We start from the raw sequence: 456,337 nt of genomic DNA, 5'->3' as shown, positions 1-456,337 counted from the left end.
TCGATGCGGCCCGGATAGCGTTTATCCCAGTCACGCAGCATGTCGCCAATGACCTGACGTTGCAGGTTCGGCTGTGAGCCGCACAGATTGCACGGAATGATAGGGAAGGCTTTGGCCTGGGAGAAACGCTCAATGTCTTTCTCGCGGCAGTAGGCGAGTGGGCGGATCACGATGTGTTTGCCGTCGTCGCTCATCAGCTTCGGTGGCATTCCCTTCATTTTGCCGCCATAGAACATATTCAGAAACAGCGTTTGCAGAATGTCGTCCCGGTGATGACCAAGCGCAATCTTGGTGGCGCCCAGTTCGGTTGCGGTGCGGTACAGAATGCCGCGACGCAAACGTGAGCAGAGCGAGCAGGTCGTTTTGCCCTCTGGGATCTTCTCTTTAACAATGCCGTAGGTATTCTCTTCTACGATTTTGTACTCAACGCCCAGGTTCTCAAGGTACTCCGGCAGGATATGCTCCGGGAAGCCCGGCTGTTTCTGATCGAGGTTAACCGCGACCAGGGAAAAGTTCACCGGTGCGCTTTGCTGTAGATTGCGCAGGATCTCCAGCATGGTGTAGCTGTCTTTACCGCCCGACAGGCAGACCATGATGCGATCGCCTTCTTCAATCATGTTGAAGTCTGCAATGGCTTCGCCCACGTTACGGCGCAGTCGCTTTTGCAGTTTATTCAGGTTGTACTGTTCTTTCTTGTTAATTTCTTGATTTTGTTGCATCTATTCGTTACTCAGATCTCAAATGGGGCACAGGGTGAGGAAAACGATTTCAAAGCGTCAGCTTCGTGTTCATCTCTTCTATCCATGTAGCATAGATTTCATACACCATCTGCGCATGTACGTGCCCCATCTGGTTAGCGATAAAAGACGGGTTTGCGGCTACCGGTAAAAACCAGCATGCGAAAGTGTGTCGTGTATGGTACGGATTGCAGCGCCGAATGCCAGCACGATTTACAAATGAGCTCCACAGGAGAAGTTTGGTTAAGACTGAAGGGTTGTCTACACTTACAGCTTACGCAGTAAAAACGGAGGTGAAAATGACTGACCGTCCCGTTAATGGTGACCATCCTGATTATAATCCCAGCCCGGATAACCCGGACAAGGATGGAAAAAAACCGAAAGATGATCCTGGCTCAGCGCCTGAATCAGGCGATAAAGATCCAGAGTAATGACCTGCCGCCTTTTCGAAGGCGGTTTTAACACCCATTCGGCCTCTCTACGCGCACCGCTATTCATGTTGTCCTCATCAACGTTGTCTGATAACCGCTCAGAACCCCTCCTGTTTTGCCTGGCGAACAGCTGAGATAAAGCACGGATCTCATTCCTGCGTACCAGCGCGTTTTACATTTCTCCTGCTACGCTTTTGAGGGGGACAAGGGAGCGCTTCTATGAAAAATAAAGACGAGCAGACAGGATTAGTTGGGCTGGCGATTGGTGCCGCCGTTATCGGGCTGGTTTCATCCCAGAAGATCATCAACCGTGAAAGTATTGTCGCTGAGCTGGTAAGGCTCGGCAGGCAGAAGGGGGATGGTGTCGAAGATGAGGTCTTTTTAAAAGCGGCTGAGTTAGTGAGAAAAGGAGTATAACAATGGCTGATATTCGTCATGCACAGTGTCATTGTGGGGCGGTGAAATTTACGGTTGAGCTGACGGACGGCCTGAATACCGCACGTCGATGTAGCTGCTCGTTTTGCAGGATGCGTGGGGCGGTAGTGGTTTCAGCGCCTTTGACGGGCATTAAGGTGACGCAGGGCGCGGACACGCTCACAGAGTACCGTTTCAACACCGGCACGGCGCGCCATTTCTTCTGTTCGATTTGCGGTATTTACACGTTCCATCAACGACGTTCCAATCCCAATGAATATGGTGTGAATGTCGCCTGTCTGGAAAATGTCACGCCATTCGACTTCCCGGAAGTGGCGGTAATGGATGGAGTAAATCACCCTATGGATGGCGACAGCGGGGTAATTGGTTATCTCTCTTTTCGCAAAGAACAGGCGAAACAGCGATAAAATTAGCCCGCAGATCGCTGCGGGCTAACGGGATTAGAACTGGTAAACCAGACCTAACGCTACAATGTCATCCGTACCGATGCCATTGTTTTTGTAGAACGAATCATCTTCATCCAGCAGGTTGATTTTATAATCAACATAGGTGGACATGTTTTTGTTGAAATAATAGGTAGCACCGACGTCAGCGTATTTCACCAGATCTTTATCGTCCTGGCCATTGCCCAGGTCTTTACCTTTGGACTGTAAATAGGAAATAGCCGGACGCAGACCGAAATCGAACTGATATTGTGCGGTGACTTCGAAGTTCTGAGTTTTGTTTGCCACGGTGTTTTCGTCATGAGCATCACCGTATGGCGTCATATTACGTGTTTCGGAATACATCGCCGCCAGATAGATGTTGTTTGCATCGTATTTCAGACCAGCAGTCCATGCATCAGCTTTATCACCACCCGCAGTGGTATGCATTTCCTGATCGTTGGTACGGTCAGATGACGCATATGCCGCGCCCGCGCTGAAGCCCATGCCAAAATCATAAGTCGCGGAGAGACCATAACCGTCGCCATTCTCATGACGTACATCGCGGCCGTTGTTAGTGCCTTCCTGATTGTTGCTGGCATCTTCATTATTACCCTGATACTGCACCGCGAAGTTCAGACCCTGCACCAGACCAAAGAAGTCGGTGTTACGGTAGGTAGCCACGCCGTTTGCACGACCGGTCATAAAGTTATCGGCATAAGTATAAGAGTCGCCACCAAATTCTGGCAGCATATCGGTCCAGCCTTCAACGTCGTACAGGACGCCATAGTTACGGCCGTAATCGAAGGAGCCGTAATCGCCCACCTTCACACCCGCGAAGGCCAGACGCGTCCAGGACTGATTGTCAGAACCTTCGGTGTTGTTTGCCTGAATGTTGTATTCCCATTGTGCGAAGCCGGTCATCATGTCGTTGATTTGGGTTTCACCTTTGAAGCCCAGTCGCATATAGGTTTGATCGCCATCTTTAGACGCGTCGTCAGAGAAATAATGCAGACCATCTACTTTGCCATACAGATCCAGTTTATTGCCGTCTTTATTATAAATTTCAGCTGCGTGAGCGGCGCCAGCCATTAACAAAGCGGGGATCATCAGTGCCAGTACTTTTCTTTGCATTTTGATTATTCCTTTGCAGTTATTTTTTTATTACTTCGTAAACTTTCCGGGCTGGAAAGCTGTCCCATGCTAAATCACTCTGACGGCGGATGAATAAAATATAATTGTTACGGGTTAAGTAAAATCTAAACTAAATGATGCGGTAGAAATAACGATTGATGCCATGAATGAATTATTATAATCAATACAAAATAAAAATTATTAATTACGTGGAAAACAAGGTAACCTCCACGCCGTTATATGCCTTTAAGATTTTTTCATCCATAATTCACGTGAATATTGTTCAGAACATTGAGGCAATTTTCACCGATCTTCTGGATTCGCCCGGTGCACGTGCATCGGGCTTTTTTTGGCAAAAAAATGCCCGGACAAGCCGGGCATACGGGTTATTCACTGGTCGATTTTTCGGCTTTCCCTGCCAGTTGCGCCAGAAAGTCATAACGCTTCTGAAGATCTGCTGCCGCATCCTTCCATAGCTGCTCTGCCACTTCTGGCTGTTGGGCGTTCAGCCTGCGGAAACGCTGCTCCTGAAGTAGAGTTTCGGCAAGGGCGTCTGACGGCGGACGCGAATCCAGCGCCAGCGGCAATTTCCCTTCATCGGCACGGCGCGGGTCAAAGCGGTACAGTGGCCAGAAGCCGGTTGCGGTGAGCTGACGCATCTGGTCGTGGCTGAGCGCCAGATCGTAGCCATGCTCCTCACACGGACTGTAGGCGATAATCAGCGACGGCCCTGGATACGCTTCCGCTTCCTGAATGGCTTTCACCGTCTGGTTGAGCTGCGCCCCCAGCGAAATCTGCGCGACGTAGACGTGTCCATACATCATCATGCTGACGCCCAAATCTTTACGCGCCTTGCGCTTGCCGTGCTCCCCAAATTTCGTGACCGCCCCCAATGGCGTTGCTTTCGAGGCCTGTCCGCCGGTGTTGGAATAGCACTGAGTATCAAGTACCAAAATATTGACGTTTTCGGTCAGGCTCAGGACATGATCAAGACCGCCGAAGCCAATATCGTAGGCCCACCCGTCGCCACCGATCAGCCAGATAGATTTTTCAACCAGCGCGTCAGCATCGGTCAGGAGTTGTTCAGCCCCTTCAACACCCTGAAGCGCGTTGCGCAGTTCAGCAACCTGCGCGCGACGAACGTCAGGTGTGGCCTCCGCATGCAGGGCATCATTCAGTTCTGCCGGGATCTTATCGGCAAACTGTGCCAGCAGACGCATTACGCGGGCGCGGTGCTGATCGACCGTCAGACGGAATCCCAGACCAAATTCTGCGTTGTCTTCGAACAGGGAGTTTGCCCACGCCGGGCCGCGACCGTTCGCGTCGGTGGTGTATGGCGTAGACGGCAGGTTACCCCCATAGATTGACGAGCAGCCCGTCGCGTTGGCAATCAGCATTCGGTCACCGTAAAGCTGAGTGAGCAGTTTGATATACGGTGTTTCGCCGCAGCCGGAGCACGCCCCGGAGTACTCGAAGAGCGGGGTGATGAGCTGCGAGGTACGAATGTCAATGCGTTCCAGCTTGTTGCGATCGATTTCGGGCAGGTCGAGGAAGAAATCATAATTCACTTTCTCTTCTTCAACATGTTCAAGACGCGACATCATATTGATGGCTTTGATTGACGGGTCCTGACGATCTTTCGCCGGGCACACCTCGACGCACAGGTTACAGCCGGTACAGTCTTCCGGCGCCACCTGTAGGACATATTTCTGACCACGCATATCGCGGGATTTTACATCCAGCGCGTGCAGACTTTCCGGCGCGCCATCTAACGCTTCTGGCGACACCACTTTGGCGCGAATGGCCGAGTGCGGGCAGGCCGCCACGCAGTGGTTGCACTGGGTGCACAGCTCTTCTTTCCAGATAGGGATCGCTTCGGCAATGTTGCGTTTTTCCCAGCGGGTCGTGCCCATCGGCCAGGTGCCGTCAGGCGGAAGCGCAGAGACGGGAAGGGTGTCGCCCAGTCCGGCAAGCATCGCCGCCGTGACGGTTTTGACGAAATCCGGGGCGGCGTCAGACACCACTGGCGGCCGGTTCGGACTGCTGGCATTGACCGGCTGCAACGGCACCTCGAAAAGCGATTCGCGGGCCAGCGCCAGCGCCTGCCAGTTGCGCTCAACCAGTTCCTGACCCTTGCTGCTGTAGCTTTTGGCGATTGCACCCTGAAGCTCCATCAGCGCGCTGTCGCCCGGCAGAATATTGGTCAGGTGGAAGAACGCCATCTGCATAACCGTATTGATGCGCGCCGCCAGGCCGCATTCGCGGGCGATCTTCGCGGCGTTAATGACATACAGGCGCGCCTGTTTCTGGTTAAGCACCGCCTGCACTTCCTGGGGCAGGCGTGCCCAGACCTCGTCGGCGCTGTAAGGGGTGTTGATCAGGAAAATACCGCCGGGCTTCAGGCGCTCGGCCATCTGATATTTATCAATGAACTGGAGCTGGTGACAGCCAACAAAATCCGCCTGAGAAATCAGGTATGCCGAGCGGATCGGGTGTTCGCTGACGCGCAGGTGGGAGACGGTCAGTCCGCCCGCTTTTTTGGAGTCATAGACGAAATACCCTTGCGCATACCACGGCGTAGAGTTGCCGATAATTTTGATGTTGTTCTTGGTTGCCGAGACGCTGCCGTCGCTACCCAGACCGTAGAACAGCGCTTCCAGTTTCGCAGTCGAGGGCAGGGTGTTTTCCGGCAAGGGGAGAGAAAGGTTAGTCACGTCATCATAAATGCCGACCGTAAAGCGCGGCTTCGGTTTTGCCTCGCGGAGTTCAGCAAATACCGCCAGGACGCACTCCGGTCCGAACTCTTTGGAAGACAATCCATAACGCCCGCCAATGACGCGTGGCAGCGTTTCGCGCTCACCGCGGTTAAACGCCTCAGCCAGAGCGGTCATCACATCCAGATAAAGTGGCTCAGCCTGTGCGCCAGGCTCTTTGGTGCGGTCCAGTACCGCCACTGCACGCGCGCTATCCGGCAGGGCTGCGAGCAGGTGTTTCGCTGAGAAGGGACGGTAGAGGCGAACTTTGAGCACGCCAACTTTTTCACCACGCGTCAATAGCTCATCAACCACCTCTTCACAGGTGCCAATGGCGGAGCCCATCAGGACGATCACGCGCTCGGCCTGCGGATGACCGTAATATTCAAACGGCTTATATTTGCGGCCCGTCGCAGCGGCAAAATCGTCCATCGCCTGTTTAACGTGCTCATAGACCGCGTTGTACCACGGGTTCGTCGCCTCGCGGGACTGGAAATAGGTATCCGGGTTCGCAGAGGTACCCCGGATCACCGGATGTTCCGGATTGAGGGCGCGAGCGCGATGCGCATCGATGTCAGCCTGCGGCAGCAGATTAAGAATAGTGTCGTCCGGTAGCGGAACGATTTTATTGATCTCGTGGGACGTACGGAAACCATCGAAGAAATGAATAAATGGCACTCGGCTTTTCAGCGTGGCGATATGCGAAATCAGCGCGAAGTCCTGCGCTTCCTGCACGCTGCTGGCGCAGAGCATAGCGCAGCCGGTCTGACGCACGGCCATCACATCTGAGTGGTCGCCAAAAATAGAGAGAGCGTGAGTGGCTACGGTGCGTGCGGCGACGTGCAACACGAATGGCGTTAATTGCCCTGCCAGCTTGTAAAGCGTGGGGATCATCAACAGCAGCCCCTGAGACGACGTAAACGAGGTCGACAGGGCACCGGTCTGCAACGCACCATGCACGGTGGCAATGGCACCGGCTTCGGACTGCATCTCTACAACCCGCGGGACATCGCCCCAGACGTTTTTTATCCCATTACCAGCCCAGGCGTCAGCCTGTTCAGCCATCGTGGAGCTGGGAGTGATGGGGTAGATAGCGATCACTTCGCTGGTACGAAACGCAACAGACGCGACTGCACCATTGCCGTCAATAGTTTGCATAGGACAACACCCTTACATTGCGCAAAAAGAGGGGCCTGTAAAACGACGACAGACCCTGAATATTATCTGTGTATTTTAGCAAAGCTCAGGTTTTACGATTTTCGCTTTTGTGTCCTTGGTATGCGCTGTATCAATGACTCGTAGGCTATTCGTGTTAAAAAATTGCGAGAAATTGTTACCAGGGCGCATAAATACGCACATCCGCTCTCGACGATGCGGCGCGTGATGCCTATTATGCATAGGTTTCGCTTTAATTATGGGGAGGAAGGTATGCGTTCAGCATTTTGGGTCGGATGTGCCGCGTTACTGTTGTCGGCATGCAGCAATGAACCTGTACAGCAGGCGACAGCGGCACACGTTACGCCAGGTATGCGGGCGGCGATGTCCAGTTCAGGTCAGGCCAACTGCGCAATGATCGGCGGTTCACTCTCCGTTGCCCGTCAGCTCGATGGCTCCGCCATCGGCATGTGCGCATTGCCAAATGGCAAACGCTGTAGTGAGCAGTCGCTTGCCGTAGGTTCGTGCGGAAGCTACTGAGTTATTCAACTCGCTTAAACATCAATGTTTTATTGGCTGTCGCCAGGGTTAACTGGTCTTCGGTCAGGTCTACCTGTGCGCCTGTGCGTAGCATATCGGCGATGGTCTGATCCAGTTCATTTAGCTGCGGCTCGGTGCAGAGTTTCCGCGTCATTGCCAGCGTTTTGACCGTCAACTCTCCTTCGGACAGTTTCCCCTGGCCGTTGAAGCCGTTGCACATTGTGCCGGAGACGACAATGTTGTTAATCAGGCTGATATTGGATTGCGCACTGAAGCGAATTTCAGGCTGGGTTTTCCCGCCTTTAACCGCTTTGCCATCCACATTTTCCAGAACGAAACGATGATTCTCTAGCTGTTCGGTCTGAACGGAGGCTTTACCAGGATTAACGCATCCAGCCAGTGCGAGGCTGATTAAACTTACTGCCGCGAGCTTTTTCATTTTTTTCTCAAACTATCAATACCGTAAATATTTTTTCAGTGTAACCATACCCTCCTGGGTGTTAATGGGGTTTATCTGAAAGTGCGGGAAGGGACCGGGCGGCGGCGCACCCGGTCAGTGAGTTAGTGCGATTTAAATCCGGCTGCGGCCATCAGCATTTTAAAGAGCATACTTACGCAGGCCAGCGCCAGAACGCTGCCGCCCCAGATGATGGCAAGCCACATCAAACGTTTCCATACAGGTTGTTGCATCAGTGATAACCCTCCGCATGCTGTACTTTTCCGCGAAAAACGTAATAACTCCAGAAGGTGTAGACCAGAATCACGGGAATGATCAACAGTGCACCCACTAACATAAAGCCCTGGCTTTGGACTGGCGCAGCGGCCTGCCACAGGGTAATGTCCGGCGGGATAATATGCGGCCAGATGCTGATCCCAAGCCCGCTAAAGCCAAGAAAAACCAGCCCTAATGTCATAATAAACGGCAGAGTATGGCTCGCAGGATCGTTCAGGCAGCGCCACTGGCACAGACTCAGGATCGCAACCAGCGCAGGAACGGGCAGCAGATAAAACAGATTCGGCAGCGTAAACCAGCGCGCAGCAATAGCTGGTTGGGCGAGAGGGGTCCAGATACTGATTACTGCAATGAATACCAGAAGCAGGAGCAGAAGCACTTTCGATACCTGACGCATCCGCTGTTGCAGGGCATTTTCGCTTTTCATTACCAGCCACGTTGAACCTAGCAGCGCGTAAGCCACTACAAGACCCGCACCGCAGAAAAAATTGAACGCGGTAAACCAGTCAAACGGACCACCGCTGTAAGCGCGACCAGTGATGCTGAACCCATGGATGACCGCGCCGACGGTGATGACCTGGCTGAAGGTCGCCACAATTGATCCGCCAATAAAGGCCTTATCCCAGAACGGGCGGTGCGCCGGAGTGGCCTTGAAGCGAAATTCGAAGGCGACGCCACGAAATATAAGCCCGATCAGCATTATTGTCAGTGGAATGGTTAGCGCGTCGATGATAACCGCATAGGCGAGAGGAAAGGCGCCAAACAGGGCCGCACCGCCAAGCACCAGCCAGGTTTCGTTGCCATCCCAGACGGGAGCCACGCTATTGACCATCACGTCTCGGTCGTCCGCATTCGGCGTTGCCGGAAACAGGATGCCTATCCCCAGATCAAAACCGTCCATCACGATATACATCAACGTGGCGAAAACGATAATCACGAACCAGATAATGGAAAGATCGATACCCATTACGGTTACTCCTTAAATTCAGTGGTGACGGCAGAAAGCGGACGAGCAGGGCGGCCATCGGATTCAGTCGCGAAGGATTCATGGGGCTGCGGCCCTTTTTTAATCAGACGCACCATATAGCTGTAACCCACGCCGAATACCGCGGTATAAACCACGAAGAAGGCCAGCAAACTGACGCTCATGTGCAGATCGCCATGCGCGGAAACCGCATCCTTTGTACGCTGTAGACCATAGACGACCCAGGGCTGGCGGCCGACCTCCGTTGTTACCCATCCGGCGAGGATCGCGATCAGCCCGGACGGCCCCATCAGCAGGGCAAACCACAGGAAGGAACGTGAGGTATAAAGGCGCTGTTTATAACGCAGCCAGATTGCCGTCACGCCCAGGAGCAGTATCAACATTCCCAGGCCGGCCATGATGCGGAAAGACCAGAAGACAATGGTGGCGTTCGGGCGATCTTCTTTTGGGAACTCCTTTAATGCCGGAACCTGTTTATCGAGACTGTGGGTCAGGATCAGGCTGCCGAGAGCGGGAATTTCCAGGCCAAAACGGGTCCGTTCCTGCTCCATATCCGGCCAGCCAAATAGCAGCAGTGGGGTAGGCTCACCCGGCGGATTCTCCCAGTGGCCTTCTATGGCGGCTATTTTCGCTGGCTGGTGTTTTAAGGTGTTAAGCCCGTGCATATCCCCCACCAGCGCCTGGACTGGGGCCACGATCAACGTCATCCACAACGCCATGGAAAACATGGTGCGAATAGCGGGCGTATTGTTTCCGCGCAGCAAATGCCAGGCCGCGGAAGCACCGACAAACAGCGCGCTGCTGAGAAATGCCGCTATCGACATGTGCAGCAGGCGGTAAGGGAAGGAGGGGTTAAACACCACGGCAAACCAGTCCACCGGAACGACCTGACCGTTGATGATTTCATACCCTTGCGGTGTCTGCATCCAGCTGTTTGACGAGAGGATCCAGAACGTGGACATGAGGGTCCCCAGTGCGACCATGCAGGTCGAAAAGAAGTGCAGCCCTGGCCCGACCTTATTCCAGCCAAACAACATTACCCCGAGGAACCCCGCCTCAAGGAAGAACGCGGTAAGCACTTCATAGGTCAGCAGGGGGCCGGTAATACTGCCCGCGAACTGGGAAAACCCACTCCAGTTAGTGCCAAACTGATAAGCCATCACCAGGCCGGAGACCACGCCCATCCCAAAGTTGACGGCGAAGATCTTCGACCAGAAATGGTACAGCGAGCGCCAGACGGGATTTTTTGTTTTCAACCACAGCCCTTCCAGCACGGCGAGATAGCTCGCCAGGCCAATGGTTATCGCCGGAAAAATAATATGAAAGGATACGGTAAAGGCGAACTGTATTCGCGCAAGATGAAACGCATCTAAACCAAACATGCACTGCCTCAATGTTAAACGGTGTACTGTTATGATAGAGAGGCGGCAAATGAGATATCAGAAGCAGAAATCGATAATTTATCTATAACAGTTGTGGGAAAAGCTGAACTTTATCTGGCTGATATAGGTAACAAGGAAGAATAAAAAATTTCTTTTTATGATTTTTACGCATTAAACAGCTTGCTTTGTCGCCAGCAACATGCGTTAATGGATTTCTGGTTTTGAATCCAAATAAATATCTGACGTAGTTTTATAAAGCAGTTCTCATCACGTTGTGCCTCTCCGCAGCCTCTCTTGGGTCTTTATCTACATTCCGATTAGTTTTGTATCGAACCATTTATTGCCTGATCGGCTCATGAGTAATTTACGTTTTTACGTTTACAGGAGAATCCTATGACTTCTTATATCCATTTCCGCTGCCCATGCTGTCATGGCTCGCAGTACCGCACCTCAGCTTTTGATGTGTCTGACAAAAATCCGTTCGGCGCGAAATGCATTTTCTGCAAATCGTCGATGATCACGCTCGACCACCTGGCCGCAGCGCGTTCTGCTCAGAATCACATTACAGAGTACCGCAAGTAATCTGCCGCGTTTCCTATAACAGTTAGCAAAATCTTCTCTTTTTCTCCTGCTGATATACACTGTCAGCAATAAGGAGAATCTGATGAAAAAATACCAGCGTCTGGCGCAACAAATTATCTCGCAGATTGAGCTTGGCGTATGGTTGCCGGGCGATAAGCTGCCTTCTCTGCGAGAGCAGGTGGCAAGCAGCGGCATGAGTTTTATGACCGTGGGCCACGCGTATCAGATGCTGGAAAGTCAGGGGCGCATTGTTGCCAGACCGCAGTCAGGCTATTACGTTGCCGCCCGCCCGACCACACACCAGCCTGCACCGCCCGCGCAGGTGATGCGCGATGAAGTGGTCGACATCAACACCTATATTTTCGACGTGCTACAGGCCAGCCGCGACCCCTCCGTTGTCCCTTTTGCCTCGGCATTTCCCGATCCGCGCCTTTTCCCGCTTCAGCAACTCAACCGATCGCTGGCTAACGTCAGCAAAACGGCTACCGCCATGAGCGTGATCGAAAACCTGCCGCCGGGTAACGTCGACTTACGTCATGCCATTGCCCGTCGCTACGCTCAGCAGGGAATGAATATCTCCCCGGATGAAATTGTGATCACCGCGGGCGCGCTTGAGGCGCTTAACCTCAGTTTGCAGGCTGTGACTGAACCAGGGGACTGGGTTATCGTTGAAAACCCCTGTTTTTATGGTGCACTCCAGGCGCTTGAACGTCTGAAACTGAAAGCGCTGTCGGTTGCCACTGATGTACGTGAGGGCATCGATCTCAGTGCCCTTGAGCAGGCGTTAAATGATTATCCGGTGAAAGCCTGCTGGCTGATGACCAACAGTCAGAACCCGCTCGGCTTCACGCTGAGTGCAGAGAAGAAAGCTCAGCTGGTGGCCTTACTCACCCGGCATAACGTCACGCTGATTGAAGACGATGTTTACAGCGAACTCTACTTTGGCCGTGAAAAGCCGCTTCCGGCAAAGGCCTGGGATAAGCAGGATATGACGTTGCACTGCTCCTCATTCTCCAAGTGTCTGGTGGCCGGTTTCCGTATTGGCTGGGTGGCGGCGGGAAAACATGCGCGCCGTATTCAGCAGTTGCAGCTGATGAGTACGTTGTCCACCAGCTCTCCCATGCAGCTGGCGCTGGTGGATTACCTGGCGACCAAACGTTACGACGCCCACCTTCGCCGTCTGCGACGCACGCTTGCTGAACGCAAACAGCAGGCCTGGCAATCGCTTTTGCGTCATATGCCTGCCGGCGTCAAAATCCATCATAACGACAGCGGCTACTTTTTATGGCTTGAACTGCCTGAACAGCTGGATGCGGGGCGGTTGAGTGAGAAGGCGTTAACCCATCAAATCAGCATTGCGCCCGGCAAGATGTTTTCCACCTCCAATATCTGGACACCGTTTTTCCGTTTCAATACCTCATGGGGCTGGGGCGAGCGGGAGGAGCAGGCGGTCGTCCAGCTGGCGGGGTTAATCCGCGAAATGATGCTGCACCCAGTCACACCTTGATGAAAATTTCTGAAGCGACATGACGCGCGGTCTACCTTTAGTAAGGGAGCGCGGATTGGTAACGTGACGTTGTCACGTTTCTGCCCGCCAGAACGTGTGCTGACAGCGAAAACAATGTCGATTTCAACAGGACGATGCTATGCAAAATCAATTGCTGATTAATGGTGAACTGGTGACCGGCGAAGGTGAGAAGCAGGCGGTTTATAATCCTGCCACGGGTGAAGTGCTGCTGGAGATTGCTGAAGCGTCGGCAGCACAGGTGGACGCTGCCGTCCAGGCTGCCGATCGCGCGTTCACAGAGTGGGGACAAACGACGCCGAAAACGCGCGCCGAATGTCTGTTGAAACTGGCTGATGTGATAGAAGCCAACGCTGACGCGTTCGCAAAAGTGGAGTCCCTTAACTGCGGGAAACCGCTGCACTGTGTTCAGGGAGATGAGATCCCGGCCGTGGTCGATGTGTTTCGCTTCTTTGCCGGGGCCGCCCGCTGCCTGAACGGGCTGGCTGCCGGAGAATACCTCGAAGGACATACCTCAATGATCCGCCGCGACCCGGTTGGCGTTGTCGCCTCTATTGCGCCCTGGAACTACCCTCTGATGATGGCGGCGTGGAAGCTGGCGCCCGCGCTGGCGGCGGGAAACTGTGTCGTCATCAAGCCGTCTGAAATTACCCCGTTGACGGCGCTGAAGCTGGCGGAACTGGCGAAAGATATCTTCCCGCCAGGTGTGCTGAACGTGCTGTTTGGTCGCGGAAAAACCGTAGGAGATCCGCTGACCGGCCACGAAAAAGTCCGTATGGTTTCTCTCACCGGCTCTATTGCTACCGGAGAACATATTATCGGGCATACCGCATCTTCAGTTAAACGTACCCATATGGAATTGGGCGGAAAAGCCCCGGTCATTGTCTTTGACGATGCAGATTTGGATGCCGTGGTTGAAGGCGTGCGTACGTTTGGTTTCTACAATGCTGGTCAGGATTGTACCGCAGCCTGTCGTATCTATGCCCAGAAGGGGATTTACCCCGCGCTGGTCGAAAAGCTGGGCGCAGCCGTTGCCAGCCTGAAAATGGGCGCGCCGGACGATGCGTCAACCGAGCTGGGACCGCTCAGCTCCGCAGCGCATCTTTCCCGCGTTTGTGCTGCCGTGGACGAAGCCAAAGCCCTTGGACATATCCGCGTCGTCACCGGTGGCAGTAAAAGTGAGGGGGCAGGATATTACTTTCAGCCAACGCTGCTGGCCGGGGCGAAGCAGGAAGATGCGATCGTCCAGCGAGAAGTGTTTGGCCCGGTGGTCAGCGTGACAGAATTTGAGGATGAAGCGCAGGTGCTGAACTGGGCCAACGATTCGCAATACGGCCTGGCCTCGTCCGTCTGGACAAAAGACGTCGGACGCGCCCATCGCCTCAGCGCACGGTTGCAGTATGGCTGCACCTGGGTCAATACCCATTTTATGCTGGTGAGCGAAATGCCGCACGGCGGGATGAAGTTATCCGGTTATGGCAAAGATATGTCGGTCTACGGACTTGAGGATTACACGGTAGTCCGGCATGTAATGATCAAACACTAAACCTTTATGCCCGGCGCAGTGCCGGGCGATTCAGCTTACCAGCCACAGACCTCGTGTTCATTTTCCGTATCGTAGGCGCGAACGGTGTTCACCAGATCCTTCACGACATCTGCCGCGACGTCCGGGATCAACAGCTCCATTGGCGCTTGTGTTTCATAATCCACCGACACGCCGTTGCTGTTGTTGGTGACGGTCACGGTATAGGTAGCCTTACCCATTATTTACTCCTTATGCGTGTTGACCACTTTACCGATGCCCGCACCGCTGAGCGTGACGGCAGGATCCGCGAAAAAGTCGATATTAAAATAGGTGTCGTCGGTCAGTAGCTCAATGCGGTGCCATTTTTGGGGTGGGGAGATGCCAAAAGAACCGGCCTCAATGACCACTTCCAGATCGGGTTCGGTGGCGTCGCCATCGGCAAAGCCAAAGTAACGCACTGCACCCTGCATGACGGATAACCGACCGTACACGCCGGCTTTGGTGTTGTGATGGGTAAAAAGCGCTTTTGGGGCGGTCTCTTTATTCCAGAACGGCGTCGAGCGGGTATGAACAAAGTTTTCAGGAATACGTAACATCATAGTTTCCTTCATGTTGGCGGGCGCTTAAAGGGACTTAAGCACCTCAGGTTCAACAAAGAATTCAATATTGAACAGGGTGTCGTCGGTCATCACCTCAATGTGGTGCCATCTCTCTGGCGGGAAAACGCCGAAACGACCCGCTTCAATGACGAGCTCGCTGTCAGGCTCAGAGGTAAATTCATCAGCATAGCCCAGATAACGCACTGCGCCACGCATCACCGACAGGCGAGGGTAAACGCCCGGACGCGTGCCCGTATCAAGGTGACGTTTAAAAATGCCGGCGGGGGCCGTTTCTTTGTTCCAGAAAGGCGTGGAACGGGTGTGAATGCAACTCTGCGGAATGCGTAGCATGTTTCCTCCCTTAAAAGCCTGCTGGTATTAAACTGCTTTCTGAGAGGATGGATTTATCAAAAAGTGCATTTAATTTGCATCTTATCAATAATAACCGTTTTGCTTTACCCGGCGTTGTTACACAAGGTACTCAGTTGTTATTATCCTTAGTATTAAGTGGTTATGATGTAACGAAAAAACTTGATCTGTGTCAACATATGACGCATATTGCGTGCGGTTATTTTTCGGCTCAGGTAAACAGAATGACGTTGTATCAAAAGATGTTGGTGTTCTACGCAATCATGGCCTCCATCTGCGCATTAATCACCTGGTTCCTGTCTAAAGATCGTAAACGTATTCGCCTGTTGAGCGCATTCCTGGTGGGTTCCACCTGGCCGATGAGCTTTCCTGTTGCCCTGTTGATCTCTCTTTTCTGAAGCACGCTTCCAGAATCGGCATCCAGACATAGCATTCCATACATTGAGGCTGTATAAATATACAGTCCGTCATACATGGAGTGCTTATGAACAGTTTCTATTCGCAGCAAGCAGGCTGCACTGTGCGCTGGCAGGATCTTCCCGGTTTCGGTGACCCAGTTGTGTTTATCCACGGGTTGGGCTGTGCATCGTCGTATGAATATCCTCGTATTGTCTGTGATACCCGTTTCGGGGGGCGCAGAGCCATTCTGATCGATCTTCCCGGTAGCGGTTACAGTGACAAACCTGACAACTACCGTTATCGCACGAGCGAACAGGCGCAGGTGGTGGTTGAACTGTTAAACCATCTCGGCCTGGATAGTCTATGGCTGTATGGTCATAGCATGGGCGGGAGTATCGCGATCGAAACGGCAGCACTGTTAACGTCGCGCGTTAAGGGCCTGATAGTATCTGAACCCAATTTTCATGCGGGTGGCGGGATGTTCAGCCGAGCAATTGCGGCCCAAACGGAACAACATTTTCTGGCTCAGGGCTATGATGACATGCTGCGGGCGGAAACGTCGCCGTGGGCTGGAAGCCTTCAAAGCAATGCTCCCTGGGCCGTCTGGCGCGGCGCAACAAGCCTGGTCGAGGGCGTTAAACCTGACTGGGAACACCTGTTCTTGTCATTGAGCTGCCCGGTAATGTTAGTTTTTGGTGAGCGATCCCTGCCTGATGACGATTTTAATCGCCTGCAACAAGACGGCGTTGCTGTAAAAATTATCTCTGATGCGGGCCATTCAATGTCCTGGGAAAACCCGTCAGCGTTGGCTCAGGCTTTGTCTGGCTTCATAAACGGCTCATGAAGGGGTAGCCCGCATTGCTGCGGGCTGCAATGATTAAGACAGCAGGGCAGACAAGGCTTTCCGCGCAGCAGGCTGAACGTCATACGGGCACTGATAATCCACGTTTTCAATCGCGCGGGTGTAGAGCGCAACCAGCCAGTCATAAACATAGGCTGTCGCCGCATGGACAGGCTGCTCGCCAAGTCGGGTAAGACGGGGTGAAGCGCTGCTCACAACTGGCGTCACAAAAATTGGCTGACCTTTGCGGATCCGGCTTGCAGGCCGTTCAGAAACGGGCGTCATTTCATAGCCAAGCCAGCTAATGAAATTGCCTGTCGCGGCATGCAGCTGCGCGGCACTGCTTTTATCTTTTTCTGCAATGCGTTGCAGTTGCAGCGGCAGATCCAGCCGGTAGCTGGTAACGATCAGCACATCCGCAATCTGCTGTAATACCTCTGCGTCCAGGCCCAGACGGGCAGCCGCCGCGTCGTTGCGACTCCACTGACGAAGATGGTTAACCCACACGTTATGGGCCAGCCGCGCCTTGTCTTTGGTCTGCAACGCGCCTGGATTTTCCTGCGTCTCTTCCGCAAACAGATCGATAACATCGTTAAACAGGCCGTTGACCTGTTCCTCACGAGGCTGGTGAACGGTCAGCAGCGTCTCAAACGCGTTTAACGGCGGCAGAAGTCCCTCAAGCAGTTCACCATGACGAGCGGCACTGCCTTGCAGCGTTCGGACCATTTTTTCGGCCTGTGCCCGCCCTGCGCCTGGCTCCTGAGTGAGAGGCGCGACATATGGGCGAATCAGCGTCGACAGCGACTCTTGTAACAGCCTGTTCAGCGCGCGGAGACGCTTCTGGCGCTTTGCCGGCAGGGTAGCCTGCGACAGCCACTCAATCACCCGCTGCATGCTGTGGGTATCGAGCGCCTGGAGCGTGCCCCAGCGCAGACCCGGCTGGCCCAGCAATTGCTGCACCGCTTCGTCCAGATTCTGCTTTGTGGTAAACCGCGCATCATGAGGGGTAATGGCCCAGACCAGCCCCGGCAATGCGGATTCTTCAACCGGCTGCGTCTCTTTGACCCAGTTTTGCAGGAGCCTTGCCGTTTTCGCGGTCTGCTGGTGGTGCGCCGTCGCATTGCAGATAACCAGGACATCCGGCTGAATGTGCTGACGATAATGCTCCAGCAACCACAGGCATTTTGCCTGCATCATCAGCGGCGTGTTTTCCTCAGAAATGGCAGGGATATCAATGATGTCAACATTATCCAGCACGCAGTTCTCAACGGGCAGCACCACTTCGCGGGTCAGAGATGCCAGTACATCGACGGGCAGGCTAATGGCGTTAAGCAGCTCGCCGTTTTTTACCGGATGAAGCAGTGTTTCCTGTGCTTCCGGCACGGTAAACGCCCCGTGCGTAAGGAAGCCTTCGCAGGGCAGACCAAAGCTGTCCACCAGCAGACTTAACGGCGCCGCAAGCGCGCTGGCATGGCTGGTTTGATGCAGCACCTGAGCGAATTTAAGCCACTGCTGGGTTAACTCCTGCTGCTCACCCCACAGCAGAGACCAGACGCTGGCGCGGGTGCTGAGATCAAGCGACGGAACCAGCAGGGCAAACTGGTGCCACAGGGCATCATCAATATGCTGCTTAGCGCCGGGTACTACGCTTTGCCAGAACCGGGCAATGGTCGCGACTTCCCGCGCCGTCATTCCCGGCACGCTCTGCGGTTGACGCAGTGCCCGCCACTTCTCAAGCCGGGCTTCAATCACCAATTTATCCACCGCGCGGATCTGCGGATCCAGCGTGGTGCGCGCGATAAACAGCTGCACCAGCTCGGCCTCCGTTACCAGGCGCAGGCGTAAGGGAAACGCGTCGTCCGCGACCTCGCGGGACGCTCTGCTGAAACGCACGGCCATGTTGGTCGGTGCATGCCCGGGGTTAATATGCGAGAAGTAATCAAACGTGCGTTGACCCGGCGTAACGTTCAGCCGTTCGTCCCCGCTGCCGCAAAGAGCAGCCAGCAGGTGCGCTTTTGCGGCCTGCGAGTGGCCGTATAAGCCGATGCTGCCCTGGCTGACAAGGGCAGCATCGAGCGCCTCTTCACGCGCGCTTACTGCGTTAAGGCGGGCAAGCAGGGCGTCGGCTTCGTTATCCAGCATCGGGGCGTGCTGTCGCGTCTCGTTGATCCACCCGATTAAGGCCTGAGTGGTGGCAGTCGTCGCAGTCATTTGAGGTATACGCTCCCGCTGTCGATCCAGTAGTGGCTGCCGCTGTGTCGGCGATCGGCCAGAGTATTCAGTTTAAAGGTCAGGGCATCCGGCGGCACTGGCGTGCCGTCCTGTAGCCAGGCATCACTCAGCTCGAAAGATTCCGGGCCTTCCTGCTTAGTGCCGCCACGCAGCTTCAGGCGCACGTTCAGTACGCCGTCGCCCGCAATGGCTTTCGCCAGCTCGGCTGAGTTGATGCTCAGGGTATAGAGCGGCGTCGCGGGCCAGCGGGCATTGGCCAACTGCCGGAAGCCGAGCGTAACGTTGCCGCGCAGCGGGAAGTGCAGACGGGCGTCCAGTTTCGCGCCGGGTTTATCGAGGTCGATATCGTGATACCAGACGTTCTCGTCCCGCAGGGTATTGATCGTGTTATCCAGCGCGCCCAGATAGCGCACCGTAGAGTACGCGCCGATATCCGCTGCTTTAAAGTTAAAGCGCGGCAGACGAAGATCCAGCGCCAGGCTACAAAGCATCGCTCCCACCGCAGCGGTGGATTTCGGGTTGCCGATCCGTCCCTGCTGGCTGAACGGATACCATTCATGAACCTGGTATTTATCCAGCCAGACGATGCGGTTGACGGGCACCGGTTGCAGGTGGCGAATCAAGGCCTGAACGCCCGGCAGACAGCCCGGCCGTCCCGTGATCAGCAGGATATCGCAGCTGTAATGAGAGATCGCCTCACATACCGCATGAAGCGGGGCGGCAAGCGTGAACTGACCCGCCAGCATGGCGTCCCGCATCTCCCGGAAGCTGACGTGCAGCGGTACGCTGAACAGATCAAAGTGTTCTGAGCCGGCAGGCAACGCATGGTCGATCGCCTGCTGGAGATAATTCATCACGTTGCGCGTCGGTTTTTGCGCAAGCAGATCGCCAAAGGTGGCATGCAACCCGGCCAGCGGATCGTCAACATCGCTCGATTCCCACGCCGCCAGGATCGCGTGACCGATCGGCATAAAGAGCTGAAGCGCCGTCTGCTGGCGCAGGACCGCCTGGGTATCGATCCGCCCGGAGTCACCGAACAGGGATGCCATCAGCTGGGAGGCATCGGCTATGCCGGATTTCTGAAGCTGGGTTTGCAGGGCGGGCAGAACGTAGCGCTGGATCACGTCCAGCAGCGTGTCGTCGCCAGCGACCTTGAACCCTTCGCGGAACAGCAGCTGCGGGGTGATTTTGACGTTATTCCCGGAACCATCATCTAACTGATAGTGCGTGATGGCCATATCCGTCGTGCCGCCGCCGATATCAATCGAGGCCACGCGCAGCGCACGCCCCGGCTGGACGCCAGGCTCAGGCGCGCGATCCGGACGGGCGAGGGAGGCGAAAAAGGCCTCGGTCTGTCCACCAAAATGGGAAATGGCTTCGTTATACAGCCACACCAGCTGGCCGCAGCTGGCCTCGTCCCACTCCATCTGGATCTCAGGGACCGGCACCACGCTTTTTTCCTGCTGCTTGCGGCTGGCAAAATCTTCATCCTGCGGGTGCCAGCCCATCGCCTTCCAGACGATGGCGATGGCTTCGAACATGCGGCGACGGAAAATCTCGCGCTCCTGTTTCGGCATTGCCGACGGCAGGGTGAGGATCAGCGTCCGCAGCTGGCGGGGAGAGGCCGGGAAGCCGAGCCGCAGGCGGGTGGCCACGCTGTTAATCTGGCCAAGCGCCTGAGCCAGCAGCTCGCAGAGCATGTGCGTCATCAGGGTGCTGCGGCTGTACTGCGGAGAGAACACCGGCAGGCGCTCATCCTGCGGCAGCGTAAAGAGCGGTTCCCCGTCGTCGTTCATCAGGTTCATCAGCGGAAACGCAGTTGCCAGCGGTTCGCGCTGGGTTTTGCTGTTCATCTGGCTAAAGCGCCAGTCCTGCACCACCGGCGTCTCGTCCCACAGATAGCGACGCGGGCTGGAGATGCCGCTGTTGCCTTCCGTGCCCAGACGCTGCATCGCCAGCTTACGCGCTTCATCACCCACGCGGACAATCGACGGCCAGACGAACGCATCCTCCCGGCCGCTTTCCACGGAGAAGTGCTGTTTGCCAAAACGCGCTTCAGAAAACTCAAGTCGGCTGGTAAACAGCGGCTCATTCAGGAACTGCGGCTCACTCAGAGATCGTACCTGAAGTTCAGCCGTCTGGCGCAGGCCGTCGTTGGCATCACCATGATCTTCAATAATCACGCCGCAGGTATGGGTGTTGCCTACGTCAAGGATCAAATCGACAGGAATAGCAGGGGTGCTCAGGGTGTGGGTGACAAACTTCACTTCCGGCACGGTGAGTTGTTCACCGAGCATGGAGAGCAGGTTGAGCCAGTGCGCCTGATATTCAAAGCTGCGCATGGCCTGATGCAGCTCGCGCTCGGAGCGTTTTTCAACCCCGTCGGCAAACTGCGTGAAGGCTTCGCGCAGCCAGCCGTCAATCCAGGTCTGGTCGAGGAAACTCTCAACCTCACTGTCGCGCCAGGCGAGCGCGAAACGCGTGCCGTTCAGGATATCGTTTTCAACCGGCGACAGGGCAGACGTCGCATGCTCTGCAATCTGGCTGTCGAGCGCGACGGTGACCCGATGCGTATTGCCAGCTGCGTCGGGCGTGGAAAGCTTTCGTACCTGGACGCGCGCCCAGTTATCCGGGCCTTCAACAAACGTCCGCGGCGGGTTAAAGCGCAGGAAAGGGATCGGCAGCCAGACGCCGTCCAGCACGGTCAGGGAGTCATGCAGTGGAATGGTGCTTTCAGGCTTGACCACTTCCGGCTGCCCGCCATCGGTGGCAGGGAGCGTGTACCGGCCGTTAACCAGGTCAAAATCCAGACGCAGCAGCGGGCCATTTGCCGTTTTACGCACAAAACGCCCGTTGCTGGCGGTGTCCTGCGGAGTCAGGCCAAAATCGAGAAACTGCACGCCGCTGTTAGCAATCAGCGTCACGCTCTGTTTATAGTCGCAAAGATTAACCAGCATAGGATCAAACACCTGCTTTCTTGAACGTCAAAGGAACGACGGTGTTGGCATCGTAACGTGCGGTGCATTCCGCCACATCGCTGGCACCTGCCTTACAGGTCACTTCCGGCATCGGATAGCGTGAACCGTCGGTGCAACGCGCGTTTCCGCGCGTTTTGATCAACAGCTCGCCGTTGCTGTGTAATCCGGAAAAGACGTCTACCCGGCAGACAATGTTGTCGCCATGCACGACCCGGGCGAAACCTTTATTGTTCTGGATCTGGTAGCGCAGCGACGGCGGTTTGCCGGTGAGCGGATCCTGCACATCGAGAAACGCGCGCCAGGTGCCGTTCAGGAAGCGCGTTAACCCCGCTTTGACCTGGTTTGCCTCCATCACCATCGCATCTTTCGGTATCGCGGTAATGACCACCGGTTCGGCTGCCGGGGCAGGCGTTTTCACCTTCGGCTCTACCACTTCGGCCTGGTGCAGCGGGAGTTTCAGTTCAAGCGGCTCAACCGTCTTTATGGGGGCCGGAGCAATGGCGACGGGTACTGGCGCTGGTGTGGCAACAGGCGCTGCGATCGGGGCCTGTTTTGGCCAGAGCAGCGGGGTGGCGATGGCTGCAATAATGACGGCGGCAACCGGCAGCAACCACAGGGGGGAGCGACGTTTTTTCTGTATGGCCGCCGGTGCGGGCTCTGGCGGCGCGGCGTTCATGCGCACCGGCTCTGGCGTATACAGTTCATCGTCGGTGATACGGACTGTAGTCACAGGCGTGATAAGCGGCGCGTCGGCCTGCTCAAAGGTCACCACCGGGGCCGGTTCTGGCTCCGGTTCAGGTTCAGGCTCGTTAATCACCACTGGCTCAGGTTCAGTGACCAACGATTCGCGCAGGCAGTCCAGCACGTCATCGCGCGCGTTTTCGTTAAGGTTGACGAAACCCCAGAAGCAGATCACCGGTTTGCCATCCACCAGGAAAACAAAGTTTTCACCGGGAAACTGAAAGGCTTTTGAGAGCAGAGAGCCAAACAGTTGCTGCGCCGTTTTCGGTGACTGAAGGCATTTTTTACTCAGCGACTCCACGCTGGTGAGCGTGTTTTCCAGATAGCGCAGGGCGCGATAACGATCATCTTCATCCGCTGCCTTCCAGCTGGAGACGGTTCCCTCAACCGGGGAGTACCAGTCAACGCGATCGCCGCCGTCGTTGACCTGGGGGATGGCCAGGCAATCAACGATAGCCTGTTGTTTGCGCAACCGAAGCGCTTCGCGGATTTGCAGCGCTGATTCAAAAACGGCCTGTCCGCCGCCGCCAACGGCCTGAAAATCATCCAGATTACCGCTGCGTAAAAGTGTTTTTGCCACGATTTGGTCCTGTAGACTTTTTCACGCCATTACTTTAGCGAATCAGGTAAGCAAGCAAACGGCTGAGGAGACGGCAAAAGGGACGATTTCTTGCGGCATTGATCGTGACGGTTGTGCTTGACGAATAATGGACCTTAAGGCAAATCGGTTTTTGCGGGCTGATGCTAAAACCAGCGAAATGTACAGCTTTAGAATAACCTGATAGTGATTCGTTATTTGTCAGGCCAAAACGTCTGTGCTGTTATTACTGTTCACTATAATAAAACCGAAAGGGTAATAACCATGTCTACAGGGAAAACCGTGCTGGCCCTCGCGCTGAGCGCGCTGCTACCGGCAAGCGCCGCATGGGCGGAAAACAAAGACACCATTATCTACTGCTCCGAGGCGTCGCCGGAGTCGTTTAACCCGCAGATCGCCAGCTCTGGGCCCTCGTTTGTCGCCAGCTCGCAAACGCTGTATAACCGTCTGATTAACTTCGACCCGGTAAAAAACACGCCGGTGCCTTCTCTGGCCGAGTCGTGGACCATTTCGCCAGACGGCAAAACATACACGTTTACCCTGCGTAAAGGGGTAAAGTTCAACAGCAATAAATACTTCAAACCGACCCGTGATTTTAACGCTGATGACGTTATTTTCTCCGTTATGCGTCAGAAAGACCCTAAGCATCCCTATCACAATGTTTCCCAGGGTAATTACGAATACTTTAATGACGTGGGCCTCGACAAGCTCATTCAGGATGTGAAAAAGATCGACGATTATCACGTTCAGTTCACGCTGAGTGAACCCAACGCGGCGTTCCTGGCCGACTGGGGAATGGACTTCGCCTCGATCCTCTCTGCCGAGTACGCGGACGCGATGCTGAAAAAGGGTACGCCTGAAAATGTGGATACCTGGCCAATCGGCACCGGCCCGTATGTGCTTCAGCAGTACAAGGTGGATTCGCTGATCCGCTACGTCGCCAATCCGAACTACTGGGAGGGAGAGGTGCCGACCAAACACCTGATCTTCTCCATCACGCCAAACGTTGAGACGCGTCTGGCTAAGCTGCATACGAACGAGTGTCAGATCATTCCTGCGCCGTCGCCGGTGCAGTTTGAAGCGATCAAGAAAAACAAAGACCTGACCCTGCACTCGGTGGATGCGCTGAACGTGGGGTACCTGGCGTTCAACACGGAGAAAAAACCGTTTGATAACGTGCTGGTGCGCCAGGCTCTGAATTACGCAACGGACAAAAAGGCCATTGTTAACGCGGTCTTTATGGGGTCTGGTACGGTCGCTAAATCGCCGATCCCGCCGAACATGCTCGGCTTTAACAAAGACCTGAAGGATTACGGCTACGATCCGGAAAAAGCGAAAGCGCTGCTGAAGCAGGCGGGTCTGGATAAGGGCGCGGAAGTGACCCTCTGGTCCATGCCGGTTCAGCGTCCGTACAACCCGAACTCGCGACGCATTGCGGAGATGATCCAGGCTGACTGGGCGAAAGTGGGCGTGAAGGCGAAAATCGTCTCATACGAGTGGGGGGAATATCTCTCCGGCATGCGTAAAGGCGAGCATGATTCCGCGCTGTTCGGCTGGATGTCTGATAACGGCGATCCGGACAACTTCGCCGATGTGCTGCTGGGTTGTAACAGCATCAAAACCGGATCTAACGCCGCGCGCTGGTGTGATAAGGGGTATGATGAGCTGGTGCAAAAGGCCAAACTGACCAGCAACCCGGACGAACGTGCGAAGCTGTATGGCCAGGCACAGGAGATTTTCTACCAGCAGGCACCGTGGATTGCGTTAGCTAACGGCAAAACGTTCTACGCGACCCGCAGCAACGTGACCGGGTACAGCGTGAGTCTGATGGGCAGTGACTTCTCGAAAGCGAAGCTGAACTGATCGTATTCTTGCCGGGTGGCGGCTATGCCTTACCCGGCCTACAGTTACCACCCGTAGGCCCGGTAAGCGTAGCGCCACCGGGCATTTGGAAAGGAGTGACAATGCCACATTTAAACGATGTTATCGCCCGCGTCGATGCCGCCATCGAAGAGAGCATAATTACCCACATGAACGAACTGCTGATCGAATTAAGCGACGATGCAGAGCTCAGCCGTGAAGATCGCTATACCCAGCAGCAGCGCCTGCGTACCGCGATTGCGCATCATGGTAAGCAGCATAAAGAAGAGGCGGAGGCGCGCCATGCCCACCTCACGCAGGGTGGGACTATCCTGTAAGGGTTAAAACTGGCGCCGTGCCACCAGCCAGGCGCCGACCACCAGCATCACTGCGCCGCAGACCGGGCCTACCAGCGCCCGCAGGGGGACACCGTTGCTCTTGAGGATGTCCATCACCAGGCCGCCAATCAGCTGGCTTGCCACCAGCACGGCAATGGTCGTTGCCGCGCCCACATTCTGATACCCGCTAATACTGGCAAAGACAAAAAATGACCCCAGCAGGCCGGGTACTAACGTCCACCAGCGCACCGTTGACGCCAGTTCGCTAAACCCCGCCAGGCCATTTTTCATAAGCAAAATGCTGACAAACAGCACAATCCCCACCAGCGAGTTCAGCAGCATGGCGATAAGAATAGTGGAAGAGGATTGCGTAATGCGCACCATCAGGGTGTTTTGTACCACCAGCCCAATCCCGGCGGCCACCAGAAACGCTAACGTCAACGATTGATTCATGGCAGAGCATCCGGATCGCTGCGCTCATCGAGCTGGAGTTGCATAAAGGTTAAATCCAGCCAGCGACCGAATTTGGTTCCCACCTGCGGCATATTACCGGTGGTAACAAAGCCCAGGGTTTCGTGCAGATGAATCGACGCATGGTTCTGCGCCTCGATACCGGCAACCATCACATGTTTACCAATCTGGCGGGCTTCCTTGATTAATTCCGTCATCAGCAGCCGACCGATGCCTTTGCCCTGATGATCGGGATGAACGTAAACCGAGTGCTCCACCGTATGGCGAAAACCGTCGAACGCTCGCCAGTCGCCAAATGAGGCGTATCCCGTCACAACACCTTCTTCTTCACTGACCAGCACCGGATAACCCAACAGCGTGCGCGCCTCAAACCATGCAATACGGTTATCGGTGTCGACAGTTGTATCGTTCCAGATGGCGGCGGTGTGCAGCACCGCATGGTTATAAATTTCACCGATAGCGGCACAATCTTCTTTGCAGGCATGACGAACGATCATGGTAAACCTCTGGCTGTGTTGTTTACTATAGTAGTACGATTCACTCACAATATTACACAGTTCTTGTGTTGCATCGCTACGACAAAATCCCTATTTTTTTGTCACCAAACTGCCCCGAAAAACCATCCGTACACTATAGTATGACGTCATGAACACAATGACAGACAATATGAATCAACGCATTAGCGCCCGCATACGCCTTGAACGCGAGTCGCGGGGCTGGTCATTAAGCGAACTGGCCGAACGGGCAGGTATTTCACGCGCCATGATCCATAAGATTGAACGGGGGGACAGTAGCCCAACGGCGACGCTGCTTGCCCGGTTATCCGGTGCCTTCGGTATTAGCATGTCTACGCTCATTGCGCGCGCGGAAATGCAGGAGGGCAAACTGTTACGTCTGGCGAACCAGCCCGTCTGGCGCGATCCGCAAACCCACTATTTACGTCGTCATGTGTCGCCGCGCAGCGATATGCCTATTGACCTCGTCCAGGTGGAACTGCCCGCGGGCAGCGATGTGCCGATGCCCGCCTCCTCTTATGCGCTGGCGCGACAGCTGATTTGGTTGCAGGCAGGTGAACTGGTCTTTCTGGAGGGGGACACCCGCCATGAAATGAAGGCCGGAGATTGTCTGGAACTCGGGCCGCCGAACGACTGCCGGTTTATTAACGAAACGGATGAATCGTGCCTTTATCTGGTCGTGCGGCTTAATCAGTCCGGCTCATAATGCAAAGGCGATCCGCTGGATAACGTGCCAGACTTGAATGACATTTTCAGCTGTAAGGAGCGATGAATGAGTCAATCAACTACGCAAAACCGACGCTGGGTACTGGCTTCCCGTCCACACGGCGCACCGGTTGCCGAAAATTTCCGCCTGGAAGAGCAGCCGATCCCCACGCCCGCAGAGGGGCAGGTGTTATTACGCACCGTATGGCTCTCGCTTGATCCGTACATGCGGGGCCGTATGAGCGATGCCCCATCCTATTCACCTCCTGTCGAGATTGGCGCGGTGATGGTGGGCGGCACGGTAAGCCGCGTCGAGACCTCCCGCCATCCGGATTATAAAGAGGGCGAGTGGGTTCTGGGCTACAGCGGCTGGCAGGAGTATGAACTTTCCGACGGGAAAGGACTGGTCAGGCTGGGCGAAAACCCGTCGCACCCTTCATGGGCACTCGGCGTGCTGGGAATGCCGGGCTTCACCGCGTATATGGGGCTGCTTGATATCGGCCAGCCTCAGGCGGGGGAAACGCTTGTCGTGGCGGCAGCCACGGGGCCGGTCGGCGCAACGGTGGGGCAGATCGGTAAAATCAAGGGGTGCCGGGTTATCGGCGTGGCCGGCGGGGAGGAGAAATGCCGCCATGCGGTCGACGTGCTCGGTTTCGACGCCTGTCTGGATCACCATGCGGATGATTTTTCCGAACAGCTGGCGAAAGCCTGCCCGCAGGGCATTGACGTGTATTATGAAAACGTCGGCGGTAAAGTCTTTGACGCCGTACTGCCGCTCCTGAATACCTCCGCGCGCGTACCTGTTTGCGGACTGGTCAGCGGCTACAACGCGACCAACCTGCCGGATGGTCCGGATCGCTTGCCGCTGCTGATGGGGACCATCCTCAAAAAACGCATCCGCATGCAGGGCTTTATCATCGCTCAGGACTATGGTCATCGTATCGACGAGTTCCAGCAGGAAATGGGACGTTGGGTGAAGGAAGGCAAAATTCACTATCGCGAGCAGGTCACCGAAGGGCTGGACGCGGCGCCGGAGGCGCTGATTGGGCTGCTGGAAGGGAAAAACTTCGGCAAGGTCGTGATCCGCGTGGCGGCGGACTAAACAGAGCATCGGTTATGGCGGGCAAAGTCCGCCATAATTATTTGTGAAGATACGATATATTGTCTTTAATTAATCCATAAGCATTGCGCGCCATCGGCCCAGCTGAGCCAGAAGTGGTAAACGTAATATTAATTGAACAATTTTTATTTTAACGCGCGCCCTTCATACCAGGCATGACGATACAGGATATATCAAACCGGCGATGTTTTTTTAAACAGTCGCTGAAAATGGCATTTTGTTTTGGCTACGGGAATTAAACATGCTTGATTTGGAAAACCTGGAAAAAGCACAAAGAATCAGTCTGACGATGCAAGTTGAGAACAGTTTAAAGGGAGCGTTAATTACGGGCTCATTAAAACCTGGGGCTCGACTCATCACGAAAGAGATTGCGGATAAATTAGGCACCAGCATCACACCGGTGCGCGAAGCCCTGCTGCGCCTGGTGTCGGCAGGCGCATTACAGGCCACGCCTGCTCAGGCGTTTTTGGTGCCAGAGGTTACGCTGGAGCGTTATAACGAAATTAACGCCATTCGAAAACAGCTTGAGCCGATGGCCGTTGCGGCGGCGTGTCAGAATATGACCGAGACCAAACTGGATGCATTACGCGCGCTGTCAGATAACTTCAGCACCGCCATGCATCAGGGCGACGTGCAGAAGGCGATCCATGCCAACCGCGTGTTCCGGTTTACGCTTTATCAGTATGCCGAAATGCCGACCCTGAACTCGCTGATTGAGCAGCTCTGGGTACGGATTGGTCCGTGTATCAACTACCTGCACGAAGAGATGAAAGATATCCCTGCAACGACTTACCATTATGCCGATCTGCTTTCTGCGCTTGAGCAAAGGGACGTGACGGCCAGTCGGGAAGCGATCGACCGAGCCATTGATGAAGCTAATATCCTCCTGCAACGGCAATACTACAGTTAAGGATCGCACTGGCGCACTTATTTTTTTATTCGTTTTAAACTTCCCTGAGTATATTCCCGGCGCTTAAGGCTACCGGGAATGATGTTATTTTTTACCGGCAACGTGCGCTGCCGGAAAATGTTTTACTCAAAGCGATAAGAGACCGACAGGCCCACGCCATAGTTACGGCCAGGGGCGGGTTCGTAATAGCGATTGTAGCCGGCGTTTACAATCTCTGAACCGACGTACTCTTTATCAAACAGGTTATCGACGCGACCAAAGATGTCCATTCCCCATTTGCCGTAATTGAGTTTATACCCGGTATTCAGACCGACCACGGTATAAGAGGGCGCTTTGGCGGTATTGGTGTCGTTTGCCATCACGTCGCTCATGTAGCGGGCATCTGCCCCCGCGTACCAGCCTTCCTCAGGCTCCCAGCCAAACGACGCATACCCCATGTTACGGGCAATCCCCGGCATCCGGTTGCCGCTACAGTCTGCATTGCTACAGACGTTGGTACGGTAGGTCGCATCGAGATAGGTCCACGCCATTTTCAGCTTCCAGTTTTCGGCAAACTGCTGGTCGAGCGCAATTTCCACACCCTGACGGCGCGTTTTCCCCGCATTTTTGTAGGTAGTGCGACCATCTTTGTTTTCGTCCACCACGATCTCGTTGTCGGTATCCGTGCGGAACAGCGCCGCCGTCAGGATGCCATTGCCGATGCGGGTTTTGCTGCCAATCTCATAGGTGTTGTTGGTTGACGGTTGCAGATTAATATTGAGGCCGCCTTTGCCATCAGAACGGTAGGAGAGTTCGTTGATGGTCGGGGTCTCAAATCCACGTCCCGCCGCGGCATAAAGGTTCCAGGCGTCGGTCACGGCGTATTTCACCGCACCAGCCGGGAGCCATTTATGGTAGCTGGCGTCACCGCTGTCATCGCCGTTTTGCGGGGTAATGTAATGATCGTTGGAGTCAAACCAGACGGAGCTGTAACGCACGCCCGCCTCAACGGACAGCTTTTGCGTGAGCTGCCACTGGGTTTGCAGGTAGGGATCAAGGTTCCACATCAGGTTACGTTCGTCACGGCGTTTGTTACCCTTCACGCCAAAATCCGGCACGCCGTTGTTCATCACGAAGTTTTCATAACCGCGGCGATTTTCACTCATATTTTCGTAGTTAAGGCCGGTGGTAAACGTTACCGGCACCAGCAGCTCGCCGCGGTGGGTCCAGCGGGTATCAATACCCTGATAGTGGCGCTGCATATCAATTACGCCGCCCGAATGCGCTGGATTTTCAGTCTGCGTGGTATCCGGAATGGACTGGTACTGGGTCATTTCACGCTCACCGGCGTACATCATCACGCTGAGGTCGTCCTGTTCGCTCAGCTGACGGTCGTAGCGGATCCCAGCCTGGGTCTGCTTAATGGTTTTACGCGTATTGTACTGATCGCCACGGGGTGACTGGCGCGGGTTGTTCTGCCACTCCTGATAACTCAGTCCGCCCGGATCGTTGGCTTTCATGTCCACGCTGTTAAAAATCAGCGTTAGCTTGCTGACATCATCAATGCGCACGCCCAGTTTCGCGTTGGCGAGGTTTTTCCGTGCGCCGCTGTGGTCACGATAGCCATGTGTGGTGAAACGGGTGGTGGATACCGCATAGTCCACATCCCCCGCCTGAGTCCCGTCGCCCACCGCACCGGTGGCCTTCATGCCGTAACGCCAGGTGCCGTAGCTGCCGTAATAGCTGCTGGCTTCAATTGTGGCTGGCTGTTGTCCGGTCTGGGTGTTGATGTTGATCACGCCGCCGGAGGCATTGCCGTACAGGGCAGAGAAGGGGCCGCGCAGCACGTCGACGCTCTCAATGCTGTTGAGGTCAATGTTTGACGTCTGCCCCTGGCCGTCGGGCATGGTTGCCGGAATGCCGTCCACGTACATGCGGATCCCGCGTACGCCGAAGGTCGAACGCGCGCCGAATCCGCGAACGGAAAGTTGCAGATCCTGAGCATAGTTCTGGCGGTTCTGGATTTGCAGGCCTGGTACGCTCCCAAGGGATTCAGAAAGGTTGATGCGCGGTGTGGCATGTCGCATATCCTCGCCGCTCACCACGCTGACTGCGGCCGGGGTGTCCAGTTCGGAGACGGTTTGCGGCGTGGCGCTGACGATCAGGGTCTGTTCATCCGCGGCCATCGCACTCAGCGGGCCAAAAATGACGGGAACGAAGAGCAGTGGTAGTGATGCCTTACGGGCAGTAATAATTTTCATGGAGTAAACCGGTTAAGAAAAATTCGAACCAAATCAACTGGAACCTGTGTATATATGTTAAATCCTTTGTAAATGTTATGAAAACTATAACCGCACATTTCGTGAATGTAAGGTTTTGAAGGAAAGAAATACTCCACATTCAACTCATTAATGATTACTATTCTCATTAAAATAACGGCAAAGCGATGACTTTGCCCACCGGAAGTGATGTCAGCGGTAAATCTCCTCATTTAAAAAGGAATTGTTATGTCTTTACGTCATCTGTGCTCGCCGCGCCTGCGTGGGTCTCTGCTGTTGGGCTCTTTACTGTTTGCCGGTACGTTCCAGGTTCATGCCGCTGAAGAGATGCTGCGCAAAGCGGTCGGCAAGGGCGCGTATGAAATGGCCGTCAGCCAGCAGGAAAACGCGCTGTGGGTTGCGACGTCACAAAGCCGCAAAACCGATAAGGGCGGCGTGGTCTATCGTCTGGATCCGGTCACGCTGGAAGTGACGCAGGCGATTCATAACGATCTCAAGCCGTTTGGCGCCACGATCGATAACGCCACCCAGACGCTGTGGTTCGGTAACACCGTCAACAGCACCGTGACGGCGATTGACGCCAAAACGAGCGAGGTGAAAGGGCGCCTGGTGCTGGACGATCGCAAGCGTAGCGACACGGTGAAGCCGCTTCAGCCGCGCCAGCTGGTGGCCGATGACACGACCAATACGGTGTACATTACCGGTATCGGCAAGGAGAGCGTGATCTGGGTTGTTGATGGCGCAACGCTGAAGCTGAAGGACACCATCACCAACACCGGCACGTTCAGCACCGGTCTGGCCCTGGATGCGAAGGCAAAACGCCTGTATACCACCAATGCGGACGGCGAGCTGGTGACCATTGATACGGCAACCAACAAAATCCTCAGTCGTAAAAAAGTGCAGGATGACGGAAAAGAGCACTTCTACCTGAACCTGAGCCTGGACACTGCCGGCCAGCGTGCGTTTGTGACGGATTCAAAACAGCCAGAAGTGCTGGTGGTGAATCTGAAAGATGGCAGCGTGATGCAGAAAATCGCCGCGCCAGCATCGCTGGCCGTACTGTTTAACCCGGCGCGTAACGAAGCCTATGTGACGCACCGCGAGGCGGGCAAGGTGAGCGTGATTGACGCCAAAACCTACAAAGTGACCAGGACCTACGATACCCCGGTTTACCCGAACAGCCTGGCGCTGTCTGCGGACGGTAAAACGCTGTACGTAACGGTGAAACAGAAATCAACCCGTCAGCAGGAAGCGACCCAGCCTGACGATGTGATTCGTATCGCGCTGTGATGGTGGAATTGCCCGGTGGCGCTGCGCTTACCGGGCCTACAAAACCATGAGATGTAGGCCGGGTAAGGCGAAGCCGCCACCCGGCTTTTTTATTAACGCGAGGTTTCTTCTACCAGCGGTGCGTCGTGCTTTTCATCGTCGTGATGAAGCGGCGCGGTGCTGTGGATCTCGTGAACGCGCTTACGCACGCCGAACCAACCAGCAATCAGCAGAACCGCCAGCAGTGGGATCGTCGCGATGGTGTAAGTACCGTTCGGGTAGTCAAACGCCATCAGTACCAGCACGCTGAACAGGAACAGCAGGGTGAGCCAGGAGGTCACCGGTGCGCCCGGCATCTTGAAGCACACATCAGCCGCTTTGCCTTCTTTGATCGCTTTGCGCAGACGCATCTGGCAGACCACAATAAAGGCCCAGGAGGCGATAATCCCCAGTGCAGCCACGTTCAGAACGATCTCAAATACGCGGGACGGCACCAGATAGTTCAGGAACACGCCAAAGACGTAAACCACCAGCGTGGCCAGAATCCCCGCATAAGGAACCTGCTGCCTGCTCATCTTCGACATAAACTTCGGCGCAGAGCCTCCCATCGACATGGAGCGCAGGATACGGCCCGTCGAATAGAGCCCGGAGTTCAGGCTGGAGAGCGCGGCGGTCAGTACCACGATGTTCATGATGCTGCCCACGTACGGCACGCCCAGCTTAGAGAAGAAGGTTACAAACGGGCTTTGCCCCGCCTGGTATGCATTCCACGGCAGCAGCAGCACCAGCAGCACCACGGAACCCACATAGAACAGACCGATACGCCAGATCACGCTGTTGATGGCTTTTGGCACCATCGTCTGCGGATCTTTACATTCGCCTGCCGCCGTACCGACCAGTTCGATGGAAGCAAAGGCGAACACCACCCCCTGCACCAGAACCAGCGCTGGCAGCAGGCCGTGCGGGAAGAAACCACCGTTATCGGTAATCAGGTGGAAGCCGGTTGCGTTACCGTCCAGTGGTTTACCGGTACCGAGGAATACGGTTCCGACCACCAGGAAGATCACAATGGCCAGCACCTTCACCAGTGCGAACCAGAACTCCATCTCGGCGAACCATTTCACGCCGATCATGTTCATGGTCCCGACAATTGCCAGCGCCCCAAGGGCGAACACCCACTGCGGCACATCGCCAAACGCGCCCCAGTAGTGCATGTACAGCGCAACGGCGGTGATATCGACGATACCGGTCATCGCCCAGTTAACGAAGTACATCCAGCCCGCGACATACGCGGCTTTTTCACCAAGAAACTCGCGGGCGTAAGAGACAAAGCTGCCGCTGGAAGGGCGGTGGAGTACCAGTTCGCCGAGGGCGCGAAGGATGAAGAAAGAGAAGATCCCGCACACCAGATAGACCAGGGCGAGAGCGGGGCCAGCCATTTGCAGACGTGCGCCTGCACCTAAAAACAGACCTGTACCGATAGCGCCGCCGATGGCGATCATCTGCACCTGACGGTTGCCCATCGCCTTGTGATAGCCCTCTTCATGAGAGTTCAACCAGCGACGTTTCGCAGCATGATGATCGGCTGCGCTTTTATTGCTTGTTTTCATTGAGTTACCTGTTTGCCTGTCTGAACCATTAACGTGATAGTCCTGCCTGGCAGAAGCCGAAACAAACGATTGCTTCTGCGCAGACACATGCCGCCTTTCCAGTCATTCTGTGTATGGATAAGGCAAAACATGGCGAGGCATCCTACCCGCAATTGTTAAGTGACGCAAAATATAACCGTGTCGAAAGTGATGCTCGTCGAAGGAAATCGTGTGGTCAGAGCAGACGGCGATCACAACGCGCTGAATCGTGACGTTTTTTTAGGCAAAAAGGTCTGCGAATGCTGATTTAATCATCAGGTTTACTTAATAGTTACTTATAGGTAGAGCTTATAAATGCCGCAGGGCTGCAATAAGTAATGCAAACGCGGTAGTGTGCTGGCGGCGGCTCGGATAGTACAGATGGTATCCCGTAAAAGCCGGGCACCAGGCTTCAAGCACACGCACTAACCGGCTCTCAGCAAGGGCGTCCTGAACCGCATCTTCCGGGACGTACGCCAGCCCCAGACCGTTTTCGGCGGCATCGATGCGTTGCGGCAGGCTGTTGAGGATCAGCTGGCCGTCAACCCGCACGCGCAGCTCACGTCCGTCCCGTTCAAATTCCCAGGCATATAATCCGCCGCGTGTGGGCAGGCGCATATTAATGCAGCGGTGCTGATCAAGCTGCTCCGGCGTTTCCGGTACGCCGAAACGTTGCAAATACTCTGCCGACCCGACGACCGCCATGCGCATGTCCGGCGCAATACGAACGGCAATCATATCTTTCGCCACCTGCTCACCCAGACGCACCCCCGCGTCAAAGCGGCCATCGACAATATCAGTCAGCCCATTGTCCACCGTGACTTCAACGTTGATGTCAGGATACTGCGCCATAAAGGGTTTAAGCACAGGCCACAGCACCGCAGACATGGCGTGCTCCCCGGCGGTAAGGCGAATATTCCCGGCAGGTCTGTCGCGGGTATCACGCAGCGCGGTGAGTTCCTGCTCGATCTCCAGCAGATGGGGGCTTAAGCGCATAAAGAGTTGCTCGCCGGCCTCGGTAGGAGCCACGCTACGGGTGGTGCGGGTTAACAGACGGACTTCCAGCCTCGCTTCCAGATTGCGCATTGCGTGGCTGAGCGCCGACTGAGATACCCCAAGCTGCGCCGCGGCGCGGGTAAAGCTGCGCTCCCGGGCGACGACCATAAAGGAAAGCAGATCGTTGAAGTTGTCTTTTAACATGGCGGTTTACTCGATTTATGAATTGAATTCATGGTTCCTTTCTGATTATGCACTCTAATGCTCCCCATGGCTTTACGCTACTGTTAACGCAACAGCAAACGAGGAGTTAATCATGAAAATTATCCGTAGCGGTTCGTTACCTTCCGTTCAGGGGCCAGAGGCCTGGTTTACCGGCTGCGTGCGCATTGACGCGCCTTTCCAGGCGACTGAACCGGCAAAAGTCGGCGGCGCGACCGTCACCTTTGAACCCGGCGCACGTACCGCCTGGCATACGCATCCTCTTGGACAAACGCTGATCGTGACGCAGGGGCGCGGCTGGTTACAGGAGTGGGGGAAAGAGGCTGAACCCCTGAATCAGGGTGATATCGCCTGGATCCCACCCGGCGTGAAGCACTGGCACGGCGCAAGCGCGCAGACGGCCATGACCCATATCGCCATCGCAGAAGCTGTCGACGGGAGCCCGGTGGCATGGCTGGAGAAGGTCACCGACGAGCAGTATCCAAACGAGTAGTCTGGCGTTTCGTAAACAAATTATTAACGTTATGATTCGATCCGTTTTCTTCAGCATGTGCAGGCGGAACGGTGAAAATCAATATCATAGGCACCAGCGGAAGTGGGAAAAGCACGTTTGGCAGGCGAATCGCGGAGGCGCTGGCTATCCCTTACATTGAGATGGACAGGCTTTACTGGCGAGCGAACTGGCAGGGAACACCGGATGATGAGTTTCTTGCAACCCTGGAAAAAGCGCTCGCCGCCTCGCCTGACTGGGTCCTGGACGGGAATTACAACCGCACACGCGACGTTAAGTGGCGCGACGTCGATCTGGTGGTGTGGATAGATCGTGGGTTTATCCGCACGCTCTGGCAGGCGGTGACGCGGGCCTCCAGACGCGCCTGGCACAAACAGGAACTCTGGCCCGGCACGGGGAACCGCGAAAGCTTTCGTCGGTCGTTCCTTAGCAAGGACTCTATTATCATCTGGACGATCAAAACCTGGCGCAGCAACCGCAAACGATATGAGGCGGATATACAAAACCCGCAGTACGCACACATTCGCTTTCTCCGCATTACCCGACGGCAGGATGCGGAAAGACTCATTACATCGCTCAAATCACGCCGATGACAGACTCTCTATTGCCGTTTTCCGGCAATCCAAATGTAAATTAATTGTTTCTCAGAGGTGAAATCCACCTTTAATAATGACGACATGTTAAGTCAAACGAGAACGCAACATGTCATGGCGAATCAGCATTCTGGATAAAAGCCCCGTCGCAGAACACGAAACAGCCGCCGATGCGCTGGCGCGAACCTTAGCACTGGCGCAACAGGCAGAAACGCTGGGTTATCACCGCTTCTGGATTGCCGAACACCACAATACCCCGCAGCTTGCCAGCCCCTCGCCGGAGCTGCTGATTGCCTGGATCCTCGGGCAAACAAAACGTATTCGCGTGGGCTCAGGCGGCGTCATGCTGCAACATTACAGCCCCTATAAAGTCGCCGAAAATTTTAACGTACTGGCCGCCATTGCGCCGGGCCGGGTTGATCTGGGCGTTGGCAAAGCGCCCGGCGGTCTGCCGCTCTCTACCCGCGCCTTGCAGCACGGCCTTAATCCGCAGGAAAAAGGCAGCTTTGCTGAACAACTGACGCAGCTCGATCGCTGGATCCGCCCTGAAAATCAGTCGGCGGAGGAGGACGTTCGCGCCACGCCGCTGCCGCCGGTGCCTGCCCGGGGGTTTCTGCTGGGCGCCAGCACAGAAAGCGCGCTGCTGGCGGCCTCCCTCGACTGGCATTTTGTCTTTGCCGCCCATCTGAACGGTGATCCTGAGCTGCTGCGCGAGGTCGTCACAGCCTGGCGTCAACACAGCGTCCGGGAGGTGATTGTGGCCGTGCAGGCCATTGTTGCCCCAACCCAGGCTGAGGCCGATGCGCTGGCGCAGAAGGTTGAAGTGTGGGGCGTGGAGCTGGCAAACGGACAGCGCGTCACCGTCGCCAGCGAAGAACAGGCCTACGCCTTCGCGCGGCAGGCGGGGAGTGAACCGGTGCGCATCGCGCGTCGGGCGCAGTCTCTGCTGGCCGGAACGGCGGCGTCGGTGCTTGAACAGCTCAACGCGTTGCATCAGCAGTGGGGGATTGACGAATTTATCATCGACACGCCGGTCGCTGATGGCGCAACGCGCGTACAGTCCCTGCGACTGCTGGCCGAGGCGCGTCTTAACAGGGAGGTTACCGTATGAGCTTTAGCGAACAACTGATTGCCTGGCGCCGTGAGCTGCACCAGAACCCTGAACTCTCTGGTCAGGAGGTCGAAACAACGGCGCGCCTGCGCGAGTGGCTGACGGCAGCCGGGATTGCCCCGCTGCCTTACGATCTCCAGACCGGGCTGGTTGCGGAGATCGGCACGGGCAACGCACTGGTTGCGCTGCGCGCCGATATCGACGCGTTACCCATCGACGAGCGCAGCGGGGTGCCGTTTAGCTCCCGGCGCGCCGGGGTGATGCATGCCTGCGGACACGACATTCACACCAGCGTGATCCTCGGCGCCGCGCTAAAGCTGAAAGAGCGGGAAGCCTCGCTCAACGGTCGCGTGCGGATCCTGTTCCAGCCAGCGGAAGAGAATTTCGGCGGAGCGAAAAGCATGGTGCGGGCCGGGGCGTTACGCGACGTACGCGCGATTTTTGGGATGCATAACGAGCCGTCACTGCCGGTCGGCGAGTTTGCCACGCGCGGCGGCCCGTTCTATGCCAACGTTGATCGCTTCGTTATTCACGTGACCGGCAAAGGCGCGCATGCCGCACGTCCCCATGAAGGCAACGACGCCATCGTGCTGGCAAGCCAGCTGGTAACCGCGCTGCAAAGCGTAGCCAGCCGTAACGTCAATACGCTGGATTCGGTTGTTCTGAGCGTGACGCGCATCGCCGGGGGGAATACCTGGAACGTGCTGCCGGAAAGCGTTGAGCTGGAGGGCACGCTGCGCACGCACCGCACGGAAGTGCAGCAGAACGTGAAAGCGCGCGTCGGTGAAATCGCCGCCGGATTTGCCAGCGCCTTTAGCGCGCAAATCAACATCACCTGGTACGCCGGGCCCACCGCGCTGGTGAACGATGAGCACTGGGCCGGGTTTGCCACCTCGATCGCGCGCGAAGCGGGATATGAAACCCGGCATGCGGAACTGCACATGGGCGGGGAGGATTTCGCGGTCTATCTGCAAAAAATACCCGGCGCGTTTGTCAGCATTGGCAGCAACAGTCCGTTTGGGTTACATCACCCGGCATTTAACCCGGACGAAGCATTAATCGAACCCGCTGCCCGCTATTTTGCTCAGCTCGCGGAAAAAGCCCTGCAACACGTTTAATTAATTTGAGGTGAATATGTTTGCACATCGTCAATTGCGGCTGGGGACCATTTTGCATGGTGCATCCGGAAATATGTCTGCCTGGCGCCACCCGGCGGCGGTCGCGGATGCCAGCATTAATTTTGATTTCGTTAAAGAAACGGCTTTAAAAGCAGAAGAGGGCAAGCTCGACTTTATATTTGTGGCCGACGGCCTTTATATTAACGAGAAATCCATTCCGCATTTTTTAAACCGCTTTGAGCCGCTGACGGTGTTGTCCGCGCTGGCGAGTATCACCTCGCGCCTGGGGCTGGTCGGCACGTTATCCACCTCCTACAGCGAGCCTTTCACCGTTGCACGCCAGTTCGCCAGCCTCGATCACCTGAGCAACGGACGCGCGGGCTGGAACGTGGTGACGTCACCGCTGGAAGGGTCAGCCAGGAACTTCTCCCGCGAAAAACACCCGGAGCATGCGCTGCGCTACCGCATTGCCGATGAGTATCTCGACGTGGTGAAGGGGCTGTGGGATTCCTGGGAAGGGGATGCCTTTATCCGCAATAAAGAGAGCGGACAGTTCTTTGATGCGTCGAAACTGCATACTCTTGATCACCACGGTGATTTCTTCCAGGTTTCCGGCCCGCTGAATATTGGCCGCACGCCGCAGGGACGTCCGATTGTCTTTCAGGCTGGCGCGTCCGACGACGGTAAAAAGCTGGCGGCAAAACACGCTGACGCCATCTTTACCCACCATGACACGCGGGAAGAAGCCCAGGCTTTTTACCGCGATGTTAAACAGCAGCTGGAAAGTCACGGCCGCCGCGCAGAGGATTTACATATATTCCAGGGCGTCAGCGTGATTGTTGGAAACGACGCCGATGACGTAGAAAACCAGTATCAAACTACGGCGGCACTGGTCTCCATTAATGATGCGCTGAATTACCTCGGACGTTATTTCGAGCATCACGACTTCAGCCAGTATCCCCTCGACGCGCCGTTCCCGGATATTGGCGATTTGGGCAAAAACAGCTTCCGCAGCACCACCGATGAAATCAAGCGTAACGCCCGTGAGCGCAACTTAACTCTGCGTCAGGTCGCGCTGGAAGCCGCATCGCCGCGCCCGCGTTTTTCCGGCACACCGGAGCAGGTGGCCGATGGTTTACAGGCCTGGTTCGAAGAGAAGGCGGCGGATGGCTTCATCATTCAGGGCGGCACGCCGGACACCTTCCCGCGCTTTGTCGACCAGGTGGTGCCCGTTTTACAGGCGCGCGGCCTGTTCCGCACCGACTATCCCGGCACCACGCTGCGCGAAAGTCTGGGCTTAGACGAGCCCAAAAATCAGTTCACACAACAATAAAAGAGAAAAATGCTATGCAGAAATCATCGCTTATTCTGGCGCTTGCGCTGGCCTTTACCCCTGCCGTCTGGGCAGAGAACGTCAATATTAACGGCACCGGCGTGAGCATTGAGGCCAATAAAACGCCGATCAATACCGCCAAAAACAGCGATGCGATCGCGCAACTGCCGAAAGACTATCGTTTTGCCGTGCCGGGGAAATTTACCGTGGCGGTGGCGGGACTGAATCAACCGCCACTGACGGTCTTTTCCGACGACAACAAAACTCTGCTGGGAAGTGAGGTCGACATCGCGCGTCTGGTAGCGGACAGCCTCGGACTGGAGCTGAACGTGGTGCCCACCTCCTGGGAGGATTGGCCGCTGGGGGTTGCCTCCGGGAAATACGACGCGGCTATCAGCAACATCACCGTCACTAAAGCGCGCAAAGAGAAGTTCGACTTCGCCACCTACCGCAAGGATTCACTTGGCTTCTACGTGAAATCCACCAGTCCGATCAACTCGCTTGTGAAGGCAGAGGATATCGCCGGGCTGCGCATCATCGTGGGTTCCGGCACCAACCAGGAGGCCATCCTTCTGGCATGGAACGAAGAGAACCTCAAAAAAGGGCTTAAACCCTTTACGCCGATCTACACCAAAGACGACGCGGCCCAAACGCTGGCGCTTCAGTCCGGACGCGCGGACGCCTACTTTGGCCCGAACGTGATCGGTGCCTGGAAAGCGGCGCTTAACGGTAAAACCAAACTGGTCGGCAGCGTCGACGGCGGCTGGCCGAAGGCGGCGCATATCGCGGTGACGCTGAAAAAAGGCAGCGGCCTGGTCGAGCCGGTTCAAACCGCGCTGAACGGCGCGATCAAGAACGGAGATTACGACAAAGTGCTGAACCGCTGGGGGGAAGGCGTGGAGCGTATCCCCAGTTCCGAAGTTAACCCGGCGGGTCTGGGCGATTAAGGAGGCGCTATGCGCGAACAATTTCGTGACGTTTCGCCGGAAGATGCCGATCTTCAGCCCATTATCGAGGGGCTTTTCGGTGAGTACGCCGCTCGTTACGGCGACTACTTTTCAAAGGATGCGGAAGTCGAGCTGACAGAGTGGTACCTGGCGCCGCAGGGGCTGTTTATCGTCCTGGAGCGCGATGGCGAGATCATCGCCACCGGTGCGTACAAGCCCTTCGACGAACATACCGCAGAGATCAAACGCATCTGGACGAATAAAACGCTGCGCCAGCAGGGACTGGCCGCGCGCGTGGTACAGGAGCTGGAGCGCCGGGCGGTGCTGGCGGGCTACAGCCGCATCTACCTGACCACGGGGTTTCGCCAGCCGGAGGCGGTGCGGCTCTATCTCAGCCAGGGGTACCAGCCGCAGTTCGATCTTAACCGTGATCCGGAAGAGTATAGCCAGCCGCCATTCGACGGTCGGCTGCGTTTCACCAAGACGCTGATCCGCGAAGCGCTCAGCAAAACCGCATAAGGAGCGACGATGAGCAACGTTGAAACCATAAAAGTGGTCCCGGCACGTTATCCGCTGCGCGCTGCTGGCGCCGTGGTGGCGCTGTTTGTGCTGGCGGTCGTGATCCAGTCCGTGGCCTTTAATCCGCGCTGGGAATGGGCGGTATTTGCCCGCTGGTTCTTCGACCCGGTGATCCTCGAAGGCGTCGGCCAGACGCTGCTGCTGACGTTGATAAGCACCGTACTGAGCGTGGTGATTGGCGGCATACTGGCGCTGGCGCGGCTCTCGTCATCATGGCTGTTGAGCAGCCTGGCGTGGGGTTACATCTGGCTGTTCCGATCGCTGCCGCTGATCGTGGTGCTGATTATCCTCTATAACTTCTCCTATCTCTACGACACGCTCTCTCTCGGCGTGCCTTTTACCGGCATTACCTGGGGCAGCTTTGAAACCATCAATGTTCTCGGGCAGTTTTCTACCGCCATCGTGGGGCTGACGCTGGTGCAGAGCGCCTATACTGCGGAGATCATTCGCGGGGGGTTCCTTGGGGTCGACCACGGTCAGTATGAGGCGGCCGCTGCGCTAGGTCTGCCGGCATGGCGTCGCACGGTGCGCATAATTCTCCCGCAGGCGCTGCGCACCATCCTGCCGTCCGGGTTTAACGAAATTATCAGCCTCGCCAAAGGGACGGCGATGGTTTACGTGCTGGCGATGCCGGAACTGTTCTACACGATCCAGATGATCTACAACCGCACCCAGGAGGTGATCCCGCTGTTGATGGTGGGGGCCGTCTGGTATCTGGTGATCACCACCGTACTGTCTGCCATCCAGCATGTTATTGAGCGTGGACTCGCCCGCAGCGAGCGCCGCTCCGCCGTTAACCAGAACCGGGCGGCCAGTCGCGCGCGCTCCGTCACCACTTCGCCAGCACAGGAGCCTGTTCATGCAAGCCTCTCCTGAAGGACACATTTCCATTACCGGCGTCAGTAAGTTTTTTGGCCGACATAAAGCGCTCGATAACGTCACGCTTGAGATCCCGCCGGGCTCCGTGACGGTGATCCTCGGCCCCTCTGGATCGGGAAAATCGACGCTGCTGCGCACAATTAACCATCTTGAGCGCGTAGACGAAGGCTTTATTCAGATTGACGGGGATTACATCGGCTATCGCCGTCAGGGTGACAAACTCTACGAGCTCAAAGAGAAAGAGATCCTTAAACAGCGCGTCAACGTTGGGTACGTGTTTCAGAACTTCAATCTTTTTCCGCATCTCACGGTGCTGGAAAACCTGATTGAAGCACCCATCGCGCATAAAAAGTTCAGTAAAAAAGAGGCTGTTGAAAACGCCTACAGCCTTCTGGATGTGGTAGGTCTGCGCGATAAAGCCGATGCCTGGTCGCGTCACCTCTCCGGCGGCCAACAGCAGCGTATCGCCATTGCCCGCGCGCTGGCGCTGCGCCCGCGCGTGATGCTGTTTGATGAACCCACCTCGGCGCTGGATCCGGAACTGGTTGGCGAAGTGCTGGACGTGATTAAAAAGCTCGCCCGTTCCGGCACTACGCTGGTGGTGGTCACCCATGAGATCGGCTTTGCCCGGGAAGTGGCGGACCAGGTGGTATTTATGGTCGACGGTAAAATTGTGGAGCAGGGCAGCAGCGACGACGTGTTAAACCGACCGTCGCATCCGCGAACGCGCCAGTTCCTCTCAAAAGTGCTGTAAGGAGCGCAGATGAAATATGGACTCCTGGCGGGGCTGGTCTTCACGACGGCGAGCTACGCCAGCATTGATTTAAAGGCCAACGAACAGCCGCTGCCGTTGACGGTTGATCAACAGGCAGTGGCGAAAATCCCGGCGAACTATAAATTTGTTGAGCCGGGTACCCTCACGGTGGCGATTTCAGCCCTGAATTCTCCGCCGCTGGCGCTGCTGGCCAGTGATAACCGCACCCGTATTGGCAGCGACCCGGATATCGCCCGGTTGCTGGCGGGCAGTCTGGGGCTGAAGCTGAAGCTGGTGCCAACGGCGTGGGAAGACTGGCCGCTGGGGATCACTTCCGGGCGTTATGACGTGGCGTTGGTGAATATCGCCGTCACCGAGCAACGTAAGGCGAAGTTCGATTTTGCGACCTATCGCGTCGATTCCCTCGCCTTCTCGGTGAAATCCACCAGCAACGTACAGTCGATCACCCGTGCGAAAGATCTGGCCGGTAAAAAGGTGATTGTCGGGTCAGGCACCAATCAGGAACGTATTCTGCTGGGCTGGAACGAAGAGAATAAAAAGGCCGGGCGCGAGCCTGCGTTGCCGGTTTATCTGACCGACGACGCCTCAGGCAATCTTTATATTCAGTCCGGCAGGGCGGATGTTTTCTTTGGACCGCAGTCCGTTTCGGCCTACAAAGCCGCGTTAACCGGCAAAACCCGCGTCGTGGGATTAGGGCCGAAGAAAGCCTATGTCGCCACCACAACCAAAAAAGGTAATGGGCTGGTGTATGCGTTGCAGGCTGCGCTGGACGGTGCGATTAAGCGCGGGGAGTATCAAAAGGTGCTGGCGCGCTGGGGGGAGGCGGGCGAAGCGGTGACGTCTTCTGACGTTAACCCGCCCGGGATAACCTACTAATGGTGCTCTACACTTAGGGTTTTCATCCCTGAGGGGGCAACATGATCAAACTCTATGGCGTACCCGGCTGGGGATCGGCAATCAGTGAAGTGATGCTGACTCTGGCAGACATCCCGTATCAGTTCGTCAACGTGGACGGGTTTGACCAGCCCGGCCCGCAGCGCGAATTGCTGTTGAAACTGAACCCGCTGTGCCAGGTGCCGACGCTGGAGCTGGAAAATGGGGCGATCGTGACGGAAACCGCAGCGATCGCCCTGATGGTGCTCGACAGACGTCCCGACCTCGCGCCGCCCGTAGGGCAGGCCGAGCGCCAGCAGTTTCAGCGCCTGCTCATCTGGTTTGTGGCGAACGTCTATCCCACCTTTACGTATGCAGATTACCCGGAACGCTGGGTGCCTGATGCCCCGGAACAGCTGAAGAAAAATTGCATTGAGTACCGAAAATCGCTCTATCTGTGGTTCGACAGCCAGCTCAGCGCCTCGCCGTTTGCGTTTGGCAAACAGCTGACGCTGCTTGACGTCTATATTGCCGTTGCGCGTACCTGGGGGCCACGTCATGAGTGGTTTGCCACTAACACGCCTAATATTACCGCCGTCGCGGATGCCGTCTGCGCGCTGCCGGAACTGCACAAGGTGCTAAAAGCTAACGATATAATCTGATAACGTGGAACGCTCACCTATAAAAGGAGCCCTGCCCATGCCACACGTTGATATCAAATGTTTTCCACGCGATCTGACTGACGAACAAAAAACGGCCCTGGCGGCGGATATCGCCGAAGCGATCGCCCGTCATCTGAACAGCAAAGATCGCTCAATCTCCGTGGCGCTTCAGGAGGTTCAGGAAGCTGACTGGAAGGCGCAGGTCTGGGATACCGAGATCGGCCCGAAACTGGATGAACTGATTAAGAAGCCCGGTTATTCGATGTAACTTGCCTGCCGGGTGGTGCAATATCACCCGGCGCTCCTCGCTTTTATTCCATTTCGCAAAAATCGATAATAAAAACCATAACGATTCCGCTACAATTCATCCTTCCGAACAATATTCGTTAAATCAGCAGGTAAGCACTGCAACTGCACCAGATTAAGTACAAATTAGTAAAAGGATAATTTTTCCATGACAAAATTACCTCAGTTTTCACTCGCCTTTATTCATCCTCGTTACTGGCTCAGCTGGGCAGGCATTGCCGCGCTCTGGTGCACGGTTCAGCTTCCGTACCCGCTGCTGTTGAAAACAGGTCACGGGCTTGGGCGTCTGGCTATGCGCCTGCTTCCACGTCGCGTGGAGATCGCCAGACGAAATCTTGAGCTTTGCTTCCCTGATATGAAAGAGGACGAGCGCGAGCGTTTACTTGAGCGTAATTTTGAATCGGTTGGAATGGGCGTCATCGAAACGGGGATAGCGTGGTTCTGGCCAGACTGGCGCGTACGGAAACACTTCAGCGTAACCGGCTATGAACATATGGAACAGGCGCGGGCGCAAGGAAGGGGCGTGGTGCTCATTGGCATGCATTTTCTCACGCTGGAATTAGGCGCACGCATCTTTGGCATGCTTAACGCGGGTATTGGTGTGTATCGTCCCAACAATAATGCGTTGCTCGACTGGCTGCAAACGCGCGGTCGTCTGCGTTCCAATAAAACCATGCTTGACCGCTATGACCTGAAGGGCATGATCCGCGCGCTGAAGCAAAACGAGATCCTGTGGTATGCCCCGGACCACGATTATGGCAAAACGAATAGCGTGTTTGTGCCGTTTTTTGCCGTCCCGGACGCCGCGACAACTGCCGGGAGCTACATGCTGGTGAAAAGTGCCAGACCGGCCGTGATCCCGTTTGTACCGCGCAGAAAAGCAGACGGCACAGGGTATGAGCTGATTATTCTGGAAGATATTAGCGATACCTTGCAGGGAGGCGACAAAGCGTCGGTGGCCACGCAAATGAACAGAGCGATTGAGCGCGCCGTGATGATGGCGCCTGAGCAATATATGTGGCTGCATCGCCGGTTCAAAACCCGCCCTGAAGGCCAGCCGGACCGGTATAAACGCAAAAAACAGGTCGCGTCTACTGCAAGAACCTTTTCTGCCAGCGATATTTCGGACCGGTCGAGTATCCAGCAGTAGCCCGGCAGGGCGGATGCCGGTGCGCTCCGCCCTTTATAAATCCTGCCGCGCTGGATAGAATTACCGCATCCATATTGACGGGATGCCCCACATGACCGGAAGAGTCGATTATCATCTAGAAAAATACGTCCTCACCGAAGCCGGCGAGCCGGAACGTCTGACGCGCCAGTGGGCCGAGGTGATGCGCGAATGTCATGACCAGAAATCCGGGGCAGAAGAGCGGCTGCGTCTCGCGCTGCTGAATGTGGATTATGTGACCAGCTTTGAGCTTCCCTTCCGGTTACTTCTTACCCGTGCACCGCAGCTGATTGATAGCATCAGAAATGAGTTTCAGCTCAGTCAAAAAAATGTCCTGTTCAACGGGAAGCGGTTTGGCTGCGTCTACAGCCTTAAACGGGATTTGAACGGCATTCCCGATGAATTTACCTACCACCTGAAGACCCGTATTCAGCGGATCGATGCGTCCGGCGGTTCGGAAGTGCCTTACCGGCAAATCGCTCAGCAGGTGAAAGCCCCCCGCGAGCGCCTCCAGCTGGCGCTGGAACAGGGGCTTGCGGTCACCGCGCTTGACGGGCTTTTCTGGTTTGGCCTCCAGCGCATAGCCGCCGAGGTGCAGCGGTTAAGGAAGACCGGGATGAGAATAGTCACGTCCGATACGGAGGTGTTCGACACCCTTACCGGAACAACACGGCGGATTCCGGTTTATCGTCTTGAGGACGCTGCCGCTACTTAGCCTGGAGCAGGATCGCCAGCAGCCCAGGAAAACGGGCGTCCAGATCTTCTCTTCTCAGTGAGATCATATTCTCGCGCCCCTGCGGGCGCTGCCAGATCACACCGCTGTCGCGCAGCACGCGCCAGTGGTGAGTCATAGTGGATTTCACCACCTCTTCCGGGCGCAGTGCGTTACAGCTCAGTTCGCTGCCGTCGGCCAGCCTGCGGATAATCGCTAATCGCAGCGGATTGCCGAGGGCGAACAGCACATTTTCCAACACTATTTGTTCAGGTTCCGGGTGGTTTGGGATCATCGTTTTCCTGCGTCTCGCGTGAGATTGAGCTATATCAACAATAGGTCAACCGTTAAAAAATAGTTCGATAATACTCGTACAATGGGACTATTATAACAAACGAACGAACACGCGACCATCCCGGTCGTCACAAACCAGTCATGAAGACTTAAGGAAATAACATGCCCCGACCCATTCCACTCGAACGTTATCGCAACATCGGTATCTCCGCGCATATCGATGCGGGCAAAACAACCACCACTGAGCGCATCCTGTTTTACACCGGGATGAGCCACAAGCTGGGTGAAGTACACGATGGCGCGGCAACCACCGACTGGATGGCGCAGGAGCAGGAGCGCGGGATCACCATTACGTCGGCGGCGGTGAGCTGTTTCTGGCCCGGTATGGACAGAGGCTTTGAACCGCACCGCATCAATATTATCGACACCCCCGGGCACGTGGATTTCACCATTGAGGTGGAACGTTCCATGCGTGTGCTCGACGGCGCGGTAATGGTCTATGACTCCGTCGGTGGTGTGCAGCCGCAGTCGGAGACCGTCTGGCGTCAGGCGAATAAATATCATGTTCCGCGTCTGGCGTTCGTCAATAAAATGGACCGCCCGGGCGCAGATTTCTTCCGCGTGGTGCGGATGATGCAGGAGCGGCTGAAAGCCAATCCGGTCCCGATTGTGATCCCCGTGGGGGCAGAAGAACACTTCACCGGCGTGGTGGATCTCATCAAGATGCGCACCATTCTGTGGGACGATGCGACGCAGGGCATGGCGTTCAGCTATGCGCCAGTCCCTGACGATCTGCTGAGTACCGCCCAAGCGTGGCGAGAAAAAATGGTTTCGGCTGCGGCAGAAGCCAGCGATGAGCTTATGGATAAGTACCTTGAGACGGGCGAACTGGATGAAGCAGAAATCATCCAGGGGCTGCGCGTCCGGACCATCTCCGGTGAAATACAGCCCATGCTGTGCGGCAGCGCTTTCAAGAACAAGGGTGTGCAGCGCATGCTCGACGCGGTGATTGAATTGATGCCGTCTCCACTGGACGTGCCCGCTATTGATGGGGTAGACGAAGACGGACAGCACGCCGAGCGCCACCCAAGCGATGATGAACCGTTCTCGGCGCTGGCCTTCAAGCTGATGAGCGATCCGTACGTCGGCCAGCTGACCTTTATCCGCGTCTATTCTGGCATACTGCGCAAAGGCGACGCGGTGTACAACCCGGTGAAGGGCAAGAAAGAGCGTATCGGGCGCATCGTGCTGATGCATGCCAACGATCGCCATGAGGTGGACGAGCTGCGTGCAGGGGATATCGCAGCCTGTGTCGGGCTGAAAGACGTTACCACCGGTGACACGCTGACCGACCCGAATGCGGTGATCACCCTTGAACGGATGGAGTTCCCGGACCCGGTTATTTCGCTGGCGATTGAGCCGAAAACCAAGGCCGATCAGGAGAAAATGGGGATTGCCCTACAGCGCCTGGCTGCGGAAGATCCGTCGTTCCGCCTGCACACGGACGAAGAGTCCGGACAGACCATTATCTCCGGGATGGGCGAGCTGCATCTGGAGATCATCGTCGACCGCATGAAGCGCGAGTTTGGCGTTGAGGCGAACATTGGTCGTCCGCAGGTCACCTACCGTGAAACCCTGCGTAAAGCGGTGAAGGATATTGAAGGGAAATTTGTCCGACAGTCCGGCGGGAAAGGGCAGTACGGTCATGTGGTCCTGAGCCTTGAGCCGTTAGCCGCCGGGAGTGGTTTTGTGTTTGAAGATGCCACCAAAGGCGGGGTGGTGCCGCGGGAGTACATCCCGTCGGTGGAAAAAGGCTTGCGAGAAGCCATGAATACGGGAGTGCTGGCGGGCTATCCGGTGGTGGATGTGAAAGCGACCCTGACGTTTGGTTCCTACCATGACGTTGACTCCTCGGAGATGGCCTTCCGCATGGCGGCGATCCTCGGCTTCAAAGAGGGCGCTAGGCGGGCGGATCCGGTTATTCTTGAGCCGGTGATGCACGTTGAGGTGGAAACGCCGGAAGAGTACGCCGGGAACATTATGGGCGATCTCTCCTCCCGTCGCGGCCTGGTGCAGGGGATGGCAGAGCAGTACGGCAGCCAGATTATTCGCGCTGACGTCCCGCTGGCTGAGATGTTTGGCTACGCCACCACGCTGCGCTCGATGTCCCAGGGGCGCGCGACGTATACGATGGAATTCCATCATTTTGCGGAAGCTCCGCGGAATGTGGCGGATGAGATTATTGCGAAGCGTGTGAAGTAATAAAAAGCCCTCTTCCTCAGGAAGAGGGCTTTTCTTTTTTGAGGTGCGTTAATCCAGCGCCTTCACCATTTTCCCGCTCGCGACGAACGTACCCGCACCCAGATGATGCAGCGTATTCAGCTTATCCCCGTCAAACTGCCAGCGTCCGGCGACAAATGCGCGTTCATCCGCCGCGGCGGAAACCACTTCGCCAAACAGAGTGTCATATTTCTCGGCCGCAGAGGTTACAGGTAATAACCGGCACTCCATCCACGCCAGACATTTCTCTTCTATAACCGGCAGGCCAAGCTCAGGGCCATAAATAACCGGGATCCCGTAGCAGTTAAATTTATCCTCGTCGCGCCCGCTGACGCTGCCGACCGCCCAGGTCCAGTTGGCTGCCGCCACGCCGGGGATCACAATGCCGAATTTCCCGCTGCGTTCGATCAACTCCCGTGACCACGCGCTTTTGTCTACCACAATCGCGATACGCGGGGGCTCAAATTCCACCGGCATAGACCATGCGGCGGCCATGACGTTGCGACGATCGATGGTCTCATCCCGGCTGGTGATGAGCACGGTTGGACCGTGATTCAGAAGACGGCTGGCATGGCGTAATTCAACAGGGCGAAAGTGGTTCATAGGATCTCCTCATGTACACGATGAGTATGACGAAAAAGCACTTTTGCGCATATGCATAAGGGAAAATAGTTTATAAACAGGGGATATCACATCCTGGAGCAAATCATGTCCCCATTTCTGAGTGCTTATTTCGCCCGCACGGGCTGGCAGCAGCCCGTACAGGTTGATATCGATACCCTGCGGGGGCTGCATTTACACCATAACTGTGCAATCCCTTTCGAAAATATTGACGTCGTTTTGCCGCGGGAAATCCATCTGGACGACGGGTGTCTGGTGGATAAACTGGTCACCGCACGTCGGGGGGGGTATTGCTTCGAGCAAAACGGCCTGTTTGAGCGGGTGTTGCGCGAAGTCGGGTTTACGGTGCGCAGCGTGCTGGGGCGGGTTGTGCTGGCCAATCCGTCGCAGATGCCGCCACGCACGCACCGGTTGCTGCTGGTTGAGCTGAACGGCGAGCGCTGGATCGCCGATGTGGGATTTGGCGGACAAACGCTGACGGCGCCGATTCGTTTGATCGCCAACGAGGAACAGGAAACCCCACACGGGCGTTATCGTTTGCTGAGCGAGGGTAACGACTGGGTACTGCAATTCCGCCATCACGAGCACTGGCAGTCGATGTACCACTTCGACCTGGCGACCCAATACTTCAACGATTACGTGATGGGAAACTTCTGGTCGGCGCACTGGCCGCAGTCCCATTTCCGTCATCACCTGCTGATGTGTCGCCACCTGCCGGACGGGGGCAAGCTGACGCTGACCAACTTTAATTTTACCCACTGGCAGAACGGGCATGTGGAGGAGCAGATCCATTTGCCGGATGCGGAGGCGCTGTATAAGCTGATGCAGGCGCGGTTTGGCCTGGGCGTTGATGACCCGAAGCACGGCTTTACCCTGGCAGAGATGACGGCCGTGATGGCGGGGTTTGATACGCATCCACAGGCAGGTAAATAGCCCGGTGGCGGCTACGCCTTACCGGGCCTACAGCGGCTTGAAACGTAGGTCGGGTAAGGCGAAGCCGCCACCCGACAAATCAACGGCGCGATCTCACTACCTGATAGCGACGGGTGAAGTACTCAAACGGCGCGCTCCACACGTGCACCAGACGGGTGAACGGGAAGATAAGGAAGATCGTCATCCCCAGCACCAGATGCACGCGGAAGATCGGCGCGACGCCGCTCAGCATTTCTGACGAGCCTCCCTTAAACGTCACGATCCCCTGCGCCCAGCCGACCAGCTTCATCATCTCGCTTCCGTCAGGATACTGGGCGGAGAAAGGAATGGTCGACAGCCCAAGGATGCACTGAAGCAGCAGGATACTCATGATGATAATATCCGGCGTGGTGGACGTGGCACGCACCCGCTGGTTGAACAAGCGGCGGTAAAGCAGCATCGACCCGCCAACCAGCGTCAATACGCCGCACACACCACCCGCCATCATCGCCAGCTGCTGCTTAACCGCGACGGGTAAAAACCAGGCGTACATCCAGTGCGGAGTTAACATGCCGAACAAATGCCCGAAGAAGATCCCCAAAATCCCGATATGAAACAGGTTAGAGCCCCAGTTCATACCGCGCTTGCTGAGCATCTGGCTCGACGAGGCGCGCCAGGTGTACTGCCCGTAGTCGTAGCGCAACCAGCTGCCAAGGAAAAACACGGTGGCGCAGATGTACGGATAAATGTCATAGAAAAACACGTTCAGGTAATGTGTCATTTTGGGCCTCCGGCGCTGACGTCCACGTACTGCGGCGCGACGTCCTGGCTAAAGCGTCGTTGATATTGCTGCATCGGCGAGCTGTCGCACGATGTGGCGTTGTCTTCGATAAACTTCACCTGTTCCTCTTCCCACACGGCGTCCAGCGCCTGACGGGTATCATCCCGTTTTTCACCAGACACCTGCTTCGCCACGCTGTCGCTGGACAGCCGTGTACCGGCCATCGTCAGCAGGGCGTCAAACAGCTGGTAATGCGCCACCTCGCGCTGTTTCAGCCGGCCGCCAATCAGCGCCAGGATCGGCGCGACGTTTTGCAGCCCTTCACGCGCCTCGTCATCGCTGACGATACTGAGATATTCCAGATAGAGCGGCATATAGTCCGGCAGCTCGCGGCAGTCAAGCTGAAGGCCGGCTTTCTCATACTGGCTCATCAGGTCGACCATCGCCTGACCGCGATCGCGGGACTCGGCGTGAACGTGTTCGAACAGCAGTAGCGAGGTTGCGCGCCCCCGTTCAAACACTTCGCACCATTCGGCCTGCTTATCCAGCAGCGGGGCGCTCAGGTGCTGCTGCGCAAACGGCAGCAGCATGGGCGCGTCCTGTTCCACCAGGGAAAGCGCTTCGTCACGGTTTTCCCACAGCAGCTCATCGGGATACTCAATGAGTAGCGCAATGATTTTGAGGATTTGCATTATTCTCCCTCCCCGTGTTCACGCACCTCGGTGATGTTGATCGCGTCAATGCGGCTGCTGTTGAAGAGGTTGAATTTGGTGTCGGAACCGTGGCAGCCGTCGCCAAAGGTGAAGCCACAGCCGTTTTTCTCCGGGAAGGCGTCGCGCGCCATTTCGCGGTGGCTGGTCGGGATCACGAAGCGGTCTTCGTAGTTGGCAATCGCCAGGTAGCGATACATCTCTTCTACCTGTTCTTCCGTCAGGCCGACCTCTTCGATGGCGCGGGTGTCGGTAACGCCTTCCACTGTCTGGGAACGCTTGTAGTGGCGCATCGCCATCATGCGCTTCAGGGCGCGCAGCACCGGACCGGTATCGCCCGCGCTGAGCATGTTTGCCAGGTACTGCACCGGAATGCGCAGGCTTTCGACAGCAGGCAGCACGCCGTCGCTCTGCGGCAAACCACCCGCGTCCGCGTAGGACTGAATCGGTGACAGCGGCGGCACATACCAGACCATCGGCAGGGTGCGGTATTCCGGATGCAGCGGCAGGGCAAGCTTCCAGTCCATCGCCATTTTGTAAACCGGGGAACGCTGTGCCGCGTCGATGACGTTCTGCGGAATACCCTGTTTTAGCGCTTCCTCAATCACCGCCGGATCGTTCGGGTTAAGGAACACGTCGCACTGGCGCTCGTACAGATCGGTTTCATGCTGGGTGCTCGCTGCCTCCTCGATACGGTCCGCGTCATACAGCAGCACGCCAAGGTAGCGGATGCGCCCGACGCAGGTTTCCGAACAGACGGTCGGCTGACCGGACTCAATGCGCGGGTAGCAGAAGATGCACTTCTCTGACTTGCCGCTCTTCCAGTTGAAGTAGATTTTCTTGTACGGGCAGCCGCTGATGCACAGACGCCAGCCGCGGCATTTGTCCTGGTCAATCAGCACAATGCCGTCCTCTTCGCGCTTGTAAATCGCACCGCTCGGGCAGGTGGCAACGCAACTGGGGTTCAGACAGTGCTCGCACAGGCGCGGCAGGTACATCATGAAGGTGTTTTCAAACTGGCCGTACATCTCCTTCTGGATCTTCTGGAAATTGCGGTCGCGGGCGCGTTTTTCGAACTCGCCGCCCAGCAGCTCTTCCCAGTTGGGCCCCCATTCGATTTTATCCATTCGCTTGCCGTCAATCAGCGAGCGCGGGCGGGCGGTAGGGAGGTGATCGCCCTCTGGCGCGCGGTGCAGATCCTGGTAATCGAAGGTGAAGGGTTCATAGTAATCGTCAATCTGCGGCAGGACGGGGTTAGCGAAAATCTTCGACAGCACGCCCATTTTGCCGCCGAGGCGCGGGGTCAGCTTGCCGTGAATACCGCGGATCCAGCCGCCTTGCCACTCATCCTGATCTTCCCAGTTTTTCGGATAGCCGATACCCGGTTTGGTTTCGACGTTATTAAACCACGCGTACTCCATCCCTTCGCGCCCGGTCCAGACGTTCTTACAGGTGACCGAGCAGGTGTGGCAGCCAATGCATTTATCGAGATTCAGAACCATGCCAACCTGTGAGCGTATTTTCATTTTTTCGCCTCCTGTACCTGATCCCGACCTTCGCCGTCCAGCCAGTTAATGTTTTTCATTTTACGGATCATGATGAACTCGTCGCGGTTCGAGCCGACGGTGCCGTAATAGTTGAAGCTGTACGCCAGCTGCGCGTAGCCACCGATCATGTGGGTCGGTTTCGGGCAGACGCGGGTGACCGAGTTGTGGATCCCGCCGCGCCGTCCGGTTACTTCTGACCCCGGAATGTTGAGGATGCGCTCCTGAGCGTGGTACATCATGGTCATGCCCGGCGGCACGCGCTGGCTGACCACCGCGCGGGCGGTGAGGGCGCCGTTGGCGTTAAAGGCTTCGATCCAGTCGTTGTCCTCAATGCCCAGCTCGCGCGCGTCGGTTTCGCTGATCCAGACGATTGGCCCCCCGCGCGACAGGGTTTGCATCAGCAGGTTTTCGCTGTAGGTGGAGTGAATGCCCCATTTCTGGTGCGGCGTCAGGAAGTTAAGCGCTTTTTCCGGGAATCCGTTCGGCGGGATTTCGCGCATATGGGTAACGCTGCGGGTGTCAATCGGTGGACGATAGGCCACCAGACTCTCCCCGAAGGCGCGCATCCAGGCATGATCCTGATACAGCTGCTGGCGGCCCGAAATCGTGCGCCACGGGATCAGCTCGTGAACGTTGGTATAGCCTGCGTTATAGGAGACGTGCTCGCTCTCAAGGCCGGACCACGTCGGGCTGGAGATGATTTTGCGCGGCTGCGCCTGAATATCGCGGAAGCGGATTTTCTCATCTTCTTTGTTCAGCGCCAGATGAGTGTGATCGCGTCCGGTCAGTTCGCCGAGGGCTTCCCAGGCTTTGACCGCGACCTGACCGTTAGTTTCCGGCGCAAGGGCGAGGATCACCTCTGAAGCGTCAATGGCGGTCTCGATGCGCGGACGACCTTTCGCCGGGCCGTCAGGCTTGACGTAGTTGAGCTTGCCGAGGAAATCGACCTCATTCTGGGTGTTCCACGATATGCCTTTTCCGCCGTTGCCGAGCTTGTCCAGCAGCGGCCCAAGGGCCGTAAAGCGCTCGTAGGTTTCCGGGTAGTTACGCTCGACCACGGCGATGTTCGGTGCCGTTTTGCCGGGGATCAGATCGCACTCGCCTTTGCGCCAGTCCAGAATATCAAAAGGCTGCGACAGCTCCCCCGGGGAGTCATGCTGAAGCGGCTGTAGCACCAGGTCAGTTTCGGTGCCGAGATGTCCGACGCACACTTCAGAGAAGACTTTGGCGATGCCCTTGTAAATCTCCCAGTCGCTGCGGGACTCCCACGCCGGGTCAACGGCTGCGGAGAGCGGGTGAATAAACGGATGCATGTCCGAGGTATTCATATCGTCCTTTTCATACCAGGTGGCGGTGGGCAGGACGATATCCGAGAACAGGCAGGTGCTGGACATACGGAAATCGAGCGTCACCAGCAGATCCAGCTTGCCCTCAATGGCGGCGGTTTGCCATTCCACCTCTTCAGGTTTCACGTCGTCCGTTGAGCCTAAATCCTCACCCTGAATACCGCTTTCGGTGCCAAGCAGGTATTTCAGCATGTACTCATGGCCTTTCCCGGACGAGCCGAGCAGGTTCGAGCGCCAGACGAACAGATTGCGCGGGTGGTTCTTGCCGTTGTCGGGCTGTTCACAGGCGAAGCGGATATCGCCCGATTTTAACGCCTGCACGGTATAGTCCTGCGGCGACATCCCGGCGGCGTCCGCCCGGGCCTTAACGTGCAGCGGGTTGAGGTTGAGCTGCGGCGCGGAAGGGAGCCAGCCCATGCGCTCGGCGCGGACATTGAAATCAATCAGGTGACCGGTAAACTTCGATGCGTCTGCAAGGGGAGAAAGCAGTTCCTGTGCGGTGAGCTTCTCATAGCGCCACTGGCTGGCGTGGTTGTAGAAGTACGATGTGCTGTTCATCTGGCGCGGCGGACGGTTCCAGTCCAGCGCGAAGGCCAGCGGCAGCCAGCCGGTTTGCGGGCGCAGCTTTTCCTGGCCGACATAGTGCGACCAGCCGCCGCCGCTCTGCCCGACGCAGCCGCAGAAGACCAGCATGTTGATCATCCCGCGGTAGTTCATGTCCATGTGGTACCAGTGGTTCACACCGGCCCCGAGAATGATCATCGAACGACCGTGAGTTTTGTGCGCCGTGTCGGCAAATTCACGGGCGATTTTTTCTATCAGATAAGCGGGGACGCCGGTAATTTGTTCGCCCCAGGCCGGGGTGTAGGCTTTTATCTCGGCGTAGTTTGTCGCCGCGTTACTGTCTTCCAGACCGCGATCGAGGCCGTAGTTTGCGAGCACCAGATCGTACACGCTAACCACGCGTCTCTGGCTGCCGTCGGCCAGCGTCAGGGTTTTACTCGGTACTCGGCGCGTCAGCACCGGCTCCTGCTTCACGCTGCGGAAATGCGGATTCTCGTTGCCCCCGAAGTAAGGGAAGGCCACGTCTGCCACGCTGTCGTGGGTGATGAGCAGGGAAAGCGTCAGCTCGGTTTCCTGTCCCGCGGCCAGCGACTCCAGGTTCCATTTGCCTTTTTCACCCCAGCGGAAGCCGATGGAACCATTCGGCGCCACCAGATTTCCGGCCACGTCAAAGGCGATGGTTTTCCACTCCGGATTATTGGTTTCACCCAGCCCGTCGGCCAGATCCGACGCGCGCAGCATGCGGCCCGGCACCACGCGACCGTCAGCCTGTTCATCCAGCAGGACCAGCATCGGCATGTCGGTGTAGCGGCGGCAATAGTTGAGGAAGTACTCGCTCGGGTTATCGAGGTGGAACTCTTTAAGGATCACATGGCCCATCGCCATGGCAAGGGCGCTGTCGGTACCCTGTTTGGGGGCCAGCCACTGGTCGCTGAGCTTCGCCACCTCCGAGAAGTCCGGCGTAATGGCGACGGTCTTGGTGCCCTTATAACGCACTTCGGTAAAGAAGTGGGCGTCCGGGGTGCGCGTCTGCGGCACGTTCGAGCCCCAGGCAATGATATAGCTGGAGTTGTACCAGTCCGCCGATTCCGGCACGTCGGTCTGTTCGCCCCAGGTCATCGGCGACGCCGGAGGCAGATCGCAGTACCAGTCATAGAAGCTCAGGCAGGTGCCGCCGAGCAGGGAGAGATAGCGCGTACCGGCGGCATAAGAGACCATCGACATGGCCGGGATGGGGGAAAAACCGGCTACCCGATCCGGGCCGTAGTTTTTGATGGTCCAGACGTTGGCGGCAGCAATCAGCTGGTTAAGCTCTTTCCAGTTTGAGCGGATAAAACCGCCTTTTCCGCGCGCTTTTCTGTAGCTCTGCGCTTTCTGCGGATCGTTTTGAATGGCATCCCAGGCCAGCACCGGATCGGTATGCTGCGCCAGCGCCTCTCGCCAGAGTTCGATCAGCCTGCGGCGTACCAGCGGGTACTTGAGACGGTTGGCGCTGTAGAGATACCAGGAGTAGCTTGCGCCACGCGGGCAGCCGCGCGGTTCGTGGTTAGGCAGGTCAGGGCGGGTGCGCGGGTAGTCGGTCTGCTGGGTTTCCCAGGTCACCAGGCCATTTTTGACATAAATCTTCCAGCTACAGGAGCCGGTGCAGTTAACGCCGTGGGTGGATCGCACAATTTTATCGAACTGCCAGCGCTGACGGTAGCTGTCCTCCCAGTCGCGGTTGGTGTGGTACACCTGCCCGTGCCCATCGGCGAAACTGTCGCCTTTTGTTTTGAAGTAACGGAAGCGGTCCAACAGTTTGCTCATGACATTTCTCCTGCTTCGATAGCATGGCCGGAGGGTGAGACATCACGCTCCGGCGAAGAGGTAGTTATTATTTTTGTGAGGATTTGCGGCCGTACACCAGCCAGGTGACGAGCACGCAGACGATGTAAAACACGAGGAAGACTTTCATGGCGCCCACCGGGGAACCGGTCATCGCCAGGGATGTGCCAAAGGCTTTGGGAATAAAGAACCCGCCTACCGCACCGATGGCAGAGATAAAGCCCAGCGCGGCAGCCGTTTCGGTCACCGCTTCATGCTGTGCCTGTTCGTCGCTCCCGCCCTGTTTTTTCACGCGGTCGAGGGTGATTTGGCGAAAGATAATCGCGATCATCTGGAAGGTCGAGCCGCTGCCCAGGCCTGCGGTGAGGAACAGGCCCATAAAGACCAGATAGAAGGCGATAAAACTGCCTGAACCAGACCCGGGGAGCGTCAGGAAAATCAGGGCGCTAAAGATGGCCATAAAGACGAAGTTGATCAGCGTCACCCGTACGCCGCCCAGCCTGTCTGAAATCATTCCGCCAGCCGAACGCGCCAGAGCGCCGATCAGCGGGCCAAAGAAGGCGAGGTGGAGGATATTTACGTCCGGAAACTGGGTTTTCGACAGCATAGCAAAGCCTGCCGAGAAACCGATAAACGAGCCGAAGGTTGCCAGATAAAGCAGGCTCAGCAGCCAGAGGTGAAAGCGCTTAAGCACCGGAAGCTGGCTGGCAATGGACGCTTTCGAGCTGGCGATGTCGTTCATGCCAAAAAACGCCGCAAGGGTAGCAAGAATCAGCAGCGGGGCCCAGATCCACGCCGCGTTCGCCAGCCACATCGTCGAGCCATCCTCCTGGGGGACGCCGTGAACGCCGAGAAAGGTAAACATCGGCAGGAAAATCACCAGCGGCGCAACCAGCTGCATCACGCTCACGCCCAGGTTACCCAGCCCGCCGTTAATGCCCAGCGCGCTGCCCTGTCTGGCTTTCGGGAAGAAGAAACTGATGTTTCCCATGCTGGAAGCGAAGTTGGCCCCGGCAAAACCGCACAGCAGTGCGATGATGATAAAGACCCAGTAAGGCGTAGCGGTATTCTGGATGGCGATCCCAAGCCAGACACAGGGTACGACCAGGATAATGGTACTTAACACGGTCCAGTAACGTCCGCCAAATATCGGCACCATAAAAGAGTAGGGGACACGCAATATCGCGCCGGAAAGAGAAGGTAATGCCGTTAGCATTAAAAGCTGATCGGTGCTGAAATTAAATCCGACCTTATTAAGATTTACCGCAATAGCGCTAAACAACATCCATACACAAAACGCGAGAAGCAAACACGCCACGGAAATCCACAGGTTTCTACGTGCGATATGTTTCCCTTTATTCTCCCAAAATTGCGCGTTTTCCGGTTTCCAGTTACTCAACAGATGCTGATTACTCTTCTCGCTTTGATGTGACATATCACCCTCTTGCTTACCCAAATGGAGAGAAAAAAGAAGTGAAAACAGAAAGATACCTTTCGGCAGTTTGTAGAAATTTTTGGATGTTATGGGATACATCTGAAAGGATAGATAAAAAAGCGAATCCCTGAGTTTGGAATGGGAATCAGGGTTCGCTTTATGTGTTACTAATTGTAACTATTTGCGGAAATTAATACCCCGATGGGAGTATTAAAACAATTCGAGGGAAATAAGCTTATCCAGATGCTTATTAAATGCCGCGTCGTCCATTTCAGGCATATTTAATACGTATATGCCATCCAGGCCACATACCAGACCAATTAAACGCCAGGCGATATTTTCCGGCTGGTCAGCAAGCGTAAAGGCGTTGGCCTCCGCCCCGGCGCGGATAATCGCGACCGTTTCCTGGTGCCACATCTCCATGGTCAAAACGTAGGCGCCTTTGATATCGCTATCCCGGCTGGCGAGAATTTGCGCCTCCCGCCACAGTCGAATGTAGGGCTCAAACCCGCCGTCATCGCTGCCGAGCATGGCATGCAGGCGCTCACGCCAGCCGGCGTTTTCGCCAACGATTTCAGCATCCAGCAAATCGCGGATCAGCCGGACAAACGCCAGCGACTTAAGCTCGCCCGCCGACGCAAAGTGATGATGCACCTGCCCGGTGGCGACGCCCGCTTCGGTGGCGATGCGGCGCACGGTCATCGCAGCGAATCCTTCGGTTAGCGCCACGTGCATCGCGGCCTGGAGGATCTCTTCCCGCCGCTCGTCCTTGCTCAGATAACGCATAATTTCTCACTCTCAATGGCAACGAAACGAGTGTAACAAAGAGCTGGACAAGTGTTCAACTTTACGTAGGATCGCATTCTGGACATGTGTCCAGTTTTTAACTGAAAAGGAAATTTATGTTTCGTCAGTGGTTAGCGTTAGTGATTATCGTGCTGGTGTATATCCCGGTGGCGATTGACGCGACGGTGCTGCACGTGGCGGCGCCAACATTGAGCATGACGCTGGGTGCCAGCGGCAACGAATTGCTGTGGATTATTGATATTTACTCGCTGGTGATGGCGGGAATGGTGCTGCCGATGGGCGCGCTGGGCGATCGCATAGGTTTTAAGCGCCTGCTGATGATCGGCAGCGTGCTGTTTGGCCTGTCATCGTTAGCGGCGGCTTTTGCGCCGTCCGCGGGCTGGCTGATTGCCGCCCGCGCGTCGCTGGCGATTGGCGCGGCGATGATCATTCCGGCTACGCTTGCAGGGATCCGCACCCTGTTTATTGACGTGCGGCACCGTAATATCGCACTCGGCGTCTGGGCTGCCGTTGGGTCGGGCGGCGCGGCGTTTGGCCCGCTGATTGGCGGCATGCTGCTGGAGCACTTTTACTGGGGGTCGGTGTTCCTGATTAACGTGCCGATCGTGCTGATCGTGGTTTCGCTTGCTGCGCGCCTGGTGCCTGCTCAGCAGGGGCGGCCCGAGCAGCCGCTCAATATCAGCCATGCCATTATGCTGATTGTGGCGATTTTACTGCTGGTCTATAGTGCCAAAACCGCCCTGAAAGGGGTGCTGTCGCCGTGGATGGTGGCCTGTACGCTGCTTACCGGAGCGGTAATGCTGTTTATCTTCGTCCGTATCCAGCTACGCGCGCGCGTGCCGATGATCGACATGCGCCTGTTTTGCCATCGCATTATTTTAAGCGGCGTGGTCATGGCGATGACCGCCATGATTGCGCTGGTGGGCTTTGAACTGCTGATGGCGCAGGAGTTGCAGTTCGTGCATGGTTTTACGCCGTTTGAAGCAGGGATATTTATGCTGCCGGTGATGGTGGCGAGCGGATTTAGCGGGCCGATCGCGGGTGTGCTGGTCGGGCGTCTGGGGCTGCGCATTGTCGCGGCCGGAGGCATGGGGCTTAGCGCGGTCAGTTTTATCGGCCTGTCGACGCTCGATTTCAGCACCCAACAGTGGCAGGCGTGGAGCCTGATGGTGCTGCTGGGCTTCAGTGCCGCCAGCGCACTGCTGGCATCGACGTCAGCGATCATGGCTGCCGCGCCGAAAGAGAAAGCGGCCGCCGCAGGCGCGATCGAAACCATGTCCTACGAGCTGGGTGCTGGTCTGGGGATCGCCATTTTCGGTCTGCTGTTAACCCGCAGCTTTTCGGCGTCTATTGTACTGCCGCAAGGGCTGAGCGCGTCGCTGACCGATAAAGCCTCGTCGTCCATCGGTGAAGCGATGAAGGTGGCGCAGGAGCTGACGCCGTCGCTGGCCGAGCCGGTGATGACGGCGGCAAAAACCGCGTTCATCACCTCGCACAGCGTGGCCCTGGGCAGTGCGGGAGGCATGCTGCTGATTCTGGCGGTCGGGATCTGGTTTAGTCTGGCGAAGGTCGGAGGGCAGCAGTAATAAAAAAGGCCAGCCGCGAGGGCTGGCCTTTTGAACTAACAGATCTTAGAACTGGTAGGTCAGACCTACAGCTACGATGTTGTCGGTAGCCACTTTGGCATCTTTGGTGAACTGGCTGTCATCCACGAGGTTGATTTTGTAATCAACATAGGTGGACATGTTTTTGTTGAAGTAGTAGCTCGCGCCAACGTCAACGTATTCAACCAGGTCCTGGTCGCCATAAGAACCGATGTCTTTACCTTTGGATTTCAGGTAAGCGATGGACGGACGCAGACCGAAGTCGAACTGGTACTGAGCCACAACTTCGAAGTTCTGCGCTTTGTTGGCAACGTGACCGTTACCGAACGCCGTCATGTTGCGGGTTTCAGAGTAGGTGGTTGCCAGGTAGATGTTGTTCGCATCGTACTTCAGGCCAGCAGCCCAGACTTCTGCGTTTTCGCCACCGGCGTTCAGGTTGCTTGCAGCACGAACCTGACGGTCGGTACGGTCAGATTTCGCGTAGGTCGCACCCACACCGAAGCCGTCGAATTCATAGGTAGAAGACAGACCCCAGCCGTCACCGTTGGATTCGGTGATATCGTCACGGTCGTTTTTACCCTGGTACTGAGCAGCCACGTTCAGGCCGTCAACCAGACCAAAGAAGTCGGTGTTACGATAGGTTGCAACGCCAGTGGTACGGCCGGTCATGAAGCCGTCAGTCTGCGTCCAGGTATCGCCACCGAACTCTGGCAGAACGTCAGTCCATGCGCCGATGTCATAAGCCACACCGTAGTTACGACCGTAGTCGAAGGAACCGAATTCATCGAATTTCAGACCAGCGTACGCCAGACGGGTTTTGTTGCCGTCGGAACCTTGAGCTTCAGAGCGATTGCCCTTGAACTCATATTCCCACTGACCGTATCCGGTCAGCTGATCGTTGATCTGAGTTTCACCTTTGAAGCCCAGACGAACATACGTTTTGTCGCCGTCGCTACCAGCATCATCAGAAAAATAGTGCAGACCAGTAACTTTGCCGTACAGATCCAGTTTGTTACCGTCTTTGTTAAAAACTTCAGCCGCGTTAACAACGCCAGCTGCCAACATGGAAGTCACTGCCACTGCAACTAATTTAAGTTTCATCTTAAATAATCCTTATAATTTTATTTAGGTATTTCCTAAGCCACCTGAGCGATTTTTAAACGAGGCTTATCGTCAATGGCAGACTATTTTTAAAATTCCGTAGACTGCTTTCAATAATAAGTTTCAAAATATTAAATATAATTTCAATTAGTGTGATCCTGATCGGATAAATTGCCCTTAAATCGGCCAATCAGGTTAATATATAGACATAAAGTGATTATTAACTAATCAAGATCATATGGCTGTGAATAGTTGTCGGACGTTTTAGTTTTTTGGTGGGATTAAAAGGGTTTGGCAGGGAATGTCAAAGCATGTGGCAGGATAAACTTTTTTAAAACAGTTGATTATAGATTTCTCGGGAAACCAGAACCTGTTTTTTAAGAGAAATATTCAGAAATAAACTATTGCACTTTGTGCTATATAGCGCGGGAATATTGGCGCTGAATTAATTACCTGCGTTGTCAGTTTATGTCAATTTCCACAACAACTCTGGCTTTCTGACAGCACTCTATACAGAAATTTAATTACTCTCTAATGTTACGAATTATATTCGAGGGTGTGATCACATATTAAAATATTGTTAATATTTTGCCGGGCATATTCGTTACCCGGCAAAAATAAAAATGCTATTTGCGGGTGGCATACCAGCACAGTAACGATCCGGCGCACACCATCAATGCCCCTTGCCAGAATGAGAGTGAAAGCGGAGAACTCAACAGAATAGCCGCCAGTGCGGCGGAAAGAACTGGCGTGAAATAAGAGACAGCCGCAAGCACCGTGACGTTACCGTGAAGAATACCGATATTCCAGGCGGCGTAGCCAAAGCCAAGCGCAACCCCACACATCAATAGCTTCACCACAACCGGGACGCTGAACACCATTTCGGGCTGATCGCTGACGGCATATTTGACCCACAGGCTCAGGGCGGTCAGCAGGACGAAAAGGGTAATGCCATTTTGCCCTTTGGCATACTTGCTGGTGACGGTGCAGTAGGCGGCCCAGATAAAAGCGCCAGCAAACGCCAGCCCATAACTTAGCGGACTGGAAACGACGTTCTGCATGATGTCATTCAGTTGCAGACCGTTTTCGCCACCTAAAACCCAGCACACACCCAACAGCGAGATGAGAAGCCCAGGGATCACCCACAGGGTGGTTTTTTGCCCGTTGAACAAAATCGCGAACGCAATCGTCAGGCTTGGCCACAGATAATTGACCATACCGACTTCAATCGCCTGTGAGCGCGTCGCGGCATACCCCAGCGACAGGGCCAGGCACATCTCATAGCTGACAAACAGGATGCTGCCCGCAATGAGATAGCGCGTGGAAAAACGCCGAAGATCGGGAAAACCCACCGTCACCAGACACAACAGCCCGCTGACGGTGTAAATCATCGCCGCGCCGCCCACCGGACCCAGTCCTTCACTGACGCTGCGGATGAGACCCACCATGGTGCTCCACAGCAATATGGCCGCCAGGCCTGTCAGCGTTGCTCTTTTTCTGTCCATTACCCTGCCAGTCTTCTAAAAATCAAAGGGAAAACTTATAGCATCTATTTGCTACACCTGGCGAATTTTCAAAGAGCCTGTTAACCCGAAAGGATTAGCAAATCGTACCGGCAGTGACTATTAAGGGGGCGAAGTCTGGCGACCTTGATTTGACGCAAAAAAAACAGGGGCTTTGCTGTTAGTTTGCGGCGCGAAGTCTTATCAGATAACGAGGACAGCAATGGACGTCAGCCGCAGACAATTTTTTAAAATCTGCGCGGGCGGTATGGCCGGAACAACAGCCGCAATGCTGGGATTCGCTCCCAAAATGGCGCTGGCTCAGGCACGCAACTATAAACTGCTGCGCGCGAAAGAGATCCGTAACACCTGCACATACTGCTCCGTGGGTTGTGGGCTATTAATGTATAGCCTGGGTGATGGCGCAAAGAACGCCAAAGAAGCGATTTATCATATTGAAGGGGACCCGGACCATCCGGTGAGCCGCGGGGCGCTTTGCCCGAAAGGGGCGGGGCTGCTGGACTACGTCCACAGTGAAAACCGTCTGCGCTACCCGGAATATCGTGCGCCGGGCTCTGACAATTGGCAGCGTATCTCCTGGGACGAAGCCTTCTCCCGAATTGCAAAACTGATGAAAGCGGATCGCGACGCCAACTTTATTGAGAAGAACGAGCAGGGCATCACGGTAAACCGCTGGACCTCCACCGGGATGCTGTGTGCCTCTGCGGCAAGTAATGAGACCGGCATGCTGACGCAAAAATTTGTGCGCTCCCTCGGCATGCTGGCGGTTGATAACCAGGCGCGCGTCTGACACGGACCAACGGTAGCAAGTCTTGCTCCAACATTTGGTCGCGGTGCGATGACCAACCACTGGGTTGATATCAAAAACGCTAACGTCGTGGTGGTAATGGGCGGTAACGCCGCTGAAGCCCATCCGGTGGGATTCCGCTGGGCGATGGAAGCAAAAAACAACAACGATGCGACGCTGATCGTCGTCGATCCGCGCTTTACGCGTACGGCATCGGTGGCTGATATCTATGCGCCGATCCGCTCCGGTACGGATATTACGTTCCTTTCCGGCGTGCTGTTGTACCTGATCGAAAATAACAAAATTAACGTGGAATACGTTAAGCATTACACCAATGCCGGCCTGCTGGTACGGGAAGATTTCGCCTTCGAAGATGGCCTCTTCAGCGGCTATGACGCCGGGAAACGTCAGTACGATAAATCGTCCTGGAACTATCAGTTCGACGAAAACGGCTACGCGAAACGCGATGAGACCCTGAGCGATCCGCGCTGCGTGTGGAACTTGCTGAAACAGCACGTTTCCCGCTATACGCCGGACGTGGTGGAAAACATCTGCGGTACGCCGAAAGCGGACTTCCTGAAAGTATGTGAAGTGCTGGCTTCCACCAGTGCCGCCGACAGAACCACTACATTCCTGTACGCGCTGGGCTGGACGCAGCATACCGTGGGCGCGCAGAACATCCGTACCATGGCGATGATCCAGCTGCTGCTCGGCAACATGGGGATGGCCGGTGGCGGCGTGAACGCCCTGCGCGGGCACTCTAACATTCAGGGCTTAACCGACCTCGGCCTGCTGTCGACCAGCCTGCCGGGTTACCTGACCCTGCCGTCCGAGAAGCAGACCGACTGGCAAAGCTGGCTTGACGCCAACACGCCAAAAGCGACGCGTCCGGACCAGGTGAACTACTGGAGTAACTATCCGAAGTTTGCCGTCAGTCTGATGAAATCGTTCTACGGCGACGCGGCGCAGAAAGAGAATGACTGGGGCTTTGAGTGGTTGCCGAAATGGGACCAGGCTTACGATGTCATCAAGTATTTCAACATGATGGATAAGGGCGACGTCACGGGTTACATCTGCCAGGGCTTTAACCCGGTAGCGTCATTCCCGGATAAAAACAAAGTCGTTCGCAGCCTGAGCAAGCTGAAGTACATGGTGGTTATCGATCCGCTGGTCACCGAAACGTCTACGTTCTGGCAGAACCACGGTGAATCAAACGATGTCGATCCGGCAGCGATTCAGACCGAGGTGTTCCGCCTGCCGTCGACCTGCTTTGCGGAAGAGGACGGTTCAATTGCCAACTCTGGCCGCTGGCTACAGTGGCACTGGAAAGGTCAGGATGCGCCCGGCGAAGCGCGTAATGACGGCGAAATTCTGGCCGGGATTTACCATCGTCTGCGCGAGATGTACCGCGCCGAAGGCGGCAAAGGCGCTGAGCCGCTGCTGAAGATGAGCTGGAACTACAAGCAGCCGGATCATCCTGAGTCCGAAGAGGTGGCAAAAGAGAACAACGGCGTGGCGCTGGCCGACCTGTACGATACCAACGGCAATCTGGTGGCGAAGAAAGGACAGCTGCTCAATAGCTTCGCGCTGTTGCGTGACGACGGTACCACGGCCTCTTCCTGCTGGATCTACACCGGCAGCTGGACGGAGCAGGGTAACCAGATGGCCAATCGCGATAACGCCGATCCGTCAGGCTTGGGCAATACCCTGGGCTGGGCATGGGCGTGGCCGTTGAACCGCCGCGTACTGTACAACCGTGCCTCCGCAGACGTGAACGGTAAGCCGTGGGATCCGAAACGCATGCTGATCGAGTGGAACGGCACGAAGTGGACGGGGAACGATATCCCGGACTTCAACACCGCCGCGCCGGGCAGCAACACCGGGCCGTTTATCATGCAGCCGGAAGGGCTGGGACGTCTGTTTGCTATCGACAAACTGGCGGAAGGGCCGTTCCCGGAACACTACGAGCCGATGGAAACGCCGCTCGGCACTAACCCGCTGCACCCGAATGTGGTCTCCAGTCCGGTGGTACGCATCTATGAAGACGACGTGCTGCGTTTAGGTAAAAAGGACAAGTTCCCGTATGTCGGCACCACCTACCGCCTGACCGAGCATTTCCATACCTGGACCAAGCACGCGCGGCTTAACGCCATCGCGCAGCCGGAACAGTTTGTGGAGATAAGCGAAACCCTGGCGAAGGCGAAAGGCATTGCCAACGGCGATCGCGTGAAGGTCAGCAGCAAGCGCGGCTTTATTCGCGCGGTGGCGGTGGTCACCCGTCGTCTGCAAACGCTGAACGTGCATGGCCAGCAGGTGGAAACCGTCGGTATACCGCTACACTGGGGCTTTGAAGGGGTAGCGCAGAAAGGCTACATCGCCAATACCCTGACGCCAAACGTCGGCGATTCCAACTCGCAAACGCCGGAGTATAAAGCGTTTCTGGTCAACATCGAGAAAGCGTAAGGAGCGATTAAATGGCGATGGAAACACAAGACATTATTAAACGCTCCGCGACCAACCCGATAACGCCCGCGCCTCGTGCGCGGGATTACAAGGCAGAAGTCGCCAAGCTGATCGATGTCTCCTCCTGCGTGGGCTGTAAGGCCTGCCAGGTGGCCTGCTCGGAGTGGAACGATATTCGCGACGAGGTGGGGCACTGCGTTGGGGTCTATGACAATCCTGCTGATCTGAGCGCCAAGTCCTGGACGGTGATGCGCTTTAGCGAAACCGACCAGAATGGCAAGCTGGAGTGGCTGATCCGTAAAGACGGCTGTATGCACTGTGAAGATCCGGGCTGCCTGAAGGCATGCCCGTCTGCCGGGGCAATCATTCAGTACGCCAACGGGATCGTCGACTTCCAGCAGGATAACTGCATCGGCTGCGGTTACTGTATTGCAGGTTGTCCGTTTAATATCCCGCGCCTCAATAAAGAGGATAACCGGGTCTATAAATGCACGCTGTGCGTCGATCGCGTCAGCGTCGGCCAGGAGCCTGCCTGCGTGAAGACCTGTCCTACCGGGGCGATCCACTTCGGCACCAAAAAAGAGATGCTGGAAGTGGCGCAGCAGCGGGTGGATAAGCTCAAAGCGCGCGGCTATGACAAGGCCGGGATTTATAACCCGCAGGGTGTCGGTGGTACGCACGTCATGTATGTTCTGCACCACAATGACCAGCCGGAGCTGTATCACAATCTGCCGAAAGATCCGGCGATCGATACCTCGATCAACCTCTGGAAAGGGGCGCTTAAGCCGCTCTCAGCGGCGGGCTTTATCGCCACCTTTGCCGGGCTGATTTATCACTACATCGGTATCGGACCGAATAAAGAGGTGGATGACGACGAGGAGGAGCATCATGAGTAAGTCGAAAATGATAGTGCGCACAAAATTTGTCGATCGCGCCTGTCACTGGACGGTGGTCATCTGCTTCTTCCTGGTGGCGGTATCCGGCATTTCGTTCTTTTTCCCGACGCTACAGTGGCTCACGGAAACCTTCGGGACACCGCAGATGGGGCGCATTCTGCATCCGTTCTTCGGCGTGCTGATTTTCGTGGTGCTGATGTTTATGTTCGTGCGTTTCGTTCATCACAACATCCCTGACAAGCAGGATATTCCCTGGATTAAAGGGATTGTTGAGGTTCTGAAAGGCAACGAGCATAAAGTCGCGAAGGTGGGCAAATACAACGCCGGGCAGAAGATGATGTTCTGGACCATCATGAGCATGATTTTCGTGCTGCTGGTGACCGGAGTGATTATCTGGCGTCCGTATTTTGCCCAATATTTCACGATCCAGGTGGTGCGCTACGCACTGCTGATCCACGCGACCTCGGCCATTATTCTGATCCACGCCATCCTGATCCATATGTATATGGCCTTCTGGGTGAAAGGATCGATTAAAGGCATGATTGAAGGGAAGGTGAGCCGCCGCTGGGCGCAAAAACACCATCCGCGCTGGTATCGGGACGTTGAGCGACTTGAAGCGCAAAAAGAGAGTTCGGAAGGGTTGAAGTAAACCTTGCGCCGTCGGCATTGTCCGGCGGCGCTGCACTTGCGCGGCTCTGAGCTACGTATTGGTAATTAACGCATCAATTCCTGCAAGAACACTACTTCTTGCACTGCGCAGATTACATACATAATTCTTATTATTAAGTTTCTTTGTCTCCACGTGTGTGATGTTGGCTGTATTAAGAAAATATGTCTGGAATTCAATGTTCACCAGTGGCGTTGCAGCGTTTGAATGTCCTCTTAAATGATTGTGATAGCTTAACGGTACAATAAGTCTCGTTGATAAGTCGTCATAAAAATCGTGCTGAATAATCATAAAATAGGGCTGGTATTCACGCGTTCTGTCTGATGGGTTGCGATAAACGTCAAACTGAAAACACATCAAAGCCCTCCAAAATAAGGGTCATCCGATAATAGCCCTGCTTTGGCCGTTAATTCATTCATCGCTTTAATAAATCCCTGATCCTGTTGATGCTGTCGCTTGTGCTCTGCTGTTGTAGAGAGTGGGCGAGGCTTTTTCCCCGTAAAAGGCTTTGTTGTAACACATCTTTCTGTGCGGTTCGGTTTCATGTTTTCTCCTTTGTTGGTGCGGTCATTATCAACCGCAGCCAACAAAAAACAATACTGTTTCCCCTGGTAATCTACATTATGCGAGCCGTCTTCCAGTAATATCAAAATTGCTCTGCAATATACCGGAAGGGATATTTTGTAGGCTTCACTTTGCCGATCTTGCGTTTCGGTAAATCCACCTTGTCTACGTGAATTTCTTCATAGGGGATCTGGGAAAGCAGATGCGAAATAATATTCAGCCGCACCCTTTTTTTATCTTCTGAGCGCGCCACAAACCACGGCGCCCAGGCGGTGTCGGTCGCTTTAAACATCGCGTCGCGGGCGAGGGTATATTCATCCCACAGATTGAAAGATTTAATGTCCATTGGAGACAGCTTCCAGATCTTGCGACCATCATTAATGCGATCGCGCAGGCGGCGCTCCTGCTCTTTTGGCGTTACTTCAAGCCAGTATTTCAACAATATGATCCCGGCATCGACCATCGCTTTTTCCATTACCGGCGTTCCATCAAGAAATTTTTCGGCCTGCTCTTCGGTACAGAAACCCATGACTCTTTCCACGCCCGCACGGTTGTACCAGCTGCGGTCAAAAATAACGATTTCCCCGGCAGAGGGCAGATGGGGAACGTAACGCTGAAAATAGAGCTGACTTTTCTCTTTATCGGTGGGAGCCGGTAACGCAACAACGCGAAACACCCGGGGACTGACGCGTTCGGTGATGGCTTTGATGACGCCGCCTTTACCGGCGCCGTCTCGCCCTTCAAAAACAATACAGACCTTTAACCCTTTGGCGACTACCCATTGCTGGAGCTTAACCAGTTCAACATGGAGGCGGCGAAGCTCTTGCTCGTACGCTTTAGTTTTGAGCGGCGCGTTTTTAACGACATCATCAACAACATGGGTTTTCTTCTTACTGACCATGGTGGGTCTCCCTTTGTATCCGGTCGCGGGATCGAGGCCGTACTAAGAGTGTAATCGGCCTGAATGAATGGATTAATGTGTCAGAAATCTGATTTGAACTGGTTCACCATACAAGTTTAATCAATAATGCACGCTGCATATTTTTTAACAGTGGTCGCGGTATGAAAAAGACAATTTTTTCGTTAGCACTGGGTACCTTTGGCCTGGGGATGGCTGAGTTTGGCATTATGGGCGTGCTGACCGAGCTGGCTCATGATACGGGCATTTCGATTCCCTCCGCCGGAAATATGATTTCGTTTTACGCTTTTGGCGTGGTGATCGGCGCGCCGATTGTGGCGCTGTTCTCCAGCAAATTTTCGCTGAAAACAACGCTGCTGTTTCTGGTGGCGATGTGCGTCGTCGGTAACGCGCTCTTTACCTTCTCTGACTCCTACGTGGGGCTGGCGGCGGGGCGCTTAATCTCTGGTTTCCCGCATGGCGCGATTTTCGGAGTGGGGGCGATAATCCTGTCAAAAATCGCGCCGCCGGGTAAAGTGACGGTCGCTGTGGCCGGGATGATTGCCGGGATGACCGTTGCCAACCTGCTTGGCGTGCCGCTCGGGACGTGGCTGGGACATGAATTTAACTGGCGTTACACCTTCTTTTTGATTGCGGTCTTTGACGCGCTGGTGATCCTGTCTGTTCTGCTGTGGGTGCCTGATATTCACGACACGACAACCACCCGGCTGGCAGAACAATTCCACTTCCTGAAGAAACCGGAACCGTGGCTGATTTTTGCCGCTACGATGTTTGGCAATGCCGGGGTGTTTGCCTGGTTTAGCTTCGTGAAGCCGTTTATGGTCAACGTGTCAGGCTTTTCTGAGGGCGTCATGACCGCGATCATGATGCTGATGGGGCTGGGCATGGTGCTGGGAAATGTCTTCAGCGGCAAGCTGTCGTCACGCTTTAGCCCGCTGCGCATTGCTGCCACCACCGACCTGGTGATTGTGGCTTCGCTGCTGGCGTTGTTTGCCTTTGGCGAGCTTAAAACAGCTTCACTGGTAATGGGATTTGTCTGCTGCGCCGGGCTGTTTGCGCTCTCTGCGCCGCTGCAAATTCTGCTGCTGCAAAATGCGAAAGGCGGCGAGATGCTGGGGGCCGCAGGCGGGCAAATGGCGTTTAACCTCGGCAGCGCAATTGGCGCGTATTTCGGTGGATTGATGATTACGCTCGGCTTTAGCTGGAGCTATGTCACGCTGCCGGCCGCGATTTTATCCTTCTCTGCGATGACCTCTCTGCTGATGTATGGTTATTTATGTGCCAAAAAGCGTCAGGCCAACGCAGGTGCGCTGGCCTGATTGCACACTTTGCCCGCTGGTCGCGGGCGCAGAAGGGGACTAAACGAATTTCGCCAGCGGGTCAGCGGCGGCAAAAGCGACCGCTTTGTCTGCTGCTGGCGGGTAAATCAGTTCGTTGGTGATGGCGACTTTGATCTTTTTGCCTTCCTCGCGCACGGATTTAACGCGCTGTTCCCAGCCCTCGGTGTATACCGCGCCCCAGCCACCCAAATCCAGACAGGTGACGTAGTTCACCTGACGGTAAGGATACGGCTCCAGATTTAACAGGCTGGCCGCCGCGTTGTGTCCGGCGAATTTCCCAAGCTGGATCGCGTGCTGGCAGGTCATCAGCGCCGTGTTGCCCGCATCGTCCGTTTTGGCGTGCGCCATATCACCCGTCGCGTAAACCTCAGGATGCGCAGGAACCTGCAACGTGTCGTTGACGATCAGCCGTCCCTGAGTATCGCGTTCCCCGTCAATTTGCAGGCTGAGGGGGTTAGCTTCTACCCCTGCCGTCCACACTACAGTGGCGCTGGCAATGCGCTCTCCGTTTTTCAGCGTTACGCCGCTGGCATCGATGGCTTCAATTTCACTGTTTAAACGCCATTCAACGCCCAGCGCGTTGGTTGCTTCTTCAATTGTGTTACGCAGCGCCTCGCTATAACGCCCGCCGATGGTTGCACCTCTTTCAACTACGATTACTTTAGTCTTTGTATCAGCGCCGAAGCGAGTACGGAGTCGGGCAGGAAGTTCCGTTGCCAGTTCGATGCCGGTAAAGCCGCCGCCACACACGACCACGGTATTACGCTCCGGGGTGGAGGGGCGCGAAACCAGCGAATCAAGATGCTGCTCGAATAATCTGGCGGAGTCGAGTTGGTCGATATCAAAGGCGTATTCAGCCAGACCGGCAACAGGAGGACGTTTAGTCTGGCTACCGGTTGCGAGGATCAGACGTTCCCAGGCGACTTCAGCAATCGCGCCGTTTGAATCGCGATACAAAACGGTTTTAGACAAGGTATCAATACGTTGTGCTTCGCCCGCAATAAAAGCGATGCCCAGCTCAGCAAACAGTTCGGTCAGCGGCGCGACCATCGCCGACACGTTCTCTTCATAAAAGCGTGGGCGAACGCGCAACTCCGGAACAGGGGCCAGCACGGCAATGCTGAGGCTATTGTTACCCTCCAGAGCAGAAAGGCGCGCGGCGCTGACCGCAGCCCACATACCGGAAAACCCACTACCCACAATTAAAATCTGCTTTTTCATACTCGATCCTTTAGTGCGTCAGGCTGTATGTCTGACATAACTGCCACTATACTTGTCGGAGTTAACTGCGACAACTTCTTTCTGAGTTAAAAATCGTTATAATGCAGCGAACAATGACCCGGAGTGAGCCATGGCGTTTTACAGTTCTGGTGTGGAATATGGCATTCATAGCCTGATGTGTATGGTGGATGCAAAAGGCAATGAACGTGAGATGAGCGTCCGGGAGATGGCCGCCTTGCAGGGCGTGCCGTACGACTATCTTGGAAAGATCTTCACCCGTTTATCACGGGCGGGGCTGGTCATCAGCACCGAAGGCAAAGGGGGAGGATTCCGGCTGGCGCGTCCGGCGGAGCTGATCAGCGTGCTGGACGTGGCGTACGCCATCGACGGCGAGAAGAATATGTTTGAGTGTCGGGAAGTGCGTCAGCGCCTGGCGGTGTTTGATGAAACGCCACCTGCCTGGGTCTGTGACGGCCCGTGTGGGGTGCGCTCGGTCATGGACAGCGCGCAGCAGCGGATGGAAGAGGAGTTAGGGCGCCATACCATCCTGGATCTGGCGCGGAAGATGTATCGAAAAGCGCCGGACACGTTCCAGATCGAGGTTCAGGAATGGATTTCCGATCGCCGTTCGTCCACGTGAAAAGCCGGGCAGGGCAGAGCCGCTACCCGGCCACCGCGGTTAAGAACGTAAATCAATCACCATACGGCCACGGATCTGGCCCTGTTCCATCTCTTTGAAGATGGCGTTGATATCTTCCAGTGGGCGCATTGTAACTTTCGGTTTCACCTTACCTTCAGCCGCAAACTGGAAGGCTTCGAGCAGATCCTGACGGGTACCCACCAGGGAACCCACTACCTGAATCCTATCCAGGACCAGACGTGGAATATCCAGGCTCATCGCTTCCGGCGGCAGGCCAACAGCCACCACGCGGCCACCGGCGCGAACTGCGTCAACGGCAGAGTTGAAGGCCGCTTTCGCTACCGCCGTCACCACCGCCGCATGTGCACCGCCGGTTTTCTCCTGAATCACTTTTGCCGCATCTTCACTGCGGGAGTTCACGGTTAAGTCTGCGCCCATGCTGGCAGCGAGCTTCAGCTGCTCGTCATTCACGTCAATGGCGATAACTTTCGCATTGAAGACATTTTTGGTGTATTGCAGCGCGAGGTTGCCCAGACCGCCCAGGCCATAGATCGCAATCCACTGGCCGGGTTTGATGTCAGAGACTTTTACCGCTTTGTAGGTGGTGACCCCGGCGCAGGTGATGCTGCTGGCCGCCGCAGAGTCCAGTCCGTCCGGAACTTTAACCGCGTAATCCGCGGTTACGATGCACTCTTCCGCCATGCCGCCGTCAACGGAGTAACCCGCGTTTTTCACGTCACGGCACAGCGTTTCGTTGCCGGTATTACAATATTCACAGTGGCCACAGCCTTCGAAGAACCACGCCACGCTTGCACGATCGCCTACTTTTAGCGACGTGACGCCAGGACCAATCTCTTTGACGATACCAATCCCTTCGTGGCCGAGGATCACCCCGGTTTTGTCGCCAAAATCGCCATTCTTAACATGGAGATCGGTATGGCAAACGCCACAGCACTCCATCTCCAGCAGCGCTTCACCATGTTTGAGCGCGCGTAAGGTTTTTTCTGTGACATTAACCTGATGATCCTGAGTGACAACAGCAGCCTTCATGTGTTTCTCCTTTCATGATGAGTATCTGCATAGCAGGTCTGATTACCCATTAAGGATTAATACTTTGGCGCTGTAATGCAAGGTAACCGCAACATAATGTCATTATTTGATGCATTTTCGGATTAAGAAAAGGCTGTACCCCTCATAAATTGGGGTGAAAAACACTGGCCCGGCGACGCCACCGCCGGGCTCAGATTTACAGTTGCGCTTCTATTACCTCAATCTCTTTTCGCCATTGCGCCTGTAACTGCGGTTTTTGATGTTTTGGCTTGCGCGCCAAATCTTCTTCCAGCAGCGTTTCCAGGGCAACCAGGCGTTCGAGCAGATCGTCAGACGCTGAAGAGGGTGCCTTCAATGCGTTATTCGATGCCTCAGGTACAACCAGAGCGGTGTCCTCACGCAGGCGCTCAAACACCGCCTCCGCATCGTGCCATTCGCTCAGCCTGCCGTCCTCAATCAGCCAGAAGCGGTTACAGCTCTGGCTAATTAACTGACGATCGTGGCTCACCAGCAGCACTCCGCCTTCAAACTGTTGCAGCGTTTCCGCCAGCGCCTCTTTGCCTTCCATGTCCAGGTGGTTGGTCGGTTCATCCAGCATCAGCAGGCTATAACGGGCAAGCGTCAGGCCGATGAACAGCAGGCGCGAACGTTCCCCGCCGCTCAGCGTACTGACTTTTTGCCCGTGACGCGCCCACGGGAACCCGGCACTGATGAGCGCCATTTTACGGGTCTGCGGATCTGGCGCGAAAGGCTCCAGCGCATCAAGCAGCGCCGCATCATCTGGCAACTGGTGCAGCGTCTGGTCGTAGTAGCCGGGTGAGACGCGCGGATGACGCTTAAGCCGCTCGTCCGCGATCTCGTCGCGAAAATGTCGCCAGATAAGCTTCAGCAGCGACGATTTTCCGCAGCCGTTACGACCCACAATCGCCACGCGATCGCCGCTCTTTAGCCGCGCGCTGTTGAGAGTAAACAGGTCTGGCAGACCCGGCGCCGGGGGGACGCCGAGGTGAGTCATTTCCAGCAGGCGGTCGGCGCGAAGCGCGTCCCCGCGCAGGGTTAAGGTCCACGGGCTTCCCGCCGTCAGTTCCGTCTGGGTCTCTTTCAGGCGTTCGACCTGTTTTTCCATCTGCTTAGCCTTACGGGAGAGATCTTCGTTGTCATAGACCTTGCCCCAGGTCGCGAGACGCCGTGCGCTGGCCGTGACGCGGTCGATCTCTTTTTGCTCTGCCTTATGGCGCAACGCATCGCTTTCGTCTTTTGCGTCGAGCGCCAGACGGGCGGCAGTGCAGGGAAGGGCAAAGGCGTGCAGCGTTTTATCGCGCAGGATCCAGCTGCCGTTGGTTACCGCGTCCAGCAGCTGCCTGTCGTGTGAGACCAGCACAAAGCTGCCGGACCAGTTTTGTAGAAACTGCTCCAGCCACAGCAGGGTTGGCAGGTCGAGGTGGTTGCTCGGTTCGTCCAGAAGCAGCAGATCCGGATCGCTTATCAACGCTCGTGCCAGCAGCAACCGCGTATGCTGGCCGCCGCTCAGCGTGGCGGAGGTTAACGCCGTTTCCTGCGTCGTGAAGCCCATTCCGGCCAGCAGCGTCTCGGCTTTCCAGCGCAAACTGTCGCGCTCACCGATCGGCAGCTGCGCCAGCACCGCATCCAGCATGGTCAGGGGATAAAGGGCCTCCGGCAGATGTTGTTCCACGCGCGCCAGCAGGCAATGCCCCGCCAGTGAAACGGTTCCGGCAGCAGGGGACTGCGTCCCGTCGAGAATTTTCAGCAGCGTACTTTTTCCGCAGCCGTTATCACCCAGCAGGCCGATGCGATCGCCTTTTTTCAACGTAAAGGAGAGAGAGTCGAAGAGCGTGCCGAACGCTGTATCAACGCGTAAAGAATGTGCAGTGAGTAAAGTGCTCATTGTTGCTTACCCAGGAGTTACAGGCATGTTTATGCCTCGTCAAACATCGCTGACGATAACTCAGTAAGCCCGAGAGAAGGGATTTCAGGGGTTGGTGTCTTCGCTCAAGCGGAAGTTATCGCAGCACGATACCGATAACGCTTGAGCTGGTGCGATCACCAAATGTATGTGAAACATTGAAAATTTCACAGTACAGCATAATTGGCCTCCTTATATATTCAGTAGGTTAATGGATGAAGGGAGTGTAGCGGGGGAAAATGGGTTTGGCTAGTGGGAGGTGCCGTATATTCCCCTCACCCTAACCCTCCTCCCCTTTGGGGAGAGGGCTGGGTGAGGGGCAATGCTTAAATAGAAGTACGACGATAGCTACGGTATTCCGGCATCCAGAAGTTATCGTCAATCGCCTGCTGCAACGCATCGGCAGAGGTTTTCACCGCGACGCCTTGCTGCTGCGCCATTTTGCCTACCGCGAAGGCAATTGCGCGGGACACTTTATGAATGTCTTTCAGCTCAGGCAGTACCAGGCCTTCACCGTTATTCACCAGCGGTGAGTGACCTGCCAGCGTTTCGCTCGCGGACATCAGCATTTCGTCGGTGATGCGTGACGCGCCGGAGGCGATAACCCCCAGACCAATACCCGGGAAGATATAGGAGTTATTGCACTGTGCGATGGGATAGAGTTTGTCCTTCCACAGCACCGGATCAAACGGGCTGCCGGTCGCGACCAGTGCCTTACCTTCTGTCCAGGCGATAATATCCTGCGGCGTTGCCTCCACGCGTGAAGTCGGGTTAGACAGCGGCATCACGATAGGGCGTTCGCAGTGCTTGTGCATCTCGCGAATAATCTCTTCCGTGAAGAGGCCGGTCTGCCCGGATACGCCGATCAGAATGTCCGGCTTCACGTTGCGCACCACGTCAAGAAGCGAGAGCACTTCGTTATCCGTATCCCAGTTTTTCAGGTTTTCACGCTTCTGCACCAGTTTGGTCTGGAACGGGAGCAGGTTTGGCATACCGTCGGTCAGCAGGCCAAAACGGTCCACCATAAAGACGCGGGAGCGAGCCAGCTCTTCGCTTAAGCCTTCGCGCTGGGTCTGGGCAATAATTTGCTCGGCGATGCCGCAGCCCGCGGAGCCTGCACCCAGGAAGACAATTTTCTGATAGCTGAGCTGGCTGCCTGCCGCACGGCTCGCGGCAATCAGCGTCCCCACGGTCACTGCCGCAGTGCCCTGAATGTCATCGTTGAACGAGCAGATCTCATCGCGGTAGCGGTTCAGCAGCGGCATGGCGTTTTTCTGTGCGAAGTCTTCGAACTGCAACAGCACGTCCGGCCAGCGGTGCTTCACGGCCTGGATGAAATCATCAACAAACTGATAGTACTCGTCGTCGGTAATGCGCGGGTGACGCCAGCCCATGTACAGCGGATCGTTCAGCAGTTGCTGGTTGTTGGTCCCCACGTCCAGCACAACCGGCAGGGTGTAGGCCGGGCTGATCCCGCCGCAGGCGGTATACAGCGAGAGCTTACCGATGGGGATCCCCATCCCACCAATGCCCTGGTCGCCAAGGCCCAGAATACGTTCGCCATCGGTTACCACGATCACCTTGATGTTGTGATTAGGCACGTTTTGCAGAATGTCGTCCATGTTGTGACGGTTCTGATAGGAGATGAACACGCCGCGGGAACGACGGTAGATCTCTGAGAAGCGTTCACACGCCGCGCCGACGGTTGGGGTGTAAATGACGGGCATCATCTCTTCGAGATGGTTCTGCACCAGGCGGTAGAAGAGGGTTTCGTTGGTGTCCTGGATATTACGCAGGTAGATGTGCTTATCGATTTCGGTTTTAAAGCCCTGATACTGGATCCAGGCGCGTTCCGCCTGTTCTTCAATGGTTTCAACCACTTCAGGCAGAAGACCTAGCAGGTTAAAGCTGCTGCGCTCTTCCATGCTAAAGGCGCTGCCTTTGTTCAGAAGGGGAAACTCCAGTAAAACCGGACCGGCGTAAGGAATATAAAGGGAACGATGTTTTTTCAGTTTGTTGTCCATGTCACTCACTCTTTTTAAGAAGATCCGTCCCTGACACTGCTGTTTGTCATCTTTCTGGCCTGTGCTACGGGGTGCGGTCGGGCGGTATTATAAAGGAGCTAAATATTAATTACCGCAACACATAAACAAAAACACCACCGGGGTAACCGATGGTGTTGTGGATTTCGTACTGGAACTTACTTGCCTGCCTGACGTTTCCTGCCGGTGGCGTGGGTCACTTGCGTTTCGCTCCCCTCTTCAATAACCACTTTGCGCTGGTTTGAGAGCTTGTAGTTCAGTCCCAGAATGTGGCGTGCCTGACGGTTCGATTTCATATTAACTCCTCAATCCCGTTGATAGTTTTAAGGACAAGTTTGCTCACGCAAACGAAATGTAACCCCTTAGGTTGCAGATCCAGCTTAGCAGGTTTTTACAAAGGTGCATTTTGCCCGCTGACCACATAGTTGATGGTTTGCTGGTAGATGTCACTGAGGATGTCATTGTCTGTGGCTTCCACCCACCTGGTCAGTTCCATCAAAATGTCATCTTCGGTAACAACACCGTGCTCCGCCTGAAGACCCTGCGCAATCGCGTTAACGAGTTCGGGTTGTGCTGCTGTGGTATGTGCCGGGTAATAAGTAAACATGCTGCCTCCGTGTCGTTGTCTGTTTAATGTTACGGCGTGCAAAATCGTAATTCGCATTCAGATTGGCAAATATTTTCGCCGTTGTGGTTCAGATTCGTCCTGGAAATAAAAATATCATCTCCCGTAGCACAGAAATAAAATTCAGGGTTTCCAGCGGCGTAAATTTGTCGTTTTTTCATAAGGCATGGGCGTTGGCCAGGAAATCTATTCTACAATGCTGCCCCAGGGGGTTTGCCCATAGCAGAAAGCATTACCTTCACCTTGCTCATCCGGAAACGTGAGCGGCTTTGGCGCGGTAAACATCTCCCCGCCAGCAGCGGTGAAAGCGGCTATCGCCTTATCAAAATCATCAACATAAACAGCAAAATGCTGGAGGCCAAAGTCGCTGGCGCGGGCGGGCATTCCCTGTTCAGGGCCATGCATTTCGAAAAGTTCTATGCCGGGTCCGTGGGGCATGACGAGCATGCGAATGGCGTGAATTTTTGTGCCGGGAAATAATTTTAAGGTGTGCTGCTGGGCGGGCTGATCAATATTATCGGTTTGCGCATCGACAGAATGATATAAAACCTGGGCGTCGAAAGCGCGTTCAAAAAATAGGGTGGCTTTTTCAATGTCGGGCACCGTAATACCGATATGGTCGATGCCCCTTACTGAAGATGGCATAGTTAACTCCTGCTATAAAAAATTTAAATATAGCAGGAGATAATCAGGCTATTACCACTTCATTTCGCCGGTATTCACTTTGGCACTCAGTTCCAGCGAACTGGCTTCCGCCAGATTCGGCCACTGTTTTTTCATTGTGTTGATGACGCCGGTTGACGCTTTATCTGCCGTGAGGGCCTGTTCAAACAGCTGTAGATAGCGACGGGTAAAGTCGATAGCGCCGGTACCTGCTGGCGGTGTCCCCAGGTAGTGGCCCGGAATAACGTGTTCGGGCTTAAGGGCTGCCATGCTATCCAGCGTCTGCTGCCACTGTTTGCGGCTTTCCGGCGTTTGGGTATCTGCCGTCCAGACGTGAATGCCCCATGAGACGCCCGTGCCGCCGAGGATGGTTTTTGCGGATGGGATCCAGACATACGCCGCATAGCTCTCAGGCTCTTCAATATTCACTCTCTCACCGTCAATCATAAAGGTGGTTGAGGCAAGCACTTGCGGCACGTAGAGCTGCGTCGGCGCGCCGTCTTTCATCTGTGGCCCCCAGAAGGCGAGCTTCGCGTCTTTTGTGGCCTTGATATGGTCCACCACCTGTTGCGTGGCGACAACTTTGGCATTAGGGAAGGCTTTCACCAGCGGTTGCAGGCCGAAATAGAAATCCGGATCGCCGGAAGTGATCACGATTTTGTTCAGCGTTTTACCGCTGTGGCGAATTTTTTCTACCAGCGCTTCGCCATCTTTCACGCTGAACTGGGCGTCAAACAGTACCGCCTCTTTCGGGCCAGACACCAGGGTGGAAGAAACGGCAAAAATGCCTTTTTCCTGCGGGTTGTACGTATCAACGGTCAACGGCGCGGCAAAGACGGCCGGAGTGAAAAGGGTTGTCAGCAAAGCAAGGCGGGCGATGGTCATGGTCATCTCTCTGTTCTTCAGGAAAGTCTCTATTGTACGGATCTCTTCATTTGCCAGAATTCCTGAAACAGGAGATGCTTAGTTTCATAAATCGAGCAAATGGAGGTCAAAATGGATCGCGTTATTGCCGCCCAGGTGTACAACCGCATCTGTGAGCTGGGGAGTTTAAGTGCGGCGGCGCGGGCGCTGGGGATCTCCCGTCCGATGGTGAGCCGTTATCTGGAGCAGATGGAGAAGTGGGCCGGGGCGCGGCTGGTGAACCGCTCCACCCGCAAGCTGACGCTGACGGCGGCGGGAGAGAAGGTCCTGCAAAAGACGCGTACGCTCTCGCAAATTTCTCAGGAAATTGAAGATCAGTCAGTGAAGGATTTACCCTCAGGTACGCTTCGCGTCGCCTGCGCGCATTTCACCGCGATGCAGATTATCGCTCCGGTGCTGCCCGATCTGTTGCAGCGTTACCCTCAGCTGCGCATTGAGCTGGATGTTAACAACCATCCGGTAAGCCTGGTGGGCGAGCGAATTGACGTGGCGATCCGCATCACCGATAACCCCGAACCGGGCATGATCGCCCGCCGACTGGGAGAGTGTCGGTCCGTACTTTGCGCTTCGCCGCACTACCTTGCCAGCCGGGGCGTTCCAGAGCAGCTGGAGGACTTAGCCCGGCACAACTGCCTGCATTACAGCTTTTTTGCCGGTCAGTCGTGGCGTTTTTTGACGCCCGAAGGGGAGCCGATCACGACGGCGGTCAGCGGCAATCTCAGCGCCAGCATCTCGTCACTGCTGATGGAGGCGGCGATAAACCACTGTGGTATTGCCATGCTGCCCGAGCGCGAGGCCGACGCGGCGCTAAGGCAGGGCAGCCTGGTGCCGGTGCTCAGCGCCTTTACGCCAAAACCGATCGGTATTTTTGGTATTTATCAGTCGCGAGACTATCAGCCTGCGGCGCAGCGTGTGTTCCTCGACGCGCTGGCAAACCACCTTGCCACGCGCTCGGACTAATCTGTCTTCCCTGCAAAATGGATTATGCGTCCTATACTTATCCCTTTGTAAGCCAAAAGGAGAGCAAGAATGACGATTCATAAGCACGGTTCAGCACACTGGTCTGGCGACATCAAACGCGGCAAAGGGACGGTCTCAACAGAAAGTGGCGTCCTAAACCAGCAACCTTACGGCTTTAACACCCGCTTCGAGGGCGAAAAAGGGACCAACCCGGAAGAGCTGATTGGCGCAGCGCACGCGGCCTGTTTCTCTATGGCCCTGTCGCTAATGTTGGGCGAAGCGGGTTATACCGCCGACTCCATCGATACCACGGCGGATGTCTCGCTGGATAAAACCGACAGTGGTTTTGCCATCAGCAAAGTGGCGCTGCAAAGCAAGGTGACGGTACCGGGTATCGATCCTCAGCAGTTCGACGGCATTATTCAGAAAGCGAAGGCGGGTTGTCCGGTGTCGCAGCTGTTGAAAGCCGAAATCACGCTGGATTACAAACTGAACTGATATCAGGCCGGGCAAATGCCCGGCTTATTTTTTAACGGTTACGCCAGCAGCGTACGCTTCGGTCTCCGGCTGCGGGCTGAAGCGGCTGCGGCCGTTCGCATCCTTCAGCTGCCAGCGGGCAGCGGTCGCGGAAGTAGCAGCCATCGGGCAGGCGGCGATTACCGGGGAGATCGGTTTTGCGTAATGCCAGATCTTCGTCCAGCGGTTCTCCGGTACGGGGAACGGAGTCAAGCAGCAGCTGCGTATACGGATGCCGTGGCTTGCCCAGCACCTGGTCCGCCGGACCCAGCTCCACGATCTGCCCCAGATACATTACCGCCACCCGGTCGCTCATGTGACGAACCACCGACACGTTGTGCGAGATCAGCACGTAGGTCAGATTTCGCTGCTGTTGCAGGGCAACCAGCAAATTGAGGATCTGCGCCTGGACGGAAATATCCAGCGCGCTGGTGGGTTCATCCAGCACGATGATGTCCGGATCCGAAGAGAGCGCCCGGGCAATAGCGATGCGCTGGCGCTGTCCACCCGAAAACGCATGCGGCAGGCGGTCAAGATATTCCGCCCGAATGCCCACCTGCTGCGCCAGCGTCTCAGCCAGCTGACGACGCTCCCGTTCGCTGCGGCGTTGCTGTATCCACACCGGCTCGGTAATGATGCGCCAGACGGGTAAACGCGGGTCGAGGGACGAGAGCGGGTCCTGAAATACCATCTGCATACCGCCTGCCGCATTCGCGCGCTGACAGGCACCGGTACTCGGTTTGAGCATGCCCATCAGCAGCTGCGCCAGCGTGCTCTTTCCACAGCCGGATTCCCCCACAACGCCCAGCGTTTCGCCGCGATGGATCCGGAGATCCATGCCGTTGAGGGCGTGTACCTGCTCCGTCACGCGCCCCAGCCAGTTTTTGCGCGCAGGAAAATTCACATGCACGCTATCCAGTTCCAGCAGTACCTCAGACATGGCGTCTCTCCTGTTGTGGGTACCAGCAGGCAGCCTGCTGGCCTTCTGCGCCCGTGGAAATTAAGCGCGGCGTTTCGCTGCATTTCGCCCCGGCAGCAAAACAGCGTTCGCGAAAGGCACATCCGCGCGGGAGGTGGCTGAGGTTAGGCACCGTGCCGGGAATGGCCGGGAGGATCTCGCGCGGTTCACCATTTTCCGGGGCACACCGCAGCAGGCCAATCGAATAGGGATGCACAGGATGGTGGATCAAGGTCTGCGTGCTGCCGCTTTCGATCACGCTGCCCGCGTACATAACGTACATCCGGTCACAAAGCTGCGACACCACCGCCATATCGTGACTGATAAACAGCACCGACGTCCCGCTGGCGCGCGCTTTGTGTTTCAGCAGACGCAGCACCTGACGCTGAACGGTCACGTCCAGCGCGGTGGTCGGCTCATCGGCAATGATCAGCTCCGGCTCGCAGGAGAAGGCAAGGGCGATCATCACCCGCTGGCGCATACCGCCGGAAAGCTCAAACGGATAGCGATCCATCACCTGTGCCGCATCCGGGATTTGCATCTCGCCCAGCAGGGCGATCGCCTTCTGCTGCGCGTCGCGGCGGGAAAGCGACTGATGCTGGCGGATCACCTCCACCATTTGCCTGCCAATCCGGCGCGTGGGGTTGAGCGCCGTCATCGGCTCCTGAAAAATCATCGCCACCCTGGCGCCGCGCCACTGACGAAGCTGTTTTTCCGACGCGTTCAGGACATCTTCCCCGAGGAGCGTGACCCGTCCATGGTGAATATGGTAACTGCCTTCCGGCAGCAGGCGCATCGCCAGCATCGCGGTGACCGATTTTCCCGAGCCGGATTCGCCCACCACGCCGACAATTTCACCCCGGCCAATCTCCAGCGAAACGTGGTTGAGCGCGTGGACGTCACCGCGAAAAATGGGGAAGCTCAGGTGCAAATCTTCAATTGATAATACGGAATCACTCATGACTGCTTCCCTCCTGATTTGGGATCCAGCAGGTCGCGAAGACCATCGCCAAACAGATTAAACCCAACTGCCGTGATCAGAATTGCCGCCCCCGGAAACGCGCAGTACCACCACTGGTCAAGCACGTAGTTACGCCCCACGGCCACCATCGCGCCCCATTCGGCGGTGGGTTGCTGCGCGCCTAATCCAATAAAGCCCAGCGTGGCGGCCATCAGAATGGCGCTGCCGATATCCAGCGACGCCTGTACGATCAGCGGCGGCAGGGCGTTACGCAGGATATGCCAGCTGATCAGGTGCCAGCGCGATGCGCCAAAGGTGCGGGCGGCCTGCACGTAGGTGAACTGGCGCACCACCAGCGTTTGCCCGCGTGCCAGCCGCACGTAAAACGGAATGCGTACAATCGCAATCGCCAGCATCGCGTTAAACAGGCTTGGGCCGAGCGCGGCGGCCAGCGCCATCGTCAGCACCAGCGAGGGGATGGAGAGCATAATGTCCATGATACGCATAATGATGGCGTCGCCGCGTCCGCCGAGTACGCCGGACAAACAGCCGAGCAGAGAACCGATGCCGCCCGCAATCACCACCACCGCCAGCCCCGCCGTGATGGACTGCTGGCTGCCCACCAGCACGCGGCTGAACAGATCCCGGCCCACCTCATCGGTGCCAAACCAGTGCTGGGCTGAAGGCGCCTGCAATCGCGCGGTCAGATCCAGCGCGTTCGGATCGTGCGGGACTATCCACGGCGAGACCACCATCATCAGTAGCATCACGATCATAATCACCCCACCGATCAGCGTGAGCGGGCTTTTGCGTAACATCCAGAACAGCTTTGCCCAGTTGATGCGCTGTTTGGCGGTGCTGACGGGGACGGGCGTTTCCTGAGTTAACATCATTCGGCACCTCCGCGCCCGATTCGCGGGTCGATCCACAGATACAGCAGATCCACCACCAGATTGACGAAGACATAGGCCAGCGATACCACGACCGCGAAGCCCATGACGGCAGGGAAGTCCAGCGCCTGAATGGAGGTCACCACCCAGGCTCCCATTCCCGGCCAGGCAAACACGGTTTCGGTAAGGACTGCCCCATACAGCAGATCGCCCAGCGCCAGCCCGAGCACGGTAATGGAGGGGATCATGGCGTTGGGTAAGGCGTAGCGCAGCACGATGTACCAGCCCGGCAACCCGCTCGCGCGGGCGGTACGAATATAATCCTCGCTCAGCTGCTCCAGCATCGCGGAACGCACCTGACGCGCCACAATACCCAGATGCACAAAGGCCAGGGTCAGGGAGGGTAGAATCAGGTGCTGTAGGGCGTTGAAAAACACCTCGCCGTTGCCTTCCAGCAGGGCGTCCAGCAGATAAAAGCCGGTAACGTGGGCAGGCGGATCGAGCCAGTCGTCCAGCCTGCCGCCGCCGGGCAGAATTTGCAGTTGCCCGTAGAACAGAACGATTACCCCCAGTCCCAGCCAGAAGGCAGGCGTCGAGATGCCCGTCATCGCCATCAGTCGCACCAGGTGATCCAGCCAGCGGTTACGGTACACCGCCGATAAAATGCCCAGCGGCACGCCAATCACCAGCGCCAGCAGCAAAGAGCAGAAGGCCAGCTCCAGCGTGGCGGGGAAAAAGGCTTTCAAATCTTCCGCAACGGGGCGACCGGTACGAATGGAGGTGCCCAGATCGCCGTGCGCCAGCGCCTCTACATAGCGGCCAAACTGAATATAGAGCGGTTGATCCAGCCCCAGCTGCTGGCGGATGCCCTGCACGATTTCATCGCTGGCGCGGTCACCGGCCAGCAGGCGGGCCGGACCGCCGGGGATCAGGTGTGAAATAATAAAAGTAATAATACAGACACCGGCCACCACCAGGATTAACCCCCAGCAGCGCTGGCGCACGATGCTCCAGAACGTCATACACTTCCCCCCGGCGTGGGCCGTTACTTACTCATGGTGGCGATGTTAAAGACCTGCTCAAGCATCGGATTAAAGGTGAAGCCTTTGACCTCTTTGTTCATCGCCAGCTGGTAGTTCTTCTGGAACAGATAAACGTAAGCCGCCTCGTCAATCACCACTTTCTGCGCCTGCTGGTAATCTTTGGTGCGTTCCGCCTGATCGGTGGTTTTCAGTGCCGCCTGCAACAATGCATCGACCTCTTTGTTCTCATAGAATGAGCGGTTACCCGGCAGCCCTTTTTTGTCCGATTCGAACCAGTAGTTCATGAACATGTACGGGTCAGCGAAGTCCGGGCTCCAGTTACCAATCGCAATGTCATAATCACCTTTGCCGACGCGGTCGCGCATGGTGGCGTTCGCCAGTTTCTCGAGCTTGACGTTAATCCCCAGCTTGCCCAGGCTCGCCTGCGTGGAGAGGGCGATAGGCTCCCAGTTCGGGTCGTTATCGGAGTAGAGGAACGTCAGGCTGGCCGGTTTATCGTTGACTTTCTCCAGCGCCGCTTTGGCCTTAGCCTCGTCAAAGCTGTACTGCATGGCGTTCGCATCGAAGCCCCACATGCCCTCCGGGATCGGGCCGCGCATCTGCTTGCCGTTCCCGCTGAGAATGCCTTTCACCATCCCCTGATAATCGGTGGCCCAGGAGACCGCGCGGCGCAAATCCACCTGATTCATCGGAGGCTTACTGTTGTTCAGATAGAGGTAGGTCACCCGCAGGGACGGGTATTCCGCCACGGCCACTTTGCCTTCCTGCTTCAGAGCGGCAAGCTGATCCACCGGCAGGGCGTCGGCGATATCCAGATCGCCACGGGAAAGTTGCAGGCGACGCGAGGCGCTTTCACCGATAATCTTCACCGAGACGCGCTTGAAGTGCGGCTTTTCACCCGGCCAGTGTGGGTTGGGCACCATCACCAGCTGCTGACCTTTCCGCCAGCTTTTCAGCATAAACGGTCCGGAACCCGCGGTGTTTTGCGCCAGGAAACCGCGCGCGTCGTCGGCGGCATTCGCTTTCAGCACCGCCGGGTTGACGATCGACGCGCCGTCATTGGCCAGCGTGTAGAGGAACGGGGCGAACGGCTGGCTGAGGGTGAATTTCACCGTATGCTCATCCACCGCGTCCACTTTCAAATCTTTCGGGAACGCTTCGGAAGGTCCCTGATTAATTTTCAGCAGACGTTCAAACGACAGCTTGACCGCTTCGGCGGTCACCGGCGTGCCGTCAGAGAATTTTGCATTATCTGCCAGGGTGAACGTCCACTCTTTCTGGTCGTCAGACGCCTTCCAGCCCGTCGACAGATCGCCTTCCACCTCCGTGGTGCCAGGCTTGTATTTCACCAGACGCTGGTACGAGGGGTAGGTCACCGTCCAGTCGTTGTTATCGATAGTGACCGCCGGATCCAGCGTTTGCGGATCGGCAGCTTTCCCAATCACCAGCATATCTTTTGGCACCGCCGCCAGCGCGAGAGGGGCGCTCAGGGCGAGCGTAGCGGCAATCAGGGTTGTAAGCAGCGTAGTTTTCATGGCCGGGCTCCAGAATTAGAGTGAGTGTGTGGTCGGATAACAGGCGAACTGGTCATCTAACAGCGGGTAGCTGGCGGCGTTCGGCAGTTCGAAATGCCACCACTCGCTGCTGATGCCCACAAAACCGCCGCCGTACATCACGGCGTTCAGGAGCAGACGATTTCGCTGCGCCTCGGGCGGAACGGAAGGGTGCCAGGCATGAGAACGGTCGTGCATTTCGTCAAACCCGGCGCCCATATCCAGCACGTTGTCGTGTTCATCCATCAGCGTGACGTCAATGGCGGTGCCCCGGCTGTGGTTAGAGCCAATTGCGACATCCACCACGTATTCCGGATTGGGGCAGGCATCCCAGAGTTGCGACTGCGCCTGCTGGGGGCGGTAGGCGTCGTAAACCACCAGCTTCAGACCGGCCAGCGCGGCGATGCTGATCGCTTTCGCCAGCGCGGTGGCGGCATCCGTATGCAACAGGCACGCGGCGTGCTGGTAGATCGGGCGGCCAGTGATGTTATCGGCGGTCGCGTATTTCAGATCGATATGCAGCGTGGGAAAGGTTTTCGCCACATCAATCAGTTGACTCTCTTCAGGCATAGCTCCGCTCCTTTAGCGTTCAAATTGACCAAACTCTTGTTGTAGTTGTCGGTTGATTGCCAGACGTTCCGGCAGCGCATCGCCCAGCGCCTCCACAACGCCCGACAGCAGCAGGTTGAAGAGACAGCTCACCGGCGCCAGCGAATCCCAGAAATGGCCGGTATCGGTCTTCACCTGGAGTAAATCAATCGGATAATCCCGCGCCCACGGGCACCAGATATCGGTGATCAGCGCCATCGCCAGGCCTTTTTCGCTCGCCACGCGGCAGTACTGGCGGGCAATGGCGGAGTAGGCGCGGGTATCCGTCAGCACGATATACGGGTTCGCAAAGCCGGAGTTAAGCGACTCCACCCAGCTACCGGAGAGTCCTTCGGAATAGCTCACCCGCGGGCGCAGATACTCCAGATGGCTGAAGAACGCATTGGCGATCCCGCGCGTGGACTGGATCCCCAGCACGAAGACGGCGTCGGCATGGGTAAGTTGCTGGACCACCTGCCTGAACGTTTCGCTTTGCGCCAGCTGGTAAACATGGGCAATGGCGTCCACCTCCAGCGACAGGGAGTGCTGAAAGCGATCCGACAGCGGCTGTTGCTGCTTCCAGGAGTCGAGACGCTCGTTAATGCCCCAGGGCTGGTGGGGATCGCGCAGGCTTTTTTTGGCGTCGTCCAGGTTGCGATAACCCAGCTTGCGCAGAAAGCGTCCGACGGTGATCCCGCTGGTGGCCGTGGCCAGCGCCACGCTCTCTGCCGTTTCAAAGGGGATCTGCCCGACGTGCGCCAGCATCCAGCTTGCCACCCGCTTTTCGCTCGGGGTGAGCTGGCTAAAGGTCGCTTCGATACGGCTCAACACCTCAGGTTTGGTCGTCATACCGCCTCGCTGTTAACTGGCTGTCAAAGGCCGGGATTCTGTTACCGGATTAACAATGCAGGACGCGTGCCATGTTCACATTGCGACGAAAACGCGCTGTGCAGCAAAGTTAATGCAATATTTGTTTAACAGGTGCTCAACATTTGTGCAGCGTAGTTCACTTTTGGTGCAGTGTCCGGCCTGAGCGGTATCTATTTGGTGAATACGTCAGCCTCTTCACATTTTTTGGTAAGATAAACGCTCTGTGGATAAGGGAGGGAGCCTCACATGGCGAATTTGCCCTGGCGGGTCAGCGTGCGCCTGATGGCTCTCGCAAAAAAAATAGCGATGGTCATCGGGATCATTGTGCTCGTGCTGCTGGCGGTGCGGGTTTATCTTTCGCAGCAGGGGCCGGCCCTGCATCACTGGCACACCTGGCGGGCTGACGAAATGTCCGTGCAGGAGATGGATAACGCGACCTTCGCAGCGTATGTCGCGCGGGAAAACGCCATCTTCACCGCTCTCGATGCTGAGGTGACGGCGAAAGTCACCCCCGCAGAGCGCACGCCGCTGAACCGTTATTACCGCCAGAGCCTGGTGTGGCCAGGACACTTTTCCCCGGATGCAAACCGGTCATTCGTGCTGATGCCTGCCGGAAAGCCGCGCGGGGCGGTGGTATTGCTGCACGGTCTGACGGACTCGCCCTACAGCGTCAGGCATCTGGCAGAGAATTATCAACAGCACGGCTTTGTGGCCGTAGTGCCTCGTTTGCCCGGACACGGCACGGCGCCGGGTGCCCTGACAGACGTTGACTGGGAGGCGTGGCTGGCCGCATCGCGCCTTGCGGTTCGTGAAGCGACACGCCTGACGGGGAACGATCTTCCCCTGCATCTGGTGGGCTACTCCAACGGCGGGGCGCTGGCGATGAAATACGCCCTCGACGCTCTTGATGCGCCTGAACTGCGTAAACCTCAGCAGATCGTTTTGCTCTCACCGATGATTGGCGTCACGGCGTTTGCGCGCTTTGCCGGATTCGCCGGGCTACCGGCCATGTTACCGGCGTTTGCCAAAGCCGCGTGGCTCAACATTTCGCCGGAATATAATCCTTATAAATATAATTCGTTCCCGGTGAATGCAGCACGTCAGTCCTGGCTGCTTACCCAGGCGCTGCATGAGCAGATAAACCGCGATGTTCATGATCACAAACTGGCGCAGCTTCCGCCGGTACTGGCGTTTCAGTCGGTCATGGATTCAACGGTCAGTACCCGCGCCGTGGTTAGCGGGCTGTTTGACCAGCTTCCGGCAAACGGCAGCGAACTGGTAGTTTTTGATATCAACCAGGCCGGGAGTTTTCGTCCACTGTTCAGGCCATCATCCTGGACGGCGGTGGCTGACCTGCTGCCCGGGTCAAAAAGGCGTTACAGTGTCACAATTGTGACCAATGCCAGCCCCGACAGGTTTGATATGGTGGCAAAGACGACGCCAGCGGGTAGCACCCGGGAAACGGTGATGCCGCTGTCGGTCGCGTATCCGCAGGAGGTTTATTCCCTGTCGCATGTTGCTATTCCGTTCCCGCCTGATGACGATCTGTATGGCCGCCATCCTGAGGTGAAAAACCACTACGGTATCAGCCTGGGGACGATAGCCCTGTGGGGAGAAACATCGGTTCTGAGCGTCGGCAAAGATGCGCTGATGCGGGTGACGTCGAATCCGTTCTACGATTATATGCAGACGCGGATCGATAGCCGTATCGGGGAGAATTAAGCCCGACGTGGAATAGATTAGGTCACACCGGGGAACTGTGTTAAACAGTACCGTTCAGGCATATACCCCATACCGGACCCCGTTTCTGTGCTGACAACTCTTATTTATCGAAGCCAGCTGAGCTTAACCTGCACCTCCGCAGCGTTAAGCGCGCTGGTTGAACAGGCCAGGATCCGTAATACGGAGCAGGGCATCTCAGGCATTCTTCTCTCCCGTGGACGTGACGTTCTACAAATTCTCGAAGGCACGGAACAGCGCGTCGTCGCGCTTTTTAACACCATCCGTGCGGATGACCGGCATACCGGCGTGGTGGAGCTGATGCGCGATTACGGCCCGCGCAGACGTTTCGAAGACGTGGGAATGCTGCTGTTTGACCTGGACGTTCAGACCCCGAAAGCGGTTCTGGCGTCGGTTCTGCATTACAGCAAGCTGGAAAGCTATCTGACTTCTGAGGATCGGGTCTTCAAATTTATTCAGACCTTTATCACCGGCAAAACCGCTATCCCACCCGCTTCGGACTATGAGCCTGATAAATGGACGCTTTCGCGAGAGCGCGCGCCGTTTGGTAAAGGGTTAGGTCTGCTGGCGGGACAGCCCTGCCAGTTTGCGCTGCAACCCATTGTCGAGCCGTCCGAAGGCAAAATCAGTTCTCTCGAAGCGCTTATACGCGGAAACGACGGCGGCAGCCCGGAGCATTTCTTCCGTAGTCTCGATCGTGAACAGATTTACGAAGTCGACCTGCAAACCAAAGCCTGGACCTTTGCGCTGGCGCAAAAGCTCGGCATCGGCAGCCACAAACTGGCGGTGAACCTGCTGCCAATGTCGCTGGTTAACGTGCCGGGCGCGGTAGAGTTCCTGGTAACGCAGATCAAAAAGTACAATCTACAGCCTGAGCAGGTGGTCATTGAAGTCACTGAGAGCGAGATGATTTCCGGCTTTAACCAGTTTAACAGCGCCATTAAACAGCTGCGCGCGGAAGGGGTTGGGCTGGCGATAGATGATTTTGGTTCCGGCTATGCTGGTCTTTCACTGCTCACCCGGTTTCAGCCGGATAAGCTCAAAATCGACAGAGAGATCGTCAGCGATATCCACCTGAGCGGGCCCAAGCAGGCGATTGTGAAGTCGATAATCAGCTGCTGCACCGATCTGGAGATTACGCTGGTCGCAGAAGGCATTGAGAAGATAGAAGAGTGGTGCTGGCTTGAATCCGCCGGTATTCGCCGCTTCCAGGGCTTTTTGTTCGCCCGCCCGCAGCTCAATGGCGTGGGTGATATTCACTGGCCCCATCGGGTGGGTTAAGCAAATTTTCCCTCGCCATATTTCCCCGACACCCTGCCTGTGTTTAAATAGCTAAACCGGTTTAACATGATTTAGCTAAGAAGGTGATATGGAGACGATCTGGGTACTTGGCGATGCAGTGGTGGATCTGTTGCCCGACGGAGAGGGCAAACTGCTGCAATGTCCTGGCGGCGCACCGGCCAATGTCGCGGTAGGGGTAGCGCGTCTGGGCGGCAGAAGCGCCTTTATAGGCCGGGTGGGCGACGACCCCTTCGGGCGTTTTATGCAAAAAACGCTTGCGGATGAGCAGGTTAATACAGAATGGCTGCGCCTGGACCCGCAGCATCGCACCTCCACGGTGGTGGTGGATCTCGATAACGACGGTGAACGTTCCTTTACCTTTATGGTTCGCCCGAGCGCTGATTTATTCCTCGACTCTGCCGATCTCCCGCCATTCCGCGCCGGGGAGTGGCTGCACGTCTGCTCTATCGCGCTCAGCGCCGAACCCAGCCGTTCCGCGACGTTTCAGGCGATGTCCGCTATCAGACTGGCGGGGGGATTTGTCAGCTTTGACCCCAATATCCGCGCCGATCTCTGGCATGATGAAGTCGAGCTGCGTCAGTGTCTTGAGCGGGCATTAGCCTGTGCAGATGTGGTGAAAATTTCGGTGGAAGAGCTGGCGTTCTTAACCGGAAATGCGCAGGTCCATGAGGGGCTGGCGGCGCTGATGCGCACCTGTCCGGCCAGGCTGGTGCTGGTGACGCAGGGAAAAGAGGGCGTAACCGCCTGGCAGAAAGGCGCGTTGACGCACTATCCTGCATCACCCGTGGAATGCATTGATACCACCGGCGCGGGGGATGCTTTCGTCGCCGGGCTGCTGTTCGGTCTGGCTCGTGATGGCCAGGCCCGTCTTTCAGAGGTCATCACGCTGGCGCAGCGCTGTGGGGCGCTGGCGACAACCGCAAAAGGGGCAATGACCGCGCTGCCTTATCATCACGAACTGTAATTCACCTCTCCAGGCCTCCGGTCGGCGGCCTGAATTGTCGCCTCGATCACACTTACTAAAACGGTTTAGCAAAAAACGTTGCCGATCCAAAATTCAACGGTTTAGTATCATCAGCCTAAACCGGTTTAGCAATTTAGCACTTTCACCGATAGTTATTAGGGATGCGACAAAATGTATAAAAAACGCAGACTTGCCGTGATGATAGGCATGCTGGCCGGGAGTACCTCTGTTTTTGCCCAGACGGATATGACACGTATCGAAGCGCGCCTGGCAGCGCTGGAGCAGCGTTTGCAGGAGGCGGAAACCCGCGCGCAGGTTGCTGAAAAGCGCGCCACGGCAGCGGAACAGAAAACACAGCAGCTGGTGGCTGCGCAGCAGGAAGCGCAAACCTCCACACAGGCGGTGGCGCAACGTACCACGGTGCTGGAAGAAAAAGCCGACCGGACAGGCGGTTTTGAATTTCACGGTTACGCCCGTTCCGGCCTGCTGATGAACGACGCGGCCTCCAGCAGCAAAAGCGGCCCTTATCTGACGCCCGCCGGGGAAACGGGCGGGGCCATCGGGCGTCTGGGGAACGAAGCGGATACCTACGTTGAGCTGAATGTTGAGCACAAACAGACGCTGGAGAATGGTGCGACGACGCGCTTTAAGGCGATGCTGGCCGACGGCCAGAAAACCTATAACGACTGGTCGGCAGACAGCAGCGACCTGAACATTCGTCAGGCCTTTGCCGAGCTGGGCAATTTGCCTGACTTTACCGGTGCGCTGAAGGGCAGTACCTTCTGGGCGGGTAAGCGTTTTGATCGCGACAACTTCGACATTCACTGGCTGGATTCCGACGTGGTGTTTCTCGCCGGGACCGGCGGCGGCGTCTACGACGTGAAGTGGAACGATACGCTGCGCAGTAACTTCTCCCTTTATGGCCGTAACTTCGGCAGCGAAGAGGAGATCGACAACAACGTTCAGAACTACATCCTCAGCATGAATCACTTCGCCGGGCCGGTGCAGATGATGGTCAGCGGCTTACGGGCAAAAGATAATGACGACCGTAAGGACAGCAACGGCGATCCGATTAAAACCGACGCGGCCAATAACGGGGTACATGCGCTGGTTGGTCTGCATAACGAGAGCTTCTACGGCCTGCGGGAAGGTTCCGCCAAAACGGCGCTGCTTTACGGCCACGGTCTGGGCGCCGAGGTGAAAAGCATTGGTTCAGACGGCGCGCTGCTGTCAGAAGCCGATACCTGGCGTTTTGCAAGTTACGGTGTCACGCCGCTGGGCGGTGGCTGGCACATTGCGCCCGCCGTGCTGGCGCAAAGCAGTAAGGACCGCTACGTGAAGGGCGACAGCTATGAGTGGGTCACGCTCAATACGCGTCTGATCAAAGAGGTGACCCAGAATTTCGCCCTCGCGTTCGAAGGCAGCTATCAGTACATGGATTTAAGCCCGGAAGGCTACAAGGATCGCAATGCGGTTAACGGTAGCTTCTACAAGCTGACCTTCGCCCCGACGTTAAAGGCGGGCAAAATTGGCGATTTCTTCAGCCGTCCGGAGCTGCGCCTGTTCGCCACCTGGATGGACTGGAGCAGCAAGCTGGATAACTACGCCAGCGATGACGCCTTTGGCAGCAGCGGCTTCAACGCGGGCGGGGAATGGAACTTTGGGGTGCAGATGGAAACCTGGTTTTAACCCTTCACGCTCCCGCATCGCGGGGGCGTTTCGAACACCATAAAAAGAGGTCAGGAAGAGGTATCTATGGATTTTAATCATATTGCGCGCGAGCTTATTCCGCTGCTCGGTGGCAAAGAGAACATTGCCAGCGCGGCACATTGCGCCACGCGCCTTCGTCTGGTGCTGGTCGATGATGCGCTTGCCGACCAGCAGGCTATCGGCAAGGTTGAAGGCGTGAAAGGCTGTTTTCGAAACGCCGGGCAGATGCAGGTGATCTTCGGCACCGGGGTGGTGAATAAGGTTTACGCCGCGTTTATTCAGGCGGCAGAGATTAGCGAGTCCAGTAAATCGGAAGCGGCGGATATTGCGGCCCGCAAGCTGAACCCGTTCCAGCGTATCGCGCGTCTGCTCTCCAACATCTTCGTGCCGATTATCCCGGCGATCGTGGCCTCGGGTCTGCTGATGGGCCTGCTGGGGATGGTTAAAACCTACGGCTGGGTTAATCCGGATAACGCGCTCTATATCATGCTGGATATGTGCAGCTCGGCGGCGTTTATTATTCTGCCGATCCTGATTGGCTTCACCGCCGCGCGGGAGTTTGGCGGCAACCCGTATCTGGGGGCAACGCTCGGCGGCATCCTGACTCATCCGGCGCTGACCAACGCCTGGGGCGTAGCGTCCGGCTTCCACACCATGAACTTCTTCGGTCTTGAAATCGCCATGATTGGCTATCAGGGAACCGTCTTCCCGGTGCTGCTGGCGGTGTGGTTTATGAGCATTGTGGAAAAACAGCTGCGCCGGGCGATCCCGGATGCGTTAGATCTGATCCTGACGCCGTTCCTGACCGTCATTATCTCCGGCTTCATTGCGCTGTTGATTATTGGCCCGGCGGGACGCGCGCTGGGCGACGGAATCTCCTTCATTCTTAGCACTCTGATTGCCCACGCGGGCTGGCTGGCCGGGCTGCTGTTTGGTGGGCTCTATTCGGTGATTGTCATTACCGGCATTCACCACAGCTTCCACGCCATTGAGGCCGGGCTGCTGGGTAATCCGTCGATTGGCGTTAACTTCCTGCTGCCGATCTGGGCGATGGCGAACGTGGCGCAGGGCGGGGCGTGTCTGGCGGTGTGGTTCAAAACCCGCGATGCCAAAATCAAAGCCATTACCTTACCGTCGGCGTTTTCCGCGATGCTGGGCATCACCGAAGCGGCAATTTTTGGCATCAACCTGCGTTTTGTGAAGCCGTTTATCGCGGCGCTGATCGGTGGTGCGGCGGGCGGTGCCTGGGTGGTGTCGGTGCATGTCTACATGACCGCCGTTGGCCTGACGGCACTTCCCGGCATGGCGATTGTCCAGGCCAGCTCGCTGCTCAACTATATAATCGGCATGGTGATTGCCTTTGGCGTGGCGTTCACCGTCTCTCTGCTGCTGAAATATAAAACGGACTCTGAATAATGACCTTATCTTCCCGCTGGCCTGCCGTGTTGCAGGCCGTTATGCAAGGCCAGCCGCGTGCGCTGGCGGACAGCCACTATCCGCAGTGGCATCCCGCACCGGTGACAGGGCTGATGAACGATCCGAACGGGTTTATCTGGTTTGCCGGGCGCTACCATCTGTTTTATCAGTGGAACCCGCTGGGCTGCGATCATCGCTACAAGTGTTGGGGGCACTGGAGCTCAGCAGATCTGGTGCACTGGCAGCACGAGCCAATGGCGCTGATGCCTGACGAAGAGTATGACCGCAATGGCTGTTACTCCGGCAGCGCCGTGGATAACAACGGCGTGCTGACCCTGTGCTATACCGGCAACGTTAAGTTTGACGATGGCGGCCGCACCGCCTGGCAGTGTCTGGCGGTGCAAAATGACGATGGCACGTTTGCCAAACTGGGACCGGTGTTGCCCCTGCCGGACGGGTACACCGGGCACGTCCGCGATCCGAAAGTATGGTGGCATGACGGGCTGTGGTACATGGTGCTCGGCGCGCAGGATCGACAGCAGCGCGGCAAGGTGCTGCTGTTTACGTCAGCCGATTTACACACCTGGGCGTCCTGCGGCGAAATCGCCGGTCACGGCGTCAACGGACTCACGGACGCGGGCTATATGTGGGAGTGCCCGGATCTGTTTGAGCTTGATGGCACACACGTCTTGATCTGCTGCCCGCAGGGGCTGGCGCGCGAACCGCATCGCTATCTCAACACCTATCCGGCCGTCTGGATGCGTGGGGTATTTGATTATCAAACGCCTGCATTTGCGCACGGCGAGCTGCATGAGCTTGACGCCGGTTTCGAATTTTACGCGCCGCAAACCACGGTGGCAGAAGATGGCCGCCGCATCCTCATCGGCTGGATGGGCGTGCCGGACGGCGAAGAGATGCTCCAGCCTACGCGGGCGCACGGCTGGATCCACCAGATGACCTGTCCTCGCGAGCTGCGCTACCGCGACGGTAAGCTCTGGCAAACCCCGGTTCGTGAGCTGGAAACGCTGCGCGAGGATGAACATCACTGGCAGGGACGCGCCAGCGATGCCCCGGTGCTGGCGGGAGCGCGTCTTGAGTTCGAACTGAGCGCATCGAGCGTGAACGTGGATTTTGCCGGCGCGTTGCGGCTGATTGTGGATGATGAGGGGATCCGCCTGGAACGCGCCAGTCTGAAAACCACAGACACGCTGACCCGCTACTGGCAGGGCAATGTTCATCATTTACGCGTGCTGTGCGACTGTTCCAGCGTCGAAATTTTCATCAATCACGGTGAAGGCGTCATGAGCAGCCGCTATTTTCCTGACCATCCGGCCCAGGTACGCTTCGAAGGTGCGTCCGATATCACATTACGCTACTGGTCGCTGCGCAGCTGCATGATAGAATAGAGGTTTTGGCAGCCGGATCTAAGTCGTTGTGAGAAAAACAAAACGCGTCACCATTAAAGATATCGCGGAGCTCGCGGGGGTATCAAAAGCCACCGCCAGCCTGGTTCTGAACGGCCGCAGCAAAGAGCTTCGGGTGGCGGAGGAGACACGCGAGCGTGTGCTGGCGATTGCCAAAGAACATCATTATCAGCCCAGCATTCACGCCCGTTCGCTGCGGGACAACCGCAGCCACACCATTGGTCTGGTGGTGCCGGAAATCACCAACTACGGGTTTGCCGTTTTTTCTCATGAGCTGGAGACCCTCTGCCGCGAGGCGGGTGTTCAGCTGCTGATCTCCTGTAGCGATGAAAATCCCGGCCAGGAGACGGTGGTGGTCAATAACATGGTGGCCCGCCAGGTGGACGGGCTGATTGTCGCCTCCAGCATGCTCAACGACGCGGACTATCAAAAGCTGAGCGAACAGTTGCCCGTTGTACTCTTTGACCGTCATATGAACGACAGTTCTCTGCCGCTGGTTCTCACCGATTCAATTACCCCAACCGCCACACTGGTGGCCGACATTGCGCGCCAGCATCCGGATGAGTTCTACTTCCTCGGCGGTCAGCCGCGGCTTTCCCCGACGCGTGACCGTCTTGAAGGGTTTAAGCAGGGGCTGCGTGACGCTGGCGTCGAGTTACGTCCGGAGTGGATCATTCATGGTAATTACCATCCGAGCTCCGGCTACGAAATGTTTGCCGAGCTTTGCGCACGCCTGGGCCGCCCGCCAAAAGCCCTTTTTACCGCCGCCTGCGGTCTGCTGGAAGGGGTGTTGCGCTATATGGGGCAACATAATCTGCTGCAAAGCGATATGCGTCTGGCCAGCTTTGACGATCACTATCTCTATGATTCTCTGACCATTCCTGTCGATACCGTTCGTCAGGATAACCGCCAGCTCGCCTGGCACTGCTTTGATCTGATTGGCAAACTGATTGAAGGGGAAACGCCGGAGCCGATCCAGCGTAAGCTGGATGCCACCCTGCAACGGCGATACAAGGCCGTAGAGTGACAGGGTAACGTCTGAGGGTGACATCAATAACTTTAATTAATTAAAGATTGGATTCAGCCGATAACCAAAGGGAAATTATATCCCTGAGGTGTGTTATGTCGTTGAAAAAATCATCCCTGATTATCCTGTTTTCCCTGCTTTTCTTCTTTGTGGCCAGCACTATCACCAGCGTTGGGCTCATCATTAAAAGTAATACTTCGCTGGATAATGTGAACAAAGAAATTCAGGTGGTTCTGTCCATTATTGATCCCATTAACCACAGCCGAACCCTGCGGGTCAGGGTTATGGAGTATGTGAAAATGGTGGAAGCGGGGGACGCTACCGATCTGTCTGCGAAACTGGCCTCGGTTAAAGAGGCGCTGACCAAAGCCGATAGTGCATTTTCGGCGTTTATGGCCTCGCCGCGTTTGCCGGACGAAGCCCCGCTGGTCACTGCCTACCAGGAGGCGTGGCAAAACTACCGTAACCAGGGACTGGCGCCTCTCATCGCCGCTGCCGCTGCTCACGATGTGTCGCGGTTCAACGCTCTTATTCCCGTGGTGTCTCAACTCGATCGCCAATATGAAATTGTGCTCGATCAGGTTCTCACCGTTCACCAGAAGTACGCCAAAACGCTGAACGAGGATGCGAGCCATAATTTCGTGTCGGGTCTGGTTATTATCGCCTGCATTGCGGTGCTGTTCGTGGTGGTGATCTTCGCCGTCAGCCTGCTGATGAAACGCGTGGTCTTTGCGCCGGTGAACCTGGCGCGCGAGCACTGTCGCCAGATTGCGGCCGGGAAGCTGGACGTACCGGTACCGATCAAGCGTGATTCCGGGAATGAAATCGATCACCTGATGTCCTCGATGGAGCAGATGCGCCAGGCGCTGCTCTCCACCATTTCTCAGGTGCGCGATGCCAGCCACACTGTGACGCATGCGGCGCAGGAAATTGCCTCCGGCAATATCGACCTGGCCTCCCGTACCGAGCAACAGGCTTCGGCCCTGACCCAGACGGCCGCCAGCATGGAAGAGCTGAGCGCAACGGTGGCGAATAACACCGACAACGTTTTCCAGGCCGGTAAGCTGGTGCAGGATGCCGTGAAAAATGCCCATACCGGTGAAGCGGTAACCCGTGAAGTCATCGAAACGATGAATACTATCGCGTCCAATTCGAAGCGTATTGAGGACATCACCAGCGTCATCAACAGCATTGCTTTCCAGACTAATATTCTGGCGCTAAACGCGGCCGTTGAAGCGGCGCGTGCTGGCGCGCAGGGGCGAGGATTTGCCGTGGTAGCAAGTGAAGTGCGCACCCTGGCACAAAAAAGCGCGGTGGCGGCGAAAGATATCGAAAGCCTTATCGCCCAGTCTGTTTCCAGCGTGAAAAACGGTGCACAACTGGTGAATCGTTCGGGAGAGGTGATTGATTCTATTATCAGCTCTGTGAATAAAGTGCATACGCTGATGGAACAGATTTCGGTTGCCTCAGAAGAGCAGAGCCGCGGGATTGGTCAGGTTGGGCAGGCCGTAACGGAGATGGACGGTGTGACCCAGCAGAACGCGGCGCTGGTGCAGCAATCCGCCGCCGCCGCCGCCTCGCTGGAGGAGCAGGCGCAGCAGCTGTCCCAGAGTATCTCGAGCTTTAGTTTGCCTGCTACGGCGTGATGTTCAGAGAGGCTCCTGAGGGAGCCTTTTTAATGTCTGCATGTAGCCGCTGCACAATCTCCTTCAGCCATTACTGTTATCCGTACAAAGCCGCTATGACATAAATTTTATCTTTCCCCGGCAATATTTCTGTTCCTCATCCGTCTACCTCCTCAGAGACCATAATCATTCAACATAAACGAGGTACACATGAGAAATTTTGATATGCACGGAAAAGGTCACGGGCGTGGTTTGGGCCGCCATCGTATGGGTAAGGGCATCGTGATTGGCGCAGTCCTGTTCGTGGTGCTTGGCCTGCTGGTCATGTCCCTGTGGAACGCGTTGCTCCCGGCCATCCTGGGGGTTAAAGCCATTGGCTTCTGGCAGGCGCTGGGGATCCTGCTGCTGAGCCGCATTCTTTTCGGTGGGCTGGGTTTCCGTCCGGGCATGTTCGGTGCGCACCGCCGTATGCACGAACAATGGATGAATATGAGCCCCGAACAACGTGAGGCCTTCATTCAGCAGCGTCGGGCGGGATTTGGGCGCCACGGTCATTGCCGGTGGCACGATGGCCGGGATGAAAAGCGAGATGATAACGGTGCGAAAGCGCCGGAAGCCGAGTGAGCGATATGAAAGCCGGTGAGGCGGGGGAATCATTACTGATCTCGGCACTCAATGCCTGCCGCGCGCGGCTAAAAGCCTTCATTCGCGGACGGACTGCGGTTCGTGATGATGTCGATGATATTCTTCAGGAAGTGACCTGGCAGTTGATGAAAGTGGAACAACCTGTCGAGAACGTCGCCGCCTGGCTGTTTCGCGCCGCACGAAATGAGATGATCGACCGGGCGCGAAAAAAGCACGAGGTTTCACTGCCGGGGTACCTGACAGCAGATGACGAGGACTTTCCGGAGCAGGAGATTGCAGAAACGTTATTCGGCGTACCGCAAACGCCGGAGGAAGAGTATCTCAACATGCTGCTATGGGAAGAGTTGGGGCAAGCCCTGTCGGAACTGCCGCCACCTCAGCGCGAGGTGTTTGAAAAAACGGAATTTGAGGGCTACAGCATGAAGATGCTGGCAGAGGAAACAGGCGACAGTGTGCAGGCGTTATTATCCCGCAAACACAAAGCCGTGCGATTTTTGCGTAGTCGCCTCAAGGATATTTATGAAGCGTTGACAGGACAATAAACTTCGACCACTCTGAAAAACAATATTTTAAAGGGGTCGTTATGCTTCAACGGTTAGCAAAGAAAAAGGTGCTGTTACTCTCTGCTCTGATGGTTTCAGGGCTGGTCAGGGCAGAGGAGTCGCTTCCGGATGTGGTGAAGCACTTCAGTGAACAGCAGGACATCAAAATCATCAAGAAAATTGACGCCCCCGGCGGCGCGCCAGCGTGGCTGGGGAAATATCAGGACATGGGCGTGACGCTCTTTCTGACCCCTGACGGAAAGCACGTCGTGTCTGGTTATCTTTATGATGAGAAGGGAACCAACCTCAGCGAGGCCTTTTTCCAGAAAGAGATCTACGCCCCGATGGGCCGCGAGATGTGGAAAAAGCTCAATGCGGCGCATCCCCTGAAAGAGGGCGCGGAGAGTGCCCCGCGCAAAGTCTTCGTCTTTGCCGACCCGTTCTGCCCGTACTGCAAGCAGTTCTGGGCTGAAGCGCAGCCGTGGGTGAAGGCTGGCAAGGTTCAGCTCAATACGCTGCTGGTTGCTTTTCTTAACCCAAACAGCGGGCGTAACGCCTCCGCGATCCTGAATGCGAAAGATCCGGTGTCGGCCTGGAAAACGTACGAGCTGTCCGGCGGGAAAAAGCTGCCGAAACCTGTAGCTGCGGCTTCCCGGGAAACCGTTGAGATCCTGCAAAATCACCAGACGCTAATGGACAGTCTTGGCGCGAATGCCACACCGGCTATTTATTACCTGAATGAGCAAAACGAACTGCAACAGGTCGTGGGTATGCCAGACGCAAAACAGCTTGAGGCGATGTTCGGGCCGAAGCCGTAAAAGAAAGGCAGAAACAGGACGTTTCTGCCTTTTTTCAGTCAACTACCCCAGCGTCCCCGGAGGTAATTTACTGCCTCCTGCGTCTGCGGCTGGTTAAGATAGTCTTCACGGAACAGGATGGTGCCCTTAACGTCTGGCAGTGAATCGTTGAGGTCGAGCTGTTTTTTCAGCTCCGGTACGCCGCCGTTCACCGTCCAGTCCGGTTCGTTTCTGGAAGGCGCGCCCACTTTGTAGAACGCGATCCCGATATACAGGCGGGTATGGGTCGGTTTCACCACGTCAGCCCACCATTTTGTCAGCACATCGTAACGTGCCGCGTCGCGGGCGAAGGGCCAGTAGATCTGCGGCGCAATGTAATCCAGTAAACCCTGCTGTACCCATTTGCGCGTGTCAGCGTAGGATTCATCATAGGCTGCGGCACCGCGCGTGTCCGAGCCTGCCGGGTCGAAGGAGCGATTGCGCCAGACCCCCGCCGGGCTAACGCCAAATTCGACCTCAGGTTTAGCCTGCTTGATCGCCCTTGAAACCTGCACAATCAACTGCTGCGTATTGTGTCGACGCCAGTCCGCTTTTGACGCAAAACCTTCGCCATAGCGCCTGAAGGTCCAGGCATCATTCAGGGTGGACCCCGGCGTCTCGGTGTAAAAATAGTCATCGAACTGAACGCCGTCGACAGGGTAGTGATTTACCACTTCCATCACCACCTGGGTTATCCAGTCCCGCACGTCGGGAATGCCCGGGTCGAGAACAAAACGATCCCCCGAGGTGCGGATCCACTCCGGATGCTGGACGTACACGCTGGAAGGATGAAGCGACGAGGTGCGGTTAAGCGCCGCGATGGTCGACGGCTTCGTGTTGGTGGAAACGCGGTACGGGTTAAACCAGGCATGAACCTTCATCCCGCGCTTGTGCGCTTCATCCAGCATAAACTGAAGCGGATCGTAACCGGGATCTTCCCCGATAGTCCCCGTCAGGGTATCTGACCAGGGCAGTATTTTAGAGGCCCACAGCGCCGTACTGTCCGGTTTTACCTGAAAGAAGACGGTGTTGATCCCAAGTTTTTTCAGCTTATCGAGCTTGTCCGTCAGCGCCCGCTGTTGCTGGGCGATACGCTGGTCCGCGCTATGGCCATTCACCGATGACACGGGAGGCCAGTCGAGACGGGAGACGGTCGCCAGCCAGATCCCGCGCATGGGTTCGTTAGTCTGCTGTAGAGGTTTCGCCTGCGGCAGCGGGGTAACGAGTGATTTGGGTGGTTTGGAAGTGCAACTTACCAGTAAAAGCGCGCAGCCAAGCAGCGCGCCAGTCCGTTTTACGTGTCGCATCATTTGCGTGTTAGCTCCTGGGTGTCCGGCTATCCGTCCAGGGATTAAACGCCGGTTCGTCCTGTTCCCCGTTACCGTCATCGTGAAGAGAGTCGAGGTAGAGGGCTTCAACTTCCGCCCGCGCCCATGGGGTGCGGCGCAGGAACTTCAGACTCGATTTAACACTCGGGTCCTTGCGAAAACAGTTGATTTTGATTCGGTTGCCCAGTTCATTCCAGCCATATCGCGCAACCAGCGCGTTAACCTGCATTTCGAGGGTTACGCCATGCAAAGGATCGTTGGAAATATGTGCTGTCATAGGCGTCCGGTAGTCTCATTTTTTATGGGGATGTGATAAACGCTCAAAGGTTACAAGAAAGCAGGGGACGCGGCAATTTCAGCGTGAGGTTCTTCACCCGTGAAGGGTGAAGAAGATTTTCCGGTTAACGCTATTTTTTAAACAGTTCAGGCGCCCATGGCGTCGGGTCTACCTCCATAAAGGGCGCACGCTCAAAGCGGGACTTAAGCGCCCAGGGCACCGTACAGTCGAAAATCGTTTTGCAGGTGATCCCGTTGCCACGAATGGAGGGGCTGTAGTCCGGGGCCTGAGACGGATCGAGCTGGTGTCCGCGGATCCCCGGCAGATGGGTGATGCTGACATCGCCCTGCATACGGGTGGTCATCGCCCACAGGATGTCGTCGCTGTCGAAAATATCCACATCTTCGTCGACGAGAATAATGTTTTTAAGCTCGGAATAGGTGGCTAACGCGATGAGTGCCGCCTGACCCTGACGCCCTTCGTCAGAGGGCTGGCGTTTTTTCACCTGCAATACGCCAAGAAACTTGCCGCCGCCAGCGGTATGCGCATAGACGTTTTGCAGAAAACCGGGGATGGCTTCTTCCACCGCATTACGGATGCTGGCCTCCGTTGGCAAACCGGCCAGCGTGGTGTGCTCCTCGCCCGGTCCTACCAGGGTTTGCAGGATCGCCTGATGACGCATCGTGACGGCCTTCACTTTGATTACCGGTAAGGAGGGGTTAGCCTCCCCGCAGTAGCCGGGAAATTCCGGCATCGCGTGCCCGGTGTGGGTATGCTGATCTTCTTCTACACGCACGCCCGGCAGCAGTTCGCCTTCGATGATAATTTCCGCACGCGCTATCGCTTTTTCATTTACGGCCACACCCTGCACCAGCTCGACGGGGGTCTGACGTAACGCGCCGGCGACACCCAGCTCGTTGTAGCCGAAGGGCGTGGTAGGGGCTTCGAAACAGGCGCCAATATAGATAGCGGGATCGAGACCCATATTGATCGTGACCGGCAACGGTTTGCCCGCCTCCTCGGCTTTCTTACGGAACACTTCAATATGGCGGCCCGCGGCAAGAAACATGGAGAGCTCATCGCGCTCCTGCACGCAGAGACGGTGAATAGTGACATCGGTCAGTGAGGCATCTTCCGGATCGCTTGCCAGCACCAGCCCCAGACAGAAGAACGGACCGGCATCTATCGGCGTGTTGGTCGGTGCCGGAAGCAATTTACGCAGATCGAAGTCCGGATCGTCGGCATAAAACACCTGTTCCTGACACGGCGCCTGTGCCGCCGGAACCACAACGGGAGCAATCGGGTTTTTCACGGCCTGGCCGACATGTTTTGCCAGTTCAGAGGGCTCGCAGCCCAACAGGAGCGCCGCCCGCTCGCGGCTGGCGTGCATTCCGACCAGAATACGCGAGTCGGGATATCCCTTAATAGCGTTAAACATCATCGCCGGGCCAATGCGCGTCGGACGTTTTACCGTGCCGCCAGCACCAATATGCCGGTACACACCCGCCAGCTCCGCGTCAGGATCGACCGGATGGCTGGTTTCAAGGTATTGACCTTCATGGCGTTTGAGCAGTTCGATAGCACTTCTGAGATCGTTGATGTGTTTTTTCATATTTCCCTCCTCGGATGAAGGCTTCCATTCTTAACCGGAAGAAGAGGGCTATCAATTGCATCATTTATGCTATTTTAATATGAATTTTATTATCAATAATAAAGGCATGGTATGCAGTTTCGACTGATGCGCAATTTTATCGTGGTGGCGGAAGAGCTTCACATGCATCGGGCGGCGGAGCGCCTTAACATGGCGCAGCCAGCTCTGAGCCAGCAGATAAAAACGCTTGAAGATCGTCTCGGGGTCTTGCTCTTTAGCCGGGCGAATCGTCGCCTGACGCTGACGCCAGCCGGTGAGGCATTTCTCAGTAAAGCCAGAGTCGCGATTTTAATGACCGATCAGGCGATTCTGGATGCCAGACAGACGGCCAGAGGGGAACAGGGCGTGCTGAATCTCGGATGTGTTTCAAGTGCGATATTCGACAGTAAGCTACCCGCCGCGCTGCGGCTTTTACATGAGAAATGGCCCGCCATCAGCCTTTCCATGATGACGGGTAACGTGCAAACCCTTTATACCGGCGTGCAAAGCAACCAGCTGGATGTGGCCATTATTCGTGCCCCGTTACCGCTATTGCCTGACGATCTGCAAAGCCGTCCATTTACAACGGAAAAGGCCGTGCTGGCCTTACCTCGTCAACATAGCCTGGCGGGCTCCGCCGCGCTGACGCTTGCGTCGGTGAAAGAGGAGAAGTGGATCGCCCTGCGCGACCCGGAGGGGATGGGGCTGGAGCAATATTTCTATGATGCCTGCCACAGCGCGGGCATACAGCCTGATGTTGTGCAAAATGCCACCGATGTCCCCACGGTGATAAGTCTTGTCTCGGCAGGGTTTGGCATCGCCATGCTGCCGGCTTCAGCGAAGGCGATATGCGTACAAAACGTCGTCTTTGTGGATATTCTTGGCCGACTCCGGGAGAGCGAGCTGACGCTGGTTTGCCACCGGATTATTCGCTCTGAGGTCCTGAAAAAATTGATGAGCATCCTCGATCATACCTGACGTCCGGCGGCCTGAAGAAGCTGTTCTCGCAGCCAGCTGTTAGCCGGATCCTGGCTGTTTTTCGGGTGCCAGTACATACCGATGACGATCGGAGGGAGATCCAGCGGCGGCGGAAAAATATCAAGCGTTTGCGTGAACCGTAGCAACATGCGTCTGGGTAGGGTGCAGAGCAAATCGGTACCGGCAACAATCGCAGGCGCCATCGCATAGCTTTGCGTCGACATCACCACGTTACGCTGGTGGCCAAGCCCCGCCAGATGCTGATCGACAAAGCCCGCGAACGGGTCGCCCTCGGATGAAACCACCAGGTGGGAAAGGCTACAATAGCTTTCCAGATCCATCGGCCCCGTACCGCGCGGATGGCCTTTACGCTGGGCGGTGGCATATTCATCGTCAAACAGCTTGCGTCTGACCCATGCATCGTGCGCCCCCGCGTTAACGCCGACATAAATATCCACATCGCCATTTTCCATCTGTGCTGGCAGCAGCGGGGTTTCCGGGAGCGCAAAACGCAGACGGATGCCTGGTGCCGCATTGCTAATCTGATTCTGCAACTCTGCCCCCAGCATCAGCGCCGGGTTCTCGTGCAGGGCAATCACAAAGGTGCGGTTGCTGTTCTGCGCGTTGAACGTGGTGGGTTCAAGCATCGCCGATATCCCCTGCAAAACCGTCGCGACCTGCGGTCTTAACGCCTCGGCGCGCGGCGTAGGTAACACCCCACGTCCGTGTGGGGAAGGGACAAACAGCGGCTCACCGAACAACACGCGCAGGCGCGCAAGGCGGGCAGACATCGCCGGCTGGCTGATGCCCAGCCGCGCGGCCGCATGGGTGATATTCTGATCCCTGAGTAACGCATCCAGCGTCAGGATCAGGTCCATATCCATATCGGAGGAGGGCATCTTATTGTGCGTCATAGCTTGCTGCCGTTGTTCAACAGGGAAGGTTAGCCATTGCCAGAAAAGCAGTCACTGCATTACCTGGCTCCTGCATGCGGCTGATCATGACCAGATTTGCGGTCAACGCCTGAGCATTCAGGTTGCGGTAAATCAGTCCGGGTATTTGCACCTGTTGCAGGGGGGCGGGAACCAGCGCCAGACCGAGCCCGGCTGCGGCAAATGCCAGAACGCTTAGCGTACTGTTTGAACGATGTGCCACGCAAAAACCATCCCCGAGCTGCTGCGCCAGCAGCACAGTCAGATTTTCATTGGCGTCATGCGCGTCGTACAGGACCAGGGGATGACCGGCGAGCATCTCAACGGAGAGGTGCGGATGGATGGCTAAGGGATGATCGTCACACATTGCGATTATCATCTCCCAGTTTCCGGTTTTCTGCACCCTGATCTGCGGATCGGCTGTCGTACTGTTATCCGGTGTATAACCGACATCAATATGCCCTGCGAGGATCGCAGCTACCTGTTTCTGGGGAGCGATTTCCTGAATGGTGACTTCTGCATCCGGATGGGTTTTACGGAAGCGACGTACATCGGTAATCATTTTGCCACTAAAAATGGCGTTCCCGGCAAAACCGACCCGTACACGCCCTGTCTCTCCCCGTATCGCACGCTGGACTGCCAGACGCGTGTGTTCCATCTGTTCCAGCATCAGTCTGGCTTCGCTGAGAAGAAGCGATCCGGCCTCAGTAAGTTCCACACGACGGCTGGTGCGGATAAACAGCGGACCGCCTAACTCGGTTTCAAGGGCTTTAATCTGCATGCTAAGCGCAGGCTGAACAATATGGAGTCGCTCAGCCGCGCGTCCAAAATGCTCTTCTTCTGCAACAGCCAAAAAATAGCGTAAGTGCCGGAGTTCCATTACCACCCTGACTCATCATTAAAAATGATTGTTTAGTAAAATATATATATTTGAGTATAAACCGCTTCACGGCCAAACTGAACGCATCAACTCAAACAGGAATCAAACAATGCAAACTCACCAACTGCAAGACCGTCAGGATCTTAACGACCTCATGAATGGCTGGATGCACCGCGACCTGGGCGAATGGGAGCAGCTGCGTAATCTTTTTCATCCGGACGGCACTATCGAAATTACGTGGTTCGAAGGGCTCGCGAGCGATTTTGTCGAGGGTTCCATGCGTATGGGCGCTTCAGATTTGCGCACAAAACATATGATTGGCTCGCCCGTCGTCACTTTTAACGACCGCGGCGACAAAGCGATTCTTGAAACCAATGCGATGATCATCGCTGAAAATATAAAACTTAATATTGGATGCGAATGCCACAATCGTTTCTACGATCTGGCAGAAAAGAGAGAGGGCGTATGGAAGCTGTTCCATCGTCAGAGCATCTACGACATGGGTATTTTCACCTTTCCGCTGGGCCCGGTTGAGATTGATTCAAAAATTGCTGCCAACTATCCGCGGGAATATGCCGCGCTAGCTTATCTGCTGGAACAAAGCGGTTTTCCCCTCGGCCGCGTATTTGCCACGCGTGACAGTGAACTAGAAGCGAATATGAAAGCGAACGCAAAAAAATGGCTGGCTGTCTGACAGGTTGAGCGCAGGGCCGAACAGATTTCGCCGGCTGGTTAATACCCGGCCGCGGGGCCCTGGGCGTGAGATAGCGGTCCCAGGCTGAAATATTTAGCCTGAGACGCAGAGACTCTCTTATGGGGCGTCCCGGTTGGTATAGGTCACCGGAACCCACGCGTAGCCTTCCCGCTCACCTTTCTTCACATACCCGATCCCGGGGTAAGGCAGATGTGGCGCCGCAATCAGATCTTTGTTTTTCACAAACTCAGCGAACGCTGCGTTGCGTACCCGGGCGGCTCCGTCCTGATCCTCATCGTAAGCAATCGTCACGTTGGGCTGTGGGAACTGAACCGCGGCAACGTGAATGATGTCGCCGACAAAGGTAATTTTTTCACCTTTGCTCTCCAGCGTGTAGAACGCGGACCCTGGGGTGTGGCCTGGGTGAACCGTACCGCTGATGCCCGGCAGAAGCTGTTCCGTCCCGGAGAAAGTCTTCACTTTCCCGGCATCCAGATAGGGCTTTAAGGTCTTGTGCGCGACGTCGAAGTAGTTCTGGTCATAGCCAGATTTTTTCTGGTTCTCGTCGTTAAAGAAGAAATCGATATCCGGTTTGCCGACATACACCTGTGCGCGGGTAAATACGCGCTGACCGTCTTTGACCAGGCCGCCTGCATGATCGGAGTGCGCGTGGGTGATCAGGATATCGGTGATGTCCTGCGGCCTGATGCCCTGCGTCGCCAGGCTTTCAATCAGCCGCCCGCCTTTGCCAGGGCCAAAGAGCTGACCGGAACCGGTATCCACCAGAATTTTGTGGCCGGGCATAGCGATATAGAACGCGTTAATCGATGCTTCCACCGGATTGGCCTGGAAGTTTTTGGCCAGTAACGCATCGGTATTTTCCGCCGTCGTCCGGCGCAGTAAGGCGTGCAGGTCCTGCGGCACGCTGCCGTCCGTAAAGGCGGTGACAATCGTATCGCCAACCTGAACGCTGTAGCCGCCGGCCTGCTGTTTCACCACATGCTGCGGAACGCTGGCCACCGCGTGGATCGCGGGAAAGAATAAAACCGAACCGGTCAACAGGGTTGATAACGCAAGTTTTTTCACAGTAAACATGATGGGCTCCTCAATAGTAAGTTCATCATAGTTCAACTGAGATTTTTGAGAACAGCAGGGAAGTGAATGTGACCTATCCATGAAATGGATAGGTCTGAGAGGATGCTTTACAGCACGCCGGTACCGCCGTCAGAGCACCATACTTGTCCGGAGGCGTATGAGCAGGTATCTGAGGCAAAAAGCACATACAGCGGTGCGATTTCAACCGGCTGGCCCGGTCGGCCCAGGGGCGTATCTTCCCCGAATTTCTGAACTTTGGACTGCGGCTGACCGCCACTGGACTGAAGAGGCGTCCAGTATGGACCTGGCGCGACGGCATTCACCCGAATGCCACGCGGCCCCAGCTGCTGAGCCAGAGACTTGGTAAAGGCCACGTTACAGGCTTTGGTCTGCGCATAGTCCACCAGGATCGCGCTCGGTTTAAACGCCTGAACGGAAGTGGTGTTGATGATCACGGCGCCTTCCTGCAAATGGCGCAGCGCAGCTTTAGTGATCCAGAAGGGGGCATAGACGTTGGTTTTAAACGTCGCGTCGAAATCTGCCGTGGTGAGATCGTCGATCGATTCGCAGTACTGCTGGCGTCCGGCGTTGTTCACCAGGATATCCAGGCCACCCAGTTCTGCGACGGCTTTTTCTACCAGCGTATCGCAGAACGACTCCACGCGAATGTCGCCGGGAATGGCGACCGCTTTACGGCCTTCGGCCCGAATCAGCGCAATGACCGATGCCGCATCGGACTCCTCTTCCGGGAGATAGCCAATAGCCACATCAGCACCTTCACGGGCATAGGCGATCGCTACCGCGCGACCAATTCCGGAATCACCGCCGGTAATCAGCGCTTTTTTTCCTGCCAGTTTGCCTGATCCGATATAACTTGTTTCACCGTGATCCGGTATTGGCTTCATTTCCGATGCCAGCCCGGGGGCCCTTTGCGGTTGTTCAGCAAACGGTGGACGAGGGTAATGCAGCGTGTGATTATTTCCTGTAGACATACCGGCCTCCTTAATAGTGAATTCCAAGATTAGTCGTTAATTAAACGTAAGCGGGCAAAATTGACAAATTCAGACAAATCTATCTTCTGGTAGCGGATATAAAATATTTTCTCAAGCCAGCATGTAATACCAGAAAAGGGCGACCTCATCTTTTTCCGGCAGGGCGTTGTAAAGGTAGCGATCGTAACCGCCGAGAATAAACCCATAGTGACGATAGAACTGACAGGCAGAAACATTAACGTTCTGCGTCTCCAGCCGTAACCCGGGCGCGTTGAGGCTTCGCGCCCAGACGTGGGTGGCGGACATCAGCTTGTGCGCCGCGCCCGTACGGCGTTTTGAACGCTCCACGGCAATGTAATCCACCGAAATAAATTTATTCCAGTTGCAGGACGCGGTAATAAAACCGGCGATTTCACCGTCATCCGTTTCGGCGATAAGAAATATTGAATCCGGATTAACGCAATGATTTTCCAGCGTCTGGAGATCAAGTTCATAGGTTTTAAGATAAGGTTCGGTCAGCGCCTCGATATGCAAATCACCATTGAGAAATGGCTCTCTTGCAATCTCATCAACCTTGAAAGAAAAATCACAACATTCAAGGCGGGCGAGGTCAGTACTTAATCCTTTTCGAATATGCATAGTATTCCTTAAGTGGGAGTTATAAATAGATAATAGACGAAGCGGCATCCCCTGCTGGCATAACACTCTGTAGATCCTGGTCTAAGCTTGTATTTCGTTCCGCGTAAAAGGTGGTCATTCGAGGACAATGAATGGAATTCAGAACATGTCGCAGGCACTGGGGTGCTGAGTTTATTTCCGATGACGTTGTACGTTTTCGCGTCTGGGCAGAAGGGCAGAAAGATCTCACATTACGTTTAACCGATACCGACATTCCCATGGCGGCGGTGGGCGACGGTTGGTTTCAGATTGACGTGCCCGGCGTCAGGCACGGTACGACCTATCAGTTTGTTTTACAGGATGGAATGGCGGTGCCGGATCCGGCCTCACGCGCGCAGCAGGCCGACGTCAACGGCCCGTCGGTGGTGATCGACCCGCGTCGCAGCCTGCCCACTCAGCGGGAATGGCAAGGACGACCGTGGGAAGAGACGGTGATCTACGAGCTGCATATCGGCACCTTCACCGGGGAAGGAACCTTCAGGGCGGCCATCGACAAACTGCCTTATCTGGCCGGGCTGGGTATTACGCAACTGGAAGTGATGCCCGTGTCCCACTTCGGGGGCGTGCGCGGATGGGGGTATGACGGCGTACTGCTGTATGCCCCGCACTCAGCTTATGGCACACCGGATGATTTTCATGCCTTCATTGATGCCGCCCACGCGCTCGGGCTTTCCGTGGTGCTGGATATCGTACTCAACCACTTTGGCCCGGAAGGTAATTACCTGCCGTTGCTCTCGCCAGCGTTTTTCCATCGGGATCGTATGACCCCGTGGGGCAACGGTATTGCCTATGAGGTTGAGGCCGTCCGGCAATACATCGCCGAGGCGCCGTTATTCTGGCTCTCGGAGTATCATCTTGACGGTCTGCGCTTCGACGCCATCGACCAGATCCATGACGACGCTGAGACCCATATTCTTCCCGAGATAGCGCAACGGATCCGCGACGCATTTCCGGATCGGCATATCCATCTGACCACCGAAGACAGTCGCAACGTGATTTTCCTGCATCCGCGCGATGAGCATGGTCAGACGCCGCTTTTCACCGCCGAATGGAATGATGATTTTCACAACGCCGCGCATGTCTTCGCGACCGGGGAATCACACGCCTATTATCAGGATTTTTCCTTTGAGCCGGAGAAAAAACTGGCGCGGGCGCTGGCAGAGGGCTTTGTCTACCAGGGGGAAATCTCGCTTCAGACCGGAAAATCGCGCGGGGTAGAGTGTCGCGAGCAACCTCCGCAGTTTTTTGTCGATTTTATTCAGAATCACGACCAGGTCGGCAACCGTGCCCAGGGGGAGAGGCTTATCTCTCTGGCAGGCGCGGATAAAACGCGTGTGCTGTTTGCGGCGCTGCTTATGTCGCCTCATATTCCGCTGCTGTTTATGGGCGAGGAGTATGGCGAAACGCATCCGTTCCTCTTTTTCACCGACTTCCACGGCGACCTGGCGAAAGCCGTGCGGGAAGGGCGCGCGAAAGAGTTTACCGGCCATGCCGGGCACGATGAAACCGTACCGGACCCCAATGACGTAAATACCTTTATGCGGTCGAAGCTTGACTGGAACAAGGCAGACACGGAGGAAGGCAGGGCGTGGCTGCACGCTACGCGCGAACTGATTGCGCTGCGTCAGCGCTTTATCGTCCCGCTACTGAAACAGCGGGGCGCCGTGGAGGGTCACGTCCTGCAAACGGCGCTCGGCATGGTTGCCGTGAGCTGGCGTTTCCCGTCCGGTACGCTGTCGCTGGCGCTGAATATCGGCAAAAAGCCGCTCGCCTTACCGAACCTGCCTGGAAAAACGATCTTTAGCTGGCCGGAGGCAGTCGATAACCTGCCGCCAAACAGCATTGTTGTTCGCTTAGCTGATGGAGAAGCAGCGCTATGATCCCTTCCTCTACTTACCGAATTCAGTTTCGCAACGGCATGACCTTCGATCGCGTGGTGGACCTGATTCCGTATATGAAAGACCTTGGAATTAGCCATCTTTACGCGTCGCCTGTTTTCACCGCAACCACGGATTCCACCCACGGCTATGACGTGACCGACCCCAACGAAATCGACCCGGCGATTGGCGGGCGGGAAGGGTTTGACCGCATGGCGGCAGCGCTGAAGCAGGCGGGGATGGGGCTGATTCTGGATATCGTTCCTAACCATATGTCGACCTCGCTGGAAAACCGCTGGTGGCGCGATGTTATAGAACAAGGCAGGCAGAGCCGCTATGCGGCATATTTTGATATCGACTGGTCCCGACCGCTGACGTTGCCGTTTCTTGGCGACACCTTTGAAGCCGAGCTGGAGCGGGGGGCTATCACCTTAAAACGTGACAGTGTCACCAACAGCGCAGCGCTGGTTTACTATGATACCGCCTATCCGCTTAATCCCGGCACGTATGCCGAAGGCAAGAGCATCGCTGAGATCCACGAGGCGCAAAGCTGGCGGCTGATGTCCTGGCGGGAAGCGCCGAAACAGCTTTCATGGCGGCGCTTTTTTGAAATCACCGGGCTGGTCGGCGTGCGGGTAGAGGATGAGGCGGTCTTCGCAGACACGCACCGCCTGATCCTTGAGCTTGTTCACGCCGGGGTTGTCGACGGCCTGCGCATTGACCATGTGGACGGGCTTGCCGATCCGCTGGGCTATTTGCAGCGCCTGCGTGCGGCGACCGGACCGGATTGCTACATCACGGTAGAGAAGATCCTCGCCAAAGGGGAACAGCTTCCTCAGGAGTGGCCGGTCTCGGGTACTACGGGCTATGAGTTTATTGCCTCGCTGGCGGAAGTGCTGGTGGATGATACCAACCTCTCGCGACTGGAGACGCTCTACGACGAGACGCTGGGTACGACCGTGGACAGGCAGGCGGAACTTCGCAAAGCCAAAGGGCTGATGACCGATCGTAATTTTGAAGGTGAATTTACCACGCTGCTCAAAATCGCCAGCGAGCTGGCCGGGCATAACGGCGCCGAAGTGGAGCATGAGGATATCCGCCATGCCCTGCGCGAGCTGCTTATCGCATTTCCGGTGTATCGCACCTACGGCACCGGAGAGGGGCTGACGCCACCGGATGTGGCGCTGCTCAGTCGCGTGGTCGCCAGCGTCGACACCTCTGAACCCGCGCTCAGCCTGATCGTGCGTATTCTTACCGGCGATCTGCCGGAGCATGACCACGCGCTGGCCTCGCTTTTCCGCACCCGTTTTCAGCAACTGACCGGGCCGCTGATGGCGAAATCGGTAGAGGATACGCTGTTCTTCCGCCATAACCTGGAGCTGGCCCTGAACGAAGTCGGCGCCGACCCGACGCCGCGCGCATTTTCACTTTCCCGTTTTCACCAGGAGATGCGCATTCGTCTTACCCGCCAGCCCGATGCGCTGCTGGGAACCTCCACCCACGACACCAAACGCGGCGAGGATGCGCGAGCGCGACTATACACGCTGACGGAAGCGCCAGATCTGTGGGGGGAAAACCTGGCGCGCTGGCGGCAGATGAACCAGACGCAGGTCCGATTCCTCAACGACGGCACCGCGCCGAACGCCGCCGACACCTGGATGATCTTCCAGGCGCTGGCGGGCGTCTGGCCAGCCACGCTGTCGCCAGACGATCGTGATGGTCTTAAGTCACTGGAAGAGCGTTTCCTCGGCTTTATTGAGAAAGCCCTGCGCGAGGCCAAGCAGCGTACCGACTGGATCGACAGCAACGAAGGGTACGAGAGCGTGGTGCTGGACTACGTGCGCCATCTGCTCTCCCCGGATAACACCCTGTTCCTGCGTGATTTCAGTGCCGCACTCCAGCCGTTTATTCGGGCTGGGTTAATGAACAGCCTGAGCCAGACGGTGATCAAGCTGACTGCGCCCGGCGTACCGGACATCTACCAGGGCAGCGAAGGGCTTAACTTCAGCCTGGTCGACCCGGATAACCGCCGCGAACCGGATTTCACCGCGCTGGCGGAAAACCTCAGCGTAGCGGATGGAACCATTTTTAACGATGCGCAACGCTGGCGAGACGGCAGCGTGAAGCAGTACGTCACCGCCACGCTGTTACGGCTGCGGCCGCATTACCCCGCGCTTTTCCGCTACGGCGACTGGCTGCCGCTGAAGGTGACTGGCGAGCGGGAAGAGAATCTGATCGTTTATGCCCGCATAAAAGATGACGAGGCGCTGATCGTCGCCGTGCCGCGTCTGGTGTTTGACGTCACCGACAATGCGATGCTGTGGGCCAATACTATGGTGGCCATACCCCAGGAGCTGGCCGGGAAGCACTACCGGGATCTGTTTACCGGTGAGCGTCGCCTTCTGCCAGAGACGCTGGATTTAACGTCTGAAAAGGGATGTTTGTTGGTTCTGCTTACCTGCGAATAATCGAGGAGAACAAAAATGCCAAAGGATACAACGTTTGAAATTCGGGCCGGTCATGGCCAACAGTTGGGCGCAAATTATGACGGGAAAGGAGTGAATTTCGCCCTGTTTTCCGCCCATGCGGAGCGGGTGGAGCTGTGTTTGTTTGACCCATCGGGAAAAACAGAAATCACCCGCCTGGAACTGCCGGAATATACCCATGAGGTCTGGCACGGCTATGTGCCGGATCTGAAACCGGGGGCGCTGTATGGCTACCGTGTATATGGCCCTTACGATCCGGAGAACGGTCACCGCTTCAACCCCAATAAGCTGCTTATTGACCCCTATGCCCGTGAACTGGTGGGTGACATTGAGTGGAACGATGCCCACTTCGGCTATGAGCTGGGACACGATGAGCTGGATCTCAGCTTTGATACGCGAGACAGCGCGCCGTTTACGCCCAAATGTAAGGTCATCGACCCCAATTCCGTCGACTGGCAAGACTCCCGCCGACCCGATATCCCGTGGCCGCATACCGTGGTTTATGAGAGCCACGTAAAAGGCTTTACCCAGCTTAACCCGGCTATTCCGCCTGAACTGCGCGGTACGTTTGAGGGGATGGGGCATAAAGCGTCGGTGGAGTACATCAAAAGCCTCGGGATTACCTCGGTCGAGCTGCTGCCGGTTCACTGGTTCCCTGACGATCAGCACCTGCTCGATCGCGGTCTGAAAAACTTCTGGGGCTATAACTCGCTCGGTTTCTTTGCGCCAGCGTCACGCTATTACGGCCCGGCGGGGATCCAGGGTTTCCGCGACATGGTGCGTGCCTATCATGACGCGGGCATCGAGGTGATCCTCGACGTGGTCTATAACCACACGGCGGAGGGCAACGAGCTGGGGCCAACCCTGTCGTTTAAGGGAATTGATAACTTCTGTTATTACCGCACCATGCCGGATCAGCACCGGTATTACATCAACGACACCGGCACCGGGAACACCGTTAATACTTCCCACCCGCGCGTATTGCAGATGGTCATGGACTCCCTGCGTTACTGGGCAGAATCGATGCAGATTGACGGTTTCCGCTTTGACCTCGGGACCATTCTCGGACGTGAGCCGGAGGGGTTCGATCCGCGCGGCGGCTTCTTCGATGCCGTGACCCAGGATCCGGTGCTGTCGAAGCTGAAGCTCATCGGTGAGCCGTGGGATATCGGCCCCGGCGGGTATCAGGTGGGAGGCTTCCCGCCTGGCTGGGGTGAGTGGAACGACAAATACCGCGATACGGTACGTGAATACTGGAAGGGGGATAACGTCTCTAACGATTTTGCCGCCCGTCTGTTAGGGTCCGGTGATTTGTACGATCTGCGCGGGCGTCGTCCGTGGGCCAGCGTCAATTTTATTACCGCGCATGACGGCTTCACGCTGAACGACCTGGTGTCGTACAACGAGAAACATAACGCCGATAACGGGGAAGATAATAACGACGGACATAATGATAACCGGTCGTATAACTACGGCGAAGAAGGGCCGACGGAGAACCCGGATATCATCGCCACCCGCGAGCGGCAAAAGCGCAACTTCCTCACCACGCTCTTCTTCTCGCACGGTACGCCGATGCTGCTGGCAGGGGATGAGTTTGGCCGGACGCAAAAGGGCAATAATAACGGCTATTGTCAGGACAGCGAGATCTCCTGGGTAAACTGGGAAGGACTCACTGAGAACGACGAGAAGCTGCGCGACTTTACCCGTCGGTTGATTGCCCTGCGCGCGACGCAGCCGCTGCTGCGACGTGAGAACTGGCGCGACGGGCTGGAGATCCGCTGGTTTAACGCCGGCGGCGGACCGCAGCAGTCGGAACAATGGGACGAGGGCTCCACCCTTGGTCTTGCCATCAGCCGCCCGGATCTTAAGCAGGAAGAGGGCGTCTGGCACGACGTGCTGATGCTGTTTAACCCGTTTGAAGGCACGGTGCCATTCCAGATCCCGCAGTTTGGCGAAGGGGGTTGGGTGCTGGAGCTTTCGACGGCGGATGAGGCCCCCACAGGGGAAATCATCACGGAATCCGTCGATTATGAACTGGCCGGGCGGAGTATGACGCTTTTCCGCCGTCCTTAAAGCGAGGCCGCCGCGCGTGCGGCGGTATCATACAGGGAGGAGATCGCGCGGAGTAACTGCGCGGTCTCGCCAATTGATGCACCCGGAATGCCGCTTTCCGCATGAATGTTGATCAGGCAGGCCTCCCGCACCTCCCGGTACTTCATGCACAGCGCTTTTCCCTCCTCCGTGGTGGAGAAAAAAAGCTCTTTTCCGGCTTTCTCGCTGGTGACATATCCCGCCTTGACCAGCTTTTTCAGCGCATACGTCACCACGTGGGTATCTTCCACGTTCAGCACAAAGCAGATGTCGGCCAGCTTTTTCTTGCGGTTGCGGTGATTCACGTGGTGCAGAAGCGAAACGTCAAAGGCCCCCATATCCGGTTCACCCGCAGCGGTCATGCAGCGCACCATCCATTTGTTAAACGCATTGCTGGTCATGATCAGCGCATATTCCAGCTCTGATAATTCAGCACACCGCTCTGAGACGAGATGACGGGAGGAGACGATTCGCCCGTCCGCAATATCGTCGTGGTTTAACGCTGTCGTCTTTTTCTCTATCGTCATAACGATCCTTCTCCCGAAATGTAAACCCGTCGATAAAATAAGAACATTTTATTGATAAATTGTTTACATGTTTTTGACGTTCAGATATAGCTTTTTAGTGCAGGTTCTGTGGAGCCTGACGCAAAACACAACATCGCGCGCCGTAATGCACCGGCTTCGCTCTGCTGCGAAGTATAAAAAATAGCCGTCGGCGCGCAACGCTCACTTTGGATAGGGTAACGTTTATGGACAGTTCTACACTGTTGCCACTTATCGGGATTCCGGTGGTGGTTATTGGTTTTGCACTGCGTTTCAACCCGCTGCTGGTTGTCGTGGTGGCGGGGCTGGCGACGGGCCTGCTGGTTGGCATGGATTTCGGTATGCTGCTGGAAACCTTTGGCGAAAAGTTCGTGAATAGCCGATCGCTTGCCACCTTCATTCTGATCCTGCCTGTGATTGGCCTGCTGGAGTATTACGGGCTGAAAGAGCGCGCCCAGGCCTGGGTCGCGAAGATCGCCAGCGCCACCTCGGCGCGTATCCTGATGCTCTACTTTGTCGCCCGCGAAGGGACGGCTGCGCTGGGCCTGATGTCCCTTGGCGGCCACGCGCAAACGGTGCGTCCGCTGCTGGCGCCGATGGCGGAAGGGGCGGCCCTGAATGAATACGGCGAACTGCCGCAGACTATCCGCGACAAAATCAAAGCCCATGCCGCCGCGTGTGACAATATCGCGGTTTTCTTTGGGGAAGATATCTTTATCGCCTTTGGCGCGGTACTGCTGATTGATGCGTTCCTGAAAGAGAACGGGATCGAGGGGATCGAACCGCTGCATATCGGCCTGTGGGCCATTCCGACCGCTATTGCGGCACTGATCATCCATATGACGCGTCTGCTGCGCCTCGACGCCAGCATTCGTCGCGACGTGATGGCCTGGAAAGCAGAGCAGGGTACGCAGGAGATCGCACCATGATGACCCTCATCACCATTAACCGCGTGTATTACCTGATCGGCTTCGTCGTGATGCTGCTGGTTGTGATGACCCTTCGCGACCGCGCTAACCCGAAACGCTATACCACGGCGCTGTTCTGGTTTCTGTTCGGCGGGATCTTCCTGTTTGGCGATCTGATGGTGCAGGAGCTGGGTAAGTCGCTGGCGTATCGCATTATTGGCGGCGCCGTTATCGTGATTGCGCTGCTGGCCGGTTTCGGGCTGGTCGGGAAGGGGCACTATAAAATGTCCACCGAGGAGGAGCGTGTTGCCTCGTCGAACCGGCTGAAAAACTGGCTGTTTTTACCGGCACTGATGATCCCCGTGGTAACGGTCATCGGGACGCTGTTTCTGAAAGGCGTGTCGATTGGCGGCGTTTATCTGCTCGACCAGAAACAGCTTACGCTGGCGGCGCTGTGCGTGGCCTGCGTGGCGGCTATCCTTACCGGCTGGTGGCTGACAAAAGGTACGCCGCTGCATGCGGTGCGTCAGTCGCGTCGGCTGGTCGATACCATTGGCTGGGCGGTGATCCTGCCGCAGATGCTCGCCATGCTCGGCGGGGTGTTTGTGGTGGCGAATACCGGCGAATCGGTACAAAAGGTGGTCAGCCTGTTTGTGAACCCGGACAGCCGCTTCATGCTGGTGGTGATTTACTGCGTGGGGATGGCGCTGTTTACCATGATCATGGGTAATGCCTTCGCAGCCTTCCCAGTGTTAAGCGCCGGTATCGCTCTGCCATTCCTGATTAACGTCCATCACGGTAACCCGGCGCCGCTGCTGGCTATCGGTATGTACGCAGGCTATTGCGGCACGCTGATGACGCCGATGGCCGCCAACTTCAACATTGTGCCCGCCGCGCTGCTGGAGCTAAAAGACAAATATCAGGTTATCAAGATCCAGATCCCGACCGCGTTAACCCTGCTGGTGGTGAACGTGTTCTTAATGTATTTCCTCGTGTTTCGCTAAGGAGCTGCAATGGAATTAACGCAACATCAGGCTGACGCCTTCGCCAGAATGCCGTTGACCTATTTACGTCAGGAATACCCGAACCACATTATGCATCTGCTCAACGATGACGGCGACGTTCTGCCGCCCCGCGAGCTGCACCCGATCTTTTACGGCTGTTTTGACTGGCATTCTGCGGTGCACGGCTACTGGCTGCTGCTGCGCTGCCTGCGTCTCTGGCCCGAACTGCCGTGCCGGGAAGAGATCATCACTCTGTTCGAAGAACACCTGATCGACGAGAAGGTGGCGAAGGAGCTGGCCTATTTTACCGCGCCGTTCCGCGCGTCGTTTGAGCGGCCTTATGGCTACGGCTGGCTGCTGGCGCTGGCGCAGGAGCTGAAACAGTCGTCACTGCCACAGGCGGAGCGCTGGTACCAGACGCTGCAACCGTTAACGCGGGATATTCGCCAGCGGCTGGTGGATTACCTCAGCAAGCTCACCTATCCCATCCGCGTCGGAACACATTACAACACGGCGTTTGCGCTCGCGCTGGGGCTGGATTATGCCCGAGCGGTGACGGATGACGGGCTTGAACAGGCGATCCTGGACGCGGCGACGCGCTTTTATCATACGGACACGCAATATCCGGCGCATTATGAGCCGGGCGGCGACGAGTATATCTCCGGGGCGCTGACCGAGGCGTTACTGATGAGTAAGGTGGTAGAGAATTTCCCGGCCTGGTTCGATGCGTTTCTGCCTGAAGTGGGTGCCGTTTCAGCGCTGATGAACCCGGCTGAGGTAAGCGACCGCACCGACCCGAAAATCGCACATCTGGACGGGCTTAACCTCAGCCGCGCGTGGTGTATGAAGCACATTGCCCGCGCTTTGCCGGAAAACCACCCGGCGCAACAGGCGTTACAGGATGCCGTTGCGCGCCATCTCTCGGCAAGCGTGGAGCATGTTGTCGGCAGTCACTACAGCGGCGGCCACTGGCTGGCGAGTTTTGCGCTGCTGGCACTGGAGTAGCGCTTAGTTATATTTTCGTGCTCATCCTGTTTCCGCAGGATGAGTGATTTTACGCAACCGGCTCGCGCTGACGACGACCGCTACCGCAGAAGCTGCGGCGGCGACCCACAGCGCAACATGAATTGACCTTTCATCTGCGGCCAGCAGAACGGCCACGGCGGCGGCGCCAAGACACTGCCCGAACGTGCGCATAATGGATAAAACACCGGATGCATAGCTCGCATGCTCACGAATAACGTTGGAGAGCATTTCTCGGTTATTGGGACTCTGAAAGCAGCCAAACCCCACTCCGCACACCAGACTCCGCAGGCAGATATCCCACACTGAAGGGCGGTCGGGTAATGTTGCCAGCAGGATCAAACCGACGACAAAAATCATCAGCCCCAGGGTGGATATCGCCGGGGCTGAAATCGTGTCTGCCCACCGGCCTGCATGCGGCGCAATCAGTACGATCCCTAGCGGCCACGGCGTAAACAGCAGGGCAGACAACACCGGGCTGTAGCCGTATTCGCTCTGAAACAGGAAGGGTAGCGCAATAAAGGTGATCCCCTGGCTGACAAAAGCAATCATCGACGTGAAGGCCGCGAGGGTAAAACGTTCATTTTTAAACATCATCGGCGGCAGTAAGGGGTTATCCGCGCGGCGGATCTGCCAGATAAACGCCATGCCGCTCAGCGCAGCGAGCATTGTCCAGCAAAGGCTACCGGGATGATAGTCCTGGAGGCTGTTCGCCGCCATGATCGTCGACCCCAACAGCAGCGCCGACAATATCGCGCCCGGGGTGTCGAAAGGCGCTTGCTTTCGAACCGCATCCCGCGGCAGCGCTTTGACCGCCAGCTGTAAGGCGAGGGTGCCGGGAACAACGTTTATCGCAAACAGCCATTGCCAGCTCAGGGTGTGAAGGATCGTCCCGCCCAATACCGGGCCGATAGCGGAGCTGGAGGCGATGAGCAGGGCGTGTAACCCCAGAATGCGGCCAAGCAATCGCCCGGGAAATACGGACCGCAGGATTGCGGGGGCAATACTCAGCGTCGCCGCGCCGCCGATCCCCTGAAGCACGCGCATACCGATAAGCACTTCGGGTGTATTCGCCAGCGCGCAACCCAGTGATGTCAGGGTAAAGGTCGTCAGACCTGCCAGAAATACGGGGCGATAACCCAGGCGGGCCGCAAGCGCCGCGAATATCGCCAGCGTCATCGCAGCCGCCAGCAGATACCCGTTGGCGAACCAGACGGCAATACTGGCAGGTACCTGCATCTCCTGAGCCATGGAAGGCAGGGCAATGTTGATCATGGTGCCATCAAACACGCCCATTAAGGTGGTGGTCATAATTGCGGCCATCACCCGCGCGCGCGCCGGGCCGGGAAGTCCTTCGTCGCCGGGTTGACTGGAAAAGAGCGTCATTATGTTGTCCTCTGAGAAGAGTGTATGGATGACAAAACTATAAAGATGGCTTTTACAGGGCGGAAGGCGCACCATTTGCACTTTATCGTTGCACGAAACGCCTTATCTGAATGAACAGGAATGAGCGCTATGACCGATCCTGATTTTAATTTACTGATTGCACTAGACATATTGCTGAGCGAAGCGAGTGTCGCAGGTGCCGCCCGTCGGCTGAATCTCAGCACCTCGGCCATGAGCCGGACATTAAGCAGATTACGCGACGTTACAGACGACCCGATCCTGGTGCGCGCCGGGCGTAGCATGGTACTGACCCCGTGGGCCGAAGCGACCCGGGATCGCGCCAGGCGTGCAGTGCACGAGGCGAGGGCGGTATTGCAGCCCTCAACTGAAACGTTCAGTGCGCAAAGTCTGGCGCGTCTTTTTACCATCAGGGCAAACGATGGTTTTGTGGTGGCGTTTGGGCCTGCGCTTATAGCGGCTGTGGCCGATGCCGCGCCGGACGTCTGTATACGCTTCGCGCCTAAGCCGGAAAAAACGTCGCGCTATCTTCGGGAAGGGCTGGTTGATCTGGAGATTGGCGTCCAGAGCAATATGGGGCCTGAAATACGGCTGCAACGGTTGTTTGAGGATCGGTTTGTGGGCGTCGTGCGTAAGGGACACCCGCTGGCTAAGCAGGCAGAAATAGGCGTGAAGGATTATGTCGCCTGGGGCCATGTGGTTGCGTCACCCGAGGGCGCGTTGCATGGATCCGTTGACGATGCGCTGGCCGAACTGGGGACAAAACGTAAAATCGCCAGCGTCGTACCGGGATTTCCGACGGCGCTCTCCGTGGCGCTGGAATCGGATCTTATCGCCATGATACCCGCGCTCTATTTACTCAATCAGCAGGTAACGGACCAGGTACATCTGTTCGAGCTGCCGTTCAAAGGCCGTCGTATTACGGTATCGCAGATGTGGCACCCAAGAATGGAACGCGACCCTGGTCACCGCTGGCTGAGAGAGCAAATTCTTGCGATATGCGGTGTGGAGAGGTCAGACATGATTAAGGGTTCTGTATAGCGATTGCTATACACAGCGCTTATGCTATGCTTGTAAAGCAATTGCTATACAAGAGGTATACCTATGAAATCAGATGTTCAACTCAATCTCAGAGCCAAAGAATCCCAGCGGGCGCTTATCGATGCCGCCGCAGAGATCCTCCATAAATCACGTACAGACTTCATTCTGGAGATGGCCTGTCAGGCAGCCGAGAATGTGATCCTCGATCGACGTGTATTCAATTTTAACGATGAACAGTATGCAGAGTTCATTGACATGCTCGATGCCCCGGTCGCGGACGATCCTGCCATAGAAAAACTGCTGGCAAGGAAACCTCAGTGGGACGTGTAACAGCACCAGAGCCCTTATCCAGCGTCCATCAACTGGCGGAGTTCGTCAGTGGAGAGGCCGTGCTTGACGAATGGCTAAAACAAAGAGGTCTGAAAAACCAGGCGCTCGGCGCAGCCCGAACGTTTGTCGTTTGTAAAACGGGCACGAAGCAGGTCGCGGGATTTTACTCTCTGGCTACCGGCAGCGTTAACCATACGCAAGCGACAGGTAATCTGCGGCGTAACATGCCGGATCCCATTCCCGTGATTATACTTGCCCGTCTGGCTGTGGATGTCTCGTTACGCGGAAACGGGTTGGGAGCCGATTTACTCCACGATGCGGTTTTACGCTGTTATCGGGTAGCTGAGAATATCGGGGTGCGGGCGATTATGGTTCATGCACTCACTGAGGAAGCCAAAGCGTTTTATATCCACCATGGTTTTAAAGCTTCGCAGACTCAGGAACGGACACTGTTTCTCCGGCTTCCCCAGTAGAGGCAAAGGGAGGGGGGTAGGATGCGATGGGCTTATCTGACGAGGGATAGTCTTCATAATATTTAATTTAACATAATATACATTATGCGTACTAAGGTTGTAACAGCAAAATTGTAATGTCCGTTCTGGGATAAGGATAAGTTAAGTGTACATCACATAGATTCACCATCGAGGGATTCTGATGACGGCACACGCAGCGGAGTTTTTCACTATGGACAAAGTTAACCGACTCAAAATCATTCAGGACGTTGTCGTCCAGCCTCTGACCACACTGATGGCCGCGCAGCGCCTTGATATTTCAGAACGCCTTCTGTTGCGTTACAATGAATCTGGCCCACTGGGTATGGCTGGCCGTCGTCGCGGGAAACCCGGCAATAATCAACTACCGGATGGTCTTGCCCGGTACGCATTCAATATTATCCGCGAACGCTATACTGACTTTGGGCCTACGCTGCCAGCGAGGAACACAAAGAACTGCACGATGTTCACCTGTCAAAATATTGGGAAGTACATTGAGGTCTGGCATTACCCGGATGGCCGGAAAGAACTCAGGCTAAACGGAGTCATCCTTCCCTACTCCACTTATAATCGTATTCAGGAAATTGATTAGGCTGCTATCGTGGACAACAAGCGCCTCGGGCAGATTCCTTAGTTTATTAAGCTGGTTCAGGACAAACGTTAGAAGATTATTTATACTCTGAATTCTTTTTCCGGTAGTGAGTGACCTGTATGGAAGAATGATAAATGCCCGACATGAGCGAAGAACGGAAGTTCTGAATGCTACTAACATTGAGATGCCTTGAGTCATAACAAGCAAGTCAACATAGTTGGCTTAAGGATAATGATCAATTTCAGCTGATAACTAATAAATGGAAATGTTTTACTATAATAAAATGTGGTTTTGAGGGGTTAGGGATTGAACTTATATGAAATTTTATAGCATAGATTATCTACAAATGCAGTCTAATATCAATGACTATTTAAAATACATAGTTATATTTAGTACTTTATTTATCTTGATCGTTGTTTTTAGCCTGTATATGCGTCATCGCCTGCAAACCAAATATCGTGACTTAACAATCATAGTTTTCTTGTTTTTGCTCTTCATTTCTGGTGTTCAGTATGCTGATTATACTGATAGTCAAAATATACATTCTCAATCCTCGCAAATGGTTAATTTTGTTAGGCTCCTATCACAAAAAAAAGATGTGAATGTAAATGCTATATTTTCCAGTTCCGTACAACTCTCTGATGGCATTATCGTTAAAATTAGTGATGTTTTTTATCGCGTCAATTTGAGCCCAGATCAAAAAACATACAATTTAGTAGAGGTTTCGTTAGTAAACCCAGAAATAGAAATCATAACAAACTGAGGTGTGGAAATGATAATTTATTTACCTATCATAATAAAGTTGGGCCTGGGGATACTGTGTTTAATTGTTCAAATAAATCTTATGGGAAAAGGAAATCTGGCCCCCTCATCTGCAATGGACCAGGTTCAAAACTATGTGCTGGGGGGAATTATAGGGGGCGTAATTTACAACGAATCTATATCGGTTCTTCAATTTATTCTGGTACTAATCATATGGACTCTTTTGGTCTTCGCTCTTAAATTCCTGAAGGAAAACAATCGATTAATTAAAAGGATAATTGATGGGAAACCGATTACCTTAGTACACAATGGCAGTGTTAATGTTAAGGAGTGTTTACGGAATGGTGTTTCTGCAAATGATCTAATGTTCAAATTAAGAGCAAATGGAATTTATGAGATAGAACAACTAAAACGCGTCGTTCTCGAACAAAATGGGCAATTAACCATCATACAAAGTGGCGATGAAAATATACGCTATCCAATTATAGTGGACGGTTTGGCCAACCATGACCTGCTAGAAATCCTTAATAAAGACAGTGAATGGTTAGAAACTGAAGTTACAAAGAAAGGCTTCAGTAAAATCAGTGAAGTATATTTAGGTGAGTACTTGTCAGGTAGGATTAATTTATACGGATATGAAAAATAACCTCCAAGCAATAACACCATTTTATCAGGATGCAGCCATTTCTGGTGTGCCTCCGCCTGAGAGCATTGACATTAACGTCCGCTCCTGGCACAGAGCAAATATTTGAGCTTTTCGCTGCCCCGGGCATCTGAACTTGGCTTTGACAATGATGTGGAGACTCAATATTAATCTAAAACGTTATGATTAAGAGAACATATTTTTTGTTCTCGCCAGCAGGAATGCCGTAACTGAGGTGGCGTCAGTGATTTTGCCGTCACGTATTAATTGAGCAAAGGCACTAATTTTAATTTTTTTCACCGTCAGGCCGTATTCTTCCTCCTCCAGTTGCTGGCCGGTAAATGTCAGCTCCGTGGCAAGGTAAATATGATAACCCTGGGCTGAATAACCCTGTGCGAGCTTTTGATAACCGACGTACTCCATTTTCCCGGCGCTTAACCCGGTTTCTTCTTTAAGCTCGCCTCTGGCAACGTCTTCAGGTGCAGCGTCGCGAGAACATTCCCAACTTCCCTGAGGGAGTTCTGTGGTTCTCTGGCCCAGAGGGTATCGGTATTGTTCAACCAGATAGATTTCATCATTCTCAACCGGAATGATGACCACGAAATCATCTTTTTCAATGACGGAATAAAGCCCCTCGCTCCCATCGGCTCTCAGAATCCGGTCTTCCTTTAGCGACATCCAGCGGTTACGATAAATCTGTCTCGATTCCAGTGTTTTCATCTCTTTCTTCACGGTAAGCCCCTGATTTCTTTACTTGTAGCTCTCTAACAGTAACGTTAACGCCTTCACCGTGCAATACATCAACGCTCATAACTGTCGTTACGGTCTTGCGTGTTCTCTACGGCAGTCACCTGCACATCCTTAAAGCGCAACCCATCCACACCGGAAATTTTCCCGAACTCTGACGCGTCAATCAAAATTCCGTCCAGCGTTAACCCGGTCACAGGACGCTCCGGATACCCCTCAATGAAAAATGCACGCGAGAAATATTTGTTGTCTGAGCGATGCGCCGACATATTTTTAATCGTCAGTCCGCTGACCGCAGTAAGACCGGCTTCGCCCTCAACACCTTCAGCCAGCTTGCGCCAGTGTTCTGGTTTATCAGATAAATTTCCCCGGTCGCCATAGCTGTACTGCGGAAACCAGTTCAGCTGGATCAGCACCGGGAAACGTACGTCCGTAAGATGTAAATTTTGGACGGTGATATCACGGATAAATCCGCCCCGGTTGCGGGCCGACTTAATGCGAAACCCGACGCCCGTACCGTTAAACGCGTTATCTTCTATCAGGACGCGTTCAATGCCGCCTGAGGTTTCGCTCCCCAGCGTGATCCCGGACCCCTTATTCAGCGTACAACCGCGAATCACTATATCCCGTGCTGTACGTGCTTTTTGCGCCGCTTCGCGTCCTCGTCCTGATTTTATGCAGATATTGTCGTCATTACAGGAAACAATGCAGCGTTCAACCCGCACCTGTTCACAGGAATCGATATCAATCCCGTCGGTGCTCGGCCCCGCAGAATTGCTGATTTTCACGCCCTCAACCGTGATATGGCGCGAATAACAAAGGTGCACGTTCCAGAATCCGGACTCCCGACTGGTAAAATCACGCAGCAGAATGCTCTGGCTTTCAAAGACCAGAATATTGCGCGGGCGCTGACAGTCGTAATCAACCACCCAGCGCAATCCTCTGGCGCTGTAATCGCCGACCATGCCGCTGCGCTCGTCATCGCCCCAGAAGCGTCGCCACCAGATAACACCCTGCCCGTCTATCGTACCTGTACCGGTAATACTGACGTTTTCACAATCGATGATATTAATAATGCCTGCCGGCCAGCGCATATCAATGCCGGCCACCCGGGTGTTTATCAATGGATAATCAGCCAGATCCTGGCTTCCAACGAGCTGTGCGCCAGCGTCCAGGCAAAGCGAAACACCGCTTTTCAGAAACAGTGCTCCGGTCAGAAAACGGCCTTGCGGAATAACAATGACATCGTTCTGTTGAGCGCTATTTATGGCCAGCTGAATGGCAGACGTTGACAGGCGTTGCGCGGTTGGGTCCGCGCCGCACGTCAGAATGGAGACCGCTTTCATGGCTTGTCCTTAAACAGATGAAAGCCTTAGTCTAGAAATCCGCGTGAAGGATAACCTTTGTCTGTTTGACAGCCACGCGGTCAGGCTGGCAAAAAAGCAGATATTTACTGGCTTGCGATCACCGCAACGCCCTTTTCTTTCAGAGCGCTCACCCAGCGTTCATCCGTTGTGTTTTCAACAACCAGCGTATTCACCAGCGACAGGTCGCCAATCACAAACGCCGAGGCCGTGTTGATCTTTTCCGGTGAGGCCAATACCACCGTTTCCGCCGCTCTGCCGGAAAATGCACGTTTGATGCACGCTTCTTCATAATCTCCGGTGGTCAGCCCGGCCTCAGGATGGACGCCAGTGACCCCCATGAAGAACAGATCCGCATGAATATTATTGATGCCTTCAATAGCGGCCGCGCCGACCGTGACGATGGAGTGTTTATACAAACGACCACCAATCAGGATCACCTCTATGCATGGATGGTCGACCAGCCCCAAAGCGATACCCGGGCTGTGCGTCACCACGGTTATCCGTAAATCGGGTGGTAAGAACGTAATAAGTTCGGAGGTGGTCGTCCCGCCATCAATGATCACCACCTGCCCCGGTAAAATGAGCTGCGCGCCTCGCCGTGCCACGCGTTTTTTTGCATCCATTTTAACGGACTGACGCTCGGCAAAAGGCGCAATCGCTGACGATGCTGGCAGTGCACCGCCGTGAACACGCTGCAAACGCCCTTCTGCCGCCAGTTCACGTAAATCCCGGCGGATAGTGTCCTCAGACACCGAGAAAAAGAGGCTGAGCGCAGTAGACTGGACCTGACCTTCCGCCTCCAGTTTTTCCAGAATCAACTGTTTACGCTGGCTTGTGAGCATGAATTATTCCTGTTGCTGCACGATATGCCTTGTATTTGCACGATAGTGCTGTTTATGATGCTTACTCTACGAGAGGAGAGCCAAACGTGCAATCAAAACGTGCAGATATACGCATTATCAACAGCGAAACGTTGTCCGACAACTGGTATAACCTGAAAAAATACACTTTTGACCTCCAGCGCAGCGATGGCGACTGGCAGCGACAAGAGCGTGAAGTGTATGACCGGGGGAATGGCGCGACGATCCTGCTCTATAATCGCGACAGCAAAACCGTCATTCTGACGCGTCAGTTCCGTTTCCCGGTGTTTATAAATGGTCACGAAGAGGATCTCATTGAGGCGGCCGCCGGGTTGCTCGATAACCTTGACCCGGAAAGCCGGATTAAGGCCGAAGCGGAAGAAGAAACCGGGTATAAGGTGACGCGCGTAGAGAAAATTTTTGAGGCCTATATGAGCCCGGGCTCGGTTACCGAGAAACTCTACTTCTATCTGGCGGAATATCATCCGCAGGATCGGACCAGCGCGGGCGGCGGCGTTAAAGCAGAGGGAGAAGATATCGACGTACTGGAAATGACGCTGGACGACGCGCTTCGGGGCATTGAAAATGGGCAGATTGTCGACGGAAAAACCATCATGCTGCTCTATCACCTGGCCCTCAAAGGCATTTTATAATCTCACCATTAGCCAGATACCTGCCCCGGCGCAGGTATTTGCCTGTGCTATTCTTGCTGAACACCTCAACATGGAGATGCGAAAATGGCCGACTGGGATCCCTCTCTTTATCTACAGTACAGCGCAGAACGAACACGTCCCGCCGCTGAGTTACTCGCCCGGGTGCCGCTTGCTGACATAACCTCTGGCGTGGATTTGGGCTGCGGGCCAGGCAACAGCACCGCGCTGCTGAAACAGCGCTGGCCTTCTGCGCAGATCGCCGGCGTGGATAACTCTCCGGCCATGCTGGAGGAAGCCCGACAGGCCCTGCCAGACTGCCACTTTGTTGAGGCGGATATCCGGCACTACAAACCTGACCAGCCGCTCAGCCTGATCTACGCCAACGCCTCACTGCAATGGATCCCGGACCATTACCACCTTCTGCCACACCTGGTTTCACTGCTCCAGTTAAACGGCGTGCTGGCGGTGCAAATGCCTGACAACTGGCTTGAGCCGACGCACGCCCTGATGCGTGAAGTTGCCTGGGAACAGGGCTACCCCGATCGTGGCCGCGAGCCATTGCCGGGTATCCATGCCTACTACGATATTCTGACGGAAGCGGGATGCGACGTGGATATCTGGCGCACCACTTACTTCCATCAGATGAGCTCTCATCAGGCGATTATTGACTGGGTCAGCGCTACAGGGTTACGCCCGTGGTTACAGGAACTCAACGAAAGCGAGCAGAAAAACTATCTGAAACGCTACCTTGAGCTGCTGGAAGAGCAGTATCCGCTCCAGGAGAACGGGCAGATACTGCTGGCTTTTCCGCGCCTGTTTTTGGTGGCTCAGCGGGTTCCGTAAGCCGGATCAGGAACGCGCTTCCTTGAGCAACTGCTGAATCACGGCCTCCTGCTTGTCATAGCTCCCCTCGCCAAACGCGGTGTAACGCAGTTGCCCTTTCGCATCGAAATAGTAATGTGCGGGCCAGTACTGATTTCCGAACGCGCTCCAGATTTTGTAGTTATTATCCGTCACTACGCGGTACGGCAACTGCCATTTGTTGACCGCGTTTTTCACCGATGATAACGGCTTTTCCCAGGGGTATTCCGGGGTGTGGACGCCAATCACCACCAGACCTTCAGACTGATATTTCTTCGCCCAGTCACGCACATGCGGAAGGGTATGCTGGCAGTTGATACAGTCCCAGGTCCAGAAATCGATAAGCACAACTTTCCCACGCAAGGCCTCAGACGTGACAGGGTCACCGTTAACCCAACCCGTACCGCCGCTTAATGACGGTAGCTGGCTGCCCGGCGTCGCGTCAGCGACCGGTTGCAGTTTCACCTGCGTGGAGGTTGGTTGCGCAAGGCTCAACAGGGCGTTTTCCAGCTGGTCGGCAACACCGTTGGCGCCTTTCAGGGCTGAGGTCATTCCGCTGGCGTTGAACGCAACGGCGGCTAACATCATCACTCCCGCTCCCTGACGCAAACGTGCCATCAATGCGGATTTGGCTCTCAGAGGGGTTATCAGCTTACGGCCCCCCGCGACAAGCAGCCCCAGCATCAACGCGCACCCGCTGCCGTAAGCGGCTAACAGCGCTCCGGTTGCGATGGCCGAGTGGCCCGCAATATTAATGCTGAAGATCGCCCCGAGAATCGGTCCGGCACAGGGGGACCACAGCAGCCCAACGGCCAGCCCTGCCAGAAAAGCCGAAACCAGACCGCGTCGCTGCATGCTGTGGGTATTGAGAACGTTTCCCGCGCTGACCGCCGGGCGGGCAATGCGCTGAGCGAACTGCGGGAAGATCAGGGCCAGGGCGGCAATGCTCAGTACCAGCAGCGCAATCCAGCGACCGATAACGGTGGCGTCAGCGATCCACTCGCTGGCAACCGTTACTACCATCGCCACCAACATGAACATCACAATCATTCCCGCCAGAAGCGCCAGAATGTGTTTGCGCTGCCCCTGAAAGCCGGCGAACAGCAGAGGAATGACGGGAAGCGTGCACGGACTGAGCAGACTAATCATGCCGCCTAAAAAAGCGATTATCATAAACATAACGACCTCACGATACGGTTGCTGCGAAGATGCAGTGAGGTCATTTCATCGTACGAATGTGTTCAGGCCGTGTTTGAAAAGCTGGATTTTGTCTGCCTGCGTATCGGCGCGGGGTGCAGATACACAGGCGTACAATTAACCGCGCGGAAGGATCACGCTTACGGCCAGCCCTCCCTCTGCCCGGTTTGCAAGATGCAATTTCCCGTCAAGCTGGGCGGTGAGCTGCGCGGCAATGGCGAGGCCTAACCCGGTGCCGCCCGTTTCCCGGTTGCGCGACGTTTCAACCCGGTAGAACGGCTGTAACACCGCCTCCAGTTCTGCCTCCGGGATGCCAGGGCCGTTATCCATAATGCGGATCGCTACCTGCCTTTCATTTTCATCAATCTCTATTACCGCGCTATCGCCAAACTTCAGCGCATTATCGAGCAGATTGGTCATTACCCTGCGCAATGCCTGGGGACGAGTGACGATCGGCAGACGCGCATTGCGTGCATGAAACTGCACGTTTTTACCAATGTCCTGATAATCACTGGCGATGCTGTTAACCCACGCATTCAGCTCCAGCTTCAGCGTGGTCTCTTCCAGAGATTCTGATGACCGGGCATAGGCAATCCCCTCCCTTACCAGGCGCGACATATTATCCAGGTCGCTCAGCAGCTTATCGCGGAGTTCGGGCTGATCCGCCATTTCGATCCGCAGCTTCATGCGCGTGATGGGCGTCTGGAGATCGTGAGAAATGGACGCCAGAATCTGCGCGCGTTCACGCAGATAGGTCTGTATCCGCGACTGCATCTCATTAAAAGCGTGCGCTGCCTGGCGCACCTCAACCGGACCTTTTTCAGTCATCGGAGAATGGGCCGCAGGATCGAGGGAATCAACCGCGCGCGTGAATTGCAGGAAGGGCCGGACAACCTGGCGCACGGCAACCCAGGAGCAGAGCGCGACAAGTAACAGCTGAAGAACCAGCACCACGGGCAACCAGCTGGCGACAGGCGGCATGCGCGGGATCAGATCGATGGTGAGCGGTGCGCCGTCGCGGAGCGTCAGATGGGCCTGAATATGGGAAATCGGCCCCGGAACGGCCGTAAAACGCAGCGGATACTGGGAAGAAAGCGTCTCTTTCAGGGTTCGGACCGCATCGCGCGAGCGTTTATCCGTTGGTGCTGCGCCTGGCTCGCCCGGACCAAGAATATAACGATAATTACCGCGACTGAGGCGTTCCAGCCACTCTGGCCGCTCTTTGGCCGGAAGCCGGTCGAGAATGGCCACGCTGGTCGCGACGTCGTTCTCCAGATTGCCCAGCATAACCGTGCGCGCACTGCGCATTCGCTCAACCATGACCAGCGTCAGGCTGAGCGCGTTAGCCAGCAACAGCCCGAGCAGCACAATGATCAGCAGCCGGGCCAGTAACGTGCGGGGCCACAGCGTCATTCATTGGCCTCGACGATGGTCACCGGCATGGTAAAAACGTAGCCCTCGCTGCGTACGGTTTTAATGTAGGCTGGCGTGCGGGCATCTTCATTCAGGCGCTGTCGCACGCGGCTCACCAGGAGATCAATCGAACGTTCAAACAGCTCGGCGTCACGTCCCTGCGTCAGGTTCAGCAACTGGTCGCGGGTCAGCACCCGTTGAGGATGGTCGAGGAATACGCGCAGAAGACGGTATTCCGCCCCGCTGAGCGCCACAATCAGTCCCTCGTTATCAATCAGATGACGCGCCACGGTATCCAGCTGCCAGTCACCGAACACCACCAGACGCCCTGCCTCGGTGACCTGAAGATTAGGCGGCATAGTGCGAAAACGACGCAGGATGGCTTTAATACGTGCCAGCAGCTCGCGGGCCACAAACGGTTTCACCACGTAATCGTCCGCGCCCATCTCCAGCCCCAGGATCCGGTCCGTGTCTTCATTGCGCGCGGTAAGCATCAGGATCGGCAGATCCTTATGCCTGCTGCTGCGCAGCTGTCGACACAGCGTCAGGCCATCATCGCCGGGCATCATCACGTCCAGCACCACCAGGTCGATATGCTGTTTGTCGAGCACCATGCGCATCTCTTTTCCGTTCGCCGCACCAGAGGCGTGATAGCCGGATTTCACGAGGTAATCGACAATCAGTTCACGAATATCCCTGTCGTCATCGACGACAAGGATGTGATCAATATGCTCCACCGCAGGCTCCTGATTAAGAGGTAACGGATTGAAAATAGCACATATCAGAGCTTATCCGCGTCGACAACTGCTTTAACAAAGTCCTGCGGATCTTCCTGCGGCGGGTTGTGGCCCACCGTTGCGCCGAAAGTACGGTGCTCATATTTTCCGGTGAATTTCCCCGCATAGGCTGCGGGTGCAGGATGTGGTGCCCCGTTGTTACCGCCCTCGATGGTGATGGTCGGCACCGTAATGTTCGGCAGCTTAGCCAGCTTTTGTTCGTAGGTGTCATATTTCTGCTCCCCCTTCTCCAGCCCCAGACGCCAGCGGTAATTACTGAGCGTGACGGCAACGTGGTCCGGGTTATCGAGGGATTTGGCGCTCGCATTGAAGGTGGCATCGCTGAATTTCCAGTCAGGCGAAGCCTGGGACCAGATCAGCCGGGCAAAATCGTGCGTATTTTTAGCATAGCCTTCCGCACCGCGCGGCGTGGCGAAATAGAACTGATACCACCACTGAACCTCTGCCTTCGGCGGTAAAGGCTGTTTGCCAATCGCCTGGCTGCTGATCAAGTAGCCACTCACCGAGACCAGCGATTTCACGCGTTCCGGCCAGAGCGCCGCAACGATATCCGCCGTACGCGCCCCCCAGTCATAACCGGCAAACACCGCCTGTCTGATATTCAGGGCGTCCATTAGGTTAACGATGTCTTTTGCCATTGCCGAAGGCTGGCCGTTTCGCGGCGTTTTATCAGAAATAAAGCGCGTGGTGCCGTACCCGCGCAGGGACGGCACAATGACACGATACCCTTTCGCGGCCAGCGCGGGGGCCACTTCAGCGTAGCTGTGAATGTCGTACGGCCAGCCATGCAGCAGGATCACCGGTTGCCCCTCTTTTGGCCCGATATCGACGTAACCGACGTTCAAATCGCCAGCGTTAATCTGTTTAACCTGGTTAAAAGCCGACGCGTAATCCTTACCCGTCGCTTCTGCCTGACAGGACATCACGGTGCCAAGTGAAACGGTCAGGGCGACGGCTGAGTATGCGAGTTTATTAAACATGATGTTATCTCCGGGTGAGTTCAGTTGACGGAGATATATCACCATGCGTTTGTATAGGAGATGTGTGCGGATGCGGCTTTATTGCATACCTGTGTATGTATCACAGACGCAGATACAGTGTGATACAAACCCGGTTAAGGGGTGATTCGGTACCGGACGTAATCGTCGGCTTCACCATAGTGGTCATACAGCTTACGCGCCGGATTGTGCAGGCGGGTTACCCAGTAGAGTTTTGACCACCCTTCCCGCTTACCCTCATCGATCAGGGCGTCGATAAGCGCTTTACCCGCCCCTGCGCCACGTTCGGCAGCGTCAACAAATAGATCTTCCAGATAGGGGTAAGTTTGGATATCGAAAATTATGTACGTTAAGGTTAATTTTTTGCCATCACGTCATTAGTATATTCACAAACAGACTCGCCATTATTGACTGTATGCTGGAGATTCAGCTCCGTTAAGTAGCCGTCTGCCAGATACAAAACCCGGTCTGCAGAGGCTATGGTTTCCGGGCGATGGGCTATCAGCAGAACAGGAAGCCCCAGTTGACGTAAGGTCTGGCTTATCCGGATTTCACTCTCAACATCAAGGTGGCTGGTCGCTTCATCCAGTAACAGGAATCCCGGTTTCTTGTACAACGCCCTTGCCAGCAGAATGCGTTGTTTTTGTCCTCCGGAAAGCCCTCCGCCGGTTTCACCAATCAGCGTCTGATACCCCATCGGCATTGCCATAACATCGCTGTCGATAAGTGCCAGTCTTGCGCACTGGATCATTCGTTCATAATTTCGGTCATCACTGAAAAAAATAATGTTATCTGCTACAGAACCTTTGAAAAGATGGTCATCCTGCAGTACGGTACCGATACGCTGACGAACCTGAAAATAATCCGGATGCGTATGCAATATGCCAAATGCCCTGATCCTGCCCTCATCAGGGATGTGGATCCCAAGGATAAGCTTCACCAGTGTCGTTTTCCCGCATCCGGATTTACCTGTAATGGCAACGACTTCTCCGGGATTGAGTGTCAGCGACACCCCGCCGATTATCGGATTTTCCCCTCCCTTGTGGCTGAAGATGATGTGCTCAAGTACTAGAGGAGCATGAGCATATTCATCCATCTCCCTGCGGGATACAGAAGGAATGTGCGAAGCGTTGTTATGCTCACGAAAAGGCTGTTGCTGAAGGCCTTCTGTCGGGGTCAGTACAATATCAGCCAGTCGTTCGTTGTAAACATCGAGCATACGCCAGGAAAAAAACTTATCAGTCAGGCTACTGATACTGGAAGAAAAACGCGTCTGATAGGATAAATAAGCAACCAGCATGCCGACGGTGAAGGTTCCATTCAATACCTCCCCGGCGCCTTTCCACAAAATGATTGCTGATACCACGCTGCCGGTAAGAGTGTGAGCAATGTCATAGCACATCAGCAGACGGCTCTGACGCAACTGCGTATTTCTGCGGGCAACGTTGAGATTCAGCCAGGCGGCCTCACGATGTGCCGTCACACCGTTAATTCTCAGGCTGAGGATCCCGTTGAGTGTTTCAAGAAAATGCCCGGACTCCTTGGCACCTGCATCCCAGGCATCTTCTGCCGACTGTCGAAGGGACGGATACCACAGTGCCCTCAACACACCATAGAAAATGGCTGCAAGTACGGCGATCAATGTCATTTCAGGACTGTACAGCAGCATCATGCAAAGCGCAGTCACCACGAGCAACACATCCAGAATACCTTCCAGCACTTGCGTAGTCAGCGCCTGCTGGATGGTATCTACCGCCTCAAAACGAGCATTAATACTCCCCTTACTGCGTGCATCAAACCAGGCCAGAGGAAGATGGACCAGATGATGGAAAACCCGTGCTGTCCACTGCATGTTAAAATTGACGGACAGTGTAATACTCGCCCACTGGCGGGCCAGTGACAGCAGCATCTGGGTCAGTGACATCAGCAGAAGCGCAATAATAATGACGGTCAACAAACTCTGGTCGGCAGCCACCAGGACTTCATCAATCACCAGCTGGTTGAGAAGCGGGCTTCCCAGTGTCAGGATTTCGAGTGCCACGGCAAAAACGATAATTCGCGACATTGCCGACAACAGACCCGGTGTTTTACCTGTCAGTTGGCGCAGATGGATTTTTTTCCTTTCATCCCGAGCGGTAAAATCACTGGCTGGCATCAGCTCCAGCGCGACGCCGGTGAAATGTTTTCCAGCATCCTGTAGGGAGAGCGTTACTTTTCCCTTTTCCGGATCATGAATAACCAGCCTGCTTCCGCGAACTTTATGTAGCACAACAAAATGATTCATGTTCCAGTGGAGAATACACGGGAGAGAAAGGGATCTTAGGTCCTCAAGCTCCAGCCGAACTGCCCGGCTGGATAATCCGATACCGGCCGCACATTCAGTCAGTCTCTGCAGGGTCATCCCTTGTGAGCTGATACTGAAACGTTCGCGCAGTGTGGGTAAGTCTGTTTGCAGACCATGCCAGCAGGCCATCATGACCAGGCATGCCAAACCACATTCCGCTGACTCTGTCTGTCGGGTGAGAGGAAGCTGTTTTCTCCCGGTCCATTTGAGTGTATCCATCACAGCTTTCCTTTCAGGCTCCAGAGCGGCTCAGTCAGCCACTCCCACAAATTGCGGGTATCCAGGCTGACATCCCCCTCAAGAACCATGCCGGGGCGCAGGGCTTCCTGTTTCCCATAAGCCAGAATAAAAGTATTTTCAGGTTCAACGATGACGCGGTAATGACCTTCATTCTCCTTCCAGGTCACAGGAGATACGGAGAGTAAATCAGAAGATGTCAGCGTTGTATGGCTTATTTCACGGATAGTCCCGTACTGCACACCAAACTTCTGATAGGGGAAGGCAGAGAACCGCAGGGCAACACGCTGCCCCGCCTGAATAAAGCCAGCATTCTGACTGGTAGCATAGAGTTCTATCTGCAAACGGGCATTGTCGGGAATGAGGGTCATGACAGGTTCAGATGCCCTGACAGACTGTCCCTGTCTGACCAGCACAGCAGCAACGGTTCCGGATACCGGTGAAGTCAGCGTGAAATTTTCCTTACCTGCCAGTTCGTCCTGCTGTTGCCTGATCACCTGCAACTGCCTGTCCATTTCAGCCTTCCGGCTTTCACCCTGAACGATGAGATGGTCAAGGTCGTCTTTAGCAGCCTCCATCGCGGTGTGCAGTTGCAGAAGCCCCTGACGCTGATCCTCAACGTTTTGCTGTGACGTTGAAACGTCAATCTGCTTCTGCTGGTATTCGATATCTGATACGTAATGCGTATCAGCAAGTTTCTTATAGCGCTCCATAACAGACACGGCCAGCGCAGCCTGATGCACGGCAAGTGACAGACGCTTTTCTGCACTTTTAACCTGAGGTTTCAGGGAAACTATTCGCTGTTGTATGGCATGCTGCTGCTGACTGTTGTCACGCAATTCCAGGGTCTGTTGAGAAGTCAGCATTGTAAACTGAGTTTGTAGGGAAAGTCTTATAGCAGCGAGTGTACCTGCCCCCTGTTCGTTGAAATGTTCACCGCTGATATGATAAAGAGTCTCACCGGCAATAATGTGTTGACCTTCTGAGGCGGTCAATTTGGTTACGTAGCCAGCATATTGAGGAGTGATTTTTACCAGCCCGGATGAGGGCATAACGATTCCGGAAAGGTGAGCCTTACGTGTATAGCTACCATAAAGAATAAAGAGTATCAGGCACAGAAATATGAATAACGTTGTGAGTGCGCTTACTGATAAACCGAATGACGCAGGTAAGACAATCTCACCATAATCAGAATCTGTTTGATGATTTAAAGCCTCTTCCCTGAAGATATTCATATCCCAAATACCCTTCAAAAATTTAACGACAAAACAAAAGCATTCATGCACGAATGAATTATAATAGGATAAAAAAGCCCTCTGCTTCTTATTCTAACTATTAATAGCAATATTGACACCAAAAAAAGAATGGATTGATCTAAAATGTTATAATACTGTCCATGCATCAGACAAAAAGACAATGAAGTCAATATACATGGGATAATATACTTTTTATTAAAAATTGAGTGGAAAACACCGAAGATACAGCCCCTGTATATAATCTCCTCATAATATGGGACTACGAAGGTGGCTATTATAAATGCTATAAAACTAATATGGGAAGGTCCATAATGATATAAATTATCCCTGTAAAGATAAACATTATACTGAACCAGCAAAATGACAAACAACACAACAATAGAAAATTTTATTGAAGTTAAATCTCTACTTGGGCGTAATTTAAAACCATCCAACTTCCTTAAGTAAAAAATATACAAGAAAAATGCAATTGAAAATTCCGCAATAAACAATAAGAAAAATGACACATCGAGAGTAAGATAGCGGAGGGTTATGGATGGCGATAACGTAATTATTATTGAGATAACAGACGCAATAAAAAGAACAATTACGTTTTTCTTACTATAAATGAATGGATAGACATGCCTAAAGATTATCATGTTCAACCTATTATTAATTCATATTTTATATAAGAATCAACAAATATGGCTATGATATCGTAATCATTTTTTGATATCATGCACTTTAACTTCAGTGAACATTTGTAATGATTCCATTCTGCAACACAACAATTTTTATCGGAGTGTACTTTATTTACTTTTAAACCTATTCATCAAGTTAACGCCCCATCGAGTTACTGCTATTAATACAATCAACGCAATAATAAACCTTGATATAATCCCTGGCCGTGATACTTCGTCAAACTCAAGAACTTCAGCGTATTTCAAAAGGGTAAATGCGATAATGAAAAAAAATAAGTAAATTAGGAAATTTAAAAATTGTTTCATGCTTAACCCGATACTTGTGATTACATTAACTTTATCAAAAACAATAGCTCATCATGACTACTTCGAATAATCATTAAATATCGAAACACCTAGAATAACATTCAGTTATAATGAGCTTTTAAATTATTATCACACACAACTCAAATTACTTACCAACGGCATTGTCCGGGGCCGTTGTAATTATTACTTTTATCTTTACTACCACGATCTGAAAAACTTTCTTTTGTGCACTGGCCAGCTATAGCTCCACCAATTACCCCAGCGGTCATACCCACTGGCCCCCCAGGAGAGCCGGCGATTAGACCACCGATGATTCCTGCGCCGCATGAGTCAACGCCCTTGTAAATAGAGCCATTGTTTCCTTTTGAATTACCAGGTTTAGAGCTGGTGTTACGACTACCGACACCTTCATAATTACCGCTTCCATTGCCGCCACTTACTAATGCTATCTCATTAAGGCTTAATGCTCTTATATTCGACATAAATCATCTCCATTTAATTTAGTTTTGCATTTTGTGCTAAAAAAATATCTTATATTACTTAATGTAAAGAAAGTGTATTTATGTAAGCAAATGTAAATAAGCTATTGAACTTCGTAAACCGTAGCTCCATTTGGGAGCAGTTCAGCTCCTGCATGGGCAGGCCTATAACACGAAATCGACCTGGAGGTACGGTAATGTTCAGGCATCTTTTCTGACGTCCAGCGCGCAATCACTTCTGCGTCGTAACAGATTTTACAGCCATGGCGCATCGCTTCGTTACGGACGTGCCAGAGTGTTTCGGCTTCTTCGGGCCTGGCTTTTCTTGGCATTACATACTCCTTTATGGATAAATCTGAATAACAAAAGCACGACCAACTGGAATGTGATATTGATGAAATATCAGAACCCAAACAAATGATAACGCTCAAATATGGAGATCACCGGATGACGATACCCACGCTTACGACAGAACGCTTATTACTTAAACCCCTTGTTGCCGCCGATGCCGTCCAGATCCAGCAACGCTATCCCCGCTGGGAGATTGTCCGCTATATGGTGGCTTCAGTCCCCTGGCCCTACCCGGAAAACGGTGCAGAAAATTATGTTAATAACGTTGCACTACCCGATATGGCCAAAGGGATTGCGTGGTTCTGGACGATTCGCCGTCGCGAAGCGCCTGACGAACTGATGGGGTTGATTTGCCTGTATGACGTGGAGGACAACAACCGGGGCTTCTGGCTCGCACCGGAATTTCAGGGCCAGGGATATATGCGCGAGGCGAGTATTGCAGCCACGGACTACTGGTTCAATACGCTCAATAAACCGGTGTTACGCGCGCCGAAAGCGGCGGCCAACAGCCGCTCCCGACGAATTTCAGACAGCAGCGGCATGCGGCTCATCAGGACGGAGAAGAAAGCCTATGTCAGCGGCCTGCTGGATTCGGAGCTGTGGGAAATCACCCGCGATGAGTGGAATGCCCGTCAGGTCAGCTGATAATGCTTATCCGGCATCAGTCTTTCAGGGATGTTCTCTTCATCGTTCATCTGCAACAGATCGCGCTCCATCATGTTGCAGATGGCGTCCAGCGGCAGATCGTTATCTTCCGTCCCAAACGGATCTTCCAGCTCTTCCGCCAGCGTATCCAGCGAGATAAAAGTGTAGGAAATCAGCGCAGAGACAAAGGGCGTCATGTAATGCAGATCAACTACCAGCGCAAACGGCAGCATGATGCAGAACAGATACACCGTCCGGTGCAGGATCAGCGTATAGGCAAACGGGACTGGCGTATTGGCGATACGCTCACAGCCAGCCAGCACGATGGACATATCATTCAGGCGGTTGTTGAGGCTGTGAAACAGGATGTCTGAAAGGTGCCCGCTACGCCGCCGTACGGCCAGCCACTCCCCCATGATCAGCAGGATACGGTTCGCTGGCGAGTTGGCGTCCATCACTTTGCGTAAATCGTCTGGAGCCAGATAGCGGGACAGCTGATCGGCATTGGTTTCTCTGCGCAGGGTCATACGCAGACAGTTAGCAAACGCGATTTGCAGGCGGACAAACTCTCCAAGATGTTTATCATCCGGCAACGTGTTTTTTACCTCGCGAAACAGCGAGCGCGCCGCTATCATCAACTGCCCCCAAAGCAGACGTGCCTCAACGTAGCGGGAATAACAGGCGTTATTACGGAATCCCAGGAAGATGGCAATAGCCACACCCAGAATGCTGAACGGCGCGACGGTAAACCGAATGCCCAGCGAGGTGTACCACGGCAGCATGACAATCACGGCGATGGAAAGCAGGAAGTTAAGCAGCAGTCGGGTATAAATTTTGGGGAGTACCGAACCATGCCAGACAAAAATCAGTTGCAGCCAGTGCTGTTGAGGTCGAACAATCATAATCAGCTTCAGATAAGTAAAGAGCGCGGCTATTAAACGTGATCCCCCTCACGGTTGCAAGCTTGTTACTAATTCATTGCATTTTCTGACCTGCAAAGCTTTACGCGCACGGTGCTGCATGTGCTTTTTAAAAAAAGAGCACATAGTATGTTGTAACTAAATAGGGTCTGTAAAAAACCCGGCAAACGCCGGGCATCATGATTAGCAGAGCGGTTTCACCGCATCGCGCATGCCTTTGCTTAAAATCGCATCCAGATCCTGCGCAACCTGTTCTACCAGTCCGTTCACCTGAGTCAGATCCTGTTCCCAGTGCTCGCTCACGCTTAACACTGACGATACCAGTTCACGGGTAGTGACCTGTTTGTCGTGATGTTGCGTCCACAACTGCTGGTAACGTTCAAGCCAGTGCGCATCGTCCTGCACCGGATAGCGCTCACCGTTGCGCTCGGCACGGTAAAATGCAATCAGCGCCGCCAGAGCAAAGGTCAGACGTGCTGGCAGTTTGCCGGTCGCCTTCTGCCCTGCCAGCAGTTGCGGCAGAATACGGGTACGGTACTTGGTCATCCCGTTCAGTGCAATCGACAGCAGCTGATGCTTAATGTACGGATTACGGAAACGTCCCGTTACGGCACTGGCGAAGGAGTGCAGCTCGTCGCGCGGCAGATCCAGGACCGGAATAATCTCCTCATAAATAGCCTTCTCTACGAACGCGCAAATTTCCGCGTCGTTCATGGCTTCCCCTACCGTATCCAGGCCGGCCTGAAAAGCGACCGGAACCAGCGCCGTGTGCGCGCCGTTGAGGATCGCCACCTTACGCTCTTTATACGGTTTGATATCGTCAACAATCAGGACATTGAGCGGGTATTTATCCAGGCGCAGTTCCGCTGCAAGTGATTTCGGCCCCTGAATAACAAACAGATAGAAGTGTTCCGCCGTGTCGAGGAAGCTGTCGTGATAGCCCAGACCGGCTTCCAGCTCTGCCACCTCATCACGCGGATAGCCGGTAACAATGCGGTCAACCAGCGTCGAACAGAAAGTGTTAGCATCATTCAGCCACGCAATGAATGCCGCCGGCAGCGCCCACTCCTGTGCATAGCGCAGCACCAGTTCACGCAGGGCATCGCCGTTGTAGTCGATGAGTTCGCAAGGAATGATAATCCAGCCTTTATCCGCTGCCCCGTTAAAGTGGGTAAAGCGCTCGAACAGCAGACGCGTCAGTTTGGCCGGATAGCTGACAGCTGGCGCATCGTCAAACTTATCCCCCGCGTGATAGCTGATCCCCGCCTCCGTGGTATTGGAGAAGACAAACCGCATGTCCGGGTTATGGGCGAGCTTCAGAAATTCATCGTACTGGCTGTAGACGCTGATTTCACGATTCACGGAACGAATAAGACGCGCATCGCTTACCGCTTCCCCCTGCTCATTCAGACCGCGAATAATCGTTGTATACAGACCATCCTGGGTGCTCAGGGACGGCGGAAAATCGCTCTGGATCGGCCGCACAATCACCACACCGGCATTGAGATTGGTATGCTCGTTTAAGAGGTCGATTTGCCAGTCAACGAACGCGCGCAGGAAGTTACCTTCGCCAAACTGGATGATACGTTCAGGATAGCGCGCACCGGGGAAATCACGACGGTTGAGTGTGTTCACAATGGAGGTCCTTTATGATTAGTCATACAGCCTGATAAGATTGGTGTGATAACTTATCAAAACTTCAGGACCATAACCCCTGTCTGGATCAACTCAGGATGCGATGGTGAAAAATAATCACAGAAATTTATAGAACACCGAGGTCGCCGTCATGTCCCCGTTCGGCATCAGGGCGTAGCGTGGGATCTCCCCCGCCTTTTGCCAGCCTGCTCTCTGGTAAAACGTCTCCGCGCCGCTGCCGGTTGAGGTATCAAGCACCAGTACCGTAAGCGCTTTTTCACGTGCAACCGCCTCCAGGGCTTCCATCAGCGCCATTGCCGCCCCTTTACGGCGCGCTTTCTCATGAACCAGCAATTTCGCAACATCTGCACGGTGCGGCTGGTTTTCAGGCTGATCGGTGATCAGCTGGACCGTGCCAACCAGCCCCTGCTCCGCATCAAAACAGCCCAGGACGGTACGCTCGTCGCGCCCGACGCTGTCTGCGACGCCGACCCAGAAGGTTTGGGCTTTCCCGGCAGAAAAAGGCAGCATAAAGCTGACGGAGGCGCCGCCGTTGACACAGTTGATGAGAATATCGTTCAGGGCATCGATGTGGGTGAGGATGTCCTGCCGGGAGAGAGGTTTAATCAGCATGGGAGAGTTCATTGTGCGTCCTTAGGTTGAATCTCTCCACTTTGCTATTAACATTTTTGTAACGCAATAAGTGATGACATAGGATTTCGTTATGTCATTTCTCGCCGTGGTGTTGCCGCTTCATGGCGTACATTTGCGCATCCGCGTGTTTTAGCCATGCCTGCATATCGTTGCGGTGATGATCGAACTCGCTCAGCCCCCAGGAAAACTGTAACGACCAGGGATGCAGCTGACGCGCGTTATACTTTTCCGTTTGTTCAACGAGATACTGCATGGCGATCCAGGCGCCAGGCTCATCGGTATCCGCAAACAGCACCGCGAACTCATCTCCCCCGAAACGTACCAGCAGATCGGCCTCGCGGAACGAGGAACGCATCAGGGCGGCCATCGCTTTCAGAGCTTTGTCCCCCTCCTGATGTCCGAAGCGATCGTTAATGGTTTTGAAATGGTCCAGATCCAGCCAGCCAAGGGTTAAGGGTTCTGCCCGACGCTGCGAAACCGACAGTGCAAACTGCGCAAACTGGTTAAACCCGCGACGGTTAAAAAGCCCCGTAAGTTCATCGGTTGTGGCCGCGCTAACGGCCGCAAATTCATCCTCTGCCAGCGCGCTGAGATCGGCCAGTACGGCGGCATCCGCCGCGGTAAACTCACGAGGCGCGTAATCAATGAGACACAACGATCCCACGCACGCCCCGTCACGTAAACGCAGCGGGAAACCGGCGTAAAAGCGCACGCCCGGATCTCCCACCACCTGCGGATTATCCGCAAAGCGTTCGTCCAGCAGCGTGTCACTCACCACCAGCGGCGCGTCACCCAGGATCGTATGACCACAAAACGAGAGATCGCGAGGCTGGGTGGCAGGTACCTGGCCGTCGGCAGACTTCACGATCGCGGCGTGGTCATCCACCAGCGTAATCATCGCCAGCGGCACCCTGAAAAAGCGTGTTGCCAGCCGCGTAAGACGATCAAACGCGGGGTAATTGTCGATCTCAAGCAGACCGGACTCGCGCAGAGCATTCATACGCTCCGCTTCATTCACGGGAATTTGAGGTGCCTTCATAACGTCTCCTGACGCTGAGCATTAGTAAAAGCGTAGCTTAAACAGAGACATTGTCAGTTCAGGAGGCACGATTTACCTCTATGACCAGCCAATGATGGATTACGTTGACGATATACTGTTGTTGCTGCGCACTCAGCGGCACGCCATGCGGGATAGCGTGCCACTTAGCCAGACAGCCCCGACAGCAGGTTGCCGTGGCATGCTGGGCGATAAAAACCGGATGGCCGCGCATTGGCGTCTGCTTACCGTCATTCACCGGGTGTGCAGGCGCCAGCCGCGCGGCGACAAAATCAGCAGCATGCTTATCGATAGTCTCCGCGCCCTTATCCCAGCAGTATTGCCGCTCTTTCGTCCCTAAATGAAATCGTGAACGGAACGTGGAGCGAGCCAGGCGCGCGAACAGAGGATCTAACGTGGACATCAGTATACGGACCGTCCAAGGCGTTTGGTCAGCTGTTCCAGCGCCGCCACGCCCGCCAGTGAATTTCCGGTCTCGTCCAGTTCCGGGCTCCAGACGGCAATCGCCATCTCGTGAGGGACAATCGCCACGACCCCACCGCCAACGCCGGATTTAGCCGGCAGCCCCACGCGCCAGGCAAACTCCCCGGCATTCTGATACATCCCGCTGGTTGCCATTAAGGCGTTGATCTGCCGGGCCTGCATCGGGGAGACAACGTCCTCGCCCAGATGCGGGGCATGGCCCTGATGCGCCAGAAACAGAAAAGTCTGCGCCAGTTCGACGCAGTTCATCTTCAGCGCGCAGTAATGAAAATAGTTTTGCAGCACCGTGGCGACGTCATTATGAAAGTTGCCGAAGGACTTCATCAGCCAGGCGATGGCGGCGTTACGTGCAGAGTGTTCAAACTCAGAGCGCGCTACCACCGGATCGTAGGCGATGTCCTGCACGCCGGAAAGCTGCCGCACAATCTGGAGCATCCGCTGGCGCGGCGCGCTCAGCCGGCTTTGCAGCATATCGCACACCACCAGCGCCCCGGCGTTAATAAACGGGTTACGCGGCTTACCCTGTTCGATTTCCAGCTGGAGAAGGGAGTTGAACGGCTGACCGGACGGATCTTTGCCTACCCGCTGCCAGATCTCCTGCTCGTCATACTGGCGCATGGCGGCAACGAGGCTAAGCACTTTTGAGATCGACTGAATCGAAAAGCGCTCAAGCGCGTCTCCCGCCTGAAAACGCTGACCGTCGACAGTACAAATGGCGATACCGAGCTTATTACCGCTGATCGAAGCCAGCGCGGGAATGTAATCGGCAACCTTACCCTGCCCCAGTAACGGACGAACCTGCGCCAGAATCTCGTCCAGCATCTCATTATGGATGACCGCAGCCACACTTTGCTCCTTGCCCTCAGGCTAAAACGGGCTGCGAGTATAACAGAGGCTGATACGTCACGTCAGGCAGGGAGACGAAAACGCGAGACGGCCTGCAACAAAAGATCGGACTGCTGATGCAGGCGCTCAGAGGCATTTGACGCTTCGCTAACCAGCACATCTGTCCGACGCGATACCTGATTCAGCGCCTGAAGCTGACGGGTCATCTGATGAATGCTGTCCCCCTGATTCAGGGTGGCCAGCGAAATATCATTCAGCAGGCTGCTCAGATTCGCCACCAGCCCGGTGACCTGTTGCAAATTCTCTTCCAGACGGTTTACCACCTGAGAACCTTCTTCAATGCCCTGTAGCGAGTGGTTAATTAGCGCCTGGATGGTTTGCGTAGAGTGACTGCTTTTTCTGGCCAGCAGCCCCACTTCCCGGGCAACCACCGCAAATCCGCGCCCCTGCTCTCCTGCATGGGCGGCTTCAATGGCAGCATTGAGGGCGAGAATGTTGGTCTGAAACGCCACGCTGTCGATCATCGCGACGATCCCGCGCATCTCCGAGGATCGGTCGACGATCGTCTGCATCGAGCCATTCACCGCTGACATCATTTGCTCCCCACCAGCGGCAGCCTGTCGGGCTTCATCCGCGCGCGAGCGGGCGAGTTTAGCATAACCCGTGTTCCCCTCAACGTGGGTTTCGAGATCGGCGATGTGGGCGGTCACCTCCTCCAGCTCTTTGGCCTGTCGCGTAGACTGCTGATAAAGCTTCTGATTCCCCTGCGCAAGCGATCCGATATTTTCAACCATGGAGGTAGTGGCCTCGCTGACCTGGGTCACCAGTTGCTGGAGCCCGCGCTGCATGGCGGTAATACTGCCGCTGAGCTGGCTGATTTCACGGTTAAAGCGCACAACGTCAGGCGGCGTGCCTGACAAATCCCCTGCCGCAAGCTGGTTAATCTGGATAATCAGACGGCGTAGCGGGGATATCACCCACTTCGCCATTCCGAACCAGACGGCTATGGCAATGGCCAGTAGCACCAGCGGCGCAAACAGGAACAGACGTTGCAGACCTGAGAGTTGTTCCATGAGCGACTGACGCCCCTGTATCGTCTGCTTCTCACTCCGTTGCTGATAGCGTGCGAAATTGTCATTAAAATCGGTCTGAAACGCCTGGGCGGGTACGGCGAAAAAGAGGTCGATGCTGTTGGTTTTCACCAGCCCCTCCGCCTGCTCCCGGATGGCGTCGAAAAACAGCTGATAGCTGTTAACCAACCCCTTGTCTTTCGGCGGATTAAGCGCGAGCCAGGCCTGCCATGCCTGCTGTGACGCCGCCAGGGATTTTTGCGCCTCGTCCATCAGGCTATGCCAGCTCCCTTCCGAGCCGGTCTCCTTGTCCTGCATAAAGTACACGCCGGAGCGGTTGAGCAGATCGCTGGCCGCCAGCAGAGAAATACGGGCCTGATCCAGCCTGCTCTGCTGCTGCCAGGCCAGCTGATTGCGCTGTTCGTTACGCTGGGCTTCATTCAGGGAGGCGGTCAGCAGGAAAGAGGAAGAGAGTTGCAGGGCGGAGAAAAGGCCAATAATACAAAAGATGCCGGTCAGCATGCCAAACTGACGAGGGATAAAGCGCGGCGCAAGACGACTAAAAATTTGCGTTAGGTTCATAATTTTCTTCTGTAACAATACGTTAGACGCGAGCGAGTCTACGAAACGAAAATGACAGAACCATTACGCAAAAATGACAGGAAACGTGAATTGCCGGGTAGCGGCCTGGCCTTACCCGGCAACAAGACTAGACGCGATCCTTCCACACCGTCTGCACATTACAGAACTCATGCAGGCCGAAATGAGAAAGCTCTCGCCCGAAGCCGCTCTTCTTCACCCCGCCAAACGCGACGCGCGCATCGCTGGCGCTGTAGCCGTTGATAAAGATCCCGCCGCACTCCAGCTCGCGCGCAAAGGTTTCAGCCAGCGCATCGTTCTCGGTAAAGACCGTCGCCGATAAGCCAAAATCGCTGTCGTTAGCCAGCTGCAATGCGTGCGCCGCATCGTTCGCGATGGTAATTGCCGCCACCGGACCAAACAGCTCCTGACGAAAGGCCGTCATCTGTGGGGTGACGCCGCCGAGTACGGTTGGGGCATAATAGTTACCGGTCCCGGACATCTTCTCTCCGCCCAGCAGCAGGGTCGCCCCTTCCGCCAGCGTAGCCTGCACCTGCTGATGCAGTTCATCACGAAGATCAAATCGCGCCATCGGGCCAATATAGTTATCTTCCTCATCCGGTGCGCCCATCTTCAGCGCCTTGACCGCGTCAACAAAGCGTTGGGTAAAGGCGTCCGCCACGCCCGCTTCCACAATAAAGCGTTTTGCCGCCGCACAAACCTGCCCGGTATTCTGATAACGTCCGGCCACCGCCGCGTTGACGGCCAGATCCAGATCGGCATCGTTCAGAACGATAAACGGATCGGAGCCGCCCAGCTCCAGCACACATTTCTTCAACGCCGCGCCCGCCTGCGCGCCAATTGCCGCACCAGCCCGAACGCTGCCGGTTACGGTCACCGCAGCGATACGACGATCGTTAATCGCCTGGCTGACGCCGTCATTCGTCGCGTTCACCCAGCCAAAGACCCCCTCCGGGAAACCGGCATCCGCGAATACCTTCCCGATCAGCTCCGCCGAGCCGAGCACATTAGGCGCATGTTTAAGCAGATAGCTGTTCCCTGCCAGCAGGATCGGCACCGCACCGCGCAGCACCTGCCAGAGCGGGAAGTTCCACGGCATCACCGCCAGAACGGGCCCAAGCGGACGGTACTCAATCACCGCATTTTCGACCTGGGTAGATTCCGGGTGCAGCATCGCCGGGCCGTGTTCAGCGTACCAGTCGCAAAGGCTGGCAGACTTAGCCACCTCCGCACGCGCCTGCATAATGGGCTTGCCCATCTCCCGGGAGATAGTCTGCGCCATCTCTTCCGCACGACTACGCAGCGCCGCACCCAGATCGCGAAGTTTTTGCGCCCGGTGCGCCACGCTTTCGCGTCGCCACTGACGAAAACCGGTATCCGCCTGCGCAATGGCACGCTCAACGTCATGGGACGTTGCCCACGGGTAAGCAGCCAGCGTTTCGCCGGTAGCCGGGTTGACAGAGTGGGCATGGGTAGCAGATGAATAGGTCATGATGTTCTCCACATAATAACAGTTGATTGATTGTGGCCTACTCTGCTATTTCTTAAAAATGAATAATACTCACCACCTTATTCACAATACGAGAACGGTATGGACTTAACTCAGCTTGAGATGTTTAACGCCGTCGCACTGACCGGCAGCATTACCCAGGCGGCGCAGAAGGTACACCGGGTGCCGTCAAACCTCACCACCCGCATCCGACAGTTAGAAGCGGATCTCGGCGTGGAACTGTTTATTCGCGAGAATCAGCGCCTGCGGCTTTCCCCCGCCGGGCACAATTTTTTGCGCTACAGCAAGCAGATCCTGGCGCTGGTTGACGAAGCGCGAATGGTCGTCGCCGGGGATGAACCGCAGGGATTATTCTCGCTCGGCGCGCTGGAAAGTACCGCCGCCGTGCGCATTCCGGAAAGTCTGGCGCGGTTTAACCAGCGCTATCCGCGCATTCAGTTTGCGTTGTCCACCGGACCTTCCGGTACGATGATTGACGGCGTGCTTGAGGGGACGCTCAGCGCCGCCTTTGTCGACGGGCCGCTCTCGCACCCGGAACTGGAAGGGATGCCGGTTTACCGGGAAGAGATGATGCTGGTCACCCCTGCGGGTCACGCAGAAGTATCAAAAGCCACGCAGGTGAGCGGCAGCGACGTGTATGCCTTTCGCGCCAACTGTTCTTACCGGCGTCATCTGGAGAGCTGGTTCCATGCCGACCGCGTCACGCCGGGAAGGATCCATGAGATGGAGTCCTATCACGGGATGCTCGCCTGCGTGATTGCCGGGGCAGGCATTGCGCTGATGCCCCGCTCCATGCTGGAGAGCATGCCGGGCCATCATCAGGTGGCGGCGTGGCCGCTGGCGGAAAACTGGCGCTGGCTCACCACCTGGCTGGTGTGGCGACGCGGGGCGATGACCCGCCAGCTTGAGGCGTTTATCGCGCTGCTGAACGAGCGTCAGCCACCAGCGCCCAGTTGTTAATGTTGAACGTAGTCCTGGAGTCGAAGGAAAATTTTTCCCTTCATATACAGCGTGGCCTGCCCGCCAATCAGCACGCGGTCGCCTTTCAGCTCGCAGCGCAGATCCCCGCCGCGCAAGGAGACCTGGCGGGCCGACATCTGCGTTTTACCAAGCTTTTCGCTCCAGTACGGGATCAGCATGCTGTGAGCTGATCCCGTCACCGGATCTTCCGGCACCCCTTCCCCCGGGCAGAAGAAGCGGCTGACGAAATCATACTCATCCCCCGGCGCCGTAACGCAGACCATTTTCCCCAGCGGGAGCATGGCCGCAATATCCGGCGTCAGCGCTTCCACCTGCCGCTGGCTGTCGAGCACCACCATGTAGTCACGCCCCACACGCACCTCGTCTGCTGCGTTAATGCCCAGCGCGCTGAACAGCACTGCGGGTGGAGTATCGACAACCTCGGTTGACCACGCCGGGAAATTAAGCGTCAGCCAGTCGCCGCTGCGTTGTACCGTCAGATCGCCGACAAAGCGCGTGGTGAAGGTGATTTCCGTATGCGGATAATCCAGGTATTCGAAAATAACGTGAGAAGCCGCGAGGGTTGCGTGGCCGCAGAGGTTAATTTCATCCTGCGTGGTAAACCAGCGCAGTTCAAACCCGTTATCCGTTCGGACAAAGAACGCCGTCTCTGACTGATTATGCTGCTTCGCCATCTTCAGCAGCGTCTCATCCGGCAGCCACGCTTCCAGCGGACACACCGCCGCCGCATTGCCGCCGAACGCCCTGTCGCTGAAGGCATCTACCAGATAAAAATCAATTTCCTGCATCGTGGTTCCTCTTAGATTTGTTCAGCGCAGAAATACTGTGCCCTTCAGATACAGTGCCGCCTGCCCGCCCATCCGCACGCGGTCGCCCTTGAGTTCGCAGCGTACGTCGCCACCACGGGCAGAAACCTGGCGGGCAAACATCTGTGTTTTGCCAAGCCGTTCACTCCAGTACGGGATCAGCATGGTGTGCGCGGAGCCGGTGACAGGATCTTCCGGCACGGCCACGCCTGGCGAGAAGAAACGGCTGACAAAGTCGTATTCCCCCTCGTCCCGGGCAGTGACGGCTACTTTATGCTCGCCCGGCGTCATGGCGGAGAAATCCGGATTAAGGGCTTCAACCTGCTCGCGGCTTTCCAGTACCAGCACCCAGGCGCGGCCTTTTCGCGCCTCGACGTAGTGGCTGATACCGAGTGCGGTGAGCATCTCCGGTGGCGGCGTCTGTGCCTGCGTCGGGCAGGCCGGGAAGTCCAGCGTCATCCAGTCACCTTCACGACTGACGGTCAGGCGACCAGAGGCGGTGTCAAAATGAAGGCGTGAGTCCGGATAATCCAGTTCGTGAAAAAGTACATACGCCGCGGCAAGCGTCGCGTGACCACAGAGATTAACCTCGGTGAGCGTGGTGAACCAGCGCAACTCGATCCCCCCTTTGGTACACACAAAAAACGCGGTTTCTGACTGGTTATGCTGTTGTGCCATTCGCAGTAACGTCTCATCCGGCAGCCATGCGTCGAGCGGGCACACCACCGCCGGGTTGCCGCCAAAGGAGGACGCGCTGAACGCATCTACCAGATAAAAATCAATCTCCTGCATCGTGTTACCGCCTGTTTTTGTTGTGTTGTTCTTTATCTTCGATGAAAACAACCCCGTTCGCTACCGCTGCATGAAGGTATATTTTGTGATTCACATCACATAACGGTTGAGTTTTCACCGTTTAAGGCTTTAAGATCGTCTCCTCATCTTTCAGGCAACGAATCCCAGATATCCCTATGACAACACACACGGTTTCCCGCAGAGTCGCGTGGCTACGCGTGGTCACGCTCGCCATCGCCGCGTTTATTTTCAACACCACGGAATTTGTTCCGGTTGGGCTGTTGTCCGACATCGCCGCCAGCTTCCATATGGAAACGGCACAGGTTGGCATTATGCTGACCATCTATGCATGGGTGGTGGCGCTGATGTCGCTGCCGTTTATGCTGCTGACCAGCCAGATGGAACGTCGTAAGCTGCTGATTGGGCTGTTTGTGGTGTTCATTGCCAGCCATGTGCTGTCATTTATGGCATGGAACTTTACCGTGCTGGTCATCAGCCGCGTCGGCATCGCGTTTGCCCATGCCGTTTTCTGGTCGATCACCGCGTCCCTCGCCATTCGTCTGGCTCCGGCGGGAAAACGCGCCCAGGCGCTGAGCCTGATTGCCACCGGAACGGCGCTGGCGATGGTGTTAGGCCTGCCGATCGGGCGCATTGTGGGACAATACTTCGGCTGGCGCACCACCTTCTTTGCCATCGGCATGGGGGCGCTGATCACCCTGGTGTGTCTGATCAAACTGCTGCCAAAACTGCCCAGCGAACACTCCGGCTCGCTGAAAAGTCTGCCGCTGCTGATGCGTCGACCGGCGCTGATGAGCATCTATCTGCTGACCGTGATTGTGGTGACCGCCCATTACACGGCCTACAGCTATATTGAGCCGTTTGTTCAGGTTGTGGCGGGCTTTAGCGCTAACTTTGCCACCGTTCTGCTGCTGATCCTGGGCGGCGCGGGGATTATCGGCAGCATCCTGTTCGGGAAGCTGGGCAATAAGCACGCGTCTGCGCTGGTAAGCAGTGCGATTGGTCTGCTGCTGGCATGCCTGCTGTTACTGATGCCTGCGGCAGGCAGCGAGAGTCATCTGGCGATCCTCAGTCTGTTCTGGGGCGTGGCAATCATGATTATTGGTCTGGGAATGCAGGTCAAAGTGCTGGCCCTGGCCCCGGACGCCACGGACGTAGCGATGTCGCTCTTCTCCGGGATTTTTAATCTGGGGATTGGAGCCGGTGCGCTGGTGGGAAATCAGATCAGCCTGCATGTATCGATGTCGGCCATTGGTTATCTCGGGGCGATTCCGGCGCTGATCGCGCTGATCTGGTCGGTGCTTATCTTCCGTAAATGGCCGGTCGCGATGGAAGAACAGTCCAGCCACGGTTGACTGCCGGGTGGCGGCTTCGCCTTACCCGGCCTACGAAGCATTAATATCCGTGTTCTTCATCACCGCCAAGATAACGGAATCTTTCATCTGTCATTTTGGTCTGACAATCATAGATACCGATTCTCGTTGCCAGAGGAGTGGTTGCAGAAGACGCATCGCTTATTTTGCCGCATTTTTTAGCGAGTAGGCCGGGTAAGGCGAAGCCGCCACCCGGCAACGTTCTCAATGATACGTCTTAACAATCTCCAGCACGCCGTTAATAATAAACTGCACGCCCATACAGACCAGCAGAAAACCCATCAGTCGGGAGATAGCTTCAATCCCCCCCTTGCCCACCCAGCGCATAATCGCCCCGGAGCTGCGCAATGATCCCCAGACGATAATGGCGATAAGCGCAAAAATGATCGGCGGCGCAACGGTGATAACCCAGTGCGGGAATGTCGTCCCATCACGCACCGTTGAGGCGGAACTGATGATCATCGCAATCGTCCCCGGCCCCGCCGTGCTCGGCATGGCTAACGGCACAAACGCGATGTTGGCGCTCGGTTCGCTTTCAAGCTCCTCCGATTTGCTTTTGGCTTCCGGGGATTCGTGCGCTTTGTGCGCCGGGAACAGCATCCGGAAACCAATAAAGGCCACAATGAGCCCGCCAGCAATACGCAGACCGGGAATCGAAATACCAAAGGTATTCATCACCAGTTGCCCGGCGTAATAAGCCACCATCATTATGGCAAAGACATAGACAGAGGCCATCATCGACTGCTGATTGCGCTCTGCGCTGTTCATGTTCCCCGCCAGCCCCAGAAAAAGCGCCACCGTCGTTAACGGGTTCGCCAGCGGCAGCAACACCACCAGTCCAAGCCCCACTGCTTTAATCAAATCCAACATAATGCACCGCAGTCCTTATCCTTATTCAACATCGCAATTATAGGGGCAAATCCTCGTCCGGAGCCATCCGACAGCGTAACCATAATTGTCTCGCGTAATTCATAACCCCAGATAATCTGTATGATTTAAAAGCGTACAGAATAAGTTCCTGAAGCGTTTTAGCATTTCGTGGCATCGGCCGATTCATTCAGTTGACTTATACTTGCCTGAGCAATAATATCTGCCGTGACTAAACTACTTGCCAGGGCAACCATTGTGAAAAGCACCAGTGACCTCTTTAACGACATAATCCCACTGGGTCGTCTTATTCATATGGTTAACCAGAAAAAAGATCGCCTGCTCAATGACTATCTGTCACCGCTGGATATCACCGCAACACAGTTCAAAGTGCTGTGTTCCATTCGCTGCGAAGTGTGTATCACGCCGGTTGAGCTGAAAAAGGTGCTCTCTGTCGATCTGGGTGCGTTAACCCGCATGCTGGATCGTCTCGTCTGTAAAGGATGGATAGAACGAAGCCCTAACCCGAATGACAAACGTGGCGTACTGGTGAAACTGACCAGCGATGGCGCGGCCATGTGTGAGCAATGTCATCAATTAGTAGGACAAACACTGCACCAGGAACTGACAAAAAACTTATCGGCAGATGAAGTGGCAACGCTTGAGCTCTTACTCAAGAAAATCCTGCCGTAAACAGAAAAAGAGGTATGACGATGTCCAGACGCAATACTGACGCTATCACCATTCATAGCATTTTGGACTGGATCGAAGATAACCTGGAATCTCCACTCTCTCTTGAGAAAGTGTCTGAGCGTTCAGGTTACTCAAAATGGCACCTGCAACGGATGTTTAAAAAAGAGACCGGCCATTCATTAGGACAATATATTCGCAGCCGCAAGCTGACGGAGATTGCCCAAAAACTGAAAGAAAGCAATGAGCCGATCCTCTATCTGGCGGAACGCTACGGATTTGAATCGCAACAGACCCTGACGCGTACGTTCAAGAACTACTTTGACGTGCCGCCTCATAAGTACCGTATTACCAGTATGCCGGGTGAATCCCGTTATCTGTATCCGCTAAAACATTGCAGTTAATCATCGCCTGTTAAGACGTAACCGAGGAAATCATGAAATTTATCGCCTCCGCCGCCCTCACCTTGCTGGTGCTGGTTTCCGGCCAGAGCTTCGCGGAGCAAACCCCCAATGCGGGGCAGCAAAATAATCGTGACACCATGATTATGCCGTCCACGCAAAACCAGTCGCCCTGGGACTTCAATCACATGGGCGCTGGCAGCGACAAATCCGACGAATTAGGCGTGCCGTATTACAACCACGACCTGTAATTCGTTTTTGCCCCGCTAATGCGGGGCTTTTTTCTGCCTTAACCCCGCACCCGCGTTGCCCGACTCACCCGCAAGCCAAAGACGTTGATATACAGCCCGGCCATAATCAGCCCTGCGCCACACAGTTGCAGCGCGCTGAGCGTTTCATCCAGCAACAGTGCGGCGCTGGCAAGCCCGACCACCGGTACCAGCAGCGATAACGGCGCCACACGCCAGGTTTCATAGCGTCCGAGCAGCGATCCCCAGATACCATAGCCAATGATTGAGGCGACTAACGCCAGGTAGATCAGCGACAAAATGGTCGTCAGGTCGATCTCCACCAGGCTTTTCAACATCGCCTGCGGACCATCCAGAATAAACGACGCGGCCATAAACGGCACGATTGGGATCAATGCGCTCCAGACCACCAGCGATAAGACCGGCGGACGCGTCTCGTGCTGCATTATCAGTTTGTTAAAGATATTGCCGCACGCCCAGCTCAGCCCCGCCGCCAGGGTGAGCATAAAGCCTAGCAGCGCGACATGCTGACCGTTGAGGCTGCCTTCAATCAGCACCAGCACGCCAAAGACCGCAAGGCTAATGCCCGCCAGCTGCTTGCCCTGCAAGCGTTCGCCGAAGACAAACGCGCCGAGAATGATGGTAAAGAACGCCTGCACCTGAAGCACCAGCGAAGCCAGGCCCGCAGGCATACCGAATTTGATGGCGCAAAAAAGAAACGCAAACTGACCAAAGCTGATAGTAAGGCCGTAGCCCAGCAGCAGCTTAAGGGGAATTTTCGGGCGGGCAACGAACAGCAGCGCCGGGAAGGCCACCAGCAGGAAGCGCAGCCCCGCCAGCATCAGTGGAGGCATGTTGTGCAACCCCATTTTGATGACCACAAAATTGAGTCCCCACACCACGACAACCAGCAACGCTAACAGCCCGTCTTTCCGCGTCATTTTCCGCCCCTGAATTATTAAAATTTTGTAAACACTTCAAGGTAACAGAAAAAATAGCCCCGCGAGAAGATCATTAATTCTGGTACTGGAGAGAAGCACCTGCGGATAAATTGGGTGCTATACAAGCTGCCGATCCCATGATAATCCTGTAATAACACAACAAAAAAAGCATAAGCATTTGTCGGGCAGGAAAATGAAACCATCAATCAGGCGCTCAACCGCAGCGCTGCTGGCATCGTCATTGTTATTAACAATTGGCCGCGGGGCAACGCTGCCCTTTATGACCATATATCTCACACGCGTGTACGATATGAGCGTGGAGAATATTGGCTATGCCCTTACCGTGGCGTTGACCATCGGCGTGGTGTTTAGCCTGGGGTTTGGCATCCTGGCGGATAAGTTCGACAAAAAACGCTATATGCTGATCGCCATCGTGGCCTTTATCGCCGGGTTTGTGGCGATTCCGCTGGTGAATAACGTGACGCTGGTGGTGCTGTTCTTTGCCCTGATTAACTGCGCCTATTCCGTCTTCTCAACGGTGCTGAAAGCATGGTTTGCCGACGTGCTGACCTCCAGCGAAAAGGCGCGCGTTTTCTCGCTCAACTACAGTTTCCTGAACATTGGCTGGACGATCGGGCCGCCGATCGGCACCCTGCTGGTGATGTACAGCCTGCAACTGCCGTTCTGGCTGGCCGCCTTCTGCGCCGCACTGCCGCTCGGGTTTATCCATTTCTTTGTGCAGAAAAGCATAGCCTCAGACAGCCCTGAGGAGAAAATGCCGTGGCAGCCCTCGGTGCTGCTGAAAGACCGGGCGCTGTTCTGGTACACGCTCTCCGGCCTGCTGGCGTCGTATGTGGGTGGATCGTTCGCCACCTGCATTTCCCAGTATGTCCTCGCCGCACATGCGGACAGTGATTTCGCAGAAAAGGTGGTGGCCGTTGTGCTGCCCGTCAACGCGGCGGTGGTCGTCACCCTGCAATACGCGCTTGGACGTAAGATCACCGCCAGCAATATTCGTCCGTTAATGACCGCCGCGACGCTTTTTTTCATCCTCGGGCTGGGCGGGTTTATGCTTTCCGGCGAGAACCTGATTTACTGGGGGATCGCGGCGGCGATTTTCACCCTGGGTGAAATTATTTATGCACCGGGTGAATACATGCTGATCGACAATATCGCCCCGCCGGGCATGAAGGCGAGCTATTTCTCCGCCCAGGCGCTGGGCTGGCTCGGCGCGGCGGCGAACCCGATGATCACCGGGCTCATCCTGACCCATCTACCGCACTGGTCATTATTTATCATTATGATGGCCGCCATCATTGCGGCCTGGCTGATGATATTGCGCGGGATGCGCGTGAAAAGTGAAGATAGCGTGTCGGGTGGCGCTGCGCTTACCCGACCAACAAAACCCTAATCGTAAGCCGGGTAAGGCGAAGCCGTCACCCGGCAAAACCAACACCCTAGTGGTGCAACATCTCCTCCACCACCTGCTCTTTGTACATCTCATTCGGGTAGTAGGTCGGCCAGTTATCCATCTCTTTCAGCAGCGCCTCGTGGGAGGTGTTGCCCATAAAGATATGGAAGTGTGAAGAGGCTTTCGGCCCGATGATATGGTCGCTGAACTGCACAAACTTAGGCGCCTGGCTCGCGTTATCCTTGCATTCAAACAGGTAGCGCACGCCTTTTTTCCCCGACGCATAGGTCAGAATTTTGTAGCCGCTGTAGTCGTAGCGGCAGCTGCTCACCGTTTTGCCTCGGTGGAATTCCATCACGTTGTTTTCAATGCCGATGGCGTCCACGTCCGTCGCGTACCCCTTACGGTAGTAGGCCTTCACCTCGGCAGCGGATTTTTCTCCCTTCTGCGCTTTCTTTTCGAAAACCGGATCCAGCGAACCATCAAGCAGGAACGGATAAACGGACTGCCAGGTCCCGTCCCAGTCAGACAGCTTCCTGTCCCTGACGTCTTTATCCTCAAAGACGCCGTTTGCCGCCTTCTGTTCCGCCTCTGTCATCTGATGACCGTGCGAATGGGCAAAAAGCGAGCCGCTTACCAGCAGCGTTCCCAGAGTCAGCGCAATTTTTGCAAGTTGTGCAGCCACAGCAAAATCCTCATTCCGTTTTATAAGAATGAGGATGTTATATTATAACATTTCAGATCGCAACCAGCCCGCGAACGCCCTCCTGCTCCATGTTCTCCCCGCGCCCCTGCTGGACGATGCTGCCGCGCGACATCACCAGATAGCTGTCGGCCAGCTCTGCCGCAAAATCATAAAACTGCTCCACCAGCAGGATGGCCATATCCCCCCGGTTCGCCAGGCTGCGGATCACCTGCCCAATCTCTTTAATCACCGACGGCTGAATACCTTCCGTGGGTTCATCCAGAATCAGTAACCGTGGACGGCTCGCCAGCGCGCGACCTATCGCCAGCTGCTGCTGCTGACCACCGGAAAGATCGCCTCCGCGTCGGTGCTTCATCTCCTTCAGCACCGGGAAAAGCTGCCAAATCTCCTCCGGTACGCTCCTTGCGTTTCCCGCGGAGAAGCGTGACAGCCCCATCAGCAGGTTTTCTTCTACGGTCAGACGCGGAAAAATCTCCCGCCCCTGCGGAACATAGGCCACGCCGGACTGCACCCGCTGGTGCGGTTTACTGTGAGTGATGCTCTTTCCCTGCCAGACCACCTCCCCGCCTTTCACCGGGATCAGCCCCATCAGGCACCTCAGCAGCGTGGTTTTGCCCACCCCGTTGCGCCCCAGCAGGCAGGTAACTTCCCCGACGACCGCCTCAAAGCTCACCCCGCGCAGAATATGACTTCCGCCGTAGTACTGATTCAGTTCGCTAACCTGTAACATCACCTCTCCTTAACGTCCCAGATAGACGTCAATTACCTGTTCATTGGCCTGTACCTCGCGAAGCGAACCTTCCGCCAGTACCCGCCCCTGATGCAGCACCGTGACGTGGTCGGCGATGGTCTCGACGAAGCCCATATCGTGCTCAACCACCATCAGCGAATGCTTGCCTGCCAGGGTGCGGAACAGCTCGGCAGTGTATTCCGTCTCTGCGTCGGTCATACCGGCGGCGGGTTCGTCCAGCAGTAACAGGTGCGGGTCCTGCACCAGCAGCATGCCGATCTCCAGAAACTGCTTCTGTCCGTGGGAAAGCAGCCCGGCACGGCGATCGCGCTCGCTGCCAAGCCGCAGCAAAACCAGCATCTCATCAATGCGGTCGCGCTGCTCGCCGCTGAGCGTGGCCCGCAGGCTCGCCCAGACGGACCTGTCGGCTTTCATGGCGATTTCGAGGTTTTCCCCTACGGTCAGCGCTTCAAACACGGTCGGCTTCTGGAACTTACGGCCAATGCCCTGACGGGCGATGGCCGCCGGTTCCAGGGCAGTCAGATCGATGGACTGATCGTAAATAGCTTTCCCGCTTTTTGGCCGGGTTTTGCCGGTAATCACGTCCATCAGCGTGGTTTTACCGGCGCCATTAGGGCCAATGATGCAGCGCAATTCTCCGACGCCGATGTTCAGCGAGAGATCGGTCAACGCCTGAAAACCGTCGAAACTGACGTTAATGGCCTCGAGCTGCAACACCGGATCGGTCTGCTCGCGGTAACGGTCGCCCGGTAGCTGGCGGGTAAAGAGTCCTTCAGAGGGCTGCATTAATTCTCTCCCTTACGAAACAGACCGAACACGCCGCGCGGTAAAAACAGCGTCACGGCGATGAAAATCAGCCCCAGAAACAGCTGCCAGTACTCCGGCATCGCCACGGTGAAAAAGCTCTTCGCACCGTTGACCAGCGCCGCGCCAATCACCGGGCCCACCAGAGTGCCGCGTCCACCCAGCGCTACCCAGATGGCCGCTTCAATCGAGTTGGTCGGCGACATTTCACCCGGGTTGATAATGCCCACCTGCGGAACGTACAGCGCTCCCGCCAGGCCACACAGCACGGCGGAAAGAGTCCAGACCAGCAGCTTGAAACCGCGCGGATCGTAGCCGCAGAACGTGAGACGGTTTTCCGCATCGCGCACCGCCGTTAAAATGCGGCCAAATTTACTCTTCGCCAGCGCGTAGCCTGTGCCCAGGGCCAGAAGCAGCAGCACGACCGTTGCGAGAAACAGCGCGATCCGCGTGGTGGTCGCCGTGACGGAAAACCCGAGCAGCGTGGTAAAACCGGTAAAGCCGTTATTGCCGCCAAAGCCGGTTTCGTTGCGAAAGAACAGCAGCATGCCCGCGTAGGTCAGCGCCTGGGTCATGATGGAGAAATAGACCCCTTTGATCTTCGAGCGAAAAGCAAACCAGCCGAAGACCAGCGCCAGCAGGCCGGGGATCGTCACAATTAACACCAGAGCCCATGCAAAATGCTGCGTTCCCCACCAGAACCAGGGCAGCTCGCTCCACGAGAGAAACGACATAAACGCGGGCAGCCCGTCCCCGGCCGCCTGGCGCATCAGGTACATGCCCATCGCATAGCCGCCCAGGGCGAAGAATATGCCGTGCCCCAGTGAGAGCATACCGGCATAGCCCCAGACCAGATCGAGGGCCACGGCGACAACTGCGTAGCAGAGGATCTTGCCGATGAGCGTCAACATCCACGTAGAAACGGCCAGCGGATGCGTTGCGGGCAACAGCGCGAGAAAAGGCAGCACCAGCAGCGCCGCAACCAGCAGACTGCCGAAGATTTGCGTGGAGCGCGGTGCCCTGCGCGCCAGTGTTAAGGCCAATGGCTGGCTCATCAGTCTGTCACCCTCCCTTTAAGTGCGAATAACCCCTGCGGACGTTTCTGAATAAACAGAATGATCGCCACCAGAATCAGGATTTTGCCCAGCACGGCACCCATCTGCGGTTCAAGAATTTTATTGAAGATCCCCAGACCAAAGGCCGCCGCGACGCTACCGGCCAGCTGGCCGACGCCGCCGAGCACCACCACCAGGAACGAATCAATGATGTATCCCTGGCCCAGCTCCGGTCCCACGTTCCCCAGTTGGGACAATGCCACGCCGCCCAGCCCGGCAATGCCGGACCCGAGGCCAAACGCCAGCATATCTACCCGTCCGGTGGGGACGCCGCAGCAGGCCGCCATGCTGCGGTTTTGCGTCACCGCCCGCACGTTCAGCCCCAGACGCGTTTTATTCAGAATGAGCCAGGTGAAGAACAGCACCATCAGCACAAACCCGAGCACCACAATGCGGTTCCACGGTAGCGTCAGGTTGGCGAAAACCTGCACCCCGCCGGACAGCCAGGCCGGGTTTGCGACCTCAAGGTTCTGGGCGCCAAAGGTCATGCGCACCAGCTGGATAAGCATCAGGCTGATCCCCCAGGTGGCGAGCAGGGTTTCCAGCGGGCGGCCATACAGATGGCGGATCACCGTGCGCTCCAGCACCATCCCGATACCTGCCGTCAGGCAAAACGCCACCGGCAACGCCACCACCGGATAAAGCGCCAGCCACTGAGGCATCCACTGCGCCATAACCTGCTGCACCATCCAGGTGGCATACGCCCCGAGCATCAGCATTTCGCCGTGGGCCATGTTAATCACCCCCAGCAGACCATAGGTGATAGCCAGCCCGAGCGCGGCCAGCAAGAGTACCGACCCCAACGACAGGCCCATGAAGGCCTGCCCCAGCAGTTCGCCCCACATCAGCCGGTGCTGAATACGGTCCAGGCTCTCAGCGGCGGCGGCACGTACCCGTGCGTCCGGCTCGGTTTGCGCCCGGGTGAACGGCGTCAGCGTGGCCTGAACATCCGGATCGTCAGACTGTCCCAACAGTTCAACCGCGTTGAGGCGCGTTTCCGCCTGCGGACTCGCCAGCTGAAGATTTGCCAGCGCCAGCCTCAGCGACTGTCGGGTGACGTCATCCGTTTCGCGGTTAGCCCGCTGTTGCAGAAACCCGAGCATATCCGGCTGGGCGTCACGCTGAAGTTGCCGCGCGGCATGACGCCTTTCGGTGACACTGTCACTGACAAGCTGATGCGTCGCCAGCGCCGTGACGGTTAACACGCGCAGCCGGTTGGTCAGCCGCACGGCTTTGGTCGTTCCTTCGGCGCTCTTTGCCGCGCCCAGGGCAACCATTTCGCCGTCGATGCGGGTAAAAGCCTTCTTCTGGCTGTCGGTGTAGAGGTTCTCCTGTTGCAGCGCTTTAAGCAGCGGCAAACGTGCAGGTTCCGGCGTGGCTGCCCAGCGGGTCAGCATAGCGGTCTGCTGGCTGCGGCTAGCGGCAACGAAATCATCGGCATCCGATGCCTGCACCATCCCTGGCAGCAGTCCGGTAAGCCACACAATCGCAATAATTATGCGCATGGCGTTCATGACGTCTCTCCCTGGTGGTGGCTTAGTTGCTGGCGGTTTTCATCGGCTGGTCAGGTTTTTTGTCATTCCCGGCGATAAACGGGCTCCACGGCTGAGCGCGTACCGGCTGTTCGGTTTGCCAGACGACATTGAACTGGCCGTTGCCTTCGATTTCACCAATCATGACGGGCTTATGCAGGTGGTGGTTGGTGGCATCCATGGTCAGCGTAAAGCCGGACGGCGCGTTGAACGACTGGCCCGCCATTGCCGCGCGCACTTTGTCCACGTCGGTTGTCCCCGCTTTTTCAACCGCCTGCGCCCACATATGCAGGCCGACATAGGTCGCTTCCATCGGATCGTTGGTGACGACGGTATCGGCATTCGGCAGCTTATGGGCTTTCGCGTAGGCTTTGTAGGCCGCGACAAAGGTCTGGTTGGTCGGGTTATCGACGGATTCAAAGTAGTTCCACGCCGCCAGGTTACCCACCAGCGGTTTGGTATCAATGCCGCGCAGTTCTTCCTCGCCCACCGAGAACGCCACCACCGGCACGTCCGTGGCTTTCAGCCCCTGGTTCGCCAGCTCTTTATAGAAAGGCACGTTGGAATCACCGTTGATGGTGGAGACCACTGCCGTTTTACCACCCGCGGAGAATTTCTTGATACTGGCGACGATGGTCTGGTAATCGCTATGACCAAACGGGGTGTAGACCTCTTCAATATCTTTATCTTCCACGCCTTTCGAGTGCAGGAAGGCGCGCAGGATCTTGTTCGTGGTGCGCGGGTAAACGTAGTCCGTTCCCAGCAGGAAGAAGCGTTTCGCGCTGCCGCCGTCCTCGCTCATCAGGTACTCCACCGCCGGGATCGCCTGCTGGTTTGGCGCCGCGCCGGTATAGAAGACGTTAGGTGACATCTCTTCACCTTCATACTGCACCGGATAGAACAGCAAACCGTTCAGCTCATCAAAAACCGGCAGAACTGATTTACGCGATACGGAGGTCCAGCAGCCAAACACCACGGCGACCTTATCCTGGCTCAGAAGCTGGCGGGCCTTTTCTGCAAACAGCGGCCAGTTGGATGCCGGGTCAACCACCACCGGCTCCAGCTTTTTCCCGAGCACGCCGCCTTTGGCGTTGATTTCGTCGATGGTCATCAGGGCGACATCTTTCAGGGGCGTTTCTGAAATGGCCATCGTGCCGGAGAGTGAGTGCATGATCCCGACTTTAATGGTCTCTGCGGCCTGGACGCCAAAACTGACCCCCATGGCGACCACGGAGGCGGACAAGGCGAACGCTTTTATAAAGGTACGACGGTGCATATTTTCACTCCTGAAAAAGAAAGCTGTGCGAAGACGTCCGTTACCGCCCGGACGCAGAAAAAGTAACGTCAGTTTCAGGAGAGCAAAAAGGGTGCCAGGTTGCAGAGGCAGGATTTAAACGGGTTCGAAGAGAGGATCTACGGGAAACGACTCAGAATGGTACAGCGCTGCACTGTAATAATGCAGCGCTGTGAACGATGTTACCAGACGTCGCTGGCGATTTGCGTCACCAGGCGAACTTTATCCCACTGCTGGGCTTCGCTCAGGCTGTTACCCTCTTCCGTGGAGGCAAATCCGCACTGTGGGCTGAGGCAAATCTGCTCTTTCGCCACGTAGCGCGCGGCCTCTTCCAGACGCGCTTTCACCCCTTCCGGGTTCTCCAGTTCACCGTGCTTGGTGGTGATTAGCCCCAGAACCACCTGCTGTTTACCCGGGCGCACAAAACGCAGTGGCGCAAAGTCGCCGCTACGGTCGTTGTCGTACTCCAGGAAGAACGCGTCGACGTTCACCGTACCGAACAGCACCTCCGCCACCGGCTCATAGCCGCCTTCGGAAATCCAGGTTGAGCGGAAGTTGCCGCGGCAGACGTGTAGCCCGATGGTCAGATCGTCCGGTTTGCCCTCCAGCGCCTTATTCAGCACCCGGGCATAGGTTCGGGCAAGTTCGTCTGCATCATCACCGCGCTCGCGGATCTGCCGGCGCTGGTCTTCTGAACAAAGGTAGGCCCAGACGGTGTCATCCAGTTGCAGATAGCGGCAGCCTGCATCGTAAAAGGCCCGAATGGCATCGCGCCAGGTGGTCGCCAGATCGTCAAAGTAATCTTTCAGATCCGGGTATACCGTGGCATCAATATCCTTGCGGCCACCGCGGAAGTGCAGCACGCTCGGGCTCGGAATGGTCATCTTCGGCTGTGCGTTACCGCTGATGCTTTTGAGGTAGCGGAAATCTTCCAGCATAGGATGATCGCCGAAGCCCAGTTTGCCCGTAACGCGCACGCCATGGGCTTTGGTCTGCACCCCGTTGAACTGAATGCCCTGCTGCGAATCATAACGCTCTACGCCCTGTAGCCCGTCAAAGAAGTCAAAGTGCCACCAGGCGCGGCGGAATTCACCGTCCGTTACCACATGCAGACCGCAGGCGCACTGCTGCTCGACAACATGGCGAATGGCCTCGTCCTCAACCGCGCGAAGCTGACCGGCATCGATCTCACCGCTGGCAAATTGCAGACGGGCCTGTTTAACAGAATCCGGGCGTAAAAAACTGCCGACTACATCGGCGCGGTACGGGGCGTGGTGTCGCTGCATGGAAATCTCCTCTGTCTGTCGGCGTTAATTGCCCACAGTGATAATTCATCTCTTGAATCTTTAGACTTCTGGATGTCTAAACGTCCTGAAAAGATGTCATACCGGCTCGCCGCCGACAAACGAGAAAATTTCATCTGTGTTGAAATAAATTCATGTTCACAGGGCGGGTGATGAAGATCCTGCAAACGCGAACCGCTCATCTTCCCAGCCGGTGATGCCCCCGAGCATAATCTTGACCGGCAGACCCAGACGCGCCAGCTTCAGCGCCGCCCTGTCCGCCCCGTTGCAGTGCGGGCCTGCACAATAGACGACAAACAGCGTGCCCTCTGGCCACGCTTTCATCCGCTCGGCGGTGATCTGGCTCCAGGGTAAATGCAGCGCGCCGGGCAGATGCCGCCGGGCAAAATGTTCAGGTTTTCCGACAACGTGCAGCAGAACAAAGTCCTGGTCACCGCTGGATACCGCGTGATGGACATCGGCGCAGTCCGTCTCGACGCTCAGACGACGCAGGAAATGCCCCACGGCTTCCTGCGGCTCAGCAGCCGGAAATTCAGTAACATAGCTCATGAATCTTCCTCATTTGTGGTGTTTGTGTTAACACTACTTTATCCCTTAATTCAGCCCATGAATGCGTCCGCCTATGCCAGAAAACAGCAAAAAGATGACAAATTTAAGACATCCCTCGCCGCGCGCGGTCGTGCTGGCATATGACGGTTTATGTACCTTTGAGTTTGGCGTGGCGGTAGAGATCTTTGGCTTGCCGCGCCCGGAGATGGGTGAGGACTGGTATCAGTTCGCCGTGGCGAGCGTGGATGAAGGTGAGCTCCGGGCAACGGGCGGGATCCGTATTCTGGCCGATGGCGATCTGCGTCTGCTGGAGACGGCGGATCTGGTTGTCGTACCCGGCTGGCGAGGGCTGGACGAACCCGTACCCGACGCGCTCTGCCAGGCGCTCCGTGCGGCGCATGCCCGCGGCTGCCAGCTACTCTCAATCTGTTCTGGCGTTTTCGTTCTGGCAGCCTCAGGCCTGCTTGACGGGCGGAAGGCAACCACCCACTGGCGCTACACGCAAGCTCTGAAAGCAGGCTATCCCGCTATCACCGTGGTTGAGGATGTGCTGTACCAGGACGAAGGCGATATTCTCACTTCCGCAGGCAGCGCCGCGGGGATTGATCTGTGCCTGCACGTGGTGCGCCGGAATTACGGTATTGAAGCGGCAAACCGCGTAGCGCGTCGGCTGGTGATCCCGCCCCATCGGGACGGCTCGCAAACCCAGCAGCTTAGCCGACCGGTGGCTCAGTTGCGGGAGAGCCAGCGCCTGGGCCAGCTGTTTGATTATCTTCACCAGCATCTGGCCGTTTCCCATACCGTCGAATCGCTGGCCCTGCGGGTGGGTATGAGTCAGCGCACCTTTCTGCGCCGTTTCCAGGACGCGACCGGAACAACGCCCGCGCGCTGGTTATTAACTGCACGATTGCAGCGGGCAAAAGATTACCTCGAAAACAGTCGGCTCAGCATCGACAATATTGCGGAACAAACCGGTTTTGGACAAAGCGGCACGCTGCGCCACCATTTCCGGCAGCAATTTGCGCTTTCGCCCGCGCAATATCGCAAACAATTTTCACAGCCGGTACGATAAACGGGCAAAAAAAAACCGCCATAATCTGGCGGTAAATGCTTGCATGGATAGATTTGTATTTTGGTATCTACGCTCCGGTATTCCATACCGGGATGTGGATCATCTGCAATCTACCACTGTGAGCCTCAACGAAGCATAAACGAATCGATTAACCCGCTTTGGTATTAATTTGCAGATAACGCATCAGCCCCTGCTCTGCACTCTGGCGGGCATCATCATTAATCGCTTCGAGATAAAACGCACGAGAGACCCCATACGGCGCCTGCTCGGATGGGTAAACGGCGAACTGGAAGGTTTTGCCCCTCGCCTTATTGGTACAGCCCAGCTCCCAGCGATCTTCACTTACCTGGATGCTATTACATTCGACACGGCCGTAATCGCTGGTTAAATACGATCCGACACGGCTTTTTGCTGACTGAATATATTCTGGTTCTTCATTTGAATAGATGCTGGCCGCAGCACCCACCGCAACCACTACGCCCAGAAGTGATAGCACGATTATTTTTTTCATTTATTCGATCCAATCCTTAGCCAGAAAAATCTTATTGTAAATGATTTCCCAATAAATCTAGCTTCTCTTTGCATACCAGAAATGGGAGTTTACAACGGCGATATTGCTTTTAAGAATAGTCTTAAGTGAGTTTTATTGCGACCACAATTTTTGACAGTCTATTTTCTCAAATTTAAACAGTCGAATAATTACTCTATGAAATTATCCCTACGATGACCGTAGCGTATTTTCAGGGGATAAAGGATGTTCAGAAAAGAATTTTCGCTACTGCTGGTGATTAGCGCCCTGTTCTCAGGGCAGATTATGGCGGAGCACAAAGGGCATGAATTTGTGTATGTGAAAAACGCCGACCATCAGCTTCGTCATGAAGCTGACAGCGACGAGTTACGCAGCGCGGCTGAGGAGTCTGCGGAGGGGTTGCGCGAGCACCATGCCTGGCAGAAATCGCGCAAACCGGATACCCACTCTGCGGGTTAGCTGCCTTTACGCTTCGGCAGGGTCTTCATCAAATCGTCAGGGCTGACGGAGGCCACAATGCTTCCCGGCGGCGGCATTTTGAAGATGTGATTCTTCATCTTGCCGATAACGTGCATTTCACACGGACGGCAGTCAAACTTCAGCGTCAGCACTTCATCGCCATTCACCAGCTGCATCGGCGTCGCTTTCCAGCTTTTAATATTGCCTTTCGCCTGTTTCGGACAAAGGTTAAAGGCAAACCGCAGGCAGTGTTTGGTGATCATCACCGGCACATCGCCCTTCTCTTCATGCGCTTCATACGCGGCGTCAATCAGCTGCACGCCGTGACGATGGTAAAACGCACGCGCTTTGTGGTTGTAAACGTTCGCGAGGAACGAGAGATGCGTGTCCGGGTAGACCGGCGCAGGCACCGCTTCGGCCTTACGGCTGCCGCGCGGATAGTTTGCCAGACGTGCTTCATCCAGCATCTCTGCCGTTTCACGGCGGAACTGGTTCAGCAGGCTGTTCGGCACGAACAGCGCGTCCGGCAGATTCACCTCAATATTGCGCGCGTAATAAATGGTCTGCCCCAGCTTCGCCACGCCATCCTTGAGGTTGCTAAGCGCTTTCTCCGCATTGTTCGCCACCTCGAACAGGCCGTCGAGCGTATGCGTCACGCTGATACCGTCTTCGCAGGTCATGGTCAGGATCAGCTGCTCTTCCCAGCCCCCCAGCGCGATATCCACCGCAATGCGGCGCTCGCTGGAGGTCTTGAGCAAGGCCTGCTGCCAGTTGTGATCCAGGTTACGGTTAAGCGCCGCATTAGGACGGGCTTTGTAGAGATCGGCAGGCATTTCGTTCGGCCAGACGCGATAGCGATTTTCGCCGGTTTTCTCCACCGTATTGGCGCGGAAACCCACTACTTCACGTTTGATCATCACGTTGAGACCATCGCCGTTCGCCAGCGGCTCTGTAACCTGAACGTCAAGATGATCTTTCGCCACTTTCAGCACTTCACCCACCGGTAAACCGATAAACTTCGGTGAATCGAACGCGCCAATATCCCCTTTACGCGCATTCACGAAATAGTCCGTGCTGCCGCGGTGGAAGGTCTTGTCCGTCGACGGAATAAAGAAATGCTCTGTACGACCGGCGGACGCGCGCGCCAGGTCACCGCGATCGTCGATGATGGCATCCAGCATCTGACGATAATGGGCGGTGATATTTTTCACGTAGCTCATGTCCTTGTAGCGCCCTTCAATTTTGAAGGAGCGTACACCGGCATCGATCAGCGCGCCGAGGTTGGCCGTTTGATCGTTATCTTTCATCGACAGCAGGTGTTTTTCGAATGCCACCACGCGGCCCTGATCGTCTTTCAGGGTATACGGCAGACGGCAGGCCTGAGAGCAGTCGCCCCGGTTCGCGCTGCGCCCCGTCTGGGCGTGAGAGATATTACACTGCCCGGAATACGCCACACACAGCGCACCGTGGATAAAGAATTCAATGGTCGCGTCGGTCGCCTGGTGGATATCGCGGATCTGGTTCAGGTTCAGCTCGCGCGCCAGAACAATTTGCGTAAACCCGACGTCCGAAAGAAACTTCGCCTTCTCAACGGTGCGGATATCGCACTGGGTGCTGGCATGCAGCTCAATCGGCGGGATATCCAGTTCCAGAACGCCCATATCCTGAACGATCAGGGCGTCAACGCCGGTCTGGTAGAGATCGGTAATAAGACGCTGCGCGGGCTCAAGCTCATCATCATGAAGAATGGTGTTCAGGGTCACGAACACCTTCGCCCCGAAACGGTGGGCGAACGGGACCAGCTCGGCAATGTCGCGCAGGCTGTTGCTGGCGTTATGACGGGCACCGAAGCCAGGGCCGCCAATGTAGACGGCATCTGCTCCGTGAAGAATTGCTTCACGGGCAATGGCGGCGTCGCGGGCCGGGCTTAGCAGTTCAAGATGATGGGAGTGCAGGCGCATACTTCGTCGTTATCCGTTATGGTCAAAATGGCGGCTATTGTAGTCAGAAGTCTGTGCCAGTGAAACCGTTTTGCGACGCTTTAGCGGGGATAATGGATCAGAGAGTGAAAATGCACCGTCCGGGCGCTGCTGTTACGGTACGCGTGCGGTTTATCGCCGGCAAAACGCACGCCGGAATCAGCGTATAGCGTGCGCCAGACACCGTCAATCTGCATGTCCAGCTCACCGCTTATCACTACCACGTGCTCGATCACCCCGGCTTCGTGCGGCGTGGACTCACTCAGCGCGCCGGGCGACAGGGTGATGGAGAAATGGTCGAACTTAAGCTGTTCATCCCAGGGGAAAAGCGGTTTCACCACCATCGCCTGCTGCTGCGGATCGAACACCGCCTGCGGTTCGCTTTCTGGAGTGATAAACGCCGAAAAAGGTACGTTCAGCCCGGTGGCGATTTTCCACAAAGTAGAGACCGTCGGGCTGGACTCATTGCGTTCGATTTGCCCAAGCATCGCTTTCGACACGCCCGTCTCTTCCGCCAGTTTCGACAGGCTCCAGCCCCGCGCCTGACGCAGCGCTTTCAGTGTGGTTGCCAGGTGTTGAGTGATATCCATAGTTCCTCCCGTTGCGGCAAAGCATACCACTTGTACGCTATAGCGCACAGTGATACCTTATCCCGGACGTTATAACGCACAACGGAGTATCCATGCGATCGACTGCCTCTCTCTTTCCTGCCGTGCTGGCCGGTTTTGTTGCCGTTCTGGTGGGCTATGCCAGCTCTGCCGCCATTATCTGGCAGGCGGCTGCGGCGGCTGGCGCCAGTACACAGCAAATTGCCGGATGGATGACCGCGCTAGGGCTCGGGATGGGGATCAGCACGCTGGCATTGTCGTGGTGGTATAAAGCCCCCGTGCTGACCGCCTGGTCGACTCCCGGCGCGGCGCTGCTCGCCACCAGCCTGCAAGGCGTGACGCTGGCGGAAACCATCGGGGTATTTATATTCGCGAATGCGCTGATTCTGCTGTGCGGCGTCACCGGCCTGTTTGCCCGGTTGATGAAACTAATCCCGCACTCGCTTGCCGCCGCTATGCTGGCGGGCGTGCTGTTACAGTTTGGCCTGAAGGCATTCAGCAATCTTGAGGGACACATTTTTCTTTGCGGCAGTATGCTGGCCGCCTGGCTGGTGACCAAAGCCGTAGCGCCCCGGTACGCCATTGTCGCCACGCTGCTGGTGGGCGTGTTCGTGGCATGGGCCGGAGGTGACGTTGTCACGAACAGGATGACGTTATCGGTCATCATGCCGGAATTCATTGCCCCTGCGTTCACCTTTACCAGCCTGCTCAGCATCGGCTTACCCTTCTTCCTGGTGACTATGGCGTCGCAGAATGCGCCCGGCTTCGCCACCATGCAGGCATCGGGCTATCCGCTGGCGGTCTCACCGCTGATCGTTGCCACCGGCGGGCTGGCACTGCTGTTGTCCCCCTTCGGCGTTTATTCTATATGCATCGCCGCCATCACTGCCGCCATCTGCCAGAGCCCGGACGCCCATCCGGATGCCAGTAAACGCTGGCTGGCCGCGGCGGCGGCAGGCGGGTTTTATCTGCTGGCGGGGGTGTTCGGCGGGTCGATTTCCGGGCTGATGGCCGCCCTGCCGCTGAGCGGCATCCAGACGCTGGCCGGGCTGGCCCTGCTCGGCACTATCAGCGGGAGTTTGTATCAGGCACTGAACCATGGAGCAGAACGCGACGCGGCGATCGTTACCTTCCTGATGACCGCCAGCGGCGTCACGCTCCTGGGAATTGGCTCCGCCTTCTGGGGGCTGGTGCTGGGAGGGATCTGTTACGCCGTCTTCTCACGCCTTCGCCGCGCGTAGCTGTGACGGCGTAATGCCGGTCATGCTGCGAAAACGGTTACTGAAATGGCTGGCGGAGTTAAATCCGCAGGCCAGCGCGATGTCGGTGAGCGGCGTGGTCGTGTGCTGCACCAGCGCTTTGGCCTTCTCCATGCGGCGCTGCATGACATACTGATGCGGCGCCAGCCCCATCGACTGGCGGAACATCCGCGCAAAGTGATACTCACTGAGTGCGGCCTGGCCCGCCAGTTCCGCCAGGGTTAAGGGTTGTGCAAGGTTTTCCTCGATAAAGGCCAGCACGTTGCGCAGTACAAACGGTGATAACCCGCCGGTCACTACCGGCAGCTTCCACTGTACGCTGGAATAGTGCTGGACCAAATGCGTCAGCAATAAGGTCGACGCGGTGCTCAGGGTGAGCTGATTGGCGTTTTGCTGCCAGTCGCAGCCGAGCAAAAACTGGCGATAAAGGGCGGTGATTTTCGGATCGCTGCCGAAGATTTTTTCCTCCAGCGTCAGCGATAGCGGTCGTTTATCCCAGATTTTCTCCCCCACGTCCCGCAGGTGTTCATCGGTGCAGTAGAGGTGCACAAACGACAGGTCGTCACGAATATCCCACGTGGATTCGCTCTCTTCCGGCATCAGACAAAAACGGTCCGGCCCGCCACCATTTTTCCAGCCACCCGGCGTTTTTTGATAGCTTTCATAGCCATCCGCCACGTACAGGCTAAGGGTGTGATGGTTGCTTTTCACCGTGATCGTGTCGTGCTTGTTGTACCACGCCGCCAGTTGAATGCCAGTATTGAGCGCGACGGTTTCCCGCAGCACTGCATTTTGTTGGCGTAACGTTTCAAAGGTGTCGTAAACGAGAGACATGGCCGTAAACAGGTGATTAATCAGACTGTCAGTCTAAGAAGTGTTGCAGCCTGTTACCAGCCATTGTGCGAGAAAAAAGCGCAAGAATTTGCAAGTCCGGCGCAAGACGATGAAAGCCGGCCCCCCCTTCTTTCGCCACACTGTCGTTTTTCGCGGTATGAGAAGAGAGACACCATGAACGCATTACTCTATGGGCTGGTCGTTGTGATCTGGGGCACGACCTGGATCGCCATTTTTTTGCAACAGGGGCCGGTTGCAGCGCCGGTCTCCATTTTCTGGCGCTTCGCCGTGGCCAGCGCCACGATGATGATCGTCCTGGTCGCCCTTCGCCGCCTGCGCAGGCTGGCGCTGCGGGATCATCTCTACTGCATGCTTCAGGGCTGCTGCGTTTTCTGTTTCAACTTCTGGTGCTTTTACACCGCCGCCGCCCATATCAATACCGGCCTTGAGTCGGTGATTTTCTCGATGGCCGTGCTGTATAACGCCATCAACAGCTTTATCTTCTTCGGCCAGCGCCCACCCGCACGCTTCTGGACGGCGGCAGCGCTAGGGCTTATCGGGATCATTACCCTTTTCTGGAACGATCTGCTCGCCAGCGGCTGGAGCGCGTCGTTGCTTACGGGCATCGGGCTTTCCGCCCTCGGCACCTACGGCTTCTCGCTGGGGAATATGATCAGCATGCGTCATCAACGAAACGGGCTGGAAACCATGACCACCAACGCCTGGGCGATGCTGTATGGCACCGTCGTGATGGGCCTTATCGCGCTCTTCAGGGGCGATAGCTTTATGCCGGAATGGACGGTGAGCTATATGGGGGCGCTGCTCTATCTTGCGCTGTTTGGCTCGGTGATTGCCTTCGGCGCCTACTTTACGCTGGTAGGCCGCATTGGTCCCGGTAAAGCCGCGTACAGCACCCTGCTGTTCCCGCTGGTGGCGCTGTCGATTTCAACGGTGTACGAGGGTTACGTGTGGCATCTCAATGGGATCGTCGGCCTGCTGTTGATACTGGGCGGGAATATGGTGATGTTTACGAAGCCAGAAACCTGGTTCCGCCGCCTGCGGACGGCATAAAAAAACGGCCTGCGAAAATGCAGGCCATTTTTTATTAATTTGCTGTCTGATGAACATCAAACATGGTGGCATCCGTCGCCATGTCATCCACAACCTGCTTCAGGGTGCCGAAGCCCATTGGCGTATTCTCGTTCGCCAGCCCTTTCCCTTCACCCTTACGAACAACCTTAATCACTGGTTTGTTCGTGGCCGCATCGATTAACTCACCTTCGAAGAACAGATGCGTATCCATGGTACGATGGCCCGTTGCCATCTGCGTACCCGCAACCAGCAGCGCCACAGGCACCACTTCATAGAACTGCAAACCTTCTTTGTCTGAGCTCACACCCGTGATGGCGCCGCGGAAGATCAGGCTATGTTTGCCCGGCGTCGTCACAATCGGCTTACGCTGGCCAATCGCGGTTTTCAGTTTGGTATTGGTATAATTCAACAGCTCATCAAGCGTTTTTTGCCCAAGCTGAGTGGTCGGTTTTGGCGTCGGATAATAGGTTATCGGCGTCCAGATAATGCTGTCGTAATTCGCCTCATTATAGGACGGGTCAACCCAACGCAGGGTTGGCTTCCCGGTTGCAGATTTCATCTCCTGCAAGCCGGAGTAATCTTTTAAAAAGCCTGAATATTGATCGGGGGCTGCGACTTTTGACGCACAGCCGGAAAGGGCCAACAGACCAGAAAGCACTGCAACTTTAAAAAAAGTGTGAGTACGCATGATGGTATTCCATGTTATCTGCAAGTATGCACTTGAAGTTATAACAAAAAACCGGGCGATGTGTTGTGGCAAAAAATGACGAAGACAGCACAAATAGCGAAAAAACTGCCCGACCGAAACCGGGCAGTGAAAAATTACTCCTTAAGGTCCACTTGCCAGAACAGGTGCTTGCCGAAGGGATCGATTTCATAGCCCGTGACCTCTTTACGGACTGGCTCAAAAATCGTCGAGTGGGCAATCATTACCGCCGGCATTTGATCGTGCATCATCTGCTGCGCCTGCTTGTACAGCGCCACGCGTTTTTCGCGATCGGTTATCGATTTAGCTTCGGCAATCAGGTTATCAAACGGCTTATAGCACCATTTGGCCGAGTTCGACCCGCCGTTGGCGGACGTACAGGTAAACAGCGGGCCGAAGAAGTTATCCGGATCGCCCGTCGCCGTTGTCCAGCCCATCAGTGCGGCCTGATGCTCCCCGCCCTTCACGCGCTTCAGGTATTCGCCCCATTCGTAGGTCACGATTTTGGTCTGCACGCCCACTTTCGCCCAGTCCGCCTGGATCATCTCCGCCATACGCTTCGCGTTCGGGTTATACGGCCGCTGCACGGGCATGGCCCACAGATCGATGCTTACGCCGTTGGCAAATCCCGCCTCCTTTAGCAGTGCTTTCGCTTTTTCTGGATCGTAATCGTAGTCTTTCAGCTCGCTGTCGGCACTCCAGACGCCAGGCGGCAGCAGGTTTTTCGCCGCCGTGCCGGTGCCGTGGAACACCGCCTCAATGATGGCGGGTTTGTTAATCGCCATCGCCAGCGCCTGACGCACTTTTACGTTATCCAGCGGTGGCTTTTGCGTGTTAAACGCCAGGAAACCGGTATTCAGACCGGCCTTGCTCATCAGGTTGATGTCTTTGTTAGCCTTCATACGCGGCAGGTCCGCCGGGTTCGGGAACGGCATCACCTGGCACTCATTCTTCTCGACTTTGGCAAAACGCACCGAGGCGTCCGGCGTGATGGTGAACACCAGACGATCCAGCTTCGATTTTCCCTGCCAGTAGTCAGGGAAAGCGGTGAAGAGGATGCGGGAATCCTTCTGATATTGCGCCAGCTTAAACGGCCCGGTGCCAATCGGCTGCATATCGACCTTTTCTGGCGTGCCCGCTTTCAGCATGGCATCGGCATACTCCGCCGACAGAATGGAGGCAAAGTACCACGCCAGGTCAGCGACAAACGGCGCTTCCGGATGCGCCAGGGTGAAGCGCACGGTGCGATCGTCAACTTTATCAATGGTGGTAATCAGACTGCCGAACTCCAGACTTTCGAAGTTGGAATAACTGCCGTTGGAGACGTTATGGTAGGGATGATTCACATCTTTCTGGCGCATAAACGAGAAAATCACGTCGTCCGCGTTGAAGTCGCGCGTCGGCGTGAACAGCTTATTACTGTGGAATTTCACCCCTTTGCGCAGGTGGAAGGTGTAGATCTTGCCATCCTCGCTTACCTCCCAGCTTTCCGCCAGGCTCGGCACCAGTTCGGTAGTGCCCGGTTTGAAATCGACCAGACGGTTATAAACCGGTACGGCGCTGGCGTCCACGCTGGTCCCCGACGTATAGAGCTGAGGATTGAAATTTTCCGGCGATCCTTCGGAGCAATACACCAGCGTTTTTGCCGCGACGGTGGAACTGACCGTCAGCGCAGCAAGCGCCAGCGTTATCATTGTGAATGTGCTTTTCATCATTTATTCCTGTCTTTTTAATTCGACGGCTAATTACTTCTTTTGCCATTTCATAAATAACATTAAAGTGATGGCGCAAACACATGAAAAATAAATACAGAAGGAAACACTATGGGCTCAGAACTCTCCAGACAATTAACCCAACGCTTTTTCCGCTATCTCGCCATCACCAGCCAGAGCGACCCGAAAGTCAAAACCCTGCCCTCCACCCCGGGCCAGCACGACATGGCGCGGGAGCTGGCGAAGGAGCTGGAAACGCTGGGGTTAGACGATATTGTGATAGATGAGTTCGCCACCGTTACCGCCGTGAAAAAAGGCAATGTTCCCGGCGCGCCGCGGATTGGTTTTATTACCCATATCGACACCGTCGACGTCGGTTTATCCCCGGATATTCATCCACAAATATTAACGTTTACGGGGGATGATCTCTGCCTGTATAAAGAGAAAGATATTTGGCTGCGCGTAAATGAGCACCCGGAAATTCTGGCTTATCCTGATGAGGAGATTATTTTCAGCGACGGAACCAGCGTATTAGGCGCAGATAATAAAGCGGCCGTCACCGTGGTCATGACGGTGCTGGAAAACCTCACCGCTGAACATAAGCATGGCGATATTGTGGTGGCGTTTGTACCCGATGAAGAGATTGGCCTGTGTGGCGCGAAAGCGCTGGATTTGAAGCGCTTCGACGTTGATTTTGCCTGGACCATCGACTGCTGCGAGCTGGGGGAGATTGTTTACGAGAACTTTAACGCGGCGGCGGCTGAAATTCGCTTTACCGGCGTCACGGCTCACCCGATGTCCGCCAAAGGGGTGCTGGTCAATCCGCTGCTGATGGCAACGGATTTCATCAGCCATTTCGATCGCCGGCAAACCCCGGAATGCACCGAGGGGCGCGAAGGTTATATCTGGTTTAACGGCATCCAGGCCGGGCAGAACGAAGCGATACTGAAAGCCAATATTCGTGATTTTGACAAAGATGGTTTCGCCGCCCGCAAGCAGCACATTGCCGATGTGGCGGCGCAAATAGCCGCGCAGCATCCCACGGCAAACGTGGAATACCGCATTGAGGATACCTACAGCAATATCAGCAATGCGATTGGCGAAGACCGCCGCGCGATCGACCTGATGTTCGAGGCGATGGAGTCGCTCGGCATCACCCCAAAACCGATCCCCATGCGCGGTGGCACGGATGGAGCGGCCCTGTCAGCCAAAGGCCTGCTCACCCCGAACTTCTTCACCGGCGCCCATAACTTCCACTCGAAGTTTGAGTTTTTACCGCTGTCGTCGTTCGAGGCCTCCTGTCGCACTGCCCTGCAACTCTGTCTGCTGGCGGCGCGTTAAGCGGGCTTGCGTGCGAGCATGGTAGCGAAGCGCAGCTTGATACGGTTCCCGTTGGCATCGGTACGGTGGAGTTCCCCTACCTCTTCGTTGTACTTGATCAGCTCCCAGCCTTCGTAGTAGTTGCTCAGTTCACCGGTTTTGAAGGCAAACGGGAAGCCGACTGTGCACGGATAATCCTCCGTATCCATGGCAGCAACGATCAGGTTATAGCCGCCTGGTCTGGTGCAACGCTGCATATTGGCGATAAGACCAGGGATGGTATTCGCTTCGAGGAACATCAACACGACGGTGGAAAGAATAAAGTCGTATTCGCCGTCAAAGGTCAGGTTGTTCAGATCCTTAATCGCCGTTTCCAGATTCGCGATCCCTTCCGCCGCCTTAATGCGCTCGATGTTATCGATGCTCATCGGGTTTTTATCCCACGCCGTCACGTCATAGCCGTTGGCCGCGAGGTAGAGGCTGTTGCGGCCATTTCCGCAACCCAGATCGAGCGTTTTACCGGGCTTAACAATGTCCGCGCTGAGCAGCACCTCTGAGTGCGTGCGGGTCAGCCCATATTTCTCAGTAAAGTAGTTTTCATCGACAGTCATTATTTTTCCTCAGATTGCATAAGCAGTGCCTTATCAGCGCGCACCAGAAGTTTGCCCTGCATCAGCAAGATAAAAGTACGGACCAGCAGCATCGCGATGATGACGTTGGTGAAAATAAACAGGGGAACCGCGAGGGCATGAAAGAACCCTGACGGACTGCTCTGCCCAAGATGTAAACCGGTGGTCGCCAGCGCCGACACCCCGAACGAGAAGCTCCAGAACGACGCGTTAAACGGCTGCGACAGATACCACGGCATCAGACGCAGCATAAACAGGAGTTGCAACAGGCCATAGCCGAATAGCATTTTGGCGAAGGTGTCCGCTTCGCCGCCGTTGACGCTAAACCAGGCGCTACAGGCCACCAGGGCAGGCGCAAGCTGGATACCGAGCGAGGTACGAAGGGCAGCGGGCAGTTCGCCCGCGCTGCGCAGGCGTTGCAAAATGACCGGCTCCAGGCTCAGCCAGGAAAAGACCCCGGCACCAAGGAACACCAGCCCCGCGTCGTGGAAGCCTAGCGCACCGCAGGCCATCGCGCTGATAAAATTGTTCGCTACCGTCGGCAGATACAGTCCCGGCGTCGTGGCTTCTTCCGGATGCTTGCCGCGCCACAGCCCGGCGCTTTGCCAGGCGGCATACGCAAGCTGGATCACCACGCCCACGCTAAACAACCCCAGCGCCAGCGGGCGATACCACGGCACAAAGCCGATGGCCACCAGCAGCGTTGTGGCAGGAAACAGGCTGACAAAACTGCTCATTACCGGATGCCGCATCTCGGCCAGCACGCTATGTGAAAACCGTACCGCACGGGTAAGAAACGCCACGCTCAGAAGGAACCAGATCCCCACCGCCAGCGCCACCAGGATCTCGCCCGGCCAGCGCGTCACCGGCCAGATGGTGCCGGCGTAACGCCAGGCGAACCCCATGCCTATGGTCCCGAGGACCATACCGAAATACCCGGCGGGCAAGTTAAGAACGCGTTGGTTTTGGTTATGCATTTTTTTTAAACTTTAAAATGTATTTTAAATGCCATTTTAAGGGGTTTCCTGAGCGGACGCCAGCACTTCGAAAAACCAAAACTTTGCTACGTTTATTGAAAGGCTTTTCAGGGATAACACGATGACAAAATATCGGCTTAGCAATGAAACGCGTCTCTGGCGCTGGCAGGACGGATCAACGCCGTGCACAACGCCTCTCAGACAAATTATTGCCGTGAAGGATTTTAACGATGTGACCAGCGGGACTAAAGGCGGTTGGGTTGAGGATGAACACGCGCTCGCCCAGGACGGGGATTGCTGGGTTTACGATGAAAACAGCGTGGTGTTTGCCGGGGCCAGGATATCCGGTAACGCCCGCCTCACCCAACCCTGCATCGTAAGCCACCGCGCACACGTTGGCGGCAACGGCTGGCTTGACGCGGCAGAGGTGAGTCACGGGGCGGTAATAAGTGACAACGTCACCATTCAGCACTCCACCGTACGCGGGGAATGCCGTATCGCGGGTGACGCGCGGGTGCTGCATAACAGCCTGGTGATTGCAGCCAAAGGGCTGACACCCGACCGTGAGCAGATCCTGCAAATTTATGACCGAGCCACGGTCAGCCAGTCGCATATTGTGCATCAGGCGCAAATCTACGGCGATGCCATGGTGACCTGGGCCTTTGTTGAGCACCGCGCCGAGGTGTTCGATCGCGCCATTATTGAGGGCAACGGGCTGAATAACGTCTGGGTGTGCGACTGCGCCAAAGTGTACGGCAACGCCCGTCTGCTGGCCGGTCTGGAGGATGATGCCATCCCGACCGTGCGGTACAGTTCACAGGTCGCGGAAAACGCCCTCGTCGAAGGCAACTGCGTCATTAAACACCACGTATTAATAGGCGGCGAGGCGTGGTTACGCGGCGGGCCGATCCTGATTGATGACAAAGTGGTCATTCAGGGGCGGGCGCGTATCAGCGGCGATGTCCTGATTGAGCATCAGGTGGAAATAACGGACGATGCGGTTATCGAGGCGCTGGAGGGTGAAAGCATTCACGTCCGGGGAGCCAAAGTGATCAACGGCGACACGCGGATCACCCGGACGCCGCTGCTGGGGGCGCTATAGCGGGAAGATTCTGGCGTACAGGTTCACGTCATCGTAGCGACCGTTGAGCATTTCCGCTTCCCGCAAACAACCTTCCAGCGTGAAACCGTTGCGCTGCGCCACCCGGTTACTGCTCTGGTTATCCACGCGACACTTGATCACAAAACGGCGGATCTCGCCGCGCTCAACGTAATAGCGCATAAACGCCTGGAGCGCCTGAGAAAGAATACCCTGCCCCTGATGCGCCTCGTCAAGCCAGTAGCCGATATACCCGGCCTTATTCGCAGGCTCGATCGCGTTGAAGGAGAGCACGCCCACCAATTCGTCATTCATAAAAATCAGGAACATTTTGGCGTAACCGCGCTGGTGCAACATCTGGTTGCTCTGCACGTTGCGGCGCGTGTCCTCTTCGCTGCCGACATGCTGCGCCCAGTCAAAGGCGGTTTGCAGCCAGGTTTTGTTTTTGATTACGAGGTTATGCAGATCGGTGGTATAGCGCTCTTCGACGGCGCGAAGCTCGATTTCCTGGTTAACGGGGATGATTTCTGAAGACATGGTGCCTCTTAATTGCCGGGTGGCGCTAACGCTTACCCGGCCTACAAATGCGTCCAGAGCAGGCCGGGTCGCCACCCGGCACAAACCCATTAGGACTAGCGCATGATCCGGTCGTCAACGTAGTTACGTTTGTCCGGCGCGGGCGGGAAGTACTGGTACAGCCAGGTCTCGCTGATGGCATCGCCCTGACAGCGCAGGAACAGGCGCATATCCACCGGCTCGGTGGAGTCAGAGGTTGGATACCAGTCAAACAGAATGCGATATCCGTCGAACGGCTCGACGTAGAGGATCTCCACCTGCTTCGCTTCACCGCTGGACAGGGTGATCACCGGCTCAATGCCCTTCGGTGCGGCGGCCTTCAGATCGCCTCCGACGAAGTCAATGGCAAAGCGACGGGCCCACACTTTCGGGTAATTTTCACCCGGCGCCCAACCCTCCGGGAAGCCTCCCATACCGGTACGGGTGGCGTAGACGTTTGCCAGCGGGGAACGCACCGGCGGCTGTGCGCTCCAGTAGAGACGGTATTTGAAGTCCAGCTCATCACCCGCCTGCACCGGTTTCTCTGGCTGCCAGAAGCAGACCACGTTATCGAGCGTCTCGCCGGTTGTCGGGATCTCCATCAGGGCAATGGAACCTTTCCCCCAGTTGTTGCGCGGCTCGACCCACAGGCTTGGTCGCTTGTTATACCAGCCCATGACGTCCTGGTAATGAGAGAAGTCACGGTCAAGCTGCAACAAACCAAAACCCTTCGGGTTTTTATCCAGGTAGGCGTTAAATTGCAGCTTTTGCGGGTTGTTCAGCGGCCGGCAGATCCACTCCCCGTTACCGCGCCACATCGCCAGGCGGTCTGAATCGTGGATCTGCGGATGAATGGTGTCGCACATGCGGCGTTCGTTGTTGCCGCAGCTAAACATGCTGGTCATTGGCGAGATGCCGAGCTGCTTGATGTCTTTGCGCGCATAGAGATGGTTTTCGACGTCCATGATCACCTGGCTCTTCTCACAGTGGATCACAAACTTATAGGCACCGGTAATGCTCGGGCTGTCCAGCAGCGCATAGACGGTAAAGGTGGTATCACCCGGCTTCACGGTTTCAAACCAGAAGGAGGTGAAATCCGGGAACTCTTCCGGGGTGTCGGTAAAGGTATCCACCGCCAGACCACGCGCAGAGAGGCCGTACTGGTAGGTATCATCCACCGCGCGGAAGTAGCTCGCGCCCAGGAACGAAACGATATCGCGTCGCGCCAGCTCCGGCGCTTTAAAGACGCGGAATCCGGCGAAGCCGAGGTCGCTCTGCCCTTCAAGCTGGCGGGTATCCACGCCCGTATCGCCGTAGCTGAACAGCTCAGGCCGGAAGTGGATCTCACGCGCCTGAGAGGTGGTTTGATCCAGCGAGAACATGCGCACGCGGCGGCGGAACCCCATCCCCATATGGAAGAACTGGGCGTCCAGCTGACGGCCTTCAATGTTATTCCACAACGACTGCTTCTCATCGTAACGGATGGCGTTGTACGCCTGCGGCGTCATGGTGGCCAGCGTTTCCGGCAGCGGACGCGGCGCACCGCCCCACGCGGTTTTCGCCAGATCGTGCGCCATGGATTGCAGAACAGAGAAGTCAAAGCGACGGCTCTGACCGTCGGCAATGTCGGAGTCAGCAGCATACGCCGCCTGGGAAAACAGAGAAGCAAGGCCAGAAGTGCCGCTCAGGGCAGCCATTGCCAGGGAACCTTTGAGAAAACGTCTGCGATTCATGCCTGAGAAAACGTCCTTATGGTCGTGTGAATGAGTTTCGCGCGCAGCGAAATGACGGCAAGAAAGAACGCACAGCCTAAACAAAAACGGTTAAGAATCCAATTGTTGGCGGGTGATTATCTGAACAAACCGAGAAATATTTTCTGTCGACCAGAACGGCCTGAAAAAGGGGTAAAGTTATGTATAAAAGTGTCCCGGCTGGACATCAACAGCCGGGACCAACGAGGCGGTTATTTTACGCTGACATCGATACCCGGGAAGTACTTATCAGCCAGTTTAGCGATCGTGCCGTCGGCACGTACTTTATCAATTGCGGCATCAAGCTGCTTTTTGGTGGCCTCATCCCCCTTACGCAGCCCAAAGCCGATCCCACTGCCGAGGATGGTGTCGTCCGACACCGGTTTGCCGATAAAGCCAAACCCTTTACCCTGCGGCTTACTGAGGAAACCTGCCTGCCCGGCCGCTGACATGACCAGCGAGGCATCGATGCGGCCATTCAGCAGATCTCCCCAGGCCATATTCTGATCTTTATAAGACACCACGGTGACACCGTGCTTTTCCCAGTGCTCTTTGGCGTAAGTTTCCTGAATTGAACCCTGAAGAACGCCGATGGTTTTGCCCTTCAGCCCTTCGGGGGTAGCCTCTACCGCAGAACCGGCTTTGCCCACCAGCTGGGAGGGAATGCGATAGATGGGCTGGGTGAAATCAATGCTTTTGCGACGCTGTTCGGTGATGTTCATCGCCGAGTTTATGGCGTCGAACTTTTTCGCCACCAGACCGGGGATCAACGCATCAAACGAGGTTTCAACCCAGCTGCACTTCAGCGCGGCGGCTTTACAGATGGCATTTCCCAGCTCTACGTCAAACCCTTCCAGCTCCCCTGACGCATTGCGGCTTTCAAACGGCGGATATTCCGCTTCCAGCCCGTATCGCAACTCGGTAGCGGCAAACGACGAGAATGAACACAACAGTCCCATGCCGACAACTAACGCGCGTAATTTCATTTCAAATTCCTTAACGTGGTGTAACCCGACAAAGGGCCTGGGCACCTGCCCGTAACGTCGCCTCATCTTTCGCAAAAGAGAGACGGATTAACTTATTGTCCGTGCCATCGGCATAAAACGCCGACAGCGGAATGGTGGCAACCCCGTACTCGACAATCAGCCTTTTCACCATCTCGCTGTCGCGCTCGTCGCTAAAGCCGCTGTAATCCGCCAGCAGGAAGAACGAACCGGCACTTGGTAGCAGCCTGAACGGTGAGTCGGCGAGCAAACTTTGCAGCAGATCGCGCTTGCGCTGATAAAACGCCGCCAGCGACAGCCAGGTTTGCGGATCGGTCATGTGTTCGGCAAACGCGTACTGCATCGGCGTATCGGCCGAGAACATTAAAAATTGATGGACTTTACATATCTCATCCATCAGCTCCGCGGGCGCCACACAATAACCCACGCGCCAGCCGGTGACGTGATAGGTTTTTCCGAAAGAAGAAATAATCACGCTGCGCTCCGCCAGCTGCGGGTGCGTCGCCATTCCGTGGTGCGGTTCGCCATCAAAAACGACGTGCTCGTACACTTCGTCAGACAAAATGATGATGTCGGTGTGGCGCGTCAGCGCTGCCAGCTGGTGCAGATCGGCGGCTGAAAACACCTGCCCGCTCGGGTTGTGCGGCGTATTGACGATGATCATCCGCGTGCGCGGGGTAATAGCCGCCCGTACTTCATCCCAGTTCACGGCAAAATCCGGTACCGTCAGCTTAATGGCGATCGGCGTCGCCCCTTGCAGACGCACAATCGGCGCATAGCTGTCAAAGGAGGGCTCGAAATAGATCACCTCATCCCCAGGATGAACCAGCCCGCTGATGGCTGAGTAAAGCCCTTCGCTGGCGCTGGCGGTCACCAGCACCTCACTCGCCGGGTCATAGCGTGTGCCATAGAGCGAGGCAATTTTGTCCGCAATGCGCTCCCTGAGCGGTTGCAGCCCGGTCATGGAGGCGTACTGGTTATGCCCTGCCTCCATGGCGCGGGTCACGCCGGTGATAAGTTTTGGGTCGCAGGAAAAATTCGGCGCACCCTGAGAAAGGTTGATGGCGTTATGCCGGGCTGAAAGCTGGCCGATAACGGTAAAAATGGTGGTTCCCACATCGGGCAATTTGGATCGTGTCTGCACCGGCGTTTTCAAAGTCATCCTCTGTCCCTTCTCGTGGTGAATGCATAACTATTCAAACAACAACTTCATTGCCGGGACAATCGAATTGTTGTCATAATAGCCATGACAAAAACGCATAGCTAAGGTGAGATATGTCGCGTCGATCATTTCCGCTCAATGCCGTAGAGACATTTATCGTGACCGCGCGTCACCTGAATCTAACCCATGCCGCCAGGGAGCTTTGTCTGACGCAGGGGGCGGTAAGCCGCAAAATCGCTTCGCTGGAAAGCTGGTTCGGCTTCCCGCTGTTCGAGCGCCATGCGCGCGGCCTGCGTCTCTCCTCTCAGGGAAGCGCCCTGCTGCCGGAGCTGCAATCTGCGTTTGAGCACCTGCTGAACGTTGCTGAACAGGCACGAACGCACCAGACCGTTATTCGTCTGAAAGCGCCTACCTGCGCGATGCGCTGGCTGGTGCCGCGGCTGCTACAGGTGGAGCGCGAACAGCCGGAACTCCAGATTGCGCTGACCACCACCACCGATCATAACGTCAATTTCAAAACCGAATCCTGTGACGCGGCGATTGTGTTTGGGACACACATGAGCGCCGGCGATCTGCTGTTCGAAGAGGCCTTAACCCCGGTGATGAGCCCGGTACGGGCCGGTTCTGCGCTGGAAACTCTCACCTTCCTTCACCCCACGCGGGACAAAACGGACTGGACGCTGTGGCTGGCGAAACAGCCGGGTCCGCCGCCAGCTATGCTCAAAAATCAACACTTCGAAACCATGGATCTGGCCATTACCGCCGCCATTCAGGGGCTGGGCATCGCCATCGCGGATGAAACGCTGGTGGAGGAGGACGTGCGCGCCGGACGGCTGATGCGGCCTTTTGACACAAGCATAAAGACGGGGGCGAGCTACCGGCTGGTATTACGCGACGCACCCGGCCCGGAAAACGGACTGGATGCGTTTCGCGCCTGTCTGCTCAGTCGAGGCTGACGTGGTGTTTCATCACCCGTTTGAAGAGGCTCATACGGGCACGCATGAAGCGTTTTCAAGCCGAAAACCTGCATTTTTATTCACACCGATACGTAACAGCACGTCCCGCCCTTTCCGGCAGGCGGGCCAGCGCGTGGGCCCTGCCAGGCTATCGCGTGCCCCCGCATCCCGGGCGAAGCTCACCCAGTAGTCCGCCACCTGAGCGGCGAAGGCCAGATCGCGTTCATTTACATACTGCCGCGAGGGTTCCACCTGTCCAAGGGTATCGAACACGTAGGGCACTTCGTTGCCGTGCCAGGCGCCGTTGATGTACGTCGCGTGCTCCGCTTCGGCCACATAATCAAACCAGTATCGCCAGCACAGGCCGCCCGCCGGCTGCTGCGCCTGCATCACCACGTATCCCATGGTGGTGAAGGCCATGTCGCGGCATACCTGCCTGCCAAGTTCCTCATCGCCCTTCACGCCAGGATAAAGCAGCTTAATCAGCCCCAGGCCAAAGCGCCGCTCGCGGCGAAGCTTCTGGATCTGCCCGGCCAGATCGACCCCGAACACCGACATCACGCTGGCTTCGTCGCTGTTTGACCCAATCATCACCGGTACAGGATGCTGGCGGGCCGCGAAGAAAACGTCGAGCATGGCCTCAGGCAAAACGCAATCCCCCACGATGGGCGCAGGGGCGATATTCAGCGGCGAGGTCAGCGGCCAGAACGCCTCAGGCGGGATCGCGCGAAGCTGTTCAGCGGTGGCATTTTGCAGGCCGAAATGGGCGGCAATCGCTTCGCCTTTATGCATGGCCTGCCCGCGTGGGGTGTCGGGCAGCGTGTACCCGCTTTGCACAATGGCTTTATGGAACAGTCCTCGCGCAAGCGGAGAGGCCATCAGCGACAGCACGCTGCGCGCGCCGGCCGACTCGCCAAATACGGTGATGTTCTCAGGATCGCCGCCGAACGCGGCGATGTTATCGCGCACCCATTCCAGGGCCTGGATCTGATCGAGCAGCGCAAAGTTATGCACCACGCGCTCTTCTTCCCCCTCCAGCGCCGGATGGGCAAAAAAGCCGAGGTGTCCGAGACGGTAATTGATCGTCACCACCACCGTGCCGCGCTTCGCCAGCGCCCTGCCGTTATACGGAGGCAGCCCGCCAGCGCCGAGGGTAAATCCTCCGCCGTGCAGCCAGACCATCACCGGAAGCGGATCGGCGCGTGCGACTGGCGACCAGACGTTAAGGTACAGGCAGTCTTCAGAGAACTGGCCGGGATCGCCGCCACCCAGCTCCTGACAGCTTTCGCTGCTCTGCCAGCTGGAGGCGGATAACGCCGTCGCCGGACGCACGCCATCCCAGCGCGCGGGGGGACGCGGGGAGCGCCAGCGCCACTGGCCTACGGGCGGTGCTGCATAGGGAATGCCGCACCACACGTGGGTATCGCCTTCAGTAAAACCAATCAGTGCGCCCTGGCGCGTTTCAACCACAGGGGCGGAGGGATTTTCCATACCAACCTTCTTTTTCCATCACACCCTTGCAGAGTAACGGTTTCAGAGCAAACCGCAACGCTGTTTGCTGCGCGCTTCCGCCTCCTCGTAAAGCGAAAACTCGTCGTACACCGCACAGCCGAGCGCGGCTTCGAAGGCATTGCGGCTGGCATTGCCGTGGCTGCGCGCCTGCGTTTCATTGCCAAGATTCGACTGGAAGATCCCCGCCGCACTGACGGGCAGAAAATCCTCGTAGGTGATGGGCTGTGCCACAACCCAGCCCCGTTCGATCAGCGGCTGCGGATCGTCGCCGGGACGAAATGCGTGGCGATGCGCCTCACCTGTCGGGGTCAGACGGTAGCGGAAATAAGCCAGCCGCTGACGGCGCAGGAACATTTCGCTGTCCGGGAAGGCGCTGAAGATCTCGCGCAGGTGAAGCTGGTGGGTCAGGTTGTCTTTGCCGGTCCCGGCCTGATTTAAAAGACTGTCGTACAGCTCGCGCCCTTTCGGCGTAAGGGCCACGCCGCGCTGCTCAATCTCACCGAAACGCGCGGTATGGGTGCCCTTGTGTTCTCCCGCGAAAAGCACCGGCTCCTCCAGCGCCTTAAAGCTGGTCTGGCGCAGGAGGATCGGCACCTCGCGGCGCGGCGGGCCTTCAATCAGAATTTTCGGCTCAATGCCGTACTTCGGCATTAGCTCCTGCACCCGGTCGATATCCAGCGTGCGCGGCGTGAGATGGTTGATATGGCACCCCGGGAAACAGACCACGTCGGCAATCAGGCGATGTTCGTTGCTCAGCGCCAGATAGGTTTCCTGATCGACCGTCGCATGGCGATGCCAGCGGAAGGTTTCCAGGGCTTCCTGCACAAATTCGCGCGCCTGTGCCTCAGTAAAGTGTCCCTGCGCATCATGCAGGTCGATCAGTTCCAGGCAGCGCGGCGTAAAGATGTTGCGCCGGGAGAGGATCTCCGCCGCCCTTTCGCGCAGCGCAACGTTTTCAATCAGCTCAAGGCGCAGCAGCGAGGTAAAAATGCGAAACGGATTACGGCAGAGCGCCGCATCGTCTGTCGGACGAAACGCCGTCGAGTGGACGGGCACGCCCGCCTGGGAGAGATCGTAATAGCTGACCGGGTACATGCCCATAATGGCGAAGATCCGGCGCAGGGTGGAAAGCTCCTGCGCGGTGCCAACGCGGATCGCACCGTGACGTTCAACATTCAGGCGCGCCAGTTCGTCTGCGTTTGCCAGTTGTTCATGTAAAAGTGGGTTATTTTCCAGAACCGCCAGGTTAACGTCCGCCACCAGTTCCAGCAAGGTGCCGTACTGCGGAACTTCCTGCTGGTACATCGCCGACATAGCCTGCGAAAAGTGTTCCCGAATATCATCAGCCGTGATGGTGTTCGCCATGATGTCATGCCTCCAGTGAATACTACCTGGAGTGTAGAGAAGCCCGTTCCTTTCGTTGGGAAGAATTTACGAATTGTGATCCAGGCAGACGAGTGGTCAAAGCGTGGGCATTTTCGAAAAACGGTTGTAACTCAAATAGATCAAATGTTAAAAATATTTTGCTATCAGGTTATCAAATTCAAACATCTTAACTTGTCACCCGCGTCGCTCTGTTTTTAACATCGCCTATGGAAAAAAATGGTCTGTTCAGTCAGCGCATACGCTTGCGCCATTTGCATACTTTTGTGGCCGTCGCTCAACAGGGAACGCTGGGGCGAGCGGCTGAAACCCTTAACCTCAGTCAGCCTGCACTATCCAAAACGCTGAACGAACTGGAACAGCTTACCGGAACCCGCCTGTTCGATCGCGGCCGTCTGGGCGCTCAGCTTACTCTCGTGGGTGAACAGTTCCTGACGCATGCCGTTAAAGTTCTCGATGCCCTCAATACCGCCGGTCAGGCGCTCAACCGTAAAGAGGAGTCGGCCAGCGACATCGTGCGCGTGGGCGCGCTGCCAACGGCGGCGCTGGGTATACTGCCTGCGGCGATCGGCCAGTTCCACCGTCAGCAAAAGCACGCCACGCTTCAGGTCGCGACCATGAATAATACCATGCTGCTGGCGGGCCTGAAGTCAGGCGAGCTGGATCTGGGCATTGGGCGGATGTCCGATCCGGAACTGATGAGCGGCCTGAATTACGAGCTGCTGTTCCTGGAATCGCTGAAGCTGGTCGTGCGTCCGAATCATCCCCTGTTGCAGGACACCGTGACCCTGAGCCGCGTGATGGAGTGGCCGGTGGTAGTCTCACCAACAGGAACCGTTCCGCGTCAGAATGCGGAGGCGTTGCTGCAAATGCAGGGCTGCACGCTGCCTTCCGGGTGTATTGAAACGCTCTCGGCGTCGCTGTCGCGCCAGCTTACGGTGGATTACGACTACGTGTGGTTTGTGCCGTCCGGCGCGGTGAAGGACGATCTGCGACGCGGCGTGCTTACGGCGCTGCCGGTAACATCGCCCGGCGCGGGAGAACCGATTGGGATCCTGACGCGGGTAGATGCCCCGCTCTCTGAAGGCGCCCAAACGCTGTTAAGCGCCATTCGTAAATCAATGCCTCTCTGACCCTAAACGCAGAACCCGCCGCGAAGGCGGGTCTGTCTTACTCAGAACGTTTCACAGTTATCACCTGAGACGGCCGCCGCCGGGGTTAAAGGCGCGGATTTCGCTGCGGTTGCAGGGGCTGTAGTCCGTCCAGCCCCTGCCCCGATGAGACGAAACGCGCCAACGGCCTCCGTCAGACGTGCGCCCTGCTCTTCCAGCGAGGCCGCCGCCGCAGAAGCTTCTTCCACCAGCGAGGCATTCTGCTGCGTCACCTTGTCCATCTCGGAAATCGCCTGGCTCACCTGAACAATGCCGCGGCTCTGCTCATCGGACGCCGCTGCAATCTCCAGCATAATATCGGTGACGCGTTTAACCGCCTCGACGATCTCATTCATGGTATTGCCCGCCGCAACCACTTCCCCGGAACCCTGATCGATAAGCGACACCGATTCATTAATCAGGCTTTCAATCTCTTTCGCCGCATTCGCGCTGCGGCTTGCCAGGGTGCGGACTTCACTCGCCACGACCGCAAAGCCGCGTCCCTGTTCACCCGCACGCGCCGCCTCGACCGCCGCGTTGAGCGCCAGAATATTGGTCTGGAACGCGATACTGTTAATCACGGCGGTAATTTCAGAGATCTTCTTCGAGCTGGTGGAAATATTACCCATGGTTTTCACCACGCCGGAGACCATCTGCCCCCCGCGGCTGGCCTTACCGGAGGCATCTTCTGCCAGTTTACTCGCATGATGCGCGTTATCGGCGTTCTGTTTCACCGTCGCGGTGAGCTGCTCCATGCTGGCCGCCGTCTGTTCAATCGCCGCCGCCTGCTGCTCGGTACGGGAAGAGAGATCGGTGTTACCCGCGGAGATCTCGCTGGTTCCACGGTAGATCTCCTCCGCCCCTTGCCGCACGGTGCCCACGGTTGTCACCAGCGCGTGCTGCATCGTTTGCAGATCGCGCGTCAGGCGGCCAATTTCGCTGCGTCCGGTCGGTTCGTCCGGCATGGTCAAATCGCCTTTTGCGATATTTTCGATACGCGTAGCGGCTCGCTGGAGCGGGTTTATCACCGTACGGCGCAGCACCACAAAGGTGATCACCGCCAGCGCCAGCGCCAGGCCAAACGCGCCGAACATAAACATCAGCCCCAGCCGGGTGCGGGTGTGAGCCTGTGCCGTCAGCGCGTTGGCGCGTTCGGTGCGGATTTTTATCGCCTTCAGCAGCACCGCGTTATAGGCATCGTCCAGCGGACGCGCGGTCTCATTTTCGTGGTTAATAATGGCTTCAAACATGCCGTTTTTGGCATATTTCAGCATCGGCTGCATACCGGCGATGTAGGCGTCATAGCGGGCTTTCAGATCGCCATCAAGCGCTTCATCAGCCGGGGTACGAACGGTGCGCTTCATATAGGCGGCAAATCCATCCTGCGACTGCCTGATGCGGATCTCAGCCTCAGCGATGTTTTGTTTCATCGCCTCCATCTCCGCGATACGGCTGGCCGCACCCGCGTGGATCATGTTGATACGGGCGGTGCGTAAATGGTTGGAACTGTTTGACAGACCGGTGCGCACCTGGATTTCTGCCGTGACATCCTGCTGATCGTTATCGGCCTGGAGCAGGAAATAGCCTGCCAGACCTGAGCTCAATGCAAACAGGAGAATAATGCCACCGAGAATGGAGGAAAACAGCGGAACCAGCCGGATGTGATGCAAGAAACTCAGCTTAGGCTGCGCCTGCATCGATGTTGTGTTGTCCATGACCGTCGACTCTCTTATAGGTAAGATGCGTAATAACACGCCTGTAAAAGAGTCATCGGCACGCCAGGGAATTAAATTACGTCTAAAAGCGCCGGACAGGTCACACTTTAGAGAAGATCAGGGAAGAAATGCCAGCGGAAAAAACCGCTGGCAGAATAATCAGTTGTCGCCGAAATGGATAACGGTGCGAATGGATTTTCCTTCGTGCATCAGATCGAAGGCTTCGTTGATCTGCTCCAGCGGCAGGCGGTGCGTAATGAACGGATCAAGCTGAATTTTACCGACCATCGCATCTTCAACCATGCCCGGCAGCTGAGTACGGCCTTTCACGCCGCCAAATGCTGACCCGCGCCATACGCGCCCTGTCACCAGCTGGAAGGGACGGGTTTTGATCTCCTGACCCGCGCCGGCCACACCGATAATGATGCTCTCGCCCCAGCCTTTGTGGCAGCACTCCAGCGCTGAGCGCATTACGTTGACGTTGCCGATACATTCGAAGCTAAAGTCCACGCCGCCATCGGTCAGCTCCACGATCACGTCCTGAACCGGTTTGTCGTAGTCTTTCGGGTTGATGAAGTCGGTCGCCCCCATCTCACCTGCGAGCTTAAATTTCTCCGGGTTGGTATCCACAGCAATGATACGCCCAGCTTTCGCCTGTACCGCGCCCTGGATAACCGCCAGACCGATCCCGCCCAGGCCGAACACCGCCACGGTGTCCCCCTCTTTCACTTTCGCCGTGTTATGCACCGCGCCGATACCGGTGGTGACACCGCAGCCGAGCAGACAGACTTTATCCAGCGGGGCCTGCGGATTCACTTTCGCCAGTGAGATCTCGGCGCACACCGTGTATTCGCTGAAGGTGCTGGTACCCATGTAGTGATAAATGGGCTCGCCGTTATAGGAGAAACGGGTGGTGCCGTCCGGCATAAGTCCTTTGCCCTGCGTGGCGCGCACGGCCTGGCAGAGGTTAGTTTTGCCGGATTTGCAGAACTTACACTCGCCGCACTCTGCGGTGTAGAGCGGGATCACATGGTCGCCGGGCTTCAGGCTGGTGACGCCTTCACCCACTTCCACCACCACACCGCCCCCTTCGTGGCCGAGCACCGCCGGGAATACGCCTTCCGGATCGTCACCGGACAGGGTAAACGCATCGGTATGGCAAACGCCGGTGTGGGTAATTTTGATCAGCACTTCGCCTTTCTTCGGCGGAGCAACATCAATTTCAACGATTTTCAGCGGCTGGCCTGGGCCGAACGCGACAGCTGCGCGAGATTTCATGATGTCTTTCCCTTGTTGTGAGGTGTGTGGGTTTATTTTAGATAAGAGCGCAGTAAATGGCCGACTTCCGCCATCCGCACTGCCCGCTGATCCGGGGTGGTCTCCCCCGTCACCAGCTCATCTTTGAGGTGAATTTCGACCATTTCCCCCATCAGACCATTGGCAGCGCCGCGCACGGCGGCAATTTGCTGCAAAATGGCGAGACAGGGATCGCCCGATTCCAGGGCGCGTTCAAGGGCATCAACCTGGCCCCGAATGCGGCGGACGCGGGTCATAATACGTTTTTTATCTTCGGGTGAATGCGGCATACGCCCTCCTGATACTATAGGGGGGTATTGTATCTGTTAATACGATTTTATGTAAACATGAAGTTTAGTGTGGGTTTTAAGTAGAGCCGTAGATAATGTGAAAAATCCGCGTCTGGAGTTAATATTGGTGACTCGCTGATATACCAGAAGTGGGCAATCAGGTGCGTCATGAGCGAAAAGTAGATTGGATAAATCCATGGCAGCCATGCACTGTCCCTTTAAAATTAACGTGTTGGTTGTTCTTGTTATTGAGTGTAATGCAAGTGTGGTACAGATGAAGTCATACATCATCATTCTTTCTTAAAAATCCTACTTTAAAAGACTTGTGCAATCACACTAACCCCCACTAAAGAACGTAGGTATCATAAGAATACGAAAAAGAATAGACTAATACTGTTGGATATATTTATCTTTGATAACATGTAGCCTGTAGTAAACAAAATAAGTCGGGTGCAGCATGTTCGGACAGAAAACATTGCTGAAACTGGTCCTGATCCGGTTTATCCAAAAGAATTTTTATACACTCTGATAAATATTACTATCACAATTGGGTTTTACATATTGAATTCGGATCACAACGCTTCATCATTAAGGAATGACTAAGTATAAAAAGAATTGTTCTCGCCTCTTTGATTTTATCTTTTTCGTTATCTGCTATCGCTAATCAATTAAGCATTGATGACCAAATTAATAATGCTTGTGCTAAGGCCTTAAGCGGTGACAAAGAACCTTTGGGTAACTTTCCACCAGATAGTTTTGCTGCAACAGTCAGTCCGAAAGTTAAAGAAGCTTACAACGAAGTTTTAAAATCTCGATCTTCTATTGTAAACGACCTGAGTTTACAGAATGCAACCAGTTGCGCCAACCTGGTTAGAGATAAACTGAAATCAAAAGGTGAGTACACAGAAGAAAAATAATTCCCAGGGTGGAGAAACAGCATTTTTTGTGGAACTGAACGCTTTCTCTATCAGAGTTCGTTCTTAAAAAAACATCGACAAGATAGTTCCGCAGCTGTTTTTTCCACCTCTCGCTGGTCCCTCAATACCCTGACATCCCGTTGCCTGAAGGCACCCTCCGTAATGACAGCGCCCGCCTAAACAGCACAGACGAGGCTGACGATATTTACGCTTTCGTCTCGTCGTGACCAACCCTATTTAGCTCAAAATGTTAAAAATCCGCACTTATATGGCACAATGTGAACAGAAATAACATTCTCGTCACCTAACATACTCGCTACAAACAAAATGGTGGTGTTAATGATTGTACTAAAGAGCTTTTTATTCTTCATTGGCGCGGCGGCCGCCTGCGCACTTATTGTACTGTGTCTTTGGGTTGATATGCGTTTTGTCGGCCATGATATTCCGGAATTATCACTGACCGAAATTATGCAGGAAACGGTATTAGCGACTATTGTCTTTCTCCATTTTCGTCTGGCGAAAATGGACGAATCCATGCGTTACTGTAATATTCTGGTGGGCGGATTTTTCCTGACAATGCTAATTCGTGAACTGGACGCGCTTTTTGATCTCATTTCTCATGGGAGTTGGGTGTGGTTCGCGCTGATTACCGCTCTGCTGGCGTTAATTCGCCCCGTTATGCATTTTCGCGCTACCCTGGAACAGCTGGCAAAATATACCCAATCCCCCTGGTACGGCATTCTGTTGAGCGGCCTGCTGGCTGTACTGGTCTTCTCCCGCCTCTTTGGAATGCAGGTGCTGTGGCACGACATCCTGGAGCATGGCTATATGCGTGTCGTGAAAAACGCCGTGGAGGAAGGTTCGGAATCCTTCGGCTATATGCTGTGCCTGGCCGCATCCCTTGGCTATTACATTACCTTTCGCACTCACGCACGGCAGAAACAGTCTCTTCGCGCTGCGTAGAGAACGACATTTTTTGGACGTTATGGTGGTCATGTAAGAAAGACATGTCCTAAAAAGGGGCAATCTGCCGTCGATTTCAGCGAATTCTCGCTCACTCCTGCAATCAGCGTCTATCCTTAGACTACCAACAAAAGGAGGCTGGAATGTCTGATTTCGACACTGATAAAAATGCACAGTACGCTGGCGATAAAGCCAAAAACAAACTTGATGAATTATCCGGCTCTGCGCAGCAGCAGTTTGGTGAATTCGTTGATTCCCCTAAACACCAGGTGAAAGGTGCAGCGAAAAAATATGCTGCCCAGGCCAGTGATGCCGTCTCGGATGTCACTGAAGCCGTCAGAAACAATCCCTTAACGGGCTTAATCGCTGCGGGTGCGGTAGGTATCGTTCTGGGACTTCTGCTGGGACGTAAATAATTTCAGGCCCTTCGGGGCCTTTCCTTTTCCCCTTTTTCCTGCTCTTTCCCCCCCTATTATTGATAGTTTTCCTGACAAAAACACGATCCACGTGAAAAGTTGTACAATTTTAATGTACAGATTTGATCGAATAGTATAAATTCAATGCCACTGATGTTACAAAATTGTTTGTTAACGGTGGAAAATTATGCGTCGCAACCATGCTCCCTCTACAGCAGAAAGCGCTATCACCTTGTATTTTAACAAGGATAACGTCCCAACACAGCAGGAAACCCTTGGTGCTATCGTCAGTGAGATCATCAAAGAAAATGTACAACTGAGCAGAATGACAATCTGTACAAAGCTGTTGCGCAGAATTGAAGAGTCAACGTCTGACGTTGAGAAAGCGCACTATAACGCTCTGATAGCCCTCTTCTTCGAGCGTTAACCTGAACACTGTTTTTTTAACTTACTAAGTTAGTCATGCTGAGTGAGAATAGAGCTCCTGAATGCGATGACTAACCCCATGCTACAGCCTCCTGCGTGTAGCAGAGTGAGATTGAAGCTATGCATAGAACTAAATTTGAACGACTTAAGGATGACCTTATCGGTGAGGCCGTATTATCCATACTGAAAGAGAACGGACCTATTACCTTTGCGTCTCTTGCTGGTCGCCTGCGGGCGATGGCTAACGTTGAATCAAATGATGAACGCAAAAATGCATTGATTGCCGCTGAAGATGAAGTACGCCAGCGTGTAACCGGCGTATCGCACGACCGGGGAAGAGTGATGGGCGATTATGATATTGGGCGCATGCGCTCTCTCTTTACTCACAACACGCTTCTGACTCCAGACAAGAAACACTAATTTTAACCGAAACGGTGACCACCATGAGTAAAGCGATTATGCAGCAAACGTATAATTTTGAAGCCCTGCACGATAAAGGACTGGCGGAACATTTTCTTAATGCTGGAAAGCATCTCAGTGGTGAGGTTGAAGTGTTGGGCTCGGCAATACGCTGTATTATGCTGACCGGTGACAATCTCTCAAATAAAGAGATTATCCTGCAACTGATTCACGCCCTCGAAATTACCGAGGAGCCCGAAGCCTGCGATGTCATTCGAAACACGCTTGAAATTGTTGTCGGTTTTACGCGCGATGATATCTGATAACAGATTATTACCCTGGTGAGTGACTGTTTTTGCTGGTGGTCGAAGAGTTAAGTCTGTCGTACCACCAGCATAGTGAAGCCATTAACTAAATAGCCGTACCATTCGATCCAGCTCTTCTTCTTTAACCGCCCGGGAAAGATAATATCCCTGGAAGCGCTTAACCCCTAATGCGACAAGTTTTTCAAATTTTTCTTCGCTATCGACGCCTTCCGCAACGCATTCCCTTCCCGTCATGTCGCTGTATATCTGTATCGCTTTAATAATGCTATTGTCATTGTCGTTAGCAACAAAGTGCTCGACTATATCGCGGTCAAGCTTCAGTCCATCAAAATTAATCTGTCGGATGGGTAACATAGCGTAATGTCTGGAAAAGCAATCATCCAGAAACAGCCGGCATCCCTCGGCGCGTAAACGCTGGAGAGTGACAGGAATATTTGGATCCTTTGTTACATCAATGGTTTCAGCTAATTCAAAGACAAGTTTCCCGGCCCACTGCGGCTTCAGTAACATTTCAACGGCTTTTTTCGCCATTCCCGGCAGCGCGTTCCCGGCAGCCAATTGAGGAGGAATATTAACCGAAAAATAATATTTTCCATTGTATCTGTTGATACCTGACACGGCCGCGTGAATGACTAACGCCGTCAGCTTGAGCCAAATTTCGCCATTTTTTATCCCATCCAGAAATTGGCCTGGTTTCAGGACCTGACCGTTTTTATGCCAGCGCAGCAGAATTTCAAAGCCTATTCCTTTTTTATCGCTATCGGTAATAAGTTGATAAGCCGCAAAGATTTCCCGCTTATGTAACGCCTGCAATATATTTATTTCTGCTTCCGAAAACCCCTGCGCTTTGTTCTTTACTGCACAGACCTCATCCCTTAAGACACGTGCATCGCTAAACCACACTCTGATAAGATATAATTTACTCAACCCCACTTTCCGATGGGTATAAATGGTTTTATCTGACAACCCTAACCTCGCTGACTGCTCTTTTATCGAAATACCCCGATAAAAATTCAGCAATACGGTTAACTCACGTTTTGTTAAACCATGCAGGCTTTCCTTACCTTCCTTCTCAGGTCCTTCACGCAATAAACGTGACGAATCGGCATGCACATCAGAAATACTCTCTACACAATTCATTACGTCTGAAATATTCGCCACCCTGATCCTCGACAACGATTTGGTATTATTAACGAGACTTTTCAGCGTGGCATAAAGCCATCTCTCTGGTATTGCACCATACAGGGTCACGCTACAAATAACCGGCAGTGCATTCAGAACCGAGACCAACCGTTTCAGGCTTTCAAGAAAGGCAGTCACGTCGCGACCAAGAAAAACAGAAACTTCAGGTTGTTGATTTTGCATCATTTTTTGCACATCACCTGAGCAAACTTCATCCTCTTCAAAATGGAGCCGCGTGGCGTTTACGCCACGAGACTTGAGAAGCAGGCTATACCCCTCGAAGGTGAAACCGCAGGCTGAAATAACGAATCGTTGCTTGTAGCAAGTACCTTGCATAAAAGGTAAGTTTTGAGACATAACCTGCTCCTGAGAATGTAAATATCATTCCCAAATGTGATTAAAGCCAATATTCTTTGTCGCATTGAATAATTTTACCGCACCCCATTTGGTTCATAAACCGTTATCAATGTTATGCACGGGAACATCTTTGCGTTAATCAACCCACTCATCCATATGCAGCATAAATATTACTTTCTTTTCATATAACGACAGTAAATATGCACTTCACAAGGTATAATGAAAATTCCGAAAAAGAAGACCAGACACTTCATCTTATCGGCCCAGACAAAAAGAGAAAATGCTATGGATAATCACATTTCATCCAGGGCTTTGCTACATCGAAGGGATGTTATTAAAAACAACCCGCGATTTGGTGAAGCTATAACAGAGCACTACAGAATTAATGATGCCATTTATAAAAAACAACCCTTATTCTATAAAACGATGCTTCAGGAATCACGCTTCAACATAATACTGTCAATGTGTTGTTTTGTTTTTGGTAATCAGGCTGAGTCAGTTTCAGAGATAAAGGCACTGTGTACCCGCTATAATATCGCCAGCCCTAACAGTGTTATCGCGATCATCACCATACTTAAGACCACCGGGCGAATTAAGACCTGGCGCTGTACCGAAGATCGCCGAAAAACAAAAATCGCACCAACGGAAAAAGGACTGGATGAGCTGAAACGCTATATGTCCGGGGCGTTTACGCCTGTTAGCATTCTTTTTCCGACATTCAATATAAATGCTAACCTTCTGGACAATGACAATCTGAGGCACAACTTTTTCCGGCGCGCCGCAGAGTACCTTTTCCGCGGATTAACATTCAGGAAAGTGCTTCCGGAGGTGGGTTTATTTATTGATAAGGATGGTGGCCGAATGATTATGCTCTATCTCTATTTGCAGGCCATCAAAAACAAAACAGCACATGGTGCCATAATAGCGTATTCAGCCAGCACGCTGGCAAAAGAATTTTTCGTTTCGCGTATTCATGTTAAACGGATTATCAAATCGGCGCAGGAGGCAGGTTATCTTAAAGATCGCGGCGATGGCCGGATGTCGATTTATCCGGCCTTTATCGAGCTTGTCGAAAATTATGCCGGATTATATTTTGCGTATGTCACACATTACATCAATGTGGTACCAAAAGAACGACGCCATGTTGTCAACATGACGCCTACACTCTGATCTGACGGGCGTTCGGTTTGCTGAACGCCTTTTTTATCGCTCGCGCAGCGCCTCTTTTGCCTTATTCAATGGTTTCAGCAGATAATCAATGACGGATTTACTGCCGGTTTTGATATCAACCGTGGCTATCATGCCCGGGAACACCGGGAATTCCTTGCCCTGCCTGTTGGTCAGATGGTTACTGTCCGTACGGATATAAACGCGATAATAATAAACATCCCGTTTCACCTCGTCCTGAAGGGTATCCGGGGAAATCATCGTCACCTCCCCTTCCAGCCCGCCGTAGATGGAGTAATCATAGGCGGTGATTTTCACCAGCGCTTTTTGCCCGGGATGGATAAACGCGACATCGCGCGGCGAGATTTTCGCTTCTATCACCATCTGGTCATCAAGCGGTACCAGGCTCATCAGTTTGCCGTTCGGCGGGATCACCCCGCCCACCGTCGTCACGTCAATGTCCTTCACGATGCCACGCACCGGCGCATTAAACGTTAAGCGGGTGAGTGAATCTTCGCGTCCTTTCATGACCGAACGCTGCGCTTCCATTTCCGCGTTCGCTTTTGCCAGTTCTTCGCGGGCGCGAACGTAGTACTGGTTTTTCATTTCGGTGATTTTGCTCTCCAGCTCATTTTTTTGACGTTCAAGGCGTAAGACTTCGACCTTACTGGCCGCCCCCTGCGTAACCAGCGGGCGCGTTAATGCCAGTTCACGCTGCACGAGATCTGCTCCCTGGCGTAAACCCGCCAGCCCTTTTTCAAGGCTTTCGCGACGTGACTGATAAAGCGCCGTTTCCTGTTTGACCAACTCAACGTCGTCATCCAGCTCTGCCGGGAATGTCAGCCCGGTGTCGTTTACCTCAGCATTCAGACGCGCGGCCGTCGCCATCGCAGCGTTTAATCGAGACTCGCTCTCCAGCACGCTGGACTCGGTTTTCGTCCGGTCCAGTTGGGCAAGCTGTTGACCACGCTCGACGATATCGCCCTCGCGCACCATCAGACTGTGAATAATCCCTCCTTCAAGGGACTGGATCACCTGCTCGTGGGAGGACGGGATCACCTTGCCGCTACCCGTCGTGACCTCATCCAGCTGGAACAGGCTGGCCCAGGTAATAAAGACCACCAGCAGGGCAAACAGCGACCATGCCACCAGCGACGAACGCGGCAGGCGCGGCTCCTTGAGCCGGCTGTTAAAGCGGGAGAAATCATTCATGCCACGCCCTCCGTTTTCAGTTTAACCGTGCGCTGCGGCGCCTGCTGCGGGGCCATTCCGTGCTGGCGTAAAATGGCTTCACGAGGGCCATCCATCACCACTTTGCCGTTTTCCAGGACGATGATGCGGTCAACCAGGTCCAGAATCGGCAGACGATGCGTCGCCACCACCAGCGTCCGGCGCTTACCGAGCCACTGGTGCAGATGCTGGATAAACTGCTTCTCGCTGACCTCATCCAGCCAGGCGGTGGGTTCATCCAGCAGCAGAATATTCGGCGAGGTGATCAGCGCGCGCGCCAGCAGCAGCGCCTGACGTTGCCCGCCGGAAAGCCCCGTTCCGCCCTCATTGATGATGGTGTTCAGCCCCATTTTCTGCTTGCGCACAAACTCCAGCGCGCCGCTGTTGACCAGCGCCTGATGGATTTCCTCGTCTGTCGCCAGCGGATTACCCATCAGGATGTTGTCGCGTAAGGAGCCGAAGAACAGCCGCGCCTGCTGGCTGAGCAACTGCATGTCGCGGCGCACGTCGGCCGGGTCAAGATGATTGAGAGCAATATCGTCCAGCAAAATGCTGCCCTGCTGTGGCTCCTGCATTCCCGCCAGCAGATGCAGCAAGGTGCTTTTCCCCGAACCATTCCGCCCGAGCACCGCCACGCGCTCCCCGGCGCGAATGCGCAGTTTGCTGATATTCAGCACGGTAAGCTTCTCTTCTTCGTCGTAATAAAACCCGACGTCGTCCAGCCGATAATCACCGCGCAGATGGGCTTTATGCACTTTTTTGCCGTGCAGGGGATCGTCAATCGGGCGCTGCATCAGGTCATCCAGCCCCTTGCGGGCCACCTTTGCCGACTGCCAGCGGGAGAGCACGCCGGAAATCTGCGACAGGGGCGCAATGGTCCGGGACGCCAGAATCGAGGTGCCCACCAGCGCACCGGTGGTCATGTCGCCGCTGATAACCAGATAACACCCCACCAGCAGCACCACGGCGTAGACGATAGACTGCACCTCCTGAGTCCAGGTCAGCAGCAGCCCCGTCAGCCAGCGCTGCTTCATGCCGACGCTCGCGGCAACGTCATTGGTGTTATTCCACTGGTTCTGGAACCTCTGCTCGGCGCGCATTAGCTTGATGTCCTCAAGCCCCTGCACCGCTTCCACCAGCGTGGCGTTACGAATCGCCGATTCACGCATCCCTTCGCTGGAGAGTTTTCCCAGCGGGCGCTGCACCAGCAGGCCGGGAATGAGCAGCAGCGGTACGGCCAGCAGCACCACCAGCACCAGCGGGCCGCCAATCATCCACAGAATGAAGACGAACAGCAGGAAGAACGGCAGATCGGAGATAGCGGCAATGGTGGTGGAAGTGATCAGCTCCCGCACCGACTCCAGCTCGCGGATCTGGGCGATAAACGACCCGGTCGATTTCGACCGTGCGCCGTTTTTAATCCTCAGGGCGTGGGCAAACACGCGCTCGGAAATACGCAGGTCGGCGCGTTTCCCTACCACGTCCGAAATATGCACCCGCAGCATGCGCATGATGAATTCAAACACGATGGCGATCATCACACCGCCAAACAGCACCCACAGCGTGGCCTCCGACTGGGACGGCACCACCCTGTCATACACCTGCATGGAAAAGACCATGCCGGAGAGCGCCAGCACGTTGGCGACCAGCGCCACCAGCATTATGTCGCTGTAACGACGCCAGTCTTTCAGCGCCAGCTGCCAGAACCAGTTTTTCTCATAGGGTTTGATGTAATCATCCACGCGCGCATCCGGCGTGGACTCCAGGGGACGCAGCACCATCAGCCCCTTTAACCGCGAACCGAGTTCGTCGTGCGTCAGCGTCGTCTCCAGGCCCCCGTCGCCGCTAAACTGCACGCTGACGTTCCCTTCGTTGTCCATACGGTTGATGACCGCAATTTGCCCGCCGGTGAACTCCGCCAGCAGCGGTAAACGCCACGGATCGAGCGCTACGGCTCCCGCCGCCACCCAACGCATCCCCAGCCCAAGCTGGCGCGCCATCTCCTCCAGCACCAGCTGGCGTGGAGACTGGCTTTCATGGTTAATCGTGACCCGAACATGCTCCGCCGAAAAATCCAGCCGATAATATTTCGCGATGATGAGCATGCCCTGCAACCAGGGTTCGTACTGTGGATGTGTCTTCATAATGCTACGTCCTGTTCAGGGCGATGATTTCGCACTGAAATGATACCTTTCCGGGATGATTAGAAATCGAACACTGTCTAAACGAGCCCGCAAAATAATCTTGTGAAATATAGGGTTATGGCTATTCGTGTAAAGAAACGCAAAAGGCCGCGAGGATCGCTCCCCGCGGCGTTGTTTTACGCAATTAACAGTTGATGATTGGCCAACAGCGTCGCCAGATCCGTCTGCACGCCGTTCAGCGTCACCAGCGTGGTGGGCGTGAACTGACCGCCCGTCCCGTCCAGGTCAACCTGGATCTCGGTGTTGCTGCCGTTTTGCACAACGCGGATGTAGTCGGCGATGTTGCCCGCGCTGCTGTCCAGCGTCGCCACGCCGTTCACGTAGCTCGCCGAGCCGGTGCCGGTATAGCCGCTGTCGGAAAGCAGGTCGCGCAGATCGATACGGTCCGTATCCGCCGTCCCTTCCCAGGTGCCGACGGTAAAGCCGTTCACCACATCGCTACCGTTGCCGCCCGTCGCGTCAGACGCGTTGATCAGCTTATAGAGCAACGTATCGTGACCGCCGCTGCCGATGTTGAAGGTGTCGTTCCCGCCCCGGCCTTCGAACTGGTTATCACCGCTGTTGCCGGTGATCACGTCGTCATAGTCGGAGCCGTTAATCCCTTCAATATTCAACAACCGCGTGGTACCGAATCCGGTGTCCTGCGCCGTTGAGAGGCGCAAATCAACGGTTATCCCAGAGGTGGCATTACGATAATCCACCACGTCCATGCCGCCGGTATTGCTCCAGGTGTCGTAGTCGGAATGGGTATTCCAGCCGCCGGAGCCGTTATAGGTATAGGTCCCATCCTCTGCGATAAAGGTGTCGTTATACCCGGTACCGGTAATGGTTCCGCTGTGGCCGCCAGTGGCCGCTTCGGCGGTGAGAACATAACCCTCTTTGCCGTTGCCCGCGTCCAGGCCGGTCCAGGTGACGTTATCCGAGACGCCGTTGGTGATCTTCACGATCTCCGCCGAGTAGGTTTCGTTCGGATCCAGCCCGTAGAAACTCACCAGCGCAGAGGTATCGTTCGAGCCAATGCCGGACTGAGCGTTGATGATCTGCGAGGCCACCAGCACGCCCGCAGCGTTATACAGATTGACCGTATTGCCGTAGTACGCGTTGATGCCTTCGCTTTCGACAATGTGCAGATGCATCGCGGTACCGTCAGCGATCTCCGCATTGTTCTGCACCAGCACCACCTTACCGTTCTGCTGAGACACCAGCAGATCCTGCGCACCGTCCCAGTTGTAGTCCACCGCGGCGACGCCGGTGACGTTGGCCAGCCCAGAAGCCAGCTGGCTTGAAGTCCAGGTTGAGCCGTAGCCGTTGTTGGTGAACAGGGTCGCAGTCTGTGAGCTGCCGTAGGTGCTGAGCTTGATGATGTCCATCTGCCCGTCACCGTTCCAGTCTACCGCCACCGACAGATAGCCCGCCGTGGCGTTAGAGGCTTCCACCGCGCTTTTGGTCGTGGAAAGCTGCCCGGTACCGTCGTTGTAGTAAATCACCCCGCCGTTGTTGTTGTAGCTGCTGCCGAGGTACAGATCCATGTAGCCATCGCCGTTAAAGTCCGCCCACGTCATGGAGGCCGCCGTGGTGGTATTCGAGGCGTTGGCCACAAACACGTTGGTCAGGTTCTGGCCAATGGAAAGCGTACCGTTCCCGTTGTTGTTAATCACGGTGAGCGAGTACGCCCCGCTGCGGTTGGTGTGCTGCACGATGTCCACGGTACCGTCGTTGTTCAGGTCGACGCCGGAGATTTCACGCCCGGAATCGAACTGGCCGTAGAATCCACCTTCCCCGCCGGTGCCGTCCGGCGACAGAACGCCGTTGGTATTCACCAGGTAGGTCAGGGAGTCCATACCGGCATCGCCGTACGCCAGATCAAGATAGCCATCGCCGGTTTTGTCGTAGGCAATTACGCCGCCGTACCAGATGGTGGTTCCCATCGCCAGCTGGCTGGCGGTGTAGCTGCTGCCATCGTAGGTCCACATCACCTGTGTAGAGCCCGCGTAGGTGTTCTCCGTCGCAAAGATATCCTGCGTGCCGTTACGGTCAAAGTCAGCTGCCGTCTGGCTCACCACATAGTAGCTACGGGTGTTAGTTAACGTATTCCCGGCATAGGTTGAATCATCGCTGCTGGAATAAGACTGTCCATTAGCAATGATATTCCACAGCCCGCTGCTGTTCATGCCGAGAGTCATGGTTGAGTTGTTGCTGTTCCCCGCAGTGGTCGCCCAGTCGGTATTCACCGAGGTGGTATCGATCACCAGGCTACCGGTTGCCGTACCGGTGGTGTTACCGTTGCCCGCGCTACTCTTCACCTGCGCGGTTACGTCGTAACTCGCCACACTCAGGGCATCGCTGTCCGGGATCTGTAGATACCAGGTATTGTGATCCGGGTCGACGACCACCGCACCGCCGGTCTGGGAGGTGTAGGTTTTCCCGTTCACCGTCACCACCAGATATTCACCGTTCACCAGGTCTGCGGAGACCGTACCGCTGACAATCGGCGTGGTATCCGAGGTGGTCTGGGCAGTAATCGCCGCGGTGGTGGTCGGGATGCTGGTATCGACGTTCAGCACAAAGCCATCCGATTCCGTGTAGTTACCGGCTTTGTCGGTGACGCGCAGAATGTAGGTGTGATTCCCGTCGAGCAGGCCATTGTCCTGATAGGACCAGCTTGCGCTGCCGTTCATCGTGACCTGACCCAGCAAGATCCCGTCCCGGTAAAGCTGCACGATTTCGCCATCTTCCGGAGCGCGGTTAAGCGTACCGTTGATCAGCGGCGAGGTATCGTCCGTCGCGACTGATGCGCCGTACGTGCCTGTACGTTCACCTTCCCCGTCGGTATAGCTGACCACCGTTCCCACCGTGTCAGGCGGCGTGGTATCAACCGTTACCACCTGCGAAGAGGTTGAGCCGACGTTGCCCGCCTGGTCGATGATCCGCACCTGGTAGGTGTAATCCCCGTCCGCCAGATCGCGGGTATCCGTATAGCTCCAGCGCTGGTTAGTGACGGTAGTGTCAATCCAGGTATTACCGCCGTCGAGGCTGATCTGTACGCGCTCGTCGCTGGCCAGCGCGCTGCCCAACGAGCCGTTGATCGTCAGCGAGGTGTCCATGGTGATGAAATCACTCCCGGACTGCCCGGTATCTTCGCTGATGCTGTCAATGGTGATGCCGTACTGCGGCGCCTGGGTATCCACCGTCACGTCCTGCGTGGTGGTGGCCCCAACGTTGCCCGCCTGATCGACAACCCGCACCTGATAGCGGTAGTCGCCGTCGGCCAGGGTGCGGGTGTCGTTATAACTCCACCGGGTGCCGCTTACCGTGGCGTAAACCCAGGTGGTGCCGCCATCCATGCTCACCTGCACATACTCACCCGCCCCGAGTTCGGCCCCGAGCGTCCCGTTGAGCGTGTACGAGGTCGAACTGGTCAGGAAGTCGTTATTGTCGAAGCCGGTATCGACGGTGATGTTATCCACGGTCACCGTAATCGCCGCATCCGGCGCGACCGTATCGACCGTCACCTGCTGATGAGCGCTGGCACCTACGTTGCCCGCCGCATCCACTACGCGAACGTAGTAGTCATAGGTCTGGTTACCCAGCGTGCGGCCGTCCACGTAGTACCAGCTGTTGCCAGTGACGATCACGTTCTGCCAGGTGACCCCGCCGTCGATGCTGATCTGGGCATATTCGCCGTCGGCCAGCGTTGCGCCGAGCGAGCCGTGCAGCGTCAGGGAGGTATCATTGGTGATAAAGTCGCTGCTGCTCAGGCCGGTATCGTCGCTGATGCTGTCGATAGCGATCGTTTTGCTGGCGTCCGGCGCGACGGTATCAATGGTCACCACCTGGCTGGTAGTGGCGCTGATATTCCCCGCGTCGTCAATCACCCGCAGCTGATAGTTGTAGTCTCCGTCGGCCAGCGTGCGGCCGTCAACGTAGGTCCAGCTCAGGCCGCTGACGCTCACGTCAGTCCAGGTTGCGCCACCGTCGAGGCTGATCTGAGCGTGGTCGCCGCTGCCCAGGGCCGCGCCGAGCGTCCCTTTCAGGCTGATCTGGTTGTCGCTGGTAATAAAGTCGCTGTCGGACAGGCCGGTATCCTGCGAGACGGAATCCACGGTAATAGTCGCCGCCGCAGGCTTCGTCAGATCGATTACCACGTCCTGGCTGTCCGTTGCCCCAACGTTGCCTGCATTGTCGATCACGCGCACCTGGTACTGGTACGTACCGTCGGTCAGGGTACGGCCATCGGTGTAGCGCCAGGTGGTGCCGGTGACGGTCAGGTCAATCCAGGTGGTACCGCCGTCAAGGCTGATCTGCGCCTTCTCGTTATTGCCGAGCTGCGCGGTCAGGGAACCATTCACCACCACCTGGCTGTCGTTGGTGATGAAGTCATTCGCGCTGAGGCCGGTATCGTTTTGCAGGGAATCAATGCTGATCCCCATCGACGGTGCGGTGAGATCCACGGTAACGGTATGGTTATCGCTGGCGCTGTTGCCGATGGCGTTGCTCACCTGCGCTTTAATCACGTACGAACCGCCGTCCGCCAGCGCGGTCACGTCTGCGCTGCCGACCGTATAGCTCCAGGTGCCGTCATTTTGAACGGTAGCCGTGTAGGTTTTACCGTTAAGCGTAATGGTCACCGTCTGGCCCGTTGGCGCATCGGTGGTGCCGCTGATAACCAGCGGCGTGCCGTGCTCGGCGGCGTTGACGATATCATCCTGCGCAAAGGTGTTAATGGCGATGGTCGGCACGTCACCGTTCAGCGTCACGTCGTGCGTTGCGCTGCCCGGGTTACCTGCCTTATCGCTCACCGTAGCCGTAATGGTGTAATCCCCGTCGCTCAGGCCGAGGAAGTCGCGTCCCGGCACGAAGACGGACCAGGAGCCATTCGCCGCCACGGTCGCCTGATAGCTGTGGCCGTTGAAGGAGACGGTCACCGTCTGGCCCTGCTCCGCGGTGGTGGTCCCGCTGATGGTCTGTCCCGCCAGCTGCTCGGCGTTGTTGACGATATCGTCATCGGCCACGGTGCTGATGGTCACGGCTGGCGCGACGGTATCGACCGTTAAGGTATGCGTCGTCTGGCCGTTATTACCCGCCTTGTCGTTCACCGACGCGGTGACCGTCAGCGCGCCTTCGCTCAGGTTGGCAAGATCGGCGGCCGGGACGTCGAGCGTCCAGGTGCCGTCGTTTGCCACAAGCGCAGTGTAGGTTTTACCGCCCAGCGTGACGGTCACCGTCTGGCCTGCTTCCGCGCTGGAAGAGCCGTGTACGGTGAGCGGCTGTTGGGCTTCCGCCGCATTCAGCACATCGTCGCCCGACAACGTGTTCACGCTAATCACCGGCGCGGTGGTGTCCACGCTGATGGTGTGCGTCGCCGAGGCGCTGTTCCCGGCGCTGTCCTGCGCCGAAACAGAAACCTGGTAGCTCGCGCCGTCGGCCAGGGTGCCCACGTCGGCGGCCGGTACGGTGGTTGTCCAGGAGCCATCGCTCTGGATAGTGGCCGTATAGCTCTTACCATTCAGGGTGATAGTGACCTGCGTACCGCTGGCGAACTGCGCGCTGGAGCCGTTGATGACCAGCGACGCCCCCGCTTCTGCCGCATTGATCACGTCATCGCCGCTGAGGGTGTTGACGGTCAGCGCGACCGATGCGGTATTTACCACCACGTCATGGGTCTGGGTGCTGCTGTTGCCCGCGCTGTCGGTGATTGTCGCGCTGAGGGTCACGGTGCCGTCGGTCAGGGCAGAAATGTCGCTGGCAGGAACGCCCACGCTCCATTTGCCACTGGCGTCAACGGTGGTGGTGTACTGGTTCGAACCTATCGTGATGACCAGCTTATCGCCGACGCTGGCACCGGTTGCGGTGCCGCTGACGACCTGCGCCTGCCCGTGCTCAACGCTGTTGATGACGTCATCGCCCGCCACGACGTTAAAGCTGACGGTCGGCGGCGTGGTATCGAGCGTAATCGCTTTGCCCGCGCTGCCCGGGTTACCCGCGGCGTCACTCACGCTCACCTGCACGGTGTAGCCGTTATCCGCCAGAGTGGACAGATCGGCGGCCGGCACGTTAATGCTCCAGACGCCGCCCTGCTGAACCTGTGCGGTATAGCTGTTTCCACCGAGGTTAACGGTTACCGTCTGACCGACTTCAGCCGTGGTGGTGCCGGAAATGGCCACGCCCGCAGCCGCTTCGCTGCCGTTGATCACGTTGTCGCCGGCTACCGTGTCGATGGTCACGGTTGGCGCCGTGGCATCCACGCTGTACTCCCGGCCCGCAGACGCGCTGTTGCCGTTCACATTGGTCACGCTCACCTGCACGCTGGCGTCGCCGTCTTTCAGACCCGCAAGATCCGAGGAAGGCACGGTGGCCGTCCAGTTGCCGTCGGCATCGACTTTGGCGGTGTAAGACTTGCCGCCGAAGGTGACGGTAACGGTCTGGTTTTCCTCTACGTTCGAGGTGCTGCCGGACAGCACCAGATCCGCGCCTTTTTCTGCCGCGTTAATCACGTCGTCGGTAGCAATCGCATCAATACTGATAGCGACTGCCGCCAGATCCACCGTCACGTCATGACTGATGGTCACCGGATTGCCCGCCGCGCTCTGGCCTGCAACGGTCACGGAAACCGTGCCCGCAGCCAGGGCCCCGACGTCTGCTGCCGGGATCGCCGCGCTCCAGGTACCGTCTGCCAGCACGGAGGCCGCATAGGTTTTGCCATTGACGGTCACGGTGAGCGTAGTGCCTGCCGCCAGTCCGTCGCTGGAGCCGGTGACAATCAGGTTCTGTCCATGCTCGATGCTGTTAATCACATCGTCGCCCGCGACGGTATCCACGCGCAGGCCCGGCAGGCTGGCGTCGATAGTGATATCGCGCTCGCCCGTTCCCGTATTGCCATGGTCATTAGTGACGGTTGCTGACACCGTTAAATCGCCATTGCCCAGCGCGGTCAGGACGGATTCCGGCACGTTAACGGACCAGGTCAGATCGCTCTGCACCGTCGCGGTATAGGTGTTGCCGCCGATGTTCACCGTCACGGTGTTACCGATGTCCGCGTTCGCCACCTTACCGGTAATGGTCTGGCCTGCGGCCACTTCCGCCGCGTTGATGACGTTGTCCCCCGCCACGGTGTTGATGGTGACGGTTGGCAGCGCGGTATCGACAAGCAGGTTCGCCGTAGTGCTGATGCTGTTGCCCACGCCGTTGGTGGCCGTCGCGCTCAGGGTGTAGCTGGCTTCACCGAGGCCTGACAGATCCGCAGCCGGAACCGTCAGGCTCCAGGTGCCGTCTGCCGCAGTCGTCGCCGTGTAGTTTTTACCGTTCAGGGTCATGGTGACTACAGTGCCTTCCGCCAGGTTGGCGCTGGTGCCGCTGACGCTAAGATCCTGCCCTTTTTCTACCGCGTTCAGGACGTTGTCATCGCTGATGGCGTTGAAGCTGACCGACGGCAGACCGGTATCGACGGTCACATTATGCGTGCCGCTGCCGGTATTGCCCGCCGCGTCGGTGACTGACGCAGTGACGGTCACGCTGCCGTCGCTGAGGCCTGAAATCACATTCGCCGGAACGCCCACGCTCCAGTTACCCGCCGCATCCAGCACGGTGGTGTACGACTGGCCGCCGATGGTGACGGTGACGGTGTCGCCCGCCGCCGCGCCGGTGGCGGAGCCGCTGATAATCTGCGCCTGATTGTGTTCAGCCACGTTAATCACATCGTCACCTGCAACGGTGTGGATGGTCACCGCAGGTACGGTGACGTCCACCGTCAGGGTGTGGTCAACCGACGCCGGGTTACCCGCCTTGTCGCTGACTGAGGCGGTGACCGTCACGCTGCCGTCGGTTAATCCTGCCAGATCCGCCGCCGGAACGTTCAGCGTCCAGCTGCCGTTCGCGCTGACGGTTGTGGTGTAATCTTTGCCGTTCAGCGATACGGTCAGCGTCTGGCCTGCTTCGGCGGTACTGGTGCCGGAGATTGCCAGGTCTGACTGAGCTTCCGTGGCGTTCAGGATATCGTCGGTGGCAATCGTGTTGATGGTCACGGACGGCGCGGTAGCATCCACGCTGTACTCACGGCCCGCCGAGGCGCTGTTGCCGTTCACGTTGGTGACGCTCACCTGCACGCTGGCGTCGCCATCCTTCAGGCCAGCCAGATCCGCTGACGGCACGGTGTAAGTCCAGTTGCCGCTGTCGTCCACGGTGGTGGTGTAGATCCTGCCGTTCAGACTGATGGTCACGGTCTGCCCGGCTTCCACGTTGGTGGTCACACCGGACAGCACCAGATCCGCGCCCTTCTCCGCCGCGTTAATTACGTCGTCGGTGGCAAGCGCATTGATGCTGATGGCAACGGTAGCCAGATCCACGGTCACGTCGTGGCTGATGGTGATCGGATTACCCGCCGCGCTGTCACCGGTAACGCTGATTTTCACGGTGCCTTCCGGCCACGCGCTCACGTCGGCGGACGGGATCGCCGCGCTCCAGGTGCCGTCTGCCAGTACCGTTGCCGCGTAATCTTTACCGTTGACGGTAACCGTCAGCGCCGTGCCCGGCGCCAGGCCGTCGCTGGAGCCTGAAACAACCAGGTTCTGCGCGTGCTCGATGGTGTTGACCACGTCGTCACCCGCCACGGTATTCACGCGCAGGCCCGGCAGGTTAGCGTCGATAGCGATCTCGCGTTCGCCGGTGCCGGTGTTGCCGTGGCCGTTGGTGACGGTCGCCGTCACGCTCAGGCTGCCGTTGCCGAGTGCGGTCAGCACGTCAGACGGCACGTTGACGGACCAGGACAGATTATTCTGCACCGTTGCGGTGTAGCTGTGGCCGCCGATAGTCACGGTCACGGTGTTGCCCGCTTCGGCATTCGCCACGGTGCCACTCAGTGTCTGGCCTGCCGCCACTTCCGCCGCGTTGATGACGTTGTCGCCCGCCACGGTGTTGATGGTGACGGTTGGCAGCGCGGTGTCGACAAGCAGGTTCGCAGAACTGCTCACGCTGTTGCCCACGCCGTTGGTGGCCGTCGCGTTCAGGGTGTAACTGGCCTGACCGAGACCGGCCAGATCCGCAGCCGGAACCGTCAGGCTCCAGGTGCCGTCTGCCGCAGTTGTCGCCGTGTAGTTTTTACCGTTCAGGGTCACGGTAACCACGGTGCCTTCCGCCAGGTTGGCGCTGGTGCCGCTGACGCTCAGATCCTGCCCTTTTTCAACGGCGTTCAGGACGTTGTCATCGCTGATGGCGTTGAAGCTGACCGACGGCAGACCGGTATCGACGGTCACATTATGCGTGCCGCTGCCGGTATTGCCCGCCGCGTCGGTGACTGACGCAGTGACGGTCACGCTGCCGTCGCTGAGGCCGGAAATGACGCTGGCCGGAACGCCCACGCTCCAGTTACCCGCCGCATCCAGCACGGTGGTATAAGTCTGGTCGCCGATGGTGACGGTAACGGTATCGCCCGCCGCCGCGCCGGTGGCGGAGCCGCTGATAATCTGCGCCTGATTGTGTTCAGCCACGTTAATCACGTCGTCGCCTGCCACGGTGTGGATGGTCACTGCCGGAACGGTGACGTCCACCGTCAGGGTGTGGTCCACCGACGCCGGGTTACCCGCCTTGTCGCTGACGGCCGCGGTCACGGTGACGCTGCCGTCGGTTAATCCTGCAAGGTCAGCTGCCGGCACGTTCAGCGTCCAGCTGCCGTTCGCGCTGACGGTTGTGGTGTAATCTTTGCCGTTCAGCGATACGGTCACCGTCTGGCCTGCTTCGGCGGTGCTGGTGCCAGAGATTGCCAGGTCGGACTGCGCTTCTGAGGCGTTCAGGATATCGTCGGTGGCAATCGTGTTGATGGTCACGGACGGCGCGGTAGCATCCACGCTGTACTCGCGTCCCGCAGACGCGCTGTTGCCGTTCACGTTGGTGACGCTGACCTGCACGCTGGCGTCGCCGTCTTTCAGACCGGTCAGATCCGCAGACGGCACCGTGGCGGTCCATTTACCCTCAGCGTCCACCGTGGCGGTGTAGTTCTTGCCGCCGAAGGTGATGGTGACGTTCTGGTTTTCTTCGACGTTCGAGGTGGTGCCGGAGAGCACCAGATCCGCACCCCTCTCGGCGGCGTTGATCACGTCATCGGAAGCGATGGCGTCAATGCTGATGGCGACGTTTGCCAGATCCACCGTCACATCATGGTTGATAGTCACCGGATTGCCCGCGCTGCTCTGGCCTTCAACGTTCACGGTGACCGTGCCTGCGGCAAGGGCACTCACGTCCGCAGAAGGGATCGCCGCGCTCCAGGTGCCGTCTGCCAGCACGGTAGCCGGATAGGTTTTACCGTTTACGGTGACGGTCAGCGCCGTACCCGCCGTCAGGCCGTCGCTTGAACCCGTGATAATCAGATTCTGCCCGTGTTCGATGCTGTTAATCACGTCATCGCCCGCAACGGTGTCCACGCGCAGGCCCGGCAGATTCGCGTCGATAGTGATATCGCGCTCGCCGCTGCCGCTGTTGCCCACGCCGTTCGTGACGCTGGCGGTCACGGTCAGATCGCCATTGCCCAGCGCGGCGAGCACAGATTCCGGTACGCTGACGGACCAGGTGAGATTGTCCTGTACCGTTGCGGTGTAGCTGTGGCCGCCAACTGACACCGTCACGGTGTTGCCCGCTTCGGCATTCACCACTGTGCCGCTAATGGTCTGGCCGGTTGCCAGCTCCGCTGCGTTGATCACGTCGTCGCCCGCCACGGTGTTGATGATGACGCCAGGCAGCACGGATTCCACGTTCACGGTGTGCGAGGTGCTGGAGCTGTTGCCGACGCTGTCCGTCGCGGAGGCCGACACGGTGTAAAGCGCTTCACCCAGTTGCCCCACCTCGCTCGCCGGAACGGTTGTAGTCCATTGGCCATTGGTGTCCACCGTGGCGCTGTACGCTTTGCCGTTGAGCATCACGGTGACCACCGCGCCCGCTGCCAGCCCGGAAGCCGTACCTGTGATGGTCAGATCCTGCGTTTTCTCGCTGCTGTTGATCACATCGTCACCGGACACGGTGTCAATGGTCAGCACCGGCGCGGTGAGGTTGACTTCAACCTCGTGCGTTGTGCTGTTGCTGTTTCCGGCTTTATCGGTCAGCGCCGCGGTGATGGTGTAATCCCCGGCGGCCAGGGCACTCACGTCCGCCGCAGGCACGCCCACGCTCCACCTGCCGGAAGTATCCAGGGTCGCGGTGTAATCTTTGTTATTGATGGTGACGGTCACCACGTCGCCCGCCGCCGCACCGGTCACGGAACCGGTGACAATCAGCGCCTGCGCGTGCTCGGCGCTGTTGATCACGTCGTCGTCGGAAACGGTGTTAATGGTCAGCTGTGGCACCGTGGTATCCACCAGCACATCGCGGTCCGCCGAGGCCGGGTTACCCGCCTTATCCGCGACGGCTGCCGTGATGGTGTAATCGCCGTCGGTAATCGCGCCGATATCCGCAGACGGTACGGTGACGCTCCAGCTGCCGTTCGCCTGTACGGTGGTGGTGTAGTCCACGCCGTTCAGCGTCACGGTCACGGTCTGGCCCGCTTCGGCGTTGGAGACACCGTTAACGACCAGATCCTGCTGCGCTTCGGCCGCGTTGATGATGTTGTTGTCGCTGACGATCTCGATGGACACCGTCGGCGCGGTGGCGTCCACGCTGTATTCGCGGCCCGCCGAGGCGCTGTTGCCGTTCACGTTGGTGACGCTGACCTGCACGCTGGCGTCGCCGTCTTTCAGTCCGCCCAAATCGGCAGACGGTACGGTCGCCGTCCAATTGCCGCTGGCATCCACCGTCGCGGTGTACAACTTGCCGCCGAAGGTGATGGTAACGGTCTGGTTTTCTTCCATGTTGGTGGTCGAGCCAGACAGCACCAGGTCCGCGCCTTTCTCAGCCGCGTTGATTACGTCGTCCGAGGCAATCGGATTAATGCTGATGGCGACTGCCGCCAGATCCACTTTCACGTCGTGGCTGATGGAAACCGGGTTACCCGCCGCGCTCTGGCCGTCAACGGTCACGGTGATCGTGCCTGCGCTCAGCGCGCCGACGTCCGCCGCCGGAATAGCCGCCGTCCAGGTGCCGTCCGCCAGCACGGTTGCCGCGTAGGTTTTGCCGTTGACGGTGACCGTCAGCGCCGATCCGCTCGCCAGCCCGTCGCTGGAGCCGGTGATAATCAGGTTTTGACCATGCTCGATGCTGTTGATCACATCGTCGCCTGCCACGGTATCCACGCGCAGGCCCGGCAGGCTGGCATCAATCGTGATGTCGCGTTCGCCGGTGCCGGTGTTGCCGTGGCCGTTGGTCACGCTCGCTGTTACGGTCAGATCGCCGTTACCGATAGCGGTTAAGACGTCAGACGGCACGTTAACCGACCAGCTCAGGTCATCCTGAACCGTCGCGGTATAGGTGTTGCCCCCGATACCGATCGTGACAGTGTCACCGCTCGCCGCGCCGCTCACTTTCCCGCTCAGGGTTTGACCGGAAGCCACTTCCGCCGCGTTAATCACGTCGTCGGTGGCAACCGCATTAATGGTGACCTGCGGCAGCGCGCTGTCGACCAGCACGCTATGGCTGGTGTTCGCGCTATTACCCGCGGTATCGGTCACGCTGGCCGTCACGCTGTAGCTCGCTTCGCCCAGTGCCGAGACGTTCGCCGCCGGAACGGTGACGCTCCAGTTACCGCTGGCATCGGTGGTGGCGGCGTAACTGATACCGTTCAGGGTTACGGTGATGCGGGTCCCGTCCGGCTGGTTGCTGGTGCCGGAGATCAACAGGTCCTGGCCTTTTTCGGTCGCGTTGATCACGTCGTCAACCGCCAGGGTATTGATGGCAATCACCGGCGCGGTCAGGGAGACGTCAAACGCGTGCGTCGCGCTGGTGCTGTTGCCCGCTTTATCGGTGAGTGTCGCGGAGATCGTCTGATCGCCGTTAGCCAGCGCGCCCACGTCCGCCGCCGGAACGCCCACGCTCCAGTTACCGGCACCGTCCAGCATCGCGGTGTAGTCTTTGCCGTTCAGGGTCAGGGTAATCACATCGCCCGCCTGCGCGCCCGTCACCTTGCCGGTGACAATCAGCGCCTGGCCGTGCTCGGCAATATTAACAATGTCGTCGCCCGCCACAATGTTGAAGATAATCTGCGGCACGGGAGTGTCGACCAGCACGGACGCCCCCGCGCTGGCCGGGTTGCCCGCTTTATCGGACACGGTCACCGTGACCGCCGCGCTACCGTCGGTGATGCCTGCCATATCCGCCGCCGGAACGTCCAGCGTCCAGCTGCCGTTCGCCTGCACCTGGGCGGTGTACTGATTGCCGTTGAAGGTCACGGTGACCGTCTGGCCTGCTTCGGCAGTAGACGTCCCGCTCAGGGTCAGATCCTGCGCCGCCTCTGCCGCATTCAGCATGTTGTCGCCGCTGATGGTGTTGATGGTGACCGCTGGCGCGGCGGTATCGACGCTGAATGCCTGCGAGGAAGAGGCCGCGTTGCCGTTCACGTTGGTGACGCTGACCTGTACGCTGGCGTCGCCGTCCTTCAGGCCGCTCAGATCGGCAGCCGGTACGGTGCAGGTCCAGTCGCCGTTGGCATCGACCGTCGTGGTCCAGGTTTTACCCGCAAAGATAATGGTAACGGTCTGGCCCGCTTCAACGTTCGAGGAGGAGCCGGACAGCACCAGATCCTGGCCTTTTTCTGCCGCGTTAAGCACGTTGTCGTCCGTCACGCTGTTGATGCTTATCGCCACCGGGGCGAGATCGACATCCACAACGGTACCGATATTCACCGGGTTGCCGGAGGTATCCTGCGCGCTGGCGCTGATGGTGAGCGACCCGTCTGCCCACCGGGAGACGTCGGCGGCCGGAACCGCAGCCTGCCAGGTGCCATCCGCCAGTACCGAGGCGGAATAACTCTTGCCGTTGATGGTCACGGTGACGGTGCTACCCGCCGCCAGGTCGGTGCTGGTGCCGGAGATAACCAGGTTCTGCGCGTGTTCAATAACGTTAATGACGTCGTCACCGGCGACGGTATCAATGCGCAGGCCGGGCAGCTGGGCGTCAATGGTGACATCCAGGGAAGACGATCCGGTATTGCCGTGCGCGTTCGTTACGCTGGCCGATACGGTCAGGTCGCCGTTGCCGAGCGCGGTTAACTGACTCTGGGTTAACGGCAGGCTCCAGGTGAGATCGTCCTGTACGGTGGCCGTGTATGTCTGCCCGCCGAGGATAATCGTGACGGTATCGCCCGATGCCGCGTTAGAAACCTTTCCGGTCAGGGTTTGCCCTGCGGCCACTTCCGCCGCGTTGACGATATTGTCGCCCGCGAGGGTGTTGATGGTGACCACCGGCAGCGAGCTGTCCACCAGCACATCGTGCGTGGCAGCGGCGCTGTTGCCCACATTATCGGTGACGCTCGCCGTCACGGTGTAATTGGCTTCACCCAGCGCGCTCACCGCAGAGGCGGGGACGGTAACGCTCCAGTTGCCGCTGGCGTCGGTGGTGGCGGCGTAGTTGATACCGTTCAGATTAACGGTGATGGTGGTTCCTTCCGGCTGGTTGCTGGTACCGGAAAGCAGCAGATCTGCGCCCTTCTCTGCCGCATTGATCACGTCATCCGCGGCCAGCGTGTTAATACCGATAACGGGCGTCACAGTATTGACCACCACATCCACTGAACTGCTGCCGGTGTTGCCGGATTGGTCGGTCACGGAGACGTTAATGGTCCAGGTGCCGTCCGTCAGCCCCTGAACGACGGACGCAGGCAGGCCGAGGCTCCAGTTGCCTGCCGCATCCACCACGGTGGTGTAGTCCACGTTATTGATGGTGATGGTGACCAAATCGCCCGCCGCCGCGCCGGTGACGGAGCCGCTCAGGATCTGCGCCTGAGCATGGGCCAGCTGGTTAACGGTGTTGGTGTCGGTGACGAAATCGTTGATGGTTACCTGCGGCACGGTGGCATCCACCAGCCCAACGCGGTCCGCGCTGCTGCTGTTGCCCGCCACGTCACTGACGGTGGCCGTCACGGTGACATTGCCATCGGTCAGCGCGCCTACGTCGGCGGCAGGCACGTTCAGCTGCCAGCGACCGTCCGCCTGTACCGTGGTCTGGTAAGATTTACCGTTCAGCGTCACGGTGACCGTCTGGCCCGCTTCAGCGGTTGTGCTGCCGCTGAGCACCAGATCCTGCTGCGCTTCTGCCGCATTAATGATGTTGTCGTCGGTCAGGTTATCAAGCGTAATGGCTGGCGGCTGCGTATCGACGATCACCACGCGTGAGGCGTCCGCGCTGTTGCCGTTGACGTTAGTCACGCTGACGCTCACCTGCGCACGCCCGTCGATCAGCGTTTCCATCGCGCTCGCCGGAACGGTCAGGCGCCAGGAGCCGTCCTGCTGCACCTGTGCAGTAAAGGTTTGATCCGCGAATTTCACCACCACGGTCTGCCCGGCCTCCACGCCCTGCGTCTGACCAGAAAGCGTGACATCCGCACCTTTTTCCGCCGCGTTGAGCATATCGTCAGTGGTTACGGTATCGATGGTGACGGCCACCGCATTCAGGTCAAGCTCGATCGGGTGTTCAGCCGCCACGGTATTGCCCCAGGCATCTTCCGCGCTGACGCTGACGGTCATGCCTCCCGCCGTCCATGCCTGAAGGTCCGCCGCCGGCACGCCAATCTGCCAGTTGCCGCTGGCGTTAACCGTGGTGACGTATTCGACATTATTGATGGTAACGGTGATCTGTGTGCCTTCGGCCAGATGAGTGCTGGAGCCGGTTACGGCCAGATCCTGCTGCTGCTCGATGGCGTTAATCACGTCATCGCCAGAGATCGTGTTCACGCGCAGGCCCGGCAGTTCGGCGTTGATGTTGATATCACGTTCGCCGGTGCCGGTATTGCCGTGCGCATTGGTGACAGAGGCGCTGAAGGTTAAATCGCCGTCGCCAAACGCCTGGAGGTCGGCCGATGGGATCGTCACGCTCCATTTGAGGTCGCTGCCAACCGTTGCGGTGTAGCTCTTGCCGCCCACGGTGACAGAGACGGTATCGCCCGCCGCCGCGCCGGTGACGCGTCCACTGAGGGTTTGGTCAACCGCCGCTTCGGCGTTATTGACCAGGTTATCCCCGGCAAAGGTGTTGACGATCACCTGCGGCAGCACGGTGTCTACCAGCAGATTCGCCTCGGCGGAGCCGCTGTTACCCACGCTGTCGGTGCCGCTGACGCTGACGGTGTAAAGGGTATTCGCCAGATCCAGCACGTCGGAAACCGGCACCTGAACGGACCAGCGACCGTTCTCAACGGTGGCCTGATAGTTAACGTTGTTCAGCGTCACGGTGACAGCGCTGCCGTTCGGCAGATTACTGGTCCCGCTCAGGCTCAGGGGCTGCATGGCCTCCTGCGCATTCAGGACGTTATCCTGGCTGATGGGGTCAAGCGTAAATTCCGGCGGGTTGCCGCTCAGCGTAATGCCGTGCGTCGCGCTGCCGGTGTTGCCCGCCGCATCGGTCACGGAGACCGAAATGCTGTGGCTGCCTTCCCCCAGCGCGCCAATGACGGAGGCAGGCACGCCGACGCTCCAGCTGCCGTCCGCCTGGACGGCACCGGTAAAGGTCTTGCCGCCAACGGTCACGGTGACAACGTCGCCCTCCGCCGCGCCGTTCGCCTGGCCGGAAATAATCTGCGCCTGCCCCTGCTCGCTGGTGTTCAGTATGTCGTCGCCCGCGACGGTGTTGATAGTGACCACTGGCGCTGCGGTATCGACCGTGAAATCGGCGGTGGTGGATGACCCGTTACCCGCTTTGTCGCTGACGTTTACCGTCAGGGTGTGCTCGCCGTTAGCCAGCGCCTGTACTTCACTGGCCGGAAGCGTAACGGACCAGCTGCCGTCGCTGCCCACGGTCGCCGTGTGATTTTTGCCGTTTAGCGTGACCGTCACAATCTGGCCCGCTTCCGCATCGGTTTTCCCGGTCAGCGTCAGCGGCTGATTATGTTCAGCCGCGTTGATGATGTTGTCCTGGGCGATCGTGTCGACAGAGATCGCTGGCGAGGCGGTATCCACGCCAATCGTCTGGCTGCCGGACACGGTGTTGCCCGCCGCGTCTTTTCCGCTGACGTTGACCGTCCAGGTACCATCGCCCAGCGCCTGTGCGTCGGCAGCAGGGACCTTCACGCTCCATGCGCCGTTTGCCCCCACTTCTGCGGTATAGGTTTTACCGTTGAGCGTAACGGTAAGCGCCGTTCCCTGCGCCAGGTTTTTGCTGGTGCCGGACAGCGTAAAGCCAGCGGCCTGCTCGCTGGCGTTGATCACGTTATCGCCCGCCGTGGTGGCGAGCGTCACGCTGGTATCCGCTGTAGAAACGGTTACGGTAATACTGCCCGCAGAGGTCGTTTTACTGCCGTCGATCTGTACGACGGACCAGGTATGTTCCCCGTCCGCCTGGGTCGGGAGTGTTACCGTCCAGGTGCCGTCCTTCGCAACCATGGTGCTGGCGATGGTGCTGCCGTTGCCGTCTTTAACCTGAATGGTCGCGCCCGGCTGCCCGGTACCGCTGAAGGTGGGGGTGTTGTCATCCGTGACCTCTTTTGCACTCAGCACGCCCTGCTTGTCACCCGCGTTGTCCGTGAGCAAAAATGTCGGCGTGGCGCTTTCGACTTCTTTTGTATTATCAATAACCCTGGTTTTGGTTTCGCCATCGCCGCCGTGAGCCAGCAGTGCGCCGATCGCACCGCCCCCTAACGCCGCACCGGCAATCCAGCCCCACGGCGCATCGCTTAAGACGCTTCCCTGCTCCAGGAAAGGTTCAATGCTGCTAATGGGTGCAGCCTGGGCGGTTAATTCGGTGGCGGCAACGCCTGATGCTTCCCCGGCATCGGCAAATGAAATATGCGTCAGCTCCTGGTTATCGTTAAATACCAGCTCGGAATGATTATGGGTTTCCGTGTCTTCGACAAAATAATTATTGCAGCGGATCACGCTGCCATCTTTCATATAAATGAGGAGGTCATTCCCCTGGCGGACATAACGCACCACGTCCTGAGCAGAACCCTGAATTTCAATCACGCTCGGTGAGGAAATAGAGACCGAGAGATTCCCCTCTCCGGTTAATTTCGTCTTCTCTGCCGTTTTGCGAATGATGACATCAACAACTTTTGCGGTACTCATATTCTTCTCCTTGCAGGTGCGCGTATTCCTGTGGATATGTCCACCAGAGGGATGTAGCTATCCTTGGGAAAAATCACCCATTATTGTCTGACTTATTTCGCGCAGAAAGGCGCGCCTTTTTTTAACTTAAATCAGGTAATTTCGCGGCAGCGTTTTTCTCTATTCCGATAAGCGGCAAGAGATTATCCACCGCAGAGGCGTAATTAATCGCCGCACTCCAGCCATCGTATTCAGCCATTATTTTCGCTGAGGTGGCAGACCAGACATCCTGCTCCACGCTGAGCAGATCGTTAATGCTGCGCTTGCTCAGGGTATATTCATTTTTGTAGACATCGCGGGCGCGCAACGCATTTTCCAGCTGACGCTTCCCGGCTTCCATTCGTCCACGCGCCCCGGTCCAGTCGGCCTGTGCGACGGAGGCTTTTTGCAGTACATCAAAACGGGCCTGATCGACCTGGGACGATGCCATTGCCCTTGCGCCCTCGGCCTGACGGACGCGCGCCGAGACCGCGCCGCCCTGATAAAGCGGTGCGTCAATATTGAGCTGGATCTGATCATCCCAGTACGCGCGATTATCAGACTCATAGCGGGTGCGGCCCCCTTTCAGGCTTAAGGTCGGCCAGTGCTGAGATCTGGCGGTTTCTACGCCGTATTGGGCTGAACGCTCCATGTTCTGCGCGGCCATCACCGTTGGGATCAGTGAATAATCAATCCGGTTGAGAGAATCCGGCTCCACGGCCAGACCTCCCGGAACCGGTGAATAGCGTTCAGCCTGTATGCCAGTTAATACCGCCAGCCGCGCGCGGGCGCTGTTCAGAGACGCATTATACTGCTCTACCGTCGCCTGCATCCCGGCGATACGGGTGCGGGTCTGAAGCTCATCAGAGGTGGAGCTTACGCCAGCATCGGCGCGGAGTTTTGCCAGCTGCTCAACGTTTTTAAGCGCCTGCACGTTCTCTTTTGCCGCCTGCAACAGATCGCTGTAGCGTTTTACTTCCACATAGCTGAGGGCCGTTTTTTCCGCGACGGCAGACATCGTGCTCATCAGCTGGTAGCGATAGCTGTCACGCTGAGCTGAAGACTGGCTGATGCTGTTATTGGTCTTGCCAAAATCGTACACCAGCTGCGTCAGGCTCAGGCCCCAGGCTGCGGAATTTCGCAACGAGCCGCTTGAATCGGTGGTCTGGCTGTGACCCGTACTCCCGTTCAGGGCTATTTGTGGCATCCAGCCACTGCGCGCTTCGTCTATTTGTGCCTGGCCGATCCCCAGTTGCGCAGCCTGCTGGCTCACCGAGGGGTCGCGATCGAGAGCGAAAAGAATACTTTCTTTCATCGTCATTGCCGCAACGGGAGATATCCCCGCCTGGCCGTTATTTGCATTAGCCGCAGTCACCACCAGCGAAATTAAGGTCAGGGAGACAGATAATCTGAGCAACCTGTTATTGCATTTCATCTTCATAATATCCCCCGACTCCAGGTGATAGCCAAATAAATACCCAGGAAGAGGTACAAATAATCCTTCAGAAATCCCTCACCTCTTCTCGATTAATTTGGGTAATAGTTCCCCAAGCCCATTTCAATTGAGATGAGAGCCGTTCAATCTCTTTTTTTCTTTTAAGAATTTACTTAAATATTTATTGATTCGCAGCATAACAAAATGTGATATGAGCAACCACACCCGCAATGTTAATGCGGTGTTACAAATAAGAAAAAAGATGGGGTTTCTGGACAAAACGTTATAAAAGGCCTTTCAGATGAAACAAATAAACCCCCTGTAATATAAAGAAAATTCTAAAATGCCGCGGTGTACATTTTTGCGTTAATTTCACCCCGAATCAGACACAAAGATTTTCAAAGAAATGTCAACTTAAGTAATACACCGAATAAAATTGAATTATTTTACTTTAAAAATAAAAACTCATAGATATATACACTAATTAATAATTACAAATTAGTTAAACATTCTGGTTAGAGCCAATAATCCGGCAGCTTAAGCCAAATTTTCAAGTAAAACATAGCGATAACAACATACCTAAAAGATACATACATGTTTTTGATGACTGATTAATGCGATATCAATAATCACATCATTAAACTGTTTTTGGATAACATCCCGCACCTGTCGCGATTCCCTTTCCTGCAAAATGCTGTAAACTGCAATTTATTGCGACATTTTGCAGGATACTGCCCCATGCATAAAACCGCCAGACAGAAATATGTGCTTGATATCATTACTGAGCAAGGCCAGGCCAGCATTACCGAGCTGGCAGAGCGATTGCAGGTTTCGGCGGACACCATCCGTCGCGATCTGACCGACCTGGAAAAACAGGGACTGGCACAAAAAAACCATGGCGGCGCCATCGCGCTGAATCTCTCGACGATGACCCGAGTAAGCAGGAATAGCTTGCTCCCTGAAATTAAGCAGCGGCTGGGTAAACAGGTTGCGCAATGCGTGCCTGCGGGCTCGACGCTTTTTCTGGACGCCGGAAGCACACTGCTGGCCGTTGCCTCTTTCCTTCAGGGGCCGCTGACCATCATCACCCCTTCTCTTGATATCGCCCAGCAGGTTAGCGATCGGGAAGATATTGACCTGATCCTGCTCGGTGGAAAGTGGGATCAGAAACAACGCCTGTTTGCCGGAAGCGCCACCCTTTCCCTGCTCTCTCGCTACCGGGCGGATATTGCCATCCTTGGCGCATGCGCCATCCATGCCGAACTCGGATTGAGCGCCAGTCAGGAGGCGGATGCCGAAGTGAAGCGTGCCATGCTGGCCGCAAGCCAGGCGCACTGGGTAGTCGCCGACCATCTAAAACTCAACCAGTGCGAACCGTATCTGGTGTCAGGGTTATCCGAGATTCATCAACTGTTTTTAGATCGTCCCTGGGCAGAGCTCGGGGACCATAGCGCCTTGCAGGTTACCGTTGGCGCGCATTAACGTGGAGAAGGTCATGAATAAAGTGAAGACAATGAATATTGCGCTGATCGGGTATGGTTTTGTAGGTAAGACGTTCCATGCCCCGCTGATCCAGTCCGTCGAAGGCCTGAAGCTGGCGGTGGTCTCATCCCGGGATGGAGAGAAAGTGAAACGCGACCTGCCGGACGTCCTCGTTGTCGCCACGCCGGAAGAGGCCATTCAGCATCCGGATATCGACCTGGTGGTTATCGCCTCCCCTAACGCGACCCATGCGCCGCTGGCCACCCTGGCGCTCAATGCCGGCAAGCATGTGGTAGTGGATAAGCCGTTTACGCTGGATATGCAGGAAGCGCGAGATCTGATTGCGCTTGCGCAAGAAAAACAGCGCCTGCTCTCGGTCTTCCATAACCGCCGCTGGGATAGCGATTTTCTCGGCATTAAGCAGGTGATTGAGCAAGGCCGTATCGGTAAGGTGAAACATTTTGAGTCGCATATCGATCGTTTCCGTCCGGAGGTTCGCGTGCGCTGGAGAGAGCAAAACGTGCCCGGCAGCGGCCTGTGGTTCGACTTAGGCCCGCATATGATTGACCAGACGCTACAGCTTTTTGGTCTGCCGCAGTCGGTACAGGGCAACATCGCCACCCTGCGTGACGGCGCGGAGATTAACGACTGGGCGCACGTGGTGCTGAATTATCCGGAACACAAAGTGGTCCTCCATTGCAGCATGCTGGTGGCGGGTGGCGTTGCCCGCTTTACCGTCCACGGCGATAAGGCCAGCGTGGTGAAAGCGCACATCGATCAGCAGGAAGCCCAGCTGCTGGCAGGCGTCGTTCCGGGTAGCGAAAGCTGGGGTGAAGACAGCGACGCTATGGTGCTGTTTAATGCCCAGGGTGAAGCCAGCACTATCCCTGCGCCAAAAGGCGACCAGCGGCAGTACTATATAAACGTGCGCGATGCCCTTAACGGCAAGATTGACAACCCGGTCCATCCGGTGGAAGCCCTGGCGGTGATGGCGGTGCTGGAAGCGGCGGTAAAATCTTCGGAAACGGGTTCAACTCAGGAACTTGACTTAACGGCGCAGGAGCGCGCGCAACTGCAATAAGCCGCAAAAAAATGCCCTGCGGGTTCGCAGGGCATTATCGGTTACTGACGCTTTTTCGGCATCATGCGCAGCAGCGTGTTGTCCTTCCAGAAGTAGTGATGCATCAGCGCGGCAAAGGCGTGCAAACCAATCACGAAGTACCCCAGATTCGCCAGCGTTACGTGCCACTCCTTTAGGGTATCCACCAGGTCAAAATTCCCCTCCGCCGCATGCGGCATCGTCAGGCCAAACGCAAACCAGTCATTTCCCCGGTTATACATCATCACCATACCGATCAGCGGCAGCGCAATGAACAGCAGGTAGATTACCAGATGCCCGAGATGGGACAGCCCGGTGATCATCGCTTTTGGTTTCGGTTGAATAGGCGGAGCCGGGAATTTGAGGCGGATAAGCAGGCGCGCCACCATCAGCACCAGGATGCTGATCCCGCAGGAAACGTGGATCATATTAATAAGCGGACGATCGGTTCTTGGGAACCACCCTCTGAACTCCATGGCGCAATAGGCCATAATGACTAACAGAAAAACCAGCCAGTGAATGCTGATTTGCAGACCCGTATATTTTGTGCGCATGTTGTTTCCCGATAAAGAATCATTATCGCGCCAACATAACCACCTTTCCTGAAAATGTGAACCCCCTCGCATGGAGGGGGCTCCTGATTACGACTGCAAATAGACCACCTGCGTCTGCAAATACTCATTCAGACCGTGTTTGCCATCCGCCCCGCCGATACCGGATTTACGCCAGCCTGCATGGAAGCCCTGCATCGCTTCAAAGTTTTCGCGGTTAATGTAGGTCTCGCCGAACTTAAGCCCCTTAATGGCTTTCATGGCGACGTTCAGGTCCTGCGTATAAACAGACGAGGTTAAACCGTAGTCGCTGTCGTTGGCCATGTTCAGCGCCTCTTCCAGGGTGTCGAATGCCACCACTGGCAGCACCGGGCCAAAGGTCTCTTCGTGCATGATGGCCATATCCTGACGTACGTCCAGCAGCAGCGTTGGGGGATAAAAATACCCTTTGCCTTCTGCCGCTTTACCGCCAAGGACCACTTTAGCCCCCTCCTGCACCGCGCGCGCCACCTTCTGCTCCACGCGCTCCAGCGCGGCGGCGTTGATCAGCGGCCCCATGGCAATATCCGTTCGCTCAGCCGGATTGCCAAACTGGACGGCTTTCATTGCCTCGCCCAGACGATTCACAAAGCGGTCGTAGATCCCCTTCTGGACATAGACACGTTCCGCACAGTTACACACCTGTCCGGTATTGATGACGCGTGAATCCACAATGGCCTTCACGGCCAGCTCGAGGTCGGCATCGTCCATCACGATGGCCGGGGCTTTACCGCCCAGCTCCAGCCCCACTTTGGTGATGTTTTTCGCCGCCGCAGCCATGATCTTTTCACCTGCCCCGACGCTGCCGGTCATGCTGACCATCGCCACTTTCGGGTTCCCGGCCAGCTCCTGTCCGACGGTTTCACCCCGGCCCAGCACCAGGTTAAAGACGCCTTTCGGCAGGCCAATCTCATCGACGATTTTGGCAAACGCAATGGCGTTGTTTGGGGTAAATTCGCTCGGTTTGATAACGATGGTGTTGCCGGTGATCAGCGCGGGAGCGAGCTTACGGGCAATCAGGAAGAAGGGAAAGTTCCACGGCAGAATGCCGGTGGTGACGCCCAGGGCACGCTTAAACACCAGAATACTTTCGCCCGGACGGTCGCTCTGAATGATTTCCCCTTCATAACGGCGCGCCCACTCGGCCATATAGTCGATATAGTCAGCGGTAAAGTTCACTTCCACTTCCGCCAGCTGCTGGATCTTGCCGCCTTCGGCCACAATCAGCGCACTGATTTCACTGACGCGCTCGCGGATCCCGGCGGAAATTTTGCGTAGCCAGCTGGCGCGTTCAATAGCAGGCAGCGCCTCCCAGCCAGCCTGCGCGCGATCTGCCGCGTCAATGGCCTTGCGGGCGTCCTCGGCGCTGCCGTCGGGAATACGGGAAATGACCTCTTCCGTGGCCGGATTGATCACGTCAATCCATGCATCACCCTGCCAGGCAACAAACTGTCCATCAATATACATAGGATGTTGTACGGGTACTGTCATAACCTGCTCCTGTAATCACACTGTTTTTAACAAGTAAACTTAATGTTAAAAACTATAATTACCGGGGCAATTGCCTACTCTATGAGTCTGTTTTTGTGAGATATCTCATAAAAGAAACGGGTCAGCCCGTTTCCAAAATCACAAATCGGCAACACAGGATGCCCGTTTGCGTAAAAGATGGCGCAAACGGGCAGAGCATCACAGCAGGGAACGGCTCACCAGCGCGTCGGTGAGAATGACGTCGTTTCGCAAGATCTGCCACGCGGCGTCCACGTCGGCAGGGATATCGACATGGGCAATGAAATCACGTCCCGCCGGACCGTAGCCGTTGATGTCGTCCCTGAGTCGCGGAAATTCACCCAGCACCAGCGACAAGTAGCGCTCTACCGGCCATAACCCCTCGACCGGGCCGCTAAACACCAGACCGTCGTCGCTGTTTTGCAGCACGGGCGTCAGGCCGGGATGACTCACCCATGCGGGCGATGCGGCCTCGTCGCGGCAAACGCGGGCAAACGTAGCCATTGTGCGACGCTGCATTGTCGGGTCCTGCACCACCAGCACCCGGGCGGCGTTCAGTCCGGATTGTTTCATCAACGCCCGGCTGAAGCGGGCGTTTTCGCCACAGTTGGTCGACTGATCCTCAACGTGAAGATGCTCGGCCGGAATGTTCCAGAATTCACGGGCGATGTCGGCCAGAATAGCCGCCTCAGCACGTCCGGTGGTGGGTATCCTGTTATAGCGGGGGTGTTTCGCAATCGCGGCGTAGAGGAAGGTCGTCGAGTGACCGATCCCGCCGCTGATGATCAGAGGAACACCCTGTTCAGCCGCGATTTTACAGGCAGCATCAATCGCGGGGATCACCGCATTACCCGCCAGAATCACCAGATCAACGGGCTGGTTGTCCTGATAGTCGTCCTGAGCAAGCCACGCCCCAACGGTATTCACGGCGTCGAGGGTTGTGCCAGGCAGACAGGGGAAAAGTGCCATTGTCATCGTTACCTCCTTACAGCATACAGAGCCTTCGATTATCCCCCTTTCTGCGCGTCATGCTATGGCATGAATGCTGAAAAAAACGGGCCGGGACGTGCTCAAAAAGCACTCACATTTGATTAACTTGAGAAAATCGTATTCACTTGAATTATGATTTGCGTCAGCCTTAGAATCATTAGCCCGCTCACAATTCAACATTTTGAAAGGTAAACCACGTTATGCGCCTGCCCCAACGCGACCCTTATGCTCCTCGCGAGTGGCAGCCACACGAGAAACCCGCCCTGCTGGGTTCCCCTTCCACCCCGGAACATCCAACGTCGAAACGAATCGCCTATGGCGTGGTCGGCCTGCTGGTGTGTCTGACCGGGGCGCTGGGTAACGCGGTCGTCACCGCCAATCTGCAAAATCTGCAAGGCACCTTTGGCGCCTGGTCGACCGAAATCGCCTGGCTCCCCGCCGTCTATGTCATGACCAACGTCTCCATCAACCTGCTGCTGGTAAAGTTTCGCCAGCAGTACGGTTTGCGCGCCTTTACGGAAGGCTTCCTGGTGCTGTATGTGCTGGTCACCTTTTTCCACCTGTTTGTGAACGATCTCAGCTCGGCGCTGATGGTACGTGCGGCACACGGGATGGTCGCCGCCGCGCTCAGCTCGCTCGGCATTTATTACCAGATCCAGGCCTGGCCCGCGAAGCACCGACTGAAGGCGCTGACCATCGGCATAACCGGGTCGTCGCTGGCGATCCCGCTGGCGCGGCTGTTCTCCACCGAGCTGTTACAGCTTGATGAGTGGCGCGGGCTGTACTTCTTCGAGCTGGGTCTGGCCCTGATCTCCCTGGCCTGCGTGATGGCGCTCAAGCTGCCGCCGGGCGATCGACGCAAGGTCTTCGAGAAGAAAGATTTCATCACCTTCTTTTTGCTTGCGCCCGGCATGGCGCTGCTGTGCGCGGTTCTGTCGTTAGGGCGTCTGGACTGGTGGTTTGAAGCGCCGTGGATCGGCTGGGCGCTGGCTCTCTCGCTGGTGCTGATTGTCTCCGCGATCGTGTTTGAACATAACCGCAACAACCCGCTGCTTAATACCCGTTGGCTCTCCAGCGGCAGCATCGTACGCCTGGGGCTGATCATGCTGCTGATCCGCATCGTACTGGCGGAGCAGAACACGGGCGTCATCGGCTGGCTGCAATATGTAGGCTTACAGAATGAACAGATGACCCATCTGGCGTGGGCTATTTTCGCCGGGATCGTCTGCGGTATCGTCACCAGCTGTCTGACGATTAAGCCCACTAAACTGGCCTGGCCGATTATCACCTCGCTGGCGCTGATGATCGTTGCCTCGCTGCTGGACAGCCAGTCCAACAACCTGACCCGGCCGGATCAGCTTATATTCAGCCAGTTCCTGCTGGGCTTCGGCAGCGCGTTCTTCCTTGCGCCTGCGATGCTGGCCGCCATTGGCGGGGTGATCGCCGATCCGCGCAATCTGGTCAGCTTTTCCGTGATGTTTGGCATGAGTCAGAACCTTGGGGGCCTGCTGGGTTCCGCGATCCTCGGCACCTTCCAGACCTGGCGCGAGAAGTACCATTCCAGCCTGCTGGCTGACCAGCTCACCACCCTTAACCCGCTGGTGAACGAACGCATACAGCTTTACACCCAGATGTACAAAAGCCTGGTTGGCGACAGTTCCCTGCTGGGAACCCAGGCCATAACTCAGCTTCAGTCGGTGACGACGCTTGAGGCGAATATTCTGGCTTACAACGATACTTATCTCCTGACGGCGAGCATTGCCACTGCCACGCTGGTCTGGATTTTATGGCGCTTGCTGCGTCTGCGCATCACCGCCCGTATGGCCCTTAAGAACGCCACTGGCAACAAGTAATGACTATTTTTCAGGAGAAGTTATGAGTCAGCAGGATGCCGCCAAAGAGCAGGCCAACACCCGCAAAAATGTGCGCGTCGTTTCCATTTTCACCGCCGCGGCTATCGGCATTGTCGGGGTACTGGTGATCCTTTATGCCTGGCAGCTGCCCCCGTTCACGCGTCATGCCCAGTTTACCGATAACGCCTACGTGCGCGGCCAGACCACGTTCATCAGTCCCCAGGTAAACGGCTACATTACCGAGGTCCATGTTCAGGATTTCGCGCAGGTTAAAAAAGGCGAGCTGCTGTTGCAGATAGATGACCGCATCTATCGCCAGCGCGTCCATCAGGCCGAGGCGCAGCTGGCAATGAAAATTGCAGCCCTGAATAACAACCTGCAACAGCGCAAAAGCGCGGAAGCGGTGATTGCCAAAAACGAGGCGGCGCTGAAAAACGCCCGTGCCCAAAGTCTGAAAACCCAGGCGGATTTGAAACGCGTGAAAGAGCTGACCGCGGACGGCTCCCTCTCCATTCGCGAGCGCGATTCGGCGCTGGCCAGTGCCGCCCAGGGGAGCGCCGATATCGACCAGGCGAAAGCAACGCTTGAGATGTCGCGTCAGGATTTACAAACGGTCATCGTCAATCGCGGTTCGCTGGAAGCGGACGTTGAGAATGCGAAAGCCGCGCTGGAGCTGGCGCAGATCGATCTGCAAAACACCCGCATTGTCGCGCCGCGTGACGGTCAGCTTGGGCAGATTGCGGTGCGTCTGGGGGCGTATGTCACCGCCGGGACGCACCTTACCACGCTGGTCCCGCCGCAGCACTGGGTGATCGCCAATATCAAAGAGACGCAGCTGGCGAATTTACGCGTCGGACAGCCGGTGAAATTCACCGTCGATGCCTTAAACGATAAAGCCTATCAGGGCCGCGTGGAGAGCATATCCCCGGCCACAGGGGTCGAGTTCAGCGCTATCACCCCGGACAACGCCACGGGCAACTTTGTTAAAATCGCCCAGCGCATCCCGGTACGCATTGAGGTACTCGGTGAGCCGGAGGCGTACCGGCTGCTGCGTCCTGGCATGTCGGTGCAGGTGACCATCGACACGCGGGAGGCGAAACAATGACGCTTCGCCCGATAGCCGGCCTGCTGATAATGACTATCCTGGCGGGATGCCAGTCGGTAGACGTTGAGCCCGCCAAATCGTCCCTGCACATACCGGCCCAGTGGCGCGCGACGTCGGGGCCAGCCAGCCCGACAGAGCAGCTCTGGTGGCGAAATTTTCACGACAGCAATCTGAATCGCTATGTGGATCAGGCGCTGAAGAATAACAGCGACGTGCTGATTGCCCGCGAGCGGATTAACGAGTACCAGGCCCGGGTGTACGCCGCTGACGGCAGCCTGTTCCCGTCGCTTGACGCGGGCGTGACCGGGACGCGCGCGCGCTCGCAGTCCGCCGCCACGGGGCTTCCGGTATACGGTACGTTGTACAAAGGCAGCCTGACCGCCAGCTACGACGTGGATATCTGGGGCGTAAACCGCAGCACCTCCCGTGCCGCTGAAGCGTCGCTGGAGGCACAAAAGGCGGCGGCTGCGGCGGCTGATCTGACCGTCGCATCCTCGGTGGCCTCCGGGTACGTCACCCTGCTGTCGCTGGACGAACAGCTGCGCGTTACCCGGTCCACGCTGAAGTCGCGTGAAGAGGCGTTCAACCTCGCCAAACGACAGTTTGAGACGGGATACAGCTCTCGCCTTGAGCTGATGCAATCGGATTCTGAGCTGCGCGCCACCCGCGCCCAGGTTCCACTGCTTCAGCACCAGATTGCGCAGCAGGAAAATGCGCTTAGCCTGCTGCTGGGCAGCAACCCGGGTGACGTTGCGCGCGGTGAAAGCTTTGATGCCCTGACGCCGCTGAAACTGCCCTCCCAGCTGCCGTCGACGCTACTGAACCGGCGCCCGGATATCGTCCAGGCTGAACGTCAGCTGATTGCGGCGGACGCGACGCTGGCGGCATCGCGCGCCAGCCTGCTGCCGTCGATCAACCTCACGGCCACGGGATCGGTGCAGGATCGCACGCTGTCGGGATTGCTGGATAACCCGCTACAGCTCTGGAGCGTGGGCGGCAGTATTCTTGCGCCGCTGCTGAACCGTCAGGCGCTGAATGCGCAGGTAGATATCTCTCAGTCCCAGCGGAATCAGGCGCTGTATAGCTACGAAAAAACCGTGCGTAACGCGTTTGCTGAGGTGAATGACAGCCTTGATGCCATCACCCGCTATCAGGAACAGCTTACCGAGCTGCTGGCACAGCAGACGGTCGCGCAGGAGACGCTGCGGATTGCGCAAAACCGCTACCGCAACGGATACTCTTCTTATCTGGATGAGCTCGATGCGCAGCGCACGCTGTTCTCGGTGCAGACCAGCGTGGTACAGGTGAAAAACAACCTGCTGCTGGCGCAAATTGATTTGTATAAAGCGCTGGGCGGCGGCTGGAGCAGTGCCTGAAGACATGCCGGGTGGCGGCTACGCCTTACCCGGCCTACGTGCTCTACATGCTCTCCCGTAGGCCCGGTAAGCGCAGCGCCACCGGGCAACGGTTTTAGCCGGAAATCTGCTCCATCGCCTGCAAGATACGCTTATCCGAAATGGGATACGGCGTTCCCAGCTGCTGAGCGAAGAAACTGACGCGCAGCTCCTCGATCATCCAGCGGATCTCCCGCACGTCGTCGTCATCGCGACGCGCCGGCGGCAGTTTGTTGAGCCACTGCTGCCACGCCTGCTGCACGTTTTCGACTTTCAGCATCTGCGCACGATCGCGATGCGGATCGACCGCCATTTTCTCCAGACGCTTCTCTATCGCCTGCAAATAACGCAGCGTATCGCCCAGACGCTTAAAGCCATTGCCGGTGACAAAGCCGCGATACACTAGCCCCGCCATCTGCGCCTTGACGTCCGACAGCCCCAGGGCCATGGTCATATCCACCCGCCCCTTCAGGCGCTTGTTGATATTGAACACGGCGGTAAGGATCTGCTCGACCTGTTTGGCAATCTCGACCACGGTGTCGTTCAGCTCCGCGCGCACCTTTTCATGAAGCTGAGCAAAGCCCTCTTCCGTCCAGACCGGACCGCCGGCCTCGTGGATCAGCTTATCCACACCGCAGGAGATGCAGTCGTCGATCAGGTCCAGCACCTTACCGTACGGGTTAAAGTAGAGCCCCAGCTTGGCTTTGTTCGGCAGCTTCTCGTGCAGATACTTAATCGGCGACGGGATGTTAAGCAGAAGCAGTCGACGCAGCCCACGCCACATCATCTGCTGTTGCTCCTGCGGATTGTCAAAGAGCTTAATCGCCACGCTGTCGCGCTCATCCACCAGCGCGGGCCAGGCTTTCACCCTGTAGTTCCCGCGCTTCTGCTCGTAGCTTTCCGGGAGCTGACCAAAGCTCCAGATGTGCAGCCCGCTCTGCTCAATGCCGTCATCGGCCACCGCAGAGAGCGTCTCCTGGACTTTACCTTTCAGCGCCTCTTTCAGCTCCGTCAGAGAACGGCCTTCGAGCAGCTTTTTGTTTTTATCGTCCACCACGCGGAATGTGATTTTCAGGTGATCTGGCACCTGATCCCAGTTCCAGTCGTCGCGGTCGATGGTGGTTCCGGTCATGCGGCGGAACTCACGCTCCAGGGCGTCCAGCAGCGGCAGCTCCAGCGGCGTGACGCGGCCTAAAAACGCTTCGGCGTAGTTCGGCGCCGGCACAAAGTTACGCCGCACCGGTTTAGGCAGGGATTTGATTAACGCAATGACCAGCTCGCGGCGCAGGCCGGGGATCTGCCACTCAAACCCGCTCTCTTCCACCTGGTTTAACAGCGGCAGCGGAATGTGCACCGTCACACCATCGGCATCCGCGCCCGGCTCAAACTGATAGGTCAGACGCAGCTTGAGGTTGCCCTGATGCCAGAAGTTCGGGTAATCGAGTTTGCTGACCGACTCCGCGCCCTCTTTGATCAGCATGCTCTTTTCGAAGTTGAGCAGGTCCGGGGCCTCTTTGCTGGCTTTCTTCCACCAGCTGTCGAAATGGCGCGCCGAGATCACATCGTGACTGATGCGCTGATCGTAAAACTCAAACAGCGTCTCGTCGTCCACCAGAATGTCGCGACGGCGGGACTTGTGCTCAAGCTCTTCCACCTCGGCGCGCAGCTTCAGGTTTTCGCGGAAGAACGCATGACGCGTCTGCCAGTCGCCTTCCACCAGCGCGTGGCGGATAAACAGCTCGCGACTCAACGCCGGATCGATCTGGCTGTAGTTAACCTTACGCGCGGCCACCACCGGCAGGCCGTAGACGGTGACTTTTTCCGTCGCCATCACCGCGCCCTGCCCACGCTCCCAGTGCGGCTCGCTGTATGAGCGTTTCAGCAGGTGCTGCGCCACCGGCTCGACCCATTCCGGATCGATACGCGCGGCAATCCGCCCCCACAGGCGGCTGGTTTCCACCAGTTCCGCAACCATGGTCCACTTCGGCGGCTTCTTGAACAAGCCGGAACCCGGGAAGATGGAGAAGCGGGCGTTACGCGCGCCGGTATATTCCTGCTTATCCGCATCCTTCATCCCGATATGGGACAGCAGGCCGGTCAGCAGCGCGATATGAATCTCGCGGTACTCCGCCGGTTCACTGTTCACCGGTATACCCAGCTCTTTCACCACCTGGCGCAGCTGGGTGTAGATATCCTGCCACTCGCGTACGCGCAGATAATTGAGGAAATCCACCCGGCACTGACGGCGGAACTGGTTCGAGGAGAGCGCTTTTTGCTGCTCGCCAAGGTAGTTCCACAGGTTCACAAAGGCGAGGAAATCGGACTCTTTATCGTGGAAGCGACGGTGTTTTTCGTCCGACGCCTGCTGCTTGTCCATCGGACGCTCGCGCGGATCCTGAATGGAGAGCGCCGAGGTAATGATCATCGCCTCGCGCACGCAGCCGTGTTTTTGCGCCTCCAGCACCATGCGCGCCAGACGCGGGTCGACCGGCAACTGGCTAAGCTGGCGGCCCAATGGCGTTAGCTTGTAGGCCGTCGCCTGTTCGTCGGTGGTGATGGCCCCCAGCTCTTCCAGCAGCCGCACCCCGTCCTGAATATTGCGCTTATCCGGCGCTTCCACAAACGGGAAGGCGGCGATATCGCCCAGCCCCAGCGCGGTCATTTGCAGGATAACGGATGCCAGGTTGGTCCGCAGGATCTCCGGATCGGTAAACTCCGGGCGCGACAGGAAATCGTCTTCCGAATAGAGACGAATACAGATCCCTTCCGACACGCGGCCGCAGCGGCCCTTACGCTGATTAGCCGACGCCTGCGAAACCGGCTCAATCGGCAGGCGCTGAACTTTGGTGCGGTAGCTGTAGCGGCTGATGCGCGCCGTACCCGGGTCGATCACGTATTTAATGCCCGGTACGGTCAGCGAAGTTTCGGCCACGTTGGTCGCCAGCACGATGCGGCGCCCGCTGTGCGGCTGGAACACGCGGTTCTGCTCGCTGTTCGACAGGCGCGCGTACAGCGGCAGGATCTCGGTATGGCGCAGATCGCGCTTGCTGAGCGCATCGGCGGTATCGCGGATCTCGCGCTCGCCGCTCATGAAGATCAGAATGTCGCCAGAACTCTCGTTGCCCAGCTCGTCGACGGCATCAAAGATGGCCTGAAGCTGGTCGCGCTCGGTATCGTCCGCCTCTTTCACAATCGGGCGATAGCGCACTTCCACCGGATACGTGCGTCCTGACACCTCGATAATCGGCGCATTGTTGAAATGTTTTGAGAAGCGCTCCGGGTCGATGGTCGCGGAGGTGATGATGATTTTCAGATCCGGACGCCTGGGCAGCAGCTCTTTCAGGTAGCCGAGCAGGAAGTCGATGTTCAGGCTGCGCTCGTGCGCTTCATCGATGATGATGGTGTCGTACTGCGTCAGCAGACGATCCTGCTGGATTTCCGCCAGCAGGATACCGTCGGTCATCAGCTTAACCATGGTGTTATCGCTGACGTGGTCGCTGAATCGCACCTTGTAGCCGATGCAGCCACCCGGCTCCGTTTGCAGCTCTTCCGCAATACGGTTCGCCACGGTGCGCGCCGCCAGACGACGCGGCTGGGTGTGACCGATCAACCCTTTCACCCCGCGGCCCAGCTCCATGCAGATTTTCGGCAGCTGAGTGGTTTTACCTGAACCGGTTTCCCCCGCGACGATCACCACCTGGTGGTCGCGTACGGCCTCAAGAATGTCCTGTTTCTTCTGGCTGACGGGCAGATTTACCGGATAGGTAATCTCCGGACGTGCGGCTTCACGCAGCACAACTTTCCCTGCCGCCTGTTCAATCTCGTTGGCCATCTCCTGGTAAATGGCCTGTTGTGCATCAGGATTTTTAACCTTCTTAACGCCGTGCAGACGGCGCGCAAACCGCTGTTTATCGCGCAGCATCAGCGAATCAAGCTTTTGCATCAGCATCGGGAAGGTCAATTTTTGGTGTTCTGTCATAGCGTTAACGGGCAGTGCACTGCCGGATAAAATCTCTTTTTAATGATTGGTATAGAGTACCACATCAGCGCTTTTCGCGCCTTATTCAAAAAATTCGAACATAGGCTTCGATATATTGCGCTATCCCTGTGGCAGGATTGTGAATAAAGTGTCAACAAGCAACGGGGCACCCCCCTCAATCAAATACAAAACAGGAATTTCCCATGAGCAAAGTATTAGTGTTGAAATCCAGTATTCTGGCAGGGTATTCACAGTCTGGTCAGCTGTCTGACTATTTCGTTGAACAGTGGCGTGAACAGCACAGCGCGGATGAAATCACCGTGCGTGACCTGGCGGCAAACCCAATTCCTGTGCTGGACGGCGAGCTGGTTGGCGCGCTGCGTCCGAGCGATGCACCTCTTACCCCGCGTCAGCAGGAAGCCCTGGCGCTCTCCGACGAGCTGATTGCTGAGTTGCAGGCGCACGACGTTATCGTGATCAACGCCCCAATGTACAACTTCAACATTCCTACCCAGCTGAAGAACTACTTCGACCTGGTGGCGCGTGCTGGCGTAACCTTCCGTTACACCGAGAATGGCCCGGAAGGTCTGGTGAAAGGCAAGCGTGCGGTTGTACTGACCAGCCGCGGCGGTATTCACAAAGATACCCCTACCGACCTGGTCGCACCGTACCTGACGCTGTTCCTGGGCTTCATCGGCATTACCGACGTGAACTTCGTGTTCGCTGAAGGTATCGCTTACGGCCCGGAAGTGGCCACCAAAGCGCAGACCGACGCGAAAGCCGCTATCGACAGCCTGGTCGCTGCCTAAGTTTTCCCCCTCTCACCGCCCGGTGGGAGGGTTTTTCTTTTCCCCCGTATTTCGTTATCATCCGCACCCACTCTCCAGCCCGGCGGCCTGATGTCTGTCATTATCGATACGTTTATTGCACCACCCTGTCACGACGACATTGAGATCCTCTGGCAGGACGAGCATCTGCTGCTGATCAATAAACCTTCCGGTCTGCTCAGCCTGTCGGGGAAAAATCCGCAAAACCTCGATTCCGTCCACCACCGTCTTGTTCAAACCTTTCCCGGCTGCACGCTGGTGCATCGTCTTGATTTTGGCACTTCGGGTCTGATGGTCATTGCGCGTAACAAAGCGATCAACGCCGCGCTTTGCCACCAGTTCAGTCAGCGCGCCGTGAACAAGGTTTACACCGCCCTGTTGTGCGGACATGTGGAACAGGACGAAGGGACCGTGGATGCGCCGATTGCCAAAGATCCGGCGCTGTTTCCGCTGATGACGATCTGTGCCCGCACCGGTAAGCCCGCTCGCTCGCGCTATCGGGTGGTGGAACGTATTTACCAGGATACGATAATGCCGCTGACGCGGGTTGAGCTTACCCCGGAGACCGGGCGCACCCACCAGCTGCGCATTCACTGCCAGCAGTTAGGCCACCCTATTCTGGGGTGCGATTTGTATGGTGGTCTGGAATGGCCGGGGGCGGAAGAAACGCCCCGGCTGATGCTGCATGCAAGCGCTCTGAATTTTATTCATCCGCTGAGCGGCGAGACGATAAACGCCCGTCACGCCGCGCCGTTCTGAGCGGGGATTACCACATTAAATCGTCAGGGATTTTGAAGTCTGCGTACGGATCGTCTTCGTCCTGCTCTTCCTGACTCAGGGCGCTGTTTAGCACAATGCTGTCCGCATCGCGCTGGGCAATTTTATCCGCCACTACCGCCGGGATAATCGCGTAATCACAGTCGCCATTCGCGTTAATCACCAGTCGGGCAATCGCCAGACGGCCGTTGATCAGCTGGGTTTGCGTCTGCTTATCGACCTCGATTTTTTTGATCAGGTTGCCGTCGGTAAAGTTAAAGGTAATGTTGCCCTTCGCCACGGTGATGCGGTTCATCTCAATCAGCTGCTTCACCTGCGCCCTGAACTCTTTTGCCAGCACCGCCTGTTTTTGCTGTTCGCTCAGCTGCTTATCACGCTCCAGCTGGGCTTTCTTGTTCTCTTCAACAGCCTCTCTCGCCTCGCGAGCCTGGACGCGGGATTTTTTCGCCGTGCGCTGGACCTTCGCCATCTTTTTACTGCTGACTAAGCCCGCTTTCAGCATCTGCTCTTGTAGGGTGAGTTTTGTCATGTTCGTTTAAACCGGTTGGAAATGTCGGGGGATTATACCTGAATCGCGCAGTTCATGAAGAACCCTCATGTTGCAGTGAAATTAAGTCACTTCCCCTGCGCCAGTGGCTCAGGCATAAATTATGCATTGATAACGTTCCGGCAACATGAACTTAGGATGCATAACCAAATGAGTCAGGCTTTCACATTTACCCTTAAGCGCAGTTGCTTTGATGAAAATTATAACCCGTCAGAAAACACGCGTACCACCACCAACTTCGCCAACCTGGCGCGTGGCGAGAAGCGTCAGGAGAACCTGCGCAATACGCTGGTGATGATCAACAACCGCTTTAACGCGCTGGCGAGCTGGGAAAACCCGAAAGCTGACCGCTATGCCGTCGAGCTGGAGATTATTTCAGTCGATATGAATATCGGCGGCGATTTTACTTTCCCGGCCATCGAAATTCTGCAAACGACGATCGTGGATAAAAAAAACCACGAGCGCATCGAAGGCATCGTCGGAAATAACTTCTCATCGTATGTTCGTGACTATGATTTCAGCGTCCTGCTGCTGGAGCATAATAAAGACCGGGCTCGTTTCTCTCTCCCCGAGAATTTTGGCGAGCTGCACGGCAATATCTTTAAAAGCTTCGTTCATTCTGCGGAATATCAGGCGAACTTTAAAAAAGCGCCGGTGATCTGCCTGAGCGTCTCCAGCAAAGACACCTATCGTCGTACCGGTAACCACCACCCGGTGCTGGGCTATGAGTACCAGCCGGACGGCGAGTCGCTAACGGAACAGTACTTCGCGAAGATGGGCCTGAAGGTTCGCTATTTCATGCCGGAAAACAGCGTCGCGCCTTTTGCCTTCTTCTTCACCGGCGATTTACTGCGTGATTACACCAATCTGGAACTGATCGGCACCATCAGCACCATGGAGACGTTCCAGAAGATCTATCGACCAGAAATTTACAATGCCAATTCCGCTGCGGGACAGTGCTATCAGCCCGACCTGAATCAGCAGGATCACTCATTAACCAAAATCGTCTATGACCGTGAAGAGCGCAGCCGGCTGGCCATTGAACAGGGTAAATATACCGAAGAGCGGTTTATCAAACCCTATAAAACCCTTCTTGAGCAGTGGTCTCAACACTTCACGCTTTAATTTAATACGGATAAAAGGTTCTTTTATGAAAACATTGCTCCCGACATCAACGGCTGGCAGCCTGCCGAAACCCACCTGGCTTGCGCAGCCGGAAACGCTCTGGTCGCCGTGGAAACTCCAGGACGAGGAATTACTGGCAGGGAAACAGGATGCGCTGCGTTTGTCTCTGGATGAACAGATTCGCGCCGGGATTGATATCGTCAGCGACGGGGAACAAACCCGCCAGCATTTCGTCACCACCTTTATTGAACATCTCAGCGGCGTGGATTTTGAGAACCGTCAGACGGTACGCATCCGTAACCGTTACGATGCGAGCGTGCCGACCGTGGTAGAAGCGGTGGCGCGCCAGAAGCCGGTGTTTGTTGACGACGCGAAATACCTGCGCCAGCTGACTGACAAGCCGATCAAGTGGGCGCTGCCCGGCCCGATGACCATGATCGACACGCTATACGATGCCCACTATAAAAGCCGCGAAAAGCTGGCCTGGGAGTTCGCTAAAATTCTCAATCAGGAGGCCCGCGAGCTGGAAGCGGCCGGCGTCGACATTATTCAGTTCGACGAACCTGCCTTTAACGTCTTTTTCGACGAGGTGAATGACTGGGGTATCGCCGCACTGGAGCGCGCCATTGAAGGGCTGAAATGCGAAACCGCGGTACATATCTGTTACGGGTACGGCATCAAAGCCAATACGGACTGGAAAAAGACGCTCGGCTCCGAGTGGCGCCAGTATGAAGAGGCATTTCCAAAGTTACAGACCTCGAAGATCGATATCATCTCGCTGGAGTGCCACAACTCGCGCGTGCCGATGGATCTGCTGGAGCTTATCCGCGGTAAAAAAGTGATGGTCGGGGCAATTGACGTCGCCACCCAGACCATCGAAACGCCTGAAGAGGTGGCCGATACGCTGCGCAAGGCGTTGCAGTTTGTTGATGCAGACAAGCTCTATCCGTCCACCAACTGCGGTATGGCCCCCCTTTCCCGCCAGGTCGCCAACGGTAAGCTGAAGGCGTTAAGCGCCGGGGCCGACATTATCCGTCGCGAGCTTGCCCGCTAACCTTCAGGTTTGCCAGTACAGCGGCGTACCGAACCGCTCAATATAGTAATCAATCACCGCCCTGACGTTCAGGGGCGGATGACGCGCGTTCGGGTAAATCGCCGCAATCGTCAGTGGCTCCGTATTAATTGAACACTCCATTTCCGGCAGCAGCGCCACCAGCTCACCGCTTTTGAGCCGTTCGCTCACCATCCAGTCCGGGAAAAGCACAACGCCCATGCCGCCCAGCGCCGCAATCAGGAGCGTTTCCGCGTTATTGGAAGTCATCAGCGGTACAATGGGATAGTGAACCCACGCCTCGCCCGGCCGCCGGATCAGCCAGCGGTTAGGCCCGGACGAGCCGCGGTAAACCAGACAGTGGTGACGGCTGAGATCGTCCGGCCCCTCGGGCGCGCCATGTTTTTGCAGATAGTCCGGCGAGGCCGCCAGATGATAGAACTGCTGCCCGAACACCCGGGCGTGAAACGAGGAGTCCGTCAGCGCGCCGATGCGGAAGATAACGTCCGCGGCATCACGGTGCGGATCGATAAAATCGTCGGTGAGGGTCAGTTCAATGGAGAGACGAGGGTAACGCGCCAGAAGCCCCGGCAGGCCCGGCGCGATGTGCCTTTGTCCGAAAAAGACCGGGCCATTGATACGCAGCGTGCCCGACGGCTCGCGGGCGCGTTCATCCAGCTCGCGTCGCGCGTCCTCCATATTCCCGGCCATCGCACGGGCATAGCGCACAAAAAGATGCCCGCTCTCTGTGGGCATAATCGCCCGCGTGTTGCGGTAGAAAAGCTGTTGCCCGAGGGCGTCCTCAAGCTGGTGGATCACGCGTGAGACCTGCGACGCAGAAATCCCTTCCCGCCTCGCCACCACGGAAAAATTCTGCGTTTCATAAACGTCGATGAAGATCAGCAGCGCGCGAATGCTGATATGTCCGGCACCCATCATTAATGCATTTCCTGCAAAGGTGTTTCCTGCATTATGGCATTTTTCTCAATGATGTTCAGGCGTAATCTTCTCCGCCTGGAAAAAGGAGAAAAAGCGTTATGCACATTATTTTAATTTTACTGGTGATTGCCGGCGGCATGGGGCTGTCCGTGGAAGCCGGGCTGCTGGGGCCGCTGGGCGCAGAGGTGGGCGACCTGTGGGCGGCGTTCAGCATATTCAGCGTGGGAACGGGGCTGACGTTTCTGCTGATGCTGTTTTTCAGCCCGCGCAACAGTCCCTCATTTTTTGCGCAGCCTTCATGGCACCTGTTGGGCGGCGTGCTCGGCCCGGTTTACGTCATCATTCTCACCATTGCCACGCCTGCGATCGGCATTGCCATGACGATGATCGGCATTCTGGCAGGCCAGGTTTTTAAAAGCCTGATTATTGACCACTATGGCCTGCTGGGTACGCCGCACCGCAGGATCGATACAAAACGCATTATTGCGCTGGGATTTATCATCGCCGCGCTCATTCTCGTGGCGCAGGGGTAACGTTATGACAGTAATTATGATTATTCTGGCGGTGATTGGCGGCGCAACGCTGAGCATTCAGGCTGCCATTAACGGGCAATTAGGCAGCAGCGTGGGGGTATTTAAAAGCGCGTTTCTGACGTTTTCCGTCGGCGCGCTGGTGACCGCCCTGCTGATCTTCTTTTTTGAGCCGAAACAGGCGGTCAGCCTGATGGATGTACCCAAATGGCAGCTTCTGGGGGCCCTCTGCGGCGTGCCCTATATCGTGATTATGGTGCTCGCAGTGCAGCGCATCGGGACCGCCGTTGCCACGGTAGCGGTTATCCTGGGCCAGCTGGCCATGAGCATGCTGATTGATAACTTTGGCTGGCTGAACAATGAAGCCATTCCGTTTTCAGTGAGCCGTTTCGGGGCCGTCGTCTGCCTGAGTATTGCGCTCTTCTTCATCTACTCAAGCAGTAAACCTCAGCCCGAAGAGGATTAACCGCCCTCTTTGCGGGTAAAGAACAGCGTCACCGTGGCGACGGTGACGCCAAATTTCTTCATCTCGGTTTTATTAAACAGACGGGTGCTGTCCTGCAAATACATCCAGTCATCAAAGTGCAGCAGCCAGGTTTTGCCGTCCGCCTTCACGTTCATGCTGTAGCGCCAGTTAAGGGCATTGCCCGCCGCCTGGCCTGTCGCGACACCTTCTATGTCACCCGCCGTGCCTTCATAGCGATTCTGCCCTACGCGGCGGATATGCCAGACGCGCTGCTGCTTCTCGCCGTCATCGTAGACAAAATGTTCATTCAGGGTCAGCGTATCGCCGATAACATCCCCGGCGATCTCGACGTGAAAACGACGGATCTGCTTACCGCTGCGATCCTGCACCATCCCCCACGCCTCGGTTTTCCCCTGGAAGTAAGTAAAAATATCAAGCCGTGGCTGCTGCTGACGATACTCTGTCACCTCGGTGCTACATCCGGCCACCAGCATCGTCAGGGCAAGCGCCATTAACAGGAAACGTTTCATTGTGGTCCTCCGATTAACTGCTGACGCAGTTCAGGATACTCGCTCAGCCAGGCTTCACTCTGCGGCTCCTGCTGCAAAATGCCCTGCGCCTGACACTGGTCGCCGGTCGCCTCAACCAGGTCGTCACCATCGATGTCCCGGGCATAGGTGATAATCAGCGCATTATCGCCGTCTAACCCTGTATAGCTGCCGTCGGGCGTCAGAAGCTGAGAGGTATAAACGGTAAACGGCCCCCAGACGCTCGCCGATCAGGTAGGCCACCGGCCCGCCCAGGGTCGCCAGTACCGTCAGCAACCAGCCCGGCAAGGTGGTCGTGCGGGTCAGTTGCGTCCAGACGGTGGCAAACATTAGCCACAGCGCCACCATCCATAGCGGCATCAGGGACGCGCCCGTGAACGCAATCAGCCCCGTCAGCGCCCAGAGCGCGTCCAGTAGAGATCAAACCCGATGGCCAACAGAAATACCTGCCCGTAGCGCTTCATACGCGTTCCGCAGTCAGCTGCACCACGCTGATGGTGCGGGCATTAAACCCGGCTTCACAGTAGCCGAGGTAGTACAGCCACATCCGGCGGAAACGGTCATCAAACCCGAGCTTTTCAATCTCCTGCCAGGCGTGAACGAACCGCTGACGCCAGTGCGCCAGCGTGCGGGCGTAGTCCGGTCCCATATCGAAGAGGTTACGCACCACAAAATCGGTATGGCGGGTCATGAGTTCATTCATGGCGGTGATGCTGGGCAAAAAGCCGCCGGGGAAGATGTAGCGCTGAATAAAATCGACGCTTTTGCTGTAGTCGCGATAGCGTTGATCCTGAATGGTGATGGCCTGAATCGCCATCCGCCCGCCTGGACGCAGACGCGCCTGGCAGGTGCGGAAAAATGTTGGCAGGTAGCGTTGACCGACGGCCTCAATCATCTCAACCGACACCAGCTTGTCGTAGACCCCGGTCAGATCGCGGTAGTCGCAGAGCAGCACCTCAACACGATCCTGCAACCCTGCCCGGGCGATGCGCGCGGTGGCCCAGCGGTACTGCTCCTGCGACAGCGTGGTGGTGGTCACCCGGCAGCCGTAATGACGGGCGGCATATTCCGCCATCGCCCCCCAGCCGGTGCCAATCTCCAGCAGATGATCGTTTGCCGTGAGCGCCAGCTGGTCACACAGCCTCGCCATTTTCGCCTGCTGAGCCGCGGTCAGATCCTGCTCGTCCCCGCTAAACAGCGCGCTGGAGTACAGGAGATGTTCATCAAGGAAATGGGCGTAAAAGGCGTTGCCCAGATCGTAATGGGCGGCAATATTTTCCCGCGCCTGCGCGCGTGAGTTGCGCCGCATCCAGTGCCGCAGCCGCTCCACCGGTTTCCCGAGCAGGCGAAACCCTTTTTCCAGCTTTCCGAGGATTTGGCTATTGCGCGCAATCAGCTCCAGCAGCGGCGTCAGGTGGGGCGTCTCCCAGTCGCCATCCATCCACGCTTGTGCCGCGGCGAGGCTGCCCCCGGTTAAAATGCGCCAGTAGACGCCCGGAGCAAGTACCTGCACCTCAGCGTGAAGCGCGGCGGAAGCGTCGCCGAACTGGAACGTCTGCGCGCCTTCACGCAGCGTCAGCGAGCCACCGTGCAGGCCATTCAGCAGGCGGAAGAGCAACCATCGCGCGACGCGGACGTTGCGCGGGATATCGGGTTCAAGCGCAAAGACGGGATTGGTCATGAGCGTTCACTCCTGCTGAGGGGATGGTTATGCAGCGGTACGCGCTTCAGCCACAGCCTGAGCGCCTGCCAGTAAATGGCGAAAACGGTTTTGAGGGTCATCAACGGGATCCGCGCCAGCAGCGAACGCAGCGCCGTGCGCGTCAGCGGGACCCGGCGCAGCGTCAGGGTGGCATCAAACACCTTCGTCTCCTGATGGTTTTCGATATGCATGCGCAGCGTGCTGTCCGGGCTGTTGAAGCGCCAGTGGTAGATCATATCCATCGGATTAAAGGGCGAGACGTGAAACGCTTTCTCCGTCGGCGGGGCGTCCCGCCCCGCTACCGCGTAGTAATGTCGTTCATTCCACGGCGTGTTACGGACTTCGGCGAGAACCCAGCGCAGGGTGTCTTCCCCGTCATAGCAGTAGTAAAAATTGACCGGGTTGAAATGAAAACCGAAATAGCGCAGCTGAGTCAGAAGCATGACCCGCCCCGCCGGACGTTCGCCGGTCAGATTTTCCAGACACTCAAGGACACGCGCTTTGAGCGGCGTGCCCAGCGGGTAATCCGCATCATAAAATGCCGCGGGCGCAACGCGGTTACGACGCACGCCGACAGAGGGCAGCGCGTCCAGCTCATCCAGATCGAGCCAGGCCATAAATACGCTGTAGGTAAAGTGGTGCGCTTTCGGCGCAAGCCGACGATGGCGCAATGTACCGTGGTAAAGGCAGCTGTTCATCTCAGTTGCCCTCCCCGGTCGCGATAGCGTTGACCACGTCCAGCGCACTGCGCACGCCATCTTCGTGGAAGCCGTTGTACCAGTACGCGCCGCAGAACCAGCTCCGCTGGCGACCGTTTATTTCGCCGCGCCGGGCCTGAGCTTGCCAGCTTTGCGGGTTAAAAAGCGGATGCTCATAGACAAAGCGGCGCAGCACAAACCGTTCCTCCACCGGCGTTTCCGGGTTGAGGGTGACGCAAAACAGCGGGCTACCCGGCGGCAGTCCCTGCAAGATATTCATGTTGTAGGTGACGCAGGCGCTGGCCCGATCCTGCTCGCTGAGGCGGTAGTTCCAGCTCGCCCACGCGCGTTCGCGCACCGGCAGCCAGCGCGGATCGCGGTGAAGCACCACCTCGTTACGCTGCCAGCCGATATCCCCCAGCACCTCGCGTTCAGCCTGCGTTGGGCTGGCGAGCATCGCCAGCGCCTGAGCGGAGTGGCAGGCGAAGATCACCTGATCAAAAGTGTCTGTTACGCCCTCACGCGCAATATCAACCCCACGATCGTGGCGAATAACCTGCTGCACCGGCGCGTTAAGGTGCAGCGTCAGGCGATCGCCGAGCGTATCCAGCATCGCGCGGATATACTCCCTGGAGCCGCCTGGCACCACGTACCACTGCGGACGATGGGTAATGTCCAGCAGACCGTGGTTTTCAAAAAAGCGTAAAAAGAGCGGCAGCGGAAAGCGTTTCATCTCCTGTAGCGACGACGACCAGATAGCCGCCCCCATGGGCAGGATGTAGTGGCGCGCAAAAAAGGGCGTAAAACGGTGCTGGCGCAGGAACGTTTCCAGCGTGGCGGAACCATCGACTTCGCCCCGGAGCGTCTGTTTCGCCAGCCGGTTAAAGCGCACGAGCTCCTTCAGCAGCGTCCAGAAAGCCGGGTTGAGCAGATTACGTCGCTGGGCGAACAGCGACGTCAGCGTGTGCCCGTTGTACTCCAGCCCGCTCTGCGGGTTGTGCACCGAAAAGCTCATCTGCGTTTTTTGCCCGCAGATGCCCAGTTCGCTGAGCAACCCCATGAAGCGCGGATAGGTGCGGTCGTTGTAGACGATAAAACCGGTATCGATGGCAAAGCTGCCCTGCGGCGTATCGACATCCACCGTTGCGGTATGGCCGCCCGGCGTGGCCTGCGCCTCAAACAGCGTGACCTGATGATGTCCGGCGAGCCGCCAGGCACAGGTTAACCCGGCGATGCCGCTGCCGATAATTGCGATTTTCATGGTCGCACCATCCTGCGCAGCAGTGCGCGCTGAAGTACATCGGGCAGGCCGGAAAGCAGGCGCAGCGCCAGGCTGAACCCGGCGGGAAACGCGATGTGATCCTTCCCTTTTGCCAGACCGCGACGAATGGCGTGGACGGCGTCCCCCACGCTGACCCGGCCCGGCATCGGGAAATCGTTTTTGCGGGTCAGCGGCGTGTCGACAAAACCGGGTGAAACGACCGTGACGGCAATCCCTTTCGGTTCCCAGTCGAGGCGCAGCGTATCGGCGAACCAGGTTAACGCCGCTTTAGAGGCGCCATACGCTTCGGCTCGCGGGAAGTGAAGCCAGTGCGCCATCGAACTGACCAGCACCACGCGGTTGCCGGATACCAGCTGCGGCTGCAACGCCGCAAGGCAGTTTACCGGCCCGATGAAATTGGTGGTCATGACCCGCGCCACCAGCTCGGCATCCACCTCGCCGCGGTCGAGATACTCGCAGGTTCCGGCGCAGAGAATCACCGTGTCGGCAGTACAGTCCGCCAGCGCCTGGCGACAGGCGTCCCTGTCTGTCATATCGAACAGGCGCACCGTAATGTTGGGGCTGTACTGATGCACGGCTGCCAGACGTTGCGCATCGCGCCCGCAGGCAATCACCCGGTAACCATCGTCGGCAAAAGATTTCGCCAGCCCCGCCCCGATGCCCGAGCTTGCGCCGGTGATCAGAACCGTTTTCATGATTTCACTCTTCGCTTCACGCCGCGCACGGCCCAGCCGAGTATCGGGAGATGTTCGTAAATCATCTCTCCGGCATCGTAGTAATCCCGCTGGCGAACAATGCGATCGTCGCGCATGTCTACCACGGAGCAGCCTGGCAGCTGGCGCATTGCCCCCCCGGCGATACGTGGGTGCGACCAGTGCATCATCCAGGTGACCACAAAGCGATCGCCCTGCTGCAACGGTGCATCGACGGTAAAGCGACAGTGCTGGACGTTAGCCAGCAGATGGGTGAAATAGCGCTGAATCGCGAACACCCCGCTGTGTTCGCCAAAGGGATCGATAAGCGTGGCATCGGCGCGATAAATCCCCGCCAGCGCCGAAGGTGGCTGGGTATCCAGCGTGGCGTAGTAATCAATGAACCGACTGATGACGGACGGCAACGTGCTCATGGGTCACATCCTGGGTGTAAACAACGTAGCGGAATCGCATAATTTAAACTTACACAATTAACTTTATTTGTCCAAGTTTGCGCAGATATATTTTTTATTCTTATTGTTTTTCAGTTACATGGAATATCACCATGCACAACCATTTTGTGAAAAATATGAATTTCGCCGCCAGGCTGCCGATTTTTTAGGGATAACCTTAAGGCAAAGGTGCCATTTATCTTCCAGACTTATCCTTTTAATTCATAAGGATGTCACGCGATGAAACATTTACTGATGACGCTCTTTTCCAGCCCGGAATCCTTGTTGCAGGTCATGAGTCACCAGGAAATTATCGAAGCCGTAGAGGATGGCGACCGCATCATCATCGATCAGGATGGAAACGCCTCGGTTAACTACAAAAGCCACGAAGTACGGCAGGACTTTCTGCGCCATGTCAACGCGCTGAAGAGGGCCTGAAATGGGAACGGCAATATTCATGGTATTGATGGTATGCGGGTACTGGTACACCAGCCGCGACCTCTCAACACGGTTTAAAATCAAGCGATCCTTTGGCTGGGACGTCTATTTTCTTGTTGCACTGTATGGCTGTATTTTTGTTCTTCAGGGGGTGATCGCCACCGGCCTGCTGTGGCTGCTGTTGTTCGCCCTCTCCGCCGCCGATAACACGTTCCATTTCACGTCAGCAAAATATGCCGACTGGCAAATTGATTTTATGAACTGGAGCTTCCTGGGGATTCAGGCCCCGGTGGTGGTGATGCTGACCTTCGCGATCCTGTTTTGTCTCTATCGCTCGAACTGGGCCGGAAGCGCGCGGCTGGACGGTGAGGGCCGGAAAAAATTGTACAAGCGGCTGGCGCAGTCGAGCGGGATTGAACAGCTGCTCTATCAGTGCATGGAGGAAGGTGAACTGGCGCACGTCACGCTGAAATCGCGGCGGATCTATATCGGCATGATCCATACCGCCACGCTGGAGTATGAAAAAACGGCCAATATCGTACTTATTCCGATGCTGAGCGGCTACCGTGACGGGAAGAACATGCAGCTCTGTATCGAACATAACTACAGCAAATGGTATGCCGAGCATGACATTACGCTCGATTCGGAGCCCAAAAGCGCCATGGATTTTCGCAAAGTGCTCATGCTGGATCAGATCGAGAGTATTTCGCTGTTCGATCCGGCAAGCGCCAGCGCGCTGGCGATGCGTGAATAAAAAAAATGGCGCCTTATCGTAATAAGGCGCCAGGATTAACCAGGATGAACGCTAAACTTATGGCGTGACAATATTGAACCAGAAGTCAAATGTGTCCATGTAGCTCAGCATCTCTTCCAGCTTCGCTCCGTCTCCGCTCACCTTGACGTCACCCTTGTCCATCGCCTGCTTGAGCGTCTCTTTCTTAAGGATGATGTCGTTCAGCGTGGTGCGGTCCAGGGTGATGGTTGCGTCGGCATCCTTCGCCTGCGCGTTGGCGGTATGGTTCAGCACGCCGTTTTCCAGCTCCAGCTTGTATTTGCCGCCATCCTTACCGAGATCGATGTTAAAGACCGCTTTCGCGTTACCGGCCCGCACCCCGTTGATGTGCACGCCCAGGTAGTCGAAGAACATTTCCGGGGTCATCGCCCGCACGGTATCCGGGCTGGCGGTGTTCGGCGTCGGCAGCTTCTTCACGCCATTACGCAGTTCCTGCGCGCCGGTCAGGTAGAAGTTACGCCAGGTGCCCGCTTCCGCCTGGTAACCTAACTGCTCCAGCGCGTCGGCTTCCAGATTACGTGCCGCAGCGTTCTGCGGATCGGCGAAGACAATTTTGCTGGTCACCTGCGCCACCCAGCGGTAGTTGCCCTGCTGATAGTCAGCTTTGGCTTTCTGCATGATGGCATCGGCCCCTCCCATGTATTCCACAAACTTCTTCGCAGCCTGTTCAGGCGGCAGTTCGTCGAGGGTAGCCGGGTTGCCGTCGAACCAGCCGAGATAAAACACGTAGGTGGCTTTGACGTCGTGGCTGACGGAACCGTAATAGCCGCGGCTCGCCCACTGTTTTTCCAGCGATTCCGGCAGTGTAAATTCAGCGGCGATCTCGTCGCGGGTCAGCCCCTTGTTTGCCATACGCAGGGTCTGGTCGTTGATGTAGCGATACATATCGCGCTGGCCTTTCATCAGCTTGACGATATTCTCGTTGCCCCAGGTCGGCCAGTGGTGCTGCGCAATAATCACTTCCGCGTCCGCGCCCCAGCGCTCAATGGCGGCGTTGATGTACTTAGACCAGGCCAGCGGATCGCGGATTTTCGCGCCGCGCAGGGAGTAGGTGTTGTGCAGGGTATGGGTCACGTCCTCTGCGGCTTCGATCATTTTCTTCTCTTTGACATACCACAGCATTTCGGACGGGGCTTCTGAACCCGGCGCCATCATAAAGTCGTAGGTCAGCCCGTCAATCACTTCCTGCTGGCCGGTATGGGTAATGTAGTTGGTCGGCGGGATCAGGGTCACCGTACCCGCAGAGGTGGTGGTGCCAAGACCCGCCCCCACCTGGCCTTTTGCATCCGGCTTCAGCAGGTTGCCGTACATATAGCTCGCACGGCGGCTCATCGCATTCCCGGCCATAATGTTTTCGGAAACCGCTTCTTTCATAAAGCCTTCCGGGGCGTAGATCTTCACTTTGCCGGACTTCACGTCGGCTTCGTCAACCACACCGCGCAGGCCGCCGTAGTGGTCGACGTGACTGTGGGTGATCACCACAGCGACGACCGGTTTCTTGCCGCGGTTTGCATAGTAGAGATCCAGCGCTTCTTTCGCCGGTTCAGCGCTTAACAGCGGGTCGATAACGGTGATGCCCTTCTCGCCTTCAATGATGGTCATGTTGGAGAGATCGAGATTGCGGATCTGATACACGCCGTCGGTGACCTTAAACAGCCCGCCAATGTTGATCAGCTGTGACTGACGCCACAGGCTCGGGTTTACCGTATCCGGGGCTTTTTCACCCTCTTTCACGAAATCATATTTCGCCGGGTTCCAGATAACGTTCCCCTGCTCGCCTTTAATCATGTTTTGCGGCAGCGGGGCGATAAAGCCTTTATGGGCGTTCTCAAAGTCGGTTTTATCGGCAAACGGTAATTTGTTATACAGGGCGTTATTTGCCTGCCGGGTTGTGGCAGTGGCATCCTGCGGCTGCACTTCCGCAAACGCGGAAAGCGACAGCGACGTCAACACACCGGCAAGCGCCAGATGTTTAGCAATTAGGGTTAATTTCATTGAATGGCCTCATAGATTAATTGCGCCGCCTGGATATTTACGGTTGGCGGATAATTTTAATGCGAACTCATTGACGACCATTCTAATCAGAATACTTTCTCATCATAGTCCCATATGGGACTGGTTATTTATCGGTTCGTAATCCGGTGGCTATTGCTGCTATACTCGCTACCACGGCAGACGTTGCGGGGAGAGGCTTAGCGTGAATTTTCAGGATATCCATACCTATTATCAGCAACTCAATATTGGGCAATTCTTTCCGCACATGCTTTGTAAAGGCGAGGCCTTAACCGTTGCCGCATATAAAAAATTCACCATCGAGCCTGGCTATATCTATTTTTGTACTGAAGGGTCGCTGACGATATTAATGCCTGATGATGGCCTAAATATTGGCAATACTATCGAGTATATGCCGATAGGGTTAATGGAAAGGTATTGTCCACTGGCGAAGTATGAATATCGCAGCAGTGCGAAGGTGAAGCTGGTGAGAATAGCCTGGGCCGACTTCGACCAGCTATTTTTCGGGGGCGGGTGTGAGCGCATGCAGGCGCTGGCCACCATACTGACCTACATGTCCATTTTCACCATCGATCTGCACAATGAACGCAGGCAGGTCACCAGCTACCAGACCATCAAACCGATGCTCTATCGCTATCTCTATCGGCAGGAGACCCACACGGGAGAGAATGAGGGCCTGGCGCTTTTTATCATCAAGCGCACTAACCTGTCACGCACGCATGTCTTTCGCGTGCTGGCAGATCTTAAAGCCGGGGGCTATATCACCATGAAGCGCGGAAAGCTGGTGTCGATTGACCGCCCCCTGCCGGAAGCGTATTGAGCTCATCTTCACGCCTTGAGCAACGTGCGGGAACGAACGGCCTTATTTATCCCGGCCAGCCGACTTGGGCCGTAAATTCTCATCGAAGACCAGCCGTTTGCGTCCGGGCTCTTCTTCCCGCAGCGGCTCCACCTGATGCAGCGTCTGCTTACAGCGTTCCACCAGCACCTGATACTCTTTTGTGCCCTGCTTCTTCCACGCTATCTCCTGCGCGCTCAGCTCACGAATCGCTTTCGCCGGACTGCCAAGAATTAAGTGATTCGCAGGCATCTCCGCTTTGGCCTTCACAAACGCCGCCGCCCCGACGATGCTGTTTTCGCCGATCGTCGCCCCGTCCATCACGACCGCATTCATCCCCACCAGCGCATTACGGCGGATAATGCAGCCGTGCAGGATCGCGCTGTGGCCGATATGCCCGTCCTCTTCCACCACCGTGTCCTGCTCCGGAAAACCGTGCATCACGCAGTTATCCTGGATGTTCGCGCCGTCTTTCACCACGATCCGGCCAAAATCACCGCGCAGGCTGGCGTTAGGTCCCACGTAAACACCTTTTCCGAGGATCACGTCGCCAATCAGCACCGCGGTCGGGTGAACATAGCTCTCTTCAGGCACGACCGGCGTCAGACCATCAATTTGATAAACAGGCATACCCTCTCCTTATGTGATATTCAGACCACCAAAACGCTGGTGATAAAGCGTGCCGGGAGCGGGCAGCTCGCCCACGGAGGTTTCCCCCTTCTCACTGACAAACGCCAGGGCTCCCGCCGCCACGCGCTGGTAGATGTTAATACACAGCTGTCGCGCGCTCTGTCCCGCCCAGTGCGCAGGAAGTAACTCCTCCGGCAACAGCGGATCTTTCAGCACCACGCGACGATAAAAATGAATGAGTAACAGCTGGATCTGGAAGCAGCGTTCCGGGGTCAAATCCTCAGGCGGCGCCTCTTTCAGCAGCGGCAGCAGCGGACGGAACGAGTTGATAAACGTTTCGTACATCGCGTTTTGTTCGGTCAGCTGCCAGCACTCTTCCACGCGGGATCGTAGCGCCGCGCGTGACAAGGCCAGCGGCGAATGGGCTTCAAAGAAAATGACGTTTTCCGCCACGCCCGCGTCATGCAGCAGAGACTGCACGTCCGCCAGGTTCTGCGACGGCGAGGCCATCAGGCTCGGCGCCAGCGTGCCGAACCCTTGCCAGATGAGCTGTTTTTTCACGTCCGCGAGCGTGGTTTTATCCAGCCCCTCGGAAAGCAGCAGCAGCCATTTACCATCCCACGCCGGCAGTTCCGCACGGTAGATTTTATTTTCCGCGCGGCGGGTCAAACGCAGCCCCTTGTCGCTGAGACGGTAAAAGCTGCGACGGCCAATGCGGGACACGTCCAGCCAGCCCTCTTTGTTCAGGCGAAACAGCGCGGTGCGCACAAAGCGCTCCCCGAAACCCATCCCTTCCAGCAGGGCCGCCAGGCTGCCGAGCCAGATCTCTCCGCCGCGATGGGAAAGCGCGTCGCCATACAGCGAGGAGATAAGCGACGTTCCGCTGACGGGAACAGAGCTGACCGCGTGCTGGATAAAGGCATCAAGTTTATTCATGTGATTCATTCTGTTGTTATTTTTTTCCTGGATGAATCATAGCATACGAATCTGGGGTGTATCCTCTCCCAAAGGGAGAGGGTACTTAATACACCCTCTCCCTTTGGGAGAGGGCTGGGGTGAGGGAAATTCAACCGTTGGCTGCCACTTTACGCAAATCAAATACCCGGCAGGCTTTACCCTCGGAGCGCGGTATACTGCCGCAGTTCACGATCATCACGTCGGTCGAGATCCCCACCATCGATTTAATCCGATGACGCAGCTGATGGCAGACCTGACAGCGCTGTTCATGGGTCAGCGTTAAGCTGCTCTGTTTCAGCTCGACCTTCACCGAAAGTGAATCAAGATGCCCGCGGCGGTTCACCTCCAGCTGATAGTGCGGCGAAAGGTGTTCGAACTTAACGATCTCCTCTTCCAGCTGTGACGGGAAGACGTTAACCCCGCGAATGATGAGCATGTCGTCGCTGCGCCCGCTGATGCGATCCATCCGGCGCATGGTGCGTGCGGTGCCCGGCAGCAGGCGCGTCAGGTCGCGGGTGCGGTAGCGGATCACCGGCAGCGCCTCTTTGGTCAGCGTGGTGAACAGCAGCTCACCCTGCTCGCCGTCGGCCAGCGGCGTGCCGTCATTCGGGTTGACGATCTCCGGGTAGAAGTGATCTTCCCAGATGGTCGGGCCGTCGGCGGTTTCAAGACACTCCATCGCCACGCCCGGCCCCATCACTTCGGAGAGACCATAGATATCCAGCGCGGTAATGCCCAGCCGTTTTTCAATTTCGCGGCGCATCGCCTGCGTCCACGGCTCGGCGCCAAACACGCCGACGCGCAGGGAACAGGCGCTGGCATCACCGCCCATCTGACGCTCCAGCTCTTCAATCAGGTTCAGGCAGTAAGACGGCGTCACCATGATCATATCCGGCTGGAAATCGCGGATCAGCTGCGCCTGCTTCTCCGTCTGGCCGCCGGACATCGGGATCACCGTCGCTCCCAGACGCTCGGCACCGTAGTGCGCCCCCAGCCCGCCGGTGAAGAGCCCGTAACCGTAGGCGACGTGAATTTTATCCTTCGCGCTGCCCCCGGCGGCGCGCAGGGAACGGGCGACGATATTGGCCCAGTTGTCGATATCATTCTGGGTATACCCCACCACGGTCGGCTTTCCGGTGGTGCCCGACGAAGCGTGGATACGCACCACCTGCTCCATCGGCACCGCAAAGGTATCAAACGGGTAGTTGTCGCGCAGATCCTGCTTGGTGGTGCACGGGAATTTTTGCAGGTCCGCCAGCTCGGTGAAATCGTCAGGGTGAACGCCCGCGGCATCAAACTTGCGTTTGTACATCGGAACGTTGTTGTAGGCGTGGTGCAGCGTCCACTTCAGGCGCGCGGTCTGCAACGCCTGCAATTCATCAATGGACGCGGTTTCGATCGGATCAAGCTTTGTTGTATTTATCATCGCAGGGTACTCACATTATTGTTCGCTCAAACACGCTCAAGGATCATGGCAATGCCCTGACCCACACCGATGCACATCGTACACAGCGCGTAGCGCCCGCCGCGTCGGTGCAATTCATTGCTTGCGGCCAGCGCCAGTCTGGCACCGCTCATTCCCAGCGGATGACCTAGCGCGATCGCCCCGCCGTTCGGGTTGACATGCTCCGCGTCATCCGGCAAGCCCAGCTGACGCAGCACGCCCAGCGCCTGTGCGGCGAAGGCTTCATTAAGCTCAATGACGTCCATATCGGTGATACTGAGTCCAGCACGCTCCAGCACCTTGCGGGTGGCGGGCACCGGGCCTAATCCCATCAGGCGCGGCTCGACGCCCGCTGTCGCCATGGCCACAATGCGGGTGCGCGGGGTTAACCCCTGGGCAAGCGCCATCGGCTCGCTGGCGATAATCAGCGCCGCCGCCCCGTCGTTGACGCCAGAGGCGTTCCCCGCCGTCACCACACCGTTCTTACGGAACGGGGCTTTCAGCGCGGCAAGCTGTTCCAGGGTGGTTTCGGCGCGCGGATGCTCGTCCACGCTCACTTCCGTTACCGCACCTTTTTTCCCCGCCACCTGTACCGGGATAATCTCCTGCGCCAGAACGCCATTCTGCTGCGCCCGCGCGGTGCGCTGCTGGCTGCGCAGGGCAAATGCGTCCTGATCGGCACGGCTTATATTTAACAATTCCGCTACATTCTCTGCCGTTTCCGGCATGCTGTCAGTTCCGTATTGCTGATGCATGAGCGGATTCACAAATCGCCAGCCGATGGTGGTGTCGAAGATCTCCGCCTGACGCTGAAACGCCGCCGTGGCTTTGCCCATCACGAACGGCGCACGGGACATGGATTCGACGCCACCTGCGATCAGCAGATCGCCATCCCCGGCCCTGATGGCGCGCGCCGCAAAGCCAATGGCATCCAGACCGGAGCCGCACAGGCGGTTAATGGTGGTGCCGGATACCGTCTGCGGCAGCCCGGCCAGCAGCGCCGACATGCGCGCCACGTTGCGGTTATCCTCCCCGGCCTGATTCGCGCAGCCGAAGATCACGTCATCTATGCGCTCCAGATCGAGCTGCGGGTAACGCGACAGCAGCGCACGCAGCGGCACGGCACCTAAGTCATCGGCGCGCACGCTGGATAATCCTCCGCCGTAGCGACCAACCGGGGTACGCACCCCCTCACAAATAAATGCGTCACGCATCAGGCTTCTCCTGTCACACTGCCGCCAGTGCGGTGCGATTTCCCGCGAAAAAGAGCGACGGTTTTCTGTTGTTGGTTCTGAATTTCAATGTCGTAGACGCCGGTAAGTTTGCCCTGATGCTTCACCCGCGCGGTGGCGGTGAGCTTATCTCCGGCAAAGCCCGGACGCAGAAAATCGATGGCGCAGCCTGAGGCCACCGCCGCCAGCCCCTGACTGTTGCAGGCGTAGGCAAAGGCCGTATCGGCCAGCGAGAACAGCTGTCCGCCGTGACAGGTTTTATGCCCGTTGAGCATCTGCGGGGTGATGGTCATGGTCACCACCGCGTAGCCCTCGCCCATGTCGATAATGTCCATCCCCATCGCCAGCGCGCAGGCGTCCCGTTCGTACATCGCGCGGGCGTTATGCCAGGCGTTATGACTCATAGCTACTCTCCAGAAGCGCACGCTGGCGCAGCAGTGAACAGGGGCGATAGCGTTCCTCGCCGTAGTGACGTTGCAGATTCTCCAGCAGCGTTAACAGACGCTGCCAGCCAAGGCGCTCGCCCCAGGCGATGGGCCCGCAGGGATAGTTGACCCCTAAGCGCATGGCGGTATCAATGTCTTGCTCGCTGGCGACCCCTTTTTGCAGGGCGTCCAGCGCTTCGTTGGCAATCATCGCTACCGTGCGCCAGACCAGCAGGCCGGGGTAATCAGCAATCTGTACCACCCGTTTCTCCTGATGCTGCAACCAGTAAATGGCTTTCTGCGTGGCGGCGTGCGGGTTGCCCGGTGCGGCGGCTATCACGGCCACATCCCGCTCGATGCGGTCGACCACCACCACCGGGCAGCCGTGGCGCAGCGCCAGCGACTGCGCGGTTTCACCCTGCGTTTCGATCAGCAACAGATCGTCAATTTCCGTGACACCGTCACTTCTTCGCTGTACGCGCATCGGGCTGAAGCTGTCGCTGACCGGGGCGAGCCAGCTGACGGCGGGTTTCTCCTCCAGCCAGCGGTAAACGCCCTGCCCGCTTTTCTTACCCAGACGCCCCGCCAGCACTAGCTCCTGCTGCACCAGCGACGGCAGAAAACGACGCTCCTGCCAGAAGGCGTTAAACACGGAGCAGGTCACGGCAAAGTTGACGTCCTGACCAATCATGTCCGTCAGCTCAAGCGGCCCCATCGGGAAGCCTCCGCCGTCTCGCAGGGCGGCGTCGATCACCTCGGGCGTTGCCACCTGCTCTTCCAGCGCGCGCCAGGCTTCCGAGTAGAACGGGCGCGCCACGCGGTTGACGATAAACCCCGGCGTGGACTGGCAGCGTACCGGCTGCTTTCCCCAGCTCAACGCCAGCTCGCACAGTGCATCGGCCACTTCGGGAGAGGTCGCCAGCCCGCTGACCACTTCCACCAGCTTCATCACCGGGGCAGGATTGAAGAAGTGCAGCCCGGCGACGCGTTCAGGGTGGTTTATCTCCGCTGCAATCGCGGTAACGGAAATGGACGAGGTATTGCTGGCAAGCAGCGTCTGCGGCGGGCAGATCTCTGCCAGCTGGGTAAACAGCGCTTTTTTTACCTCAAGCCGCTCAGAGGCCGCCTCGATCACCAGATCGGCTTTCGCCAGAGTACTGATAGTCGTCACCGGCGTCAGGCGGGCGAGGATCTGTTCCCCGGCGTCGGCAGAGAGTTTTCCGCGCGCAACGCGAGAGGAGAGCCGCTGACGAATGCCGTCGATGGCGCGGGAAATCGCCGCTGCATCAATGTCGTACACCAGAACCGGATGACCGTGGCTGGCTGCCACTTCGGCAATACCGGCGCCCATGGTGCCGCTGCCAATGACGGCGACCGTATGGATATTCACCATCTTATTTCCCCGTAAAGTTCGGCGCGCGTTTTGCCAGGAACGCGCTGACGCCTTCCCGGTAGTCGTCGCTGCGTCCGGCCAGACGTTGATAGTCGCGCTCCAGATCAAGCTGGGCGTCAAGGGTATTGGTTTCTGCGGCGTTGATCGCCTGCTTGATCAAGCCCAGGCCAAAGGTCGGCTGCGAGGCAAAATGCAGCGCCATCTGCTGTGCGGTGGCGGAGAGCTGGTCGTCGTCCACCACCTGCCAGATCATTCCCCAGGCCTGTGCCTGCTCGGCGCTGAGCTTATCACCCAGCAATGCCAGCCCCATGGCGCGGGCGCGTCCGGCCACGCGCGGCAGCAGCCAGGTTCCGCCGCAGTCCGGTACCAGCCCGAGCTTGCTGAAGGCCATCACAAAGCTGGCTGAACGGGCCGCAATCACCATGTCACAGCCGAGGGCCAGCGTGGCCCCCGCGCCCGCCGCCACGCCGTTAACCGCGCAAATCACCGGCTTCGGCAGTTTTGCAAGGCGGCGCACCAGCGGGTTGTAAAAAGTCTCAACGGACATGCCCAGATCGGGCGCGGGGCCGTTCGGGTCGACGTTACGGTCGTTAAGATCCTGCCCGGCGCAGAAACCGCGTCCTGCCCCGGTGATCAGCAGGCAGCGGATGTCGTCATCGCGCTCGGCCTGCTTCAGGCATTCGGAAAGCTGCTGGTGCATGACGTCGTTAAAGCTGTTCAGGCGCTCCGGGCGGTTCAGCGTAATGGTCATTACGCCCTGCTCAACATGGCTCAGAATAGATTCCACAATTAGCGTCCTTTAAAGTCTGGGGTGCGTTTTTGTAAAAAGGCGTTGATACCTTCCCGGCGATCGTCGGTGGCCGCGAGCAGCGCAAACAGCTGACGCTCCTGCGCCAGCCCGGCCTGAAGCGGGACTTCCTGCGACTGGCGAAGCGCCTGCTTCGCCGCCTGTAGCGCCAGCGGCGAGTGGCGCGCCATCCGCGCCGCCTGTTTCAGGGCATACTCCAGCGTCAGCGAGGCCGGGTAGACGTCGCTGACCAGCCCGGCGCTGTGCGCCTGAACCGCCGTGATGCTTTCGCCCGTCAGCACCATTTTGCTGGCCAGCGATTTACCCACGCAGCGGATCAGCCGCTGGGTGCCCCCTGCGCCCGGCATGATCCCGAGGGTGATTTCCGGCAGGCCAAAACGGGCGTTATCGCCGGCAATCACGACATCGCAGAGCAGCGCCAGCTCACAGCCTGCCCCCAGCGCGAAGCCGTTCACGGCGGCAATCAGCGGTTTGGTGAAGGCGTTGATCCGCGCCCACAGCTGCGGGCGGATATCGTTCAGGGTGGCGGGCAGGTCTTTCTCCGCCATTTCGTTGAGATCGGCCCCGGCGGCAAAGCAGCGTTCGTTGCCGTACACCACGCAGACGGCGATCTCAGCATCCGCAGCGGCGGCCTCAAGCTGCTCCGCGATTTGCAGGAGCAGCGCATTGTTGAGCGCGTTGCGCGCCGCCGGACGGTTTAGCGTCAGCTGCAACACGCGGCCATGACGGGTGACAATCAGTTCGCTCATGCCATCCCCTTCGCATCAAAATCGACGATAACGTCGGCGGTTAACGGCAGCGCCTGACAGCTCAGCACATAGCCTGCGGCCAGCTCGTCCGGCTCCAGGCTGTAGTTGGTCGCCATGTCCACCTTGCCGCGCAGCACTTTGCATTTGCAGGTGGCGCATACGCCGCCCTTGCAGGCGTAAGGCAGATCCGCCCCCTGACGCAGGGCCGCGTCAAGAATGCTTTCGTCGTCCGCCGTCAGGGTGATTTCACGGTCGCGCCCGTCCTGACGGACGGTGACCTTCTGCCCGTCGGCCTGCACGCTGGCTGTCCGTTTAACGGCGGTACCTGGCGTGTTAAAGCGCTCAAGATGGATCGCTTTTTCCGGCATGCCCAGCGCTTGCAGCGCCGCTTCGGCCTCATCCATCATCGCCGACGGGCCGCAGATGAAGGCTTCATCGTACTGACGGAAATTCACCAGCGTTTTTGCCAGCGCCTGGAGTTTTTCCCCGTCAATGCGGCCATGGAGCAGATCGCTGTCGAGCGTCTCCTGGCTGAAGATGGCGATCAGCTGCAAACGCTGCGGGTATTTATCTTTCAGGTCCGCCAGCGCCCGGCGGAACATCATGCTCTGGCTGCTGCGGTTGCCGTAAATCAGGGTGAAGTGGCTGTGGGCTTCAGTGGCCAGCGTAGCGGACATAATCGCCAGCATCGGGGTGATCCCGGACCCGGCGGCAATCGCCAGATAGTGGCCTTCGCGTTCGGCCTGCGGCTGATAGCCAAACTGCCCCTGGGGCACCATCACCTCCAGCGCCATGCCCGGTTTGATCTCGTCCCGGGCATAGCGGGAAAAACGTCCGCCCTCGATGGCTTTGACCGCCACGCTGATCTCACCGCACGCGGTGCTCCGGCAGATGGAGTAGCAGCGGCGCAGTTCATCCCCGCCAGGACTGGCTTTCAGGGTCAGATGCTGACCGGGACGGAAGCGGTACGCCTCCTGTAACGCCTGCGGCACCGCGAAGGTAATGGTCACCGCGTCGCGGGTTTCGGGTTCTACTTTTGCCACTGTTAATGAATGAAACGTTGTCATGGCAGCCTCAAATACATTTGAAATAGTCGAAGGGCTCACGGCAGGTATTGCAGCGGTAGAGCGCTTTGCAGGCCGTAGAACCAAATTCACTGATAAGCGAGGTATCGGTGCTCGCACAGCGCGGGCAGCTCACCTCAGCGGGAAGGTGGGCATGGCAGCTATGGCCGACAGGCGGGCTGATGCCATATTCACGCAGGCGCCTGCGGGCATCGTCGGTCATCCAGTCGGTGGTCCAGGCGGGCTCCAGTTGCAGCACAATATGTACCGGGCTAAAGCCGTTTCCGGTCAGGGTTTCGCGGATCGCCCCCAGCAGATGCTCCGTTGCCGGACAGCCCGAATAGGTTGGCGTGAAGCCGATGACCCAGCCTTCCCCCTGCGCCTTCACGCTGCGCACCATGCCTAAGTCGGTGATGGTCAGCACCGGCACTTCCGGGTCGGGGATCTGGCTTAACAGCGCCCAAATCTGCGGGATTTGTGCAGGCGCGATGTCGACGAGGCGTTGCATGGCGTCCTCCTTTACCACTGCTGGCCGGGGTAAACGCGCTGGAGATACTGCATCTCTGCCAGCATCGGCCCGAGGTGTTCAGTATGTAGCCCCTTCTTGCCGCCCGTGCGATACGCCACCTCTTCGGGCACGCGGAGGGTGGCTTCCGCCAGGCCAGCAAATACTTCGCGCTCCCACGGGTCCCGCAGGTCGCGCGGATCAACCGCCACGCCGTCATCAATTAGCGCCAGCTCGAGGTCGTCGGCGTCGAACAGTTCAGCCGTAAAGCGCCACAGGCTATCCACCGCCTGCTGCATTTTTTGTGCGGAGGTCTCTGTTCCGTCCCCCAGCCGCACCAGCCAGCCGCGGCTAAAGCGCAGGTGATAGCGTGCCTCCTTAATGGCTTTTGCCGCGATGGCGGCAAGCTGACTGTCGCTGCTATGGATCAGCCGCTCGTAGAGCGCCACGTTCCACGCATCCATCAGATACTGACGGGCAATGGTGTCAGCGAAGCTGCCGTTTGGTTGTTCCACCAGCAGCAGATTGCGGAACTGACGCTCATCGCGGCCATAGGCCAGGGTGTCTTCATCGCCCTTACCCTCCCGTTCAGCGGCGTAGGTCAGGAAATTGCGCGCCTGCCCGAGCAGATCAAGGCCGATATTGGCGAGCGCCAGGTCAATTTCCAGCTCCGGCGCGTGGCCGCACCAGGCGCCCAGACGCTGTGAGAGCACCAGACCGTTGTCGCCCAGACGAAGGGCATAAGCAGATACGTTGTTCATCCCCAACCTCACATATGCTCGATGCCATCAGGGATGGTGTAAAACGTCGGATGGCGGTAGACCTTGCTTTCCGCCGGATCGAAAAACTCCCCGCTCTCTTCCGGCTGGGAAGCGACGATTTCACTCGCCTTCACCACCCAGATGGAACAGCCTTCGCTGCGGCGGGTATAGGCATCGCGCGCGTTTTCCAGCGCCATGCGGTCGTCGGCAGCGTGAAGGCTGCCCACATGCCGGTGCGACAGCCCCTGCTTCGAACGGACAAAAACTTCGTATAACGGCCAGTAAACATTGCTCATGGTTGATTCCTCTTATGCGGCCTGGCGGGCGCGTTGTTTTTCCGCGTGGGCCAGAGCGGCTTCACGCACCCATGCGCCGTCGTCCCAGGCTTTACGTTTTGCGGCCAGACGTTCGTGGTTGCAGATCCCGCGCCCGGTGATCACCTCGTCAAATTCCTGCCAGTCGATTTCGCCGAAGCGGTAGTGGCCGCTCGCTTCATCGAAACGCAGGTCGGGGTCCGGCACGGTCATACCGAGCATCTCCACCTGAGGCACCGTGTTGTCCACGAAGCGCTGGCGAAGCTCATCGTTGCCAAAGCGTTTGATCTTCCAGGCCAGACTGCGGGCGCTGTTTGGGGAGTTGTCGTCGTTGGGTCCAAACATCATCAGCGCGGGCCACCAGAAACGGTTGATGGCGTCCTGCAACATCTGCCGCTGGGCTTCGCTGCCCTGCGCCAGCGCCATGCAGGCCTCAAAACCCTGACGCTGGTGGAAGCTCTCTTCTTTACAGATTTTCACCATCGCCCGGGCATACGGACCGTAAGACGTACGACACAGCGCCACCTGGTTCACAATGGCCGCCCCGTCCACCAGCCAGCCAATGACGCCGATATCGGCCCAGCTCAGGGTCGGATAGTTGAAGATGGAGGAGTATTTCATCTTGCCGTCGAGCATCTTTTGATAGATGTCCTCCCGGGCGCAGCCCAGCGTTTCCGCCGCGCTGTAGAGGTACAGGCCGTGTCCGGCTTCGTCCTGCACCTTCGCCAGCAGAATGGCTTTCCGGCGCAGCGTCGGCGCGCGGGTGATCCAGTTTCCTTCCGGCAGCATGCCGACAATCTCAGAGTGGGCGTGCTGTCCAATCTGGCGGATCAGCGTCTTGCGGTAGGCATCCGGCATCCAGTCCTGCGGCTCGATGGCCGTCTCCTGTGCGATGCGTTGCTCAAAGCGTTGTTCTTGCGTCACATAACCACCTTTGTGATTCGTCAAATCACCACAAATAGCAAAATGGTGAATCATTTGTTTCCTTAAAAGTTACACAAAGGTTAAATATAACCCCAAGAAGCGTTTGTTTATTTTGTGACGACGCTCGCAAGCCTTTTCATGAAAGGCCGATAACGCAAGGCTTCTGGGTGGTCAGGTTAAGCAATACAGATCACAGCGTTAACAATTCATTAAAACTCAGCTTGATTTTTATGATTCGCGATCAAACTATTTATAGTGAAATCATGAAACATCTGGAGAGAAGAAATGCAGCAGTTAGCCAGCTTCTTGTCCGGCACCTGGCAATCAGGCCGGGGCCGCGAGCGCACCATCACCCACGCCATCAGCGGGGAAACGCTATTTGAAGTCACCAGCGAAGGGCTGGATATGGCGGCCGCGCGCCGTTACGCCATTGAACACGGCGGAGAAGCGCTCCGGGCAATGAGCTTTATCGAGCGCGCCGCCATGCTGAAGGCGGTGGCCAAACATCTGCTGAGCCAGAAGGATCGCTTTTATGCCCTGTCAGCTCAGACCGGCGCGACGAAGGCCGACAGCTGGGTGGATATTGAAGGCGGTATCGGCACCCTCTTCACCTACGCAAGCCTCGGCAGCCGTGAGCTGCCGGACGATACCCTGTGGCCGGAGGATGAGCTGATCCCACTGTCGAAGGAAGGCGGTTTTGCGGCACGTCACGTGTTAACGTCGAAATCCGGCGTGGCGGTGCATATCAACGCGTTCAACTTCCCGTGCTGGGGGATGCTGGAAAAGCTCGCGCCCACCTGGCTTGCCGGGATGCCCGCCATCATCAAGCCCGCCACCGCCACCGCGCAGGTGACTCAGGCGATGGTGAAAGCGATCGTCGAAAGTGGACTGGTGCCCGACGGCGCCATCAGCCTGATCTGCGGTGGCGCGGGCGATCTGCTGAACCAGCTCGACAGCCAGGACGTGGTGACGTTTACCGGTTCGGCCAGCACCGGGCAGAGTCTGCGCGTCCACCCGAATATCGTCGCGCATTCCATTCCGTTTACCATGGAAGCAGATTCTCTTAACTGCTGCGTGCTGGGTGAGGACGTGACGCCGGAACATCCGGAGTTTGCACTGTTTATTCGCGAAGTGGTGCGCGAGATGACCGCCAAAGCCGGGCAAAAATGTACCGCCATCCGCCGCATCATCGTGCCGGAAGCGCAGGTTGACGCCGTCAGCCAGGCGCTGATTGCGCGGCTGGAGAAAGTGGTCGTCGGCGATCCGGCCCATGAAGGGGTGAAGATGGGGGCCCTCGTCAACGGTGAGCAACGTGCTGACGTGCAGGAAAAAGTCGATCATCTGCTTGCCGCGGGCTGCCAGATCCGTCTGGGTGGTAAAGCCGATTTGCAGGCGGCTGGCGCATTCTTCCCGCCCACCCTGCTGTTCTGCCCGCAGCCGGACGAAACCCCGGCCGTTCACGCCACCGAAGCCTTTGGCCCCGTCGCAACCCTGATGCCCTGCCGTAACACCGAACACGCCATGCAGCTGGCGCGGGCGGGCGGCGGCAGCCTGGCGGGAACGCTGGTTACGGCAGATACCCGCGTGGCGCGGCAGTTTATTGCCGGGGCAGCGCGCGCCCACGGACGTATTCAGATCCTCAACCAGGAATCCTCGAAAGAATCCACCGGCCACGGTTCACCGCTGCCGCAGCTGGTGCACGGTGGTCCGGGACGTGCGGGCGGCGGCGAAGAGCTGGGCGGCCTGCGCGCGGTGAAGCACTATCTTCAGCGCACGGCCATTCAGGGCAGCCCGTCCATGCTCGCCGCGATCGGTAAACAGTGGGTTCGTGGCGCGGAGGTGCAGGAAGATCGCGTTCATCCGTTCCGTAAATACTTCGAGGAGTTACAGCCGGGCGACAGCCTGCTGACCCCGCGTCGTACCCTGACGGAAGCGGATATCGTGAATTTTGCCTGCCTGAGCGGGGATCATTTCTACGCCCATATGGACAAAATTGGCGCGGCGGAGTCGATTTTTGGTGAGCGCGTGGTACACGGTTATTTCCTGATTTCCGCCGCGGCGGGGCTGTTTGTCGATGCCGGGGTTGGGCCGGTTATTGCCAACTACGGCATGGAAAACCTGCGCTTTATTGAGCCGGTCAAGCCGGGTGATACCATTCAGGTGCGCCTGACCTGTAAACGTAAAACGCTGAAGAAACAGCGCACTGCCGAGGAAAAACCCACCGGCGTGGTGGAATGGGCGGTGGAGATCTTCAACCAGCACCAGCAGGCCGTGGCGCTCTACTCCATCCTGACGCTGGTGGCGCGCCAGCAGGGTGACTTCTGACCCACCTCTTTCTTGCCGGGTGTCGCTCCGCTTACCCGGCCTACAACTACCTGACCGGGGTGTGATGCACCCCCGCTCTTTTTTTAACCTGGCAAGACTGACAAACAACCTGGCAGATGCAGGCAAACGCTTTTCGTGCGCGCCTGTCAGGATAAGGCTGACACAACACAATAAACACAACAAGATGAGGTCTGCGATGGGAAGCAATTCTTCTTTTTCTGCCCGTAGAACGGCACTGGCCATGGCCGTTGCGCTCTGTTGCGCCTGGCAATCCCCTGTTTACGCTCACGGCAGCGAGGCGCATATGGTCCCGATGGACAAAACGCTTCAGGCGTTTGGCGCGGACGTGCAGTGGGATGATTACGCCCAGATGTTCACCATCGTCAAAGACGGTGCCTTTGTGAAGGTCAAACCCGGCGCAAACACCGCCATCGTTAACGGCAAACCGCTGACGCTCCAGGTGCCCGTGGTGATGAAGAACAATAAGGCGTTTATCCCGGAGACCTTTATCAACGATGTTTTTCAGTCCGGTCTTGATCAGACATTCCAGGTTGAAAAAAGCCCCCACCCGTTAAACGCGCTGACGGCTGATGAAATCAACCAGGCCGTAGCCATTGTGAAAGCCTCTGCGGATTTTAAACCCAATACCCGCTTTACCCAGATTGCGCTGGCGGAGCCAGAAAAGGCCAAAGTCTGGGACTTTGTGCTTAACGGCACGGCGGTGGATGCGCCCCGCCAGGCCAATATCATCATGCTTGATGGTAAACACATCATCGAAAGCCGGGTGGATCTGAAGGAGAAAAAGATCCTCCGCTGGGAGCCGATCAAAGACGCGCACGGCATGGTGCTGCTGGATGACTTCAATACCGTGCAGCAGATCATCAATGAAAGCCCGGAGTTTGCCGCCGTGCTGAAAAAGCGCGGCATTACCGACCCGAAGAAAGTGATCACCACTCCGCTTACCGTCGGCTTTTTTGACGGCAAGGATGGGCTGAAACAGGAAGACCGCCTGCTGAAAGTGATCAGCTATCTCGACGTGGGCGACGGTAACTACTGGGCGCACCCGATCGAAAACCTGGTTGCGGTGGTGGATCTCGAGCAGAAGAAAATCCAGAAGATTGAGGAAGGCCCGGTCGTGCCGGTTCCGCTCACGCCGCGCCCTTATGATGGCCGCGACCGCGTTGAAACGGTGAAAAAACCGCTGGAGATTATCGAGCCGGAAGGCAAGAACTACACCATCACCGGGGATAGGGTGCACTGGCAGAACTGGGATTTTCATCTGAGCCTGGACTCACGCGTCGGCCCGATAATCTCCACCGTGACCTATAACGACAACGGCAAAAAGCGACAGGTGATGTATCAGGGATCGCTCGGCGGCATGATTGTGCCGTACGGCGACCCGGATATCGGCTGGTACTTTAAAGCCTACCTGGACTCCGGCGATTACGGCATGGGTACCCTGACCTCCCCGCTGGTGCGCGGCAAGGATGTTCCGTCTAACGTCGTGATGCTCAACGAAACCATCCCGGATTACACCGGCGCGCCAATGGAGATCCCCCGGGCGATCGCCATTTTCGAGCGTTACGCCGGGCCGGAATATAAGCATCAGGAGTTAGGTAAACCCAACGTCAGCACCGAACGCCGCGAGCTGGTGGTGCGCTGGGTCAGCACCGTGGGTAACTACGATTACATCTTCGACTGGGTATTCCACGAAAACGGCACTATCGGCATTGATGCAGGGGCTACGGGCATTGAAGCGGTGAAAGGCGTGCAGACGAAAACCATGCATGATGCCACCGCGAAGGATGACACCCGATACGGAACGCTGATCGACCATAATATTGTCGGAACCACCCACCAGCACATCTACAACTTCCGTCTGGATATGGACGTGGACGGCATCAACAATAAGCTGGTGGCCATGGATCCGGACGTCAAACCGAACACCGCTGGCGGACCGCGCACCAGCACCATGCAGGTTAATCAGTATGATATTGATACCGAAAAGCAGGCGGCGCAGAAGTTTGACCCGGGCACCATCCGCCTGCTGAGCAATACCAGCAAAGAGAACCGCATGGGCAACCCGGTCTCGTATCAAATCATCCCTTACGCGGGCGGTACACACCCGGTAGCGTCCGGCGCGAAGTTTGCCCCGGACGAGTGGATTTATCACCGCCTGAGCTTTATGGATAAACAGCTGTGGGTGACGCGTTACCATCCCGACGAGATGTACCCGGAGGGAAAATACCCGAACCGTTCCACGCACGATACCGGCCTCGGCCAGTACAGCAAAGATAACGAGTCGCTGAACGACCAGGATAACGTCATCTGGATGACCACCGGCACCACCCATGTCGCCCGTGCCGAGGAGTGGCCGATAATGCCGACGGAATGGGTGCACACGTTACTCAAGCCGTGGAATTTCTTTGACGAGACGCCAACGCTCGGCAAGAAAAAAGAGCAGAAATAACCTACCGACCGGGCGTAATGCCCGGTTTTTCATCCGCTTACTTGCTGAATTACTCTCCCCGATTATAGTTATTGTTACCTCGCTTAATCCTTTTGCATTTCTTGACACACTTTCACCAGGATTCGAAGTCCCCACAAACAACGTCACAGTTTACTGAGAGGTTTTAGGATGAGAATCAATGAGATCGTCAGGAGTCTCGCGCTGGCGGGATGTTTTATTTCTGCCAGTTCCGCCTGGGCCGCAGAAGCACCTAAGGATGCCACCGCAGCAACGCAACAGGCCAACAACGCACTCTTCAACCAGCTTCCTTTCTCCGATAACACCGATTTTACCAACGCCCACAAAGGGTTTATTGCCCCGCTGCCTCAGGACATTATCAAAGGTGAGCAAGGCAACACCGTCTGGGATCCGCAGCAGTACGCTTTTATCAAAGAAGGCGATAAGGCGCCCGACTCGGTTAACCCGAGCTTATGGCGTCAGTCCCAGCTGATTAACATCAGCGGTCTGTTTGAAGTGACCGAAGGCGTCTACCAGATCCGTAACCTCGACCTGTCAAACATGACCATTATTGAAGGTAAAGAAGGCATTACCGTGGTCGACCCGCTGGTGTCGGCGGAAACGGCCAAAGTCGGGATGGATCTTTACTATAAAAATCGCGGTAACAAGCCTGTTGTCGCCGTAATTTACACCCACAGCCACGTTGACCACTATGGCGGCGTGCGCGGCGTGGTGGACGAAGCAGATGTGAAGTCCGGCAAGGTGAAAGTCTACGCGCCCGCCGGATTTATGGAGGCCGCCGTCGCGGAGAATATCATGGCGGGTAACGTCATGAGCCGCCGCGCCAGCTATATGTACGGCAACCTGCTGAAGCCGGATGCGAAGGGCCAGGTCGGCGCGGGTCTCGGTACCACCACCTCCGCCGGGACGGTGACCCTGATCGCCCCGACCAATATCATCGAGAAAGATGGTCAGAAAGAGGTGATCGACGGCCTGACCTATGATTTTATGCTCGCGCCGGGATCGGAAGCGCCTTCCGAGATGCTCTGGTATATCGAAGAGAAAAAGCTGATCGAGTCTGCGGAAGATGTCACCCATACCCTGCACAACACCTACTCCCTGCGCGGCGCGAAAATTCGTGAGCCGTTGCCATGGTCGAAATACATCAACCAGGCGATTGTACGCTGGGGTGATAAAGCCGAAATCATTATGGCGCAGCACCACTGGCCGACATGGGGCAACGACAACGTGGTTAACCTGCTGAAAAGCCAGCGCGACCTGTATCGCTACATCAACGACCAGACCCTGCGCATGGCGAACGAAGGGCTGACCCGTGACGAGATTGCCGCCAACTTCAAACTGCCAAACTCCCTGGCCAATACCTGGGCAAACCGTGGCTATTACGGTTCTGTCAGCCATGACGTTAAAGCAACCTACGTGCTCTATTTAGGCTGGTTTGACGGCAACCCGGCGACCCTGGACGAACTGCCGCCTGAAGAAGCCGCGAAGAAATTTGTGGACTATATGGGCGGTGCGGATGCCATCCTGAGCAAAGCGAAAACTGACTTTGACCAGGGGAACTACCGCTGGGTGGCTCAGGTGGTCAGCAAGGTGGTCTTTGCCGATCCAAATAATCAGGCCGCGCGAAACCTGGAAGCGGATGCGCTGGAGCAGCTGGGTTATCAGGCTGAATCAGGCCCGTGGCGTAACTTCTACCTGACCGGCGCCCAGGAGCTGCGTAACGGCGTGGTGAAAGGACCGACCCCGAACACCGCCAGCCCGGATACCGTGCGCGCGATGACGCCAGAAATGTTCTTTGACTATCTGGCGGTGCACATTAACGGTGAAAAAGCGGCGGATGCAAAATCGGTGTTTAACATCGACCTCGGCAGCGACGGCGGCAAATACAAGCTGGAGCTGGAAAATGGCGTACTGAACCACACGGCGAACGCCGAAGCGAAAGACGCTGACGCGACCGTGACCCTCAACCGCGATACGCTGAATAAAATCATTCTGAAAGAAGTGACGCTTAAACAGGCGCAGGATAACGGCGATATCAAAGTGACCGGCGATGCCGCAAAACTTGATGCTATGCTCGGTTACATGGATAAATTTGAATTCTGGTTTAACATTGTGACCCCGTAAAGGCAGCACTCGCGGGCGGACGTTCCGCCCGCTCAAGGAAAATTCTCTTCAATGGAAAAAAGACATCCAGCCACACCCGAACCCGCGATATGGCCTACCCGTAAATCAATGGTTGTTCACGGGCTGGCCGTGAACCTGCCGTGGCTCGCCTTTGTGAATGCCAGCTTTGCCCTTATGGTCCTGCTGCGCAATTCGCTGTTCGGCCATATCGATGCCCTCCTGCACATCAGCCCCCCTCTGCGGCAGATGATTGACGCCTCCATGCTGGGCGTGGTGATCCTTTCCGTGGCGCTGGTGATCATGGCCTGGCGCCACATCCGCGGCGTCAGCGCCGTTTTGTTTATGTGCAGCCTGCTGTGGTCTATAAGTTGTTACTGGTTTATCAACGTGTTACAGCTTCCTCATCCCTGGCCTATATTCGTTACCCTGCTGATGGCCGGTATGACCGCGCTCTATTTTCACCCGGTGGCACTGCTCTGCTTCACCGTTCCGCTATGGGTAAGCCTGCCCGTTGCCAGCATGCTGCTGAATCAGGAAATTAATTATCGCTTTGCCGGGCTGTGGGTGGTGTTCACGTTCATTCTCGTGTGCGGGCGCTATATCCTGTTGAGCTGGTTTGAAGAGGCGTGGCGTCGCAACCAGCAGAATCAGCGTTTAATTTCGCGGCTGGATGCGCTGGCCCATCAGGATCCACTGACGAAAACGGCCAACCGCCGGGCGATGGAGCTGGTGCTGGAAAATGCCGTAGAGCAAGGCAAACGCTTCGCGGTGCTGATGCTGGATGTCGATTACTTCAAACTGTATAACGATACCTACGGTCACCAGGCGGGAGATGCGTGCCTCGCGCGGGTGGCAGAGGTGCTGAACACCTCGGTGCGCACGCCAGAGGATGTGGTTTCGCGCTACGGTGGCGAGGAGTTTGTGGTGATCCTCTTTGACTGCGAAGAAAGCATTGCTGAGAAAGTCGCCGCGCGGATCCAGGCTGGCCTGCGAAACGCAGCCATTCCGCACGGCGCGTCGAAGGTGAGTGAATATGTGACGGCGAGTATGGGCATTGCAGGCTATACCGCAGGGCTGGCCGGCCCGGAAATCATCGCCCGCGCCGATGCGGCGCTGTACAGGGCGAAGGAGGCCGGGCGGGATCGGTGGTCGCTGTAAGTTACGCCGGGTGGCGCTGCGCTTACCCGGCCTACAAAACCAACCTTTTTTCCTCGATCCCGTAGGCCGGGTAAGGCGTAGCCGTCACCCGGCGTTTTTTTTAATACCGCACACACACCGACTTGGTTTCACACCAGCCGTCCAGCCAGTCGGGGCCGAAATCGCGCCCGGTGCCGGACTGCTTCATGCCGCCGAACGGCAGGTTGGCGTCTATCAGCGTGTGGCTGTTCACCCACACTGTTCCGGCCTGTAACCTGTCGGTATACGCCAGCGCTTTACTGATGTTCTGCGTCCAGACGCTGGCCGTTAAGCCATATTCAGTGTCATTCGCCAGCTGAAGCGCCTCTTCCCCATCGGCCACACGAACCAGGTTCACCACCGGCCCGAAGACCTCTTCACGCGTCAGTCGCAGATGATTATCCGGGTTGACCACCAGCGTTGGCGAAACGTAATAGCCTTTGCCGTCTGGGCCCCGGTTCCCGGCGATCAGCTCCGCATTGTGCGCCTTCGCCTCATCCAGGAACGCCTGAACCTTATCGCAGTGGGCGCGCGACACCAGCGGGTTGATAAACGCCTCCGGCGACATGCCCGGCCCGACGCTGAGGGATTTCACGGCCTGTTCAAACCCGCTGACCAGCGTGTCGAACAGCGGAGCCTCAATATAAATGCGCGAGCTGGCCGCGCAGACCTGCCCCTGGTTCAGGAAGCTGCCGGTCATCAGTCCTTCAATCACCCACGCCGGATCGGCATCTTTCAGCACGATGGCCGGGTTTTTGCCGCCCAGCTCCAGCGTCACGCCCGTTAGCGTGTCCGCCGCCGCGCGGGCAATCTGCTTGCCTGTCGCCGTCGAACCGGTAAAGCTCACTTTGGCAATGCGCGGGTGCGAGGTCAGCGCCGCGCCACAGACGGCGCCACTGCCGGTCACCACGTTGAACACACCCTCCGGGATCCCCGCCTCGCTCGCCAGTTCCGCCACCCGTAACAGGGTGAGCGGCGTGGTTTCCGACGGTTTGATCACGATGGAGCAACCTGCCGCCAGCGCGGGCATCACTTTCCACATGCCAATCATCAGCGGGAAGTTCCACGGCACAATCCCCGCCACGACTCCCACCGGCTCTTTACGCGTCCACGCCTGATAACGCGCGCCCTGCGGCAGTGGAATCGAGAGATCGAGGGTTTTACCGGCAATTTTGGTGGTCAGCCCTGCCGTGTAGCGCATCCAGTTCAGGGTGCAGCCCACCTCGAAGGCGCGGGAAATGTTAATCGATTTCCCCTGCTCCAGGGTTTCGAGCTGTGCCAGCTCTTCGCCATGCTGTTCCACCAGATCCGCAAACCGCAGCAGGATACGTTCCCGCTCTGCCGGCAGCCGTCCGGCCCAGCTTCGGGCGACAAAGGCGCGCCAGCCAGACATCACCGCACGATCGACATCATCGACGCTGGCATCGGCGGTAGAGGCAATAACCTCTCCGGTCGCCGGGTTGTAGACGTTCAGACGCTTTTCGCTATCGGATGCCGCCTGACGCCCTTCGATCCACAGGCCGTGCTGGCGATCTAAAAACTGCTGCACGCCCGGCAGGATGGCGACGTGTGATTCGGACATAGGATACTCCTTCGTTATGCTTCGCAGGGTGTGTATGCAGTCTAAGAGGGGATTCGCATTCCTGCTTTTGTCTGTGTGACATTCGCTTTGCCAGCTGTGACAGGGTCCGCAAATCGTGATAATTCCCGCTTATATCGCTGTAACCGTTGAGTGTTCTTTCCTATAGTCAGCCTCGTAGCCCTGACAAAATGCAACATAAATGCAACAATGCGAAAACAGTGACGGTGCAGCGAGAACATCAATGGCGTGTGCAAGCGAACAGGACAATTTTCAGCAGTGGCTGGCGCAAATTAACCAGGTTTGTGGGCATTTTGCGGCACGTCCGTTAGAGGGGGCGTTTCTCGGCGAGCTGGAAACCAGCTACACCCAAAGTCTGAAGCTGAGCACGGTGACCGCCGCAGGCGTTAACCTGTTTCGCACCCGTCAGGAGATCAAAAACGGCAACGATGCCTGGTTCTACACCGTGTTTCAGCTGGAAGGCAGCGCCGGAATCGAACAGGACGACCAGCGCGCGATGCTGAAAGCCGGGGATATCACGCTGATTGACGCCTCCCGCCCGTGCTCCATTTACTGGCAGGAGCGTTCCCGCCAGATTTCGCTGCTGCTCCCGCGACAAATCATTGAGCAACACGCGCGTTTTCAGGAAGTGAGGTGCGCGCTGCCCCTCTCCCGCAGTCTGCCTACCGTACAGCTGAGCTACCGTCTGCTACAGGAGAGCATGGGCAATGCCGATCTCAGCGCCAGTGAAAGCGAAGCGGCGCTTGAGGCGATGGTGTGTCTGCTGCGTCCGGCCTTCCAGCAGCGTGACGAGGTGCTGCCGCGCAAGGAGCGTCAGTTCCGCCACGTTCTGTCCCTGATTGATGATCATATTCAGTCGGAGGCGTTAAGACCGGAGTGGATAGCTTCAGAGAGCGGCATGTCCGTGCGTAGCTTGTACCGCATGTTTGCCGGGAAAGGGCTGGTGGTAGCGCAGTATATTAAGAACCGTCGCCTCGATTTATGCGCTCAGGCGCTGCGTTCCATCAGCGATGACGAAAAGCTGGCGGGGATTGGCTACAGCTGGGGTTTCACCGACCATAGCCATTTTTCCACCGCCTTTAAGCAGCGTTTCGGGGTTTCGCCGGGCGAATACCGCAGGCGTTACCGCTAGCTATTTTTTCAGCCACTTGCCGTTAATTCCCTTCACGTACTCACCCGGCTGCGCGCGGGCCACCAGCTTTTGTCCCGCCATTTTCGCCACCTCGTCGACGGGTAAATTATTACTGTCAGCCAGCTGCTGGTAACTTTCCGTGCGTGCGGCGTTGATACGGTTCACCAGCGCCAGGGTTTCAGCGTCGTGCTGAACGGGCGCAAGATAGCCGCTCAGGGTTTCCCCTACGCGCCCCTGGGCACGCGCATCGTTGAGCGTAAGCGTGGCGGCGTGAACGTTCATCCCCAGCGCCAGTAACATCAGAGCAAATCGTTTCATGACATCCTCAGAACAGATCGCTGCGGGATTTCAGCAGGGCTTCAACGTCTTTATCCACCTTGATATGGATTTCATGCTCGATTTTCACGTTCATGTTGATGGTGATCGGCTCTTTGGGCGCCGCCACTTCAATGCGCGGCGTGCAGCCTGATAGCAGCGCGACGACGGCCACGGTGAGTACACCAGCCCTCTTTTTCATTGTTGTTCCTCACTTTCCTTGCCTGTCGAACTGCGGAGAAGGGGTATCGCCGCATGTTGCTCAAACCATGTTTGCAGATTGTCCCCAAAGCGCAGGCTGCGCCAGAGGGTAAAAATGTTCTCTTCATGGGTGTAATTCAGGTTTACGAAACTGCTTTTACCTTCGACGCGGCTGGTGCCTTTAATGGCCGCCTGCATGGTTAACACACCCAGATTATCCACATTGAGTTTTGTCCACGACTGCGAAATTTCCATATAGCGGAGCCAGTTGATCGCCGCCCCGGCAACCATGTTGTCTTTCACAATGGCATCCGCCGTGTCCTGGTCGATGCGCAGCGTCATCGGCCCCGGGTTGGTCAGCCAGCCATCTTTAATGATCCATTTTTCATTGTCCAGCCAGAACGGCAGCGCGCCGCTCACCGGGCCGGACATGGCAAACTGCTTCGGATTCACCGCGCTTATCAGTTCGCTGGAGGAAATATTATCCACGCGCAGTAAAGCCGGATCGTGCTGCGGCATTCTCAACTGCTGCATGGTGATTTTCCCGCCGAGCGCTTCCACCTTCACGTTGGTGAGCAGGAGCGGGTTCGCTTCGGTCCAGGGATAATCGCCCTGGAGATCCGCGGTGATATTTCGGGCTGTGACCAGGTTTTTCACCTCGTCGATTCGTAACGTTACCGGCCCGCGCGTGCCCAGCGACCAGGTACCCTGGCTTAAGCGGAACGGAAGAACAAAATCCACGCCGTTGATCTCGTTATCCGGCATCCACGCGCTGCCCGCTTTCAGCACCCCGTGCCCCCCGGCCTCAAACCCCTGATCGGGGGCCGCGGAGAAAGCCACCTGCGCGTACATTTCGCCGCCGCGCAGGGTCATTTTCCAGTCTGGCGGGATCAGCGGCTGAAACACCGTAAGAGACTGTTTTGGCCACCAGGCCTGACCGCGAAGGCGTTCGCCGTCCCAGCGTCCATTCACCTGGACCGGGCCGATGTCGTCCGCATGCAGGTTCCCTTTAAACTGGAACACCGTCGGGTCTGTCCCGTCAACGCTGAAGGTCAAAACGGACGGCGGCAGCACGCTTCCGCCTGAAAAGCTTGTTTGCCCGGCGTTAAGCGCGAGCGCGCCGCTAAAGGTGGGGTTATCCGGGTCCCGCGACCAGCGCACCGGGTGATCCAGCACCAGGCGTGGCTTGCTGACCAGCATCGTGCCGTACTGCAATTTGTCGAAACCCGTAGAAAGATCGGTCAGTTCGATAACGTTGTCGCGCCACTCCCCGGTTCCCCGGACATCCCAGCGCGCGTTCATCGGCGTGAAGTTGCCTTTACCCCAGTAACGCCACTGCCACACACCGTTGTCCGGTAAAAAGTCGTTAGCCTGGCCGTCCAGATGCAGCTCAAAATCGCCCATCTCGTTTTCATGCGCCCGCAGAATGGCTTGCAGGCGGCCGTCCACGCCCTTCTGCGTGAGCTTCACGCCCGCCAGCGGCCAGCGGATCTCATCGATATCCAGCGAGTCGATGATGCGCCCGCGCGAACGCAATAAAGCGCCGGGTTCAAACGTAAGCTGCGGATCGTAAAGGCTGCCGGTCAGCTTCGCCGGGAGTCTGGCATACAGGATCAGATCGTTTTGCTTGGCTTCCCCGCTCAGGTGCAGCGGCATAGCGCTGTTATCCATACTGAGCGAGCCGGGACCGATATTCAGCACCGCGTTGCCCTTACCCGCATCCCCCTGGGTCAGCACGTTGAGCCGCCCCGTGAAGGTGGCTTTCTCCAGCCCCTGCTGCCAGTTATCCACTTTCAGCCCGACGCGTCCGCTCATTGGCACGCCGGAGGCTAACCAGTTCCAGCGTCCGTCGCTGATGGTCAACTGCTGAGCGGTGATCTGCCACGGTAAATCGAGCAGCGGATCGGGGTTGTCCCGCGCCATGACCACCAGCTGGCCCTGATTGTCCTCCCAGTCCAGTTCGGCATCGACCAGCGAGGATAACTGTGGCACGTTAAAGGTCGCGACCGTATGCCCTTTCACCGGCACGCCGTCCGGCACCAGCGGCAGGGTAAATTCACCGACCAGCTTCACGGGCTGCGGCTGATCCGGCAGTTGCACATCGAACTGGCTGATGGAAAGGGTCTGGCCGCGTAACTGCCCCTTAATGCTCACCTGCTCGCCGTTATAGGTGATGTCCTGGCGGGCTGGCGTCAGTGAGGCATGCAGCTCACCCTCCCACTGCTGCCAGGGAGAAAGGGTAAAGCGATGGATGGTCAGCCAGGTGTTGGGCAGGATGGCCTGCCACTGCGCCAGCGTTTTCGGCGCCACCGTAGATGGCGCCGATTGCGGTAATTTGCTCAGGCAGACAGAGTTAAGTTCAAGTGCGCCAATATCCAGATCCCAGCGGCTGGGCTGTGACAGAGTCACGTTTTCCACGCGGGCAATTTCACACTCTTCTACCAGATAGCGGAGATCGGGGATGATCAGGGCGTGACGCGTGAGCCGTGGGCTTTTTTCAAACGCGATGCGCGTTCCAACGGGGAGCCAGATCCCGGCGAGCGTGGGTACCCACTGGGCGAGCGTCATCAGCAGCGTCAGCGGCACAAGAAATAGCAGCAGTAATAGCGCGATTGCGGCTTTGTATTTACCCTTCATGGGCAGTTAATATCCTGATTTTGCGAAAAAAATAAGCCGTTCTTGCCGCTCATTGTCGCATGTTTAGCCAGTCAGTTGAAGGTAATGCCATTTTTAAGAGTAGATGCTCTACAATAATTCATAGAACTTATTGATTTCAATGAATTTTGAAAAATTGTAAGATAATTTTAAACATGCTAACGTGGTTCCAAAATCACTGGAGAAAGTCTTATGAAACTCGCGGTATATAGCACAAAGCAGTACGACAAAAAGTATCTGCAACATGTTAACGAGACGTACGGTTTCGATCTTGAATTTTTCGACTTTCTGCTAACTGAAAAGACGGCTAAAACCGCCCACGGCTGCGAAGGCGTGTGTATCTTCGTTAACGACGACGGTAGCCGACCGGTGCTGGAAGAGTTGAAAAAACAGGGCGTGAAATATATTGCCCTGCGCTGCGCGGGCTTTAACAACGTCGATCTCGATGCCGCCAAAGAGCTGGGTCTGAAGGTCGTTCGCGTCCCGGCCTATTCTCCGGAAGCCGTGGCAGAACATGCGGTCGGGATGATGATGTCGCTCAACCGTCGTATTCACCGTGCCTATCAGCGAACCCGTGATGCTAACTTCTCTCTGGAAGGGCTGACCGGCTTTACCATGTACGGTAAAACCGCAGGCGTCATCGGTACCGGCAAAATTGGCGTGGCCGCCCTTCGCATCCTGAAAGGATTTGGCATGCGCCTGCTGGCGTTTGATCCGTACCCAAGCGCCGCTGCGCTGGAGCTGGGCGTGGAGTATGTCGATTTGAAAACGCTCTTCTCGCAGTCTGACGTTATCTCCCTGCACTGTCCGCTGACCCCGGAGAACTATCATCTGCTTAACCAGTCGGCGTTCGACCAGATGAAAGACGGCGTGATGATCATCAATACCAGCCGCGGCGGGCTGATCGACTCTCAGGCGGCTATCGAAGCGTTGAAAACGCAAAAAATCGGCGCGTTGGGTATGGATGTGTATGAGAACGAACGCGATCTGTTCTTTGAGGATAAATCTAATGACGTGATCCAGGACGACGTGTTCCGTCGCCTGTCTGCCTGTCACAACGTGTTGTTCACAGGGCACCAGGCGTTCCTGACCGCCGAAGCGCTGATCAGCATTTCGGAAACCACGCTGGGGAATTTGCGTCAACTCGAAAAGGGCGAAGCGTGCCCGAACGCGATAGTGTAAGCCTGGTAAGCCGGGTGGCGGCTACGCCCTGCCCGGCCTGTGGATTGCGTTAATTGTAGGCCCGGTAAGCGCAGCGTCACCGGGCTTTTTGGCTTCAATCCTGCCACGCGCAGGATAGTCTTAGCTGACGTTTGCCGTTCTGATTTATCCAGTGTCCCGAAACAGGTAATAATTTTGATTAAATAAGTTTGATTTTTACCTCATATCCCTCGAGGCCTGTCATGGCTTCACGAGCGATAAACTCAATTTCAGACACTTCCTGCCCTGTTTTTTTACGTAACTCTGAAATTTTTTTGGTTATAAGCGCTGAAATTTCTTCTTCTGCCTTTTGCGTCAGTGCGTCAACGTTCATGTTTACCTCTTGCAACCGTTTACTGTTTCCATTCTCCAGCAGGCGACAGCTAACGATTAACTGCCTTTCACCATAACTGTATGTAAAGAGTAGACTATCTGTGTAACGTATGCTGCCGTCGCATTTAATTGCATTATTTGAACAGGGTGTTATTGTCCCAAAGCCTTAGAGCACAAAACAGATAAACATAAGAAAAGTTTTGACTCACACTCGCCCCGCATCAGGGGCATTTTTTTGGCTGTCTGTAAGCAAAAACCCGCCATAAGCGGGTTTTTGTGTTATCCGAGAAAATTATTTAAAGACTTCTGCGACGGCCTGGAAGTTAGGGCCATGCTCGCGGGCAGCGATGATGACGTAGTATTTCCCGCCCTTCTCGTCTGCCAGTTTTGAGAGTTTTTGATGAAGATCTGAAGGTGAAGAAATTTGTCCACCTGAAGCCCCTACAGATACATTACCAAGGTATTCAAGCTTGAAGTGGTGCGCTTCATCCTTGGAAATCATATCTGCCGCAGATGCGCCGAAGCTTGCTACTGTTAAAGCCAATACACTCCCTAATAGTGCTTTTTTCATATCATTCCTCCTGTTGATGAATCTATATATTTAACATTAGCAGCAAATATGTAAATGATCCGTATCAATATTGTAGAAGGATTGAGCATCACGACCAGCCATCACTGACCTGAACAGCGGGTGCAGCAGGTTCATCTACTATACTGACCTGTGCAGTCGTCATTTATCTGCCGGTTGCGCCTGAAGCAATTGAAACTTACCTGTACCATGACCATCAGGAGAACAATATGCACACGAGTAAAACCCTGAAAAGGCTGCTAGCCGTATCAGCAGTTGCAGCAATGTTCAGCACCGTTGGCGTACAAGCCCAGACAACCAGCGCCGCGCAAACTCAAATTGCGGGCCAGGCTCAACCGGACGCCAGACTCAGCTCCGGCGACGAGAAAGCATTGAAGGACATGGCGCAGGCCAATATCAACGAAGTTGCCGCCGCCAGGCTCGCCCTGGACAAGGCCCAAACCAGTGAAGTGAAAACATTCGCCCAGAAAATGGTCGACGATCACGGCGCCGCGCTGACCAAAGTCCAGACCGTTGCCCAGAAAAAGGGCGTGGAGCTGTCGACCGAACCAGACGCCGCGCATAAAGCCCTGAACTCAAGGCTGGAAAACCAGCGCGGTGACGCTTTTGACAAAATGTATATGGAATATGCTGGCGTGAAGGACCACGAGAAGGTGCTGTCGAAGCTTAAGAGCGACGCCAGTAAAATCGACGATCCGGATGTGAAGGCTCTGGCCAACGAGCACACTCCGGTCGTTGAGCAGCATCTGAAGTCCGCCGAGCAGATGTCAGCGCGTGCTGGCGCATCAGCCGATAAATAACGCGTCGGTAAAACGACTACTGCAAAATAAAGTGGGGCCCGCAGGCCCCACGCTTATTTCCCCTTCCTGATGAATTATTCCGGCAAGGCGTAGACCACCACCTGATCGCCCACCTGATCCTTCAGGATCGTATTCCCGCCTGCCACGAAGGCCACATACTGGCGACCTTTATATTCATAGACGGACGGGTTCGCTACCGCCGGAGCTTCGGCCTGATCGGACCACAGCTCTTCACCACTCTCTACCGAGTAGGCACGCACTTTGGCATCCATTGAAGCACCGATGAAGATCACGCCGCCCGCCGTCACTGCCGGACCACCAATGGTAGGCGAACCCCAGCTTTCCGGCATGAAGAAGCCATACTGCTGGGAGGCGCCAACCGGACGACGCCATTTCACATCGCCCGTGTGCATGTCCAGCGCCACGATTTCACCAAACGGCGGTTGCCAGCACGGCATGCCAAGCCAGTTGCTCGCCACCAGCAGACGCATACCGTACGGGGCACCTTCCTGTGGGGCAAAGCCGCTTTCGTTGCCGGAGTCTTTGTCTGCGTTATCGTAATCCTCACGGCTGTACAGCTTCACGTACTGGACGATATGCGAGGTGTTGACGATGGCGATCTGTTTTTGCGGATCGAACGCCACCCCCCCCCACTGGACGCCGCCGGCGCTATCGGGATAGGTGAGCGTGCCTTCGCCTTTGGTGGTTGGCGGGGTATACATTCCCTCATAGGTCAGGTTATCCCACAGGCGGGAGCACTGGCCGCCACCGACGATATCCGCCAGCTTCCAGATTTCCGGTTTTTTCGACTGGTCGAGCAGCGGCGCGGGTTTGGTCGGGAATGGCTGCGTGGGCGAGAGAACTTCGCCCTGGACCGAACCATCACCCTGCGGAACCGGACGTTCTTCGATTGGCCATACGTCCTCCCCCGTCAGGCGGTTAACCACAAACAGGAAACCCTGCTTGGTGGCCTGCACCAGCGCCGGGATCTGCTTGCCGTCTACGGTGATGTCCATCAGCGTCGGGGCGGAGTTGATATCGTAATCCCAGACGTCGTGGTGTACCCACTGACGTGACCAGACCACTTTACCGGTGTTGATGTCCAGCGCGGTGGTCGAGGTGCCAAGCGGAATAGCGTCTACGCGGTTGCCGCCCCAATAGTTGGGAGACGGCGATGAGACCGGGAGATAGACCAGCCCGTTAGCCTCATCGGCGGACATGTGCGTCCAGACGTTGGCGGTACCGGTACGCTTGCGGATCTCTGCGGGGATCGCCTCAAAGGTCCACTCAAGCTTACCGGTCTGGGCGTTGACTGAAAATACGGTGCCTGGAGGGGCTTCGGCATAGGCCCAGTCCTTCCCGGCCCAGCCCACCAGCAGATGGTTGCCGACAACGGTTGGCGGTTGCAGGACAGAGAGCGGATACTTCGCGTTAACGGTGTTCCACTGGTTCAGATCCAGCACGCCGTTGTTCGCAAAGCCGCTGCACGGTTTGCCTGAATCGGCGTCCAGCGCAAAGAGCTTGCCGTCAACGGTGCCCATATAGACCATCTTCTGGCATGCCTCACCTGTCACCGGATTTTTGGCCTGCCAGTAGGAAACGCCGCGATTTTTCAGCACCGGCTGGGTCAGCGCCTTGCGCGACGATTTGGTGTCATAGTGCCACTTCTCTTTACCCGTCCCCGGATCCAGCGCAATCAGGCGATCGAATGGCGTGCCGATGTAGAGCGTATCGTTGGCGAAAATGGGCGTTGCGGACCAGACGGTAGCTGGCGTATCGCCTTTACCGTCCGAGACGTCGCCGGTATGGAACTCCCAGACTTTCGTTAATTTCCCGACGTTATCCGCCGTAATTTGGGTCAGGGGACTGTATTTCTGCGCGTTAAGCTGGCCGTGGAAGCTGTCCCAGGTGGCGGTGCCGGGCACCAGCGGCGTCGCTGGCTGGCTGGCCGAGGCGACTTTCTTTCCATCACCGCTGCCGGTTGAGGCATCGTCGGTGGTTTTTGTGGTTCCGGGCGCCTGCTGATCGGCCGCATCAATGTTCAGTGATTCCTGTGTCCCCTGAGAGGCTTCAGCGGCCTTATCCTGCGCCTGTAGCGCGAGCGGAGCGACCAGCAGCGCCAGCGCCGTCATGCTGACTTTTATGAAGGGATAATGCTTATCGTTGTGCACGGGCGGCTCCTCAGCTTCTGACGGGATGGTTGTAACGAGCGGAATGGCTGCTCAGCATAATCAGACCAATCAGGCCGACCACCATGGCTGCCGTTATGATGTACTGGTGCAGCAGCGCGGCGGCGAAAGCAATACCCGCCAACACCACCAGGGTGACAATAATCAGAAAAACGCGCGCCCCACGACGCGATGCCGCACGTAACATAAAGGTCAGGATTGCCAGCACTACGCTGGCAATGACCACGCCCAGTGCGCCAATGGTGCCATTGACGCCGGTAAGCGGCGTCCACCAGGCGTATAGCGCTACCGCGAAGGCTATTATCGCGGCCAGCAGCAGCAAAATGCTGCCGACCCGCGAGGATTGAGAATGCAACATACAAGGAAACCCCCTCTAAAATGCAAAATTGACCATTATTAAGGCGTTTTCGTGAATATATACCCCTGCTGCCCGCCGCTATTAAGGGAACGCGACGTGTGGAGCGGCGGCATATTTCACTAAACGTAACTGAGTATAGAAGAGGATTTTCTTATGGGGCGTTTAATAGCAGGCATACGACGTCCTTAACCCCTTCGCCACCATAAAGAGAGCGTTATGTTACAAGACGGTTCGAAAGCTACGAGCGGGTTACACGATTGTCTACATTCTGTTTTTTAATTTCAGGCATAACGGGATAATTTCACGCCCAATAAAATAATTAAATAAGCCCCCCTTCAATATGATGGCGCCTTATGGTACTTAATAAAACAGGGTGTTTATTCTTTAATTAACAGACGTGCAGGCAGGGAAAGTCAGTCGTTATTTGTTCGTTAATTTAACAAATCCCTTTCTTAATTAACCGCCTGTTAAAGCATCGTCAAAGAATAACGATAGTTATTGCAGGCATACACATAAGGTTTTCGGTATGCAACATCAAACCCCTCCCACCCGTGACGTAATGGCGCAGCGACGACTACAGACAGATAAAAACTAAATAAGTCGTCGCCCCTCTAACAACGCGGTAAAATATGATGAATAAAGCCACAACTCTCTCAGCTAATATTACAACACGCTCTAACTGGCACTGGCAGGATAATATCTGGACGCTGGGCCTTTATGGTACAGCCGTCGGAGCGGGAACACTGTTCCTTCCCGTGGAAATCGGCACCCGTGGTCCGGTTATTTTTCTGGTTATGCTCCTGCTGGGGCTGCCGTTATCCCTGATCCCACATTTACTCCTTTGTCGTGTATATATGCGTGAAGAGAAGACTGAAAACGGCACGTTGCCGATCTTCGGCTCCTTCTTCAGCGGAAGGGGTGAAAAGCTGATCACCCTGTTCTATTGTGTGACCTTCTTCCCGGTAACCCTGGTTTACGGGGTGGCGCTGATTAATGCGCTGAGTAATTTACTGGTGGAGCATCTGCATATTACCGCCATCAGCCGTGGGCCATTGTCGTTTATCGTGGTTGCTGCGCTGTATGTGGTGCTTAGCAAGGGCCGGGACAGAGTCGTGGCCATTATGAGCGCACTGGCGCTGCCGTTCGCGGCATCTGTACTGCTGATCGCCGTATCACTTATCCCGGGATGGCATCTGTCTAACCTGACCGATACGGCCGCTGAAATGAACGCCACGCCGCTGCCGGTAACGCTGAAAAATATCTGGCTGACGCTGCCGCTTATTACCTTCTCGTTTTGCTGCGCGCCTATGGTCTCCCCGCTGAGCTCTTACTACCGGGAGAGGAAAGCGGAGGGTGAGAAAAAGGCACTGTTCGTGATCCGTATCGCCTACTTAGCTATCTTCGCCAGTATCCTCTTTTTCGTGCTGAGCTGCGTGCTGGGGATCCCCCATGACAACTTTGTGCGAGCGAAGGCGGAAAACCTGAATGTGCTGTCGGTGATGAAGGGAAACGGTGATTTCAGCCTGATTTACCACATTGCCCCGCTCATCGCTATCATCGGTATGACGAAATCCTTCCTCGGCGTAGGTCTGTCGGTCGCACAAACGTTTGGTCAGCTGGCTGCCAGCGTATCCGGCAAAAAGGCCAACGCCAGCAAGCGGCTGGCCTCTCTGGCGCTGTTCCTGCTGACCTATGGCATTGTTTATGCCAATCCGGATGTGCTCAGCCTGATTGAAATGTTCTGCGGACCACTGATCGCGGTGATCCTGTTCCTTATCCCGGCGTACCTCATATACACCCGCCCCTCGCTGGCAGAGCTTCGCGGCGTGACGGTGTTTTTGGTCGTATTGGGGGGGCTGGCAACGCTGTCTGCATTGCTCTGGACAATGCTTTAGTCTGAACGCCGTTTGACTGTACCCATATACAGTAGTATTTTACGTTCAGGCTGAATCACATGCGTAATATCCATAAGGTAAACAATCATGTTTGTGGAACTGGTTTATGACAAGCGAAACGTACAGGGGCTGGAGGGAGCCAGGGAAATCATTCTGGCCGAACTGACAAAACGCGTGCACCGGATTTTTCCTGATGCCAGCGTGACGGTTAAGCCAATGCAAGCGAACGGCCTGAACAGCGACGCCAGCAAAAGCGACCGTGAAAAGCTCAACCGCATGCTTGAGGAGATGTTCGAAGAGTCGGACATGTGGTTAATACAAGAGTAACCGGGCGCAAAGCCCGGTTCTGGCTTCGGGAGACAAAGAGCATACAACGTTAACTTTGCGTAATTTCTTCCGCTATCGCGACGTACCAATTTACGCCTCCATGGTTCCCCCAGCATAATCCCACCGATCCGATTGTAAGACATATCCAGCGCGCGCCACATTTTCTTCCTGCCCTGCACTTTCAGTCTGACTGACTGGAGGTTTCTGTGTGTGGCCTTTTGTGAAGAATCCGGTTTGGGGTTATTCGAGGTAGCCCGCTGAAATGGAAACGTGAGCAAGCTCATCCGCTATGAACGAGGAACGGACGATCTAAGGGGTGTTCATTTCCTGGCCATTCGTTTGCCAAGAGCAAAGCAGACCATTGGCAGGGGAAGCGTCACTACCAGCAGCATCCATAGCAAAGTATATACTGTGTCCACCCCGTCATTTTGCAGATTGGTATACAGCTTTACCGGTATACCCTGCGGGAAATAAGCAAAGATCATCACGATCCCGAACTCGCCTACCGCGCGAACCCAGGCGAGTGTTACGGCAGAAGCCAGCCCAGGCAATGCCAGGGGTAATGTAAGAAAACGAAAGCGGTTCCAGGGAGAAGCTCCCAACGTTTGTCCCGCTTCAAGAATATTTTTGGGAACAGTGGCAAACGCCGAACGCGACACCACGATAAAATAAGGCAAAGCGCCGTAAACCTGAGCCAGCACAAACGCCGCCGGATTATTTACCAGCGTAGCTCCCAACAGTGAAAGCCAGCGGCCAATCACGCCATAAGGCCCGAAAGCCGAAACCAGCAAAATCCCCATTGCCAGCGGTGGCGTCAGCAGAGGGATCATCACCAGCAGTTCACCGATCAATCGTTTTCGACCCGTGGCTTGTGACAGCCACCATGCCACCGGCATGCCGATAAGAATGATAATTCCGAGCGCCAGCACACCCAGTCCCATTGAGACGGCAATGGCGCTGTCGTCGCGCCAGGCCAGCTTCAGATGATGCCAGGGCGTGACGCTAATCAGCGTGATAAAGGGGATACTTAACAGCAGGATAGCGGGCAGAGATAACCACCCCGCCACCCAGCCCGGTTTTCTTAGCGGGCGTATAAGCTGTCTCCTTTAGGTTCGGCGTAGCCAAACGCTTTGAACAATTTCTGCCCCTCGGCGCTTTGCATGAACGATACGAACTTTTGTCCCTGTTCTACACCATTCGGCGCGTTTTTCAGCACCGCCGCATAGAACACCATTGGTTGAGTGTGCAGAATTTGATCCTGGCCTTTGCTGTCTTTAATGGTAAAACTGACGGTGTCATACCACTGTTTCGTCATCGCCGGGTTGCTGAGGTTTATTTCATCCGGCAGCGCGACATACGGCAAATGCGCTGAGCGAACTTCACTCTCGTATCCCGCTGCTGCATCCACCTGACCGCTTTCCAGACGCGCCAGCAGCCCTCCTTCCTGATGAGTCTGCTGTGGGTTTTGCAGCGAGCCTAAAATTTTATCGGTGATGCCCGGCATGTTGTAATACTTTTCCGCCAGCATCAGGCTAAACACAATATTCTGGCCTTTTGGGTCGACATAAGGATCGGTGCGGCCAAATAAGACATCTTTCTGCGTCAGCAGAGTCAGCCACGAGCCGTCTTTCTTTCTGTTGGCCTGTTCAAACTGCGCTGCATATTTACCCTCAGGACTGTAAGCGACCACCATGCTGGTACTGGCGACAGGGACCGCCTCATCTATCAGCCCGGCGTCTTTGAGAATTTGCATCGGCCCCGGGGTGATGGAGACAAACACATCGGCCTCAATTTTGTGGCTTGCAAGCAGGCGTGCCATCCCGTATGCACCCTGGCCCTGCCCCTGATAGCCGTCGTTATTTGCTCTGGAAAAAGCCGGACCTAACCCCTGGTCCATTACTTTGCCCATGGAACCGGCATAAGTCACCCTGATATCCTTTGCCAGCGCCATGGATGGCATTTGCAGCAGCGCAACCGCCACCAGCACAACCTGCATTCGTTTCCTGGCCATAAACACCCTCCCGTTATGTATTCTTTTATATATCGAATTTTCCAGAAAAATCACCGCAATGACAACCTCCTCAAGCGCGCCGTTGATGCAAGGTTGAATTAAAGGAAATCGGTCTGGGTGGTGCATGGTCAACTTAGTCAGATGTTGTCATCCAAATGTGGGCAATTGTTCATGAAACATGCTGCGTAAACTCCTCGTGGCTTTGCGTAGAAGAATCTTGAACTCATTGTCATCAAGGTCTTTTGCACAGTTGTAGCCCAACTCGCTATATAGATAGATACATAGTGATTAAATAACTTGAGGATTTGTGTATTTCTCAGGATTACCCTCGAGTCTGAGGGCGTCCTGTTCATTGAATATTTACGCTTTTGCGTCTGGCTGTTTTACTGCATATCCAACATACGTCTTCTTTAACTGATCCAATGTTTCCGGCACCAGGCTCGTCACCCGTTCAAACCGGCACATTATTCGTTACCAGGATGGCAATGGCATGGCGGCCATCGCCGTGTCGTTGCCGCTGGTGGGGCCGAAGCGCATTTCGGAACAGGTGATGGCCAGGATAGCGATAAGCTGATTAGATCAGAATGTGTAACTCATGCTTACCGAGACGCTACGCGGTTCGCCATAGACGGCAGAGTCATCAAGGTATGAGTAGTATTCGCGGTCGAACAGGTTACGAACGTTTGCCTGCACCGCCAGCTGTTTCGTCAGCTGATACTGCGCGAACAAGTCGACGAGCGGATAGCTGCCCTGATAGAGGCGCTGCGTCTCGCCGTCCGGACCGGTGACATCTTTGTACACCTGATTCTGCCAGTTCACGCCGCCGCCTACGGTCAGATCCGGAAGCGCCGGGACGCGGTAACGGCTGAACAGCTTAAGCTGCGTCTGCGGCGCAAAGCTGTTGAAGCGGCCATCTGAATCACGGGCAACATAGCGGGTCGCGCTGAAGGTAAGCTGTAGATTGTCGGTAACGGCACCGTTCACCTCAAATTCCGCCCCTTTGCTCACTGCGCCTTTGGTTGCGCGATAAGCTTGTTCGCTGGATCCATTAACGAATACCCCGCTGATTTCCTCCCCCGCGTTCTCCTGTTCTATGCGGAATACGGCAACGTTGGTGGTCAGTCGACCGTCCATCCAGTCTGCCTTCAGGCCGGTTTCATAATTTTTACCGGTGACGGGAGAGAGCCATGCACCCTCTTTCGTGCGTTTGGTTTGCGGGGCAAAAATTGAGGTATAGCTGGCGTAAGCGGAAAGGCTGTCGTTGATGTCATACACCAGCCCGCCGTAAGGGGTGGTGTTGTATTTACGCATATCGCCGCTGCTGCCATCTGAGCTGTACTGGGTATAACGTGCGCCAACGATTAGCGACAACGGATCCGCCAGCGACAGGCGTGCCGCCGTATACGCCGATTTTTGCCGCACGATATCATCCGCATTTTGATACCAGTCGCCCCACTCCGGCTCGGCCACGCTGCCGTCCCAGCTGTTGTTGAAGATGCCAATCTGAGCACTGTCCATTGGCCCGTCTTTGCTGAAGGTAGCATTGTGCTGTCGGCTATAGTTGGCTCCGGCCATCAGCTGATGTTGACGCCCGAGAAGTTCAAAAGGCCCGCTGGCGTAGGCATCAAGGGCGTCCAGAGTGCGCTTGCCGCGATCCTTACTACCCCAGCCTGATGCGCCTTCTCCGGTGGTGGCGTCCGGATTGCCCATCACATAAAGCAGGGTATCATTGAACGTTTGCTCGCCGTGGGTTCCATTGAAACGCACCGACCAGCCGTTATCCCAGTTGTGGGTGAGGTTAGCAAAAACTTTACGCGACTCAACGGAGTATCCCGTCCAGTCTGCCGAGGTATTGACGTTGCGATCGTAATGGGTACGGCTGCCGTTACTGTACAGGCTGGGTAATCCGCCCCAGGTCGGGTTGGCTGTGTTTGTTTGCTGATAGTCCCAGCCCAGCGAGGCCGTCGTGTGTTCCGTTACATCGCCTTCAATGACGCCATAGAGAAATTTCTTGCGCTTGCCATATCTGTCAAGCCAGCTGTCCTGATCCTGATAACCTGCCACGACGCGCCCACGCAGGCTGCCGTCGGAATTGAGGGGCGCGGAGATGTCGCCCACATAACGCTGTTTGTTCCAGCTTCCGTAACTTGCGCTGACGTTGCCCCTGAAGGTTTTACTGTCGGCACGTTTACGCACCATGTTCACCGTTGCTCCCGGATCGCCAGCGCCGGTCATCAGGCCGTTTGCGCCACGCACAATCTCTATACGATCATAAATGGCAGTATCTTCCTGCGCATCGCCAAAGTTCCACGCGTCGCCCATTGATGTGGGGATCTCATCGTAGGCGAAATTGGTGATTTCAAAGCCGCGGGAAAAGTAGCTGGAACGCTCGCTATCAACCTGCTGCGACGAAACGCCGGTGGCATTGGTAAGTACCTGGTCAATGGTTTGCAGGTCTTGATCCTGCATACGCTGGCGCGTCACGACGCTGACTGACTGGGGGATATCGCGCGGGGTCAGCAGCATTTTGGTGCCTGAACGCGTGGTTTTTACCGCATAATCCTGCTGCGAGTCGGCGCTCCCGTTCCCGTCACCGTAGACAACCATCTCTTGTTCTTGCGTATTTTCATCCGCCTGTGCCGGGTGCATGACGGCGGACATTGCCAGCGCAAGCAGTGAAAGTGAGAAGGAAGCAGGAATTAACCCTGCGGGCGCTTTCGCGCGATTAGCCCTGCCTTTAAAAATCATCATGTTACCTGTCTGTTGTTGTCGTTATGTGCAAATCATTCATCCAAATAAGAATGGAAATGATAATTATTTGCTTTATTATGCACAGGTAATTTTGTAAGTTAAATGTAAATAAATGTATATTTATCAAAATCAGCGCGGCTCGCGCATGACAGGAACAAAAAATGAACACATTCCATTGGCTAAAAGGAAAGACATGGGGCTTAAGCATTCTTACCGCGGCGTTAACCCTGAGCGCAACGGCGTCAGCAGCCCTCCCGGATTCGGCTGAGCTCAAGCAGCGCGAACTCGCTGACGGTCTGTATGAGATGGTTTACTCCCCAACGGCAAACGCGTTGTACGTTGCGAGCGCGCAGAGTTTCAAAAACGTCAACGGCGGGGTGCTCTATAAACTGGATCCCACAACGCTTGCCACGCAAGGTGAAACCCACACCGACCTGAAAAACTTCGGCATGGCAGCGGACGATAATGGCAAGGTCTACTACACCACCAACACCCTTGATGGCGGGGTATCGAAAGTGGACGTGCAAAGCGGCAAGGTGCTACAGCGCCTGATGTTTGAAGGCAAAGACAAGGATGGCGACCCGGTTGGTGCGCGTGAAATCCTCTTCCACAAGGGACAACTGTTTATCGGCGGCGTTGCCGACCCTGGGTTTATCTCCGTGGTTGATGCCAACACCATGACGCTAAAAGCCCGAATCGAAAATGCCGGGAAATGGGTGACGGGGATTATTTTTTCGCCGCTGACAGACCGCCTTTATGCCGCCAATGGCGGCGGTGAAATTCTGGTGATTAACCCGGAGACGTATAAAATCGAACAGCGCTGGACGCCGGGAGATAAAAAAGCGTATTTGTTCCTGAATATGGCAGAAGATCCGGCCACCGGGCGCCTGTTCGTGACTGATGATTCAAAAGCCAAAACCACACTGGTATTTGATGAGCGCAGCGGGAAAGTTATCAAGCGTATTAAAGGCGATGCGCTGGGAATAAAGTTTAACGCTGAGCGCAACGAAATTTTCATCACTCAGCGCGAATCCAGGAAGGTGTTGCAGCTTGACGCCGGGAGCTATGCTGTGAAAAACAGCTGGACGTTCACCAGCCATCCCAACAGTCTTCTGGTAACACCGGACGGTAAAACGTTATACGTAACCGTGAAGCAGGACTTCAATGACGACAACACGACGAAAGGCCCGGATAGTGTGGTTCGTATTTCATTAAATTAAACAATATACAGCCATCCTGTGAGGGATGGCTGACTTATAAACGTGGACGCTGAAGCAGTATATTTAGTCCGGCCAACGGATAAAGTCGGGTTAAAGCGCCAGATGTTCTAAAGTCGCGGGGATCCTTACTGGGTAAAAGTAAAGGTGTAGCTACGTGAAGCTGGCCCCTATCCTCCTGCAAATTTCGCAGAATTAAGGATTCATTTTGGGAAAGAAAAAACCGGGCCTCGCGCCCGGTTCTGTTCCCACACTAAAAAGCCTTACGCACTCAATCCGCGATTCTCCAGCATCGGTTCGATCTTCGGATCGTGCCCGCGCCAGTTCCGGTAAAGTTCAGCTAAATCAGTGCTGTTGCCGCGGGACAAAATCGCCTCGCGGAATTTCTGTCCGTTCACGCGCGTCAAACCGCCCTGCTCGACAAACCACTGGTAGCCATCGTCCGCCAGCATCTGCGTCCAGAGATAGGCGTAATAGCCCGCCGCGTAGCCGCCGCCGAAGATGTGGGCGAAATAGCTGCTGCGATAGCGCGGCGGTACGGCTGGAAGATCCAACCCCTCTTTTTTCAACGCGGCGGCTTCAAAGGCTTCCACGTCTTCAACGGGCTCCTGAATGCCGTGCCAGTTCATATCCAGCAGCGCGGCGCTCAATAGCTCCGTCATGTCATAACCCTTATTAAACTGGGTCGCATTGAGCATTTTTTCCCGCAGCGCATCCGGCATCGGTTCGCCTGTTTGATAGTGACGAGCAAAGTGCGCAAACACCTGCGGATGGCTGGCCCAGTGTTCATTGATTTGCGAAGGAAATTCAACGAAATCACGTGGCGTGTTGGTGCCTGAAAGCGTGGCATAGCGCTGGCTGGCAAACAGGCCATGCAGGGTATGGCCAAACTCGTGGAACAGGGTAATCACATCATCCCAGGAGATTAGCGCGGTCTGCCCGTTCGCCGGTTTTTGATAGTTGCAGACGTTATAAATCACCGGACGCGCGGCAAACTCATAAGACTGCTCAACAAAATTCCCCATCCACGCGCCGCCCGCTTTGGAATCACGCGCGAAAAAGTCGCCGTAGAACAGCGCCATGCCTTCACCCGTGTGGTCGAAAATCTCCCACACGCGAACATCCGGGTGGTAAACCGGAATATCAAAACGCTCGACAAAGCGGATACCGAACAGCTGCGTGGCGGTCCAGAATACGCCATCTTCCAGCACGGTATTGAGCGCGAAATAGGGTTTGATCTGCGACTCATCCAGCGCGTATTTCGCTGAGCGCACGCGTTCGGCATAAAACGCCCAGTCCCAGGCCTGTACCGTAAAACCACCCTGCTCGTCGTCGATGACCTTCTGAATATCCGCCTGCTCCAGCGCGGCCCTGCCGCGTGCCGCAGGAACTATCCCGCGCATGAATTCGAGCGCGGCTTCAGGCGTTTTCGCCATCTGATCGGCAATGCTCCAGCTCGCATAGTTGTCAAAGCCGAGCAGCTGCGCCTGTCTTGCCCGTAACGCGGTAAGCCGACGGATCAGCTCGCGCGTATCGTTTTCGTCGCCTTTCTGAGTGCGTTCCCAGCCCGCGCTGAACAACTTTTTACGGGTCTCGCGCAACGACAGCGCCGCCAGCGCGGGCTGTTGCGTGGTATTCAAAAGCGGGATCAGCCAGCGATCCGTCAGCCCTTTTTCTGCGGCAGCGTGAGCCGCGGCAGCCACCTCCTCCGCACTGAGCCCGTCAAGCTGGTGAACATCGTCCACCACCAGCCCTCCCGCCTTGTTCGCCGCCAGCAGGCGCTGGTTGAACTGGCTGGTCAGGGTGGCGGCTTCGGTATTCAGGGCTTTCAGCTCGGCTTTTTCATCGGCGTTCAGACGCGCGCCCGCAAGAACAAAGTGCTGATACATCTCCTCCGTCAGTCGTCGGGATTCGGCATCCAGCGCCTCGCGATCCTGCCAGACGGCTTCCACGCGGGCGAAAAGCGTATCGTTTAGCCAGATATCGTTCGCCAGCCCGGCCAGTTCGGTGGAGAACTGCTCGTCCAGTGCCTGAAGATCATCGTTGGTGTGTGCGGACGTCATGGCGAAGAACACGCTGCTCACGCGCGACAGCATGGCCCCGCTCTTTTCCAGCGCCAGCACGGTATTGTCGAAGTCCGGCGCGGCGCGCTGCGCGATAATCGCGTCAATGTCTGCACGCTTCAGGCGCATTGCTTCATCAAATGCCGGACGATAATGGCTGTCGTTAATCGCATCAAAACGTGGCGCCTGATAAGGCAACAGGCTAATTTCAAAAAAAGGATTGTTGACCGACATCGTTTACTCCTGAGCACGGTATTTCTCCCCAGAGTAGGCCAGCCTGCGCCGGCCTGCAATGGCGTCATACAAATGTTGCCTTAACGACGTGCCGGAGAGCGTGCTATGTTAGTACAACACAAAAAGCGTTGAGGAACAGTGAGATGATTATTTTAGTTACCGGGGCGACAGCGGGTTTTGGTGAAAGCATCACGCGTCGCTTCGTCGCCAACGGACACAAAGTGATTGCAACAGGGCGCCGTCAGGAGCGTTTGCAGGAGCTAAAAGACGAGCTGGGTGACAGCATTCTGACCGCGCAGCTGGACGTCCGCAACCGCGCCGCCATCGAAGAGATGATTGCCAACCTGCCTGCCGAATGGCGTGAAATTGACGTGCTGGTCAATAACGCTGGCCTGGCACTGGGCATGGAGCCTGCCCACAAAGCCAGCGTGGAAGACTGGGAAAACATGATCGACACCAACAACAAAGGGCTGGTGTACATGACCCGCGCCGTGCTGCCGGGCATGGTTGAACGTAACCGTGGCCATATCATTAACATCGGTTCCACCGCCGGAAGCTGGCCTTACGCGGGCGGCAACGTCTATGGCGCGACCAAAGCCTTTGTCCGCCAGTTCAGCCTGAACCTGCGCACCGACCTGCACGGAACCGCGATCCGCGTGACCGATGTTGAACCGGGTCTGGTAGGCGGAACTGAATTCTCCAACGTGCGTTTCAAAGGCGACGACGCGAAAGCGGATAAAACCTATGAAAACGCGAATGCGCTGACGCCGGAAGATATCACCGAAACCGTCTGGTGGGTCGCGAATCTGCCGAAGCATGTCAACATCAATACGGTTGAGATGATGCCCGTCAGCCAGACCTATGCCGGACTCAGCGTGCATCGCGGTTAATTTACCCCACCCGGCCTGCGGGCCGGGTATGTGATGGCAGGGAAAAGAATGGTAGTATGTTCAGGTTAACTCTCTGAGAAATCACAACCCATGGCCGCTGAATCGCAACTTAATCCTACCCAGCCCGTTAATCAGCAAATATATCGCATCTTACGCCGTGATATTGTTCGCTGCCTGATCCCACCGGGAACGCCACTCTCAGAAAAAGAGGTTTCGGTACGTTTTGACGTTTCCCGTCAGCCCGTACGTGAGGCGTTTATTAAGCTTGCAGAAAACGGCCTTATTCAGATCCGCCCTCAGCGCGGCAGCTATGTAAATAAAATTTCGCTTTCGCAGGTACGGAATGGCTGTTTTGTTCGCCAGGCCATCGAGTGCGCCGTGGTGCGTCGCGCCGCGTCGCTCATCAACGATAACCAGTGCTACCTGCTGGAGCAAAACCTGCATCAGCAACGAATCGCCATCGACCGCAAACAGTTAAACGACTTTTTCCAGCTGGACGACGAGTTCCACCAGAAACTGGCGCAGATCGCCGAGTGCCAGCTCGCGTGGGATACCGTCGAAAACATCAAAGCTACCATCGACCGCGTGCGCTACATGAGCCTCGACCATGTTTCTCCGCCAGAGATGTTGCTGCGCCAGCATCATGATATTTTCAGCGCGCTGGAAAAACGCGACGTGGAAGCCGTAGATAAAGCGATGACGCTTCACCTTCAGGAAATTAGTGAGTCAGTTCAGTTAATTCGCCAGGAAAACCGCGAGTGGTTCAGCGAAGAATAAAACTTCGCCGCCCCCTTTCGGTTGCGGCGAAGTAATTAGCGGACCACTAATACCGGAATAGTGGCGTAGCGCAGGATAGTTTCAGCATTCGAACCCAGCAGATGGGTTGTAATGCTCGGATTTTTTGATCCGATAACAATGACATCATATTTCCCCTCTTTGCTGAGCTTGATGATTTCATCGCGTACGTTGCCGAAGCGAACTTCACAGTCAATATTGTCCGGGGACATATCAAAGAGCCGTTTCAGCGCCTTCATCTTCTTATCAGACTCGGCGGTCATATACTCTTCGAACTTCTTAATATCGGCATTGAACCCCCGCAGTAACGAACGGCTGCTGTTAGGGAGAATGTTGACCAGGGTGATCGTCGCGCCTTCCGCCTTCGCGAGGTTGACCGCGTGGCGTACCGCTTTATCGCTCAAATCCATTTCAAACACGTCAACAGGCATCAAAATTTTCTTATACATAAGCCTGACTCCTTTTCCGATGAAGGGTTATTTTCTGCCTCCAGAATGACATTGTGGATATAAACAAAGCCTAAACACTTGTACCCGGAAACTATCAATTAAGGAAAATAACTGTCCGCTTTGTAAAGTGGTGTCCTGAACCGTCAACGCCTGCATGAAATAAGAAAAAAGTGTGAGCTTGATCAAAAGCAAATAATTTCGTTAAAGAGAGGCGTATTAATAGTGCCCCGTGAACGGCAGCCGTTGAATTAGCGCCGTAACGGATAAGTACGAGAGGAGAAAATACCATGATGACATACGACCGTAACCGAAATGCAATCACCACTGGCAGCCGCGTCATGATTAGCGGCACAGGCCAGTTCGGCGTGATTAAAGCGATCCACAGCGACGGCCTTAATGCCGAGCAGGTGCGTCGTGGTAAAACGGTTGAAGTCGAGGGATGCGAAGGTAAGTTCGAACCGATTGAGCTGATTCGCCTGGGGATGCACTAAGCTGCGCCCCGACATGCCGCCGCGGACGGCGGCATGTCATCGCGTTAAAGCCGGGAGGCGTACTCAGCAACCGTGGCCTTCGCGCCTTTTTGCAGCAACGTTTGATAGGCCTGCATGACCGCAGCCACAAACACCGCGTCCTTCGGCAGCTCGTTACCGAAAATAGCCTCAATGCCCAACAGCGCGCTAACGCGGCTTTCGCCTTCAGCGCTACCGTTTACCGCCGCCTGAATCACCGCCAGCTGCGGATCGCTCACCTCAATCGCGTTACCCTGCTCATCCACACCGCCGACATAACGCATCCAGCCCGCAACACCGAGGGCCAGCAGCGGGAAGGGTTTCTGGTGGACAAGGTGCCAGCGAACGGAATCGAGCATCCGCTGCGGCAATTTCTGGCTACCGTCCATGGCGATTTGCCAGGTGCGGTGACGCAGGGCCGGATTGCTGTAACGTGCGATCAGCTGGTCGGCATAGTGAGCTAAATCCACCCCCTTCACTTTCAGCGTCGGCGCCTGCTCTTTCAGCATCAGCGCATGCGCGGCTGCGCGATAATGTTCATCTTCCATGCAGTCGTTAATGTGCTGATAACCGGCCAGGTAGCCGAGATAGGCCAGGAACGAGTGGCTGCCGTTAAGCATACGCAGCTTCATCTCTTCAAACGGAATGACATCAGAAACCAGTTCCGCACCGGCCTTTTCCCACTGTGGACGTCCGGCGACGAAATTATCTTCAACCACCCACTGGCGGAACGGCTCGCAGGCGACACCTGCCGGATCGCGTACGCCGGTCAGCTGTTCAATTTTATCCAGCGTTTCAGCCGTGGCGGCGGGCACAATACGGTCCACCATGGTTGACGGGAAGGTGACGTTCGCTTCAATCCAGTCGGCCAGTTCGCCGTCAACAGCGCGCGCGTAGGCGCAGGTGACATTGCGCATCACGTGGCCGTTTTCCGGCATGTTATCGCATGACATCACGCTGAATGCTGGCAGCCCCGCCGCCTTACGCCGCGCCAGCGCTTCAACCACCACGCCCGGCGCAGATTTCGGCTGATGGGGGTTTTGCAGGTCGGCAACGATTAACGGATGATCGAACATCAGTTGTCCGGTTGCCGGGGAGTGGCAATACCCTTTCTCGGTGATGGTCAGGGAAACAATGGCGACCTGCGGATCGCATAGCGCCGCCAGCACGGTTTCAAGGCCGTCGACCTGCGCATGCAGCGCATTTTTGACGACGCCGACCACGCGCGCCGTCCACGCATCGGCAGACATCTCTGCTACGGTATAAAGATTATCCTGTGCCTTCAGATCGGCGATCTGCTGTTCGCCGCCAATCAGGTTAACTTCGCAGTAACCCCAGTCGCTGCCCTGTTCTGCGGCGAGTATATCGGTGTACACCGCCTGGTGCGCACGGTGAAACGCGCCAAACCCTAAATGAACAATGCGTGTCTTGAGGCTGTCGCGATCGTACTGAGGACGCGTTGCCTTCGCCTGTAATAAACGGTTTTCCATGATTGAGACTCGTTAATTATGAACGCTGAGATCCGCAGCCGCTCTGGTGACAGTGCGGCTGCGCCGGTTGACTAAACCAACTAGAATGGCAGTGTCATTACTTTATCCTGCCGATCACAATACTGGTTATGCTGCCATGAACATTGATTTACATTAACTTTCGGCCAAGTGGTGTGATATAAAAATCAAGTTGTGTGACATCTGGCAAAAGATATAAACCAGATCATACAGGGGTGCGCACCGTCTGCTCGCCGGACCGGACCGTCGGCTCACGCCACAACCTGTCGTAGGAATAGCCTGTTAAATCTTCCACGACCCGGCGAGCTTCGGCGGATACGCGTTGGGGAGAGCCGTTGGCTTTCAGGCGATCCAGCTCATCCACAAAGATTTTGTGCGTACGCTTGTTCAGGTTAAATGTCAGAGCCTGCCACAGGGCCAGGATAAGCAAGGCAGCAGTGCCGATGAACATCAGCATTGCGATGGTGTGGATGGCTTCGGTTGGCTGCGTCTGGCTCCCTTTTACAAATCCGCCGCTTTGTAACAGGAGACCCACAATAAAGGTGGCAATAGCGACCGTGGTTTTTCGGGAGAATGTCATTACCGCGGCAAACAGTCCCTCACGACGCTGACGGCTGACCATTTCATCGATATCTGGAATGAACGGGAACACGTTCCAAGGTGTAAACTCAAGGACGCAGCGCCCCACCTGATACACCCCGGCCAGAATGACCAGCGTCGCGACGGTATTCAGCGCAGGGATCTGGTACACGGCAAAGAAGCCCCCCAAACAGAGCAACATCAGTGAATAGGCAAATACATATAGCTTTGATGGCCCATATCTGATGATCCCTATACCCGCAATTAACGTGACGGGCAGCCCCACAATACTCATCGACAGCAGCGTGCCTGCCAGTGAGGAAGAGACATTCAGACAGTAGACGCAGAAAAATACAAATACCGTGTTGTAGACATCTTTGCCGGTAAACGACAGCAGATAGATGGCGAGATGTTTCCTGAAGGCCCGGATTTTCAGGGTGGAACCATACTCCTTAAAAAGTCGTCCAAAGGCAGCCAGCTTCTCCCCTGCTGTTTGTGGGCGTGTGTTTTTTTCCAGCCCGGAGAGCATTTCCGGCGTCAACTCGCGTTCCCAGGTCACCTTCCACGAGATGAATACACATACCATAAACAGTACAGCAAAAATAACGCCGTTTATGAGGTAGGCATGGGCGCTGTTTTCCCCGAAATAGCCGATCAGTAATCCGGGAATAAATGTCGCCAGAAACGTCCCGGACGCTGAAAGAAACATGCGACAGGTAGAGAGTTTGGTCCGCTGGTTAAAGTCTTTTGTCATTTCTGACGGTAACGTTTCCCACGGGATCAGTACCATTGCAGCAATAATTTCAAATGCTAGATAGACGGCGAGATAAAAACCGTATGTCATGCCATCAAGCCACAGCAATGCATAGACCAGCATCAACGGTGCACCGATCAGCAAAAAGAAACGTCGGCGACCAAATTTTTTACCAAAATAGTTTTTGTAAAAATGGTCAGTGAAACTTCCCATAAACAAACTAACGATAGCATCGACAATGCGCGCTATAGCAACAATAGACGCCGCTTCAACCGGTGACAACCCAACAAATGTCGTATAGAAGAATAATAACCAGGCGCCGATAACGGTAAAGGCACCGCCGCCCATAATATCCGTTAGTCCGTAGCCGATACTAACCGGAATAGTAATTTTTTTTGCAGTACGAGACATGTTCCATCCCCACTCAGTGAGTAGAATTTAGAATCTGAAATAGTTTTCAGCATTATCATGGCAAATATTTTTAACCATCTTCGTTAGGATGGCGTTATTATCCGGAACTTCACCACGCTCCACCCAGCCACCAATGATATTGCACAAAATACGACGGAAATAATCGTGGCGAGTATACGAAACCAGACTACGGGAATCGGTTAACATACCGACAAAATTCATTAATAGCCCCTGATCCGCAAGGCTATGTAGCTGGTTTTCCATTCCGCGTTGAGTGTCGTTAAACCACCATCCGGAGCCAAACTGTATCGGCGATTTAACGCCCAATTCCGCAGTCTGAAAATTAGCGATAGTCGTCGCGACAATATCGTTATAGCTGGCGTTGAGGTTATATAGAATGGTTTTGGGCAAAGCTTCAGCCTGCGCCATTGCATCCAGGAGTTGGTTGAGATTGGCCGCAAGATTCGACTGATCGGTCAGCGAGTCAAAACCAGTATTACTACCCAAAGAACGGTACATGCGGGAATTATTATTGCGAATCGCACCGAAGTGTATCTGCATTGCCCAGTTATGCTGCCTGTAATTATGCGCCAGCATAATAAAAATGGCACTGTCAAGAATCGCATTATTACGGGCGTCCAGATTTTCACCCCGGCGCTTTCGGGCAAACACGGATTCAACCTGACTTTCATCTGCTGACTGAAAATGGATCTCCACGGGTCCGTGATCGGAAATTCGGCACCCCATTTCGTGGAACCAGGCAATACGCTGGCTCATTCCCTTAACAAAATCGCTGAATGTCTGGATTTTAGATCCTGTCGTCTCACCTAATCGATCGATAAAGTCGGCAAACTGTTCCGCGTTTTGCGCAAAAACATCGTCCGGACGAAAGGTCGGTAATACCTTAACGTTGAACGTCGCGTCATCAAGCAATAATTGATGGTAGCGTAAATCATCAAGCGGAGCATCTGTCGTGCAAATAACTTCTACCCTGGAGCGTTTAATGAGTTCCCTCGGCGTAAAATCAGGCTGCTGCAATAGCAGATTACAGCGCTCCATTATTTCACGCCAGTTATGCCTGCCCAGCGGTTCGTCACAGTTAAAATAGTGGTGAAGTTCTAAATGAGTCCAGTGATAGAGCGGATTTCCATAGCTCGCTTCGACCGTTTCAGCCCATGCCGCAAATTTATCCTCCGCCGGGGCATCGCCCGTAATGTATTTTTCGTCAATACCGTTGGCGCGCATGGCGCGCCATTTATAATGATCGCCAGCCAGCCAGAGTTCGGCAATATTATCGAGATTTTTATTCTCGAAGATATCTTTCGCGTCCAGGTGACAGTGATAATCAATAATTGGCAGCGCTTTCGCGACGTTACGATAAAGTTCAACACCTCTCGCATTGCCAATCATGAAGTTATCGTTAATAAAACTCATGACAGGGCTCCATATTTCCGCTGCTTCGCTGCGGTATCGCTCTGGCGCAGGGGTTCAGCTGCATCTTCCACCAGGCTCAAATCGCGGTCGCGCACTTCTGGCATCAGCAAAGCGGAGACCAGCCCAATCAGCGAGTACGCCACCAGCATCGCCACAATCGGCCACCAGGACCCGGTCATATTGCAGAAGATCCCCGCCAGCACCGGACCAAAGCCTACCGCCACCAGACCGCCCGCCTCTTTGGAGATCGCCATGCGGGTAAAGCGGTTTCGCGAACCAAACATCTCCGCCATGGTGATGTTTTCCAGCGCAAACAGCCCGAGCACCGCAAAGTTATGAATAACGATGATAGAGAGCATAATCACGCCCGGCGCGTAACTCTTATCGACGATAATCGACAGCATCGGGTAAGCCAGAATAATGGCTGAAATGTTAAGGATGATATATGGCAGACGGCGCCCCACTTTATCGGACAGCCAGCCCAGCAGCGGGATGGAGACGAAGCCAAGAATCGAGCTGATCATCAGCGCATCGGTTGGGATCGCCTTATCAAATAACAGCGTCTGGACCAAGTACCCGGCAAGGAAGGTCTGGATAAGCCCAGAGTTACCGGCCTGACCAAAGCGCAGCCCCGTCGCCAGCCAGAACGATTTGCTCTTAAACATCGCGCCGACCGAGGTATCCTGCGCAGCAACCGGCGCAACGGATTCGGCATCGTTTACCTTCTCAAACACCGGGCTCTCTTTAAGGTTCATACGCAGCCAGATGGCGAAGATCATCACCACCACGCTGGCGAGGAACGGCACGCGCCAGCCCCAGGCAATAAGTTCTTCACGATCGAGGGCAAAGAACATCACGGCCCAGATCGCCGTGGCGCTCAGCGTCCCGCAGTTGGTGCCCATGGCCACCAGCGAGGAGATGATGCCGCGTTTACCCTTCGGGGCGTATTCGGCCAGCATGGTGCCTGCGCCGGAGATTTCAGCCCCCGCGCCCAGCCCCTGAATAATACGCAGCGTCACCAGCAGCACCGGTGCGAAAATCCCGATCTGCGCGTAGGTTGGCAGGACGCCGATTAAGGTGGTGCAGATCCCCATCATGGTGATGGTGATAAACAGCACTTTTTTACGGCCAATTCTGTCGCCCATTCTGCCGAAGATAAATGCCCCGACAATACGCGCGATGTAGCCTGCGCCGTAGGTGCCCATCGCCAGTATCAGCGCCATGGCCGCGGACTGCTCAGGGAAGAAAATTTCATGAAACACCAGCGCGGCGCCAAGGGAGTAGAGCTGGAAATCCATAATTTAAAGGTGCAAAAAATGAAAGCTTGAGTATGTAGAAAGTAAGCAGGTAAAAAGCAAAGTGTTAGCGCAAGACGAATCATCACCTTCTGTGTGTTTGAGTTGTTTTGCGCTAATTTTTTGCCCCATACATGCCCCACTACTGCATCAAGGATGATCAAGTGCTGATCAGATTGGTCTTAGGTGGTAAACTCGTCGCACAACCCTTTGAGCTAAACTTAGTTATGCTGAAAACTTTTTACAGATACTTCACTGTAGGGATTCTTAACACCGCACTACACTGGGGTGTGTTCGCTATAGCCACAAAGCTTTTGATGTTAAGCCAGGCTGTATCAAACTTTTCTGGCTTTATAGTGGCGGTGACGTTTTCGTTTTTTGTGAATGCGAGATTTACGTTCAATAAATCACCAACATCCAGAAGGTATTTTATCTTTATTGCTTTTATGGGGTTGCTGTCTATCGTAACAGGGTATGTTGCTGACTATGCCGACATACCGGGGATTTATACTCTTATTTTCTTCTCTGGCACCAGCCTGGTTTTAGGCTTCTTTTATTCAAAGTTTGTAGTTTTTAATTAAGGAAAATAACGTGGAAAACACAGGAAAAATTGCTGTAATTATACCTTGCTATAACGAGGACGCAGCAATCGCAAAGGTCGTATCTGATTTTAAGGATAGCTTACCATCTGCTGATATTTATGTGTTTGATAATAATTCGACAGATAAAACCTCAGAGGTTGCTTTGCAAGCTGGAGCTTTTGTAAGGCAGGTTAACTTAAAGGGAAAGGGAAACTGACCTGCTCCCCGTTGATTAGTACACCCCGATGTTAGTAATGTCTTCATAAGCCACATGAGGACATCCCCATGAAGAAGCGTTTTTCCGACGAACAGATCATCAGTATTCTCCGCGAAGCCGAAGCTGGGGTACCCGCCCGTGAACTCTGCCGCAAGCATGCCATTTCCGATGCCACGTTTTACACCTGGCGTAAGAAGTATGGCGGTATGGAGGTGCCTGAAGTTAAGCGCCTGAAGTCGCTTGAGGAAGAGAACGCCAGACTCAAGAAGCTGCTTGCCGAAGCCATGCTGGATAAAGAGGCGCTTCAGGTGGCTCTTGGGCGAAAGTACTGACGACAGACCAGAAGCGGGAAGCCGTGATGTTGATGTGTGATGCGACCGGTCTGTCGCAACGTCGTGCCTGCAGGCTTACAGGTTTATCCCTGTCGACCTGCCGCTATGAGGCTCACCGTCCGGCTGCTGATGCGCATTTATCAGGGCGCATCACTGAGCTGGCACTGGAGCGCAGGCGTTTTGGCTACCGTCGTATTTGGCAGTTGCTGCGCCGTGAAGGGCTTCATGTTAATCATAAGCGCGTGTACCGGCTTTATCACCTCAGTGGCCTGGGCGTAAAACGCAGAAGACGTCGTAAAGGGCTGGCAACAGAACGTCTGCCGCTGCTCCGTCCGGCGGCGCCCAATCTGACCTGGTCGATGGATTTCGTCATGGACGCACTTTCCACCGGTCGCAGGATCAAGTGTCTTACCTGCGTCGATGATTTCACAAAGGAATGCCTGACGGTCACTGTTGCCTTTGGGATTTCAGGCGTTCAGGTCACGCGTATTCTGGACAGCATTGCACTGTTTCGAGGCTATCCGGCGACGATAAGAACTGACCAGGGGCCGGAGTTCACTTGCCGTGCACTGGATCAATGGGCCTTTGAGCATGGTGTTGAGTTGCGCTTAATCCAGCCGGGCAAGCCAACGCAGAACGGATTTATTGAGAGCTTTAACGGACGATTTCGCGATGAATGTTTGAATGAGCACTGGTTCAGCGATATCGTTCATGCCAGGAAAATTATTAATGACTGGCGGCAGGATTATAACGAATGCCGCCCGCACTCCACGCTGAATTATCAGACACCGTCTGAATTTGCAGCGGGCTGGAGAAAGGGTCATTCTGAGAATGAAGATTCCGACGTTACTAACTGAGTGTTGTATCTAATCGTGGGGGCAGGTCACTGCGTACAAGCATTGTCTACGCAGTAAAGACGGGAACTTTCAACTATGCATCACAGTTTCCAAACTCCCCTAACCTTCAACGATTTGGTGAGGTGAGTAAGGCGCTAACCATAGGAGAACTTGCAGAGAAGTATTTATCACTGAAAGAGACTGATGTCGCATCAACGTCGATTAAGACATACCGGACGATAATCAAAAACGTTCTGCTCATTCTCGGTGAGAAGACAATCGCATCGTCGATAAGTAAAGAAAGGATTCTTGAGGTAAGGAAGGAATTGCTTACCGGTTATCAGCTACCAAAGACGCAGTATGTGGTGACTGAGCCCGGGCGTTCTGCAGTGACGGTCAATAACTACATGACTAACCTTTTCGCCATTTTCCAGTTTGGCGTTGAAAACGGGTATCTCGATGACACACCATTCAAGGGAATATCGCCACTAAGGGAGTCGCGAGTCGTACCGGACCCGCTATCAAGGGAGGAGTTTGTCAGGCTAATTGAGGCGTGTCGCAGTCAGCAAACCAAAAATATGTGGTCGCTTTCCGTCTACACAGGAATCCGCCCGGGTGAGCTGTGCGCTTTGGGTTGGGAGGATATCGACCTTAAGGCTGGCACGATGATGATAAGGAGGAATCTGGCGCAGGATAAATTTACCGTTCCCAAAACTCAGGCAGGAACAAACAGGGTGATACACCTTATCGAACCTGCAATTGAAGCACTAAAGAGCCAGCTTGAAATCACCAGGCTTGGCAAGGAGCACATGATTGATGTTCATCTACGAGAGTACGGTAAAAAAGAGAAGCACAAATGCACGTTTGTTTTTCTCCCATCCGTAACTTCAAGAACGGGTTTATGTGGCGATCACTTCACGGTCGATTCGGTCAGGCAGACATGGGATACGGCAGTCAAGCGCGCAGGCATTCGTCACAGGAAATCATATCAGTCACGTCACACATATGCTTGTTGGTCATTGACGGCTGGAGCAAACCCTGCATTCATTGCTTCGCAAATGGGTCACGCTGATGCGCAGATGGTTTTCCAGGTTTACGGAAAATGGATGTCAGAAAATAACGATGCTCAGGTAGCGCTTCTGAACTCAAAATTGAGTGAGTTTGCCCCATCAGTGCCCCATGCAACATTAAGAGCCGTATAATTCCCTTCTTTTTCAGTGCGTTAAATCCTATAAAACTTGAAATCCATAAACTCCAGGGCGGTGCCCAGCCAGCCAGATACGGCGGCTTTCACCAGATCTGACGTACTTCTTTGAGGTTGTGCTTGAGTCATAATGGCTATCTCTGCAAGGTAAGATGCGTACCACTGAGAGCCTGTCTTCGCAGGCTCTTAACCGCGTGAATTATTATTGGTCGAACGTGAGCAAGACTTTGCAGCACTGCCGCTGGTCTTTTTCAAACAGTTCGATGGCGTCTGTAACGTGGTGATAGTCAAATGTATGGGTGACCAGTTTTTCAGGGTCGATCAGCCCTTTTTCCAGCCAGTCAATGACCACCGGGAATTTGTTGGCATTCAGGCGCGAAGAGAAGATCGACAGCTCTTTGCCGGTGATCCCCTGCTGCACAATCTGGCTCGGGTCGCTGGAGAAGCCCATCAGCACGATGCGCGCCGCCGGAGACGCCAGCGTAATCGCTTCCTGTAAAATGGACGGATGACAGGCAGCATCGATGATTAACGTCGGCTTGATGCCTCTTTCATCCAGCGCGGTCTGTAAGGACTGCTCGCCGTTGTTGAAAACCCAGTCTGCGCCGCTGCGTTGCGCCATCTCCAGCCGCTCATCAATGCGATCCACCACGATGACCTGCTTCACCTTGTAAACGCCCTTCAGCGCCTGCACGGTGACCAGCCCCATCGGGCCTGCGCCGTAAATCAGCGCCACATCCTGTTCGGTGGGTTTCGCCTGCCCCGTTACGTTGGCGGCAATGGTGAATGGCTCAACCATCACCGCGTGGTGGTCAGGGATCGCATCCGGAATGCGCCAGGCATTTTTCGCCGGCACCACGGCGTATTCGCTGAAGCCGCCGTCACGGTGGACGCCCAGCACCACCAGCGAAGTACAAACGTTCGGTTTTCCAACGGAACACGGGTAGCAGTGCCCGCAGCTGATCACCGGATCAACCGAAACGCGCTGGCCCAGTCGGGTGCCCTCCACGCCTTCGCCAACCGCGTCTATTTCGCCAAAGAACTCGTGACCGATTACCCGCGGGTATTTCGCAAACGGGTTATGCCCGCGATAGATATGGCTGTCTGAACCGCAAATACCGGCGAGCTTAATTTTGACGCGGACGTCGCCTGCGCCCGGCAACGGGAGAGGACGCTTTTCAATCACCAGCACATCCGGCTGTTGGATCACTACGCTTTTCATCATTCGCTCCTCGTTTACCAGTTCCAGAGGGTGCCGTCTTCCAGACGAGCCACCGGCAGATAAGCCGGATCGTACGGGTATTTCGCCGCCAGCTTCTCATCAAACTCAATGCCCAGCCCTGGCTTGTCGCCCGGGTGCATATAGCCGTTATCGAAGCGCCAGCTGTGCGGGAACACTTCCAGCATCTGCTCCGAATACCCCATATACTCTTGCACGCCAAAGTTCGGTACCCACAGGTCAAAATGCAGCGCCGCGGCGTGGCAAATCGGCGACAGATCCGACGGGCCGTGTGAGCCGGTACGCACCTGATAAAGTGAGGCAAAGTCCGCAATGCGACGCATCCCGGTGATGCCGCCCGCATGGGTTATGGTGGCGCGGATATAGTCAATGAGCTGCTCTTCAATCAGCTGCTTGCAGTCCCAGATGCTGTTGAACACTTCCCCCACCGCAATTGGCGTGACGGTGTGCTGGCGGATCAGGCGGAAACACTCCTGGTTTTCAGCGGGAGTCGGATCTTCCATCCAGAACAGACGGTACTCTTCAATGCTTTTGCCGAATCGCGCCGCTTCGATGGGCGTCAGACGGTGGTGCATGTCGTGAAGGAGATGTTCATTGAAGCCGAACTGACTGCGCACTGCGTCGAACAGTTTCGGCGTGAAGTCGAGGTATTTTTCAGTGGACCACAGCTGCTCTTCCGGCCAGGCGCCCTTGGTCGCTGGCTCATACGCCAGCCCTTTTCCTTTTGCCATGCCGTAGGTGGTTTTCATTCCCGGCACGCCGCACTGCACGCGAATTGCCTTGAAGCCCATCTCTTTATGACGGGCATAATCTTCCAGCACGTCGTCAATGGTGTGCCCGGTGGTGTGACAATAAACCATCACCCCTTCCCGGGAGGCTCCGCCCAGAAGCTGATAGAGCGGCATGTTCGCGGCTTTCGCCTTAATGTCCCACAGCGCCATATCCACGGCAGAAATCGCTGACATGGTGACCGGACCACGACGCCAGTAAGCGCCTTTATAGAAGAACTGCCAGATATCTTCGATGCGGTGCGCATCGCGGCCAATCAACTGAGGGCACAGGTGATCTTTCAGGTAGGAGGCAACGGAAAGTTCACGTCCGTTCAGCGTGGCATCACCCAGGCCGACAATGCCCTCATCGGTGGTGATTTTAAGGGTGACAAAGTTACGCCCCGGGCAGGTGACAAATACTTCAGCCCCGACAATCTTCATAATCCATTTCCTTACATCGCTCGTTGTGATGCAGGAAATTTACGCAACTACACTACTACCATACAAGTACAATGATCGTAAAATCAGCGGGCGATCACACTATAAGGACGCTTATGCGCGTCCCCAACCGGCCACGATGATCAACATGCCGCACAGGGCAATCAGCGCGCCTGCCCAGTCATACAGGCTTAGCCTGACGCCATCGACAACGCGCAGCCACAGCAGCGCGGTACAGACGTACACTCCGCCGTAGGCCGCATATACCCTCCCGCTGGCGGCCGGATGCAGGGTGAGCAGCCAGACAAAAAGGGCCAGGGACACACCCGCCGGGATCAGCAGCAGCGCGGAAGCGCCCCGCTTTAGCCAGAGCCACGGCAAAAAGCATCCGATGATTTCGCACAGCGCGGTCGCGAAAAAAAGCAGCGTCGTTTTGAACATTTTTCTCGTTTCGTGAGGATTGATTTAGACATCATACGCGATAATGTTCACATCGTTCCCATACCTGCCGCGCGGGTATGACACCCTTTCGGATTGGTGTAGAATCCAACGGGGTAATCCGATTGTCTGCACCCGTTTAAAGGAAACGCTATGACTACATTAAGCAAACGCCTTTGTCTGACAGCCGTACTGGCGCTGTCATCGTTCGCCTTCGCCGCAACGGCATCAGCCGAAACCAGCAAACTCATCATTGAGTCTGGAGACAGCGCGCAAAGCCGTCAGAACGCCGCCATGGACAAAGAACAATGGAATGACACCCGCAGCCTGCGTCAGAAAGTGAATAAGCGCGTGGAAAAAGAGTGGGATAAAGAAGACGTCGCGTTTGATGCCCGCGACAAATGCCAGCAAAGTGCCAACGTCAACGCCTATTGGGAGCCTAACACCCTGCGCTGTCTGGATCGTCGCACTGGCCGCACGGTAGCACCGTAATGTCGACGCCGTGTGACGTTAAGCTCCGTCCGCTGGAGCGCGAAGATTTACGCTTTGTTCACCAGCTCGACAACAATGCCAGCGTGATGCGCTACTGGTTTGAAGAGCCTTATGAGGCGTTTGTCGAGCTGTCCGATCTCTACGACAAGCATATCCACGATCAGAGTGAACGCCGGTTTGTGGTGGAGTGCGAAGGTGAGAAAGCCGGGCTGGTTGAACTGGTTGAGATCAACCACGTTCACCGTCGAGCGGAATTTCAGATCATTATTTCACCGGAGCACCAGGGGAAAGGTCTTGCGTCGCGGGCGGCAAAGCTGGCGATGGATTACGGGTTTAACGTCCTGAATCTCTACAAGCTTTACCTTATCGTCGACAAAGAGAACGAAAAAGCGATTCATATCTACCGTAAGCTGGGCTTTATGGTGGAAGGTGAACTGATCCATGAGTTCTTTATTAACGGCGAATACCGTAACACCATCCGCATGTGCATTTTCCAGCATCAGCATCTGGCCGGGCATAAGTCCTCCTCCGCCAGCCTGCTTAAACCCACCGCGCAGTAACCTGCGCGGTTTTATTCTCAATAATATTCAATGCTGTTTTTTATGGTGTACTTGTGCTCAACGGCAGGTTTGACGCTGTCATCGGTGATCACCAGCTCACAGCTCACCGGGTTATTGTGGCGATCGTAATCACAGCTCTGCTTTACATTGCCCATCGGTTTATCGTTCAACAGGCTTACCGCCGTATAATCCATGCGCTTGCGCAGATCTTTCGACGGCACCGACTTGACCGATAAACGCTTGTCGCCGGAAACTGTAGTTTTACCCAGCGGGTAGCCGTCGGCGTCATACTGGTACTTCACTTCCATCTCTTTGCTGTGCGCGGCAACCACAAACCCGTTATCGTCGGTGTCCCACGTCAGGCCGGCAGACGGCAGTTCCGCCAGCTGACATTTCCCCTGCAACTTTACCTTCTGCTGCTGGGTTTCCGCATCGACGTAGTAGTTAGCATCCAGCACCAGCGCAACGCCCGTATTAGCGTCGAGATCGTGCAGTTCAAGCGTATCGAAACACCCTTCCGTTGACATCGTGCCGGTCACACGTTTAGAGACTTCACCCTTATCGTTGAACAGCGTCTGGGTAAAATCCTTCACCGGCCCGCGCAGAGGATCAAAGTCAAACTCGTTCGAAAAACTCGCCATCTCCGGCGTAAATGACAGCGGCGCGGTGTTGTTGTCGCATCCCACCAGTACCGTTGCCAGTAGCGTTATCGCTGCGTATTTGTTCACATCATTTACCGTTAAAAAAGAGATACAATCATATTAGCAAATACAGCAACTTACATAACAGCACTTCATTTGACTCTTTGCGCTGTATAAATCCGTCGTTTGCATTGACGAGACCTGCCAAAGTGGCTACTTTGGGCGCGGAAGATTCCACACTATTATAAAATTAGATTCTTAAATTTTCGGGTTAACATCATGATTTACGACTGTTTTTTATACTATGACGAAGATATGTTGCTCGACATCAGATTACATACTCTCGCTGATGTCGTTGACCGTTTTGTCATTGTAGAAGCAACACACTCTTTTACGGGCATACCGAGAGAATTGCATTTCGATATTACAAAGTTTGCCAAATTCAAAGACAAAATCATTTACGTGCCTTTTGACGCGCAGCCTATTTTAAACCGTGCGGATAATAACCAGGTTGATGCCTGGGCAAATGAAGCAGCGCTTCGCAACTCCATTATGAACGGGTTAAAAGACGCGGCAGACGACGATCTGATTCTGGTGTCAGACGTTGACGAAATCTTCTCTCCCGACACGGTCAGGGCCATTAATCCGCGCGCGCTCTGCACGACTATTCATCAAAACGTGTTCAACTATCAGTTTAATCTCCAGGTTCACAATACGGATGGTACGCCGAGAAAATGTACCTTGCCCCGCGCGACGTCCTATTACAACCTTAAGCATTTCTTCCACGGTGAGCCTGAATCTTTCAGAAACTGGAAGCGTGCGCGCAAAGATAAAAACTGGTCATGGTTTAAATGGAACTGGCTAAAAATCAATAATAAAATTGTGAAAGATGGCGGCTGGCATTTCTCATGGGTAATGACTCCAGAAAGAATTTCCGAAAAAATGTCTACCATTTCTCATACCGAATACGATCTGCCGGAATTTAATAACCCGGAACATATTATGAAGGTTATTACCAACGCCGAAGATATCTGGGGACGAGACCGAAAACTGGTCAGGCAAGAGGTATCAAAACGCACCCTGCCTTCTTATCTGGTAGACAATCAGCACCATTACTCGCAATTTATTTTATGACGCAGGCAGGGCTCCAGGACAATTCAGAAAGACAGGTCCAAAAACAAAAGCTTACCCTAACCCTGCTATGCTTACAGTCTACACAGTGAAAAGGAGCTACAGATGAAACGGTTACCCTGGATTACCGCCCTGCTGTTAATGAGTGCTTCACCCGCTCTTCTTGCGGCCCCGGACTCCTGCGAGCGCGTGAAAAGCGACATTCAGCAGAAGATTATCAACAACGGCGTACCGGAGTCTGGCTTTACCCTGAACATCGTCCCGAACGATCAGGCCGATCAGCCGGATGCGCAGGTCGTTGGGCATTGTGCCAACGATACTTTCAAAATTTTGTACACCCGCACCAGTAGCGGCAACTACCCGGTGAGCGGCGCAGGTACGCAAGAGAATGCGCCCGCTGAGCCGCAATGATTTTCCCACTCAATTCCCCTGATTTGACGAGGATTAATATTTAATACCTCTAAATAAGTAACACTCCCCCCATCATTAGCCCGGTTGTAGTCACGGGTGAAAATAATTATTAACAATGATGGGGTGAGTTATGTCCGAAGTTGAACATCACGGCGGTATAAGCCGTCGAACTCTGGTTAAATCTACTGCCATAGGATCTCTGGCGCTTGCCGCCGGTGGGATCGCATTACCTTTTGGTCTGAAAAGCGCCGCCGCCGCTGTGCAGACCGCTATTCAGCCCGCAGAAGACAAAGTTGTCTGGGGCGCCTGCTCGGTAAACTGCGGTAGCCGCTGCGCGCTACGTCTGCACGTTCGCGATGACGAAGTCTACTGGGTTAAAACGGATAATACCGGCGAGGATATTTACGGCAACCATAAGGTTCGCGCCTGCCTGCGAGGCCGTTCAATTCGCCGTCGCATTAATCACCCAGACCGTCTGAACTATCCGATGAAACGCGTGGGCAAACGCGGAGAAGGCAAGTTTGAGCGTATCACCTGGGAAGAAGCGCTGGACACCATCGCCGCGAGCCTGAAAAGCGTGGTCGAAAAATACGGCAACGAAGCGGTCTACATTAACTACTCCTCCGGAATTGTAGGCGGCAACATCACCCGCTCCTCCCCTTATGCCTCGCTGGTCGCGCGCCTGATGAACTGCTACGGCGGCTTCCTCAGCCACTACGGCACCTACAGCACCGCGCAGATCGCCTGCGCAATGCCCTACACCTACGGCAGCAACGACGGCAACAGCACATCGGATATCGAAAACACCAAACTGGTCGTGATGTTCGGCAATAATCCGGCGGAAACGCGCATGAGCGGCGGCGGGATCACTTACTACCTTGAGCAGGCGCGCGAACGGTCAAACGCGCGGATGATCGTTATCGATCCGCGCTACACCGACACTGCCGCAGGGCGTGAAGACGAGTGGATCCCGATTCGTCCGGGCACCGATGCCGCGCTGGTGGCAGGTATTGCGTGGGTGCTGATTAATGAAAATCTGGTCGATCAACCTTTCCTCGATAAATACTGCGTGGGTTATGACGAAAAAACCCTGCCGGAAGGCGCACCGGCTAATGGTCATTACAAAGCCTATATTCTCGGCCAGGGTGATGACAAAACCGCGAAAACCCCTGAGTGGGCGTCTCGCATAACGGGCATCCCTGCCGATCGCATCATTAAGCTGGCCCGTGAAATCGGTTCGGCGAAACCGGCCTACATTTGCCAGGGCTGGGGCCCGCAGCGTCAGGCTAACGGGGAGCAAACGTCCCGCGCCATCGCCATGCTGCCGATCCTGACCGGCAACGTCGGCATTAACGGCGGCAACAGCGGCGCGCGCGAATCGACCTACACCATCACCATCGAACGCATGCCGCTGCCGGAAAATCCGGTGAAAACGCAAATCTCCTGCTTCAGCTGGACGGATGCCATTGCCCGTGGACCGGAGATGACCGCCCTGCGCGACGGCGTACGCGGCAAAGATAAGCTCGATGTGCCGATCAAGTTCATCTGGAACTACGCGGGTAATACCATCATCAACCAGCACTCCGATATCAACAAAACTCACGACATTTTGCAGGATGAGAACAAGTGCGAAACGATCGTCGTCATCGACAACTTTATGACCTCGTCCGCGAAGTATGCCGATATTGTTCTGCCGGACCTGATGACCGTCGAGCAGGAAGATATCATCCCCAACGATTACGCCGGCAACATGGGATACCTGATTTTTCTCCAGCCGGTTACCGCCCCGAAGTTCGAGCGCAAGCCCATCTACTGGATCATGAGTGAAGTGGCGAAACGCCTCGGACCGGATATCCATCAGAAATTCACCGAAGGCCGTACGCAGGAGCAGTGGCTGCGCTACCTGTACGCCAAAATGGTCGCCAAAGATCCGCTGCTGCCATCCTACGATGCGCTGAAAAAAATGGGTATTTATAAGCGCAAAGATCCTAACGGACATTTTGTGGCCTATAAAAAATTCCGTGACGATCCGGATGCCAATCCGCTGAAAACCCCGTCGGGCAAAATCGAGATCTACTCCAGCAAGCTGGCGGATATTGCGGCAACCTGGGAACTGCAAAAAGACGAAACCATCACCCCGCTGCCGGTCTATACCTCAACCTTTGAAGGCTGGGACGCGCCCGAGCGCAGCAAATTCCCGCTGCAACTGTTCGGTTTCCACTTTAAAGCCCGTACCCACTCCAGCTACGGCAACGTGGATGTGCTCCAGGCCGCCTGTCGCCAGGAGGTGTGGCTTAACCCTGTGGATGCAGAGCAACGAGGTATCAAAAACGGGGATATGGTGCGCGTCTTCAACGACCGCGGCGAAGTGCGTATTGCCGCGAAAGTCACCCCGCGCATCATGCCCGGCGTAAGCGCGATGGGCCAGGGCGCCTGGCATGACGCCAACATGAACGGCGATCGTGTCGATCACGGCTCCTGCATCAATACCCTGACCACGCACCGCCCGTCACCGCTGGCGAAAGGCAACCCGCAGCACACGAACCTGGTGCAGATCGAGAAGGCATAAGGATTAACCGATGACTACCCAGTATGGATTTTTTATTGATTCCAGCCGCTGCACCGGGTGTAAAACCTGCGAGCTGGCCTGCAAGGATTACAAAGACCTGACCCCGGACGTCAGCTTCCGGCGTATTTATGAATATGCGGGCGGCGACTGGCAGGAGGACAACGGCGTCTGGCATCAGAATGTCTTCGCCTATTACCTGTCGATTGCCTGCAACCACTGCGAAGATCCGGCCTGCACCAAGGTCTGCCCGAGTGGGGCAATGCACAAGCGCGACGACGGTTTTGTGGTGGTGGACGAGGATGTCTGCATCGGCTGTCGCTACTGCCACATGGCCTGCCCGTACGGCGCGCCGCAGTACAATGCCGCCAAAGGCCACATGACCAAGTGCGACGGCTGCCACAGCCGCGTGGCGGACGGCAAAAAGCCCATCTGCGTCGAATCCTGCCCGCTGCGCGCGCTGGACTTTGGCCCGATTGAAGAGCTGCGCAAAAAACACGGTCAGCTTGCTGCCGTCGCGCCGCTGCCGTCTGCGCACTTCACGAAGCCGAGTATTGTGATTAAACCTAACGCCAACAGCCGTCCGACGGGTGACACCACCGGCTACCTGGCAAACCCGAAGGAGGTGTGAGATGGGAAGTGGATGGCATGAATGGCCGCTGGTGATCTTCACCGTTTTCGGGCAGTGCGTGGCCGGCACGTTAATCGTGATGGGCTTCGTCTGGCTTAAGGAAAATGATGACAAGGCCAGAATGCGTATCGTGCGCAGCCTGTTTTGTATCTGGCTGGTAATGGGTATTGGGTTTATGGCCTCGGTACTGCATCTTGGCTCCCCGCTGCGTGCCTTCAACTCGCTTAACCGCGTGGGCGCGTCAGCGCTGAGTAATGAGATCGCGGCGGGTTCGATCTTCTTTGCCGTGGGCGGTTTCTGGTGGCTGGTGTCGGTTATCGGTAAAATGCCCCCAGCTTTGGGCAAAATCTGGCTGGTTGTCAGCCAGATCCTGGGCATCGTTTTTGTCTGGGCGATGACCCGGGTCTATCAGATTGAGACTGTCCCGACCTGGTATACGGGTTACACCACGCTGAGCTTCTTCCTGACGATGGTTCTGGCTGGTCCTCTGCTGGCCGCGCTGCTGCTGCGCGTTGCAAACGTGACATTCAAAAGTGCTCTTGCTGCGTCAGTCAGCGCACTGGCACTTATCGTCTGCGTGGCGGTCGTCGTGTTGCAAAGCAATACGCTGGGGACAATACAGAGTTCCATCCAGCAGGCTAACGCCCTGCTTCCGGATTATGGTTCGCTTCAGGTATGGCGCATCGCGTTGCTGGCGGCGGGTTTAGGCTGCTGGATCTGCCCGCTGATTCGTCGTCAGGAGCCAAAAACGCTCGGCCTGTTTGCAGGTGTCGTGCTGGTGGCGCTGGGTGAACTGATTGGCCGTGGGCTATTTTATGGTCTGCATATGACCGCAGGGTTAGCAATTGCAGGTTAACACAGGTGCGCGGGGCTACCCGCGCGCAAGTAAGGAAAGTTGTAATGAATGACGTCTCACACCGCGAATCGTTCGCGTTCAGCGCCCGGGTACTGGGCGCGCTGTTTTATTTCGCTCCAGACAGCGAGCAGACCGCGCCGCTGGTGAGTGCCCTGACCGCAGGTGACTGGGTTCAGGACTGGCCGCTGGCGGAGGAAAATCTGCTGCCTGTCGCCAGTATGTTTAAGACCCCGTCGGATGAAGCGTTGAAAGACGCCTGGCAGCGTCTGTTTATTGGCCCGTATGCCCTGCCCGCCCCCCCGTGGGGCTCGGTCTGGCTTGATCGCGAGTCCGTGCTGTTTGGCGATTCGACCCTCGCGTTGCGTCAGTGGATGCGTGAAAACCATATCGCCTTTGAGATGCAGCAGAATGAGCCCGAAGATCATTTCGGAACGTTGCTGATGCTGGCGGCATGGCTTGCCGAGAACGGTCGCGAAACAGAACGCGACCAGCTTCTTGCCTGGCATCTGCTGCCATGGAGCACGCGTTTCCTTAGCGTATTCGTTGAAAACGCGGCCCATCCGTTCTACACCGCGCTGGGTAAACTTGCCCAGCTGACGCTGGCAGAATGGCAGTCCACTTTGCTGATCCCGATTGTCGAAAAAACGCTGTACCGATAACAGCACCTGGCTTGTCCACCCGTTGTGCAGGCCAGGCTCGCACATTTTTGCTGCAACACAACGTCACAACTGCTATACTGTATATAATTACAGTATACAGGGGTGCACAATGGCTGTTGAAACAAAATTTGTTGTCGTAAGAAAAGGTGAAGAAAAAATGACATTTGCCAGTAAGAAAGAGGCTGACGCTCACGACAAACTGCTCGATATGGCAGAAGCGTTTACCGACTGGCTGTTGCAAAGCGGAATGCAGATGGATGAAACGCAGGCGGAGAACCTTGGTCTTTATCTCGCCGAGCAGAAAGAGTCCGTGCAGCATATCCTGCGTACCAGCAAGCTTCCCGAGCTCAATGCTGAAACGGATAAAACAGCATCAGATGCGGACAGCAGCAAAAAAATCCGGGCCGTCAAAGCCGCCTGATCGTCAGAACGTCTCATCACCTGTCCTGCCGCCGCGGGCCGGAAACGGCTCGCGGCTTTATTAAGGTCGGCTGAACCTTATATTCATCAACCGTAACCCTGAAAATACGTCCTGTTATCTTGATTTGTCCGCCTCAACGTTTACGCTGATATTCAGCCTTTTTGCTTCCATGGTTATCATTGTTTTGGCCAGGTCCTTATCGCCCCCGTGCACTTTATCTATCAGATCCTGTACAAGAGTCATCATCAGGAAGTTTTTATTTGCAGGATAGAAATCTGCCGTAGTGATCCCGTTATCCTTCAGGCGCTGATGCGCCACCGTCTCTGTATCTGCGATTATTTCAGCTACTTTCTCATGCATGATCTCGATCTGCTCGAAAACAATGCGGTTAATCATTTCAATCTGTTCTGGCGTAAAATTCGGTTCCATTATTTCCCCTCGTCAGGCGTATGTTAAAAACACGTGAATCACACGTTGAGCGCCTCTGAATGGTGCGGTAAATTATCACACAACTCTTGTAACTCGTTGATCAGCCTGGCCACATGGAAACCGTCACAGACAGAATGATGGACCTGAACGGCGAAAGGCAACAAGACCTTTCCATCCTGGTTATAGTATTTTCCAAACGTGAACATGGGCGCAAAAAAATTCCGCATGTTAGCGACGTTGACGTTAAAACTGCTAAAACTGACCCACGGAATATCCGATATGAAGAATATATTCTCCCGGGACTCTTCTTTAGGCCAGTAAGCAAGGATATTGCCATAGCGGGCAACATCTTCTGCATAAACGCGCTGAAAATGGTGAATATTTCCATCGTAATGACTCCATAACGATGAAAATGTCTCCGTTTCTTTATGGAAAAGGGTATAGCTTGGATGAACCTCATTCCATATTACAAGCTCATCATCCTTCATGGCCATACGGAATTCCGGATGCCGGTTTACGACGTCAGAAATAAGGGAAATAATCGCAGGATAAAATTTCCAGCCAACCTCTTTGATATGCTTTAGCAGCACGGTAATGTCCAGCTGAACCGTTTGGTTAAATGTAGATTGAGCAAAGCCCTGAAATACTTCAAAGTGTTCCTTTCTTGCCCAACGTGATAAGTCAACTACCGTATATTCTGGCATTATTTTTGTCATTTCAGAGCCTTAGTTGAGCTGCGCTATATAAAATAGTAGCGTATCACAAACGTAGGGGCTGTATAGACCGTAGCGAAGAGGCACCCTAAATTTTCAGCGTATCAATCACCGCTCTCAGCGCCGGGGATACGTTGCGGTGTGGATAATAGAGGTACAGTCCGTCCATCCGCAGGCTGTAGCGCTGTAAGACGCGTATAAGCGTGCCACGCTCCAGATCGTCAGCCACCAGCTCAACCGGGACATAGGCCAGCCCGAGTCCCAGCCGGGCCGCTTCGGCCTCCATGTAGCTGTCGGAAAAGGCCCATTGCCCCTCCGGGCGGTGAGTAACATGCTTCCCGTCCTGAACAAGCTCCCACTGATAGTGGTTACCGTCGGCAAACTGGTAGGCAATGCAGGGATGAGCATCCAGATCGGCGGGCGTCTGCGGGAAACCATAGCGCCGAAAATGCGCCGGAGCGGCAACCACAGCCATCTCCATATCGGGCGTGATGCGCACGGCAATCATTCCTTGTCCCACCTCCGGCCCAAGCCGGACGCCCGCGTCGAATCGCTCGGCAATGATATCCACGAACCGGCTCTCATTCATCAATTCCAGACGGATATCCGGGTAACGCTGTTTGAAGATAGCGAGCTTTGGCAGCAGGCATTTTTCGATGGCGTGCTGGCTGGCATTAATGCGCACCGTGCCGGATGGCGTCTGGCGGTAATGCGCCAGTCTGGTCAGCCCGGTATCGAGCGCATCAAAGGCTGAACCAGCGGTCTGGAAAAGTTGCTCCCCGGCATGGGTCAGCGACAGTTTGCGCGTTGTACGCACCAGAAGCCGAACGCCCAGCCGCTCTTCCAGCTCGCGAACCGATCGACTGATCCCGGATTGTGCCAGCCCGAGCCGTTGCGCGGCTGCCGTGAAGCTTCCCTCCCGCACCACCTGGATAAACAGATACAGCTCATTGTAGTTTTCCCGCTTCGCCATCATGCCTCATCAATTCATAACAATATGATATTAATCCTAGCAGCCATTGGCCTCTAATCAGCACTATTTCTGCTAACTATAATGACCGCATTACAACAACACACGGTACCTCTTATGCAAACATTCACCCAAAAACTGTCCGTTGCGCTGCTGCTATGCGCATCATTAAGTGGAGTGACAACAATGAGTTATGCAGAAACACGAAATCCTGCCGCCCCCGTTTCGATGGTGACAACCTGGGATAAGACCTTCGTCGAGAGCAATAAAGTCGACCACCGCAAGGTGACGTTCGAGAACCGATACGGGATCACCCTGGTCGGCGATCTGTACATTCCCAGGAACAGCGGCGACCAGAAGCTGGCGGCGATTGCCGTCAGTGGACCATTCGGTGCGGTTAAAGAACAATCCAGTGGTCTTTACGCCCAGACTCTGGCTGAACAGGGGTTCGTGACCCTGGCCTTCGACCCATCCTACACGGGTGAAAGCGGCGGCCAGCCGCGTAACGTTGCCTCCCCTGATATCAACACCGAAGACTTTAGCGCCGCAGTGGATTTCCTCGGATTACAGAAAGAAGTCGACCGTAACCGTATCGGCATTCCCGGGATCTGCGGCTGGGGTGGTATGGCGCTGAACGCGGCATCCATGGATACCCGCGTGAAGGCGGTCGCCACCAGCGTAATGTACGATATGAGCCGCGCGATGGGTCACGGCGTGGGCGACGGGAGAGATCGTTATTCAGCGGCCGATCGCCGGGCCGTGTTGCAGTATCTGAACGCGCAACGCTGGAAAGATGCTGAAAGCGGCACCTTCGCCCATGGCGGCCACGATATTTATGTCGATGAAAACGGTAAGGTAACGGCGGCCGGGCGTATTCTGCCGGAAGCATTGCCCGCCGATCCGCATCCGGTACTGAAAGAGTTCTATGATTACTACCGTATGCCGCGCGGCTTCCATGCCCGTTCCGTAAACTCCACCGGCGCATGGACCGCGACCATGCCGTTGTCCTTTATGAATATGCCGCTGCTGAGCTATGCCGGGGAGATCACCATCCCAACGCTGATTGTGACCGGTGAAAACGCGCACTCACGTTATTTTGCGGAAGATGCGTTTAAAGCTGTCGGCAGCAAACAGAAGGAACTGGTGATTGTTCCCGGTGCGAATCACGTTGATCTCTACGATAACGTCGCAGGGAAAATCCCGTTCGCGCAGTTCGGGCAGTTTTTCAAAACCAGTCTGGATTAATTCTCTTAGCCCCCGGCAATCAGGGGGCTTATCTTCTCTTCGCCGTGAATTACACCTATGTCCACACTGAATCAAACCTCATCCCGTGATGCTGAGCGTGCACACTGGGGCGGTATTTTTGCCATGACCCTGTGCGTTTTTGTCCTCATTGCCTCGGAATTTATGCCCGTCAGCCTGCTCACGCCCCTCGCCAGAGATTTAGGGGTGACAGAGGGGACGGCTGGGCAGGGGATCGCCCTCTCTGGTGCGCTGGCTGTCCTGACCAGCCTTTTTCTTTCCCGGCTTGCCGGGAATATGAATCGCAAACATCTTCTTTCAGGCATGACCGTCCTGATGGCGCTGTCAGGGATCATTATCGCCTTCGCCCCAAACGCTTTGATGTATATGGCAGGCCGGGCGCTGATCGGCATCGCCATCGGCGGTTTCTGGTCGATGTCTGCTGCCACCGCCATTCGGCTGGTGCCTCAGCATCAGGTCTCTCGTGCGCTGGCGATTTTTAACGGCGGCAACGCGCTGGCGACGGTGGTCGCCGCCCCGCTGGGCAGTTATCTCGGCTCGACCATTGGCTGGCGCGGCGCGTTTCTTTGCCTGGTTCCCGTGGCGATTGTGGCGTTCATCTGGCAATATTTTAGCCTGCCCAACATGGGCGGGAACCAGCGGCCGTCGCCACGTAAAAGCGTATTTCGCCTGCTCCACCAGCCTGCGGTTTCGGTGGGTCTGATGGCGTGCGGCCTGTTCTTCATGGGACAGTTTGCGTTATTTACCTATGTGCGCCCCTTCCTCGAAACCGTCACCCACGTCAGTCCTTCCGGCTTATCGCTGATCCTGCTCACTATCGGTATCGCAGGTTTCATCGGCACGCTGATCGTCGCGCTGGTCCTGAATGCCGCGTTTTACCTCACCTTAATGGCCATACCGCTGCTTATGGCGCTGATTGCAGGGGTATTAATGCTCACCGGGGACAGCCTGTGGATCGTGGCCCTGCTGTTAGGTTTCTGGGGAATGCTGGCAACTGCGGCCCCTACGGGCTGGTGGACGTGGATCGCCCGTACGTTACCGGAAGATGCCGAGGCTGGCGGCGGGTTAATGGTCGCGGTGATCCAACTCTCCATTGCGCTTGGCTCAACGGCGGGTGGCGTGGTGTTTGATACCTTTGGCTGGCAGAGCACCTTCGCTTTAAGCAGCATATTACTCCTGAGTGCAGGGGTGCTGACTTTTACGACGTCGCGCCATCGGAAATAAGGCATTATATTAACAGGGTTGTTTTATTTAATTACAAAACCTCGCTCACCTCCCGTAGAAATAATAATTAAGCAATATCCTAGTCAGCCAGCGACATCGCTTTGTTAGCTTGAGCATTCAGGCAAAGCTCAAACCGGAGGTATTCTTTGCTGATTAAATTAAAGAAAGAACGAACGCATCAGGAGGATCGTCGTCTTGCCCTCTGGCTGGCGACCTCCGCGGGACTGCTGAATGCCATTGCGCTGGGCGCGTTCGGTTTTTTTCCCTCGCATATGACGGGCAATACCTCGCAGCTATCCAGCGAAGTTTCCTCCACCGATCTCAGCGATATTCTTTTCTTTGGCGCCATTATTCTTTCGTTTGTCTCAGGCGCCATCGCTGCGCGGATTATTGTTATCTGGGGGATTATCCATAACGTCAGGCTGGTATTCAGCCAGGTTCTGTTTGTTGAAGGGCTATTATTGGCCGGGGTATCCCTGTACGAAATGTATTTTCACTCCTTCGCCACGAATCAGGAGATTATTATTTTCCTGTGCGGGTTGATGGGAATTCATAATTCCACCTCCACTCAACTATCCGGCGGTCGGGTGAGATCCACGCACATCACCGGCACGCTGACCGATGCGGGCATTTCGCTGGCCTCCGTTATGGTCGCCATGCTGCGCCGGGATTACTCCAAAGATACGGCCGCGCAAAAGAGTCAGCTCAAAACCCATTTAACTACCCTTTTCTCCTTTATCAGCGGCGGGATCGCGGGGCTGATCCTGTTCAGAGAGTTTGGATTCCACGCGATGCTGGCGCTGGGCCTGTTGCTGGTAATCGTCGCCGCCTTCTCTATCGTCCGCATTTCGTGGCGCGTACGCAAGGTGCGCGCCGCGCTCAGTCGACAGGTATAATCAGCACGCCTTATGTGACGTTGTCACGTAAGGCGTGCTTCTTTAAGACTATTCTGCCTGCCCACTGACAGCCCTTATGCCATAAGGCTTCACTCAGGTTGTCACTAATTTCATAGGGTTACTGATTTACCCCCTTCGCTGGAACCCTTCCGTTTCGCTTGCTATAGGTGAAGTACCCCTGCCGAAACATGGCATAACAACAGGCAACCGGTGGTTGCTATAACGCATGCGCACAGGGAGACACACCGCAATGCACCCATTACTTAAACGTTCGCTGCTTTTTGTCGGCGCGATTATCGTGGTTCTCGCTCTCCTCACCTGGGGAATAGGACTGGAAACGATTAAGGCGCGCCAGGTTGACCTGATTTACCTCGGGCAACAGCACCTGATTCTGGTCTTTTCATCCATGTTCTTTGCCCTGCTGGTGGGCATTCCAAGCGGTATTCTGCTGAGCCGTCCGGCCGCGCGTGGTATCGCCGAATATGTGATGCAAATCTTTAACGTGGGCAACACCCTGCCGCCGCTGGCCGTTCTGGCACTGGCGATGGTGGTGATTGGCATCGGTGATAAACCGGCCATTATCGCCCTCTTTCTGGCCTCTCTGCTGCCGATTGTGCGTAACACCTATGCCGGGCTGTGCTCTGTTCCCGCGTCGTTGCTGGAAGCGGCAAACGGTATCGGCATGACCAAATGGCAGCGCCTGAGTCAGGTTGAGATTCCAAACGCTTGGCCGGTGATGCTTTCCGGTATTCGCATTGCCACTGCGATTAACGTCGGTACCGCACCGCTGGCATTCCTGATTGGCGCCAGCAGCTACGGCGAGCTGATTTTCCCGGGGATCTATCTGAATGATTTCCCGACGCTGATCCTGGGCGCGGCGGCCACCGCTCTGTTCGCCCTGATTCTGGATACGCTGCTGGCGGCACTGGGTCGATTACTGAGCCCGCATCTCGCGCGATAATTATAACAAGGAGCTTCTATGAGACTGTTTTCCGGGCTGACGGCGCTATGCGCCGCCGCGCTCTTCACCAGCCAGGCGCTCGCCGCGCCGCTGATCCTGGCCACCAAGAGCTTTACCGAGCAGCACATTCTCTCGGCCATGACCGTGCAGTATCTGCAAAAGAAAGGGTTTCAGGTACAGCCTCAGACCAATATTGCAACGGTGATTTCCCGTAACGCGATGATCAACAAGCAGATTGATATGACCTGGGAGTATACCGGCACCTCGCTGATCATCTTCAACCACATCAACAAACGCATGTCGCCGCAGGAATCGTACGAGACGGTGAAACGCCTCGATGCGAAGCACGGTCTGGTGTGGCTTAAACCTGCCGATATGAACAATACCTATGCCTTTGCCATGCAGCGCAAGCGCGCCGAGGCTGAACATATCAATACCATGTCTGAGATGGTGGCAAAGATTGAGCAGATCCGTAAAACCGATCCGGATAACAACTGGCTGCTGGGCCTTGACCTGGAATTTGCCGGGCGCAGCGACGGGATGAAACCGTTGCAGGCGGCCTACAACATGGAGCTGGACCGCCCGCAGATCCGCCAGATGGATCCGGGCCTGGTCTATAACGCGGTGCGCGACGGGTTTGTCGATGCGGGGCTGATCTACACCACCGACGGGCGCGTAAAGGGCTTCGATCTTAAAGTGCTGGAAGACGATAAAGGCTTCTTCCCGAGTTACGCCGTGACGCCAGTTGTTCGGAAAGACACGCTGGAGGCTAATCCGGGGCTTGAGGAGGCGCTGAACACCCTTTCAGCCCAGCTCAATAACGACGTTATCACCGAACTGAATAAGAAGGTGGATATCGACCATCAGTCACCGCAGCAGGTCGCCCGTGATTTCCTGCGTAGCAAACAGTTGCTGTAGGAGGCGCTATGGAGACGATTCACTATATTCTCGACAACTGGGACTATCTCTTAACCCTGACGCTGCAACACCTGTGGCTGGTGGCGCTCGCCGTGGGCCTGGCGATTATTATTGGCGTGCCGCTGGGCATTTTAATTGTCCGCCATAAATGGCTGGCAACGCCGGTGCTGGGAATTGCCACCATTGTGCTCACCATCCCGTCAATTGCGCTTTTCGGCCTCATGATCCCGCTCTTTTCGCTGATCGGTCAGGGCATTGGCGCCCTGCCCGCGATTACGGCGGTGTTCCTCTATTCGCTGCTGCCGATTGTGCGTAACACCCACACGGCGCTCGACAGCCTGCCGCCGGGCCTGCGTGAAGCGGGACGCGGCATCGGCATGACCTTCTGGCAGCGTCTGCGCTGGGTGGAAATCCCGATGGCGTTGCCGGTGATTTTTGGCGGCATCCGCACCGCCGTGGTGATGAACATCGGCGTCATGGCGATTGCCGCCGTGATCGGCGCGGGCGGGCTGGGCCTGCTGCTGCTTAACGGTATTGGCGGGAGTGATATTCGTATGTTGATTGCGGGCGCGCTGATGATTTGCCTTTTAGCGATTGTGCTCGACTGGTTGCTGCACCGTTTGCAGGTGGTACTGACTCCGAAGGGGATTCGATAATGATAAAACTGGAAAACCTCACCAAACAATTTTCACAGAAACACGGCCAGACGTTTAAGGCCGTCGACAACGTCAACCTGAACGTGCCTGAAGGGGAAATGTGCGTGCTGCTCGGCCCGTCCGGCTGCGGGAAAACCACTACCCTGAAGATGATCAACCGTCTCATTACGCCAAGCAGCGGGACGATCCTGATTAACGGCGAAGACACCAGCGGAATGGACACCGTGACCCTGCGTCGCAACATTGGCTACGTGATCCAGCAAATTGGCCTGTTCCCCAACATGACCATCGAAGAGAACATTACCGTCGTGCCGCGCATGCTGGGCTGGGATAAAGCGCGCTGTAAATCCCGTGCCGAGGAGCTGATGGATATGGTGGCAATGGATCCGCATAAATTCCTTCACCGCTATCCGCGCGAAATGTCCGGCGGTCAGCAGCAGCGTATCGGCGTCATCCGCGCGCTGGCAGCGGATCCTCCGGTCCTGCTGATGGATGAACCGTTCGGCGCGGTCGACCCGATTAACCGTGAGGTGATCCAGAACCAGTTCCTGGAGATGCAGCGCAAGCTGAAAAAGACCGTGATGCTGGTGAGCCACGATATTGACGAAGCGCTGAAGCTGGGCGACCGTATTGCCGTCTTCCGTCAGGGACGTATCGTGCAGTGCGCCAGCCCGGACGAGCTGCTGGCGAAACCCGCGAATGAGTTTGTTGGCTCGTTTGTTGGCCAGGACCGGACGTTGAAACGCCTGCTGCTGGTATCGGCGGGCGACGTCACCGACCAGCAGCCTACCATTACGGTACGCGAATCGACGCCGCTGCCGGAGGCCTTCGCCACCATGGATGACAACGATATTCGCGCCATTACCGTGGTTGATGAGCACGGCAAACCGCTCGGCTTTGTGAAGCGCCGCGAAGCGCGTAACGCCAGCGGCAGCTGCGGGGATATTCTGCATCCGTTCCGCATGACCGGTAAGGCCGAGGATAACCTGCGCGTGGTGCTTTCTCGCCTGTATGAGAGCAACACCAGCTGGATGCCGATTGTGGACGAGGACGGACGCTATAACGGCGAAATATCCCAGGATTATATTGCGGAGTATTTGAGCTCAGGGCGTACGCGCCGGGCGTTGAATATTCATAGCGAGAGTTAAGCATTCAGGCCGGGTACTGCCCGGCCTTTTTCCGCACGCATACCTTTTGCTAACCTCCCGATTTACCGCCACAATATTGTATCGTCCCCGTTAAATCACGACTTCATGCAACGTCTTCACGCTTACCCCGACATCCGCGCGATGTTTCGTCGTCTCCTGATTGCTACCGTCACCGGCGTGCTGGCGGCGCTGGCCGTTGCGGTGTTCCGCCACAGCATGTATCTGCTGGAGTGGCTATTTCTCAGCAACGAAAGCGGAAGTCTGGTGAACGCCGCAGCCGCGTTATCACCCTGGCGGCGGGCGCTGACGCCTGCGCTGGGTGGTCTGGCCGCGGGAATGCTACTGTGGGGATGGCAGCGCATGACGGCACAACGTCCCCACGCCCCCACCGATTATATGGAAGCGCTTGAGACGGGTGACGGCCAGTTTGATTACGGCGCCAGCCTGGTGAAATCCCTCGCGTCGTTGCTGGTGGTCGCCAGCGGCAGCGCCATCGGCCGTGAAGGCGCCATGATCCTGCTTGCTGCCCTCGCCGCCTCCTTTTTTGCACAACGTTGTACGCCGAAATCCGAATGGAAACTGTGGATCGCCTGCGGTGCCGCCGCCGGGATGGCCAGCGCCTATCATGCGCCGCTGGCGGGCAGCCTGTTTATCGCAGAGATCCTGTTTGGCACGCTGATGCTGGCCTCCCTCGGCCCGGTGGTGATTGCTGCTGTAGTGGCCCTGCTGACCACGCGCCTGTTAAGTCCCGGCGCGAATACGCTATATGATGTCCATCTCAGCGAGATGCTTACGGCGGTGGATTATTTCCTGATCGTTGGCGTGGGTCTGCTGGCTGGCGTTTGCGGCCCGCTGCTGATGTGGCTGATGGCGGCCAGCCACAGGCTGTTTCTGCGTCTCAAACTTTCACCGCCGTGGCAGCTGGCACTGGGTGGTCTGATCGTCGGGCTGCTGTCGCTGCTAACGCCGAAGGTATGGGGGAATGGCTATAGCGTGGTTCAGGCGTTTTTGCAGTCGCCGCCGCTGCTGTCGGTGATTGCTGGCGTCTTTATTTGCAAACTGCTGGCGGTGCTGGCAAGCAGCGGGTCCGGCGCGCCGGGAGGCGTGTTCACGCCAACCTTGTTTGTCGGTATGGCAACGGGAATGCTGTTTGCGCAGATCTTTGCGCTGTGGTTTCCTGGCTCTGAGACGGCGATCCTGCTCGGGCTGGCGGGTATGGCGACGCTGCTCGCCGCCACAACGCATGCGCCAATCATGTCGGCCTTGATGGTATGTGAGATGACCGGGCAGTATTTTTTACTTCCCGGTTTGCTGGTTGCCTGTGTTGTGGCGTCGGTATTGTCGAGAACGCTACGCCACGACTCGATCTACGGCCAGCATACCGCCGAAAGCCGAGAGATCGATGTAGTGCGCTAATTCGCGCTGCTCGGCGCGGGGCAGATAAGGCAGTTCGCCCACCAGCGGGCCAGGCAGCTTTTTGCTCAGCACATCGATGATTTCAGCGTAGTGCGCAAGGCCCGGGTTAATACGGTTCGCCACCCAACCAATCAGCGGCAGGCCGTCATTAGCGATAGCCTGCGCCGTCAGCAAGGCATGGTTGATGCACCCTTCCTGAATGCCCACGACCATAATCACCGGCAACTGCTCCTGCACCACCCATTCGGAAAGGGGACGTAAATCGTTCATCAGGCTGCGCCAGCCGCCGGTCCCTTCAACGACAACGTGGTCAACCTTTTCACTCAGATTTGCCAGGCCATCAGAAAGCAGGCTGTAGTTGATAAGCCCACTGTGAGCGACGCTGCTTTCCTCTTCGCTTAAGGCGATAGGATTAACGGCATCATAAGGCAGTTCCAGAGACGAGACGCTTTGCAGAACCAGGGCATCCTTATTGCGCAGCCCTTCTGGCGTCTCTTTACTGCCTTTTGCAACCGGCTTGTATCCTGCAACGCGTTTACCGCTTGCCGCCAGGGCCTGAAGTAACGCGCGGGATACGACTGTCTTCCCGACAGACGTATCCGTACCAGTAATAAAGAAACGCTTAAGCATGACTCATTCCACCTCTTGGGTATGCTTCAAAATATAAACCAGGTAAATAATTCAGTGGGGAAAGTCTACGGGATGCGTGCGCTACCGGGCTTGAGATAGCGCAATTTTTCGTACATCTCTGGAAAAGAGTTAGCCCTGTAGCAAACGAATCAGTAACGAGCCGTTGTACATCGCATCTTTTACCAGCGCGGCGCCGGCCATCGTACCCTGGTTGGAAAATTGCGTACTTTCGACCACGATGTTTTTACTGTACGCGGGAAGCGCCTGCTGATTGATGCAGGCGGAAATCGCCGGAAAGAGGATATCCGCCGCCTGGCTGAGCGGGGAGCCGATCAGTATTTTTTGCGGGTTAAACAGGTTCACCATAATGGCCAGAATGCGCCCGACATTATTGCCCACGCCGGTAATAATGTCCTTCGCCAGCAGATCGCCCTGCCTTGCCGCAGCGCACAGTGCCTCGACGCTTAACGGTTGACCGTGCAGCGTGGAGCTCATCGACTGGCTGAGCCGCACCTGCGCCAGCTCCAGCACGCTTTCGACGCTGGCAATCGTCTCCAGACAGCCATGGTTACCGCAGTAGCAGCGTTTTCCGTACGGATCGACCTGCGTATGGCCGATCTCCACCAGGCTACTGCTGCCAGCATGCAACAGACGTCCGTCGGTGATCACACCTGCGCCAACGTTATGATCAATCACCACCTGAATTACGTCGCGTGCGCCCCGGGAGGCACCAAACAATGCCTCCGCCATCGTCCAGGCGCTGATATCATGCTGAATGTAGACCGGCACACCGGTGTGGTTTTCCAGCACGTCGCCCAGCGGCATCTCTTTGACGTTTTCATAAAACGGCATGCGGTGAACAATGCCATTTTCGGTATCAATAATTCCCGGCAGGGTGATCGCAATCGCCGTTAAACGTTCAAGACGCTGCTGGTGACGAATAAAGAACTGGTCGATGTGGGTCAGAATGGCATCGAGAAGTGGTTGCTCTGCATTAAGCGGGAGTTCCAGCCGGTCCTCCACCACCAGCTTGCTGCTGAGGTCGCGCAGCGCGAGGAAGATTTCCCCGCGGCTAATCCGCAGCGACAGGTAGTGCCAGGCTTCCGTTTCCACCACCAGCCCTACCGCCGGACGGCCACGGCTGCCCGGCTCCTGAATTTCTGTTTCCTGAACCAGATGGGCTTCCAGCATTTCGCGGACAATCTTGGTAATACTGGCGGGTGCCAGTTGTGCCAGGCGCGAAAGATCGATACGCGAAACCGGACCAAGCTGATCAATCAGGCGATAAACGGCACCCGCGTTGGTCTGCTTGATCTGATCGATATGCCCTGGCTGACTATCAGCAACCACCTCGTACTCCCTTATTTTCGAGCTTCGAAATAAACTGAGGGCTATGGTGAAGCACTTCAATGGCTGACGTCAAATTTTTACTTAGCCATGTGATTTACTGCACATTTTCGCCCACTTTTCCCTATAAATAATGCCCGCGAGAAGCGGTAATTAATTGTTCTTTGAAACGCTGTGCCGCATGGCTCTGTTCATGATGTTTAGACCACACCAGCCACATCTCTGAGACTGCATCCTGCTCGGCTATCTTCACCCAGCGCATTTCCGCCAGTTGTACCCGTTTAAATGAGGCCGGGAGAATCGATACGCCAAGCCCTGCGGCAACGAGACCAATGATCGTCATGGCTTCCCCCACCTCCTGCGCGATAGTCGGGACAAGGCCATATCGCCGCATCAGACCAAGAATATCGTCATACAACCCGGTACCCACCTGTGGGTCAAAAAAGACAAACGGCTCTTTCGCCAGTTCAGCCAGCGAGACGCTGTGCTGCGCGGCGAGCGGATGATCCCGGGGGATCATCGCCATCAGCGGTTCGCGGAGGATCACCTGCCACGCCAGGGTATCAGGCAACTGCGTGTTACGCATCAGCCCCAGGTCGAGCGATCCTTCGTTAAGCGGCGATATCTGCTCCCGGGTATTTATTTCGCGCGTCTGAATATGCACATCCGGAAAGTTACGGCGAAACGAGGATAGCGTTTGTGAAACAGCGCTGATAAAGGGGGCCGATGAGGTAAACCCGATGCGCAGCTCCCCCGTCTCCCCAAGATAAAGCCGTTCCGCTCTGGCGGCGGCGTCCTCCACCATACTCAGGATCTGCCGGCTATCGGCGAGAAACTGTTTTCCCGCCGCCGTCAGGCTCACGCTGCGGTTGGTTCGCGCCAGCAGACGCGCCCCGACCTGCTGCTCCAGGATCTGGATCTGCTGGCTTAGCGGTGGCTGAGAGATATTCAGCCTTGCCGCCGCACGACCAAAATGCAGCTCTTCGGCAACGGCGACAAAATAGCGCAGATGGCGCAGCTCGATATTCATATTTTTAAAGTATCATTTGAGATTATTAATATATTAGACAGAATATTTACATTTTCCTACCCTAATCTTGTGGTCATACCCGTCACCAGAAAACACGGGGATGTTTAAGCAAGGATTATGTGTGAGCCGTACAACGACCGTTGATATCGCGCCGGCCAGCGACATCGATGATTTACCCGCAGCACCGCAGCCGGTTCAGTTTATTAAACGTGGTACCCCTCAGTTTATGCGCGTCACGCTGGCGCTCTTCTCAGCAGGTCTCGCCACTTTTGCCCTGCTCTACTGCGTTCAGCCGATCCTGCCGGTCCTGTCGCATGAATTTGGCGTGTCGCCAGCCAGCAGCAGTATTTCGCTCTCCATTTCAACCGGGATGCTGGCGATCGGTCTGCTGTTCACCGGGCCACTTTCGGATGCCATCGGACGTAAGCAGGTCATGGTAACGGCGTTAATGCTGGCCTCCGTGTGTACCTTGCTGTCCACCATGATGACCAGCTGGCACGGCATTCTGGTCATGCGCGCGCTGATTGGGTTATCCCTCAGCGGCGTGGCGGCGGTCGGGATGACCTATCTCAGCGAGGAGATCCACCCGAGCTTCGTGGCCTTCTCCATGGGGCTATACATTAGCGGGAACTCTATCGGCGGGATGAGCGGACGCCTGCTCAGCGGTGTGTTTACTGATTTCTTTAACTGGCGCATTGCACTGGCCGTTATCGGCTGCTTCGCCCTCGCTTCGGCGCTGATGTTCTGGAAAATCCTGCCGGAATCGCGCCATTTCCGCCCGACCTCCCTGCGTCCGAAAACGTTATTTATCAACTTTCGTCTGCACTGGCGCGATCAAGGGCTGCCCCGTTTGTTCCTGACTGGTTTCCTGCTGATGGGCTCGTTCGTGACGCTGTTTAATTACATCGGCTATCGTCTGATGCTTTCACCGTGGCATCTTAGTCAGGCATTGGTGGGTTTGCTCTCTGTGGCATATCTCACCGGGACATGGAGTTCGCCAAAAGCGGGCGCCATGACCGCGCGCTTCGGTCGTGGTCCGGTGATGCTGGTTTCCACCGCCGTGATGCTGTTCGGACTGCTGATGACGCTTTTCTCTTCCCTGTGGCTGATTTTTGCCGGAATGCTGCTCTTCTCTGCGGGCTTCTTTGCCGCGCATTCCGTTGCCAGCAGCTGGATTGGCCCACGCGCGCGCCGCGCCAAAGGTCAGGCTTCGTCACTGTATCTGTTCAGTTACTATCTCGGTTCCAGCATAGCCGGTACGCTCGGCGGGGTGTTCTGGCATAACTACGGCTGGAACGGCGTGGGCGGATTTATCGCGCTGATGTTGTGCGCGGCACTGCTGGTGGGCGCGAGCCTGCATAAACGTTTGAAATAGGTTAACGTTATCCCCGCATGAACGTAATTGTGCGGAGCTCATTTCTGACGTTAGTTATACTTAATTCAAAATTAAGAAAAATCAATGACTTATCACCATTTCGTGTATTTATCACCCTTCCCTCTCTCTGTAAGCTCATTGGCTCCATTCTATGAAAAGAGGGATTTTACATGGCTATTCCAGGCAACATGTGGTTGTACGATGACGGTGGTGCACTGATCAAAGGCGGTTGCGACGTGCAGCAAAGGGAGTACAGCATTGAATTTAAAGGTTTTCACCATAATCTTTCCACGCCGACCGATAATCTGACAGGTAAACCTACAGGTAAGCGCATCCACTCCCCGATGATGATTGTTAAGGAATTCGATTACTCATCACCCTATCTCTATAAGGCAGTCGCCACTGGTCAGGCTCTGCAAAAAGCCGAACTCAAGTTCTACAAGATCAATGATGCAGGCCTGGAAGCGGAGTACTTCAATATTCTTCTGGAGGGCGTGCGGATTGTTTCGGTATCACCTGCCATGGCCGCGCCGGGTGACAACAATAATAACCACCTCGAAACGGTTGAATTGCGCTACGAGAAAATTACCTGGAAGCATAACGACGGCAATATTATTTTCTCTGATTCATGGAATGAACGGGCGACAGTGTAACTGGGGTCGATATGGATACAATCGAAGAAGTTAACGGCACTTACTTTTACAGAGGCCATTCAAACGTCACTCCGGGCGAGTTACTTGAGATCATTTTTCTGGAGGAGTTCTGTATAGAGTTGGGGATAGATGCCGTTTCAGGTGCAGCTATTTTGGGCGGGCAACCGTGGTTAGGTACGCGAACGAAGCCAGGGAATGCCATTGAAGGAACAAGCGTCATTTCAAAGTATGCGCGAATGATTTTGAAGGATGTTAAAACCCCATTCGGAATTCGAGTCAAAACACCGGTGGGTGTACGGATGAGAACAACAACAAGCCTTGCCGCTGTTATTGCCCGCTATTGTCCCTGGTTAGGTTGGGGGTCATTAGTTACCACCCTTTACAGAATTTCGACACGCACTCAGGAGAAATATAACCTGATCGCACGACCTAAAGACCGTATACAGTGGACATCGTTCTAATGCTGACAGACGAAATTAGCTCTAAAGTCCTTGATATGTTCAACAATGAAATTTCACGTGAACTTGACGATAACTGGAACGAGATATTGCTTGAACTCGATTCTGATTTATTCGGTTCACCAGGCGATGACCTCCACGATGCGTTAAACCGTTTCGAGAAAGAGTTTAACGTGGATTTATCTGGTGTTAACTGGTCTCGTTATTTCCCCTGGCAGAACACACCATTACTACAGCGCTGGTTTAAGCTGAAGCGGGAAGAGGTGGAAGCAACCCGCATCCCGTTAACCGTAAGAATGTTTGCTGAGTCCGCAAAAGCTGGAAAATGGCTCTACGACTGAATTGACAGGGGCTTCACGCCCCTGACATCAAAAGCGCACGGTTCCTCTCTAAATCGCGTTACACTCCCCAGACACTTTCAACCGAACGAGAACAATAACTATGCAGAAAAATGTTTCTTATCAAAAACTCACCCGCACCTTCCAGCGCCTCTCCCGCTTCTCGCACCTCTCCTCCATCGCCAGCTGGGACATGTTCACCATGATGCCGCCAGGTGGCAGTGCCGCGCGCGGTGAAGCGCTGGCGGAGATGAGCGTCCTGCAACATCAGATCCTGACCGATAAAAAAGTGGGTGAATGGCTGGCGGCGGCGGCAGACGAAGATCTGAATGACGTTGAGCAAGCCAACCTGCGTGAAATGACACGCCACTACCAGCAGGCCACTTTACTGCCGGAATCGCTGGTGGAGGCCAAATCGCTGGCGGGCAGCAGGTGTGAACACGCCTGGCGCACTCAGCGTCCGGCCAACGACTGGCAGGGCTTTTCAGCCAACCTGAAAGAGGTGGTGAAACTCAGTCGTGAAGAGGCCCGCCTGCGCGCTGAGGCTAAAGGCTGCACGCCTTACGACGCGCTGCTGGATATCTTTGAACCCGACATGACCAGCGCTCGCCTGGATGTGCTGTTCGGCGATCTGAAGTCCTGGCTGCCGGAGCTGCTGGCAAAGGTTGTGGAAAAACAGGCTCAACGATCGTTCGTTCCGCCACAGGGTCCCTTCCCGACCGCCACGCAGCGCGAGCTGGGCCTGGAAGCGATGAAAATGCTTGGCTTCGATTTTAATGGCGGTCGTCTGGACGTTAGCGCTCACCCGTTCTGCGGCGGCGTGCCGGAAGATGTGCGTATCACCACGCGTTACGATGAAGATGAACTGCTCAGCGCGCTTTTCGGCGTGATCCACGAAACCGGACATGCCCGCTACGAGCAAAACCTTCCGCGAGCGTGGGCCGGCCAGCCCGTTGCGCTGGCGCGCTCTACGGCGATCCATGAATCCCAGAGCTTGTTCTTTGAAATGCAGCTGGGCCGCAGCGACGCTTTCCTGAAGCATCTGCTTCCGGCGGTTCATGCCCGTTTCGGCAGCCAGGCGGCATTCAGCGAAGAGAATTTTATTGCCTGGAACCAGCGCGTGAAGCCGGGCTACATCCGCGTTGATGCGGATGAAGTGAGCTATCCGGCGCATGTGGTGCTGCGCTATGAGATCGAGCGCGCGCTAATCAATGGCGAAATTGAAGTCGATGATATTCCCGCGTTATGGGATGAGAAAATGCAGGCGTGGCTTGGGTTATCCACCAAAGATAACTACCGCAACGGCTGTATGCAGGATATCCACTGGACCGACGGCGGTTTTGGCTACTTCCCGTCTTACACGCTGGGGGCAATGTATGCGGCACAGCTGTTCCATGCCGCCAAAACTGCGCTGCCCGGGTTGCAGGCATCCATTGCCGGGGGCGATTTCTCGGCGCTGTTTGACTGGCTGCGTCAGAATATCTGGCAGCACGGCAGCCGTTTCAGCACGTCGCAGCTCATCACCCAGGCCACGGGTGAAGATCTGAATATCCGCTACTTCCGCGAACACCTGACGTCCCGCTACCTGTAACCGAACGCGCCGGGGGTCCACCCTGGCGTTGTACATATGGTTACACGCCGATACCAATCACTCACGGAAACCCCGAATTTACAGGGATATAGTTATTTCAACGGCCCCGCAGTGGGGTTAAATGAGAAACCAAATTCGAGGGTATGAAAATGAAAAAAGTATTAGCTCTGGTTGTTGCCGCTGCTATGGGTCTGTCTTCCGCTGCATTCGCGGCTGAAACTACCGCCACCGCAGCGCCTGCGGCATCCACCGCTGCTCCGGCCAAAACGGTTCACCATAAAAAACATCACAAAGCGGCTAAACCAGCGGCAGAACAGAAAGCGCAGGCCGCGAAAAAGCACCATAAAAAAGCGGCAAAACCTGCGGTAGCGCAGAAAGCCCAGGCGGCTAAAAAACATCACAAAAAAGCGGCAAAACACGAAGCGGCTAAACCTGCTGCACAGCCAGCAGCGTAAGAGTACAAGCTTAACCGTGCCCTTCGGGGCACGTTGGTAAATCGGCGCTGAACGGGTTTGCGGTCAGCGCCGTTTTTTTATCCGGAGGGCGTATGCTGCGGCGCTATCGGTTTGAGTTCATTCTTATCCTGCTAATTTTATGCGCGCTCATCGCCAGCCACTTTTATCTTTCCTGAATGTAGCACGCTGATTTTACTCCCACTTTCTCGCCGTCGCGTCTATAGTATTTTCATAGGGTTCACTTTTAATAATCATAATTACCCCCACCAGAGTGTGATATGCGTAAATCTGTTGTGTTGTTACTGGGAACGTTTAGCCTTTTTGCTGGCTTTTCACATGCGGATGATGGCGACGATGACGCCATTAGCGCCAAAGAGGTAAAGACGCTGTTTTTTGGTCATGACGATCGTACGCGTGTCACCGATCCTACCGAATCGCCCTGGGATGCCATCGGGCAACTGGAAACCGCCAGCGGCAATTTATGTACCGCGACCCTCATTACGCCACGCCTTGCGCTGACGGCGGGTCATTGCCTGTTAATGCCGCCTGAAGGCAAACCGGATAAAGCGATCGCCCTGCGCTTTGTGTCGCAAAAAGGAATATGGCGCTACGAAATTCACGGTATTGAGGGGCGGGTGGATCCGTCGCTTGGCAAACGCCTGAAACCGGATGGCGATGGCTGGATTGTGCCGCCCGGGGCGGCCTCCTGGGATTTCGGGCTGATCGTTTTACGTTATCCGCCGTCCGGGATCACCCCGCTGCCGCTCTTTGATGGCGATAAAGCAGCGCTCACCGCCGCCCTGAAAGCCGCCGATCGAAAAGTGACGCAGTCAGGCTACCCTGTTGATCACCTCGATTCGCTGTACACCCATACGGACTGCGTGGTGACGGGCTGGGCGCAAAACAGCGTACTGTCGCATCAGTGCGATACGCTACCGGGTGATAGCGGATCGCCCCTGATGTTAAAAACCGATAACGGCTGGCAGCTGATTGGCGTTCAGAGTTCTGCGCCAGCGGCGAAAGACCGCTGGCGCGCCGATAACCGGGCGTTGTCGGTGACCGGTTTTCGCGACCGGCTGGAAGCCCTGGCGCAGCAGTAGGTCACTCAGGCCAGTTTAATCATGATCATGCCGGCGAGCAGTAATACCAGCCCTATCCAGCCTTTATTGTTTAAACGCTGCCCGAACATAATCCAGCCTGCCGCCAGGGTGGCGGCAATACCGAAGCCCCCCCACAGCGCATAGGCCACGGACAGATCGATGCCTTTCACCGCCTGCGACAGGGCGCTAAACGCCCCCAGAACCGCGGCAATCGATAACAGGCCGTAGGCTTTACGACGAAAACCGTCGGAGAACTTCAGAAAGACGTTGGCAATAATTTCCAGAACGATGGCGAAAGCCAGCCAGGCCGCGTGGATCCATTCAAACTGCTGCATGGGTCTGCTCCTTCTGCTGTTTTGCCGGTTTGCGTGTACCCGATTTAATCAGCACGATACCTGCGACCAGGGTCGTCAGCCCGGCAATTTTCATTGTCGTCAGGGTTTCATCAAATAACATGACGCTAAACAGCGTAATCAATAAAATACCAATACCTTCCCACAATGCGTATGCCACGCCCAGCGCGATTTTTTTAACCGCAAAAGAGAGGAAAATATAGGAAAGCGTAATCATGACCAGCATCAAAATAAAACCGGTGCTGCCATCACTCACGCTTGCCCATTTCATCGACAAGGTGCCGGTAATTTCAGCGACGATCGCCAGAGCTAATAAAATCCAGTAAAACATGTTTTTTCTCCTGCTTGAGAATATAATCCATCGAGGCTCGCTGCGGACAGCAAACCAAAAAATTGGGAATTAAATCAGTTAGCTAAGCGCATAGCGCCAGCTCAGGCAGAAGACGTGACTATAGCGCGGAACGCCAGTGTTGCTCACCAGAAAGCAGGCAGAGGGAGGTTGAAAACAGAGCAGAGTTGTTTGAAAAATACGTCCTGAACAAATTGTCCATAAAATTACAATTATCCGCGGTGTTGCTTCTCGTCTTTGCGGATGAAAATTGTCCTCGGTAGTTGAACACGCCTGATTTGTATCATAAGCCAGGAATTTACTCAAAGCCTTTTCATTTCTTTACCCAGTCTGTTTGATTTTGGTTAGTTTTTTTAATCCGCTTTCCCCTCTATTATAAATAAAAAACTGTTCAGGAACGTCCATGGCCAAACCTATTATCACCCTCAACGGGCTTAAGATCGTCATCATGCTGGGCATGCTGGTGATCATTCTGACCGGCGTTCGTTTTGCGGCCGATATCATCGTGCCTTTTATCCTGGCGCTTTTTATCGCGGTGATCCTCAATCCGCTAGTGCAGCGAATGGTGCGGCTGCGCATCCCGCGTGTGCTGGCGATAAGCCTGCTTATCAGTATTATTATCGTTGCGATGGTGCTGTTAGTCGCCTATCTGGGAACCTCCCTGAACGAGCTGGCGCGGACGCTACCGACATACCGCTCTTCCCTGGCGACCCCGCTGCTGCAAATTGAACCCTGGCTGCAACGCGCGGGTATCGAAGTCTCGGTTGAGGAACTGCTTAAATACATCGATCCGAATGCCGCCATGACGATTGTCACCAGCCTGCTGGCACAACTCTCCAACGCCATGACCTCGATTTTCCTGCTGTTCCTGACGGTTGTGTTTATGCTGCTGGAAGTTCCACAGCTACCTGCAAAGCTCCAGCACATCATGGTGCGTCCGGTAGAGGGAATGGGCGCCATTCAGCGCGCGCTCGACAGCGTTTCACGCTATCTGGTGCTGAAAACGGCCATCAGCCTGGTGACGGGATTAGTGGTCTGGGGGATGCTCGCCGCGCTGGATGTGCGTTTTGCCTTCGTCTGGGGGCTGCTGGCCTTTGCGCTCAACTATATTCCTAACATCGGCTCCGTGCTGGCGGCGATCCCCCCTATCCTTCAGGTGCTGGTTTTCAGCGGTTTGTATGATGCCCTGATTCTGCTGGCAGGCTATCTGGTGATTAACCTTGTCTTCGGGAACATTCTCGAACCACGGATAATGGGACGCGGGCTGGGGCTTTCAACCCTTGTTGTGTTCCTGTCCCTGATTTTCTGGGGCTGGCTGCTCGGGCCTGTCGGCATGCTGCTCTCCGTTCCGCTGACAATTATTGTCAAAATTGGCCTGGAGCAGACCGCCGGTGGACAAAGTATCGCTGTACTGCTGAGCGACATGAGCCATAAGGTCGATTAATTGTCCATCGACAGCATGGGCTTACCCGTTCTTCCCGCTTCGCGATAGTTGCCCACTGCCCGCTGCCATTCCGACAGCGGGTAGAGGGTGACATCGCTGCACTGGCTGGCGCGCAGTTTAGGCCAGATGCGCCGAAACTCCGCCTGCCACGCCTCAGCGCTCAGCGCGTCCAGATAGTTACGAATGTGAAACCACGCCACGCGCGGCAACGGCCGTTGCTGCCGGAAGGTCTGCCCGGAGAGTAGCCCGTAGCAGACAAAGGTGCCGGTTTCGGGCATCACGCTCAGGATCGTCTCCGCCAGACTGCCGCCCGTGGCGTCGTACACCACCTCCGCTTGCGCAGCGGCAGCGTTGACGGCGGTCGTATCATGTTGCGCAATCGGGACGATCCCCATTTCAGCCAGACGTTGAGCGTGCACGGGCGAGCGATGGATCCCGTAAACCGCCTCCGCACCCGCCTGGCGTGCCCATTGCCCGAGCAGAACGGCGCAGTCAGAACCGGCAGCGGTGAGCAGCACCGTTTTCCCGACCGGAGGATAGCGGTCCAGCATCATCTGTGCGGCAAGCGGGTTGATATACGCCCGCGCGGCAAGTAGCGAGTCGACGTCGTCCGGGACGGGAACCGCATACGCCGCCGGGCAGTCGACATAGCGCTGCCAGGTTCCCTGCCCCCGTAACGGCAGGACCCGCTTGCCCAGCAGCGCCGGATAAGCGGCGGGCGTTTCGGTCACTATTCCGACCCCTTCATAACCGGCTATCGCAGGCAGCGGCGTGCGATGGCGATATGCTCCGGTGATGGGGATGAGATCGGAGGCGTTCACCGGGGAAAAAAGCATGCGCACGCGTATCTCTCCCGGCTGTCGCGGCGACAATGGTGTAGTTTCCGCTTGCAGTACCGATTCAGGCTCACCAAACCGGCGATACCAGAGAGCCAGATTAAGCATTGCGATCGCGCCATCCCATTTCCGGTGCGACATGTTTCAGGATGGACTCGATCACATGTGCGTTGTATTCCACGCCCAGCTGATTCGGCACGGTAAGTAACAGCGTATCCGCTTCCGCGATCGCTTCATCCTTTTTCAACTGTTCAATCAGCTTGTCTGGCTCTGCGGCATAGCTGCGTCCGAAAATGGCCCGCGTTTTCTCATCCAGATAGCCCACGCTGTCGCTCTCATTGCGGCTTGAACCGAAATACATCCGGTCGCGATCGTCCATCAGGGCAAAAATACTGCGGCTGACCGAAACGCGTGGCTGACGGGTATGCCCTGCCTCAGCCCAGGCCTGTCGGTAGGCACGGATCTGTTTTGCCTGCTGAATATGGAACGGCTCGCCGGTTTCATCATCTTTCAGCGTTGAGCTTTGCAGGTTCATCCCCAGTGTTGCCGCCCATACTGCCGTTGCATTAGAGCCAGCCCCCCACCAGATACGATCGCGTAAGCCTTCTGAATGCGGCTCCAGACGCAACAATCCCGGCGGGTTTGGGAACATCGGCTGTGGGTTAGGCTTTGCAAACCCTTCACCGCGTAATACATCAAGCAGTACCTCAGTGTGGCGGCGCGCCATATCTGATTCGTTTTCCCCTTCCTGCGGCACGTAACCAAAATAACGCCAGCCATCAATCACCTGCTCCGGGGAACCCCGGCTGATACCAAGCTGTAATCGCCCGCCGGAGATGAGATCTGCCGCGCCAGCATCTTCCGCCATATACAGCGGATTTTCATACCGCATGTCGATCACGCCCGTCCCGATTTCGATGCGTTTGGTTTTCGCGCCTATTGCAGCCAGCAAGGGGAATGGCGAACTGAGCTGGCGGGCAAAGTGATGCACACGGAAATAAGCCCCGTCCGCGCCCAGCTCTTCGGCGGCGACCGCCAGATCGATGGACTGTAACAGCGTGTCAGCCGCGGTTCGCGTGCCGGACTGGGGTGACGGCGTCCAGTGACCAAACGACAAAAATCCGATCTTTTTCATAGTGGAGTATCCTGATAAAGCATTGCGTTATCCCTACTCTACGCATTAACGGATGAGAATAAATGGTGATTATTTAACGGAATGCTTCAAATAAACTGACAGAAATACGCAAATCGCACGCTGCCTTCCCGCAGAGGAGGCATTCTCCTGACATCTCATAATGGGATATAGTGTGAATTATTCTCTTTTTAACAGGTAACATCAGCAATGGCTCTGATCCCCAAAAACTACGCACGGCTGGAAAGCGGCTACCGTGAAAAAGCGCTAAAAATCTACCCCTGGGTTTGTGGACGCTGCTCGCGTGAGTTTGTTTATTCAAATCTTCGTGAACTCACGGTTCACCATATCGACCACGATCACACCAATAACCCGGAAGATGGCAGTAACTGGGAGCTGTTGTGCCTGTTTTGTCACGATCACGAACACTCAAAGTACACCGAAGCGGATCAGTATGGCACCACCGTTGTCGCGGGTGAGGATGCGCAAAAAGACGTGGGTGTCGCCACGTTTAACCCCTTTGCCGATCTCAAGGCGATGATGAACAAGAAGAAGTAATATCGACGGCTTCACTGCCCATACCTGTCGTATGGGCACTTATATTCCTTAAACATTTCATTAAATACCCTTTCCGCCAGATTTGCCTCGCCGCCATTCTGAACATAACCCTCTCCCTCCTGCACCCGTACGACGTCACTCCTCGTTCCCCCTTGATCTTTGCTATCAACATACAATACTGTATATAAATACAGTCTTAATTAACGGTGATCATAATGCAGTTTTTCACCCCTCCTGGCGATACCAGAGCGAGCTGACCATGTTTGCACTGTGTGATGTGAACGCTTTCTATGCTTCCTGTGAAACGGTTTTTCGCCCGGACCTGAAGGGACGACCGGTGGTCGTGTTGTCCAATAACGATGGGTGCGTCATCTCTCGCTCCGCTGAAGCCAAACCCTTTGTGAAAATGGGTGAACCGTACTTCAAACAGAAAGATCTCTTCAGGCATCATGGCGTGGTTTGTTTCAGCAGTAATTATGAACTTTACGCGGATATGTCCAACCGGGTAATGAACACGCTTGAAGAGATGTCGCCTCGTAGCGAAATATACTCAATTGATGAGATCTTTTGCGATCTTACCGGCGTGCGTAATTGTCGCGATCTTTCCGATTTTGGGCATGAAATGAGAGCGACCGTACTGCAACGCACCCATCTGACCGTCGGGGTGGGCATCGCACCCACAAAGACGCTGGCGAAACTGGCAAATCACGCGGCGAAACGCTGGCAGCGCCAGACGGGAGGCGTTGTTGATTTATCCAATGTGGATCGTCAGAGAAAGCTGATGGCGGCGCTACCCGTCGAAGACGTTTGGGGTGTAGGACGTCGCATAGCGAAGAAGCTTGAGATGATGGGGATTAAGACCGTCCTGCAACTGGCAGACACCGATATCCGGTTCATAAGAAAACATTTCAATGTCGTGCTGGAGAGAACGGTGCGTGAATTACGGGGCGAATCGTGTCTTGAACTGGAAGAGTTTGCCCCGGTAAAGCAAGAAATCGTCTGTTCGCGCTCGTTTGGCGAACGCCTCACCGAATATGACGATGTACGCCAGGCCATCTGTAGTTATGCCGCCCGGGCAGCAGAAAAACTTCGCAATGAGCATCAGCATTGCCGCTTTATCTCCGTATTTGTTAAAACCTCGCCCTTCGCGCTTAACGAGCCATATTATGGCAATAGCGCGTCGGTAAAACTGCTCACCCCAACCCAGGATAGCCGGGATATTATCGGCGCATCAGTTCGTTGTCTGGATGCGGTCTGGAAGAACGGCCATCGGTACCAGAAAGCCGGAGTGATGCTGGGAGATTTTTATAGCCAGGGCGTCGCGCAACTTAATCTGTTTGACGACAACGCACCCAGGAAAAACAGCCAAAAGTTAATGGATGTATTAGACCATCTGAATGCTGAAAATGGCCGTGGCACGCTTTACTTCGCGGGACAGGGTATACAGCAGCCGTGGCAGATGAAACGGGAAATGCTTTCACCCCGCTACACCACCCGCTTTGCGGATCTCCTCACTGTTAAGTGATATTAACAATTGCTGCTAAGTTGTAATTTTCCCCTTGCCGGACCGGACAAATCGGTTATCGTGCCAGGCAACTTTCGCAGCAATAAAAGACAGTGGGATGCGCTATGGCGATTTTTGATGGTCACAATGACCTGTTGCTTAATTTATGGCTTCACCATCGCCAGGATCCGGTAACAGCTTTCTTCTCCGGCATTGAGACGGGACACCTCGATTATCCACGCATGCAGCAAGGCGGATTTTCCGGCGGGCTGTTCGCGCTGTTCGTGCCGCCGCAGGAGTATATCGCCCGCATGGCGCCACAATACGCCAGCGAGCCGTGGCAGCCGGTCGACATTCTCTGGCAGCAGCTGACGATCCTTAAGCAGCTTGTCGCCCACTCCGATGGCCGGGCGCGATTGTGCCTGAGCGCGGCGGATATCGAACGCTGCCGTCAGGATAAAGTGCTGGCGATGGTGGCGCATATTGAGGGCGCGGGCGGTTTTGACGGCGAGGGAGACGATCTACAGGCTTTCTATACCGCCGGGGTGCGCAGCATTGGGCCTTTCTGGAACATTGCTAACCGTTTTGGCACCGGCGTTAACGGGGCGTTTCCCGGCAGCCCGGACAGCGGCCCAGGGCTTACCGCTGAGGGTATCGCCCTCATTAAGCACGCTAACGTCCTGAACATGCTGATTGATGTTTCGCATATGAATGAAAAAGCGTTCTGGGATACCGCTCGTCATTCCTCTTCACCGCTGGTCGCCACCCATTCCAACGCCCATACGCTGTGCCCGCAACCGCGCAATCTGACCGATCGGCAGCTGCTGGCTATCCGCGACAGCGGCGGCGTGGCAGGCGTCAATTTCGGCAACGCGTTTTTGCGCGCCGACGGTAAACGCGATAGCGATACCCCGCTGAGTACGATTGTTCGCCATATCGACTATCTTATTAACATCATGGGTGACGATCATGTCGCGCTGGGCTCCGATTTTGACGGCATTACGTTGCCTGATGACTTACACGATGTGAGTGGTTTACCGCGGCTAATCAGCGCGTTGCGTGACAGCGGCTATGATCAATTTGTGCTGAATAAGCTGCTGTGGGGCAACTGGCAAAAGGTATTGCAAAATGTTTGGCAACAATAGGTTACGTTGTAAACATTAAGTTAATTCCTTACATCTTTCGGGTTGAGCTTTGCCCTCCTGTGACGCATTATTTGATGACCATCACAAAACTGGCACAAACAATGGCGTTGGTGCTGCTTTTTTAAAGAGGAAAAAACGATGTGGAAGAAACCTGCTTTTATTGATTTACGTCTTGGCCTGGAAGTGACCCTGTACATTTCCAACCGCTAATCGCTCTGCCCGCCATCCGTGCGGGCATTTTTGTTTGACTACCTGGCCCATCTTCATGTTTATTAAAGTCCTCGGTTCCGCCGCTGGCGGTGGTTTCCCCCAGTGGAACTGTAACTGCGCCAACTGTCAGGGTTTGCGCGACGGTACCCTTCAGGCGACCCCTCGCACCCAGTCGTCGATCATCGTCAGCGATAACGGCAAAGAGTGGGTGCTGTGTAACGCCTCCCCCGATATCAGCCAGCAGATTGCCCATACGCCAGAACTGAATAAGAAAGAGGTTCTGCGCGGCACGCATATTGGCGGCATTATTCTCACCGATAGCCAGATTGACCACACCACCGGGCTGCTCAGCCTGCGCGAAGGGTGCCCGCATCAGGTATGGTGTACGCCGGAGGTGCATGAAGATCTTTCCAGCGGATTCCCGATTTTTACCATGCTCCGGCACTGGAACGGTGGCCTGATTCACCACCCGATCGCGCCGCTCAACGCCTTTAGCGTGGAAGCCTGCCCTGATTTGCAGTTTACCGCTGTCCCCATCGCCAGTAACGCACCGCCCTATTCGCCGTGGCGCGACCGCCCGCTGCCGGGGCATAACGTGGCGCTGTTTATCGAAAACCGCCGCAACGGTCAGACGCTGTTCTACGCACCGGGTCTCGGTGAACCCGATGACACCATCCTGCCGTGGCTTAAAAAAGCGGACTGTCTGCTGATTGACGGCACCGTCTGGCAGGACGATGAACTCCAGGCCACCGGCGTCGGACGCAATACCGGCCGCGACATGGGCCATCTGGCGCTCGGCGATGAACACGGCATGATGGCGCTGCTGGCCTCGCTGCCGGCAAAGCGCAAGATTCTGATCCACATTAATAACACCAACCCGATCCTTAACGAGCAGTCGCCGCAGCGTCACGCCCTTGCGCAGCAGGGAATAGAAGTGAGCTGGGACGGGATGAACATCACGCTTCAGGACTAACTATGCACATTCGCGAAACGCTCTCACCGCAAGAGTTTGAGCACGCCCTCCGGGCGAAAGGCGCCTACTATCATATTCACCATCCGTACCATATCGCGATGCATAACGGCGAGGCCAGCCGCGAGCAGATCCAGGGCTGGGTGGCGAACCGGTTTTACTACCAGACGACGATCCCGCTGAAAGACGCGGCAATTATGGCGAACTGCCCGGATCCGCACACGCGTCGCAAATGGGTGCAGCGGATCCTCGATCACGACGGCAGCAACGGTCATGACGGCGGTATCGAAGCCTGGCTACAGCTGGGCGAAGCCGTGGGGCTCAGCCGCGAGGACTTAATCAGCGAACGCCACGTGTTGCCCGGCGTCCGTTTCGCCGTCGACGCTTACGTTAACTTCGCCCGCCGCGCCAACTGGCAGGAGGCGGCATGCAGCTCGCTCACCGAACTGTTCGCCCCGCAAATCCATCAGTCGCGTCTCGACAGCTGGCCACAGCACTACCCGTGGATCAAAGAGGAAGGCTATTTTTATTTCCGCAGCCGCCTCAGCCAGGCCAGCCGCGACGTTGAACACGGTCTGGAGCTGGCGAAGCGTTACTGCGATAGCGCGGAAAAGCAGAATCGGATGCTGGAGATCCTTCAGTTCAAACTCGATATCCTGTGGTCGATGCTCGACGCGATGACCATGGCCTACGCGCTACAGCGTCCGCCTTATCACACGGTCACCGACAAAGCGGCCTGGCACACAACCCGACTGGTATAAGCATGCAAAAAAACTCCATCGTCGCCTTTCGTCGCGGCTATCGCCTGCAATGGGAAGCCGCTCAGGACAGCCATGTCATCCTCTATCCGGAAGGCATGGCCAAACTCAATGAGACCGCGGCCGCGATCCTCGAACTGGTCGATGGCCAACGCGACGCGGCGGCCATCATTGCCATACTCAACGAACGGTTCCCGGAAGCCGGCGGCGTGGATGACGACGTCGTAGAATTCCTGCAAATCGCTTATCAACAGAAGTGGATTATTTTCCGTGAGCCAGAATAAACCCGCCGTCAATCCACCGCTGTGGCTGCTGGCGGAGCTGACCTATCGCTGTCCGCTACAGTGTCCTTACTGCTCTAACCCGCTGGACTTCGCCCGGCAGGATCAGGAGCTGACCACCGAACAGTGGATTGAGGTTTTCCGCCAGGCGCGGGCGATGGGCAGCGTGCAGATAGGTTTTTCCGGCGGCGAACCGTTGACGCGTAAAGATCTGCCGGAGCTGATCCGCGCCGCCCGCGATCTCGGTTTTTATACCAACCTGATCACCTCGGGAATTGGCCTGACGGAAAGCAAGCTCGACGCGTTCAGCGAGGCCGGTCTGGACCATATCCAGATTAGCTTCCAGGCCAGCGATGAAGTGCTCAACGCTGCGCTGGCGGGGAATAAAAAAGCCTTCCAGCAGAAGCTGGCGATGGCCAAAGCGGTCAAAGCCCGTGATTACCCGATGGTGCTGAATTTCGTCCTGCACCGGCATAATATCGATCAGATCGATAAAATCATCGAGCTGTGCATCGAACTGGACGCCGACGATGTCGAACTTGCCACCTGCCAGTTCTACGGTTGGGCATTCCTTAATCGTCAGGGGCTTCTGCCGACGCGGGAACAGATCGCCCGCGCGGAACGCGTGGTTGCCGAATATCGGCAAAAAATGGCCGCCAGCGGCAATCTGACCAACCTGCTGTTCGTCACCCCCGATTATTACGAAGAGCGGCCAAAAGGCTGTATGGGCGGCTGGGGGTCGATTTTCCTCAGCGTGACCCCGGAAGGCACGGCGCTGCCCTGCCACAGCGCGCGCCAGCTGCCGGTGGATTTCCCGTCGGTGCTTGAACAGAGCCTGGAATCCATCTGGTATGACTCTTTCGGCTTCAACCGCTATCGCGGGTTTGACTGGATGCCAGAGCCGTGCCGCTCCTGCGATGAAAAGGAGAAGGACTTCGGCGGCTGCCGCTGCCAGGCCTTTATGCTCACCGGGAATGCGGATAACGCCGATCCGGTGTGCAGCAAATCGCCGCATCATCATAAAATCCTCGAGGCGCGCCGCGAAGCAGCCTGTAGTGATATGAAGATCGGTCAGCTTCAGTTCCGCAACCGTACCCGTTCTCAGCTTATCTATAAAACCCGGGAACTGTAACGATAATGACCACCCGCATCGTGGAACTGGCAGGCGGTTTGCGCGCAACGCTGGTGCATCAGCCGCAGGCGACACGCGCGGCGGCGCTGGCGCGCGTGAGTGCCGGAAGCCATCACGAGCCACCGCGCTTCGCCGGTCTGGCGCATTTGCTTGAGCACCTGCTGTTCCGCGGTAGCCAGCGCTATCAGGGCGATGATCGACTCATGGCCTGGGTCCAGCGCCAGGGCGGCAGCGTCAATGCCACCACGCTGGCTCGCCATAGCGCTTTTTTCTTCGACGTTGCCGCCGATAACCTGTCCTACGGCGTCGCGCGGCTGCGGGATATGTTGCAGGCGCCGCTGCTTTCACCGCATGACATACAGCGCGAAGTGGCGGTCATTGATGCGGAAAACCGGCTCATCCAGCAACATGATTCCGCCAGGCGCGAAGCGGCGGCGCGCCACGCGATGGAAGAACCCGCGGTTTTTCGCCGTTTTCAGGTGGGTAGCAAGGAGTCTCTCGGGCAGGACCCGGGATCGCTGCAAACCGCGTTGCTCGACTTTCATCGTCGCTATTATGTGGCCGGACACCTGCAATTGTGGCTGCAAGGGCCGCAAACGCTGGATGCGCTGGCCGAGCTTGCCCATATGTTTGCGTCAGATTTTGCGTCAGGAGGCATGCCTGAAACCGCTCCCCCGTTGCGTCTTAGCGCTGAAGCAGATTATCAGCTGGCGGTAACAGAGCGACCCGCACTGTGGCGTTGTCCGTTAATCCGAAAAAGTGACAACGTCACTTTATTTCGGGAGTTTTTACTGGACGACGCCCCCGGAAGCCTGATTGCCGGGCTACGGGCGCGTGGACTGGCAGAAGAGGTAGCCCTGAACTGGCTTTATCAGGATGACGATTACGGCTGGGTGGCGCTAACGGTTGATAGCGAACGGCCCGAGGACATTGACCCGCATATTACCCACTGGCTACGGGCGCTACAGCAAACGACGGATGAGCAGCAGCGGCATTATTATCGGCTGGCACAGCAGCGTTTCAGCGCCCTGCCGACGCTGGAGCAGCTGCGCCAGCGGGCATTTGGTTTTGCGCCCGGCGCGGCGCCCGTAGGTTTTTCCGCCTTCTGTGCTGACTTACTGGCGGTGCCAGTCTCGTATCTGGCCTGCAAAAAAATGGAAACCGCTGAAATTATTGCCAGCCAGGGTTTTGCCCTGCCGCTTAGCCATTGGCGTCGCCAGCCGGTTGCAGATGATAGCCCCATCGCGTTTTCCTTCTACCCGCAGACTGCCAGGTATGCTGCGCCAGCCCCGACGTCAGAAGCCGCTCCACTGCTGCATTTGTCGGCGCAGACACAACCGCCGACGCTGATCCTGCGCAGGCCTTTTTATTCGCGCGTGGAACAGGCTCACGGGGTGGCGATGGGCAAGCAGTTACGCCCTCTTCTTGCTGAACTGCGCCATATCGACGGCAGCGGCGAGTGGCAAACGGTTGACGGTAGCTGGCAGCTCACCCTGCGGCTTCCTGACGCCATGGTGACGGCGGAACCCATCATCGGGGCGATAATCGATCGCCTCTCCCACCCCGCACCTGCTATTACGCCAGCGCCAGAAGGCATTGCCATCCGTGAGCTGCTTCAGCAATTGCCTGAACGTCTGGCATCGGACCCGCCACGGGACGGCTGGCTGGCGGCGTTAGTTGGCGGCAGCGCCGGACACGCGCACGGGTTAGCCCGGCAGCTTGGCCTGCTCCGGGTGCCGGTTAACGCTAAGCCGTTGCCGTTAAGCGGTTGTCCCGGCGGGATCGAACACATCCCGCACGCCAGCGCGGATTCGGCGCTGCTGGTGTTTATTCCCCTGCCGCCGGGCGCGTCGCTCGCCGCGCTGCGGCTGCTGGCGTTATGCTGCGAACCGCAATTTTTCCAGCGCCTGCGCGTGGAACAGCAGATTGGCTACGTGGTCAGCTGTCGTTATCAGCGTATTGCCGATCGCGATGGCCTGTTGCTGGCGTTACAGTCGCCTGACCGTTCTCCCGTGAACCTGTTGGGTTGCTGCAAACGATTTTTGCGTGAGCTGACGCCGTGCGATGAGGCAGCGTTCAGCATGTTGCGACAGCAGCTGGCGACGCAGATCCGCTCACCGATGGATGCCAGCGCCTCGGCAGTGGCCGCCCTGCGCCAGCGCTATGGTTTGCCGGTGTTAACGCCGCAGGCTATTGATGCCCTGCAACCTGACGAGATAGTCGCGCTATGGCGCGAGATGACTCGCCGTCGCCGACGCTGGCGGGTGCTTTTCACGGGCTGACCGGAACCGGCGCTTTCTTCCTGTGCGTAGTTTTTAGTCAAAAAAAAAGCCCCGTACTACGACGGGGCCGGGCTGCTTATTTCGCTGTTATTTATCCAGCGCGTAGGCAATCACGTAGTCACCACGATCCGGCGACTGGCGTGCACCGCCGGCAGAGATCAGAATGTACTGTTTGCCGGTTTTCGGTGATACATAGCTGACAGGTCCGCCCTGGCTACCCACCGGGAGACGCGCTTTCCACACTTCTTCCCCCGTGGAGGAATCAAAGGCGCGCAGGTAGTAATCCTGGGTTCCCGCAATGAAGACCAGACCGCCCTGCGTGGCCAGCGTACCGCCCAGCGTCGGCATACCGACAGGCATTGGCATGCGCATTTTTATCCCAAACGGACCGGTATCCTGAACGGTACCGACCGGCACCTGCCAGACGATTTTCTGCGTTTTCAGGTCAATTGCGGAGAGGGAGCCAAACGGTGGTTTCTGGCACGGAATGCCCAGCGGTGACATGAAACGGTTTTTGTTGACCGAATACGGCGTTCCTTTCATCGGAACGGCGCCCATCCCGGCGTTCACGGCTTCACCGCCCGTGTTTGCCACCGCGCTCTGCGGATCTTGTTTAATCAGCTGGACCCACAGACCCAGACGCATGTCGTTGACGAAGATGTACTGGTTGTTCGGATCGGTGGACAAGCTGCCCCAGTTCATTCCCCCCAGCGAGCCCGGGAAGCTCAGGGAAATATCGGTTCCCGGCATCGTGTACAGACCGTCATAACGCATTGATTTGAAGCTGATACGGCAGGCCAGCTGGTCAAACGGCGTCGCCCCCCACATATCCGATTCTTTCAGGGTTTCCGCGCCAATCTGCGGCATTCCCACAGAGCGCGGCTGCGTTGCCGGGTACTGTTCACGTGGAATATCCGCTGGTTTTACCGGAACCTCTTTCACTTCAGTGAGCGGTTTACCCGTCAGGCGATCAAGAACGTAAATTTGCCCCGCTTTGGTGCCCACCACCACCGCGGGCTTGTTGCCCTCTTTCGTCGGGAAATCAACCAGGCTCGGCTGCATCGGGATATCGAAATCCCAGAGGTCGTTATGCACGGTCTGGTATACCCACTTCTCTTTCCCGGTAGTCGCATCCAGCGCGAGGATTGAGGTGGCGTATTTGTGATCTTCCGGAATACGGTCAGCGCCCCACAGGTCGACAGAGGAACTTCCCATCGGGATAAACACGGTATTCATCGACGCATCCCAGGACATAGGGGCCCAGGAGTTTGCAGAGCTACGTTTGTAGTGTTCGCCCGGCTTCAGAACATAGTTCGGATCCGGATTACGCGGGTCGAACGCCCAGCGCAGCTGGCCGGTGATCACGTCATAACCACGTATAACGCCTCCCGGCATATCGGTGCTGACGTTATCCGCAACGCGGCCGCCAACGACAACCGTCGTACCCGCCAGCGTCGGGGCCGACGTCAGCACGTACGTGGGATCTGGCGCGTCGCCCATCCCTTCATGCAGGTTAACGCTGCCGTTAGTACCGAAGTCCGGGCAGAACTTGCCGTTATCGGCGTCTAACGCGATCAGCTTACCGTCGATGGTGTTCATCAGGATACGGCGCTGGCATGCAGCGCCCGGTGCCACCTGCGCTGGCAGAACCGGTGTGGAGCCGGCTACCGTTGGCTGCGCCAGCGGTTTGGTGGCATCGAAGTACGCCAGGCCACGGCAGCGCATCCAGATTGCAGACTTGGCGTTGATTTCCGCTTTCCAGATCTCTTTCCCGCTATCGGCATCCACGGCGATCACGTTGTTATGCGGCGTACAGAGGAAGACACGATCGCCAACCTGTAGCGGCGTTTGCTGATCTTCTGCGCCATTGCCGTCCGGACTTTCCGGTACGTCACCGGTATGGTAGGTCCAGACCGGTTTCAGGTTTTTCACGTTGTCACGGGTTATCTGGTCCAGCGCCACAAAGCGACTACCGCCAGCCGTATTACCGTAGTGATCCCAGTTCTGCTGTTTCGCATCATCTTTTACCGGCACCAGCGGGCGTTTTTCACCGCTAAACGGCACGGTCGGATGGGGTTGAAACATCTGAACAAAGGTGACGCCCATGGCGACAATAAGGACCGCGCAGACCCCCAGGGCCCCTTTTGCGCAGGACGGTTTTCCTTCACGTTTACGCAATGCAGGCCAGGTGGCGGCTGCCAGCACCATCAGCCCGGCGGGTACCATTAAACGGGAAACCAGCGGCCAGAAGTCGAGCCCGGCATCGAAAAATGCCCAAATCAGGGTGCCAAGAAACACCAGGGCAAACAGCCCCACGGCAGAGGACTTGCGGCGGAAGAACTGAATCGCAGAGAGCAGAGTGATAACCCCGGCGATGAGAAAATACCAACTCCCCCCCAGGGAAACCAGTTTAAAACCGCCGATGGCAAAAAAGAGCCCCGTTACAAGAAGTATCACACCCACCAGCAGGCACCACGGGCCTAACCAGCCGGATGGGCGGGGATTATTGTCTGACATAAAAATGAATCTCCTGATTACTTTATAACAGCAGGGTTTTATTGACTGCCACGATGCTAAAACCCTGCATAACATCAATTGTTCGTGTGCGAATCATAAATTAAAATTATAATGTAGACAAAATGTATTCTGTCGGAAGAAAAGAAAACTCACTAAAGTGCAGGAACATAACAAAATAAAAAAATGGGATATCACTCTGTAATTCGCCAATACCAGAATATTTAACCAGTCAGTTCCGGCTTATGCGATGAATATCAGGTTTGCCGACAAGACAGCCCCGATAACGTAAGATTTTTGCATGATGAGAATTAACTTATTGCCTATTAATTAAGCTTCACAAACACGATCAGCTCGCGGATTTCACGATATACGTCACTACACCAAAGATATCGAGCGTATCGTCGCTGCCGACAATAATCGGTGAATAGGCGCTGTTCATGGGGTTGAGTTGAATATTGGGACGCAACTGGAGGCGCTTCACGGTAAATTCGCCCTCTACCGCCGCAATCACGATATCGCCATGCTCAGGCTTGCGGGAACTGTCCACCACCAGCAAATCACCGTTATTGATCCCCCCTTCTATCATCGAGTCACCGGCGGCTTTGACAAAGTAAGTGGAGCTGGGATGGGCGACTAATAACTCGTTTAAATCGATACGCCGCTCTACATAATCCGCTGCCGGGCTGGGGAAGCCGCACTGTACTAAGTCGCTGAAAAGTGGAATAGCAACGATTTCACGCAACTCTGCGGGTCTGAAAAAGATCATGATAAATACCTCCATACTGTTTTTATATACAGTAGTTTTAACTGAGGTATCGATCAAGCCATGTCAGCGTAAGCGGCTGGCTACGCCTTAACCGCTTCGCTTATAACCCCCTATAGCAATGAAGATTATTTGCTTTGTAAATTTTTACGTATGGGCAAGCTTAACGCGTCATAAAACATCACTATCAAATCACTTACTAATGACTTCTAAATACACAAAACACAACTTAGCCTCACTGAACAATCACTATCCATTGACTTTCTATTTAGACTGGCGCATATTTTACAGCACAAATTAACAAGACAATTTTTGGAGGACGTTTTCTATGCCCGCCCGTGATTATCCCGATAAGCGTGTTGCTCGCGGTGTCGCAAAGGAGGCCGAACTCAGGATGTTAAGCGCGCGCATCGATCCTGCGCTGATGGAGTACATCCGCATTACTGCGTATGAAACACGGAAAAGTAAGCAGGAAATCGTGGCGGAAGCATTAGCGCTTCACCGCCAAAGAAGTCAGATTGGATCATAAACAGCAAAAGCCCGAAAAATCCTCCGGGCTTTTGCTGCCATCGGGATTACCCCACCAGCGAATTTAACGTCTCCAGCGCCTCAGGCGGCAATACCAGATCGGCTGCCGCCAGGTTTTCACGCAGATGCGCCACCGACGAGGTTCCCGGGATCAAGAGGATATTTGGCGAGCGTTGCAGCAGCCATGCCAGCGCCACCTGCATCGGCGTCGCGCCCAGTGAATCCGCCACCGCCTGTAGTCCGGAAGATTGCAGTGGCGTGAAACCTCCCAGCGGGAAGAACGGCACCCAGGCAATCCCCTGCTGCGCCAGCGAATCGACCAGCGCATCGTCACCGCGATTCACAACGTTGTACATGTTCTGTACACACACCACGGAAACCATCTTCTGCGCTTCAGCGACCTGCGAAGCGGTGACGTTGCTCAGCCCAATATGGCGAACCAGCCCCTGCTGTTGCAGCTCCGCAAGGGTGCTCAGCGGCGCGGCAATCGAGCCTTCCGCCGGTCCGTGGGTGCTAAACATGATCCGCAGGTTAACCACGTCCAGCACATCCCGCTTCAGGTTACGCAGGTTGTCATGCACCGCCTGCGTCAGCTCCTGCGCGGAAAACGCCGGCAGCCAGGAGGCATCCTCGCCGCGTCGGGCTCCGATCTTGGTCACAATCGTAAGGTCGTCCCGGTACGGATGAAGCGCCTCGCAGATAAGCTGGTTGGTCACATGAGGTCCGTAAAAATCGCTGGTATCAATGTGATTCACACCCGACGCCACCGCTTCACGCAGCACCGCCAGCGCCGCATTTTTGTCTTTTGGCTGACCAAAAACGCCAGGCCCGGCAAGCTGCATCGCGCCATAGCCAAATCGTTTAACCGTACGCGTTCCGAGCGTGAACGTTCCGCTTTTATCTATGCTGCTCATGCTGACCTTCCTCATAAAAAATGATCCGGATTTACAACAGGTTCCGCAACGAAACCATTAGTTAAGCAATAGTAAAATTAAAGTTTAAATTCGCTACGACGATAGTATTGATGTAACCCTGCCTCTTCTCTTACGGATGACCGCCATGCTGAAAAATCTGCACGTGATTACCGGTATTATCTTTGCCCTCACCATATTCTGTCTGCTGCAAGTTGTCACGGGAGGGTTGTTCTACTCTGCCGTTAACAACGATCGTCACAACTTTCAGAATTCCGGGTTACTCAATGCCCAACAGGAGAGCCTGAGCGACAGCGTGAACACGCTGGTGAAAACGCGCGTTACCGTCACCCGCGTGGCGATCCGCTACCTGAAAAACCAGCGCGATCCGGCCTCTCTCGCAGCAATCAACACGCTGTTGGGCACCGCGAACGGTTCGCTGACCAAAGCCGAAGACTATTACAAAAACTGGCAGGCGATTTCGCAGGTGAAGGGCCAGAATGCCGCGCTCACCGAAGAGATGCAGAAAGCCTGGAAGCAAATGCACGAGGTGATGCGCTTGTCCATTGAGTATCTGCGCGCCGATAACTATCAGGCCTATGGCGACCTGGACGCCCAGCAGGCGCAGGATGAGATGGAGGCGGTCTATACCCGCTGGCGCGCTGAAAACAACGTGCTGCTGAAAGCCGCCGCCGAAGAGAATCAGAGCAGCTTTACCCAGATGCAGTGGACGCTGGCGGCGATCTTCCTGACTGTGATCGCCGTGCTGGTGGTGATCTGGCAGGGTTTACAGCACCTGCTCCTGAAACCGCTCAACGCCATCATGAACCATATTCGCACCATCGCGAGCGGCGATCTGACGCAAAATGTCGCGATTACCGGGCGCAACGAGATGGGCCAGCTGGCTGCTGGTCTGCACGAGATGCAGCAGTCGCTGGTGAGCACCGTCAGCGCCGTGCGCGGCAGCACCGATTCGATCTACACGGGCGCAGGAGAAATTGCCGCCGGGAGTAACGACCTTTCCGCGCGAACCGAGCAGCAGGCAGCCTCGCTGGAAGAGACCGCCGCCAGTATGGAAGAGCTGACTGCCACGGTGAAACAGAACTCGGATAACGCCCGTCAGGCGACGCTGCTGGCGAAGAATGCGTCTGAAACCGCCGCTCGCGGCGGTCAGGTGGTGGATAACGTGGTGCGTACCATGAATGACATTGCCGACAGTTCTCAGCAAATTGCGCATATCACCGGCGTTATCGATAGCATTGCCTTCCAGACCAACATTCTGGCGCTCAACGCGGCGGTTGAAGCCGCCCGTGCCGGGGAACAAGGTCGCGGCTTTGCGGTCGTGGCAGGTGAAGTACGGACGCTGGCCAGCCGCAGCGCGCAGGCGGCAAAAGAGATCAAAGGGCTTATCGAGAACTCTGTCAGCCGGGTGAATACCGGCTCGGAACAGGTGAGCGAGGCGGGTGCGACCATGAAAGAGATCGTCGCGGCCGTGACGCGCGTAACCGATATTATGGCTGAGATTTCCTCGGCGTCTGACGAGCAGAGCCGCGGTATAGAGCAGGTCAGCCTGGCGGTCTCGCAGATGGACAGCGTCACGCAGCAAAACGCCGCGCTGGTACAGGAGTCGGCAACGGCGGCGGCAGCGCTGGAAGATCAGTCTGAACAGCTGCGTCAGGCCGTGGCGGCATTCCGGCTGAACGCTCAGGCATCGCTGGCGGCTCGCCCTAAAAACGTGAAAACGCCCGTACTGCTGCGCCCGTCAGCGGCAGGCGCGAATACAGCTGACGCGAACTGGGAAACCTTCTGAGTGACAGGCGGGCATCTCGCCCGCCCTCCTGATTAGCGGCTGCGCTTGGCGTGGCGCTCCCAGTTATCTCGCTTCGCATCCTCTGACTTACGCAACGAGACATAGCATGCTCCGCTGCCGCCGTGATGCGGCTGCGCTTCGCAAAAGGCCTGTACTTCATCGAACTCGGTCAGCCAGCGCGCAAGATAGCTGCGCACCACGTTAGGATGCGACTGCTGTTCACGCCCTTTACCATGCACGATGATCAGGTTGCGTAGCCCGTCACGTCCGGCCTGGCGAATAAAGGAATAGACCAGCTGGCGGCATTGCTCCGCAGGCTGGCGTAACAGCGTTAAGCTGGCCTGACGGGAATATTTGCCGGAACGCAGCTTATCAAATACCCCCTGCTGTACCCCTTCGCGCTGGTACATGAGCGGCTCGGCAAGGGGCAACAGTTCCAGAAACCCCAGCGTCAGAAAGTTATCGAGCTGCTCAGTATCTATTTCCTGACGCGCCCGCGTATTGCGGCTCTGCTGCCAGTGAATATCCGCGCAGCGTTTGAGCGGCTGGACATCCTCCATGGCGTCAAGAAAAAGTGATTTGTCGTCAGGGTTCATGGAAATCCTCCGGCTACATCTGAGTGATGTACTATACCTGCGCCCGTTGCGGGTCTCAATCATCCAGGCACGGGTTCAAATAATGGCTTAAGGAACAGATAATCGCAGACGCAATAAATTTAATCTAACCTTAACTTAAATTTCAGCCGTAATTAATTAAATAATTTACGTTAAAAAATCGTGAAATCAATCACTCAACGTCCTTCTCTTTTAAGAAAAAGCTGTTATAACTTAATAAACCTGCCCAATGGATAATGCATGTAGGATCCGCGAAAGGACGCACGACTGTGTGTACTGTGGAGTCTGTCTGATGTCGGGCAGACTCTATTTTTTTATTGTTGTTATTTTGATTAAATTAATTTCCTGGCTTCCCTTCGAAACTGCGTGATTAATGATTCGGCAAGCGGTGTCTGGCGAGAATCACGACGCTGAATTAAATAATATGCTGCTTTAGGCAGGGTTTCGACAACCGGCAGCATTATCAGACGGTGCGCCAGAAGCGGATCGCAGCCCAGCTCCTGCGGTAAAATGCTGATGAAATCGCTTTGTGCGACGAGGCTAATACAGGAGGAAAAGGTCTCACAGACAACGCCAATTCGCGGTATTTGAGAGCGATGGTTAAAAGTATCCTGCAACTGCTTATAATAACTTCCCCGGGGCGTAGGCATCGTCCAGTTATATTGCAAAAGCTCATTAATTGAGGTCGCCCCTGTCGCCGGATGCCCTGCCCGACAAAATACAGCAAAAGGCTTTTCGAACAGCTTTTCAAACGTAAATTCGTGATCGTACGGCCCCTGATAATAGGTATTGATGGTAAAGTCCAGCTCACCCTGACGTAATTCATTAATCATCGACACCAGCTGGCCTTCCATAATCCGTACGTTGACCTGAGGATGCTGCGCATGAAAACGCGTAATGACGGCCGGCATCAGGCTGCGTGAAATACTGGCCCCCATCCCAATATTGATCTGCCCGGCAAGCTCGCCCTGTCGCTGGCGGATGTCATCCTGCGCTGCACGCAGCTCTTCCAGAATCAAATTAGCGCGGTGATAAAACCCTTCCCCGCACTCGGTCAGCGCGACGCCTTTACTCCGGCGCACAAACAGCTGGGCCGCCATACCCTCCTCCAGCTCTTTAATGGATTTGGTCAGCGCCGGCTGGGAAAGATTTAACGTCCTGCTGGCACCGCGAATGCTGCCCTGACGCGCCACTTCAACAAACGCCCGGATTTGATGAAATTTAATCTGAAATGACATAGCTCAACCGATAACCGTTGTTTATCAGAGTAAAGAAACTGTCATCTACTTTAATGGAAAGGGATATGCGAGGGTAATTTCTGAACGGTTAAAACTGTGAAAAAACGGTTAGTGATAAGTAAAAACTATCACAACGTGAAGCAGTTCACATTTTTTATGATGACAGGAGCAGATATGGACACACTGGCACAGTACATCCAGACATTATCCCCCCAGTTGATCGCATGGCGTCGCGATTTTCACCATTTTGCGGAATCCGGCTGGGTAGAGTTTCGAACAGCTGCGAAAGTCGCGGAAATCCTCGACTCGCTGGGCTACGAACTGGCGATGGGTCGCGACGTGGTCGATGCCGAAAGCCGTATGGGACTGCCCGATGATGCCACCCTTTCGCGAGAGTTTGCCCGCGCCCGGGCGCAGGGTGCGCCGGAGAAATGGCTGGCGCCGTTTGAGGGCGGATTTACCGGCATTGTGGCGACCCTGAATACCGGACGTCCGGGCCCCACGCTGGCGTTTCGGGTAGACATGGATGCACTTGATTTAAGCGAAGCGCTTGACGAAAGTCATCGCCCCTTCCGCGACGGTTTTGCCTCCTGCAATGCGGGAATGATGCATGCTTGCGCGCACGACGGCCACACCACCATTGGTCTGGGGCTGGCGCAGGTGCTTAAGCAGAATGAAGCGCAGCTCAACGGCACCATCAAGCTAATTTTCCAGCCTGCCGAAGAAGGCACCCGCGGCGCGCGCGCCATGGTTGCCGCCGGGGCGCTGGACGGCGTGGATTATTTTACCGCCATTCATATTGGTACCGGCGTGCCTGCCGGAACGGCGATCTGCGGCAGCGATAGCTTTATGGCCACCACCAAGTTCGACGTGAACTTTACCGGCGTTGCGGCACACGCGGGCGGTAAGCCGGAGGACGGACGTAACGCTCTGCTCGCCGCCGCGCAGGCCGCACTTGCCCTGCACAGCATTGCGCCACACAGCGAAGGCGCCTCCCGCGTCAACGTCGGGGTGATGCAGGCAGGTAGCGGACGCAACGTGGTGCCCGCCAATGCCCTGATCAAGGTTGAAACCCGCGGCGAAACCGAAGCCATTAATCAGTATGTCTTTGAACGCGCGCAGGCGGTTATCACCGGCGCGGCCGCGCTCTACGGCGTAAGCGCCGAAATACGCCTGATGGGTGCCGCCACCTTCAGCGCGCCGACGCCGGCCTGGGTTGCTTATCTGCGCGAACAGGCGAGCCAGGTTTCCGGAATTGAGCACGCAATTGATAAGGTGACAGCGCCAGCAGGCTCCGAAGACGCCACGCTGATGATGGCCCGCGTTCAGCAGAACGGCGGCATGGCGTCGTATATGGTCTTCGGCACGGAACTGAGCGCCGGACATCATAACGAAAAATTCGATTTTGATGAGCAGGTGATGAACGTTGCCATCGAAACGCTGGCGCGAACTGCGCTTAATTTCCCGTGGACGCGAGGTGTGTAATGCAGGAGAACTACGCTTTTATCGCCGATGCCATCGACACGCGATGTCAGACGTTTACCGATATTGCCGACGACATCTGGGATCATCCCGAAACGCGCTTCGAAGAGTTCTGGTCCGCCGAACGGCTCGCCAGTGCGCTGGAAGCCGAGGGCTTTGCCCTGACGCGGGAAGCCGGAGGCATTCCCAATGCCTTTATTGCCAGCTACGGCAGCGGCAAGCCCGTTATCGCCCTTCTGGGCGAATACGATGCCCTGGCCGGGCTAAGCCAGCAGGCGCACTGCGCGACGGCGCAATCCGCCACCCCGGGGGCGAACGGCCACGGCTGCGGGCATAACCTGTTAGGCACTGCTGCCTTCGCCGGGGCGGTGGCGGTGAAAAGCTGGCTGGAACAACACGGCGGCAGCGGAACGGTACGATTTTACGGCTGCCCCGGCGAGGAAGGCGGCTCCGGTAAAACCTTTATGGTACGTGAAGGGCTGTTTGACGACGTGGACGCTGCCGTGACATGGCACCCGGAGGCCTTTGCCGGGATGTTTAACGTCAGCACGCTGGCCAATATTCAGGCCGCCTGGCGGTTTAAGGGGATCGCCGCTCATGCCGCAAACTCCCCACATCTGGGGCGCAGCGCGCTGGATGCCGTGACGCTGATGACCACCGGTACAAACTTCCTCAACGAACACATCATTGAAAAAGCGCGCGTTCATTACGCCATCACCGATACCGGCGGGATTTCGCCCAACGTGGTACAGGCCCAGGCCGAGGTGCTGTACCTGATCCGCGCCCCGGAGATGGCAGATGCGCAGCAGATCTACGCGCGCATCGAGAAAATCGCCCAGGGTGCGGCGATGATGACCGAAACCACCGTCGAGTGCCGCTTTGATAAAGCCTGCTCCAGCTATCTGCCGAACCGTACGCTCGAAGCGGCGATGTACCGCGCATTGCAGCATTATGGCACGCCGGCCTGGACGGAAGAGGAACGCGAATTTGCCCGTGAAATCCGCGCCACGCTCACGGCAAACGACCTGCAAAACAGCCTGAAAAACATTGCCGCAACGGGGGCCGAAGAGGGAAAAGCTTTTGCCCGACGCCATCAGGAGACGCTGCTGGTGGATGAAGTTGCCCCTTACGCCATCACCGATAACGTGCTGGCAGGCTCCACCGATGTGGGGGATGTCAGCTGGAAGATGCCTGTCGCACAGTGCTTTAGCCCCTGTTTTACCGTCGGCACCCCACTGCATACCTGGCAACTAGTGGCGCAGGGGCGTACCTCAATTGCCCATAAAGGCATGTTGCTGGCCGGAAAAGTGATGGGCGCGACCGCGCTGCATCTGCTTCAGGATGCCGACCTGTTGCGAAAATGCCGGGAAGAGTTCGAACAACACATAACAGAAAAACCGTACGAGTGTCCGATCCCGCAGGGCGTGACACCGTCACCTTTAAAATAAAAAAACACAACACAACAACACAACAACACAACAACAGTCCCGAGGAACGCCCATGAGTATGTCTTCCATACCTTCGCATTCCCCATCCGGTAAGCTCTATGGCTGGGTTGAAAGGATCGGCAATAAAGTGCCGCACCCTTTCCTGCTTTTTATCTATTTAATTGTCATCCTGATGGTCGCGACGGCCGTGCTGTCCGCCTTTGATGTGAGCGTGCGCAGCCCGGCCGACGGCAGCATGGTGGCAGTGAAAAACCTGCTCAGCGTTGAAGGGTTGCACTGGTTTTTGCCGAACGTGATTAAAAACTTCAGCGGTTTTGCGCCGCTGGGCGCCATCCTGGCGCTGGTGTTAGGCGCGGGACTGGCCGAACGCGTGGGTCTGCTGCCCGCGCTGATGGTGAAAATGGCCTCGCACGTCAGCGCGCGTTATGCCAGCTATATGGTGCTGTTTATTGCCTTCTTCAGCCATATCTCGTCCGACGCGGCGCTGGTGATCATGCCGCCGATGGGGGCGCTGATTTTCCTCGCCGTTGGCCGTCATCCTGTTGCGGGCCTGCTGTCGGCGATTGCGGGCGTCGGCTGTGGGTTTACCGCTAACCTGCTTATCGTGACCACCGATGTGCTGCTCTCCGGCATCAGTACGGAGGCAGCCAGCACCATCGATGCGACTATGCACGTCAGCGTGATCGACAACTGGTACTTTATGGCCAGTTCGGTGATTGTCCTGACGATTGTCGGGGGGCTGATTACCGATAAGATCATTGAGCCGCGCCTGGGTAAATGGGAAGGCCGGAGCGATGAAAAGCTGGAGACGCTGAGCAAAGAGCAGCAGTTCGGCCTGCGCGTAGCTGGGATCGTCTCGCTGGCGTTCATTGCGGTGGTGGCGCTGATGGTGGTGCCGGAAAATGGCGTGCTGCGCGATCCGATCAAACACACCGTACTGCCCTCGCCGTTTATACAGGGCATTGTGCCGCTGATAATTCTCTTCTTCTTCGTCGTTTCGCTCGCGTTCGGCATCGCCACCGGCAAAATCCGCCGTCAGGGAGATCTGCCGCACCTGATGATCGAGCCGATGAAGGAGATGGCGGGTTTTATCGTGATGGTGTTCCCGCTGGCGCAGTTTGTCGCCATGTTTAACTGGAGCAATATGGGCAAGTTTATGGCCGTGAGCCTGACGGACGCGCTGGAGGCGGCGGGGTTGAGCGGTGTTCCGGCGTTTGTCGGCCTGGCGCTGCTGTCGTCCCTGCTGTGCATGTTTATTGCCAGCGGGTCGGCCATCTGGTCGATTCTGGCGCCCATCTTTGTCCCCATGTTTATGATGCTCGGCTTCCATCCTGCGTTCGCCCAGATCCTGTTCCGTGTCGCCGATTCCTCGGTGATCCCGCTGGCGCCCGTGTCACCCTTCGTTCCGCTGTTTTTAGGCTTCCTGCAACGCTACAGACCGGAGGCTAAGCTGGGTACCTACTATTCGCTGGTTCTGCCCTATCCGCTTATCTTCTTAGGAGTATGGCTGGTGATGCTGGTGGCGTGGTATCTTGTCGGCCTGCCGATTGGACCGGGTGTTTACCCGAGGCTGAACTAAGGAGTACTGATGCTGAGATTACTCGAAGATAAGATTGCGACGCCGCTGGGGCCGCTGTGGGTTATCGCGGATGAAGCGTTCAATCTGCGCGCGGTTGAATGGGAAGAGCACAGCGACCGGATGGTTGAGCTGCTCAACATCCATTATCGCGCCGAGGGTTACGAGCGTATTACTGCCCGTAATCCTGGCGGGCTGAGCGATAAACTGACGGCCTACTTCGAGGGCGATCTCAGCATTATTAATACCCTGCCAACCGCCACGGCGGGTACCCCTTTCCAGCGCGAGGTGTGGCAGGCGCTGCGTAATATTCCCTGCGGGCAGGTGATGCACTACGGTCAGCTGGCAGAGCAGCTTGGCCGTGCCGGCGCGGCGCGCGCGGTCGGTGCGGCAAATGGCTCTAACCCCGTCAGCATTGTGGTGCCTTGCCATCGCGTGATCGGGCGCAACGGCACCCTCACCGGCTATGCCGGGGGCGTACAGCGCAAAGAGTGGCTGCTGCGTCACGAAGGGTATTTTCTGCTGTAATTCCCAGGCTTTTTGTGCTTAATTTTCTTCCTGTTAGGTTCATAATCCTTAATCATTCTGTGGAATTTCAAGGAGATGGCAACACGCTGCCGTCTCTTGTCTTTATTGGGGGTTTGCCAGACTTACGTCCTTACCAAAAAGATGTTAAAATTGACCAATATCAATTAAGGCTTGAGCAAACCTATGATCCCGGAAAAGCGAATTATACGACGCATTCAGTCTGGCGGTTGTGCTATCCATTGCCAGGATTGCAGCATCAGCCAGCTCTGTATCCCGTTTACTCTGAATGAGCACGAACTCGATCAGCTTGACAATATCATCGAGCGCAAAAAGCCTATTCAGAAAGGGCAGACGCTGTTTAAGGCGGGAGACGAACTGAAATCGCTCTATGCTATCCGTTCTGGCACCATCAAAAGCTACACCATTACCGAACAGGGCGACGAGCAGATCACCGGCTTCCATCTGGCAGGCGATTTAGTCGGCTTTGACGCCATCGGCAGTGGCCATCACCCGAGCTTTGCTCAGGCGCTGGAAACCTCTATGGTCTGCGAAATTCCGTTTGAGACGCTGGACGATCTGTCCGGTAAGATGCCGAACCTGCGTCAGCAGATGATGCGTCTGATGAGCGGTGAGATCAAAGGCGATCAGGATATGATCCTGCTGCTTTCCAAAAAGAATGCCGAAGAGCGTCTGGCCGCCTTTATCTATAACCTCTCCCGCCGTTTCGCGGAGCGTGGCTTCTCCCCGCGTGAATTCCGTCTGACCATGACGCGCGGTGATATTGGCAACTATCTGGGCCTGACCGTGGAAACCATCAGCCGTCTGCTGGGTCGCTTCCAGAAGAGCGGAATGCTGGCGGTTAAAGGTAAGTACATCACCATCGAAAACGGTGAAGCGCTGGCCATTCTGGCGGGTCACTCACGTAACGTGGCATAACTCTCCCGGATATCTTATGCCAGGTCGATAAATTTTCATGATTATTGATCTGGCAAAAACTTCCCCCCTGTTTCATTCAAGATATATAGGTTACTCTTTTACTTACAGACTGTGGTGACAGTAGTAAGGAGACCTGTATGGCAAAGTATCAAAACATGCTGGTGGCTATCGATCCTAACCAGGACGATCAGCCGGCATTACGACGTGCTGTGTATTTACATCAACGGATTGGTGGCAAAATTAAAGCCTTTTTGCCGATTTATGACTTCTCATACGAGATGACCACCCTTCTGTCGCCTGACGAGCGCACCGCTATGCGTCAGGGAGTGATCAGCCAGCGTACCGCGTGGATCCGCGAGCAGGCGAAATATTACCTGGAAGCGGGCGTACCGATTGATATCAAAGTGGTCTGGCACAACCGACCTTTCGAAGCCATTATTCAGGAAGTGGTGGCCGGTGGGCATGACCTGCTGCTGAAAATGGCGCACCAGCATGACAAACTGGAATCCGTGATTTTCACTCCAACCGACTGGCACCTGCTGCGCAAATGCCCTTGCCCGGTATGGATGGTGAAAGATCAGCCATGGCCTGAGGGCGGGAAAGCCGTCGTGGCGGTGAATCTGGCCAGCGAAGAGGATTATCACAATTCGCTGAACGAGAAGCTGGTGAAGGAAACCATCCAGCTTGCCGACCAGGTTAACCACACCGAAGTCCATCTGGTGGGTGCCTATCCGGTTACGCCAATCAATATCGCCATCGAGTTGCCTGAATTTGACCCGAGCGTGTATAACGACGCGATTCGCGGTCAGCATCTGCTGGCCATGAAAGCGCTGCGCCAGAAATTCAGTATCGATGAGAATATGACGCACGTAGAAAAAGGGTTACCGGAAGAGGTTATTCCGGATCTGGCGGAGCATTTGCAGGCCGGGATTGTGGTGCTGGGCACCATTGGCCGGACCGGTATCTCTGCCGCGTTCCTGGGAAATACCGCCGAGCAGGTGATTGACCACCTGCGCTGCGACCTTCTGGTCATCAAACCGGATCAGTATCAAACGCCGGTTGAACTGGACGATGAGGAAGACGATTGACCCCAAAATGAAAGCCCGCCGGTAACGGCGGGCTTTTTTATTACGCTTCGCTCAACCGCTGCGTCGGTGCCTCGTCGCCGGCATTCATCCAGGGCGCGTGCAGAACCATGCTCGGCAGCGCCAGCTTGATCTCCTGCTGGTTCAGCCCCTCCAGAATACGGATATTGATCTCCTGCTGAATATCCATGTACTTGTTGTAGTCCGCCGTATTAACGATATGGACCACCTCGAAGGTCAGGCGATCGCGATCGAAGCCCAGGAAATGGGCGCGGTCAAACTTCGTTTCCCCGACGTCGGTAATGATCTGTTTGACCATATCACCCACTGAACGCAGTTTGTCCGGCGCCGTGTCGCTGGCAACCCCGAAGGTAAAGACGATCCGGCGCGTTTGCATCCGTTTGTAGTTATGCAGCGTCTGTTGCAGCAGAATGGCGTTCCCGCAGACAATCTGCTCCCCGCTCAGGCTGCGGATACGGGTGGTTTTCAGGCCAATGTGCTCTACCGTCCCGGCGACATCGTTAAACACCACAAAATCGCCAATTTCGAACGGCTTATCAAAACCGATGGAAAGCGATGCAAACACGTCGCTCAGGATCGTTTGCACCGCGAGGGCGATTGCAATACCCCCTACCCCAAGGCTGGCAACCAGAGCAGTGATGTTGACGCCCGCGTTAGCAAGAATAGACAGCAGCATCACTGACCAGACTATGGCACGGAGGATAAGCCCCGTGATCACCAGCGTCACCGGGTTTTTATGGCTTCCCGGCGCCAGCATGACGTGACGAAGCCACGACACCACCCCCTGATCCATCCACAGCGCCACCTGGATAGCGAAAACCAGGAACCAGGCGTGGCTCACGGTACCAAAGAGATGATCCGGTAAGTCGACGAAACGCAGGCTGAATAACAGCGCCACGACAAAAAGCAGGAAGCGGCTGGTGCGGTTAAGCATATCCGTCAGGATAAAACGCATCCGGTTGGTGGTGGGGTGCTTGTCGCCCCAGGTAGTGATCCCTTTCTTAACGAAGGCGATCAGACGCGTCAGCAGCCAGTACACCAGCAGAGTCACAAAAACCACCGTGGCGACGCCGATCCAGAAAGATGGCGTCATCATCAGCTCGATGATGTCGAAGCGGGACAAAAATCGCATTACACCTCCTCGTATTACACAAAGGGTAAAGTATAGACAGAGGAGAAAAGCTGGCCGCAGAAATAAGAAAACCGCCCCAGGGGGCGGTTTGTCAGGATGAAGCGCAATTACAGCGCTTTCAGGATCGCATCCACGCTGGCCTTGGCGTCGCCAAACAGCATGTGGGTGTTATCTTTAAAGAACAGCGGGTTCTGCACGCCAGCATAGCCGGTGTTCATAGAGCGTTTGAAGACAATGACGTTCTGCGCCTTCCACACTTCGAGAACAGGCATACCCGCAATCGGACTACGCGGGTCGTCCTGCGCCGCCGGGTTAACGGTGTCGTTGGCGCCAATCACCAGCACGGTGTCGGTGTCGGCGAAATCATCGTTGATCTCGTCCATTTCCAGCACAATGTCGTAAGGCACCTTCGCTTCCGCCAGCAGCACGTTCATGTGGCCTGGCAGACGCCCCGCCACCGGGTGAATACCAAAGCGAACCTTGATGCCGCGCGCGCGGAGTTTCTCGGTGATTTCCGCCACCGGATACTGCGCCTGCGCCACCGCCATGCCATAGCCTGGGGTGATGATGACGGAATGCGAGTTTTTCAGCATCTCTGAGGTGTCTTCCGCGCTGATTTCACGGTGTTCACCCACTTCCTCATCAGAACCGGTTGATGAGCCGTCAGAACCGAAGCCACCCGCAATGACGCTGATAAACGAACGGTTCATCGCCTTACACATGATGTAAGACAGGATCGCACCGGAAGAACCGACCAGCGCACCGGTGACAATCAGCAGGTCGTTGCTCAGCATAAAGCCTGCCGCCGCCGCTGCCCAACCGGAGTAGGAGTTCAGCATGGAAACCACCACCGGCATATCTGCTCCGCCGATAGACGCCACCAGATGCCAGCCGAAGGCCAGCGCGATGATGGTCATCACCAGTAACGCCAGCACCTGCAAGCCTACGCTTTCGGTACGCACGAAGACCACCAGCAGCACAAAGGAAACGACCAGCGCCGCCAGGTTCAGCTTGTGGCGGTTAGGCAGCATCAGCGGTTTGGAAGAGATCTTCCCGCGCAGCTTGCCGAACGCCACAATCGACCCGGTGAAGGTCACCGCACCGATGAAGATGCCGAGGAACACTTCGGTCAGGTGGATGTTCACCAGAATCGGCTCCAGGCCCGGTTCGTGGTACAGGTAGCTGTTGAAGCCCACCAGCACCGCCGCCAGTCCCACGAAGCTGTGCAGAATGGCAACCAGCTCCGGCATCTCGGTCATTTCAACGCGTTTCGCCAGACGAATACCAATCGCGCCGCCGATGATCATCGCCACCAGGATCCACGCCACGTTGCCGGTGTCCGGCCCAAAGATGGTGGCAATCAGCGCAATCGCCATCCCGGCGATACCAAAGTTATTTCCCTGCTGAGACGTTTCGTGTTTGGAAAGCCCCGCCAGACTGAAAATAAACAGGATTGCAGCAACAATGTATGCGGCTGTAACTAATCCTCCAGACATATGCTACCCCTTAGCCTTTACGAAACATTTTCAGCATGCGCTGAGTCACGGTGAAACCACCGAAAATATTGATACTGGCGATCAGCACCGCAATGAAGCTCAGGAAGCTGATCCAGCCGCCATGACCAATTTGCAGCAATGCCCCGACCACGATAATCCCGGAGATGGCATTGGTGACCGACATCAGCGGGGTATGCAGCGCATGAGAAACGTTCCACACGACGTAGTAACCCACCACGCAGGAGAGCGCGAAGACGGTGAAGTGGCCAAGGAACTCTTTTGGCGCGACATCCGCCAGCCAGCCAAACAGGATAATAACCAGCGCCATGATGGCGTATTTGCGCCACGGCGACGCAGGTTTTGCTGGCTCCGCGGGCTCTGGCGCCGCTTTCGGCGCAGCCTGAGGTTGAGCGGAAACCTGAATCGGCGGTGCAGGCCAGGTGATTTCCCCTTCACGCACCACGGTAACGCCACGCACCACCACATCATCAAAATCAACGGTAATGTTGCCGTCTTTCTCTTTGCAGAGCAGCTTCAGCAGGTTAACGAGGTTCGTGCCGTACAGCTGAGAGGACTGGGTTGGCAGACGCCCTGGCAGGTCGGTATAACCGATCACCTTCACGCCGTTCGCGGTCGTCGTGACCTGGTTTGGCACGGTATACTCACAGTTACCGCCGTTTTGCGCCGCCAGATCGACAATAACGCTGCCCGGCTGCATGGAATCCACCATCTCACGGGTGATCAGCTTCGGCGCCGGTTTACCCGGAATAAGCGCGGTGGTGACAATGATGTCCACCTCTTTTGCCTGCGCCGCAAAGAGCGCCATTTCCGCCTTAATAAAGGCTTCAGACATGACCTTCGCGTAACCATCACCGCTGCCCGCTTCTTCCTTGAAGTCCAGCTCAAGGAATTCGGCGCCCATACTCTGCACCTGCTCCTTCACTTCCGGCCGGGTATCAAACGCGCGAACAATAGCGCCCAGGCTGTTTGCGGCCCCGATAGCGGCAAGACCTGCCACACCGGCACCAATCACCATCACCTTCGCGGGTGGTACTTTACCTGCCGCCGTAATCTGACCGGTAAAGAAGCGACCAAACTCATGCGCAGCTTCGACAATGGCGCGATAGCCGGCAATGTTCGCCATGGAGCTCAGCGCATCCAGAGACTGCGCGCGCGAAATACGCGGCACGGAGTCCATCGCCATCACGGTGACACCACGTGCTGCCAGCTTCTCCATCAGCTCCGGGTTTTGGGCTGGCCAGACAAAGCTCACAAGCGTAGTGCCCGCGTTCAGCAGTTCAATTTCACTCTCTTCCGGTGCGTTGACCTTCAGAATGATGGGTGATTGCCAGACCTCAGCACCGTCCACTACGTCCGCGCCAGCCTGAGTAAAGGCCTCGTCATCGAAACTCGCCAGTTTGCCCGCGCCGCTTTCAATCGCGACGGTAAAACCCAGTTTAAGCAGTTGCTCCACCGTTTTTGGTGTTGCCGCTACGCGGGTTTCATTGGCTAACCGTTCTTTTGGTACCCCAATACGCATAGTTTTCCCTTCCATCGGTTTTTGATGATGGTTTGTCGATAATTGCCCACGGTTTGTATCAATTTTCACCATCGAGATAACGACGGAGAATGATTAACCCCGGAAAATAAAACAGTAACAAACTTTCTATAACCTACTGAAAATAGCGCCCGTGATCTACCGCCAGAAAACACTATTTCTTACTTTATCTGTGAAAAATAAGCGATCGGGGTCACTGACAGAGATATTTACCTTAAATTCGCCTTCAGGACCGATAAATCGCGCAAGCGAAGCGGTAAAAACATGATATAGCGCCATAAAAGAACAACTCATTAACATTAAATTAACTTGTAAAAGTCATATGCTTAATCAGTTTTGCTTGTGAAGCGCCTGTTTTTTCCACATATCACAAAATGTTATCGAATCAGGTCCTTTGGTGAGCACAGGCTGTGAAAAATGCCGCAGACAGCGACGGGTGTTAAATGCCATAATCGGGACCGTCTCAAATTAACAACAACACCAGTACATGGTTTGCGCAAGGCGAAGGATTATTTTTATGAAGCTTAAGAACACACTCCTGGCGTCCGCACTTCTTTCCGCGACCGCCCTGTCTGCGAATGCCGCGACAGAGTTGACGCCGGAGCAAGCGGCAGCGTTAAAACCTTTTGACCATACGGTCATTGTGGGTCGCTATAACTCTATTGGCGATGCCGTCGCCGCCGCATCAAAAGCCGCCGATAAAAACGGCGCTGCCTCGTTTTACGTTGTTGACCAGTCCGATCAGGGCAACAGCGGCAACCAGCGCGTGACGATTGCGCTGTACAAAGAGAATGCCCCAAAAGCAGATGAACAGAAAAACCGCGTGATTAACGGCATTGTTGAACTGCCGAAAGATCAGGCTGTTCAGCTGGAACCGTATGACACCGTGACCGTTCAGGGCTTCTACCGCAGCCAGCCTGAAGTTAACGATGCCATCACCAAAGCCGCGAGAGAAAAAGGCGCTTACGCGTTCTATATCGTGCGTCAGGTTGATGCCAACCAGGGCGGAAACCAGCGCATCACCGCCTTCATCTATAAGCAAGATGCGAAAAAACGCGTAGTACAAAGCCCGGATGCCATTCCAGCGGATTCAGATGCGGGACGTGCCGCGTTAGCGAAAGGCGGTGAAGAAGCGAAGAAAGTGGAAATTCCGGGCGTTGCAACCTCGGCGGCACCAAGCGCTGAAGTGGGTCGTTTCTTTGAAACCCAATCCACCAAAGGCGGTCGTTATACCGTTACGTTACCAGACGGCACGAAAATTGAAGAGCTGAACAAAGCCACTGCCGCGCAGATGGTTCCGTTCGACAGCATCAAGTTTACGGGCAACTATGGCAACATGACGGAAATCTCCTATCAGGTGGCGAAGCGTGCTGCGAAGAAAGGCGCGAAATATTACCACATCACCCGCCAGTGGCAGGAACGTGGTAACAACCTGACCATCAGCGCCGATCTGTACAAGTAACAAAACGGTTTCATAAAGGCGGCGCAGTGCCGCCTTTTTTGTTACTTTTTTTCTGATTTCTGCCACACGTCATTGCATGCACCCTTCACACTCCGTAAAATCCCGCGCCTTAGCGTGATCCACCATTTTTATGCGCCTTAGCGAAATAATTATTCTGGATTTGGACTTTTCATAACAGGAAGCCAATGGAAAAGAAACTTGGCCTGAGTGCTTTAACTGCACTTGTATTGAGCTCAATGCTGGGCGCGGGCGTATTCAGTTTGCCGCAGAACATGGCGGCCGTCGCCAGCCCGGCCGCATTACTGATTGGCTGGGGCATTACCGGTGTCGGGATTTTGCTGCTGGCGTTCGCCATGCTGCTGCTGACCCGTATCCGACCGGATCTGGACGGCGGAATATTCACTTACGCCCGGGAAGGTTTCGGCGAGCTGATCGGCTTCTGCTCCGCCTGGGGTTACTGGCTGTGCGCGGTGATCGCCAACGTCTCCTATCTGGTTATCGTCTTCTCGGCGCTCAGCTTCTTTACCGACACGCCCGAACTGCGCCTGTTTGGCGACGGCAATACCTGGCAGTCCATCGTCGGCGCCTCGGTGCTGCTGTGGATAGTTCACTGGCTGATTTTGCGTGGCGTCCAGACCGCGGCCAGCATTAACCTGGTGGCGACGCTGGCCAAGCTGGTGCCGCTTGGCCTGTTCGTCGTGCTGGCCTTCCTCGCCTTCCGTCTCGATGTCTTTACGCTCGATTTCAGCGGCATTGCGCTGGGCGTCCCCGTTTGGGAACAGGTGAAAAATACCATGCTGATCACCTTGTGGGTGTTCATCGGCGTTGAAGGTGCCGTCGTGGTCTCTGCCCGCGCGCGTAACAAGCGCGATGTGGGACGCGCCACGCTGCTGGCCGTACTGGCGGCGCTGGGCGTTTATCTGCTGGTGACGCTGCTGTCGCTCGGCGTGGTAGCTCGCCCTGAACTTGCGGAAATGCGTAACCCGTCCATGGCCGGGCTGATGGTGAAAATGTTGGGTCCCTGGGGGGACGTGATTATCGCGGCGGGTCTGATTGTTTCCGTTTGCGGCGCCTATCTGAGCTGGACCATTATGGCAGCGGAAGTCCCGTTCCTGGCCGCCACGCACAAAGCGTTCCCGCGCCTGTTTGCCCGTCAGAACAAAAACAGTGCGCCATCGGCCTCTCTGTGGCTCACCAACATCAGCGTGCAGGTCTGTCTGGTGCTGATCTGGCTCACAGGATCGGACTATAACACGCTGCTGACCATCGCCTCCGAGATGATTCTGGTACCCTATTTCTTAGTGGGCGCATATCTGTTAAAAATTGCGACCCGCCCGGCACACTATGCGGTAGGCGTCGGCGCCTGTATTTACGGTCTATGGTTGTTGTATGCTTCCGGACCGATGCATCTGCTGCTGTCCGTGGTGCTCTACGCGCCGGGCCTGCTGGTGTTTATCTACGCTCGCCGTACACATCAGCTTGATAATGCCCTTAAGCGCCGCGAAATGGCATTGATAGGTTTGCTGTTAGTCGCTGCCGTACCGGCAACGTGGATGTTAATGGGATAGCGCCGCCTGTCCCATTGTTGAACTGAAAAGGAGATTACGATGGGACACACGCAGCAACGCCCAATATTGATCACTGGCGCAGGCCGTCGCATTGGCCTCGCCCTCGCCCATCACTTTCTCAATCTTCGCCATCCGGTTATCGTCAGTTACCGCACGGAATATCCCTCCATTAAAGGGCTACGAAATGCCGGAGCAGTCTGCATTCAGGCGGATTTCTCCACAGATGAAGGTATTCTCGCCTTCGCGGACAAAGTGAAGTCGACCACCCACGGACTGCGGGCGGTTATTCACAACGCCAGTACCTGGCTTCCCGAAAAAGCAGGACATTCACTCAGCGAAACGCTCGCCTGCATGATGCAGATCCACGTTAATGCGCCTTATCTGCTCAACCATGCCCTACAGGATTTGCTGCGCGGACACGGCCATGCCGCAGGCGACATTATCCATTTCACCGATTACGTGGTGGAGCGAGGAAGCGACAAACACATCGCCTATGCGGCCAGCAAAGCCGCGCTGGATAATATGACCCGCTCTTTCGCACGCAAGCTGGCGCCCGAGGTAAAGGTCAACGCGATTGCTCCGGCGATGATTTTATTTAACGAAGGCGATGATGCCGAGTATCGTCAGCAGGCGCTCAACAAGTCGTTAATGAAAATTGCGCCCGGCGAGAAAGAGGTGATCGACCTGATCGATTATCTGTTGACCAGCTGTTACGTCACGGGCCGAACGTTTGCCGTGGACGGTGGCCGCCCCCTGCGCTAGTGAAAGCGGCTCCAGAAGAAGATGAGCACCCAGGCGCTGAGGCTCCAGCAGACCACCGCCCCGCCCAGCGCCATGGGCAGACGCAGAAAACCGGTGAAGTACCACAGCGACAGCAGGTAAATAAAATACGGGATGATCGACCACATCCCGAACACAATGGTGGCGCGCAGCGCCTCAATACCCCGCTCAGAGGCCACAATATAGTGCGCGATTAACGCAAAGGTGGGAAACAGCGGGATCAGCCCGGCAATGTAGTAGTTCTTCGTTTTAGCCAGCACCCCAATCAGCAGCACGACCAGCGCACCCAGCGCGGCTTTTATCACCAGCCCCATTCTTTTCCCTTAACAATCAAATAACATTCCCGTGCAGGATAACGGAACTCCGGCTAATTTTGAAAGATTAATGGAAGGTTAAGGTTGCGCGGTGTATGTTGACGTTTTTCGCGATGACAGACGTTGTATGAATAAGATTGTTTATGTTGAAGATGAACCCGAGGTGGGGCAATTAATCGCCGCTTATCTGGGTAAACATGATATGGAAGTGGTTGTCGAGCCTCGTGGCGATCGCGCTGAAGACGTCGTCAACCGCGAAAATCCGGATCTGGTGTTGCTGGACATCATGCTGCCCGGGAAAGATGGTATGACGCTATGCCGGGATCTGCGCGCGAAATGGGACGGCCCGATCGTGCTGCTGACCTCTCTCGACAGCGATATGAATCATATTCTGTCGCTTGAGATGGGCGCAAACGACTACATCCTGAAAACCACGCCGCCGGCGGTTCTGCTAGCCCGTTTACGCCTCCATCTGCGTCAGCGTGCCAGCGCTGAGCGTGAAGCGCCTGCGCCCTCCTTAACGCCGCATAAAGCGATGCGTTTCGGCACACTTTCTATCGACCCGGTCAACCGACAGGTTATGCTTTCCGGGGAGCTGATTGCGCTCTCAACCGCAGATTTTGACCTGCTGTGGGAGCTGGCAACCCATGCCGGACAAATTATGGACCGGGATGCATTACTGAAAAATCTGCGCGGCGTAAGTTACGACGGAATGGATCGTAGCGTTGATGTGGCGATTTCACGACTGCGTAAAAAACTGTTGGATAACGCCACGGAACCTTACCGCATCAAAACCGTACGCAACAAGGGCTATCTGTTTGCACCGCACGCCTGGGAAACCTGAAAAAGGAGCCAACTGGAATATTCAAAAAATAACTGACGATGCATCGGAATTGTTATCGGTATTCGTCGAAAGTTATCGATTATATGCATCGTCAGTTATGACATATCCTCTGGTCTGATTCCTCTCTCCAGTTCTATTCGATGTGCATTTTTCGCGTAAACAAAAGTAGCGCTAATGTATTTGATTGCTATAGTACAATATATATTCAGCAGAGCAGGCACCATCATCGATCAAAAATCCGTCACTTAAATGCACATTAGGCTAAAAATGATCTTTACAATTGACTTAATCATTATCTTATCCTTATGAAAACAAAGGGGATAATGGCGAACATATAAATAATATCGATCTTTTTCAATAGCTTACGTGTTTGCAGAAATCTAATTCTCATGCTAAACCTTATACTCTCTCAATTATTTAATGAAAGAGGTATAGCAATGTCATGGAGAGTCATTAGCTCGGTAATTTGTCCTAACACGGGAATCGTTTATTCAAGCATCTTGGGACTCAAGTTCTTGAAACTCATCATTTGGTATGAAAGCGATGTCTATTTGTACCCCGGTGACAGGATATATCCGACAAAAAATGGCGTCTTCATAAATGGTGTTTTCAAGCCTATATCGATATACAACATATCACCTTACAACGAAATGTTGTGGAGTGAAATTAAAAACAAGATGGCCTGCCCATACAATCGAAACCAGCACGAGGAGATATGCACTTACGCGGTGCATTGCAACGCGAGGAAATGCCCGCATGGATTTGCCACCAACCCACTGATTGTCAGCACAGGTAAATCCAGACATTAGCGAAAATCGGAAATATTTAGATCAAGATAATTAATATTTCTGCTGCACCGCCTTTGTCCGGATAAATCTCCGTGACTACAGCCCAAATGCTCCTGTGGGGACATTTGGGCTGTAGTCACGCCTGGCAACTCTGGCTTCTTGTACCAAATTAATTTTTATTGTGCAATTTTAAGCAAGCCATCCGGAAGGCTAAAATAAAAATTGCTAATTAACCCTGCCCGTGCATTAATGGTCTCGTTAGTCCGATCCAATAATAGTTGGACAAGTTGCATGACAATCCTCATAACCAGGCGCTATCGCTGATATCCCCTCCTTTTGAGTCCACACCTTAGCATTATATGTTTATTAGCTTTTATATCACTTCGGAAATGTTCAAATGGAGTCTTTATGTCATCAAAAATTTTAGGTCTGGTTAAGTGGTTTAAGGAAGATAAAGGCTTTGGTTTTATCTCCCCTGTAGATGGCAGCAAAGATGTTTTCGTGCATTTCTCTGCCCTTCAGGGAGAGAACTTCAAAACACTTTTTGAAGGTCAGAAAGTCGAATTTATCATCGTAAGCGGCGATAAAGGCCCTGCTGCTGCGAATGTAACGCTTTGCGATAAATAATATCAGCACACAGCCGCGTTGACGATGATGTTGCTTCTGGCTCGTGGACTGCACAAGCAGTCTACAATCCGATGCTAACTGCTTGTAAATCAGTAAAGTGTTATTGAGGTCAGGTGACCGCGAAAAACATCGTCTCTTCCACTTCTTGTATGAGTATTTCTTCAGAGACGCTGAGAGGATTTAAACAAAGCGCTACAGTAGGGACAGACAAGCTGGGCCCCCTTTTGTATGCGAGTGAAACTGTGCTCTGACTCTTTAGCGCAGTTTGGACATGAACATTTGACTAAATAATTGCGACGAAGTTGCGAGTTTTTACGTCCCGACATAGGCTGCTCCTGAATGAAAAGGATTGCCACCATACACGTTAAGGCAGGATATTGCTTGCTTTTATTTCCCAAAGAGAGCAAAAAATAGAAAGGAGCCACGCTTCTGGAATATTCTTACCTTGCACAATCACAAAGAGATATAGAGTGATATATGAAAAAGGTGATCATTTTTTTTAATGCCAACCCCAGCAAAGTCATTATCGTGCTTAAGGGCATAACGTCTGTACGCCAGACATATCCGGATGGTGAAGAAATTAATCTTCAGATCATGACTGCAAGCTTTCCGTCGTTGACGGGAGATCATAATTCTATCTATGTTGCTTCAGACAGGGAACTTACCTCTCAGGAAATATCTGATGCTGCCAAACAATATTTATAATATTTACTGTCACTAGTCCGGTTAACAACACAGCATTTATTTCACTCAGAATGAGAAAAATTACAATCCATCATTATTAATGCCTGCAAAATGCAGGCTTTTTTACGACATTGCCCTTTAAATTTAACTATTCCGCATAATCGTGCTGTTCACTTTGCTCCCTCTGTTTCCGAAGAAAGTGTATCATCAACCTTCTTCGTTCCTGTGGTGATATGGATGTCCACGCAGGGCTGACGAAGTAAAGCCGGGTTCTTAATTGATTGATTTAGCGGTGCTATCCAATGAAAAAGCTGTTTGTGCAGTTTTAGTGTGCAGGAAATTCGCAACTCATTGAAATTATAATAAATAATTCCATTTCAATGAGTTAGCTAAAAACGTTTAACGGACATCTACGGACGTGCACGGTCTTTTTTGTGTCCCTATCGGTGCCCCCTCTTTCAAAATGCCCCCAAATCTGCCCCCAAAATCCCCCTCTTTTGCGTAGCTCTTTCCAGTTTCGCAACACACTGCTTTACGCATCTCTAACTGATCAGCATAATCGCCACGAATCCGTTTGTAAGACTTCACCATTAACCAGCGCGCGCTACTTTTCTCCCTGCCCTAAACTTTCAGTCTGACTGACTGGAGGTTTCTATGTGTGGACGCTTTGCACAAGCCCAAACCCGGGAGGAATACCTTGCCTACATTGCCGATGAAGCCGATCGCGACATTGCATATGACCCGGAGCCGATAGGACGTTACAACGTAGCGCCCGGTACCAAAGTGCTGTTGCTGAATGAACGCGACGAGCAACTGCACCTCGATCCGGTGTTCTGGGGCTACGCACCTGGATGGTGGGACAAATCGCCATTGATTAACGCGCGTGTAGAAACCGCAGCCACCAGCAGAATGTTCAAGCCTCTATGGCAGCACGGTCGGGCGATCTGTTTTGCGGATGGGTGGTTCGAATGGAAGAAGGAAGGTGACAAAAAACAGCCCTACTTCATTCACCGAGCCGATGGTCAGCCAATATTCTTGGCTGCGATAGGCAGCACACCGTTCGAGCGCGGCGATGAAGCTGAGGGCTTTCTAATCGTGACATCAGCTGCTGAAAAAGGCCTGGTCGATATTCATGACCGCCGGCCACTGGTTCTGTCGCCGGAGGCTGCAAGGGAATGGATGCGCCAAGACTTAGGCGGAAAGGCAGCTGAGGAGGTAATTGCCGACGGAACAGTGCCCGCCGACAAATTTATCTGGCACGCTGTGAGGCGCGCCGTGGGTAACGTAAAAAATCAGGGACCGGAGCTAATCAAGGCGGCACAATAAAAGGTAAGAGACCAGGCACGTCCTAAATGAGCGAAAAGCGGACATAAATATGTCGCGTCAAAAATATGATGATAATTACTCTCCTGCCAGGACAGGTTGCTCCATCCTGGCACAAGACATACCTCAGGATGCCAGTTTCATCATAATAAGGCCTGCTACAATCACCACCGCAGCGAATATGCGCATCGGTGTGGCAGGTTCCCCCAGAAAATACAGGCCTGCAACAAATGAGCCTACTGCCCCTATCCCGGTCCAGATGGTATATGCCGTGCCCAGTGGTAATGAGCGCATTGCTGCCGAGAGTAAGGCAAAACTCGCTATCATACCGACGAGAGTCACTATCGAGTACAGTGGGCGGGTAAACCCGTCAGACAATTTCATCGCATAAGCCCATACGACTTCAAGCAAACCCGCAGCCGTCAGCATTAACCAGGCCATAATTTCTCCTCTTAATATATGTCCGGGTCGTCCCGAAGAAAGCCTCTGATGTAACGGGTCGTCCCGCTACGGCCTGAATAAAATGGAATCCCTGCTTAAACCATCAGCAATGAGATTTGAACGATGGCCAGATACGGGCCAACAGAGAAATAACCAGTACTGTCGACAGCGTGCACAGGCTTAACACCAGTGGCGCATAAGCTCCCAACATCATCAACTGACCCGCAGCTGCGGTGCCAAGTGAGCCCGCAGTAATTTTCATTGCACCCACCCAGACAAAGACCTGCCCCCGGCAGGATGGTGGGGAGTATTCACTGCGTGCGGCAAGCGTGGCGGCGAAAAAAGCGGCATTAAGCACCCCGGTTATGAAGAAGCAGAAAAACACGGGTAAAAAACTGCTGACCACCAGAATGGAAAGCAGGCCTGCGACAATCAGCCCTCCGGAGCTCAGCATCAGCCTGTCGGGTTCACCTCTCAGTGGGATAACCATCAGGCATACCGATCCCGCCAGATTACCCGCTCCGTAGGCCACGGTAAGAAAAGCGGCTGTGGCTGCTGGAACACCAAGAACATCAGCCATACTCACCGCAACAACCGGCAGGACGGCGACAGCAAAGGCGACGGCCATCGTCAGGTACAGTGTCCTGCACAGCGGTGTGTGCCGGATCATCATACTCATCGTTGTGATGGCACCGGCAACCTCTGTAGGCTTGCCGCTGTGTGTAACCGGCGAAACCGGTAGCCGCATGATAAAGAAAGCAGCGAAAACAGTACCAACGGCCAGAAGGTAAAACGCCGCAGAAGGCGAAGCCCAGGCGGATATGGCGGCAACAGCAGAGGGACCCAGCGTGCCACCGAAACCGTAGGTTGCCACATCAAGACCCTGAGCCCGGCGCTGACTTGGCTGGTCCGGCCCTGCCATGGCAGGCAGGAAAGCACTGATCCCACCTGTCAGGAGTGGGCCACAGAGTCCTGCGGCGATAAGAAGCAATGCCGTCAAAAGTAAAGGGACGTGGCCGAAAGTCACTGTCATAATCCCTGTAATAAAGGCATACGTCAGGCAGGCCATCGCAATGACCCTGCGCCCGTCGCTGGCGGTATCGATCCTGCGGGCAATAAACGGCCCCAGCATATGTGGGAGGGTAATGCAGGCAGCCATCCACCCCGTCACTGTGTAATACTGTTCAGATGACTGGCACAGTAAGATCACTGCCAGCACCCCGCCGCCATCCGCAATGCGTGCCAGCATCGCGGCACAGGCATAGCGGACAAGACCTGCCTTAACAGGCGCGTTTGTACACTGAAGGGTCGTCATGAAGATTATTGCCTGGCCAGGTTTCAGGAGGACCGCCAGAGTGCCGGTCCTGTCGGTGGGTTACTTCAGCTCCAGCGCGGTGATCACTCGGGCAATATCCGCGATATCGCCCGCTGACAGCGGTTGCAGAGGACGAGGCAGGCAATCCGTATCGGTCAGTCCAAGCACACCAGCGGCAGCGGCAATCACACGAATACTCCCGCCATGTTTACGGAACAGCGCCCACAGCGGTTCCAGTCGGGTTGTCAATGCCATAACACGAGCGTGATCCCCTGCTGCTGCTGCCTCGGTGATCTGCTTTGCGGTTTGCGGGAACAGACCGCCACACACAGAGTACCAGACCTCGCAGCCTGCATTTAATCCCAGTCCGGCATACATATCGCCACTGATACCGATTGTCACTCCCGGGCAAAGATGTTGGCGTAGCGCATTCACCCGCTCAGCGGCCGCTGCCGGGCTATCCGGGACGCCAGGGATCTTAACCGAACGAACCCCCGCCAGTGATGAGAGACGACCGTGCAGTTCATCCGTAAAGGTAAAATGTGTGGTACCCGGATTATCGTAGACACAGACCGGAACAGACGCATGCCGGGTCACCGCCTCAAAAAGCGCGAAGACCTCTTCATCACGAAGTGACTGGTAACTGACCGCCGGGAGCAACAGAGCATCTGCGCCTGCTGCCTGCGCATCATCAACCAGATGCAGGATGGCATCGGTGCTGACTGCCCCCACGCACACCATCACAGGGATATCTCCGGCAAGCTGTTTAGCCAGAGTCGCGATGCGATTGCGCTGCTCCCGGGTCAGATACGCGTAGCTTCCGGTTGAACCCAGAATGCCCAGAGAATCAACACGGGCCGCGGTCAGGCGGGCCAGAATCTTACTGAACCCCTGTTCGTCGACGCCGCTGGCGGTGACGGGAGTTAGCGGAAAAGCAGACAAGCCGGTGAACATTGTGTTTCTCCTGAATGATATTACTGGTATTGCTCTTCGATAAGAGCCACCTCAAACCACAGACCGGGCATCATTTTTTCAAGGCCATCGGTCAGCATCTTCCCGGCTTCATGAAGCTTCTCCAGTGGCATCTGCGGCAGACTCTCCAGAATGAACCACATTTGCTGAGCTTCCACATCCAGGCGGGTTCTGACCCCCTGTCGCCAGTTCCAGCGACGGCAGGTCACGCCTGCATCATCGCACCAGATAACCTCACCTTGCGACGGGTATTCAATGGCGGTCTCACCGTCTTTGACGGTATCAAAAGGCTCGGTTCCTTTTGCCACAACCAGACGCGGTGAACCCTGATAGGCAGCGATATTCTCTCCCCCCACAGGAACGGCATAGCGGAGGCTAACGGCGTTATAGAGATCAACGATGGGATCGAGTGCGGGCATCGTACTGTCACGTAATACGCGCTTACGTAAGGCATCCGCTGAACATGGTGTGCGTTTCGGTTTAGCACCAAACGTCTGGAAAACCTCAGCCCAGGCGACCAGATGAGATTCAGCCCATTCAGGTTCGCCAGCCAGAACCGCTTCACAGGCTTCCAGCAGTACCGTTTCCCCTATACCAGGGTTCAGAATCGGCGCGGCTTTTACGCAGATACTGAGTGCCCGAAAGCCGGGAGCGATACGATAGATTTCTGGGGCAATTGACGGAGAGACTGTTAACACGTGATAATCCTGTTATGACCAATTTATTCCATGATAATGACCGATGACTAAGAAAGTCAATTTAATGACCGATGCTAATGCGATAGCCAGCACCGTAAATGAAGCCGTCTCTCAGCGGATTAAGCTGTATCGCAAGCAAAAGAAAATATCCCTCGATGAACTCTCCCGTCGGGCGGGCGTCAGCAAGGGCGCGCTGGTTGAGATTGAGGGATGCCGGGCGAACCCCAGCATTGCCCTGTTATGCCGCCTCGCTGCCGCGATGGGTGTTTCGGTGGCTGACTTTGTGGATGTCAGCGCCAAACCGACCGTACATCTCATTGCTGAAGATGAGATCCCTCAATTGTGGGAAGGCGAAAAAGGCGGAAGAGCAAGGTTGCTTGCCGGATCCGGTGGCCCTGATATGACCGAGCTCTGGATGTGGGAAATGCAGCCAGGGGAAAAATTTGCTTCACCTGGTCACCCGGAAGGAACGCTTGAATTGTTTTATGTACAAACTGGCACTCTCACACTCGGCGTACATGATCACCTGTATCTGGTGAAGGCTGGCTGCTCGGCAACGGCCAGAACAGACGTTCCTCATTTCTATGAAAATCGGGGGGAGAACCCATTGGTATTTATCATGACAGTACATGAAAGAGCATCCTGAGTGCTCCCCGGTTTAGTGGTCAGCCCTGCTGTCTCATCGCGAGTCAGTCCTGAAGGAGAAGTTCAGTGAATAATCAGCACCTGCGATTTACCAAAGACAAATTTACTGTCACAACCGATCCCGCTTTTTTTCAGCTGGAAGCCATTCACGATTACCTCTCCCAATCGTCCTGGGCTCCAGACATTGATGCCGAAACGGTAAGGTTATCCGTCCAGAACAGCCTTTGCTTTGCACTTTTGGATGGAACAAGGCAAATCGGCTTCGCCCGTCTGGTCACAGACTATGCTACTTTTGGTTATTTGTGCGATGTCTACGTGTTAAACGATTATCAGAAAAGTGGTCTTGGTCGTTGGCTGATTGAATGCTGTCACGCACATCCATTGATGTCACGTCTGCGACGAATAATGCTGGTAACCGACAGTGCGCCTTGGCTATATCAGAAACTGGGGTATAACCCTTTGAACCGGCCAGATTTTGTCTGGCAGATCAATCGACCAGACATTTATCGTAAACCCGGGAAAAACTAAGAATACTTTTCAGAAAGCAAAGACAAATGTTGATCCGCAGGGCAAATACCTCTGATGCAGAAGAGCTTGCCATTTTAGCTGAACGAACCTTCAGAAAGACTTTCCAGGATGGGAATACTCAGGAGGATATGGAACTTCACTGCCAGGCAAGCTATTCAACACATATCCAGTTGAAAGAGATCCTCAGACAAGACTGGGTTACATTAGTCTGTGAACACGAGAGCAAATTGATTGGGTATGCCCAACTGAGGTGGGAAGAGTTTCCTCCCTGTGTCAATAGCATTCACGCCGGGGAAATCCTGTGTCTATATGTTGATGCTCCCTATCATGGTAGAGGATTTGCGCAAGAACTTATGCGGATGTGCTTTGCTGAATTTGAGGCAAAGGGATCGGATGTTGTCTGGTTAGGCGTCTGGGAACATAACCCAAGGGCAATTTCTTTTTATCATAAGCTTGGGTTTACCGAGGTGGGTGAGCATATCTTCCAGGTTGGGTCAGATCCGCAGAGAGATATCATTATGAAACGTTCAACTGGCGTTCGCTGAATAAACATCATGACGTCCGCTTTTGGCACAAAACGGACTGTCATTGTCACGCATTTTGTCAGCGGTCAGTTAATCCAGTCTCCCGGCGTGAGGTCAGGCAACTGCTCAAACGCTCTACTATTGTCGTTACCAGTACGATGCCGGCACCAATGGTATGCCCAGCGGTCGCAGGGCCATTCAGGCCAATCGGCGTCCGGCGTCGGTAAAACATATTTAACAAACTCGTGGTGATGTGGTTTGTCAGGTGCAGAATTGTTATGGGCACAGTTACAGGACAATTAGATCGAAGCCACTGAATCACACAAACAGCCTTATAACAAGCTGCACGCCAAGCAAGGAATCCGAGCAACTCTATCACTGGCCGCTAGGTAGACGTCTAGCGATCACCCGAATCTTAGCGATATTGGGCTATAAGGCATTCAGTAAGAGCGCCATCAGGCCTTTTCACGGAATGCTATACCTCCAGTCCGGCGCGGAACTGGCCCCACTTCAGCACCGAGTTCACCCCAATTGACAGGAACGGCTCTGGCGGGGTTCTGTTCGGGCCCGGCGAGGCCACCAGGAAATCGATCAGCTCGTTGCGCTCCCCGGCGATCATATCCGCCAGCAGTTTGCCGGTGGCGGTACCGCGGGTGATCCCCAGACCGTTACAACACAGCGCGCCATAGACGTTTGGTGCCAGCTGGCCGAAGAAGCCTTCGTGATTGTCTGACAGGCAGATGGCCCCGCTCCAGGAGTATTCGAAATCAACCTTATTCAGCATCGGGAAGCGGCGCTCGAACGATTTACGATGGGTCTCAATATTGTGCTTCAGCTGTTTTTCACGCGGGCGACCGTCGGGATGGAAGCTAAAGCTGTTGCGCATCAGGATGCGATTATCAACCGTGCGGCGCACGGTGCTGCCAAACGGATGCGCCGGAATAACGCCCCACACCGGCTTACCGCCAAGCTGCGCCTGCTCTTCGGAGGTCAACGGACGGGTCAGGCTGCCATAGAGGAAGGTCGGCAGCAGGCGACCGCGCAGAAAACCAAAGTGCGCAGCAAAGGCGTTGTTCGCCAGGATCAGCGTGTCGGCGGTGATGCTGCCGTGGTCATGCACCAGCGTCACTTTGTCGCCATAGTCGATGGACGTGATCGGCGTATTTTCATACAGGGTCACGTTAGAGGGCAGGCTGTCCGCCAGTCCTTTCACCAGCGCCGAGGGCTGGAGCAGAATGGTGCCCGGAATGTAGAGCGCCTGCTGGTAGTATGAGGTGCCGATATGGTCCGGCAGATCCTTCCCGGGGATCATCTCCGCGTGACGGCCAATTTTTTCCAACCCGCTGCGGTAAGCCTCGAGAATGGCGATCCCCTTTTCCCCCACCGCGGCCTGATATTTGCCGGAATCGCTCATCTGACATTCAATGCCGTGCTCCTTCACAATATCACGCAGGTAGTTCTGCCCGAGGGTGTTGAGCTTGAGGATCAGATTCGCGGTGGTGACATCACCGATATAGTCCTTCGCCCCGATATCGTGCGGGACATCAATGGCGAAACCGGCGTTGCGCCCGGAGGAGCCGTAGCCCACGTCCTGCGCCTCAACCAGCACCACTTCATCATCCGGGAAGTTTAGCGCCAGCTGGCGGGCCGCGGCCAGCCCGGTTAATCCGGCTCCGACTATCGCCCAGCGGGCATGCTTTTGCCCGACGTGAGCAGGACGCGGGGTACGCGGTTGACTGGTGTGATACCAACCCGGCAGGGCGTCGTCAGCAGGTAGAGAAGTGATCTTTTGCACGTGGGTTACTCCGGTAAGTAGCGTTGAATCAATGTTAGCCATCCCGAGAAAATGTGTATGTGATGTATATCTCATGTATACATCAAGTATAAAAATAGTTGCGAGAATGATAAAAAAGGCATACAAAGCCCGGCGCAGCGGGCGTCAGAGAAGAAATACGAATGGGGAAAGGAGGCCTGTCAGCGGGTGCCAGCAGGCCTTAGCGAGATGCGATCAGCGGTTATCCCCCTCCGGGAAAGGGGCGAAGTTATCGGCTTTCAGCCCCTGGGGCGCGATAAAGATCTCCATGTTTTCCCGCGACAGTTCCCAGTGCTCAAACACCAGATCGACCACCGCCTGTTCGTCACGCGCCTCGATGGCAGCGATAAAGGCATCGTGATGATCCGCAGCCAGCTGTAAACGGCGCTCCATGTCCTCGTTTTGCGGCCGGAAGAAGGTATGTCCGATGCGACAGTGGTCGATCAGCAAACGCCCCAGGCTCGGCTGCAGATAAGGGTTGGCCGCCATCTCGCCCATGATCTCGTGAAAACGGTTGTTCTCCAGCGCCAGCGCTTCGGCATCGCGGGTTTGCACCGCCTTACGAAAGCGTTTCTGGGTCTCTTTCAGCGCCTTAAGCTGCGCCGGTTTGTAATGCTGCACCGCAAGGCGTCCGGTGGCGGCATAGATCATCGGTGCCACCAGGAAGAAATTACGCAGCGTCGAGTGGCTCATCGGGATCACCCGTACGCCGCGTTTTTCCACAATCTCAAGATACCCTTCCCCCGCCAGGCGCTGGAATACTTCACGCACCGGCGTACGGGAGAGACCGTACTGCGCGGTCAGCGCGGCTTCATCCAGCAGCTCGTCCGGATCCAGCTCCATGGTGAGAATATGTCGTTTGAGATCCTCATACAGCGCTACCTTTCCCGTTCTCATTGCCGCCTCCTGAAAATCGACCTGTGATGCTTAACTATGATGTTGCTTAACCTACAGATAAAGATGTGCAACAGCAAAATTATCAGCCACAGCAATCATGCTCTGCGCATCTCGCTGGCAGTCTGATAGATCAGCCTCAGGAGGGGCTCCGGATCCCGGTCCGGGGGATGGCGCAGGATCTCCCCACGCAGCCAGACAATTTCACTGCCGGCAACGTGGCGAAATGACCGCATTTGCCCGGCATTTTTTAGCCACTTCATGATAAAGGCATTTTTCTGGCGGTTTGAGCCAATGCGTCCCTGCTTTCTCGACAGGCCAACCGCCACCAGAAGACAGAAATAGAAATGGATTCTCTCTTCCAGACCGTTAAAAACGGCTTCAGGCGTCGTCTTCAGAGAGATCAATCCACAGGGTCTTCAGTTCGGTGTACTGGTCGAGGGCGAAGACAGATTTATCGCGCCCGCCAAAGCCCGACTGCTTGTAGCCACCAAACGGCGTGGTGGCGTCACCTTCCCCGAAGCAGTTCACCGTCACCGTACCGGCACGAATGGCGCGCGAGACGCGAATGGCCCGGTTCAGCCTGCTGGTGTAGACCGACGCGGCCAGACCGTATTCTGTATCGTTGGCCAGCGCAATGGCCTCGGCTTCGGTTTTAAAGGTGGTGACGCACAGCACCGGGCCGAAGATCTCCTCCCGGAACAGCGCGCTCTCCGGCGTCACGCCGTCGATAATGGTCGGCTGGACATAAACGCCCTGCTCAGTATCGCCGCCCTGCACCATCCGCAGCCCCTCCTGGCGGGCGGTGTCGAGATAGCCACTCACCTTGCTGAAATGCTCCGTCGAGACCATCGCCCCCAGTCGGTTGTTGGGATCGAGCGGATTGCCCATCGGCCAGTCGCCGATCTGTTTTGCCATCTCGGCCAGCAGCGCCTCTTTGACATTTTCCTGCACCAGCAGGCGCGAGGTGGCTGAACAGTTCTCGCCCATATTCCAGAATGCGCCGTTCAGCACGTGGCCAGCCACGGCCGCCAGATCCCCCGCATCGTCAAAGACGACAGCCGGGTTTTTACCGCCGCACTCCAGCACCACCTTCTTGAGGTTGGACTCTGCCGCATAGTGCAGGAAGCGCCGTCCGGTAGCGGTGGAGCCGGTAAAGCTCACCATGTCGATATCCGGGTGCAGGCCAATCGGCTCTCCGACGGCTTTGCCGGTGCCGGTGACGATATTTAGCACGCCCGCCGGGATGCCTGCCTCAAAGGCCAGTTCTGCGACGCGCAGCGCGGTGAGCGAGGTCTGCTCCGCCGGTTTGACGATTACCGAGCAGCCAGCCGCCAGCGCCGGGCCAATTTTCCAGGCCAGCATCAGCAGCGGGAAGTTCCACGGCAGAACGCAGCCCACCACGCCAATCGGCTCGCGCACCACCAGCGCCATCGCGCTGTTACCCACCGGGGCGGTATGGTCGTAGAGTTTGTCGATGGCTTCGGCGTGCCACTTGAGCACGTGGATGGTTTCGGGCACGTCCACCGCCAGGCATTCGCTGACCGGTTTGCCGCTGTCGAGGCTCTCCAGCACCGCCAGCTGGTCGATCTCCTGCGCCATCAGCGCCGCCAGTTTCAGCAGCACAGCTTTACGTTCGCCCGGTGCCCGCTTGCTCCAGCCTCCGGCCTCGAACGCGCTGCGCGCCCCCGCCACCGCCGCGTTGACGTCGGTGACGTCGCAGGCGGCGATGTAGCCAATCGTCTCCCCGGTGGCTGGGTTGGTGGTCGCCAGGGTCTTGCCGGAGCGCGCGGCCACGAAGCGCCCGTTGATAAAGGCCTGGCTCGCCAGGGAGAGCTCCCGGGCGATGGCCGTTACGTCATCCAGGGTATGCAGCTGACTCATATCGCCTCCTTACAGCGCCGCAGCGACGTTGCGTTTCACATCGGCAATCACCGCTTTCAGCTGCGCTTTCTCTTCATCATTCAGATCCTGCAGCGGCGCACGCACCGTGCCGGAGGTCAGACCGTTCAGCTCGCAGCCGTAACGGATCGACTGCACGAACTTGCCGCCGTCGAGGTAGTTCATCAGCGGCATCATCGCAGCCATGATCTTGCGGCCTTTGGCAAAGTCTTTCTCCACCACGCAGGCTTCATACAGCGCCACGTGCTCACGCGGAATAAAGTTGGAACCGGCGCAGACCCAGCTTTGCGCGCCCCAGGCGAAGAACTCGAGAGCCTGATCGTCCCAGCCGCAGGAGAGCGCGATATTCGGGAACTTGCAGGCCAGCAGGTGCAGATTGTTGAAATCGCCGGAGCTCTCTTTGATGGCGACCACGTTCGACGAGCGGCTCACTTCGCGGAAGTAGGTCTCGCCCATGGTGATGCCCATGCGGCCCGGGTAGTTGTAGAGCATGATCGGCAGCTGGGCGGCTTTATCCACGGCTAGCGCGTGATGGGCGTTTTCCAGCTCGGTCGGCAGGGCGTACGGCGGCGAGGTTACCAGGATAGCATCGGCTTTATGCTCACGGGCATGTCTGGCGTAGTCCACCGCATCTTCAGTACGGATTGCGCCGGTGCCGACAATCAGCGGCAGGCGGGAGCCAATCACCTGGCGGGCGTGTTCTACCAGCGCTTTACGCTCTTCCGGGCTCTGGGCGTAGTATTCGCCGGTAGAGCCACCGATGATGATGCCGTGAACGCGGGCCTCGATCAGCGACTCCAGCACGTCGGAAAAGCGCGCAAAATCAATGCTGCCATCGGCTGCGTAAGGGGTAATTGCCGGGGTGTAGATACCTTCAAATGTCAACACGATAACCTCCAGGGGGAATTCACGACCATCACAGTCTGCTACGCAAGCCTGATGCACTGCGTTTGTTAAAAATTTGCACAGGGGGAGGTAAAAGGTCAACGAGTGAATATTTTTTGTATACAAGAAAAATACAACATAAATACGTATTAACAGAAGATTTTGACAAACATGAAAAATTTAAACATTAAAAATCAATAAAATAAATGCATTATTTTATCGTAGTAATTTTCTATATGATTTCCGATAGCGATCACATTCCCGAATTATCACCCGCTGATACGTATTTACAGCACCTTTCCGGCGGCATAGTTTTAATGCTGCAGTTAACCAGAATTTAACAAAGCGGCGCTCCGGAAGCCCGGGTTGTGACCAGAATGTAAACAGAGGTACAGGATATGCCCCATAAGAAAGCGACACTCATTGGCCTGATCGCCATCCTGCTCTGGAGCGCGATTGTCGGCCTGATCAAAAGCGTGAGCGAAGGCTTTGGCCCGGTGGGCGGGGCGGCGTTGATCTATTCCTGTAGCGCGGTGCTGCTGCTGTTTACCATCGGCTTTCCGAAGATCCAAAAGTTCCCGCTGAGCTATCTCATCATCGGCAGCGTGCTGTTCGTTTGCTATGAGCTGTGCCTGTCGCTGTCGCTGGGCTTTACCCATACCGGTCGTCAGGCGATTGAAGTGGGGATGGTGAATTATCTCTGGCCGAGCATGACCATTTTACTGGCGGTGATCGTTAACCGGCAGAAAACCAGTCCGTTAATTATTCCCGGGGTGATTTTAGCCATCGTCGGAATAGGCCGGGTATTAGGCGGCGATGGTGGATTTTCGCTGACGGAGATGATGAACAACGTTATGGATAATCCGTTAAGTTACGGGCTGGCATTCAGCGGGGCGGTGATCTGGGCTATTTATTGCGTAGTCACCCAGCGTATCGCTCAGGGAAATAACGGTATCACCTTGTTCTTTATCTTAACGGCGCTGACGCTGTGGGTGAAATATCACACCTCGCCCCAGCCGGAATTTACTCTGTCGTGGCACGCATGGATCAGCCTGATGCTGGCGGCAATGGCGATGGGCTTTGGCTATGCCGCCTGGAACGTCGGGATCCTGCACGGCAACGTTACGGTGCTGGCGGCGGCGTCGTACTTTATTCCTATCATCTCAGCGGTGCTGGCTGCCTTTATGCTGGATTCGCACCTGACCCTGGCCTTCTGGCAGGGCACGGCGATGGTCAGCCTCGGATCGCTGATCTGCTGGTGGTCGACGCGCACGGTTGCCGTAAAACGATTATCTGACGAAGCATCTTAAAAATAACAGGCACAGTAACAATATAATAATTATAAATAACATCTTATCCGACCATCCTGCAGCGGAGGAGTATTTGCCATGAATTACGCGAAATAACGCACGCTCTTATTTAACGCTTGAACCTTCTTAGACCTATATTTATTCCGTAATCGATGATTAATGGAAAGCGGTTTCGCTCGGCCTGAATAAACATTCATCGCTAATGATGTTTATTCCTGCTGTGACCCATTAATTCAACGATATCGGGGAAAGACAGGAGTTACCATGTCAAATACCGTTTCTGTTGAAGACGTACCACTCAACCGCTTTCACCGTCTGCTAACCGTTCGCTCAGGCGGCGGCTCCTTCGTCGATGGCTATGTGCTGAGCATTATCGGCATCGCCATGATGAAGGTCTCCCCGGCCCTGGGGCTGACCGCCTTCTGGGAAGGGCTGATTGCCGCCTCGGCGCTGATCGGCATCTTCTTTGGCGGCTTTATCGGCGGTGCCCTCACCGACCGGCTGGGCAGACGGATGCTCTATTTCGTCGGTCCGACGTTGTTTGTGGTCTGCTCCGTGGCGCAATACTGGGTGCAGAGCGGCGAAATGCTGTTTGCCCTGCGCTTTTTAAACGGCGTGGCTGTAGGTATTGAGTACCCGGTGGCGACCGCCTTTCTGGTGGAGTTTCTGCCGAAGAAAAACCGCGGGCCGTGCCTGGCGACCCTCACCATCCTGTGGTTTGCCGGTGCCGCTGCGGCCTATATGATCGGCGAAGCGCTGCTGCACTTTGGCGGCCCGGATGCGTGGCGTCTGACCCTGGCGAGCACCGCAGTGATTGGTGCCCTGCTGTTCCTGGTGCGTCTCGGCACCCCGGAATCCCCGCGCTGGCTGATCAGCAAAGGCCGTCACGCAGAAGCCGAAGCGATTATTCGCAAGGTGTATGGCCCTGACTTTGGCCTGGGCAACCTGCCGGAGCAGGCGGAAAGCAAAAACCTCTCCTTCTTCAACCTTCTGCACTCAGGTTACGGTAAACGCATGGCGTTCGTGACCATCTTCTGGACCTGCTCGGTGATCCCGGTGTTCGCGGTGTATGCCTTTGCGCCGAAAGTGCTGGACGCCCTGCACCTGAGCGGCAAATGGGCCTCCTACGGTTCCGTCGCCATTACCCTGCTGTTCGTGGTCGGCTGCATTATTGCCACCCGACTGGTGAACACCCTTGGACGCCGCAAACTGCTGCTGCAAAGCTTCCTCTGGTCGGGGCTGGCGCTGCTGCTGCTGGGCCTGCTGCGTGACGGGCCGTCGATGATTATTCTGCTGATGTTTGGTGCCTATGCGCTGTTTATCGGTGGGGCGCAGGTGCTGCAGCTGGTCTACCCGAACGAGATCTTCCCAACGGAGATCCGTGCCGGTGCCGTAGGTGTGGGGACTTCGCTGTCGCGCATTGGCGCTGCGGTCGGCACCTGGTTGGTACCCGCCTCGCTACAGAGCCTGGGTATTGGCACCACTATGTATATCGCCGCGGCGATCACCTTTGTGGGACTGGCCGTCTCCTGGTGGCTGGCACCGGAAACCAATGCCCGCAGCCTTGCCGATGCGGCTTCGCTGGATGACACCCGGTCACCAAAAGCGAGTGTGCCGGGGTCGATGGCGAAGCGGCACATGCTGTAACTTTCGTAAAAAGAACGCCGGCTGGCGCTGCGCTTACCCGGCCTACAAAATCCGTAGGCCCGTGCAAGCAAAGCGCCGCCGGGCAATAGTCCTTCACTCTTTCACCAGTTTTTCCACTTTCCTGCGCCGCTTTCTGAATGAACTGGGGGTTTCACCGTACTGCTTACGGAACCAGGCGATCAGGTGCGAGGCATCCGCAAAACCGGTGGCCGTGGCGATGGCGTTAATGCTGTTGCTGGAGTCGGCCATCAGCTTGCGCGCCTGCTCAAGACGCATCCGCCGCCAGTACACCGCCGCCGAATGACCGGTACACTGGGTGAAGATCAGATTGAGCTGGCGGAAGGTCACTCCGGCAAACTCCGCCACCTCTGCCAGCGGTACCGGCGAATCGAGATGGTGCTTCATAAACTCAATCACCTTCGTGACCAGCGGGTTCTCGTAGACGTCAGGTTCACCGAGCGGCGTTTTGTGCTTCGCTTTCGGCGTGGACACCTCATCCACCAACAGATATTTCAGCACCTTTTGCGAGCGCACCAGTCCGCAGTGCTGGCGGATCAGATCCGCCGCCAGGTCAATCGCCGTGCCGCCCGGACAGGAGATAATCCCGCCGTCCTTAATGTAGGTTTTATCGATCACCGGAATGGCTTTCGGGAAGCGCAGCCGGAACTCATCCCGGGTGGTGAAGTGGATCGCGCAGTGGCGACCGTCCAGCAGCCCGGCGTTACCGGCGACAAAGGCCCCGCTGCAGAGAGTAATGATCGGAATATTGCGGGCGTGCAGATCCCGCAGGGCCTGCAGCAGCCATTCCGGCGACTGGCGGGTCTCCTCCAGCAGCCCGCCCGCCACCACGAAGTAATCCCACTCTTTTGAGAAATCGAGCTTTGCACTAGGCGACACCGGCAGGCCACAGCTGGCGGTAATCGGCTGGTCATTACAGGTCATCCACTCCCAGCGACAAAAGATCTGCCGACTGGAGAAGGACTCATCCGCCGCAAAGCGCAGGGACTCCACCAGCCCCGCCACCGAGGCCAGCGTAAAGTGTTTCATCAGCAGAAAGCCGATCGTCAGATCGGGCTTCGGCTCACTGTGGCTGTCAGGCACTTTGCTCATCAGGTTCCTGCAATCCCCCCAGCTTGCTCAGCAGACGCTTCAGGTCGGCGATATCCTGGGTATTCAGACCGGCGGTGATCATCTTTTCGGCCCTTTTGGCCTGCTCAATCATCTGTGCCAGCATCGCCTCGCCCTCTGCGGTCATGGAGACCAGCTTGCGGCGGCGGTTGGCGGGATCGGTCTGCACCTTCAGTAGCCCACTTTTGGTCATCCGATCGATCACATAGGTGCCGGTGGCTTTATCAAAGCCGGCACGGTTCCCCAGCGTTTGCTGGTCGCAGGTGGTTTCTTCCGCCAGCACTACCAGTATGGCGTACTGCACGGCAGATAACCCGGTATCGACGCACTGGCTCCAGCAGATAGTGGAGTGCTGCCCTGCGCGGCGCATCAGATGCATTAATGAACTATCGCCGTGCGGCCACAGGGGCGCGGCAAGGACTAAGTCGCGATTTTCTGCCATCGACTCTCTTGACTCCTGAAAACGACAAACATATAGTTCGAGCACAAACAGTTTGAGCTCGAACTATACCTAAAAGTATTGCTACAGAGAACTCGCATGAAGCTTGTTGTAGGCATGACTGGCGCTACAGGCGCTGCAATTGGCGTTCGTTTACTGGCCGCGCTGAAAGATCTGGACGTCGAAACGCATCTGATCATCTCCAAATGGGCGCGCGCCACCATTCAACTGGAAACGCCCTACAGTGTACAGGAGGTTGTCGCCCTCGCCTCGAAGACTTATAGCGAGCACGACCAGGCGGCCGCCATCTCCAGCGGCTCATTCCGCGTCGACGGCATGATCGTCGTGCCGTGCAGCATGAAGACCCTTGCCGCAATCCGCTGCGGCTACGGCGATGGCCTGATTGCCCGCGCCGCCGACGTGACCCTGAAAGAGCAGCGCAAGCTGGTGCTGGTGCCACGGGAATCGCCGCTCAACGCCATCCACTTGGAGAACATGCTCGCCCTGACCCGCGCCGGGGCGATGATCCTGCCGCCGATGCCTGCCTTCTATAACAACCCCACCAGCACGGACGACATCATCAACCACTTTGTATCGCGCATTCTTGATCAGTTTGGCCTGGATAACGCTTTAACGAAACGCTGGGGTGAACCTCACTCCGCTCCCACGGCTTAAGGAGAGCCTGATGAACTATTACGGTGATTTACGCAGTTATATCGATGCCCTCGACGCTATGGGCGACATCATGCACGTGACCCGCGAAGTGGACGGTGATTTTGAGCCAAGCGCCATTACCCGTCGCAGCTATGAGATCCAGTCCCCTGCCCCGCTGTTCCATAAGGTGGCTGGCGTGGCTCCCGGTTTCCGCCTGTTCGGTGCCCCGGCCAGCCTCTCCTCCCGCAAGGAGATACCCTATGCCCGCGTGGCGATGTCGCTCGGCCTGGCTCCAGAATCAACCGGGCCGCAGATCGTCGAAGCGCTGTCGGCGGCCCGCCATAAGCCCGGCATTCCCCCGGTACGGGTGGCCTCTGCGGACGCCCTGTGTCATCAGAATATCCTGCGTGGCGAGGCGGCCAGCCTCGATCGCTTCCCGCTCCCCTTTGCCCACGACAAGGACGGCGGTCGCTACGCCAACACCTGGGGCACGCTGATTGTTAAAACGCCGGACGGCAAATGGGTGAACTGGTCTATCGCCCGCGTAATGAAGGTTGACGGCAAGCGGATGGTGGGACTGATCGTCCCGAGCCAGCATATCGGCCAGATCTGGACCGAGTGGGTGAAGCTCGGCCAGCCGATGCCTTACGCGCTGGTGCAGGGCCCGGCTCCGGCGATCTCCTGCGTGTCCGGCATTCCGATCCCGGCCCACGCCGACGAGGCGGATTACATTGGCACCCTGGCGGGCGAGCCGGTGCCGGTGGTGAAAGCGGTCAGCATCGATCTGGACGTGCCAGCCACGGCAGAGATCGTGATTGAGGGTCATGTCTCCATCACCCGCGATTGCCAGGAAGGGCCCTACGGTGAGTATGGCGGCTATCTCGGCGAGGGCTCGTCTGCCCAACCAACCTTCCACGTCGAGACCATTACCCACCGGGACGATCCGATCTGGCCGATGTCGATCACCGGCCGCCCGACCGACGAGTCGCATACGCTCTGGGCGATGGGACTGGCCGCCGATGCCCTGACGTATCTGCGTGAAGCGGAACTGCCGATCGTCACGGCCTGGATCCCGGAAGATTCCACCGTCCACTGGCTGCTGGTGGTGGTGCCGCAGAACTGGCGCGAGCTGCTGCCGGGCGTCAGCAGCGAAGCTCTGGCGCAACACATCGGCGAGGTGCTGTTTAAGACCGACGCGATGGTATTTATTCCGAAGGTCTACGTGGTAGACGATGATTTTGATCCCACCAACCTGCGCGAAGTGGTGTGGGTGCTCTCAACCCGCGTACATCCGGTTGGCCGCCGCGTGGTGTTTAACGATCAGCGCGTGATCCGCCTGCCGCAGTGTTATGAAGAAGAAGAGTATGTGGCAGGTAAGGGGGCAAAAGTGGTGTTTGATACGCTGCAGTCCACCCGCCATCTGCATGCCTCGTTTGAGCAGGGGTATCCGGAAGAGGTACGCCAGCGCGTACTGGAGAACTGGCCGTCGGAGCTATAAGTCTCTTAAGCCTGTCTGTTTAAACAACTGACAGGCATATCCGGGTTTCCCATCGCCCACTTATACAGCGATGAAAAACGACAAGGTCAAAGCCATTGTCGCCTTCGAGCCTGGCAGCAGCGCTGTATTCCCGGAAATATCTTCAGTATGTTGCCAGTCGTACCTGCCTGTGGCGTTTATCTCAGTAATACCTGAATCAACTGAAAGAAGATATACACTGACCTGCTCCCCACAGATTGATGCAGATAAATGTTAGTAACGTCCGCTCTTGGCACATAGCGGACCTAAGAATCAAAATCATCGAATCCTAAGAAGGTCTGAATACCTTGTGGTGTAGCGTGGAGATAACATTTCACGCTTCATCTGCCACTGTTGCTGTACGCCCTGCCCGGCAAAATAGAGCGTGCCCTTTCCATCTTTCGCATTCAAATGATCCAGCACTTCCATCAACCTTTCACTTCCAGCGCGTGGGGCGTTCTCGTCAAACAAATTGAGCTGGGCAACGCCCTGACTGAAAAAATCCCCAAGCATGATGCCCGCTTTCTGATATCGGTGACCATCTTTCCAGATTTTGTCCAGGCACTTTACCGCAGCGTTGATGATGTCTCGGGAATCCTGAGTGGGGGTGAGAAGCTTCATGGACGCACTGTTACCGTAATATGGCTCGTTAAGCGCAAAGGGAGAGGTCTTAACGAATGCAGAGATAAAGCGGCAATACTGGTGCTCACCACGTAGCTTTTCAGCGCCACGGGCAGCATAGCTGCAAATGGCCTGCCGCATCTGCTCGTATTCGGTAATGCGTTCGCCGAATGAACGGCTGCATACAATTTCCTGCTTTGCTGGTGCGAACTCTTCCAGATCTAGGCATGGCTCGCCGCGCAACTCTCGGACCGTTCGCTCGAGTACTACGTTAAAGTGTTTACGGATAATCCACGTGCTTTGTTCAGAGAGGTCCAGAGCCGTTTTGATGCCCATGGCGTTCAGTTTCTTACTGATGCGTCTGCCGACGCCCCATACGTCCTCAACGGGTACCAGAACCAACAATCTGCGCTGACGGTCAATATTGGACAGGTCCACTAGCCCGCCCGTCTGGCGCTGCCATTTCTTGGCGGCGTGGTTTGCCAGCTTGGCGAGGGTTTTCGTCTGCGCGATGCCAACCCCGACAGTCAGGTGCGTACGCTTCAGAACTGTAGCGCGGATACCGTGTCATTACCAAAAATTGCATACCGCTCGCGCCCCAGATATTTCCCACCCTGAACTGAAGCACTGCCGTTCTGTATTTTTATTCCGAACATTCGATACACGTACATGCCATTTACTTCGTGAGCCATCAGCCCGAATCTGCCCAGCGGAACATAGCCGCTGCCGATGCTCACGGTATTTTTCGAAGGCGTCCAGAGTTGATTGAGGTAAACGAAAGGCCGCCTTGTCGTCGAAAACGTGCAAGCCCCGGCTGCATTGAAGATGTTTAGCCCGGTGCCCGGCTGCGGCGCCACACCACTGGCGAAGATGACAATATCTATCGTGCCGGTCGTCGGAGCGTCATCGTTGGTGGATGGAGGGCTGAAGAACCTGACCGTGTTGCCATCGAAATCGACGGTGTTACCGCTATTGCAGCGCCCAAAGACAATATATTTGGACTTGTCGTACCCCGCTATCGTGGGAACTGCCCAGCCGCCTGTGGGGACATTGACGGTCCCCTTCCAGATACACTGCCCTGAATGCGTGGCATTGGTTATTGAGGTGAAGTCAGTGCTGTTGCTGATTAGCAGCCCCACCCCACTACGCTGGCCTGACGGAAATATCTGCCAGAGACTTCCGGGGAACGTGTACGTACTTTCACGCTCACTGATGCTTACATCCTTCATCGTTGAGTTCTGCGTCACGCGTCCACCGGATACTGGTGACCGAAGCCCCAGCAGTAACGACACGCGCCACGACGATACTGAGAGAGTTGGTTAGCATCGAAGGTGGCAAGCTGCCACATCTGCGCGAGGACTTCATCGGCACTGCCAAGCGTGCGCGCAATGGAGGCTTTTTGTTGCTGCGCAATAGCCTGCGCAACGTTAGGATTCGCTATAAGCTGACGACCGTAGTTTGGGTCACTATAACCAGCACGTGCAGCGGCGGCTGTGGCGTTATTGTCCTTCAGATATTCAGCAATGAAGCGCTTTACCTTCGAACTGAGCTTTATATCCACCAGCTCATCTGCGCTTTTATCTTTCTGCGCAGTGCGCGCTATCTTTTGCGCGTAAATTTTTGTATTTTGCGCAGTAGCTTTCTTGATATAGCGGCGAGCAGTTACATAATTAAGGTTATGTGCCTCGCACCATTCCTTAGGGGATATGCCAGTAGCAGCGTGATCAGACAGGAACCGCTTCTGCAGCTCGCCCCAGTCCGGCTTAGCCATTGTCACCTCTAAATTGAATGAATTTTAAACGTCACTCATAGCTTCATTATTTGAAGCAATGAAGTATTTTTCTCAAAAAAATCTTGAAATGAGGATTTAAGCTCATGACATATGTATAGCTACGATGACGTAGAGAGAATCAAAACCAATCTCGAATGGATTGTACATCAATCATCTGCTGCTACTCAGTTGCCAAACAGGCACGACCAAAAAGCCATATACAAAATTCTTGAACTCATCCAAACCTACGAATTACTTCTTGATTTAATAAAGGATTTTGGCGTATCAGTAATAGATGCCGAACTCGCAGAAGGCCTCTCCATTACAGAGACATTCATAGCCAAAGTGAAACGGAGTGATAGTGCGATGTGAGAGCGTTTTTCAGCAAGCTCATTGTCAAGAGCTAAGTGTTTGTTAGCTTCAAACTGCTAACATGCAGTTTGAAGCTAGAGAGTATCAATTACCGTAAAGGCGATTGAAAAGCGCATTTTTCAAAGCACCAGAGTCAATCGGATCCAGGTTTAGCCAGGTCAATGTCTCACGATTTTTTTCTGCATTAAAATCAGAAAAAACGCCATGGATTTCACGATTATCAGGTGAGTAAAGAACAGCGATATTTTGTTCAGGACAGCTATGAGGTTTACATCCAGACAGAGCAATATACTTTTTCCCTGCAACTGTAACTTCGGTTGATGGTGTGCTCGTGCCGCCACTCTTTACCCATGCGGGTAGCTTGTTTTTGCTGATTAGCTCGGAGTAGCTCTTAGAGGTGCTTTTTGCACTAGCGAAGTCAGAAAGATACTGCCCCTCGTCGGCAAGAGCACCGAAAGAAACAAAAGCCATAACAGCGATAATCATTTTACCTTTCATGTTAATCCTCATTCCATAAAGACATCTCAACTCTATACTTTAGCAGCTACTATGCCAGCCCTATAGTTAGCCAGACTATTCGAAATTACTTCCTATCCCAAATTTATCCTAATCTTTACCGCTTGTGCTTGTTGAATACTGACTGTTTGCCAGGCTATTAAGGACTCTGATGCGGAGAATGCCAACTCCGGAGAACATCAATAAAAAGAGCAACGAAACTGAGACTCCTGTAGCCCTCCCTGAGAGGGCTTTTTTTTGAAAAAAAAGCCAGCTCGGACAGAACTGGCTGGGTCTAGCAGTAATAAAATAGCACTTCACACTCAGCTCGACGTTTAATCTATTCCTTTAGTTCTGCATTCAGATGCCGGGTGCCTCCCGGTGAATTTGCCACAGTCTACAAATCCGCAAACGTTACGTGCAACAGCGACTGCTTGCCCCGCCGCAGAGGGGGATTCAGCCAAATAGCAAAAGTATCGATTCACCTGTGTAATACGAATCTAGTACAAAATTTTAGTTTTATGCAATCTATGACTGAATTATCAAAATCGCGACAAAAAACTATCACGCAAGTTATTAATCCCCCATTAAAAATCACGCACTAAAACATTTCTTCTTATGCCCGATACTTATCTGACGCTTTGCTTTAAAGTCCAAGCTCCTTGTAATGATGGCCATTTGGTCTACCTTCCGAATTGCAGGATTTCATTTCGGAAGGAACTTTTTTTCCTTTCCCGCCTTGATAAATACTCATTGTTTTCTAGACACTTACACAGACTTTGCTATGTCAGATAAAGTCGTCGTTCAGGACTACCCGTGTGCTCAAGGATGAGCCACCCTGATTTGTTCAAGCTTTTCCCTGCCATTTAATTATCTCCCCCCTAAGAATTGTCCATTCGTATTATGGAGTCCTCAATATTTGCTACGGTTAAAGTCCAGAGGAGAGACGGTGTCCGAACCTCAGGGATGAGGCTCAATTTCTCCCGCAATTTGCTTTCCATGCTTTGTTATGCGCCAGGATGTCTTTCTTCGTCTGGCGGTCCAGAACGTCGATGTCTTGATCCGTCAGGAAGATTGGCTTCACCCAATCACAACCGGTATCAACCACCACCGGGACGCTTCCATTCGTTACGCAGCTCGCGATCAACATCGTCGCCAGGCATATGATTAACAGTCTGATGTACATTGCTGGCCTCTTTCGTTGTTTCTACCCTGCGTTCGGCTGCTGCGACCATTGCCGCTGCGTTATCTTCGGTTCGCTGCTGGTCGGCTTTAGCTTCTGCTTTGCTGGTGCCGCGAATATGGCCCAGACCAAAAGCGCCGGCGATAGCGGAAATGACCAGTGCGGCCAGCCCGATTATTGTCTCGATACCCACACTCACCTCATACCAGAACTGATTTCGCCAGGTTAAACAATGCACGGCGTTTTTCCAGCCCGTTGCGGCCGCCATTGATTAACAGTGTCACGCGCTCAACGTCGCCGGAATGAAGAAGGCAACCGCGGGAGGCATAGAACCATGCGGCTGAGCGCGCGGCGTATTCATCCTCTTCAAGCAGTTCCGGGTGGGTTACAAGGTCCAGTTTCAACGCCTGGCCACAACTGCGATAGTTACTCAGACCAGTAACCTGTTTCAGCCCGCGACCGCGATATTTCCATCCATCACCGTCAACCTGATTGCCCAGGTGTTCTTTTCCCCACTCACCACCGTATACCAGATTAGCGATCGCTTTCTGGTTTGCCGGTTGCGTTGTCGTTCTGCCAAGTGCAGCGGCTTGCTGAGATGTGATGCGGTGGCTGCCGAACGTCGGCACCAGGTTTTCAACCGCGTAATTCAGGCTCTCCACCAGCCGGGTAAATCTTGTGCTTTCGTGCCCCATCTGGGCAATAAACATCGCCTGATCATGCGGTGTGGTTATGCCGTACTACTTCATAGCGGCGTCGATATGCGGAAACCAGCGCGCAGCTAACCCGGCGCTGATACCAGCCGCCTTCTGAAATTGTGTTTGATTCATTAGTGCCTCAGATGATCAACCAGACGTGCAACGTTGCCTTTGACGGCCACCAGCACGGAAAGGAATATGATGTTTGCCGCAATGGTGGCCCATGATAAATGCGGGTAAATCCCACACAGGTACGCCAGCGGTACAGCGCTGTATGTGACGGTAATCAGCCAGGCTAAACGCGAAATCCATGGCCGATGCCGCGAATCGCCACGGCGATAAAACATCAGAGTAATCACAACACCGGCGCAGAGCAGCGCGTTGATAGTTGCTGTTGGGTCATTTAGTACCACCCGAACCTCCCCGGCGCGTTATCAGCGCCACCAGCGAGCCGATGTCCTGCTTGTTCAGGAACGTAAGGATTTGAACGGCTAACGCAGAAGCTACTACGGCACCGATAGCATCCAGAGGCTTCTCGGTGTACCCCGTCCAGGATGTGAGTTTTGAACCCAATAGCCCCGAACAAAGAATGCCGACGATATACGACACGAAGAAGTATGCCAGGCGACGTAACACACTCAGGTCAGCCGCTGTCGCTATGTAAAATACGGCGCCCGCAAATGCACCAAAAACAACACCGTAGTCAGTTCCGGTCAATAGACCGTAGACACTGGCTCCAGTCAAAGTTAAACCGGCCAGCCCCGTGCCGGAAAATGGATCGGACATCGCCCCCCCTCATATTGCTGTGAATCCTCTCAGTAAATTTGAAGGGAAATAAAAAAGGCCACCCTGAGGCAGCCTGTGTTCTTCAAATTATGTTCATAAAGGTGGGGATATGGGGCCTTCCAGAACGACCGCTTCACCGTTATGGCAAAGATCGTAGCCACGAGTTAGATGCCAGACGCCTCTGATTATTTTTCCTGTAACCATATCTTCAGTTTTACCGTGCGAAAAGTAGGCGATCTGGACACAGTCATTGTGTCTAATCCAATAATATCCCTCTTTCATAATTCACCTCTTAAATTGTTTCATTTAGAAGTGTATATGACGATTCAGAACCTGGTGGTCGACAAAACGTTTTTTTGAGGATGTGGCGCCGGGTGCCTCCCGGTGACTTATCTCTGGTCGTCAAAGTCGCGTGCATACCTGCACATAGCAGTTAACCAGACGCCCCATCGCTTAGATGGGATTCACCACATTCAAAACTAAAACAAGAAACATTCATCTGGTCAATGGATGATTAATAAATGAAAAAAAAGCCTGCTCGGAAAAGCAGGCATAAATAGCTAAGTTGGCAATAACTGAGGGAGTGGTGCCGGGTGCCTCCCGGTGGAAATGATCACAGCATTCATTTCCGCGCGCTGGTTGGACACTCCGGAGAAATGTCCTGCTGAATCGCCCCTCCGCTTAGGGGGATCCACCACAAAAATGCTTTCAGAAACATCCATTACTCAGGATGCTTAAAAAGCATATGTGCAGTATGAAGAATCTGCCACGTAATCAGATGAATATATTCATTTAAATGGTACAGGCAGAAGGCCTTCAATCACCTCTGCCTCTCCGTTGTGGCAAATGTCCTCTCTCTGCGTCAGATGCCAGACACCAGTTATCAACTGGCCCGTTTCAAGGTCATCGGTTACACCATCGGTGTAGTAGGTTACCTGAATTTTGCCGTTGTGCTGTAGCCAGTAGCAACCCTCTTCCATTTTCCCACCAGCATGGCTGGGAAATTAGAAGTTACTACGGGGTTGTATGGTTTTAGTAATTCTTAAATTGCTATAAAGCAAAAAGCCCTACGGGGTTAACCGCAGGGCTTTAAACGAAGGCAATAACCCATCGTTAGAGCAAAATTACCACAGATTCGGGAAAAGTAAATAGCTCACGATAAAATAACGCCCTATTTTGTTATCTGCTTCAATTGCGCATCGGCCCATGCTTCTTCGATGTCAAATTTGGTGATTAGCTGATCGTAAAAGGGCTTAACAGACTTCTTCCAGGTATCCAGGCTGATTGTATCCGTTATCTGACACACCGCAGCGTAAGCCTCAGTTGAGGGGATACGTTCATATCCACGTCCGCCGCAGCGCTTGCAATCAGCTAAAATCGGAACGCCCCGCTGTTCAGTAAGAACCTGATTAATGGCTTTTCCGCGACCATGGCAATCTCTACAGGCACAACTTACTACCTTCTTGCCCTTACACTGAGGGCACAGAACGCGCGCTATCTCCCTGACCTGTCTGCGAATCTCGAACTCAGAAGGTCGAACATCATCGACGCCCATGAGCAAGGACATCTTCACGAACTTCTTCTCTTTTGCCGGAGTGTGAGACTTCGTGCTGAAAACCTCAGCGTCAACAAACCCTTCCCCATTGCAGACATCGCACTGCTTCACGCTGGCGGCGCTGCGGGAATAATCCTCGAACGCGATGGTGGCCAGTTGGTGCATCACCATTGGTTTAATCTCTGCATCAAGCTTCCGTAATGCCGCAACCCGATCGCACTTAGTCAGCGCGTACTGAGCCAACAGCTCAATCGCCCTCTTCCGGTCAGTATTGCTGATCCCCATCTTCCCGAGAAAAGCGCTATAACCCATGGCGGCCCGTTCCTGCGTCATGCCCATAGCGGCCATAATATCTGTTCCGGTTAATGAGTCTGACGCAGTAGCACGCGGAGAGTCGCTAATCATTGTCGATTTGGCGAAGTGATATTTGAGGGTATTTTCAAGATTCATGCGGTCTCCAGCTCGGTAATGGTGAGTTCTAATTTCCCGCCCTTAACGACAGGCATCTTCACAACGCGATAGTCGACTACCTGGCAATCATCCAGCCATAATCCCGCCTTAGTTAAAGCGTCGAATGCAGCTTTTTGGAGGTTATCCAGATCGCGGCGCCGGCGGTCGGGCATGTGACATTCAATTCGGATTTTGAGTGGTGCGGCCGTCCGGATATTAAGCCGGGCGCTTCGAATGACACTTGCGACCGCATAGCGGTAAGCGACGCCATCAGCACTAATATGCGTACGCCCGCGGTTGTGCCGGTAATATCGGTTATTGCTCGGCGGCCAAGGTAAAGTGATTTGGTATGTCTTCACGTTCACCCCCACATCCGGTTTCGCCAGCGGCTATCCGGGCGCGCTGGTGTATGTGAGGTCGGAAGTAATGCACTGACAGTCCAGGTCACGTAATCCTGGTTAAGGCTGCGCTCCACTCTCACACCGCGCGCTCTGTAACGCTTAACCAGTTCGTCGGCCTGTTCGGTGCTGCATTCGGTATGATGGAACCATGAATGTTGCATGCCCATCACCCCGCAAAGCCAAGCAGCTGCGCGGCGACATTTTCGGCCTCATCGCGACTGCGGAATGAACGAGACAGGACCCAGCGCCAAAGAACATCGAGCGCAGCTTTATAAAGTTGCTGGAACTCGAGTTCGTCCATGTTGGCGAATGAGATGCTACGTGGATGCTTTTTGAGTGTGCCGTCAGGTAGCTGAATAGCATCAAAGTGCCCTGCCTCGACGATTACCCATGAGCGGTAAGCATCGAAGGACTTGCACAGGCTAATTCCATTCGTGACCCGGCGGTATGCGACTTGCTCCAGATACTGCTCAGCAGCATCGATCAGCGCGTTCTCATTCCCGCCATAAGAAGCCAGGAACTTTGCGTAGCCGGTGATTAGCTTCCGCTCGTTACTCGAGATAGCCCCGCCGATTGGTTCCCAGTATTCAAAACCGAGATTGAGAAGCGCGAAAAATCGCCGGTGGAATGCCGGGTTTCGTAGTCGCCTGAACTCGGCAACAAGAACATCGCCGAGCCGGGTTTTGGATTGCAGGATATCACTGGTCTCGGGTGTGGCCGGGATCAGTATTCCTGAATGGTGTTTGATAAGTTGAAATTCCAGCGCCATGGTTCTCTCCGTGGCGCATCAGGTATAGGGTGTTCAGGCCTATGAAAGAATGATATCAGACGGTGGTGTAATTCGGTACCCAAGCCGTTTTGCAAATTGCATAAACCCGTTAAGAGTGAAGATTTCTTCCTCTTCGAGTAAGGGTCGTAATGAAACTATTCCATTTACTCGATAAACCAGATATCTCCCTTCCGCCGGGAAGCTATAGATAACTGCTTTATCGGCTCTTCTGACCACGTCGTACCATTGATCATCTGCATTAAAGGCATCTGCACTACACACTATTTCCCCCAGAGCGACTTATTGACGCGGCAAACAGTAATCGGGAACAGCCAGGGGAACGCAAACAGCGATACTCTTTGAAACTGCTCCAGTCAAATTCACGCGATTAATAAAACCACTCGTCCGCGCTTTTCCAGTTCTTCTGCACGTTGTGTTCGACCTCTTTCTTGTCGCCACCGAAAACAGCCAACCCATCATTGCCGGCACGCTTAATCGTAAGCTGGTAATCATCGAACTGCTTACTGAGTCTTTCGAGCAGTTTTGACTCAAGTGCAGGTATAGCCCTATCAGGAAGTTTCTTCATGCGATCAATGGATAACTCGATTTTCATTTTTCCATCCGCAATGAACAACTGTATGCATATACAGTGCATTTATAAACGTATCTCACGGATTTTGCAACGATTAATGAGTGTTAGGACGACGGAGCGCTTGCAGGCTTGTAGGTATCTGTTTTATGGACGATATGGGAGGAATCTCGGATTTGGTCGTCAAAAATCAATAGTTATGTTGAATAGCTTTAAGTGGAGTTTTGTGCAGTTTCGCTACAAGAATTTGGTTTTGAGGTGAAATTAATAAAATGAAAATTCGGAAAGGCTATTATGGAGCTTGCTGTTATTGAGAAAAAATTAGTCAGCAAGCTCTGAAACGACATGAAGCATTACCAAAGCGTAATGTGATCCAACCGATTATCGAAATTCACTGAGATGCAGGCACTCTATCATCCTGACGTAAAGCCTCGATCCCGACTTTCTGACCATAAGAAAGTTCAAGTGTATTGCCATCAGGATCAGCGAAGAAGACATAATAACCTACCGGTTCGCCTGCCTGAGCCGGTTCTTTTCGCAAGATGCCTTCCATTCTAGCCATCGCTACCTTATTGTCGATTTCTTCAATGCTTGAACAAGCTACTCCCAAGTGACCAAAATTACCTAAAGGGGTGTCAGTCACAGCATCAACCTGGACAAGGACAAGCGCAAAAGGGCGAGTTAGGTCACTTAACCACGCGACTTTACGTGCCTCCGGAAGATCAGGCTCTCGCCTATGTACGACTTCCATACCAGCATAACGGCTGTAGAAATCAATACTTTTTTCCAAATCTCTAACAACAAACGCAACGTGCGTAAAACCGACATCAATCTCTTTCATTAGGCTAACCCTTGGACTATATCGAAAATCGCCATCTTAAAAGCTCAAGCTAACTTGAGGTCAAGGGCCTTTTCAATCAATGCTATTGCTGGATTTCTTGCACGTATCGTTCAATGTCGTTCAGGGTTGCAGCCTATGCTAACTAACTCCAGCAAAATGAAGATAAGGCCCGCTACGCAAAGAAGAAGAGATAAAGTTAAAGCCACAATGAAAACCATTAGAACCTCCATGTGATAATTTTTACTACCACAATCTTAGAATCAATTTTTACTTTGTCACGTGTGCATACCAAGCGAATTTACGTTGTAGAATCGTGCATTTCTCGTAGGATTAAACCACGTTAATTTAGTGGTTTTTTTTGTGGAGCATTTTACTCTTCATGGACAATTTTAACGTTACCGTACTCGTTTTTGTAAATTTTTCAGTTAACTAGCCCTAACTGACCTTTCGTATGCTACTTTAGAAGGAAATCCTTTAAAGTGTGCAACTATGCTTACCACTCTCATCTACCGAAGCCACCTGCGAGCTGATACACCAATTCAATCCATTATTGACATGGTCAGTGAAGCAAATTCCCGAAATGAATGTGCGGGGGTAACTGGTGTTTTACTTTTCAATGGGATTCATTTCCTACAGCTTCTGGAAGGTGATGAAGCAGCTGTAATGCAAATCTATGAAAAGATTTGCCTAGATACACTTCACTTTAACATTGTAGAACTCTTATCCGATTATGCCCCCTATCGACGATTTGGCCGCTCAGGCATGGAATTGATTGATATAAGACTATTCAGTAAAGAAGAGTGTCTGGACAGGGTTCTTCAACGTGGAACAACCCAACATAAAATGCTTTACAACGACAGAGCTTTAAGGTTTTTCCGTACATTTATAGATTCTGCTGAGACAGATAGCTATTATGAACTTCCTGATAGGTTCAGTTGGTTTTTTTCATCCGATCAAATAGATGTATCATCGGTTGATCCCGCTATTATCGAAGACATGTATGCAGTTATAGACCCTCTCGCTGCCCAGATTCATTCTTTTGTCTTGAATGCTAAATCAGATAAAGACGTTATAAAAGCCAATAATTTATTTTTTGATTTGGAATCGAAGAAAGATTTGTTAAAAATTGCAGGGAGTTTCATTACCTCTTCACAACGAGTATCAATAACACTCCTGCCTTTAACCTTACTTAGGGTGCCGAATGCGATTGAGATTTTGCTCAATTACATCAGAGAAAGTAACTTACACCCAGAACAAGTTATAGTTGAGTTTTCTGAGAGCGAAATAATCCCTGAAATTGATGAGTTCGCGCATTCCGTGCAGATTCTCAAAAGCTGCGGTTTAAGCGTTGCTATTAATGACTTTGGTGTGGGAAATGCAGGTTTATTGTTTCGTTCGAAATTTCAGCCTGAGAAGCTCAAAATACACCCTCAACTAATCCATAATATACATAAGGACGGTTCTAAGCAGGCGATACTGCAAAGTTTAATACGTTGCGGCGAACTTTTAGAGATAAGGATTTGTGCTACAGGTGTCGAACAACCAGAAGAATGGATGTGGCTTGAATCCGCTGGGATATTTTGCTTCCAGGGCAATCTTTTTTCAAAATATGATAAAAATGGATATTTGAAGATCTTCTGGCCAGAATCTAATGAATTCATAGAATGTTAAAAAGAACTTGTAGACTTATTACTTTTTCATAGGCTTAACGCAGTCATAATCGATAGGTGTCAAGCTGGAAGCGGATAAACTAATATATAGTGAAAAGTCAGCGGGCCCGGCGGGTGCAAAGGCAATGCTTCAGTACTCAGCTAAAATGCGGTAAACCGAGCAGGCTTAGATATTAGGCCTCAATTTCGCTTACGAAGAAACAGTTAATTCCTATACCCTCCTACCAGTTTTAATCCAGTCATATTTGGCTTTTATAGCTCAGCTGGTACCGACCGGTAAGCTATACTTGGGCAGCAAACGCTGCCGCGCCTATACAGTATTGGCTTACCTTTTATCAGAAGTGCTCACGCTTTCATTCTCTTTCCCCTTGCGATGTTAATTATCTCAACGCATTCCCTTAATGCTTTGACTCGCTCCGAAGAGAGCTCAGATTCATCAATTGTGGCCACAAGTGCGTTGAGGGAGCGCTCAGTATCGTTTTTAGTCAATCGTAAACAGATAACCTTAACCCAACGTGGCGAGAACTTGCTGAGGCCGATTGCTCTTGTGATGCGCAGTTTCATGAGATGCCTCTTTACCGCCAGTGGTGGCGATTTGTAACTCGGTTATAACACACGTGAACAAGACTTATGTAACTATTTCGCCTTAGAAATTTCTAAGGGTCGTTTAGCCAGGGTAACCGGGCTTTCAGGGAACATCTAAGTTGGTTTTCCAGCATGTCACAAAAGCGCCTCGTCATTACCCGAAGCGGCTTATCACGTGAAGGTAGTTTCTACGGACATTCACAGGCTGGAATGTCGGCTTTGTGCCATAGGCGGACGTCCGGCAATTTCGTTGTCCAACTACCGCTACTCCTGATACTCAGCAACGGCGTGAGAAATATTAAATCTCACTGCTTGACGGTGACAGGCATTCACATAACTGTTAGTCAGCCTGGGGCAATACAGATGACCTAATCAATTATCTGCGCCAGAGGCTCAATCGACTGCATTTACTGGCATAACCGGGTTTTGTGAATCGCAAACCTGCAAAATTTGCTCCCTCATCCATACATGCCTTGGCGAGTTACCGAGTGCCGGGCTGTAATAGGCTTTCAGAATGTACTGTGGGGTCGGGAACGGGGGAGCAAACACCACCAGATTTTTCATATCAAAAACCGATGAGATACCCCGCCTGGGAAGCGTGATAACCAGATCGGTATTTGAAACAATGATCGGGGCAATCATCAGGCTTGGCAGTTCAACAACGATCCGGCGACGGACCTGCTGGCTTTCCAGATAACGGTCGATAACCCCCCGGGATTCCAGCCATGGTCGCACCACCACGTGGCCGGCACTCAGATAACGCTCATGGGTAAGGGCATCATGGATATCAGGATGGCCGCGTCGCACTGCAACCACGTAATCATCAGTAAAGCAGGTAATGGAATCAATACCGCGCCGTGGGGCTTTCTGCTCTTCTTCATAGCCAAGCGCAAAATCAACTTTTCCGGAAAGCAAATCTTCGTCGGCGTTAAAATCGCGTGAGTAGATAAGCTTAATGCTAATGCCCGGCGCAAGGCTGTTAACCCTCGCGATCAAGCCTGGCAGGATCACCGCGGCAGTGTAGTCTGTGGCGGCAAAGGTATAACTCTCCCGACTTTTTTCTGGCTCAAAGTGTTCTGGCTCATGCAGGCAGGACGAGAGACCACCCAGCGCAGCAGAAATACTGGCAGCAATGCTTTCAGCTTTTGACGTAGGCACCATGCTTCCACCGGTGCGCACGAATAAGGGATCGTCCAGTGATGTACGTAAGCGATTGAGCGCATGACTCAGTGCGGAGGGGCTTAGTGCCAGTTCGTTGGCAGCCTCCGTCACGCTTCCATGCCGATAAAGAGAATCGAATATAAGCAATAAATTCAGATCGATCTTGCGTAACGTTGACATCATGATTCTTCTTTTCCGGGTAATATTTAAAACAGCAAAAATGAACATTGTACATTTAAGCATTGCATAAAATGCAGCGAAATCAGGATAAAAAAAAGCTAGTATATTTCCAACAAAATAAATCTGAAGAGGCAAAACTATGTCTACCCCTGTATTCCGTCAGGCCACTGCTGCCGATGTTGTTCGTTGCTATGATATTGAAATTACATCTTACGAAGGGGATGAAGCCGCAACGCGCGAGAAAATTGCCACCCGCATTAAACGCTACCCGGAAGGTTTCCTCTGCATGGAGCTAAACGGTGATGTTATTGGTTTCATTAATGCGGGTTGTGCGTGGGAAGTCGTGATGTCCGACGAAGAGTTCAAAGAACTGGTAGGTCACGATCCGGATGCGCCCAATGCCGTGATTATGTCTGTCGTTCTGCATCCGGACTATCAGGGCAAAGGATATTCGTCATTACTGATGCGTGAATTTGTGGGACGCATGAAAGCAATGAACAAAAAAACTATTCACCTAATGTGCAAAGATCGCCACGTCGATCTGTACGCCCATTTTGGTTACCAGTACATCAAACCGTCAGAATCAGACCACGGTGGAATGGCCTGGCATGAAATGATGATGACGCTCTGATTTAGCGATTCAGACACGACTTTTTTCTGCCCATCTCCGGTTTGCGCTGACAGCCCGTTTTGTTTGCCAGCGCCCCACCATCAGACGTTTTTCTATGCAAAATACTCAAACTGCTCCGCAGGCGCTTAAGCGTACCCTGCGTACACGCCATCTTTCGATGATCGCTATCGGTGGCTCTATTGGTACTGGCCTGTTTCTGGCTTCCGGCGCGGCCATCGCTCAGGCGGGTCCCGCTGGTGCTCTGCTGTCGTATATCGTCATCGGTCTTATGGTCTATTTCATCATGACCGGCCTCGGAGAGCTTGCTGCATTCATGCCGGTTTCCGGTGCGTTTGCCGTCTATGGCGCACGCTTTGTTGATGAAGGCTTTGGCTTCGCTCTGGGATGGAATTACTGGTTCAGTTGGGCCGTCGCTACAGCGGTGGATCTCGTCGCCGCGCAACTGGTAATGGGGTATTGGTTTCCGGAGATTTCAGGCTGGATCTGGAGCGCAGGCTTTCTGATGCTGATATTCCTGCTGAATGCGCTGTCGGTCAGAGGATTTGGCGAGGCGGAATACTGGTTCTCTCTCATTAAGGTCGCCACGGTGGTGATCTTCATCACGCTGGGATTACTGATGATTACCGGCATTCTGCGCGGTGCGCCTGACGCCGGGCTGCATAACTGGCAAACGGCTGCCGGGCCATTTGCTGGCAATATATTTAGTATGATTGGCGTGGCAATGATTGTTGGTGTTTCTTTCCAGGGGACAGAATTAATAGGTATTGCTGCAGGTGAGGCGCATGAGCCGGAGAAAGCTATTCCGCGAGCCATGCGTAAGGTTTTCTGGCGAATTTTGCTGTTCTACGTTTTTGCAATTCTGGTGATCAGCCTGATTGTGCCTTATACCGATCCGCACCTGCTGCAATCGGATGTGGATAACGTCAGCATGAGCCCGTTTACACTGGTATTCCGAAATGCTGGGTTATTATCCGCCGCGGCGATCATGAATGCGGTGATCCTAACCTCCGTGGTCTCAGCAGGTAACTCCGGGCTGTATGCTTCAACCCGCATGCTCTTTCACCTCGCGCGTGAGGGAAAAGCACCAGCGTTCTTTTCCCGCCTGACGCGCAATGGTGTGCCGCTGTTTGCCTTGCTGGCAACAGTCATGGTATCGGCGTTGTGCTTTTTATCGTCAATGTTCGATAACGCATCTGTCTATATGTGGTTGCTGAACATGACGGGAATGACTGGCTTTATTGCCTGGCTAGGGATTGCGGTCAGCCACTACCGTTTTCGACGTGGGTATGTACAGCAGGGCCATGATATTAACGAACTGCCTTATCGTTCAGCGTTTTTCCCGGCGGGGACTATCTTTGCCTTCTTACTTTGCCTGGCAGTCACACTTGGTCAGAATTACAAGGCGTTTCTTCAGGATAACATCGACTGGTACGGTGTTGCCTCCACCTATATTGGTATTCCGATATTTCTGGTGTTATGGACGGGCTATAAAATGACCACCCGTAGTAGCTGGATAAGATATGACGAGATGCGTTTTGATAAGCAGGAGTAACGATTATATCTACTGTAATCAATGTTGAACACTATTTGAGGCAGGCTCAGGACAGCCCGACAACAGCAGTGTCAACTTAATAGCGCTCATCGTTAGCTCCCCTGGCCATTCTCTCTGGTCAGGTAGCTTTCCTGTGATTTAATCAATGTCCGCTCCTCGCTCAAAGCGGACTATTTAATCCCTACGCCCTCCCATCGGCTTTCATCCGCTCATACTTCGCTTTGAGCAGTTCCGCAGGCGTTGGGCCCTTCGGATCCACTGGAGCTGCCAACGCACGACGAACCGGCGGGATCGGCTTACCGGCCAGCACCCGCCTTTCCCACATATCAAGAATGTCGCTGGCTTCGCGCTCTAGTTCTTTGTGGCTCAGCTGGCCATCAGTTCCGCGGCGCCGCAGCTCTAGACAGATGTGATAATAAACCGGCTTCGGCCATGGGTACTGCTCGCTGCTCGGGTAACGAAACACCAGCTTGCGCCACTTCCAGTATTCAGCCATCACGTCAGCAGTGGTGATCCCCAGCACGCTGCGCCCTTCCCTGCACCACTTGATGAACTGGCCTGGCGAAGGCAGGAATGGACGATCCTGGCGCCGCACCATGCGCATGCCGGCTTCAACCTGCTCCAGAGTGGTGATCCCGTTTTCTTTGAAGGCCAGCACCCATTGCCGGCGAATCTCGTTCACGTCTTCCTGGCTGCGATTAACCAGGCTTGCCGGAAACGCGGCCGCCAGCTGTACGAACAGCCCGTTGATAATCTGCGCCACTTGCTGCATTTGTTCGCGTTCGGTGTACTGCTCAGGCATGTTGTGTGCCACACGGCGTGCCTGTTCCCGGTCAAAATCGCAAATGCTCTCGGCAAGGTTTTTCATTCCAGCACCCCGTCAATCCAGTCGGTGTTATGCAGGTCGATGCTGCCCCGGGAAGGTTTTGCCGTTCCGGTTGCACGCAGCCGCTTGGTAGTGAGCTGATCCCACTGTTTGCGCAGACTCGAAGGGCTCAGGATGTTGTCTTTCCAGAACTCGTCCCGGTTGGCCCACTGGAACAGGTCACAAATTTCGTAGTGCGTGCGCTTGTCCTGGACACGCATCAGCCTGATGGTATTTGCCCATTCAGCCCAGTTGGGTTCGGAAAGCGATGCGTTGACGGTGAGAAGCCTGTCGTAAATCCAGCGAGCGGCCTTGCGGTCATCAGCGGATCCCCATGATTTACCTGCCGGGGTGTATATCCCGTCGGCAGCTTCTGGACGGCGTGAGAGAAACTTTCAAGTTTTCTGGTTTCGGGATTCGTCAGAATTCCGAGACGAGGATATTTTATTATTGTTCTTGTTATAGTCTTGGGTGTCTACCGTTTCCGGGAAGGTTTTTCCCGTTTTCGGTAACACTTTTCCCGATTTCGGGAAGACTTTTCCCGTTTTCGGTTTGTCTAAAATCCAAGCAGAAAGGTCAGTATTTATACCGACCGTTTTCATCACGCCCTGCTTCTGACTAAAGATAATTTTGCGTTCAGCGAGCGATTTGAGCGCATCAGAAACATGCGAATCACTCAGCCCTGTAAGCTCGGCGATCACCGTGTTCGTAACGCGGTCCTGCTTCTTGTTCCAGCCGTAGGTAAGCCATATCACCGCCTCAAAACACTGCCATTCCTGGCCTGACATTCTCAGACGAGGCTTAAGCTGTTGGATCTCGTTAGCGACCTTGGTATACCCGTTCGACAGGTCGGCCATACGACCTCCCGGTTGTTCGGTTCTGTGGGGGAAATTGATAATTTCAGCTGTGTTTGACATACTTAGCTCCGCAATTACACTCCGTTTTTGCACCTGAAAGCCGTTGGTGTTCGAGCACCGCGGCTTTCGCCTTTTCTGAAGTCTTCATATCGCCCCCAACATGGTTGTAACCATCGCCAGCAGCGGCGCTGTAAGATCCGGATCGACTCTGAACATTTCGAAAATCCCCTCGCCTAACTCCTTAAGCTTTTCCTTCTTCGGTGCATCGAGCATCAGAGCTTGCTTCGCCTCACTCACTTCCTTTTCCAACCTGGCCATCCGGTAGGCAAACGAGTCGTTCTTTACGACACGGTCGCGGTATCGAAGCGGTAATACGGACATGATCGCTGGCACCAGCTGTTCGACGTTTTTTCGGTACGATGCGGAGTCTTCTTTGTTGTCGAGCCAGCGGAACAGCTTCACGTTCCAGACATCGGCCTGGCCTGAGAAGTCCACGCCATTAAGCTGAAGTTCTTCTGCCGCCTCTTGGATCTGAAGAGCGACAGCTATGCGCCCTTCTGCCGCAGCCCAGGCGCGAACAGCTGAGCATACATTGCGATGTTCTACATCCTGCGCTGCCGGCTCGCTTTGATGACACGGGAATATCAGTCGATTAGAGGAAGCTCTGCTACTCTGTTGAAATGAAACAGTTTGCATTGTTAAGGCTCCTGTTTAGGTAAACCATCAGTTGGGTTCGGGTAGAGATCTGGGCGCAGTTCGTGGGGAGTAACACCCGTAGCGTAATAAATGGAAAGCACACGATTTTGTGGAACTCGCCCTTTGTTCCGGTTTCGCCAATGGCTCACATTCATATTGCTAGTTGATAGAAGCGCGGCTAGTTTTGCTGCGCTACCTGAGGTGAACAATGTCGCAGGTAATTTACGATTCAGAATGGGGCGTTGCTTCAAAACTAAAAGAGAAGACAGGCCTTACAGATCGTCAGATTAAAAGCTATCGCCAAACCTCCTGGGTAGAAGGTGTTCATTTTAAGAGAATCCCATTGGATGGAAGCTGCCCCGAAGAGCGAGGACTTGTCTGGTACAACATCCCAAACATTAACAGGTTTGTGAAGGAGGCATAATGGCTGCAATGCCAACGGGTGTTGAGATCCACAACAATAAGATACGAATAAGTTTCAACTTTCAGGGCGTTAGATGCCGAGAAACATTGAAAGGATGGATAGTAAATGCTTCGAATCTCAAAAAAGCCGGGAATCTAAGGGCCAAAATTGTAAGCGAGATTCAGTTGGGCACTTTTGACTACCGGGGCGTGTTTCCGGAGTCAAAGGTAGCAGCAAAGTTTTATGCATCTAAAAATATTACGACGTTCGCAGAACTTGCATCAACCTGGCACGAAAACCATAAAATCGATCTCTCCCCCAATGCCACAAGAAGCTATGGGATAGCTGTAAGAACGTTAACAAAACTAATTGGCCCAGAAACGCTGGTTGCATCTATCACCAGCAGCGACATTCTGGGCTGGAGAAAGGAATTACTGACTGGCGAGACTAACTATGCTCCCGAAAAGAGGAGAAATAAAACTGGCCGCGCCGTTAGAACGGTAGATTATTATCTGGCCATCCTGCGACAAATCCTCGACTATGCTGTTAAAAATAAAATCATTTCATATCAACCATATGTCGGGATAAAAAGGCTTCGCAAAGGTCAAACAAAACCAGCCCCGCTTCTGAGGCATGAGTTTGAGCAGTTGAAAGAGACTGCTCCGGCTCAGCAAAAAAACATGTGGCAATTTTTTGCTTACACCGGCGTTCGGCCCGGTGAGCTTTGCGCTCTTGCCTGGGATGATATCGATCTTAACTCCGGCGAAGCTAACATTGCGCGCAATCTTACTCAGGAAGGATTGTTTGGACCACCTAAAACCGAAGCAGGATACCGGACGATAAAGTTACTGGAGCCGGCACTGGAGGCTTTGCGAGCTCAAAAGGAACTTACCGGGAGTGCCCCTAAGGTACCAATCACTTTTCATCACCGGGAGTTCGGTAAAACGGAAACGCAGAAACTGCACTTTGTGTTTATGCCTCGACCTCAGAAAGGCAAGCAGGCAGCCTACTATTCAGTTAGTTCTATTGTGTCACTATGGGATATTACGGTAAGACGATCGGGCATTCGCCGCAGACGCCCCTATCAGTTGCGTCATACATACGCGTGCTGGATGTTGTCGGCAGGTGCTAATCCTGCTTTTATAGCGAATCAGATGGGTCATGAGAATGCAGAGATGGTCTTCCATGTATACTCTGCGTGGATAAATGCTCTCGATAGCGATCAGGTATCATTTTTGAATCAGCGCTTTGGCGGATATGCTAATGCCCCCATAGTGCCCCTGAAGCTAAAAACAAAATAGTTAATTGCTTGATTTTCCGGTGATATTTAATGAAAAAGCTGTTTGTGCAGTTTTATCTCCTGCTGTTTGTCTGCTTTCTGGTGATGACCATGCTGGTCGGGCTGGTCTACAAATTCACCGCAGAGCGCGCGGGCAGGCAATCTCTGGACGATCTGATGAAAAGCTCGCTCTACCTGATGCGTAGCGAGCTGCGAGAAATTCCTCCTCATGACTGGGCGCGCACGTTAAAAGAGCTGGATCTGAATCTGTCGTTTGATTTGCGTATCGAACCCATGAAGGATTTTGACTTAGCGCCGCCTGCGATGCAGCGTCTGCGCGACGGAGACATCGTCGCACTGGACGAGAAATATACCTTCATTCAGCGTATTCCGCGCAGCCATTATGTTCTGGCCGTCGGGCCAGTGCCCTATCTCTATTATCTGCACCAGATGCGCCTGCTGGATCTCGCCCTGCTGGGCTTTATTGCCATCTCGCTCGCTTTCCCTGTGTTCATCTGGATGCGACCGCACTGGCAGGACATGCTGAAACTGGAATCCGCCGCACAGCGTTTTGGGGAGGGTCATTTAACTGAACGCATACATTTCGACAGCGGTTCCAGTTTTGACCGGCTCGGTATTGCCTTCAACCAGATGGCCGATAACATCAACGCCCTGATTGCCAGCAAGAAGCAGCTGATCGACGGCATTGCGCATGAACTGCGCACTCCGCTGGTACGCCTGCGTTATCGCCTGGAGATGAGCGAGAACCTCACCGGGGCGGAATCGCAGGCGCTCAATCGGGATATTGGCCAGCTTGAAGCGCTGATTGAAGAGCTGCTGACCTATGCCCGCCTCGATCGGCCTCAGACGGAGTTGCACCTCAGTACACCGGATCTCCCCGTCTGGCTACAGACGCATATTAACGATGTGCAGAGCGTTAACCCTCAGCGAAAACTGCTGACAGCCATTACCCCCGGCGCGTACGGCGCACTGGACATGCGCCTGATGGAACGCGTGCTGGATAATCTGATGAACAACGCCATGCGCTACAGCGAAACGACGCTGCGCATAGGTTTAGATTTGCAGGGAAGCCAGGCGATTCTGTGTGTGGAAGACGATGGCCCCGGCATTGAGCCGGCGGAGCGTGAAAAAGTTTTTGAGCCGTTTGTGCGCCTCGATCCCAGCCGCGACCGGGCTACCGGCGGCTGTGGTCTGGGGCTGGCTATTGTCCGTTCTATTGCCCAGGCGATGGGCGGTTCGGTTCGCTGCGAAGCGAGCGAGCTGGGTGGGGCCCGGTTCGTCTTTAGCTGGCCGATCTATCACAATCTTTCCCTTCCCGTACCTGCCTGACCTAAACCGCACGCTGGCCTGACCCTGCGTGTTATGCTATATCAGTAGTATGTTGTAACTAATTAAGGGCTGTCATGGCAACTTACGATCTCATCGAAAGGCTTAACACCACATTTCGGGAAATAGAGCAGGCGTTACTGACCCTCACGGGGCAACTTCAGGACTGCCGCCTGCTGGCCGCCCGCGTCTTTTCTCTGCCCGAGGTGGTGAAAGGCGCCGAGCACGACCCGCTGAACACCATTGAGGTGACGCAGCATATTGGCAAGGCGGCGCTGGAAATGACGTTGCAGCACTTTCGTCGCCTTTTCATCCAGCAGCAGTCCGAAAATCGCAGCAGTAAGGCCGCCGTTCGCCTGCCCGGCGTCATCTGCCTGCAAACGGATGCCGCAACGCGTGAAGGAATTGAGGCGCAGATTACGCATATCAATACGCTGAAAGCCGCCTTTGAGAAGATTGTAACCGTTGAGTCCGGGCTGGCGCCGGCTGCCCGTTTTGAATGGGTGCATCGCCAGCTTCCGGGGCTGATCACCCTGAATGCTTACCGCACGCTGACGGTACTGCGCCACCCCGCCACGCTGCGCTTCGGCTGGGCCAACAAGCACATCATTAAAAATTTCACGCGCGATGAGATCCTGGCTCAGCTGGAGAAAAGCCTGAAATCGCCGCGAACGGTCGCCCCGTGGTCGCGGGAACAGTGGATTGAACGGCTGGAGCAGGAGTACCACAGCATTGCCTCCCTGCCAGCTGATACCCGTCTTAAAATAAAGCGTCCGGTGAAGGTACAGCCTATCGCCCGCGTCTGGTACGCCGGACAACAAAAGCAGGTGCAATACGCCTGCCCGACGCCGCTGATTGCGCTCTACGATGCCGATCAGGGTGCGGTGATGCCGGATATCGGGGAACTGCTGAATTACGATGCTGAAAACGTTCAGCATCGCTATAAACCCCAGGCGCAGCCGCTACAGCTGATTATTCCGCGGCTGCACCTGTATGTGGCGCAGTGATTATCTGAGGCTGCCCACCATCGCTTCCGGGCGGACCCAGGCATCAAACTCGGCGTCCGTCAGGTAGCCCAGCGCCAGCGCAGAGGCTTTCAGGGTAAGCCCCTCTTTGTGCGCTTTTTTAGCGATTTCGGCCGCTTTGTCATAACCAATATGGGTGTTCAGCGCCGTTACCAGCATCAGAGACTCATTCAGCAGCTGGCTGATTCGCTCGCGATTAGGCTCAATGCCCACCGCGCAGTGCTCGTTAAAGCTCTCCATGCCATCGGCCAGCAGACGAATCGATTGCAGTACGTTGTGGATCACCATCGGGCGATAGACGTTAAGCTCGAAGTTACCCGACGCGCCGCCCATGTTAACCGCCACGTCATTACCCATCACCTGACAGCACAGCATGGTCATGGCTTCGCACTGGGTCGGGTTCACTTTACCCGGCATAATGGAGCTGCCCGGCTCGTTTTCCGGAATGCTGATTTCGCCGATGCCGCAGCGCGGGCCGGAGGCCAGCCAGCGCACGTCGTTGGCAATTTTCATCAGCGAGGCCGCCAGCCCTTTCAGCGCGCCATGGGTATGCACCAGCGCATCACAGGTCGCCAGCGCTTCGAATTTATTCGGAGCGGTAACAAACGGCTGCCCGGTGATCTTCGCCAGCTCTTCGGCCACGCGCACCGCGTACTCGGGATGGGTGTTTAACCCGGTACCCACCGCCGTCCCGCCGAGCGCCAGCTCCGCCAGATGCGGCAGGCTGTTGTCGATATGCTTAAGATTGTGCTCCAGCATCGCCACCCAGCCGGAGATCTCCTGGCCGAGCGTCAGCGGCGTGGCGTCCTGAAGGTGCGTACGACCAATTTTAACGATGTCGCGGAAGGCCTGCGCTTTCTCGTTAAGCGTAGATTTAAGCACGTTGAGCTGCGGGATAAGCTGCTCGCGGATTGCGATGACGGCCGCCACGTGCATGGCCGTCGGGAACACGTCGTTGGAACTCTGGCTTTTGTTCACGTCATCGTTCGGGTGGACCTTGCGCTCCATGCCGCGCACGCCGCCAAGAAGCTCGCTTGCGCGGTTCGCCAGCACCTCGTTCATGTTCATGTTGCTCTGGGTGCCTGAGCCGGTCTGCCAGATGGCAAGGGGGAATTCGTCGGGATGTTTGCCCGCCAGCACTTCGTCGGCGGCATTGATGATGGCGGTGGCTTTATCGGCATCCAGCAGGCCCAGATCCTGATTGACTTTGGCGGCAGCGCGTTTGGTCAACGCCAGCGCCTGGATTAGCGAGACGGGCATTTTCTCTGTCGAAATGCGGAAATGCTCCAGCGAACGCTGAGTTTGTGCGCCCCATAGCTTGTCGGCCGGGACGTCGATGGCGCCCATGGAGTCTTTCTCGCGGCGATGCATTGTCATTACTTACTCCTTGATAACAAAGATGGGATTGCTCACATGCTTAAGAGATTAGTATTGATGACTTCTGAGAAACGTTATGGCGCTTTGTGCGCTCTTTTTGATGTCGGGTGGCGGCTGCGCCTTACCCGACCTACGAGAATGCAGGCCGGGTAAGCGTCAGCGCCACCCGGCAATTTACAGAATTACTTCACACACGCCGAACACTGGGAAGACTGGATCTGTTTGAAGAAGTCGTTACCTTTGTCATCCACGAGGATGAACGCCGGGAAGTCTTCCACTTCAATTTTCCAGATCGCTTCCATACCCAGTTCCGGGTACTCCACGCACTCCAGGCTCTTGATACTGCCCTGCGCCAGCACCGCTGCCGGGCCGCCTATGCTGCCGAGGTAGAAGCCGCCGTGCTTGTGGCACGCGTCCGTCACCTGCTGGCTGCGGTTGCCTTTCGCCAGCATGATCATGCTGCCGCCGTTTGCCTGCAACTGGTCGACGTAGGAGTCCATACGGCCCGCCGTGGTTGGGCCTAACGAGCCGGAAGCATACCCGTCAGGCGTTTTTGCCGGGCCTGCGTAGTAGATCGGGTGATCTTTAATGTACTGCGGCAGCCCTTCGCCGTTGTCCAGGCGCTCTTTCAGCTTCGCATGGGCGATGTCGCGGCCCACGATAATCGTCCCGTTCAGGGAAAGGCGCGTTGAAACCGGATACTGCGAAAGCTGCGCGAGGATCTCTTTCATCGGACGATTCAGGTCCACGCGAACCGCTTCCCCCTCGCCCGCTTTACGCAGTTCTTCAGGAATATATTTGCCCGGGTTGTTCTCCAGCTTCTCGATCCAGATGCCGTCGCGGTTGATCTTCGCCTTGATGTTGCGATCCGCCGAGCATGAGACGCCCATGCCCACCGGACAGGAAGCACCGTGGCGCGGCAGGCGGATCACGCGAATGTCATGCGCGAAGTATTTGCCGCCAAACTGCGCGCCCAGGCCCAGATTCTGCGCTTCGGCCAGCAGTTCCTGCTCAAGCTGCACGTCCCGGAACGCCTGACCATGTTCGTTACCTTCCGTTGGCAGGCTATCGTAGTATTTGGTTGAGGCCAGCTTAACGGTTTTCAGGGTGCTTTCGGCAGACGTACCGCCAATCACAAACGCGATATGGTACGGCGGGCAGGCCGCGGTGCCGAGGGTGCGCATCTTCTCGACCAGATAATTCTTCAGCTTGCCCGGGGTAAGCAGCGCTTTGGTTTCCTGGTAAAGATAGGTTTTGTTGGCTGAACCGCCGCCTTTGGCGATGCAGAGGAATTTGTACTCGTCACCGTCGACGCTGTAGAGGTCAATCTGCGCAGGCAGGTTGGTGCCGGTGTTCACCTCTTTGTACATATCCAGCGCCGCGTTTTGCGAATAGCGCAGGTTGTCTTCGGTGTAGGTATTGTAAACGCCGCGCGCCAGCGCCGCTTCGTCACCGCCGCCGGTCCAGACGCGCTGGCCTTTTTTACCGGTGATAATCGCCGTGCCGGTGTCCTGGCAAGTCGGCAGAATGCCTTTCGCCGCGATATCAGAGTTACGCAGGAATTGCAGAGCAACGTACTTATCGTTCTCACTCGCTTCCGGGTCGCTCAGGATATCAGCAACCTGCTGCTGATGCGCCGGACGGAGCATAAAGGAAGCATCATGGAAGGCTTGCTGCGCCAGCAACGTCAGCGCCTGCGGGTCAACTTTGAGGATCTCCTGCCCTTCAAACTCAGAGACAGAAACGTAATCGCGGGTTAACAGGTAATACTCGGTCTGATCCTGACTGAGGGGGAAAGGATCCTGATAATGGAAGGGTTTATTCGACATTGTTCTCTCACTTACTGCTTCGGTCTGTTTATTCAGGGCAGATGTTCCGCTGCCCGGCTTAAAAGCGAGTCAGCTTATCCTACACAATTTTTTAACAAAAACTGAGACTAGTACGACTTTTTACATCCGCAGGTTACTTCCATTCGGTTTATTGCTTTAATACGCGGAGTTAATTCCACATATGAATCAGGGCTTGATAATGCAAAAACTCATCAACTCAGTGCAAAACTACGCCTGGGGAAGTAAAACTGCGTTAACGGATCTCTACGGTATCGCCAACCCGGACAACCTGCCGATGGCAGAGCTGTGGATGGGCGCGCATCCGAAGAGCAGCTCAAAAATTGAAGATGCCAGCGGCCAGGTTCGCAGCCTGCGTGACGTCATCGACGCCGACAAAGCCGCACTGCTCGGCGATAAAGTGGCGAATCGTTTTGGTGAGCTGCCGTTTCTGTTCAAGGTATTGTGCGCCGACCAGCCGCTCTCCATTCAGGTTCACCCGAACAAAAAAGCCTCTGAGCTGGGCTTTGCCAAAGAAAATGCCGCCGGTATTCCGTTAGACGCCGCAGAGCGTAACTACAAAGATCCTAACCACAAGCCGGAACTGGTTTTCGCCCTTACCCCTTTCCTGGCGATGAATGCCTTCCGCGAGTTTTCCGAGATCATCTCCCTGCTGCAACCGGTCGCCGGGGCTCACAACGCGATCGCCCATTTCCTGGAAAACCCGAACGCAGAAGCCTTGAGCGAGCTGTTTGCCAGCCTGCTGAATATGCAGGGCGAGGAAAAATCCCACGCGCTGGCGGTGCTGAAAGCCGCGCTGAACAGCCAGCAGGGTGAGCCATGGGACACCATTCGCGTAATTTCCACGTTTTATCCGGACGACAGCGGTCTCTTCTCTCCGCTGCTGCTGAACGTGGTGAAGCTCAACCCGGGCGAAGCGATGTTCCTGTTCGCTGAAACCCCGCACGCCTACCTGAACGGCGTGGCGCTGGAGGTGATGGCTAACTCCGATAACGTACTGCGCGCGGGCCTGACGCCAAAATACATCGACATCCCTGAGCTGGTTGCCAACGTGAAGTTCGTGGCGAAACCTGCTGCGGAGCTGCTTACGCAGCCGGTGAAAAACGGCGCAGAGCTGGACTTCCCGATTCCGGTTGACGATTTTGCCTTCTCGCTGCATGACCTCAGCGCAGACGAAACCGCCATTGCACAGGAGAGCGCCGCGATCCTGTTCTGTGTGGAAGGCGAAGCGACGTTGCATAAAGATAGCGAGCGTCTGGTGCTCAAACCGGGTGAATCCGCCTTTGTCGCGGCCAACGAGTCGCCTGTCCGGGTGAGCGGCAACGGTCGCCTGGCGCGTGTTTTTAATAAGCTTTAGGGACTTACTGAATTTTTTAACAACTCTTGCTAAGCTAGTAACAGGCGTTGTAACACCAGGCGGTTTTAACCGCCTGGTTTCATTTTAGGGATAATCGCAATGAAAAAATCGGTCGTAGCGGTAGGAGTGATTGTTGCTTTAGGCGTGATCTGGACGGGTGCTTCCTGGTATACCGGGAAACAGCTGGAAAGCCGTCTGGCAGAGATGATGGCGCAGGCAAACAGCGAGATTAAGCGCAGCGCGCCTGAAGCAGGTCTGGAGCTAAGCTACCAGAACTACCAGCGTGGCGTGTTTACCAGCCATATGCAGGTGGTGGTGAAGCCGGTTGCGGGTAATCAGAACGCCTGGCTGAAACCGGGCCAGAGCGTGGTGCTGGATGAAGTGGTCAGCCACGGTCCGTTCCCGCTGGCGCAGTTGAAAAAGTTTAACCTGATCCCCTCCATGGCATCCGCCAGAACCGTACTGGTGAATAACGAGGTGACGAAGCCGATTTTCGATATGGCGAAAAATGAGTCGCCGTTTGAGATCAATACCCGCATCAGCTATGCCGGTGATACGCATTCCGACATCGACCTGAAAGCCCTGAATTACGAACAAGGCACCGACAAAGTCGCCTTCAGCGGCGGTAATTTCCAGCTTGATGCCGATCGCGACGGCAAGAATGTCTCCCTGACCGGCGATGCCGCCAGCGGCCTGGTGAATTCAGTCAATGAATATAACCAGAAGGTTCAGCTTACCTTCAACAACCTTAAAGCCAGCGGCAATAGCCGTATGACCGATTTTGATGAGCGTATCGGCGACCAGAAACTGAGCCTCGATAAGATCGCCATTGCGATCGAAGGCAAAGAGATGGCGGTGCTGGAAGGCATGGATCTGGACGGTAAGTCTGACGTCTCCAAAGACGGTAAAAGCATCAACACCCAGCTGGATTACAGCCTGAAAAGCCTGAAAGTACAGAATCAGGATCTGGGTACCGGTAAGCTGTCTCTGAAAATCGGCAACATTGACGGCCAGGCGTGGCATGAATTCAGTCAGAAATACAGTAAAGAGAGCCAGGCTCTGCTGACCGATGCCGCCCTGCAACAGAACCCGCAGGCGTACCAGCAGCAGGCGATGACGGTGCTGTTTAATAACCTGCCGATCCTGCTGAAGGGCGAGCCGGTGATTACCGTTGCGCCACTGAGCTGGAAAAACGGCAAAGGCGAAACCAACTTCAACCTGTCGCTGTTCCTGAAGGATCCGGCCGCTGCGACCGGCGAACCGCAGACCCTGGCGCAGGAAGTTGACCGCAGCGTGAAATCGCTCGACAGCAAGCTGACCATCCCGATGGATATGGCGACCGAGTTCATGACGCAGATTGCGAAACTTGAAGGGTATGGTGAAGAAGATGCAGGGAAACTGGCAAACCAACAGGTGAAAGGCCTGGCGGCGATGGGCCAGATGTTCCGTATCACGAAGGTGGAAGACAACACCATTTCCACCAGCCTGCAATATGCTAATGGCCAGGTGACGCTCAACGGCGACAAAATGCCGCTGGAAGAGTTTGTCGGTATGTTTGGTATGCCGACGCTGGGCATTCCGGCACCGGCTGAACCGGCAGCGCCACCGGCAGTACCGCAGCAGTAAACGAAAAACCCCTCGCATGAGGGGTTTTTTATTGCCGGGTGGCGCTGACGCTTACCCGGCCTCCGATCCTGAGTCGTTGCAGGCCCGTGCAAGCAAAGCGTTTACTTCACCGTCACTAACCGCGCAGCCACAATCTGATGCCCGGCCTGCACGTCCGTATTTTCAATGCGCTGCATGATCCTGTCTGCCAGGGTGTACCCCATCTCACGAGCCGGCGTCGTCGCCCAGACGATGGGGAGATCGTCTAACGCATTTTCACCGACGTCCGCGAACGCCCCCAGCGCTACCTGATGGCCGAAAAACGTTTCTACCCCGCCCTCACCGCTCTGGCGTCCGGCGCGGATTAAACCGAACCACGCCCCCATCGCAATGACGTCGTTATAGCAAATCACCGCGCTGATCGTCGGGCTGTTGCGAAGCAGCGTGCCGATGGCTTCCGCGGCTTTTTTCTGGCTGGATTCACACTCCACCACCCATTCGCTGTGAAACGGCAGGCCGTATTTGATGAGCGTGGAGCAGTAACCGCCCACCCGCTCGGCACGCGTCAGGGACGAGCTTTTACCGCCGAGCCAGGCGATGCGCTGATGGCCGCGATGAATAAGATGCTCGGTCAGCATTTGCGCGGCCTGCATGTTATCTGGCCGAAGGGTATCGGCTTCGTCGAGATAGCTGGCGCGCGAGGCAAACACCAGCGGTACGCCTTTCTGCGCCGCGCGCTCACACAATTCACTGCCCACGCCGGACGCGCCGGCCACGATCACCCCATCCACCCCTTGCGTCAGCAGCATATCCAGCCTGGAGAGCAGCTGCTCCGGTTCGCGCCCACCGTGGAGCAGGAAAACCATTCGCCCCTGCGCTTCAAGCGCCTCGGTAAGCCCGGCGGTCAGTTCTGCATAAAACGGCGACGCGAGGTCGCGAACGATCAGCCCTATCACCCCGCTTTGCCCACCGCGCAGCGCCGACGCCTGGCGATTACGCACAAAGCCTAACTGCTCAACGGCCTCGTTGACGCGCTGACCCGTTGCAGGAGAGATGCGCCCCTTCCCGCTCAATACAAGCGAAACGGTGCTGACGGAAACCCCCGCCGCCAGCGCGACATCGTTGATGGTGATCTTTTTCGCTACAGCCATGTGGTGGCGTGACTCCTTGATAATGAGATCGCTAAAACGTTTTATCAATACGTTATCTTTATACTACCAGTAAAAGCCTGAGAATGTGATTTAGCGCGCACTAAAGTTTGATAAAACGTTTTATCTTCTCGCCCCATCGAGGTCGTTAAATCTCTTTCTACCATTTAAGGAGTCGTTTTATGACGACGAAAGCAGCACAAAAAATATCGCTGTGGGAGTTTTTCCAGCAACTGGGTAAAACCTTTATGCTGCCCGTGGCGCTTCTCTCTTTTTGCGGGATCATGCTGGGGATCGGCAGCTCGTTAAGCAGCCACGACGTCATTACCCTGATCCCTTTCCTCGGAAATCCGGTACTTCAGGCGATCTTCATCTGGAGACTATTAAGTCTTTTAACGAAGTGGCTTGATGTTGGATTGATGTGCGGTAACTTCTGCTATGTTGCCGCGATACGATTTGTCATGTGCAATGAACTAACGTCGTTTCGCGGTAACTTTATGCCCCACCCATGCCCCATCACACCACCCTGTCATCCTGCATCACGCTGTTGATGAAGAACGTCACCCGCCCCATCACCTCAACCTCTTCCGCAGCCTCCCCCTCTATCGCTTCACCATCATCACAAATCAGCGCCCTGCCCATGACCCTGGCAAACTGAGTCCGTCCGCCGCTGAGGATTAGCAGAACCTGATTCTGTACCAGTCTGGTGCACGGCTCGATAACCGCAAAGCCAGACGAGGTTTCGAGGATGCGGCTGTCCATGCCGATCCCGCAGATAATTTCCGGAGATAAACGCGGTGCTACGAAATCAGCCGCCGGTGAAGGAAATCCCATCAGTGGACCCTCCCCATGTTGCGGAGCATCCAGAGACGGTTTTCGCTGTTGTCCGGCGTCTTGTCGACGAAGAACTCCTGATAATACTCAATCCACTCGTTGGCATCTTTCTGGCTGAAATGCCAGTTTCTGGCGCGCAGTTCTCGGATAAAGTCGTCGGTGCGAAGGCACTGATAACCCTTAGGGTTTAGCTGTATGGCAGCGACAAATGCGCTGTGAATGTCTGATTTGCGGGGCATGATCTGCACTCCTTTTACTGTTTTTATATACAGTAGTTTTAAAGGGTGTGCAGATCAAGGAGGTTTACATTGCCGGCTGTTCAGGCCAGCTGAATCCCGGTTCTTTGGCTTCCTCAATCTTGACGGACTTAACTTGCTTTATATACCCCATCCACGCAGTCAATTTAGCCTTATCATCATTGCTGATAATTCCAAGAGCCAGCTCTGTGCGCCAGTCCTCAGTAATGACGCTGGCAGTATTAAGTAAATGCTGCTGCTCTTTTTCAGCCTGAACCTGCAACTGCTCGGGAGTCTTGGGTGGAATATCAGCCCATACCGGCATGCCGTCATCTCCGGCGACCCTCACTTTGCCTTCAGGTGCGCTCGCGGTAAATTCAATGAACATCTCATCACTAATATCGCTACTGTCGTCAGGCCAGGAGCCTGCCATTTCATACGCATCCTTTAGCGACACAGCATAAAATGCATTATTTTTAGGGCTATAAACGTAATTGCTCATATCAATATCCTATCGCAAACCAGGGGACATATGCCGTAATCGGTGGCTGGAGTCCGGTCGGAGCTGTCCTGTCCAGAATGCCTAAATTATATAAAGTGAAAGCTGTAGTTGTTAAATAACCAATTTGAACTTCAGTTTTTCGAGCTGCATTCCCCTGGTCATGTTCAGTAATAAATAAACATTTATTTGGAAATGTAATATTGAAATTCGCTATTGCATCAGGGTTTTGTGGGGTTAATGGGCCTGCGGAGCCCCATTGGAATATCAAACCATTAGGTAATTTTGCCCAGCCATTAACCCCCAGTGATACTGAAAACCCCCCCATATCGGGTATTTGATTATGGCCAGTTCCGACATCACGCATCGCTGCAGTCTTTATCCCGAAGTTGGCAAGCGCTCCCGAAGTATCTTTTGCTCCAGTGCCACCTTGTTCAATACTTAGCGCCGTGGTCAACCCGCTCAGGCTTGTAATATCATTGTTGGCTCCTTTTTTAGCCAGCGACTTCTGACCCGGTACCGTGACGGCCGCACCGTTAATCGTGATGGTGACATCTGTGGTGCCGTTCATCACATCCGCGAAACCGCTCATATAGCGCTGGTACATCGTGAATGTTTCAGCAATATCCTGCGCCAGACCATCGACACTCAGGCTGTCGCTGAGAAGAATGGCGTATTTTGTTCCAGCAGGGATTGCAGGGTTAGCAGCTGGCGTAACGGTGAGACTTGTTGCGCTGCCAATGGTGGTAATCTGAAATACCTGCACAGGGCTGGTCATTGCAATAACGGTACAGCCGTTACGAATAAGAGAACCAGCAGCAGTGAAGTTTGTGCCGGTACCTGTAAGGGTGTTTCCGCTGATGGCGATAGTGCCAGTAGTATAAATCATGTTTTCTCCAGGCAATAAAAAAACCCGCCGGAGCGGGGTTTGTTCAAAACTGAATGGGTTAGTGGCAGGTGGTGCTGGTAAACGTGTTGGCGCTCACCCATGACCAGTTAAAGGGATAACCGGCGCGGTACTGCGTCTGATTGTTTTGTTTACGGACTCCGTAGATCTGGACGCTGCTTTCCTGTCCGCCGACCAGGGCTGTTCCGGTGCATACGGGTTGCTGCTTCTCAATAACGCCAGCGCAACCGGAGAGCAATACCGCTACCGCCAGGCAAAGAATCATATTTTTCATAGTGGTTATATCCCAGGGCATTCATGAAACTACACAATAACAATATGAATCAATGGGATATAATTGATTTGGTAGATCAATTATTCAAAATTGATCGCTAAAAACGATCAATCATAATTGGCGCAGTTAATGGCCATAATCACGTTCCTCAGATTCGAATACGCGACGTTCTGAAGGTTGCCGCCGGGGGTTGTCTGCGGCCTGGCGAATATCCGCGTATTGCTTCCCTCAAGTTTTGCCATGCTCTTGTATATGGCCGAGTAGGGCTGCGGTTGACCGCCAGCCGATACAACCCCGGTAATTAGTCCCAGCATGGCAGGCATGCAGGCCCACTTCCCCGCCAGAGTTGTATTGATGTTGTATCCTGAGCTGGCATCCACCCCGGCGGTACCGAGGGTGACAACATCGCTCAGCGTGCGCGTTTCGTTTGTTAAAATCAGCGTCCCTGATGCATCCCACACAGCCAGCCCGTAGTCTGGCTTTGTCTGCGGGAAAATAGAGAAAAAATAAACGTACGCTGTGCCGGTTGCATTCGGTCTGAGAAAATCAATCGTGATGGTGTTCCCGCTTATCGTCTGAGTGATTTCGACCTCAACCGTGCAATGAACGAAGGCGACAACAGGCTGACCTGCGGGGAATGTGTGCGTCACTTTGGTATTAAACCCCGATGTTCCCTGAAGTGCCGCTGTCTTTCGTGCCTGTAGAGCGATTGGCGAGCTGTTCGCAGTCACCCATACTTCCCCGCTAGTCGTCGTCAGTAAAACGCCATACTCCGCCATTTATGCCCTCTCGATCTGGAAAATGAGATAAGCCGCTGCCGCAGGCTCAGTCCCTGCTGAGTAGTCGGTATCGCCTACTGCTGACACTGTTGCGGTTCCCCCCAAAATAGTGATCTTCCTCCGACTCGTTCCAAACTGATCACCGTTCATGCTCTGAAAATAGGTCAGCCTGCAACCCGGTGGAAGCGCTACGGTGTAAGAGCCTGTTTTCTGGTTCTGGGCCAGCTGGAGATAGCCACAAACGCTGACAGGCTTAACCCCATAGTTATTTACATTGCCTGAGGCGTCCCATGTCTGAACACCATATTCCGCCATCCAGTCCTCCTGAAAAAAAAGAGGCCCCGTAAGAGGCCTCCCGTTACCATGTTCCCGTGATTCTCCCGATCTGCACCCTCAACACATTGTTGGCATCCTTGACACTGATCGTTTGATTAGTCTGCTTCATGGCTCCCTCACCAGCTGTCGAACCGTAGTTCTCAAACGTACCTCCCTTATCCAGCCTCCATCCGACTGAGCCAGCGACATAGTTATTGGACTGGATGTAGTTGCCAATCTTGGCGTTGCCGATGGTGCCGTCCTGGATGAACGTATCCCGGATGAAGGTCTGTCCGTTCTGGATTACGAACGGCAACGACACCGCCCCACCAGCCTGCGCCATTACCGCGAAACGGTCAGCCACAAACAGCACCTGCGACTGCATGCCAGATGGCGTATTCTGAACACCAATCCCCATCCCTGCTGCATACTGATTACCATTAGAATCAACAGCAACCTTAATGCTGTACATCGCATTCAGGTTATTGTTGATGTCAGCTGATACCTGAGCATTCTGGACAATAGCGGCCTGCTGGCCATTTACAGTGACCTTCAGCGAATTGATCTGAGTTGCCGAAGCCTGTGTGAAGTCAGCAAGCGTCTTTGACAGATCAGTGACATTCGCGGTGTTTCCACCGGCACTGGAGTCAAGGGTGCGCAACGACTCAGCAACAGCTTTACTGGCATCGGCCATTACATTATCGACCCGCTCAATACCGGCTTTGTTATCGCCATATTGCACGCTCAGAAGGTTACGCTGGTTAACCTGAGCGAGCGTGCTGGTGATCAGCGAGATAGCATTGTTTTGAATACCGCCGCTGGCCTTATCAGTTTGTGCTCCCAGCTCTTCCAGGCGTGATGCCATTGAGGAATCGAGGTCTGTTACAACCTGGCTAAGGTTGGTGATTGAAGCTGTATTCTGTTCTCCGACTGCAGCAGCCGAATCAGCTTTGTCAGATGCAGCCTGAGTGGCTGCAGTCAACTGGCTTACCGCCGAAGCGCGAGCTTCAGTTTCCGTTGCTAACGCCTGGCGAACTTCAGTAATACCCGCTTCATTCTGTGCAGTTTGTGCCTCAAGACGAGTAACATCCGTGACGCGGGCTTCCGTCTCAGTGGCGATCACCTCCCGGAGCTGTTCGAATGTCGCAGAGTTAGCCCCCTGCTGCGCAGTCTGGCGCACAACAACATCAGCAATAGCCAGGGCATTGCCAATGATTGCTTCTGCTGTCTGCTTATTCGAACCTACTGCTGCAGCCAGACCATCGGCGTTCTCCTTAATCGCATCAGACAATTCGGCCAGTTTCTCGCTACTTTCTACGGCACTCTCAATCAGATCCTTGAATACCTCAGAATCTTTAATTTCCTCCAGGATTGCATTGGTGATATCACTGAAGTCGTCCGTTGGTTTTCCAGAAGCCTCTACAAATCCTGAAACGCCAAATGCATTACGAGTTCGAACATAAACGTAATAAACATGGTCAAACTTAAGTTTTTGGATGGTCCACTGATTGCCACGGCCAAGGAATTGAGCTTTATTCTCAATGTCGTCGGACAATGGAATCGGAGTCTCACCTGCGTACCAAAATTCAAAAGAAGTATCAGATGTGGCAGTAACAGACATGACCGGAACTAAAGTGGCCTGAAGTGGGCCAGGTATCCACTGAACCGAGTTCGGGGGATTAGGCGCTCCGATAATCAGGCTTACCTGAGTCTCAGCGCCTTTCATTCCATTTTCGTTTCGACCACGAACCCCAAGCGTGTAACTTCCTGCATTCAGGCCGTAAAACTCATATCGGAACTGATCGGTCTCATACTGCGCAACTAATTTCCCATCAGCACTGTAAACGTACAGTTCAAACATCAGCTTTTTAGTGGTTGTAGCTGTTTCCCAGGTTGCTGTGACCTGAATGGTCTCAGAATTTGTGTTAATGATGCGCAGATTTTCAATGTTTGGCACACGGTAGCCATTAAGGGTATCGCTGGGAATGTCAAAAACAGCCCCCTCATCAACAATGGCCTGCTTATTTGGATCGTGCTGGGAGGCGCTAATGCTGTAGACAGAGTTATTTTCTGTTTCGGCAACGCTCAGAATCCTGAAAAGGCGGATCGCCACGCTCGCGGTGGAAATGGCAAATACGGTGCCTGCCCTGACCCAGTCCGGGGTTGTTTTTAGGGTAACACTATTCCCTGCAACACCATCAATTTCGTAGCGTACAAACTTACCATCTCTCCCCATGATCGACATGGTGGATCCATCCGTAACCACCGATGAGTCGACCGCATCAACGATTATGGACCTCCCGGAGTAAGACATTATTCGCCCACCGAGTCGCGTTCCGGCGTAGTCATTGTCCATCACTTCAACGATGTCTCCTGGAGTGAAGTGGATGGCGTCACGCGCCATCTGAAAGGACAGCCTGCTGCTTTCACGTTTCGCTGTTTCAAGTAGCCATTTACCAGCCCGCCATGCCTGACCGCGTGAGGTACAGCCAAACGCCTCCAGAGTGGTCTCGTTGTAGTTTCCTTTGGCAATCATCTCATCGTCGGAAACGTACTCTTTCACCTGCTCCCAGCCGTTATCCGGGTCAGTCCATGACACAATAACTGCATTGTATTTTTCAGATCGCTTTACAGAACTGCGTTTGAACTCACCATTTACCACATTAGCATTCGTGATTGTCGCGATCGGGTCTTGTGGCGCATCCAGCATGACAGAAAGGCGCAGGCCGTCCCACAGCGCAATTCCACGGAACATGCTCGCTATCTTGTCGAGAATGTCACGCGCGCTGGCCTGCTCTGTGATGTAAGCGTTAAGCGTCATGCGTGGCTCTTTGCCGCCGTACCCATCATCAACAAGCTGATCGCAATACTGAGACAGCACATACAGCGCACCGTCATCAACATCGATGTAGCCAGCGCGCTTAGCCAGACCAAAGCGGGAATTCTTTGCCAGTTCTCTGAACAACCAGGCAGGGTTATTTGTCCATGCCTGTTTGAAACCACCCGTCCACAATCCGGAGTAAGTTCGGGCGATTGGGTCATAATTGTCTGGTACAGACACAATCAGTCCGCGAAGATGGTAAGTGCGGCTTGGGGTGTCGGTGTACTGGTCGCGGTCAATAACGGCGCCTGCGATGGCTGAATATGGATAGCTCAGGTTGTCATCGGTGATTTCACTGTAGCTATTCCAGATAGTGCCGTTGGACAGCAAATCACTGCTGCTGTCGGGCGTAATGCGGCGAACGCGAATATCAAACGGCTTGATATCCGGAGCATCAATCAGATGGGCCTCAAGATATTCGCCTGATATCTTCCCGGTGATGGTCACGGTCTTTTCAATAACCCAGCCTGAAGCGCCAGTTCTGCTCTCCAACACCAGAGTGACGGACGTGTTTTTCTGATTGCCTTTGGTGTCCTGCTCGACCAGTCCGGTCACACCAACGTTAAACCGCACCCGGGTAACGTCCTGATCGGTTATAGTGCGAACCAGCGGAGTATCATAGGTTACTTCGGTGTTTACGATGGTGGTCGCTTCAATAGCAGAGAAGCCATTAATGGGGGATTGCGTTTCAGATCCGGGGCGCCAGGCGACGCTGACACCATTTACGCTGACACTGCCTGTCGCATCAGTTACGGGAGTCTTATTGAGCTTGAATGATGACAGGTGTTCCTGATCAACGGGCCCATAGATAGGCCCTTCGCTGATGAGATCCAGTACCCGGTAAAATTGCTTTGACTTGAGGTTATCGTCGAGGAGTTTGGGGGTTGATGCTTTGCCGCCGCCTGAAGACATAATGCCACCTTAGCTAATAGATTCCGTCCAGTCCTGGTTGTTGCTTGTGTCGATGCCGAGTGAAATAACGTTCGAGCCGACCTCCATTTCTCCAAGGAGGAGTGGCACCGCCCGGCCCTGGCCTACCCGGTTCTCAGCACTGGTAAAAGAGTTGTTTGTGAGCGTATTGGTCTCAGCGGCTTCTGCGGAGGTTTTGGTTTTCATGTTGCGTGACATGTAGACCGAGTAAGCTACCGAAGCCACGCTGACAGCCACCGCAATCCAAGCCGCAGCAGCGGCAGTGATGGCACCTTCAACTACCGGCACAAACAGGACTATAGAACCATCTTTCAGGTGGCGATCCAGATGCCATTGCATGGCCGACACCTCAACATCCTCGCCCGCCACCCGCACACGCAGCTTTGTATTGAGAAAGGCTTTTTTGAATTCGAAATCCTGCGCCAATAGGAGGCGTAATCCCTGCGCTGGAGTATCAACATTCAGGGATATCTGGCGGTAAAATCGGCGTAGATTGCCTGCAAATTTAAAGATGAGCACTGTTCGTGTCTCCAGATTGAATGCGTCTGCTTGATGTATGCCGGGCGCATTTGTTCTCGTCTGCTGAGGTGTCCGACATGGTCATGGTGAAGCACAAGGTTGTCATGAAGGAGAATCATTGAGTGGCATGGGTCGGCGCCGGGGAATGGCTGCCTGATAATGACGTCGCCTGGTCTGGCATCCTGCATAGATACCTGATAGAACCCATTGGCCGGCATGTTAGCCAGATAGAGATTTTCTCCCCGCAACCACCATCCATTAGTCCTCACGAAGTCCGGCAGATCGATGCCGCAAAGGTGGTATGCGTCCCGGAAAAGCGTGTAACAGTCCATAATGCCATGCTCGAACTTGCGACCCTGCAGATGCGGAACAGGCCTGAATTTCCTCAGTTGCCCGCCAGATGCGAGCCACCATGGCAGCCCCGTCATCAGCTGCATCTGCCGATCGGCACCAGAAAGCGCTGGCTGGCTTTTCGGGTGCGAATGGAAGACCGCTGTAATTTCCCCTTCTTCCTCCGCTGCAAGCCAGTCATCGTCACGTATGCGGAAGTGATGCCAGGGCTCCGGATGAACATTCCGACAGCGAAACACTCGCTCGTCGTTCAGGATTAGCGCGCACACTTCATCCTGCGACGATGCCGCATAATCGAGTAATTCTTGCATCAGGAGACCTTTTGAGAGCCGGGGAAACTGCTTATTGGCATTGGTTCAGGACGTGGGTAGCGAAACCGGCAACCGGTACGACGGTGGGAGCATTGATCCTTCGCTGGATCAGTGGTTGGGTTGTCACGCTCATCTGCAACAGGCGGCCCGTCATATCCACACCCGACGCCGCGATACTGCCACTGGCATACGTCGGCGAGAATGGTACGGGCCGGGATGATGGCGTTGTCGCAGTCAATCGGTGTCGCCAGCGTGTAGGTCACCTGCTCGAACGTCTCTTCCGTCATCTCCTCAACAACGTAGCGGGAAACCGCTTCCTGCGTCGGATCTGCGTCAGGGTTGCCATTGGGGAAGTTCACCGCGTCCAGGTATTTCACCGGAACCTGACGGCGGGTGATCACCACCCCAAGCATGTCGTCGAAGTCATGGTTTATGCCCGTCAGTAAACCTGTGACGTTCGCCACCACCATTGTTGGCCGGGCATATGTGCCTTCGTTCTTTGACTCGAACCCTTCGACTGCTATCGGGTATGCCTGATACTGATTCCCCTTCCAGATCACATTTCCGTAATATCCATTGGTGCCGGAATGGAACCGGATAAGGTCTCCACCAAAGGGTTGCAGGTCGGCTTCGAACAGGTCGATAAACGCGCCCACTCCGGCGTCCACGCTGTCGATAATTAAATTTGCTGGTATGTCGCGCACGGCAAACTCCCATAAATAAGCCACCCGGAGGTGGCTTATCGTGGTACTTGTTCAAAAGTGGCCGTCAGTTCAAACAGCGGCCCGGTCTTTGTCATATTCCAGGAGCGGCAGACAAACAGCTTCCTCACTCCCGTATCGGATGGCGTCCAGTAGAACGATTCAACCGCCCCCCTGGCTTTGAGGAATGCCTCTGCATCCTTAGCTGGGTTACTGCGGCACACGCCGCTGACGCCGCGAAAGGTGAGCGAGTATTTATCCATCAGTGGATTGATACCCTTCACCTGTCGCTGTTCGTAACCGTCGCCGAGCTTAACGACGGCAACATTCGGCGTGCGCTCAACGGAGTATGCTTTCTGTGGTGTCCATGTGAATGCTTCTGGCACTATGACCTCCGTAGTAACCCGTTAGGGCGCTGCTGATCACGAATGGTGCTGAGGCTAACCTGCTTCATCATCTGCGCCATTTTAGCCATTGTGGCATCGTCAATGCCGCCGGTAGTGTTGATGGTGAAATGGACAGTTTGATTAACAACTCCGCCACTACCCCCAACCTTATTTGCCGGAATAATCTTCCCTGACTGATTCGGGATGAATGCCTGCTGCCCACCTGCGGTCTGGAAGATTTCAGAGCGTCCATCTTCGTTGATGCGATAGGCGTTTCCTGCTGATACCGTGCCGCCGTAGCGACGACCGCCTGCAAGAGCTAACCCTTTCGCAGCAACCATGGACTCTGCATAAGCAGCCTGACCTATCGCTGCGGCGCTACCGTACGTTGCGATTGAGGCACTCATTGCCGCAGGTGCCCATGCTGAAGCTGCTGCGGTAGCCTGAGCCATAGTCGAAGCAAGTGAGGTTGCTGCTGCTGCCTGTCCCATCAACTGGCTTTTAACCCATTCGACACCCATCTGAACGAAGCCGCCAACAACGCTGTTCAGGATGGTAGTGCCGATGTTTGCCAGTGACTCCTGAAGGCTCTGAGTGCCGTTAATCAGCCCGGTTATGGCATTGGTCGCCCCGCCCTGAAGCGAATCTACAGCGTCAGCCATGAGCTGGTTGGTGGTGCTCTGGTTGCGATAGATTTCCCATTGAGCAGCAATACGAGCCTGCTCGTATTCGGTATTGGCCGCGTTCATCAGCTCGAGGCCGCGCTGAGTGATCTGACCTTTCTGCGTCTCAAATTGCTGAATGAGAGCCAGTTCCTGAGCATGCTGGTTAGCCAATTGCTGAACCGGGTCGATTTCACCGAGAGCAGATTGCTGAGGAGTGACTACCTGCTGGGCGCGGATTTTCGCAAGGTTAACCTGGTGGGCGGCCTCCAGTCGCTCGGATGTCTGATTGAACTGCTCCTGGCTGATTTTCTTCGCCGCCAGCGCTGTTTTCAGATCGTCAACATCCTGCTTATAGCTGGCGTTCTCGCGCGCTTCCGGCAATAACTTCTCAGCAGCAGCCTGCGCTTTAAGTGCATTGGCTGTGTCCCAAATTTCGCCTCGATATTTACCAGCCAGCGCTATTTGTTCCTGGGTAGCACCTTTGCCAAGTGATTGTTGCGCTGCGAGAACCGCTTGCTCTCTGCTTAGCTCAGAAGTAGAACCGGCAGCAAGTTCAGACTGCTGCTTCAGATTCGCAAGTTTTTGGGCGATTGCTTCTTGCTGATTAGCGTATTTGGTTGCTTCAGACGTGGCGTCTTTGGTTTCCTTTTTGCCTTTCTGCTGAGCTTGCTGGGCGTCGTATTCGGCAGCAGCCCTTTCCCTCGCTAGTCTGACATCAGCTTCAGTCCCACCAAGTTTTCTGATCTCCTGCTCAGCCTTCAACTGCGCACGCTTGCGATCGTTAAGCTCGCTCTGGAGCGTCACCTGGTCTTGCAGTTTATCAAGGTAATCCTGAACGTCTTTCGGCCGCTCTACCATCAAACTGCTGGAGTTGAATTTATCCTTCGCCTTTGAGGCGAAATTAATCATATCGCCAAGCTTGCCCATCATTCCGGCGGTAACACTGGCCTCCTCACCATCACGGCGAAGAAGATCGATGCCCTGCCTCATCGTTCCGTTGAGCGTGGCACGTCCAATGTTAATAGCGCTCTGCGTCTGGCTAAGTCGATTTTGAGCACGTTCAAGTTCAAGTGTTGCAACCGCTAATTTATCCTGAGCGCCTCCTAATGCTTCAGCAGCCTGACGGCCTCGGGTAGTGTTCGTTCCCCAGTTAGCGATTTCCCTTTCCTGCCTCTGAACAGCAGCAGTAGCGTCGTTAAATTCTTTCTGTGCGTCGGATACCGCATCGCTAAGAGTTGGCAGATTCTGGCTTAACTTGCCAATGGTGGCTGCCAGCTCGGTATGCGACATGGTCTGGAACTTAGCGCTCAGATCGTTGACGCTATCTGCCAGGTTATTGGCATCGTCTCTGGCCTCTTTAGCTCGCTGAGAGAAATATAGGATCGCACTGGCCGCGAGCATGGCTGCACCACCGGCTCCGCCTATTAATCTTAACGCCCTGCTTGCCAGGCCAGCCCCGGATGACGCTGCCGCTTGAGCAGCGTTACTTGCTACTAATGCTCGATTGTAATTTGCAACAGCAGCAGTAGCCGCTACCCTGGCGACAGACAAGCGTTGCTCGGCGGCTGCGGCATTCGCCGCGCTGATCGCTGTCTGCTTCATCATCTCCGCAAGCCGGATCTCGTCCAGCGCCCGTTCTTTTGCGATAGCAGCTGCGCGGAGATCTGCGGCGGCTTTATTTGCAACGGCTTGCGCCGCCTGCATCTCTGCTGCCGACTGATTTCTTGCAGCAACTGCGGCCTTTACCTTCGCAGCAGTAGCCATTGTCAGTGCGCCAACGTAGCGGCTACCCATTACAGCAGCGGTAGCGGTCAAGATGGCACTAAGAGCGCCGATGTTCTCACTGACGCTGATCACGGCATCATTGAAAATTGCTGTACCGGTTTTTACCGTGGAGTTTTCACCAAAGAACTTGGTGATGTTGTTCCCGGCAACCTGCAATGCCTGACTGATAGTTGTCGTGGTGTTAGCAAACTCGTTGCCGATCGCAGTTCCCTGCGAAAGTAATCCGTTAACCACAACATCAGTAGTCAACTTCCCGGCAGCGGCCATCTGGCGCATTTGCCCGATGCTGACCCCCATTGAATCAGCAAGCGCGACAATTATCCTGTTGCCCTGCTCATTCACTGAGTTAAATTCTTCGCCGCGCAGAGCGCCAGATGCCAGCCCCTGAGACAGCTGGATAATAGCGTTTTCGGCCTCTTGCGCAGTAGCACCGGAGACAACAAATCCCTGGTTAATGATGGTCGTCAGTTTAGCCAGATCGTCGGCACTGGTTCCATATTCCCTGGTGGCACGCTCCAGTCTCGCATACAGGGACGCCGTTGCGTCCAGGCTGCCGCGAGTTTGCTGGGTGATATTGAACACCCGCTCAGTAACGTCAACCAGCTGCTCGCTTGGGCGGAGGGCGTTGGCCAGTTTGTTATTGAGCGTAGTCCATGCGTCGGCGTATTGAGATACCTGTTGAACCGACAGGATAGCCATCAGAGAAGTGGCTACACGACTCAGGCTACCAAAGGATGATGTTAGCGATGAAGCGGCCTTATCAGCCCGCTTGAAACCACCTTCCATGCCGTCGGTTACGTCACGAACCTGTTTATCAGCACGCAGCAACTGTGCCGTATCGGCCTTAATCACATATTCAATATCACCGACGTTTTGGGTCATTTCACTTTCTCCGGGCAATAAAAAACCCCGGATGGCCGGGGTCATTATTATTTTTGTGAGCAGGCTTTTATCTGCTCAGGTGTAAAATTCGGATCTATGCCATCGGGAAGCACTACCCACTTCATATCGAAAGTGGTGTATTGCATATCTTTCAAGCCACCGCGTTTATAGAGAGCAAGCAAATTGTTTAATGCTGATATTTCTTCACTGGGGTCGTGGTTTTCATCAGCAAAGATGAATGATTTAGCATCCTCTATTGGTTTTGGGATACTAACCTTCAGCATTACCTCTGTGGCATTCCCGACTTGACTCTCACTCACTGGTTCAAATTTCACTTTACCATAGAGGTATTCACTCAATTCGTAGTACTTATTAGTTGTCGGCAATGTGTTTTCGTCAAAGTAATGAAAATTTCTGACGAAGCTTTCCGAGCACTGTGAAATTTTACTTTTTGAAAGCAGTCCAATGTCTTTGCTTTTTATGAATTTTTCTACTTTGTCTGTTGCGGTATCTTGCCAACAGCCCAATAGCGCCATTGCCAAAATAGCAATCGAAAGCAACCTCTTCATATCCCTATCCCCTTTGGTAAATGTGCCAAAAGAGTAGCAGGGATCGCGCGACGACAGAACAGTTACAGATCACTTGGTGACTAAAGCAATGAATAATGGAACGAGTATTGCAGATACCAAAAGGCCAACCAGCCATTTTTGGTTGTCGTCGATCTTATCAATGAACCGCTTTTCCATTGATGATAGGTTTTGGTTGATGCTTTTCAGCTCAGATTCAATGCCTCGGATGTTTCGCTCTCGCAGTTCGTCTGTGGCTTCAAGTCTTGCAATTCTCTCGCGTGTGTACATATCGCCTCCGTCGCCACCGTTACCACCACCGCCATGCCATTTGTATTTGGGGTAGTCGGCCATTGATGAGATCCCGTAATCCCTTTCACTACTTGCCATCATCTTTTCCCTCTTCAATCCATTTTAGAACCGGCCACACGGCGATATGATGCGTATATCCGCAGTTGCGGCATATTATGCGGTATTGATAATGCATGAGAGAGAACGGAGGACCGTCGGCATTTAACTTGATGTAGTCTACAAATGTTTTTGAAGCGCCGCCATCAGGCCCTGATTGCAGCATGTTGCACTGAGGAATGCCGATATCTTCACTGCCACACAAAAGGCATTTGAATGTTTCAACGCCGCGTTTGAAGAGGAATTCTGACAATAATTCAGGGGAGACTTTCTCCAGCCGTCGCTGAAGGGTCAGTTGAAGCTGCATTTGGCGCTGTTTTTCGTCTTCCACGCTGATTCACCACGAAATGTATTTCCATGAATCTATCATGCGTGGCATTGCGCCATAAACTGTTCTTATATCCATAGCGACAGCAAAAGCCCACCTGAGTGGGCTACCACTTCTTCTTTGCTCGCTTGCGGCGGCGTTCCTCTTTTTGCCTGGCCTCTGCCATCTCCATGAAAGTTTGCATGATGGCGCTCCGCATCATATAGCTGACAAAGTGATGGTTAACGCAGCCGTTGAGGCGCAATAGTTCTCCAAACTGATCCACCGAGGACAGCGCCTGCATAATGTCCTTTTCACCTGACATGAACTCTGAGAAATCGCGCCCCGCTCTGGAGGCGCATTCGATTACCCGGTCATTCATGCGCTAAACCCTGGCAAGGTTAGCTGCAACTGGTCCGTTAAGGCCTTTATCTTAGCTAGCAGCACCGGCTTTTCATGCTTCCATCCGACCAGGCCGCTACCACAATGGCTGGCGTAGTCTTTTTTGTTATCAAACTCAAGAATGCTGAGATTGAGATCTGCAACCAGATCGCTCTTTCTTTGCAACTCCCCGGTAAAAAATTTATCAAGAATAATGAATGCGCCAGCCTCAAAGTCAGAGTCGAGGAATGCAGCATATTTATAAGCAATTAATTTGTGGGCAAAGGTTCCACCACCATTCCCCGGAATAGTGAGCGTCGGAGAATCAGGCAATTCCAAACTCTCGTTTTTTGAGAGTTTGAGTAAACTACTGATAAAGCGCTTCGTGGAGGCGTTTCGCAAAAAGTACCACGGGCGTAGCTTGTCCATATTCCGTTTAATCAGAGATGGTGCCAGTCCCTCTTCCTTGGCTTTAGCCGCCGCCACCCAGATATCAGTTAGGCATACCATATCGCCATCAAGGACACGGACAGGAGTACTGAACATGCATAAATTAGTCATATCGGTAAATACCTTTTAGTGATGAACCTTGTCTCACAGGAAGTCCGGCCCACAGAAAGGCACCGACAGCCAGCCGGTATCCTCAAGGGTCATCCTGAAAGGTTCTGTGTGGTGAAGTGCGCGTGAGATGCGCGTTGGTTTTATTGCGGATACAAAAAAGCCCCGCTATTGCGAGGCTGGTTGTGTTGCTTCGAAGGAGATTAATGCGGTCCGTTCCGTTGCGCGTCGATAGCCAGCATTTGCTCGGCCCAGTCCATAACCTCGTCGTATTTCTCCTGGGTTGGCACCCTGGCTTTCTCTTTCTGCGGGAACTTGGCATTCATGGCGGCTCGGAAGCTGGTCATTGTCATGTTCCAGGCATCTGACTCGCTCATTCCGAGGTGAGCAACAGCGGTGTAGACGAATGACCGTACATCGAATTTGTCGCTGTATTCGCCCTTCTTACCTTCGAACTCTTCCGGCGGCTGATCGCCCATTACGCCATGCAGAATCAGGTGGCGGGCAAGCTGGATAACATCCTCGATCGGGATAGCCCCAGGCTTGAACAGCAGCCGCCCTGCCGCGCTCACCGAGTACGAACCAATCAACTCTGCAACATCACCCTCTGAGCAATGCCGAACTACGTTTGCAGCCGATGCTGCCATTTCAGCAAAGCATCGGGCATTTGCCGCCTTCAGGATTTGAGCATCGGAGATTCGGTGTTTCGGGTAATGCCCGGCATGAACCTTCACGAAAGCATCAACAATCTGTTCCGGCGACCCAATGCGAGACATGGCGAGGAATGACGGGTTGAGGAATATCTCTTTGCCCCCAGCGCGGACAACTGCCTGTCCGATATCGGTTATTGCTTTCATGAAACCTCTCAAAAAAAGGGGCCGAAGCCCCTGATATCACGCTGCGTTGACAACAACCGTAGCAGACCCGGACGTCACGCTGCCCGCTGTGGAGGAAGACACCTGACAACTGTATGATCCGGCATCACCGGCAGCCACGCTTGCTTTGGTGAATGTTGCTGATGTTGCGCCAGAGATGTCACTACCACCCTTCTTCCACTGGTAAGTCAGTGCTGAATTGTCAGACACAGTCGCAGCCACCGACAGGTTCAGCGTATCGCCAACGGTCAGCGTGCGATTCTGTGGCTGGGTAGTGATGGTGATAGTTGCACCAACGTCGCGCACGTCAACCTGACCGGCACTGGACGCTTCGACAGACCAGGTGGCAACGTCGTCGTGCGGCGCCTCATCGCCCCATGATGTCACCATGAACGGCCCTTCGGTGATATCGTTCGGAGAGATGATCTTGAACCATACATACGGCTGGTTGCTGGTCTCTGCTGGCGGGTTGTAGACGTGACGCTTAAGCGCGTTCTGCGCATAAACATCCTCTTTGCGGGTCACACCGTCACCAGAGAACGAAATGTTCTTGTAAGTAACGAGGTTCTCTTGCGTAAATGCAGCGCTCATGTCGCCGGTCGCATCTGCGGTTTCCCACTCTGCATTTACTGTTTTGCCGCGCATCATGCCGAGTCGGCGGTAAGCGCTGGCGGTGGGTTGTACTTCAGGGCATCCAATCGCGTAATAAACGACGACGTCGCGCCCGGTAAAAGCGCCCGATTCACACGCCATAGTGATTTATCTCCGTGTTATCTGGAAATGATGGTTTGAAAGGAAATATCGAAGAGGTAACGCCCTTCTTCGGTCTGGATGGCGGTGATGCCGCCTATTGGCTGCATCGAAATGATGCATTCGGTTTTGTAGTCGTCGATCATCGCCTGGCGGATGGCGTCGGCGCGGTCTTCAACATGGTTAATATCGCTGTCGTTCTGACCGGAAAGAACAAGGAATCTGAAATAATCTCGTGTTATAGCCTCATCAGGCTTGCCGCCACCGCCCTGCTGGATGACGAGGTATCTTTCCCCTTCAGTTCCTTCCAGCTCGTTCCAGAAGCGTTTCTGGACGCGATAGCCGACATCAAAACCGTGGGACTGCAACCACGCTCTCAGAGCGTCATACACCTCGCTACGCGTCATACTTTGTATCCTTGCCTGATGATGGCCTTAATCTCGTTGAGGCCGTCGCGCTCAAAGCCTTTGCGGAGAAAGTCCGGCTCGCCGTTAGGGTCCCAGTAATTACCGCTACCGTCAGGCCTTGGCTTGCCCTTGAGCTTGCCCTTTGCAGCATTAACAGCAGCTGCATAATTTGCCGTGTAACCCACTCTGCCTATCATTCCTGAGGGCATGGGTTCGAGCCGCTTGTACTGGCTGTTGATGAGGGTTGACGATTTAACAGGAGTGATTAGAGCAGCATGATTGGCACCGGCATTCATGACCTGATACAGAACCTTCTCCGTGCGTATTCCGGCTATGTCACTCAGCACCCTGCTGGTATTCATCTGGACGCGCTTGATACCTTTAACGGGCATGATTACCTCACGTCAGGATTTTGTAGTCTGGCTCCTCGCCGAATGGTGACATATCCCATTCCGTCACCGCCTTGATGACGTTTGCACCAGCTTTCAGCGGATCGGCCTGTGCCGTTGTGTCACCTCTGGCGATATACCAGTCACGCTTCGGCATGGTCGCATCGATGCCATTGCGCTTCAGTTCAGTGAAGAAAATCAGGTTCGTGGTGAACTCTTTCCCGCTGGCATCTACCGCAACCTCATTGTTTGCCGTCCAGGTGCAGTCAATCAGGTAGGGGGTTCCGGTTGTCCAGGTGCTGTTCCAGTCGTCGTAGACGCGCGGGTAAACAGTGGCAACATTGGTATAGCTCCATGCGGCTGTTTCAGACACCGTTATCCTCCCACCGGATCACCTCCGGATTCTCCGCCGCAACCTTCCGGCACAGCAGATACCAGTCACCGTTGCTTTTGACGTATCCGGTAACGCGCTTACCACTGTCGGTCATCACCCAGACTTTGACAAAAGGCTCCGGCAGCCGCTTCTTAACCGATATCCACCCCATCACCGACCCCCGCCACACATGCATCCACCCCTGGCAATCCATATGCCAGCAAAAGCTGTATTGGTCGGGTCTGGAGGGATGAGGTCATTAGCGCAGCCGTGTTTATCGGTGACGCGCAACAGTGCCAGCGCCCCTTTCCATCGATCGGGAAACAACTGATACCGGAATGAGCGTGACGCACCATTAGGGCCAGTCTGCGAGCTGATATACTTGTCGCCTTGCGCCAGCCCCATAAGCGCCAGCAGATAGAGCTGAATCAGCAGCGCGACTGATGCCGGATAATGCGCATCGAGACACTCCTGTATGCTGTTAGCCTGGTCGACGAGAGCCTGAAGAACAAAATCGGGAATGGAAACGCCCTGACTTTGCAAATACCCCTTCGCCTGTTCGAGAGTTACCATTGTCGACTCCGTGAAACACCCCGCCGGAGCGGGGCATAAAAAAACCGCCTTAGCGGCGGCTGTTATTCAGCAGGAAAAAGCTTTTCGAGTTCGCCATCCGGCAACATCCCACTGAGCTTTTCAGCGCCCAGGTTGCCCTTGAACTCGATGCCCAGTTCAGTCAGACGAGCCTGGATAACCTCTTTGCGGGATTTCTCACTGGTACCGGCATCAGGCGTCGACGGGGTAAGTTCTCCGCCTGCCTCACCATTCATGAGACGGACGTTAGACTTCAGCGCCGGGTGCAGTTCTTTCAACTCCACCACCTGCCCTACCTTCACGCCGAACCATGGGCGCACTACTTCGTATTTAGCCATGCTGTTTCCTTACGCCAGGTTAGCGCCGTAGACAACGCCGGACAGGCCCTGATCGTCTGCGGTAATTTGCAGACCTTCAGCAGACATGATCTGGAAGTTGTAGTTAACGTTAGGCAGTGGGCGCGGCAGCGGAACAACACCTACGGCCATACCCACCAGTGGAGAGATCACGTCACGGCGACGAACGTACGCGATAAACTCGTTACCGGTCAGCGCGAAGCTCATGCGGATTTCTTTCACCGGCGCGAACGGCAGAACCGCCTGCAATACAGTGCCGCTTACAACGCCATTCACCACGTAAGGCTGCGCGAGGTTTGCCCAGATTTCCGGGGAAACCCACATTACATCGTATGCGGCGACTTTGTTCGTGCGGGCGGTAGTACCGAATGCGCCTTTACCGAAGAACGCAAAGAGCGCGGTCATATCGGCAGTAGTAAGGTCGATATTCGCGCCACCAGCACCGGAACCGAGGTTAATCTTCTTGGTGTTGCGGTGGTTCTTAATGCCCTGCGCCGGGTAAGACTGAACCTGAATTTTTGAATCGCCGTTGAGGTAGTAGTTAACGCGCTTCTGGTTGAACTTGCGCATCTTCGCCATCTGCGAATCCAGCACCAGATCAATGCCTACAGAGTTAAGGCCAGCAGCATGACGCCAGTTAACACCGTAGCCAGCAGTGAACACCGGAATCGGGTCACCGTCGCTCGCGTAGTCAGTGTGGTCGAAGGAGAACGGCGCCTGGCCATCGATGCTTACTGACACGTCATCAGCGATGTCGCCAACCACGTTATACAGCTTGGCGGTTTTACCGACCGACAGCACCGTCTGAACGCCGATCAGGTCGTTCACGATTTCCATGCCAACTTCCTGATCCCTCAGTTGCAGCACCTGGTTGTCAATCTCAGCCCAGAAGTCACGGGAGAAACCGCCAACTGCGTTACAGGCCAGCATGTCAGCAGTCATCATCGCGCGGTTAGCTGCAATGATGGAATCGTTCTGTAGGTTCCACATGTTGCGGTTTGCCCACAGCTCACTCCAGTGCCCGCCAAGGCGGGAGTTAGTCGCCAGCGTCTCTTTTGAGAAGTACATATGTTTTTGTCCTTTTGTTACGCGCCAGCTGCGGCGGCAGTGCCAACGCGCATGCGCACGCGGATGAAGTCGGTGGTGCTGGCCGCGATGGTGTATTCATCCTGGCTGTATCCGATCACTGAATCAGTGTCATCGGTTGCCAGGGTAAACTGACCGGCAGTGCCCAGCTTGATCGGGCTGTCTTTTTTATACGCACCAGGCAGGCAGCGCAGCGCCAGCTCACGACCTTCTTCGACGTAGTTACCTACTGCCGAATCCCCGGCAGGGATTGATTCGGTGATGGTTAATCCCTGGTGATAACCGACATCGATGATGTACAGGCGGCCGGTTAGCGCGGTGGCCTGAGCGAATTTATCGGATGAGTTGATGGTTGCGGCGGTGCCCGGAAGCAGCGCGGCGGCCGTAGTGCGGGTTTCGGTCTTGTACAGAGACTGACCGTCGATATTAACGCGACGATAACGAGGCATTATTCCGGCTCCTTACTTGAAGTGTTCGTCTGCGGCAGGTGCGCCGGTTTCTTTGTGCTGCTGAGCATTGTTGGTGCCCAGCGGTGCAGCTTCGCCCAGCGTCTTGAACATCGCATCCAGCGCATCGCCTGAAAGTGCGTTAGCGACGATATCGCCATGCTTGGCGGCTACAGCTTCACGCTTTGCTTTCTCTTCAGCGCGGGAATTCGCCGTGAGGGTGTCTGCCAGTTGCTGATGGTTTGCCTGTAGCGCATCAACCTTCTCCGCGAGAGGCTTAATAGCCGCTTCCGTGTTGGTCGCAACAGCCTGGCCGATCATGCTGCCGATTTGTTCCAGTTCTTCTTTGGTTAAAGGCATGTCGCCCTCCGTTTTGTGGTTTGGTGCAGGCTGTTCCTGCGGTGTGAATAGAGCTTTGAATTTGTTGGCCACGACGGCCACCCACGATTCCTGGCGCGCTACTGCGGTGCCGCTATCGTCGAAGGTGATAACTCCGCCCTCCGACTTGTAGCCAAACACCTCAGCGGTGCCCCCATTGCGGATGATTACCGCTTGCGAGTCAGTGAAGTCAGCAACCCAGGCGTATTCATCCGTGCCCGCCGCAAACTTCGCTTTGGCTGCGCGATCGAGACGCTGTTCGCGCTCCCGGTAGGATTCACCCACCAGCGCGCCGGAGTTCGCCTTAAGCGGCTGCGCCAGATCTGCGTTAACCATCAGGCCAACGCCCTGCTCCGGCGTAGCGGCTCCAACTTCGTGCAGCAGGATCGCGTCGTGGTCCATGCTGTGAATTTTCGCCACCCAGTCTGCGCCGGTAGCGCGTTGCTGTTCGTTCGGTTCAAGCTGGTCGAGGAAAGCGGCCACGCTGGTATGAATGGGCGGTACGTCATCGCCACGCTCTATAGCTGCTACTCGCTCAAGCAGCTCTCGCCCGCCTTCCGACTCTTCAGCGCGGGCCACATCCACCCATTTCTCTACGTAGATCCGATTGCCGGACTTTTTAACGTTGCGGTTCCACGCGCCTACGAATCCGGTGCAAAGCCCTTCAGGAGAGAATGCAGACACGAACTGGCCGTTAACCTGAGGATGCCCCAGAGGCGCAAGAGTGCCTTCCAGCCCCTGATAGTGCGCGTTGATTTCATCTTCTGTGTACAGCCCGCCATTCATGACGACGTTCGCCGGCAGCGTATAGCTCGGCAACACAAGATGCTCACGCCCGTTGTATGTTTCGCGCCGGATAGACTGGCTGTTCACCTTAGTGGTGATGTTGACCTGCATTGGCATGTGTTAACCCTTAGCCCATTGGTAGCCACGGGCTTTCATTGTGTTAAAGACTTTCTTAGCTTTTTCGACGATGGATTCGCTTATAGGATTGCCACTTTCATCGACCATAACGGCGATCGTGGAGCATTTGCAGTTCACACTGTTTGCGTCCTTAGCCCACCACTCCCGCTGTTCTTCTGCGGTGTACAGGTGGGCGTGGCGCGCGGCATGCGTGCTACGGGTCGTAGGACTGAGTGCTGAAATGTGCATCTGCTTTGTCCGAATGCCATATTGCTCCCTGGCTTCATCGTCCTCGTCCAGGCGCGCGCGGCGCAGCGCGGTGGTAATCTCAGTCCGGGCAATACGATTAGCCCGACGAGACTCAATTCCCGTCTGCTCAGTGATGCGTTTCGCTATTTCCAGCGGGTTCTGTCCGCGCCCAAGCCCATCGGTCAGTATCCTCGCCATGTCGGCTTTCACAGTGGCGCTGAGGTTCTTCATTTCCTCGAAGGTACGCGCCCGAACCAGAATCAGCCTGCGCCGGTACGGCTCACTCTGGAGGATTGTCGATATGCTTTCCTGTCCTGCCGCGTACACGGCAGACTGCTGTGACAGATTGGCGAACTCCTGCGCCGTGCCGCGTTGATACGCCGGGTTGACGTAATCATCCCAGAACCAGAACCCCGTCTCGTTATCTGCACCCAAAATCTCATCCACCAGCAATGAGGCATTGCTGAGTAGCATTGATAACTGTGTGGAATCGAGGTCGAAGGTATAACGCTGGTTTACTGATGGTGATGCAGGAATGCGGTCGAGAATGTCCTTGTAGGCTTTGCCAATGCGTTTCATTCGCCTGGCGAACTCGTTCATTGCTCCGCGCTCAAGGCGGTCAGCGCCTGTCGGATCTTTAAGGTTTCCGGGTAGTATCGGTGACTTCGCTTTCTTCTTCGTCATCATCTACCTCTGGAAGTGGCTCAGGAGATCCCTCATACCCAGCCACTGTACGGATTTCTTCTCCCGTAAATGGCTGCTCGCCAGTAGCGATTGAAGCACTATTGATCTGCGCCATCTTGATGGCTGCATCAAGTTTCTCGGAGTCGCTTTGCGCGCTCAGGTCATCCCAAACGACTGCCTTCTGGACCACAGCATCGATAACCTGCAGCTCAATGAGCTTGTCGCAGAAGTCCTCTATTTCGAAGGACAATTCCCCCCTGCGAGACTGACAGCGGGCATTGAAATATTTCTGGTCTTCAGTACTGGAGCGCTCGGCCTGTTGGTTTCCGACCAGGATTCGCGTCGGAATATCCACCCCGGCAGCAGCAGTTTGCAGGTTTACGTTGTACGTCGGCGAAGGGTCAGACACCGGTGAAACCAAGGATGTTACGCTTGCCCCCTGGAACGAAAGCAGCACATCATTGCCGCGATTCATCTCGCGAGCAGCGTCATTAAATTTATCCTGCAACTCATCTACTTTAACGCCGTACATAGATGCAATGCTGCCAAAGTCGATTTCCTTGTCGAAACTAAGTGCTAACTGGCGAGCGGCGTTCTTCAGGAATGACTCACCAGACCCGCCCTCTACCTTCTCCAGGCTCACAAAGGCGTTATAAGCTGGCTCAAGGAAGCCAATAGCATCGTCTGAGTAATCACCAAGGATGAAAACGCGATCGGGGTGGATATTGACGCGGCGACTTGAACCATTCGGCAAGCGTTCGGCGTACTGCCACATTTTCGGCTGACCGTAAGTCTTCGAGTTCAGCCCAGTGTCCCACTCGCTCACCGTTAGCGATCCGGCCCATGCCACGGAAACCTTCTGCAACCCTCGCCCTTTGGTAACCGGAAGGTTCCAGTCTTTTTCATCGCGGACGTGCAGAAGGATGCCTGCATAACGACCGACAAGGCGACGGCGATCCGCCTCGGCAAATGAACGCCAGAACCGGTTGTTGAATACCTGCTTTGACTTGTTTTCCCAGGCGGTTTCGTTTTCGCTCTCGTCGGCATCGTCACCCTCGATGATTTCCGGGTTCGTCTGCCAGCACTTGCCCACTAGCTTCTCAACTGCACCGTGAGCGATACCGCCACGGCGGTACAGGGCATAGAGGTTTTCGTAGGTTACCTGCTCAGGGAATCCATATTCGCACCATGCGGAATGGCGCTTATTATCCAGCCCCATCGTTGGCGCCATCAGCCCCATACGGGCGCGCGCCATCCGCGCATCGTTCAACGCATGGTTGACGGCGAGAGTTAATTTGTCAGTCATGGTTTGTCCGTTTGGTTAGCGAAGGCGTTTCGGAATCATCATCCCCACAGGTTGCGATCCATTCAGTTCAGTCAGTGCGTAAACCATCGCATCGAGGCGGTCAGGTGATTTCTTCGCGGTGGCGGGGATGTATTCCATCAGCTGGTTCTCCAATACGTAGAGATTGCCGTGATTTGCCACTCTCCCCTGTTCGTAGAGCGCCGATATCGGCTCCGCGCGGGCATACTTACCTTTGCTGGCATGGACACGAATGATGCGACCCTTGAACCCGGCGTTGCGTAGTGTCTCCTCCGCCATATCTCCGCCCTGGTTCGTCTCAATAACTATCGCGTCAGCTTCGTGTTGCTCATAAGCCGATATGGCTTTCTTGGCCCATCCAGCAGGTGAATATTTGCCGCTGTAATCGCCATCCACAGAGAACTGCTTTTTGTCACCGGAACCATATGAGCTGGCAGTGACAATGCCTGTTTCATCGCTTTCGTCGCTGTTTGTTGCCTGCGGGTCAATGGCTACGACAGTGCGAACCTTATCGTGATGAATTTGCAGTTCGCGTGCCGCGCTGATCATCTCCTCTGTCCACAGAGCGCCTTCTGCATTAAACCTGCGAGGCTTCTGCATATACTGGGCTTCTGCGGTGCGCCGGTGCGAGAACAGCGATATACGATGCGATTCATTATGCTTAAAAGGCCACAGCCAGCCGTCAGGTAAGCCATGGTCAATCGGTATAGCGTGTGAGTTTTCAGGGTACTGCGCTGCGTATGGCTGACTATTGTCGATAATCACCGGCAGATTCAGGTGATGCCATTTCTCTCCACTCCCGCCACGCAGCAGATAGCCGCTCAGGTCGTGGTAATGGATCCGCTGCATGATGACAATCATCGGCGTCGTCTCGATCGCCAGTCGTGATTTGATTGTCTCGTTAAAACGGTTGTTGACCCCGTCGCGGACGATCTCAGAGTAAGCGTCATCAGGCTTTACCGGGTCATCGATAATCAGCGCGCCCTGCCAGCCCGGCTCCATGTGTCCGGCACGAAAGCCGGTAACCTGTCCAGCAGCTGACGACGCATAAACGCCGCCGCCGTGCTCAGTCCACCACATGGCCTTGCTGTCAGCGTCATCGCGCAGCGCCATCGGCCACATCGACTGGTAGGCCTGCGACTTAATCATGCCGCGCGCGGTTGAGGAGTTCAGCAGTGCAAGGTTGTGCGAATAGGACAGATGCATAAAGCGAGCCCGGCAGTTCAGCGCCAGCCCTCGGCCCATCATATTGATGGTCGCCAGTTCCGTTTTCGTGTAGCCAGGCGGTACGTTGATGATCAGGCGTTGAATCTCACCATCAATGACGCGGTCCAGCGTTTGCTGAATCACCTTGTGGTGAGGCGCGACAATCATCTTTCCGCCGGTGCGCTGCTTGAAGAAGTAACGAGCGTAATAGAGCCCGTCCTCTTCGCATTCAACCTTACGGGCAAATGCCCTTTGCTCAGCAGTCGTCATCCTCCATCATCTCCTGCCGTGCGGATTTGTATTCCTCTTTGCTCATGGTGATCGTCTGGATGGCACCACCATTCGGGCCGGAATGTTCAAACTTGTGCTTATTGGTGTAGGCATCGCCGCATTCCTTCGCCGCCTGCTCGATAATCTCTGCCGTAAGCGCGAGGTTCTTCATGCCCTCGGCGCGCGTTGCCATACGGTCGAGAACGCGGAGTCGGTATGCCTTGTTAGCGATCGGAATATCGGAGATTTCATTCTGGAATCGCTCGCGGGTGGCATTGAACATGTCCACCCACTTCTGCGCCAGCCCCCTGCCGTTTGCTTTCGTCGGGTCGTGAGATTCGACCTGCTGACGTGTGATGCTCAGGCCAAATTCTTTTTTGACCAGCTCAACCACATGAGATGGAGTATCGAAGCAGGCAAGAGACTGAACGATGAAGGCTTTGACCTCACCTTTCAGTGTCGCCATAGATTACCTGCCTGTCATAATCAGTCATATTGTTAGGCCAGTTTTAGCATGCACGTCCCGCATGACCTGGCTATATCGATGTGAGCCACTTCTGCTGGCGAGTTGGCCGCATCAACGAGCTCCTGTACTTCTTTGCTGGCACCGTATCGACGTACGACACCAGTGAATTCTTCGACGTCGTGGCCGCGCAGAGTTAGCACTGGCTGCCCTGTCTCTTTGTTGAACTTAGGCGCGCCAAAATCATCGGTGGCCTGGGCAATATGGTAAAGCTCATGCTCCACCAGTGCGCAGAACTCGAGGTCACTGCATTGTGAGCAGTAATCGGCTGCCAGGGTGATGATGAACTTCGGGATTCGCCCGAACCATTCATACATCTGCTGTTCCATTCTGGCTTTCTGCCAACCACCGGCCCGGAGCATCACCTGCTCGGCCTGACCGAGGACTAAGCGCCCTTTCTTAGCGAATGAGTCAGACGCCCACATGAAGCAGAGGTCAGACTCTAACAGGTGTTCGTGGTCAGGGTTATGGATGCTGCCGGAATCGCTGAGGATTTGGCGGCTTACCCACTCATGCACTTCATTTGCGGGAATGAGCCGGGTGTATGGCTGCCAGCTCTCGGAGTCGATGAAGTTAACTGGCGGATATGGCCTGCGTTCGTCATCGTTAGCCATGGATTACTCCGTCGTTTGTTCTGCTGGCTGCTCTACAGGCTCAAACAGGAAGTCATCAATGCTGTCCTGGCTGAAGTAGCGCCATTTGCCGTCATCCATTGCCAGAGCGACATAGCCATTGACGATCTCAGGCTGGCTGCGGGTCATGAGCCCCGTAAAAGACTCTTTGGATTTTTTGGTGATTGTGATTCTGTAAACGGTAGCCATTTCGTTCTCCACGTGTCGCAGCTGTTGCCCTGCTTCTCAGAAGTGCTTAGCCACTTACGGCTTACCCGTCAGCAAGATGTGATCACCATCCTTGCGGGGTTACACAGATCATTATCGAAGCCCCTCAGTGAAGAGCTTCTGTAATGTCATTCGGCCTTTACAGCTTCGATGCTGAAGCCGTGAATGATGCTGAGGGGCACACCGTGGGTGTCCAGTCCATTTTTAATAATCAGCACCCCATCGCGAATGTCTGGCTCATTGCTGCTCTGCCAGCCGACCTGCTGAGGTGGATTTCCAGAATCGTGTCCTTCCTTGGTCAGGAGCATTACTTTCCAGCCCTTGATTAAAGTACCCATTGAGCTATTTCCCTTCGGTCTGCTTATCCAATTCCTCACGGAACTTGGATGGGTTTTGACTGCCTTCTAATGCCATGATTACCTCACTTTAAGCACTGCTCTTTGATGTAGTCCTGCATGCCGTGAATCATTTTGTCAGCGGTTGCGATTCCGTCCCGGTGATCGAAATAATTCCGTCGAGCGTCTGGAGTAAGTTCGGGGGCTCCTGCATCATCCACGCCGGTGGCGGAGGTGGCTTTTGACACTCCAGGGCAGGTTGCGGCGATGCGCAGCCGTTTAGCGCCAGAATCGACATCCCGACGCAAATCGTTAATGGTTTTTTTCGCATCGGACAATTCCTTCGTGTATTTGGCATCCAGCGCAGCGACATCACGCTGGCGCACCTGCATATCTTTGATGGTGGCGGTCGCAAGGCTTAGCTGTTTATTGGCTTTGTCGCGCTGGTCTTTGTAGGTGATGGCGTTGTCGCGGTAGTGGTTCACGAAGAAAGCCAGCACGCCGATTAACGCCAGCACCAGCAACTGCATCCAGTAACGTTTAACCAGCGCGCCAATCATGACAGGAACAGAGCGCGCTCCGCCTCCCGGCGACGGGTGAGTCCATTCAGGACTTTGCCGCCAGCTTTGTTCCAGCGCAGGAACTCATCGGCAGCGCCAGCGTAATCACCGGCGTTGAGTTTTCGCAGAAGGGTCGATGTCGACAGTGACCGGGCGCCGAGGTTGTAAGTGAACGACACCAGAGCATCGAATTGCCCCTGAGTCAGGTCAACTTTGACCAGGCGGGACACGTCGTTTTCATAGCTGACCAGCCCGGTCTTCAGCAGGCGTTCTGCAGTTTCCTGCTTAATCGTCATCCCGGCTCGGATCGGTTTGCCGTCGACAGGCTGAGTCCATCCGTATCCGATCGTCCACACTCCGACGCTGTCCTGGTACGCTGTGAGTTTGCAGCCTTCGAACTGCTTGATCAGGGCAATGCCTTTATCACTGGTTTGCATCACCGCCTCCAAAGCGAGAATTAAACACCCGGGAAGCCATAACTTTAACCTGCTCTACACCAACAAACCCGAGCGCGCCACCGATGGCAATCGACAGGGACTGTGGGAGGTTGAAGTAATCAAGAGCCGACACAGCGGTAAGGGTTAGAGCTCCGCAGATTGCTCCTTCAAGAATCATTTTCTTCCAGCCGCCACCGCCGTAAGCGATTCTCAATGCGGCCATGGCAACCGATAGCAAGACGGCACCCATCGGCGTTTCGCCACGCCACCAGCTGTGGAGTAGTTCGATAAACTCCGTCCAGGAGTGGGGATCGTTATGCATTTTCATAGTCTCTAACCTCCGGCTTAAAAGCGGGGGCTGTGTGTTTGAAAGGGGTCAGGCCCTCGGGATGATTTAACAAGAAGGCATGTCGAGGATGGTTCCCGGAGTCTGGAGTTATGGCCTGTTGAATTCGCCAAAGTATTTTTTGGCTGCTTCTTGATAGGCCTCATGAGCCTCGTGCTTGGTCATAAAGTTTCCCAAGCTGATAGCCTTTTTATTAACAACAATCCTTGCTCGCCATGGTCTTTTAATCCGTGGAGAGGATTCAAAATGGACACCCTTAAAGCCAGATTTGTTGTTTTTATATTTGGTCTTGTTTTGCCTATTCTGTGTTGGCGTACAAAGGCGCAGATTAGTAATTCTGTTGTCGCTCTTGTCACCGTTGATATGGTCAATTTCCATACCTTCAGGGATATAGCCTTTCGCTACGATCCAGACTATTCGGTGGAGGCCAAGCCTATGACCCAGCGCGCTGACCATGTGGTAACCACAATTGTTAACATAAATTGGGTTTTCCCCAGCCTTTGCTGTACTTGAGTTGGCTATCCTGACAATGCTCCCGACATCTGGGTCGCAAAAGAAGTGTTTTTCAATCTCTTCCTTGGAAGGATCTTTTAACATGGCGTGTACCTTTCTTTGAGATGAACCTTTGCCGCACAGGAAATCAGCCCGTCGAGGCTCGCCAGCACTAACTGACTTCCTCAAAGGCTCATTTCAAAGGGTTTGGTTCGACGTGGTTAGAGGCGCATTGCGGTGCGCTGAATAAAAAAAAGCCCGCGACAGGCGGGCAATATGGGGGTAAGGCAATGCCGGCTCTATGGCCGAAGGGTCCCAGGCAGTGGGTTTGGTTTGTGGTGGCCGGTGCTGAACTCCGGCTTTCTCTGGCATCGTGTGCCCCAAGACTTTTCTCCAGAGATAGCGCAGTCCTCATTAAGGGGGTGCCGTCTCTAGCGCATCAGCCTGCGCATTCACCACAACGGACAGAGCACTGAGCACTTCGCGCCAACTCCATGCTGCTGCGTGGGTTGGGTTATGAGCCCTTCACGCCAATGCTCTTTCCTGTTGTGCAGATACGAAAAAGCCCAAGGCGTTAACCTCGGGCTTAAATTCTTTGTGTCGACAATTAAAGCTATGGCGACGATATCAGATTTACATGAAATGTATGCTATTTAATTGACTTTTGCAATACCCTGCTGCGAAAAAGTCGCCTTTTGTTGTGATCGTGTTCTCACAGTGCAGAGAAGCGAATCGTCATCAAGCCGCTTAAAGATGGTGCACATGACCCGCCAGTAGTCGGCGTAGTTATGGCACCAGTTATCAGGTTTAACGCCACACAGAGCAGCCAGATCCTGGTGCTGATACACATCCTTACCCGCCAGCTCCGCTTTGACGTCCTGCGCCGCCAGCCAGATTAGCTTTTTCAGGCGCCCCATCGTCTTGCCAGCCACCTTCTTCGCGCCCAGCTGTTCCCGGAACTCCGCCCACGCCCACTGGGTGATCGCTACCTGGTACTCGAAGCGGATATTCTCGCTGTAGTTCCACAGCAGCCAAGCTTTCTGGTGGTCATCCAGCGACAG

Annotated in this window: 430 protein-coding genes and 16 pseudogenes (2 of these 446 only partly in view); 188 read left to right on the top strand and 258 right to left on the bottom strand. The window is 55.4% G+C overall.

Annotated features, from left to right (window positions below):
* Both ttcA and ACQG1Y_RS12400 read right to left on the bottom strand, forming a co-directional pair.
* Positions 1-719 carry the 5' portion of a tRNA 2-thiocytidine(32) synthetase TtcA gene (gene ttcA, locus ACQG1Y_RS12405; RefSeq protein WP_001186974.1) on the bottom strand. It extends 217 nt beyond the left edge of the window, so only the first 719 of its 936 coding nucleotides appear in the window; it begins with the start codon at positions 717-719; its stop codon lies beyond the left edge, outside the window.
* Between the two features lie 49 nt (positions 720-768).
* Positions 769-966: pseudogene (locus ACQG1Y_RS12400) on the bottom strand (tyrosine-type recombinase/integrase); the annotation flags it as partial.
* A gap of 70 nt (positions 967-1,036) precedes the next feature.
* Between ACQG1Y_RS12400 and ACQG1Y_RS12395 the strand changes: the two are divergent.
* The 3 genes from ACQG1Y_RS12395 (at position 1,037) to ACQG1Y_RS12385 (ending at position 2,010) form a co-directional block, all read left to right on the top strand.
* On the top strand, positions 1,037-1,168 hold the full coding sequence (locus ACQG1Y_RS12395) for a hypothetical protein (protein ID WP_017693355.1): 132 nt from the start codon (positions 1,037-1,039) through the stop codon (positions 1,166-1,168).
* A gap of 219 nt (positions 1,169-1,387) precedes the next feature.
* Entirely contained in the window at positions 1,388-1,585 is a 198-nt protein-coding gene (locus ACQG1Y_RS12390; RefSeq protein ID WP_000790642.1) for a hypothetical protein, read from the top strand.
* A gap of 2 nt (positions 1,586-1,587) precedes the next feature.
* Positions 1,588-2,010 (top strand): GFA family protein, encoded by a 423-nt coding sequence (locus ACQG1Y_RS12385; protein WP_032653714.1) that lies wholly within the window; start codon positions 1,588-1,590, stop codon positions 2,008-2,010.
* A 33-nt stretch (positions 2,011-2,043) separates the two neighbouring features.
* Here ACQG1Y_RS12385 and ompC (ACQG1Y_RS12380) read toward each other — a convergent pair whose 3' ends face one another.
* Complete coding sequence (gene ompC / locus ACQG1Y_RS12380) at positions 2,044-3,159, bottom strand: porin OmpC (protein WP_045339863.1); 1,116 nt, start codon at positions 3,157-3,159, stop codon at positions 2,044-2,046.
* A gap of 386 nt (positions 3,160-3,545) precedes the next feature.
* A complete protein-coding gene (nifJ, locus tag ACQG1Y_RS12375; protein WP_368740394.1) occupies positions 3,546-7,070 on the bottom strand; it encodes a pyruvate:ferredoxin (flavodoxin) oxidoreductase in 3,525 nt (1,174 codons plus the stop codon).
* Positions 7,071-7,340: 270 nt separating this feature from the next.
* On the opposite strand from nifJ, the gene ACQG1Y_RS12370 reads away from it, so the two are divergent.
* Entirely contained in the window at positions 7,341-7,607 is a 267-nt protein-coding gene (locus tag ACQG1Y_RS12370; RefSeq protein WP_003856935.1) for a putative hemolysin, read from the top strand.
* 1 nt (position 7,608) lies between these two features.
* Here ACQG1Y_RS12370 and hslJ read toward each other — a convergent pair whose 3' ends face one another.
* From hslJ to ACQG1Y_RS12350, 4 genes are all read right to left on the bottom strand, one after another.
* Positions 7,609-8,046: a heat shock protein HslJ gene (gene hslJ / locus ACQG1Y_RS12365; protein ID WP_062937806.1), complete on the bottom strand. Its 438-nt coding sequence runs from the start codon at positions 8,044-8,046 to the stop codon at positions 7,609-7,611.
* A gap of 122 nt (positions 8,047-8,168) precedes the next feature.
* On the bottom strand, positions 8,169-8,297 hold the full coding sequence (locus ACQG1Y_RS12360; protein ID WP_017693358.1) for a DUF2474 domain-containing protein: 129 nt from the start codon (positions 8,295-8,297) through the stop codon (positions 8,169-8,171).
* Complete coding sequence (cydB, locus tag ACQG1Y_RS12355; protein ID WP_426736773.1) at positions 8,297-9,307, bottom strand: cytochrome d ubiquinol oxidase subunit II; 1,011 nt, start codon at positions 9,305-9,307, stop codon at positions 8,297-8,299. The genes ACQG1Y_RS12360 and cydB overlap by 1 nt, the downstream gene beginning before the upstream one ends.
* A gap of 5 nt (positions 9,308-9,312) precedes the next feature.
* Complete coding sequence (locus tag ACQG1Y_RS12350) at positions 9,313-10,707, bottom strand: cytochrome ubiquinol oxidase subunit I (RefSeq protein WP_426736772.1); 1,395 nt, start codon at positions 10,705-10,707, stop codon at positions 9,313-9,315.
* A 393-nt stretch (positions 10,708-11,100) separates the two neighbouring features.
* Here ACQG1Y_RS12350 and ACQG1Y_RS12345 point away from each other — a divergent pair, with 393 nt between their 5' ends.
* The 3 genes from ACQG1Y_RS12345 (at position 11,101) to patD (ending at position 14,360) form a co-directional block, all read left to right on the top strand.
* Positions 11,101-11,289, top strand: coding sequence for a hypothetical protein (locus ACQG1Y_RS12345; RefSeq protein WP_017693360.1), 189 nt, complete (start codon positions 11,101-11,103; stop codon positions 11,287-11,289).
* Positions 11,290-11,371: 82 nt separating this feature from the next.
* A complete protein-coding gene (locus ACQG1Y_RS12340) occupies positions 11,372-12,796 on the top strand; it encodes a PLP-dependent aminotransferase family protein (RefSeq protein WP_017693361.1) in 1,425 nt (474 codons plus the stop codon).
* 139 nt (positions 12,797-12,935) lie between these two features.
* A complete protein-coding gene (patD, locus tag ACQG1Y_RS12335; protein ID WP_203452901.1) occupies positions 12,936-14,360 on the top strand; it encodes an aminobutyraldehyde dehydrogenase in 1,425 nt (474 codons plus the stop codon).
* A 35-nt stretch (positions 14,361-14,395) separates the two neighbouring features.
* Here patD and ACQG1Y_RS12330 read toward each other — a convergent pair whose 3' ends face one another.
* The 3 genes from ACQG1Y_RS12330 to ACQG1Y_RS12320 are packed head-to-tail and all read right to left on the bottom strand — an operon-like array spanning position 14,396 to position 15,289.
* On the bottom strand, positions 14,396-14,578 hold the full coding sequence (locus ACQG1Y_RS12330) for a DUF1869 domain-containing protein (protein WP_014070439.1): 183 nt from the start codon (positions 14,576-14,578) through the stop codon (positions 14,396-14,398).
* A 3-nt stretch (positions 14,579-14,581) separates the two neighbouring features.
* Positions 14,582-14,935: a DUF1971 domain-containing protein gene (locus ACQG1Y_RS12325; RefSeq protein WP_003856958.1), complete on the bottom strand. Its 354-nt coding sequence runs from the start codon at positions 14,933-14,935 to the stop codon at positions 14,582-14,584.
* A gap of 27 nt (positions 14,936-14,962) precedes the next feature.
* Positions 14,963-15,289, bottom strand: a complete 327-nt coding sequence (locus ACQG1Y_RS12320; RefSeq protein WP_023303799.1) for a DUF1971 domain-containing protein — start codon at positions 15,287-15,289, stop codon at positions 14,963-14,965.
* 242 nt (positions 15,290-15,531) lie between these two features.
* On the opposite strand from ACQG1Y_RS12320, the gene ACQG1Y_RS12315 reads away from it, so the two are divergent.
* Positions 15,532-15,705 (top strand): GhoT/OrtT family toxin, encoded by a 174-nt coding sequence (locus tag ACQG1Y_RS12315; RefSeq protein ID WP_003856960.1) that lies wholly within the window; start codon positions 15,532-15,534, stop codon positions 15,703-15,705.
* Between the two features lie 86 nt (positions 15,706-15,791).
* Complete coding sequence (locus tag ACQG1Y_RS12310) at positions 15,792-16,550, top strand: alpha/beta fold hydrolase (protein ID WP_048973830.1); 759 nt, start codon at positions 15,792-15,794, stop codon at positions 16,548-16,550.
* Between the two features lie 33 nt (positions 16,551-16,583).
* Here the strand turns inward: ACQG1Y_RS12310 and ACQG1Y_RS12305 are convergent, their stop codons facing one another.
* The 3 genes from ACQG1Y_RS12305 to ACQG1Y_RS12295 are packed head-to-tail and all read right to left on the bottom strand — an operon-like array spanning position 16,584 to position 23,078.
* A complete protein-coding gene (locus ACQG1Y_RS12305; RefSeq protein WP_203452899.1) occupies positions 16,584-18,758 on the bottom strand; it encodes a virulence factor SrfC family protein in 2,175 nt (724 codons plus the stop codon).
* The gene (locus tag ACQG1Y_RS12300) at positions 18,755-21,736 is read right to left on the bottom strand and encodes a virulence factor SrfB (RefSeq protein ID WP_368740396.1); all 2,982 of its coding nucleotides are present in this window, start codon (positions 21,734-21,736) and stop codon (positions 18,755-18,757) included. The genes ACQG1Y_RS12305 and ACQG1Y_RS12300 overlap by 4 nt, the downstream gene beginning before the upstream one ends.
* A gap of 4 nt (positions 21,737-21,740) precedes the next feature.
* On the bottom strand, positions 21,741-23,078 hold the full coding sequence (locus ACQG1Y_RS12295; protein ID WP_017693366.1) for an SrfA family protein: 1,338 nt from the start codon (positions 23,076-23,078) through the stop codon (positions 21,741-21,743).
* A 282-nt stretch (positions 23,079-23,360) separates the two neighbouring features.
* Here ACQG1Y_RS12295 and ACQG1Y_RS12290 point away from each other — a divergent pair, with 282 nt between their 5' ends.
* On the top strand, positions 23,361-24,959 hold the full coding sequence (locus ACQG1Y_RS12290; RefSeq protein WP_368740397.1) for an ABC transporter substrate-binding protein: 1,599 nt from the start codon (positions 23,361-23,363) through the stop codon (positions 24,957-24,959).
* 101 nt (positions 24,960-25,060) lie between these two features.
* The gene (locus tag ACQG1Y_RS12285; protein WP_169722184.1) at positions 25,061-25,294 is read left to right on the top strand and encodes a YdcY family protein; all 234 of its coding nucleotides are present in this window, start codon (positions 25,061-25,063) and stop codon (positions 25,292-25,294) included.
* A 3-nt stretch (positions 25,295-25,297) separates the two neighbouring features.
* Here the strand turns inward: ACQG1Y_RS12285 and ACQG1Y_RS12280 are convergent, their stop codons facing one another.
* The gene (locus ACQG1Y_RS12280) at positions 25,298-25,747 is read right to left on the bottom strand and encodes a DMT family transporter (RefSeq protein WP_047717466.1); all 450 of its coding nucleotides are present in this window, start codon (positions 25,745-25,747) and stop codon (positions 25,298-25,300) included.
* The gene (locus tag ACQG1Y_RS12275) at positions 25,744-26,262 is read right to left on the bottom strand and encodes a GNAT family N-acetyltransferase (RefSeq protein ID WP_047717467.1); all 519 of its coding nucleotides are present in this window, start codon (positions 26,260-26,262) and stop codon (positions 25,744-25,746) included. Before ACQG1Y_RS12275 ends, ACQG1Y_RS12280 begins: the two co-directional genes overlap by 4 nt.
* Before the next feature lie 148 nt (positions 26,263-26,410).
* Between ACQG1Y_RS12275 and ACQG1Y_RS12270 the strand changes: the two genes are divergently transcribed.
* From ACQG1Y_RS12270 to ACQG1Y_RS12260, 3 genes are all read left to right on the top strand, one after another.
* Positions 26,411-26,986, top strand: a complete 576-nt coding sequence (locus ACQG1Y_RS12270; protein ID WP_017382277.1) for a helix-turn-helix domain-containing protein — start codon at positions 26,411-26,413, stop codon at positions 26,984-26,986.
* A 66-nt stretch (positions 26,987-27,052) separates the two neighbouring features.
* On the top strand, positions 27,053-28,087 hold the full coding sequence (locus ACQG1Y_RS12265) for an NADP-dependent oxidoreductase (protein WP_032103593.1): 1,035 nt from the start codon (positions 27,053-27,055) through the stop codon (positions 28,085-28,087).
* A 259-nt stretch (positions 28,088-28,346) separates the two neighbouring features.
* Positions 28,347-29,015, top strand: coding sequence for a GntR family transcriptional regulator (locus ACQG1Y_RS12260; protein WP_003856981.1), 669 nt, complete (start codon positions 28,347-28,349; stop codon positions 29,013-29,015).
* 122 nt (positions 29,016-29,137) lie between these two features.
* On the opposite strand, the gene pqqU is transcribed toward ACQG1Y_RS12260, so the two are convergent.
* Positions 29,138-31,255: a TonB-dependent receptor PqqU gene (gene pqqU, locus ACQG1Y_RS12255; protein WP_017382279.1), complete on the bottom strand. Its 2,118-nt coding sequence runs from the start codon at positions 31,253-31,255 to the stop codon at positions 29,138-29,140.
* Positions 31,256-31,501: 246 nt separating this feature from the next.
* On the opposite strand from pqqU, the gene ACQG1Y_RS12250 reads away from it, so the two are divergent.
* On the top strand, positions 31,502-32,563 hold the full coding sequence (locus ACQG1Y_RS12250) for a YncE family protein (RefSeq protein WP_023303790.1): 1,062 nt from the start codon (positions 31,502-31,504) through the stop codon (positions 32,561-32,563).
* A gap of 92 nt (positions 32,564-32,655) precedes the next feature.
* Here ACQG1Y_RS12250 and ansP read toward each other — a convergent pair whose 3' ends face one another.
* Both ansP and ACQG1Y_RS12240 read right to left on the bottom strand, forming a co-directional pair.
* Positions 32,656-34,152, bottom strand: a complete 1,497-nt coding sequence (gene ansP, locus ACQG1Y_RS12245) for an L-asparagine permease (RefSeq protein WP_015570454.1) — start codon at positions 34,150-34,152, stop codon at positions 32,656-32,658.
* A gap of 327 nt (positions 34,153-34,479) precedes the next feature.
* Positions 34,480-35,370 carry a LysR family transcriptional regulator gene (locus tag ACQG1Y_RS12240; RefSeq protein WP_368740398.1) on the bottom strand — a complete coding sequence of 297 codons (891 nt, stop codon included), beginning with the start codon at positions 35,368-35,370 and terminating at the stop codon, positions 34,480-34,482.
* A gap of 112 nt (positions 35,371-35,482) precedes the next feature.
* Between ACQG1Y_RS12240 and ACQG1Y_RS12235 the strand changes: the two genes are divergently transcribed.
* The 13 genes and pseudogenes from ACQG1Y_RS12235 to ACQG1Y_RS12175 all read left to right on the top strand — a co-directional run bounded on the left by ACQG1Y_RS12235 (position 35,483) and on the right by ACQG1Y_RS12175 (position 46,958).
* A complete protein-coding gene (locus ACQG1Y_RS12235; protein ID WP_015570456.1) occupies positions 35,483-35,881 on the top strand; it encodes a (R)-mandelonitrile lyase in 399 nt (132 codons plus the stop codon).
* Between the two features lie 71 nt (positions 35,882-35,952).
* A complete protein-coding gene (locus ACQG1Y_RS12230; RefSeq protein WP_023303788.1) occupies positions 35,953-36,492 on the top strand; it encodes a shikimate kinase in 540 nt (179 codons plus the stop codon).
* A 109-nt stretch (positions 36,493-36,601) separates the two neighbouring features.
* Complete coding sequence (locus ACQG1Y_RS12225) at positions 36,602-37,603, top strand: LLM class flavin-dependent oxidoreductase (RefSeq protein ID WP_032653686.1); 1,002 nt, start codon at positions 36,602-36,604, stop codon at positions 37,601-37,603.
* Positions 37,600-38,721 (top strand): amidohydrolase, encoded by a 1,122-nt coding sequence (locus tag ACQG1Y_RS12220; RefSeq protein WP_047637313.1) that lies wholly within the window; start codon positions 37,600-37,602, stop codon positions 38,719-38,721. The genes ACQG1Y_RS12225 and ACQG1Y_RS12220 overlap by 4 nt, the downstream gene beginning before the upstream one ends.
* Positions 38,722-38,737: 16 nt before the next feature.
* Positions 38,738-41,001: pseudogene (locus ACQG1Y_RS12215) on the top strand (NtaA/DmoA family FMN-dependent monooxygenase).
* 9 nt (positions 41,002-41,010) lie between these two features.
* Positions 41,011-41,520: a GNAT family N-acetyltransferase gene (locus tag ACQG1Y_RS12210; protein ID WP_015570459.1), complete on the top strand. Its 510-nt coding sequence runs from the start codon at positions 41,011-41,013 to the stop codon at positions 41,518-41,520.
* Between the two features lie 9 nt (positions 41,521-41,529).
* Positions 41,530-42,456, top strand: coding sequence for an amino acid ABC transporter permease (locus tag ACQG1Y_RS12205; RefSeq protein WP_033487812.1), 927 nt, complete (start codon positions 41,530-41,532; stop codon positions 42,454-42,456).
* Positions 42,440-43,213, top strand: coding sequence for an amino acid ABC transporter ATP-binding protein (locus ACQG1Y_RS12200; protein WP_017693375.1), 774 nt, complete (start codon positions 42,440-42,442; stop codon positions 43,211-43,213). The genes ACQG1Y_RS12205 and ACQG1Y_RS12200 overlap by 17 nt, the downstream gene beginning before the upstream one ends.
* Positions 43,214-43,222: 9 nt before the next feature.
* Positions 43,223-44,110, top strand: a complete 888-nt coding sequence (locus ACQG1Y_RS12195) for a transporter substrate-binding domain-containing protein (RefSeq protein WP_368740399.1) — start codon at positions 43,223-43,225, stop codon at positions 44,108-44,110.
* A gap of 41 nt (positions 44,111-44,151) precedes the next feature.
* Positions 44,152-44,769 carry a glutathione S-transferase family protein gene (locus ACQG1Y_RS12190; RefSeq protein WP_006810732.1) on the top strand — a complete coding sequence of 206 codons (618 nt, stop codon included), beginning with the start codon at positions 44,152-44,154 and terminating at the stop codon, positions 44,767-44,769.
* 37 nt (positions 44,770-44,806) lie between these two features.
* The gene (gene pptA / locus ACQG1Y_RS12185) at positions 44,807-45,037 is read left to right on the top strand and encodes a tautomerase PptA (RefSeq protein ID WP_003857012.1); all 231 of its coding nucleotides are present in this window, start codon (positions 44,807-44,809) and stop codon (positions 45,035-45,037) included.
* A gap of 186 nt (positions 45,038-45,223) precedes the next feature.
* Entirely contained in the window at positions 45,224-46,225 is a 1,002-nt protein-coding gene (locus ACQG1Y_RS12180; protein ID WP_032648397.1) for a Kdo(2)-lipid IV(A) acyltransferase, read from the top strand.
* A gap of 91 nt (positions 46,226-46,316) precedes the next feature.
* Positions 46,317-46,958: a DNA-binding protein gene (locus ACQG1Y_RS12175; protein WP_032669835.1), complete on the top strand. Its 642-nt coding sequence runs from the start codon at positions 46,317-46,319 to the stop codon at positions 46,956-46,958.
* On the opposite strand, the gene ACQG1Y_RS12170 is transcribed toward ACQG1Y_RS12175, so the two are convergent.
* Positions 46,951-47,250, bottom strand: a complete 300-nt coding sequence (locus tag ACQG1Y_RS12170; RefSeq protein ID WP_000612740.1) for an ArsR/SmtB family transcription factor — start codon at positions 47,248-47,250, stop codon at positions 46,951-46,953. The two genes, ACQG1Y_RS12175 and ACQG1Y_RS12170, sit on opposite strands and share 8 nt — an antisense overlap.
* Before the next feature lie 161 nt (positions 47,251-47,411).
* Between ACQG1Y_RS12170 and fusA the strand changes: the two genes are divergently transcribed.
* A complete protein-coding gene (gene fusA, locus ACQG1Y_RS12165) occupies positions 47,412-49,511 on the top strand; it encodes an elongation factor G (RefSeq protein WP_023296668.1) in 2,100 nt (699 codons plus the stop codon).
* A 48-nt stretch (positions 49,512-49,559) separates the two neighbouring features.
* Here fusA and ACQG1Y_RS12160 read toward each other — a convergent pair whose 3' ends face one another.
* Positions 49,560-50,132 (bottom strand): flavin reductase family protein, encoded by a 573-nt coding sequence (locus ACQG1Y_RS12160; RefSeq protein ID WP_017382293.1) that lies wholly within the window; start codon positions 50,130-50,132, stop codon positions 49,560-49,562.
* Positions 50,133-50,237: 105 nt separating this feature from the next.
* On the opposite strand from ACQG1Y_RS12160, the gene nhoA reads away from it, so the two are divergent.
* Positions 50,238-51,083 (top strand): N-hydroxyarylamine O-acetyltransferase, encoded by an 846-nt coding sequence (nhoA, locus tag ACQG1Y_RS12155; RefSeq protein ID WP_063138337.1) that lies wholly within the window; start codon positions 50,238-50,240, stop codon positions 51,081-51,083.
* A 79-nt stretch (positions 51,084-51,162) separates the two neighbouring features.
* Here the strand turns inward: nhoA and narI are convergent, their stop codons facing one another.
* From narI to ACQG1Y_RS12130, 5 genes are all read right to left on the bottom strand, one after another.
* Entirely contained in the window at positions 51,163-51,843 is a 681-nt protein-coding gene (narI, locus tag ACQG1Y_RS12150) for a respiratory nitrate reductase subunit gamma (protein WP_023303778.1), read from the bottom strand.
* Entirely contained in the window at positions 51,840-52,535 is a 696-nt protein-coding gene (gene narW, locus ACQG1Y_RS12145; RefSeq protein ID WP_368740400.1) for a nitrate reductase molybdenum cofactor assembly chaperone, read from the bottom strand. Before narW ends, narI begins: the two co-directional genes overlap by 4 nt.
* Entirely contained in the window at positions 52,535-54,079 is a 1,545-nt protein-coding gene (narH, locus tag ACQG1Y_RS12140; RefSeq protein WP_368740401.1) for a nitrate reductase subunit beta, read from the bottom strand. The genes narW and narH overlap by 1 nt, the downstream gene beginning before the upstream one ends.
* On the bottom strand, positions 54,076-57,816 hold the full coding sequence (locus ACQG1Y_RS12135) for a nitrate reductase subunit alpha (RefSeq protein ID WP_077580215.1): 3,741 nt from the start codon (positions 57,814-57,816) through the stop codon (positions 54,076-54,078). Before ACQG1Y_RS12135 ends, narH begins: the two co-directional genes overlap by 4 nt.
* Positions 57,817-57,883: 67 nt before the next feature.
* Positions 57,884-59,269: a NarK family nitrate/nitrite MFS transporter gene (locus ACQG1Y_RS12130; RefSeq protein ID WP_368740402.1), complete on the bottom strand. Its 1,386-nt coding sequence runs from the start codon at positions 59,267-59,269 to the stop codon at positions 57,884-57,886.
* Here ACQG1Y_RS12130 and ACQG1Y_RS12125 point away from each other — a divergent pair.
* Positions 59,173-59,400: a hypothetical protein gene (locus ACQG1Y_RS12125; protein ID WP_162184634.1), complete on the top strand. Its 228-nt coding sequence runs from the start codon at positions 59,173-59,175 to the stop codon at positions 59,398-59,400. The genes ACQG1Y_RS12130 and ACQG1Y_RS12125 overlap by 97 nt on opposite strands.
* A 79-nt stretch (positions 59,401-59,479) precedes the next feature.
* Here the strand turns inward: ACQG1Y_RS12125 and ACQG1Y_RS12120 are convergent, their stop codons facing one another.
* Positions 59,480-60,055: a TetR family transcriptional regulator gene (locus tag ACQG1Y_RS12120; RefSeq protein ID WP_063134612.1), complete on the bottom strand. Its 576-nt coding sequence runs from the start codon at positions 60,053-60,055 to the stop codon at positions 59,480-59,482.
* A gap of 116 nt (positions 60,056-60,171) precedes the next feature.
* Between ACQG1Y_RS12120 and ACQG1Y_RS12115 the strand changes: the two genes are divergently transcribed.
* Positions 60,172-61,662 (top strand): MFS transporter, encoded by a 1,491-nt coding sequence (locus tag ACQG1Y_RS12115; RefSeq protein ID WP_032648391.1) that lies wholly within the window; start codon positions 60,172-60,174, stop codon positions 61,660-61,662.
* A 45-nt stretch (positions 61,663-61,707) separates the two neighbouring features.
* Here the strand turns inward: ACQG1Y_RS12115 and ompC (ACQG1Y_RS12110) are convergent, their stop codons facing one another.
* Positions 61,708-62,781, bottom strand: coding sequence for a porin OmpC (gene ompC / locus ACQG1Y_RS12110; protein WP_017382300.1), 1,074 nt, complete (start codon positions 62,779-62,781; stop codon positions 61,708-61,710).
* A 626-nt stretch (positions 62,782-63,407) separates the two neighbouring features.
* A complete protein-coding gene (gene yddG / locus ACQG1Y_RS12105; RefSeq protein ID WP_032102980.1) occupies positions 63,408-64,286 on the bottom strand; it encodes an aromatic amino acid DMT transporter YddG in 879 nt (292 codons plus the stop codon).
* A 220-nt stretch (positions 64,287-64,506) separates the two neighbouring features.
* On the opposite strand from yddG (ACQG1Y_RS12105), the gene fdnG reads away from it, so the two are divergent.
* The 3 genes from fdnG to fdnI are packed head-to-tail and all read left to right on the top strand — an operon-like array spanning position 64,507 to position 69,099.
* Complete coding sequence (gene fdnG / locus ACQG1Y_RS12100; RefSeq protein WP_368740403.1) at positions 64,507-67,554, top strand: formate dehydrogenase-N subunit alpha; 3,048 nt, start codon at positions 64,507-64,509, stop codon at positions 67,552-67,554.
* Positions 67,555-67,565: 11 nt separating this feature from the next.
* Complete coding sequence (gene fdxH / locus ACQG1Y_RS12095) at positions 67,566-68,450, top strand: formate dehydrogenase subunit beta (protein WP_003857048.1); 885 nt, start codon at positions 67,566-67,568, stop codon at positions 68,448-68,450.
* Positions 68,443-69,099, top strand: coding sequence for a formate dehydrogenase-N subunit gamma (gene fdnI / locus ACQG1Y_RS12090; protein WP_368740404.1), 657 nt, complete (start codon positions 68,443-68,445; stop codon positions 69,097-69,099). Before fdxH ends, fdnI begins: the two co-directional genes overlap by 8 nt.
* A gap of 51 nt (positions 69,100-69,150) precedes the next feature.
* Here fdnI and ACQG1Y_RS12085 read toward each other — a convergent pair whose 3' ends face one another.
* From ACQG1Y_RS12085 to ppk2, 3 genes are all read right to left on the bottom strand, one after another.
* Positions 69,151-69,474, bottom strand: coding sequence for a CcdB family protein (locus ACQG1Y_RS12085; protein WP_017382305.1), 324 nt, complete (start codon positions 69,472-69,474; stop codon positions 69,151-69,153).
* Positions 69,474-69,662 carry a hypothetical protein gene (locus tag ACQG1Y_RS12080; protein WP_017382306.1) on the bottom strand — a complete coding sequence of 63 codons (189 nt, stop codon included), beginning with the start codon at positions 69,660-69,662 and terminating at the stop codon, positions 69,474-69,476. The genes ACQG1Y_RS12085 and ACQG1Y_RS12080 overlap by 1 nt, the downstream gene beginning before the upstream one ends.
* A gap of 101 nt (positions 69,663-69,763) precedes the next feature.
* Positions 69,764-70,582 (bottom strand): polyphosphate kinase 2, encoded by an 819-nt coding sequence (gene ppk2, locus ACQG1Y_RS12075; protein WP_368740405.1) that lies wholly within the window; start codon positions 70,580-70,582, stop codon positions 69,764-69,766.
* A 161-nt stretch (positions 70,583-70,743) separates the two neighbouring features.
* Here ppk2 and araJ point away from each other — a divergent pair, with 161 nt between their 5' ends.
* Positions 70,744-71,919: an MFS transporter AraJ gene (araJ, locus tag ACQG1Y_RS12070; protein ID WP_017693387.1), complete on the top strand. Its 1,176-nt coding sequence runs from the start codon at positions 70,744-70,746 to the stop codon at positions 71,917-71,919.
* Positions 71,920-71,958: 39 nt separating this feature from the next.
* Here araJ and ACQG1Y_RS12065 read toward each other — a convergent pair whose 3' ends face one another.
* Positions 71,959-73,161 (bottom strand): NAD(P)/FAD-dependent oxidoreductase, encoded by a 1,203-nt coding sequence (locus ACQG1Y_RS12065; protein WP_368740406.1) that lies wholly within the window; start codon positions 73,159-73,161, stop codon positions 71,959-71,961.
* Between the two features lie 130 nt (positions 73,162-73,291).
* On the opposite strand from ACQG1Y_RS12065, the gene ACQG1Y_RS12060 reads away from it, so the two are divergent.
* On the top strand, positions 73,292-73,801 hold the full coding sequence (locus ACQG1Y_RS12060) for an RrF2 family transcriptional regulator (RefSeq protein WP_414234714.1): 510 nt from the start codon (positions 73,292-73,294) through the stop codon (positions 73,799-73,801).
* A 39-nt stretch (positions 73,802-73,840) separates the two neighbouring features.
* Here the strand turns inward: ACQG1Y_RS12060 and adhP are convergent, their stop codons facing one another.
* From adhP to ACQG1Y_RS12025, 7 genes and pseudogenes are all read right to left on the bottom strand, one after another.
* Entirely contained in the window at positions 73,841-74,851 is a 1,011-nt protein-coding gene (adhP, locus tag ACQG1Y_RS12055) for an alcohol dehydrogenase AdhP (RefSeq protein WP_426736771.1), read from the bottom strand.
* A 196-nt stretch (positions 74,852-75,047) separates the two neighbouring features.
* The gene (locus ACQG1Y_RS12050) at positions 75,048-76,757 is read right to left on the bottom strand and encodes an ABC-F family ATP-binding cassette domain-containing protein (protein WP_426736770.1); all 1,710 of its coding nucleotides are present in this window, start codon (positions 76,755-76,757) and stop codon (positions 75,048-75,050) included.
* Positions 76,758-77,101: 344 nt separating this feature from the next.
* The gene (locus ACQG1Y_RS12045; protein WP_006810704.1) at positions 77,102-78,799 is read right to left on the bottom strand and encodes an NAD-dependent malic enzyme; all 1,698 of its coding nucleotides are present in this window, start codon (positions 78,797-78,799) and stop codon (positions 77,102-77,104) included.
* 176 nt (positions 78,800-78,975) lie between these two features.
* The gene (sra, locus tag ACQG1Y_RS12040; protein ID WP_000841561.1) at positions 78,976-79,113 is read right to left on the bottom strand and encodes a stationary-phase-induced ribosome-associated protein; all 138 of its coding nucleotides are present in this window, start codon (positions 79,111-79,113) and stop codon (positions 78,976-78,978) included.
* A 95-nt stretch (positions 79,114-79,208) separates the two neighbouring features.
* Positions 79,209-79,424: a biofilm-dependent modulation protein gene (bdm, locus tag ACQG1Y_RS12035; protein WP_015570485.1), complete on the bottom strand. Its 216-nt coding sequence runs from the start codon at positions 79,422-79,424 to the stop codon at positions 79,209-79,211.
* Positions 79,425-79,565: 141 nt separating this feature from the next.
* Positions 79,566-80,087 (bottom strand): annotated as a pseudogene (locus ACQG1Y_RS12030) (VOC family protein).
* A 51-nt stretch (positions 80,088-80,138) separates the two neighbouring features.
* Positions 80,139-80,990 (bottom strand): Vmh family MBL fold metallo-hydrolase, encoded by an 852-nt coding sequence (locus ACQG1Y_RS12025; RefSeq protein ID WP_032671525.1) that lies wholly within the window; start codon positions 80,988-80,990, stop codon positions 80,139-80,141.
* Positions 80,991-81,101: 111 nt separating this feature from the next.
* On the opposite strand from ACQG1Y_RS12025, the gene ACQG1Y_RS12020 reads away from it, so the two are divergent.
* Together ACQG1Y_RS12020 and ACQG1Y_RS12015 are read left to right on the top strand one after the other, a co-directional pair.
* Positions 81,102-81,989, top strand: coding sequence for a LysR family transcriptional regulator (locus ACQG1Y_RS12020; RefSeq protein ID WP_023303768.1), 888 nt, complete (start codon positions 81,102-81,104; stop codon positions 81,987-81,989).
* Positions 81,990-82,058: 69 nt separating this feature from the next.
* On the top strand, positions 82,059-82,487 hold the full coding sequence (locus ACQG1Y_RS12015) for an OsmC family protein (protein ID WP_003857069.1): 429 nt from the start codon (positions 82,059-82,061) through the stop codon (positions 82,485-82,487).
* 31 nt (positions 82,488-82,518) lie between these two features.
* On the opposite strand, the gene ACQG1Y_RS12010 is transcribed toward ACQG1Y_RS12015, so the two are convergent.
* From ACQG1Y_RS12010 to ACQG1Y_RS11980, 7 genes are read right to left on the bottom strand one after another with little or no spacing between them, the layout of a single operon-like run.
* Positions 82,519-83,445: an oligopeptide/dipeptide ABC transporter ATP-binding protein gene (locus tag ACQG1Y_RS12010; protein WP_015570491.1), complete on the bottom strand. Its 927-nt coding sequence runs from the start codon at positions 83,443-83,445 to the stop codon at positions 82,519-82,521.
* Entirely contained in the window at positions 83,438-84,424 is a 987-nt protein-coding gene (locus tag ACQG1Y_RS12005) for an ABC transporter ATP-binding protein (RefSeq protein ID WP_032671167.1), read from the bottom strand. The genes ACQG1Y_RS12010 and ACQG1Y_RS12005 overlap by 8 nt, the downstream gene beginning before the upstream one ends.
* A complete protein-coding gene (ddpC, locus tag ACQG1Y_RS12000; protein WP_006810694.1) occupies positions 84,421-85,317 on the bottom strand; it encodes a D,D-dipeptide ABC transporter permease in 897 nt (298 codons plus the stop codon). The genes ACQG1Y_RS12005 and ddpC overlap by 4 nt, the downstream gene beginning before the upstream one ends.
* Positions 85,314-86,336, bottom strand: coding sequence for an ABC transporter permease (locus tag ACQG1Y_RS11995; RefSeq protein WP_426736769.1), 1,023 nt, complete (start codon positions 86,334-86,336; stop codon positions 85,314-85,316). The genes ddpC and ACQG1Y_RS11995 overlap by 4 nt, the downstream gene beginning before the upstream one ends.
* Before the next feature lie 23 nt (positions 86,337-86,359).
* Positions 86,360-87,892: an ABC transporter substrate-binding protein gene (locus ACQG1Y_RS11990; RefSeq protein WP_003857078.1), complete on the bottom strand. Its 1,533-nt coding sequence runs from the start codon at positions 87,890-87,892 to the stop codon at positions 86,360-86,362.
* A 15-nt stretch (positions 87,893-87,907) separates the two neighbouring features.
* The gene (ddpX, locus tag ACQG1Y_RS11985; RefSeq protein WP_017382319.1) at positions 87,908-88,480 is read right to left on the bottom strand and encodes a D-alanyl-D-alanine dipeptidase; all 573 of its coding nucleotides are present in this window, start codon (positions 88,478-88,480) and stop codon (positions 87,908-87,910) included.
* Positions 88,481-88,492: 12 nt separating this feature from the next.
* Positions 88,493-89,347, bottom strand: coding sequence for a MurR/RpiR family transcriptional regulator (locus ACQG1Y_RS11980; protein WP_414234713.1), 855 nt, complete (start codon positions 89,345-89,347; stop codon positions 88,493-88,495).
* A 267-nt stretch (positions 89,348-89,614) separates the two neighbouring features.
* Between ACQG1Y_RS11980 and ACQG1Y_RS11975 the strand changes: the two genes are divergently transcribed.
* The 11 genes from ACQG1Y_RS11975 to dsbG all read left to right on the top strand — a co-directional run bounded on the left by ACQG1Y_RS11975 (position 89,615) and on the right by dsbG (position 102,581).
* Complete coding sequence (locus ACQG1Y_RS11975) at positions 89,615-91,090, top strand: alpha/beta hydrolase (RefSeq protein ID WP_063866943.1); 1,476 nt, start codon at positions 89,615-89,617, stop codon at positions 91,088-91,090.
* An 87-nt stretch (positions 91,091-91,177) separates the two neighbouring features.
* On the top strand, positions 91,178-92,389 hold the full coding sequence (locus tag ACQG1Y_RS11970; protein ID WP_032669855.1) for a diguanylate phosphodiesterase: 1,212 nt from the start codon (positions 91,178-91,180) through the stop codon (positions 92,387-92,389).
* A gap of 88 nt (positions 92,390-92,477) precedes the next feature.
* The gene (locus ACQG1Y_RS11965) at positions 92,478-93,374 is read left to right on the top strand and encodes an aminoimidazole riboside kinase (RefSeq protein WP_032648360.1); all 897 of its coding nucleotides are present in this window, start codon (positions 92,478-92,480) and stop codon (positions 93,372-93,374) included.
* Between the two features lie 171 nt (positions 93,375-93,545).
* On the top strand, positions 93,546-95,063 hold the full coding sequence (locus ACQG1Y_RS11960; protein WP_023303760.1) for a carbohydrate porin: 1,518 nt from the start codon (positions 93,546-93,548) through the stop codon (positions 95,061-95,063).
* A 66-nt stretch (positions 95,064-95,129) separates the two neighbouring features.
* Entirely contained in the window at positions 95,130-96,500 is a 1,371-nt protein-coding gene (locus ACQG1Y_RS11955; protein WP_017382323.1) for a sucrose-specific PTS transporter subunit IIBC, read from the top strand.
* Entirely contained in the window at positions 96,500-97,906 is a 1,407-nt protein-coding gene (locus tag ACQG1Y_RS11950; protein WP_063413298.1) for a sucrose-6-phosphate hydrolase, read from the top strand. Before ACQG1Y_RS11955 ends, ACQG1Y_RS11950 begins: the two co-directional genes overlap by 1 nt.
* A gap of 28 nt (positions 97,907-97,934) precedes the next feature.
* The gene (locus tag ACQG1Y_RS11945) at positions 97,935-98,951 is read left to right on the top strand and encodes a LacI family DNA-binding transcriptional regulator (protein WP_017693400.1); all 1,017 of its coding nucleotides are present in this window, start codon (positions 97,935-97,937) and stop codon (positions 98,949-98,951) included.
* A 95-nt stretch (positions 98,952-99,046) separates the two neighbouring features.
* A complete protein-coding gene (locus ACQG1Y_RS11940) occupies positions 99,047-100,597 on the top strand; it encodes a methyl-accepting chemotaxis protein (protein ID WP_368740410.1) in 1,551 nt (516 codons plus the stop codon).
* A gap of 189 nt (positions 100,598-100,786) precedes the next feature.
* Positions 100,787-101,200: a hypothetical protein gene (locus tag ACQG1Y_RS11935; RefSeq protein ID WP_015570500.1), complete on the top strand. Its 414-nt coding sequence runs from the start codon at positions 100,787-100,789 to the stop codon at positions 101,198-101,200.
* A gap of 5 nt (positions 101,201-101,205) precedes the next feature.
* The gene (locus ACQG1Y_RS11930) at positions 101,206-101,763 is read left to right on the top strand and encodes an RNA polymerase sigma factor (RefSeq protein WP_023296645.1); all 558 of its coding nucleotides are present in this window, start codon (positions 101,206-101,208) and stop codon (positions 101,761-101,763) included.
* A gap of 41 nt (positions 101,764-101,804) precedes the next feature.
* Positions 101,805-102,581: a thiol:disulfide interchange protein DsbG gene (gene dsbG / locus ACQG1Y_RS11925; protein WP_368740411.1), complete on the top strand. Its 777-nt coding sequence runs from the start codon at positions 101,805-101,807 to the stop codon at positions 102,579-102,581.
* 38 nt (positions 102,582-102,619) lie between these two features.
* On the opposite strand, the gene ACQG1Y_RS11920 is transcribed toward dsbG, so the two are convergent.
* The 3 genes from ACQG1Y_RS11920 to ACQG1Y_RS11910 all read right to left on the bottom strand — a co-directional run bounded on the left by ACQG1Y_RS11920 (position 102,620) and on the right by ACQG1Y_RS11910 (position 105,816).
* Positions 102,620-103,909, bottom strand: a complete 1,290-nt coding sequence (locus ACQG1Y_RS11920; protein ID WP_414234712.1) for a glycoside hydrolase family 10 protein — start codon at positions 103,907-103,909, stop codon at positions 102,620-102,622.
* A 7-nt stretch (positions 103,910-103,916) separates the two neighbouring features.
* Complete coding sequence (locus tag ACQG1Y_RS11915) at positions 103,917-104,204, bottom strand: VF530 family DNA-binding protein (protein WP_000123965.1); 288 nt, start codon at positions 104,202-104,204, stop codon at positions 103,917-103,919.
* Between the two features lie 130 nt (positions 104,205-104,334).
* Entirely contained in the window at positions 104,335-105,816 is a 1,482-nt protein-coding gene (locus ACQG1Y_RS11910) for a UbiD family decarboxylase (RefSeq protein ID WP_017693404.1), read from the bottom strand.
* A 111-nt stretch (positions 105,817-105,927) separates the two neighbouring features.
* Here ACQG1Y_RS11910 and ACQG1Y_RS11905 point away from each other — a divergent pair, with 111 nt between their 5' ends.
* Positions 105,928-106,812, top strand: coding sequence for a LysR substrate-binding domain-containing protein (locus ACQG1Y_RS11905; RefSeq protein WP_368740413.1), 885 nt, complete (start codon positions 105,928-105,930; stop codon positions 106,810-106,812).
* Here the strand turns inward: ACQG1Y_RS11905 and ACQG1Y_RS11900 are convergent.
* Positions 106,803-107,726 (bottom strand): LysR family transcriptional regulator, encoded by a 924-nt coding sequence (locus ACQG1Y_RS11900; RefSeq protein WP_063138352.1) that lies wholly within the window; start codon positions 107,724-107,726, stop codon positions 106,803-106,805. The genes ACQG1Y_RS11905 and ACQG1Y_RS11900 overlap by 10 nt on opposite strands.
* Positions 107,727-107,742: 16 nt before the next feature.
* Positions 107,743-108,624 carry a LysR substrate-binding domain-containing protein gene (locus tag ACQG1Y_RS11895; protein WP_015570506.1) on the bottom strand — a complete coding sequence of 294 codons (882 nt, stop codon included), beginning with the start codon at positions 108,622-108,624 and terminating at the stop codon, positions 107,743-107,745.
* A 109-nt stretch (positions 108,625-108,733) separates the two neighbouring features.
* On the opposite strand from ACQG1Y_RS11895, the gene ACQG1Y_RS11890 reads away from it, so the two are divergent.
* The gene (locus tag ACQG1Y_RS11890; RefSeq protein ID WP_015570507.1) at positions 108,734-109,318 is read left to right on the top strand and encodes a nuclear transport factor 2 family protein; all 585 of its coding nucleotides are present in this window, start codon (positions 108,734-108,736) and stop codon (positions 109,316-109,318) included.
* Between the two features lie 117 nt (positions 109,319-109,435).
* Here ACQG1Y_RS11890 and ACQG1Y_RS11885 read toward each other — a convergent pair whose 3' ends face one another.
* The 3 genes from ACQG1Y_RS11885 to ACQG1Y_RS11875 form a co-directional block, all read right to left on the bottom strand.
* Positions 109,436-110,413 carry an MBL fold metallo-hydrolase gene (locus ACQG1Y_RS11885; RefSeq protein WP_254309787.1) on the bottom strand — a complete coding sequence of 326 codons (978 nt, stop codon included), beginning with the start codon at positions 110,411-110,413 and terminating at the stop codon, positions 109,436-109,438.
* A gap of 107 nt (positions 110,414-110,520) precedes the next feature.
* Positions 110,521-111,405: an SDR family oxidoreductase gene (locus ACQG1Y_RS11880; RefSeq protein WP_017382335.1), complete on the bottom strand. Its 885-nt coding sequence runs from the start codon at positions 111,403-111,405 to the stop codon at positions 110,521-110,523.
* A gap of 111 nt (positions 111,406-111,516) precedes the next feature.
* On the bottom strand, positions 111,517-112,044 hold the full coding sequence (locus ACQG1Y_RS11875; protein ID WP_032653615.1) for a GNAT family N-acetyltransferase: 528 nt from the start codon (positions 112,042-112,044) through the stop codon (positions 111,517-111,519).
* A 131-nt stretch (positions 112,045-112,175) separates the two neighbouring features.
* Here ACQG1Y_RS11875 and treZ point away from each other — a divergent pair, with 131 nt between their 5' ends.
* The 3 genes from treZ to glgX are packed head-to-tail and all read left to right on the top strand — an operon-like array spanning position 112,176 to position 118,519.
* Positions 112,176-113,963 carry a malto-oligosyltrehalose trehalohydrolase gene (treZ, locus tag ACQG1Y_RS11870; RefSeq protein ID WP_368740414.1) on the top strand — a complete coding sequence of 596 codons (1,788 nt, stop codon included), beginning with the start codon at positions 112,176-112,178 and terminating at the stop codon, positions 113,961-113,963.
* Positions 113,960-116,428: a malto-oligosyltrehalose synthase gene (gene treY, locus ACQG1Y_RS11865; RefSeq protein WP_086626150.1), complete on the top strand. Its 2,469-nt coding sequence runs from the start codon at positions 113,960-113,962 to the stop codon at positions 116,426-116,428. The genes treZ and treY overlap by 4 nt, the downstream gene beginning before the upstream one ends.
* 15 nt (positions 116,429-116,443) lie before the next feature.
* Positions 116,444-118,519 carry a glycogen debranching protein GlgX gene (gene glgX, locus ACQG1Y_RS11860; protein WP_193360844.1) on the top strand — a complete coding sequence of 692 codons (2,076 nt, stop codon included), beginning with the start codon at positions 116,444-116,446 and terminating at the stop codon, positions 118,517-118,519.
* Here glgX and ACQG1Y_RS11855 read toward each other — a convergent pair.
* Complete coding sequence (locus tag ACQG1Y_RS11855) at positions 118,516-119,064, bottom strand: winged helix DNA-binding protein (RefSeq protein WP_045339808.1); 549 nt, start codon at positions 119,062-119,064, stop codon at positions 118,516-118,518. The genes glgX and ACQG1Y_RS11855 overlap by 4 nt on opposite strands.
* A 224-nt stretch (positions 119,065-119,288) precedes the next feature.
* Between ACQG1Y_RS11855 and ACQG1Y_RS11850 the strand changes: the two genes are divergently transcribed.
* From ACQG1Y_RS11850 to ACQG1Y_RS11840, 3 genes are read left to right on the top strand one after another with little or no spacing between them, the layout of a single operon-like run.
* A complete protein-coding gene (locus ACQG1Y_RS11850) occupies positions 119,289-120,011 on the top strand; it encodes a DUF969 domain-containing protein (RefSeq protein WP_003857121.1) in 723 nt (240 codons plus the stop codon).
* Positions 120,008-120,994 carry a DUF979 domain-containing protein gene (locus ACQG1Y_RS11845; protein WP_017382341.1) on the top strand — a complete coding sequence of 329 codons (987 nt, stop codon included), beginning with the start codon at positions 120,008-120,010 and terminating at the stop codon, positions 120,992-120,994. Before ACQG1Y_RS11850 ends, ACQG1Y_RS11845 begins: the two co-directional genes overlap by 4 nt.
* Before the next feature lie 9 nt (positions 120,995-121,003).
* Positions 121,004-121,999: a DUF2891 domain-containing protein gene (locus ACQG1Y_RS11840; protein ID WP_017382342.1), complete on the top strand. Its 996-nt coding sequence runs from the start codon at positions 121,004-121,006 to the stop codon at positions 121,997-121,999.
* Positions 122,000-122,020: 21 nt separating this feature from the next.
* Here ACQG1Y_RS11840 and ACQG1Y_RS11835 read toward each other — a convergent pair whose 3' ends face one another.
* Positions 122,021-123,403: an MFS transporter gene (locus ACQG1Y_RS11835; protein ID WP_032648336.1), complete on the bottom strand. Its 1,383-nt coding sequence runs from the start codon at positions 123,401-123,403 to the stop codon at positions 122,021-122,023.
* Between the two features lie 129 nt (positions 123,404-123,532).
* Here ACQG1Y_RS11835 and ACQG1Y_RS11830 point away from each other — a divergent pair, with 129 nt between their 5' ends.
* The 7 genes and pseudogenes from ACQG1Y_RS11830 to ACQG1Y_RS11800 all read left to right on the top strand — a co-directional run bounded on the left by ACQG1Y_RS11830 (position 123,533) and on the right by ACQG1Y_RS11800 (position 127,283).
* A complete protein-coding gene (locus tag ACQG1Y_RS11830; RefSeq protein WP_193360842.1) occupies positions 123,533-124,462 on the top strand; it encodes a LysR family transcriptional regulator in 930 nt (309 codons plus the stop codon).
* A gap of 63 nt (positions 124,463-124,525) precedes the next feature.
* Positions 124,526-124,792: a DUF1778 domain-containing protein gene (locus tag ACQG1Y_RS11825; protein ID WP_003857131.1), complete on the top strand. Its 267-nt coding sequence runs from the start codon at positions 124,526-124,528 to the stop codon at positions 124,790-124,792.
* The gene (locus ACQG1Y_RS11820) at positions 124,780-125,265 is read left to right on the top strand and encodes a GNAT family N-acetyltransferase (protein ID WP_003857133.1); all 486 of its coding nucleotides are present in this window, start codon (positions 124,780-124,782) and stop codon (positions 125,263-125,265) included. Before ACQG1Y_RS11825 ends, ACQG1Y_RS11820 begins: the two co-directional genes overlap by 13 nt.
* Positions 125,266-125,446: 181 nt before the next feature.
* Positions 125,447-125,763 (top strand): annotated as a pseudogene (locus tag ACQG1Y_RS11815) (ISNCY family transposase); the annotation flags it as partial.
* Between the two features lies 1 nt (position 125,764).
* Positions 125,765-125,914: pseudogene (locus ACQG1Y_RS11810) on the top strand (ISNCY family transposase); the annotation flags it as partial.
* A gap of 277 nt (positions 125,915-126,191) precedes the next feature.
* The gene (locus tag ACQG1Y_RS11805; RefSeq protein ID WP_014069654.1) at positions 126,192-126,638 is read left to right on the top strand and encodes a DUF3290 domain-containing protein; all 447 of its coding nucleotides are present in this window, start codon (positions 126,192-126,194) and stop codon (positions 126,636-126,638) included.
* A gap of 9 nt (positions 126,639-126,647) precedes the next feature.
* On the top strand, positions 126,648-127,283 hold the full coding sequence (locus tag ACQG1Y_RS11800) for a DUF421 domain-containing protein (RefSeq protein ID WP_015570517.1): 636 nt from the start codon (positions 126,648-126,650) through the stop codon (positions 127,281-127,283).
* A gap of 183 nt (positions 127,284-127,466) precedes the next feature.
* Here ACQG1Y_RS11800 and ACQG1Y_RS11795 read toward each other — a convergent pair whose 3' ends face one another.
* The 3 genes from ACQG1Y_RS11795 to ACQG1Y_RS11785 all read right to left on the bottom strand — a co-directional run bounded on the left by ACQG1Y_RS11795 (position 127,467) and on the right by ACQG1Y_RS11785 (position 130,236).
* A complete protein-coding gene (locus tag ACQG1Y_RS11795; protein ID WP_185855161.1) occupies positions 127,467-128,012 on the bottom strand; it encodes an NUDIX domain-containing protein in 546 nt (181 codons plus the stop codon).
* A 68-nt stretch (positions 128,013-128,080) separates the two neighbouring features.
* Complete coding sequence (locus tag ACQG1Y_RS11790; RefSeq protein WP_048973861.1) at positions 128,081-129,373, bottom strand: glycoside hydrolase family 28 protein; 1,293 nt, start codon at positions 129,371-129,373, stop codon at positions 128,081-128,083.
* 104 nt (positions 129,374-129,477) lie between these two features.
* Complete coding sequence (locus ACQG1Y_RS11785) at positions 129,478-130,236, bottom strand: DeoR/GlpR family DNA-binding transcription regulator (protein WP_045341969.1); 759 nt, start codon at positions 130,234-130,236, stop codon at positions 129,478-129,480.
* An 86-nt stretch (positions 130,237-130,322) separates the two neighbouring features.
* Between ACQG1Y_RS11785 and ACQG1Y_RS11780 the strand changes: the two genes are divergently transcribed.
* Positions 130,323-130,907, top strand: coding sequence for an NUDIX domain-containing protein (locus tag ACQG1Y_RS11780; RefSeq protein WP_017382349.1), 585 nt, complete (start codon positions 130,323-130,325; stop codon positions 130,905-130,907).
* Between the two features lie 84 nt (positions 130,908-130,991).
* Entirely contained in the window at positions 130,992-131,750 is a 759-nt protein-coding gene (gene tam, locus ACQG1Y_RS11775) for a trans-aconitate 2-methyltransferase (RefSeq protein WP_032669878.1), read from the top strand.
* Between the two features lie 6 nt (positions 131,751-131,756).
* On the opposite strand, the gene ACQG1Y_RS11770 is transcribed toward tam, so the two are convergent.
* From ACQG1Y_RS11770 to ACQG1Y_RS11730, 9 genes are all read right to left on the bottom strand, one after another.
* Complete coding sequence (locus ACQG1Y_RS11770) at positions 131,757-132,947, bottom strand: cytochrome c biogenesis protein/redoxin (protein WP_063659845.1); 1,191 nt, start codon at positions 132,945-132,947, stop codon at positions 131,757-131,759.
* Between the two features lie 135 nt (positions 132,948-133,082).
* Positions 133,083-134,378 carry an ATP-binding protein gene (locus ACQG1Y_RS11765; RefSeq protein ID WP_032653580.1) on the bottom strand — a complete coding sequence of 432 codons (1,296 nt, stop codon included), beginning with the start codon at positions 134,376-134,378 and terminating at the stop codon, positions 133,083-133,085.
* The gene (locus tag ACQG1Y_RS11760) at positions 134,375-135,115 is read right to left on the bottom strand and encodes a response regulator (protein ID WP_048973863.1); all 741 of its coding nucleotides are present in this window, start codon (positions 135,113-135,115) and stop codon (positions 134,375-134,377) included. Before ACQG1Y_RS11760 ends, ACQG1Y_RS11765 begins: the two co-directional genes overlap by 4 nt.
* A gap of 44 nt (positions 135,116-135,159) precedes the next feature.
* A complete protein-coding gene (locus ACQG1Y_RS11755) occupies positions 135,160-136,155 on the bottom strand; it encodes an alpha/beta fold hydrolase (RefSeq protein ID WP_368740415.1) in 996 nt (331 codons plus the stop codon).
* 134 nt (positions 136,156-136,289) lie between these two features.
* Positions 136,290-136,517, bottom strand: coding sequence for a GNAT family N-acetyltransferase (locus tag ACQG1Y_RS11750; protein WP_265187980.1), 228 nt, complete (start codon positions 136,515-136,517; stop codon positions 136,290-136,292).
* Between the two features lie 11 nt (positions 136,518-136,528).
* The gene (locus ACQG1Y_RS11745; protein WP_017382355.1) at positions 136,529-138,736 is read right to left on the bottom strand and encodes a peptidase domain-containing ABC transporter; all 2,208 of its coding nucleotides are present in this window, start codon (positions 138,734-138,736) and stop codon (positions 136,529-136,531) included.
* Positions 138,736-139,989, bottom strand: coding sequence for an HlyD family secretion protein (locus tag ACQG1Y_RS11740; RefSeq protein ID WP_032624257.1), 1,254 nt, complete (start codon positions 139,987-139,989; stop codon positions 138,736-138,738). The genes ACQG1Y_RS11745 and ACQG1Y_RS11740 overlap by 1 nt, the downstream gene beginning before the upstream one ends.
* A gap of 14 nt (positions 139,990-140,003) precedes the next feature.
* The gene (locus tag ACQG1Y_RS11735; protein WP_023300106.1) at positions 140,004-140,648 is read right to left on the bottom strand and encodes a CPBP family intramembrane glutamic endopeptidase; all 645 of its coding nucleotides are present in this window, start codon (positions 140,646-140,648) and stop codon (positions 140,004-140,006) included.
* 497 nt (positions 140,649-141,145) lie between these two features.
* Positions 141,146-141,478 (bottom strand): hypothetical protein, encoded by a 333-nt coding sequence (locus ACQG1Y_RS11730; RefSeq protein WP_071591736.1) that lies wholly within the window; start codon positions 141,476-141,478, stop codon positions 141,146-141,148.
* Between the two features lie 444 nt (positions 141,479-141,922).
* Between ACQG1Y_RS11730 and ACQG1Y_RS11725 the strand changes: the two genes are divergently transcribed.
* A complete protein-coding gene (locus ACQG1Y_RS11725) occupies positions 141,923-142,471 on the top strand; it encodes a GNAT family N-acetyltransferase (protein WP_023303733.1) in 549 nt (182 codons plus the stop codon).
* Here ACQG1Y_RS11725 and ACQG1Y_RS11720 read toward each other — a convergent pair.
* The 8 genes from ACQG1Y_RS11720 to sad form a co-directional block, all read right to left on the bottom strand.
* Positions 142,459-143,373 (bottom strand): bestrophin family protein, encoded by a 915-nt coding sequence (locus tag ACQG1Y_RS11720; protein ID WP_003857155.1) that lies wholly within the window; start codon positions 143,371-143,373, stop codon positions 142,459-142,461. The two genes, ACQG1Y_RS11725 and ACQG1Y_RS11720, sit on opposite strands and share 13 nt — an antisense overlap.
* Positions 143,374-143,574: 201 nt before the next feature.
* Complete coding sequence (locus ACQG1Y_RS11715) at positions 143,575-145,026, bottom strand: tagaturonate reductase (protein WP_316350727.1); 1,452 nt, start codon at positions 145,024-145,026, stop codon at positions 143,575-143,577.
* 117 nt (positions 145,027-145,143) lie between these two features.
* Positions 145,144-145,671, bottom strand: a complete 528-nt coding sequence (locus ACQG1Y_RS11710) for a GNAT family N-acetyltransferase (RefSeq protein ID WP_086524474.1) — start codon at positions 145,669-145,671, stop codon at positions 145,144-145,146.
* Positions 145,672-145,753: 82 nt separating this feature from the next.
* Positions 145,754-146,719, bottom strand: coding sequence for a sensor domain-containing diguanylate cyclase (locus ACQG1Y_RS11705; protein WP_023296617.1), 966 nt, complete (start codon positions 146,717-146,719; stop codon positions 145,754-145,756).
* A 58-nt stretch (positions 146,720-146,777) separates the two neighbouring features.
* Positions 146,778-147,140, bottom strand: coding sequence for a DUF4186 domain-containing protein (locus tag ACQG1Y_RS11700; protein ID WP_368740417.1), 363 nt, complete (start codon positions 147,138-147,140; stop codon positions 146,778-146,780).
* Positions 147,140-148,066 (bottom strand): glutaminase B, encoded by a 927-nt coding sequence (glsB, locus tag ACQG1Y_RS11695; RefSeq protein ID WP_003857165.1) that lies wholly within the window; start codon positions 148,064-148,066, stop codon positions 147,140-147,142. Before glsB ends, ACQG1Y_RS11700 begins: the two co-directional genes overlap by 1 nt.
* Positions 148,067-148,128: 62 nt before the next feature.
* Entirely contained in the window at positions 148,129-149,718 is a 1,590-nt protein-coding gene (locus ACQG1Y_RS11690) for a methyl-accepting chemotaxis protein (protein WP_133982752.1), read from the bottom strand.
* 127 nt (positions 149,719-149,845) lie between these two features.
* The gene (gene sad, locus ACQG1Y_RS11685) at positions 149,846-151,228 is read right to left on the bottom strand and encodes a succinate-semialdehyde dehydrogenase (RefSeq protein WP_032669892.1); all 1,383 of its coding nucleotides are present in this window, start codon (positions 151,226-151,228) and stop codon (positions 149,846-149,848) included.
* Between the two features lie 99 nt (positions 151,229-151,327).
* Here sad and ptrR point away from each other — a divergent pair, with 99 nt between their 5' ends.
* On the top strand, positions 151,328-152,206 hold the full coding sequence (gene ptrR, locus ACQG1Y_RS11680) for a putrescine utilization regulator PtrR (protein ID WP_017382364.1): 879 nt from the start codon (positions 151,328-151,330) through the stop codon (positions 152,204-152,206).
* On the opposite strand, the gene ACQG1Y_RS11675 is transcribed toward ptrR, so the two are convergent.
* Entirely contained in the window at positions 152,203-153,015 is an 813-nt protein-coding gene (locus ACQG1Y_RS11675; RefSeq protein WP_032648302.1) for a PhzF family phenazine biosynthesis protein, read from the bottom strand. The genes ptrR and ACQG1Y_RS11675 overlap by 4 nt on opposite strands.
* A 21-nt stretch (positions 153,016-153,036) precedes the next feature.
* On the bottom strand, positions 153,037-153,825 hold the full coding sequence (locus ACQG1Y_RS11670; protein WP_017693433.1) for a PhzF family phenazine biosynthesis protein: 789 nt from the start codon (positions 153,823-153,825) through the stop codon (positions 153,037-153,039).
* Positions 153,826-154,001: 176 nt separating this feature from the next.
* Between ACQG1Y_RS11670 and ACQG1Y_RS11665 the strand changes: the two genes are divergently transcribed.
* Positions 154,002-155,198, top strand: a complete 1,197-nt coding sequence (locus ACQG1Y_RS11665; protein ID WP_023296611.1) for a sugar transporter — start codon at positions 154,002-154,004, stop codon at positions 155,196-155,198.
* A 222-nt stretch (positions 155,199-155,420) separates the two neighbouring features.
* On the opposite strand, the gene ACQG1Y_RS11660 is transcribed toward ACQG1Y_RS11665, so the two are convergent.
* Positions 155,421-156,086, bottom strand: a complete 666-nt coding sequence (locus tag ACQG1Y_RS11660) for a MarC family NAAT transporter (protein WP_017693435.1) — start codon at positions 156,084-156,086, stop codon at positions 155,421-155,423.
* A gap of 255 nt (positions 156,087-156,341) precedes the next feature.
* Between ACQG1Y_RS11660 and marR the strand changes: the two genes are divergently transcribed.
* The 3 genes from marR to marB are packed head-to-tail and all read left to right on the top strand — an operon-like array spanning position 156,342 to position 157,425.
* Positions 156,342-156,776, top strand: coding sequence for a multiple antibiotic resistance transcriptional regulator MarR (gene marR, locus ACQG1Y_RS11655; RefSeq protein WP_017383983.1), 435 nt, complete (start codon positions 156,342-156,344; stop codon positions 156,774-156,776).
* Positions 156,777-156,796: 20 nt separating this feature from the next.
* Complete coding sequence (gene marA / locus ACQG1Y_RS11650; RefSeq protein WP_001303241.1) at positions 156,797-157,177, top strand: MDR efflux pump AcrAB transcriptional activator MarA; 381 nt, start codon at positions 156,797-156,799, stop codon at positions 157,175-157,177.
* Between the two features lie 32 nt (positions 157,178-157,209).
* Positions 157,210-157,425, top strand: a complete 216-nt coding sequence (marB, locus tag ACQG1Y_RS11645) for a multiple antibiotic resistance protein MarB (protein WP_015570538.1) — start codon at positions 157,210-157,212, stop codon at positions 157,423-157,425.
* A 38-nt stretch (positions 157,426-157,463) separates the two neighbouring features.
* Here marB and eamA read toward each other — a convergent pair whose 3' ends face one another.
* Positions 157,464-158,363 (bottom strand): O-acetylserine/cysteine exporter, encoded by a 900-nt coding sequence (eamA, locus tag ACQG1Y_RS11640; RefSeq protein ID WP_058689376.1) that lies wholly within the window; start codon positions 158,361-158,363, stop codon positions 157,464-157,466.
* A 193-nt stretch (positions 158,364-158,556) separates the two neighbouring features.
* On the opposite strand from eamA, the gene ydeE reads away from it, so the two are divergent.
* The gene (gene ydeE / locus ACQG1Y_RS11635; RefSeq protein WP_017383985.1) at positions 158,557-159,774 is read left to right on the top strand and encodes an efflux MFS transporter YdeE; all 1,218 of its coding nucleotides are present in this window, start codon (positions 158,557-158,559) and stop codon (positions 159,772-159,774) included.
* Between the two features lie 46 nt (positions 159,775-159,820).
* Here ydeE and zinT read toward each other — a convergent pair whose 3' ends face one another.
* The 8 genes from zinT to ACQG1Y_RS11595 all read right to left on the bottom strand — a co-directional run bounded on the left by zinT (position 159,821) and on the right by ACQG1Y_RS11595 (position 167,829).
* Positions 159,821-160,459 (bottom strand): metal-binding protein ZinT, encoded by a 639-nt coding sequence (gene zinT / locus ACQG1Y_RS11630; protein ID WP_017693437.1) that lies wholly within the window; start codon positions 160,457-160,459, stop codon positions 159,821-159,823.
* A 52-nt stretch (positions 160,460-160,511) separates the two neighbouring features.
* Complete coding sequence (gene urtE / locus ACQG1Y_RS11625) at positions 160,512-161,210, bottom strand: urea ABC transporter ATP-binding subunit UrtE (RefSeq protein WP_032103021.1); 699 nt, start codon at positions 161,208-161,210, stop codon at positions 160,512-160,514.
* A gap of 9 nt (positions 161,211-161,219) precedes the next feature.
* Positions 161,220-162,017 (bottom strand): urea ABC transporter ATP-binding protein UrtD, encoded by a 798-nt coding sequence (urtD, locus tag ACQG1Y_RS11620; RefSeq protein ID WP_015570541.1) that lies wholly within the window; start codon positions 162,015-162,017, stop codon positions 161,220-161,222.
* On the bottom strand, positions 162,017-163,090 hold the full coding sequence (urtC, locus tag ACQG1Y_RS11615) for an urea ABC transporter permease subunit UrtC (RefSeq protein ID WP_032671136.1): 1,074 nt from the start codon (positions 163,088-163,090) through the stop codon (positions 162,017-162,019). Before urtC ends, urtD begins: the two co-directional genes overlap by 1 nt.
* Positions 163,090-164,664, bottom strand: coding sequence for an urea ABC transporter permease subunit UrtB (gene urtB / locus ACQG1Y_RS11610; RefSeq protein ID WP_015570543.1), 1,575 nt, complete (start codon positions 164,662-164,664; stop codon positions 163,090-163,092). Before urtB ends, urtC begins: the two co-directional genes overlap by 1 nt.
* A 22-nt stretch (positions 164,665-164,686) precedes the next feature.
* A complete protein-coding gene (gene urtA / locus ACQG1Y_RS11605; protein ID WP_368740419.1) occupies positions 164,687-165,958 on the bottom strand; it encodes an urea ABC transporter substrate-binding protein in 1,272 nt (423 codons plus the stop codon).
* A gap of 200 nt (positions 165,959-166,158) precedes the next feature.
* Positions 166,159-167,262 (bottom strand): cobalamin-independent methionine synthase II family protein, encoded by a 1,104-nt coding sequence (locus ACQG1Y_RS11600; protein ID WP_015570545.1) that lies wholly within the window; start codon positions 167,260-167,262, stop codon positions 166,159-166,161.
* A 156-nt stretch (positions 167,263-167,418) separates the two neighbouring features.
* Positions 167,419-167,829, bottom strand: a complete 411-nt coding sequence (locus ACQG1Y_RS11595; protein WP_047741290.1) for a rhodanese-like domain-containing protein — start codon at positions 167,827-167,829, stop codon at positions 167,419-167,421.
* Between the two features lie 73 nt (positions 167,830-167,902).
* Here ACQG1Y_RS11595 and ftrA point away from each other — a divergent pair, with 73 nt between their 5' ends.
* Positions 167,903-168,901, top strand: a complete 999-nt coding sequence (ftrA, locus tag ACQG1Y_RS11590; protein ID WP_332999084.1) for a transcriptional regulator FtrA — start codon at positions 167,903-167,905, stop codon at positions 168,899-168,901.
* A 148-nt stretch (positions 168,902-169,049) separates the two neighbouring features.
* Here ftrA and ACQG1Y_RS11585 read toward each other — a convergent pair whose 3' ends face one another.
* A complete protein-coding gene (locus tag ACQG1Y_RS11585) occupies positions 169,050-169,412 on the bottom strand; it encodes a hypothetical protein (RefSeq protein ID WP_414234711.1) in 363 nt (120 codons plus the stop codon).
* A gap of 243 nt (positions 169,413-169,655) precedes the next feature.
* Here ACQG1Y_RS11585 and ACQG1Y_RS11580 point away from each other — a divergent pair, with 243 nt between their 5' ends.
* The gene (locus tag ACQG1Y_RS11580) at positions 169,656-169,889 is read left to right on the top strand and encodes a DUF2554 family protein (RefSeq protein WP_015570548.1); all 234 of its coding nucleotides are present in this window, start codon (positions 169,656-169,658) and stop codon (positions 169,887-169,889) included.
* Here the strand turns inward: ACQG1Y_RS11580 and ACQG1Y_RS11575 are convergent.
* Both ACQG1Y_RS11575 and ACQG1Y_RS11570 read right to left on the bottom strand, forming a co-directional pair.
* On the bottom strand, positions 169,886-171,850 hold the full coding sequence (locus tag ACQG1Y_RS11575; protein ID WP_062932696.1) for a peptidase U32 family protein: 1,965 nt from the start codon (positions 171,848-171,850) through the stop codon (positions 169,886-169,888). The two genes, ACQG1Y_RS11580 and ACQG1Y_RS11575, sit on opposite strands and share 4 nt — an antisense overlap.
* A gap of 80 nt (positions 171,851-171,930) precedes the next feature.
* Positions 171,931-172,458, bottom strand: coding sequence for a helix-turn-helix domain-containing protein (locus ACQG1Y_RS11570; RefSeq protein WP_015570550.1), 528 nt, complete (start codon positions 172,456-172,458; stop codon positions 171,931-171,933).
* 92 nt (positions 172,459-172,550) lie between these two features.
* Between ACQG1Y_RS11570 and ACQG1Y_RS11565 the strand changes: the two genes are divergently transcribed.
* Complete coding sequence (locus tag ACQG1Y_RS11565) at positions 172,551-173,717, top strand: benzoate/H(+) symporter BenE family transporter (RefSeq protein WP_032671132.1); 1,167 nt, start codon at positions 172,551-172,553, stop codon at positions 173,715-173,717.
* On the opposite strand, the gene ACQG1Y_RS11560 is transcribed toward ACQG1Y_RS11565, so the two are convergent.
* On the bottom strand, positions 173,697-174,569 hold the full coding sequence (locus ACQG1Y_RS11560) for a helix-turn-helix domain-containing protein (RefSeq protein ID WP_006810606.1): 873 nt from the start codon (positions 174,567-174,569) through the stop codon (positions 173,697-173,699). The two genes, ACQG1Y_RS11565 and ACQG1Y_RS11560, sit on opposite strands and share 21 nt — an antisense overlap.
* Positions 174,570-174,743: 174 nt before the next feature.
* Here ACQG1Y_RS11560 and ACQG1Y_RS11555 point away from each other — a divergent pair, with 174 nt between their 5' ends.
* Positions 174,744-175,640 carry a DMT family transporter gene (locus ACQG1Y_RS11555; protein ID WP_023303719.1) on the top strand — a complete coding sequence of 299 codons (897 nt, stop codon included), beginning with the start codon at positions 174,744-174,746 and terminating at the stop codon, positions 175,638-175,640.
* A gap of 34 nt (positions 175,641-175,674) precedes the next feature.
* On the opposite strand, the gene ACQG1Y_RS11550 is transcribed toward ACQG1Y_RS11555, so the two are convergent.
* Entirely contained in the window at positions 175,675-176,349 is a 675-nt protein-coding gene (locus tag ACQG1Y_RS11550) for a DUF3313 domain-containing protein (RefSeq protein ID WP_368740420.1), read from the bottom strand.
* Between the two features lie 134 nt (positions 176,350-176,483).
* Positions 176,484-178,079, bottom strand: coding sequence for an ABC transporter substrate-binding protein (locus ACQG1Y_RS11545; protein ID WP_426737168.1), 1,596 nt, complete (start codon positions 178,077-178,079; stop codon positions 176,484-176,486).
* Between the two features lie 111 nt (positions 178,080-178,190).
* On the opposite strand from ACQG1Y_RS11545, the gene pepT reads away from it, so the two are divergent.
* Positions 178,191-179,420, top strand: coding sequence for a peptidase T (gene pepT, locus ACQG1Y_RS11540; protein ID WP_368740421.1), 1,230 nt, complete (start codon positions 178,191-178,193; stop codon positions 179,418-179,420).
* Here the strand turns inward: pepT and tehB are convergent.
* Together tehB and tehA are read right to left on the bottom strand one after the other, a co-directional pair.
* Complete coding sequence (gene tehB, locus ACQG1Y_RS11535) at positions 179,417-180,010, bottom strand: tellurite resistance methyltransferase TehB (RefSeq protein WP_015570555.1); 594 nt, start codon at positions 180,008-180,010, stop codon at positions 179,417-179,419. The genes pepT and tehB overlap by 4 nt on opposite strands.
* Positions 180,010-181,005 carry a dicarboxylate transporter/tellurite-resistance protein TehA gene (gene tehA, locus ACQG1Y_RS11530; RefSeq protein ID WP_047733368.1) on the bottom strand — a complete coding sequence of 332 codons (996 nt, stop codon included), beginning with the start codon at positions 181,003-181,005 and terminating at the stop codon, positions 180,010-180,012. Before tehA ends, tehB begins: the two co-directional genes overlap by 1 nt.
* A gap of 121 nt (positions 181,006-181,126) precedes the next feature.
* Between tehA and ydcK the strand changes: the two genes are divergently transcribed.
* Positions 181,127-182,107, top strand: a complete 981-nt coding sequence (gene ydcK / locus ACQG1Y_RS11525; protein WP_047741293.1) for a YdcK family protein — start codon at positions 181,127-181,129, stop codon at positions 182,105-182,107.
* On the opposite strand, the gene rimL is transcribed toward ydcK, so the two are convergent.
* The 4 genes from rimL to ACQG1Y_RS11505 all read right to left on the bottom strand — a co-directional run bounded on the left by rimL (position 182,102) and on the right by ACQG1Y_RS11505 (position 186,576).
* A complete protein-coding gene (gene rimL, locus ACQG1Y_RS11520; RefSeq protein ID WP_032653529.1) occupies positions 182,102-182,641 on the bottom strand; it encodes a 50S ribosomal protein L7/L12-serine acetyltransferase in 540 nt (179 codons plus the stop codon). The two genes, ydcK and rimL, sit on opposite strands and share 6 nt — an antisense overlap.
* A 95-nt stretch (positions 182,642-182,736) precedes the next feature.
* Positions 182,737-184,392, bottom strand: coding sequence for a glucan biosynthesis protein D (locus tag ACQG1Y_RS11515; protein WP_017384001.1), 1,656 nt, complete (start codon positions 184,390-184,392; stop codon positions 182,737-182,739).
* A 230-nt stretch (positions 184,393-184,622) separates the two neighbouring features.
* Positions 184,623-185,396 (bottom strand): ABC transporter substrate-binding protein, encoded by a 774-nt coding sequence (locus ACQG1Y_RS11510; protein WP_003857237.1) that lies wholly within the window; start codon positions 185,394-185,396, stop codon positions 184,623-184,625.
* A 10-nt stretch (positions 185,397-185,406) separates the two neighbouring features.
* Positions 185,407-186,576 (bottom strand): pyridoxal phosphate-dependent aminotransferase, encoded by a 1,170-nt coding sequence (locus ACQG1Y_RS11505; protein WP_033487935.1) that lies wholly within the window; start codon positions 186,574-186,576, stop codon positions 185,407-185,409.
* 113 nt (positions 186,577-186,689) lie between these two features.
* Here ACQG1Y_RS11505 and ACQG1Y_RS11500 point away from each other — a divergent pair, with 113 nt between their 5' ends.
* Positions 186,690-187,532: a LysR family transcriptional regulator gene (locus ACQG1Y_RS11500; RefSeq protein ID WP_015570561.1), complete on the top strand. Its 843-nt coding sequence runs from the start codon at positions 186,690-186,692 to the stop codon at positions 187,530-187,532.
* Here ACQG1Y_RS11500 and ACQG1Y_RS11495 read toward each other — a convergent pair.
* A pseudogene (locus ACQG1Y_RS11495) lies at positions 187,519-189,023 on the bottom strand (carboxylesterase/lipase family protein). The gene ACQG1Y_RS11500 and the pseudogene ACQG1Y_RS11495 sit on opposite strands and share 14 nt — an antisense overlap.
* 42 nt (positions 189,024-189,065) lie before the next feature.
* Positions 189,066-190,409, bottom strand: coding sequence for a 2-oxoadipate dioxygenase/decarboxylase HglS (gene hglS / locus ACQG1Y_RS11490; protein WP_017384005.1), 1,344 nt, complete (start codon positions 190,407-190,409; stop codon positions 189,066-189,068).
* 227 nt (positions 190,410-190,636) lie between these two features.
* On the opposite strand from hglS, the gene ACQG1Y_RS11485 reads away from it, so the two are divergent.
* A complete protein-coding gene (locus ACQG1Y_RS11485) occupies positions 190,637-191,560 on the top strand; it encodes a LysR substrate-binding domain-containing protein (protein ID WP_045329778.1) in 924 nt (307 codons plus the stop codon).
* A gap of 41 nt (positions 191,561-191,601) precedes the next feature.
* On the opposite strand, the gene ACQG1Y_RS11480 is transcribed toward ACQG1Y_RS11485, so the two are convergent.
* The 3 genes from ACQG1Y_RS11480 to ACQG1Y_RS11470 form a co-directional block, all read right to left on the bottom strand.
* The gene (locus ACQG1Y_RS11480; RefSeq protein WP_368740424.1) at positions 191,602-193,293 is read right to left on the bottom strand and encodes a methyl-accepting chemotaxis protein; all 1,692 of its coding nucleotides are present in this window, start codon (positions 193,291-193,293) and stop codon (positions 191,602-191,604) included.
* 159 nt (positions 193,294-193,452) lie between these two features.
* The gene (locus ACQG1Y_RS11475) at positions 193,453-194,571 is read right to left on the bottom strand and encodes an S-(hydroxymethyl)glutathione dehydrogenase/class III alcohol dehydrogenase (protein WP_017693450.1); all 1,119 of its coding nucleotides are present in this window, start codon (positions 194,569-194,571) and stop codon (positions 193,453-193,455) included.
* 32 nt (positions 194,572-194,603) lie between these two features.
* Positions 194,604-194,879: a metal/formaldehyde-sensitive transcriptional repressor gene (locus ACQG1Y_RS11470; RefSeq protein WP_032104106.1), complete on the bottom strand. Its 276-nt coding sequence runs from the start codon at positions 194,877-194,879 to the stop codon at positions 194,604-194,606.
* A gap of 629 nt (positions 194,880-195,508) precedes the next feature.
* Between ACQG1Y_RS11470 and ACQG1Y_RS11465 the strand changes: the two genes are divergently transcribed.
* The 6 genes from ACQG1Y_RS11465 to ACQG1Y_RS11440 all read left to right on the top strand — a co-directional run bounded on the left by ACQG1Y_RS11465 (position 195,509) and on the right by ACQG1Y_RS11440 (position 198,323).
* Positions 195,509-195,796: a hypothetical protein gene (locus ACQG1Y_RS11465; RefSeq protein ID WP_368740425.1), complete on the top strand. Its 288-nt coding sequence runs from the start codon at positions 195,509-195,511 to the stop codon at positions 195,794-195,796.
* A gap of 339 nt (positions 195,797-196,135) precedes the next feature.
* Entirely contained in the window at positions 196,136-196,759 is a 624-nt protein-coding gene (locus tag ACQG1Y_RS11460; RefSeq protein WP_368536294.1) for a transporter, read from the top strand.
* Between the two features lie 143 nt (positions 196,760-196,902).
* Complete coding sequence (locus ACQG1Y_RS11455) at positions 196,903-197,175, top strand: DUF883 family protein (protein ID WP_003857263.1); 273 nt, start codon at positions 196,903-196,905, stop codon at positions 197,173-197,175.
* A gap of 187 nt (positions 197,176-197,362) precedes the next feature.
* On the top strand, positions 197,363-197,602 hold the full coding sequence (gene ycgZ, locus ACQG1Y_RS11450; RefSeq protein ID WP_033487931.1) for a regulatory protein YcgZ: 240 nt from the start codon (positions 197,363-197,365) through the stop codon (positions 197,600-197,602).
* A 119-nt stretch (positions 197,603-197,721) separates the two neighbouring features.
* Positions 197,722-198,021, top strand: coding sequence for a hypothetical protein (locus ACQG1Y_RS11445; protein ID WP_032669919.1), 300 nt, complete (start codon positions 197,722-197,724; stop codon positions 198,019-198,021).
* A 23-nt stretch (positions 198,022-198,044) separates the two neighbouring features.
* Entirely contained in the window at positions 198,045-198,323 is a 279-nt protein-coding gene (locus ACQG1Y_RS11440) for a biofilm development regulator YmgB/AriR family protein (protein WP_044596271.1), read from the top strand.
* Between the two features lie 84 nt (positions 198,324-198,407).
* On the opposite strand, the gene ACQG1Y_RS11435 is transcribed toward ACQG1Y_RS11440, so the two are convergent.
* Positions 198,408-199,865: an EAL domain-containing protein gene (locus ACQG1Y_RS11435; protein WP_426736768.1), complete on the bottom strand. Its 1,458-nt coding sequence runs from the start codon at positions 199,863-199,865 to the stop codon at positions 198,408-198,410.
* A gap of 285 nt (positions 199,866-200,150) precedes the next feature.
* On the opposite strand from ACQG1Y_RS11435, the gene ACQG1Y_RS11430 reads away from it, so the two are divergent.
* On the top strand, positions 200,151-201,035 hold the full coding sequence (locus tag ACQG1Y_RS11430; RefSeq protein WP_047638233.1) for a hypothetical protein: 885 nt from the start codon (positions 200,151-200,153) through the stop codon (positions 201,033-201,035).
* A gap of 33 nt (positions 201,036-201,068) precedes the next feature.
* Here the strand turns inward: ACQG1Y_RS11430 and ACQG1Y_RS11425 are convergent, their stop codons facing one another.
* The 5 genes and pseudogenes from ACQG1Y_RS11425 to ACQG1Y_RS11405 all read right to left on the bottom strand — a co-directional run bounded on the left by ACQG1Y_RS11425 (position 201,069) and on the right by ACQG1Y_RS11405 (position 224,047).
* A complete protein-coding gene (locus ACQG1Y_RS11425; protein ID WP_032104109.1) occupies positions 201,069-202,244 on the bottom strand; it encodes an HlyD family type I secretion periplasmic adaptor subunit in 1,176 nt (391 codons plus the stop codon).
* Positions 202,241-204,406, bottom strand: coding sequence for a type I secretion system permease/ATPase (locus ACQG1Y_RS11420; RefSeq protein ID WP_160176986.1), 2,166 nt, complete (start codon positions 204,404-204,406; stop codon positions 202,241-202,243). Before ACQG1Y_RS11420 ends, ACQG1Y_RS11425 begins: the two co-directional genes overlap by 4 nt.
* Positions 204,407-204,582: 176 nt before the next feature.
* The gene (locus tag ACQG1Y_RS11415; RefSeq protein WP_426737165.1) at positions 204,583-221,247 is read right to left on the bottom strand and encodes an Ig-like domain-containing protein; all 16,665 of its coding nucleotides are present in this window, start codon (positions 221,245-221,247) and stop codon (positions 204,583-204,585) included.
* Positions 221,239-222,588 (bottom strand): annotated as a pseudogene (locus ACQG1Y_RS11410) (Ig-like domain-containing protein); the annotation flags it as partial. The gene ACQG1Y_RS11415 and the pseudogene ACQG1Y_RS11410, both read right to left, overlap by 9 nt.
* 121 nt (positions 222,589-222,709) lie before the next feature.
* Entirely contained in the window at positions 222,710-224,047 is a 1,338-nt protein-coding gene (locus tag ACQG1Y_RS11405; protein WP_023303703.1) for a TolC family outer membrane protein, read from the bottom strand.
* A gap of 732 nt (positions 224,048-224,779) precedes the next feature.
* On the opposite strand from ACQG1Y_RS11405, the gene ACQG1Y_RS11400 reads away from it, so the two are divergent.
* On the top strand, positions 224,780-225,523 hold the full coding sequence (locus tag ACQG1Y_RS11400; protein ID WP_015570569.1) for a DeoR/GlpR family DNA-binding transcription regulator: 744 nt from the start codon (positions 224,780-224,782) through the stop codon (positions 225,521-225,523).
* Positions 225,524-225,536: 13 nt separating this feature from the next.
* Complete coding sequence (locus ACQG1Y_RS11395; RefSeq protein ID WP_063135178.1) at positions 225,537-226,604, top strand: oxidoreductase; 1,068 nt, start codon at positions 225,537-225,539, stop codon at positions 226,602-226,604.
* A 41-nt stretch (positions 226,605-226,645) separates the two neighbouring features.
* Here the strand turns inward: ACQG1Y_RS11395 and cybB are convergent, their stop codons facing one another.
* The 3 genes from cybB to ACQG1Y_RS11380 form a co-directional block, all read right to left on the bottom strand.
* Positions 226,646-227,176 (bottom strand): cytochrome b561, encoded by a 531-nt coding sequence (gene cybB, locus ACQG1Y_RS11390; protein ID WP_015570570.1) that lies wholly within the window; start codon positions 227,174-227,176, stop codon positions 226,646-226,648.
* A gap of 87 nt (positions 227,177-227,263) precedes the next feature.
* Positions 227,264-228,703, bottom strand: coding sequence for an aldehyde dehydrogenase (aldA, locus tag ACQG1Y_RS11385; protein ID WP_100135081.1), 1,440 nt, complete (start codon positions 228,701-228,703; stop codon positions 227,264-227,266).
* 198 nt (positions 228,704-228,901) lie between these two features.
* Positions 228,902-229,696 carry a YdcF family protein gene (locus ACQG1Y_RS11380; protein WP_017384495.1) on the bottom strand — a complete coding sequence of 265 codons (795 nt, stop codon included), beginning with the start codon at positions 229,694-229,696 and terminating at the stop codon, positions 228,902-228,904.
* Positions 229,697-229,911: 215 nt separating this feature from the next.
* On the opposite strand from ACQG1Y_RS11380, the gene ACQG1Y_RS11375 reads away from it, so the two are divergent.
* The 3 genes from ACQG1Y_RS11375 to ACQG1Y_RS11365 are packed head-to-tail and all read left to right on the top strand — an operon-like array spanning position 229,912 to position 234,045.
* Positions 229,912-231,564, top strand: a complete 1,653-nt coding sequence (locus ACQG1Y_RS11375) for an MFS transporter (protein WP_017384496.1) — start codon at positions 229,912-229,914, stop codon at positions 231,562-231,564.
* A 22-nt stretch (positions 231,565-231,586) separates the two neighbouring features.
* The gene (locus tag ACQG1Y_RS11370; protein WP_017693458.1) at positions 231,587-232,669 is read left to right on the top strand and encodes an HlyD family secretion protein; all 1,083 of its coding nucleotides are present in this window, start codon (positions 231,587-231,589) and stop codon (positions 232,667-232,669) included.
* A complete protein-coding gene (locus ACQG1Y_RS11365; protein WP_017693459.1) occupies positions 232,666-234,045 on the top strand; it encodes an efflux transporter outer membrane subunit in 1,380 nt (459 codons plus the stop codon). Before ACQG1Y_RS11370 ends, ACQG1Y_RS11365 begins: the two co-directional genes overlap by 4 nt.
* Before the next feature lie 94 nt (positions 234,046-234,139).
* On the opposite strand, the gene hrpA is transcribed toward ACQG1Y_RS11365, so the two are convergent.
* Positions 234,140-238,042: an ATP-dependent RNA helicase HrpA gene (gene hrpA, locus ACQG1Y_RS11360; protein WP_086524456.1), complete on the bottom strand. Its 3,903-nt coding sequence runs from the start codon at positions 238,040-238,042 to the stop codon at positions 234,140-234,142.
* Positions 238,043-238,245: 203 nt separating this feature from the next.
* Here hrpA and azoR point away from each other — a divergent pair, with 203 nt between their 5' ends.
* Positions 238,246-238,851, top strand: a complete 606-nt coding sequence (gene azoR / locus ACQG1Y_RS11355) for an FMN-dependent NADH-azoreductase (protein ID WP_015570577.1) — start codon at positions 238,246-238,248, stop codon at positions 238,849-238,851.
* 90 nt (positions 238,852-238,941) lie between these two features.
* A complete protein-coding gene (locus tag ACQG1Y_RS11350; protein ID WP_017384499.1) occupies positions 238,942-239,628 on the top strand; it encodes an RluA family pseudouridine synthase in 687 nt (228 codons plus the stop codon).
* Between the two features lie 7 nt (positions 239,629-239,635).
* Here ACQG1Y_RS11350 and ACQG1Y_RS11345 read toward each other — a convergent pair whose 3' ends face one another.
* Positions 239,636-240,175: a DUF2058 domain-containing protein gene (locus ACQG1Y_RS11345; protein ID WP_017384500.1), complete on the bottom strand. Its 540-nt coding sequence runs from the start codon at positions 240,173-240,175 to the stop codon at positions 239,636-239,638.
* 168 nt (positions 240,176-240,343) lie between these two features.
* On the opposite strand from ACQG1Y_RS11345, the gene ACQG1Y_RS11340 reads away from it, so the two are divergent.
* Both ACQG1Y_RS11340 and ACQG1Y_RS11335 read left to right on the top strand, forming a co-directional pair.
* The gene (locus tag ACQG1Y_RS11340; RefSeq protein WP_426736767.1) at positions 240,344-241,318 is read left to right on the top strand and encodes a DUF1852 domain-containing protein; all 975 of its coding nucleotides are present in this window, start codon (positions 240,344-240,346) and stop codon (positions 241,316-241,318) included.
* A gap of 25 nt (positions 241,319-241,343) precedes the next feature.
* On the top strand, positions 241,344-242,372 hold the full coding sequence (locus tag ACQG1Y_RS11335) for a methionine synthase (protein WP_086524455.1): 1,029 nt from the start codon (positions 241,344-241,346) through the stop codon (positions 242,370-242,372).
* Between the two features lie 3 nt (positions 242,373-242,375).
* Here the strand turns inward: ACQG1Y_RS11335 and ACQG1Y_RS11330 are convergent, their stop codons facing one another.
* Complete coding sequence (locus ACQG1Y_RS11330; protein WP_033486781.1) at positions 242,376-243,308, bottom strand: LysR family transcriptional regulator; 933 nt, start codon at positions 243,306-243,308, stop codon at positions 242,376-242,378.
* 98 nt (positions 243,309-243,406) lie between these two features.
* Between ACQG1Y_RS11330 and ACQG1Y_RS11325 the strand changes: the two genes are divergently transcribed.
* Together ACQG1Y_RS11325 and ACQG1Y_RS11320 are read left to right on the top strand one after the other, a co-directional pair.
* Positions 243,407-243,841 (top strand): DMT family transporter, encoded by a 435-nt coding sequence (locus ACQG1Y_RS11325; protein WP_003857304.1) that lies wholly within the window; start codon positions 243,407-243,409, stop codon positions 243,839-243,841.
* A 4-nt stretch (positions 243,842-243,845) separates the two neighbouring features.
* Positions 243,846-244,304 carry a DMT family transporter gene (locus tag ACQG1Y_RS11320; RefSeq protein ID WP_003857305.1) on the top strand — a complete coding sequence of 153 codons (459 nt, stop codon included), beginning with the start codon at positions 243,846-243,848 and terminating at the stop codon, positions 244,302-244,304.
* Here the strand turns inward: ACQG1Y_RS11320 and ACQG1Y_RS11315 are convergent.
* From ACQG1Y_RS11315 to ACQG1Y_RS11280, 8 genes and pseudogenes are all read right to left on the bottom strand, one after another.
* Complete coding sequence (locus ACQG1Y_RS11315) at positions 244,301-244,834, bottom strand: DUF3833 domain-containing protein (protein WP_032653483.1); 534 nt, start codon at positions 244,832-244,834, stop codon at positions 244,301-244,303. The genes ACQG1Y_RS11320 and ACQG1Y_RS11315 overlap by 4 nt on opposite strands.
* Positions 244,835-244,857: 23 nt before the next feature.
* Positions 244,858-245,070 (bottom strand): annotated as a pseudogene (locus ACQG1Y_RS11310) (hypothetical protein); the annotation flags it as partial.
* Positions 245,060-245,272 (bottom strand): annotated as a pseudogene (locus ACQG1Y_RS11305) (DUF2878 family protein); the annotation flags it as partial. The pseudogenes ACQG1Y_RS11305 and ACQG1Y_RS11310, both read right to left, overlap by 11 nt.
* Before the next feature lie 40 nt (positions 245,273-245,312).
* Complete coding sequence (locus tag ACQG1Y_RS11300; RefSeq protein WP_047733401.1) at positions 245,313-246,533, bottom strand: SAM-dependent methyltransferase; 1,221 nt, start codon at positions 246,531-246,533, stop codon at positions 245,313-245,315.
* A complete protein-coding gene (locus ACQG1Y_RS11295) occupies positions 246,530-247,252 on the bottom strand; it encodes a DUF1365 domain-containing protein (RefSeq protein ID WP_045357753.1) in 723 nt (240 codons plus the stop codon). Before ACQG1Y_RS11295 ends, ACQG1Y_RS11300 begins: the two co-directional genes overlap by 4 nt.
* Position 247,253: 1 nt before the next feature.
* Positions 247,254-248,513, bottom strand: coding sequence for an NAD(P)/FAD-dependent oxidoreductase (locus ACQG1Y_RS11290; RefSeq protein ID WP_368740429.1), 1,260 nt, complete (start codon positions 248,511-248,513; stop codon positions 247,254-247,256).
* A complete protein-coding gene (locus tag ACQG1Y_RS11285; RefSeq protein WP_017384506.1) occupies positions 248,510-249,229 on the bottom strand; it encodes an SDR family NAD(P)-dependent oxidoreductase in 720 nt (239 codons plus the stop codon). Before ACQG1Y_RS11285 ends, ACQG1Y_RS11290 begins: the two co-directional genes overlap by 4 nt.
* Positions 249,226-249,660: a nuclear transport factor 2 family protein gene (locus ACQG1Y_RS11280; protein ID WP_063135138.1), complete on the bottom strand. Its 435-nt coding sequence runs from the start codon at positions 249,658-249,660 to the stop codon at positions 249,226-249,228. Before ACQG1Y_RS11280 ends, ACQG1Y_RS11285 begins: the two co-directional genes overlap by 4 nt.
* Before the next feature lie 258 nt (positions 249,661-249,918).
* On the opposite strand from ACQG1Y_RS11280, the gene ACQG1Y_RS11275 reads away from it, so the two are divergent.
* Positions 249,919-250,116: a hypothetical protein gene (locus ACQG1Y_RS11275; protein WP_003857318.1), complete on the top strand. Its 198-nt coding sequence runs from the start codon at positions 249,919-249,921 to the stop codon at positions 250,114-250,116.
* Between the two features lies 1 nt (position 250,117).
* A complete protein-coding gene (locus tag ACQG1Y_RS11270) occupies positions 250,118-250,870 on the top strand; it encodes a hypothetical protein (protein ID WP_368740430.1) in 753 nt (250 codons plus the stop codon).
* Positions 250,871-250,927: 57 nt separating this feature from the next.
* On the opposite strand, the gene ACQG1Y_RS11265 is transcribed toward ACQG1Y_RS11270, so the two are convergent.
* Positions 250,928-252,904, bottom strand: a complete 1,977-nt coding sequence (locus ACQG1Y_RS11265) for an alkyl/aryl-sulfatase (RefSeq protein ID WP_017693471.1) — start codon at positions 252,902-252,904, stop codon at positions 250,928-250,930.
* 202 nt (positions 252,905-253,106) lie between these two features.
* On the opposite strand from ACQG1Y_RS11265, the gene ACQG1Y_RS11260 reads away from it, so the two are divergent.
* Positions 253,107-253,742, top strand: coding sequence for a helix-turn-helix domain-containing protein (locus ACQG1Y_RS11260; protein ID WP_426736766.1), 636 nt, complete (start codon positions 253,107-253,109; stop codon positions 253,740-253,742).
* Positions 253,743-253,784: 42 nt separating this feature from the next.
* Here the strand turns inward: ACQG1Y_RS11260 and paaY are convergent, their stop codons facing one another.
* The 13 genes from paaY to paaA form a co-directional block, all read right to left on the bottom strand.
* A complete protein-coding gene (paaY, locus tag ACQG1Y_RS11255; RefSeq protein WP_368740433.1) occupies positions 253,785-254,390 on the bottom strand; it encodes a phenylacetic acid degradation protein PaaY in 606 nt (201 codons plus the stop codon).
* Positions 254,391-254,399: 9 nt separating this feature from the next.
* Positions 254,400-255,335, bottom strand: coding sequence for a phenylacetic acid degradation operon negative regulatory protein PaaX (paaX, locus tag ACQG1Y_RS11250; RefSeq protein ID WP_032103751.1), 936 nt, complete (start codon positions 255,333-255,335; stop codon positions 254,400-254,402).
* Between the two features lie 121 nt (positions 255,336-255,456).
* Positions 255,457-256,773, bottom strand: coding sequence for a phenylacetate--CoA ligase PaaK (paaK, locus tag ACQG1Y_RS11245; protein WP_017384511.1), 1,317 nt, complete (start codon positions 256,771-256,773; stop codon positions 255,457-255,459).
* Between the two features lie 26 nt (positions 256,774-256,799).
* A complete protein-coding gene (pcaF, locus tag ACQG1Y_RS11240; RefSeq protein WP_017384512.1) occupies positions 256,800-258,005 on the bottom strand; it encodes a 3-oxoadipyl-CoA thiolase in 1,206 nt (401 codons plus the stop codon).
* Positions 258,005-258,427, bottom strand: a complete 423-nt coding sequence (gene paaI / locus ACQG1Y_RS11235; RefSeq protein ID WP_048973340.1) for a hydroxyphenylacetyl-CoA thioesterase PaaI — start codon at positions 258,425-258,427, stop codon at positions 258,005-258,007. The genes pcaF and paaI overlap by 1 nt, the downstream gene beginning before the upstream one ends.
* Positions 258,417-259,841 (bottom strand): 3-hydroxyacyl-CoA dehydrogenase PaaH, encoded by a 1,425-nt coding sequence (gene paaH, locus ACQG1Y_RS11230; protein WP_193041930.1) that lies wholly within the window; start codon positions 259,839-259,841, stop codon positions 258,417-258,419. Before paaH ends, paaI begins: the two co-directional genes overlap by 11 nt.
* Position 259,842: 1 nt before the next feature.
* Positions 259,843-260,631 carry a 2-(1,2-epoxy-1,2-dihydrophenyl)acetyl-CoA isomerase PaaG gene (gene paaG / locus ACQG1Y_RS11225; protein WP_154817109.1) on the bottom strand — a complete coding sequence of 263 codons (789 nt, stop codon included), beginning with the start codon at positions 260,629-260,631 and terminating at the stop codon, positions 259,843-259,845.
* Positions 260,631-261,398 carry a 2,3-dehydroadipyl-CoA hydratase PaaF gene (gene paaF, locus ACQG1Y_RS11220; protein WP_063945847.1) on the bottom strand — a complete coding sequence of 256 codons (768 nt, stop codon included), beginning with the start codon at positions 261,396-261,398 and terminating at the stop codon, positions 260,631-260,633. Before paaF ends, paaG begins: the two co-directional genes overlap by 1 nt.
* Positions 261,395-262,465, bottom strand: coding sequence for a 1,2-phenylacetyl-CoA epoxidase subunit PaaE (gene paaE, locus ACQG1Y_RS11215; protein ID WP_033486769.1), 1,071 nt, complete (start codon positions 262,463-262,465; stop codon positions 261,395-261,397). The genes paaF and paaE overlap by 4 nt, the downstream gene beginning before the upstream one ends.
* 7 nt (positions 262,466-262,472) lie before the next feature.
* The gene (gene paaD, locus ACQG1Y_RS11210; RefSeq protein WP_033486768.1) at positions 262,473-262,970 is read right to left on the bottom strand and encodes a 1,2-phenylacetyl-CoA epoxidase subunit PaaD; all 498 of its coding nucleotides are present in this window, start codon (positions 262,968-262,970) and stop codon (positions 262,473-262,475) included.
* Between the two features lie 11 nt (positions 262,971-262,981).
* A complete protein-coding gene (gene paaC, locus ACQG1Y_RS11205) occupies positions 262,982-263,728 on the bottom strand; it encodes a 1,2-phenylacetyl-CoA epoxidase subunit PaaC (protein WP_033486767.1) in 747 nt (248 codons plus the stop codon).
* 8 nt (positions 263,729-263,736) lie between these two features.
* Complete coding sequence (paaB, locus tag ACQG1Y_RS11200; RefSeq protein WP_003857353.1) at positions 263,737-264,024, bottom strand: 1,2-phenylacetyl-CoA epoxidase subunit PaaB; 288 nt, start codon at positions 264,022-264,024, stop codon at positions 263,737-263,739.
* A gap of 12 nt (positions 264,025-264,036) precedes the next feature.
* On the bottom strand, positions 264,037-264,966 hold the full coding sequence (paaA, locus tag ACQG1Y_RS11195) for a 1,2-phenylacetyl-CoA epoxidase subunit PaaA (protein ID WP_032103760.1): 930 nt from the start codon (positions 264,964-264,966) through the stop codon (positions 264,037-264,039).
* Positions 264,967-265,251: 285 nt separating this feature from the next.
* Here paaA and paaZ point away from each other — a divergent pair, with 285 nt between their 5' ends.
* From paaZ to ACQG1Y_RS11175, 4 genes are all read left to right on the top strand, one after another.
* Positions 265,252-267,291: a phenylacetic acid degradation bifunctional protein PaaZ gene (gene paaZ / locus ACQG1Y_RS11190; protein WP_368740434.1), complete on the top strand. Its 2,040-nt coding sequence runs from the start codon at positions 265,252-265,254 to the stop codon at positions 267,289-267,291.
* Between the two features lie 196 nt (positions 267,292-267,487).
* On the top strand, positions 267,488-269,761 hold the full coding sequence (gene tynA / locus ACQG1Y_RS11185; protein WP_426736765.1) for a primary-amine oxidase: 2,274 nt from the start codon (positions 267,488-267,490) through the stop codon (positions 269,759-269,761).
* Positions 269,762-269,929: 168 nt separating this feature from the next.
* Positions 269,930-271,903, top strand: a complete 1,974-nt coding sequence (locus ACQG1Y_RS11180; protein ID WP_017693485.1) for an alkyl/aryl-sulfatase — start codon at positions 269,930-269,932, stop codon at positions 271,901-271,903.
* A gap of 51 nt (positions 271,904-271,954) precedes the next feature.
* The gene (locus ACQG1Y_RS11175; protein WP_045906730.1) at positions 271,955-273,061 is read left to right on the top strand and encodes a GGDEF domain-containing protein; all 1,107 of its coding nucleotides are present in this window, start codon (positions 271,955-271,957) and stop codon (positions 273,059-273,061) included.
* 100 nt (positions 273,062-273,161) lie between these two features.
* Here ACQG1Y_RS11175 and ACQG1Y_RS11170 read toward each other — a convergent pair whose 3' ends face one another.
* Positions 273,162-274,661 (bottom strand): aldehyde dehydrogenase family protein, encoded by a 1,500-nt coding sequence (locus ACQG1Y_RS11170; protein ID WP_017384522.1) that lies wholly within the window; start codon positions 274,659-274,661, stop codon positions 273,162-273,164.
* Between the two features lie 241 nt (positions 274,662-274,902).
* Between ACQG1Y_RS11170 and feaR the strand changes: the two genes are divergently transcribed.
* Positions 274,903-275,811 carry a transcriptional regulator FeaR gene (feaR, locus tag ACQG1Y_RS11165; protein WP_032648207.1) on the top strand — a complete coding sequence of 303 codons (909 nt, stop codon included), beginning with the start codon at positions 274,903-274,905 and terminating at the stop codon, positions 275,809-275,811.
* Here feaR and ACQG1Y_RS11160 read toward each other — a convergent pair whose 3' ends face one another.
* From ACQG1Y_RS11160 to ACQG1Y_RS11150, 3 genes are read right to left on the bottom strand one after another with little or no spacing between them, the layout of a single operon-like run.
* Positions 275,812-276,129 (bottom strand): YdbL family protein, encoded by a 318-nt coding sequence (locus ACQG1Y_RS11160; RefSeq protein ID WP_023296550.1) that lies wholly within the window; start codon positions 276,127-276,129, stop codon positions 275,812-275,814.
* A gap of 7 nt (positions 276,130-276,136) precedes the next feature.
* The gene (locus ACQG1Y_RS11155) at positions 276,137-276,328 is read right to left on the bottom strand and encodes a YnbE family lipoprotein (protein ID WP_003857369.1); all 192 of its coding nucleotides are present in this window, start codon (positions 276,326-276,328) and stop codon (positions 276,137-276,139) included.
* A complete protein-coding gene (locus tag ACQG1Y_RS11150) occupies positions 276,325-278,964 on the bottom strand; it encodes a YdbH family protein (protein WP_368740436.1) in 2,640 nt (879 codons plus the stop codon). Before ACQG1Y_RS11150 ends, ACQG1Y_RS11155 begins: the two co-directional genes overlap by 4 nt.
* Positions 278,965-279,174: 210 nt before the next feature.
* Between ACQG1Y_RS11150 and ACQG1Y_RS11145 the strand changes: the two genes are divergently transcribed.
* Complete coding sequence (locus ACQG1Y_RS11145) at positions 279,175-280,164, top strand: 2-hydroxyacid dehydrogenase (protein ID WP_017384525.1); 990 nt, start codon at positions 279,175-279,177, stop codon at positions 280,162-280,164.
* Between the two features lie 178 nt (positions 280,165-280,342).
* Here ACQG1Y_RS11145 and ACQG1Y_RS11140 read toward each other — a convergent pair whose 3' ends face one another.
* Both ACQG1Y_RS11140 and ACQG1Y_RS11135 read right to left on the bottom strand, forming a co-directional pair.
* A complete protein-coding gene (locus ACQG1Y_RS11140) occupies positions 280,343-280,516 on the bottom strand; it encodes a GnsA/GnsB family addiction module toxin (protein ID WP_006808842.1) in 174 nt (57 codons plus the stop codon).
* A gap of 291 nt (positions 280,517-280,807) precedes the next feature.
* Positions 280,808-281,086: a DUF1471 domain-containing protein gene (locus ACQG1Y_RS11135; protein WP_003857380.1), complete on the bottom strand. Its 279-nt coding sequence runs from the start codon at positions 281,084-281,086 to the stop codon at positions 280,808-280,810.
* Positions 281,087-281,313: 227 nt separating this feature from the next.
* Between ACQG1Y_RS11135 and ACQG1Y_RS11130 the strand changes: the two genes are divergently transcribed.
* Positions 281,314-281,904 carry a DUF4142 domain-containing protein gene (locus tag ACQG1Y_RS11130; RefSeq protein WP_368740437.1) on the top strand — a complete coding sequence of 197 codons (591 nt, stop codon included), beginning with the start codon at positions 281,314-281,316 and terminating at the stop codon, positions 281,902-281,904.
* Positions 281,905-281,978: 74 nt separating this feature from the next.
* On the opposite strand, the gene ACQG1Y_RS11125 is transcribed toward ACQG1Y_RS11130, so the two are convergent.
* The gene (locus tag ACQG1Y_RS11125) at positions 281,979-284,075 is read right to left on the bottom strand and encodes a pyrroloquinoline quinone-dependent dehydrogenase (RefSeq protein WP_045335264.1); all 2,097 of its coding nucleotides are present in this window, start codon (positions 284,073-284,075) and stop codon (positions 281,979-281,981) included.
* A 10-nt stretch (positions 284,076-284,085) separates the two neighbouring features.
* A complete protein-coding gene (locus tag ACQG1Y_RS11120; protein WP_045348167.1) occupies positions 284,086-284,451 on the bottom strand; it encodes a hypothetical protein in 366 nt (121 codons plus the stop codon).
* Between the two features lie 632 nt (positions 284,452-285,083).
* Here ACQG1Y_RS11120 and ACQG1Y_RS11115 point away from each other — a divergent pair.
* Both ACQG1Y_RS11115 and ACQG1Y_RS11110 read left to right on the top strand, forming a co-directional pair.
* A complete protein-coding gene (locus ACQG1Y_RS11115) occupies positions 285,084-286,346 on the top strand; it encodes an amino acid permease (protein WP_020480531.1) in 1,263 nt (420 codons plus the stop codon).
* Positions 286,347-286,433: 87 nt separating this feature from the next.
* Entirely contained in the window at positions 286,434-286,673 is a 240-nt protein-coding gene (locus tag ACQG1Y_RS11110; RefSeq protein ID WP_003857390.1) for a DinI family protein, read from the top strand.
* Positions 286,674-286,993: 320 nt separating this feature from the next.
* On the opposite strand, the gene ACQG1Y_RS11105 is transcribed toward ACQG1Y_RS11110, so the two are convergent.
* The 3 genes from ACQG1Y_RS11105 to fhuE form a co-directional block, all read right to left on the bottom strand.
* Entirely contained in the window at positions 286,994-287,740 is a 747-nt protein-coding gene (locus tag ACQG1Y_RS11105) for a molybdate ABC transporter permease subunit (RefSeq protein ID WP_017384530.1), read from the bottom strand.
* A 14-nt stretch (positions 287,741-287,754) separates the two neighbouring features.
* Positions 287,755-288,669: an extracellular solute-binding protein gene (locus ACQG1Y_RS11100; RefSeq protein ID WP_047056683.1), complete on the bottom strand. Its 915-nt coding sequence runs from the start codon at positions 288,667-288,669 to the stop codon at positions 287,755-287,757.
* A 594-nt stretch (positions 288,670-289,263) separates the two neighbouring features.
* Positions 289,264-291,432 carry a ferric-rhodotorulic acid/ferric-coprogen receptor FhuE gene (fhuE, locus tag ACQG1Y_RS11095; RefSeq protein WP_368740442.1) on the bottom strand — a complete coding sequence of 723 codons (2,169 nt, stop codon included), beginning with the start codon at positions 291,430-291,432 and terminating at the stop codon, positions 289,264-289,266.
* Positions 291,433-291,596: 164 nt separating this feature from the next.
* Between fhuE and ACQG1Y_RS11090 the strand changes: the two genes are divergently transcribed.
* Positions 291,597-292,655 carry a YncE family protein gene (locus tag ACQG1Y_RS11090; RefSeq protein ID WP_086626308.1) on the top strand — a complete coding sequence of 353 codons (1,059 nt, stop codon included), beginning with the start codon at positions 291,597-291,599 and terminating at the stop codon, positions 292,653-292,655.
* A 260-nt stretch (positions 292,656-292,915) separates the two neighbouring features.
* On the opposite strand, the gene dcp is transcribed toward ACQG1Y_RS11090, so the two are convergent.
* Positions 292,916-294,949 (bottom strand): peptidyl-dipeptidase Dcp, encoded by a 2,034-nt coding sequence (gene dcp, locus ACQG1Y_RS11085; RefSeq protein WP_062938977.1) that lies wholly within the window; start codon positions 294,947-294,949, stop codon positions 292,916-292,918.
* 143 nt (positions 294,950-295,092) lie between these two features.
* On the opposite strand from dcp, the gene ydfG reads away from it, so the two are divergent.
* Together ydfG and ACQG1Y_RS11075 are read left to right on the top strand one after the other, a co-directional pair.
* Positions 295,093-295,839 carry a bifunctional NADP-dependent 3-hydroxy acid dehydrogenase/3-hydroxypropionate dehydrogenase YdfG gene (ydfG, locus tag ACQG1Y_RS11080; protein ID WP_015570609.1) on the top strand — a complete coding sequence of 249 codons (747 nt, stop codon included), beginning with the start codon at positions 295,093-295,095 and terminating at the stop codon, positions 295,837-295,839.
* Between the two features lie 90 nt (positions 295,840-295,929).
* Positions 295,930-296,616, top strand: a complete 687-nt coding sequence (locus tag ACQG1Y_RS11075) for a GntR family transcriptional regulator (RefSeq protein ID WP_003857403.1) — start codon at positions 295,930-295,932, stop codon at positions 296,614-296,616.
* 35 nt (positions 296,617-296,651) lie between these two features.
* Here the strand turns inward: ACQG1Y_RS11075 and ACQG1Y_RS11070 are convergent, their stop codons facing one another.
* Positions 296,652-297,083, bottom strand: a complete 432-nt coding sequence (locus tag ACQG1Y_RS11070) for a universal stress protein (RefSeq protein WP_015570611.1) — start codon at positions 297,081-297,083, stop codon at positions 296,652-296,654.
* Between the two features lie 287 nt (positions 297,084-297,370).
* Here ACQG1Y_RS11070 and ydfZ point away from each other — a divergent pair, with 287 nt between their 5' ends.
* Entirely contained in the window at positions 297,371-297,574 is a 204-nt protein-coding gene (ydfZ, locus tag ACQG1Y_RS11065; RefSeq protein WP_003857405.1) for a putative selenium delivery protein YdfZ, read from the top strand.
* Positions 297,575-297,618: 44 nt separating this feature from the next.
* Here the strand turns inward: ydfZ and ACQG1Y_RS11060 are convergent, their stop codons facing one another.
* From ACQG1Y_RS11060 to ACQG1Y_RS11045, 4 genes and pseudogenes are all read right to left on the bottom strand, one after another.
* Positions 297,619-299,082 (bottom strand): mannitol dehydrogenase family protein, encoded by a 1,464-nt coding sequence (locus ACQG1Y_RS11060; RefSeq protein ID WP_414234705.1) that lies wholly within the window; start codon positions 299,080-299,082, stop codon positions 297,619-297,621.
* Between the two features lie 223 nt (positions 299,083-299,305).
* Positions 299,306-300,844 carry an MFS transporter gene (locus tag ACQG1Y_RS11055; RefSeq protein ID WP_015570613.1) on the bottom strand — a complete coding sequence of 513 codons (1,539 nt, stop codon included), beginning with the start codon at positions 300,842-300,844 and terminating at the stop codon, positions 299,306-299,308.
* A gap of 27 nt (positions 300,845-300,871) precedes the next feature.
* Positions 300,872-302,278, bottom strand: coding sequence for a glucuronate isomerase (gene uxaC, locus ACQG1Y_RS11050; protein WP_333073149.1), 1,407 nt, complete (start codon positions 302,276-302,278; stop codon positions 300,872-300,874).
* Positions 302,275-303,576 (bottom strand): annotated as a pseudogene (locus ACQG1Y_RS11045) (MFS transporter); the annotation flags it as partial. The gene uxaC and the pseudogene ACQG1Y_RS11045, both read right to left, overlap by 4 nt.
* Before the next feature lie 224 nt (positions 303,577-303,800).
* On the opposite strand from ACQG1Y_RS11045, the gene ACQG1Y_RS11040 reads away from it, so the two are divergent.
* The 4 genes and pseudogenes from ACQG1Y_RS11040 to ACQG1Y_RS11025 all read left to right on the top strand — a co-directional run.
* The gene (locus tag ACQG1Y_RS11040) at positions 303,801-304,154 is read left to right on the top strand and encodes a GtrA family protein (RefSeq protein ID WP_426737160.1); all 354 of its coding nucleotides are present in this window, start codon (positions 303,801-303,803) and stop codon (positions 304,152-304,154) included.
* Between the two features lie 10 nt (positions 304,155-304,164).
* Entirely contained in the window at positions 304,165-304,371 is a 207-nt protein-coding gene (locus ACQG1Y_RS11035; RefSeq protein ID WP_426736764.1) for a glycosyltransferase, read from the top strand.
* Between the two features lie 68 nt (positions 304,372-304,439).
* A protein-coding gene (locus ACQG1Y_RS11030) for an IS3-like element ISSen4 family transposase (protein WP_087451024.1) occupies positions 304,440-305,560 on the top strand; the annotation gives its coding sequence in 2 pieces (ribosomal slippage) (positions 304,440-304,698 and positions 304,698-305,560; 1,122 coding nt in all).
* A 29-nt stretch (positions 305,561-305,589) separates the two neighbouring features.
* A pseudogene (locus ACQG1Y_RS11025) lies at positions 305,590-306,741 on the top strand (tyrosine-type recombinase/integrase); the annotation flags it as partial.
* Positions 306,742-306,945: 204 nt separating this feature from the next.
* Here the strand turns inward: ACQG1Y_RS11025 and ACQG1Y_RS11020 are convergent.
* The 3 genes from ACQG1Y_RS11020 to ACQG1Y_RS11010 all read right to left on the bottom strand — a co-directional run bounded on the left by ACQG1Y_RS11020 (position 306,946) and on the right by ACQG1Y_RS11010 (position 309,632).
* The gene (locus ACQG1Y_RS11020; RefSeq protein WP_163278431.1) at positions 306,946-307,965 is read right to left on the bottom strand and encodes a Zn-dependent oxidoreductase; all 1,020 of its coding nucleotides are present in this window, start codon (positions 307,963-307,965) and stop codon (positions 306,946-306,948) included.
* Positions 307,966-307,979: 14 nt separating this feature from the next.
* Entirely contained in the window at positions 307,980-309,194 is a 1,215-nt protein-coding gene (gene manD, locus ACQG1Y_RS11015; RefSeq protein WP_017384541.1) for a D-mannonate dehydratase ManD, read from the bottom strand.
* Between the two features lie 111 nt (positions 309,195-309,305).
* Positions 309,306-309,632: a YnfA family protein gene (locus ACQG1Y_RS11010; RefSeq protein WP_003857412.1), complete on the bottom strand. Its 327-nt coding sequence runs from the start codon at positions 309,630-309,632 to the stop codon at positions 309,306-309,308.
* A 150-nt stretch (positions 309,633-309,782) separates the two neighbouring features.
* Here ACQG1Y_RS11010 and ACQG1Y_RS11005 point away from each other — a divergent pair, with 150 nt between their 5' ends.
* Together ACQG1Y_RS11005 and speG are read left to right on the top strand one after the other, a co-directional pair.
* Entirely contained in the window at positions 309,783-310,121 is a 339-nt protein-coding gene (locus ACQG1Y_RS11005) for a DUF1283 family protein (protein ID WP_006808856.1), read from the top strand.
* Positions 310,121-310,681: a spermidine N1-acetyltransferase gene (speG, locus tag ACQG1Y_RS11000; protein WP_003857416.1), complete on the top strand. Its 561-nt coding sequence runs from the start codon at positions 310,121-310,123 to the stop codon at positions 310,679-310,681. Before ACQG1Y_RS11005 ends, speG begins: the two co-directional genes overlap by 1 nt.
* Before the next feature lie 17 nt (positions 310,682-310,698).
* Here the strand turns inward: speG and ACQG1Y_RS10995 are convergent, their stop codons facing one another.
* Positions 310,699-311,409, bottom strand: coding sequence for a YnfC family lipoprotein (locus tag ACQG1Y_RS10995; protein WP_017384542.1), 711 nt, complete (start codon positions 311,407-311,409; stop codon positions 310,699-310,701).
* A gap of 192 nt (positions 311,410-311,601) precedes the next feature.
* On the opposite strand from ACQG1Y_RS10995, the gene ACQG1Y_RS10990 reads away from it, so the two are divergent.
* The 7 genes from ACQG1Y_RS10990 to ACQG1Y_RS10960 all read left to right on the top strand — a co-directional run bounded on the left by ACQG1Y_RS10990 (position 311,602) and on the right by ACQG1Y_RS10960 (position 317,997).
* The gene (locus tag ACQG1Y_RS10990) at positions 311,602-312,456 is read left to right on the top strand and encodes a benzoate transporter (RefSeq protein ID WP_003857421.1); all 855 of its coding nucleotides are present in this window, start codon (positions 311,602-311,604) and stop codon (positions 312,454-312,456) included.
* A gap of 102 nt (positions 312,457-312,558) precedes the next feature.
* Positions 312,559-312,864 (top strand): DUF1161 domain-containing protein, encoded by a 306-nt coding sequence (locus ACQG1Y_RS10985; RefSeq protein WP_003857424.1) that lies wholly within the window; start codon positions 312,559-312,561, stop codon positions 312,862-312,864.
* Between the two features lie 130 nt (positions 312,865-312,994).
* Positions 312,995-315,433, top strand: a complete 2,439-nt coding sequence (gene ynfE, locus ACQG1Y_RS10980; protein ID WP_414234703.1) for a selenate/tellurate reductase subunit YnfE — start codon at positions 312,995-312,997, stop codon at positions 315,431-315,433.
* 10 nt (positions 315,434-315,443) lie between these two features.
* A complete protein-coding gene (locus ACQG1Y_RS10975; RefSeq protein ID WP_017384545.1) occupies positions 315,444-316,061 on the top strand; it encodes a DMSO/selenate family reductase complex B subunit in 618 nt (205 codons plus the stop codon).
* 1 nt (position 316,062) lies between these two features.
* Entirely contained in the window at positions 316,063-316,917 is an 855-nt protein-coding gene (locus ACQG1Y_RS10970; RefSeq protein WP_368740491.1) for a dimethyl sulfoxide reductase anchor subunit family protein, read from the top strand.
* A gap of 44 nt (positions 316,918-316,961) precedes the next feature.
* A complete protein-coding gene (dmsD, locus tag ACQG1Y_RS10965; RefSeq protein WP_017384547.1) occupies positions 316,962-317,576 on the top strand; it encodes a Tat proofreading chaperone DmsD in 615 nt (204 codons plus the stop codon).
* A gap of 109 nt (positions 317,577-317,685) precedes the next feature.
* Positions 317,686-317,997 (top strand): YebG family protein, encoded by a 312-nt coding sequence (locus ACQG1Y_RS10960; RefSeq protein ID WP_017384548.1) that lies wholly within the window; start codon positions 317,686-317,688, stop codon positions 317,995-317,997.
* Positions 317,998-318,111: 114 nt separating this feature from the next.
* Here ACQG1Y_RS10960 and ACQG1Y_RS10955 read toward each other — a convergent pair whose 3' ends face one another.
* From ACQG1Y_RS10955 to ACQG1Y_RS10945, 3 genes are all read right to left on the bottom strand, one after another.
* Positions 318,112-318,426 carry a hypothetical protein gene (locus ACQG1Y_RS10955; protein ID WP_017384549.1) on the bottom strand — a complete coding sequence of 105 codons (315 nt, stop codon included), beginning with the start codon at positions 318,424-318,426 and terminating at the stop codon, positions 318,112-318,114.
* A gap of 38 nt (positions 318,427-318,464) precedes the next feature.
* A complete protein-coding gene (catA, locus tag ACQG1Y_RS10950) occupies positions 318,465-319,142 on the bottom strand; it encodes a type A chloramphenicol O-acetyltransferase (protein ID WP_015570622.1) in 678 nt (225 codons plus the stop codon).
* An 85-nt stretch (positions 319,143-319,227) separates the two neighbouring features.
* A complete protein-coding gene (locus tag ACQG1Y_RS10945) occupies positions 319,228-320,112 on the bottom strand; it encodes a LysR family transcriptional regulator (protein ID WP_063659924.1) in 885 nt (294 codons plus the stop codon).
* 114 nt (positions 320,113-320,226) lie between these two features.
* Here ACQG1Y_RS10945 and ACQG1Y_RS10940 point away from each other — a divergent pair, with 114 nt between their 5' ends.
* The 8 genes from ACQG1Y_RS10940 to clcB all read left to right on the top strand — a co-directional run bounded on the left by ACQG1Y_RS10940 (position 320,227) and on the right by clcB (position 328,591).
* The gene (locus ACQG1Y_RS10940; RefSeq protein WP_414234702.1) at positions 320,227-321,354 is read left to right on the top strand and encodes an alpha/beta hydrolase; all 1,128 of its coding nucleotides are present in this window, start codon (positions 320,227-320,229) and stop codon (positions 321,352-321,354) included.
* A gap of 57 nt (positions 321,355-321,411) precedes the next feature.
* Positions 321,412-322,596 carry an MFS transporter gene (locus ACQG1Y_RS10935; protein WP_017384552.1) on the top strand — a complete coding sequence of 395 codons (1,185 nt, stop codon included), beginning with the start codon at positions 321,412-321,414 and terminating at the stop codon, positions 322,594-322,596.
* A 146-nt stretch (positions 322,597-322,742) separates the two neighbouring features.
* Positions 322,743-323,492, top strand: coding sequence for a YoaK family protein (locus ACQG1Y_RS10930; RefSeq protein ID WP_017384553.1), 750 nt, complete (start codon positions 322,743-322,745; stop codon positions 323,490-323,492).
* 250 nt (positions 323,493-323,742) lie between these two features.
* Positions 323,743-324,453, top strand: coding sequence for an osmoprotectant ABC transporter permease OsmY (osmY, locus tag ACQG1Y_RS10925; RefSeq protein ID WP_032648184.1), 711 nt, complete (start codon positions 323,743-323,745; stop codon positions 324,451-324,453).
* Between the two features lie 18 nt (positions 324,454-324,471).
* Positions 324,472-325,371, top strand: coding sequence for an osmoprotectant ABC transporter substrate-binding protein OsmX (gene osmX / locus ACQG1Y_RS10920; RefSeq protein WP_017694085.1), 900 nt, complete (start codon positions 324,472-324,474; stop codon positions 325,369-325,371).
* Positions 325,372-325,379: 8 nt separating this feature from the next.
* Positions 325,380-326,027: an osmoprotectant ABC transporter permease OsmW gene (gene osmW / locus ACQG1Y_RS10915; protein ID WP_006808875.1), complete on the top strand. Its 648-nt coding sequence runs from the start codon at positions 325,380-325,382 to the stop codon at positions 326,025-326,027.
* The gene (osmV, locus tag ACQG1Y_RS10910; RefSeq protein WP_003857446.1) at positions 326,027-327,175 is read left to right on the top strand and encodes an osmoprotectant ABC transporter ATP-binding protein OsmV; all 1,149 of its coding nucleotides are present in this window, start codon (positions 326,027-326,029) and stop codon (positions 327,173-327,175) included. The genes osmW and osmV overlap by 1 nt, the downstream gene beginning before the upstream one ends.
* Before the next feature lie 105 nt (positions 327,176-327,280).
* Positions 327,281-328,591, top strand: a complete 1,311-nt coding sequence (gene clcB, locus ACQG1Y_RS10905) for a voltage-gated ClC-type chloride channel ClcB (protein ID WP_023296525.1) — start codon at positions 327,281-327,283, stop codon at positions 328,589-328,591.
* On the opposite strand, the gene bioD is transcribed toward clcB, so the two are convergent.
* The 3 genes from bioD to ACQG1Y_RS10890 all read right to left on the bottom strand — a co-directional run bounded on the left by bioD (position 328,526) and on the right by ACQG1Y_RS10890 (position 331,598).
* Complete coding sequence (gene bioD / locus ACQG1Y_RS10900) at positions 328,526-329,221, bottom strand: dethiobiotin synthase (protein WP_015570628.1); 696 nt, start codon at positions 329,219-329,221, stop codon at positions 328,526-328,528. The genes clcB and bioD overlap by 66 nt on opposite strands.
* A gap of 129 nt (positions 329,222-329,350) precedes the next feature.
* Positions 329,351-330,571 (bottom strand): sugar metabolism global transcriptional regulator Mlc, encoded by a 1,221-nt coding sequence (mlc, locus tag ACQG1Y_RS10895; protein ID WP_003857451.1) that lies wholly within the window; start codon positions 330,569-330,571, stop codon positions 329,351-329,353.
* Between the two features lie 121 nt (positions 330,572-330,692).
* Entirely contained in the window at positions 330,693-331,598 is a 906-nt protein-coding gene (locus tag ACQG1Y_RS10890; protein WP_015570629.1) for a LysR family transcriptional regulator, read from the bottom strand.
* Between the two features lie 121 nt (positions 331,599-331,719).
* On the opposite strand from ACQG1Y_RS10890, the gene ACQG1Y_RS10885 reads away from it, so the two are divergent.
* The 8 genes from ACQG1Y_RS10885 (at position 331,720) to ACQG1Y_RS10850 (ending at position 337,568) form a co-directional block, all read left to right on the top strand.
* The gene (locus ACQG1Y_RS10885; RefSeq protein ID WP_045907537.1) at positions 331,720-332,973 is read left to right on the top strand and encodes an MFS transporter; all 1,254 of its coding nucleotides are present in this window, start codon (positions 331,720-331,722) and stop codon (positions 332,971-332,973) included.
* A 170-nt stretch (positions 332,974-333,143) separates the two neighbouring features.
* A complete protein-coding gene (locus ACQG1Y_RS10880) occupies positions 333,144-333,626 on the top strand; it encodes an Hcp family type VI secretion system effector (RefSeq protein WP_047733695.1) in 483 nt (160 codons plus the stop codon).
* An 11-nt stretch (positions 333,627-333,637) separates the two neighbouring features.
* Entirely contained in the window at positions 333,638-334,087 is a 450-nt protein-coding gene (locus ACQG1Y_RS10875) for an STM2901 family protein (protein WP_045907534.1), read from the top strand.
* Positions 334,072-334,425: a DUF1493 family protein gene (locus ACQG1Y_RS10870; RefSeq protein ID WP_368740492.1), complete on the top strand. Its 354-nt coding sequence runs from the start codon at positions 334,072-334,074 to the stop codon at positions 334,423-334,425. The genes ACQG1Y_RS10875 and ACQG1Y_RS10870 overlap by 16 nt, the downstream gene beginning before the upstream one ends.
* Positions 334,426-334,525: 100 nt before the next feature.
* The gene (locus ACQG1Y_RS10865) at positions 334,526-336,013 is read left to right on the top strand and encodes a carboxypeptidase M32 (RefSeq protein ID WP_045907532.1); all 1,488 of its coding nucleotides are present in this window, start codon (positions 334,526-334,528) and stop codon (positions 336,011-336,013) included.
* A gap of 149 nt (positions 336,014-336,162) precedes the next feature.
* Positions 336,163-336,468 (top strand): acid resistance repetitive basic protein Asr, encoded by a 306-nt coding sequence (asr, locus tag ACQG1Y_RS10860; protein WP_368740493.1) that lies wholly within the window; start codon positions 336,163-336,165, stop codon positions 336,466-336,468.
* 92 nt (positions 336,469-336,560) lie between these two features.
* Entirely contained in the window at positions 336,561-336,644 is an 84-nt protein-coding gene (locus tag ACQG1Y_RS10855; protein ID WP_057979992.1) for a hypothetical protein, read from the top strand.
* A gap of 102 nt (positions 336,645-336,746) precedes the next feature.
* Positions 336,747-337,568, top strand: a complete 822-nt coding sequence (locus ACQG1Y_RS10850) for a trypsin-like serine peptidase (RefSeq protein ID WP_003857461.1) — start codon at positions 336,747-336,749, stop codon at positions 337,566-337,568.
* A 5-nt stretch (positions 337,569-337,573) separates the two neighbouring features.
* Here the strand turns inward: ACQG1Y_RS10850 and mdtI are convergent, their stop codons facing one another.
* The 3 genes from mdtI to ACQG1Y_RS10835 all read right to left on the bottom strand — a co-directional run bounded on the left by mdtI (position 337,574) and on the right by ACQG1Y_RS10835 (position 338,541).
* Positions 337,574-337,903 carry a multidrug/spermidine efflux SMR transporter subunit MdtI gene (gene mdtI, locus ACQG1Y_RS10845; RefSeq protein WP_003857463.1) on the bottom strand — a complete coding sequence of 110 codons (330 nt, stop codon included), beginning with the start codon at positions 337,901-337,903 and terminating at the stop codon, positions 337,574-337,576.
* Complete coding sequence (gene mdtJ, locus ACQG1Y_RS10840; protein WP_015570633.1) at positions 337,890-338,252, bottom strand: multidrug/spermidine efflux SMR transporter subunit MdtJ; 363 nt, start codon at positions 338,250-338,252, stop codon at positions 337,890-337,892. The genes mdtI and mdtJ overlap by 14 nt, the downstream gene beginning before the upstream one ends.
* Positions 338,253-338,370: 118 nt before the next feature.
* The gene (locus tag ACQG1Y_RS10835) at positions 338,371-338,541 is read right to left on the bottom strand and encodes a hypothetical protein (protein ID WP_006808891.1); all 171 of its coding nucleotides are present in this window, start codon (positions 338,539-338,541) and stop codon (positions 338,371-338,373) included.
* A gap of 132 nt (positions 338,542-338,673) precedes the next feature.
* Between ACQG1Y_RS10835 and ACQG1Y_RS10830 the strand changes: the two genes are divergently transcribed.
* The gene (locus ACQG1Y_RS10830) at positions 338,674-339,714 is read left to right on the top strand and encodes an AI-2E family transporter (protein ID WP_033487067.1); all 1,041 of its coding nucleotides are present in this window, start codon (positions 338,674-338,676) and stop codon (positions 339,712-339,714) included.
* Here the strand turns inward: ACQG1Y_RS10830 and ACQG1Y_RS10825 are convergent.
* The gene (locus tag ACQG1Y_RS10825; RefSeq protein WP_017384558.1) at positions 339,711-340,658 is read right to left on the bottom strand and encodes a zinc-dependent alcohol dehydrogenase family protein; all 948 of its coding nucleotides are present in this window, start codon (positions 340,656-340,658) and stop codon (positions 339,711-339,713) included. The genes ACQG1Y_RS10830 and ACQG1Y_RS10825 overlap by 4 nt on opposite strands.
* The gene (locus ACQG1Y_RS10820; protein WP_017384559.1) at positions 340,651-341,685 is read right to left on the bottom strand and encodes an LLM class flavin-dependent oxidoreductase; all 1,035 of its coding nucleotides are present in this window, start codon (positions 341,683-341,685) and stop codon (positions 340,651-340,653) included. Before ACQG1Y_RS10820 ends, ACQG1Y_RS10825 begins: the two co-directional genes overlap by 8 nt.
* Before the next feature lie 207 nt (positions 341,686-341,892).
* Between ACQG1Y_RS10820 and yajD the strand changes: the two genes are divergently transcribed.
* From yajD to pqqF, 9 genes are all read left to right on the top strand, one after another.
* Complete coding sequence (gene yajD, locus ACQG1Y_RS10815) at positions 341,893-342,240, top strand: HNH nuclease YajD (RefSeq protein WP_006808895.1); 348 nt, start codon at positions 341,893-341,895, stop codon at positions 342,238-342,240.
* A gap of 259 nt (positions 342,241-342,499) precedes the next feature.
* Positions 342,500-343,765 (top strand): Y-family DNA polymerase, encoded by a 1,266-nt coding sequence (locus tag ACQG1Y_RS10810; protein WP_023303648.1) that lies wholly within the window; start codon positions 342,500-342,502, stop codon positions 343,763-343,765.
* Positions 343,766-343,869: 104 nt separating this feature from the next.
* The gene (locus ACQG1Y_RS10805) at positions 343,870-344,889 is read left to right on the top strand and encodes a dipeptidase (protein ID WP_063138808.1); all 1,020 of its coding nucleotides are present in this window, start codon (positions 343,870-343,872) and stop codon (positions 344,887-344,889) included.
* Positions 344,890-345,027: 138 nt separating this feature from the next.
* On the top strand, positions 345,028-345,099 hold the full coding sequence (pqqA, locus tag ACQG1Y_RS10800) for a pyrroloquinoline quinone precursor peptide PqqA (RefSeq protein WP_002905689.1): 72 nt from the start codon (positions 345,028-345,030) through the stop codon (positions 345,097-345,099).
* Between the two features lie 55 nt (positions 345,100-345,154).
* Positions 345,155-346,072 carry a pyrroloquinoline quinone biosynthesis protein PqqB gene (gene pqqB, locus ACQG1Y_RS10795; protein ID WP_077580108.1) on the top strand — a complete coding sequence of 306 codons (918 nt, stop codon included), beginning with the start codon at positions 345,155-345,157 and terminating at the stop codon, positions 346,070-346,072.
* Between the two features lie 2 nt (positions 346,073-346,074).
* Positions 346,075-346,830 (top strand): pyrroloquinoline-quinone synthase PqqC, encoded by a 756-nt coding sequence (gene pqqC / locus ACQG1Y_RS10790; protein ID WP_003857506.1) that lies wholly within the window; start codon positions 346,075-346,077, stop codon positions 346,828-346,830.
* Between the two features lie 2 nt (positions 346,831-346,832).
* Complete coding sequence (gene pqqD, locus ACQG1Y_RS10785) at positions 346,833-347,111, top strand: pyrroloquinoline quinone biosynthesis peptide chaperone PqqD (RefSeq protein WP_003857508.1); 279 nt, start codon at positions 346,833-346,835, stop codon at positions 347,109-347,111.
* Entirely contained in the window at positions 347,098-348,240 is a 1,143-nt protein-coding gene (pqqE, locus tag ACQG1Y_RS10780) for a pyrroloquinoline quinone biosynthesis protein PqqE (protein ID WP_022651046.1), read from the top strand. Before pqqD ends, pqqE begins: the two co-directional genes overlap by 14 nt.
* Before the next feature lie 5 nt (positions 348,241-348,245).
* A complete protein-coding gene (gene pqqF, locus ACQG1Y_RS10775; RefSeq protein ID WP_203453327.1) occupies positions 348,246-350,522 on the top strand; it encodes a pyrroloquinoline quinone biosynthesis protein PqqF in 2,277 nt (758 codons plus the stop codon).
* 87 nt (positions 350,523-350,609) lie between these two features.
* On the opposite strand, the gene ACQG1Y_RS10770 is transcribed toward pqqF, so the two are convergent.
* A complete protein-coding gene (locus tag ACQG1Y_RS10770; RefSeq protein ID WP_368740891.1) occupies positions 350,610-353,039 on the bottom strand; it encodes a glucose/quinate/shikimate family membrane-bound PQQ-dependent dehydrogenase in 2,430 nt (809 codons plus the stop codon).
* A 346-nt stretch (positions 353,040-353,385) separates the two neighbouring features.
* Positions 353,386-353,805, bottom strand: a complete 420-nt coding sequence (locus ACQG1Y_RS10765; RefSeq protein ID WP_003857514.1) for a translesion error-prone DNA polymerase V autoproteolytic subunit — start codon at positions 353,803-353,805, stop codon at positions 353,386-353,388.
* A gap of 325 nt (positions 353,806-354,130) precedes the next feature.
* Here ACQG1Y_RS10765 and ACQG1Y_RS10760 point away from each other — a divergent pair, with 325 nt between their 5' ends.
* On the top strand, positions 354,131-354,331 hold the full coding sequence (locus ACQG1Y_RS10760) for a hypothetical protein (RefSeq protein ID WP_003857516.1): 201 nt from the start codon (positions 354,131-354,133) through the stop codon (positions 354,329-354,331).
* A gap of 46 nt (positions 354,332-354,377) precedes the next feature.
* On the opposite strand, the gene ACQG1Y_RS10755 is transcribed toward ACQG1Y_RS10760, so the two are convergent.
* Positions 354,378-355,244: an aldo/keto reductase family oxidoreductase gene (locus ACQG1Y_RS10755; RefSeq protein ID WP_368740892.1), complete on the bottom strand. Its 867-nt coding sequence runs from the start codon at positions 355,242-355,244 to the stop codon at positions 354,378-354,380.
* A 145-nt stretch (positions 355,245-355,389) separates the two neighbouring features.
* On the opposite strand from ACQG1Y_RS10755, the gene tcp reads away from it, so the two are divergent.
* Positions 355,390-357,051: a methyl-accepting chemotaxis citrate transducer gene (gene tcp / locus ACQG1Y_RS10750; RefSeq protein ID WP_017384568.1), complete on the top strand. Its 1,662-nt coding sequence runs from the start codon at positions 355,390-355,392 to the stop codon at positions 357,049-357,051.
* 32 nt (positions 357,052-357,083) lie between these two features.
* Here the strand turns inward: tcp and smrA are convergent, their stop codons facing one another.
* Together smrA and ACQG1Y_RS10740 are read right to left on the bottom strand one after the other, a co-directional pair.
* Positions 357,084-357,647, bottom strand: coding sequence for a DNA endonuclease SmrA (gene smrA / locus ACQG1Y_RS10745; RefSeq protein ID WP_015570640.1), 564 nt, complete (start codon positions 357,645-357,647; stop codon positions 357,084-357,086).
* A gap of 350 nt (positions 357,648-357,997) precedes the next feature.
* Positions 357,998-358,903, bottom strand: coding sequence for a LysR family transcriptional regulator (locus ACQG1Y_RS10740; protein WP_003857524.1), 906 nt, complete (start codon positions 358,901-358,903; stop codon positions 357,998-358,000).
* 174 nt (positions 358,904-359,077) lie between these two features.
* Between ACQG1Y_RS10740 and ACQG1Y_RS10735 the strand changes: the two genes are divergently transcribed.
* From ACQG1Y_RS10735 to uspE, 6 genes are all read left to right on the top strand, one after another.
* Positions 359,078-360,388, top strand: coding sequence for a M20 family metallo-hydrolase (locus ACQG1Y_RS10735; RefSeq protein ID WP_032671083.1), 1,311 nt, complete (start codon positions 359,078-359,080; stop codon positions 360,386-360,388).
* Entirely contained in the window at positions 360,388-361,833 is a 1,446-nt protein-coding gene (locus tag ACQG1Y_RS10730) for a M20 family metallopeptidase (protein ID WP_017384571.1), read from the top strand. The genes ACQG1Y_RS10735 and ACQG1Y_RS10730 overlap by 1 nt, the downstream gene beginning before the upstream one ends.
* Before the next feature lie 52 nt (positions 361,834-361,885).
* Positions 361,886-363,412, top strand: coding sequence for a p-aminobenzoyl-glutamate transporter (gene abgT / locus ACQG1Y_RS10725; protein ID WP_017694100.1), 1,527 nt, complete (start codon positions 361,886-361,888; stop codon positions 363,410-363,412).
* Positions 363,413-363,421: 9 nt separating this feature from the next.
* Entirely contained in the window at positions 363,422-363,937 is a 516-nt protein-coding gene (ogt, locus tag ACQG1Y_RS10720; RefSeq protein ID WP_015570643.1) for a methylated-DNA--[protein]-cysteine S-methyltransferase, read from the top strand.
* Positions 363,938-364,120: 183 nt separating this feature from the next.
* Entirely contained in the window at positions 364,121-364,873 is a 753-nt protein-coding gene (gene fnr / locus ACQG1Y_RS10715) for a fumarate/nitrate reduction transcriptional regulator Fnr (RefSeq protein ID WP_000611906.1), read from the top strand.
* A 137-nt stretch (positions 364,874-365,010) separates the two neighbouring features.
* Positions 365,011-365,961 carry a universal stress protein UspE gene (uspE, locus tag ACQG1Y_RS10710; RefSeq protein ID WP_006808916.1) on the top strand — a complete coding sequence of 317 codons (951 nt, stop codon included), beginning with the start codon at positions 365,011-365,013 and terminating at the stop codon, positions 365,959-365,961.
* Positions 365,962-366,001: 40 nt separating this feature from the next.
* On the opposite strand, the gene ACQG1Y_RS10705 is transcribed toward uspE, so the two are convergent.
* The 3 genes from ACQG1Y_RS10705 to pntA all read right to left on the bottom strand — a co-directional run bounded on the left by ACQG1Y_RS10705 (position 366,002) and on the right by pntA (position 370,147).
* A complete protein-coding gene (locus ACQG1Y_RS10705; protein ID WP_017694101.1) occupies positions 366,002-367,111 on the bottom strand; it encodes a mechanosensitive ion channel family protein in 1,110 nt (369 codons plus the stop codon).
* 107 nt (positions 367,112-367,218) lie between these two features.
* Positions 367,219-368,607 (bottom strand): Re/Si-specific NAD(P)(+) transhydrogenase subunit beta, encoded by a 1,389-nt coding sequence (gene pntB / locus ACQG1Y_RS10700; RefSeq protein WP_126765835.1) that lies wholly within the window; start codon positions 368,605-368,607, stop codon positions 367,219-367,221.
* A 10-nt stretch (positions 368,608-368,617) separates the two neighbouring features.
* A complete protein-coding gene (gene pntA, locus ACQG1Y_RS10695; RefSeq protein WP_017384575.1) occupies positions 368,618-370,147 on the bottom strand; it encodes a Re/Si-specific NAD(P)(+) transhydrogenase subunit alpha in 1,530 nt (509 codons plus the stop codon).
* 535 nt (positions 370,148-370,682) lie between these two features.
* On the opposite strand from pntA, the gene ydgH reads away from it, so the two are divergent.
* From ydgH to folM, 3 genes are all read left to right on the top strand, one after another.
* Positions 370,683-371,627, top strand: a complete 945-nt coding sequence (ydgH, locus tag ACQG1Y_RS10690) for a DUF1471 family protein YdgH (protein ID WP_000769339.1) — start codon at positions 370,683-370,685, stop codon at positions 371,625-371,627.
* A gap of 185 nt (positions 371,628-371,812) precedes the next feature.
* A complete protein-coding gene (locus ACQG1Y_RS10685) occupies positions 371,813-373,195 on the top strand; it encodes an amino acid permease (protein WP_003857548.1) in 1,383 nt (460 codons plus the stop codon).
* A 39-nt stretch (positions 373,196-373,234) separates the two neighbouring features.
* Positions 373,235-373,957: a dihydromonapterin reductase gene (folM, locus tag ACQG1Y_RS10680; RefSeq protein WP_047717840.1), complete on the top strand. Its 723-nt coding sequence runs from the start codon at positions 373,235-373,237 to the stop codon at positions 373,955-373,957.
* Here folM and ACQG1Y_RS10675 read toward each other — a convergent pair.
* Positions 373,954-374,289, bottom strand: a complete 336-nt coding sequence (locus ACQG1Y_RS10675) for a GlpM family protein (RefSeq protein WP_015570648.1) — start codon at positions 374,287-374,289, stop codon at positions 373,954-373,956. The two genes, folM and ACQG1Y_RS10675, sit on opposite strands and share 4 nt — an antisense overlap.
* A gap of 127 nt (positions 374,290-374,416) precedes the next feature.
* On the opposite strand from ACQG1Y_RS10675, the gene rstA reads away from it, so the two are divergent.
* The 3 genes from rstA (at position 374,417) to ACQG1Y_RS10660 (ending at position 376,548) form a co-directional block, all read left to right on the top strand.
* Complete coding sequence (gene rstA / locus ACQG1Y_RS10670; RefSeq protein ID WP_015570649.1) at positions 374,417-375,133, top strand: two-component system response regulator RstA; 717 nt, start codon at positions 374,417-374,419, stop codon at positions 375,131-375,133.
* Positions 375,134-375,522: 389 nt separating this feature from the next.
* Positions 375,523-375,942: an anti-adapter protein IraM gene (gene iraM / locus ACQG1Y_RS10665; protein ID WP_015570651.1), complete on the top strand. Its 420-nt coding sequence runs from the start codon at positions 375,523-375,525 to the stop codon at positions 375,940-375,942.
* 387 nt (positions 375,943-376,329) lie between these two features.
* A complete protein-coding gene (locus ACQG1Y_RS10660; protein ID WP_017384577.1) occupies positions 376,330-376,548 on the top strand; it encodes a cold shock domain-containing protein in 219 nt (72 codons plus the stop codon).
* A gap of 161 nt (positions 376,549-376,709) precedes the next feature.
* Here the strand turns inward: ACQG1Y_RS10660 and ACQG1Y_RS10655 are convergent, their stop codons facing one another.
* Positions 376,710-376,874, bottom strand: a complete 165-nt coding sequence (locus tag ACQG1Y_RS10655) for a YnfU family zinc-binding protein (protein WP_213083756.1) — start codon at positions 376,872-376,874, stop codon at positions 376,710-376,712.
* A 151-nt stretch (positions 376,875-377,025) separates the two neighbouring features.
* On the opposite strand from ACQG1Y_RS10655, the gene ACQG1Y_RS10650 reads away from it, so the two are divergent.
* Complete coding sequence (locus ACQG1Y_RS10650) at positions 377,026-377,253, top strand: hypothetical protein (protein WP_017384578.1); 228 nt, start codon at positions 377,026-377,028, stop codon at positions 377,251-377,253.
* A gap of 633 nt (positions 377,254-377,886) precedes the next feature.
* Positions 377,887-378,558, top strand: coding sequence for an SOS response-associated peptidase (locus tag ACQG1Y_RS10645; protein WP_063135114.1), 672 nt, complete (start codon positions 377,887-377,889; stop codon positions 378,556-378,558).
* A 123-nt stretch (positions 378,559-378,681) separates the two neighbouring features.
* On the opposite strand, the gene ACQG1Y_RS10640 is transcribed toward ACQG1Y_RS10645, so the two are convergent.
* The 4 genes from ACQG1Y_RS10640 to ACQG1Y_RS10625 form a co-directional block, all read right to left on the bottom strand.
* Positions 378,682-378,996 carry a DMT family transporter gene (locus tag ACQG1Y_RS10640; RefSeq protein WP_063135111.1) on the bottom strand — a complete coding sequence of 105 codons (315 nt, stop codon included), beginning with the start codon at positions 378,994-378,996 and terminating at the stop codon, positions 378,682-378,684.
* Positions 378,997-379,099: 103 nt separating this feature from the next.
* The gene (locus tag ACQG1Y_RS10635) at positions 379,100-380,311 is read right to left on the bottom strand and encodes an MFS transporter (RefSeq protein WP_368740536.1); all 1,212 of its coding nucleotides are present in this window, start codon (positions 380,309-380,311) and stop codon (positions 379,100-379,102) included.
* 60 nt (positions 380,312-380,371) lie between these two features.
* A complete protein-coding gene (locus ACQG1Y_RS10630) occupies positions 380,372-381,265 on the bottom strand; it encodes a dihydrodipicolinate synthase family protein (protein ID WP_048229290.1) in 894 nt (297 codons plus the stop codon).
* Positions 381,266-381,285: 20 nt separating this feature from the next.
* The gene (locus ACQG1Y_RS10625) at positions 381,286-381,981 is read right to left on the bottom strand and encodes a B3/B4 domain-containing protein (protein WP_048229289.1); all 696 of its coding nucleotides are present in this window, start codon (positions 381,979-381,981) and stop codon (positions 381,286-381,288) included.
* Between the two features lie 43 nt (positions 381,982-382,024).
* On the opposite strand from ACQG1Y_RS10625, the gene ACQG1Y_RS10620 reads away from it, so the two are divergent.
* The 3 genes from ACQG1Y_RS10620 to ACQG1Y_RS10610 all read left to right on the top strand — a co-directional run bounded on the left by ACQG1Y_RS10620 (position 382,025) and on the right by ACQG1Y_RS10610 (position 383,699).
* The gene (locus ACQG1Y_RS10620; protein WP_048229287.1) at positions 382,025-382,627 is read left to right on the top strand and encodes a helix-turn-helix domain-containing protein; all 603 of its coding nucleotides are present in this window, start codon (positions 382,025-382,027) and stop codon (positions 382,625-382,627) included.
* A 65-nt stretch (positions 382,628-382,692) separates the two neighbouring features.
* Positions 382,693-383,154, top strand: a complete 462-nt coding sequence (locus tag ACQG1Y_RS10615; protein WP_048229285.1) for a GNAT family N-acetyltransferase — start codon at positions 382,693-382,695, stop codon at positions 383,152-383,154.
* Between the two features lie 26 nt (positions 383,155-383,180).
* Entirely contained in the window at positions 383,181-383,699 is a 519-nt protein-coding gene (locus tag ACQG1Y_RS10610) for a GNAT family N-acetyltransferase (RefSeq protein ID WP_058688860.1), read from the top strand.
* 454 nt (positions 383,700-384,153) lie between these two features.
* On the opposite strand, the gene ACQG1Y_RS10605 is transcribed toward ACQG1Y_RS10610, so the two are convergent.
* The 5 genes from ACQG1Y_RS10605 to ACQG1Y_RS10585 all read right to left on the bottom strand — a co-directional run bounded on the left by ACQG1Y_RS10605 (position 384,154) and on the right by ACQG1Y_RS10585 (position 389,175).
* Positions 384,154-385,473, bottom strand: coding sequence for an NAD(P)/FAD-dependent oxidoreductase (locus tag ACQG1Y_RS10605; RefSeq protein WP_063135107.1), 1,320 nt, complete (start codon positions 385,471-385,473; stop codon positions 384,154-384,156).
* Between the two features lie 213 nt (positions 385,474-385,686).
* Positions 385,687-386,388, bottom strand: a complete 702-nt coding sequence (locus ACQG1Y_RS10600; RefSeq protein WP_032707853.1) for a GntR family transcriptional regulator — start codon at positions 386,386-386,388, stop codon at positions 385,687-385,689.
* 95 nt (positions 386,389-386,483) lie between these two features.
* Positions 386,484-386,792, bottom strand: a complete 309-nt coding sequence (locus tag ACQG1Y_RS10595; protein WP_225561461.1) for a hypothetical protein — start codon at positions 386,790-386,792, stop codon at positions 386,484-386,486.
* Entirely contained in the window at positions 386,767-388,269 is a 1,503-nt protein-coding gene (locus ACQG1Y_RS10590; RefSeq protein WP_063138410.1) for an aldehyde dehydrogenase, read from the bottom strand. The genes ACQG1Y_RS10595 and ACQG1Y_RS10590 overlap by 26 nt, the downstream gene beginning before the upstream one ends.
* A gap of 9 nt (positions 388,270-388,278) precedes the next feature.
* The gene (locus ACQG1Y_RS10585; protein WP_114503531.1) at positions 388,279-389,175 is read right to left on the bottom strand and encodes a dihydrodipicolinate synthase family protein; all 897 of its coding nucleotides are present in this window, start codon (positions 389,173-389,175) and stop codon (positions 388,279-388,281) included.
* 395 nt (positions 389,176-389,570) lie between these two features.
* Here ACQG1Y_RS10585 and yddG (ACQG1Y_RS10580) point away from each other — a divergent pair, with 395 nt between their 5' ends.
* Positions 389,571-390,482, top strand: a complete 912-nt coding sequence (yddG, locus tag ACQG1Y_RS10580) for an aromatic amino acid DMT transporter YddG (RefSeq protein WP_063135105.1) — start codon at positions 389,571-389,573, stop codon at positions 390,480-390,482.
* A gap of 264 nt (positions 390,483-390,746) precedes the next feature.
* On the top strand, positions 390,747-392,129 hold the full coding sequence (locus ACQG1Y_RS10575; RefSeq protein ID WP_368740535.1) for an MFS transporter: 1,383 nt from the start codon (positions 390,747-390,749) through the stop codon (positions 392,127-392,129).
* A gap of 93 nt (positions 392,130-392,222) precedes the next feature.
* Here the strand turns inward: ACQG1Y_RS10575 and ACQG1Y_RS10570 are convergent, their stop codons facing one another.
* Entirely contained in the window at positions 392,223-393,239 is a 1,017-nt protein-coding gene (locus tag ACQG1Y_RS10570; RefSeq protein WP_063138408.1) for a GlxA family transcriptional regulator, read from the bottom strand.
* Positions 393,223-393,699 (bottom strand): MarR family winged helix-turn-helix transcriptional regulator, encoded by a 477-nt coding sequence (locus ACQG1Y_RS10565; RefSeq protein WP_063135102.1) that lies wholly within the window; start codon positions 393,697-393,699, stop codon positions 393,223-393,225. The genes ACQG1Y_RS10570 and ACQG1Y_RS10565 overlap by 17 nt, the downstream gene beginning before the upstream one ends.
* A gap of 96 nt (positions 393,700-393,795) precedes the next feature.
* Between ACQG1Y_RS10565 and ACQG1Y_RS10560 the strand changes: the two genes are divergently transcribed.
* Entirely contained in the window at positions 393,796-394,371 is a 576-nt protein-coding gene (locus tag ACQG1Y_RS10560; RefSeq protein ID WP_047637532.1) for a UbiX family flavin prenyltransferase, read from the top strand.
* A 10-nt stretch (positions 394,372-394,381) separates the two neighbouring features.
* Positions 394,382-395,848, top strand: a complete 1,467-nt coding sequence (locus ACQG1Y_RS10555; RefSeq protein WP_063135101.1) for a UbiD family decarboxylase — start codon at positions 394,382-394,384, stop codon at positions 395,846-395,848.
* A gap of 297 nt (positions 395,849-396,145) precedes the next feature.
* Here ACQG1Y_RS10555 and umuC read toward each other — a convergent pair.
* From umuC to ACQG1Y_RS10480, 15 genes and pseudogenes are all read right to left on the bottom strand, one after another.
* Positions 396,146-397,048 (bottom strand): annotated as a pseudogene (gene umuC / locus ACQG1Y_RS10550) (translesion error-prone DNA polymerase V subunit UmuC); the annotation flags it as partial.
* Entirely contained in the window at positions 397,030-397,716 is a 687-nt protein-coding gene (locus ACQG1Y_RS10545) for a DUF6453 family protein (RefSeq protein WP_237767003.1), read from the bottom strand. The pseudogene umuC and the gene ACQG1Y_RS10545, both read right to left, overlap by 19 nt.
* A 29-nt stretch (positions 397,717-397,745) precedes the next feature.
* Positions 397,746-398,258 (bottom strand): annotated as a pseudogene (locus ACQG1Y_RS10540) (terminase small subunit); the annotation flags it as partial.
* Positions 398,259-398,714: 456 nt separating this feature from the next.
* Positions 398,715-399,128, bottom strand: a complete 414-nt coding sequence (locus ACQG1Y_RS10535) for an Ivy family c-type lysozyme inhibitor (RefSeq protein ID WP_058689336.1) — start codon at positions 399,126-399,128, stop codon at positions 398,715-398,717.
* 1,097 nt (positions 399,129-400,225) lie between these two features.
* Positions 400,226-400,501: a hypothetical protein gene (locus ACQG1Y_RS10530; RefSeq protein WP_058689407.1), complete on the bottom strand. Its 276-nt coding sequence runs from the start codon at positions 400,499-400,501 to the stop codon at positions 400,226-400,228.
* Positions 400,502-400,508: 7 nt separating this feature from the next.
* Positions 400,509-401,138: pseudogene (locus ACQG1Y_RS10525) on the bottom strand (glycoside hydrolase family 19 protein).
* A complete protein-coding gene (locus ACQG1Y_RS10520; protein WP_368740534.1) occupies positions 401,138-401,419 on the bottom strand; it encodes a phage holin family protein in 282 nt (93 codons plus the stop codon). Before ACQG1Y_RS10520 ends, ACQG1Y_RS10525 begins: the two are co-directional and overlap by 1 nt.
* Positions 401,406-401,792: a phage holin family protein gene (locus ACQG1Y_RS10515; RefSeq protein WP_063659889.1), complete on the bottom strand. Its 387-nt coding sequence runs from the start codon at positions 401,790-401,792 to the stop codon at positions 401,406-401,408. Before ACQG1Y_RS10515 ends, ACQG1Y_RS10520 begins: the two co-directional genes overlap by 14 nt.
* Before the next feature lie 788 nt (positions 401,793-402,580).
* Entirely contained in the window at positions 402,581-402,772 is a 192-nt protein-coding gene (locus ACQG1Y_RS10510) for a hypothetical protein (RefSeq protein ID WP_328734716.1), read from the bottom strand.
* A gap of 191 nt (positions 402,773-402,963) precedes the next feature.
* Complete coding sequence (locus tag ACQG1Y_RS10505) at positions 402,964-403,797, bottom strand: antitermination protein (protein ID WP_368740533.1); 834 nt, start codon at positions 403,795-403,797, stop codon at positions 402,964-402,966.
* The gene (gene rusA, locus ACQG1Y_RS10500) at positions 403,794-404,156 is read right to left on the bottom strand and encodes a crossover junction endodeoxyribonuclease RusA (RefSeq protein ID WP_209783227.1); all 363 of its coding nucleotides are present in this window, start codon (positions 404,154-404,156) and stop codon (positions 403,794-403,796) included. Before rusA ends, ACQG1Y_RS10505 begins: the two co-directional genes overlap by 4 nt.
* 2 nt (positions 404,157-404,158) lie before the next feature.
* Positions 404,159-404,365: a hypothetical protein gene (locus ACQG1Y_RS10495; protein WP_071591740.1), complete on the bottom strand. Its 207-nt coding sequence runs from the start codon at positions 404,363-404,365 to the stop codon at positions 404,159-404,161.
* A complete protein-coding gene (locus tag ACQG1Y_RS10490; RefSeq protein ID WP_063413506.1) occupies positions 404,365-404,967 on the bottom strand; it encodes a DUF1367 family protein in 603 nt (200 codons plus the stop codon). The genes ACQG1Y_RS10495 and ACQG1Y_RS10490 overlap by 1 nt, the downstream gene beginning before the upstream one ends.
* A gap of 388 nt (positions 404,968-405,355) precedes the next feature.
* On the bottom strand, positions 405,356-405,580 hold the full coding sequence (locus tag ACQG1Y_RS10485) for a DinI-like family protein (protein WP_063413507.1): 225 nt from the start codon (positions 405,578-405,580) through the stop codon (positions 405,356-405,358).
* 367 nt (positions 405,581-405,947) lie between these two features.
* Positions 405,948-406,397, bottom strand: a complete 450-nt coding sequence (locus ACQG1Y_RS10480; RefSeq protein WP_023296480.1) for a VOC family protein — start codon at positions 406,395-406,397, stop codon at positions 405,948-405,950.
* 489 nt (positions 406,398-406,886) lie between these two features.
* Between ACQG1Y_RS10480 and ACQG1Y_RS10475 the strand changes: the two genes are divergently transcribed.
* Positions 406,887-408,068, top strand: coding sequence for a diguanylate phosphodiesterase (locus ACQG1Y_RS10475; RefSeq protein WP_368740532.1), 1,182 nt, complete (start codon positions 406,887-406,889; stop codon positions 408,066-408,068).
* 344 nt (positions 408,069-408,412) lie between these two features.
* On the opposite strand, the gene ACQG1Y_RS10470 is transcribed toward ACQG1Y_RS10475, so the two are convergent.
* Together ACQG1Y_RS10470 and ACQG1Y_RS10465 are read right to left on the bottom strand one after the other, a co-directional pair.
* Positions 408,413-408,631: a hypothetical protein gene (locus ACQG1Y_RS10470; RefSeq protein WP_426736763.1), complete on the bottom strand. Its 219-nt coding sequence runs from the start codon at positions 408,629-408,631 to the stop codon at positions 408,413-408,415.
* Positions 408,632-409,045: 414 nt separating this feature from the next.
* Positions 409,046-410,128, bottom strand: coding sequence for a LysR family transcriptional regulator (locus ACQG1Y_RS10465; protein WP_368740531.1), 1,083 nt, complete (start codon positions 410,126-410,128; stop codon positions 409,046-409,048).
* A gap of 4 nt (positions 410,129-410,132) precedes the next feature.
* On the opposite strand from ACQG1Y_RS10465, the gene ACQG1Y_RS10460 reads away from it, so the two are divergent.
* Both ACQG1Y_RS10460 and ACQG1Y_RS10455 read left to right on the top strand, forming a co-directional pair.
* On the top strand, positions 410,133-410,624 hold the full coding sequence (locus tag ACQG1Y_RS10460) for a GNAT family N-acetyltransferase (protein WP_058689340.1): 492 nt from the start codon (positions 410,133-410,135) through the stop codon (positions 410,622-410,624).
* Positions 410,625-410,718: 94 nt separating this feature from the next.
* Entirely contained in the window at positions 410,719-412,176 is a 1,458-nt protein-coding gene (locus ACQG1Y_RS10455; RefSeq protein ID WP_368740530.1) for an amino acid permease, read from the top strand.
* Between the two features lie 181 nt (positions 412,177-412,357).
* Here the strand turns inward: ACQG1Y_RS10455 and ACQG1Y_RS10450 are convergent, their stop codons facing one another.
* The 4 genes and pseudogenes from ACQG1Y_RS10450 to ACQG1Y_RS10435 all read right to left on the bottom strand — a co-directional run bounded on the left by ACQG1Y_RS10450 (position 412,358) and on the right by ACQG1Y_RS10435 (position 414,827).
* On the bottom strand, positions 412,358-413,044 hold the full coding sequence (locus tag ACQG1Y_RS10450; protein ID WP_368740529.1) for a replication protein P: 687 nt from the start codon (positions 413,042-413,044) through the stop codon (positions 412,358-412,360).
* A pseudogene (locus ACQG1Y_RS10445) lies at positions 413,041-413,958 on the bottom strand (replication protein). The gene ACQG1Y_RS10450 and the pseudogene ACQG1Y_RS10445 overlap by 4 nt, the downstream one beginning before the upstream one ends.
* 84 nt (positions 413,959-414,042) lie before the next feature.
* Positions 414,043-414,594, bottom strand: a complete 552-nt coding sequence (locus ACQG1Y_RS10440; RefSeq protein ID WP_252064884.1) for a toxin YdaT family protein — start codon at positions 414,592-414,594, stop codon at positions 414,043-414,045.
* Between the two features lie 2 nt (positions 414,595-414,596).
* Complete coding sequence (locus ACQG1Y_RS10435) at positions 414,597-414,827, bottom strand: transcriptional regulator (RefSeq protein WP_407080888.1); 231 nt, start codon at positions 414,825-414,827, stop codon at positions 414,597-414,599.
* Between ACQG1Y_RS10435 and xisR the strand changes: the two genes are divergently transcribed.
* The 4 genes from xisR (at position 414,803) to tus (ending at position 418,630) form a co-directional block, all read left to right on the top strand.
* A complete protein-coding gene (gene xisR / locus ACQG1Y_RS10430) occupies positions 414,803-415,018 on the top strand; it encodes an excisionase family protein (RefSeq protein ID WP_063659898.1) in 216 nt (71 codons plus the stop codon). The genes ACQG1Y_RS10435 and xisR overlap by 25 nt on opposite strands.
* Positions 415,018-416,298, top strand: a complete 1,281-nt coding sequence (locus tag ACQG1Y_RS10425; protein WP_368740528.1) for an Arm DNA-binding domain-containing protein — start codon at positions 415,018-415,020, stop codon at positions 416,296-416,298. Before xisR ends, ACQG1Y_RS10425 begins: the two co-directional genes overlap by 1 nt.
* 29 nt (positions 416,299-416,327) lie before the next feature.
* Positions 416,328-417,626: a two-component system sensor histidine kinase RstB gene (gene rstB, locus ACQG1Y_RS10420; RefSeq protein WP_254309739.1), complete on the top strand. Its 1,299-nt coding sequence runs from the start codon at positions 416,328-416,330 to the stop codon at positions 417,624-417,626.
* A 74-nt stretch (positions 417,627-417,700) separates the two neighbouring features.
* Positions 417,701-418,630, top strand: a complete 930-nt coding sequence (tus, locus tag ACQG1Y_RS10415; RefSeq protein WP_045334107.1) for a DNA replication terminus site-binding protein — start codon at positions 417,701-417,703, stop codon at positions 418,628-418,630.
* Here the strand turns inward: tus and fumC are convergent, their stop codons facing one another.
* Positions 418,631-420,025 carry a class II fumarate hydratase gene (gene fumC, locus ACQG1Y_RS10410; protein WP_017693543.1) on the bottom strand — a complete coding sequence of 465 codons (1,395 nt, stop codon included), beginning with the start codon at positions 420,023-420,025 and terminating at the stop codon, positions 418,631-418,633.
* A 182-nt stretch (positions 420,026-420,207) separates the two neighbouring features.
* Positions 420,208-421,854: a class I fumarate hydratase FumA gene (gene fumA, locus ACQG1Y_RS10405; protein ID WP_063413517.1), complete on the bottom strand. Its 1,647-nt coding sequence runs from the start codon at positions 421,852-421,854 to the stop codon at positions 420,208-420,210.
* A 199-nt stretch (positions 421,855-422,053) separates the two neighbouring features.
* On the opposite strand from fumA, the gene manA reads away from it, so the two are divergent.
* Positions 422,054-423,229: a mannose-6-phosphate isomerase gene (gene manA, locus ACQG1Y_RS10400; protein ID WP_045347981.1), complete on the top strand. Its 1,176-nt coding sequence runs from the start codon at positions 422,054-422,056 to the stop codon at positions 423,227-423,229.
* Between the two features lie 99 nt (positions 423,230-423,328).
* Positions 423,329-424,855 (top strand): YdgA family protein, encoded by a 1,527-nt coding sequence (locus tag ACQG1Y_RS10395; protein ID WP_032648145.1) that lies wholly within the window; start codon positions 423,329-423,331, stop codon positions 424,853-424,855.
* Positions 424,856-424,956: 101 nt separating this feature from the next.
* Here the strand turns inward: ACQG1Y_RS10395 and ACQG1Y_RS10390 are convergent, their stop codons facing one another.
* Positions 424,957-425,985, bottom strand: coding sequence for a Mal regulon transcriptional regulator MalI (locus tag ACQG1Y_RS10390; RefSeq protein WP_022647925.1), 1,029 nt, complete (start codon positions 425,983-425,985; stop codon positions 424,957-424,959).
* 179 nt (positions 425,986-426,164) lie between these two features.
* On the opposite strand from ACQG1Y_RS10390, the pseudogene ACQG1Y_RS10385 reads away from it, so the two are divergent.
* A pseudogene (locus ACQG1Y_RS10385) lies at positions 426,165-426,359 on the top strand (PTS sugar transporter subunit IIBC); the annotation flags it as partial.
* Positions 426,360-426,498: 139 nt separating this feature from the next.
* On the opposite strand, the gene ACQG1Y_RS10380 reads toward ACQG1Y_RS10385, so the two are convergent.
* From ACQG1Y_RS10380 to ACQG1Y_RS10180, 41 genes are all read right to left on the bottom strand, one after another.
* On the bottom strand, positions 426,499-426,816 hold the full coding sequence (locus tag ACQG1Y_RS10380) for a hypothetical protein (protein WP_023306078.1): 318 nt from the start codon (positions 426,814-426,816) through the stop codon (positions 426,499-426,501).
* Positions 426,816-427,055, bottom strand: a complete 240-nt coding sequence (locus tag ACQG1Y_RS10375) for a hypothetical protein (protein WP_045356985.1) — start codon at positions 427,053-427,055, stop codon at positions 426,816-426,818. The genes ACQG1Y_RS10380 and ACQG1Y_RS10375 overlap by 1 nt, the downstream gene beginning before the upstream one ends.
* 64 nt (positions 427,056-427,119) lie before the next feature.
* Positions 427,120-427,554 (bottom strand): tail fiber assembly protein, encoded by a 435-nt coding sequence (locus ACQG1Y_RS10370; protein ID WP_045356987.1) that lies wholly within the window; start codon positions 427,552-427,554, stop codon positions 427,120-427,122.
* 1 nt (position 427,555) lies between these two features.
* A complete protein-coding gene (locus ACQG1Y_RS10365; RefSeq protein ID WP_426736762.1) occupies positions 427,556-428,440 on the bottom strand; it encodes a gp53-like domain-containing protein in 885 nt (294 codons plus the stop codon).
* A gap of 58 nt (positions 428,441-428,498) precedes the next feature.
* Positions 428,499-428,732 (bottom strand): phage exclusion lipoprotein Cor, encoded by a 234-nt coding sequence (cor, locus tag ACQG1Y_RS10360; RefSeq protein ID WP_017382566.1) that lies wholly within the window; start codon positions 428,730-428,732, stop codon positions 428,499-428,501.
* Positions 428,733-428,839: 107 nt separating this feature from the next.
* Positions 428,840-429,511, bottom strand: coding sequence for a hypothetical protein (locus ACQG1Y_RS10355; RefSeq protein ID WP_006809145.1), 672 nt, complete (start codon positions 429,509-429,511; stop codon positions 428,840-428,842).
* Positions 429,512-429,826: a hypothetical protein gene (locus ACQG1Y_RS10350; protein WP_116330098.1), complete on the bottom strand. Its 315-nt coding sequence runs from the start codon at positions 429,824-429,826 to the stop codon at positions 429,512-429,514.
* A 43-nt stretch (positions 429,827-429,869) separates the two neighbouring features.
* Positions 429,870-433,619, bottom strand: coding sequence for a phage tail protein (locus ACQG1Y_RS10345; protein ID WP_426736761.1), 3,750 nt, complete (start codon positions 433,617-433,619; stop codon positions 429,870-429,872).
* 9 nt (positions 433,620-433,628) lie between these two features.
* Positions 433,629-434,156, bottom strand: a complete 528-nt coding sequence (locus tag ACQG1Y_RS10340) for a tail assembly protein (RefSeq protein ID WP_047064317.1) — start codon at positions 434,154-434,156, stop codon at positions 433,629-433,631.
* On the bottom strand, positions 434,099-434,818 hold the full coding sequence (locus ACQG1Y_RS10335; protein ID WP_047064319.1) for a C40 family peptidase: 720 nt from the start codon (positions 434,816-434,818) through the stop codon (positions 434,099-434,101). Before ACQG1Y_RS10335 ends, ACQG1Y_RS10340 begins: the two co-directional genes overlap by 58 nt.
* Entirely contained in the window at positions 434,818-435,522 is a 705-nt protein-coding gene (locus ACQG1Y_RS10330; RefSeq protein WP_426736760.1) for a phage minor tail protein L, read from the bottom strand. The genes ACQG1Y_RS10335 and ACQG1Y_RS10330 overlap by 1 nt, the downstream gene beginning before the upstream one ends.
* Positions 435,523-435,557: 35 nt before the next feature.
* Positions 435,558-435,905 (bottom strand): phage tail protein, encoded by a 348-nt coding sequence (locus ACQG1Y_RS10325; protein ID WP_058660773.1) that lies wholly within the window; start codon positions 435,903-435,905, stop codon positions 435,558-435,560.
* The gene (locus ACQG1Y_RS10320; protein WP_426736759.1) at positions 435,905-439,237 is read right to left on the bottom strand and encodes a tape measure protein; all 3,333 of its coding nucleotides are present in this window, start codon (positions 439,235-439,237) and stop codon (positions 435,905-435,907) included. Before ACQG1Y_RS10320 ends, ACQG1Y_RS10325 begins: the two co-directional genes overlap by 1 nt.
* Positions 439,238-439,284: 47 nt before the next feature.
* On the bottom strand, positions 439,285-439,806 hold the full coding sequence (locus ACQG1Y_RS10315; RefSeq protein ID WP_426736758.1) for a hypothetical protein: 522 nt from the start codon (positions 439,804-439,806) through the stop codon (positions 439,285-439,287).
* A gap of 69 nt (positions 439,807-439,875) precedes the next feature.
* Positions 439,876-440,157 carry a hypothetical protein gene (locus tag ACQG1Y_RS10310; protein WP_115415108.1) on the bottom strand — a complete coding sequence of 94 codons (282 nt, stop codon included), beginning with the start codon at positions 440,155-440,157 and terminating at the stop codon, positions 439,876-439,878.
* A gap of 25 nt (positions 440,158-440,182) precedes the next feature.
* Positions 440,183-440,542, bottom strand: coding sequence for a hypothetical protein (locus ACQG1Y_RS10305; protein ID WP_047653436.1), 360 nt, complete (start codon positions 440,540-440,542; stop codon positions 440,183-440,185).
* 103 nt (positions 440,543-440,645) lie between these two features.
* Positions 440,646-440,900, bottom strand: a complete 255-nt coding sequence (locus ACQG1Y_RS10300; protein WP_426736757.1) for a hypothetical protein — start codon at positions 440,898-440,900, stop codon at positions 440,646-440,648.
* Positions 440,897-441,460 carry a KilA-N domain-containing protein gene (locus ACQG1Y_RS10295; protein WP_064489268.1) on the bottom strand — a complete coding sequence of 188 codons (564 nt, stop codon included), beginning with the start codon at positions 441,458-441,460 and terminating at the stop codon, positions 440,897-440,899. The genes ACQG1Y_RS10300 and ACQG1Y_RS10295 overlap by 4 nt, the downstream gene beginning before the upstream one ends.
* Positions 441,461-441,660: 200 nt before the next feature.
* On the bottom strand, positions 441,661-442,314 hold the full coding sequence (locus tag ACQG1Y_RS10290) for a DUF6246 family protein (protein ID WP_213843303.1): 654 nt from the start codon (positions 442,312-442,314) through the stop codon (positions 441,661-441,663).
* 36 nt (positions 442,315-442,350) lie between these two features.
* Positions 442,351-443,085 carry a phage tail tube protein gene (locus tag ACQG1Y_RS10285; RefSeq protein ID WP_022651116.1) on the bottom strand — a complete coding sequence of 245 codons (735 nt, stop codon included), beginning with the start codon at positions 443,083-443,085 and terminating at the stop codon, positions 442,351-442,353.
* A gap of 17 nt (positions 443,086-443,102) precedes the next feature.
* Positions 443,103-443,489 carry a phage tail termination protein gene (locus tag ACQG1Y_RS10280; protein WP_426736756.1) on the bottom strand — a complete coding sequence of 129 codons (387 nt, stop codon included), beginning with the start codon at positions 443,487-443,489 and terminating at the stop codon, positions 443,103-443,105.
* Positions 443,486-443,881: a hypothetical protein gene (locus ACQG1Y_RS10275; protein ID WP_045345395.1), complete on the bottom strand. Its 396-nt coding sequence runs from the start codon at positions 443,879-443,881 to the stop codon at positions 443,486-443,488. Before ACQG1Y_RS10275 ends, ACQG1Y_RS10280 begins: the two co-directional genes overlap by 4 nt.
* Before the next feature lie 7 nt (positions 443,882-443,888).
* A complete protein-coding gene (locus tag ACQG1Y_RS10270) occupies positions 443,889-444,251 on the bottom strand; it encodes a hypothetical protein (protein WP_022651014.1) in 363 nt (120 codons plus the stop codon).
* A complete protein-coding gene (locus tag ACQG1Y_RS10265; protein ID WP_020838521.1) occupies positions 444,244-444,423 on the bottom strand; it encodes a DUF551 domain-containing protein in 180 nt (59 codons plus the stop codon). The genes ACQG1Y_RS10270 and ACQG1Y_RS10265 overlap by 8 nt, the downstream gene beginning before the upstream one ends.
* Positions 444,423-444,824 carry a DUF7370 family protein gene (locus ACQG1Y_RS10260; protein WP_112777871.1) on the bottom strand — a complete coding sequence of 134 codons (402 nt, stop codon included), beginning with the start codon at positions 444,822-444,824 and terminating at the stop codon, positions 444,423-444,425. The genes ACQG1Y_RS10265 and ACQG1Y_RS10260 overlap by 1 nt, the downstream gene beginning before the upstream one ends.
* A gap of 62 nt (positions 444,825-444,886) precedes the next feature.
* Positions 444,887-445,180, bottom strand: a complete 294-nt coding sequence (locus tag ACQG1Y_RS10255; protein ID WP_426736755.1) for a hypothetical protein — start codon at positions 445,178-445,180, stop codon at positions 444,887-444,889.
* A 9-nt stretch (positions 445,181-445,189) separates the two neighbouring features.
* Positions 445,190-446,266: a major capsid protein gene (locus ACQG1Y_RS10250; RefSeq protein ID WP_409242798.1), complete on the bottom strand. Its 1,077-nt coding sequence runs from the start codon at positions 446,264-446,266 to the stop codon at positions 445,190-445,192.
* A gap of 17 nt (positions 446,267-446,283) precedes the next feature.
* Positions 446,284-446,733, bottom strand: coding sequence for a phage cement protein (locus ACQG1Y_RS10245; RefSeq protein ID WP_032104699.1), 450 nt, complete (start codon positions 446,731-446,733; stop codon positions 446,284-446,286).
* A gap of 12 nt (positions 446,734-446,745) precedes the next feature.
* Positions 446,746-448,011 (bottom strand): hypothetical protein, encoded by a 1,266-nt coding sequence (locus tag ACQG1Y_RS10240; RefSeq protein WP_058647979.1) that lies wholly within the window; start codon positions 448,009-448,011, stop codon positions 446,746-446,748.
* Between the two features lie 3 nt (positions 448,012-448,014).
* Positions 448,015-448,944 carry a phage minor head protein gene (locus ACQG1Y_RS10235; RefSeq protein ID WP_265453031.1) on the bottom strand — a complete coding sequence of 310 codons (930 nt, stop codon included), beginning with the start codon at positions 448,942-448,944 and terminating at the stop codon, positions 448,015-448,017.
* Positions 448,898-450,250, bottom strand: a complete 1,353-nt coding sequence (locus tag ACQG1Y_RS10230) for an anti-CBASS protein Acb1 family protein (protein ID WP_284955736.1) — start codon at positions 450,248-450,250, stop codon at positions 448,898-448,900. Before ACQG1Y_RS10230 ends, ACQG1Y_RS10235 begins: the two co-directional genes overlap by 47 nt.
* Before the next feature lie 15 nt (positions 450,251-450,265).
* Entirely contained in the window at positions 450,266-451,744 is a 1,479-nt protein-coding gene (locus ACQG1Y_RS10225) for a DNA-packaging protein (protein ID WP_252054217.1), read from the bottom strand.
* Positions 451,731-452,210: a DUF2280 domain-containing protein gene (locus ACQG1Y_RS10220; protein ID WP_252054216.1), complete on the bottom strand. Its 480-nt coding sequence runs from the start codon at positions 452,208-452,210 to the stop codon at positions 451,731-451,733. The genes ACQG1Y_RS10225 and ACQG1Y_RS10220 overlap by 14 nt, the downstream gene beginning before the upstream one ends.
* Positions 452,211-452,242: 32 nt before the next feature.
* A complete protein-coding gene (locus tag ACQG1Y_RS10215) occupies positions 452,243-452,881 on the bottom strand; it encodes a putative metallopeptidase (protein ID WP_426736754.1) in 639 nt (212 codons plus the stop codon).
* Positions 452,882-452,884: 3 nt separating this feature from the next.
* Positions 452,885-453,088, bottom strand: coding sequence for a hypothetical protein (locus ACQG1Y_RS10210; protein ID WP_047642428.1), 204 nt, complete (start codon positions 453,086-453,088; stop codon positions 452,885-452,887).
* Between the two features lie 146 nt (positions 453,089-453,234).
* Complete coding sequence (locus ACQG1Y_RS10205) at positions 453,235-453,444, bottom strand: hypothetical protein (RefSeq protein ID WP_426736753.1); 210 nt, start codon at positions 453,442-453,444, stop codon at positions 453,235-453,237.
* Positions 453,445-453,527: 83 nt separating this feature from the next.
* Positions 453,528-454,001, bottom strand: a complete 474-nt coding sequence (locus tag ACQG1Y_RS10200) for a lysis protein (protein WP_426736752.1) — start codon at positions 453,999-454,001, stop codon at positions 453,528-453,530.
* Entirely contained in the window at positions 453,998-454,441 is a 444-nt protein-coding gene (locus tag ACQG1Y_RS10195; RefSeq protein ID WP_426736751.1) for a lysozyme, read from the bottom strand. Before ACQG1Y_RS10195 ends, ACQG1Y_RS10200 begins: the two co-directional genes overlap by 4 nt.
* The gene (locus ACQG1Y_RS10190) at positions 454,425-454,766 is read right to left on the bottom strand and encodes a phage holin, lambda family (protein ID WP_045332287.1); all 342 of its coding nucleotides are present in this window, start codon (positions 454,764-454,766) and stop codon (positions 454,425-454,427) included. Before ACQG1Y_RS10190 ends, ACQG1Y_RS10195 begins: the two co-directional genes overlap by 17 nt.
* Before the next feature lie 108 nt (positions 454,767-454,874).
* Positions 454,875-455,381, bottom strand: a complete 507-nt coding sequence (locus tag ACQG1Y_RS10185) for an HNH endonuclease (RefSeq protein ID WP_426736750.1) — start codon at positions 455,379-455,381, stop codon at positions 454,875-454,877.
* A gap of 548 nt (positions 455,382-455,929) precedes the next feature.
* Positions 455,930-456,337, bottom strand: the 3' portion of a protein-coding gene (locus tag ACQG1Y_RS10180; protein WP_053520726.1) for a bacteriophage antitermination protein Q. It continues 282 nt past the right edge of the window; the window shows 408 of its 690 coding nt (coding positions 283-690); the start codon falls outside the window, past its right edge; it ends in the stop codon at positions 455,930-455,932.

It is taken from the genome of Enterobacter cloacae complex sp. 397G4 (assembly GCF_050031515.1).
Lineage (GTDB): Bacteria > Pseudomonadota > Gammaproteobacteria > Enterobacterales > Enterobacteriaceae > Enterobacter > Enterobacter hormaechei_C.
The sequence above is the reverse complement of the archived record's forward strand: the minus strand, read 5'-3'. Positions and strand labels throughout refer to the sequence as shown.

What these genes read in the sequence shown, in the direction of transcription:
- ACQG1Y_RS12395 (WP_017693355.1), top strand. Translation starts at nt 1,037, where the DNA reads ATGACTGACCGTCCCGTTAATGGTGACCATCCTGATTATAATCCCAGC.
- ACQG1Y_RS12390 (WP_000790642.1), top strand. Translation starts at nt 1,388, where the DNA reads ATGAAAAATAAAGACGAGCAGACAGGATTAGTTGGGCTGGCGATTGGT.
- ACQG1Y_RS12385 (WP_032653714.1), top strand. Translation starts at nt 1,588, where the DNA reads ATGGCTGATATTCGTCATGCACAGTGTCATTGTGGGGCGGTGAAATTT.
- ompC (WP_045339863.1), bottom strand. Translation starts at nt 3,159, where the DNA reads ATGCAAAGAAAAGTACTGGCACTGATGATCCCCGCTTTGTTAATGGCT.
- nifJ (WP_368740394.1), bottom strand. Translation starts at nt 7,070, where the DNA reads ATGCAAACTATTGACGGCAATGGTGCAGTCGCGTCTGTTGCGTTTCGT.
- ACQG1Y_RS12370 (WP_003856935.1), top strand. Translation starts at nt 7,341, where the DNA reads ATGCGTTCAGCATTTTGGGTCGGATGTGCCGCGTTACTGTTGTCGGCA.
- hslJ (WP_062937806.1), bottom strand. Translation starts at nt 8,046, where the DNA reads ATGAAAAAGCTCGCGGCAGTAAGTTTAATCAGCCTCGCACTGGCTGGA.
- ACQG1Y_RS12360 (WP_017693358.1), bottom strand. Translation starts at nt 8,297, where the DNA reads ATGCAACAACCTGTATGGAAACGTTTGATGTGGCTTGCCATCATCTGG.
- cydB (WP_426736773.1), bottom strand. Translation starts at nt 9,307, where the DNA reads ATGGGTATCGATCTTTCCATTATCTGGTTCGTGATTATCGTTTTCGCC.
- ACQG1Y_RS12350 (WP_426736772.1), bottom strand. Translation starts at nt 10,707, where the DNA reads ATGTTTGGTTTAGATGCGTTTCATCTTGCGCGAATACAGTTCGCCTTT.
- ACQG1Y_RS12345 (WP_017693360.1), top strand. Translation starts at nt 11,101, where the DNA reads ATGACTTCTTATATCCATTTCCGCTGCCCATGCTGTCATGGCTCGCAG.
- ACQG1Y_RS12340 (WP_017693361.1), top strand. Translation starts at nt 11,372, where the DNA reads ATGAAAAAATACCAGCGTCTGGCGCAACAAATTATCTCGCAGATTGAG.
- patD (WP_203452901.1), top strand. Translation starts at nt 12,936, where the DNA reads ATGCAAAATCAATTGCTGATTAATGGTGAACTGGTGACCGGCGAAGGT.
- ACQG1Y_RS12330 (WP_014070439.1), bottom strand. Translation starts at nt 14,578, where the DNA reads ATGGGTAAGGCTACCTATACCGTGACCGTCACCAACAACAGCAACGGC.
- ACQG1Y_RS12325 (WP_003856958.1), bottom strand. Translation starts at nt 14,935, where the DNA reads ATGTTACGTATTCCTGAAAACTTTGTTCATACCCGCTCGACGCCGTTC.
- ACQG1Y_RS12320 (WP_023303799.1), bottom strand. Translation starts at nt 15,289, where the DNA reads ATGCTACGCATTCCGCAGAGTTGCATTCACACCCGTTCCACGCCTTTC.
- ACQG1Y_RS12315 (WP_003856960.1), top strand. Translation starts at nt 15,532, where the DNA reads ATGACGTTGTATCAAAAGATGTTGGTGTTCTACGCAATCATGGCCTCC.
- ACQG1Y_RS12310 (WP_048973830.1), top strand. Translation starts at nt 15,792, where the DNA reads ATGAACAGTTTCTATTCGCAGCAAGCAGGCTGCACTGTGCGCTGGCAG.
- ACQG1Y_RS12305 (WP_203452899.1), bottom strand. Translation starts at nt 18,758, where the DNA reads ATGACTGCGACGACTGCCACCACTCAGGCCTTAATCGGGTGGATCAAC.
- ACQG1Y_RS12300 (WP_368740396.1), bottom strand. Translation starts at nt 21,736, where the DNA reads ATGCTGGTTAATCTTTGCGACTATAAACAGAGCGTGACGCTGATTGCT.
- ACQG1Y_RS12290 (WP_368740397.1), top strand. Translation starts at nt 23,361, where the DNA reads ATGTCTACAGGGAAAACCGTGCTGGCCCTCGCGCTGAGCGCGCTGCTA.
- ACQG1Y_RS12285 (WP_169722184.1), top strand. Translation starts at nt 25,061, where the DNA reads ATGCCACATTTAAACGATGTTATCGCCCGCGTCGATGCCGCCATCGAA.
- ACQG1Y_RS12280 (WP_047717466.1), bottom strand. Translation starts at nt 25,747, where the DNA reads ATGAATCAATCGTTGACGTTAGCGTTTCTGGTGGCCGCCGGGATTGGG.
- ACQG1Y_RS12275 (WP_047717467.1), bottom strand. Translation starts at nt 26,262, where the DNA reads ATGATCGTTCGTCATGCCTGCAAAGAAGATTGTGCCGCTATCGGTGAA.
- ACQG1Y_RS12270 (WP_017382277.1), top strand. Translation starts at nt 26,411, where the DNA reads ATGAACACAATGACAGACAATATGAATCAACGCATTAGCGCCCGCATA.
- ACQG1Y_RS12265 (WP_032103593.1), top strand. Translation starts at nt 27,053, where the DNA reads ATGAGTCAATCAACTACGCAAAACCGACGCTGGGTACTGGCTTCCCGT.
- ACQG1Y_RS12260 (WP_003856981.1), top strand. Translation starts at nt 28,347, where the DNA reads ATGCTTGATTTGGAAAACCTGGAAAAAGCACAAAGAATCAGTCTGACG.
- pqqU (WP_017382279.1), bottom strand. Translation starts at nt 31,255, where the DNA reads ATGAAAATTATTACTGCCCGTAAGGCATCACTACCACTGCTCTTCGTT.
- ACQG1Y_RS12250 (WP_023303790.1), top strand. Translation starts at nt 31,502, where the DNA reads ATGTCTTTACGTCATCTGTGCTCGCCGCGCCTGCGTGGGTCTCTGCTG.
- ansP (WP_015570454.1), bottom strand. Translation starts at nt 34,152, where the DNA reads ATGAAAACAAGCAATAAAAGCGCAGCCGATCATCATGCTGCGAAACGT.
- ACQG1Y_RS12240 (WP_368740398.1), bottom strand. Translation starts at nt 35,370, where the DNA reads ATGTTAAAAGACAACTTCAACGATCTGCTTTCCTTTATGGTCGTCGCC.
- ACQG1Y_RS12235 (WP_015570456.1), top strand. Translation starts at nt 35,483, where the DNA reads ATGAAAATTATCCGTAGCGGTTCGTTACCTTCCGTTCAGGGGCCAGAG.
- ACQG1Y_RS12225 (WP_032653686.1), top strand. Translation starts at nt 36,602, where the DNA reads ATGTCATGGCGAATCAGCATTCTGGATAAAAGCCCCGTCGCAGAACAC.
- ACQG1Y_RS12220 (WP_047637313.1), top strand. Translation starts at nt 37,600, where the DNA reads ATGAGCTTTAGCGAACAACTGATTGCCTGGCGCCGTGAGCTGCACCAG.
- ACQG1Y_RS12210 (WP_015570459.1), top strand. Translation starts at nt 41,011, where the DNA reads ATGCGCGAACAATTTCGTGACGTTTCGCCGGAAGATGCCGATCTTCAG.
- ACQG1Y_RS12205 (WP_033487812.1), top strand. Translation starts at nt 41,530, where the DNA reads ATGAGCAACGTTGAAACCATAAAAGTGGTCCCGGCACGTTATCCGCTG.
- ACQG1Y_RS12200 (WP_017693375.1), top strand. Translation starts at nt 42,440, where the DNA reads ATGCAAGCCTCTCCTGAAGGACACATTTCCATTACCGGCGTCAGTAAG.
- ACQG1Y_RS12195 (WP_368740399.1), top strand. Translation starts at nt 43,223, where the DNA reads ATGAAATATGGACTCCTGGCGGGGCTGGTCTTCACGACGGCGAGCTAC.
- ACQG1Y_RS12190 (WP_006810732.1), top strand. Translation starts at nt 44,152, where the DNA reads ATGATCAAACTCTATGGCGTACCCGGCTGGGGATCGGCAATCAGTGAA.
- pptA (WP_003857012.1), top strand. Translation starts at nt 44,807, where the DNA reads ATGCCACACGTTGATATCAAATGTTTTCCACGCGATCTGACTGACGAA.
- ACQG1Y_RS12180 (WP_032648397.1), top strand. Translation starts at nt 45,224, where the DNA reads ATGACAAAATTACCTCAGTTTTCACTCGCCTTTATTCATCCTCGTTAC.
- ACQG1Y_RS12175 (WP_032669835.1), top strand. Translation starts at nt 46,317, where the DNA reads ATGACCGGAAGAGTCGATTATCATCTAGAAAAATACGTCCTCACCGAA.
- ACQG1Y_RS12170 (WP_000612740.1), bottom strand. Translation starts at nt 47,250, where the DNA reads ATGATCCCAAACCACCCGGAACCTGAACAAATAGTGTTGGAAAATGTG.
- fusA (WP_023296668.1), top strand. Translation starts at nt 47,412, where the DNA reads ATGCCCCGACCCATTCCACTCGAACGTTATCGCAACATCGGTATCTCC.
- ACQG1Y_RS12160 (WP_017382293.1), bottom strand. Translation starts at nt 50,132, where the DNA reads ATGAACCACTTTCGCCCTGTTGAATTACGCCATGCCAGCCGTCTTCTG.
- nhoA (WP_063138337.1), top strand. Translation starts at nt 50,238, where the DNA reads ATGTCCCCATTTCTGAGTGCTTATTTCGCCCGCACGGGCTGGCAGCAG.
- narI (WP_023303778.1), bottom strand. Translation starts at nt 51,843, where the DNA reads ATGACACATTACCTGAACGTGTTTTTCTATGACATTTATCCGTACATC.
- narW (WP_368740400.1), bottom strand. Translation starts at nt 52,535, where the DNA reads ATGCAAATCCTCAAAATCATTGCGCTACTCATTGAGTATCCCGATGAG.
- narH (WP_368740401.1), bottom strand. Translation starts at nt 54,079, where the DNA reads ATGAAAATACGCTCACAGGTTGGCATGGTTCTGAATCTCGATAAATGC.
- ACQG1Y_RS12135 (WP_077580215.1), bottom strand. Translation starts at nt 57,816, where the DNA reads ATGAGCAAACTGTTGGACCGCTTCCGTTACTTCAAAACAAAAGGCGAC.
- ACQG1Y_RS12130 (WP_368740402.1), bottom strand. Translation starts at nt 59,269, where the DNA reads ATGTCACATCAAAGCGAGAAGAGTAATCAGCATCTGTTGAGTAACTGG.
- ACQG1Y_RS12120 (WP_063134612.1), bottom strand. Translation starts at nt 60,055, where the DNA reads ATGCGTTATCTGAGCAAGGACGAGCGGCGGGAAGAGATCCTCCAGGCC.
- ACQG1Y_RS12115 (WP_032648391.1), top strand. Translation starts at nt 60,172, where the DNA reads ATGTTTCGTCAGTGGTTAGCGTTAGTGATTATCGTGCTGGTGTATATC.
- ompC (WP_017382300.1), bottom strand. Translation starts at nt 62,781, where the DNA reads ATGAAACTTAAATTAGTTGCAGTGGCAGTGACTTCCATGTTGGCAGCT.
- yddG (WP_032102980.1), bottom strand. Translation starts at nt 64,286, where the DNA reads ATGGACAGAAAAAGAGCAACGCTGACAGGCCTGGCGGCCATATTGCTG.
- fdxH (WP_003857048.1), top strand. Translation starts at nt 67,566, where the DNA reads ATGGCGATGGAAACACAAGACATTATTAAACGCTCCGCGACCAACCCG.
- fdnI (WP_368740404.1), top strand. Translation starts at nt 68,443, where the DNA reads ATGAGTAAGTCGAAAATGATAGTGCGCACAAAATTTGTCGATCGCGCC.
- ACQG1Y_RS12085 (WP_017382305.1), bottom strand. Translation starts at nt 69,474, where the DNA reads ATGTGTTTTCAGTTTGACGTTTATCGCAACCCATCAGACAGAACGCGT.
- ACQG1Y_RS12080 (WP_017382306.1), bottom strand. Translation starts at nt 69,662, where the DNA reads ATGAAACCGAACCGCACAGAAAGATGTGTTACAACAAAGCCTTTTACG.
- ppk2 (WP_368740405.1), bottom strand. Translation starts at nt 70,582, where the DNA reads ATGGTCAGTAAGAAGAAAACCCATGTTGTTGATGATGTCGTTAAAAAC.
- araJ (WP_017693387.1), top strand. Translation starts at nt 70,744, where the DNA reads ATGAAAAAGACAATTTTTTCGTTAGCACTGGGTACCTTTGGCCTGGGG.
- ACQG1Y_RS12065 (WP_368740406.1), bottom strand. Translation starts at nt 73,161, where the DNA reads ATGAAAAAGCAGATTTTAATTGTGGGTAGTGGGTTTTCCGGTATGTGG.
- ACQG1Y_RS12060 (WP_414234714.1), top strand. Translation starts at nt 73,292, where the DNA reads ATGGCGTTTTACAGTTCTGGTGTGGAATATGGCATTCATAGCCTGATG.
- adhP (WP_426736771.1), bottom strand. Translation starts at nt 74,851, where the DNA reads ATGAAGGCTGCTGTTGTCACTCAGGATCATCAGGTTAATGTCACAGAA.
- ACQG1Y_RS12050 (WP_426736770.1), bottom strand. Translation starts at nt 76,757, where the DNA reads ATGAGCACTTTACTCACTGCACATTCTTTACGCGTTGATACAGCGTTC.
- ACQG1Y_RS12045 (WP_006810704.1), bottom strand. Translation starts at nt 78,799, where the DNA reads ATGGACAACAAACTGAAAAAACATCGTTCCCTTTATATTCCTTACGCC.
- sra (WP_000841561.1), bottom strand. Translation starts at nt 79,113, where the DNA reads ATGAAATCGAACCGTCAGGCACGCCACATTCTGGGACTGAACTACAAG.
- bdm (WP_015570485.1), bottom strand. Translation starts at nt 79,424, where the DNA reads ATGTTTACTTATTACCCGGCACATACCACAGCAGCACAACCCGAACTC.
- ACQG1Y_RS12025 (WP_032671525.1), bottom strand. Translation starts at nt 80,990, where the DNA reads ATGACCATCGCCCGCCTTGCTTTGCTGACAACCCTTTTCACTCCGGCC.
- ACQG1Y_RS12020 (WP_023303768.1), top strand. Translation starts at nt 81,102, where the DNA reads ATGGATCGCGTTATTGCCGCCCAGGTGTACAACCGCATCTGTGAGCTG.
- ACQG1Y_RS12015 (WP_003857069.1), top strand. Translation starts at nt 82,059, where the DNA reads ATGACGATTCATAAGCACGGTTCAGCACACTGGTCTGGCGACATCAAA.
- ACQG1Y_RS12010 (WP_015570491.1), bottom strand. Translation starts at nt 83,445, where the DNA reads ATGTCTGAGGTACTGCTGGAACTGGATAGCGTGCATGTGAATTTTCCT.
- ACQG1Y_RS12005 (WP_032671167.1), bottom strand. Translation starts at nt 84,424, where the DNA reads ATGAGTGATTCCGTATTATCAATTGAAGATTTGCACCTGAGCTTCCCC.
- ddpC (WP_006810694.1), bottom strand. Translation starts at nt 85,317, where the DNA reads ATGATGTTAACTCAGGAAACGCCCGTCCCCGTCAGCACCGCCAAACAG.
- ACQG1Y_RS11995 (WP_426736769.1), bottom strand. Translation starts at nt 86,336, where the DNA reads ATGACGTTCTGGAGCATCGTGCGCCAGCGCTGCTGGGGGTTAATCCTG.
- ACQG1Y_RS11990 (WP_003857078.1), bottom strand. Translation starts at nt 87,892, where the DNA reads ATGAAAACTACGCTGCTTACAACCCTGATTGCCGCTACGCTCGCCCTG.
- ddpX (WP_017382319.1), bottom strand. Translation starts at nt 88,480, where the DNA reads ATGCCTGAAGAGAGTCAACTGATTGATGTGGCGAAAACCTTTCCCACG.
- ACQG1Y_RS11980 (WP_414234713.1), bottom strand. Translation starts at nt 89,347, where the DNA reads ATGACGACCAAACCTGAGGTGTTGAGCCGTATCGAAGCGACCTTTAGC.
- ACQG1Y_RS11975 (WP_063866943.1), top strand. Translation starts at nt 89,615, where the DNA reads ATGGCGAATTTGCCCTGGCGGGTCAGCGTGCGCCTGATGGCTCTCGCA.
- ACQG1Y_RS11965 (WP_032648360.1), top strand. Translation starts at nt 92,478, where the DNA reads ATGGAGACGATCTGGGTACTTGGCGATGCAGTGGTGGATCTGTTGCCC.
- ACQG1Y_RS11960 (WP_023303760.1), top strand. Translation starts at nt 93,546, where the DNA reads ATGTATAAAAAACGCAGACTTGCCGTGATGATAGGCATGCTGGCCGGG.
- ACQG1Y_RS11955 (WP_017382323.1), top strand. Translation starts at nt 95,130, where the DNA reads ATGGATTTTAATCATATTGCGCGCGAGCTTATTCCGCTGCTCGGTGGC.
- ACQG1Y_RS11950 (WP_063413298.1), top strand. Translation starts at nt 96,500, where the DNA reads ATGACCTTATCTTCCCGCTGGCCTGCCGTGTTGCAGGCCGTTATGCAA.
- ACQG1Y_RS11940 (WP_368740410.1), top strand. Translation starts at nt 99,047, where the DNA reads ATGTCGTTGAAAAAATCATCCCTGATTATCCTGTTTTCCCTGCTTTTC.
- ACQG1Y_RS11935 (WP_015570500.1), top strand. Translation starts at nt 100,787, where the DNA reads ATGAGAAATTTTGATATGCACGGAAAAGGTCACGGGCGTGGTTTGGGC.
- ACQG1Y_RS11930 (WP_023296645.1), top strand. Translation starts at nt 101,206, where the DNA reads ATGAAAGCCGGTGAGGCGGGGGAATCATTACTGATCTCGGCACTCAAT.
- dsbG (WP_368740411.1), top strand. Translation starts at nt 101,805, where the DNA reads ATGCTTCAACGGTTAGCAAAGAAAAAGGTGCTGTTACTCTCTGCTCTG.
- ACQG1Y_RS11920 (WP_414234712.1), bottom strand. Translation starts at nt 103,909, where the DNA reads ATGATGCGACACGTAAAACGGACTGGCGCGCTGCTTGGCTGCGCGCTT.
- ACQG1Y_RS11915 (WP_000123965.1), bottom strand. Translation starts at nt 104,204, where the DNA reads ATGACAGCACATATTTCCAACGATCCTTTGCATGGCGTAACCCTCGAA.
- ACQG1Y_RS11910 (WP_017693404.1), bottom strand. Translation starts at nt 105,816, where the DNA reads ATGAAAAAACACATCAACGATCTCAGAAGTGCTATCGAACTGCTCAAA.
- ACQG1Y_RS11905 (WP_368740413.1), top strand. Translation starts at nt 105,928, where the DNA reads ATGCAGTTTCGACTGATGCGCAATTTTATCGTGGTGGCGGAAGAGCTT.
- ACQG1Y_RS11900 (WP_063138352.1), bottom strand. Translation starts at nt 107,726, where the DNA reads ATGACGCACAATAAGATGCCCTCCTCCGATATGGATATGGACCTGATC.
- ACQG1Y_RS11895 (WP_015570506.1), bottom strand. Translation starts at nt 108,624, where the DNA reads ATGGAACTCCGGCACTTACGCTATTTTTTGGCTGTTGCAGAAGAAGAG.
- ACQG1Y_RS11890 (WP_015570507.1), top strand. Translation starts at nt 108,734, where the DNA reads ATGCAAACTCACCAACTGCAAGACCGTCAGGATCTTAACGACCTCATG.
- ACQG1Y_RS11885 (WP_254309787.1), bottom strand. Translation starts at nt 110,413, where the DNA reads ATGTTTACTGTGAAAAAACTTGCGTTATCAACCCTGTTGACCGGTTCG.
- ACQG1Y_RS11880 (WP_017382335.1), bottom strand. Translation starts at nt 111,405, where the DNA reads ATGTCTACAGGAAATAATCACACGCTGCATTACCCTCGTCCACCGTTT.
- ACQG1Y_RS11875 (WP_032653615.1), bottom strand. Translation starts at nt 112,044, where the DNA reads ATGCATATTCGAAAAGGATTAAGTACTGACCTCGCCCGCCTTGAATGT.
- treZ (WP_368740414.1), top strand. Translation starts at nt 112,176, where the DNA reads ATGGAATTCAGAACATGTCGCAGGCACTGGGGTGCTGAGTTTATTTCC.
- treY (WP_086626150.1), top strand. Translation starts at nt 113,960, where the DNA reads ATGATCCCTTCCTCTACTTACCGAATTCAGTTTCGCAACGGCATGACC.
- glgX (WP_193360844.1), top strand. Translation starts at nt 116,444, where the DNA reads ATGCCAAAGGATACAACGTTTGAAATTCGGGCCGGTCATGGCCAACAG.
- ACQG1Y_RS11855 (WP_045339808.1), bottom strand. Translation starts at nt 119,064, where the DNA reads ATGACGATAGAGAAAAAGACGACAGCGTTAAACCACGACGATATTGCG.
- ACQG1Y_RS11850 (WP_003857121.1), top strand. Translation starts at nt 119,289, where the DNA reads ATGGACAGTTCTACACTGTTGCCACTTATCGGGATTCCGGTGGTGGTT.
- ACQG1Y_RS11845 (WP_017382341.1), top strand. Translation starts at nt 120,008, where the DNA reads ATGATGACCCTCATCACCATTAACCGCGTGTATTACCTGATCGGCTTC.
- ACQG1Y_RS11840 (WP_017382342.1), top strand. Translation starts at nt 121,004, where the DNA reads ATGGAATTAACGCAACATCAGGCTGACGCCTTCGCCAGAATGCCGTTG.
- ACQG1Y_RS11835 (WP_032648336.1), bottom strand. Translation starts at nt 123,403, where the DNA reads ATGACGCTCTTTTCCAGTCAACCCGGCGACGAAGGACTTCCCGGCCCG.
- ACQG1Y_RS11830 (WP_193360842.1), top strand. Translation starts at nt 123,533, where the DNA reads ATGACCGATCCTGATTTTAATTTACTGATTGCACTAGACATATTGCTG.
- ACQG1Y_RS11825 (WP_003857131.1), top strand. Translation starts at nt 124,526, where the DNA reads ATGAAATCAGATGTTCAACTCAATCTCAGAGCCAAAGAATCCCAGCGG.
- ACQG1Y_RS11805 (WP_014069654.1), top strand. Translation starts at nt 126,192, where the DNA reads ATGAAATTTTATAGCATAGATTATCTACAAATGCAGTCTAATATCAAT.
- ACQG1Y_RS11800 (WP_015570517.1), top strand. Translation starts at nt 126,648, where the DNA reads ATGATAATTTATTTACCTATCATAATAAAGTTGGGCCTGGGGATACTG.
- ACQG1Y_RS11790 (WP_048973861.1), bottom strand. Translation starts at nt 129,373, where the DNA reads ATGAAAGCGGTCTCCATTCTGACGTGCGGCGCGGACCCAACCGCGCAA.
- ACQG1Y_RS11785 (WP_045341969.1), bottom strand. Translation starts at nt 130,236, where the DNA reads ATGCTCACAAGCCAGCGTAAACAGTTGATTCTGGAAAAACTGGAGGCG.
- tam (WP_032669878.1), top strand. Translation starts at nt 130,992, where the DNA reads ATGGCCGACTGGGATCCCTCTCTTTATCTACAGTACAGCGCAGAACGA.
- ACQG1Y_RS11770 (WP_063659845.1), bottom strand. Translation starts at nt 132,947, where the DNA reads ATGTTTATGATAATCGCTTTTTTAGGCGGCATGATTAGTCTGCTCAGT.
- ACQG1Y_RS11765 (WP_032653580.1), bottom strand. Translation starts at nt 134,378, where the DNA reads ATGACGCTGTGGCCCCGCACGTTACTGGCCCGGCTGCTGATCATTGTG.
- ACQG1Y_RS11755 (WP_368740415.1), bottom strand. Translation starts at nt 136,155, where the DNA reads ATGTTTAATAAACTCGCATACTCAGCCGTCGCCCTGACCGTTTCACTT.
- ACQG1Y_RS11745 (WP_017382355.1), bottom strand. Translation starts at nt 138,736, where the DNA reads ATGGATACACTCAAATGGACCGGGAGAAAACAGCTTCCTCTCACCCGA.
- ACQG1Y_RS11740 (WP_032624257.1), bottom strand. Translation starts at nt 139,989, where the DNA reads ATGAATATCTTCAGGGAAGAGGCTTTAAATCATCAAACAGATTCTGAT.
- ACQG1Y_RS11735 (WP_023300106.1), bottom strand. Translation starts at nt 140,648, where the DNA reads ATGATAATCTTTAGGCATGTCTATCCATTCATTTATAGTAAGAAAAAC.
- ACQG1Y_RS11730 (WP_071591736.1), bottom strand. Translation starts at nt 141,478, where the DNA reads ATGTCGAATATAAGAGCATTAAGCCTTAATGAGATAGCATTAGTAAGT.
- ACQG1Y_RS11725 (WP_023303733.1), top strand. Translation starts at nt 141,923, where the DNA reads ATGACGATACCCACGCTTACGACAGAACGCTTATTACTTAAACCCCTT.
- ACQG1Y_RS11720 (WP_003857155.1), bottom strand. Translation starts at nt 143,373, where the DNA reads ATGATTGTTCGACCTCAACAGCACTGGCTGCAACTGATTTTTGTCTGG.
- ACQG1Y_RS11710 (WP_086524474.1), bottom strand. Translation starts at nt 145,671, where the DNA reads ATGAACTCTCCCATGCTGATTAAACCTCTCTCCCGGCAGGACATCCTC.
- ACQG1Y_RS11705 (WP_023296617.1), bottom strand. Translation starts at nt 146,719, where the DNA reads ATGAAGGCACCTCAAATTCCCGTGAATGAAGCGGAGCGTATGAATGCT.
- ACQG1Y_RS11700 (WP_368740417.1), bottom strand. Translation starts at nt 147,140, where the DNA reads ATGTCCACGTTAGATCCTCTGTTCGCGCGCCTGGCTCGCTCCACGTTC.
- ACQG1Y_RS11690 (WP_133982752.1), bottom strand. Translation starts at nt 149,718, where the DNA reads ATGAACCTAACGCAAATTTTTAGTCGTCTTGCGCCGCGCTTTATCCCT.
- sad (WP_032669892.1), bottom strand. Translation starts at nt 151,228, where the DNA reads ATGACCTATTCATCTGCTACCCATGCCCACTCTGTCAACCCGGCTACC.
- ptrR (WP_017382364.1), top strand. Translation starts at nt 151,328, where the DNA reads ATGGACTTAACTCAGCTTGAGATGTTTAACGCCGTCGCACTGACCGGC.
- ACQG1Y_RS11675 (WP_032648302.1), bottom strand. Translation starts at nt 153,015, where the DNA reads ATGCAGGAAATTGATTTTTATCTGGTAGATGCCTTCAGCGACAGGGCG.
- ACQG1Y_RS11670 (WP_017693433.1), bottom strand. Translation starts at nt 153,825, where the DNA reads ATGCAGGAGATTGATTTTTATCTGGTAGATGCGTTCAGCGCGTCCTCC.
- ACQG1Y_RS11665 (WP_023296611.1), top strand. Translation starts at nt 154,002, where the DNA reads ATGACAACACACACGGTTTCCCGCAGAGTCGCGTGGCTACGCGTGGTC.
- ACQG1Y_RS11660 (WP_017693435.1), bottom strand. Translation starts at nt 156,086, where the DNA reads ATGTTGGATTTGATTAAAGCAGTGGGGCTTGGACTGGTGGTGTTGCTG.
- marA (WP_001303241.1), top strand. Translation starts at nt 156,797, where the DNA reads ATGTCCAGACGCAATACTGACGCTATCACCATTCATAGCATTTTGGAC.
- marB (WP_015570538.1), top strand. Translation starts at nt 157,210, where the DNA reads ATGAAATTTATCGCCTCCGCCGCCCTCACCTTGCTGGTGCTGGTTTCC.
- eamA (WP_058689376.1), bottom strand. Translation starts at nt 158,363, where the DNA reads ATGACGCGGAAAGACGGGCTGTTAGCGTTGCTGGTTGTCGTGGTGTGG.
- ydeE (WP_017383985.1), top strand. Translation starts at nt 158,557, where the DNA reads ATGAAACCATCAATCAGGCGCTCAACCGCAGCGCTGCTGGCATCGTCA.
- urtE (WP_032103021.1), bottom strand. Translation starts at nt 161,210, where the DNA reads ATGTTACAGGTTAGCGAACTGAATCAGTACTACGGCGGAAGTCATATT.
- urtD (WP_015570541.1), bottom strand. Translation starts at nt 162,017, where the DNA reads ATGCAGCCCTCTGAAGGACTCTTTACCCGCCAGCTACCGGGCGACCGT.
- urtC (WP_032671136.1), bottom strand. Translation starts at nt 163,090, where the DNA reads ATGAGCCAGCCATTGGCCTTAACACTGGCGCGCAGGGCACCGCGCTCC.
- urtB (WP_015570543.1), bottom strand. Translation starts at nt 164,664, where the DNA reads ATGAACGCCATGCGCATAATTATTGCGATTGTGTGGCTTACCGGACTG.
- urtA (WP_368740419.1), bottom strand. Translation starts at nt 165,958, where the DNA reads ATGCACCGTCGTACCTTTATAAAAGCGTTCGCCTTGTCCGCCTCCGTG.
- ACQG1Y_RS11600 (WP_015570545.1), bottom strand. Translation starts at nt 167,262, where the DNA reads ATGCAGCGACACCACGCCCCGTACCGCGCCGATGTAGTCGGCAGTTTT.
- ACQG1Y_RS11595 (WP_047741290.1), bottom strand. Translation starts at nt 167,829, where the DNA reads ATGAGCTATGTTACTGAATTTCCGGCTGCTGAGCCGCAGGAAGCCGTG.
- ftrA (WP_332999084.1), top strand. Translation starts at nt 167,903, where the DNA reads ATGCCAGAAAACAGCAAAAAGATGACAAATTTAAGACATCCCTCGCCG.
- ACQG1Y_RS11585 (WP_414234711.1), bottom strand. Translation starts at nt 169,412, where the DNA reads ATGAAAAAAATAATCGTGCTATCACTTCTGGGCGTAGTGGTTGCGGTG.
- ACQG1Y_RS11580 (WP_015570548.1), top strand. Translation starts at nt 169,656, where the DNA reads ATGTTCAGAAAAGAATTTTCGCTACTGCTGGTGATTAGCGCCCTGTTC.
- ACQG1Y_RS11575 (WP_062932696.1), bottom strand. Translation starts at nt 171,850, where the DNA reads ATGCGCCTGCACTCCCATCATCTTGAACTGCTAAGCCCGGCCCGCGAC.
- ACQG1Y_RS11570 (WP_015570550.1), bottom strand. Translation starts at nt 172,458, where the DNA reads ATGGATATCACTCAACACCTGGCAACCACACTGAAAGCGCTGCGTCAG.
- ACQG1Y_RS11565 (WP_032671132.1), top strand. Translation starts at nt 172,551, where the DNA reads ATGCGATCGACTGCCTCTCTCTTTCCTGCCGTGCTGGCCGGTTTTGTT.
- ACQG1Y_RS11560 (WP_006810606.1), bottom strand. Translation starts at nt 174,569, where the DNA reads ATGTCTCTCGTTTACGACACCTTTGAAACGTTACGCCAACAAAATGCA.
- ACQG1Y_RS11555 (WP_023303719.1), top strand. Translation starts at nt 174,744, where the DNA reads ATGAACGCATTACTCTATGGGCTGGTCGTTGTGATCTGGGGCACGACC.
- ACQG1Y_RS11550 (WP_368740420.1), bottom strand. Translation starts at nt 176,349, where the DNA reads ATGCGTACTCACACTTTTTTTAAAGTTGCAGTGCTTTCTGGTCTGTTG.
- ACQG1Y_RS11545 (WP_426737168.1), bottom strand. Translation starts at nt 178,079, where the DNA reads ATGAAAAGCACATTCACAATGATAACGCTGGCGCTTGCTGCGCTGACG.
- pepT (WP_368740421.1), top strand. Translation starts at nt 178,191, where the DNA reads ATGGGCTCAGAACTCTCCAGACAATTAACCCAACGCTTTTTCCGCTAT.
- tehB (WP_015570555.1), bottom strand. Translation starts at nt 180,010, where the DNA reads ATGACTGTCGATGAAAACTACTTTACTGAGAAATATGGGCTGACCCGC.
- tehA (WP_047733368.1), bottom strand. Translation starts at nt 181,005, where the DNA reads ATGCATAACCAAAACCAACGCGTTCTTAACTTGCCCGCCGGGTATTTC.
- ydcK (WP_047741293.1), top strand. Translation starts at nt 181,127, where the DNA reads ATGACAAAATATCGGCTTAGCAATGAAACGCGTCTCTGGCGCTGGCAG.
- rimL (WP_032653529.1), bottom strand. Translation starts at nt 182,641, where the DNA reads ATGTCTTCAGAAATCATCCCCGTTAACCAGGAAATCGAGCTTCGCGCC.
- ACQG1Y_RS11515 (WP_017384001.1), bottom strand. Translation starts at nt 184,392, where the DNA reads ATGAATCGCAGACGTTTTCTCAAAGGTTCCCTGGCAATGGCTGCCCTG.
- ACQG1Y_RS11510 (WP_003857237.1), bottom strand. Translation starts at nt 185,396, where the DNA reads ATGAAATTACGCGCGTTAGTTGTCGGCATGGGACTGTTGTGTTCATTC.
- ACQG1Y_RS11505 (WP_033487935.1), bottom strand. Translation starts at nt 186,576, where the DNA reads ATGACTTTGAAAACGCCGGTGCAGACACGATCCAAATTGCCCGATGTG.
- ACQG1Y_RS11500 (WP_015570561.1), top strand. Translation starts at nt 186,690, where the DNA reads ATGTCGCGTCGATCATTTCCGCTCAATGCCGTAGAGACATTTATCGTG.
- hglS (WP_017384005.1), bottom strand. Translation starts at nt 190,409, where the DNA reads ATGGCGAACACCATCACGGCTGATGATATTCGGGAACACTTTTCGCAG.
- ACQG1Y_RS11485 (WP_045329778.1), top strand. Translation starts at nt 190,637, where the DNA reads ATGGAAAAAAATGGTCTGTTCAGTCAGCGCATACGCTTGCGCCATTTG.
- ACQG1Y_RS11480 (WP_368740424.1), bottom strand. Translation starts at nt 193,293, where the DNA reads ATGGACAACACAACATCGATGCAGGCGCAGCCTAAGCTGAGTTTCTTG.
- ACQG1Y_RS11475 (WP_017693450.1), bottom strand. Translation starts at nt 194,571, where the DNA reads ATGAAATCTCGCGCAGCTGTCGCGTTCGGCCCAGGCCAGCCGCTGAAA.
- ACQG1Y_RS11470 (WP_032104106.1), bottom strand. Translation starts at nt 194,879, where the DNA reads ATGCCGCATTCACCCGAAGATAAAAAACGTATTATGACCCGCGTCCGC.
- ACQG1Y_RS11460 (WP_368536294.1), top strand. Translation starts at nt 196,136, where the DNA reads ATGATTGTACTAAAGAGCTTTTTATTCTTCATTGGCGCGGCGGCCGCC.
- ACQG1Y_RS11455 (WP_003857263.1), top strand. Translation starts at nt 196,903, where the DNA reads ATGTCTGATTTCGACACTGATAAAAATGCACAGTACGCTGGCGATAAA.
- ycgZ (WP_033487931.1), top strand. Translation starts at nt 197,363, where the DNA reads ATGCGTCGCAACCATGCTCCCTCTACAGCAGAAAGCGCTATCACCTTG.
- ACQG1Y_RS11445 (WP_032669919.1), top strand. Translation starts at nt 197,722, where the DNA reads ATGCATAGAACTAAATTTGAACGACTTAAGGATGACCTTATCGGTGAG.
- ACQG1Y_RS11440 (WP_044596271.1), top strand. Translation starts at nt 198,045, where the DNA reads ATGAGTAAAGCGATTATGCAGCAAACGTATAATTTTGAAGCCCTGCAC.
- ACQG1Y_RS11435 (WP_426736768.1), bottom strand. Translation starts at nt 199,865, where the DNA reads ATGTCTCAAAACTTACCTTTTATGCAAGGTACTTGCTACAAGCAACGA.
- ACQG1Y_RS11430 (WP_047638233.1), top strand. Translation starts at nt 200,151, where the DNA reads ATGGATAATCACATTTCATCCAGGGCTTTGCTACATCGAAGGGATGTT.
- ACQG1Y_RS11425 (WP_032104109.1), bottom strand. Translation starts at nt 202,244, where the DNA reads ATGAATGATTTCTCCCGCTTTAACAGCCGGCTCAAGGAGCCGCGCCTG.
- ACQG1Y_RS11420 (WP_160176986.1), bottom strand. Translation starts at nt 204,406, where the DNA reads ATGAAGACACATCCACAGTACGAACCCTGGTTGCAGGGCATGCTCATC.
- ACQG1Y_RS11405 (WP_023303703.1), bottom strand. Translation starts at nt 224,047, where the DNA reads ATGAAGATGAAATGCAATAACAGGTTGCTCAGATTATCTGTCTCCCTG.
- ACQG1Y_RS11400 (WP_015570569.1), top strand. Translation starts at nt 224,780, where the DNA reads ATGCATAAAACCGCCAGACAGAAATATGTGCTTGATATCATTACTGAG.
- ACQG1Y_RS11395 (WP_063135178.1), top strand. Translation starts at nt 225,537, where the DNA reads ATGAATAAAGTGAAGACAATGAATATTGCGCTGATCGGGTATGGTTTT.
- cybB (WP_015570570.1), bottom strand. Translation starts at nt 227,176, where the DNA reads ATGCGCACAAAATATACGGGTCTGCAAATCAGCATTCACTGGCTGGTT.
- aldA (WP_100135081.1), bottom strand. Translation starts at nt 228,703, where the DNA reads ATGACAGTACCCGTACAACATCCTATGTATATTGATGGACAGTTTGTT.
- ACQG1Y_RS11380 (WP_017384495.1), bottom strand. Translation starts at nt 229,696, where the DNA reads ATGACAATGGCACTTTTCCCCTGTCTGCCTGGCACAACCCTCGACGCC.
- ACQG1Y_RS11375 (WP_017384496.1), top strand. Translation starts at nt 229,912, where the DNA reads ATGCGCCTGCCCCAACGCGACCCTTATGCTCCTCGCGAGTGGCAGCCA.
- ACQG1Y_RS11370 (WP_017693458.1), top strand. Translation starts at nt 231,587, where the DNA reads ATGAGTCAGCAGGATGCCGCCAAAGAGCAGGCCAACACCCGCAAAAAT.
- ACQG1Y_RS11365 (WP_017693459.1), top strand. Translation starts at nt 232,666, where the DNA reads ATGACGCTTCGCCCGATAGCCGGCCTGCTGATAATGACTATCCTGGCG.
- hrpA (WP_086524456.1), bottom strand. Translation starts at nt 238,042, where the DNA reads ATGACAGAACACCAAAAATTGACCTTCCCGATGCTGATGCAAAAGCTT.
- azoR (WP_015570577.1), top strand. Translation starts at nt 238,246, where the DNA reads ATGAGCAAAGTATTAGTGTTGAAATCCAGTATTCTGGCAGGGTATTCA.
- ACQG1Y_RS11350 (WP_017384499.1), top strand. Translation starts at nt 238,942, where the DNA reads ATGTCTGTCATTATCGATACGTTTATTGCACCACCCTGTCACGACGAC.
- ACQG1Y_RS11345 (WP_017384500.1), bottom strand. Translation starts at nt 240,175, where the DNA reads ATGACAAAACTCACCCTACAAGAGCAGATGCTGAAAGCGGGCTTAGTC.
- ACQG1Y_RS11340 (WP_426736767.1), top strand. Translation starts at nt 240,344, where the DNA reads ATGAGTCAGGCTTTCACATTTACCCTTAAGCGCAGTTGCTTTGATGAA.
- ACQG1Y_RS11335 (WP_086524455.1), top strand. Translation starts at nt 241,344, where the DNA reads ATGAAAACATTGCTCCCGACATCAACGGCTGGCAGCCTGCCGAAACCC.
- ACQG1Y_RS11330 (WP_033486781.1), bottom strand. Translation starts at nt 243,308, where the DNA reads ATGATGGGTGCCGGACATATCAGCATTCGCGCGCTGCTGATCTTCATC.
- ACQG1Y_RS11325 (WP_003857304.1), top strand. Translation starts at nt 243,407, where the DNA reads ATGCACATTATTTTAATTTTACTGGTGATTGCCGGCGGCATGGGGCTG.
- ACQG1Y_RS11320 (WP_003857305.1), top strand. Translation starts at nt 243,846, where the DNA reads ATGACAGTAATTATGATTATTCTGGCGGTGATTGGCGGCGCAACGCTG.
- ACQG1Y_RS11315 (WP_032653483.1), bottom strand. Translation starts at nt 244,834, where the DNA reads ATGAAACGTTTCCTGTTAATGGCGCTTGCCCTGACGATGCTGGTGGCC.
- ACQG1Y_RS11300 (WP_047733401.1), bottom strand. Translation starts at nt 246,533, where the DNA reads ATGACCAATCCCGTCTTTGCGCTTGAACCCGATATCCCGCGCAACGTC.
- ACQG1Y_RS11295 (WP_045357753.1), bottom strand. Translation starts at nt 247,252, where the DNA reads ATGAACAGCTGCCTTTACCACGGTACATTGCGCCATCGTCGGCTTGCG.
- ACQG1Y_RS11290 (WP_368740429.1), bottom strand. Translation starts at nt 248,513, where the DNA reads ATGAAAATCGCAATTATCGGCAGCGGCATCGCCGGGTTAACCTGTGCC.
- ACQG1Y_RS11285 (WP_017384506.1), bottom strand. Translation starts at nt 249,229, where the DNA reads ATGAAAACGGTTCTGATCACCGGCGCAAGCTCGGGCATCGGGGCGGGG.
- ACQG1Y_RS11280 (WP_063135138.1), bottom strand. Translation starts at nt 249,660, where the DNA reads ATGAGCACGTTGCCGTCCGTCATCAGTCGGTTCATTGATTACTACGCC.
- ACQG1Y_RS11275 (WP_003857318.1), top strand. Translation starts at nt 249,919, where the DNA reads ATGAAACATTTACTGATGACGCTCTTTTCCAGCCCGGAATCCTTGTTG.
- ACQG1Y_RS11270 (WP_368740430.1), top strand. Translation starts at nt 250,118, where the DNA reads ATGGGAACGGCAATATTCATGGTATTGATGGTATGCGGGTACTGGTAC.
- ACQG1Y_RS11265 (WP_017693471.1), bottom strand. Translation starts at nt 252,904, where the DNA reads ATGAAATTAACCCTAATTGCTAAACATCTGGCGCTTGCCGGTGTGTTG.
- paaY (WP_368740433.1), bottom strand. Translation starts at nt 254,390, where the DNA reads ATGCCTGTTTATCAAATTGATGGTCTGACGCCGGTCGTGCCTGAAGAG.
- paaX (WP_032103751.1), bottom strand. Translation starts at nt 255,335, where the DNA reads ATGAATCACATGAATAAACTTGATGCCTTTATCCAGCACGCGGTCAGC.
- paaK (WP_017384511.1), bottom strand. Translation starts at nt 256,773, where the DNA reads ATGATAAATACAACAAAGCTTGATCCGATCGAAACCGCGTCCATTGAT.
- pcaF (WP_017384512.1), bottom strand. Translation starts at nt 258,005, where the DNA reads ATGCGTGACGCATTTATTTGTGAGGGGGTGCGTACCCCGGTTGGTCGC.
- paaI (WP_048973340.1), bottom strand. Translation starts at nt 258,427, where the DNA reads ATGAGTCATAACGCCTGGCATAACGCCCGCGCGATGTACGAACGGGAC.
- paaH (WP_193041930.1), bottom strand. Translation starts at nt 259,841, where the DNA reads ATGGTGAATATCCATACGGTCGCCGTCATTGGCAGCGGCACCATGGGC.
- paaF (WP_063945847.1), bottom strand. Translation starts at nt 261,398, where the DNA reads ATGAGCGAACTGATTGTCACCCGTCATGGCCGCGTGTTGCAGCTGACG.
- paaE (WP_033486769.1), bottom strand. Translation starts at nt 262,465, where the DNA reads ATGACAACGTTTCATTCATTAACAGTGGCAAAAGTAGAACCCGAAACC.
- paaD (WP_033486768.1), bottom strand. Translation starts at nt 262,970, where the DNA reads ATGCAACGCCTCGTCGACATCGCGCCTGCACAAATCCCGCAGATTTGG.
- paaC (WP_033486767.1), bottom strand. Translation starts at nt 263,728, where the DNA reads ATGAACAACGTATCTGCTTATGCCCTTCGTCTGGGCGACAACGGTCTG.
- paaB (WP_003857353.1), bottom strand. Translation starts at nt 264,024, where the DNA reads ATGAGCAATGTTTACTGGCCGTTATACGAAGTTTTTGTCCGTTCGAAG.
- paaZ (WP_368740434.1), top strand. Translation starts at nt 265,252, where the DNA reads ATGCAGCAGTTAGCCAGCTTCTTGTCCGGCACCTGGCAATCAGGCCGG.
- tynA (WP_426736765.1), top strand. Translation starts at nt 267,488, where the DNA reads ATGGGAAGCAATTCTTCTTTTTCTGCCCGTAGAACGGCACTGGCCATG.
- ACQG1Y_RS11180 (WP_017693485.1), top strand. Translation starts at nt 269,930, where the DNA reads ATGAGAATCAATGAGATCGTCAGGAGTCTCGCGCTGGCGGGATGTTTT.
- ACQG1Y_RS11175 (WP_045906730.1), top strand. Translation starts at nt 271,955, where the DNA reads ATGGAAAAAAGACATCCAGCCACACCCGAACCCGCGATATGGCCTACC.
- ACQG1Y_RS11170 (WP_017384522.1), bottom strand. Translation starts at nt 274,661, where the DNA reads ATGTCCGAATCACACGTCGCCATCCTGCCGGGCGTGCAGCAGTTTTTA.
- feaR (WP_032648207.1), top strand. Translation starts at nt 274,903, where the DNA reads ATGGCGTGTGCAAGCGAACAGGACAATTTTCAGCAGTGGCTGGCGCAA.
- ACQG1Y_RS11160 (WP_023296550.1), bottom strand. Translation starts at nt 276,129, where the DNA reads ATGAAACGATTTGCTCTGATGTTACTGGCGCTGGGGATGAACGTTCAC.
- ACQG1Y_RS11155 (WP_003857369.1), bottom strand. Translation starts at nt 276,328, where the DNA reads ATGAAAAAGAGGGCTGGTGTACTCACCGTGGCCGTCGTCGCGCTGCTA.
- ACQG1Y_RS11150 (WP_368740436.1), bottom strand. Translation starts at nt 278,964, where the DNA reads ATGAAGGGTAAATACAAAGCCGCAATCGCGCTATTACTGCTGCTATTT.
- ACQG1Y_RS11145 (WP_017384525.1), top strand. Translation starts at nt 279,175, where the DNA reads ATGAAACTCGCGGTATATAGCACAAAGCAGTACGACAAAAAGTATCTG.
- ACQG1Y_RS11140 (WP_006808842.1), bottom strand. Translation starts at nt 280,516, where the DNA reads ATGAACGTTGACGCACTGACGCAAAAGGCAGAAGAAGAAATTTCAGCG.
- ACQG1Y_RS11135 (WP_003857380.1), bottom strand. Translation starts at nt 281,086, where the DNA reads ATGAAAAAAGCACTATTAGGGAGTGTATTGGCTTTAACAGTAGCAAGC.
- ACQG1Y_RS11130 (WP_368740437.1), top strand. Translation starts at nt 281,314, where the DNA reads ATGCACACGAGTAAAACCCTGAAAAGGCTGCTAGCCGTATCAGCAGTT.
- ACQG1Y_RS11120 (WP_045348167.1), bottom strand. Translation starts at nt 284,451, where the DNA reads ATGTTGCATTCTCAATCCTCGCGGGTCGGCAGCATTTTGCTGCTGCTG.
- ACQG1Y_RS11115 (WP_020480531.1), top strand. Translation starts at nt 285,084, where the DNA reads ATGAATAAAGCCACAACTCTCTCAGCTAATATTACAACACGCTCTAAC.
- ACQG1Y_RS11110 (WP_003857390.1), top strand. Translation starts at nt 286,434, where the DNA reads ATGTTTGTGGAACTGGTTTATGACAAGCGAAACGTACAGGGGCTGGAG.
- ACQG1Y_RS11100 (WP_047056683.1), bottom strand. Translation starts at nt 288,669, where the DNA reads ATGCAGGTTGTGCTGGTGGCGGTTGCGCTGCTGCAAATGCCATCCATG.
- fhuE (WP_368740442.1), bottom strand. Translation starts at nt 291,432, where the DNA reads ATGATTTTTAAAGGCAGGGCTAATCGCGCGAAAGCGCCCGCAGGGTTA.
- ACQG1Y_RS11090 (WP_086626308.1), top strand. Translation starts at nt 291,597, where the DNA reads ATGAACACATTCCATTGGCTAAAAGGAAAGACATGGGGCTTAAGCATT.
- dcp (WP_062938977.1), bottom strand. Translation starts at nt 294,949, where the DNA reads ATGTCGGTCAACAATCCTTTTTTTGAAATTAGCCTGTTGCCTTATCAG.
- ydfG (WP_015570609.1), top strand. Translation starts at nt 295,093, where the DNA reads ATGATTATTTTAGTTACCGGGGCGACAGCGGGTTTTGGTGAAAGCATC.
- ACQG1Y_RS11075 (WP_003857403.1), top strand. Translation starts at nt 295,930, where the DNA reads ATGGCCGCTGAATCGCAACTTAATCCTACCCAGCCCGTTAATCAGCAA.
- ACQG1Y_RS11070 (WP_015570611.1), bottom strand. Translation starts at nt 297,083, where the DNA reads ATGTATAAGAAAATTTTGATGCCTGTTGACGTGTTTGAAATGGATTTG.
- ydfZ (WP_003857405.1), top strand. Translation starts at nt 297,371, where the DNA reads ATGATGACATACGACCGTAACCGAAATGCAATCACCACTGGCAGCCGC.
- ACQG1Y_RS11060 (WP_414234705.1), bottom strand. Translation starts at nt 299,082, where the DNA reads ATGGAAAACCGTTTATTACAGGCGAAGGCAACGCGTCCTCAGTACGAT.
- ACQG1Y_RS11055 (WP_015570613.1), bottom strand. Translation starts at nt 300,844, where the DNA reads ATGTCTCGTACTGCAAAAAAAATTACTATTCCGGTTAGTATCGGCTAC.
- uxaC (WP_333073149.1), bottom strand. Translation starts at nt 302,278, where the DNA reads ATGAGTTTTATTAACGATAACTTCATGATTGGCAATGCGAGAGGTGTT.
- ACQG1Y_RS11040 (WP_426737160.1), top strand. Translation starts at nt 303,801, where the DNA reads ATGCTGAAAACTTTTTACAGATACTTCACTGTAGGGATTCTTAACACC.
- ACQG1Y_RS11020 (WP_163278431.1), bottom strand. Translation starts at nt 307,965, where the DNA reads ATGAAAAGCGTAGTGATCCAACAGCCGGATGTGCTGGTGATTGAAAAG.
- manD (WP_017384541.1), bottom strand. Translation starts at nt 309,194, where the DNA reads ATGAAGATTGTCGGGGCTGAAGTATTTGTCACCTGCCCGGGGCGTAAC.
- ACQG1Y_RS11010 (WP_003857412.1), bottom strand. Translation starts at nt 309,632, where the DNA reads ATGTTCAAAACGACGCTGCTTTTTTTCGCGACCGCGCTGTGCGAAATC.
- ACQG1Y_RS11005 (WP_006808856.1), top strand. Translation starts at nt 309,783, where the DNA reads ATGACTACATTAAGCAAACGCCTTTGTCTGACAGCCGTACTGGCGCTG.
- speG (WP_003857416.1), top strand. Translation starts at nt 310,121, where the DNA reads ATGTCGACGCCGTGTGACGTTAAGCTCCGTCCGCTGGAGCGCGAAGAT.
- ACQG1Y_RS10990 (WP_003857421.1), top strand. Translation starts at nt 311,602, where the DNA reads ATGATTTACGACTGTTTTTTATACTATGACGAAGATATGTTGCTCGAC.
- ACQG1Y_RS10985 (WP_003857424.1), top strand. Translation starts at nt 312,559, where the DNA reads ATGAAACGGTTACCCTGGATTACCGCCCTGCTGTTAATGAGTGCTTCA.
- ynfE (WP_414234703.1), top strand. Translation starts at nt 312,995, where the DNA reads ATGTCCGAAGTTGAACATCACGGCGGTATAAGCCGTCGAACTCTGGTT.
- ACQG1Y_RS10975 (WP_017384545.1), top strand. Translation starts at nt 315,444, where the DNA reads ATGACTACCCAGTATGGATTTTTTATTGATTCCAGCCGCTGCACCGGG.
- ACQG1Y_RS10970 (WP_368740491.1), top strand. Translation starts at nt 316,063, where the DNA reads ATGGGAAGTGGATGGCATGAATGGCCGCTGGTGATCTTCACCGTTTTC.
- dmsD (WP_017384547.1), top strand. Translation starts at nt 316,962, where the DNA reads ATGAATGACGTCTCACACCGCGAATCGTTCGCGTTCAGCGCCCGGGTA.
- ACQG1Y_RS10960 (WP_017384548.1), top strand. Translation starts at nt 317,686, where the DNA reads ATGGCTGTTGAAACAAAATTTGTTGTCGTAAGAAAAGGTGAAGAAAAA.
- ACQG1Y_RS10955 (WP_017384549.1), bottom strand. Translation starts at nt 318,426, where the DNA reads ATGGAACCGAATTTTACGCCAGAACAGATTGAAATGATTAACCGCATT.
- catA (WP_015570622.1), bottom strand. Translation starts at nt 319,142, where the DNA reads ATGACAAAAATAATGCCAGAATATACGGTAGTTGACTTATCACGTTGG.
- ACQG1Y_RS10945 (WP_063659924.1), bottom strand. Translation starts at nt 320,112, where the DNA reads ATGGCGAAGCGGGAAAACTACAATGAGCTGTATCTGTTTATCCAGGTG.
- ACQG1Y_RS10940 (WP_414234702.1), top strand. Translation starts at nt 320,227, where the DNA reads ATGCAAACATTCACCCAAAAACTGTCCGTTGCGCTGCTGCTATGCGCA.
- ACQG1Y_RS10935 (WP_017384552.1), top strand. Translation starts at nt 321,412, where the DNA reads ATGTCCACACTGAATCAAACCTCATCCCGTGATGCTGAGCGTGCACAC.
- osmY (WP_032648184.1), top strand. Translation starts at nt 323,743, where the DNA reads ATGCACCCATTACTTAAACGTTCGCTGCTTTTTGTCGGCGCGATTATC.
- osmX (WP_017694085.1), top strand. Translation starts at nt 324,472, where the DNA reads ATGAGACTGTTTTCCGGGCTGACGGCGCTATGCGCCGCCGCGCTCTTC.
- osmW (WP_006808875.1), top strand. Translation starts at nt 325,380, where the DNA reads ATGGAGACGATTCACTATATTCTCGACAACTGGGACTATCTCTTAACC.
- osmV (WP_003857446.1), top strand. Translation starts at nt 326,027, where the DNA reads ATGATAAAACTGGAAAACCTCACCAAACAATTTTCACAGAAACACGGC.
- clcB (WP_023296525.1), top strand. Translation starts at nt 327,281, where the DNA reads ATGCAACGTCTTCACGCTTACCCCGACATCCGCGCGATGTTTCGTCGT.
- bioD (WP_015570628.1), bottom strand. Translation starts at nt 329,221, where the DNA reads ATGCTTAAGCGTTTCTTTATTACTGGTACGGATACGTCTGTCGGGAAG.
- ACQG1Y_RS10890 (WP_015570629.1), bottom strand. Translation starts at nt 331,598, where the DNA reads ATGAATATCGAGCTGCGCCATCTGCGCTATTTTGTCGCCGTTGCCGAA.
- ACQG1Y_RS10880 (WP_047733695.1), top strand. Translation starts at nt 333,144, where the DNA reads ATGGCTATTCCAGGCAACATGTGGTTGTACGATGACGGTGGTGCACTG.
- ACQG1Y_RS10875 (WP_045907534.1), top strand. Translation starts at nt 333,638, where the DNA reads ATGGATACAATCGAAGAAGTTAACGGCACTTACTTTTACAGAGGCCAT.
- ACQG1Y_RS10865 (WP_045907532.1), top strand. Translation starts at nt 334,526, where the DNA reads ATGCAGAAAAATGTTTCTTATCAAAAACTCACCCGCACCTTCCAGCGC.
- asr (WP_368740493.1), top strand. Translation starts at nt 336,163, where the DNA reads ATGAAAAAAGTATTAGCTCTGGTTGTTGCCGCTGCTATGGGTCTGTCT.
- ACQG1Y_RS10855 (WP_057979992.1), top strand. Translation starts at nt 336,561, where the DNA reads ATGCTGCGGCGCTATCGGTTTGAGTTCATTCTTATCCTGCTAATTTTA.
- ACQG1Y_RS10850 (WP_003857461.1), top strand. Translation starts at nt 336,747, where the DNA reads ATGCGTAAATCTGTTGTGTTGTTACTGGGAACGTTTAGCCTTTTTGCT.
- mdtI (WP_003857463.1), bottom strand. Translation starts at nt 337,903, where the DNA reads ATGCAGCAGTTTGAATGGATCCACGCGGCCTGGCTGGCTTTCGCCATC.
- mdtJ (WP_015570633.1), bottom strand. Translation starts at nt 338,252, where the DNA reads ATGTTTTACTGGATTTTATTAGCTCTGGCGATCGTCGCTGAAATTACC.
- ACQG1Y_RS10830 (WP_033487067.1), top strand. Translation starts at nt 338,674, where the DNA reads ATGGCCAAACCTATTATCACCCTCAACGGGCTTAAGATCGTCATCATG.
- ACQG1Y_RS10825 (WP_017384558.1), bottom strand. Translation starts at nt 340,658, where the DNA reads ATGCTTAATCTGGCTCTCTGGTATCGCCGGTTTGGTGAGCCTGAATCG.
- ACQG1Y_RS10820 (WP_017384559.1), bottom strand. Translation starts at nt 341,685, where the DNA reads ATGAAAAAGATCGGATTTTTGTCGTTTGGTCACTGGACGCCGTCACCC.
- yajD (WP_006808895.1), top strand. Translation starts at nt 341,893, where the DNA reads ATGGCTCTGATCCCCAAAAACTACGCACGGCTGGAAAGCGGCTACCGT.
- ACQG1Y_RS10810 (WP_023303648.1), top strand. Translation starts at nt 342,500, where the DNA reads ATGTTTGCACTGTGTGATGTGAACGCTTTCTATGCTTCCTGTGAAACG.
- ACQG1Y_RS10805 (WP_063138808.1), top strand. Translation starts at nt 343,870, where the DNA reads ATGGCGATTTTTGATGGTCACAATGACCTGTTGCTTAATTTATGGCTT.
- pqqB (WP_077580108.1), top strand. Translation starts at nt 345,155, where the DNA reads ATGTTTATTAAAGTCCTCGGTTCCGCCGCTGGCGGTGGTTTCCCCCAG.
- pqqC (WP_003857506.1), top strand. Translation starts at nt 346,075, where the DNA reads ATGCACATTCGCGAAACGCTCTCACCGCAAGAGTTTGAGCACGCCCTC.
- pqqD (WP_003857508.1), top strand. Translation starts at nt 346,833, where the DNA reads ATGCAAAAAAACTCCATCGTCGCCTTTCGTCGCGGCTATCGCCTGCAA.
- pqqF (WP_203453327.1), top strand. Translation starts at nt 348,246, where the DNA reads ATGACCACCCGCATCGTGGAACTGGCAGGCGGTTTGCGCGCAACGCTG.
- ACQG1Y_RS10770 (WP_368740891.1), bottom strand. Translation starts at nt 353,039, where the DNA reads ATGTCAGACAATAATCCCCGCCCATCCGGCTGGTTAGGCCCGTGGTGC.
- ACQG1Y_RS10765 (WP_003857514.1), bottom strand. Translation starts at nt 353,805, where the DNA reads ATGATCTTTTTCAGACCCGCAGAGTTGCGTGAAATCGTTGCTATTCCA.
- ACQG1Y_RS10760 (WP_003857516.1), top strand. Translation starts at nt 354,131, where the DNA reads ATGCCCGCCCGTGATTATCCCGATAAGCGTGTTGCTCGCGGTGTCGCA.
- ACQG1Y_RS10755 (WP_368740892.1), bottom strand. Translation starts at nt 355,244, where the DNA reads ATGAGCAGCATAGATAAAAGCGGAACGTTCACGCTCGGAACGCGTACG.
- tcp (WP_017384568.1), top strand. Translation starts at nt 355,390, where the DNA reads ATGCTGAAAAATCTGCACGTGATTACCGGTATTATCTTTGCCCTCACC.
- smrA (WP_015570640.1), bottom strand. Translation starts at nt 357,647, where the DNA reads ATGAACCCTGACGACAAATCACTTTTTCTTGACGCCATGGAGGATGTC.
- ACQG1Y_RS10740 (WP_003857524.1), bottom strand. Translation starts at nt 358,903, where the DNA reads ATGTCATTTCAGATTAAATTTCATCAAATCCGGGCGTTTGTTGAAGTG.
- ACQG1Y_RS10735 (WP_032671083.1), top strand. Translation starts at nt 359,078, where the DNA reads ATGGACACACTGGCACAGTACATCCAGACATTATCCCCCCAGTTGATC.
- ACQG1Y_RS10730 (WP_017384571.1), top strand. Translation starts at nt 360,388, where the DNA reads ATGCAGGAGAACTACGCTTTTATCGCCGATGCCATCGACACGCGATGT.
- abgT (WP_017694100.1), top strand. Translation starts at nt 361,886, where the DNA reads ATGAGTATGTCTTCCATACCTTCGCATTCCCCATCCGGTAAGCTCTAT.
- ogt (WP_015570643.1), top strand. Translation starts at nt 363,422, where the DNA reads ATGCTGAGATTACTCGAAGATAAGATTGCGACGCCGCTGGGGCCGCTG.
- fnr (WP_000611906.1), top strand. Translation starts at nt 364,121, where the DNA reads ATGATCCCGGAAAAGCGAATTATACGACGCATTCAGTCTGGCGGTTGT.
- uspE (WP_006808916.1), top strand. Translation starts at nt 365,011, where the DNA reads ATGGCAAAGTATCAAAACATGCTGGTGGCTATCGATCCTAACCAGGAC.
- ACQG1Y_RS10705 (WP_017694101.1), bottom strand. Translation starts at nt 367,111, where the DNA reads ATGCGATTTTTGTCCCGCTTCGACATCATCGAGCTGATGATGACGCCA.
- pntB (WP_126765835.1), bottom strand. Translation starts at nt 368,607, where the DNA reads ATGTCTGGAGGATTAGTTACAGCCGCATACATTGTTGCTGCAATCCTG.
- pntA (WP_017384575.1), bottom strand. Translation starts at nt 370,147, where the DNA reads ATGCGTATTGGGGTACCAAAAGAACGGTTAGCCAATGAAACCCGCGTA.
- ydgH (WP_000769339.1), top strand. Translation starts at nt 370,683, where the DNA reads ATGAAGCTTAAGAACACACTCCTGGCGTCCGCACTTCTTTCCGCGACC.
- ACQG1Y_RS10685 (WP_003857548.1), top strand. Translation starts at nt 371,813, where the DNA reads ATGGAAAAGAAACTTGGCCTGAGTGCTTTAACTGCACTTGTATTGAGC.
- folM (WP_047717840.1), top strand. Translation starts at nt 373,235, where the DNA reads ATGGGACACACGCAGCAACGCCCAATATTGATCACTGGCGCAGGCCGT.
- ACQG1Y_RS10675 (WP_015570648.1), bottom strand. Translation starts at nt 374,289, where the DNA reads ATGGGGCTGGTGATAAAAGCCGCGCTGGGTGCGCTGGTCGTGCTGCTG.
- rstA (WP_015570649.1), top strand. Translation starts at nt 374,417, where the DNA reads ATGAATAAGATTGTTTATGTTGAAGATGAACCCGAGGTGGGGCAATTA.
- iraM (WP_015570651.1), top strand. Translation starts at nt 375,523, where the DNA reads ATGCTAAACCTTATACTCTCTCAATTATTTAATGAAAGAGGTATAGCA.
- ACQG1Y_RS10660 (WP_017384577.1), top strand. Translation starts at nt 376,330, where the DNA reads ATGTCATCAAAAATTTTAGGTCTGGTTAAGTGGTTTAAGGAAGATAAA.
- ACQG1Y_RS10655 (WP_213083756.1), bottom strand. Translation starts at nt 376,874, where the DNA reads ATGTCGGGACGTAAAAACTCGCAACTTCGTCGCAATTATTTAGTCAAA.
- ACQG1Y_RS10650 (WP_017384578.1), top strand. Translation starts at nt 377,026, where the DNA reads ATGAAAAAGGTGATCATTTTTTTTAATGCCAACCCCAGCAAAGTCATT.
- ACQG1Y_RS10645 (WP_063135114.1), top strand. Translation starts at nt 377,887, where the DNA reads ATGTGTGGACGCTTTGCACAAGCCCAAACCCGGGAGGAATACCTTGCC.
- ACQG1Y_RS10640 (WP_063135111.1), bottom strand. Translation starts at nt 378,996, where the DNA reads ATGGCCTGGTTAATGCTGACGGCTGCGGGTTTGCTTGAAGTCGTATGG.
- ACQG1Y_RS10635 (WP_368740536.1), bottom strand. Translation starts at nt 380,311, where the DNA reads ATGACGACCCTTCAGTGTACAAACGCGCCTGTTAAGGCAGGTCTTGTC.
- ACQG1Y_RS10630 (WP_048229290.1), bottom strand. Translation starts at nt 381,265, where the DNA reads ATGTTCACCGGCTTGTCTGCTTTTCCGCTAACTCCCGTCACCGCCAGC.
- ACQG1Y_RS10620 (WP_048229287.1), top strand. Translation starts at nt 382,025, where the DNA reads ATGACTAAGAAAGTCAATTTAATGACCGATGCTAATGCGATAGCCAGC.
- ACQG1Y_RS10610 (WP_058688860.1), top strand. Translation starts at nt 383,181, where the DNA reads ATGTTGATCCGCAGGGCAAATACCTCTGATGCAGAAGAGCTTGCCATT.
- ACQG1Y_RS10600 (WP_032707853.1), bottom strand. Translation starts at nt 386,388, where the DNA reads ATGAGAACGGGAAAGGTAGCGCTGTATGAGGATCTCAAACGACATATT.
- ACQG1Y_RS10590 (WP_063138410.1), bottom strand. Translation starts at nt 388,269, where the DNA reads ATGAGTCAGCTGCATACCCTGGATGACGTAACGGCCATCGCCCGGGAG.
- yddG (WP_063135105.1), top strand. Translation starts at nt 389,571, where the DNA reads ATGCCCCATAAGAAAGCGACACTCATTGGCCTGATCGCCATCCTGCTC.
- ACQG1Y_RS10575 (WP_368740535.1), top strand. Translation starts at nt 390,747, where the DNA reads ATGTCAAATACCGTTTCTGTTGAAGACGTACCACTCAACCGCTTTCAC.
- ACQG1Y_RS10570 (WP_063138408.1), bottom strand. Translation starts at nt 393,239, where the DNA reads ATGAGCAAAGTGCCTGACAGCCACAGTGAGCCGAAGCCCGATCTGACG.
- ACQG1Y_RS10565 (WP_063135102.1), bottom strand. Translation starts at nt 393,699, where the DNA reads ATGGCAGAAAATCGCGACTTAGTCCTTGCCGCGCCCCTGTGGCCGCAC.
- ACQG1Y_RS10560 (WP_047637532.1), top strand. Translation starts at nt 393,796, where the DNA reads ATGAAGCTTGTTGTAGGCATGACTGGCGCTACAGGCGCTGCAATTGGC.
- ACQG1Y_RS10555 (WP_063135101.1), top strand. Translation starts at nt 394,382, where the DNA reads ATGAACTATTACGGTGATTTACGCAGTTATATCGATGCCCTCGACGCT.
- ACQG1Y_RS10545 (WP_237767003.1), bottom strand. Translation starts at nt 397,716, where the DNA reads ATGAAGGATGTAAGCATCAGTGAGCGTGAAAGTACGTACACGTTCCCC.
- ACQG1Y_RS10535 (WP_058689336.1), bottom strand. Translation starts at nt 399,128, where the DNA reads ATGAAAGGTAAAATGATTATCGCTGTTATGGCTTTTGTTTCTTTCGGT.
- ACQG1Y_RS10515 (WP_063659889.1), bottom strand. Translation starts at nt 401,792, where the DNA reads ATGTCCGATCCATTTTCCGGCACGGGGCTGGCCGGTTTAACTTTGACT.
- ACQG1Y_RS10510 (WP_328734716.1), bottom strand. Translation starts at nt 402,772, where the DNA reads ATGGAAGAGGGTTGCTACTGGCTACAGCACAACGGCAAAATTCAGGTA.
- ACQG1Y_RS10505 (WP_368740533.1), bottom strand. Translation starts at nt 403,797, where the DNA reads ATGAATCTTGAAAATACCCTCAAATATCACTTCGCCAAATCGACAATG.
- ACQG1Y_RS10495 (WP_071591740.1), bottom strand. Translation starts at nt 404,365, where the DNA reads ATGGGCATGCAACATTCATGGTTCCATCATACCGAATGCAGCACCGAA.
- ACQG1Y_RS10490 (WP_063413506.1), bottom strand. Translation starts at nt 404,967, where the DNA reads ATGGCGCTGGAATTTCAACTTATCAAACACCATTCAGGAATACTGATC.
- ACQG1Y_RS10485 (WP_063413507.1), bottom strand. Translation starts at nt 405,580, where the DNA reads ATGAAAATCGAGTTATCCATTGATCGCATGAAGAAACTTCCTGATAGG.
- ACQG1Y_RS10480 (WP_023296480.1), bottom strand. Translation starts at nt 406,397, where the DNA reads ATGAAAGAGATTGATGTCGGTTTTACGCACGTTGCGTTTGTTGTTAGA.
- ACQG1Y_RS10475 (WP_368740532.1), top strand. Translation starts at nt 406,887, where the DNA reads ATGCTTACCACTCTCATCTACCGAAGCCACCTGCGAGCTGATACACCA.
- ACQG1Y_RS10470 (WP_426736763.1), bottom strand. Translation starts at nt 408,631, where the DNA reads ATGAAACTGCGCATCACAAGAGCAATCGGCCTCAGCAAGTTCTCGCCA.
- ACQG1Y_RS10460 (WP_058689340.1), top strand. Translation starts at nt 410,133, where the DNA reads ATGTCTACCCCTGTATTCCGTCAGGCCACTGCTGCCGATGTTGTTCGT.
- ACQG1Y_RS10455 (WP_368740530.1), top strand. Translation starts at nt 410,719, where the DNA reads ATGCAAAATACTCAAACTGCTCCGCAGGCGCTTAAGCGTACCCTGCGT.
- ACQG1Y_RS10450 (WP_368740529.1), bottom strand. Translation starts at nt 413,044, where the DNA reads ATGAAAAACCTTGCCGAGAGCATTTGCGATTTTGACCGGGAACAGGCA.
- ACQG1Y_RS10440 (WP_252064884.1), bottom strand. Translation starts at nt 414,594, where the DNA reads ATGCAAACTGTTTCATTTCAACAGAGTAGCAGAGCTTCCTCTAATCGA.
- xisR (WP_063659898.1), top strand. Translation starts at nt 414,803, where the DNA reads ATGTCGCAGGTAATTTACGATTCAGAATGGGGCGTTGCTTCAAAACTA.
- ACQG1Y_RS10425 (WP_368740528.1), top strand. Translation starts at nt 415,018, where the DNA reads ATGGCTGCAATGCCAACGGGTGTTGAGATCCACAACAATAAGATACGA.
- rstB (WP_254309739.1), top strand. Translation starts at nt 416,328, where the DNA reads ATGAAAAAGCTGTTTGTGCAGTTTTATCTCCTGCTGTTTGTCTGCTTT.
- tus (WP_045334107.1), top strand. Translation starts at nt 417,701, where the DNA reads ATGGCAACTTACGATCTCATCGAAAGGCTTAACACCACATTTCGGGAA.
- fumC (WP_017693543.1), bottom strand. Translation starts at nt 420,025, where the DNA reads ATGACAATGCATCGCCGCGAGAAAGACTCCATGGGCGCCATCGACGTC.
- fumA (WP_063413517.1), bottom strand. Translation starts at nt 421,854, where the DNA reads ATGTCGAATAAACCCTTCCATTATCAGGATCCTTTCCCCCTCAGTCAG.
- manA (WP_045347981.1), top strand. Translation starts at nt 422,054, where the DNA reads ATGCAAAAACTCATCAACTCAGTGCAAAACTACGCCTGGGGAAGTAAA.
- ACQG1Y_RS10395 (WP_032648145.1), top strand. Translation starts at nt 423,329, where the DNA reads ATGAAAAAATCGGTCGTAGCGGTAGGAGTGATTGTTGCTTTAGGCGTG.
- ACQG1Y_RS10390 (WP_022647925.1), bottom strand. Translation starts at nt 425,985, where the DNA reads ATGGCTGTAGCGAAAAAGATCACCATCAACGATGTCGCGCTGGCGGCG.
- ACQG1Y_RS10380 (WP_023306078.1), bottom strand. Translation starts at nt 426,816, where the DNA reads ATGGGATTTCCTTCACCGGCGGCTGATTTCGTAGCACCGCGTTTATCT.
- ACQG1Y_RS10375 (WP_045356985.1), bottom strand. Translation starts at nt 427,055, where the DNA reads ATGCCCCGCAAATCAGACATTCACAGCGCATTTGTCGCTGCCATACAG.
- ACQG1Y_RS10370 (WP_045356987.1), bottom strand. Translation starts at nt 427,554, where the DNA reads ATGAGCAATTACGTTTATAGCCCTAAAAATAATGCATTTTATGCTGTG.
- ACQG1Y_RS10365 (WP_426736762.1), bottom strand. Translation starts at nt 428,440, where the DNA reads ATGATTTATACTACTGGCACTATCGCCATCAGCGGAAACACCCTTACA.
- cor (WP_017382566.1), bottom strand. Translation starts at nt 428,732, where the DNA reads ATGAAAAATATGATTCTTTGCCTGGCGGTAGCGGTATTGCTCTCCGGT.
- ACQG1Y_RS10355 (WP_006809145.1), bottom strand. Translation starts at nt 429,511, where the DNA reads ATGGCGGAGTATGGCGTTTTACTGACGACGACTAGCGGGGAAGTATGG.
- ACQG1Y_RS10350 (WP_116330098.1), bottom strand. Translation starts at nt 429,826, where the DNA reads ATGGCGGAATATGGTGTTCAGACATGGGACGCCTCAGGCAATGTAAAT.
- ACQG1Y_RS10345 (WP_426736761.1), bottom strand. Translation starts at nt 433,619, where the DNA reads ATGTCTTCAGGCGGCGGCAAAGCATCAACCCCCAAACTCCTCGACGAT.
- ACQG1Y_RS10335 (WP_047064319.1), bottom strand. Translation starts at nt 434,818, where the DNA reads ATGCAAGAATTACTCGATTATGCGGCATCGTCGCAGGATGAAGTGTGC.
- ACQG1Y_RS10320 (WP_426736759.1), bottom strand. Translation starts at nt 439,237, where the DNA reads ATGACCCAAAACGTCGGTGATATTGAATATGTGATTAAGGCCGATACG.
- ACQG1Y_RS10315 (WP_426736758.1), bottom strand. Translation starts at nt 439,806, where the DNA reads ATGAAGAGGTTGCTTTCGATTGCTATTTTGGCAATGGCGCTATTGGGC.
- ACQG1Y_RS10310 (WP_115415108.1), bottom strand. Translation starts at nt 440,157, where the DNA reads ATGGCCGACTACCCCAAATACAAATGGCATGGCGGTGGTGGTAACGGT.
- ACQG1Y_RS10300 (WP_426736757.1), bottom strand. Translation starts at nt 440,900, where the DNA reads ATGAATGACCGGGTAATCGAATGCGCCTCCAGAGCGGGGCGCGATTTC.
- ACQG1Y_RS10295 (WP_064489268.1), bottom strand. Translation starts at nt 441,460, where the DNA reads ATGACTAATTTATGCATGTTCAGTACTCCTGTCCGTGTCCTTGATGGC.
- ACQG1Y_RS10290 (WP_213843303.1), bottom strand. Translation starts at nt 442,314, where the DNA reads ATGAAAGCAATAACCGATATCGGACAGGCAGTTGTCCGCGCTGGGGGC.
- ACQG1Y_RS10285 (WP_022651116.1), bottom strand. Translation starts at nt 443,085, where the DNA reads ATGGCGTGTGAATCGGGCGCTTTTACCGGGCGCGACGTCGTCGTTTAT.
- ACQG1Y_RS10280 (WP_426736756.1), bottom strand. Translation starts at nt 443,489, where the DNA reads ATGACGCGTAGCGAGGTGTATGACGCTCTGAGAGCGTGGTTGCAGTCC.
- ACQG1Y_RS10275 (WP_045345395.1), bottom strand. Translation starts at nt 443,881, where the DNA reads ATGCCCGTTAAAGGTATCAAGCGCGTCCAGATGAATACCAGCAGGGTG.
- ACQG1Y_RS10265 (WP_020838521.1), bottom strand. Translation starts at nt 444,423, where the DNA reads ATGGGGTGGATATCGGTTAAGAAGCGGCTGCCGGAGCCTTTTGTCAAA.
- ACQG1Y_RS10260 (WP_112777871.1), bottom strand. Translation starts at nt 444,824, where the DNA reads ATGGTAACTCTCGAACAGGCGAAGGGGTATTTGCAAAGTCAGGGCGTT.
- ACQG1Y_RS10255 (WP_426736755.1), bottom strand. Translation starts at nt 445,180, where the DNA reads ATGGCTAAATACGAAGTAGTGCGCCCATGGTTCGGCGTGAAGGTAGGG.
- ACQG1Y_RS10250 (WP_409242798.1), bottom strand. Translation starts at nt 446,266, where the DNA reads ATGTACTTCTCAAAAGAGACGCTGGCGACTAACTCCCGCCTTGGCGGG.
- ACQG1Y_RS10245 (WP_032104699.1), bottom strand. Translation starts at nt 446,733, where the DNA reads ATGCCTCGTTATCGTCGCGTTAATATCGACGGTCAGTCTCTGTACAAG.
- ACQG1Y_RS10240 (WP_058647979.1), bottom strand. Translation starts at nt 448,011, where the DNA reads ATGCCAATGCAGGTCAACATCACCACTAAGGTGAACAGCCAGTCTATC.
- ACQG1Y_RS10235 (WP_265453031.1), bottom strand. Translation starts at nt 448,944, where the DNA reads ATGACGAAGAAGAAAGCGAAGTCACCGATACTACCCGGAAACCTTAAA.
- ACQG1Y_RS10230 (WP_284955736.1), bottom strand. Translation starts at nt 450,250, where the DNA reads ATGACTGACAAATTAACTCTCGCCGTCAACCATGCGTTGAACGATGCG.
- ACQG1Y_RS10225 (WP_252054217.1), bottom strand. Translation starts at nt 451,744, where the DNA reads ATGACGACTGCTGAGCAAAGGGCATTTGCCCGTAAGGTTGAATGCGAA.
- ACQG1Y_RS10220 (WP_252054216.1), bottom strand. Translation starts at nt 452,210, where the DNA reads ATGGCGACACTGAAAGGTGAGGTCAAAGCCTTCATCGTTCAGTCTCTT.
- ACQG1Y_RS10215 (WP_426736754.1), bottom strand. Translation starts at nt 452,881, where the DNA reads ATGGCTAACGATGACGAACGCAGGCCATATCCGCCAGTTAACTTCATC.
- ACQG1Y_RS10210 (WP_047642428.1), bottom strand. Translation starts at nt 453,088, where the DNA reads ATGGCTACCGTTTACAGAATCACAATCACCAAAAAATCCAAAGAGTCT.
- ACQG1Y_RS10205 (WP_426736753.1), bottom strand. Translation starts at nt 453,444, where the DNA reads ATGGGTACTTTAATCAAGGGCTGGAAAGTAATGCTCCTGACCAAGGAA.
- ACQG1Y_RS10200 (WP_426736752.1), bottom strand. Translation starts at nt 454,001, where the DNA reads ATGATTGGCGCGCTGGTTAAACGTTACTGGATGCAGTTGCTGGTGCTG.
- ACQG1Y_RS10190 (WP_045332287.1), bottom strand. Translation starts at nt 454,766, where the DNA reads ATGAAAATGCATAACGATCCCCACTCCTGGACGGAGTTTATCGAACTA.
- ACQG1Y_RS10185 (WP_426736750.1), bottom strand. Translation starts at nt 455,381, where the DNA reads ATGTTAAAAGATCCTTCCAAGGAAGAGATTGAAAAACACTTCTTTTGC.